This is a genomic window from Enterobacter sp. 118C5, assembly GCF_034107645.1.
In the GTDB taxonomy this organism is placed as follows: Bacteria; Pseudomonadota; Gammaproteobacteria; order Enterobacterales; family Enterobacteriaceae; genus Enterobacter; species Enterobacter nematophilus.
Map to the genome: position 1 here is coordinate 229,116 of NZ_JAWNEU010000001.1, position 457,771 is coordinate 686,886.

The 457,771-nt window shown below is 56.1% G+C and carries 422 protein-coding genes, 2 tRNA genes, 1 other RNA gene, 3 pseudogenes and 1 other annotated feature (2 of these 429 only partly in view); of the genes and pseudogenes, 232 read left to right on the forward strand and 196 right to left on the reverse strand.

Features of this window, described 5'->3' with window-relative positions; genetic code table 11:
• The 5 genes from UTO39_RS01120 to rnd form a co-directional block, all read left to right on the forward strand.
• Positions 1-1,897 carry the 3' portion of an ATP-dependent DNA helicase gene (locus UTO39_RS01120; protein ID WP_023293935.1) on the forward strand. Its footprint begins 14 nt before the window's first position, so 1,897 of the gene's 1,911 nt are visible here — the last part of the coding sequence; its start codon lies beyond the left edge, outside the window; it ends in the stop codon at positions 1,895-1,897.
• Between the two features lie 66 nt (positions 1,898-1,963).
• Positions 1,964-2,659 (forward strand): tRNA (adenosine(37)-N6)-threonylcarbamoyltransferase complex dimerization subunit type 1 TsaB, encoded by a 696-nt coding sequence (gene tsaB / locus UTO39_RS01125; RefSeq protein WP_061097906.1) that lies wholly within the window; start codon positions 1,964-1,966, stop codon positions 2,657-2,659.
• 37 nt (positions 2,660-2,696) lie between these two features.
• Positions 2,697-3,278, forward strand: coding sequence for a Slp family lipoprotein (locus UTO39_RS01130; RefSeq protein WP_320726222.1), 582 nt, complete (start codon positions 2,697-2,699; stop codon positions 3,276-3,278).
• Between the two features lie 203 nt (positions 3,279-3,481).
• Positions 3,482-5,167, forward strand: coding sequence for a long-chain-fatty-acid--CoA ligase FadD (gene fadD, locus UTO39_RS01135; RefSeq protein ID WP_320726223.1), 1,686 nt, complete (start codon positions 3,482-3,484; stop codon positions 5,165-5,167).
• Positions 5,168-5,250: 83 nt separating this feature from the next.
• On the forward strand, positions 5,251-6,366 hold the full coding sequence (gene rnd, locus UTO39_RS01140) for a ribonuclease D (RefSeq protein ID WP_320726649.1): 1,116 nt from the start codon (positions 5,251-5,253) through the stop codon (positions 6,364-6,366).
• 75 nt (positions 6,367-6,441) lie between these two features.
• Here rnd and minE read toward each other — a convergent pair whose 3' ends face one another.
• Genes minE through minC form a run of 3 tightly spaced genes read right to left on the reverse strand, consistent with a single transcriptional unit; the run spans position 6,442 to position 8,255 of the window.
• Positions 6,442-6,708 carry a cell division topological specificity factor MinE gene (gene minE, locus UTO39_RS01145; protein ID WP_024909868.1) on the reverse strand — a complete coding sequence of 89 codons (267 nt, stop codon included), beginning with the start codon at positions 6,706-6,708 and terminating at the stop codon, positions 6,442-6,444.
• Between the two features lie 3 nt (positions 6,709-6,711).
• On the reverse strand, positions 6,712-7,524 hold the full coding sequence (minD, locus tag UTO39_RS01150) for a septum site-determining protein MinD (RefSeq protein WP_008500505.1): 813 nt from the start codon (positions 7,522-7,524) through the stop codon (positions 6,712-6,714).
• Between the two features lie 23 nt (positions 7,525-7,547).
• A complete protein-coding gene (gene minC, locus UTO39_RS01155) occupies positions 7,548-8,255 on the reverse strand; it encodes a septum site-determining protein MinC (RefSeq protein WP_320726224.1) in 708 nt (235 codons plus the stop codon).
• A gap of 123 nt (positions 8,256-8,378) precedes the next feature.
• On the opposite strand from minC, the gene UTO39_RS01160 reads away from it, so the two are divergent.
• The 3 genes from UTO39_RS01160 (at position 8,379) to UTO39_RS01170 (ending at position 9,895) form a co-directional block, all read left to right on the forward strand.
• Complete coding sequence (locus UTO39_RS01160) at positions 8,379-8,654, forward strand: YcgL domain-containing protein (RefSeq protein ID WP_023336061.1); 276 nt, start codon at positions 8,379-8,381, stop codon at positions 8,652-8,654.
• A 47-nt stretch (positions 8,655-8,701) separates the two neighbouring features.
• A complete protein-coding gene (locus UTO39_RS01165; protein ID WP_320726225.1) occupies positions 8,702-9,361 on the forward strand; it encodes a fumarylacetoacetate hydrolase family protein in 660 nt (219 codons plus the stop codon).
• A gap of 93 nt (positions 9,362-9,454) precedes the next feature.
• Entirely contained in the window at positions 9,455-9,895 is a 441-nt protein-coding gene (locus UTO39_RS01170) for a YcgN family cysteine cluster protein (protein ID WP_320726226.1), read from the forward strand.
• A gap of 121 nt (positions 9,896-10,016) precedes the next feature.
• On the opposite strand, the gene dsbB is transcribed toward UTO39_RS01170, so the two are convergent.
• Entirely contained in the window at positions 10,017-10,547 is a 531-nt protein-coding gene (dsbB, locus tag UTO39_RS01175; RefSeq protein ID WP_061097913.1) for a disulfide bond formation protein DsbB, read from the reverse strand.
• Between the two features lie 46 nt (positions 10,548-10,593).
• On the reverse strand, positions 10,594-12,132 hold the full coding sequence (nhaB, locus tag UTO39_RS01180) for a Na(+)/H(+) antiporter NhaB (RefSeq protein WP_320726227.1): 1,539 nt from the start codon (positions 12,130-12,132) through the stop codon (positions 10,594-10,596).
• A 201-nt stretch (positions 12,133-12,333) separates the two neighbouring features.
• Here nhaB and fadR point away from each other — a divergent pair, with 201 nt between their 5' ends.
• Complete coding sequence (gene fadR / locus UTO39_RS01185) at positions 12,334-13,053, forward strand: fatty acid metabolism transcriptional regulator FadR (RefSeq protein ID WP_028013515.1); 720 nt, start codon at positions 12,334-12,336, stop codon at positions 13,051-13,053.
• Between the two features lie 59 nt (positions 13,054-13,112).
• Here fadR and UTO39_RS01190 read toward each other — a convergent pair whose 3' ends face one another.
• Positions 13,113-14,645 (reverse strand): SpoVR family protein, encoded by a 1,533-nt coding sequence (locus tag UTO39_RS01190; RefSeq protein ID WP_320726228.1) that lies wholly within the window; start codon positions 14,643-14,645, stop codon positions 13,113-13,115.
• 321 nt (positions 14,646-14,966) lie between these two features.
• On the opposite strand from UTO39_RS01190, the gene UTO39_RS01195 reads away from it, so the two are divergent.
• Both UTO39_RS01195 and dadX read left to right on the forward strand, forming a co-directional pair.
• Positions 14,967-16,265 carry a D-amino acid dehydrogenase gene (locus tag UTO39_RS01195; RefSeq protein WP_151412490.1) on the forward strand — a complete coding sequence of 433 codons (1,299 nt, stop codon included), beginning with the start codon at positions 14,967-14,969 and terminating at the stop codon, positions 16,263-16,265.
• Positions 16,266-16,274: 9 nt separating this feature from the next.
• Positions 16,275-17,345, forward strand: coding sequence for a catabolic alanine racemase DadX (gene dadX / locus UTO39_RS01200; protein ID WP_320726229.1), 1,071 nt, complete (start codon positions 16,275-16,277; stop codon positions 17,343-17,345).
• Positions 17,346-17,391: 46 nt separating this feature from the next.
• On the opposite strand, the gene UTO39_RS01205 is transcribed toward dadX, so the two are convergent.
• Both UTO39_RS01205 and ldcA read right to left on the reverse strand, forming a co-directional pair.
• A complete protein-coding gene (locus tag UTO39_RS01205; protein WP_320726230.1) occupies positions 17,392-19,125 on the reverse strand; it encodes a potassium/proton antiporter in 1,734 nt (577 codons plus the stop codon).
• An 88-nt stretch (positions 19,126-19,213) separates the two neighbouring features.
• Positions 19,214-20,128: a muramoyltetrapeptide carboxypeptidase gene (ldcA, locus tag UTO39_RS01210; RefSeq protein ID WP_320726231.1), complete on the reverse strand. Its 915-nt coding sequence runs from the start codon at positions 20,126-20,128 to the stop codon at positions 19,214-19,216.
• A gap of 106 nt (positions 20,129-20,234) precedes the next feature.
• Between ldcA and emtA the strand changes: the two genes are divergently transcribed.
• Entirely contained in the window at positions 20,235-20,846 is a 612-nt protein-coding gene (gene emtA, locus UTO39_RS01215; RefSeq protein WP_041909508.1) for a membrane-bound lytic murein transglycosylase EmtA, read from the forward strand.
• A 36-nt stretch (positions 20,847-20,882) separates the two neighbouring features.
• On the opposite strand, the gene UTO39_RS01220 is transcribed toward emtA, so the two are convergent.
• Positions 20,883-21,614, reverse strand: coding sequence for a flagellar brake protein (locus UTO39_RS01220; RefSeq protein ID WP_320726232.1), 732 nt, complete (start codon positions 21,612-21,614; stop codon positions 20,883-20,885).
• A 206-nt stretch (positions 21,615-21,820) separates the two neighbouring features.
• On the opposite strand from UTO39_RS01220, the gene UTO39_RS01225 reads away from it, so the two are divergent.
• Together UTO39_RS01225 and UTO39_RS01230 are read left to right on the forward strand one after the other, a co-directional pair.
• On the forward strand, positions 21,821-22,075 hold the full coding sequence (locus UTO39_RS01225; RefSeq protein WP_028013508.1) for a GlsB/YeaQ/YmgE family stress response membrane protein: 255 nt from the start codon (positions 21,821-21,823) through the stop codon (positions 22,073-22,075).
• A gap of 112 nt (positions 22,076-22,187) precedes the next feature.
• Complete coding sequence (locus tag UTO39_RS01230; protein ID WP_320726233.1) at positions 22,188-24,290, forward strand: TonB-dependent siderophore receptor; 2,103 nt, start codon at positions 22,188-22,190, stop codon at positions 24,288-24,290.
• 38 nt (positions 24,291-24,328) lie between these two features.
• Here UTO39_RS01230 and UTO39_RS01235 read toward each other — a convergent pair whose 3' ends face one another.
• A complete protein-coding gene (locus UTO39_RS01235) occupies positions 24,329-26,014 on the reverse strand; it encodes an alpha,alpha-trehalase (protein ID WP_320726234.1) in 1,686 nt (561 codons plus the stop codon).
• 276 nt (positions 26,015-26,290) lie between these two features.
• Here UTO39_RS01235 and UTO39_RS01240 point away from each other — a divergent pair, with 276 nt between their 5' ends.
• Both UTO39_RS01240 and UTO39_RS01245 read left to right on the forward strand, forming a co-directional pair.
• Positions 26,291-28,078 carry a sulfatase-like hydrolase/transferase gene (locus UTO39_RS01240; RefSeq protein ID WP_320726235.1) on the forward strand — a complete coding sequence of 596 codons (1,788 nt, stop codon included), beginning with the start codon at positions 26,291-26,293 and terminating at the stop codon, positions 28,076-28,078.
• Between the two features lie 696 nt (positions 28,079-28,774).
• Positions 28,775-30,115, forward strand: a complete 1,341-nt coding sequence (locus UTO39_RS01245; protein ID WP_320726236.1) for a carbohydrate porin — start codon at positions 28,775-28,777, stop codon at positions 30,113-30,115.
• 14 nt (positions 30,116-30,129) lie between these two features.
• On the opposite strand, the gene UTO39_RS01250 is transcribed toward UTO39_RS01245, so the two are convergent.
• Complete coding sequence (locus UTO39_RS01250; protein WP_320726237.1) at positions 30,130-31,086, reverse strand: AraC family transcriptional regulator; 957 nt, start codon at positions 31,084-31,086, stop codon at positions 30,130-30,132.
• Between the two features lie 115 nt (positions 31,087-31,201).
• On the opposite strand from UTO39_RS01250, the gene UTO39_RS01255 reads away from it, so the two are divergent.
• Positions 31,202-32,389 (forward strand): MFS transporter, encoded by a 1,188-nt coding sequence (locus UTO39_RS01255; RefSeq protein ID WP_061097925.1) that lies wholly within the window; start codon positions 31,202-31,204, stop codon positions 32,387-32,389.
• 39 nt (positions 32,390-32,428) lie between these two features.
• Here the strand turns inward: UTO39_RS01255 and gap are convergent, their stop codons facing one another.
• The gene (gene gap, locus UTO39_RS01260; protein WP_320726238.1) at positions 32,429-33,439 is read right to left on the reverse strand and encodes a type I glyceraldehyde-3-phosphate dehydrogenase; all 1,011 of its coding nucleotides are present in this window, start codon (positions 33,437-33,439) and stop codon (positions 32,429-32,431) included.
• Positions 33,440-33,517: 78 nt separating this feature from the next.
• A complete protein-coding gene (locus tag UTO39_RS01265; protein WP_320726239.1) occupies positions 33,518-34,498 on the reverse strand; it encodes a helix-turn-helix domain-containing protein in 981 nt (326 codons plus the stop codon).
• A gap of 138 nt (positions 34,499-34,636) precedes the next feature.
• On the opposite strand from UTO39_RS01265, the gene UTO39_RS01270 reads away from it, so the two are divergent.
• Positions 34,637-35,608 carry a fatty acid desaturase gene (locus UTO39_RS01270; RefSeq protein ID WP_320726240.1) on the forward strand — a complete coding sequence of 324 codons (972 nt, stop codon included), beginning with the start codon at positions 34,637-34,639 and terminating at the stop codon, positions 35,606-35,608.
• The gene (locus UTO39_RS01275) at positions 35,601-36,359 is read left to right on the forward strand and encodes a PhnD/SsuA/transferrin family substrate-binding protein (RefSeq protein ID WP_320726241.1); all 759 of its coding nucleotides are present in this window, start codon (positions 35,601-35,603) and stop codon (positions 36,357-36,359) included. Before UTO39_RS01270 ends, UTO39_RS01275 begins: the two co-directional genes overlap by 8 nt.
• Here UTO39_RS01275 and UTO39_RS01280 read toward each other — a convergent pair.
• Both UTO39_RS01280 and UTO39_RS01285 read right to left on the reverse strand, forming a co-directional pair.
• Positions 36,338-37,234, reverse strand: a complete 897-nt coding sequence (locus UTO39_RS01280; protein ID WP_061097930.1) for a LysR family transcriptional regulator — start codon at positions 37,232-37,234, stop codon at positions 36,338-36,340. The genes UTO39_RS01275 and UTO39_RS01280 overlap by 22 nt on opposite strands.
• A 23-nt stretch (positions 37,235-37,257) precedes the next feature.
• A complete protein-coding gene (locus tag UTO39_RS01285) occupies positions 37,258-39,546 on the reverse strand; it encodes an FdhF/YdeP family oxidoreductase (protein ID WP_320726242.1) in 2,289 nt (762 codons plus the stop codon).
• Positions 39,547-40,527: 981 nt separating this feature from the next.
• Here UTO39_RS01285 and UTO39_RS01290 point away from each other — a divergent pair.
• The 36 genes from UTO39_RS01290 (at position 40,528) to UTO39_RS01465 (ending at position 82,473) form a co-directional block, all read left to right on the forward strand.
• Positions 40,528-41,022, forward strand: a complete 495-nt coding sequence (locus tag UTO39_RS01290; RefSeq protein WP_045260279.1) for a hypothetical protein — start codon at positions 40,528-40,530, stop codon at positions 41,020-41,022.
• A 23-nt stretch (positions 41,023-41,045) separates the two neighbouring features.
• A complete protein-coding gene (gene tssJ / locus UTO39_RS01295) occupies positions 41,046-41,549 on the forward strand; it encodes a type VI secretion system lipoprotein TssJ (RefSeq protein ID WP_028013495.1) in 504 nt (167 codons plus the stop codon).
• Positions 41,550-41,577: 28 nt separating this feature from the next.
• Positions 41,578-42,921 carry a type VI secretion system baseplate subunit TssK gene (gene tssK / locus UTO39_RS01300; RefSeq protein WP_061097932.1) on the forward strand — a complete coding sequence of 448 codons (1,344 nt, stop codon included), beginning with the start codon at positions 41,578-41,580 and terminating at the stop codon, positions 42,919-42,921.
• Positions 42,922-42,938: 17 nt separating this feature from the next.
• The gene (locus UTO39_RS01305; protein WP_061097933.1) at positions 42,939-44,177 is read left to right on the forward strand and encodes a DotU family type VI secretion system protein; all 1,239 of its coding nucleotides are present in this window, start codon (positions 42,939-42,941) and stop codon (positions 44,175-44,177) included.
• A gap of 2 nt (positions 44,178-44,179) precedes the next feature.
• Positions 44,180-47,800: a type VI secretion system membrane subunit TssM gene (tssM, locus tag UTO39_RS01310; RefSeq protein WP_320726243.1), complete on the forward strand. Its 3,621-nt coding sequence runs from the start codon at positions 44,180-44,182 to the stop codon at positions 47,798-47,800.
• Between the two features lie 16 nt (positions 47,801-47,816).
• A complete protein-coding gene (gene tagF, locus UTO39_RS01315; protein WP_028013492.1) occupies positions 47,817-48,533 on the forward strand; it encodes a type VI secretion system-associated protein TagF in 717 nt (238 codons plus the stop codon).
• An 11-nt stretch (positions 48,534-48,544) separates the two neighbouring features.
• On the forward strand, positions 48,545-49,561 hold the full coding sequence (gene tssA, locus UTO39_RS01320) for a type VI secretion system protein TssA (RefSeq protein ID WP_320726244.1): 1,017 nt from the start codon (positions 48,545-48,547) through the stop codon (positions 49,559-49,561).
• 75 nt (positions 49,562-49,636) lie between these two features.
• Complete coding sequence (tssB, locus tag UTO39_RS01325) at positions 49,637-50,161, forward strand: type VI secretion system contractile sheath small subunit (protein ID WP_061099651.1); 525 nt, start codon at positions 49,637-49,639, stop codon at positions 50,159-50,161.
• Positions 50,162-50,163: 2 nt separating this feature from the next.
• A complete protein-coding gene (tssC, locus tag UTO39_RS01330; RefSeq protein WP_014884232.1) occupies positions 50,164-51,663 on the forward strand; it encodes a type VI secretion system contractile sheath large subunit in 1,500 nt (499 codons plus the stop codon).
• Positions 51,664-51,742: 79 nt separating this feature from the next.
• Positions 51,743-52,174, forward strand: coding sequence for a Rap1a/Tai family immunity protein (locus tag UTO39_RS01335; RefSeq protein ID WP_320726245.1), 432 nt, complete (start codon positions 51,743-51,745; stop codon positions 52,172-52,174).
• Positions 52,171-52,665, forward strand: coding sequence for a T6SS effector amidase Tae4 family protein (locus UTO39_RS01340; protein WP_248094228.1), 495 nt, complete (start codon positions 52,171-52,173; stop codon positions 52,663-52,665). The genes UTO39_RS01335 and UTO39_RS01340 overlap by 4 nt, the downstream gene beginning before the upstream one ends.
• 14 nt (positions 52,666-52,679) lie before the next feature.
• Positions 52,680-53,099 (forward strand): T6SS amidase immunity protein Tai4 family protein, encoded by a 420-nt coding sequence (locus UTO39_RS01345; RefSeq protein ID WP_407065099.1) that lies wholly within the window; start codon positions 52,680-52,682, stop codon positions 53,097-53,099.
• A gap of 179 nt (positions 53,100-53,278) precedes the next feature.
• Complete coding sequence (locus tag UTO39_RS01350; RefSeq protein WP_008502640.1) at positions 53,279-53,761, forward strand: type VI secretion system tube protein Hcp; 483 nt, start codon at positions 53,279-53,281, stop codon at positions 53,759-53,761.
• A gap of 131 nt (positions 53,762-53,892) precedes the next feature.
• Positions 53,893-54,300 (forward strand): putative T6SS immunity periplasmic lipoprotein, encoded by a 408-nt coding sequence (locus tag UTO39_RS01355; protein WP_407065092.1) that lies wholly within the window; start codon positions 53,893-53,895, stop codon positions 54,298-54,300.
• Between the two features lie 218 nt (positions 54,301-54,518).
• A complete protein-coding gene (locus UTO39_RS01360; protein ID WP_320726247.1) occupies positions 54,519-55,508 on the forward strand; it encodes a hypothetical protein in 990 nt (329 codons plus the stop codon).
• 1 nt (position 55,509) lies between these two features.
• Positions 55,510-55,908 (forward strand): hypothetical protein, encoded by a 399-nt coding sequence (locus tag UTO39_RS01365; protein WP_320726248.1) that lies wholly within the window; start codon positions 55,510-55,512, stop codon positions 55,906-55,908.
• A 107-nt stretch (positions 55,909-56,015) separates the two neighbouring features.
• On the forward strand, positions 56,016-56,432 hold the full coding sequence (locus tag UTO39_RS01370) for a hypothetical protein (RefSeq protein WP_320726249.1): 417 nt from the start codon (positions 56,016-56,018) through the stop codon (positions 56,430-56,432).
• 87 nt (positions 56,433-56,519) lie between these two features.
• Positions 56,520-58,280 (forward strand): type VI secretion system-associated FHA domain protein TagH, encoded by a 1,761-nt coding sequence (gene tagH / locus UTO39_RS01375; protein WP_320726250.1) that lies wholly within the window; start codon positions 56,520-56,522, stop codon positions 58,278-58,280.
• A complete protein-coding gene (locus UTO39_RS01380; protein ID WP_023336024.1) occupies positions 58,277-59,074 on the forward strand; it encodes a PP2C family serine/threonine-protein phosphatase in 798 nt (265 codons plus the stop codon). The genes tagH and UTO39_RS01380 overlap by 4 nt, the downstream gene beginning before the upstream one ends.
• 16 nt (positions 59,075-59,090) lie before the next feature.
• The gene (locus tag UTO39_RS01385; protein WP_061097938.1) at positions 59,091-60,083 is read left to right on the forward strand and encodes a hypothetical protein; all 993 of its coding nucleotides are present in this window, start codon (positions 59,091-59,093) and stop codon (positions 60,081-60,083) included.
• A gap of 9 nt (positions 60,084-60,092) precedes the next feature.
• Entirely contained in the window at positions 60,093-60,905 is an 813-nt protein-coding gene (locus tag UTO39_RS01390) for a type VI secretion system accessory protein TagJ (protein WP_320726251.1), read from the forward strand.
• Positions 60,898-61,461, forward strand: a complete 564-nt coding sequence (gene tssE, locus UTO39_RS01395) for a type VI secretion system baseplate subunit TssE (RefSeq protein WP_320726252.1) — start codon at positions 60,898-60,900, stop codon at positions 61,459-61,461. Before UTO39_RS01390 ends, tssE begins: the two co-directional genes overlap by 8 nt.
• Before the next feature lie 2 nt (positions 61,462-61,463).
• Complete coding sequence (gene tssF / locus UTO39_RS01400; protein ID WP_320726253.1) at positions 61,464-63,335, forward strand: type VI secretion system baseplate subunit TssF; 1,872 nt, start codon at positions 61,464-61,466, stop codon at positions 63,333-63,335.
• A complete protein-coding gene (gene tssG, locus UTO39_RS01405) occupies positions 63,332-64,375 on the forward strand; it encodes a type VI secretion system baseplate subunit TssG (protein ID WP_320726254.1) in 1,044 nt (347 codons plus the stop codon). The genes tssF and tssG overlap by 4 nt, the downstream gene beginning before the upstream one ends.
• Positions 64,376-64,413: 38 nt before the next feature.
• On the forward strand, positions 64,414-67,029 hold the full coding sequence (gene tssH, locus UTO39_RS01410) for a type VI secretion system ATPase TssH (protein WP_320726255.1): 2,616 nt from the start codon (positions 64,414-64,416) through the stop codon (positions 67,027-67,029).
• A 24-nt stretch (positions 67,030-67,053) separates the two neighbouring features.
• Positions 67,054-68,469: a serine/threonine-protein kinase gene (locus tag UTO39_RS01415; protein ID WP_320726256.1), complete on the forward strand. Its 1,416-nt coding sequence runs from the start codon at positions 67,054-67,056 to the stop codon at positions 68,467-68,469.
• Between the two features lie 65 nt (positions 68,470-68,534).
• Positions 68,535-70,493, forward strand: a complete 1,959-nt coding sequence (locus UTO39_RS01420) for a type VI secretion system tip protein TssI/VgrG (RefSeq protein ID WP_320726257.1) — start codon at positions 68,535-68,537, stop codon at positions 70,491-70,493.
• 22 nt (positions 70,494-70,515) lie between these two features.
• Positions 70,516-71,571, forward strand: coding sequence for a PAAR domain-containing protein (locus UTO39_RS01425; RefSeq protein ID WP_320726258.1), 1,056 nt, complete (start codon positions 70,516-70,518; stop codon positions 71,569-71,571).
• A 24-nt stretch (positions 71,572-71,595) separates the two neighbouring features.
• A complete protein-coding gene (locus tag UTO39_RS01430) occupies positions 71,596-72,030 on the forward strand; it encodes a hypothetical protein (protein ID WP_243865780.1) in 435 nt (144 codons plus the stop codon).
• A gap of 22 nt (positions 72,031-72,052) precedes the next feature.
• A complete protein-coding gene (locus tag UTO39_RS01435; RefSeq protein WP_320726259.1) occupies positions 72,053-73,126 on the forward strand; it encodes a hypothetical protein in 1,074 nt (357 codons plus the stop codon).
• Positions 73,127-73,302: 176 nt separating this feature from the next.
• A complete protein-coding gene (locus UTO39_RS01440; protein WP_320726260.1) occupies positions 73,303-75,888 on the forward strand; it encodes a type VI secretion system tip protein VgrG in 2,586 nt (861 codons plus the stop codon).
• 1 nt (position 75,889) lies between these two features.
• On the forward strand, positions 75,890-76,396 hold the full coding sequence (locus UTO39_RS01445; protein WP_320726261.1) for a hypothetical protein: 507 nt from the start codon (positions 75,890-75,892) through the stop codon (positions 76,394-76,396).
• A 208-nt stretch (positions 76,397-76,604) separates the two neighbouring features.
• Complete coding sequence (locus UTO39_RS01450) at positions 76,605-77,045, forward strand: hypothetical protein (RefSeq protein WP_320726262.1); 441 nt, start codon at positions 76,605-76,607, stop codon at positions 77,043-77,045.
• 179 nt (positions 77,046-77,224) lie between these two features.
• Positions 77,225-77,665 carry a DcrB-related protein gene (locus UTO39_RS01455; RefSeq protein ID WP_320726263.1) on the forward strand — a complete coding sequence of 147 codons (441 nt, stop codon included), beginning with the start codon at positions 77,225-77,227 and terminating at the stop codon, positions 77,663-77,665.
• Between the two features lie 3 nt (positions 77,666-77,668).
• Positions 77,669-82,033, forward strand: a complete 4,365-nt coding sequence (locus UTO39_RS01460) for an RHS repeat-associated core domain-containing protein (RefSeq protein WP_320726264.1) — start codon at positions 77,669-77,671, stop codon at positions 82,031-82,033.
• A 14-nt stretch (positions 82,034-82,047) separates the two neighbouring features.
• Positions 82,048-82,473 (forward strand): hypothetical protein, encoded by a 426-nt coding sequence (locus UTO39_RS01465; protein WP_320726265.1) that lies wholly within the window; start codon positions 82,048-82,050, stop codon positions 82,471-82,473.
• Positions 82,474-82,532: 59 nt separating this feature from the next.
• On the opposite strand, the gene ychF is transcribed toward UTO39_RS01465, so the two are convergent.
• Both ychF and pth read right to left on the reverse strand, forming a co-directional pair.
• Entirely contained in the window at positions 82,533-83,627 is a 1,095-nt protein-coding gene (gene ychF, locus UTO39_RS01470) for a redox-regulated ATPase YchF (protein WP_010432886.1), read from the reverse strand.
• A gap of 126 nt (positions 83,628-83,753) precedes the next feature.
• Positions 83,754-84,338 carry an aminoacyl-tRNA hydrolase gene (pth, locus tag UTO39_RS01475; RefSeq protein WP_023336005.1) on the reverse strand — a complete coding sequence of 195 codons (585 nt, stop codon included), beginning with the start codon at positions 84,336-84,338 and terminating at the stop codon, positions 83,754-83,756.
• Positions 84,339-84,612: 274 nt separating this feature from the next.
• Here pth and ychH point away from each other — a divergent pair, with 274 nt between their 5' ends.
• A complete protein-coding gene (gene ychH, locus UTO39_RS01480) occupies positions 84,613-84,888 on the forward strand; it encodes a stress-induced protein YchH (RefSeq protein WP_008499505.1) in 276 nt (91 codons plus the stop codon).
• A 121-nt stretch (positions 84,889-85,009) separates the two neighbouring features.
• Complete coding sequence (locus tag UTO39_RS01485) at positions 85,010-86,068, forward strand: MerR family transcriptional regulator (protein WP_320726266.1); 1,059 nt, start codon at positions 85,010-85,012, stop codon at positions 86,066-86,068.
• On the opposite strand, the gene dauA is transcribed toward UTO39_RS01485, so the two are convergent.
• The 4 genes from dauA to lolB form a co-directional block, all read right to left on the reverse strand.
• On the reverse strand, positions 86,054-87,733 hold the full coding sequence (gene dauA / locus UTO39_RS01490; protein WP_320726267.1) for a C4-dicarboxylic acid transporter DauA: 1,680 nt from the start codon (positions 87,731-87,733) through the stop codon (positions 86,054-86,056). The genes UTO39_RS01485 and dauA overlap by 15 nt on opposite strands.
• Positions 87,734-87,857: 124 nt before the next feature.
• Complete coding sequence (gene prs, locus UTO39_RS01495; RefSeq protein WP_003856663.1) at positions 87,858-88,805, reverse strand: ribose-phosphate diphosphokinase; 948 nt, start codon at positions 88,803-88,805, stop codon at positions 87,858-87,860.
• A gap of 125 nt (positions 88,806-88,930) precedes the next feature.
• Entirely contained in the window at positions 88,931-89,800 is an 870-nt protein-coding gene (gene ispE, locus UTO39_RS01500) for a 4-(cytidine 5'-diphospho)-2-C-methyl-D-erythritol kinase (RefSeq protein WP_061097957.1), read from the reverse strand.
• Complete coding sequence (lolB, locus tag UTO39_RS01505) at positions 89,797-90,408, reverse strand: lipoprotein insertase outer membrane protein LolB (RefSeq protein WP_028013462.1); 612 nt, start codon at positions 90,406-90,408, stop codon at positions 89,797-89,799. The genes ispE and lolB overlap by 4 nt, the downstream gene beginning before the upstream one ends.
• A gap of 201 nt (positions 90,409-90,609) precedes the next feature.
• On the opposite strand from lolB, the gene hemA reads away from it, so the two are divergent.
• The 6 genes and pseudogenes from hemA (at position 90,610) to kdsA (ending at position 95,654) form a co-directional block, all read left to right on the forward strand.
• Positions 90,610-91,866 carry a glutamyl-tRNA reductase gene (hemA, locus tag UTO39_RS01510; RefSeq protein WP_021240361.1) on the forward strand — a complete coding sequence of 419 codons (1,257 nt, stop codon included), beginning with the start codon at positions 90,610-90,612 and terminating at the stop codon, positions 91,864-91,866.
• A gap of 41 nt (positions 91,867-91,907) precedes the next feature.
• A complete protein-coding gene (prfA, locus tag UTO39_RS01515) occupies positions 91,908-92,990 on the forward strand; it encodes a peptide chain release factor 1 (protein ID WP_021240360.1) in 1,083 nt (360 codons plus the stop codon).
• Positions 92,990-93,820, forward strand: coding sequence for a peptide chain release factor N(5)-glutamine methyltransferase (gene prmC / locus UTO39_RS01520; RefSeq protein WP_320726268.1), 831 nt, complete (start codon positions 92,990-92,992; stop codon positions 93,818-93,820). Before prfA ends, prmC begins: the two co-directional genes overlap by 1 nt.
• Positions 93,821-93,828: 8 nt before the next feature.
• A pseudogene (locus tag UTO39_RS22310) lies at positions 93,829-93,924 on the forward strand (siroheme synthase); the annotation flags it as partial.
• A gap of 29 nt (positions 93,925-93,953) precedes the next feature.
• Positions 93,954-94,763: an invasion regulator SirB1 gene (sirB1, locus tag UTO39_RS01525; protein ID WP_028013460.1), complete on the forward strand. Its 810-nt coding sequence runs from the start codon at positions 93,954-93,956 to the stop codon at positions 94,761-94,763.
• A 36-nt stretch (positions 94,764-94,799) separates the two neighbouring features.
• On the forward strand, positions 94,800-95,654 hold the full coding sequence (kdsA, locus tag UTO39_RS01530; RefSeq protein ID WP_028013459.1) for a 3-deoxy-8-phosphooctulonate synthase: 855 nt from the start codon (positions 94,800-94,802) through the stop codon (positions 95,652-95,654).
• A 94-nt stretch (positions 95,655-95,748) separates the two neighbouring features.
• Here kdsA and chaA read toward each other — a convergent pair whose 3' ends face one another.
• Positions 95,749-96,849: a sodium-potassium/proton antiporter ChaA gene (chaA, locus tag UTO39_RS01535; protein ID WP_320726269.1), complete on the reverse strand. Its 1,101-nt coding sequence runs from the start codon at positions 96,847-96,849 to the stop codon at positions 95,749-95,751.
• A gap of 269 nt (positions 96,850-97,118) precedes the next feature.
• Between chaA and chaB the strand changes: the two genes are divergently transcribed.
• Together chaB and UTO39_RS01545 are read left to right on the forward strand one after the other, a co-directional pair.
• The gene (gene chaB, locus UTO39_RS01540; RefSeq protein ID WP_014884191.1) at positions 97,119-97,349 is read left to right on the forward strand and encodes a putative cation transport regulator ChaB; all 231 of its coding nucleotides are present in this window, start codon (positions 97,119-97,121) and stop codon (positions 97,347-97,349) included.
• Positions 97,350-97,527: 178 nt separating this feature from the next.
• Complete coding sequence (locus tag UTO39_RS01545) at positions 97,528-98,223, forward strand: gamma-glutamylcyclotransferase (protein WP_253542360.1); 696 nt, start codon at positions 97,528-97,530, stop codon at positions 98,221-98,223.
• Between the two features lie 29 nt (positions 98,224-98,252).
• Here the strand turns inward: UTO39_RS01545 and UTO39_RS01550 are convergent, their stop codons facing one another.
• The 3 genes from UTO39_RS01550 to UTO39_RS01560 all read right to left on the reverse strand — a co-directional run bounded on the left by UTO39_RS01550 (position 98,253) and on the right by UTO39_RS01560 (position 100,932).
• Positions 98,253-98,492 (reverse strand): hypothetical protein, encoded by a 240-nt coding sequence (locus tag UTO39_RS01550; RefSeq protein ID WP_320726270.1) that lies wholly within the window; start codon positions 98,490-98,492, stop codon positions 98,253-98,255.
• A 195-nt stretch (positions 98,493-98,687) separates the two neighbouring features.
• Positions 98,688-100,472 (reverse strand): methyl-accepting chemotaxis protein, encoded by a 1,785-nt coding sequence (locus tag UTO39_RS01555; protein WP_320726271.1) that lies wholly within the window; start codon positions 100,470-100,472, stop codon positions 98,688-98,690.
• Between the two features lie 106 nt (positions 100,473-100,578).
• Positions 100,579-100,932 (reverse strand): DsrE/DsrF/TusD sulfur relay family protein, encoded by a 354-nt coding sequence (locus UTO39_RS01560; RefSeq protein WP_320726272.1) that lies wholly within the window; start codon positions 100,930-100,932, stop codon positions 100,579-100,581.
• A 72-nt stretch (positions 100,933-101,004) separates the two neighbouring features.
• Here UTO39_RS01560 and nasR point away from each other — a divergent pair, with 72 nt between their 5' ends.
• From nasR to UTO39_RS01595, 7 genes are all read left to right on the forward strand, one after another.
• Positions 101,005-102,189: a nitrate regulatory protein NasR gene (gene nasR / locus UTO39_RS01565; protein WP_320726273.1), complete on the forward strand. Its 1,185-nt coding sequence runs from the start codon at positions 101,005-101,007 to the stop codon at positions 102,187-102,189.
• 227 nt (positions 102,190-102,416) lie between these two features.
• Positions 102,417-103,664, forward strand: coding sequence for a CmpA/NrtA family ABC transporter substrate-binding protein (locus tag UTO39_RS01570; protein ID WP_320726274.1), 1,248 nt, complete (start codon positions 102,417-102,419; stop codon positions 103,662-103,664).
• Positions 103,665-103,666: 2 nt separating this feature from the next.
• Entirely contained in the window at positions 103,667-104,545 is an 879-nt protein-coding gene (gene ntrB / locus UTO39_RS01575) for a nitrate ABC transporter permease (protein ID WP_320726275.1), read from the forward strand.
• A 9-nt stretch (positions 104,546-104,554) separates the two neighbouring features.
• Positions 104,555-105,343, forward strand: coding sequence for an ABC transporter ATP-binding protein (locus UTO39_RS01580; protein ID WP_253542348.1), 789 nt, complete (start codon positions 104,555-104,557; stop codon positions 105,341-105,343).
• A gap of 13 nt (positions 105,344-105,356) precedes the next feature.
• Positions 105,357-109,343 carry a nitrite reductase large subunit NirB gene (gene nirB / locus UTO39_RS01585; RefSeq protein ID WP_320726276.1) on the forward strand — a complete coding sequence of 1,329 codons (3,987 nt, stop codon included), beginning with the start codon at positions 105,357-105,359 and terminating at the stop codon, positions 109,341-109,343.
• A complete protein-coding gene (locus UTO39_RS01590; RefSeq protein WP_320726277.1) occupies positions 109,340-111,838 on the forward strand; it encodes a nitrate reductase in 2,499 nt (832 codons plus the stop codon). The genes nirB and UTO39_RS01590 overlap by 4 nt, the downstream gene beginning before the upstream one ends.
• A gap of 75 nt (positions 111,839-111,913) precedes the next feature.
• Positions 111,914-113,320 (forward strand): YchO/YchP family invasin, encoded by a 1,407-nt coding sequence (locus UTO39_RS01595; RefSeq protein ID WP_320726278.1) that lies wholly within the window; start codon positions 111,914-111,916, stop codon positions 113,318-113,320.
• A gap of 3 nt (positions 113,321-113,323) precedes the next feature.
• Here UTO39_RS01595 and narL read toward each other — a convergent pair whose 3' ends face one another.
• A complete protein-coding gene (gene narL, locus UTO39_RS01600) occupies positions 113,324-113,974 on the reverse strand; it encodes a two-component system response regulator NarL (RefSeq protein ID WP_003856701.1) in 651 nt (216 codons plus the stop codon).
• Positions 113,967-115,763 (reverse strand): nitrate/nitrite two-component system sensor histidine kinase NarX, encoded by a 1,797-nt coding sequence (gene narX / locus UTO39_RS01605; RefSeq protein WP_320726279.1) that lies wholly within the window; start codon positions 115,761-115,763, stop codon positions 113,967-113,969. The genes narL and narX overlap by 8 nt, the downstream gene beginning before the upstream one ends.
• 309 nt (positions 115,764-116,072) lie before the next feature.
• Between narX and UTO39_RS01610 the strand changes: the two genes are divergently transcribed.
• The 5 genes from UTO39_RS01610 to narI (UTO39_RS01630) all read left to right on the forward strand — a co-directional run bounded on the left by UTO39_RS01610 (position 116,073) and on the right by narI (UTO39_RS01630) (position 124,512).
• Positions 116,073-117,470, forward strand: coding sequence for a NarK family nitrate/nitrite MFS transporter (locus tag UTO39_RS01610; protein ID WP_047364940.1), 1,398 nt, complete (start codon positions 116,073-116,075; stop codon positions 117,468-117,470).
• Positions 117,471-117,852: 382 nt separating this feature from the next.
• A complete protein-coding gene (locus UTO39_RS01615) occupies positions 117,853-121,596 on the forward strand; it encodes a nitrate reductase subunit alpha (RefSeq protein WP_320726280.1) in 3,744 nt (1,247 codons plus the stop codon).
• Positions 121,593-123,128 carry a nitrate reductase subunit beta gene (gene narH, locus UTO39_RS01620; protein ID WP_119915826.1) on the forward strand — a complete coding sequence of 512 codons (1,536 nt, stop codon included), beginning with the start codon at positions 121,593-121,595 and terminating at the stop codon, positions 123,126-123,128. Before UTO39_RS01615 ends, narH (UTO39_RS01620) begins: the two co-directional genes overlap by 4 nt.
• The gene (gene narJ, locus UTO39_RS01625; RefSeq protein ID WP_061097972.1) at positions 123,125-123,835 is read left to right on the forward strand and encodes a nitrate reductase molybdenum cofactor assembly chaperone; all 711 of its coding nucleotides are present in this window, start codon (positions 123,125-123,127) and stop codon (positions 123,833-123,835) included. The genes narH (UTO39_RS01620) and narJ overlap by 4 nt, the downstream gene beginning before the upstream one ends.
• Positions 123,835-124,512, forward strand: coding sequence for a respiratory nitrate reductase subunit gamma (narI, locus tag UTO39_RS01630; RefSeq protein ID WP_021240339.1), 678 nt, complete (start codon positions 123,835-123,837; stop codon positions 124,510-124,512). Before narJ ends, narI (UTO39_RS01630) begins: the two co-directional genes overlap by 1 nt.
• Here the strand turns inward: narI (UTO39_RS01630) and UTO39_RS01635 are convergent.
• Positions 124,509-125,405, reverse strand: a complete 897-nt coding sequence (locus UTO39_RS01635; RefSeq protein WP_320726650.1) for a DMT family transporter — start codon at positions 125,403-125,405, stop codon at positions 124,509-124,511. The genes narI (UTO39_RS01630) and UTO39_RS01635 overlap by 4 nt on opposite strands.
• Before the next feature lie 108 nt (positions 125,406-125,513).
• Here UTO39_RS01635 and UTO39_RS01640 point away from each other — a divergent pair, with 108 nt between their 5' ends.
• On the forward strand, positions 125,514-125,969 hold the full coding sequence (locus UTO39_RS01640) for an Lrp/AsnC family transcriptional regulator (RefSeq protein ID WP_320726281.1): 456 nt from the start codon (positions 125,514-125,516) through the stop codon (positions 125,967-125,969).
• A 17-nt stretch (positions 125,970-125,986) separates the two neighbouring features.
• On the opposite strand, the gene UTO39_RS01645 is transcribed toward UTO39_RS01640, so the two are convergent.
• From UTO39_RS01645 to UTO39_RS01665, 5 genes are all read right to left on the reverse strand, one after another.
• A non-coding RNA gene (locus UTO39_RS01645) (RtT sRNA) lies at positions 125,987-126,117 on the reverse strand.
• A gap of 45 nt (positions 126,118-126,162) precedes the next feature.
• Positions 126,163-126,247 (reverse strand) — tRNA-Tyr (locus tag UTO39_RS01650).
• Between the two features lie 35 nt (positions 126,248-126,282).
• Positions 126,283-126,367: transfer RNA gene (locus UTO39_RS01655), tRNA-Tyr, on the reverse strand.
• 159 nt (positions 126,368-126,526) lie between these two features.
• The gene (purU, locus tag UTO39_RS01660) at positions 126,527-127,369 is read right to left on the reverse strand and encodes a formyltetrahydrofolate deformylase (protein WP_003856715.1); all 843 of its coding nucleotides are present in this window, start codon (positions 127,367-127,369) and stop codon (positions 126,527-126,529) included.
• A gap of 46 nt (positions 127,370-127,415) precedes the next feature.
• Entirely contained in the window at positions 127,416-127,874 is a 459-nt protein-coding gene (locus tag UTO39_RS01665; protein WP_320726282.1) for a YchJ family protein, read from the reverse strand.
• Between the two features lie 114 nt (positions 127,875-127,988).
• Here UTO39_RS01665 and rssA point away from each other — a divergent pair, with 114 nt between their 5' ends.
• The 3 genes from rssA (at position 127,989) to galU (ending at position 131,105) form a co-directional block, all read left to right on the forward strand.
• Positions 127,989-128,891: a patatin-like phospholipase RssA gene (gene rssA, locus UTO39_RS01670; protein ID WP_320726283.1), complete on the forward strand. Its 903-nt coding sequence runs from the start codon at positions 127,989-127,991 to the stop codon at positions 128,889-128,891.
• Between the two features lie 91 nt (positions 128,892-128,982).
• The gene (rssB, locus tag UTO39_RS01675) at positions 128,983-129,996 is read left to right on the forward strand and encodes a two-component system response regulator RssB (RefSeq protein WP_061097977.1); all 1,014 of its coding nucleotides are present in this window, start codon (positions 128,983-128,985) and stop codon (positions 129,994-129,996) included.
• Between the two features lie 200 nt (positions 129,997-130,196).
• Entirely contained in the window at positions 130,197-131,105 is a 909-nt protein-coding gene (galU, locus tag UTO39_RS01680; protein ID WP_028013435.1) for a UTP--glucose-1-phosphate uridylyltransferase GalU, read from the forward strand.
• Between the two features lie 198 nt (positions 131,106-131,303).
• Here the strand turns inward: galU and hns are convergent, their stop codons facing one another.
• Complete coding sequence (gene hns / locus UTO39_RS01685; protein ID WP_008502781.1) at positions 131,304-131,717, reverse strand: histone-like nucleoid-structuring protein H-NS; 414 nt, start codon at positions 131,715-131,717, stop codon at positions 131,304-131,306.
• A 547-nt stretch (positions 131,718-132,264) separates the two neighbouring features.
• On the opposite strand from hns, the gene tdk reads away from it, so the two are divergent.
• Positions 132,265-132,879, forward strand: coding sequence for a thymidine kinase (tdk, locus tag UTO39_RS01690; protein WP_151413128.1), 615 nt, complete (start codon positions 132,265-132,267; stop codon positions 132,877-132,879).
• A gap of 65 nt (positions 132,880-132,944) precedes the next feature.
• On the opposite strand, the gene adhE is transcribed toward tdk, so the two are convergent.
• A complete protein-coding gene (adhE, locus tag UTO39_RS01695) occupies positions 132,945-135,623 on the reverse strand; it encodes a bifunctional acetaldehyde-CoA/alcohol dehydrogenase (protein ID WP_253542328.1) in 2,679 nt (892 codons plus the stop codon).
• A gap of 478 nt (positions 135,624-136,101) precedes the next feature.
• Between adhE and UTO39_RS01700 the strand changes: the two genes are divergently transcribed.
• The 7 genes from UTO39_RS01700 (at position 136,102) to UTO39_RS01730 (ending at position 143,990) form a co-directional block, all read left to right on the forward strand.
• Complete coding sequence (locus UTO39_RS01700; protein WP_047368710.1) at positions 136,102-136,749, forward strand: YchE family NAAT transporter; 648 nt, start codon at positions 136,102-136,104, stop codon at positions 136,747-136,749.
• 772 nt (positions 136,750-137,521) lie between these two features.
• The gene (gene oppA, locus UTO39_RS01705) at positions 137,522-139,153 is read left to right on the forward strand and encodes an oligopeptide ABC transporter substrate-binding protein OppA (RefSeq protein ID WP_028013430.1); all 1,632 of its coding nucleotides are present in this window, start codon (positions 137,522-137,524) and stop codon (positions 139,151-139,153) included.
• 83 nt (positions 139,154-139,236) lie between these two features.
• A complete protein-coding gene (oppB, locus tag UTO39_RS01710) occupies positions 139,237-140,157 on the forward strand; it encodes an oligopeptide ABC transporter permease OppB (RefSeq protein WP_028013429.1) in 921 nt (306 codons plus the stop codon).
• 14 nt (positions 140,158-140,171) lie between these two features.
• A complete protein-coding gene (gene oppC, locus UTO39_RS01715; RefSeq protein ID WP_061097980.1) occupies positions 140,172-141,080 on the forward strand; it encodes an oligopeptide ABC transporter permease OppC in 909 nt (302 codons plus the stop codon).
• A gap of 11 nt (positions 141,081-141,091) precedes the next feature.
• Positions 141,092-142,105 (forward strand): ABC transporter ATP-binding protein, encoded by a 1,014-nt coding sequence (locus UTO39_RS01720; RefSeq protein ID WP_061097981.1) that lies wholly within the window; start codon positions 141,092-141,094, stop codon positions 142,103-142,105.
• A complete protein-coding gene (oppF, locus tag UTO39_RS01725; protein WP_061097982.1) occupies positions 142,102-143,106 on the forward strand; it encodes a murein tripeptide/oligopeptide ABC transporter ATP-binding protein OppF in 1,005 nt (334 codons plus the stop codon). The genes UTO39_RS01720 and oppF overlap by 4 nt, the downstream gene beginning before the upstream one ends.
• 14 nt (positions 143,107-143,120) lie before the next feature.
• Entirely contained in the window at positions 143,121-143,990 is an 870-nt protein-coding gene (locus tag UTO39_RS01730) for an ion transporter (RefSeq protein WP_061097983.1), read from the forward strand.
• Between the two features lie 31 nt (positions 143,991-144,021).
• Here UTO39_RS01730 and UTO39_RS01735 read toward each other — a convergent pair whose 3' ends face one another.
• Both UTO39_RS01735 and cls read right to left on the reverse strand, forming a co-directional pair.
• A complete protein-coding gene (locus tag UTO39_RS01735; protein ID WP_006810881.1) occupies positions 144,022-144,351 on the reverse strand; it encodes an HI1450 family dsDNA-mimic protein in 330 nt (109 codons plus the stop codon).
• Between the two features lie 33 nt (positions 144,352-144,384).
• Positions 144,385-145,845: a cardiolipin synthase gene (gene cls / locus UTO39_RS01740; RefSeq protein WP_320726284.1), complete on the reverse strand. Its 1,461-nt coding sequence runs from the start codon at positions 145,843-145,845 to the stop codon at positions 144,385-144,387.
• A 143-nt stretch (positions 145,846-145,988) separates the two neighbouring features.
• Between cls and UTO39_RS01745 the strand changes: the two genes are divergently transcribed.
• The gene (locus tag UTO39_RS01745) at positions 145,989-146,162 is read left to right on the forward strand and encodes a YciY family protein (protein WP_086379783.1); all 174 of its coding nucleotides are present in this window, start codon (positions 145,989-145,991) and stop codon (positions 146,160-146,162) included.
• Between the two features lie 106 nt (positions 146,163-146,268).
• Positions 146,269-146,904 carry a leucine efflux protein LeuE gene (gene leuE / locus UTO39_RS01750; protein ID WP_320726285.1) on the forward strand — a complete coding sequence of 212 codons (636 nt, stop codon included), beginning with the start codon at positions 146,269-146,271 and terminating at the stop codon, positions 146,902-146,904.
• 34 nt (positions 146,905-146,938) lie between these two features.
• Here leuE and UTO39_RS01755 read toward each other — a convergent pair whose 3' ends face one another.
• Positions 146,939-147,235, reverse strand: coding sequence for a YciI family protein (locus UTO39_RS01755; RefSeq protein WP_049006872.1), 297 nt, complete (start codon positions 147,233-147,235; stop codon positions 146,939-146,941).
• A gap of 222 nt (positions 147,236-147,457) precedes the next feature.
• Between UTO39_RS01755 and tonB the strand changes: the two genes are divergently transcribed.
• Entirely contained in the window at positions 147,458-148,180 is a 723-nt protein-coding gene (gene tonB / locus UTO39_RS01760) for a TonB system transport protein TonB (protein ID WP_061097984.1), read from the forward strand.
• Positions 148,181-148,218: 38 nt separating this feature from the next.
• Here tonB and yciA read toward each other — a convergent pair whose 3' ends face one another.
• The 4 genes from yciA to UTO39_RS01780 form a co-directional block, all read right to left on the reverse strand.
• Positions 148,219-148,614: an acyl-CoA thioester hydrolase YciA gene (gene yciA / locus UTO39_RS01765; RefSeq protein WP_028013420.1), complete on the reverse strand. Its 396-nt coding sequence runs from the start codon at positions 148,612-148,614 to the stop codon at positions 148,219-148,221.
• 104 nt (positions 148,615-148,718) lie between these two features.
• Positions 148,719-149,258 carry a septation protein A gene (locus tag UTO39_RS01770; RefSeq protein ID WP_061097985.1) on the reverse strand — a complete coding sequence of 180 codons (540 nt, stop codon included), beginning with the start codon at positions 149,256-149,258 and terminating at the stop codon, positions 148,719-148,721.
• 56 nt (positions 149,259-149,314) lie between these two features.
• Positions 149,315-150,058: a YciC family protein gene (locus tag UTO39_RS01775; protein ID WP_320726286.1), complete on the reverse strand. Its 744-nt coding sequence runs from the start codon at positions 150,056-150,058 to the stop codon at positions 149,315-149,317.
• Between the two features lie 25 nt (positions 150,059-150,083).
• Positions 150,084-150,488, reverse strand: coding sequence for a YkgJ family cysteine cluster protein (locus tag UTO39_RS01780; RefSeq protein WP_080329326.1), 405 nt, complete (start codon positions 150,486-150,488; stop codon positions 150,084-150,086).
• A 281-nt stretch (positions 150,489-150,769) separates the two neighbouring features.
• On the opposite strand from UTO39_RS01780, the gene ompW reads away from it, so the two are divergent.
• On the forward strand, positions 150,770-151,402 hold the full coding sequence (gene ompW / locus UTO39_RS01785; protein WP_061097988.1) for an outer membrane protein OmpW: 633 nt from the start codon (positions 150,770-150,772) through the stop codon (positions 151,400-151,402).
• A 40-nt stretch (positions 151,403-151,442) separates the two neighbouring features.
• Here the strand turns inward: ompW and yedF are convergent, their stop codons facing one another.
• The 9 genes from yedF to trpL form a co-directional block, all read right to left on the reverse strand.
• Positions 151,443-151,676 carry a sulfurtransferase-like selenium metabolism protein YedF gene (gene yedF / locus UTO39_RS01790; RefSeq protein ID WP_003856774.1) on the reverse strand — a complete coding sequence of 78 codons (234 nt, stop codon included), beginning with the start codon at positions 151,674-151,676 and terminating at the stop codon, positions 151,443-151,445.
• Positions 151,673-152,884: a selenium metabolism membrane protein YedE/FdhT gene (yedE, locus tag UTO39_RS01795; protein WP_320726287.1), complete on the reverse strand. Its 1,212-nt coding sequence runs from the start codon at positions 152,882-152,884 to the stop codon at positions 151,673-151,675. Before yedE ends, yedF begins: the two co-directional genes overlap by 4 nt.
• A gap of 352 nt (positions 152,885-153,236) precedes the next feature.
• Positions 153,237-154,370 (reverse strand): acyltransferase, encoded by a 1,134-nt coding sequence (locus UTO39_RS01800; RefSeq protein WP_320726288.1) that lies wholly within the window; start codon positions 154,368-154,370, stop codon positions 153,237-153,239.
• A 308-nt stretch (positions 154,371-154,678) separates the two neighbouring features.
• The gene (gene trpA, locus UTO39_RS01805) at positions 154,679-155,488 is read right to left on the reverse strand and encodes a tryptophan synthase subunit alpha (protein WP_320726289.1); all 810 of its coding nucleotides are present in this window, start codon (positions 155,486-155,488) and stop codon (positions 154,679-154,681) included.
• Positions 155,488-156,681, reverse strand: coding sequence for a tryptophan synthase subunit beta (trpB, locus tag UTO39_RS01810; RefSeq protein WP_028013413.1), 1,194 nt, complete (start codon positions 156,679-156,681; stop codon positions 155,488-155,490). Before trpB ends, trpA begins: the two co-directional genes overlap by 1 nt.
• 10 nt (positions 156,682-156,691) lie before the next feature.
• Complete coding sequence (gene trpCF / locus UTO39_RS01815; protein WP_061097991.1) at positions 156,692-158,050, reverse strand: bifunctional indole-3-glycerol-phosphate synthase TrpC/phosphoribosylanthranilate isomerase TrpF; 1,359 nt, start codon at positions 158,048-158,050, stop codon at positions 156,692-156,694.
• A gap of 3 nt (positions 158,051-158,053) precedes the next feature.
• Positions 158,054-159,649 carry a bifunctional anthranilate synthase glutamate amidotransferase component TrpG/anthranilate phosphoribosyltransferase TrpD gene (gene trpD / locus UTO39_RS01820; protein ID WP_320726290.1) on the reverse strand — a complete coding sequence of 532 codons (1,596 nt, stop codon included), beginning with the start codon at positions 159,647-159,649 and terminating at the stop codon, positions 158,054-158,056.
• Positions 159,649-161,211 carry an anthranilate synthase component 1 gene (locus UTO39_RS01825; RefSeq protein WP_320726291.1) on the reverse strand — a complete coding sequence of 521 codons (1,563 nt, stop codon included), beginning with the start codon at positions 161,209-161,211 and terminating at the stop codon, positions 159,649-159,651. The genes trpD and UTO39_RS01825 overlap by 1 nt, the downstream gene beginning before the upstream one ends.
• Before the next feature lie 25 nt (positions 161,212-161,236).
• Positions 161,237-161,330, reverse strand: a sequence feature (Trp leader region).
• Positions 161,307-161,351 carry a trp operon leader peptide gene (trpL, locus tag UTO39_RS22315; protein ID WP_106993556.1) on the reverse strand — a complete coding sequence of 15 codons (45 nt, stop codon included), beginning with the start codon at positions 161,349-161,351 and terminating at the stop codon, positions 161,307-161,309. Its footprint overlaps the feature before it by 24 nt.
• A gap of 127 nt (positions 161,352-161,478) precedes the next feature.
• Between trpL and rnm the strand changes: the two genes are divergently transcribed.
• The gene (gene rnm / locus UTO39_RS01830) at positions 161,479-162,342 is read left to right on the forward strand and encodes an RNase RNM (RefSeq protein WP_253542226.1); all 864 of its coding nucleotides are present in this window, start codon (positions 161,479-161,481) and stop codon (positions 162,340-162,342) included.
• A gap of 26 nt (positions 162,343-162,368) precedes the next feature.
• Positions 162,369-162,989 carry an L-threonylcarbamoyladenylate synthase gene (locus UTO39_RS01835; protein ID WP_003856793.1) on the forward strand — a complete coding sequence of 207 codons (621 nt, stop codon included), beginning with the start codon at positions 162,369-162,371 and terminating at the stop codon, positions 162,987-162,989.
• Between the two features lie 359 nt (positions 162,990-163,348).
• Here the strand turns inward: UTO39_RS01835 and UTO39_RS01840 are convergent, their stop codons facing one another.
• The 6 genes and pseudogenes from UTO39_RS01840 to UTO39_RS01865 form a co-directional block, all read right to left on the reverse strand.
• On the reverse strand, positions 163,349-163,741 hold the full coding sequence (locus tag UTO39_RS01840; RefSeq protein WP_320726292.1) for a hypothetical protein: 393 nt from the start codon (positions 163,739-163,741) through the stop codon (positions 163,349-163,351).
• Positions 163,738-164,136, reverse strand: coding sequence for a hypothetical protein (locus UTO39_RS01845; RefSeq protein ID WP_227669655.1), 399 nt, complete (start codon positions 164,134-164,136; stop codon positions 163,738-163,740). The genes UTO39_RS01840 and UTO39_RS01845 overlap by 4 nt, the downstream gene beginning before the upstream one ends.
• Positions 164,133-165,566, reverse strand: a complete 1,434-nt coding sequence (locus UTO39_RS01850) for a PAAR domain-containing protein (protein ID WP_320726293.1) — start codon at positions 165,564-165,566, stop codon at positions 164,133-164,135. Before UTO39_RS01850 ends, UTO39_RS01845 begins: the two co-directional genes overlap by 4 nt.
• Before the next feature lie 97 nt (positions 165,567-165,663).
• Positions 165,664-165,831, reverse strand: a pseudogene (locus tag UTO39_RS01855) (IS3 family transposase); the annotation flags it as partial.
• Positions 165,832-166,249: 418 nt separating this feature from the next.
• Positions 166,250-166,636, reverse strand: a complete 387-nt coding sequence (locus tag UTO39_RS01860; RefSeq protein WP_320726294.1) for a hypothetical protein — start codon at positions 166,634-166,636, stop codon at positions 166,250-166,252.
• Position 166,637: 1 nt separating this feature from the next.
• Positions 166,638-168,041 carry a PAAR domain-containing protein gene (locus tag UTO39_RS01865; protein ID WP_320726295.1) on the reverse strand — a complete coding sequence of 468 codons (1,404 nt, stop codon included), beginning with the start codon at positions 168,039-168,041 and terminating at the stop codon, positions 166,638-166,640.
• A gap of 172 nt (positions 168,042-168,213) precedes the next feature.
• Between UTO39_RS01865 and UTO39_RS01870 the strand changes: the two genes are divergently transcribed.
• A complete protein-coding gene (locus UTO39_RS01870; protein ID WP_320726296.1) occupies positions 168,214-168,390 on the forward strand; it encodes a hypothetical protein in 177 nt (58 codons plus the stop codon).
• Between the two features lie 198 nt (positions 168,391-168,588).
• On the forward strand, positions 168,589-169,464 hold the full coding sequence (rluB, locus tag UTO39_RS01875) for a 23S rRNA pseudouridine(2605) synthase RluB (RefSeq protein ID WP_028013408.1): 876 nt from the start codon (positions 168,589-168,591) through the stop codon (positions 169,462-169,464).
• A 36-nt stretch (positions 169,465-169,500) separates the two neighbouring features.
• Here the strand turns inward: rluB and cobO are convergent, their stop codons facing one another.
• Entirely contained in the window at positions 169,501-170,091 is a 591-nt protein-coding gene (gene cobO, locus UTO39_RS01880; protein WP_061097995.1) for a cob(I)yrinic acid a,c-diamide adenosyltransferase, read from the reverse strand.
• Positions 170,088-170,849, reverse strand: coding sequence for a YciK family oxidoreductase (locus UTO39_RS01885; RefSeq protein ID WP_320726297.1), 762 nt, complete (start codon positions 170,847-170,849; stop codon positions 170,088-170,090). Before UTO39_RS01885 ends, cobO begins: the two co-directional genes overlap by 4 nt.
• Positions 170,850-171,100: 251 nt before the next feature.
• Between UTO39_RS01885 and sohB the strand changes: the two genes are divergently transcribed.
• On the forward strand, positions 171,101-172,147 hold the full coding sequence (sohB, locus tag UTO39_RS01890; RefSeq protein WP_320726298.1) for a protease SohB: 1,047 nt from the start codon (positions 171,101-171,103) through the stop codon (positions 172,145-172,147).
• Between the two features lie 34 nt (positions 172,148-172,181).
• On the opposite strand, the gene UTO39_RS01895 is transcribed toward sohB, so the two are convergent.
• Positions 172,182-172,433: a YciN family protein gene (locus UTO39_RS01895; protein ID WP_014070502.1), complete on the reverse strand. Its 252-nt coding sequence runs from the start codon at positions 172,431-172,433 to the stop codon at positions 172,182-172,184.
• 399 nt (positions 172,434-172,832) lie between these two features.
• On the opposite strand from UTO39_RS01895, the gene topA reads away from it, so the two are divergent.
• The 6 genes from topA (at position 172,833) to acnA (ending at position 180,319) form a co-directional block, all read left to right on the forward strand.
• The gene (gene topA, locus UTO39_RS01900) at positions 172,833-175,430 is read left to right on the forward strand and encodes a type I DNA topoisomerase (RefSeq protein ID WP_041909639.1); all 2,598 of its coding nucleotides are present in this window, start codon (positions 172,833-172,835) and stop codon (positions 175,428-175,430) included.
• A 187-nt stretch (positions 175,431-175,617) separates the two neighbouring features.
• Complete coding sequence (gene cysB / locus UTO39_RS01905) at positions 175,618-176,592, forward strand: HTH-type transcriptional regulator CysB (RefSeq protein ID WP_061097998.1); 975 nt, start codon at positions 175,618-175,620, stop codon at positions 176,590-176,592.
• 338 nt (positions 176,593-176,930) lie between these two features.
• Positions 176,931-177,071 (forward strand): YmiA family putative membrane protein, encoded by a 141-nt coding sequence (locus UTO39_RS01910; RefSeq protein ID WP_213743510.1) that lies wholly within the window; start codon positions 176,931-176,933, stop codon positions 177,069-177,071.
• A 2-nt stretch (positions 177,072-177,073) separates the two neighbouring features.
• A complete protein-coding gene (locus UTO39_RS01915; RefSeq protein WP_032644881.1) occupies positions 177,074-177,244 on the forward strand; it encodes a hypothetical protein in 171 nt (56 codons plus the stop codon).
• Positions 177,245-177,381: 137 nt separating this feature from the next.
• Entirely contained in the window at positions 177,382-177,480 is a 99-nt protein-coding gene (gene ymiC, locus UTO39_RS01920) for a small membrane protein YmiC (RefSeq protein WP_032644994.1), read from the forward strand.
• Positions 177,481-177,643: 163 nt separating this feature from the next.
• A complete protein-coding gene (acnA, locus tag UTO39_RS01925) occupies positions 177,644-180,319 on the forward strand; it encodes an aconitate hydratase AcnA (protein WP_320726299.1) in 2,676 nt (891 codons plus the stop codon).
• A gap of 37 nt (positions 180,320-180,356) precedes the next feature.
• On the opposite strand, the gene ribA is transcribed toward acnA, so the two are convergent.
• A complete protein-coding gene (ribA, locus tag UTO39_RS01930) occupies positions 180,357-180,947 on the reverse strand; it encodes a GTP cyclohydrolase II (protein WP_028013401.1) in 591 nt (196 codons plus the stop codon).
• Positions 180,948-181,144: 197 nt separating this feature from the next.
• Between ribA and pgpB the strand changes: the two genes are divergently transcribed.
• The 5 genes from pgpB to yciH all read left to right on the forward strand — a co-directional run bounded on the left by pgpB (position 181,145) and on the right by yciH (position 184,793).
• Positions 181,145-181,912: a phosphatidylglycerophosphatase B gene (pgpB, locus tag UTO39_RS01935; protein WP_320726300.1), complete on the forward strand. Its 768-nt coding sequence runs from the start codon at positions 181,145-181,147 to the stop codon at positions 181,910-181,912.
• A 148-nt stretch (positions 181,913-182,060) separates the two neighbouring features.
• Positions 182,061-182,369 carry a LapA family protein gene (locus UTO39_RS01940; protein WP_061098000.1) on the forward strand — a complete coding sequence of 103 codons (309 nt, stop codon included), beginning with the start codon at positions 182,061-182,063 and terminating at the stop codon, positions 182,367-182,369.
• 6 nt (positions 182,370-182,375) lie between these two features.
• Positions 182,376-183,545, forward strand: coding sequence for a lipopolysaccharide assembly protein LapB (gene lapB, locus UTO39_RS01945; RefSeq protein WP_151413139.1), 1,170 nt, complete (start codon positions 182,376-182,378; stop codon positions 183,543-183,545).
• A 184-nt stretch (positions 183,546-183,729) separates the two neighbouring features.
• A complete protein-coding gene (gene pyrF, locus UTO39_RS01950) occupies positions 183,730-184,470 on the forward strand; it encodes an orotidine-5'-phosphate decarboxylase (RefSeq protein WP_320726651.1) in 741 nt (246 codons plus the stop codon).
• Positions 184,467-184,793, forward strand: coding sequence for a stress response translation initiation inhibitor YciH (gene yciH, locus UTO39_RS01955; protein WP_320726301.1), 327 nt, complete (start codon positions 184,467-184,469; stop codon positions 184,791-184,793). Before pyrF ends, yciH begins: the two co-directional genes overlap by 4 nt.
• A 104-nt stretch (positions 184,794-184,897) precedes the next feature.
• Here yciH and osmB read toward each other — a convergent pair whose 3' ends face one another.
• The 10 genes from osmB to UTO39_RS02005 all read right to left on the reverse strand — a co-directional run bounded on the left by osmB (position 184,898) and on the right by UTO39_RS02005 (position 197,545).
• On the reverse strand, positions 184,898-185,116 hold the full coding sequence (osmB, locus tag UTO39_RS01960; RefSeq protein ID WP_008501216.1) for an osmotically-inducible lipoprotein OsmB: 219 nt from the start codon (positions 185,114-185,116) through the stop codon (positions 184,898-184,900).
• A 262-nt stretch (positions 185,117-185,378) separates the two neighbouring features.
• On the reverse strand, positions 185,379-186,131 hold the full coding sequence (locus tag UTO39_RS01965; protein ID WP_320726302.1) for a DNA-binding transcriptional regulator YciT: 753 nt from the start codon (positions 186,129-186,131) through the stop codon (positions 185,379-185,381).
• A 43-nt stretch (positions 186,132-186,174) separates the two neighbouring features.
• Entirely contained in the window at positions 186,175-186,357 is a 183-nt protein-coding gene (locus tag UTO39_RS01970) for a hypothetical protein (RefSeq protein ID WP_041909652.1), read from the reverse strand.
• A gap of 118 nt (positions 186,358-186,475) precedes the next feature.
• Positions 186,476-188,467 carry a cyclic di-GMP phosphodiesterase gene (gene pdeR / locus UTO39_RS01975; RefSeq protein ID WP_061098004.1) on the reverse strand — a complete coding sequence of 664 codons (1,992 nt, stop codon included), beginning with the start codon at positions 188,465-188,467 and terminating at the stop codon, positions 186,476-186,478.
• Between the two features lie 320 nt (positions 188,468-188,787).
• Entirely contained in the window at positions 188,788-190,722 is a 1,935-nt protein-coding gene (locus UTO39_RS01980; RefSeq protein WP_320726303.1) for an exoribonuclease II, read from the reverse strand.
• A gap of 88 nt (positions 190,723-190,810) precedes the next feature.
• Positions 190,811-191,797, reverse strand: a complete 987-nt coding sequence (locus UTO39_RS01985) for a CMD domain-containing protein (protein WP_320726304.1) — start codon at positions 191,795-191,797, stop codon at positions 190,811-190,813.
• Positions 191,798-191,953: 156 nt separating this feature from the next.
• Positions 191,954-192,742, reverse strand: a complete 789-nt coding sequence (gene fabI, locus UTO39_RS01990; protein ID WP_003856831.1) for an enoyl-ACP reductase FabI — start codon at positions 192,740-192,742, stop codon at positions 191,954-191,956.
• Positions 192,743-193,012: 270 nt separating this feature from the next.
• Positions 193,013-196,108, reverse strand: coding sequence for a multidrug efflux RND transporter permease subunit (locus UTO39_RS01995; RefSeq protein WP_320726305.1), 3,096 nt, complete (start codon positions 196,106-196,108; stop codon positions 193,013-193,015).
• A 4-nt stretch (positions 196,109-196,112) separates the two neighbouring features.
• Entirely contained in the window at positions 196,113-197,024 is a 912-nt protein-coding gene (locus UTO39_RS02000; protein WP_061098008.1) for an ABC transporter six-transmembrane domain-containing protein, read from the reverse strand.
• Positions 197,025-197,158: 134 nt separating this feature from the next.
• On the reverse strand, positions 197,159-197,545 hold the full coding sequence (locus UTO39_RS02005; RefSeq protein WP_061099656.1) for a hypothetical protein: 387 nt from the start codon (positions 197,543-197,545) through the stop codon (positions 197,159-197,161).
• 271 nt (positions 197,546-197,816) lie between these two features.
• Here UTO39_RS02005 and UTO39_RS02010 point away from each other — a divergent pair, with 271 nt between their 5' ends.
• Positions 197,817-198,521, forward strand: a complete 705-nt coding sequence (locus UTO39_RS02010; RefSeq protein WP_320726306.1) for a response regulator — start codon at positions 197,817-197,819, stop codon at positions 198,519-198,521.
• Complete coding sequence (locus UTO39_RS02015) at positions 198,518-199,582, forward strand: ATP-binding protein (RefSeq protein WP_320726307.1); 1,065 nt, start codon at positions 198,518-198,520, stop codon at positions 199,580-199,582. Before UTO39_RS02010 ends, UTO39_RS02015 begins: the two co-directional genes overlap by 4 nt.
• A 14-nt stretch (positions 199,583-199,596) precedes the next feature.
• On the opposite strand, the gene UTO39_RS02020 is transcribed toward UTO39_RS02015, so the two are convergent.
• The 7 genes from UTO39_RS02020 to pspF all read right to left on the reverse strand — a co-directional run bounded on the left by UTO39_RS02020 (position 199,597) and on the right by pspF (position 207,018).
• Positions 199,597-200,511 (reverse strand): ATP-grasp fold amidoligase family protein, encoded by a 915-nt coding sequence (locus tag UTO39_RS02020; protein ID WP_320726308.1) that lies wholly within the window; start codon positions 200,509-200,511, stop codon positions 199,597-199,599.
• 161 nt (positions 200,512-200,672) lie between these two features.
• A complete protein-coding gene (gene sapF, locus UTO39_RS02025; protein WP_028013385.1) occupies positions 200,673-201,479 on the reverse strand; it encodes a putrescine export ABC transporter ATP-binding protein SapF in 807 nt (268 codons plus the stop codon).
• A gap of 1 nt (position 201,480) precedes the next feature.
• Positions 201,481-202,473: a putrescine export ABC transporter ATP-binding protein SapD gene (gene sapD / locus UTO39_RS02030; protein WP_028013384.1), complete on the reverse strand. Its 993-nt coding sequence runs from the start codon at positions 202,471-202,473 to the stop codon at positions 201,481-201,483.
• The gene (gene sapC / locus UTO39_RS02035; protein ID WP_320726309.1) at positions 202,473-203,363 is read right to left on the reverse strand and encodes a putrescine export ABC transporter permease SapC; all 891 of its coding nucleotides are present in this window, start codon (positions 203,361-203,363) and stop codon (positions 202,473-202,475) included. The genes sapD and sapC overlap by 1 nt, the downstream gene beginning before the upstream one ends.
• Complete coding sequence (gene sapB / locus UTO39_RS02040) at positions 203,350-204,315, reverse strand: putrescine export ABC transporter permease SapB (protein ID WP_061098013.1); 966 nt, start codon at positions 204,313-204,315, stop codon at positions 203,350-203,352. Before sapB ends, sapC begins: the two co-directional genes overlap by 14 nt.
• Positions 204,312-205,952 (reverse strand): ABC transporter substrate-binding protein SapA, encoded by a 1,641-nt coding sequence (gene sapA / locus UTO39_RS02045; RefSeq protein ID WP_320726310.1) that lies wholly within the window; start codon positions 205,950-205,952, stop codon positions 204,312-204,314. The genes sapB and sapA overlap by 4 nt, the downstream gene beginning before the upstream one ends.
• A gap of 88 nt (positions 205,953-206,040) precedes the next feature.
• Positions 206,041-207,018, reverse strand: a complete 978-nt coding sequence (gene pspF / locus UTO39_RS02050; protein WP_320726311.1) for a phage shock protein operon transcriptional activator — start codon at positions 207,016-207,018, stop codon at positions 206,041-206,043.
• Positions 207,019-207,185: 167 nt separating this feature from the next.
• On the opposite strand from pspF, the gene pspA reads away from it, so the two are divergent.
• The 15 genes from pspA (at position 207,186) to UTO39_RS02125 (ending at position 221,612) form a co-directional block, all read left to right on the forward strand.
• Positions 207,186-207,854, forward strand: coding sequence for a phage shock protein PspA (gene pspA, locus UTO39_RS02055; RefSeq protein WP_061098016.1), 669 nt, complete (start codon positions 207,186-207,188; stop codon positions 207,852-207,854).
• Positions 207,855-207,907: 53 nt separating this feature from the next.
• Entirely contained in the window at positions 207,908-208,132 is a 225-nt protein-coding gene (pspB, locus tag UTO39_RS02060; protein ID WP_061098017.1) for an envelope stress response membrane protein PspB, read from the forward strand.
• Complete coding sequence (pspC, locus tag UTO39_RS02065; protein WP_320726312.1) at positions 208,132-208,491, forward strand: envelope stress response membrane protein PspC; 360 nt, start codon at positions 208,132-208,134, stop codon at positions 208,489-208,491. Before pspB ends, pspC begins: the two co-directional genes overlap by 1 nt.
• A gap of 12 nt (positions 208,492-208,503) precedes the next feature.
• Positions 208,504-208,728: a phage shock protein PspD gene (gene pspD / locus UTO39_RS02070; RefSeq protein WP_028013376.1), complete on the forward strand. Its 225-nt coding sequence runs from the start codon at positions 208,504-208,506 to the stop codon at positions 208,726-208,728.
• Positions 208,729-208,912: 184 nt separating this feature from the next.
• Positions 208,913-210,610, forward strand: a complete 1,698-nt coding sequence (locus tag UTO39_RS02075) for a sugar phosphorylase (protein WP_320726313.1) — start codon at positions 208,913-208,915, stop codon at positions 210,608-210,610.
• Positions 210,611-210,623: 13 nt separating this feature from the next.
• Complete coding sequence (locus tag UTO39_RS02080) at positions 210,624-211,916, forward strand: ABC transporter substrate-binding protein (RefSeq protein ID WP_266177912.1); 1,293 nt, start codon at positions 210,624-210,626, stop codon at positions 211,914-211,916.
• A gap of 22 nt (positions 211,917-211,938) precedes the next feature.
• Positions 211,939-212,820, forward strand: coding sequence for a carbohydrate ABC transporter permease (locus UTO39_RS02085; RefSeq protein WP_028013373.1), 882 nt, complete (start codon positions 211,939-211,941; stop codon positions 212,818-212,820).
• Complete coding sequence (locus UTO39_RS02090; RefSeq protein WP_151413656.1) at positions 212,807-213,649, forward strand: carbohydrate ABC transporter permease; 843 nt, start codon at positions 212,807-212,809, stop codon at positions 213,647-213,649. Before UTO39_RS02085 ends, UTO39_RS02090 begins: the two co-directional genes overlap by 14 nt.
• 29 nt (positions 213,650-213,678) lie before the next feature.
• The gene (locus UTO39_RS02095) at positions 213,679-214,731 is read left to right on the forward strand and encodes a zinc-binding alcohol dehydrogenase (RefSeq protein ID WP_151413657.1); all 1,053 of its coding nucleotides are present in this window, start codon (positions 213,679-213,681) and stop codon (positions 214,729-214,731) included.
• Between the two features lie 17 nt (positions 214,732-214,748).
• A complete protein-coding gene (locus UTO39_RS02100; protein ID WP_045260650.1) occupies positions 214,749-215,537 on the forward strand; it encodes a sugar phosphate isomerase/epimerase in 789 nt (262 codons plus the stop codon).
• Positions 215,538-215,548: 11 nt separating this feature from the next.
• Entirely contained in the window at positions 215,549-216,607 is a 1,059-nt protein-coding gene (locus UTO39_RS02105) for a Gfo/Idh/MocA family protein (RefSeq protein WP_266177913.1), read from the forward strand.
• Positions 216,601-218,880 carry a glycoside hydrolase family 65 protein gene (locus UTO39_RS02110; protein ID WP_320726314.1) on the forward strand — a complete coding sequence of 760 codons (2,280 nt, stop codon included), beginning with the start codon at positions 216,601-216,603 and terminating at the stop codon, positions 218,878-218,880. The genes UTO39_RS02105 and UTO39_RS02110 overlap by 7 nt, the downstream gene beginning before the upstream one ends.
• Positions 218,870-219,535, forward strand: a complete 666-nt coding sequence (gene pgmB / locus UTO39_RS02115; RefSeq protein WP_320726315.1) for a beta-phosphoglucomutase — start codon at positions 218,870-218,872, stop codon at positions 219,533-219,535. Before UTO39_RS02110 ends, pgmB begins: the two co-directional genes overlap by 11 nt.
• Before the next feature lie 13 nt (positions 219,536-219,548).
• Positions 219,549-220,631, forward strand: coding sequence for an ABC transporter ATP-binding protein (locus tag UTO39_RS02120; RefSeq protein ID WP_061098026.1), 1,083 nt, complete (start codon positions 219,549-219,551; stop codon positions 220,629-220,631).
• A gap of 66 nt (positions 220,632-220,697) precedes the next feature.
• Entirely contained in the window at positions 220,698-221,612 is a 915-nt protein-coding gene (locus UTO39_RS02125; protein ID WP_151413659.1) for an OmpG family monomeric porin, read from the forward strand.
• 34 nt (positions 221,613-221,646) lie between these two features.
• Here UTO39_RS02125 and UTO39_RS02130 read toward each other — a convergent pair whose 3' ends face one another.
• Positions 221,647-222,657 (reverse strand): LacI family DNA-binding transcriptional regulator, encoded by a 1,011-nt coding sequence (locus tag UTO39_RS02130; RefSeq protein ID WP_266177917.1) that lies wholly within the window; start codon positions 222,655-222,657, stop codon positions 221,647-221,649.
• 155 nt (positions 222,658-222,812) lie between these two features.
• On the opposite strand from UTO39_RS02130, the gene UTO39_RS02135 reads away from it, so the two are divergent.
• The 3 genes from UTO39_RS02135 (at position 222,813) to tyrR (ending at position 226,913) form a co-directional block, all read left to right on the forward strand.
• A complete protein-coding gene (locus UTO39_RS02135; protein ID WP_320726316.1) occupies positions 222,813-224,210 on the forward strand; it encodes a YcjX family protein in 1,398 nt (465 codons plus the stop codon).
• Positions 224,207-225,259 (forward strand): YcjF family protein, encoded by a 1,053-nt coding sequence (locus tag UTO39_RS02140; protein WP_320726317.1) that lies wholly within the window; start codon positions 224,207-224,209, stop codon positions 225,257-225,259. The genes UTO39_RS02135 and UTO39_RS02140 overlap by 4 nt, the downstream gene beginning before the upstream one ends.
• Before the next feature lie 112 nt (positions 225,260-225,371).
• Complete coding sequence (tyrR, locus tag UTO39_RS02145; protein ID WP_320726318.1) at positions 225,372-226,913, forward strand: transcriptional regulator TyrR; 1,542 nt, start codon at positions 225,372-225,374, stop codon at positions 226,911-226,913.
• 33 nt (positions 226,914-226,946) lie between these two features.
• Here tyrR and UTO39_RS02150 read toward each other — a convergent pair whose 3' ends face one another.
• Together UTO39_RS02150 and tpx are read right to left on the reverse strand one after the other, a co-directional pair.
• The gene (locus UTO39_RS02150) at positions 226,947-228,155 is read right to left on the reverse strand and encodes an aldose 1-epimerase family protein (protein ID WP_320726319.1); all 1,209 of its coding nucleotides are present in this window, start codon (positions 228,153-228,155) and stop codon (positions 226,947-226,949) included.
• 275 nt (positions 228,156-228,430) lie between these two features.
• Complete coding sequence (tpx, locus tag UTO39_RS02155) at positions 228,431-228,937, reverse strand: thiol peroxidase (protein WP_320726320.1); 507 nt, start codon at positions 228,935-228,937, stop codon at positions 228,431-228,433.
• Between the two features lie 108 nt (positions 228,938-229,045).
• Between tpx and ycjG the strand changes: the two genes are divergently transcribed.
• A complete protein-coding gene (gene ycjG, locus UTO39_RS02160) occupies positions 229,046-230,011 on the forward strand; it encodes an L-Ala-D/L-Glu epimerase (protein ID WP_320726321.1) in 966 nt (321 codons plus the stop codon).
• Here the strand turns inward: ycjG and mpaA are convergent.
• A complete protein-coding gene (gene mpaA, locus UTO39_RS02165; RefSeq protein WP_320726322.1) occupies positions 230,002-230,715 on the reverse strand; it encodes a murein tripeptide amidase MpaA in 714 nt (237 codons plus the stop codon). The two genes, ycjG and mpaA, sit on opposite strands and share 10 nt — an antisense overlap.
• A 185-nt stretch (positions 230,716-230,900) precedes the next feature.
• Between mpaA and UTO39_RS02170 the strand changes: the two genes are divergently transcribed.
• A complete protein-coding gene (locus UTO39_RS02170; protein WP_320726323.1) occupies positions 230,901-232,517 on the forward strand; it encodes a peptide ABC transporter substrate-binding protein in 1,617 nt (538 codons plus the stop codon).
• 97 nt (positions 232,518-232,614) lie between these two features.
• On the opposite strand, the gene UTO39_RS02175 is transcribed toward UTO39_RS02170, so the two are convergent.
• Positions 232,615-233,370: an SDR family oxidoreductase gene (locus UTO39_RS02175; RefSeq protein WP_320726324.1), complete on the reverse strand. Its 756-nt coding sequence runs from the start codon at positions 233,368-233,370 to the stop codon at positions 232,615-232,617.
• 157 nt (positions 233,371-233,527) lie between these two features.
• On the opposite strand from UTO39_RS02175, the gene UTO39_RS02180 reads away from it, so the two are divergent.
• Positions 233,528-234,397, forward strand: a complete 870-nt coding sequence (locus tag UTO39_RS02180) for an AraC family transcriptional regulator (protein ID WP_253542173.1) — start codon at positions 233,528-233,530, stop codon at positions 234,395-234,397.
• On the opposite strand, the gene UTO39_RS02185 is transcribed toward UTO39_RS02180, so the two are convergent.
• Complete coding sequence (locus UTO39_RS02185) at positions 234,333-235,319, reverse strand: aromatic alcohol reductase (RefSeq protein ID WP_320726325.1); 987 nt, start codon at positions 235,317-235,319, stop codon at positions 234,333-234,335. The two genes, UTO39_RS02180 and UTO39_RS02185, sit on opposite strands and share 65 nt — an antisense overlap.
• A 141-nt stretch (positions 235,320-235,460) precedes the next feature.
• On the opposite strand from UTO39_RS02185, the gene UTO39_RS02190 reads away from it, so the two are divergent.
• Positions 235,461-236,360 (forward strand): LysR family transcriptional regulator, encoded by a 900-nt coding sequence (locus UTO39_RS02190; protein WP_320726326.1) that lies wholly within the window; start codon positions 235,461-235,463, stop codon positions 236,358-236,360.
• Positions 236,361-236,538: 178 nt separating this feature from the next.
• Here UTO39_RS02190 and UTO39_RS02195 read toward each other — a convergent pair whose 3' ends face one another.
• From UTO39_RS02195 to UTO39_RS02205, 3 genes are all read right to left on the reverse strand, one after another.
• Positions 236,539-236,679, reverse strand: a complete 141-nt coding sequence (locus UTO39_RS02195) for an Ecr family regulatory small membrane protein (protein WP_061098040.1) — start codon at positions 236,677-236,679, stop codon at positions 236,539-236,541.
• Positions 236,680-236,752: 73 nt separating this feature from the next.
• On the reverse strand, positions 236,753-237,985 hold the full coding sequence (locus UTO39_RS02200; protein ID WP_320726327.1) for a sensor domain-containing diguanylate cyclase: 1,233 nt from the start codon (positions 237,983-237,985) through the stop codon (positions 236,753-236,755).
• A gap of 92 nt (positions 237,986-238,077) precedes the next feature.
• On the reverse strand, positions 238,078-240,207 hold the full coding sequence (locus tag UTO39_RS02205; RefSeq protein WP_320726328.1) for an EAL domain-containing protein: 2,130 nt from the start codon (positions 240,205-240,207) through the stop codon (positions 238,078-238,080).
• 453 nt (positions 240,208-240,660) lie between these two features.
• On the opposite strand from UTO39_RS02205, the gene UTO39_RS02210 reads away from it, so the two are divergent.
• From UTO39_RS02210 to dbpA, 4 genes are all read left to right on the forward strand, one after another.
• Complete coding sequence (locus tag UTO39_RS02210) at positions 240,661-241,803, forward strand: methyl-accepting chemotaxis protein (protein ID WP_320726329.1); 1,143 nt, start codon at positions 240,661-240,663, stop codon at positions 241,801-241,803.
• Between the two features lie 154 nt (positions 241,804-241,957).
• Positions 241,958-242,941 (forward strand): zinc transporter ZntB, encoded by a 984-nt coding sequence (gene zntB, locus UTO39_RS02215; RefSeq protein ID WP_151413668.1) that lies wholly within the window; start codon positions 241,958-241,960, stop codon positions 242,939-242,941.
• 291 nt (positions 242,942-243,232) lie between these two features.
• A complete protein-coding gene (locus UTO39_RS02220; RefSeq protein WP_306464030.1) occupies positions 243,233-243,397 on the forward strand; it encodes a hypothetical protein in 165 nt (54 codons plus the stop codon).
• Positions 243,398-243,424: 27 nt separating this feature from the next.
• The gene (gene dbpA / locus UTO39_RS02225; RefSeq protein ID WP_320726330.1) at positions 243,425-244,798 is read left to right on the forward strand and encodes an ATP-dependent RNA helicase DbpA; all 1,374 of its coding nucleotides are present in this window, start codon (positions 243,425-243,427) and stop codon (positions 244,796-244,798) included.
• Between the two features lie 42 nt (positions 244,799-244,840).
• Here dbpA and ttcA read toward each other — a convergent pair whose 3' ends face one another.
• The gene (gene ttcA, locus UTO39_RS02230; RefSeq protein ID WP_266177929.1) at positions 244,841-245,776 is read right to left on the reverse strand and encodes a tRNA 2-thiocytidine(32) synthetase TtcA; all 936 of its coding nucleotides are present in this window, start codon (positions 245,774-245,776) and stop codon (positions 244,841-244,843) included.
• A gap of 597 nt (positions 245,777-246,373) precedes the next feature.
• Here ttcA and UTO39_RS02235 point away from each other — a divergent pair.
• The 6 genes from UTO39_RS02235 (at position 246,374) to UTO39_RS02260 (ending at position 250,250) form a co-directional block, all read left to right on the forward strand.
• Complete coding sequence (locus tag UTO39_RS02235; RefSeq protein WP_320726331.1) at positions 246,374-248,350, forward strand: alkyl sulfatase dimerization domain-containing protein; 1,977 nt, start codon at positions 246,374-246,376, stop codon at positions 248,348-248,350.
• 184 nt (positions 248,351-248,534) lie between these two features.
• The gene (locus UTO39_RS02240; protein ID WP_320726332.1) at positions 248,535-248,879 is read left to right on the forward strand and encodes a DUF1294 domain-containing protein; all 345 of its coding nucleotides are present in this window, start codon (positions 248,535-248,537) and stop codon (positions 248,877-248,879) included.
• Between the two features lie 95 nt (positions 248,880-248,974).
• Positions 248,975-249,406, forward strand: coding sequence for a VOC family protein (locus UTO39_RS02245; protein WP_320726333.1), 432 nt, complete (start codon positions 248,975-248,977; stop codon positions 249,404-249,406).
• A 74-nt stretch (positions 249,407-249,480) separates the two neighbouring features.
• Positions 249,481-249,678, forward strand: coding sequence for a hypothetical protein (locus UTO39_RS02250; protein WP_028013317.1), 198 nt, complete (start codon positions 249,481-249,483; stop codon positions 249,676-249,678).
• A gap of 3 nt (positions 249,679-249,681) precedes the next feature.
• On the forward strand, positions 249,682-250,104 hold the full coding sequence (locus UTO39_RS02255; protein ID WP_253542162.1) for a GFA family protein: 423 nt from the start codon (positions 249,682-249,684) through the stop codon (positions 250,102-250,104).
• A gap of 68 nt (positions 250,105-250,172) precedes the next feature.
• Complete coding sequence (locus UTO39_RS02260; RefSeq protein WP_223239581.1) at positions 250,173-250,250, forward strand: hypothetical protein; 78 nt, start codon at positions 250,173-250,175, stop codon at positions 250,248-250,250.
• 330 nt (positions 250,251-250,580) lie between these two features.
• Here UTO39_RS02260 and ompC read toward each other — a convergent pair whose 3' ends face one another.
• Positions 250,581-251,711 (reverse strand): porin OmpC, encoded by a 1,131-nt coding sequence (gene ompC / locus UTO39_RS02265; protein ID WP_320726334.1) that lies wholly within the window; start codon positions 251,709-251,711, stop codon positions 250,581-250,583.
• A gap of 388 nt (positions 251,712-252,099) precedes the next feature.
• A complete protein-coding gene (gene nifJ, locus UTO39_RS02270; RefSeq protein WP_320726335.1) occupies positions 252,100-255,624 on the reverse strand; it encodes a pyruvate:ferredoxin (flavodoxin) oxidoreductase in 3,525 nt (1,174 codons plus the stop codon).
• 271 nt (positions 255,625-255,895) lie between these two features.
• On the opposite strand from nifJ, the gene UTO39_RS02275 reads away from it, so the two are divergent.
• Positions 255,896-256,162: a DUF333 domain-containing protein gene (locus UTO39_RS02275; RefSeq protein WP_061099662.1), complete on the forward strand. Its 267-nt coding sequence runs from the start codon at positions 255,896-255,898 to the stop codon at positions 256,160-256,162.
• Here the strand turns inward: UTO39_RS02275 and hslJ are convergent, their stop codons facing one another.
• The 7 genes from hslJ to UTO39_RS02310 form a co-directional block, all read right to left on the reverse strand.
• The gene (gene hslJ, locus UTO39_RS02280) at positions 256,163-256,600 is read right to left on the reverse strand and encodes a heat shock protein HslJ (protein WP_320726336.1); all 438 of its coding nucleotides are present in this window, start codon (positions 256,598-256,600) and stop codon (positions 256,163-256,165) included.
• Positions 256,601-256,726: 126 nt separating this feature from the next.
• The gene (locus UTO39_RS02285) at positions 256,727-256,855 is read right to left on the reverse strand and encodes a DUF2474 domain-containing protein (RefSeq protein WP_008501283.1); all 129 of its coding nucleotides are present in this window, start codon (positions 256,853-256,855) and stop codon (positions 256,727-256,729) included.
• Positions 256,855-257,865, reverse strand: coding sequence for a cytochrome d ubiquinol oxidase subunit II (gene cydB, locus UTO39_RS02290; protein ID WP_320726337.1), 1,011 nt, complete (start codon positions 257,863-257,865; stop codon positions 256,855-256,857). Before cydB (UTO39_RS02290) ends, UTO39_RS02285 begins: the two co-directional genes overlap by 1 nt.
• A complete protein-coding gene (locus UTO39_RS02295; protein WP_320726338.1) occupies positions 257,865-259,265 on the reverse strand; it encodes a cytochrome ubiquinol oxidase subunit I in 1,401 nt (466 codons plus the stop codon). Before UTO39_RS02295 ends, cydB (UTO39_RS02290) begins: the two co-directional genes overlap by 1 nt.
• 124 nt (positions 259,266-259,389) lie before the next feature.
• Positions 259,390-259,791: a hypothetical protein gene (locus UTO39_RS02300; RefSeq protein ID WP_320726339.1), complete on the reverse strand. Its 402-nt coding sequence runs from the start codon at positions 259,789-259,791 to the stop codon at positions 259,390-259,392.
• Positions 259,792-259,835: 44 nt separating this feature from the next.
• Positions 259,836-260,186, reverse strand: a complete 351-nt coding sequence (locus tag UTO39_RS02305) for a polymorphic toxin type 44 domain-containing protein (RefSeq protein WP_320726340.1) — start codon at positions 260,184-260,186, stop codon at positions 259,836-259,838.
• On the reverse strand, positions 260,183-260,674 hold the full coding sequence (locus tag UTO39_RS02310; RefSeq protein WP_320726341.1) for an Hcp family type VI secretion system effector: 492 nt from the start codon (positions 260,672-260,674) through the stop codon (positions 260,183-260,185). The genes UTO39_RS02305 and UTO39_RS02310 overlap by 4 nt, the downstream gene beginning before the upstream one ends.
• A 425-nt stretch (positions 260,675-261,099) precedes the next feature.
• Here UTO39_RS02310 and UTO39_RS02315 point away from each other — a divergent pair, with 425 nt between their 5' ends.
• The 7 genes from UTO39_RS02315 (at position 261,100) to patD (ending at position 268,417) form a co-directional block, all read left to right on the forward strand.
• A complete protein-coding gene (locus UTO39_RS02315) occupies positions 261,100-261,288 on the forward strand; it encodes a cold-shock protein (protein WP_320726342.1) in 189 nt (62 codons plus the stop codon).
• Between the two features lie 81 nt (positions 261,289-261,369).
• Complete coding sequence (locus UTO39_RS02320; RefSeq protein ID WP_266177941.1) at positions 261,370-262,779, forward strand: PLP-dependent aminotransferase family protein; 1,410 nt, start codon at positions 261,370-261,372, stop codon at positions 262,777-262,779.
• Positions 262,780-263,049: 270 nt separating this feature from the next.
• Positions 263,050-264,195: a putative ABC transporter substrate-binding protein YdcS gene (gene ydcS, locus UTO39_RS02325; RefSeq protein ID WP_320726343.1), complete on the forward strand. Its 1,146-nt coding sequence runs from the start codon at positions 263,050-263,052 to the stop codon at positions 264,193-264,195.
• Positions 264,196-264,212: 17 nt separating this feature from the next.
• On the forward strand, positions 264,213-265,226 hold the full coding sequence (locus tag UTO39_RS02330; protein ID WP_320726344.1) for an ABC transporter ATP-binding protein: 1,014 nt from the start codon (positions 264,213-264,215) through the stop codon (positions 265,224-265,226).
• A 1-nt stretch (position 265,227) separates the two neighbouring features.
• Entirely contained in the window at positions 265,228-266,172 is a 945-nt protein-coding gene (locus UTO39_RS02335) for an ABC transporter permease (RefSeq protein ID WP_266177944.1), read from the forward strand.
• Positions 266,162-266,968, forward strand: a complete 807-nt coding sequence (locus UTO39_RS02340) for an ABC transporter permease (RefSeq protein WP_266177945.1) — start codon at positions 266,162-266,164, stop codon at positions 266,966-266,968. The genes UTO39_RS02335 and UTO39_RS02340 overlap by 11 nt, the downstream gene beginning before the upstream one ends.
• Positions 266,969-266,992: 24 nt before the next feature.
• Entirely contained in the window at positions 266,993-268,417 is a 1,425-nt protein-coding gene (gene patD, locus UTO39_RS02345; protein ID WP_320726345.1) for an aminobutyraldehyde dehydrogenase, read from the forward strand.
• 39 nt (positions 268,418-268,456) lie between these two features.
• On the opposite strand, the gene UTO39_RS02350 is transcribed toward patD, so the two are convergent.
• Genes UTO39_RS02350 through UTO39_RS02360 form a run of 3 tightly spaced genes read right to left on the reverse strand, consistent with a single transcriptional unit; the run spans position 268,457 to position 269,351 of the window.
• Positions 268,457-268,639: a DUF1869 domain-containing protein gene (locus tag UTO39_RS02350; RefSeq protein WP_047348342.1), complete on the reverse strand. Its 183-nt coding sequence runs from the start codon at positions 268,637-268,639 to the stop codon at positions 268,457-268,459.
• A gap of 4 nt (positions 268,640-268,643) precedes the next feature.
• Positions 268,644-268,997 carry a DUF1971 domain-containing protein gene (locus UTO39_RS02355; RefSeq protein WP_320726346.1) on the reverse strand — a complete coding sequence of 118 codons (354 nt, stop codon included), beginning with the start codon at positions 268,995-268,997 and terminating at the stop codon, positions 268,644-268,646.
• 27 nt (positions 268,998-269,024) lie between these two features.
• Positions 269,025-269,351, reverse strand: a complete 327-nt coding sequence (locus tag UTO39_RS02360; protein WP_320726347.1) for a DUF1971 domain-containing protein — start codon at positions 269,349-269,351, stop codon at positions 269,025-269,027.
• A gap of 244 nt (positions 269,352-269,595) precedes the next feature.
• Between UTO39_RS02360 and UTO39_RS02365 the strand changes: the two genes are divergently transcribed.
• Both UTO39_RS02365 and UTO39_RS02370 read left to right on the forward strand, forming a co-directional pair.
• Positions 269,596-269,769, forward strand: a complete 174-nt coding sequence (locus UTO39_RS02365) for a GhoT/OrtT family toxin (RefSeq protein WP_003856960.1) — start codon at positions 269,596-269,598, stop codon at positions 269,767-269,769.
• Positions 269,770-269,855: 86 nt separating this feature from the next.
• Positions 269,856-270,611: an alpha/beta hydrolase gene (locus tag UTO39_RS02370; RefSeq protein ID WP_320726348.1), complete on the forward strand. Its 756-nt coding sequence runs from the start codon at positions 269,856-269,858 to the stop codon at positions 270,609-270,611.
• A 55-nt stretch (positions 270,612-270,666) separates the two neighbouring features.
• On the opposite strand, the gene UTO39_RS02375 is transcribed toward UTO39_RS02370, so the two are convergent.
• The 3 genes from UTO39_RS02375 to UTO39_RS02385 are packed head-to-tail and all read right to left on the reverse strand — an operon-like array spanning position 270,667 to position 277,170.
• Positions 270,667-272,841: a virulence factor SrfC family protein gene (locus UTO39_RS02375; protein ID WP_320726349.1), complete on the reverse strand. Its 2,175-nt coding sequence runs from the start codon at positions 272,839-272,841 to the stop codon at positions 270,667-270,669.
• Complete coding sequence (locus UTO39_RS02380) at positions 272,838-275,819, reverse strand: virulence factor SrfB (protein ID WP_320726350.1); 2,982 nt, start codon at positions 275,817-275,819, stop codon at positions 272,838-272,840. Before UTO39_RS02380 ends, UTO39_RS02375 begins: the two co-directional genes overlap by 4 nt.
• 4 nt (positions 275,820-275,823) lie before the next feature.
• The gene (locus tag UTO39_RS02385) at positions 275,824-277,170 is read right to left on the reverse strand and encodes an SrfA family protein (RefSeq protein ID WP_320726351.1); all 1,347 of its coding nucleotides are present in this window, start codon (positions 277,168-277,170) and stop codon (positions 275,824-275,826) included.
• Between the two features lie 283 nt (positions 277,171-277,453).
• Here UTO39_RS02385 and UTO39_RS02390 point away from each other — a divergent pair, with 283 nt between their 5' ends.
• Together UTO39_RS02390 and UTO39_RS02395 are read left to right on the forward strand one after the other, a co-directional pair.
• Positions 277,454-279,052 (forward strand): ABC transporter substrate-binding protein, encoded by a 1,599-nt coding sequence (locus UTO39_RS02390; RefSeq protein ID WP_253542143.1) that lies wholly within the window; start codon positions 277,454-277,456, stop codon positions 279,050-279,052.
• A gap of 54 nt (positions 279,053-279,106) precedes the next feature.
• Complete coding sequence (locus tag UTO39_RS02395) at positions 279,107-279,340, forward strand: YdcY family protein (RefSeq protein WP_061098098.1); 234 nt, start codon at positions 279,107-279,109, stop codon at positions 279,338-279,340.
• On the opposite strand, the gene UTO39_RS02400 is transcribed toward UTO39_RS02395, so the two are convergent.
• Both UTO39_RS02400 and UTO39_RS02405 read right to left on the reverse strand, forming a co-directional pair.
• Entirely contained in the window at positions 279,341-279,790 is a 450-nt protein-coding gene (locus UTO39_RS02400) for a DMT family transporter (protein ID WP_320726352.1), read from the reverse strand.
• A complete protein-coding gene (locus UTO39_RS02405) occupies positions 279,787-280,305 on the reverse strand; it encodes an N-acetyltransferase family protein (protein WP_320726353.1) in 519 nt (172 codons plus the stop codon). The genes UTO39_RS02400 and UTO39_RS02405 overlap by 4 nt, the downstream gene beginning before the upstream one ends.
• 133 nt (positions 280,306-280,438) lie before the next feature.
• Between UTO39_RS02405 and UTO39_RS02410 the strand changes: the two genes are divergently transcribed.
• The 3 genes from UTO39_RS02410 (at position 280,439) to UTO39_RS02420 (ending at position 283,044) form a co-directional block, all read left to right on the forward strand.
• Positions 280,439-281,014, forward strand: a complete 576-nt coding sequence (locus UTO39_RS02410; protein ID WP_061098101.1) for an XRE family transcriptional regulator — start codon at positions 280,439-280,441, stop codon at positions 281,012-281,014.
• Positions 281,015-281,079: 65 nt separating this feature from the next.
• Positions 281,080-282,120, forward strand: coding sequence for an NADP-dependent oxidoreductase (locus tag UTO39_RS02415; protein WP_061098102.1), 1,041 nt, complete (start codon positions 281,080-281,082; stop codon positions 282,118-282,120).
• Between the two features lie 255 nt (positions 282,121-282,375).
• Entirely contained in the window at positions 282,376-283,044 is a 669-nt protein-coding gene (locus UTO39_RS02420) for a GntR family transcriptional regulator (RefSeq protein ID WP_061098103.1), read from the forward strand.
• A 119-nt stretch (positions 283,045-283,163) separates the two neighbouring features.
• Here the strand turns inward: UTO39_RS02420 and pqqU are convergent, their stop codons facing one another.
• Positions 283,164-285,278, reverse strand: coding sequence for a TonB-dependent receptor PqqU (gene pqqU, locus UTO39_RS02425; RefSeq protein WP_320726354.1), 2,115 nt, complete (start codon positions 285,276-285,278; stop codon positions 283,164-283,166).
• Between the two features lie 243 nt (positions 285,279-285,521).
• Here pqqU and UTO39_RS02430 point away from each other — a divergent pair, with 243 nt between their 5' ends.
• Positions 285,522-286,583 carry a YncE family protein gene (locus tag UTO39_RS02430; RefSeq protein WP_266177956.1) on the forward strand — a complete coding sequence of 354 codons (1,062 nt, stop codon included), beginning with the start codon at positions 285,522-285,524 and terminating at the stop codon, positions 286,581-286,583.
• Positions 286,584-286,632: 49 nt separating this feature from the next.
• Here UTO39_RS02430 and ansP read toward each other — a convergent pair whose 3' ends face one another.
• Positions 286,633-288,129 carry an L-asparagine permease gene (ansP, locus tag UTO39_RS02435; RefSeq protein ID WP_320726355.1) on the reverse strand — a complete coding sequence of 499 codons (1,497 nt, stop codon included), beginning with the start codon at positions 288,127-288,129 and terminating at the stop codon, positions 286,633-286,635.
• Positions 288,130-288,546: 417 nt separating this feature from the next.
• On the opposite strand from ansP, the gene UTO39_RS02440 reads away from it, so the two are divergent.
• From UTO39_RS02440 to UTO39_RS02485, 10 genes and pseudogenes are all read left to right on the forward strand, one after another.
• Positions 288,547-289,086, forward strand: a complete 540-nt coding sequence (locus tag UTO39_RS02440; protein WP_320726356.1) for an AAA family ATPase — start codon at positions 288,547-288,549, stop codon at positions 289,084-289,086.
• A 110-nt stretch (positions 289,087-289,196) separates the two neighbouring features.
• Complete coding sequence (locus UTO39_RS02445) at positions 289,197-290,198, forward strand: LLM class flavin-dependent oxidoreductase (protein WP_320726357.1); 1,002 nt, start codon at positions 289,197-289,199, stop codon at positions 290,196-290,198.
• A complete protein-coding gene (locus UTO39_RS02450) occupies positions 290,195-291,316 on the forward strand; it encodes an amidohydrolase (protein WP_320726358.1) in 1,122 nt (373 codons plus the stop codon). The genes UTO39_RS02445 and UTO39_RS02450 overlap by 4 nt, the downstream gene beginning before the upstream one ends.
• Before the next feature lie 16 nt (positions 291,317-291,332).
• Positions 291,333-293,596, forward strand: a pseudogene (locus UTO39_RS02455) (NtaA/DmoA family FMN-dependent monooxygenase).
• 9 nt (positions 293,597-293,605) lie between these two features.
• Positions 293,606-294,115 carry a GNAT family N-acetyltransferase gene (locus tag UTO39_RS02460; RefSeq protein ID WP_320726359.1) on the forward strand — a complete coding sequence of 170 codons (510 nt, stop codon included), beginning with the start codon at positions 293,606-293,608 and terminating at the stop codon, positions 294,113-294,115.
• Positions 294,116-294,124: 9 nt separating this feature from the next.
• Positions 294,125-295,051: an amino acid ABC transporter permease gene (locus tag UTO39_RS02465; RefSeq protein WP_320726360.1), complete on the forward strand. Its 927-nt coding sequence runs from the start codon at positions 294,125-294,127 to the stop codon at positions 295,049-295,051.
• Entirely contained in the window at positions 295,035-295,808 is a 774-nt protein-coding gene (locus UTO39_RS02470) for an amino acid ABC transporter ATP-binding protein (protein WP_163329568.1), read from the forward strand. Before UTO39_RS02465 ends, UTO39_RS02470 begins: the two co-directional genes overlap by 17 nt.
• An 89-nt stretch (positions 295,809-295,897) precedes the next feature.
• Positions 295,898-296,515: a glutathione S-transferase family protein gene (locus tag UTO39_RS02475; RefSeq protein ID WP_061098114.1), complete on the forward strand. Its 618-nt coding sequence runs from the start codon at positions 295,898-295,900 to the stop codon at positions 296,513-296,515.
• 37 nt (positions 296,516-296,552) lie between these two features.
• Positions 296,553-296,783, forward strand: coding sequence for a tautomerase PptA (gene pptA, locus UTO39_RS02480; protein ID WP_320726361.1), 231 nt, complete (start codon positions 296,553-296,555; stop codon positions 296,781-296,783).
• 193 nt (positions 296,784-296,976) lie between these two features.
• Positions 296,977-297,978 (forward strand): Kdo(2)-lipid IV(A) acyltransferase, encoded by a 1,002-nt coding sequence (locus tag UTO39_RS02485; protein ID WP_320726362.1) that lies wholly within the window; start codon positions 296,977-296,979, stop codon positions 297,976-297,978.
• A 79-nt stretch (positions 297,979-298,057) separates the two neighbouring features.
• Here UTO39_RS02485 and UTO39_RS02490 read toward each other — a convergent pair whose 3' ends face one another.
• Positions 298,058-298,360, reverse strand: coding sequence for a helix-turn-helix transcriptional regulator (locus UTO39_RS02490; RefSeq protein ID WP_320726363.1), 303 nt, complete (start codon positions 298,358-298,360; stop codon positions 298,058-298,060).
• Between the two features lie 160 nt (positions 298,361-298,520).
• On the opposite strand from UTO39_RS02490, the gene fusA reads away from it, so the two are divergent.
• Positions 298,521-300,623: an elongation factor G gene (gene fusA, locus UTO39_RS02495; protein ID WP_320726364.1), complete on the forward strand. Its 2,103-nt coding sequence runs from the start codon at positions 298,521-298,523 to the stop codon at positions 300,621-300,623.
• 64 nt (positions 300,624-300,687) lie between these two features.
• Here fusA and UTO39_RS02500 read toward each other — a convergent pair whose 3' ends face one another.
• The 3 genes from UTO39_RS02500 to UTO39_RS02510 all read right to left on the reverse strand — a co-directional run bounded on the left by UTO39_RS02500 (position 300,688) and on the right by UTO39_RS02510 (position 302,174).
• A complete protein-coding gene (locus UTO39_RS02500; RefSeq protein ID WP_320726365.1) occupies positions 300,688-301,113 on the reverse strand; it encodes a DUF3828 domain-containing protein in 426 nt (141 codons plus the stop codon).
• Positions 301,113-301,475, reverse strand: coding sequence for a CHAP domain-containing protein (locus UTO39_RS02505; protein WP_320726366.1), 363 nt, complete (start codon positions 301,473-301,475; stop codon positions 301,113-301,115). The genes UTO39_RS02500 and UTO39_RS02505 overlap by 1 nt, the downstream gene beginning before the upstream one ends.
• Before the next feature lie 126 nt (positions 301,476-301,601).
• The gene (locus tag UTO39_RS02510; RefSeq protein ID WP_061098118.1) at positions 301,602-302,174 is read right to left on the reverse strand and encodes a flavin reductase family protein; all 573 of its coding nucleotides are present in this window, start codon (positions 302,172-302,174) and stop codon (positions 301,602-301,604) included.
• Positions 302,175-302,282: 108 nt separating this feature from the next.
• On the opposite strand from UTO39_RS02510, the gene nhoA reads away from it, so the two are divergent.
• Entirely contained in the window at positions 302,283-303,119 is an 837-nt protein-coding gene (gene nhoA / locus UTO39_RS02515) for an N-hydroxyarylamine O-acetyltransferase (protein ID WP_320726367.1), read from the forward strand.
• A gap of 8 nt (positions 303,120-303,127) precedes the next feature.
• On the opposite strand, the gene UTO39_RS02520 is transcribed toward nhoA, so the two are convergent.
• From UTO39_RS02520 to UTO39_RS02555, 8 genes are all read right to left on the reverse strand, one after another.
• Positions 303,128-304,081 carry a helix-turn-helix domain-containing protein gene (locus UTO39_RS02520; RefSeq protein WP_320726368.1) on the reverse strand — a complete coding sequence of 318 codons (954 nt, stop codon included), beginning with the start codon at positions 304,079-304,081 and terminating at the stop codon, positions 303,128-303,130.
• Positions 304,082-304,142: 61 nt separating this feature from the next.
• Positions 304,143-304,856, reverse strand: coding sequence for an isochorismatase family protein (locus UTO39_RS02525; protein WP_151413757.1), 714 nt, complete (start codon positions 304,854-304,856; stop codon positions 304,143-304,145).
• 128 nt (positions 304,857-304,984) lie between these two features.
• Positions 304,985-305,665, reverse strand: a complete 681-nt coding sequence (gene narI / locus UTO39_RS02530; RefSeq protein WP_061098122.1) for a respiratory nitrate reductase subunit gamma — start codon at positions 305,663-305,665, stop codon at positions 304,985-304,987.
• The gene (gene narW / locus UTO39_RS02535) at positions 305,662-306,357 is read right to left on the reverse strand and encodes a nitrate reductase molybdenum cofactor assembly chaperone (RefSeq protein ID WP_320726369.1); all 696 of its coding nucleotides are present in this window, start codon (positions 306,355-306,357) and stop codon (positions 305,662-305,664) included. The genes narI (UTO39_RS02530) and narW overlap by 4 nt, the downstream gene beginning before the upstream one ends.
• Positions 306,357-307,901, reverse strand: a complete 1,545-nt coding sequence (gene narH, locus UTO39_RS02540; RefSeq protein ID WP_253542114.1) for a nitrate reductase subunit beta — start codon at positions 307,899-307,901, stop codon at positions 306,357-306,359. Before narH (UTO39_RS02540) ends, narW begins: the two co-directional genes overlap by 1 nt.
• A complete protein-coding gene (locus UTO39_RS02545) occupies positions 307,898-311,638 on the reverse strand; it encodes a nitrate reductase subunit alpha (RefSeq protein ID WP_320726370.1) in 3,741 nt (1,246 codons plus the stop codon). The genes narH (UTO39_RS02540) and UTO39_RS02545 overlap by 4 nt, the downstream gene beginning before the upstream one ends.
• 67 nt (positions 311,639-311,705) lie before the next feature.
• Complete coding sequence (locus tag UTO39_RS02550; RefSeq protein ID WP_320726371.1) at positions 311,706-313,091, reverse strand: NarK family nitrate/nitrite MFS transporter; 1,386 nt, start codon at positions 313,089-313,091, stop codon at positions 311,706-311,708.
• 209 nt (positions 313,092-313,300) lie between these two features.
• Positions 313,301-313,876, reverse strand: a complete 576-nt coding sequence (locus tag UTO39_RS02555) for a TetR family transcriptional regulator (protein WP_320726372.1) — start codon at positions 313,874-313,876, stop codon at positions 313,301-313,303.
• 117 nt (positions 313,877-313,993) lie between these two features.
• Between UTO39_RS02555 and UTO39_RS02560 the strand changes: the two genes are divergently transcribed.
• Complete coding sequence (locus UTO39_RS02560; protein WP_320726373.1) at positions 313,994-315,481, forward strand: MFS transporter; 1,488 nt, start codon at positions 313,994-313,996, stop codon at positions 315,479-315,481.
• Between the two features lie 59 nt (positions 315,482-315,540).
• Here UTO39_RS02560 and UTO39_RS02565 read toward each other — a convergent pair whose 3' ends face one another.
• Positions 315,541-316,650, reverse strand: coding sequence for a porin OmpC (locus UTO39_RS02565; protein WP_061098128.1), 1,110 nt, complete (start codon positions 316,648-316,650; stop codon positions 315,541-315,543).
• Positions 316,651-317,125: 475 nt separating this feature from the next.
• Positions 317,126-318,004, reverse strand: coding sequence for an aromatic amino acid DMT transporter YddG (yddG, locus tag UTO39_RS02570; RefSeq protein WP_320726374.1), 879 nt, complete (start codon positions 318,002-318,004; stop codon positions 317,126-317,128).
• A 221-nt stretch (positions 318,005-318,225) separates the two neighbouring features.
• Between yddG and fdnG the strand changes: the two genes are divergently transcribed.
• The 3 genes from fdnG to fdnI are packed head-to-tail and all read left to right on the forward strand — an operon-like array spanning position 318,226 to position 322,818.
• Positions 318,226-321,273, forward strand: a complete 3,048-nt coding sequence (gene fdnG / locus UTO39_RS02575) for a formate dehydrogenase-N subunit alpha (protein WP_320726375.1) — start codon at positions 318,226-318,228, stop codon at positions 321,271-321,273.
• A gap of 11 nt (positions 321,274-321,284) precedes the next feature.
• On the forward strand, positions 321,285-322,169 hold the full coding sequence (gene fdxH, locus UTO39_RS02580; protein ID WP_061098131.1) for a formate dehydrogenase subunit beta: 885 nt from the start codon (positions 321,285-321,287) through the stop codon (positions 322,167-322,169).
• Positions 322,162-322,818, forward strand: coding sequence for a formate dehydrogenase-N subunit gamma (gene fdnI, locus UTO39_RS02585; protein WP_320726376.1), 657 nt, complete (start codon positions 322,162-322,164; stop codon positions 322,816-322,818). The genes fdxH and fdnI overlap by 8 nt, the downstream gene beginning before the upstream one ends.
• Positions 322,819-322,900: 82 nt before the next feature.
• On the opposite strand, the gene UTO39_RS02590 is transcribed toward fdnI, so the two are convergent.
• The 3 genes from UTO39_RS02590 to ppk2 all read right to left on the reverse strand — a co-directional run bounded on the left by UTO39_RS02590 (position 322,901) and on the right by ppk2 (position 324,329).
• Complete coding sequence (locus UTO39_RS02590; protein ID WP_407065093.1) at positions 322,901-323,146, reverse strand: CcdB family protein; 246 nt, start codon at positions 323,144-323,146, stop codon at positions 322,901-322,903.
• A 73-nt stretch (positions 323,147-323,219) separates the two neighbouring features.
• Positions 323,220-323,408 carry a hypothetical protein gene (locus UTO39_RS02595; RefSeq protein ID WP_151413696.1) on the reverse strand — a complete coding sequence of 63 codons (189 nt, stop codon included), beginning with the start codon at positions 323,406-323,408 and terminating at the stop codon, positions 323,220-323,222.
• Between the two features lie 102 nt (positions 323,409-323,510).
• Positions 323,511-324,329: a polyphosphate kinase 2 gene (gene ppk2, locus UTO39_RS02600; protein WP_320726377.1), complete on the reverse strand. Its 819-nt coding sequence runs from the start codon at positions 324,327-324,329 to the stop codon at positions 323,511-323,513.
• Positions 324,330-324,494: 165 nt separating this feature from the next.
• Here ppk2 and araJ point away from each other — a divergent pair, with 165 nt between their 5' ends.
• Positions 324,495-325,670 (forward strand): MFS transporter AraJ, encoded by a 1,176-nt coding sequence (gene araJ / locus UTO39_RS02605; protein ID WP_320726378.1) that lies wholly within the window; start codon positions 324,495-324,497, stop codon positions 325,668-325,670.
• 40 nt (positions 325,671-325,710) lie between these two features.
• On the opposite strand, the gene adhP is transcribed toward araJ, so the two are convergent.
• From adhP to UTO39_RS02650, 8 genes are all read right to left on the reverse strand, one after another.
• Positions 325,711-326,721, reverse strand: coding sequence for an alcohol dehydrogenase AdhP (gene adhP / locus UTO39_RS02610; RefSeq protein ID WP_061098144.1), 1,011 nt, complete (start codon positions 326,719-326,721; stop codon positions 325,711-325,713).
• A 195-nt stretch (positions 326,722-326,916) separates the two neighbouring features.
• Entirely contained in the window at positions 326,917-328,629 is a 1,713-nt protein-coding gene (locus UTO39_RS02615) for an ABC-F family ATP-binding cassette domain-containing protein (RefSeq protein ID WP_320726379.1), read from the reverse strand.
• Positions 328,630-328,992: 363 nt separating this feature from the next.
• Positions 328,993-329,472 carry a type VI secretion system tube protein TssD gene (locus tag UTO39_RS02620; RefSeq protein ID WP_320726380.1) on the reverse strand — a complete coding sequence of 160 codons (480 nt, stop codon included), beginning with the start codon at positions 329,470-329,472 and terminating at the stop codon, positions 328,993-328,995.
• A gap of 235 nt (positions 329,473-329,707) precedes the next feature.
• A complete protein-coding gene (locus UTO39_RS02630; protein ID WP_320726382.1) occupies positions 329,708-330,400 on the reverse strand; it encodes a hypothetical protein in 693 nt (230 codons plus the stop codon).
• Between the two features lie 312 nt (positions 330,401-330,712).
• Positions 330,713-332,410: an NAD-dependent malic enzyme gene (locus tag UTO39_RS02635; RefSeq protein ID WP_266177981.1), complete on the reverse strand. Its 1,698-nt coding sequence runs from the start codon at positions 332,408-332,410 to the stop codon at positions 330,713-330,715.
• Between the two features lie 176 nt (positions 332,411-332,586).
• Positions 332,587-332,724, reverse strand: coding sequence for a stationary-phase-induced ribosome-associated protein (gene sra, locus UTO39_RS02640; protein ID WP_008501714.1), 138 nt, complete (start codon positions 332,722-332,724; stop codon positions 332,587-332,589).
• A gap of 95 nt (positions 332,725-332,819) precedes the next feature.
• Complete coding sequence (gene bdm / locus UTO39_RS02645) at positions 332,820-333,035, reverse strand: biofilm-dependent modulation protein (protein ID WP_013096534.1); 216 nt, start codon at positions 333,033-333,035, stop codon at positions 332,820-332,822.
• 231 nt (positions 333,036-333,266) lie between these two features.
• Positions 333,267-334,118 (reverse strand): Vmh family MBL fold metallo-hydrolase, encoded by an 852-nt coding sequence (locus UTO39_RS02650; protein WP_320726383.1) that lies wholly within the window; start codon positions 334,116-334,118, stop codon positions 333,267-333,269.
• Positions 334,119-334,228: 110 nt separating this feature from the next.
• On the opposite strand from UTO39_RS02650, the gene UTO39_RS02655 reads away from it, so the two are divergent.
• Positions 334,229-335,104 carry a LysR family transcriptional regulator gene (locus tag UTO39_RS02655; RefSeq protein ID WP_320726384.1) on the forward strand — a complete coding sequence of 292 codons (876 nt, stop codon included), beginning with the start codon at positions 334,229-334,231 and terminating at the stop codon, positions 335,102-335,104.
• A 7-nt stretch (positions 335,105-335,111) separates the two neighbouring features.
• Here UTO39_RS02655 and UTO39_RS02660 read toward each other — a convergent pair whose 3' ends face one another.
• Positions 335,112-336,071 (reverse strand): hypothetical protein, encoded by a 960-nt coding sequence (locus UTO39_RS02660; protein ID WP_061098148.1) that lies wholly within the window; start codon positions 336,069-336,071, stop codon positions 335,112-335,114.
• Between the two features lie 115 nt (positions 336,072-336,186).
• Between UTO39_RS02660 and UTO39_RS02665 the strand changes: the two genes are divergently transcribed.
• A complete protein-coding gene (locus tag UTO39_RS02665) occupies positions 336,187-336,615 on the forward strand; it encodes an OsmC family protein (protein WP_028013230.1) in 429 nt (142 codons plus the stop codon).
• A 23-nt stretch (positions 336,616-336,638) separates the two neighbouring features.
• On the opposite strand, the gene UTO39_RS02670 is transcribed toward UTO39_RS02665, so the two are convergent.
• Complete coding sequence (locus tag UTO39_RS02670) at positions 336,639-337,544, reverse strand: LysR family transcriptional regulator (protein ID WP_061098149.1); 906 nt, start codon at positions 337,542-337,544, stop codon at positions 336,639-336,641.
• Between the two features lie 112 nt (positions 337,545-337,656).
• Here UTO39_RS02670 and UTO39_RS02675 point away from each other — a divergent pair, with 112 nt between their 5' ends.
• Positions 337,657-338,406 carry an SDR family NAD(P)-dependent oxidoreductase gene (locus UTO39_RS02675; protein WP_061098150.1) on the forward strand — a complete coding sequence of 250 codons (750 nt, stop codon included), beginning with the start codon at positions 337,657-337,659 and terminating at the stop codon, positions 338,404-338,406.
• On the opposite strand, the gene UTO39_RS02680 is transcribed toward UTO39_RS02675, so the two are convergent.
• The 7 genes from UTO39_RS02680 to UTO39_RS02710 are packed head-to-tail and all read right to left on the reverse strand — an operon-like array spanning position 338,403 to position 345,236.
• Positions 338,403-339,332, reverse strand: coding sequence for an ABC transporter ATP-binding protein (locus UTO39_RS02680; protein ID WP_320726385.1), 930 nt, complete (start codon positions 339,330-339,332; stop codon positions 338,403-338,405). The two genes, UTO39_RS02675 and UTO39_RS02680, sit on opposite strands and share 4 nt — an antisense overlap.
• Positions 339,325-340,311, reverse strand: coding sequence for an ABC transporter ATP-binding protein (locus UTO39_RS02685; protein ID WP_320726386.1), 987 nt, complete (start codon positions 340,309-340,311; stop codon positions 339,325-339,327). The genes UTO39_RS02680 and UTO39_RS02685 overlap by 8 nt, the downstream gene beginning before the upstream one ends.
• A complete protein-coding gene (gene ddpC / locus UTO39_RS02690) occupies positions 340,311-341,204 on the reverse strand; it encodes a D,D-dipeptide ABC transporter permease (RefSeq protein ID WP_151413706.1) in 894 nt (297 codons plus the stop codon). Before ddpC ends, UTO39_RS02685 begins: the two co-directional genes overlap by 1 nt.
• On the reverse strand, positions 341,201-342,223 hold the full coding sequence (locus UTO39_RS02695) for an ABC transporter permease (RefSeq protein WP_041909885.1): 1,023 nt from the start codon (positions 342,221-342,223) through the stop codon (positions 341,201-341,203). Before UTO39_RS02695 ends, ddpC begins: the two co-directional genes overlap by 4 nt.
• Positions 342,224-342,246: 23 nt before the next feature.
• Entirely contained in the window at positions 342,247-343,779 is a 1,533-nt protein-coding gene (locus UTO39_RS02700; RefSeq protein WP_320726387.1) for an ABC transporter substrate-binding protein, read from the reverse strand.
• A 14-nt stretch (positions 343,780-343,793) separates the two neighbouring features.
• Positions 343,794-344,369, reverse strand: a complete 576-nt coding sequence (ddpX, locus tag UTO39_RS02705) for a D-alanyl-D-alanine dipeptidase (RefSeq protein WP_320726388.1) — start codon at positions 344,367-344,369, stop codon at positions 343,794-343,796.
• A gap of 12 nt (positions 344,370-344,381) precedes the next feature.
• Positions 344,382-345,236, reverse strand: a complete 855-nt coding sequence (locus UTO39_RS02710; RefSeq protein ID WP_320726389.1) for a MurR/RpiR family transcriptional regulator — start codon at positions 345,234-345,236, stop codon at positions 344,382-344,384.
• Positions 345,237-345,502: 266 nt separating this feature from the next.
• On the opposite strand from UTO39_RS02710, the gene UTO39_RS02715 reads away from it, so the two are divergent.
• The 8 genes from UTO39_RS02715 to UTO39_RS02750 all read left to right on the forward strand — a co-directional run bounded on the left by UTO39_RS02715 (position 345,503) and on the right by UTO39_RS02750 (position 356,489).
• On the forward strand, positions 345,503-346,984 hold the full coding sequence (locus UTO39_RS02715) for an alpha/beta hydrolase (RefSeq protein ID WP_320726390.1): 1,482 nt from the start codon (positions 345,503-345,505) through the stop codon (positions 346,982-346,984).
• A 95-nt stretch (positions 346,985-347,079) separates the two neighbouring features.
• A complete protein-coding gene (locus tag UTO39_RS02720; protein WP_266178617.1) occupies positions 347,080-348,291 on the forward strand; it encodes a diguanylate phosphodiesterase in 1,212 nt (403 codons plus the stop codon).
• A gap of 88 nt (positions 348,292-348,379) precedes the next feature.
• Positions 348,380-349,270, forward strand: a complete 891-nt coding sequence (locus UTO39_RS02725; protein WP_320726391.1) for an aminoimidazole riboside kinase — start codon at positions 348,380-348,382, stop codon at positions 349,268-349,270.
• Between the two features lie 173 nt (positions 349,271-349,443).
• On the forward strand, positions 349,444-350,961 hold the full coding sequence (locus UTO39_RS02730; RefSeq protein WP_320726392.1) for a carbohydrate porin: 1,518 nt from the start codon (positions 349,444-349,446) through the stop codon (positions 350,959-350,961).
• 66 nt (positions 350,962-351,027) lie between these two features.
• Positions 351,028-352,398: a sucrose-specific PTS transporter subunit IIBC gene (locus UTO39_RS02735; protein WP_253542052.1), complete on the forward strand. Its 1,371-nt coding sequence runs from the start codon at positions 351,028-351,030 to the stop codon at positions 352,396-352,398.
• Positions 352,398-353,804, forward strand: a complete 1,407-nt coding sequence (locus UTO39_RS02740) for a sucrose-6-phosphate hydrolase (RefSeq protein ID WP_320726393.1) — start codon at positions 352,398-352,400, stop codon at positions 353,802-353,804. Before UTO39_RS02735 ends, UTO39_RS02740 begins: the two co-directional genes overlap by 1 nt.
• 28 nt (positions 353,805-353,832) lie before the next feature.
• The gene (locus UTO39_RS02745; RefSeq protein WP_320726394.1) at positions 353,833-354,849 is read left to right on the forward strand and encodes a LacI family DNA-binding transcriptional regulator; all 1,017 of its coding nucleotides are present in this window, start codon (positions 353,833-353,835) and stop codon (positions 354,847-354,849) included.
• Positions 354,850-354,938: 89 nt separating this feature from the next.
• Positions 354,939-356,489 (forward strand): methyl-accepting chemotaxis protein, encoded by a 1,551-nt coding sequence (locus UTO39_RS02750; RefSeq protein WP_320726395.1) that lies wholly within the window; start codon positions 354,939-354,941, stop codon positions 356,487-356,489.
• Between the two features lie 398 nt (positions 356,490-356,887).
• On the opposite strand, the gene UTO39_RS02755 is transcribed toward UTO39_RS02750, so the two are convergent.
• Positions 356,888-359,488: an SIR2 family protein gene (locus UTO39_RS02755; RefSeq protein ID WP_320726396.1), complete on the reverse strand. Its 2,601-nt coding sequence runs from the start codon at positions 359,486-359,488 to the stop codon at positions 356,888-356,890.
• A gap of 352 nt (positions 359,489-359,840) precedes the next feature.
• Here UTO39_RS02755 and UTO39_RS02760 point away from each other — a divergent pair, with 352 nt between their 5' ends.
• The 6 genes from UTO39_RS02760 (at position 359,841) to dsbG (ending at position 364,776) form a co-directional block, all read left to right on the forward strand.
• Positions 359,841-360,260 carry a hypothetical protein gene (locus UTO39_RS02760; protein WP_028013212.1) on the forward strand — a complete coding sequence of 140 codons (420 nt, stop codon included), beginning with the start codon at positions 359,841-359,843 and terminating at the stop codon, positions 360,258-360,260.
• Positions 360,261-360,265: 5 nt separating this feature from the next.
• Positions 360,266-360,826, forward strand: coding sequence for an RNA polymerase sigma factor (locus tag UTO39_RS02765; RefSeq protein WP_045630592.1), 561 nt, complete (start codon positions 360,266-360,268; stop codon positions 360,824-360,826).
• 87 nt (positions 360,827-360,913) lie between these two features.
• Positions 360,914-361,285 (forward strand): hypothetical protein, encoded by a 372-nt coding sequence (locus UTO39_RS02770; protein ID WP_320726397.1) that lies wholly within the window; start codon positions 360,914-360,916, stop codon positions 361,283-361,285.
• Positions 361,286-361,333: 48 nt separating this feature from the next.
• A complete protein-coding gene (locus tag UTO39_RS02775; RefSeq protein ID WP_320726398.1) occupies positions 361,334-363,358 on the forward strand; it encodes a protein-disulfide reductase DsbD domain-containing protein in 2,025 nt (674 codons plus the stop codon).
• A gap of 6 nt (positions 363,359-363,364) precedes the next feature.
• On the forward strand, positions 363,365-363,976 hold the full coding sequence (locus UTO39_RS02780) for a DsbA family protein (protein ID WP_151413713.1): 612 nt from the start codon (positions 363,365-363,367) through the stop codon (positions 363,974-363,976).
• Between the two features lie 41 nt (positions 363,977-364,017).
• The gene (dsbG, locus tag UTO39_RS02785) at positions 364,018-364,776 is read left to right on the forward strand and encodes a thiol:disulfide interchange protein DsbG (RefSeq protein WP_320726399.1); all 759 of its coding nucleotides are present in this window, start codon (positions 364,018-364,020) and stop codon (positions 364,774-364,776) included.
• 40 nt (positions 364,777-364,816) lie between these two features.
• Here dsbG and UTO39_RS02790 read toward each other — a convergent pair whose 3' ends face one another.
• The gene (locus UTO39_RS02790; protein WP_320726400.1) at positions 364,817-366,109 is read right to left on the reverse strand and encodes a glycoside hydrolase family 10 protein; all 1,293 of its coding nucleotides are present in this window, start codon (positions 366,107-366,109) and stop codon (positions 364,817-364,819) included.
• 7 nt (positions 366,110-366,116) lie between these two features.
• Positions 366,117-366,404, reverse strand: coding sequence for a VF530 family protein (locus UTO39_RS02795; protein WP_320726401.1), 288 nt, complete (start codon positions 366,402-366,404; stop codon positions 366,117-366,119).
• On the opposite strand from UTO39_RS02795, the gene UTO39_RS02800 reads away from it, so the two are divergent.
• On the forward strand, positions 366,391-368,022 hold the full coding sequence (locus tag UTO39_RS02800) for a hypothetical protein (RefSeq protein ID WP_320726402.1): 1,632 nt from the start codon (positions 366,391-366,393) through the stop codon (positions 368,020-368,022). The genes UTO39_RS02795 and UTO39_RS02800 overlap by 14 nt on opposite strands.
• Before the next feature lie 22 nt (positions 368,023-368,044).
• Here the strand turns inward: UTO39_RS02800 and UTO39_RS02805 are convergent, their stop codons facing one another.
• From UTO39_RS02805 to UTO39_RS02820, 4 genes are all read right to left on the reverse strand, one after another.
• Positions 368,045-368,956 (reverse strand): LysR family transcriptional regulator, encoded by a 912-nt coding sequence (locus tag UTO39_RS02805; protein ID WP_061098175.1) that lies wholly within the window; start codon positions 368,954-368,956, stop codon positions 368,045-368,047.
• 1 nt (position 368,957) lies between these two features.
• On the reverse strand, positions 368,958-369,944 hold the full coding sequence (locus UTO39_RS02810; protein ID WP_320726403.1) for an MBL fold metallo-hydrolase: 987 nt from the start codon (positions 369,942-369,944) through the stop codon (positions 368,958-368,960).
• Positions 369,945-370,085: 141 nt separating this feature from the next.
• Positions 370,086-370,835, reverse strand: coding sequence for a 5'-nucleotidase, lipoprotein e(P4) family (locus UTO39_RS02815; protein WP_407065094.1), 750 nt, complete (start codon positions 370,833-370,835; stop codon positions 370,086-370,088).
• An 86-nt stretch (positions 370,836-370,921) separates the two neighbouring features.
• A complete protein-coding gene (locus UTO39_RS02820; protein WP_320726405.1) occupies positions 370,922-371,449 on the reverse strand; it encodes a GNAT family N-acetyltransferase in 528 nt (175 codons plus the stop codon).
• Between the two features lie 132 nt (positions 371,450-371,581).
• On the opposite strand from UTO39_RS02820, the gene treZ reads away from it, so the two are divergent.
• From treZ to glgX, 3 genes are read left to right on the forward strand one after another with little or no spacing between them, the layout of a single operon-like run.
• Positions 371,582-373,369: a malto-oligosyltrehalose trehalohydrolase gene (gene treZ, locus UTO39_RS02825; RefSeq protein WP_320726406.1), complete on the forward strand. Its 1,788-nt coding sequence runs from the start codon at positions 371,582-371,584 to the stop codon at positions 373,367-373,369.
• On the forward strand, positions 373,366-375,834 hold the full coding sequence (treY, locus tag UTO39_RS02830; RefSeq protein WP_320726407.1) for a malto-oligosyltrehalose synthase: 2,469 nt from the start codon (positions 373,366-373,368) through the stop codon (positions 375,832-375,834). The genes treZ and treY overlap by 4 nt, the downstream gene beginning before the upstream one ends.
• Positions 375,835-375,849: 15 nt before the next feature.
• Complete coding sequence (glgX, locus tag UTO39_RS02835; RefSeq protein WP_320726408.1) at positions 375,850-377,925, forward strand: glycogen debranching protein GlgX; 2,076 nt, start codon at positions 375,850-375,852, stop codon at positions 377,923-377,925.
• A 1-nt stretch (position 377,926) separates the two neighbouring features.
• On the opposite strand, the gene UTO39_RS02840 is transcribed toward glgX, so the two are convergent.
• Entirely contained in the window at positions 377,927-378,472 is a 546-nt protein-coding gene (locus UTO39_RS02840) for a winged helix DNA-binding protein (RefSeq protein WP_253542030.1), read from the reverse strand.
• A 199-nt stretch (positions 378,473-378,671) separates the two neighbouring features.
• Here UTO39_RS02840 and UTO39_RS02845 point away from each other — a divergent pair, with 199 nt between their 5' ends.
• From UTO39_RS02845 to UTO39_RS02855, 3 genes are read left to right on the forward strand one after another with little or no spacing between them, the layout of a single operon-like run.
• Positions 378,672-379,394: a DUF969 domain-containing protein gene (locus tag UTO39_RS02845; RefSeq protein WP_025756467.1), complete on the forward strand. Its 723-nt coding sequence runs from the start codon at positions 378,672-378,674 to the stop codon at positions 379,392-379,394.
• Positions 379,391-380,377 carry a DUF979 domain-containing protein gene (locus UTO39_RS02850; protein ID WP_061098183.1) on the forward strand — a complete coding sequence of 329 codons (987 nt, stop codon included), beginning with the start codon at positions 379,391-379,393 and terminating at the stop codon, positions 380,375-380,377. Before UTO39_RS02845 ends, UTO39_RS02850 begins: the two co-directional genes overlap by 4 nt.
• A 9-nt stretch (positions 380,378-380,386) precedes the next feature.
• Positions 380,387-381,382, forward strand: coding sequence for a DUF2891 domain-containing protein (locus UTO39_RS02855; RefSeq protein ID WP_320726409.1), 996 nt, complete (start codon positions 380,387-380,389; stop codon positions 381,380-381,382).
• Positions 381,383-381,416: 34 nt separating this feature from the next.
• On the opposite strand, the gene UTO39_RS02860 is transcribed toward UTO39_RS02855, so the two are convergent.
• Entirely contained in the window at positions 381,417-382,817 is a 1,401-nt protein-coding gene (locus UTO39_RS02860; RefSeq protein WP_320726410.1) for an MFS transporter, read from the reverse strand.
• 117 nt (positions 382,818-382,934) lie between these two features.
• On the opposite strand from UTO39_RS02860, the gene UTO39_RS02865 reads away from it, so the two are divergent.
• Positions 382,935-383,840: a LysR family transcriptional regulator gene (locus UTO39_RS02865; RefSeq protein ID WP_320726411.1), complete on the forward strand. Its 906-nt coding sequence runs from the start codon at positions 382,935-382,937 to the stop codon at positions 383,838-383,840.
• A 4-nt stretch (positions 383,841-383,844) separates the two neighbouring features.
• Here UTO39_RS02865 and UTO39_RS02870 read toward each other — a convergent pair whose 3' ends face one another.
• Together UTO39_RS02870 and UTO39_RS02875 are read right to left on the reverse strand one after the other, a co-directional pair.
• The gene (locus UTO39_RS02870; RefSeq protein ID WP_320726412.1) at positions 383,845-385,299 is read right to left on the reverse strand and encodes a Cu(+)/Ag(+) sensor histidine kinase; all 1,455 of its coding nucleotides are present in this window, start codon (positions 385,297-385,299) and stop codon (positions 383,845-383,847) included.
• The gene (locus UTO39_RS02875) at positions 385,289-385,972 is read right to left on the reverse strand and encodes a copper/silver response regulator transcription factor (protein WP_248094848.1); all 684 of its coding nucleotides are present in this window, start codon (positions 385,970-385,972) and stop codon (positions 385,289-385,291) included. Before UTO39_RS02875 ends, UTO39_RS02870 begins: the two co-directional genes overlap by 11 nt.
• Positions 385,973-386,129: 157 nt before the next feature.
• Between UTO39_RS02875 and UTO39_RS02880 the strand changes: the two genes are divergently transcribed.
• Genes UTO39_RS02880 through silA form a run of 4 tightly spaced genes read left to right on the forward strand, consistent with a single transcriptional unit; the run spans position 386,130 to position 392,299 of the window.
• Entirely contained in the window at positions 386,130-387,515 is a 1,386-nt protein-coding gene (locus UTO39_RS02880) for an efflux transporter outer membrane subunit (protein WP_320726413.1), read from the forward strand.
• A gap of 23 nt (positions 387,516-387,538) precedes the next feature.
• Positions 387,539-387,886 carry a cation efflux system protein CusF gene (cusF, locus tag UTO39_RS02885; RefSeq protein ID WP_320726414.1) on the forward strand — a complete coding sequence of 116 codons (348 nt, stop codon included), beginning with the start codon at positions 387,539-387,541 and terminating at the stop codon, positions 387,884-387,886.
• Positions 387,887-387,897: 11 nt separating this feature from the next.
• Positions 387,898-389,148, forward strand: coding sequence for an efflux RND transporter periplasmic adaptor subunit (locus UTO39_RS02890; protein ID WP_320726415.1), 1,251 nt, complete (start codon positions 387,898-387,900; stop codon positions 389,146-389,148).
• A 10-nt stretch (positions 389,149-389,158) separates the two neighbouring features.
• Positions 389,159-392,299, forward strand: a complete 3,141-nt coding sequence (silA, locus tag UTO39_RS02895) for a Cu(+)/Ag(+) efflux RND transporter permease subunit SilA (RefSeq protein ID WP_320726652.1) — start codon at positions 389,159-389,161, stop codon at positions 392,297-392,299.
• A 33-nt stretch (positions 392,300-392,332) separates the two neighbouring features.
• Here the strand turns inward: silA and UTO39_RS02900 are convergent, their stop codons facing one another.
• Positions 392,333-392,902 (reverse strand): hypothetical protein, encoded by a 570-nt coding sequence (locus UTO39_RS02900; RefSeq protein ID WP_253542017.1) that lies wholly within the window; start codon positions 392,900-392,902, stop codon positions 392,333-392,335.
• A 308-nt stretch (positions 392,903-393,210) separates the two neighbouring features.
• Here UTO39_RS02900 and UTO39_RS02905 point away from each other — a divergent pair, with 308 nt between their 5' ends.
• From UTO39_RS02905 to UTO39_RS02920, 4 genes are all read left to right on the forward strand, one after another.
• A complete protein-coding gene (locus tag UTO39_RS02905) occupies positions 393,211-393,375 on the forward strand; it encodes a hypothetical protein (protein WP_320726416.1) in 165 nt (54 codons plus the stop codon).
• Between the two features lie 327 nt (positions 393,376-393,702).
• Positions 393,703-394,146, forward strand: a complete 444-nt coding sequence (locus UTO39_RS02910; RefSeq protein WP_320726417.1) for a PACE efflux transporter — start codon at positions 393,703-393,705, stop codon at positions 394,144-394,146.
• 99 nt (positions 394,147-394,245) lie between these two features.
• Positions 394,246-394,617, forward strand: a complete 372-nt coding sequence (locus UTO39_RS02915) for a VOC family protein (protein ID WP_320726418.1) — start codon at positions 394,246-394,248, stop codon at positions 394,615-394,617.
• A gap of 117 nt (positions 394,618-394,734) precedes the next feature.
• The gene (locus tag UTO39_RS02920; protein WP_320726419.1) at positions 394,735-395,097 is read left to right on the forward strand and encodes a DUF4406 domain-containing protein; all 363 of its coding nucleotides are present in this window, start codon (positions 394,735-394,737) and stop codon (positions 395,095-395,097) included.
• A gap of 37 nt (positions 395,098-395,134) precedes the next feature.
• Here the strand turns inward: UTO39_RS02920 and UTO39_RS02925 are convergent, their stop codons facing one another.
• Positions 395,135-395,890 carry a DeoR/GlpR family DNA-binding transcription regulator gene (locus UTO39_RS02925; protein ID WP_320726653.1) on the reverse strand — a complete coding sequence of 252 codons (756 nt, stop codon included), beginning with the start codon at positions 395,888-395,890 and terminating at the stop codon, positions 395,135-395,137.
• An 86-nt stretch (positions 395,891-395,976) separates the two neighbouring features.
• Here UTO39_RS02925 and UTO39_RS02930 point away from each other — a divergent pair, with 86 nt between their 5' ends.
• Both UTO39_RS02930 and tam read left to right on the forward strand, forming a co-directional pair.
• On the forward strand, positions 395,977-396,561 hold the full coding sequence (locus UTO39_RS02930; protein WP_061098202.1) for an NUDIX domain-containing protein: 585 nt from the start codon (positions 395,977-395,979) through the stop codon (positions 396,559-396,561).
• 83 nt (positions 396,562-396,644) lie between these two features.
• Positions 396,645-397,403, forward strand: a complete 759-nt coding sequence (gene tam / locus UTO39_RS02935; protein WP_061098203.1) for a trans-aconitate 2-methyltransferase — start codon at positions 396,645-396,647, stop codon at positions 397,401-397,403.
• A 6-nt stretch (positions 397,404-397,409) separates the two neighbouring features.
• On the opposite strand, the gene UTO39_RS02940 is transcribed toward tam, so the two are convergent.
• The 7 genes from UTO39_RS02940 to UTO39_RS02970 all read right to left on the reverse strand — a co-directional run bounded on the left by UTO39_RS02940 (position 397,410) and on the right by UTO39_RS02970 (position 404,015).
• Positions 397,410-398,600, reverse strand: coding sequence for a cytochrome c biogenesis protein/redoxin (locus tag UTO39_RS02940; protein ID WP_320726420.1), 1,191 nt, complete (start codon positions 398,598-398,600; stop codon positions 397,410-397,412).
• A 135-nt stretch (positions 398,601-398,735) separates the two neighbouring features.
• Positions 398,736-400,034 carry an ATP-binding protein gene (locus UTO39_RS02945; RefSeq protein WP_253542002.1) on the reverse strand — a complete coding sequence of 433 codons (1,299 nt, stop codon included), beginning with the start codon at positions 400,032-400,034 and terminating at the stop codon, positions 398,736-398,738.
• Entirely contained in the window at positions 400,031-400,771 is a 741-nt protein-coding gene (locus UTO39_RS02950) for a response regulator (protein WP_047368553.1), read from the reverse strand. The genes UTO39_RS02945 and UTO39_RS02950 overlap by 4 nt, the downstream gene beginning before the upstream one ends.
• Before the next feature lie 44 nt (positions 400,772-400,815).
• Positions 400,816-401,811, reverse strand: a complete 996-nt coding sequence (locus UTO39_RS02955; RefSeq protein WP_266178021.1) for an alpha/beta fold hydrolase — start codon at positions 401,809-401,811, stop codon at positions 400,816-400,818.
• Between the two features lie 145 nt (positions 401,812-401,956).
• Positions 401,957-402,397 (reverse strand): GNAT family N-acetyltransferase, encoded by a 441-nt coding sequence (locus UTO39_RS02960; RefSeq protein WP_320726421.1) that lies wholly within the window; start codon positions 402,395-402,397, stop codon positions 401,957-401,959.
• A 68-nt stretch (positions 402,398-402,465) separates the two neighbouring features.
• Positions 402,466-403,053, reverse strand: a complete 588-nt coding sequence (locus UTO39_RS02965) for a hypothetical protein (RefSeq protein WP_320726422.1) — start codon at positions 403,051-403,053, stop codon at positions 402,466-402,468.
• On the reverse strand, positions 403,053-404,015 hold the full coding sequence (locus UTO39_RS02970) for a hypothetical protein (protein ID WP_320726423.1): 963 nt from the start codon (positions 404,013-404,015) through the stop codon (positions 403,053-403,055). Before UTO39_RS02970 ends, UTO39_RS02965 begins: the two co-directional genes overlap by 1 nt.
• A gap of 176 nt (positions 404,016-404,191) precedes the next feature.
• Between UTO39_RS02970 and UTO39_RS02975 the strand changes: the two genes are divergently transcribed.
• A complete protein-coding gene (locus tag UTO39_RS02975; protein ID WP_320726424.1) occupies positions 404,192-404,740 on the forward strand; it encodes a GNAT family N-acetyltransferase in 549 nt (182 codons plus the stop codon).
• Here UTO39_RS02975 and UTO39_RS02980 read toward each other — a convergent pair.
• The 8 genes from UTO39_RS02980 to sad form a co-directional block, all read right to left on the reverse strand.
• Positions 404,728-405,642 carry a bestrophin family protein gene (locus UTO39_RS02980; RefSeq protein WP_320726425.1) on the reverse strand — a complete coding sequence of 305 codons (915 nt, stop codon included), beginning with the start codon at positions 405,640-405,642 and terminating at the stop codon, positions 404,728-404,730. The two genes, UTO39_RS02975 and UTO39_RS02980, sit on opposite strands and share 13 nt — an antisense overlap.
• A 200-nt stretch (positions 405,643-405,842) precedes the next feature.
• Positions 405,843-407,294 carry a tagaturonate reductase gene (locus UTO39_RS02985; RefSeq protein WP_320726426.1) on the reverse strand — a complete coding sequence of 484 codons (1,452 nt, stop codon included), beginning with the start codon at positions 407,292-407,294 and terminating at the stop codon, positions 405,843-405,845.
• 106 nt (positions 407,295-407,400) lie between these two features.
• Positions 407,401-407,928 (reverse strand): GNAT family N-acetyltransferase, encoded by a 528-nt coding sequence (locus tag UTO39_RS02990; protein ID WP_320726427.1) that lies wholly within the window; start codon positions 407,926-407,928, stop codon positions 407,401-407,403.
• Positions 407,929-408,010: 82 nt separating this feature from the next.
• Positions 408,011-408,976 carry a sensor domain-containing diguanylate cyclase gene (locus UTO39_RS02995; protein WP_320726428.1) on the reverse strand — a complete coding sequence of 322 codons (966 nt, stop codon included), beginning with the start codon at positions 408,974-408,976 and terminating at the stop codon, positions 408,011-408,013.
• A 163-nt stretch (positions 408,977-409,139) separates the two neighbouring features.
• Positions 409,140-409,502: a DUF4186 domain-containing protein gene (locus UTO39_RS03000; RefSeq protein WP_320726429.1), complete on the reverse strand. Its 363-nt coding sequence runs from the start codon at positions 409,500-409,502 to the stop codon at positions 409,140-409,142.
• Complete coding sequence (gene glsB / locus UTO39_RS03005) at positions 409,502-410,428, reverse strand: glutaminase B (protein ID WP_028013148.1); 927 nt, start codon at positions 410,426-410,428, stop codon at positions 409,502-409,504. Before glsB ends, UTO39_RS03000 begins: the two co-directional genes overlap by 1 nt.
• 62 nt (positions 410,429-410,490) lie before the next feature.
• Positions 410,491-412,080 (reverse strand): methyl-accepting chemotaxis protein, encoded by a 1,590-nt coding sequence (locus tag UTO39_RS03010; protein WP_320726430.1) that lies wholly within the window; start codon positions 412,078-412,080, stop codon positions 410,491-410,493.
• 107 nt (positions 412,081-412,187) lie between these two features.
• Positions 412,188-413,576 (reverse strand): succinate-semialdehyde dehydrogenase, encoded by a 1,389-nt coding sequence (gene sad / locus UTO39_RS03015; RefSeq protein WP_320726431.1) that lies wholly within the window; start codon positions 413,574-413,576, stop codon positions 412,188-412,190.
• A 98-nt stretch (positions 413,577-413,674) separates the two neighbouring features.
• Here sad and ptrR point away from each other — a divergent pair, with 98 nt between their 5' ends.
• Complete coding sequence (ptrR, locus tag UTO39_RS03020; protein ID WP_063438018.1) at positions 413,675-414,553, forward strand: putrescine utilization regulator PtrR; 879 nt, start codon at positions 413,675-413,677, stop codon at positions 414,551-414,553.
• On the opposite strand, the gene UTO39_RS03025 is transcribed toward ptrR, so the two are convergent.
• The 3 genes from UTO39_RS03025 to UTO39_RS03035 all read right to left on the reverse strand — a co-directional run bounded on the left by UTO39_RS03025 (position 414,507) and on the right by UTO39_RS03035 (position 416,690).
• Positions 414,507-414,989, reverse strand: coding sequence for a GNAT family N-acetyltransferase (locus UTO39_RS03025; protein WP_061098218.1), 483 nt, complete (start codon positions 414,987-414,989; stop codon positions 414,507-414,509). The genes ptrR and UTO39_RS03025 overlap by 47 nt on opposite strands.
• A gap of 91 nt (positions 414,990-415,080) precedes the next feature.
• Positions 415,081-415,875, reverse strand: a complete 795-nt coding sequence (locus UTO39_RS03030) for a PhzF family phenazine biosynthesis protein (protein ID WP_320726432.1) — start codon at positions 415,873-415,875, stop codon at positions 415,081-415,083.
• Positions 415,876-415,901: 26 nt separating this feature from the next.
• Positions 415,902-416,690: a PhzF family phenazine biosynthesis protein gene (locus UTO39_RS03035; RefSeq protein ID WP_320726433.1), complete on the reverse strand. Its 789-nt coding sequence runs from the start codon at positions 416,688-416,690 to the stop codon at positions 415,902-415,904.
• 177 nt (positions 416,691-416,867) lie between these two features.
• On the opposite strand from UTO39_RS03035, the gene UTO39_RS03040 reads away from it, so the two are divergent.
• Entirely contained in the window at positions 416,868-418,064 is a 1,197-nt protein-coding gene (locus tag UTO39_RS03040) for a sugar transporter (RefSeq protein ID WP_320726434.1), read from the forward strand.
• A gap of 27 nt (positions 418,065-418,091) precedes the next feature.
• On the opposite strand, the gene UTO39_RS03045 is transcribed toward UTO39_RS03040, so the two are convergent.
• Entirely contained in the window at positions 418,092-418,757 is a 666-nt protein-coding gene (locus UTO39_RS03045) for a MarC family NAAT transporter (RefSeq protein WP_061098222.1), read from the reverse strand.
• A gap of 256 nt (positions 418,758-419,013) precedes the next feature.
• On the opposite strand from UTO39_RS03045, the gene marR reads away from it, so the two are divergent.
• From marR to marB, 3 genes are read left to right on the forward strand one after another with little or no spacing between them, the layout of a single operon-like run.
• The gene (marR, locus tag UTO39_RS03050) at positions 419,014-419,448 is read left to right on the forward strand and encodes a multiple antibiotic resistance transcriptional regulator MarR (RefSeq protein WP_028013139.1); all 435 of its coding nucleotides are present in this window, start codon (positions 419,014-419,016) and stop codon (positions 419,446-419,448) included.
• A gap of 21 nt (positions 419,449-419,469) precedes the next feature.
• A complete protein-coding gene (gene marA, locus UTO39_RS03055) occupies positions 419,470-419,850 on the forward strand; it encodes an MDR efflux pump AcrAB transcriptional activator MarA (RefSeq protein ID WP_008502237.1) in 381 nt (126 codons plus the stop codon).
• A 33-nt stretch (positions 419,851-419,883) separates the two neighbouring features.
• On the forward strand, positions 419,884-420,102 hold the full coding sequence (marB, locus tag UTO39_RS03060) for a multiple antibiotic resistance protein MarB (RefSeq protein ID WP_028013138.1): 219 nt from the start codon (positions 419,884-419,886) through the stop codon (positions 420,100-420,102).
• A gap of 38 nt (positions 420,103-420,140) precedes the next feature.
• Here the strand turns inward: marB and eamA are convergent, their stop codons facing one another.
• A complete protein-coding gene (eamA, locus tag UTO39_RS03065; RefSeq protein ID WP_253541985.1) occupies positions 420,141-421,040 on the reverse strand; it encodes an O-acetylserine/cysteine exporter in 900 nt (299 codons plus the stop codon).
• 194 nt (positions 421,041-421,234) lie between these two features.
• Between eamA and ydeE the strand changes: the two genes are divergently transcribed.
• Entirely contained in the window at positions 421,235-422,428 is a 1,194-nt protein-coding gene (gene ydeE, locus UTO39_RS03070; protein WP_266178035.1) for an efflux MFS transporter YdeE, read from the forward strand.
• A gap of 46 nt (positions 422,429-422,474) precedes the next feature.
• Here ydeE and zinT read toward each other — a convergent pair whose 3' ends face one another.
• The 8 genes from zinT to UTO39_RS03110 form a co-directional block, all read right to left on the reverse strand.
• Complete coding sequence (zinT, locus tag UTO39_RS03075) at positions 422,475-423,116, reverse strand: metal-binding protein ZinT (RefSeq protein WP_061098225.1); 642 nt, start codon at positions 423,114-423,116, stop codon at positions 422,475-422,477.
• A 52-nt stretch (positions 423,117-423,168) separates the two neighbouring features.
• Complete coding sequence (gene urtE, locus UTO39_RS03080; protein WP_126818165.1) at positions 423,169-423,867, reverse strand: urea ABC transporter ATP-binding subunit UrtE; 699 nt, start codon at positions 423,865-423,867, stop codon at positions 423,169-423,171.
• A 9-nt stretch (positions 423,868-423,876) separates the two neighbouring features.
• Positions 423,877-424,674: an urea ABC transporter ATP-binding protein UrtD gene (gene urtD, locus UTO39_RS03085; RefSeq protein ID WP_320726435.1), complete on the reverse strand. Its 798-nt coding sequence runs from the start codon at positions 424,672-424,674 to the stop codon at positions 423,877-423,879.
• Positions 424,674-425,747 carry an urea ABC transporter permease subunit UrtC gene (gene urtC / locus UTO39_RS03090; protein ID WP_266178037.1) on the reverse strand — a complete coding sequence of 358 codons (1,074 nt, stop codon included), beginning with the start codon at positions 425,745-425,747 and terminating at the stop codon, positions 424,674-424,676. Before urtC ends, urtD begins: the two co-directional genes overlap by 1 nt.
• Positions 425,747-427,321: an urea ABC transporter permease subunit UrtB gene (urtB, locus tag UTO39_RS03095; protein ID WP_320726436.1), complete on the reverse strand. Its 1,575-nt coding sequence runs from the start codon at positions 427,319-427,321 to the stop codon at positions 425,747-425,749. The genes urtC and urtB overlap by 1 nt, the downstream gene beginning before the upstream one ends.
• 24 nt (positions 427,322-427,345) lie before the next feature.
• On the reverse strand, positions 427,346-428,617 hold the full coding sequence (urtA, locus tag UTO39_RS03100; RefSeq protein ID WP_320726437.1) for an urea ABC transporter substrate-binding protein: 1,272 nt from the start codon (positions 428,615-428,617) through the stop codon (positions 427,346-427,348).
• A 201-nt stretch (positions 428,618-428,818) separates the two neighbouring features.
• A complete protein-coding gene (locus UTO39_RS03105) occupies positions 428,819-429,922 on the reverse strand; it encodes a cobalamin-independent methionine synthase II family protein (protein ID WP_320726438.1) in 1,104 nt (367 codons plus the stop codon).
• A 156-nt stretch (positions 429,923-430,078) separates the two neighbouring features.
• Positions 430,079-430,492 (reverse strand): rhodanese-like domain-containing protein, encoded by a 414-nt coding sequence (locus tag UTO39_RS03110; protein WP_320726439.1) that lies wholly within the window; start codon positions 430,490-430,492, stop codon positions 430,079-430,081.
• A gap of 73 nt (positions 430,493-430,565) precedes the next feature.
• Here UTO39_RS03110 and ftrA point away from each other — a divergent pair, with 73 nt between their 5' ends.
• On the forward strand, positions 430,566-431,573 hold the full coding sequence (gene ftrA / locus UTO39_RS03115; protein WP_320726440.1) for a transcriptional regulator FtrA: 1,008 nt from the start codon (positions 430,566-430,568) through the stop codon (positions 431,571-431,573).
• Between the two features lie 157 nt (positions 431,574-431,730).
• Here ftrA and UTO39_RS03120 read toward each other — a convergent pair whose 3' ends face one another.
• On the reverse strand, positions 431,731-432,093 hold the full coding sequence (locus UTO39_RS03120; protein ID WP_320726441.1) for a hypothetical protein: 363 nt from the start codon (positions 432,091-432,093) through the stop codon (positions 431,731-431,733).
• 243 nt (positions 432,094-432,336) lie between these two features.
• Here UTO39_RS03120 and UTO39_RS03125 point away from each other — a divergent pair, with 243 nt between their 5' ends.
• A complete protein-coding gene (locus UTO39_RS03125) occupies positions 432,337-432,567 on the forward strand; it encodes a DUF2554 family protein (RefSeq protein WP_061099667.1) in 231 nt (76 codons plus the stop codon).
• On the opposite strand, the gene UTO39_RS03130 is transcribed toward UTO39_RS03125, so the two are convergent.
• Positions 432,568-434,532 carry a U32 family peptidase gene (locus UTO39_RS03130; protein WP_320726442.1) on the reverse strand — a complete coding sequence of 655 codons (1,965 nt, stop codon included), beginning with the start codon at positions 434,530-434,532 and terminating at the stop codon, positions 432,568-432,570.
• 80 nt (positions 434,533-434,612) lie between these two features.
• Positions 434,613-435,140, reverse strand: a complete 528-nt coding sequence (locus UTO39_RS03135; RefSeq protein WP_061098236.1) for a helix-turn-helix domain-containing protein — start codon at positions 435,138-435,140, stop codon at positions 434,613-434,615.
• Between the two features lie 92 nt (positions 435,141-435,232).
• Here UTO39_RS03135 and UTO39_RS03140 point away from each other — a divergent pair, with 92 nt between their 5' ends.
• On the forward strand, positions 435,233-436,399 hold the full coding sequence (locus tag UTO39_RS03140; RefSeq protein ID WP_320726443.1) for a benzoate/H(+) symporter BenE family transporter: 1,167 nt from the start codon (positions 435,233-435,235) through the stop codon (positions 436,397-436,399).
• Here UTO39_RS03140 and UTO39_RS03145 read toward each other — a convergent pair.
• Entirely contained in the window at positions 436,379-437,251 is an 873-nt protein-coding gene (locus tag UTO39_RS03145) for a helix-turn-helix transcriptional regulator (protein ID WP_320726444.1), read from the reverse strand. The two genes, UTO39_RS03140 and UTO39_RS03145, sit on opposite strands and share 21 nt — an antisense overlap.
• A 174-nt stretch (positions 437,252-437,425) precedes the next feature.
• Between UTO39_RS03145 and UTO39_RS03150 the strand changes: the two genes are divergently transcribed.
• On the forward strand, positions 437,426-438,322 hold the full coding sequence (locus UTO39_RS03150; protein WP_320726445.1) for a DMT family transporter: 897 nt from the start codon (positions 437,426-437,428) through the stop codon (positions 438,320-438,322).
• Between the two features lie 33 nt (positions 438,323-438,355).
• Here UTO39_RS03150 and UTO39_RS03155 read toward each other — a convergent pair whose 3' ends face one another.
• Both UTO39_RS03155 and UTO39_RS03160 read right to left on the reverse strand, forming a co-directional pair.
• A complete protein-coding gene (locus tag UTO39_RS03155) occupies positions 438,356-439,030 on the reverse strand; it encodes a DUF3313 domain-containing protein (protein WP_061098240.1) in 675 nt (224 codons plus the stop codon).
• A 135-nt stretch (positions 439,031-439,165) separates the two neighbouring features.
• Positions 439,166-440,761: an ABC transporter substrate-binding protein gene (locus tag UTO39_RS03160; protein ID WP_320726654.1), complete on the reverse strand. Its 1,596-nt coding sequence runs from the start codon at positions 440,759-440,761 to the stop codon at positions 439,166-439,168.
• A gap of 111 nt (positions 440,762-440,872) precedes the next feature.
• Between UTO39_RS03160 and pepT the strand changes: the two genes are divergently transcribed.
• Entirely contained in the window at positions 440,873-442,102 is a 1,230-nt protein-coding gene (pepT, locus tag UTO39_RS03165; protein WP_253541968.1) for a peptidase T, read from the forward strand.
• Here the strand turns inward: pepT and tehB are convergent.
• Complete coding sequence (gene tehB / locus UTO39_RS03170; protein WP_151413748.1) at positions 442,099-442,692, reverse strand: tellurite resistance methyltransferase TehB; 594 nt, start codon at positions 442,690-442,692, stop codon at positions 442,099-442,101. The genes pepT and tehB overlap by 4 nt on opposite strands.
• Entirely contained in the window at positions 442,692-443,693 is a 1,002-nt protein-coding gene (gene tehA, locus UTO39_RS03175) for a dicarboxylate transporter/tellurite-resistance protein TehA (RefSeq protein WP_266178048.1), read from the reverse strand. The genes tehB and tehA overlap by 1 nt, the downstream gene beginning before the upstream one ends.
• Before the next feature lie 122 nt (positions 443,694-443,815).
• Between tehA and ydcK the strand changes: the two genes are divergently transcribed.
• Entirely contained in the window at positions 443,816-444,796 is a 981-nt protein-coding gene (gene ydcK / locus UTO39_RS03180; protein WP_320726446.1) for a YdcK family protein, read from the forward strand.
• On the opposite strand, the gene rimL is transcribed toward ydcK, so the two are convergent.
• The 4 genes from rimL to UTO39_RS03200 form a co-directional block, all read right to left on the reverse strand.
• Entirely contained in the window at positions 444,791-445,339 is a 549-nt protein-coding gene (gene rimL / locus UTO39_RS03185) for a 50S ribosomal protein L7/L12-serine acetyltransferase (RefSeq protein ID WP_320726447.1), read from the reverse strand. The genes ydcK and rimL overlap by 6 nt on opposite strands.
• A 45-nt stretch (positions 445,340-445,384) precedes the next feature.
• Positions 445,385-447,040 (reverse strand): glucan biosynthesis protein, encoded by a 1,656-nt coding sequence (locus UTO39_RS03190; RefSeq protein WP_320726448.1) that lies wholly within the window; start codon positions 447,038-447,040, stop codon positions 445,385-445,387.
• A 356-nt stretch (positions 447,041-447,396) separates the two neighbouring features.
• Positions 447,397-448,170, reverse strand: a complete 774-nt coding sequence (locus UTO39_RS03195) for a transporter substrate-binding domain-containing protein (protein WP_025756391.1) — start codon at positions 448,168-448,170, stop codon at positions 447,397-447,399.
• 10 nt (positions 448,171-448,180) lie between these two features.
• A complete protein-coding gene (locus UTO39_RS03200) occupies positions 448,181-449,350 on the reverse strand; it encodes a pyridoxal phosphate-dependent aminotransferase (RefSeq protein WP_320726449.1) in 1,170 nt (389 codons plus the stop codon).
• 115 nt (positions 449,351-449,465) lie between these two features.
• Here UTO39_RS03200 and UTO39_RS03205 point away from each other — a divergent pair, with 115 nt between their 5' ends.
• Entirely contained in the window at positions 449,466-450,308 is an 843-nt protein-coding gene (locus UTO39_RS03205; protein WP_193051938.1) for a LysR family transcriptional regulator, read from the forward strand.
• On the opposite strand, the gene UTO39_RS03210 is transcribed toward UTO39_RS03205, so the two are convergent.
• Complete coding sequence (locus tag UTO39_RS03210) at positions 450,295-451,800, reverse strand: carboxylesterase/lipase family protein (protein ID WP_320726450.1); 1,506 nt, start codon at positions 451,798-451,800, stop codon at positions 450,295-450,297. The two genes, UTO39_RS03205 and UTO39_RS03210, sit on opposite strands and share 14 nt — an antisense overlap.
• 43 nt (positions 451,801-451,843) lie before the next feature.
• A complete protein-coding gene (locus tag UTO39_RS03215; protein ID WP_320726451.1) occupies positions 451,844-453,187 on the reverse strand; it encodes a VOC family protein in 1,344 nt (447 codons plus the stop codon).
• Positions 453,188-453,693: 506 nt separating this feature from the next.
• Here UTO39_RS03215 and UTO39_RS03220 point away from each other — a divergent pair.
• The 7 genes from UTO39_RS03220 to cydB (UTO39_RS03250) all read left to right on the forward strand — a co-directional run.
• A complete protein-coding gene (locus tag UTO39_RS03220) occupies positions 453,694-453,879 on the forward strand; it encodes a general stress protein (RefSeq protein WP_004150795.1) in 186 nt (61 codons plus the stop codon).
• 94 nt (positions 453,880-453,973) lie between these two features.
• Positions 453,974-454,468: a ferritin-like domain-containing protein gene (locus UTO39_RS03225; RefSeq protein ID WP_008502272.1), complete on the forward strand. Its 495-nt coding sequence runs from the start codon at positions 453,974-453,976 to the stop codon at positions 454,466-454,468.
• A 23-nt stretch (positions 454,469-454,491) separates the two neighbouring features.
• Positions 454,492-454,695 carry a hypothetical protein gene (locus tag UTO39_RS03230; RefSeq protein WP_013096662.1) on the forward strand — a complete coding sequence of 68 codons (204 nt, stop codon included), beginning with the start codon at positions 454,492-454,494 and terminating at the stop codon, positions 454,693-454,695.
• Positions 454,696-454,720: 25 nt separating this feature from the next.
• Positions 454,721-455,227 carry a ferritin-like domain-containing protein gene (locus UTO39_RS03235; RefSeq protein ID WP_014831871.1) on the forward strand — a complete coding sequence of 169 codons (507 nt, stop codon included), beginning with the start codon at positions 454,721-454,723 and terminating at the stop codon, positions 455,225-455,227.
• 15 nt (positions 455,228-455,242) lie between these two features.
• Entirely contained in the window at positions 455,243-456,115 is an 873-nt protein-coding gene (locus UTO39_RS03240; RefSeq protein ID WP_320726452.1) for a manganese catalase family protein, read from the forward strand.
• A 68-nt stretch (positions 456,116-456,183) separates the two neighbouring features.
• Entirely contained in the window at positions 456,184-457,587 is a 1,404-nt protein-coding gene (locus UTO39_RS03245) for a cytochrome ubiquinol oxidase subunit I (RefSeq protein WP_028013105.1), read from the forward strand.
• On the forward strand, positions 457,587-457,771 hold the beginning of the coding sequence (cydB, locus tag UTO39_RS03250) for a cytochrome d ubiquinol oxidase subunit II (RefSeq protein ID WP_166711100.1). The gene runs 826 nt beyond the window's last position; 185 of the gene's 1,011 nt are visible here — the first part of the coding sequence; its start codon is at positions 457,587-457,589; its stop codon lies beyond the right edge, outside the window. Before UTO39_RS03245 ends, cydB (UTO39_RS03250) begins: the two co-directional genes overlap by 1 nt.

Sequence of the window (457,771 nt, forward strand, 5' to 3'; positions counted from 1 at the left end):
TTCCCCTGAAGGTCAATTAGCGCAGGCGATCCCCGGCTTCAAGCCTCGTGAGCCTCAGCGACAGATGGCGCACGCCGTTGCCCGCGCCATTGATAAGGCCCAGCCGCTGGTGGTTGAAGCCGGAACCGGCACGGGTAAGACCTATGCTTACCTTGCACCGGCGCTGCGGGCGAAAAAGAAGGTGATTATTTCCACCGGATCGAAAGCGCTGCAGGATCAGCTCTACAGCCGCGATCTGCCTACCGTCGCAAAAGCGCTGAAATACAAAGGACGCCTGGCGCTGCTGAAAGGGCGATCGAACTACCTTTGCCTGGAGCGACTCGAACAGCAGGCGCTGGCGGGCGGCGATCTGCCGGTACAAACCCTGAGCGACGTCATTATCCTGCGCGCCTGGGCGAACCAGACCGAAGAGGGCGATATCAGCACGTGCGCGAGCGTGCCGGAAGACTCCCCGGCCTGGCCGCTGGTGACCAGCACTAACGACAACTGCCTCGGCAGCGACTGCCCGCTGTATAAAGACTGTTTTGTGGTGAAAGCGCGTAAAACCGCGATGGACGCAGACGTGGTAGTGGTGAACCACCACCTGTTCCTCGCGGACATGGTGGTTAAGGACAGCGGTTTCGGCGAGCTGATCCCGGAGGCGGATGTGATGATCTTCGATGAAGCCCATCAGCTGCCGGATATCGCCAGCCAGTATTTCGGCCAGTCGCTCTCCAGCCGCCAGCTTCAGGATCTGGCAAAAGATTTCACCATTGCCTACCGGACCGAACTCAAAGATACCCAGCAGCTGCAGAAGTGCGCCGACCGCCTGGCGCAAAGCGCGCAGGATTTCCGCTTGCAGCTTGGCGAGCCGGGCTATCGCGGCAACCTGCGCGAACTGCTGGCGGACAAAAATATCCAGCGCGCGCTGCTGCTGCTCGATGATGCCCTGGAACTCTGCTACGACGTGGCGAAGCTGTCCCTCGGACGCTCCGCGCTGCTTGACGCCGCCTTCGAGCGCGCCACGCTCTATCGCGGGCGGCTGAAACGGCTAAAAGAGATCAATCAGCCGGGGTACAGCTACTGGTATGAATGCACCTCCCGCCACTTTACCCTGGCGCTCACGCCGCTGACGGTGGCCGATAAATTCAAAGAAGTGATGGCGCAGAAGCCGGGAAGTTGGATCTTTACCTCCGCAACCCTGTCGGTAAATGACGATCTGCACCACTTCACCGAGCGCCTCGGCATTGAGCAGGCGGAATCACTGCTGCTGCCCAGCCCGTTTGACTACGAAAAGCAGGCGCTGCTGTGCGTGCCGCGCAATCTCCCGCTGCCGAACCAGCCGGGGGCGGCGCGGCATCTCGCGGCGATGCTCAAGCCGATGATTGAGGCCAACAACGGGCGCTGCTTTATGCTCTGCACCTCGCACGCCATGATGCGCGACCTCGCCGAGCAGTTTCGCGCCACCATGACCCTGCCGGTGCTGCTGCAGGGGGAAACCAGCAAAGGGCAGCTGCTCCAGCAGTTTGTCAGCGCCGGTAACGCCCTGCTGGTGGCGACCAGCAGCTTCTGGGAAGGGGTGGACGTGCGCGGCGACACGCTCTCGCTGGTGATCATCGATAAGCTGCCGTTCACGTCGCCGGACGATCCGCTGCTCAAGGCGCGTATGGAAGACTGCCGCCTGCGCGGGGGCGATCCGTTTGACGAGGTTCAGCTACCGGATGCGGTCATTACCCTGAAGCAGGGGGTAGGGCGCCTGATCCGCGACGTCACCGATCGCGGCGTGCTGGTCATTTGTGATAACCGGCTGGTCATGCGTCCTTACGGCGCAACCTTCCTCGCCAGCCTGCCGCCCGCCCCGCGTACGCGGGACATTAAACGCGCGGTGCGTTTCCTGGCAAACCCAACGGCGGAGTAATTCGCCCCGGAGTGTGCTAAGATGCGCGCCATTTTGTGACTGACCCTTGCGAGAGCGCGACGACTGATGCGAATTCTGGCTATTGATACCGCGACAGAGGCTTGCTCTGTTGCTCTGTTAAACGACGGTGCTGTTTCTGCTCATTTCGAAGAGTGCCCACGGGAACACACCCAGCGTATTCTGCCCCTGGTAAAAGCCATTTTAACCCAGGGCAACACCACCTTAACCGACCTCGACGCGCTGGCCTTTGGCCGCGGTCCCGGCAGCTTTACGGGCGTGCGCATTGGGATTGGCATCGCGCAGGGGCTGGCGCTGGGCGCTGACCTGCCGATGATCGGCGTCTCTACGCTTGCCACGATGGCCGAGGGAGCCTGGCGCATGACGGGCGCGACCCGCGTGCTGGCCGCTATTGACGCTCGCATGGGTGAAGTTTACTGGGCGGAATATACCCGCGATGAAAACGGCATCTGGCACGGCGAAGAGACGGAAGCGGTGCTTAAGCCTGAAGCCGTTACTGAACGCCTGAAGCAGCTGTCCGGCGAGTGGGCTACGGTCGGCACGGGCTGGCCGGCGTGGCCAGAGATGGCGAACGGCACCGGCGTGACGCTGGTGGACGGCAACATGCTCCTGCCTGCGGCGGAAGATATGCTCCCGATTGCCCGTCAGCTGCTTGCAGCAGGAAAAACCGTTGCCGTTGAACATGCGGAGCCGGTTTATTTGCGAAACACCGTCGCGTGGAAGAAACTTCCGGGCCGCGAGTGAATCTCAGTAACAGGAACTGAGAAAAAGGAGTCGCATCATGGCGGTTCAGACTAAAGTAGTACGCCTTTTTATGGCAGGCGCGGTTGCCATAGCACTGAGCGGTTGCGTAACCGTACCTGATGCGATCAAGGGCAGCAGCCCGACGCCACAGCAGGATCTGGTTCGGGTGATGAACGCGCCCGAGCTTTACGTCGGCCAGGAAGCGCGCTTCGGTGGCAAAGTGATCGACGTGCAGAACCAGCAGGGGAAAACCCGTCTGGAAATTGCCACGGTACCGCTCGACAGCGGCGCGCGTCCCGTACTCGGTGAAGCCTCTCGCGGGCGCATCTATGCCGAGGTTAGTGGCTTCCTCGACCCGGTCGATTTTCGCGGACAGCTGGTAACCGTTGTCGGGCCGATCACCGGTTCGGTGCAGGGCAAAATCGGCAACACGCCGTACAAGTTTATGACCATGCAGGTGAACGGCTATAAGCGCTGGCGTATCGCCCAGCAGGTGGTGATGCCGCCTCAGCCAATCGATCCGTGGATGTGGGGTCCACATCCTTATCGTTACGGTTATCCGGGATGGGGCTGGTATAATCCGGGCCCTGCGCAGGTTCAAACGATCGTAACTGAGTAACTTACTGTTATTATTAGGAAAGAGACAGCGGCTCAGCCGCTGTCTCTGTTTTTTTACGGATAAAACGAAAAAAAAGAGTGACGCGCTTCGCAACCTGCAATCTGAACAATTAATAAACTGGTACGCTGAGTTAATATAATGTTAACAAACTGTTTATTATCGGGGCTGTGATGACGACGAACACTCATTTCAGAGGTGATGCATTGCAAAAGGTTTGGCTTAACCGTTATCCCGCAGATGTGCCTGCGGAGATCAATCCTGACCGTTATCAATCCCTGGTGGAATTATTTGAGCACTCGGTAAGACGTTATGCAGATCAGCCCGCGTTTGTGAATATGGGCGAGGTGATGACGTTCCGTAAGCTTGAGGAACGTAGCCGGGCGTTTGCGGCTTATCTGCAGGAAGGGCTGGGGCTGCAAAAAGGGGATCGCGTCGCGCTGATGATGCCGAACCTGCTGCAATACCCGGTGGCGCTGTTCGGCATCCTGCGTGCCGGGATGATTGTCGTCAACGTCAACCCGCTTTACACGCCGCGCGAGCTGGAACATCAGCTGAACGACAGCGGCGCGGTGGCGATTGTCATTGTTTCCAACTTTGCCCACACGCTGGAAAAGGTGGTCGATAAGACCCAGGTGAAGCACGTCATCCTGACGCGCATGGGCGATCAGCTTTCCACCGCCAAAGGGACGTTGGTTAACTTTGTCGTTAAATACGTCAAACGTCTGGTACCCAAATACCACCTGCCGGATGCCATCTCCTTTCGCCGCGCGCTGCATGCGGGCTATCGCATGCAGTACGTCAAGCCGGAAGTGGTCTCAGAGGATCTGGCCTTCCTGCAATACACGGGCGGCACCACCGGCGTGGCCAAAGGGGCGATGCTGACCCACCGCAACATGCTGGCGAACCTTGAGCAGGTCAATGCCACCTACGGGCCGCTGCTCCATCCGGGTAAAGAGCTGGTGATCACCGCGCTGCCGCTGTATCACATCTTCGCGCTGACCATGAACTGCCTGCTATTTATTGAGCTTGGCGGGCAAAACGTATTGATCACCAACCCGCGCGATATCCCGGGGCTGGTGAAAGAGCTGGCAAAATACCCGTTCACCGCCATGACCGGGGTGAACACCCTGTTTAACGCGCTGCTCAACAACAAAGAGTTCCAGCAGCTCGATTTCTCCACGCTGCATCTCTCCGCGGGCGGCGGCATGCCGGTCCAGCAGGCGGTGGCCGAGCGCTGGGTGAAGCTAACCGGGCAATATCTGCTTGAAGGCTACGGCCTGACGGAGTGTGCGCCGCTGGTGAGCGTCAACCCGCATGACATCGACTACCACAGCGGCAGCATCGGTCTGCCGGTGCCGTCCACGGAAGCAAAGCTGGTGGATGATGAGGGTAACGAAGTACCGCACGGTGAGCCGGGCGAGCTGTGCGTCAGAGGGCCGCAGGTGATGCTGGGTTACTGGCAGCGCCCTGATGCGACCGACGAAATCCTCAAAGACGGCTGGCTGTACACCGGCGATATTGCGGTGATGGATGACGAAGGCTTCCTGCGCATCGTCGATCGCAAAAAAGATATGATTCTGGTCTCCGGCTTCAACGTCTATCCGAACGAAATCGAAGACGTGGTGATGCAGCACAGCGGCGTGCTGGAAGTGGCGGCGGTGGGCGTTCCTTCCGGCAGCAGCGGTGAAGCGGTGAAGATATTTGTGGTCAAGAAAGATCCTTCTCTTACCGAGGAAGCGCTGATAACGTTTTGTCGCCGTCACCTGACGGGCTATAAAGTGCCGAAGCTGGTGGAATTCCGCACTGAGCTGCCGAAATCCAACGTCGGGAAGATATTACGACGAGAATTACGTGACGAAGCCCGTGCCAAAGTAGACAATAAGGCCTGAGCTTCACGTTAATCGCCCAGACGCCGGTTAAGCCGGCGTTTTTTATGGGCGCAAACAAAAGAGAATCCGATTTGAATTACCAGATGATCACGACCAACGACGAGCTGGCTTCGCTGTGCGAAGTGACGCGCGACTTTCCTGCCATCGCTCTGGATACCGAGTTTGTCCGTACTCGCACCTATTATCCACAGCTGGGTTTGATACAGATGTACGACGGTAAGCACGTCTCGCTGATCGACCCGCTCGGCATTACCGACTGGGCGCCGATGCGTGACCTGCTGCTGGATACTGCGGTAACGAAATACCTGCACGCGGGCAGTGAAGATCTGGAAGTCTTTCTGAACACCTTTGGCATCATGCCTCAGCCGCTGATTGATACGCAGATCCTCGCGGCGTTCAGCGGTCGTCCGCTGTCGTGGGGCTTTGCCGCCATGGTGGAGGAGTATACGGGCCTGACGCTGGATAAAAGCGAATCCCGTACCGACTGGCTGGCGCGCCCGCTTACCGGGCGTCAGCTGGAATATGCGGCGGCAGACGTGTTTTACCTGCTGCCGATTGCCGGACAGCTGATGAAAGAGGCGGAGGCCTCCGGCTGGCTGTCTGCCGCGCTGGACGAGTGCCGTATGACGCAGCAGCGTCGCCAGGAAGTGGTTGATCCGAAAGAGGCCTGGCGCGATATCAGCAACGCCTGGCAGCTGCGTACGCGTCAGCTGGCCTGCCTGCAGCTGTTAGCCGACTGGCGCTTACGCAAAGCGCGCGAACGCGATTTGGCCGTTAACTTTGTGGTTCGCGAAGAGCATCTCTGGGCGGTCGCGCGCTATATGCCGGGCAGCCTGGGCGAACTGGACAGCATCGGGCTTTCGGGGAGCGAGATCCGCTTCCACGGTAAAACCCTGCTGGCGCTGGTCGCCAAAGCGCAGGCGCTGCCGGAAGAGGCGCTGCCTGAGCCGCTGCTGAATCTAATGGATATGCCGGGCTATCGCAAGGCTTTCAAGGACATCAAAGCGCTGGTGCAGGACGCCGCAACGGAAAGCAAGCTGAGTGCAGAACTGCTGGCGTCACGCAGGCAGATTAACCAGCTGCTGAACTGGCACTGGAAGCTGAAACCGCAGAATGGCGTGCCGGAACTGATGGCGGGCTGGCGCGGGGAATTGATGGCCGATCGCCTGAATACCTTGCTGGAAGGTTATCCGCGATAAAAATATGCCGGGCGATATACCCGGCATATTCCCCCGGTGGCGCTACGTCAGCCGGGGCGACGAACCACAACCGAATTAACGCGACTCTTCCGCTTCCGGAAGCGTTACGTTCAGCTCCAGAATCGAAATATCCCCGTCTTTTTGCTCCAGCTGCACCGTCACCATCTCCGGGTCAATCTGCACGTACTTACAGATCACTTCCAGGATGTCCTTGCGCAGCTGCGGCAGGTAGTGAGGCTCGGCGTCGCTACGACGACGCTCCGCAACGATAATTTGCAGACGTTCTTTTGCGATGTTGGCGGTGTTCTTTTTCCGCGAGAGAAAAAAGTCCAGTAATGCCATAACTTATCCTCCGAACAGGCGTTTGAGGAAACCTTTCTTCTCTTCTTCAATGAAGCGGAAAGGACGTTCTTCTCCCAGCAGACGGTCAACGGTATCGGCGTAAGCTTTACCTGCATCTGCCATTGTATCCAGGATCACGGGCTCGCCCTGGTTAGACGCGCGCAGCACGGACTGATCTTCCGGGATGACGCCAACCAGTTTAATGCGCAGGATCTCCAGCACGTCTTCCATGCTCAGCATGTCACCTTTGTTTACGCGACCAGGGTTGTAACGGGTCAGCAGCAGGTGCTCTTTAATCGGATCTTCGCCATTTTCCGCACGACGGGATTTGGAGGCGAGGATGCCGAGAATACGGTCTGAGTCACGCACGGAGGAGACTTCAGGGTTGGTGGTGATGATCGCTTCGTCAGCGAAGTAGAGCGCCATCAGGGCACCGGTTTCGATGCCGGCAGGGGAGTCGCAGACAATGAAGTCGAACTCCATTTTTTTCAGCTCGTCGAGCACCTTTTCTACCCCTTCACGGGTCAGAGCGTCTTTGTCACGCGTCTGAGAGGCCGGGAGGATATAGAGGTTCTCGGTGCGCTTGTCTTTAATCAGCGCCTGGTTCAGCGTGGCATCGCCCTGAATGACGTTCACGAAGTCATACACGACGCGACGCTCACATCCCATGATGAGGTCGAGGTTACGCAGACCGATATCGAAGTCGATAACGACGGTTTTCTTTCCCTTCTGGGCCAAACCAGTAGCGATGGCCGCGCTGGAGGTGGTCTTGCCAACGCCTCCTTTACCCGAAGTAACAACAATAATGCGTGCCATAGAAATTCCTTGTTAAAAAGGGATTAATTCAACGGTTGAACGGTCAACGCGTCGTCTGCCAGAAGCAGGCGAGCCGCTTTGCCATAAAATTCGGCTGGGATCTTGTCGCTCAGCCAATATTCACCTGCGATGGACACCAGTTCCGCCGTCAGGTGAGTACAAAATATTTGCGCGTCCCGATCGCCACTTGCGCCTGCGAGCGCACGTCCACGCATCATACCGTAAACGTGAATATTGCCATCTGCAATCAGCTCTGCGCCAGCGCTGACGTGGCTTGTAACAATTAGATCACAGTTTGGTGCATAAATGCGCTGACCGGAACGAACCGGCACATCAATCATTCGCGTTTTTGTGACGGTAGTAACGTTTTGCACCGCAGGAGGGGGCGTTTGCACGGCAACGGGTGCTGCACGTGGGGCTTTTTCTTTGCCCTCATTAAGAAGAGGCAGCCCCGCACGGTCGATTTCCGCTTTCAGCTCGGGATCTTTGCAGCCGCTGATGCCGACAATACGCAGCCCGGTCGAGGAGACGGCCTGCTGGAGACGTGTCCAGTTAACCGGCGCCTCAAGACCGCTGACGTTGATGACGACAGGGGCGTGCTTCAGAAAGGCGGGAGCCTGGGCGATTTTGTCTTCTAACGCCTGACGAATAACCTCGGGTTTTGCATCATGCAAATGTACCACTGATAAGGTGAAGCTACTGCCTTTAAGCTCGATGGGCGTGTTTGACATCCTGGCCTTACTCAATTTGCTATTAACCGCAACCATTCGCTGCGATATTCCGAAGAGTATCAGGCATGTTATAGTCAGGAGTATATTGAGGCAAGCAACCACCCATTAATTCAGAGTAAAAACATGTTTTGTGTGATCTACAGAAGTACAAGCCGTGACCAGACCTATCTTTATGTCGAAAAGAAAGACGATTTTTCACGCGTGCCGGAAGAATTAATGAAGAACTTTGGCCGACCACAGCTGGCGATGCTGCTGCCGCTGGACGGTCGTAAAAAGCTGGTGAATGCCGATCTGGAAAAAGTGAAAACGGCATTAGCCGAGCAGGGCTATTATTTACAGCTGCCACCGCCGCCTGAGAATTTATTAAAACAGCACCTCGAGGCAACCGGGAAAAAATAGTCTCAGCTGTTTTCGGGCATAACACATCAACCGATTAGGGGTCGAGCATGTATCAACATCATAACTGGCAAGGTGCATTACTGGATTATCCCGTCAGCAAAGTGGTCTGCGTGGGCAGCAACTATGCGAAGCATGTTCAGGAGATGGGCAGCGCAACCCCAGAAGAGCCGGTCCTGTTTATTAAGCCCGAGACGGCGCTGTGCGATATCCGCCAGCCGCTGGCGCTGCCGCAGGGGCTGGGTTCGGTGCATCACGAAGTAGAGCTCGCCGTGCTGATCGGCGCCACGCTCCGTCAGGCCTCCGAAGAGCATGTCGAGAAAGCGATTGCCGGCTACGGCGTGGCGCTGGATCTGACCCTGCGCGACGTGCAGGGCAAAATGAAGAAGGCGGGGCAGCCGTGGGAAAAAGCCAAAGGCTTTGATAACGCATGTCCGATTTCAGGATTCATTCCGGTGAGTGAATTTATTAACGATCCGCAGGACACCCCGCTCAGCCTGAAGGTTAACGGCGAGATCCGCCAGCAGGGCACCACGGCAGATATGATCCATAAGATTGTCCCGCTAATTGCCTATATGAGCCGTTTCTTCACCCTGAAGCCGGGCGATGTGATCCTGACCGGCACGCCGGAAGGCGTGGGCCCGCTCGCCAGCGGCGATGAGCTGGAGGTCGGTTTTAACGGCCTGTCGCTAAAAACCCGCGTGCTGTAACCGCATCTTGCCGCCTGAAGAGGGCGGCAAAACTTGCAACAACGTGCCAGACTCGTTATAAGGTGCGCTTTCTTTTGACGTGTGGACATCCTGATGAACGACATCCCTTTCTGGCAAAGCAAAACTCTCGACGACATGACCGACGCGGAATGGGAATCCCTGTGCGACGGCTGCGGACAGTGCTGCCTGCACAAGCTGATGGATGAAGATACGGACGAAATCTATTTCACTAACGTCGCCTGCAGGCAGCTGAACATCAAAACCTGCCAGTGCCGCAACTATGAGCGTCGGTTTGAATTTGAGCCGGACTGCATCAAATTAACCCGTGATAATCTGCCCACCTTTGAATGGCTGCCGCACACCTGCGCATATCGTCTGCTGGCGGAAGGGAAAGAACTGCCGAACTGGCATCCGCTGCTGACGGGGTCGAAAGCGGCAATGCACGGCGAGCGCATTTCGGTGCGCCACATTGCGGTGAAAGAGTCCGAGGTGCGGGACTGGGAAGACCACATCATGAATCACCCTAATCGGTGATAATAAAAAACCCGCCGAGGCGGGTTTTTATTGGGGTGCGGCCTGATGCCCTCACCCCAACCCTCTCCCACGGGAGAGGGCGCAAAAACTAAAAACGGCAACTATCGTTGCCGTTTTGCTTTTACCTTCCGAACAGATCGCGCTTCTTCGGCTTGAACGGCTGGGCAATCAGCACCAGCAGCGCCACGACGAAGTAGGCCACAAAAATGCCCACCAGCCACTGCGGCATCTCCAGCGTCAGGAATTCCCATTGACGTACGGAGCAGTCACCGGAGGCGACAAACACCTGCGGCAGCCACTTATCCAGCGGCAGCCAGCTCGGGAAGCGGGCGGCGAAATCACAGGTCATAAACGGTGACGGATGCAGCTGCATCATGGTGTGCTGCCAGGAAAGCTCAATCCCTTTCCAGGCGCTGTACAGCCAGATTGCAATACCCGCATAGCGCAACGGCGTTTTCGGGGCAATCGCGCCCACCAGGCCCGCACCCATAATGCCGAATAGCGCGCAGCGCTCGTAGATGCACAGCACGCAGGGCTTGAGTCCCATCACGTGCTGGAACCAGAGCGCAACCATTTCCAGCGCAAAGGCGGTCAGGGCCATCAACAACCACGCTCCGCGACCGCGGGAGCACTGGTTTAAAAATCTCAACATAATCATTTCCCTGGAACATGCTTAGAAAGCGCAGTGTAAACGAATTTTAATGCGCCGCAAGTATACCCGCTTGTAACAGCCATTGCGTACAGGGAACGAGAGTAATTTTGATGCACAGCAAACCAACAACGGTGAGTACCAGCGTGTACGGCAGCGCCATCCAGACCATTCTTCCATAAGAAAGTCGTATGAGCGGCGCCAGCGCGGAGGTCAGCAGGAAGAGAAATGCCGCCTGGCCGTTCGGTGTTGCAACGGAGGGCAGGTTGGTTCCGGTGTTGATGGCCACCGCCAGCAGTTCGAACTGTCCGGTGCTGACGATCCCTTGCTCTATCGCCGCTTTGGCCTCATTGATGTACACCGTCCCGACAAAGACGTTATCGGAAATAGAGGACAACAGACCGTTAAATAAATAGAACAGCGTAAGCTGCGAGTCCGGCGAGGCCTGGAGCACAAACGCGATAATCGGTGCGAAAAGGTGTTGATCGATAATCACCGCCACGACCGCAAAGAAGACCGCCAGCAGTGCGGTAAACGGCAGGGCTTCGGTAAAGGCTTTACCAATAGCATGCTCGTCCGTTACCCCGCTAAAGGTGGTCGCAAGAATAATAACCGAGAGGCCAATCAACCCGACTTCGGCAAGATGCAACGCCAGCGCGGCGATAAGCCAGATGCCGATGATCCCCTGCGCAATCAGACGCAGCGTCTCCTGGCGCGTACGCTGTTTGCGGCTCTGCTCGTCAAATTTATGCAGTTCATTGCGGACGGGCTCAGGCAGCTGTGCGCCGTAGCCGAACAGCCTGAATTTTTCGACCAGAATGCAGGTCGCTAACCCGCAGACCAGCACAGGCACGCTGACGGGGGCCATGCGCAGGAAAAATTCGCCAAAATGCCATTCAGCCGCTTTGGCGATGATCAGGTTTTGCGGCTCGCCCACCATGGTCATCACGCCGCCCAGCGCCGTACCGACCCCCGCGTGCATCATCAGGCTGCGCAGAAACGCGCGGAACTGTTCCAGCACGTCGCGGTTATGCGCCTCGACGTGGCTATCGTCCTGCAAATCTTCACTCGGGCGAGAGGAGGCCACGCGGTGATAAATGCCGTAAAATCCTACGGCGACGCTGATCACCACCGCGACAACGGTGAGCGCATCCAGGAAGGCCGACAGAAAGGCGGCGGCGAGGCAAAACGCCAGCGAGAGGATCGTTTTAGACGGAATGCTCAGCAGCAGACGGGTAAAGATAAACAGCAGAAGCTGTTTCATAAAGTAGATACCGGCCACCATAAAAATGAGCAGCAGGAGCACTTCAAGATTTGAGGCCAGCTCCGCTTTGACATGCTCTGCGGACGTCATGCCGATGACCACCGCCTCAAACGCCAGCAAACCGCCAGGCAGCAGGGGATAGCACTTCAGCGCCATGGCCAGGGTGAAGATAAACTCCGCCACCAGCAGCCACCCGGCGATAAACGGATTCACGCTAAAAATGATGGGATTAACGACCAGGAAAACCAGCAGTATCAGTTTGTACCAGTCAGGAGAATGACCTAAAAAATTGCGCCACAGCGCGCGCCCAAAAGAAATTTCCACAACAGACGTCCTTCCCGTCAAGTAAAACAAAACATCAGTATACGCAAAAATCGCGGCCCGGAGGCGGATAAGACCGCATTGTAAATTTCACGAAAATGAAACGGCGATCCCTCTTTTCTCACTTTGCCGCGCTACCTGCCGCTGCACGCCTCTGGTATGATGAGTCCAATTTGCAAAAAGCTGTGTAATGGAAATCTCACTATGGTCATTAAGGCGCAGAGCCCGGCGGGTTTCGCGGAAGAGTACATCATTGAAAGCATCTGGAATAATCGTTTCCCTGCGGGGTCCATTCTTCCGGCTGAACGCGAACTCTCTGAACTGATTGGCGTCACTCGCACCACGCTGCGTGAAGTGCTTCAGCGACTGGCGCGCGATGGCTGGTTGACGATCCAGCACGGCAAGCCAACAAAGGTAAACAACTTCTGGGAAACCTCGGGGCTGAACATTCTTGAAACGCTGGCGCGCCTCGACCACGAAAGCGTGCCGCAGCTGATTGATAACCTGCTCTCCGTGCGCACCAACATCGCGACTATCTTTATTCGCACCGCTTTCCGTCAGCATCCTGAAGATGCGCTTGCGGTGCTGGCCAGCGCGAATGAAGTTGAAGATCACGCCGATGCTTTTGCCACCCTCGATTACAACGTGTTTCGCGGCCTGGCGTTTGCCTCCGGCAACCCGGTTTACGGCCTGATCCTCAACGGTATGAAAGGGCTCTATACCCGCATTGGTCGTCACTACTTCGCCAACCCTGAAGCCCGCAGCCTGGCGCTGGGCTTCTACCATAAGCTGAGCAAGCTCTGCACCGAAGGCCTGCACGATCAGGTTTATGAAACCGTGCGCCGATACGGCCACGACTCCGGTGAAATCTGGCACCGTATGCAGAAAACGCTGCCGGGCGATTTAGCGATTCAGAGCCGTTAAAAGAAAAACCTCTCAAGTGAGAGGTTTTTTTTCGTCGGGTGGCGCTTCGCTTACCGGGCCTAGAGCGTATTCAACCGCGCCGGGCACCGATCCAGCAGCTCCACGCTGCCGTCCTCATTCTGCTGCTCCAGCTGCACGTCAAAGCCCCACAGGCGGTGCACGTGCTTCAGCACCTCTTTGCGCCCTTTATCCAGCGGCGCGCGGTTGTGCGGGATATAGCGCAGCGTCAGGGAACGGTCGCCGCGCAGGTCCACGTTCCACACCTGAATATTGGGTTCAAGGTTGCTCAGGTTGTACTGGGAGGAGAGGCGGGAGCGGATCTCACGGTATCCCTCCTCGTTATGGATCGCGGAGATCTCCAGATAGTTGTTGCGGTCATCGTCCAGCACGGTGAAGAAGCGGAAATCGCGCATGATCTTCGGCGACATGAACTGGCTGATAAAGCTCTCATCCTTAAAGTCGCGCATCGCAAAATGCAGCGTTTCCAGCCAGTCAGAACCGGCGATATCCGTGAACCAGTACTTGTCCTCTTCCGTCGGCGACTGGCAGATGCGCTTAATATCCTGGAACATCGCAAACCCCAGCGCATACGGGTTAATCCCGCTGTACCACGGGCTGTTGTAGGGCGGCTGGAACACCACGTTAGTATGGCTGTGGAGGAATTCCATCATGAACCGCTCGGTGACTTTCCCCTCGTCATACAGATGGTTGAGGATGGTGTAGTGCCAGAAGGTCGCCCAGCCTTCGTTCATCACCTGGGTCTGTTTCTGCGGATAGAAATACTGGCTCACCTTACGCACGATACGCAAAATCTCGCGCTGCCACGGCTCCAGCAGCGGGGCGTTCTTCTCCATAAAATAGAGCAGGTTTTCCTGCGGCTCGGACGGATAGCGACGCGCTTCGGCGATCGTTTTTTCCTCCTCACGCTTCGGCAGGGTACGCCACAGCATGTTCACCTGGCTCTGCAGATACTCCTCGCGGCTTTTCTGCCGGGCTTTCTCCTCCTGCAGAGAAATTTTCTGCGGGCGTTTATAGCGGTCCACGCCGTAGTTCATCAGCGCGTGGCAGGAGTCGAGCAGCTTCTCCACTTCGTCCACGCCGTAGCGCTCTTCGCAGTCGGTAATGTATTTACGCGCGAAGATCAGGTAATCAACGATGGAGCTGGCGTCCGTCCAGCTGCGGAACAGATAGTTATTTTTAAAGAAGGAGTTATGCCCGTAGCAGGCGTGCGCCATCACCAGCGCCTGCATGGTAATGGTGTTCTCTTCCATCAGATAGGCGATACACGGGTTGGAGTTAATGACGATCTCATACGCCAGCCCCTGCTGGCCGTGCTTGTACAGCCGCTCCGTTTCAATGAATTTTTTACCAAACGACCAGTGCGGATAGTTGATCGGCATCCCGACGCTGGAGTAAGCGTCCATCATCTGTTCGGAGGTAATCACCTCAATCTGATGGGGATAGGTATCCAGGCGATACAGTTTTGCCACCCGGTCGATTTCGGCGAGGTAGACATCCAGCAGCTCGAAGGTCCAGTCGGGTCCATCGCTCAGACGTGTGTTGTCCTTGTTCAGGGAATCAATAGTAGCCATTAGCGCGCCCTCGTTGTGGGTGCTCTCTCTGTCTGGAGAGCCTCCTTTCAAGCATAGATCAACGTGTTAAAAAGCGTGCTGGCGCAGAAATTTTTTCTTTGCGATTTCCCGTTTTTGATACGGCAAAAAAAGCGCACTCATCAGAATTTTATGCTGGTTAAAAATAAAGCTCAGCAGGAGATCCCAAATTACACCTGTCCCCTGATGCTGGGGGATGTGTGAGGCAAGTCACCATAAAAAAGTCGTATGTTGAATAATATTTTCAACTAGGTTATCAATCTGTAATTAGATGATTGTTCTTTTGCTCATAATGGAGTGGCTATGCGTGTTGTCATACTGGGAAGTGGTGTCGTTGGCGTAACCAGCGCCTGGTATTTAAGTCAGGCGGGACATGAGGTTACCGTTATCGATCGTGAATCCGGCCCGGCGCTTGAAACCAGTGCGGCAAACGCCGGTCAAATCTCTCCCGGCTATGCGGCCCCGTGGGCGGCGCCCGGCGTGCCGCTGAAGGCGATCAAATGGATGTTCCAGCGCCACGCGCCGCTGGCCATCAGCCTTGACGGCACGCAGTTCCAGCTGAAGTGGATGTGGCAGATGCTGCGCAACTGCGACACCCGCCACTACATGGAAAACAAAGGGCGCATGGTGCGTCTGGCGGAGTACAGCCGTGACTGCCTCAAAGCCCTGCGCGCGTCGACGGGGATCGAGTACGAAGGCCGTCAGGGCGGCACGCTGCAGCTGTTCCGCACCGAGCAACAGTATGAAAACGCCACCCGCGATATCGCCGTGCTGGAAGATGCCGGCGTACCTTACCAGCTGCTGGAGGCCAGCCAGCTGGGCCAGGTTGAACCCGCGCTGGCCGAAGTGGCCCACAAGCTGACCGGCGGCCTGCGTCTGCCGAATGACGAAACCGGCGACTGTCAGCTCTTTACCCAGCGTCTGGCGCAGATGTGCGAGCAGGCGGGGGTGAAATTCCGCTTTAATACCTCCGTCGACAAACTGCTGTCGGAAGGCGAAAAAATTTACGGCGTGAAGTGCGGCGACGAGGTGATCAAAGCCGATGCCTACGTGATGGCGTTTGGTTCCTACTCCACTGCCATGCTGAAAGGCATCCTCGATATTCCGGTCTACCCGCTCAAGGGCTACTCGCTCACCATCCCGGTGAAAGAGGAGAGCGGGGCGCCGGTGTCGACCATTCTGGATGAAACCTACAAAATCGCCATCACCCGCTTCGATAACCGTATTCGCGTCGGCGGCATGGCGGAGATTGTCGGCTTCAACACCGAACTGTTGCAGCCGCGTCGTGAAACGCTGGAGATGGTGGTGGGCGATCTCTTCCCGCGCGGCGGTTTTGTTGAGCAGGCGACGTTCTGGACCGGCCTGCGTCCGATGACCCCGGACGGCACGCCGATTGTCGGACGTACGCCGTTCAAAAACCTGTGGACCAATACGGGACACGGCACGCTCGGCTGGACGATGGCCTGCGGATCGGGCCAGCTGCTGAGCGACCTGATTTCCGGGCGCACGCCGGCAATTCCGTTTGACGATTTAAGCGCTGCGCGCTATCAATCAGGATTTACGCCATCGCGCCCTCAGCACCTGCACGGCGCGCATAACTAAGGAGCTGTCATGTCCCGTCCTGTTCTGGCTCAGCTGGATCTGCAGGCCCTGAAGGAAAACCTGCAAATTGTTCGCCGGGCAGCACCTGGTTCGCGCGTCTGGTCAGTCGTCAAGGCAAACGCCTACGGCCACGGTATTGACCGCATATGGAGCGCGCTCGGCGCGACCGACGGTTTTGCGTTACTGAATCTCGAAGAGGCCATCCTGCTGCGCGAGCGCGGCTGGAAAGGGCCTATTCTGCTGCTGGAGGGGTTCTTCCACGCGGACGATCTGCCGCTGCTGGATAAGTACCGGTTGACCACCAGCGTGCACAGCAACTGGCAGATTAAAGCCATTCAGGATGCGAAGCTTCACGCTCCGCTGGATATTTATCTCAAGGTGAACAGCGGCATGAACCGCCTGGGCTTCCAGCCCGAGCGGGTCCATACGGTCTGGCAGCAGCTGCGCGCCCTGAAAAACGTCGGCGAAATGACGCTGATGGCGCACTTTGCCGATGCGGAAAAACCGGACGGTATTGCTGATGCCATGGTCCGCATTGAGCAGGCGGCTGAAGGGCTCGATTGTCCGCGCTCCCTGTCGAACTCGGCGGCGACGCTTTGGCATCCTGAAGCCCACTATAACTGGGTACGTCCGGGAATTGTTCTGTACGGTGCATCACCCTCAGGGCAGTGGCAGGATATCGCCAACAGCGGCCTGAAGCCGGTCATGACCCTGCGCAGCGAGATCATCGGCGTGCAGACGCTGAAGGCGGGCGATACGGTGGGCTACGGCAGCCGCTACCGGGCGAAGGGCGAGCAGCGTATCGGCATCGTCGCGGGCGGTTATGCTGACGGCTATCCGCGCATCGCGCCGACCGGCACGCCGGTCTGGGTGGATGGGGTGCGCACGGGCACGGTTGGCACCGTCTCAATGGATATGCTGGCGGTTGACCTGACGCCATGCCCGCAGGCAGGGATCGGTTCACCGGTCGAGCTGTGGGGCAACGAAATCAAAATTGATGACGTGGCGGCCGCGGCGGGAACGGTAGGGTATGAACTGATGTGTGCCCTGGCGCCGAGAGTGCCGGTTGTGACAGTGTAACTTGTACCTTTGCCGGGTGACGCGAAGCCGCCACCCGGCAAAAAAACTACTCATCGTCTTCTTCCATCGGCCTTAAACCGACCTTCCGCACCGCGTTATCTTCTTTTTCGGCAACCGTCCAGATCATCCCGGCAAACTCCACCTGGTCACCCACAACCGGCGCAGCGCCAAGCCGCTGCTGAATGATTTCGCCCAGCGTTTGCGGGTTATCGCCGTCTTCAGCACCTTCATCCAGGCCATAAATGAGCGCTACATCCGCAAATTTGGCGCTGGCTTCCAGAATAAAATCGCCGAAGAAACGCTGATCCAGCGCCACGGGAGGCGACTGGCTGAACAGCTTGCCCAGCGCGGGCAGGTCGCGCTCGCGGCCAATCACGCACAGAATATCCCCTTCGCGCAGGCGGGTGCTGCCGGTAGGGTGCAGCAGGACATTATCGCGAAACAGGGCGGCAATGCGCGTTTCGGCAGGCATGTGCAAATCGCGCAGCGAGGCTCCCACGCACCATTTGTCGGCGCTCAGCTGATAGACGAACTGCTCCCACGGGTTTTCCGGGTGAATATCCAGCCCCACGCGGGAGACCGGCCAGCCCACGGGCGGCACCACCACTTTGGCCTTTTTCGCCGCCCACCCGAGCGACGTGCCCTGGAACAGCAGGGAAATCAGCACCACGAAGAACGCCACGTTGAAGAACAGCCGCGCGTTGTCCAGACCGGCCATCATCGGGAACACCGCAAGGATAATCGGCACCGCGCCGCGCAGGCCGACCCAGCTGATAAAGACGCGCTCGCGCAGGTTAAAGCCGCGAAACGGCAGCAGGCCTGCAAACACGGAGAGCGGACGGGCGAAGAAGATCATCCACGCCGACAGCAGCAGCGCCGGAACGGCGATCGGCAGCAGGTCCGACGGCGTCACCAGCAGGCCCAGCACCAGGAACATGCCGATTTGCGCCAGCCACGCCAGGCCGTCGAAGTTCTGCAAAATGGCGTGACGGTTGCGAATAGGGCGGTTGCCCATCAGGAACCCGCAGAGGTAGACGGCGAGAATACCGCTGCCATCCAGCGCGGTGGTGACGGCAAAAATCAGGATCCCGCCGCTGAGCGCCAGCAGAGGGTAAAGCCCCGAGGGCAGAGAAATGCGGTTGATCGTCTGCTGTAGCAGGTATCCCCCCGCCAGGCCGATGACAATCCCCAGCCCGAACTGCTGCAGAATATGTAGGGCAAACATCCAGCTCAGGCCCGTCTCGTGCTGCTGGATCATCTCTATCAGCGTGATGGTCAGGAATACCGCCATCGGATCGTTACTGCCGGATTCAATCTCAAGCGTTGAGCCAACGCGTTCGTTAAGCCCTTTACCGCCAAGCAGGGAAAAGACCGCCGCCGCATCGGTAGAGCCAACGATTGCGCCAATCAGCAGGCCTTCCATCAGATCGAGATTGAAAAGCCAGGCGGCCATCATCCCGGTGAGGCCGGAAGTGATCAACACGCCGACGGTCGCCAGCGACAGCGCAGGCCCTAAGGCCACGCGGAAGGAGCTCGCCTGAGTGCGCATCCCTCCGTCGAGCAGGATCACCGCCAGCGCGAGGTTACTCACCATATAGGCGAAGGGATAGTTATCGAAGGGGATACCGCCGATGCCGTCAACGCCAGCCAGCATGCCGATGGCAAGGAAAATAACAAGAATGGGTATGCCAAGACGCGATGAAAATGAACTTAATAAAATACTGCTGGTTACAAGCACAGAACCCAAAATGAAAAGGCTGATTATCGCTGCGGCATCCAATGTTCTCTTACTCCCACCTCAATGTTAACGCTGTTACTAAAACCCTAACATATTAACAACGGTAACAGCGTTTTATTAAGGGGGTTTTTTATGCTTTTATGACCGGATGACCGCCGATAGTCAACCGACTGCCTGAAACATCGTGTGTCAGTGTCGCCTGCGCGCCCAGCGCAAGGGTAACGGTCTGCTGTTCATGACCAAAATCCAGTCCGGTGATAACCGGAATATCCAGCCGCGAGCGGATAAAATCGACCATCGTTTCCAGGGTGTAACCCGCGTCATAATCGTTCGGGGCAGAGCCGCTAAAGCTGCCCAGCACAATTGCGGACTGGCGATCGAGAATACCGGCATGATAAAGCTGCAACAGCATGCGCTCGACGCGGAAGGGATGTTCGTTAATATCTTCCAGCACCAGAATGCCGTCCTCGATTTGCGGCATCCACGGCGAGCCGATGAGCGAGACCAGCATCGCCAGGTTACCGCCCCAGAGCTGGCCCTCACATTCCCAGTGCGGCCCATTCCCCTGCCATTCCACGCTGTAGGTGGGGTTGCGCAGCGCGCGCCAGAAATGCTCCACGGTGAACGCGTCCAGTTCCGGCGCGCCGAAGTTACCGGCCAGCATCGGGCCGCTAAACGTGATGACGTTATGCAGCGCCAGCAGACCAAGCTGGATGGCGGTGAAATCGCTGTGGCCGCATATCAGCAGCGGATCCTGCTGCTGGCGCTGCGCCAGGCCCTGCCAGTCAATGCTCTCCAGCAGCCTACTCGCACCGTAGCCGCCGCGCACCGCAAGGACTATTCGGTTTTCGCCCTTCAGGTTCACCAGGCTATTGATATCATTCAGCCTCTGCGCTTCCGTTCCGGCAAAACGCTGCTGGCGGCGGGGGATAATTGTCTGATTTTCTACCTGATGGCCGGAATTCAGTAAGCGCTGAACGCCTCGCTGCGCCGCGTCCTGGTTAATACAGTAGCCCGAAGGCGCGATGAGATGAATCTGAGACATGGCAATTCCTTGCTGAATGAGAAACTAATTGTCTATATCATGCCGCGTATACGCTGCCTGCTTCAAGGGCGGCGCACCGCGATGACCGGCTATAAGGATAGATGACGTGAAATTGAGATGGTTTGCTTTTTTGATTGTGTTGCTGGCTGGCTGTAGTTCAAAACATGATTATCAAAACCCGCCCTGGAACCCGGAAGTGCCGGTGAAACGGGCCATGCAGTGGATGCCGATCAGTGAACAAGCCGGAAAGGCCTGGGGCGTCAGTCCGCGTCTGATCACCGCCATTATTGCGGTGGAGTCCGGCGGCAATCCCACGCTTGTCAGCAAATCCAACGCGGTGGGGCTGATGCAGCTGAAAGCGTCAACGGCGGGGAGAGAGGTCTACCGCTATATGGGCTGGAGCGGCCAGCCGTCGACCAGCGAGCTGAAGAACCCGGAACGCAACATTTCTATGGGGACCGCTTACCTGAGCATTCTGGAACATGGCGTGCTGAAGGGCATTGAGGACCCGGAAGTGATGCAATACGCGCTGGTGGTCTCGTACGTGAACGGCGCAGGGGCGCTGCTCAGAACCTTCTCCTCTGACCGTAAAGAGGCGATTGAGGAGATCAACGACATGGACAAAGATGAGTTCGTCGAGCATGTGGCGAAAAATCATCCGGCACCGCAGGCGCCTCGCTATATCTGGAAAGTACAGAAAGCGATGGATGCCATGTAATGCCGCAAACGGGCGGCGCTCGCTGCCCGACTTCTCTCAAAGTACCTTATTCGCACGTTCCCGTGCTTCCCGCTCCAGCGAATAGATAATGCGCTGCAGCTCGCGCTCCGCGCCTGGCCCGACGTTCAGGAAACGAAAGCTCAGCCGCGGCGAGGTAATCGTTTCATTTTTGCTGTCCACTACCGTGCGCTCGCTGATGGCGATCAGCTGTGCATCGAAATAAAAACGGCCCCAGCCCGCCATGTCCAGTTCAATTTGCGTAAACCGCATGCCTTCGACCAGGCCCTCCGGCTTCGGGGTATCCATCAGCGCGCCCATTCCGCCCAGCGACAGGTCAAAGAGACGGAAGCGGATCTCTTTTTTGTCCGGCATTTTTGCCTTACAAAAATAGGCAGGGTGAAGCGGGGCGCTGATGCGGAAATATTCACGACGCTGAACAAACCAGAGGTTGCCAGGAAGGGGGGAAACAAAAGCCGGAAGTCCCTGGTATTCGCTCAGCTCCAGTCGCGGCAGGACAAACTCCACTTTGGCACCGTGGGTTTCGGCCATGACCACGATATTCTCTGCTTTCAGCGCCGCGCGGTTTTCATACTCCTGGCTGCCCAGGTCAATAACCAGCCGCTCCTGCGAGACGTCAAGGATTTTGCTGATGAACTGATTATTCGACCAGCTGATGCGCAGCGGCACTTCGCCTTTTTGCAGGTCGCGTAATACCCCTAATACAGCCAGCGGATTTTGCTTGAGGAACTGCTCACTGTAATGACTCACGCCGGATGGCTCCTTGATTGATGACAGACTGTCTTAGCGTTATCGGCAATCCACCTCCAAACTTAATACAAACCGGTGAGTTTTTTTACCGTTGCCCGCAGGATAAGTCGGTGAGACGAAACTGGTTTTCCGGTGATGACCTATACTTAAGTTAGCTGTGCAGAAGGTTTTCTGCACATGCGTTTAATCTGCAAGAGGGCATTGCTATGGGTATCATCGCCTGGATTATTTTTGGCCTTATTGCTGGCGCTATCGCAAAACTGATCATGCCGGGAAACGATGGCGGCGGCTTTATTTTGACCTGCGTACTCGGGGTCGTTGGTGCGGTTGTAGGCGGCTGGCTGGCGACGATGTTTGGTTTTGGTGGTGACATCAGTGGTTTCGACATGCACAGTTTCCTTGTCGCTGTCGTGGGGGCCATTGTCGTGCTGGGCATATTCAGATTACTGCGACGAGCATAAAGTGACAGAACGGCTCTCTGCGGAGGGCCGTTTTTTTTGCCGCCATATTGATTTGCTAATCTAAATGATAATAATTGTCGTTCCGTATTGCATTTAACAAAAAGACGACATTATGAACTCCTCACGTTTTAGGTTATGCGCCCTGGCGGGTGCCGTCACGCTGGCACTGCAGGTCCAGGCTTTCGCCGAAGAATCCACCATCGTCGTCACGGGCTCAGAGCAGGGCAGCGCGCTGCCGGCCTGGACCAACAGCGCCACAAAATCGGCCGTTGCCGAAAGTAAAACGCCGCAGGTTATCAACACGCTCTCTGCGCCGGAAATTGAAAAGCGTCACGCGAACTCCGTGAACGAAATCCTGCGCTATGCCCCCGGCGTCTCGACCGAGGTGCGGGGTAACACCTCCTATATGAGCGAATACAAAATTCGTGGCTTTACCGTTGACCAGGAGTTCTACAACGGGCTGCAGCTGCCCTATAACGTCACCGGCAACACCAAGGCGCGCATCGATCCGCTGTTAATAGAGAGCGTCGATATCCTGAAAGGGCCTTCATCGGTGCTTTACGGCGGCGGTTCGCCGGGCGGGCTGGTAAATATTCAAAGTAAAAAGCCGCAGCGGGAAGCCCGAACCGAGGTCGGTTTTAACACCGGGAACCGTAATCTGAAAGAAGGCTACCTAGATTCGACCGGACAAATTGCCGACAGCGACTGGAGTTACCGTCTGCTGGGCAAGGCGACGGAGAATGACGATCAGCCGCACACCAGCCGCTATGAAAATTACCTGGTCGCCCCGTCCGTTACCTGGCAACCCGACAGCAAAACCCGCCTCACCCTGGATGCGCTGGCGCAAAACTCCCCGAGCCTGACGCCGTCTAACCCGCTGCCGCTCGCTTATTTGCGCTCGAAATATGCCGATCGCCGGGATTACGCCGGAGACGAGTGGAGCGGGTTTAAGCAGCGCCAGTGGATGCTGGGCTACAGCTTCGAACACGAGTTCGACAGCGGCTGGGGCTTTAGCCAGAAAGCGCGCTATTTCGACGTCGATACCCACCAAAACAGCGTCTACGCGACGGGAACGGGAAGCGAGGTCTATCAGCTTAACCGCTTTGCCTATACCACCGATGAAGATCTTAAGAGCTTCAACATCGACAACCAGGTGACCAAAACCGTTGCGCTGGGCGACTGGAAACACCATCTGCTGGCCGGGTTTGACTATCAGAGGCTGAACTCCCATTTCCACTACCGTTACGCGTCGACCACGCCGGGCATGGATATGCGTAACCCGGACTATTCGCAAATCCACGAAAGCGCGCTGGGGCTCTATACCGCCCAGAAAAACCGCCTCAGCTATCAGCAGAACGGGTACTACCTGCAGGATCGGGTGGAATTTGGCGGCTTAAATCTGCTGGGCAGCCTGCGATACGACGATTACCGTTCCGTCACCACCGATTACCTGCAAAACGGCGATAAGGCCTGGGTATCGCAGGATCGCGTGACCAAACGCCTGGGGGCGCTTTATGCCTTCGAAAACGGTATTTCGCCGTTTATCAGCTATTCAGAAGGTTTTGCACCGGTGTCGCCGCAGGGAACGCTCACGGCGAAAGACGTCAAGCCGACCACCAGCAAGCAGGTAGAAGGCGGGGTAAAATATCTGCTGGCCGAGTATGCCACGACGTTTACCGCCTCGGTGTTTAACATCCGGCAGAAAAACGTCGTCACTTCCGACCCAGGCTTCCTGAACTACCGTCAGACCGGTGAAGTGGAATCCAAAGGCGCGGAGCTCTCCGCCATCAGCCGTCCGACGGACAACCTGACGCTGATTGCCAACTATGCCTACACCCACGCAATTAATACCGAAGATGATAAGTACCAGGGCAAACGTCCAACCCAGGTGCCGGAAAATGCGTTCAACCTGTGGGGAGACTACACCTTCGAGAGCACGCCGCTGAAGGGGCTGATGCTGGGAGCCGGGGCGCGCTACACCGGCCCGATGGAGATTTCACCGTCTAACGATGCGGGTAAGCTGGGGGGCACCACGCAGTACGATCTGGCGGCCTCGTACCGGATGGGCGAAATTCTGCCTTCGCTGGCGGGGTTAACGCTTAAGGCGAGTATGCAGAACATCACCAATAAAGAGACGCTGACCTGCTACGACGCGACCAACTGCTGGATTGGGCGCGACAGGACGTATCAGCTAGGGGCGAGTTATAGCTTCTGAGGATCTAACCCTCTCCCCATTGGGGAGAGGGTTACCCCTTACTGTGCTGCGCTTTTCGCTGGCGCAGCCTCATCGTTCGCCGCAGGCTGATTTTCCGGCACGCTGTCGCACGGTTTCTCCTTAGGACAAACCAGATCCAGCATTTTCAACGTCACGCCGTTACTCCAGCCGAAACCATCCTGAAGCGGATATTCACCGCCGCCACCGCCGGTACCGGTAGAAGAGACATCATACTTCTCCACCAGCTTCTTCTCGCGGTCGTAAGTATGCTGAACGTTCTTCAGGAAGCGCCAGGTTACGTCCATCGCCACCTTGTTCTGCCCGTAGTTCTGCAACCCTTCTGTGGCCACCCACTGCAGCGGCGCCCAGCCGTTTGGCGCATCCCACTGCTGGCCGCTGTTGATGGTGGTGGTGGCGATCCCGCCCGGCTTCAACAGGCGCGCGGAGGTGGCCGCGGCCACTTTATCGGCGCGATCCTGCGCCGCTGCCTTCACGTAGAGTGGGAAGAGCGCGGCGGCCGTGAGCTGGTTGCGCACCTTCTTGCTCTTGAGATCGTAATCGGCGTACCAGCCCTCTTTATCGTTCCACAGGTGGCGCTCAATGGCTTTTTGACGCGCGGTTGCCAGTGCCTCATATTTACTCGCCGCCGCGCTGTCGCCGGCCTCCTGGCCCGCTCGCGCGAGCAGTTTTTCCATTTTAAACATCAGGGCGTTCAGATCGACGGGCACAATGCTGGTGGTGCGGATGGTGCCGAGCTTTTGCGGGTCGTCCATCCAGCGGGAGCTAAAGTCCCAGCCCGAGGCCGCAGCGGAGCGCAGATCGCGGTAGATTTCCGTCACAGGCCGGTTAGGGTTGCTCTTCGCCGTGGTGATATCGTCAAGCCAGGACTCCGGGCGCGGGGTATCGCGATCGTCCCAGTAGCGGTTGAGTACCGAACCGTCATCAAGCTTCACCACGCGCTGGTTAGCCTGCCCAGGCTGAAGGCTTTCTACGCCCTCCATCCAGTAGGTGTACTCTTTTTCCATTTGTGGACGGTATTTTTTCAGCGCGTCTTTATCATGCGTCGCCAGCAGTTCCACCATCAGGGAGAAGAACGGCGGCTGGGAGCGGCTCAGGTAGTAGCTGCGGTTGCCGTTGGGGATATGGCCGAAGGTATCAATTTCCCAGGCGAAGTTATCCACCATATCGCTGATTTTGTCCCAGTGGCCGCTTTCGGCTAAGCCCAGCATGGTGAAATAGCTGTCCCAGTAGTATATCTCGCGGAAGCGCCCGCCTGGCACCACGTAAGGCTTCGGTAACGGCAGCAGGGAATCCCACTTGTTGCTGGCTTTGTCCGTGGTGCGCGTCAGCACAGGCCAGAGGTCGTCAATGTGTTCACGTAAGCTTTGTCCCGCAGGCGGCACATATTTTTCACCTTCCGCAGGCAGCGTGAAGTTCATCTCCACAAAGTGGCGCAGGTCAAAGCTGGTCTGGGTGTGCTGCATCCGGTAATCCGCCAGAATCATCAGCGGGTCGCTTTTGGGAACGGCATCGGCAAAGGTTTTTTGATCGGGAAACAGTTTGGCACTCTGCACGTCGTTAAACAGAGGGCCAAGCAAAATATCGGGTGAATTTTTCTGGTAGGCTGGCTTTTCTTCAGCATAACCCATCGTTGCCACACCGAGCAGCGCGCCTCCCAGCGCGAGGTGCAAAAGAGCAGGGCGTAAAGTACGAGGTCTTATCATCGGTTCGTCTCCTGTATTCCTGAGCAGCGTGACCGCTGTTATCAATCACCTGAAAACCTTAGACGAATATCGCCCGCTTCGCGTGTTGAATATCCCATTTTGCGCAGAACCAGACAATTTACCGCTTCGTCAGGCTTTACTGGATGGAAGGAGTTTGTTCTGAAAACGAAATTTAAAAAAATATGCCTTTGTGAGACTGTCCTGATAGATAATAAACGCTTACATTTTTTGTAATTGCATGATACGATGAGAATTATTAACTTTAAGGTTCAAAAAATGAACTTGCCTGTCAACATTAAGTCTCTTTCTTTAACTAATTATTCAAAAAAAGTAAAATCCTCATTCCTGGATATCACTTTTGTTATTGTTTTCTTTGTAATAGCATTTGCAGATATTAATGATTCAGCATCTTTGCCGAACTATCTATATTACTTAATTCACTATATATGGATTGCCAGTCCTTTACCTTTGGCCTATATCTCACTTCGTTTGATAAAACTACCTTCACTAATCTCAGCTTATATTGTCTTTATAGCATTTAAATTATTGGAGTATATAAGTAACGTCAAGCTATCACTCACTGGTGAGGTGCTTTCCTGGAATGACTTAGTTTCGCGTTCTAACATGTCTATTGCAAGTCATTATCTTACGCCATGGCCAATTTTTTTCCTTTTTTTGGCAATATGTTTTTGTGTGTTTTTATTCATTTTAAACAAAGTGTTTTACACAACAAAGACAAATAAAATATTACTTGCTGTTAGTTTTATTATGATGCTGCCATTCTCATTTTATACTCATTTCAGCGCTCTTTTTGGAGAGGCAAATATTCTCTCGAGGGGGATGATTTTATTAGCCAAGGAAATGAATGTCACTTATAAATCATGGAATTGGCCAGAAAACCTTAGAGACAATGGTTTGCCAATGCATATTGTGATGACTGGTTCACGTAAATCTGCACCTTTAGCTAACAAAAATAACAAAGAGAATTACGATCTTGAAAAGCAAGCGGGTAGTAAGAAATTGCCAAAACATAAAACTATCATATATGTGCTCTGTGAGTCATGCTGGTATGACAATACAAATTTCAAAGAAATCATAACCCCCATATTAAATGAAGGTTTTGTTACTTTTCGCGCGACGTCTCCAGTTTATGGCGGAGGTACTGCAAATGTTGAATTTGAAATGCTTACAGGACTTCCAAGTAATTCGAGAGTTTTATCCGGCATAATTTATCAAGAATATGCATCACAGTTTAAGTCGCATTCAGACTCCATTGCAAGTGTTTTAAAAGAAAAGGGGTTTATTACTTATGCTGCGCACAATTATTTAAAAGAATTTTGGCATAGGAATATTGTGTATAAGAAGTTTGGCTTTGAGCAATTTGATGGTCTCTATGAAATGTCTAATATAAAATTACCTGTTCCAATTGCCGCAACCAGGAAAGAATGGCAATGGCAACCCGATGATTACCTTCTTTATCACTCAGCAATTGAACATTTAAAACATGCCGATGGGAAAGGTATCTTCATGAACTTAATTACTATGTCCACACATGGCCCCTATCCTCATGAGAAAGATTCAGGAGAGTATGTATATACGTATGAGTTGAAACAAGCAGTTAGTCGCTTCGTTGATTTCGCCAAAGAAGTTCGTGAGATAGATCCTGATGCTGTTATTGTTCTTTATGGTGATCATAAACCAGCGTTGAATAAATTCTTTATGAACAGGAATGTTCTTCCTGCTAATCTGTTCAGCAAAACAGGCGATCGCGATGACGATTTTATATTTAAATGGGATATAAATCCGACCGAATATGGAGATGTGCCTGTTTTTGTAGCGGCAGGAAACAATGAGAATTTAGAAGAATTATCTGTGGTGGCAAACAATCAACCGTATTTTTGCGTATCCTCTCTGATAGATAAATACATACTTGATTCCGGACTGCCAAGTTTCAGGTACAACATTAAAAATAAATGTTATAACAAAAATGAGTCATATGAAAACAAAATCAATTCAATGCCATCATGGGTATATTCAATGGCCTTATTTGAAGGCGGTGAATAATGATATTTAATATTCAAAGAAAAATTCGATACGTTATTTAATGATAAAAACATTACAGGCGGCAAATGACAGAAGAGATAGTATCCCTGTAACATCCTGACGGCTTTAACTGCCCATGGTCGTTGATTAAAAGTTGTATGATTAAATCAATGGCTGCGGATACATTGAGTGTACTTCAGGCGGGCAAAGGCGGCAGTAAAACTCTGAATCTGCCCCTGCAAAGGCTACGAATCGGGCTGGTGAAAACACCTCTACAGAGTCGTTGAAACGAACGATTTTACAAATTCTGTTAGAGGAATCAGATATCACTAGAGCAGTGGACCTTTACGGTCCACTGCTGGGGGGCGAGAGGTAGCACAGCTGGATGTATGGCTTTCGGAGGCTACAGATGAAGTGAGAAAACGGTAAAACATGTTGCATTTCGACTGTGGTGGTGTTGCCTTGAATAAAGAATTAAAGAAATATTTTCTAAATAATTATATATGTCACGTTATAATATAGATGCGATTAATGAAATAAGAGTGTGAAGTAGATTGCCTTTTTTCGGTTCCTCGCAAAAAAAATCTCTGCGCCGATCACACAAGTTAAAATTCATAATTCACTTATCAAAAAACATAATAGAACCAAAAAGGCTATTTAGTCGAAATGGCGATGCTCAATATTTGCGTATTCACTTTTATAATCAGGATGGATTCTATGAAATTAAAAAAAGCGGTAATATTGATAAGTGCTTTCTATTCCGGCGCGCTTTTTGCAGCACAACCCTCGACGAACGTGGAAGAAAAACTGGCGCAACTGGAAGCGCAAATTCAGGCGCTTAAACAGCAGCAGGCGGCCGCCGCGCAGGCAGCACCCGCCGTTGTTGTGCAATCGGAAGAGCCGGTGAGCAAAACCGAACCGCCAAAGCTGACGCTTTCAGGGTTTGGTGATATTAAATTTTATGGTGATGTTGAATTTAATATGGATGCCGCCAGTAAAACAGGCAGCCTGACGTCCGTTAAGCAAAGCGCTAATAGCGACTGGGCACCGGGAGATAAAGAACGCTGGGATATTAACGGGCGTATTTTATTAGGTTTTGACGGTTATCGTAAAATGGACAACGGCAATTTTGCCGGATTTTCCGTTCAGCCCCTCGGCGATCTCGTCGGGAAAATGTATCTCGATGATGCGGTATTCTTCTTCGGTTCCGAGAACGACTGGGAAATTAAAGTCGGACGTTTCGAAGCGTACGATATGTTCCCGCTCAATCAGGATACCTTTGTGGAATACTCAGGAAATACCGCAGACGATCTCTACAGCGACGGCTACGGCTATATCTACATGCTGAAAGAGGGGCGCGGGCGAACCGACAGCGGGGGTAACTTCCTGATGAGCAAAACGCTGGATAACTGGTATTTTGAGCTGAATACCCTGTTTAAAGACGGCAGCGATTTGTACGTCGACCAGCGTTATCACGGCGCAGAACTTGAGAATGATAAAAATGTGGCCTACGTGCGCCCGGTCATCTCGTGGCAGAACGGGCCGTTATCCACCGCGGTCGCCATGGAGACCAACCTGGTGAACAACGCTTACGGCTACCGTGACGACGCAGGGCGCTGGGTCGATCAGTCCGACCGGACCGGCTACGGGTTTACCATGACCTGGGACGGGCTCAAAAACGATCCGGAGAACGGCGTGGTCATGAACCTCAACACGGCTTACCTGGACGCGACGGGCGAAACCGACTTTACCTCAGGCATCAATGCCCTCTGGCGCAATTTTGAGCTGGGTTATATCTACGCCCATAACGAAATCGACGAATTTAATACCTCGACCTTTGACGCAGAGTGCGAAAACGACTGCTGGATCACCGACCCGGGCGAGTACGACATTCATACCATCCATACGTCGTACCTGATCCCGAACGTCATGAAGATGAAAAACTTCAACATCTATCTGGGCGCGTATGCGTCCTGGGTCAACGCTTCCCCGAAAGAGGGCGATAAGAAAAACGACGACCGCTACGGTGGCCGCGTGCGCTTTAAATACTATTTCTGATGCCCGCCCGCCGGTCAGACGTCTTCGGGGGTCTGACCGGCTTCCCGCAGCGTGCCCGGCGCATGGCCAATGATGCGCTTAAAGGCCCGGCTAAACGCCGCCAGCGATCCATAACCCAGCCTAAGTGCGACCGTTTCAATCGGCTGATTTTCGTGCCGAATGTACTGAATCGCCAGCCGCATTCTGAGTTCGCTGAGATATTTGGCCGGGGTCGTCCCCGTCGCGGCCAGAAACCGTTCGGCAAACACGGAGCGTGAGGTGCCCGCTTCTTTCGCCAGATCCGCCACGCTCCAGTTCAGGCCAGGCTGCTGGTGCATGGCGTAAATGGCCCTGCTCAGCCGCGGGTCGCGTAAGACTTGCACCCAGCCGGTGGCTTTCCCGCATCCAGCCTCCACCCAGCCGCGGACGATCAGCGCCGCCACCACGTCTGCCAGACGGGCCAGGATCCCGGCAAACCCAACCTGTCGCGTCATCGACTCGCGCTCCATCGCCGCCAGCAGCGGATGGATTTCCGGCCATGTGGACATCAGGCGGCTGACCATCATCACCTCCGGCATTGCTTTGATCAGCGGCTGCATCCCGCCGAGCTCGAAATCCATACACCCGCTAAAGATGATGGTGTTCTCGCTCTCCGGACAGGGCTCGCAGGTAATCGCGCAGACCGAGCCGCAGATAGGCTCGCTGGGAAAGGCGTTCACCGGAGTAATGTCTGCCTGCGCGTCAGAGAGCAGGGCATGGGAGTTGCCGCCAGGAATAAACAGCGCGTCGCCGCTGCTCAGTTCAAACGTTGCGCCGCTGTCCATTCGGAGCAGGGCGTTTCCGTGGCTCACAAAATGGAACTGTGCCTTGCCGGGCGCCTGGTGGAACGCCACGCCAAACGGCGCGCTGGCTTCAATCCGACGGTATTTCACGCCCGACAGGCGCATGCCGCGTAAAAGTTCGCTGATCAAATCGGGGGACTGTACGGTCATGGCGCAACTCCGGACGAATAATCAATAAGTGGAGATTATATGTCATAGATCGTCCATGGTGAACCCTCTATGCTTTTGCGACAGTTGTCACATTTTTATAACGGGAGAACAACAGATGAATTCATGTGTCGTGGCGAGAGAGGCCGTCGCGCCTGCCAGACCGGCATGGCGGGCCGTCTATTCACTGGGACTGGGCGTGTTTGGTTTGATAACGGCAGAGTTCCTGCCAGCCAGTTTGCTGACGCCGATGGCCGCGAGCCTGGGCGTCAGCGAGGGCATGGCCGGGCAGGCCGTCACCGCCACCGCGCTGGTGGCGCTCGTCACCGGGCTGCTGATCACCCCGGCGACCAAAAGTATTGACCGCCGCTGGGTACTGATGTTTTTCTCCGTGCTGCAAATTATCTCCAGCCTGCTGGTGGCCTTTGCGCCCACGCTGCACGTCCTGCTAATGGGGCGCCTGCTGTTAGGGGTCGCCATTGGTGGCTTCTGGGCGATGTCGACGGCCACCACGATGCGCCTGGTTCCGGCGGATAAAGTGCCGAAAGCGCTGGCGGTGATCTTCTCCAGCGTGTCGATTGCCACCGTGGTTGCCGCCCCGCTGGGGAGCTATCTGGGCAGCCTGATCGGCTGGCGCAACGTCTTTGTGCTCTGCATTCTGCCGAGCGTGCTGGCGCTGCTGTGGCAAATCTGGGTGCTGCCGTCCATGAAGCCCGAGAGCAGCGGTAGCCTGAGCACGTTGTTCCGCGTGCTGCGTCGACCGGGCATGATCGGCGGCATGCTGGCAACTATTCTGATCTTCAGCGGCCATTTCGCCTTCTTTACCTACCTGCGCCCGTTCCTGGAAACGGTGGGGCAGGCCAATGTTGAAACCATTTCACTGATTCTGCTGGGCTTTGGGCTGGCGAACTTTGTCGGTACTTCCGTTGCCGGACATCTTCTGGCACGTAATCTGCGCCTGACGCTGGCGCTGGTGCCGTTCGCCATGGGCATACTGGCGCTGACGATGGTGGCGTTTGGCCATCTGGCGATGCTGGACGGGTTCCTGGTGGCGCTGTGGGGCTTTGCGTTTGGTCTGGTTCCGGTGGGCTGGTCAACCTGGCTTGCCACCACCGTTCCGGATGAAGCCGAAAGTGCAGGGGGGCTGCTGGTGGCTTCAATCCAGCTGGCGATAAGCGCCGGTGCGGCAGGGGGCGGGGCGGTATTTGACCTTAACGGTGCCAGCGGCGTATTCGCCGGCAGCGGGTTCCTGCTGGTGACGGCCATGGTGATTGTGTTGATGGGCGTGAAGGTTAAGGCGGAGTAATGTATGCCGGGTGAGCGCTTGCGCCACCCGGCATCAGACTTACAGCCCTTTCTTATCCATCAGCACCGCCAAATCCACCAGGCGGTTTGAGAAGCCCCACTCGTTGTCATACCACGCCAGGATCTTCACCATGTTTCCGCCAATCACCAGCGTGGAAAGCCCGTCAATAATGGAGGATCGCGGGTCGCCCTGGTAGTCGCTGGAGACCAGCGGTTCATCGCTATAGCCCAGGATCCCTTTCAGCGGCCCACTGGCGGCCGCGTTGCGGAACGCCTCATTCACCTCTTCGGCGGTCACGCTACGGCTGAGCGTTACCGTCAAATCCACAATCGACACCACCGGCACCGGCACGCGCAGGGAGTACCCGGTCAGCTTGCCGTCCAGGGAGGGGATCACCTTGCCCAGCGCTTTCGCCGCGCCGCTGGAGTAAGGCACAATCGACAGCGCCGCCGCGCGCGCGCCGCGCAGATCTTTCTCCGGCTGGTCGTGCAGCGCCTGGCTGTTGGTGTAGGCGTGCGTCGTGTTCATCAGACCATGCTCAATCCCGAACTGCTGATGTAGCACCTGAGCCGCCGGGGCCAGGCCGTTCGTGGTGCAGCTCCCGTTACTGACGACCACGTGCTGAGCCGGGTCGTACCGGTCGTGGTTCACCCCCATCACAACCGTCAGATCGTCATTCTTGCCGGGCGCGGAGATGATGACGCGCTTTGCGCCACCGTGCGTGACGTGCACCGCCGCTTTTTCCCGATCGGTAAAGAAGCCGGTGGCCTCAATCACCACGTCAACGCCGACATCGCGCCACGGGATATTTGCCGGATCCCGTTCGCTAAATACCACGATGCGCTGACCGTCTACCTGCAGCGCGCCGTCAGCCGCTTCAACGGGCGCAGGCAGTTTCCCCAGAAGGGAATCATGTTTCAGCAGGTGGGCGAGGGTTTTACTGTCCGTCAGATCGTTAATGGCCACAATCTGAAGATCCGGGTTACCCAGCGCCGCGCGCAGGAAATTACGTCCGATACGGCCGAAACCGTTAATACCGACCTTAACCATGGTGCACTCCTTATTTCATTTGTCTGGAGTCACTGTAGGCGCGGGGCCGGTTGGCGTAAACGACAAAAAAGGATCACATTACGCCAGCTTGCGGCAGTGGAAGCGCTGGCGGTACTCGCCTGGAGTGAGGTGGAGCTGTTTCTCAAATACGCGGCGCAGGTTAATGCTGGTGCCAAACCCGCTTTGCTCGGCAACGCGCTCAAGGGGATCGTGGGTCTGTTCAAGCAGCTGTCGGGCGGCGGCCAGACGCGCTTCGGTCACGTAGCGGGCAGGCGAGACGCCCGCGTCACGGGTAAACACCCGGGTGAAATTGCGCGGGCTCATCGCCGCCTTTTCGGCCAGATTTTCCACGCACAGGTCGGCGGTGAGGTTCTGCAGGATCCAGGTTTGGAGCTCGCTTATGGGTCCCGATGCGCCAGCCTGCTGCAGACTATAGCGGCTGAACTGCAGCTGTCCGCCGGGGCGGCGCAGATACATCACCATATCCTGCGCCACGTCGCGGGCGAGGGTAAATCCGTAGTCGTCTTCTACCAGCGCCAGGGTCAGATCGAACCCGGAACTTACGCCGCCGGAGGTCCAGATGGGGCCATCCTGAATATACAGCGGGCCGCCTTCGACGCGGATAGCCGGATACTGGGCCTGCATTGTCTCCAGCAGCCGCCAGTGGGTGGTCGCGCGGCGGCCGTTCAGCAAGCCGGTCTGGGCAAGCAGCATCGCGCCGCCGCAAATGGAGGCGATCCGCCGGGCGTGCGGCGCAGCGAGGTGCAGCCAGTCCACCACCGCCGTGCTCTCCTGCTCGTTCATTCCACGTCCGGTGATGATAATGGTGTCCAGCGGTTCGCGCGGATCCAGCTCCGGCAGGCGATAGTCCGCCAGCAGGTTCAGGCCGGACTGGCCGTGGATCACCTGGTGGGGCTGCGTGGTGGCGATGATGATACGGTAGCGCGGCCGGGTAAGCCCTTCCGGATGCAGCCGGTTGGCCTGCATCAGAATATCGGCGATACCGGCGGCTTCAAACAGCATGCCGCCGTCGGGAACAATAATCAGGATCTTCTTCATGTCCTGAAAAGTACCTTTATTGCAAAATAAGTCAAGAGCCCCGATCCCGGCAAAGCAAAGCGATTTAAGTTCTTTGTCATTTCAGGCGTTATCCCCGATCGTCAGAGCATTGTCTCTGGCGAAACGGCGTCTGAAGGAATGCGTAAACGAAGCTCCCTCTATTTACATCCGCAGCAGCGCAATCACATCCACCGTCTTGCATCCGGGATGCTGTGGCGAAGCGAACTCCCCACGTGGCTGCTGATCGTTACCATTTATACCGGCTGGTTTACCACGCTAACGTTCTGGCAAACGCTCGGCCTGCTGCCCGCCACGCTGCTGCTTATCTGGTTTACCGCCTGGTATATGTCCCTGCAGCACGAGCTGATCCACGGGCATCCCACCCGTTTTGCCCGGCTTAACCAGCTGTTTGGCACGCTCCCGCTGGCGGTCTGGTATCCGTATGGCCTGTACCGGGATTCCCATCTGGCCCATCACCGTCACGATAGCCTGACCTTTCCGGCGGATGACCCGGAGTCGTACTATTTTACCGAGGCGAGCTGGGCGCGCTTTTCCCCTTGGCAGAAGCGCGCGATCCGGGCCCGAAATACCTTTGTCGGGCGGCTGGTGCTGGCACCGCTGCTGGATATCCTTCAGGCGCTGGGCGGCGCCGTGGCGGCGTTTCGTGATTTTCACCTGCGGGCGATGGCGATGTGGCTGGTTCATGTTCTGCTGCTGGCGGCACTTTTCGCGTGGATGGCGCATCACGGCTTTTCACCCGTCTGGTTAGTGCTGGCGGTAAGCTATCCGGCGCTGGCGCTGACCAAAGTCCGCTCGTTTTACGAGCATCGGGCGGCGGACGATCCGCTCGCGCGCTCGGTCATTAACGAGGCCGGGCTAGTCTGGCGGGTGCTATTTTTGAATCTCAACTACCATTCTATTCACCACGATTTACCGGGCGTTCCCTGGTACGGGTTGCCGACGATCTACCGGCAAAACCGGGAGGCGTACCGCCAGCGTAACCACGGCTTTGTGGTCCGGGGCTACGGTGAATGGCTACGCCAGTTCTGGACCCGGCCAGTGGAGGTCACCGTCCATCCCGGAAAACAACAGGAGGAGAGGCATGAGTAACCTGCTGGCGTTGCCCATGTACGCCGTGGATCGCGCCGATACCCGCGCGCTCTGGCTGGCGCTGCAGCATCTGCTGGTCGTGCGCGGCGTGCCCGTCGATGGTGCTCCCGGCTGGCCGGAGTCTGACCTGCTGACCCACTGGCAGCAGCCTGAGCTTATCCTCAGCCAGACGTGCGGCTACCCGCTGGTGACGCAGCTCCCGGACGTGCAGGTGGTGGGCTGTTTTCACTACACGGCACCGGGCTGCGAAGGGTTCCAGTACCGCAGCTTTCTGGTGGCGCGCGAGGAGGATCGGCACCTGACGTTGGCGGATTTTCGCGGACGTCGGGCGGTCTGTAATTCTGCGGATTCCCAGTCTGGCTATAACGCGCTGCGAAAAAAGGTGGCTCCGCTGATTGTTGACGGGCCATTTTTCTCACAAACGTCCTTCAGCGGCAGCCACCGTCAGTCGCTGATTGACCTGCAGCGCGGGAAGAGCGATATCGCCGCCATCGACTGCGTAACCTGGGCGCTGCTGGCGCGTCATGAGCCCGAACGGCTTGCGGGACTGGCGGCGTTCGATCGAACGCCGCTGACGCCAGGGCTGCCGTTAATCACGTCGCGACGCACGCCCCCCGAAACGCTCATCGTCATTCGCGATGCGCTCCACGCGCTGGTCAGTTCACCGGAACATCGGGAGATTTGCGCCGCGGTGCTGATCGGCGGTTTTAGCGCGGTGTCGCGCCAGGCCTACGCCTCGTTGCTCGCGTGATAAATCGCCTGCGCGTCGGTAAAACAGCGCAGCGCCAGCGAAGAGACGGGTTTCTGCCTGCGCATAATCAGGCCGACGGGAGCCTCAATATTCGCATCGGCGATGGGGACGATCCTGAAAGTGCCGTTCAGTTCTTCAAGCCCGTTGTTCAGCGGCATCACGGCGCAGCATACGCCGCTCTGAACCGCCTGAATGATCTGGTACGTGGAGTCGCTCTCAAAAACGGACGTCGGTTCGATACCGGCAGCGTTAAAGCTGGCCTCCATATGCGCCCGGTAATGCATCCCTTTGGTCAGGAACCCCAGCGGAAAATCCGTCAGGTCGTGCCAGGTCAGCGCTTCCCGGCCGGGCTGGAAATGGCGGGTGTCGTGAAGCAGGCCCATTTTCGTTTTGGGAAGCTGGATAATGTCGTACAGGCTGGTGTCGATGCTGTTCAGGTAGCAAATCCCCAGCTCAAGCTGGTTGCGGCTGACGCCGTCGGCAATCTGCGCCGAAGACATAGAATAGAGGCTGTAGGTCAGCTCCGGATATTTTTGCGTCAGCTGGCGGATGAAGATCATCGGATCCACGCTCGCCAGCGGCACCATCCCCAGACGTAATTCCCCCACCACCTGGCCTTTGCACAGCGCGGCTTCCGCCTGCAATCCGTCGTGCGCGGCAAGAAGCGCGCGCGCCCACGCCAGAATACGCTCGCCCTCCGGCGTAAACCCTTCAAAGCGTTGACCGCGCACGATCAGCACCAGCCCCAGCTCCTCTTCCAGGCTGCGGATGCGCATGGAGAGGGTCGGCTGGGTGATGTTGCACCGCGAGGCCGCTTTACCAAAGTGGCGGGTTTCGTCGAGCGCGAGTAAATATTTTAACTGTTTTATGTCCATCACTCTTCTCTGCGCGTGAAGCCTTACAGCATGCGGATCTCTTTCGAGCGCAGGGTAATGCGTACCGGAACCGATTTATACGACGGCGTACCGCTGTCCTTATCGAGATAATCGAGCGGCACCAGCACGTTGGCCTCCGGGTAATAGGCGCCGACGGAGCCCGGGGCGATGTTGTACGCCACCACCGTAATATCCTCCAGACGCTGAGCGCTGCAGGGGAGGGCGGTTTCGATATCCACGCGGTCGCCGTGTTCCAGCCCTGACTGCGCCATATCCTCTTCGTTCATAAACAGCACGTCGCGGCGGCCAAAGACGCCGCGGTAGCGATCGTCCAGGGCGTAAATGGTGGTGTTGTACTGATCGTGGCTGCGCAGGGTGATCAGGCGCAGCACATGCTCGCCTTCACCGCTTGCGTTTTCCTGTACGCCGTCGAATACCGAGAACATCGCTTTGCCCGTTGCGGTCGGCCAGATGCGCTGCGTGGGCGGCAGCGGCATGCGGAAGCCGCCGGGAACGCGGATCCGCGCATTGTAGTTCTCAAAGCCAGGAATGGTTTGCTCGATCAGATCGCGGATGCGGTCGTAATCTTCGACCAGCGTCAGCCAGTCCACGCGTGTCTCCGGCAGGGTCGCCTTCGCCAGACCAGCGACGATGGCAGGTTCCGAACGGAGCAGCGGCGAGGCGGGTTTCAGCTTGCCGGAAGAGGCATGCACCATCGACATGGAGTCTTCGACGGTGATGGACTGGCGGCCGGTGGCCTGCATATCCAGCTCCGTGCGGCCGAGGCACGGGAAAATAAAGGTCTCTTTGCCCACCAGCAGATGGGTACGGTTCAGCTTGGTCCCAACGTGCACGCTGAGATCCAGAGACCCCATCGCCGGGAAACCGTTCTCGTGATCGGGCATCGCAACCGCAAAGTTACCGCCGAGGCAGATGAGCGCTTTTGCGCGACCGTCGATCATGGCCTGCGTCGCCTGCACCGCATCGTGTCCGTGACGGGAAGGAGGCTCAAAGCCAAACACCTCTTGCAGGCGGTTCAGGAAGGCCGGGGCAGGCTTCTCGCTAATCCCGACGGTCCGGTTCCCCTGAACGTTAGAGTGGCCTCGCAGGGGGCAGATCCCCGCCCCGGGCTTGCCGATATTCCCGCGCAAAAGCAGCAGGTCAGCAATCAGGCGGACGTTCGCCGTGCCTTTATTGTGCTGGGTAATCCCCATTCCGTAAGTAATGATGGTGGCGTTTGATTTCGCATAGGCCTCGGCCACCTTTTTAAGCGCCGCCGGGCTGAGCCCGGACTCGCGCTCGATATCATCCCAGCGGGTCTGCGCGATATCGGCGGCAAAATCCTCAATGCCCTGGGTGTGTTCGGCAATAAACGCGCGATCCAGCACGCCACCGCGTTCGGCCTCCATTTCCAGAAGATGTTTGGCAATGCCCTTCAGCGCGGCGGCATCGCCCCCGGCCTTCACCTGGAAATAGGTGGAGGCAATATCCGTAGAGCTATAGGTTGCCATTTCAATCACGCTTTGCGGGTCCGCAAAACGTTCGAGGGCGCGCTCGCGCAGCGGGTTAAAGACGATAATCGGCACGTTGCGGCGAGCCAGCTCGTGGAGGGTACCCATCATTCGCGGATGGTTGGTGCCGGGGTTATGGCCGATGGAGATCACCAGCTCGGTCTTGTCGAAATCGTCCAGCGAGACGGTGCCTTTCCCAATTCCGATGGAGCGCGGCAGGCCGACGCTGGTGGCCTCGTGACACATATTCGAGCAGTCCGGGAAATTATTGGTGCCGTACTCGCGGGCGAACAGCTGGAACAGATACGCCGCTTCGTTGGAGGCGCGCCCGGAGGTATAGAACTCGACCTGGTCCGGTTCGAGCCCGCGCAATATTTCCCCGATACGTTGAAACGCTTCGTCCCAGTCGACGGGGCGGAAGGTATCGCTTGCCCGGTCGTAGCGCAGGGGATGCGTCAGACGACCGTAACCTTCCAGCTCAAAGTCCGATTTTGCCAGCAGCGAAGAGACGCTGTTTTCCGCCAGAAACGCGGGCGTCACGCGTTTGCTGGTGGCTTCCCAGGTCACCGCTTTCGCGCCGTTCTCGCAGAACTGGAATGTCGATTTGTGCTCTTTATCGGGCCACGCGCAGCCGGGGCAGTCAAAACCGTCAGGCTGGTTGGTGCGCAGCAGCGTAGCGGGGGCTTCAAAGGTATCCATTTGGGTACGTACCGCAATGGCCGTCGCCTTCAACGCGCCCCAGCCGCCGGCAGGACCATCATAGTGTCTGATACCGGGAACTGAGCGTCTTTTCGTGTTCATACATACTCCTGACGTGTTTGGTCGCGCAACGGCTGGGTAATAAGCAAAAGCAATGACTCGCAGGGATAGAAATCCATGCGGTCGCGTTACGGCTCTTGCCTGTAATTATTTTTTATAACAATGAGTTAAAAGGATTGCTGTGTAACTATTTAAAGAAATTATAACGAAATTTTAGCATTTTAATAATAAATTGTATCTATCGTCCGGTAGGCAGGATAGATAGCGTGGAGCGAGAAAGTATGTAGTGCAGGTAAAGTTTCGAATGAAAATTGCTGTCGCTCAAAAAATGGAATCTTCGCGGCTGGCAGGTGCTGTAACAGCTTCGGCATTCGAAATAGTGGCGGGAAGGTTTACTGAGGCTTAATGATTAATGGAAATGTATAATGACTTACAGGGTAATTATCACAACACGAAATATAAGTTATTTTGAGCCGTGAAATTAAAGGTGCGCGGCGTAAGTAAAATAGCGATGCTGTTGTCAGGTAATGCAGGCATTATTAAAGTTACCCTGTTAGTGCAACAAATAATTTATCGTCGATATATTCTTCTGATATCACCAAAACGACAATTCTACTAATTATGGTAGTGGCGATAATAGCATTAATGCGTTAATGAAATCAGTTCTCTTTTGTCTTTTCTGCTTTAATAACATTGGGTTATGTGGTTATGCGTTGATGAAATAAGTAGAGCCAGGTCATTACGGGTTTTTTTATCAGATAAATCCTATAATGTTTTGACTGCTTCAATTACCACCACTTACGAGGCGGTAAATATTGAATTGAAGCAAAGCTCATGTAAACTTGTTTACCGTTTGTCAAAATATGTCAGGAAGACGCTGGGCCTTATTCTGAAGGGCTCGTGCGGTAGCTATGCCTTTAAATTAGTAACACACCGAAATTATCCTGACTATTTTAACAATAGCACCTAAGTCAAATTTCATCCCCTTATCTCCATCATCAAAATATCGCTACGGAAAAGCATATGAAAATGCGCGTACTGTTTTCACTTCTGTTTGTAATGGCGGTGGCGGGCTGTAAAGCGCCACAGAAACCGGCAATCACCGACGACACGATCGTGACCAGCCAGGTCAACGGTGTCACCCTGACCCACCGTCACGCCGTGGTGCCGCCAACGGAATTCACCCAGCTTAACGAGCCCTATCGCGCCATGTATCCGGCCTCCCTGATGAGCCGTCCTGATTTTGGCGGAAAGGTTATCCGTACGCTGGAAACCGGAAAAACCTATGTCGTGCTGGGGCAGGTTGAACACTACTGGATGGCGCTCGCCGATGAGGGGAATGACCAGCTGATTGGCTACGTCCCGATGCGTGCCGTTATCAAAGCCGACCAGTACGAAGCCACCGTTCGTAAACAGGCCATTCGTCCTAAGGCGCGTAAAAAAGCGACCTGCGTCGATGTGGATGGCAACAGCAAAGCCTGTAAAGACAGCGCTAACGGTACCTGGATCCTGAACTAAACGGCTTTCGTGGGCGTATTTTTATGAATAATAAAAAGTTTCATCGGCTGTGGTTAGTCTTTTACGCGGCGATTTTCGCCCTTGTCAGTGGTTGTACGTCGTCTTCACACAGCGACCCTTCCCGCTACAATCTGCAGTTTCAGGCTCATCCACAAATCAATGATTCTGCGCCACTTAAAGTCCGGGTGCTGTTGTTGAAATCCGATGCGGATTTCATGTCCAGCGACTTCTATTCCCTGCAGAACAACGCGTCGGCAACGCTTGGCGCGAATCTGCTGAACAGCGACGTTTTCTTCCTGATGCCGGGACAGCTCTCCAAAACCCTCAGCGGTCAGAGCGATCCCGAGGCGCGCTACATCGGCGTGATGGCGGAATATCAGAAGCTGGACGGTAAAAAATGGCGCGTTTCACTCCCGCTGCCTGTGCCAGGCGAAAATCATATCTACCAGTTCTGGAAATGGTCCGCGGATGAACTCCAGGCCAACGTTTTTCTCGACGTAAACGGCATTCGGGTCATCAGCCAGTAACGCGCTTCACAACAGGAAACACATCATCATGACCAAAGCAGAAAAGGTCGTCTGGACCGAAGGCATGTTCCTGCGTCCACACCATTTTCAGCGGACTGAAAGTTATCTGCTCAACCATGTTCGTGAGTGGGGTGCGCTGCAGCGTTCCTATCTCTGGGGCTTTCTCGACGTAGAACTGGACGAAGCGATGCTTCGCCAGGGCTGCATTGCCCTGAGCTACTGCAGCGGGTTACTGCCGGACGGCACCTTTTTCCAGGTACGCAACGGACGCAATGGTCCCGCGCCGCTAAAAATTCCTGACAATCTCACCAACGAAAAGGTGGTGCTCGCGCTACCGGTTCGTCGTGGCGAGCGGGAGGAGGTGATTTTCAGCGAAGAGCCGGCCTCGCTGGCGCGCTTCGTCGCATTTGAGCAGGAGGTGGAGGACGATAACGCCATGTCGGTGGGGGATGCCACCGTCCAGTTTGGCCGCCTGCGCCTGACGCTGATGCTGGAAAAAGACCTTACGGCAGAATGGACCGCCATCGGCGTGGCGTTTGTGACGGAAAAACGCAACGACAACCACGTGCGGCTGGACAACAGCTACATCCCGCCGATGCTGAACGCCAATAACAGCCCGCAGATCTACAGCATGATCAACGATCTGCACGGCCTGCTGGTGCAGCGCAGCCAGCAGATTGGCGGCCGCCTGCGCCAGCCTGGCCGCTTTAACACCTCCGAACTGATTGAATTTACGCTGCTCTCGCTGGTGAACCGTCATTTGGGCGAGGTTTCACATTTGAAAACGCTGCCGCTGCTGCACCCGGAAACCCTCTGGCGCAGCTGGCTGCCGTTTGCCACCGAGCTCACGACCTGGACGTCGCAGCGCACCACCGAGAGCGTGCTGCCGATTTACGATCACGACGATCTGGCGAACTGCTTCAGCAAGCTGATGCTGATGCTGCGCCAGGGGCTGGCGCTGGTGATGGAAGATCACGCGATTCAGCTGCCGCTTAACGAGCGCTCGCATGGCCTGAACATTGCCACCGTTCCTGAAACCAGCATGGTGCGCGAATTTGGCTTCGTGCTGGCGGTGAAAGCCAACGTGCCAGGCGACCATCTGCAAACCCATTTCCCGGCGCAGATGAAAATCGCGCCGGTGTCGAAAATTCGCGATCTGGTTCAGCTTCAGCTGCCGGGCATTATGCTGCGCGCCATGCCTGTCGCGCCGCCGCAGATCCCGTGGCATGCCGGCTACAGCTACTTCGAGCTGGAGAAGGGCAGCGAGCTGTGGCACGAGATGGATAAGTCCGGCGCATTCGCCCTGCACCTTGCGGGTGAATTCCCGGGGCTGGATATGGAGTTTTGGGCCATCCGTAGCCCGACAGAATAATAAAGCGAGCGCTTAATATGCAGGAACGACAGGACACCGGCAGTGATGCCGCGTTTACCGGAGCCAGTAGCAACAACCCGCTGGTGGCGGCCGCCAATCCGCTGCTCAATGCGATTCCGCAGATCCGTCATTCGGTATCACATGACGATCAGGTGGCGTTACGCCAGCGCCTGATCGATGAGATTCGCCGTTTTGAAGTCCGCTGTCAGCAGGCGGGGCTGCCCTACGAAGTGATCGTCGGGGCGCGCTACTGCCTGTGCACGGCGCTGGACGAGGCCGCCGCGCTTACCCCCTGGGGCAGCAGCGGCGTCTGGTCCAGCAATGGCCTGCTGGTGACGTTCCATAACGAAACCTGGGGCGGCGAGAAGTTCTTCCAGCTGCTGGCGCGCCTGTCGCAGAACCCGCGCGAGCATATTCTCCTGCTGGAGATGATCAACTACTGCCTGCTGCTCGGCTTCGAGGGGCGCTACCGGGTGCTGGACAATGGCCGTACCCAGCTTGAAACCATCAAGCAGCGGCTGTGGCAGATGATCCGCGGCGTGCGCGGCAGCTATCCGCCGCCGCTTTCTCCCCATCCGGAAGATCGCCCGGTGCTTCGCAAGCTGTGGCGGCCGATGGTTCCTCTGTGGGCCTGCGTGGCGCTGGCCGGGTTTATCGCCTGCCTGTTTTATATCGTGCTTAACTGGCGCCTTGGCGACAACACCAGCCCGGTGCTGGCGAAGATTTATCAGTCTCAGCTGCCGGAAACCACCATCCAGCAGCCGGCGCGCCAGCTGCCCGCGGTGCTTAACCTGCGCGGCTTCCTGAAGCCTGAAATTGAGGCGGGCCTGGTGGCGGTGAAAGACGAAGCGGATCGCAGCGTCGTGATCCTGAAGGGCGACGGGCTGTTTGCCTCCGCCTCGACCGTCGTGCGCGACCGCTATGAACCGGTCATCAACCGCATTGCGCAGGCGATGAACAACGTCAGCGGCAAAATTCTGGTGGTGGGCTACAGCGATAATGTGCCGATCCGCAGCGCGCGCTTTGCCTCTAATTACGAGCTCTCACTGGAACGCGCGCGCTCCGTACAGAAAATGCTGCAGGGAAGCCTCTCTCAGCCCGGCCGCGTGAAGGCGGAAGGGCGGGGCGAGATTAACCCGGTAGCGCCGAACACGACGCCGGAAAACCGCGCCCGTAACCGCCGTGTGGAAATTACTCTGCTGGTGTCGCCTGAAAACACGCAGGCCGAGCTGAACGGATTGCCGCAAGGAAACTAAGGATGCTGACTACACTTCTTTCCATTCTGACCAACCGCATTCTGTGGAGCTTCCTCGGCGTAACGGCGCTGGCGGCGGTGATCTGGATGATTGGTCCGCTGTTGTCCATCGTGGACACCCGACCGCTCGAATCCGAACAGAACCGCATCATCAGTATCGCCGTGGTCTACCTGCTGTGGGCGCAGGGCCATATTCTGCCGCGTCTTTATAACGCCTGGCTGAACCGCAAGCTGATGGACAAGCTCAACGAGAACACCGCCAGCCCGGAGGCGGCGGATCCGCAGCAGCGCCTGAACAGCGAGGAGCAGATCCTCGCCAGCCGTTTTGATGAAGCCGCGCAGATGCTTAAAAAAGCGCACTTCAGCAAGGCGGGTCAGGGCGCCCAGTGGACGCAGCGCTTCAGCACGCAATATCTCTATCAACTGCCGTGGTACGTCATTATCGGCGCGCCGGGCTCCGGTAAAACCACGGCGCTGGTGAACTCCGGGCTGCAGTTCCCGCTGGCCGACCGTTTCGGTAAAACCGCGCTGCGCGGTATTGGCGGCACGCGCAACTGCGACTGGTGGTTCACCAACGAGGCCGTGTTGCTGGACACCGCGGGTCGCTATACCACACAGGAGAGCGAGCAGGCGCAGGATGCCGGTGAATGGCTGCAGTTCATGGGGTTACTGCGCAAGTACCGTCGCCGCCAGCCGATCAACGGCGTCATCGTCACGATCAGCATTTCGGACCTGCTGACCCAGTCCGCCGAAGCGTCCCGCCAGCAGGCGGTGAACCTGCGCCAGCGCCTGTCCGAACTGCATGAACAGCTGGGTATCCGCTTCCCGGTGTACGTGATGGTGACCAAGGCCGACCTGCTCAAAGGCTTCCGCGCCTGGTTTGCCGACTATGACAAAGCGCAGCGCGATCAGATCTGGGGCTTTACGCTGCCGTGGGAGCAGACCAAACACGCCGATTACGACCTGATGGGCAACTTCCAGCAGGAGTTTTCTCTGCTACAGCAGCGCCTTGATGCCGGGCTGCCGGAAACCATGCTCAAAGAGCATGATGCGAAAACCCGCGCCGAAGCGTATCTCTTCCCGCAGGAGTTCGCCGCGCTGCGTCCGCTGCTGGCGGATTACCTGAGCACGGTCTTCGCCCGCTCCAACTTCGAAACCGAGTTCTCGCCGCGCGGGATCTACTTCGCCAGCGGGACTCAGGAAGGCATGCCGTTCGACCGCGTAATGGGCGAACTGAACCGCGCGCTGTCGCTGCCGGAAGGGGGCGAGGCGGATAACTGGGATTCGGTCAGTAAAGAAGCGCCTATACCGGGTGCTAAAGGTCAGAGCTTCTTCATCAAAAACCTGCTGCAAAACGTTATTTTCCAGGAAGCCGGGATTGCCGGGGAAAACCGCTGGTGGGAGCTGCGCAACCGGGCGGTGATCTGGTCCGGCTACGCGGCGCTGCTGGCCCTGCTGGCGATCCTCGGCGGGCTGTGGCTGACCAGCTATGCCAAGAACAAAGCCTATCTGGAAGAGGTGGATGCGAAGGTGCCGCTGCTGGACCAGCAGAGCAAAGCGCTGCAGAACCAGCCGCAGCGTGACCTGTTCGATCTGCTGCCTCTGCTGAATGGCCTGGTGGACCTGCCGAAAAGCGACGCGTTTGATGTCAACGATCCGCCAGTCTCCCGCCGCATAGGGCTATACCGTGGGGATGACGTCAGCGATGCTTCCCAGTCTTTGTACCAGAAGGCGCTGGATCAGCTTCTGTTGCCTGCCGTTGCGATGCACATCACCACCTGGCTGCGCAACGACAACGGCAGCGACGTGGAGTATAGCTATGAGGCGCTGAAAGCCTATCAGATGCTCTATCAGCCGAAGCACTACGACGGTAAATTCCTGCACTCCTGGGTGATGCTCAACCTGCAGCGCAACCTGCCGCAAAACGTCACGAAGGCGCAGCTGCAGCAGCTCGAATGGCATCTCACTCAGCTGCTGGAGCCGAAAATTCAGGCCTCGCCGTACGCGCAGGACGAATCCCTGGTGGCGCGTGAAAGAGCGCTCATTAACCAGCAGCCGCTTTCAACCCGCGTCTACGGTCGCCTGAAGCGCCTGCTGGAACATGACGACAACCTCAAGCCGGTCTCTCTTTCCGACCTGGGCGGGCCGCAGAGCGAGCTGGTGTTTTCCCGCAAAAGCGGCAAGCCGGTGAGCGAAGGCGTGCCGGGTCTCTACACGCCGGACGGTTACTGGAAAAGCTTTAACAGCCAGATTGACAGCGTGACGACCGCCCTGCATGAAGACGACGCCTGGGTGCTGGGCGCCGCGACCGCGCAGGAAGATAAACAGCAGATCGATAACGCCGTGCGCCAGCTCTACATGCGCGACTTTATTGCGAACTGGGATCGTTTTCTCGCCGACATCCAGCTAAACAACAGCGCCGATCTTTCCCAGCGCATCAACACCGCGCGCCTGCTCTCTGGCGCAAATTCGCCCCTGCGCCGTCTGGTGCAGAACCTGAGCCAGGTGCTGACGCTCTCCCGCGATACCCCGGCACCGGAAGATGCCGGTAAAGCGCAGGCGCAGAGCAACCGCGCCACCCGCACGCTGGAAGCGCTTTTCAGCAATAATGACAATGCCCCGACGCAGGCCGCCGCGATGACTCAGGCCCCGGAGCAGCTGGTGACGGACCACTACGCGCCGATGATTGAGCTGGCCCAGCCGCTGGAGAAGGGCGGCAAGACCATCGTCTTTGATGATTTCCTTAAGCAGGTAGACGAGCTTTATCGCTACCTGACCGCCGTGCAGGACGCCGCCAACAGCGGCATGCCGGCACCGGGCGGCGAGGCGATCAGCCGTCTGCAGGCCAGCGCCGGTCGTCTGCCGGGCGGGCTGCAAACCATGTTCAGCAACATGGCGGTGGGGGCCAGCAGCGATACCCAGCGCCGCGATCTGGAAAACGTCCGTAAGCGGATTAACGTCGAAGTCGGCGGGTTCTGCCGTCAGGCAATTGCCGGTCGCTACCCGCTGGTGCGCAGCGCCAGCACCGAGGTGACGCCGGACGATCTCGCCCGCATGTTTGCGCCGGGGACCGGGCTGATGGACACCTTCTTTCGCGACAACCTGACCAACAAAGTGGATACCACGCAGGCAAACTGGCGCTTTATGCCGGGCATCGACGGTAAAACCCTGCCGGGCAGCGAAGGGCTGCTGAGACCGTTCCAGCAGGCCCAGTCGATTCGCGACGCTTTCTTTGCTAACGGCGCAACCACGCCGTCTTTCAAGGTGACGGTTCGCACAGTGCGAATGGATAACACCATTCTGAACCTGACCCTGGACGTCGACGGCCAGCTGCTGCGCTACAGCCACGGTCCTCAGGCCGTGCAGATCATGAACTGGCCGGGGCCGGGCGGCACCAACCAGGTCCGTATGCAGCTGGGGCTGGCTAACGGCAGCACCGCGACGCTTACGACCAACGGCTCCTGGGCGCTCAACCGCTTTTTCGACAAAGCGAGCACCAGCCCGGGCGCGGGAAGCCTGAGCCGTCAGGCCACCTTCAACGTTGACGGACATCAGGTCACGCTGGAGTTCGCGCCAAACAGCATTCGCAACCCGTTCCAGCTTCCCCGTTTCTCATGCCCATAACCGCAAGGACAGCCGTATGACGAATACCCCTGCGATGAACCGCTACAGCTGGTATGGCAAATTACCCAGCGCCGGAGATTTCCTGCAGCGTCGCTTTCCTGACACCTTACAGCGCCAGTGGTCGCACTGGTTTCAGGTTGGCCTGCTGGCCTGGCAGCAGGAAGAGCAGCGCAGCGGCGAACGCCAGTTCACCAAAGCTCCGGTCTGGAACTTCGTCGTCCCGCCGATGCTGGGCAGCCAGATGATCCAGATGGGCTGCCTGCTGCCCGGCCGCGACAGCGTCGGCCGACAGTACCCGGTTTGCATTCAGCTGAGCTTCGCCCCGTCGGAGTGGTCGACCAGCCTGCTCAGCCAGGCGGAGAGCTGGTATCAGCAAATTGGTCGTCTGGGGCTGCACGCGGTGCGCAACAGCTTTTCCGCCTCGCAGCTGGATGAGATGCTGATGTCCATTCCGGCGCCGCAGCCCGTCGAGCCGCAGAAGCGTTCCGACATCCTCGACGTGATTGGCTACGACGAGGATGGCCAAAGCACGCTGGGCTGGCCGCAGGCGGCAGAGTGTTTTGACCCGCTGCGTCAGACCAGCTACTGGTGGACCAACCGCTGCGACGGTTACCCGCTGTACACCCACGTTCACAGCGGCAACTTCACCGGGCAGCTTTTCACCCTGCTGTTCGACCCGGCAGGGGGCGCCCGTCCGGGACGTCACGGTCTCTATCCGCCCATGTTTGAATAAGCAGGGAACGTATGAATATCGAAGAATTTCTCGCGCCAATAAGCTCCGACAAGCCCTGTGGCGACAATCTGGAATATGACGCTGACTTCCAGGCGATGAACCAGGCAAGCCAGGGCAAAGCGGAACAGCAGTTTGGTAACACCATCATCCCGGCAGAGCCTGCGGACTGGAACACGGTAGAAAAACTGGCCACCAGCCTGCTGAGCCGCACCAAAGATCTTCGCGTGATGCTGGCGTTAACCCACGCCTGGACCCGCCGTCGCGGCCTTGCGGGCTACGCGGACGGTCTGCTGCTGGTGCAGGAGGCGATCGCGCGCTACTGGGAGCCGCTCTATCCGCTGCTGGAAGAGTATGGCGAAACCGACCCGTTCTACCGCATTAACGCCCTGGCGGGGCTGAGCGATAAATCCGAGCTCACCGTCGCGGTACGTAACGCCTCGCTGCTGCGTTCAAACGGCGATGAAATTTCGCTGCGTGACGCCCAGGCGCTGCTGGACGGCAGTAAAACCGAGTGCCCGGACTATCCGGGCGGCCGTCCGCGGCTGATTGACGAGCTGGCCCGCGGCGACCAGCCGGGGACCGCGGCTGTCATTGTGATTAACGAGCGGCTGCTGGCCATCCGCGAGCTGCTTACCGGGCATCTCGGTGAAAGCGGCGTACCGGAAATGGAACAGCTGCTGAAGACCGTGGGACTGGTCGCCAGCGCCTGTCAGGTGACCGACATCAGCAAGCTGCTGCCGAACCGCGATGCGCAGGCTGAACAGCACGCTGAGCCGCAGCCTGCGGCAGCGCAGCCCGTTCAGCTGGTAACCGACTGGCGTAGCGTGCAGGTCACCAGCCGCGCCGACGCCCAGCTGATGCTGGAAAAAGCGAAGCAGTATTTTGCGCAGTACGAACCGAGCCACCCCGCGCCGCTGATGATTGAACGGGTGCAGCGGCTGTCAGAACTTAACTTCATGGACATTATTCGCGACCTGGCGCCAGACGGCGTTAACCAACTGGAAAACATCTTTGGACGCCGCGAATAACGCGTCCAGGCATTATGACGACAGGCATGGAGCCTGCCGTTTCACCTTCACCGCGCATCTTTGATGGAGAACATCATGGCAATGAGTAACAGTGGGCAGAAATTCATCGCACGTAACCGTGCCCCCCGCGTGCAGATCGAGTACGACGTAGAGATCTACGGTGCAGAACGTAAGATTCAGCTGCCGTTCGTGATGGGCGTTATGGCCGATCTGGTCGGCAAACCGGTAGAAAACCTGCCGGCAGTCGACGAGCGTAAATTCCTTGAAATCGACATCGACAACTTTGACGAACGCATGAAGGCGCTGAAGCCGCGCGTGGCGTTCCAGGTGGATAACACCCTTACCGGCGAAGGTAAGCTCAACGTGGATCTGACCTTCGACAGCATGGACGACTTCCTGCCGGACGCGGTGGCCCGCAAGGTTGAGCCGCTGAACAAGCTGCTGGAAGCCCGTACACAGCTCTCCAACCTGCTGACCTACATGGACGGCAAAAACGGCGCGGAAGAGCTTATCGCTAAAATTCTGCAGGATCCGACGCTGCTCAAATCTCTGAGCCAGCTGCCGAAAAATGACGACAGTGCGAAAGGTAGCGAGGAATAATCATGAGCAACCAGACTCAACAACATGAGCAGCAGGCGGGTCAGGCGTTCAGCCAGGATGAGTTCAGCGCGCTGCTGAACAAAGAGTTCCGCCCGAAAACCGATCAGGCGCGTTCCGCCGTGGAGAGCGCGGTCAAGACCCTGGCGCAGCAGGCGCTGGAAAATACCGTTACCTTCTCGAACGACACCTACCGCACCATTCAGAACCTGATCGCCGGTATCGACGAGCAGCTGTCGCAGCAGGTGAACCAGATTATTCACCACGAAGAGTTTCAGAAGCTGGAGAGCGCCTGGCGCGGTCTGAGCTACCTGGTGAACAATACAGAAACTGACGAGATGCTGAAGATCCGCTTTATGAGCATCTCCAAGCAGGAGCTGGGCCGCACTCTGAAGCGCTTCAAGGGCGTGGGCTGGGACCAGAGCCCGATCTTCAAGAAAATCTACGAGCAGGAGTACGGTCAGTTCGGCGGCGAGCCGTTTGGCTGCATCGTGGGCGACTATTACTTCGACCACAGCCCGCAGGACGTTGAGCTGCTGGGCGAGATGGCGCGCATCGGCTCTGCGGCGCACTGTCCGTTCATCACCGGTACCGCACCGGGCGTAATGCAGATGGAGTCCTGGCAGGAGCTGGCTAACCCGCGCGACCTGACCAAAATCTTCCAGAACACCGAATACGCCGCCTGGCGTTCGCTGCGTGAATCCGAAGACGCCCGCTATCTGGGGCTGGTGATGCCGCGCTTCCTGTCGCGCCTGCCGTACGGCATTCGCACCAACCCGGTGGACAGCTTTGATTTTGAAGAGCAGACCGACGGCGCGAACCACAACAGCTACTCGTGGGCGAACGCGGCCTATGCGATGGCGGCCAACATCAACCGCTCCTTCAAAGAGTACGGCTGGTGCACCTCGATTCGCGGCGTGGAGTCCGGCGGGGCGGTGGAAAACCTGCCGTGCCATACCTTCCCGAGCGATGACGGCGGCGTGGACATGAAGTGCCCAACCGAGATCGCCATCAGCGACCGCCGCGAAGCCGAGCTTGCGAAAAACGGCTTTATGCCGCTGGTTCACCGCAAAAACTCCGACTTTGCGGCCTTTATTGGCGCGCAGTCTCTGCAAAAACCGGCCGAGTACCACGACCCGGATGCCACCGCCAACGCGCGTCTGGCCTCTCGTCTGCCGTACCTGTTCGCCTGCTGCCGCTTTGCTCACTACCTGAAGTGCATCGTGCGCGACAAAATCGGCTCCTTCCGCGAGCGCGAAGAGATGGAGCGCTGGCTGAACGACTGGGTGATGAACTACGTCGACGGCGACCCGGCTAACTCCTCTCAGGAGACCAAGTCCCGTAAACCGCTGGCGGCGGCGGAAGTGCAGGTGCAGGAGATCGAAGACAACCCGGGCTATTACGCCGCGAAGTTCTTCCTGCGTCCGCACTACCAGCTGGAAGGTCTGACCGTTTCTCTGCGTCTGGTTTCTAAACTGCCGTCGCTGAAGACGAAAGACGCGTGATGATGGTAACCGGCCCGATAGGGCCGGTTAGCCAAAAGCTATATTTCGGTTAATTACTGTCAGTGAATAAGGATATCCGGTGATAAAAAATCTATTAATCGCTACCAGTTTGCTGGCAGTTTCAGCACTGGCTAGTGCGCAACCAGAAAAATATACTTACCCGCGAGCGGAAGCATTGCCGCAGGATGACACATCAAACATGATGCGCGATCCGGCTCTTTTAACCGGATATGATTTAAACCTTACGGCAGAGCGGTTTGCTAATGCCTGGCTTTCAAAAACCAATGAACGTGAACGCATTAAGGCCAATATGTATCTTCTGGGGGTTGTGGATGCCTCCGAGGGGACCGTCTGGTGCAAAGGAAAGCCTTTTTTACCCAATACCCTTCATGAGTTTCTTTACCCGCGTTTCGCTAACTTAACGGCAGAGCAAAAAGAAGAGCGCGCCTCGAAAATTATCACCGATGGCATGAAAGAATTACGCCCTTGCAAAAAAGAGAGTGATAAATGAGACCATTATATGAACAACTGAAACGTCAACATTACTCTTCAAATCATGCTCGTGCGGGATTTGCCTCTGGTGAACAGCTTTTCTCAGAAATTGGCTACGACTATTCAACGATTATCAAACAGCAGCCTGCCTACGAAAATACGTGTGCGGTCAGGATGAGTTTGGCTTTGTTAAAATGTAATGTTGAATTTACTGGGCGTCTCCCCATAAAGTCAGGGCCCTATAAGGGAAAAACAATTGAGCCGGGTGCAAAATTGCTCGCCGATCAACTGTATAAATCTCACGTTTTTGGGAAAGCAGAAATCTATACCGATCGTCAGGCAGGTGCACGGTCGATGATCGGCAGAAAAGGTGTGGTTTTCTTTAATAAAATTGATGGTTACGGTGGTGGTCATATCGATCTCATTGAGCCCCTAAGTAATAATTCTTTTATATGTAACTCCGATTGTTTCCCTTACTGTCAGGAAATCTGGTTTTGGGAATTAAAATAATTTCACTAATGAATTTGAAGAGAGCATTTATTCTGCTCATGTTTTTAACGTTTTCGGCTCTTGGCGATAAGCCACAATTTGATTTTTACCAGCAGCAAACATACCGGCAGGTTGTAAAAGATTTAGTTCTGGCGCGTTGCCTTGCGCAGGTGGCCGATAAAGGCAGCCAGTTTTCTGCTGACGCGGCTCGCAGTGCGAGTGCTTTCATTGAGTGGATACCGTTTGATGCCGAAAACGGTACAGAGAAGGTAGAAGCCATCATTGGAAAATATAAAAATCAAATTAATGGTTTTCATTCGGAGCGAAAACCCGATGTAAAAGGCGTAACCTTAAACTGTCTACGTCTTTATCATAGTGACGAACTTAACAAACTTGTTCCTCAATTAATTATCGGAAATCCTGATCGCACCTGGATTCAGGACAACCCGCAGTAGTAAAGACTTCACATTCTTTCCGTTAATTCAGGGGGAATGTAAGACTGTCAAATGACACGGGTCATTTGATGTGAGGCAGAGGTAAAATATGGACGGTTTTATTCAGCCCCATGCTTTCCTGTTTGCCATATAAGTGCTTTTTCGAAAGCAATATTGTTCATCCACGAAGAGTAGATATTATGGCTATTGATATGTTTCTGAAGGTCGAGGGTGTTACGGGCGAATCTAAAGATTCTAACCACACCGGCTGGACTGATATTACCTCCTTCTCCTGGGGCGCTTCTCAGCCTGGGAATATGAGCGTTGGCGGTGGCGGCGGTGCCGGTAAAGTTAACTTTAACGACCTGCACGTTAACGCGCTGATCGACAAATCCACCACCGCTATTCTGAAACACTGCGCCAGCGGTAAACACCTGACTAAGGTTGAGCTGTCCGTCTGTAAAGCCGGCGGCCAGCAGGTGGAATATTCCCGCATTACGCTGGAAGACGTGCTGGTGACTTCGGTTCAGTACACCGGTGCAGACAACGGCGATACCGTTGGTGTGACCTACGCATTCCAGGCTGCGAAAGTGAAACAGCAGTACTGGGAGCAGACCACGTCGGGTGGTAAAGGTGCTGAAAGCAGCGCTGGCTGGAACATCAAAGAAAACAAAGAAGCATAATTGCGTATATGGCCGGGGAGTTTTCCCCGGTCATTATCAACCGGGAAGTCAGATAGCATGACAAGCTTGTAGTAAGGAGGTGCCCGTCCTCTCACCATTTGCAAATTTCAAAACCCTGAGGGTCGGCGGGTATGGTTATGAAACAGCTATTCGGTGTGTTGGCGGTCACGTTAATGGTAAGCGCTTGTGTGTCTCATCCTGCACAATATCGGTCGCTTGCGGTTACGCTTAAAAACAATGAACCCTGCTTTGCTATTTCCGCTAACCACGGGTTACAAGCGCCAGTTACCAGCCATTCGGCCACCATTATGAAACGCGCGGGAAATGAATGGAAAACGATATCGCCGCCGTCTACGTTTAGCCCTGAGGTGACGTTAATGACCCAGCAGTGTCATCAGTGGAAGGATGTCGCGTGGCAAGCCGGAGAATATGATGTTGCTCTGAAGGTGTCAGGGAAAAACGATTCTATTCGCTATGCGGCCCGCTTCACCTTACAAGAGGCTCCCTCAGGCCAGTTTAAGCTTATGCAAACTGAATAGAATGTGTTAACCCCAAACGCCGCGTTTCACGCCCCGGGCGGACGCCGATATTCTCGGTAAGGGGGGATTGTTTATTTACTGAAAGAGAAAGCGGGCGGCACTGAACAGGGTCGTTATCAGGTGTTGAAGTGCAACTTAATCGTCAATAGCGACGCGATTCGGGCGCTGAATGCCTAAAATAGCATTTATTTATTTGTGCGAAGCATAAGGAGTTTTTCATGGCAAATCAGTCAAACGTTGCTCCGGGTTACTGTGTGGTACAGCAACCGGGTACGCTGGACTTCCAGGCAAGACAACTGTTTGGGAATTCACGTAATGAAAAATCCGAATATTTTATGCAGCTGAATAAAGATACAGCGTGGGTCAAACCTGGACAGATATTAATTGTTGCGGATCCGCATAATGCTAATCAATCACATCAGATTAATGGGTTAGCTAGTGCCAAAAAGAAAGTCAACAACGCACTTGCAACAATTGATGGGGATACGGCAGAATTTTTAAAGAATAACTTTGATAATATTGCCGCCATAACTGCATGGGGTGATACCTTAGTGGGAAATGCAAGCAGTGCGGGGGAGTCTTACTTTAAACAAATTGAAAGTATTTTGATTAAAATTGAAAAAACCTACCAAAACCAGTATCGAACACAAGGTACTCTTATTGGGCAGCAGTTTTATGCAGAACGTAATGCCCTTCTTGCGCAACTCAAGCCGCTATTAAACAAATTGACAAAAAAACAGCTCAAATTTAGAGATTATGCGGATCTTAAAAGAGCATTGGGACTTTCCACAAAATCTATTGTTCATGAATGGAGTACGGTTGGTATTGGTGCGATTCCAGGGTACTCAACGTATATTGACCGGGCGTCCAAAATTACAGCTTATATGAAAGCAGGTGGATGGGTTGCGTTAGGTTTTTCTTTTGCGAATACGACTAATGAAGTCTATCATGCATGCACCCTGGGTAGAGAACATGAATGTGGTAAGGTTGCAGTGAGCGAATATAGCAAATTTGGGGGCGGTGTTGCTGGTGCAGCGTTAGGCTCTTCACTTGCGGCTCCTGTTTGTCTTGCATTAGGCGTACCAACAGCGGGAACAGGCACCCTCGTTTGTGGTCTGGTCGTCGGCGCAGTGGGGGCCGCCGGGGGAACAAAGGTTGGAGGGTTTGTAGGAGAACAAATGAATAATTTAATATTTAGCGGAGAATAGTGTGATTGCTGATAATATTTACTCTGCTTTTATTATTTGTGTTTTTGCCGTTTTTATATTTCTTGTGCTAACGTTCTATGTTGATTACCGTAAACATTCCGGTCAAGTTGATAAAATCTATGACTTGCTAATTCAGAAGAATTTGCTCAAGGAAGACGATTATCAGGCCTGGAAAAATCTTGGGTTTTGGGGATTTGGTTTTCGCACCACAATTTTATCAAGGCTTGTGCGGGGCAAGCGTATAAAATTGACGGAATCACGTTGGCTTGAACCTCAACCGTGCAACAGTGTTTTATCTAACTTCGAATTATCATGGATTAATTCATATAACACAAAGGTTAAAGTTGCCACGGCTTTGTTTGTACTGCTTTTAATATTAGCAGGCGTTAATGAAATTTAATAATACATTTAAAATTTAAATGATGCTTTTTGGGGGTGACCTCAAACGCCACCGTCTTCGCGCTGACGCTCTGGGTGTATGCAATATCATCTACCGTGGTACTAGTTATGGTGAATATAGACGACTTATTTTTGTTTCTTATTGTCGTTTTGGCTCTGGTCGTTGTAATGATGGATTTATTCAGTTCTCGTTACTTCAAAAAACACGAGGCTGATTATAATCAGTTACTTTCTGACTACAGGCGAAAAGGATATGACCTGGATCTGGTAACCGACTACGCTTCTTTTTTTGGTTCACTGGCAAATTATCAAAAAATAATCTGGTTTGTTCGTCTTTATAAAGGCGTAAAAATGAAGTTCACTCGTGAAAGGCTTGTTCAGGAAGAAGCTTATAAATACGTACAGTCGTTACCGGAAGAAAGGATTGGCTGGATACTAAAGTTACATCGTCGCTATAAATTACAGGCGTTAATATTCACTCTATGGCTCATTGTTGGATTATATTTTATAACCTTCATTAAATAGTTTTTGATATTCACTTTCTCAAACGCCGCCGTTCTCGCCCCGAGAGCGGCAGCGTTTGAGCGCTAATCATACCAGCAGGAATACGCCATGCGATTCACAATTATTTCTACGAAACCCGGTCATCAGCCGCCGCAGAGCAGCTGTGATTTTTACGCCCCGGGCGGCACCATTGGGCGCGGTACGGATAACAATCTGGTATTGCCGGACAATGACCGCACCATCTCGCGTCTGCAGGCCATTGTCCACGTTGACGCCCAGGGCGAATGCCGCGTCACCAACCGTGGCAGCGTCACCCGCGTGGTATTAAATGATATTCCGCTGGAGCGGGGACGTCAGGTTGAACTCCAGGATGGCGACATCCTCGGTATTGATGACTACCGTATCGAAGTGACCGAACTGATCCACGATACGCAGCCGGTGAGCCGAATGGCGGCCAGCATGCAGCAGCAGTCACGTCCGACAGCCGCACCCGCTGCGCCCGCAGCGCAAGCGAAGCCTGCTAACCCCGCGCCACGCGGTAAGGCGGAACCGACCGCCGTGCCTTCCGAAATCTGGGACAGCCTGATGCAGGAGTTCTCCATCTCCGACAGCATCTCCAGCAACCGCGCAAAACCCCAGCCTGCGGCCTCACAGGATCCGTTCTCCCAGCCCGCCGCGCCGGAGCGTAATGCCGAAGATCCGCTCGCGATGTTCAACGACAGCGATCCAACGCTTGAGCGTAAGAACGTCGACCCGGACACGCTGTTCAGCGACGAAGCGCTGTTCAAAAAAGAGAGCATTTTTGACGACGTGACGCCTTCCACGCTGGTGCCGCCTGTTGAGGGTCAACCCGCTCCTAAAGAAGACGCGGCGGACGAGCTCGACCCGCTGGCGCTTTTCGGTGGAAAGGCCAGCGCGCCAGCCGCGCGCAATGATGACCCGCTCGGGCTGTTGGGCGGGGCGCCGTTAACCCACCCGGATGACATTGCTGACGAAAAGCCAGCCCCAGCGCCTGAACCAGAGCAGGAAGAGGACGTCCTTGCCGATTCTCCGCTGTTCGCTCCAGAGCCGCAGGAAACGCCGCGTGAAGAAGAGCCGGCGCGGCCAGATTACGCAGGCTTCACCATGCCTACGCCGCAGGCCGTTGCGCGCAGCAGCGCTCAGGCACCGAAGGGGCGCCTGCGCATCGACCCGGTCAATAACGCGGCGTCTCCAACCGCCAGCGCGAATAACGGCGAGAAGGGCGAAGTGCTGCAGGGCGAGCTGCTGCAGGCGCTGCTCGAAGGCATGGGCCTGAGCGAAATGCAGCCCGTTCCGCAGTTTGACCGGGAAAATATGCGTCAGCTGGGGCAGATTCTGGGCATGTTCTCGCAGGGCACCGTGGCGCTGCTCTCGTCTCGCTCCATCCTGAAACGCGGCGTAAAAGCCGATATGACCATGGTGCTGGACGATGCCAACAACCCGTTCAAGCTGTTGCCGACCGGGAAAACCGTCTTAATTCAGATGTTCGGCACCCCGATGCCGGGCTTTATGCCGCCGACCAAGTCGGTGCGCGACGCGCTGATCGACCTTCAGGCGCACCAGCTGGGGATGATCTCCGGTATCCGCGCCATCATCGCCGCGATGCTGCAGTCGTTTAACCCGGAACAGCTGGAGGAGCAGGCGAAGCAGAACGGCATGACCTCGCGTCTGGCGCTGCCGGGCAGCCGCAAGGCCGCCCTGTGGGACTATTTTGTTCGCAGCTATGGCGAAACGGCGGGCGAAATTGAGGATGACTTCCACACCCTGTTCGGCGAAGCCTTCCTTCATGCGTATGACATGGAGGTGAATCAGTACAAAGACTCACAGAGCGGATCGGAAGACAAATGAATATCGCAACCGCTTCTCTCTCCCGCCAGGGGACGCGCGCCAGCAACCAGGATCAGACGGGAGAAACCATAGGGGAACGCTCGGCCTGCTTTGTCGTCTGTGACGGCATCGCGGGTCTGCCCGGTGGTGAAGTCGCCGCGGAACTGGCCCGCAACAGCATTATCTCCCGCTTCGATGGCGACAAGCACCTGAACGCGCAGCATATCCGCGACTACGTGCAGACGGCGAACCGCACCATTCTGAGCGAACAGCAGGCCGTTCAGGACTATCGACGGATGGGCACGACGCTGGTCAGCCTGTTCATTGACCGGGACTACGGGCTGGCGTACTGGGCGCATGCCGGCGACAGCCGCCTGTACCTGTTTCGCCGGGGATGGCTGTGGCACGTCACCACGGACCACAGCCTGGTGCAGCAGATGAAGGATGCCGGGCATCAGACGGACGATCTCAACAGCAACCTGCTTTATCTGGCGCTGGGAATTGAAAACGGCGGACCGGAAGCGAGCTACAGCGACGTGGTGCAGGTGGAAGACGGCGATGCCTTTTTACTCTGCACCGACGGGTTCTGGCACGGCGTCAGCGAAGAGCAAATGAAGCAGTCGCTGCACATGGTCAATACGCCGCAGGAGTGGCTGACCTTAATGAACCAAATCATTCAAAAGAATGGCGAACAGGAGGGGAATGCGCAGGATAACTATACCGCCCTGGCGGTATGGATGGGCAACCCTCAGGACACCACTTTGCTGCATACCCTCTCTGACGCAGCACAATTTCTTCCCTGCGGAACTGATTAGACACACAAGGAACGATATGAAACTTTGGCTATCGGGTTTGGCACTTTTGGCGGTGACCTCCACCGCGCAGGCTGAGAATTTCCGCATCGTGCAGTCTCCTGCGCAGAAGCTGGATATCTGGATCGACAATATCAAAGACAACACTCCGCAGAGCTGGTGTAAGCCAGAGGTGGCGCTGCGCATTGTGGCGAACGGCAAGAAAGACGTCTCTGTGCTGGAAAACTTTGTGCCGCGTCTTGGCTCGCTGCTGGAACACCAGTGCAGCAAACTGAATAAACTCAGCTGGACGCTCAACGATCCCGAGGGGACAACGCTGGCGCAGGGCACGGCAGCCAAAGCGCAGGAGTGGGCGCTGGTGGTGAAACAGCAGCAGGCTGCGCCTGCCGTCACCACGACCACTTCCAGCGGCGCGTTATTGCCTCCGGATCAGAACGTTGCCGCCCATACGGTTGCCGCGGACCGCACGCCGTGGCAGGAGTTTACTCTGCAGGACGGCTGCCACCTGCGCACCTTCTGGGAGGGCGGCGCGTCCGCTCCGGCGCTCTTTATTCCAGATTCTGACACCACCCGCTGCGGTAACGGCAGCTGGCTGAGCGGTCACACCGTTATCTCTCAGTCCCGCAATGGCGGTCAAAAAGAGATGGCGGTGACCTACATTCACGGCTTCCCGGTGATGGGGCTGAATCAGAGTGCCGATCCGGAAAACGCGCTTATCACCTCCGTTAACAAAGAGCGCATGGTATTTAGCACCCCTGATAGCGACCAGAGCTGGATGATCCTGCCTTACGACAGCACCCTGAACAGCTGGAAGAGCAACGGCACGGTGGCGGTAGAAATTTCCCGCGAAACCGCCAGCGACGATGCAAAGCTGCAGGCGCGTATTGCGGCGGTGAAGAAAACCTGGAGTGCCTGGGTCGCACCCGGCACTCAGCTGAATATCGTTCTGATTGATACCCTGCGCCCTCAGCTGCGCGATCCGGCAGTGGGCGCCTGGCGCGCGGCGAATTAAGGAATGGCTATGAATACGCTCTATCAACACCTGGCGGGTGAAACGCTCAACGACGCGCTGGCGCGCCTTGAGGCTGAAATCAAAGCCCGTCCGGCGGATGCCGACCTTCGCGCCGCGTTCGTGCAGTTTTTAACCCTCAGCGGCAACTGGACGCGCGCGCTGACCCAGCTGAAAAGCTGGCTGGCGCTGAAGCCGCAGGCGAAGCCGACCGTCACGCTGCTGGAGCAGTCCATTCAGGGCGAGCTGCAGCGCGCGCAGGTGATGGCGGGGCAGGCGCGTCCGGCCATGCCTGAAGCCCAGTGGCCGTGGCTGACTACCCTGGCCGCAGCGCTGAGCGAGGAGAGCGATCGCGCCCGGTCGCTGCGCCTTGAAGCGCTTGACCAGGCGCAGGCCACCCCCGGTCACGTCACCCTGGAAAACGAGGAGACACGGGCGTTTGACTGGCTGATGGACGGCGATGCCCGTCTCGGCCCGGTGTGCGAAACCATTGTGAACGGCCGTTATTTCTGGCTGCCGTTTAACGCTATCGCCGAGATCCGTTTCCAGGCCCCGGCGAGCGTGACCGACCTGGTCTGGCGTCACGCGCTGGTGCGCCTGACCGACGGTACGGAGCAGGTGTGTCAGATCCCGGCGCGTTACCCGTTTGCTGCCGATGCTTCGGATGCGATCAAACTGGGCCGCACTACCGAGTGGCGCCCGCTCGACGAGGACGGCACCCTGTACGAAGGGATGGGCCAGAAAGCCTGGCTCAGCGAGCAAAGCGAAAGCCCGCTGCTGTCGTTAAGTCTCGTGACGTTTGCGACGGATGGAGCCAATGAGTAATCCCGCTGGCGAAGGCGATCTGCTGCGCAGCGGCTGGCAAGCCCGCAGCAGGCAGGAAAAGGTGGGGGCGCGCGACAAAATGCAGCCGTCGCTGCTCGATCGCCTCACCGATAACGACCCGGAAAAAAAGCGCGAGCCGGCTAACAGCAACCTTATCACCCACGCTGCGCTGCGTCGTAACGTGCTGCGGGATCTGCAGTGGCTGTTTAACACCATCAATCACGATGCCTCCGGCGATTTGAGCGCCTTGCCGCACGTGAGCCGCTCGGTGGTTAACTTTGGCGTCGCGCCGCTCGCCGGGAAGAGAATGTCGGATATTGAATGGCACGATATCCAGCGCAAGCTCACCGAGGCGATCGTCAATTTTGAACCGCGCATTTTGCCCCAGGGGCTGCAGGTCCGCTGCGTGTCGGATACCTCCTCGCTGGATCTGCACAACGTGCTCTCCATCGAGATTAAAGGGCGCTTATGGTGTGTGCCGTACCCGCTGGAGTTTCTGTTTCGCACCGATGTCGATCTGGAAAACGGCCATTTTGAACTGAAAGATGCGGGGTAATCATGGAAAGTAAACTGCTCGAATATTACAACCGTGAGCTGGCCTACCTGCGCGAAATGGGGGCCGAGTTTGCCGAACGCTATCCGAAGGTCGCCGGGCGGCTGGGCATGCGCGGCATCGAAGTGGCGGACCCGTACACCGAACGCCTGATGGAAGGCTTCGCCTTTCTCACCTCGCGCGTGCAGATGAAAATGGACGCGGAGTTTCCGCGCTTCTCCCAGCGTCTGCTGGAGATGATCGCGCCGAACTACCTTGCGCCCACCCCTTCAATGGCGATTGCGGAAATTGAGCCCGACAGCAGCCGCGGCGATCTGAGCAACGGCTTTATCGTGCCGCGCGGCACCATGATGGACAGCCTGGCGCTGAAGAAAACCGGCGTAACCTGCAGCTATACCACCGCGCACGAGGTTAATCTGCTGCCGCTGAAAATCGACAAAGTGGAACTTGGCGGCGTGCCCGCTGACCTGCCGCTGGCGCAGCTCGGCTTAAGCCAGCGGGGGATCAACAGCGCCCTGCGGATCCGCATTGCCTGCGACGGCCCGCAAAACCTCGGGCACCTGAATTTTGACCGGCTGGAGTTTTTCCTCAGCGGCCCGGACATTGAGGCGCTGAAGCTGCTGGAGCTGGTCATGGAGCACCACGCCGGGATTGTCTGCCAGACGGTCGGCCCGCAGCCGCAGCGACAGCTGCTGGCAACGGATGCGCTGCGTCAGGAGGGCTTTGCGCCGGACCAGGCGCTGCTCCCGGACGATCTGCGCAACTTTGACGGCTACCGTCTGCTGCAGGAATATTTTGCGTTTCCGGCCCGCTTCCGCTTTATCAGCCTGAGCGGTCTGGGCGCGCTTATCCAGCGCTGTGAAAACGAAAAAGCTTTCGATATTTTCATTCTGCTGGATAAGACGGATGAACAGCTGGAGCGCGTGGTCGACGCCAGCCATCTGGCGCTGCACTGCACGCCGGTCATCAACCTGTTCCCGAAAGTGGCGGCCCGGCAGAAGCTGAATGAAGGGCAGCATGAATACCATCTGGTGGTCGATAATATCCGCCCGCTGGACTACGAAATTTACGCGGTAAATAAAATTTTTGGCAGCGCCGATGGCCAGCGTGACGACCAGACGTTTCGTCCTTTCTGGAGCACCTGGAGCGGCGACGCGGGCAACTACGGAGCCTATTTTTCCCTGCGCCGGGAACAGCGCGTGCTCTCTGAGCATGCCCTGCGCTACGGCACCCGTACCGGCTATATCGGCTCGGAGGTCTTTGTCTCGCTGGTGGATGAGCAGCATGCGCCGTGGCAGGAAAACCTGCGCTACATCTCCGCCGAGGTGCTCTGCACCAGCCGCGACCTGCCGCTGATGCTGCAGCAGGAGCTCGGGCAGTTCATTATGGCCGACTCCATGCCGGTGAAATCCCTGACTCTGCGCAAAGGCCCGACGCCGCCGCGTCCGGCGCTGGCGGAAGGGTTCAGCACCTGGCGGCTCATCAGCCAGCTGCAGATGAACTATCTCAGCCTGATGGACAGCGAGAATGAAGAGGGGGCGGCGGCGCTGCGCCAGCTGTTAGGGCTGTACGCCAACCTGGCCGAAACGCCGGTTGCGCGTCAGGTGGAGGGGGTTCGCCACTGCGTGCTGGAGCCGGTGCACCGCCGCGTGCCCGAGCCCGGACCGGTCGTTTTCGCCCGCGGAATTGGCATCACCCTGACGGTGGACGAGCGTGCGTTTTCCGGCGCCAGCCCGTGGCTTTTCGGCAGCGTGATGGAGCGCCTCTTTGCCCGTCTGGTCACCATCAACAGCTTTACGGAGTTCACCCTGAAAAGCCAGCAGCGCGGCGAGATAGGCTACTGGGCGCCGCGCATGGGTAAAAGGGCGCTGGTATGAGTGACGCTGCGACCGCACCGCTGCGCGTGCATCGCCTGACGAAGCTGCCGGATACGTTCTGGCACGGAGTCCGCGAGACGCCCTGGCGCTACGATCTGTTTCAGCTGTTAAGGCGCATTGATGCTCAGGGCGGCGAGCGCTACCCGCTGGGACGCGCGCCGCTGCCGAAATTTGAGCCGCTGCGCATTGGCCAGCAGCCCTCAATGAGCTTTGCGCCGTCGACGCTGGCCCAGGTACGACAACGCGAGGAAAGCGGCCTGCATGAGGTGTCGATCCTCAGCTTTGGCCTGTTTGGCCCGAACGGCCCGCTGCCGGTGCACATGACCGAGTACGCCCGCGAGCGTATTCATCATCACCAGGACACCAGCCTCAGCGCGTTTGCCGATCTGTTCCATCATCGCCTGGCGCTGCTGTTTTACCGCGCCTGGGCGGACGCACAGCCCGCCGTTTCCCTCGATCGCGCCGACAACAGGCGCTTTGAGGGCTACCTGGCGTCGCTGATTGGCATGGGGCAGCCGGGTCAGATGAACAAGGGCAGCCTGAGCGCCCATGCCCGCTTTACCCACGCCGGGCACCTGACCCGTCACGGGCGGGACCCGGAGGGGCTGGAGAAGATCCTGCGCGACTATTTTAAAGCGCCGGTTAAGCTGGTGAGCAACGTGCCGCAGTGGATGCCGCTCTCCGCGCGCGAGCAGGCGCAGCTGGGAGCAGGACGCCGCATCCCGCGCATGGGGGAATCCGCTTTTCTCGGCGTTGCGGTGCGAGACGTGCAGCATAAGTTTCGCATCGAGATTGGCCCGCTGAGCGCGCAGGAGTACAACCGTTTTCTGCCCGGCGAAGCGTGGGTCACCGAGCTGCGCGACTGGGTGCGCCAGTACGCGGGGATTGAGTTTGAATGGGAAACACGGGTGATCCTGCGTGAAGACGCGGTGCAGGGCACCACGCTCGGCGGCACCGGGCGATTAGGCTATAACACCTGGCTGGGGCATCAACCCCAGCCTGTCCCGCGTGGCGATCTGGTGTATCGCGCAGAGCGGTAATCCTTCCGTATACCGAATCATTGTTAATGGAAACTAACATGTCAGAAATTAGCCGTGCCGTGCTTTTCGGCAAACTGGATACGCTGTTATTTACCTCTCTGGAAAGCGCGACTGCCTTCTGCAAGCTGCGCGGCAACCCCTACGTTGAGCTGGTGCACTGGCTGCATCAGCTGATGCAGCAGCAGGATGGCGATCTGCAGCAGGTCATCCGCCATTTTGCCCTCGACGAACAGCAGCTGACGCGCGATATCGTGGCGGCGCTGGACGCCCTGCCGCGCGGGGCAAGTTCCGTTTCCGATCTCTCCGAACATATCGACAGCGCCGTGGAGCGCGCCTGGGTCTTCGGCTCGCTGAAGTTTGGCGTCAACCGCATTCGCGGCGGCCATTTGCTGATCGGCATCCTCAAAACCTGGAACCTGGCAAACGTGCTGAAAAGCATCTCATCGCAGTTCACCCGCCTTAACGTCGAGGTGCTGATTGAGCAGTTCGACGCGATTTGCGCCAACAGCAAAGAGACGCAGCAGGCCGCTGCCGCCGTCGACGCGCCCGCGGGTGCGGTCCCGGCGGCGCAGGGTACGCTGGCCCAGTACGGCCAGGACCTGACCGCCCGCGCTCGCGACGGGAAGATTGACCCGGTTGTCGGGCGCGACGAGGAGATCCGCCAGATGGTGGATATCCTCATGCGCCGCCGCCAGAACAACCCGCTGCTGACCGGGGAAGCCGGGGTCGGGAAAACGGCGGTGGTGGAAGGGCTGGCGCTGCGTATCGCCGACGGCGACGTCCCGGAGCCGCTGCAAAATATCCAGCTGTGGCTGCTGGATATCGGCATGCTGCAGGCCGGCGCGGGCATGAAAGGCGAATTTGAAGCCCGTCTGCAGGCGCTCATTAACGAAGTCCAGTCCAGCGCCACGCCGATTATTCTGTTTATCGATGAGATCCACACCCTGATTGGCGCAGGCGGCCAGCAGGGTACCGGCGATGCGGCGAACCTGCTGAAGCCGGCCCTGGCGCGCGGTCAGCTGCGCACCATCGGCGCCACCACCTGGGCGGAATATAAAAAGTACATTGAAAAAGACCCGGCGCTGACCCGTCGTTTCCAGACGGTGCAGGTTCACGAGCCGGACGAAGCGAAAGCGATTCTGATGCTGCGCAGCACCGTGTCGCCGCTGGAGACGCACCACCAGGTCCTGCTGCTCGACGAAGCGGTCAGCGCGGCGGTGAAGCTGTCCCATCGCTACATTCCGGCGCGTCAGCTGCCGGACAAAGCCGTTGCGCTGCTCGACACCGCCTGCGCCCGCGTGGCCGTCAGCCAGAGCGCGCCGCCGGCGCAGCTGGAAGACTGCCTGCGCCATCTTGCCGCGCTGGACGTAGAAATTGAGATCGCTGAACGTGAAGCGCGCGTCGGTGCCGGTGATGCCGATCGCGTAACGGCATTAACCACAGAGCGCGACGCGTATGAAACAAAACGCGAAGCCCTGTCCCGGCGCTGGGAAGAAGAGCGCAGCCTGGTGCAGGAGACTATCCGCCTGCGCGCCGCGCTGTTTGCGGCGGGCGAGGAAGAGACCGCTGAGCTGCGCAGCCAGCTGGCGGAGCAGCAGCAGGCGCTGAACGCCTTACAGGGTGACGAGCCGCTGCTGTTTGCGGCGGTAGATGAAAACGTGGTCGCCGCGGTGGTCTCTGACTGGACCGGGATCCCGCTTGGCCGGATGGTGAAAAACGAGATCGACGCGGTACTCAACCTCGCCGATACGCTGAACCAGCGCGTTATCGGCCAGCGTCACGGGCTGGATCTCATTGCCCGCCGCGTGAAAACCTCGCGGGCGAAGCTGGACGATCCGAACAAACCGGTGGGCGTATTTATGCTGTGCGGCCCGTCCGGCGTCGGGAAAACCGAAACCGCGCTGGCGCTGGCGGAATCCCTGTACGGCGGCGAGCAGAACGTTATCACCATCAACATGAGCGAGTTCCAGGAAGCGCACACCGTGTCGACGTTAAAAGGTGCGCCTCCGGGCTACGTGGGCTATGGTGAAGGCGGCGTCTTAACCGAGGCCGTGCGCCGCCGCCCCTACAGCGTGGTGCTGCTGGACGAAATTGAAAAAGCGCACCCGGACGTTCATGAGATCTTCTTCCAGGTCTTTGACAAAGGCTGGATGGAAGACGGCGAGGGGCGCCATATTGATTTCCGTAACACCATTATTATTCTTACGTCCAACGTTGGCACCGAGCTGATCGCCGCCATGTGCGCCGACCCGGAACTGATGCCTGAGCCGGACGCGTTAAGCGGCGCCCTGCGCCAGCCGCTGCTGGAGGTGTTCCCGCCTGCGCTGCTGGGCCGTCTGCTGGTGGTGCCGTATTATCCCCTGAGCGACGCGATGCTGGGGCAGATTGTGCGCCTGCAGCTCAGGCGCATTCAGCGTCGTCTGGAAGAGAATCACAACATAATTTCTGAATTTGACGACAGCGTGGTTGAACAGATCGTTCAGCGCTGTACCGAGGTAGAGTCGGGCGGGCGTATGGTGGATGCAATTCTGACCAATACGCTGCTGCCGCAGATGAGCCAGATTTTACTTACCGCCAGCCGCAGCGACGAGCAGTATCGTCGTTTGCACGTTACCTGCGAGCAGGGCGAGTTCCACTGTCAGTTTGCCGCGTAATAATCATCAAGAGAACTGTAAAAGATGACGGATAATGATAACAATCGGACTGTCCCAAACGCGCTCCCGGTCGGGTACCGTTTCAATGAGTTTGAGATTAAAGAGGTAATTGGCGGCGGCGGATTCGGCATCGTCTATCGCGCCTGGGATCACCAGCTCGAACGCACTATCGCTATCAAAGAGTTTATGCCTTCCTCCCTCGCCGTGCGCGGCGAGGACATGACGCTGGTGCTGCGCAGCGAGCGCTTTGGCAAAGCCTTTTCCGCGGGCCTGAACAGCTTCATCCAGGAAGCCCGCCTGCTGGCGCGGTTCAACCACCCGAACCTGCTGCACGTGCTGCGTTTCTGGGTACAAAACGACACGGCCTACATGGGAACGCTGTTCTACAGCGGCACCACGCTTTCACGCCTGCGCGAAGAAAAGCCGGAGCTGATCAACGAGGCCTGGATTCGCCGCACGCTGCCGATGCTGTTCGGCGCGATCAAGACCATCCACGATGAGGGCTATCTGCACCGCGACATCTCGCTGGATAACATTCAGATCCAGGATAACGGCCTGCCGGTGCTGCTCGACTTTGGCTCCGCGCGCCGCACCATCGGTAACCTCTCCGACGAAACGGAAACCATGCTGCGCCCCGGCTTTGCGCCGATTGAGCAGTACACCGACGACAACGAGAGCGAGCAGGGCCCGTGGACGGATATTTACGCCCTCGGCGCGGTGCTGCGTACCCTGATTGTGGGCTCTCCGCCGCCGGTCAGCGTGGTGCGCTCCATTCAGGACACCTGCAAACCGCTGGTGGAAATCATGCCGCAGGGCTACTCCATCCCGCTGCTGCAGGCCATCGATCGCGCGCTGGCGCTGCACATGGAGGACCGTCCGCAGTCTATCGACGAATTCGCCGCGCTGATTGAGATGCCGGTCGCCGGGATCAACGATGTGCTGACCGCCAAAAAGACCGGCACCATGCTGGTTCCGGTTGAGGAAGAGAAGCCGGCTTCGGCACTCGACTGGCGGCGTTACAAGATCCCGGGCATGGTTGCCGCGGGCGTGCTGGTGGGTGTTGTCGCCGGCGCGATGCTGTTCAGCGGCGGCAATGATGCGCCTGAGCAGGCTGCACAGGCCCCGGCAGAGACGCGTCCGACTGAAACCGCCGCGAACACGCCAGACGTGAAGCCGGAAACGGCGAAGGCGAGCGAGCAGGCGGCGCAACAGACGCCACCGCCTGTCGAGAGCCCTGTTGCGCTGGTCTATATCCGTATCCAGGACGGTGAAACGCTGAAAGTGAACGGCGAGCCAAAAGCGCTGCGTCCGGCGACCAACGGCTATGCATCGCTCAAGCTGCCAGCCGGTGAGACGAAAATTGAACTGCAGGGTAACGGGAGAACGCGCAGCCAGACGCTGGAGATCACCAAGCCGGGCACTTGGCTGGTGAATCCGTAGAATTACGCTCAGTCACAGATGCGAACCTCTTTTCTGAATCGCATAAGCTAGATGGAATAAAGATTATGCTCAACCGAATTACCGTTCAGCTCCCGGTGGAGGGGCTTCTGTTCTGGAAACTGACGGGCCGCGAGGCGATGTCCGAGTCGTTCGCGCTGACGCTGACCGTGCTCGGCACGGACGCGCGCATCGACCGCAGCAGGCTGCTCGGCCAGCCGGTCACGGTGACCATCCCGACGCAGAACCTGCTGAGCTCCCGCTACATTAACGGCAAGATTACCCGCGTGGCGGTCAGCGCCGTTGAGCTGACGGGCACGCGCTATGCGGTGTACCAGCTGACGGTGGAGCCGGACCTGTGGCCGATGAAGCGCGACCGCAACCTGCGTATTTTCCAGGGCCAGACGGTGCCGCAGATTGTCAAAACCCTGCTGGGCGAGCACCAGGTTAACGTTGAGGATAAACTCACCGGCAGCTACCGGGTGTGGGACTACTGCGTGCAGTATCAGGAGTCGAGCCTGGACTTCATCAGCCGCCTGATGGAGCTGGAAGGGATTGCGTATCACTTCAGCCACGAGGCGGACAAACACACCCTGGTGCTCACCGACGCCGCCACGCAGCATCAGCCGTTCAGCGGCTATGAGGTCATTCCTTACCACCAGACGCCGTCCGGCGGCAGTACGGACGAAGAGGGCATCAGCCAGTGGGCGCTGGAGGACAGCGTGACGCCGGGGATTTACAGCCTCGACGACTATGATTTCCGCAAGCCGAACGCGTGGCTGTTTCAGGCCCAGCAGAACCCGGCGTCGCCGAAGCCGGGGAGCATCGACGTGTACGACTGGCCGGGGCGCTTTGTGGACAAAGGTCACGGGGAGTTCTATGCCCGTATCCGTCAGGAACGCTGGCAGGTTGAGCATCAGCAGATTCAGGCCACCGCCACGGCGGCGGGTATAGCGCCGGGGCATACCTTCACGTTAACCAACGCGCCGTTCTTCAGCGACAACGGCGAATATCTGGTGACGGCGGCGGGCTACCACTTCGAAGAGAACCGCTATGCGAGCGGCGAGGGGGAGACCATTCACCGCACCGATTTCACTGTCATCCCGTCGGCGGTGGTGTACCGTCCTGCGCAGAGCACGGCGTGGCCGCGCACCTACGGCCCGCAGACCGCGAAGGTGGTGGGGCCGAAGGGCGAGAGTATCTGGACGGACAAATACGGTCGCGTGAAGGTGAAGTTCCACTGGGACCGGCTGGCGAAGGGGGATGACACCAGCTCCTGCTGGGTGCGCGTGTCGAGCGCGTGGGCGGGCCAGGGCTACGGCGGGGTGCAGATCCCGCGCGTCGGCGACGAGGTGGTGGTGGACTTTATCAACGGTGACCCGGACCGTCCGATTATAACCGGGCGCGTGTACAACGACGCGAGCATGCCGCCGTGGGCGCTGCCGGCTGCGGCGACGCAGATGGGTTTTTATAGCCGCAGCAAAGATGGCCATAAAGACAATGCCAATATTCTCCGTTTTGAAGATAAAGCCGGTCACGAACAGATCTGGATCCATGCAGAGAAAAATATGGATACGGATATTGAAAATTCTGAAACCCTTGATGTTGGTGTCGATCGTAGAAAAAACGTCGGACAAGATGAAAATATTACGATCAAGCGGAACCTGAAATCAGAGGTAGGAAATAATGAAACGCATAATATTGGTAACAAGCACGTTATAAACGTTGGGAAAGATCAAACTGTTTTGACCATGGATAAAGAAGGTAACGCGCTGCTGGAATCTGTGACCACGATTAAACTTAAAGTTAAAGACAACTATATTCTGATCGCCCCGGATACCATTGAGATTCACGTAGGCGAAGGCAACCTCAAAGCAGAGGCTGTGGAACAGGCCATCTTCAAAGGTAATGAACTTACGAAACTGGGTGATGGTATTAATACCGAGCTCAAGGCAAATGATACGGTGAGTATAACGGGTACCAACCTGACCGATATTAAGGGCGCGATTGTAAAAATTAACAGTTAATCTGCGTACAGAGAACGCTATTATGGGAAAACCAGCCGCCAGAGCGCGCATTGATTCCAGCGCACATACTGGCCCAATTCAAAGCGGAAGTCCCAACGTCATTATTGGCGGCTTTCCGGCGGCACGAAAAGGCGATCCGCTTTCATGCTCTCAACATGGTCAGGGAAGTATTCTCAGCGGTTCAACAACGGTATTTGTGAACGGCTTACCTCTCGCCAGGGAAGGTGACAAGACGGTTTGCAATACCTCAGCGACGCCTGCGGTCGCAACCACTCAACCCGCACCTCCGCAATATTGGGGAGGGACGGCGGCGAAGGATGCGGGTAAAGATGGTGCTATACATGGTGATGTTTACGACGCCCGGGTGCTCGGCGCCTATGCAAGTCTGGAAGATAAATCCGGCTTTGGAAAACCCGATACGGCATCAGCCGGATTCGCGCTTGCCGATATTACGGTCGGCAATACAAAAAGCCAGGATAAATATAAAGGCGAGGTGCGTACAAAAGTAGGGGTGGCGAATGCCAGCGGCACGTTAGTGACCGACCGGGCCGATTACGGGGCTATTAACCTCAATGCCAACGCCACCGCGATACAATATGGCGCCTCGGGAAGCATCGGAAAAGAAGGGGAGCAATATGGCGGCGTTGGCGGGGATGTTTACCTGGCAACCGCTGAAGCGAAGGCCGTCAGTGAAATGTACGGCGGTAATAAAGGGCGTTATGGTTTTAATGTTGAACTTGGCGCAGAAGCTGCGGCGGTCAAAGGAGAGGCGACGGCTAAAGCCGATTTTTATGGCGTAGTCGTTGCCGATGGCAAACTTTCAGGGAGTGCAGGGAGCGCTGGCGCTTCTGCTGGCGTGGGAACCTGGATTGATAGCACGGATTATTCATTTAACCTTAAGGTGTCAGGTGAGCTTGCAGTGGCGCTCGGTCTGGGAGGGGATGCCAGTATCAAATTTGCGCTAAAACCGATCCTTGACTGGATTTATGACGATGATGAAAGTAAGCCGTCTCCAGCGGCGGGCAGTGGCGATGGTGTGATTTTGACGGGCTGTGTTACAGTCCTGATAGGAGATTAAAATGTGTAAATGGGGAACGTTGTGATGCATTGGTTTTTCTTTCTTCTCTTTATGATTTGGACACTAGTGCTAATCTGGAATGGAAAAGATTTATTTAACAAAAAACAGTGGCTCCTGGCGGGGTTGATGTTCGTTCTGGTGTTAGTGGCTACGGTCGTCATTGGCTTTACGTTGAAATGGCTTGCTCAGTCAATGTCATTGTTTTCCGTCGCAACGGCCAAACAGTATTCTATCATTCTCTCTATGTCTTTCCTGTGCGTCTGGGGATTAAAGGTCACCGTAGTGCTGCTCTGTACGCTATTTTCCGGGATTATGGGGGGGCACAAAAGATACAACGCGGACAATTATGAAAAATTATCGTCTATGACACGTGCCGTGGCGCCTGGCTTACTTATCTTTGCTAAAAGCTTAATTAGCTTCGGAAGCTTCCTTATGTTTTCAGGATTATGGCTTAAGTAAGCGTGACGAGTGAGGTTGCATAATGGTTACTGAAAAAACGTATCTTTTTCCTCTTGAGATGAAAGACCAGGAAAAAGAGATTCGGGAAAATTTCTGGAAATGTCTCTATACCTCTGCAGAAAAAGAGATGCTTCACTACTGGCTGCTGTTACCAAAGAATGTTAAGCCAGCAGAAATAAAGCCAGTCACGTTTCAGGAGGTTGGACTGACGAACATCGGCAGATATATCACCGATGACACCGGCCCCTATATTGAAGTCTGGGCGGCATACGAACACTGCCAGTGGGAGATGAATGCGTCAGATTGGCTAATCAACAAGCTCGATTTAATGGGTGAGAAAATTCTGAACCAGAGGATAATCACGCATCCTTCAGGAAGTGGGAAGTTTGCGGATATCCTGTCCATTAAAACGATGCCCTCGGGTGATGAGGTCATTTCACGGTATACGGTGCAGAAGGATTATAACCCAGTAAGTGGGGGTGGGAATTACTTCCTTTTGAAAACGGCTTGTGCTTCGAAGGATTACAATACGACTGCCGATACTATTTTCCTGATTGCTATCAACTGGGATTTGATGCATCGCAGCAATTTGATGCTTTCAGAACTGTTGAAAACAGTCAGCCTGAGCAATAAAAATGACAGTGGTTTTAAAATTCCGGATTCATGGCAGGTGCGTACGCTGGATGATAATCGTCTGGTAATTGAACATACGATAGGTAATATCAACCATGGAGTGATTAACTTCTGTCTCTTCCGTCAAGCTGATTTTCCTTCTGTGCAGGCTATTTTCGAAGAAGCAACCGCGCGCTTTAACCGCCACGATAGTGCGGTCTCTCTTACTACGTCGGACATCACCAGCATCCCAAATGATATTAATCTCACGTTTACAGGCGATCTTTATAGCTGTACGGGAGAGGTTGTCAGCGCTGCTGAGAATATCAGGGCTTTTTACGACATGCGTATTTTTGAAATTAATGGTTTATGGTGTTACGTTGAGGTGGTTGGGCCTCATCGTAATCATCGGAATTATTCTTACGAAGCCAATAAACGATGCATGGAAATCATTCTTTCTACATTTCATATAGAAAAATTGTGACTTCACAATATTAATTTAATGCCCTCCAAACAAAGCCACATAAAATGTGGCTTTGTTTTGTTGCACAGGAAGAATATCTTACCGCTACGCATTGTCATATCAACAGCATAGCCGCCAGCGTATTGAAGATGAGTTAACTTCTGGCACTGAGATTAGTCCATAGTGGAATAAAGATTATGCTCAACCGAATTACCGTTCAGCTCCCGGTGGAGGGGCTTCTGTTCTGGAAACTGACGGGCCGCGAGGCGATGTCCGAGTCGTTCGCGCTGACGCTGACCGTGCTCGGCACGGACGCGCGCATCGACCGCAGTAAGCTGCTCGGCCAGCCGGTCACGGTGACCATCCCGACGCAGAACCTGCTGACCTCCCGCTACATTAACGGCAAGATTACCCGCGTGGCGGTCAGCGCCGTTGAGCTGACGGGCACGCGCTATGCGGTGTACCAGCTGACGGTGGAGCCGGACCTGTGGCCGATGAAGCGCGACCGCAACCTGCGTATTTTCCAGGGGCAGACGGTGCCGCAGATTGTGAAAACCCTGCTGGGCGAGCATCAGGTTAACGTTGAGGATAAACTCACCGGCAGCTACCGGGTGTGGGACTACTGCGTGCAGTATCAGGAGTCGAGCCTGGACTTCATCAGCCGCCTGATGGAGCTGGAGGGGATTGCGTATCACTTCAGCCACGAGGCGGACAAACACACTCTGGTGCTCACCGACGCCGCCACGCAGCATCAGCCGTTCAGCGGCTATGAGGTCATTCCTTACCACCAGACGCCGTCCGGCGGCAGTACGGACGAAGAGGGCATCAGCCAGTGGGCGCTGGAGGACAGCGTGACGCCGGGGATTTACAGCCTCGACGACTATGATTTCCGCAAGCCGAACGCGTGGCTGTTTCAGGCCCAGCAGAACCCGGCGTCGCCGAAGCCGGGGAGCATCGACGTGTACGACTGGCCGGGGCGCTTTGTGGACAAAGGTCACGGGGAGTTCTATGCCCGTATCCGTCAGGAGCGCTGGCAGGTTGAGCACCAGCAGATTCAGGCCACCGCCACGGCGGCGGGAATAGCGCCGGGGCACACCTTCACGTTAACCAATGCGCCGTTCTTCAGCGACAACGGCGAATATCTGGTGACGGCGGCGGGCTACCACTTCGAAGAGAACCGCTATGCGAGCGGCGAGGGGGAGACCGTTCACCGTACCGATTTCACGGTCATCCCGTCGGCGGTGGTGTACCGTCCGGCGCAGTCCACGGCGTGGCCGCGCACCTACGGCCCGCAGACTGCAAAAGTGGTCGGCCCGAAGGGCGAGAGTATCTGGACGGACAAATACGGCCGCGTGAAGGTGAAGTTCCACTGGGACCGGCTGGCGAAGGGGGATGACACCAGCTCCTGCTGGGTACGCGTGTCGAGCGCGTGGGCGGGCCAGGGCTACGGCGGGGTGCAGATACCGCGCGTCGGCGACGAGGTGGTGGTGGACTTTATCAACGGCGACCCGGACCGTCCGATTATAACCGGACGCGTGTACAACGACGCGAGCATGCCGCCGTGGGCGCTGCCGGCTGCGGCGACGCAGATGGGCTTTATGAGCCGCTCGAAAGGGGGCTCCGTGGATAACGCCAACGCCCTGCGCTTTGAGGACAAGGCGGGTGCAGAGCAGGTGTGGATCCAGGCCGAACGCAACATGGACACCAGCGTTAAGAATGATGAAACGCACAGCGTCGGCGGGGCGCGCAGCCATTACGTGAAGAAAAATGAGCTGCATCGCGTGGAAGCGAATCAGACCCAGGCGGTGAAAGGCGGAACCGAGATCCTGACGGGGAAAGGCAAGCTGGATGCGGCGGTAGAGCAGTATGTCATTGCTTCCGGGACGAAGCTGCGGCTGGTCTCAGGTGAAAGCGCCATCGAGCTGAACGCTAACGGCAAGATTAACCTGATCGGCAAAGAGTTTAATTTCTTCGTGGAAGGGGATGGCTATATCACCACGGGCGGTAAGCTGCACCTGAATACCTCTGGCACCAAGCCGGGCACAACGGCACCGGGATCGGGGCATAAAGGGGATATTGATGCGGCGGTGCAGGCGAAGTTTTCGCCGCAAGAGAGCGCTAGTCGTCCAGCCCCCGCTGCGGCTCCAGCAGCAGGCCAATCGAAACCTGCTCCAGCTTCGGCGTCAACAACAGCCCCGCCTTTGAAAGGGAATTATGTTTACAAAAATAATCCGAATAGCTCAGACGTTATGCCTTTCAATGACGATGTTATCAAAGAGATCAACAAGTCACCGACTCTTCAAACTCAGCTAAAAGATTTGAAAGACAAAGGGTGGGCTATTCAACCTGGCGCTGCAGGTGGTGGTAGTTATGCTGATTCGGATAATAAATTGATCGTTATGGATCCCGAACACATGGAAGATACGGCCACGACGGTACAAACTTTAGCTCATGAAGCAGGACATGCCACATATCCTGTTGCTGCAGATTATTCGAGTAAAGAAAACTTCATTAATAGTCAGCTAATGGATGAAGGTGGTGCAACCTTGAATAATATCAAAATACAGCGTGAAATACTGGGAAATGGCGGTATTGATATTGATATTGCAGGGAGCCCGGAAAATCTCAAAGCTTACAATGCAGCCTATGATAAAATGGTAAGTGGAGAGCTGTCGCGGATTGACGCTGCAAAAGCTATAGGTAAAGTCTACGGTAAAGGCGAAATAGCTTCGGGTACCGATCTCAATTACAACGATTATTACGGGGGGTTCTATGGTAAGTAGAATGACAAAAAATACCATCTTCTTTTTGCTCCCACTATTTTCAACTCTTTCTTACGCAGGACAAACAAACATGAACCAAGATTCTTTATGGCATATTGTTAAAGAACTCAAAACAGTCTGGGGAAAACAGGCCGAGGATGTCAGTAAACTTTTCCATCAACCACTGGTCCCAAAAAATCCAGAAGTGAAAGACCGTTATACGTCAGTTCCATTCACATTATCTGATGGAACACGTATCAGCGATGTAGATGTTCGTTTATGGGGAAACGGAGATAATAGCGTTTCACTTGTCTCGTTTGTAATCGAACAGCCTTGCATTACGCTCGACCAGGTCAAAGCGCATTTCCCAGATGTTAAGGTATCAAATATTCCTCGCGGAAATACCGCAGGGCAATCTGTGGGATATCGAACCGCCACTGATGAGCATGGGCTGGCATGGGCATTTAGTTTTCCGGTAATGAACCAGGAATGCCTAAATCGAGTCATTATGTCGCGTTACGATCGTTAATAAGTGTTGTGTTTTCCTGCCGGCACGGGTATGTCGCTGCCGGTTTGCAGCATCCGCGAAAAGCGTAATTTACATCAAGTCAGTGACGATTAACGTGAAAAGACACACGCCCATATTTCTTTGTTTTTCCCTGATGTTTAGTTGTCTGGGTAGCAATGTGGTTTTGGCAGAAGCTATGCCGCCCGTTCTGACAAAACAGGATTTTTCCGTGAAGGTCAAAGACCAGTCCATCGCCCTGGGCGACAGATGGGCTCCTGATATAGCGCGTAAAATTGACGTGCCGGTGGAAGGCAGTTTTACCGGTGAGGTTCCTTTTGACGGAACTAATTATAAATTTTTCCAGCATCAAAGGGCTGGGTTAGAAATATTCAGCTCCAATCTCTGGTGGGATAAAGCGGAAAGAAGCGTTGATGATTATATCGTGTCGCAGATTACGCTGACCGGCGCAGATATCGTGACGCCGCGTGGTGTCTATGTAGGGACAACGGGAAAAGAACTTAATAGCGCATACGGTACCGGTCAGGTCGACAATGATTCGGGGGAACAGTGGATTACCTATGAATTAGGTAAAAAACTGCTCTCTTTTGAGATCAAAGACAGTAAGGTTGTAAAAATAACAATGAATTACGATAGTGGTTCTTCAGAGTAATCTCTAACCAAAAATTATTTGGCAGTCATATTGTTAAGAGCTTTATTGGTTGTCAGCAAAGGCAGCCACATTTTAGTCGAACCGTCAGGTCAGTGGCTTAAATAAAAACAGCCAACCAAAAGGCCAGTATGTATTGGCCTCTTTTGTTTCTCATCATATTAATCATCCCGAGTTCACTTATGAAATACACCCTCCAGGAAGGTTCGTTTTCCCTTTTTCCTGCTGCCTGGCAGGATAACAGTATGAACATTATTCGCGATGACGAAAGCGGGCTGTCCGTGGTGGTCAGCCGCGGCGTTGTCCCGGACGGCAGCGACTACGAACAAGAGTTTCATCGCCAGTGGGACGTGCTGCGTCCTCAGATGGGTGAGATCGCCCAGAGCGAATTCCGGAACGTAAAAGCCGGTCCTGACGGGAAAATTAACGGACTGGAAGTCGAGACTACCTTTGACCATAACGGACAGCGCCTGTGGCAAAAACAGCTGGCCGTGCAGCCGCCGGGCAAACAGGCATTGATGATTTTTACCCTCTCGGCATTAAGAGCCTTCACCGAAGAGGACGAGGTGCGCTGGAGCGCGCTTAAGCAGAGTCTGACGCTAAACGACAACCGGAATGTGTAAGGCATGAGCGATAACAACGCGGCCCGTAAGGGCGACGAGATTATTCACTCCAGCATTTTTGCTGACATCACCAGCATTGTGGCGGAAGGTGCCGCCTATGCGGTGATCGGTGCGGCGGTAGGGCTGGCGGCTACGGCGGCCGCGCCTCTACTCGGTGCGGGTGCTGCCGCAGCGGGCGTGGCGGCGATTGGATCCAGCTGTCTGTTAAGCGGAATTATCGGTGGCGTGCTGGCGAACGTGGCGGGCATCACTGACGATATCAGCAACGCCGCGGAAGGGTTAGGCAACGCGCTTTTTCCGCCGTCGCCCGCGGGTAAAATCACTACCGGTTCAAATAACGTTCTGACCAATGCGATCCCTGCCGCGCGCGCGGCAGGCACGCTGACGCCCGCGGATACTCCGTCTCCTGAGCCGCAGTCGCCGGGCAGCTTTGCCGATTACGCGGGCTTGCTGCTCTCCGCGGCCGGACAGTTTGGCAGCGAAATGTGGCAGCCGAGCGTGGCCTCTGCCGCCGCGGGAACCTCGCCGCTGGAAGAAGACAAGGTGGCGTGCGAAAAGCACTCCGGGCCGCAGTATCTGGCGGAAGGCTCTAAAAGCGTCTTTATCAACGGGCAGCCCGCGGTGCGCGCAAAAGATCGCACAACCTGCGAAGGCACCGTTTCCGACGATGTCTCCCCGAACGTGATCATCGGCGGGGAGACGCTCACGGTCCGCGATATCAAAAGCGGTAAAACGCCGGGCCTGGCGCTGGGGATGATCGCGCTCTCCCTGCTGCGCGGGCGTCCGGGCAAGATTCTCAAAAACATGCCCTGCGCGCTGGCGGCGGCCGGCGGCGGGATGCTGGCCGATATGGCGGTGAATGCCGTGTTTGGCTCGTCGCACCCGGTTCACGCCGCCACCGGCGTGAAGGTGCTGAATGACGACGACGAACTCGATTTCTCGCTGCCGGGGCGCTTCCCGCTGCGCTGGCAGCGCAGCTACAACAGCCTGACCACCCGCGAAGGGCTGTTCGGTCTGGGCTGGGCAACGACCTTTGACAGCTATCTGACGCTCGAAGAAAACAATGCCACATGGTTTGACGAAACCGGGCGCGAGCTGAGCTTCGAGCTGCCGCCTGTCGACCGCGCGTTTTACAGCATCAGCGAAGGCATTATTATCCGCCGCAACGAGAGCGGCGACGTGGCAATTGCCGACGACGACGGGGCGGTGTGGCGTCTGTATAAACCAACCCGGGCGAATCGCTCCATCCTGCGTCTGGCCTCCCTCAGCGATGAATACGGCAACGCGCTGCTGACGGAGTGGGATGAGCACGGCAGGCTGGTCGGCCTGCACGACGAGCCGCGGGCAATCGACGTCACCCTGCGCTATGAGGATGAGCGTTTCCCGCAGCGCGTTACCGCTGCCAGCCATTTCGACGGCAACCAGACATGGCCGCTAATGCAGTGGGGCTACGACGCGCGCGGCCAGCTTGCGAGCGCGACGGATGCCTCAGGCGTGGTGACGCGTGAGTACCGCTATAACGAGCATGGGCTGATGGTCTGGCACCGTCTGCCGGGCGGTCTGGAGAGCGAATACCGCTGGAAACTGTTCGATCACTGGCGCGTGGTGGAAAACCGCACCAGCACCGGCGACGGCTGCCGCTTTAGCTACGATTTAGCCGCCGGGCTGACGACCGTCGAGCACTACGACGGTCAGACGCGCCGCCACTACTGGAACGCGCAAAATCTGATTGTCCGCTACGTTGACGAGCGCGGTGAAAACTGGCGCTACGAGTGGGACGACAACGAGCTTCTGACGCGTCGCATCGATCCGCTCGGTAACGCCGTTACATTCGTCTACGACGAAATGGGCAACCGGGTTCAGGAGACTGACGCCGACGGCAATACCCGCACCACCGCCTGGCTGGAGCACCGCGCGCTCCCCTCGGCCATTATCGAAGCCGACGGCAGCGCCACCCGCTTCTGGTACGACGAACACCACGGGCTGAAGCGCGTGGTGGACCCAATGGGGCAGACCACGCTACTGCGCCGGGACGAGTTTGGGCAGGTTGTTGAGGAGGTCGATGCCGCCGGAAACAGCCGCTACCAGGAGTACAACGAGGCCGGACAGATTGTACGTGCGACGGACTGTTCCGGTCGTATTACCCGCTACCGCTATCATCCGCTGGGCTGGCTGGTGGCCGAGATTAGCGCCGACGGTGAAGAGACGCGTTACCGCTACGACGCCGCAGGACGCCCGGTGCAGCTCGACCGTCCGGAAGGCTGGACGGAGTCGCTCAAATGGAACGAACGTGGCCTGCCGGTGAAGCATGCTGGCGCCGACGGGAAAGAAAGTGAGTTCAGATACGATGAGGCCGGGCGCTTAACCGCCACGCGCAATACCCAGGGCGAAGAGGTGCGCCGACGCTGGGACAGCCGCGGACGTCTGATTGCTCTGGAAAACGAAAACGGCGAAGCGTACCAGTTCCGCTGGGGCGCGGACTCGCTGCTGCTGGAAGAGGTGGGGCTCGATGGCGTGGCCTCGCAGTATCGCTACGACGCCTGCGGGCGCACGATTGCGCGCACGTTTGCCGCCGGCCATCCGGAGGCCATCACCCACGCCTTCGCCTGGAGCGCGAGCGGCCAGCTGGTCGCCCGCACCACGCCGGAAGGACAGACCCGCTACCATTACACTCCGTCCGGGCTGTTAAGCCGTATTGGGCTGCATCCGGCGCTTTCAGCCGACGCGTGGACCACCGAGGCAGAGCAGGAGCTTGCCTTTGAGTATGACGCGATTGGTCGCGTCACGCGCGAAGCGGGCGAGCACGGCGAGCTGGCGTGGGAGTATGACGCGCTGGGCAACCGCACCTCCGTCACGCTGCCCGATGGCCGCGAGCTTAAGCAGTTTTACTACGGCAGCGGACATCTGCTCAGTATTGCTCTCGATAAGCTGTCGGTTTCTGATTTTACCCGCGACGAGCTTCACCGCGAGACCAGCCGAACCCAGGGGCTGCTGACCACCCGCAGCGAATACGACCGCCTTGGCCGCCTGCATCGCCGGGACGTCTTTACCGGCAACGCCCAGCGCCCGTCGCCGCGCCGCTGGTCCCGCCGCTGGGATTACGACTACCGCAATAACCTGGTGCGGGAAGAGCGGGACGACAACCCGTTCAGCTGGTACCGCTGGCAGTACGACAGCGCCGGGCGTCTGCTGGTTCAGGACGGCACGCTGCCCGGACAGGAGCAGTGGCGCTGGGATGCTGCCGGTAACCCGCTCGAAGGCTCTGCTGAGAAGGTCACGCACAATCGTCTGACGCAGCTGAACGGCATTCGCTGGCGTTATGACATCCACGGCCGCACCGTGGAGAAGGACAACGGTCAGACCCGCTGGCACTACCGCTACGATGGCGAGCACCGCCTGACGGATGTCATCAGCCAGCCGCGGGATCGCAACAGGCCGCAGACGCAGGTCAGCTTCCGCTACGATCCGCTCGGTCGGCGCGTCAGCAAAACGCGACGCCAGATGCTGGGCGGACAGCCAACCGGCAAGCCGGTCACCACCCGGTTTGTCTGGGAAGGGTTCCGCCTGCTGCAGGAGGTGCACGGGGATGTACCGCTCACCTACGTCTACAGCGATCAGGACAGCTACGATCCTCTGGCGCGTATTGACGGCGTAGATGCCCCGGAGATCTTCTGGTTCCACTGCCAGCCGAACGGCACGCCGGAGCGGATGACGGATATCGAAGGGCAGGTGCGCTGGGAAGGTGTGAACAGCGCCTGGGGCAAGCTGCTGCGGGAAAGCGAGACGCAGGTATCAGGATATTCTCAGAACCTGCGCATGCAGGGGCAATACCTGGACCGTGAGACAGGGCTGCACTACAATCTGTTCCGTTATTATGACCCGGACTGCGGAAGGTTTACGCAGCAGGATCCGATAGGGTTGGCGGGGGGGATAAACCTTTACCAGTATGCGCCGAATGCGCTGGGTTGGATCGATCCGCTTGGGTTGAGTTGCCGTAAAAAATTTATGGGAAGAACCCCGGGAAAAAACAGTAAAACTGGACGTGAAGTAATCGCACGAATGCGAGGAGAAGGACGTATTCGTGGTACGGGCGATAGGATGCAATTTAAGAGTTCAACTGATGGTAAATGGTACCGTATTCAGGATGCGGATATGGCTCATTTAACCGATGCAGTTAAATACTGGAACCAGAGAGGTGGTTATTATGGGCCTAAATCTCGTGAGGTCAGAGCATTTATGAGAGATTCCAGAAATTATGAGCTTGAATATTATGGTCACAATCGGTCTCAGGGAGCTCTGCTACCTGATAGATATAAAGATTCCGCCGATTTTATTGGCCCACAGGAAAAATCACAATATTTCCAATGAAGGAGCATTGTTCCATGAAAGACCTTGAAGACCCAAAAATTGAATCTGAAATTAACTCCTTTGTTGAAAAAGGAAACGAGTTTCACGATGAAAAAAAATACATCGAGGCTTTAGAGCAATACCAAAAAGCCTGGCAAGCGCTTCCTGAGCCAAAGCTCGAATGGGAGCTCGCCAATTGGATCTCTGCCTGCATGTACAGCGCATATTTTGATCTCGCGGATTACGCTGAGGCAAAGAAATGGGGAGAGACGACATTACGGACACGTGGATCGGATATAGACACTGCACCCATAATCGATCTCGGCATGGTCTGTTATGAGTTGAATCAATTCGAGGAAGCGTATAAATATTTTAACGATGCTTATAACTACGGCAAAGAACGTGCGTTTCAGGATAGACCTAAAAAATATCTGGAGTTCTATCTGCGCAAGAGGGGATAAGTTCGTTACTCTATAAAAAAATCCACGCCAAAGCGTGGATTTTTTTCATTCAAAACCAATCAAACGTTAAACAAGAAGTTCATCACATCGCCATCTTTAACGATGTAATCTTTCCCTTCTGCACGCATCTTGCCTGCTTCTTTCGCACCTTGCTCACCCTTATAGGTGATGAAGTCTTCAAACGCGATAGTCTGCGCGCGAATAAAGCCTTTCTCGAAGTCGGTGTGGATCTTACCGGCCGCCTGAGGCGCGGTCGCACCCACAGGAATCGTCCACGCACGCACTTCTTTCACGCCAGCGGTGAAGTAGGTCTGCAGATTCAGCAGCTCGTAGCCCGCGCGGATCACGCGGTTCAGGCCCGGCTCTTCCAGACCCAGCTCGGCCATGAACTCTTCACGGTCGGCATCGTCCAGCTCGGCGATATCGGATTCAACGGCAGCGCACACGGCAACTACCACAGAACCTTCAGCCGCTGCGATTTCACGCACTTTATCCAGGTACGGGTTGTTCTCGAAACCGTCTTCGTTAACGTTGGCGATGTACATGGTTGGCTTCAGGGTCAGGAAGCTCAGGTATTTGATCGCCGCTTTGTCTTCTTCAGTCAGGTTTTTCAGCGCGCGCAGCATGCCCGCGTTTTCCAGCTGTGGCAGACATTTTTCCAGCGCAGCCAGTTCCGCTTTCGCGTCCTTGTCGCCGCCTTTGGCTTTCTTCTGCACGCGGTGGATCGCGCGTTCGCAGGTGTCGAGGTCAGAGAGCGCCAGCTCGGTGTTGATGACGTCGATGTCGTCAGCCGGATCCACTTTGTTGTTAACGTGGATGATGTTGTCGTTCTCGAAGCAGCGCACAACGTGGCCAATCGCTTCGGTTTCACGAATGTTGGTCAGGAACTGGTTACCCAGACCTTCGCCTTTGGAGGCGCCTTTTACCAGGCCCGCGATGTCCACGAACTCCATGGTGGTTGGCAGAATGCGCTGCGGCTTCACGATTTCCGCAAGCTGGTCCAGACGCGGGTCCGGCATTGGCACCACGCCGGTGTTCGGTTCGATGGTACAGAACGGGAAGTTCGCCGCTTCGATACCCGCTTTGGTAAGCGCGTTAAACAGGGTGGATTTGCCCACGTTTGGCAGACCGACGATACCGCATTTGAATCCCATTTCTAAATCACCTTAATGTCTTGATAATCAATCCGTTAACGATAACCGATTGATGAAAAGTAAATAACTACGCCTATTATACACGTAACCCGCATGACGCGCGGTAAAAAAGCCGTATCGGGCGGATTATTGCGCTTTGAAAGCGTGTAAGCGGTTTGTCGCTTTAGTTAAGCCATCTTTCAGCCAGATTTCGGTGCAGCGCGCCGCTTCGTCTACCGCTTCGTCAATCAGTTTCTGCTCAGAAACCGGGGGCTTACCGAGAACGAAACCAACAACTTTGTTTTTATCGCCCGGATGGCCGATTCCCACGCGCAAACGGTGGAAATTCGGGTTATTGCCCAGCTTGCTGATGATGTCTTTAAGACCGTTGTGGCCGCCGTGCCCGCCGCCCAGCTTGAATTTTGCCACGCCGGGCGGGAGATCCAGCTCATCGTGAGCCACCAGAATTTCATCCGGATTGATGCGATAAAACGTTGCCATCGCCGCCACCGCTTTGCCGCTCAGGTTCATAAAGGTGGTGGGCACCAGCAGGCGAACATCCGCGCCAGCGAGGTTGATACGTGAGGTATAGCCGAAGAATTTGGGTTCTTCACGCAGGGGAGCACGTAACCGTTCAGCCAGCAGATCGACGTACCATGCCCCGGCGTTGTGGCGGGTTGCCGCATATTCTGCGCCCGGGTTGGCGAGGCCGACAATCAGTTTAATCGTCACGATTCAATTCCTAATGGGTTCCAGATCTGGCGCGTAGTTTACTGTCTGGCGCGCCGCTTGACAAAATTCTGCGATCGGCACCGCGAGATGCAAATAATTACTAATCGGAACAATTAGAATTTCAAGCTGTTCAAGGTGTTATTTGTAAATTTTTGTCTGGGAGTTATCTGTAATTGTGATCATTCACGCAACTCATAAAAGGGGCGTTGTCTATACTTTACACACAAGGATTAGGGGCTTTTCCCCTGACAACCCAAAGTTCCGGAGGTGACACATGAAACGCAAAAACGCTTCGTTACTCGGTAACGTGCTGATGGGGTTGGGGCTCTTCGTGATGGTAGTCGGCGTAGGTTATTCCATTTTAAACCAGCTGCCGCAGCTTGATCTCCCACAATACTTCGCGCATGGCGCGGTACTGAGCATCTTCCTCGGTGCGGTGTTGTGGCTCGCCGGGGCGCGCGTGAGCGGACATGAGGAAGTCTGCGATAAATACTGGTGGGTGCGCCACTACGACAAACGCTGTCGTCGCGACCAGCATAAGCACAGCTAGTGCCTGATTAAGAACATCGAAACGACTCCATCCGGAGTCGTTTTTTTTTGCATAGCATATTGACCCTCACGTAACGTAAGGCTCCAGAGTGGTGGCACTGGCAAAGTAAAAAGGAGCAGTTATGTTGATTCAGGTGGGTGAGCTGGCGAAACGAGCCGGTATCACCGTGCGGACATTGCATCACTACGAGCAAACAGGGCTGTTGCTGCCTTCTGCCAGAAGCGCGGCAGGTTACCGGCTTTACAACCTGGCGGATGTCCAGCGTCTGCACATGATCCAGGCGCTGGCAAAAGCGGGGCTGGAACTTGCTGAAATCAGGGATTTTCTGGAAAAGGAGTCGCTGTCGTTGACCGAGCTACTCGATGCGCAAATCACGCTGCTGGATAAACAGCTGCGCAGCATACACACGCTGCGCGACCGGCTGGTGGAGCTGCGTACCGGGCTTACCGACGATGCGACGCCGGATCTGGAGTCCTGGCTACAGACTCTGGAGTTAATGAATATGTACGATCGCTGGTTTAGCAAAGAAGAGTTACAGCAGCTGCCGTTTGCGGTGCAAAAGGATGCGCTTGCGGCTATCTGGTCAGGGCTGGTGGCAGAGGCAAACGCGCTGCTGGAACAGGATACACCCGTAACTGACTTGCGGGCGATGGATCTGGCAACGCGCTGGATGGAACGCCTGGAGCAGGACACGGCGGGCAAGCCGGAGTTTCTCACCCGCCTGAACGAGATGCACAGCGTGGAGCCTCAAATGCGCGAGCAGACCGGCATCACGCCGGAGATGACCGATTACATCACGCGCGCGTTTGCGGAATCTAAGCTCAGCATCTGGGAGAAGTATCTCACTGCCGAAGAGATGGCCTTTACCCGGGCGCACTACTTTGACCGCATGATGGAGTGGCCGCCGCTGGTGGCGAAGCTTCACCAGGCGCAGCGGGAAAATCGCGATCCTGCCTCGGAGGAGGCGCAAAAGCTGGCGGAAAACTGGCTGGCGTTGTTCCAGTCGTACGCAGGGACGAACCCTGAGACTCAGCAAAAGTTTCGCACAGCCATGCAGCAGGAGCCGCATCTGATGAAAGGCACGTGGATGACGCCTGCCGTGCTGGGATGGCTCCAGCAGGCGATCGGGGTAATGATGCAGAGACGTTTCTCTGCATCGGGTAACTCACAGATCCGCTAACGCGGCTTCGCGGTTAGGGTAGAAGGAGAGTCGGCCAGGGATTGGCTGTACGCCCGCGCGCGCCATGGTGCGCAGGGGCTGGAATTCCAGGTTGCTCACCCGCAGCTCGCAGCCTTCCGGCAGACGTGCAACAAAGCGCTGGAAGGCATCCAGACCGCCGGCATCCAGCACCGGAACGGCATCCCACTTCAGTACCACAATTCGTTTGCCCGCGATGCGGGACTCCAGTTCGCTGAACAGACCTTCCGCCGCGGCGAAGAACAGCGGGCCAATCACGCGCAGAACCAGCACATCGTCAGGCACCTCAACGTTAACCGGTGAGAGGCGCGTCATCTGCGCGATGCGGCGCATAAACAGCAGGGAAGCGAGCACGATCCCGACGCTGATGGCGATAACCATATCGAACAGCACGGTCAGCGACATGCAGATCAGCATCACGATGATGTCGTCTTTCGGCGCGCGACGCAGAAGATTGACCACCTTATGCGCCTCGCTCATGTTCCAGGCCACCATCAGCAGCAGGGCGGCCATGGCGGAAAGCGGCAGCCAGGAGAGCAGCGGGGCGAGGACCAGCAGCGCCAGAATCACCAGCAGGGAGTGGATGACCGCCGAAACGGGTGACGTTGCCCCCGCGCGCACGTTGGCCGCAGAACGGGCGATGGCAGCCGTTGCGGTAATACCGCCAAAGAACGGTGCGATGAGGTTGCCTAAGCCCTGACCGACCAGTTCGCTGTTGGCTTTGTGCTTGGTGCCGGTCATGCCGTCGAGCACCACGGCGCAGAGGAGAGATTCAATCGCCCCCAGCATCGCCATTGAGAACGCGGCGGGCAGCAATGCGCGCAGAGAATCCCAGCTCAGTGTGAAGGTGGAGCCCGGCATGTCCCACGGCAGCACCAGCTGCGGCAACAGCTGCGGAATGCCGCTACCCTGCGAACCGTCCGCCAGAACATAGTGGAACTGCGAGCCGATAGTCGCGACATGGCCGCCGAACATATTGACGATAGCCATCACCGCGCAGCCCAGCAGCAGCGCGGGCAGATGCCCCGGCAGGCGAATACCGAGGCGAGGCCAGACGATCAGCGTCCCGAGCGTGACAATCCCGATGGCGGCGTCGCCCAGGTTGGCCGTCGGCAGCGCCATAAACAGCGCCCCCACTTTTTGCAGGTAGTGTTCCGGTACGTGTGGCATCTGCAGGCCGAGGAAATCCTTGATCTGCATGGTTCCGATGGTAATCCCAATCCCCGAGGTGAACCCGAGCGTGACGGAAAGGGGAATATATTCAATCAGGCGTCCAAACCGGGCCAGACCGAACAGAATTAAAAAGAGGCCGGACATCAGGGTGGCAACCAGCAGGCCTGCCAGACCAAACTGTTGTGAAACCGGGTAGAGGATCACCACGAAGGCGGCGGTCGGGCCGGAGACGCTGAAGCGCGAGCCACCCGTCAGGGCAATAACTATCCCGGCAACGGCCGAGGTGTACAGACCGTACTGTGGCGCAACGCCGCTGCCAATGGCCAGCGCCATCGCCAGCGGGATGGCAATAATGCCGACGGTGATCCCGGCAATCAGGTCACGGATAAAACGTGACGAGGTGTACTTTTCTTTCCAGCAGGCGTCGATGAGGGCGCGAAAGGGCAGAACATGTGAGGAGGCTACGTTTTTCACAATTATCTATCATCCGTATGCGCATCATCTGTCATGTGAATGGCAGGTGAAGGAGGCATTAATCATACAAATAAAACCCAGAGACAAAAAAACCCGCCGCAGCGGGTTTTTTGGCCGTGTTCGATTAGTGTTCGAACATTGCAGAGATGGATTCTTCGTTGCTGATACGACGAATCGCTTCGGCCAGCATCCCGGACAGGGTCAGGGTACGCACGTTTGGCAGTGCCTTGATCTCGTCGCTCAGTGGGATGGTATCGCATACCACAACTTCGTCAATGACGGAGTTGCGCAGGTTGTTCACGGCATTACCGGAGAAGATCGGGTGAGTCGCGTAAGCGAACACGCGCTTGGCACCACGCTCTTTCAGCGCTTCAGCGGCTTTACACAGCGTACCGCCGGTATCGATCATGTCGTCAACCAGCACGCAGTCGCGGCCAGCCACGTCACCGATGATGTGCATCACCTGAGAAACGTTAGCGCGCGGACGACGCTTGTCGATGATGGCCATGTCGGTATCGTTCAGCAGCTTAGCGATAGCACGGGCACGTACCACGCCGCCGATGTCCGGAGAAACCACGATTGGGTTGTCCAGGTTCAGCTGCAGCATGTCTTCCAGCAGGATTGGGCTGCCGAATACGTTATCAACCGGGACGTCGAAGAAGCCCTGGATCTGCTCTGCGTGCAGGTCAACGGTCAGGACGCGGTCAACGCCGACGCTGGACAGGAAGTCAGCGACAACTTTAGCGGTAATTGGCACGCGCGCGGAACGGACGCGACGGTCCTGGCGGGCATAACCAAAGTAAGGGATTACAGCAGTGATACGGCCTGCGGAAGCGCGACGCAGGGCGTCGACCATAACAACCAGTTCCATCAGGTTGTCGTTCGTTGGAGCACAGGTGGACTGGATGATGAAAATATCACCACCGCGTACATTTTCGTTAATTTGTACGCTGACTTCGCCGTCGCTAAAGCGACCTACAGCGGCGTCGCCGAGGGAAGTGTACAGGCGGTTGGCAATACGTTGTGCTAGTTCCGGGGTGGCGTTACCAGCAAAAAGCTTCATATCAGGCACGAGAAGAACCTCAGGCATGCGTCCAGTGGTGGATAGCGTTCGCCGTAGACTGTGCGGGCCAGGCAAAGGCTATCCAGGCGGTGTATTAAAGAGCGCGATGCAACGTCTGGAACAGGGTGACGTTGTCACCGAAACTCAGTCTGCGCCAGAATGGCCTGCTGTAGGGGGGAGGTGTTCATCCCGCGCGCTACAAAACCATGCAGCCAATCCGGCGCTTGCTCAAGCACCTGACGAGCGGCGGATTCGGTGTCAAATTCAGCAAAGACACAGGCCCCTGTACCAGTCAGGCGCGACGGCGCGTATTCTAACAGCCAGGAAAGCACCGCATCAACCTCGCGAAAACGTTTTCTTGCGATATCCTCGCAATCGTTGCTGAATTCACAATTTAATAACGTTTCTATTGACCGAATCGGGGTATTTCTTTTCAGGTCAGGATCTTTAAAGATGACCGGAGTCGGAATGCTCACGCCGGGGTGGGCAACCAGATACCATTTTTCCGGCGGGTTGACCGGGGAGAGGATCTCACCCACGCCCTCGGCAAAGGCCGCGTGGCCGCGAACAAACACAGGGACATCAGCGCCCAGCGTTAAGCCCAAAACAGCCAGTTCATCCGTCGACAGCCCGCAGCCCCAGAGGTGGTTCAGCGCAACCAGCACGGTGGCGGCGTTGGATGATCCCCCGCCGAGACCACCGCCCATCGGCAGACGCTTCTCGATGCGGATATCCGCCCCGCTTCCCGCTGGCAGACGGCCCGATTCCGCGGCGGCTTTCATCAGCAGGCGCGCGGCGCGGACGATCAGGTTGTCCTCATGCGCCACGCCGTCGACCGGCGTCAGCAGGCAAATCTGCCCATCCTGACGCGGCTCGATGGTAATCGTGTCGCCATAGTCAATAAACTGAAACAGCGTCTGCAGGGTGTGATACCCATCAGCACGCTGGCCGGTGATGTATAAAAACAGGTTCAGTTTTGCCGGAGAAGGCCAGTGGGTCATCATTTAACGATCCAGTTGTCCATTTTCAGCTTGATACGCTGGCTGCCCTGGGTCAGCTCCATGTTCGATGGCAGCGACGGTTTACTCTTGCTGTCATAGGCGCTGTACACCACTTTCCAGGTTTTGCCGTTCTGGGTGTAGTTGACCTGGCTCAGACGGTACTGGTCGTCAAGCGTATAGTCGGTCGCTTCTCCCGGCAGGCCGAGGATCCACTGGCGCAGGCTGTTCAGCGGAATAGGCATCCCGGTCAGCTTGCCAATCATCTCTTCGGCATCGGTCGCCGTGTAGTGCTGGCCTTTGTTATCGGTGATCTGCGCTTCGCCCGGTTTGGCGATAAGCTCCAGCTCGGTGCTGCCAAGCGGGTTCAGCAGCAGCAGGCGATAGTTGTCCTGCCCCGTTTGCTGCCAGAAGAAGCGGGCATAAACCTTTTGTTCGTCAGAGAGATACGCGAAGGCGCCGCGCGTCTGGTACTGCTTCAGGTTAAGGACGTCCTGCTGGTGCTGACGCCACTGCGGTGAATCAGGGCTTTTGCCCGGGCCTTTTGGTTGGGTGACAGTACAGGCGGTCAGAACCAGTGCCGCCAGCGGCAGCAGGCGAATCAGTCGGGTCATAATGAGGACAAATCCTTGAGATACGTTGCAGTTATAACTGTTAATGCTAGCGTCCCGCAGTGCTACCGTCTACGTTCAAATTATCTCAAAGCGTTGAGTAACCTATTACTCCGAAAGGAGGCGGTCTCTTTTATTGATCTCGCGCATCCTGTATGATGCGTCCTGCTAACCTTATTAACGCTGGTACTACTCCCGCTCAACATGACCCTATTAGCACTCGGCATCAACCACAAAACGGCCCCGGTTTCGCTGCGAGAACGCGTTACGTTTTCGCCGGATACGCTTGACCTGGCGCTGGACAGCCTGCTTGCCCAGCCGATGGTGCAGGGGGGCGTGGTGCTCTCGACGTGCAACCGTACCGAGCTGTATTTAAGCGTGGAAGAGCAGGATAACCTGCACGACGCGCTGATCCGCTGGCTATGCGACTACCACAATCTCAACGAAGACGAACTGCGTAACAGCCTGTACTGGCATCAGGATAACGATGCGGTCAGCCATCTGATGCGCGTCGCCAGCGGGCTGGATTCGCTGGTGCTCGGCGAGCCGCAGATTCTGGGGCAGGTGAAAAAAGCGTTTGCGGATTCGCAAAAAGGGCATCTCAAGGCCAGCGAGCTGGAGCGCATGTTCCAGAAGTCGTTCTCCGTGGCGAAGCGTGTGCGAACAGAAACCGACATTGGCGCCAGTGCGGTTTCTGTTGCTTTCGCAGCCTGTACCCTTGCACGTCAAATCTTTGAATCCCTTTCTACCGTCACCGTGATGCTGGTAGGCGCGGGCGAAACCATCGAACTTGTGGCGCGCCATCTGCGCGAACATAAAGTGAAAAAGATGATTATCGCGAACCGCACCCGCGAACGCGCGCAGGTGCTGGCGGACGAAGTGGGTGCCGAGGTGGTTGCCCTGAGCGATATCGATGAACGTCTGAAAGAGGCGGACATTATTATCAGCTCTACCGCCAGCCCGCTGCCGATCATCGGTAAAGGGATGGTGGAGCGTGCGCTGAAATCCCGCCGCAATCAGCCAATGCTGCTGGTGGATATCGCCGTTCCGCGCGATGTTGAGCCAGAGGTTGGCAAGCTGGCTAACGCCTACCTTTACAGCGTGGATGACCTGCAAAGCATCATTTCGCACAACCTCGCCCAGCGTAAAGCGGCGGCGGTGCAGGCGGAAACTATCGTTGAGCAGGAAACCAGCGAATTTATGGCCTGGCTGCGCGCGCAAAGCGTCAGCGAGACCATCCGCGAGTACCGCGGGCAGGCGGAGCAGGTGCGTGATGACCTGACTGCCAAAGCGTTAGCGGCCCTGGAACAGGGCGGCGACGCGCAGGCTATTATGCAGGATCTGGCGTGGAAGCTGACCAACCGCCTGATCCATGCACCAACCAAATCTCTTCAACAGGCTGCCCGTGACGGGGATGATGAACGCCTGACTATTCTGCGCAACAGCCTCGGGCTGGAATAGCGCCCTATACCCATTTTCTAAGACAAGGTGCACTTACGCCTATGAAGCCTTCTATCGTCGCTAAACTGGAAGCTCTGCACGAGCGCCATGAAGAAGTACAGGCGCTGCTCGGCGATGCCGGGACCATCGCGGACCAGGAACGTTTTCGCGCGCTTTCGCGTGAATATGCGCAGTTGAGTGATGTATCAAAATGCTTTACCGACTGGCGACAGGTTCAGGAAGACATTGAAACCGCGCAGATGATGCTCGACGATCCTGAGATGCGCGAGATGGCGCAGGAAGAATTGCAGGATGCAAAAGCCCGTTCCGAAGAGATGGAGCAGCAGCTTCAGGTGCTGCTCCTGCCGAAAGATCCGGACGACGAGCGTAACGCGTTTGTGGAAGTGCGCGCCGGTACCGGCGGTGACGAAGCAGCGCTCTTTGCCGGGGATCTGTTCCGCATGTACAGCCGCTACGCCGAATCGCGCCGCTGGCGCGTGGAGATCATGAGCGCCAACGAAGGCGAACACGGTGGCTACAAAGAGGTTATCGCTAAGATCAGCGGCGACGGCGTGTACGGCCGTCTGAAGTTTGAATCCGGCGGTCACCGCGTGCAGCGCGTGCCGGCTACGGAATCTCAGGGCCGCATTCACACCTCCGCCTGTACGGTGGCGGTGATGCCGGAGCTGCCGGAGGCGGAACTGCCGGATATCAACCCGGCGGATCTGCGCATTGACACCTTCCGCTCCTCCGGCGCGGGCGGTCAGCACGTTAACACCACCGACTCCGCCATCCGTATCACCCACCTGCCGACCGGCATCGTGGTGGAGTGTCAGGACGAACGTTCGCAGCACAAAAACAAAGCCAAAGCGTTGTCCGTGCTGGGCGCGCGCATCCACGCGGCGGAAATGGCGAAGCGTCAGCAGGCGGAAGCCTCTACGCGTCGTAACCTGCTGGGCAGCGGCGATCGCAGCGACCGTAACCGCACCTACAACTTCCCGCAGGGCCGCGTGACCGACCACCGCATCAACCTGACCCTGTACCGTCTGGACGAGGTGATGGAAGGGAAGCTGGATATGCTGATTGAGCCTATCGTGCAGGAATACCAGGCCGACCAGCTGGCGGCGCTGTCCGAGCAGGAATAATGGATTTTCAGCGCTGGTTACGTGAGGCGTCCGCAGAGCTTTCCGAAAGCGAAAGCCCGAAGCGCGACGCCGAAATATTGCTTGAGCATGTGTCGGGTAAAGCCCGCACGTACCTGCTGGCATTCGGTGAGACGTTGCTGACCGCGGAGCAGGAAGCACGGCTCGCCGCGCTGCTTGCCCGCCGTAAAAACGGCGAGCCGGTGGCGCACCTTGTCGGTGAGCGCGAGTTCTGGTCGCTACCGCTTTACGTCTCGGCGGCGACGCTGATCCCGCGTCCGGACACCGAGTGTCTGGTGGAGCAGGCGCTGGCGCGTTTACCCGCAGCGGCCTGCAGCATTCTCGACCTCGGTACTGGCACCGGTGCCATCGCGCTGGCGCTGGCCACCGAGCGGCCCGACTGCGAAGTGACGGCAGTGGATGTGATGCCCGACGCGGTGGCGCTGGCGCAGCGTAACGTTGAGCGTCTCGGGCTCGGCAACGTAACGGTGATGCAAAGCAGCTGGTTTGCCGCGCTGGAGAACCGCTCATTTGCGATGGTTGTCAGCAATCCTCCTTACATTGACGAACATGACCCGCACCTTGCGCAGGGAGACGTTCGCTTCGAACCGCTGACGGCGCTCGTGGCCGCCAACGCGGGATTAGCCGATCTTGATCACATTGTGACAACGTCACGGAAGCATTTGCTTCCCGGCGGCTGGCTGCTCGTGGAGCATGGCTGGACGCAGGGGGAAGCCGTGCGGGAACTGTTTACCCAGGCAGGCTACGCCGCTGTCGAAACCTGCCGCGACTACGGCGGCAACGAACGCCTGACGCTGGGACAGTGGTCTTGAGTTCCGGGTATCTGCCATTTACTGATAAAGGCGTAAGGCTGACTGAAAGGCAGTTTGGCGTTATCATCTACATCGTTTTGAGTTTTATCGCGCCTGAGCGTCGTTGTTCGCTCAGTCGTTACTGGGGTAAGTCATGAGGTCCTTAGCCGATTTCGAATTTAATAAAGTGCCGCTTTGCGATGGCATGATCCTGATTTCGGAGATGATACGCGACGATTTTACGTCGCAGTACGTCTACGATGAGCTGGAGAATCTGGTCAGCCTGGCGCGTGAAGAGATCAATCAGGCGCGCCCGCAGGACTGGCAATTAGAGAAGCTTCTGGAGCTTTTCTACGGCGAATGGGGTTTCTGCGACACGCGTGGCGTGTATCGCCTGTCTGACGCATTATGGCTGGACCAGGTCTTAAAAAATCGTCAGGGCAGCGCCGTTGCGCTGGGCTCTATTTTGCTGTGGGTTGCGCACCGCCTGGATATTCCGCTGGTGCCGGTCATTTTCCCGACGCAGATGATCCTGCGCGCGGAGTGGCTGGACGGTGAGATGTGGCTCATTAATCCTTTTAACGGCGACACGCTGGATGAGCATACGCTGGACGTCTGGCTGAAGGGCAACATCAGCCCGGTGGCTGAGCTCTTTAACGAAGATCTCGATGAAGCCGACAATGCCGAAGTCATTCGCAAGCTGCTGGATACGCTGAAGTCAGCGCTGATGGAAGAGCGTCAGATGGAGCTGGCCCTGCGTGCCAGTGAAGTGCTGCTGCAGTTTAATCCGGAAGATCCGTACGAAATACGCGACCGCGGGCTTATCTATGCCCAGCTCGACTGCGAGCACGTGGCGCTGAACGATCTGAGCTATTTCGTCGAGCAGTGCCCGGAAGATCCGATTAGCGAAATGATTCGAGCGCAGATCAACGCGATCTCGCACAAACAAATTACACTGCATTAATCTTAATTCCGATTCACACCTGAATAAGGCGATCCTATGAAACAAAAAGTGGTTAGCATTGGTGATATCAAGGTAGCAAACGACCTGCCGTTCGTGCTGTTTGGCGGTATGAACGTGCTGGAATCCCGCGATCTCGCCATGCGTATCTGCGAGCACTACGTGACCGTGACCCAGAAGCTGGGCATTCCGTACGTGTTTAAAGCCTCTTTTGACAAAGCCAACCGCTCCTCCATTAACTCTTACCGCGGCCCGGGTCTGGAAGAGGGGATGAAAATTTTCCAGGAGCTGAAGCAGACGTTTGGCGTAAAAGTGATCACCGACGTGCATGAGTCCTGGCAGGCGCAGCCTGTGGCAGACGTGGTAGACGTGATTCAGCTCCCGGCGTTCCTGGCGCGCCAGACCGACCTGGTTGCCGCGATGGCGAAAACCGGTGCCGTAATCAACGTGAAAAAACCGCAGTTCGTGAGCCCAGGCCAGATGGGTAACATCGTTGATAAGTTTATCGAAGGCGGTAACGACAAGATCATTCTGTGCGACCGTGGCGCTAACTTCGGTTACGACAACCTGGTTGTGGACATGCTGGGCTTCAGCGTGATGAAGAACGTTTCTAACCAGTCTCCGGTGATCTTCGACGTGACCCACGCGCTGCAGTGCCGTGACCCGTTTGGTGCAGCCTCTGGCGGCCGTCGTGCTCAGGTGACCGAGCTGGCGCGTGCCGGTATGGCGACCGGCCTGGCTGGTCTGTTCATTGAAGCGCACCCGGATCCGGCTAACGCGAAGTGCGATGGTCCTTCCGCGCTGCCGCTGGATAAGCTGGAGCCGTTCCTGAAGCAGATCAAAGCGATTGACGATCTGGTGAAGAGCTTCGACGAGCTGGATACCAGCAACTAATAAAAAAAACCGCTTCGGCGGGTTTTTTTATATTTACTCCCTCTCCCTGTGGGAGAGGGTTAGGGTGATGGCATCAGGCCGCACCGGATCAATCTCACTCAAAGATCGTCATCAAATACGCTACAAACAGTGCCATATGCGCCGCGCCGTTCAGCACGTTAGTGCGGCCGGTTGAGAATGAAATCTGGCACAGCAGCAGCGAGGCCACCATCACAATCATCTCCGGCGCGCCCAGCGCAAACTGCAGATCGTTACCCGTCATAAAGGCAATCAGCGTCACCACCGGCACGGTGAGTGAAATGGTCGCCAGCACCGAGCCGAAGAACAGGTTCATTGCGCGCTGCACCTGATTGTTCAGCACCGCCTTCAGCGCGCCCAGCCCCTCAGGGGACAGGATCAGCAGCGCCACCAGGAAACCGGTAAAGGCCACCGGGGCGTTCAGCTCGGTTAACAGCGTCTCCAGCGGGTTGGCGTTCATCTTGGTGACCGCGATAACCGCAATCAGATGCACGATCAGCCAAACCGTGTGCCACGCGCTGCTGTGGGCCGACGGTTTACCGTGGTGCGGGTCATCGTCGTCGCTGTCATCTTCATGTTCGTAAACAAACAGGCTCTGGTGCGTTTTGGTCTGAATGAGCAGGAACACGCCGTACATGGCCGCGGAAATCAGCGCGACCAGCAGCGCCTGGCCGGTGGAGAAGTTTGCACCCGGCAGCGCCATCGGGAAGACCAGTACGATAATAGCCAGCGGGAAGAGGGCGATCAGATACTGTTTAATGCCGAAAAGATTCATGTACTGGGTCGCGAATTTGCGTCCGCCCAGTAACAGAGAGAAGCCCACCAGGCCACCCGTCACAATCATAATGATGGAGTAGAGCGTATCGCGCATCAGCGTCGGGGCGGCATCACCGGTCGCCATCAGCGCGGAAATCAGGCTGACTTCGAGAATAACGACGGAAAGGCTGAGAATTAACGAGCCATATGGCTCGCCCAGGCGGTGGGCTAATACGTCCGCATGGCGAACGACGCTAAACGCGCTGGTTAAAATGCCCACCAGAGCAAGAATATTGATACCAACCACCACTGGCAGTGACTGACTGCTTCCCCAGAAGAGCAGCACAGCCAGTGCCAGAACCGGGAAAATGAGAGACGTCTCCTTGTGGCGGGTCTTTACCGCCTCGTGTGTTGCTGTCATGTGCTTCTCCATCAATGCAGGTGCTTGTAATTATAGATAGATTTTGAGGGCATTAAATTAACAGAAATCTATTAAATACCCTTTATTTTTTACTTAATTTTACCCTTTGCAGTGGTTTTCATGTTTAATGCTTATAATAAGATGTCTTATTTAAATATTTGTTAAATAACAATGAATTATGAATTTCATTCGTTCATTATTTTCTGCCGGCTGGCACACCGGCGTTTCGTCGTCCACACTTAACTCTTTAGGCAAAAGAGAGGTTAGTGATGCCATATAAAACGAAACGCGAATTACCCGATAACGTGAAAAACGTCCTGCCCGAACACGCGCAGGATATCTACAAAGAAGCGTTTAACAGCGCCTGGGATCAGTACAAAGATAAAGACGATCGGCGGGATGATGCCAGCCGGGAAGAGACGGCGCACAAGGTCGCCTGGGCCGCAGTAAAACATGACTATGAGAAAGGAGACGATGATAAATGGCATAAAAAGAAATAGCCGTGAAATTATTCGCTGCCTTCATTTTGACTTTTCAGGCGGTTGAACTTCCGTTGTATTGCAACTGGTCCGCTAATTGCTTATCGTAATTTGACTGCTGGCAAAATGACCAGCAACAGAATGCCGGGAAGGCGAATTACAGATGTCGCAAGGAAGCATGCAGTGGCGGAGGTGTAAAGTGTTAACGCGTGATTTCTTAATGAAGGCAGATTGTAAGACGGCATTTGGTGCTATTGAGGAATCGCTTCTCTGGTCAGCTGAACAACGTGCGGCGTCGCTCGCTGCCACGCTTGCCTGCCGCCCGGATGATGGCCCGGTATGGATTTTTGGCTACGGTTCACTGATGTGGAACCCGGCCCTTGAGTTTGTTGAATCGGCAACCGGCACGCTGCCTGGATGGCACCGCGCTTTTTGCCTGCGCCTGACGGCCGGACGCGGCAGCGCCTGTCAGCCAGGGCGCATGCTTGCACTGAAAGAGGGCGGACGCACCACGGGCGTCGCGTATCGCCTTCCGGATGCCACGCTCGAAGAGGAGCTGACGCTGCTCTGGAAGCGCGAGATGATCACCGGCTGCTATATGCCGAGCTGGTGCAAGCTGGAGCTTGACGACGGACGCACCGTTAACGCGCTGGTGTTTATTATGGATCCTCGTCATCCGCTGTATGAAGCGGACACCCGCACGCAGGTGATTGCCCCGTTAATCGCCTCCGCCAGCGGGCCGCTGGGCACCAACGCGCAGTATCTCTTCTCCCTCGATCAGGAGCTGACCCGCCTCGGCATGCAGGACGATTGTCTGAATGAGCTGGTGGTAAAGGTGAAGGCGCTGCTGGAAGGGAACCCGCTCAACGGTACGCTGCGACCGGGTTTTGCCTGAGAATACGCCCGGCGAGCCGGGCGTTTAAATTACGCTGCCACGTAACTGACCGAATGCTCCAGCGACTGGCTGTGGCTGTCGATCAGCACATCCCACGTGCCGGTATACGGCACGGTTAGCCAGGCCTTGTCATCCTGCACGGTCAGAATATCCTCCTGGGATTGCTTCTGTGCTTTCGCGCTCATCAGATGAATACGACAGCGCTCTGAGCAACGCACCACTACCGTATCCCCGCCAAACAGTTTCAAACTTGTTTTCACCAGTGCCATTTTTTTACCCCGTCGATTTTGCCCATCCCGAGCGTGATATTGTTCACAAAATACTCATTGCATAACACCAAAGCGGGGAGCGAGGGATGCTGATTTTGATCAAAAAATGGCATAACGTTTAAACAAAAATGACAAAATTCCTGAAACCTTTCAGCTGACGCGCGTTTACCCTGTTTAACGCGCGCCTGAAGAAAATTAAATGCGGAAATGGCCGGCGGTTTCAGCAAGGTCGCCCGCCTGGCTTTGCAGTGCGCTGGCGGCCGCGGCGGACTGCACCACCAGTTCGGCGTTCTGCTGCACCATTCTGTCGAGATGGGTCACCGCATGGTTGATCTCATGAATGCCTTTCATCTGCTCGCTGGTGGCAATCGAGATTTCGCGCATGATGCCGGAGACGCTGCCGATGCTGGAGCGGATCTCATCCATGCTTTCCCCGGCCAGATGCACGTAGCGCGAGCCGGTGGCCACGCTGTCGGTGGTGGAGTCGATAAGCGATTTGATCTCTTTCGCCGCCTGGGCGCTGCGGCTGGCGAGGTTCCGCACTTCACCGGCGACCACGGCGAACCCGCGGCCCTGCTCACCGGCACGCGCCGCCTCGACGGAGGCGTTCAGCGCCAGGATGTTGGTCTGGAAGGCGATGCCGTCGATCACGCTGGTGATATCGCCAATCTTAGCGGACGCCACTTCGATGGACTGCATGGTGCTGATGGCCTGCGAGACCACTTCGCCGCCGCGCGCTGCGGCCGCAGAAGCCTTGCTGGCCTGGTCGTTGGCTTCTGCTGCCGATTCATTCGACTGGGTGACGGAGGCGGTGATCTCCTCCACGGCGCTGGCGGTTTCGCGAAGGCTGGACGCCGCCTGCTCGGTACGGCCTGAAAGATCCTGGTTACCTGCCGCAATCTCCTGCGCGGCGTTTTTCACCGAGGCGCTGGCGTCGCGGAGTTGAACCATCACCACCGAGAGCTTATCGCTGAAGGCGTTAAACGCCTGCGCAATTTGCGCCACTTCATCATCGCCGCTGTCCGGCAGGCGCTGGGACAGATCGTTGGTGCCGTTGGCAATGTTGTGCATTGCGTCGCGAATGTCGGACAGGCGCTTCAGCAACCGGGCAATCAGGACGTGAACAATGGCGCCGCTCAGGAGTGCGAGGATCACCAGGGAAATCGCCGACGCTTTCAGCAGGGAACGCATGCCGGAGGTGGCATCGCTGCTGTCGAGGGCGACGACCAGGAGCCAGTTCGTGCCCGGCACGGCTGAGGCGATAAAGGTTTTTTCCTCGTCATTCAGCGTTCCATCGACCGGGTTAACGCTCTTCAGCGCCGCAAGGTCGATGCCTTTGATCGTCTCGGCAAACGGCTTCAGCGTCAGTGCCGGCTCGTTGGCGGCAATCACCGTGCCGTCGCTGTTCAGGAGCAACCCGCTGCTGGCAGGCGTAGGGTGGATCCCGCGCACGTTCGCCACCACGCTATCCATGGCGACATCGCCCGCCACCACCGCTTTCAGAGCGCCATTCTCCTTCACCGGCACGGCAAAGGTTACCACCAGCTTCCCGGTCCCGGCATCAACGTAGGGTGCCGTTACAACCGGGCCGTCCGTGCTCACCACCTGCTGATACCAGGGACGAACGGTTGGGTCATAATCCGCCGGGACGCCTGTCGGGTCGGAGAATTTCGCCGTCTTGCTGGCGTAGCCCACGTAAACGTTGGTGAAGCCTCCCGCCAGGGCAAGCTGCTTAAACACCGGAACCGGATCGTCAGCCAGCGCGATGCTCTGCGCGGAGGCAATCACCGTCATTTTGCTTTTGACCCAGTCGGCAATCGCCATGTTGTGGCTGGCGCTGGTGCTGGTCAGAATATCGCGCTGGGACTGCTGGTTATCCTGGCGCGTGACCTGGAAGTTAATTACGGTATTGAGAAGAAGGGCGACGACGAGGCAGCCTGTCGTCGCGGCGATAATGCGTGCGCGAATGGATCTGAACATAAGTGAAATACCTGCTGTGTTGTTTCCATGCCTATCGGCAACCCCGCAGGTAAACTTGATGCTGAAACCGCGTCCATAAGAAAATAATATTTTTACGGGTTTATTATTAAAAAGTTAATACTTTATCCGCGGCCAGCGTCCATTCGGCGAGTTCAACCAGCGTACCGATTTCAACGCCATCGATCAGCGGCAGTCCGGTAATGCCGCGCCCGTCGGTGCAGGTCTTACAGAGTTTTACCGGCACGTTCTGCGCGGTCAGGATCTCAAGCATCTGCTGGATGTTGTAGCCTTCCGCCGGTTTTTGACCCTTCAGCCCGGCGGTCACGGCATCGGACATTAAAAATATCCTCAGTGCCAGGTCGCTCTCTTTTTCGCGTAGCGCGATTGCCAGACGCAGGCTGTTGAAAAGGGATTCGCTGCCGTAGGCCGCACCGTTGGCGACGATCACAATCTTCTGCATGTTGACTCCTGTTCTTATAAAGGCACGAATATTGCTTAATTCCACGGAGTTTCGCTGTCCGGGAGAGTAAGCATGACATTAAAGGCCGGCATTTCGCCAGGTGCAACCGAATGGCTCCAGCGCGCAAGGCGGATGCGCCGGGAGCAGTTCAGCAGGCTGGCGCAGCTGAACGTGCTGGTGCACGGCATTAGCCAGCTGGTGCACATGCTCCAGTGCGAGCGCGGTGCATCCAACGTCTGGCTCTGCTCACAGGGTAAGCTCTATGCGCCTGAATGCAAAGCCAGCCGGGCGCTGGTGGACGAAAACCTTGCTGCACTGAACGACGTTCTTGAAAAACAGTCCGTCTTTCCGGGAAGCGCCGTTTGCGAACGTATCGGCAATGCGCTTCTCACGCTGGAGACGCTTCCCGCACTGCGCGACGGTGTAAATCGGCAAACGCTGACGGCGCCGCAGGCAATGGAGCACTACTCCCGCATGCTGCGCCACCTGCTCAGTATCGTACCGCAGCTTAATGACAGCATTGACGACCCGCAAATCGCGGGCCGTTTCGTCGCACTTTATAGCCTGATGCAGGGGAAAGAGCTGGCGGGACAAGAGCGGGCCCTGGGGGCGATTGGCTTCACGCAGGGCTTTTTCGATGATGTCACCCGCCAGCGGCTGGTTGACCGCATTGACGGGCAGCAGGCCTGCTTTGAGATCTTTCTCTCCCACAGCCAGGCCGACGTGCAGACTACGTTTTCGCTTAACTGTCAGCCCGATCGCGAGACGGAGCAACTCCGGCGCGTGGCCTGTACCCGCCAGCCTGCCGCAGACAATGGCCATACCGCGCTCGCCTGGTTTGCGCTGCAAACGGCGCGGCTGGAGCATCTGCGCGCGCTGGAGGAGACGATCATCGCCGATCTGATGGTCGCGGTGGATGAGCGTATTCAGCGCGAAGAGGCGTACCCGCTTCCTGGGGATGAACAGGACGATCCGCTGGCGCACTACCCGGATAAACCGCTGCTGACCCTGGTTCGCAAGCAGGCGCGTGAGATAGAGCAGCTTTCCCGCCAGCTCGCGTCGCTGCGCGATACGCTTGAGGAGCGCAAAACTATTGATAAAGCCAAAAGCGTGCTAATGACCCACCAGAACATGAGTGAAGAACAGGCCTGGACGACGCTGCGCAAAATGGCAATGGACAAGAACCAGCGCATGGTCGATATCGCCCGCGCGCTGCTTACGGTGAAAAGCGTGTGGCAGGTAACACCAAAGGAGTAGCTGCACAATCAGCGGGCATTTTATGCCTGATTGAGGTGCGTGAATGCGGGTAAAACCCGGTTTTCGGCCCTGAAAGAGGGTCTTCAAACCTGGCACCGGCTTTGCATTATTCAATTAACCATTTTTGACGGTGCGCCAACGGCGGTGCATCAGTCTTCGGGATAAAGGCGTCCAGCGGTGCTTCGGCACGGCGGGCGCTTTTTTTTGGCTTTTTTTCGGGAGCGGTTATGGCGGATTTGTCGAGACGGCGATTTTTGCAGGCCAGCATGCTGGCGAGTGGCGCAGCGCTGTTACCGGGTGTTATGCAGGCTGCCTGGGCGGCTGGCTCAGATAAACCGGAACAGGAGACGGTGCGCGTCGGGTTTATCCCGCTGACCGACTGCGCGCCGGTGGTTATCGCAGCGTTAAAAGGCTTTGATAAAAAATACGGTATCACCCTCGTTCCCACCAAAGAGGCGAGCTGGGCGGCGGTGCGCGACAAGCTGGTGGCGGGAGAACTGGACGCCGCACACATTCTTTACGGTCTGCTGTACGGGCTGGAGCTGGGCATCGCCGGCAAGCCGCAGCAGATGGCGAACCTGATGACGCTCAATCAGAACGGCCAGGCCATCACGCTTTCAAGCGATCTGGCGGAGAAGGGCGTTCGCGACCTCGACGGGTTGAAAACGCTGATTGGGCAGCAGGCGCCGGGAACCTACACCTTCGCGCACACCTTCCCGACCGGGACGCACGCCATGTGGCTCTACTACTGGCTGGCCAGCGCGGGCATTAACCCCTTTGACGACGTGCGCACGGTGGTGGTGCCGCCGCCGCAGATGGTGATGAACATGCGCATTGGCAACATGGTGGGCTTCTGCGTCGGCGAGCCCTGGAACGCGCGGGCGATTAACGACCGTATCGGCTTTACCGCCGCCACGTCACAGTCCATCTGGGCCGACCATCCGGAAAAAATCCTCGGCACGCGCCGCGACTGGGTGGAGAAAAACCCGCACACCGCCCGGGCGCTGGTGAGCGCGGTGCTGGAGGCCGCGCGCTGGATCGAGGCGTCTCCGGAAAACAAACGCGAAACCGCGCAGATCCTCTCCCGCCGGGCGTGGCTCAACTGCAAGGAACAGTATCTCACCGGGCGCATGCTCGGCGAGTACGACAACGGCCTGGGCCAGCGCTGGCAGGACGCGCACCCGATCCGCTTCTTCAACGAGGGAGTCGTAAGCTACCCGTATCTTTCCGACGGCATGTGGTTCTTAACCCAGTTCCGCCGCTGGGGCTTGCTCAAAGCCGCGCCGGACTATGCGGGCATCGCGCAGCGCATTAACCAGACCGCGGTCTGGCAGGATGCCGCCACCGCCGTCGGCGGCATGTCCACGCCGTCATCGCCGTACCGCAGCAGCACGCTGATGGACGGCACCGTCTGGAACGGCACCGATCCGGAAGGGTACGCCAGCCGTTTCGCCATTCACCGTAAAGGGGCCTGATTATGCCGCATCTGCAAAACACAAAACCACAAGAGACGCCAGAAAGCGGGGAAGTGATTGTCCTGCCTCCGGTACAGGTTCGCCGCCGCACGCCCGCCTTTGCGCGCCGGATGAACGATTTTTTCCAGCGCGTTATCCCGGCGCTGCTCGGCCTTGGGCTGCTGGTGGTGCTCTGGCAGCTGGCGGCGATAAACAGCAAAGGCTTCCCGACGCCGCTCAGCACGCTCGATTCCGCCATTACCCTGTTTGCCGATCCGTTTTATCGCGACGGGCCTAACGATATGGGCATTGGCTGGAACGTGCTTGCGTCACTGCAGCGCGTTGCCATCGGCTTTGGCCTGGCGGCGCTGGCGGGTATTCCGCTGGGCTTTTTGATTGGCCGCTTCACCTTTTTCGCGCGCATGTTTAACCCGCTGATTGCGCTTTTGCGCCCGGTCAGCCCGCTGGCCTGGCTGCCCATCGGCCTGCTGCTGTTCCAGAAGGCGGAGCCCGCGTCGAGCTGGACCATTTTTATCTGCTCCATCTGGCCGATGGTCATCAACACCGCCGAAGGCGTGCGCCGCATTCCGCAGGACTACCTCAACGTCGCCCGCGTATTGCAGCTTTCCGAGTGGACCATCATGCGCCGCATTCTCTTCCCGGCGGTGCTGCCCGCTGTGCTGACCGGGGTACGCCTCTCCATCGGCATCGCCTGGCTGGTGATTGTCGCCGCCGAGATGCTCACCGGGGGGCTGGGCATCGGCTTCTGGATCTGGAACGAGTGGAACAACCTCAACGTCGAAAACATTCTCATCGCCATCGTCATCATCGGCGTGGTCGGGCTGCTGCTGGAGCAGGGGCTGATGCTGATCGCCCGTCGCTTTAGCTGGCAGGAAAAATAAGGAGCGAACATGAAACCATTAATTCAGGTCCAGGCCGTGAGCCAGCGTTTTTCCACTGCCAGCGGCGAGTTTCTGGCGCTGCAAAACGTCTCTTTTGATATCCACGAGGGCGAAACCGTGAGCCTTATCGGCCACTCCGGCTGCGGCAAATCGACGCTGCTTAACCTCATCGCCGGCATTACGCTGCCGACGGAAGGCGGGCTGATTTGCGATAACCGCGAAATCGCCGGGCCGGGGCCCGAGCGCGCGGTGGTGTTCCAGAACCATTCGCTGCTGCCGTGGCTCACCTGCTTCGACAACGTGGCCCTGGCGGTGGATCAGGTGTTCCGTCACACCATGAACAAGGCCGAGCGCAAAGAGTGGATTGAGCACAACCTCGACCGCGTGCAGATGGGCCACGCGCTGCACAAGCGTCCGGGGGAGATCTCCGGCGGCATGAAGCAGCGCGTCGGCATTGCCCGCGCGCTGGCGATGAAGCCGAAAGTGCTGCTGATGGATGAACCGTTCGGCGCGCTGGATGCGCTGACGCGCGCCCATCTTCAGGACTCGGTGATGCAGATCCAGCAAGCGCTGAACACCACCATCGTGCTCATTACCCACGACGTGGACGAGGCGGTGCTGCTTTCCGATCGCGTGTTGATGATGACCAACGGCCCGGCGGCCACCGTCGGGGAGATCCTCCGCGTTGACCTGCCGCGCCCGCGCAACCGGGTGCAGCTGGCGGACGATAGCCGCTATCACCACATGCGCCAGCAGATCCTCCATTTCCTCTATGAAAAACAGCCGAAAGCGGCGTAACGAGGGGGCGTTGATGCGACTGGTCATTATCGGGAACGGCATGGCGGCAACCCGGCTGATTGCTTCGCTCACCGGGCGTGCTTCCGGTCGGTTCGCTATCACCGTTATCGGTGACGAGCCGGAGCATGCCTATAACCGCATCCAGCTTTCGCCGGTGCTGGGTGGCGAAAAAACGGCTGCGGACATCTGCCTTCAGGATGAAGACTGGTACCAGGAGCGCGGCGTGACGGTGCTCCGTGGCGAAAGGGCGATTGCCGTGGACGTGGACGCGCGGGAAGTGCAGACCACCGCCCGCACGCTGGGCTGGGATGCGCTGGTATTTGCCACCGGGTCAACGCCGTTTGTGCCGCCGATCCCCGGCGGCGATGCGCCGCACGTGTTCACGTTTCGCACCCTGGAGGATACCCGCGCCATTCAGGCCATCACTGGTCCGGCGGTGGTGCTGGGGGGCGGCGTGCTCGGCGTAGAGACGGCGGCAGCGCTGGCGCGTTCAGGTGACAACGTCACGCTCGTTCACCGCGGCCCGTGGCTGATGGAGCAGCAGCTGGACCAGCAGGCGGGCGTGGTGCTGGAAGAGGCGCTGGCGGCGCGGGGCGTTAGCTGTGAACTGGCCTCCGGCATCGCGGCGATTAACGGGGATAGCGTGACGCTGCTCAGCGGACGCCGCGTCGCCGCCGCGCGCGTGGTGCTGGCGACCGGCGTGCAGCCCAACGTCGCGCTGGCGCAGGCCAGCGGCATTCGCTGCGCGCGCGGCATCGTGGTGGATAGCCAGATGCGGACCTCTGCACCGGACGTCTACGCCATTGGCGAGTGCTGCGAAATTGACGGCCAGACCTTTGGCCTGGTCGCCCCCTGTATGGCGCAGGCGGATATCCTCGCCGCGCGGCTGGCGGGCGACACCGCCGCGCCGTTTGCCCTGACCGACAACGGCGTGCGCCTCAAGGTGACCGGCGTGGAGCTATTCAGCCTCGGGCGCGCGGCGGAGCAGGAGGGCGATGCGGTCTGGAGTTCATGGGATCCGCTAACCCGTCACTATCGTCGGTTATTGATCCATCAGGGGGCGCTGGCTGGCGCGCTGCTGATGGGCGACTGCCGCAGCGCGGCAACATTTACCGATTTACTGGCAACGGCTGCGCCCGCACGCGCGGACTGGCTGTTCGATCGTTTCACTACGCAACCGCAGGTTGCAGGACAGAACGCTATGACAAAACCTACTCTGGTGGTGGTTGGACACGGTATGGTCGGCCATCATTTTCTCGAAGACTGCGTTAACCGCAATCTGCATCAGCAGTATCAGATCGTCGTCTTTGGCGAGGAGCGCTATGCCGCCTATGACCGCGTGCATTTGTCGGAATATTTTGGCGGCCGCAGCGCGGCGTCGCTCTCGCTGGTGGAGGGGGAATTCTTTGCCGATAACGGCATTGAGATTCGCCTCTCGCAGCAGATCGTCGCTATCGATCGCGACGCGCGCGTGGTGCGTACCGCCAGCGGGCATGAAACCCACTGGGACAAGCTGGTGCTGGCGACCGGCTCGTACCCGTTCGTGCCGCCGGTACCGGGCAACGATCTGCCGGGCTGCTTTGTCTACCGCACCCTTGACGATCTGGACAGCATAGCGGCCCACGCGGCGGGCTCGCGACGCGGCGTGGTGATTGGCGGCGGCCTGCTCGGGCTGGAGGCGGCGAACGCTCTGAAGCAGCTCGGGCTGGAAACCCACGTGGTGGAGTTTGCGCCCAATCTGATGGCGGTGCAGCTTGATAATGACGGCGCGACGATGCTGCGCAGGAAAATTGAGGCGCTGGGCGTTGGCGTTCACACCAGTAAAGCCACCACGGAAATTGCTGCTACGTACGACGGGCTGGTGCTGCGCTTCGCCGACGGTGAACAGCTGGAAACGGACATGGTGGTCTTCTCTGCGGGCATTCGTCCGCAGGATGCGCTGGCGCGCAGCGGCGGGCTGGCTGTCGGCGAGCGCGGCGGGATCTGCATTGACGACGGCTGCCGGACCTCCGATCCGAACGTGCTCGCCATCGGTGAATGCGCCCTGTGGGAGGGGAAAATCTTTGGCCTGGTGGCGCCGGGCTACCAGATGGCGCGCGTGGCCGCCGCCGCGCTCGCGGGGGAAGAGAAAACCTTCACCGGGGCAGATATGAGCACCAAGCTCAAGCTGCTCGGCGTGGACGTGGCCTCGTTTGGCGATGCTCACGGTCGCACGCCGGGGGCGCTAAGCTACCAGTGGACGCACGGTCCACAGCAAATCTACAAGAAAATCGTGGTCAGCCATGACGGCAAAACGCTGCTCGGCGGCGTGCTGGTGGGTGACGCCAGCGAATACGCCACGCTGTTGCAGATGATGCTTAACGGCATCAGCCTGCCGAAAGAGCCGGAAACGCTGATACTACCCGCGTTGTCAGGCAGCGCGCCGAAAGCGCTGGGCGTGGCGGCGCTGCCGGAAAGCGCGCAGATCTGCTCGTGTCATAACGTCAGCAAAGGCGATATCTGCCGGGCGGTGAGCGCGGGCGCAGCGGATATCGGCGCCGTTAAGCAGTGCACCAAAGCGGCGACCGGCTGCGGGGGCTGCAGCGCGCTGGTGAAGCAGGTGATGGAGTTCCAGCTTGCCGAGCAGGGCGTGGAGGTGAAAAAGGACATCTGCGAACACTTCCCGTACTCGCGGCAGGAGATTTACCATCTGGTGCGCGTCAACCATATCCGCACCTTTGACCAGCTCATCAGCCGCTACGGTCAGGGGCACGGGTGCGAAATCTGTAAGCCGCTGGTGGGGTCGGTGCTGGCCTCCTGCTGGAACGAGTACCTGCTGAAGCCGGCGCACCTGCCGCTGCAGGACACCAACGATCGCTACTTCGCCAACATTCAAAAGGACGGGACCTATTCCATCGTGCCGCGCATGCCCGCAGGGGAAGTGACCGCCGACGGGCTGATCGCCATCGGCCAGATTGCGAAACGCTACGGCCTGTACAGCAAAATCACCGGCGGGCAGCGTATCGACCTGTTTGGCGCCACCCTGGAACAGCTGCCGGAGATCTGGCAGGCGCTGGTGGAGGCCGGGTTTGAAACCGGGCACGCCTACGGAAAATCCCTGCGCACGGTGAAATCCTGCGTCGGGTCGACCTGGTGCCGCTACGGCGTGCAGGACTCCACCGGCCTTGCGGTCCGGCTGGAGCACCGCTACAAGGGCCTGCGCGCGCCGCACAAAATTAAAATGGCGGTTTCCGGCTGCACCCGAGAGTGCGCGGAGGCGCAGAGCAAAGACGTGGGGGTGATTGCCACGGACAAAGGCTGGAACCTCTATCTGTGCGGCAACGGCGGCATGAAGCCGCGCCATGCGGATCTTTTCGCCAGCGATCTGGATGACGAAACGCTGATCCGCACCGTCGACCGTTTCCTGATGTTCTACATCCGCACGGCGGATCGCCTGCAGCGCACCAGCACCTGGATGGACAACCTGGAGGGCGGCCTCGACTATCTGCGGGAGGTGATCTTCAACGACAGTCTCGGTATCGCCCACGAGCTGGAGCAGGAGATGGCCCGGGTAGTAGAGACGTACCAGTGCGAATGGCAAACCACGCTCAACGATCCTGACCGCCTGGCGCTGTTCCGCACCGCGGTGAACGTCGCGCCGTCGGACGAAAGCAAGCGCTGGCAGGAAATCTGCGGCATTGAGGATATCCCGGAGCAGGCGGGCATCGGCGCGAGGCTTGGCCGCAAACCGATTGCGCTGTTCCGCTTCGGAACGTCCGTTTATGCCCTGGACGACCTGGAGCCGGGCAGCCGCGCGAACGTGCTTTCGCGCGGCATTCTCGGCGATGCGGCGGGCGAACCGGTCGTTATCTCTCCGCTCTACAAGCAGCGCATTCGCCTGCGCGACGGCTGTCAGGTGGAGAACGGCGAACCCGCGGTGCGCGCCTGGCCGGTAAAAATTGAAAACGGCAAGGTGTGGGTCGGCAACGAAGAGCTGGTGATGCGCGCGGAGGCCTCATGACGGAAACCCGGACAACGTGCCCCTACTGCGGGGTCGGCTGCGGCGTGGTCGCGAGCGTGGAAGGTGGCGCGGTCAGCGTTCGGGGGGATGACACCCATCCTGCGAACTTTGGCCGCCTGTGTGTGAAAGGATCGGCCCTGGGGGAGACGACGGGCTTGCAGGGGCGATTGCTGCACCCCGTTGTCGACGGACTTGAGGTGGACTGGACGCAGGCGCTGAACGCGGCGGGCGAGCGGCTGCGGGAGGTCATTGACACATGGGGGCCGCAGGCGGTGGCGTTTTACGCCTCCGGCCAGCTGTTAACCGAGGACTACTATGCCGCCAACAAGCTGATGAAAGGGTTTATCGGCGCGGCGAATATCGATACCAACTCCCGGCTCTGCATGTCGTCGGCGGTGGTGGGCTACAAGCGCGCCTTTGGCGAAGACGTGGTGCCGTGCGGCTACGAGGATGTGGAAAACAGCGATCTGGTGGTGCTGGCTGGCTCGAACGCGGCCTGGACGCATCCGGTGCTCTATCAGCGTCTGGTGCAGGCAAAGCACAACAATCCGCAGATGAAGGTGGTGGTGATTGACCCGCGTAAAACCGCCACCTGCGATATTGCCGACCTGCATCTGGCGCTTAAACCCGGCAGCGACGCCAGCCTGTTTGTGGGGTTGCTCAATCTGATTCAGGGCGAAGATGAGTGGCCAATTGCCCGCGTGGCAGCGTTTTGCGACCTGCCATCAGAGGACATTGGTATCTTTTACGACTGGTTTGTTACCGCGCCCCGCGCGATAACGCTCTACACCATGGGGATCAACCAGTCCTCCAGCGGCAGCGACAAGTGCAGCGCCATCATCAACGTTCATCTTGCCAGCCGGAAATTTAATCGTCCGGGCTGCGGCCCGTTTTCGCTGACCGGACAGCCAAACGCCATGGGCGGCCGGGAAGTCGGCGGGCTGGCAAACCAGCTGGCGGCGCATATGAGCTTCGAGCCGGACGATCTCTCGCGGGTGGCGCGTTTCTGGGGAACGGAACGGCTGGCGCAGACGCCGGGGCTGATGGCGGTGGAGCTGTTTGACGCCATCGCCCGCGGCGAGGTGAAGGCGGTGTGGATCATGGGCACCAACCCTGCCGTGTCGCTGCCGGACAGCCACGCGGTGTGTCAGGCGCTGGCAGGCTGCCCGCTGGTGATTGTCTCTGAGGTGATGAAAGATACCGATACCAGCCGGTTTGCCCATATCCGTTTTCCGGCGCTGGGCTGGGGAGAGAAGGACGGCACGGTGACCAATTCCGAGCGGCGCATTTCGCGCCAGCGCGCGTTTCTGCCTGCGCCGGGCGAGGCGAAGCCGGACTGGTGGATCGTCTCTCAGGTTGCAAAACGGCTGGGCTACGGCGAGGCCTTTGCCTGGCAACATCCGCACGAGATTTTTTGCGAACATGCGGCGCTGACGGCGTTTGAAAATGACGGCGCGCGGGCATTGAACCTTCAGGAACTGGCAGGGCTAACCCGTGAAGCGTGGGAGACGCTTGAACCTTATCAGTGGCCGACGGGGGATTTTCCGCGCCGAAACGTTGTTCCCGTCAACCCTCTGCCGCACCGTGCTACGGTCACCGCATTATACCCGCTGATCCTTAACTCTGGCCGAATTCGCGACCAGTGGCACACCATGACCCGTACGGGGTACGTGCCCCGGCTGATGCAGCATATCGCGGAGCCGTTTGTTGAGGTTTGCGCCGCAGACGCCATTCGGTTTTCACTGTGCGACGACCAGCTGGCGCGGATCGGCTCCCCGCGCGGCGTAATGGTGGCCAGAGTGCGAATCAACGACGGAATACGGGAAGGCGAAGCGTTTGCTCCGATGCACTGGAACGCGGAGTTTGCCCGCCAGGGAAAGGTCAACGCGCTGGTGGAAGGGCGCGTCGATCCGGCTTCGGGCCAGCCGGAGAGTAAGCAAACCGCGGTCAGAATCATGCCCTGGCAGCCCGCCTGGCAGGGGGAGCTCTATGCCCGGGAATGGCCGGAAATGCCCTCTTCGGTTCACTGGTGGCGTAAAGCCTCGCGAATGACGATAGCGGGCGATAAGCCGCTGCTCTCGTGGGCCATGGACTATGCCAGCGGGCGGGGCTGGCAGCTGCAGGTTGCGCAAGCCGGGGAACGCAGCAGCGTGCTGGCCTGGCACGAAGGCCATCTGATGCTCGGCTTCTGGGAAGGCACCGCTTTGCCCGAACTGGCGCACCCGGTGATAGAAGCCGCTTTTCAGTCGCCACCCTCGACGCCCGCAGAGCGCCATGCGCTGCTGAACGGGCAGGGCGTGGGGAAGGTTACAGATCCGGGGCGCATCATCTGCAGCTGTTTCAGCGTTGGAGAAAACGCGATACGAGAGGCGATTGCCGGAGGCTGCGGTTCCGTTACCGCGCTGGGGGCTACGCTACGCTGCGGCACGAACTGCGGTTCGTGCGTGCCTGAGCTCAAAACAATGTTTCAGGAAATTCCGGAAAATTCCCAGTAAAGCTGCAAAGAGGGAGAAATCGCGTTAAGGTACCTGGTGTTCTTACGTAAGCACCGGGTAATTCTTACGACATTGATGACTGTTTCTCCCCCTTTCCGAACGCTGGTTTTACTCTCCCTTGTTATTGCCGGAGCCGTTCACGGTGCGCCGAATTCCTTTATCCAGCAGGCACAAAATCCCTTTGATAATAACGGGGACAATCTGCCCGATCTCGGTATGGCAGCCCCCACCGGGGAGGGGGAAAAGCATCTCGCCGAAATGGCGAAAGCCTTTGGTGAAGCCAGTATGACCGACAACGGCCTGACCACGGGCGAGCAGGCGCGGCAGTTTGCCTTTGGTCAGGTGCGCGACGCGGTGAGCGGCGAGGTGAACCAGCAGATTGAATCCTGGCTGTCGCCCTGGGGGAATGCCAGCGTCAATCTGCTGGTGGATAACGACGGGAAATTCAACGGCAGCAGCGGGAGCTGGTTTATCCCCTGGAACGACAACAACCGCTACCTGAGCTGGAGCCAGCTCGGCCTGACGCAGCAGACGGATGGCCTGGTCAGTAACGCCGGGATCGGCCAGCGCTGGGTGGCCGGAAAATGGCTGCTGGGCTACAACACCTTTTACGACAACCTGCTGGATGAGAACCTGCAGCGTGCCGGGCTGGGCGCGGAGGTGTGGGGAGAAAATCTGCGCCTGTCGGCTAACTACTATCAGCCTTTTGCCGGCTGGCGCGACAGCTCTGACGTCCAGGAGCAGCGCATGGCGCGGGGATATGACGTGACCGCCAAAGCCTGGCTGCCGTGGTTTCATCACCTGAACACCAGCGTCAGCGTCGAGCAGTATTTTGGCGACAACGTTGACCTCTTCAACAGCGGAACCGGGTATCACAACCCGGTGGCGGTTAATCTCGGGCTTAACTATACCCCCGTGCCGCTGGTGACGCTCACCGCCGCGCATAAGCAGGGCGAAAGCGGAGAGAGCCAGAACAACCTCGGGCTGAAGCTCAACTACCGCTTCGGGGTGCCGCTGGTTAAGCAGCTCTCCGCCGGGGAGGTCGCGGCCACGCGATCCCTGCGCGGTAGCCGCTATGATTCGCCGGAGCGCAACAGCCTGCCGGTGATGGAATTCCGCCAGCGTAAAACGCTCTCCGTCTGGCTGGCAACCCCGCCGTGGGATCTGAAAGGGGGCGAGACCGTTATGCTGAAGCTGCAGGTTCGCAGCACCCACGGCATTCGTCAGATCCACTGGCAGGGTGATACCCAGGCATTGAGCCTGACGTCACCGGGGAAAAGTGACAGCACCGATGGCTGGAGCGTGATTATACCCGCCTGGAATGACGCTGAAGGGGCAACAAACCGCTGGCATCTTTCGGCGGTGGTGGAAGATGCGAAGGGCCAGCGCGTCTCGTCCAATGAGATCACGCTTGCTGTGGTGCAGCCGCTGGTCGCATTACCTGACGACGACCCGCGCTGGAAGCTGCTGCCGGATGAGTAATGCTCAGAAAATGCGTTCCTGATGGACCCACACCGCGGCTTCAACGCGGGATTTTAGCTTCATTTTCTTCAGCATATGCTTCACGTGCACTTTGACCGTGCTTTCGGTGATATCCAGGCGGCGGGCGATCATTTTGTTCGGCAGGCCTTGGGCAATCAGCTTCAGAATATCGCGCTCGCGCGGCGTTAACTGGCTGACGTCGCGGTCAGACGTGGCGCGGTTCGCCCGCAGGCTGGCGGCCAGCACCGGCGTCAGGGCCTCGCTCAGCACCATCTCGCCTGCGGCCGCCTGCTGCAGCGCCTTCAGCAGGTCTTCCGGCTCCATATCCTTCAGCAGATAGCCATCCGCGCCGCGCTTCAGCGCCGTGACCACGTCCTCTTCGTGGTTGGAAACGCTAAAGACCACCACGCGGCCGGAAAGGGATTTCTCGCGCAGCTTGTCGAGGGTTTCCAGACCGTTCATGCCGGGCATGTTGAGATCGAGCAGGATCAGATCCGGATCGAGGGATTCGGCAAGCTCAATACCCTGTTCACCGTTGCTGGCCTCGCCAACTACGGTAATGTCGGGTGCCATGCTGACCAGCTGTTTTACGCCAGTACGCAGCATCGGATGGTCGTCGATCAACAGGATGGATGCCGGTTCCTGATTAGTCATGGGTTTCTCCTTGAGCAGTTGTAAGCGGTTTTTCGGGAATAAAGGTGACCACAACTTCCGTGCCACCCGTCTCTCTCCGGCGAACCTGGCAATCACCGCGCAGGCTTTGGGCGCGGTCTCGCATAATGATTAAACCATAGTGGTTAGTGCGTTCGGCATTTTCCGGCACGCCGCGACCGTTGTCGTGAACCGTCAGCCTGACCTGGTTAGCGTGCTGGCTGACGGTAACCGTAACCGCCGTCGCTTCAGCGTGTTTGAGCACGTTGCTCAGCGCTTCGCGGGCGATCTGCAGCAGATGAATCGCCTGATGGGAAGGGACAAACCGCGGCGGCAGCTGGTAATCCAGCTTCACCGGGAAGCCCAGCCGGGCGCTAAATTCCTGGCAGCTGGATTCCAGCGCCGGGCGCAGGCCCGGCTCGGTCAGCTGCAGGCGGAAGGTAGTCAGCAGCTCGCGCAGCTGTACCCAGGAGGTGTTCAGCTCGTTGCGGATCTGGCTCAGCAGCTGCTTGTTGCTTTCCGGCATCTCCGCGTCCTGCATCTGCAGGCAGCTCACCTGCATTTTCATACAGGAGAGCGACTGGGCGATAGAGTCGTGAAGCTCGCGGGCAATGGTCGCGCGCTCTTCCATGACGATCAGCTGCTGCTGTTTTTCCTGATGCCTGTCGAGCGCCAGCGTGGCTGTTAGCTGTTCAACCAGGGTGTCCACCAGCTGCTGCTGGTCGTGGCTCAAATGACGTCCGGCTGGCAGGGTGGCCAGCAGAATACCGTACTGGGTGTGGCTGTCCGTCAGCCGCCACTTCAGGGTAGTGCCGCCAGAAGCCTGCAGGGGCAGGCCGCGCGGGCACAGGTGACAGCCTTTATCATCGCAGGACATGTCTGACTGACAGGTAAACTCCTGATGATTATCTTCATCTTCCACATCGTAAACCCGCAGCTCCAGATCGTGCAGCAGGGTCAGATTTTGCAGGCCGTTCAGCACCGGCGAAAGGCGTTCACACAGCGGCACCTGCATGTGCAGCCGACGGTTGGCCTGCCACAGGAAGGAGAGGATCTCATTTTTTTGCTCCAGCCCGGCGGTTTTTTCCTGCACGCGCTGCTCCAGCACCGCGTAGCTTTCGGAGAGCTCTGCCGACATGGTGTTCAGCGCCTGGCCGAGCATGGCCATCTCGTTGCGGCCGCTGATGTGCGTGCGCTGGGTAAAATCTCTGTTCGTTACGGCGCGCGCCATCGCCAGCAGCTGTTTCCAGGGATTCAGCAGACGCGCCCGCAGCCAGATAATGGTGAAGATCAGCAGCAGGCCCATAAACAGCGCCATCGCACGGTGTACCATCACCACCCGGTCGATGCGTAATTCGGTGGTTTGGTCGAAAGAGGAGACCAGCGCGTCAATGCGGGAGACGAAACCCGCTACGTCCTGCGCAACGGTTTCGGTGCTGCGCGCCTGTTTCAGGCCGGGTTCCAGCTGGGTGTGCCAGTAGCCCTGCAGGGCTTTAAGCTGGGACTGCTGGCCGGCGCGGATGGCGGCGTTTTCCAGTTCGGGGCTGAAGGCCGTGCGCTCCATTTCATCAATTAAGGGCCGATCGTTTTGCGTCAGGGGGACCGACGCCAGCAGGCGGTAACTCTGCATGCGTAGCGAGCCTGCCTCGTTGATGGCATGTGCATTACCCTGTACCCCTTGTACCAGCCAGCCGGAAATCGCCATGCCGGTCACGCCAAGGGCGGTAGACAGCAAAACAATCAGGGCTAGCTGATTGACGAGAGTCAGCGGTGATAAACATCTTTTTAACATAGAGTTGCCGGGCTCCTGACGTGGCCTGCTTGCAGGAATGGCGCTATTCTGGTGCATACCCTGGAGTATACCCATACCAATAAAGGATTACCCCTAAATTGCCAACGGAGTATAGGTGAAGAGGCGGGGGTAGCAAGGAACCTTCAGTGCAGTGAAAAACCACGGCTTTTTTACCGAATTATTCTACTCACTTAGGGTAACCTCTTTTTTTGCGCCGCAAATCCCCGCACTTTTCCTTTGATTTATATCAACTTACCGCCGCCCTAAAACCCTAATGTTTGCAGCATCATTCGAGAATCAGAGGTGTCTATGAGTCACTCATCCGCTCCCGAAAGGGAAAATGGTGCCGTTATTACAGACTGGCGTCCAGAGGATCCGGCGTTCTGGCAACAGCGCGGCCATCGTGTAGCAAGCCGAAATCTGTGGATTTCCGTTCCGTGCCTGCTTTTAGCGTTTTGCGTATGGATGTTGTTTAGCGCGGTCGCGGTAAACCTGCCGAAAGTAGGGTTTACGTTCACGACCGATCAGCTGTTTATGCTGACCGCGCTGCCGTCGCTTTCGGGCGCGCTGCTGCGTGTGCCTTACGCGTTTATGGTCCCGGTCTTCGGCGGCCGTCGCTGGACGGCGTTCAGTACGGGCATCATGATCGTCCCTTGCGTGTGGCTCGGCTTCGCGGTGCAGGATACCTCCACGCCGTTCAGCGTGTTCGTGATCATTTCCCTGCTGTGCGGTTTCGCGGGGGCGAACTTTGCCTCCAGCATGGCGAACATCAGCTTCTTCTTCCCGAAAGCGAAGCAGGGCGGCGCGCTGGGTATTAACGGCGGTCTGGGCAACATGGGCGTGAGCGTGATGCAGCTGATTGCGCCGCTGGCGATCTCTGTTTCTATTTTTGCCGCCTTCGGTGGCGGCGGCGTCGAGCAGGCGGATGGTTCTTCCCTCTACCTGCAGAACGCGGCCTGGATTTGGGTTCCGTTCCTGGTGGTCTTCACCCTGGCCGCATGGTTCTTTATGAATGACCTGTCTGCGTCGAAGGCATCCCTGAGCGAGCAGCTGCCGGTGCTGAAGCGTGGACACCTCTGGGTAATGGCGCTGCTGTATCTGGCTACCTTCGGTTCGTTTATCGGCTTCTCAGCGGGCTTTGCCATGCTGTCGAAAACCCAGTTCCCGGACGTGCAGATCCTGCAGTTCGCCTTCTTCGGCCCGTTCATTGGCGCACTGGCGCGTTCGCTGGGCGGCATGATCTCTGACCGTCTGGGCGGTACCCGCGTGACGCTGGTGAACTTTATTGTGATGGCGGTCTTCTGCGCGCTGCTGTTCCTGACGCTGCCTTCTGACGGGCAGGGCGGTAACTTCTTTGCCTTCTTCGGCGTGTTTATGGTGCTGTTCCTGACGGCCGGGCTGGGGAGTGCTTCCACCTTCCAGATGATCTCCGTGATCTTCCGCAAGCTGACGATGGATCGCGTGAAAGCGCAGGGCGGCAGCGAAGAGCAGGCCATGCGTGAGGCGGCGACGGATACGGCTGCGGCTCTGGGCTTTATCTCTGCGATTGGCGCAATTGGCGGCTTCTTTATTCCGAAAGCGTTCGGCATCTCGCTTGACCTGACCGGCTCTCCGGCCGGCGCCATGAAAGTCTTCCTCGTCTTCTATATCGCCTGCGTTGTGATTACGTGGCTGGTATATGGCCGTAATACCAAGAAAAATAAGTAAGTATGATTATCCGTTTGCGCGGCCATCGGGCCGCGTTTTTTTTAGACTGCATAATAGTTACAACATACTGAAAGCTTTTACGGCAGTTGCCTGCGGGTAACACTGTGATCGCCATCGCTTTGCAGGCATGTCTACCCCTTAATACCTGAGATGTTAAATTTTGCTGGGGTTATTGTACGATGAATGAAAAATATGTTTATAAATCATTTATTTATTAGATTTAAAAATATACCGCTTTGGTGGTATTTGGTCTAACCCCTCCTTTTAAAGTCCCTCTTCGTCTTGATCGTTATCAATTCTCCCCCTCTTTCAGGGCGTTACCTTCGCTGCAAATCAGCAATGTCGATTTAGAGAGCCACAGGCTCCATACAGGAGATACCCGATGAGCAAATTTTTGGACCGGTTTCGCTACTTCAAACAGAAGGGTGAAACTTTTGCCGATGGGCACGGCCAGGTTCTGGATACCAACCGGGACTGGGAAGACGGTTACCGCCAGCGCTGGCAGCATGACAAAGTCGTCCGTTCTACCCACGGTGTAAACTGCACTGGCTCATGTAGCTGGAAGATTTTCGTTAAAAACGGTCTGGTGACCTGGGAAATGCAGCAGACCGACTATCCGCGCACCCGTCCGGATATGCCGAACCACGAACCGCGCGGCTGCCCGCGTGGCGCCAGCTACTCCTGGTATCTCTACAGCGCTAACCGCCTTAAATACCCGCTGATGCGCAAACGCCTGATGAAAATGTGGCGTGAGGCGAAAGTTCAGCACAGCGATCCGGTTGAGGCCTGGGCGTCCATCATTGAGGACGCCGACAAAGCGAAAAGCTTCAAGCAGGCTCGCGGTCGCGGTGGATTCGTTCGCTCTTCCTGGAAAGAGGTGAACGAGCTGATTGCAGCCTCCAACGTTTACACCGTCAAAACCTACGGTCCTGACCGCGTGGCGGGCTTCTCGCCAATCCCGGCGATGTCGATGGTTTCCTACGCCTCCGGCGCGCGCTACCTGTCTCTTATCGGCGGTACCTGCCTGAGCTTCTACGACTGGTACTGCGACCTGCCGCCTGCCTCTCCGCAGACCTGGGGCGAGCAGACCGACGTGCCGGAATCCGCCGACTGGTACAACTCCAGCTACATCATCGCCTGGGGCTCTAACGTCCCGCAGACCCGTACCCCGGACGCGCACTTCTTTACTGAAGTCCGCTACAAGGGGACCAAAACCGTTGCGGTCACCCCGGACTACGCGGAAATCGCCAAGCTGTGCGACCTGTGGCTGGCACCGAAACAGGGTACCGATGCCGCGATGGCGATGGCGATGGGCCACGTCATGCTGCGTGAATTCCACCTCGACAAACCGAGCCAGTACTTCACCGACTACGTGCGTCGCTACACCGACATGCCGATGCTGGTGATGCTGGAAGAGCGTGAGGGCTACTATGCCGCGGGCCGCACGCTGCGCGCCGCCGATCTGGTAGACGCGCTGGGCCAGGAAAACAACCCTGAGTGGAAAACCGTTGCCTATAACAGCAACGGCGAGCTGGTCGCGCCAAACGGCTCTATCGGCTTCCGCTGGGGCGAGAAGGGCAAGTGGAACCTTGAGCAGCGCAATGGCACCACCGGTGAAGAGACGGAGCTGCGTCTCAGCATGCTGGGCAGCCAGGACGAGATCGCCGAGGTTGGCTTCCCGTACTTTGGCGGTGAAGGCTCCGAGCACTTCAACAAGGTTGAACTGAAAAACGTGCTGATGCACAAGCTGCCGGTTAAGCGCCTGCAGCTGGCCGACGGCTCTACCGCGCTGGTCACTACGGTCTATGACCTGACCATGGCGAACTACGGGCTGGAGCGCGGTCTGAACGACGAAAACTGCGCCACCGGCTATGACGACGTGAAGGCCTACACTCCGGCCTGGGCGGAGCAGATCACCGGCGTACCGCGCGCGCAGATCGTTCGTATCGCCCGCGAGTTTGCGGAAAACGCCGACAAAACCCACGGTCGTTCCATGATCATCGTCGGTGCCGGTCTGAACCACTGGTATCACCTCGATATGAACTATCGCGGTCTGATCAACATGCTGATCTTCTGCGGCTGCGTCGGTCAGAGCGGCGGCGGCTGGGCGCACTACGTGGGCCAGGAAAAACTGCGTCCGCAGACCGGCTGGCAGCCGCTGGCGTTTGCTCTCGACTGGCAGCGTCCGGCACGCCACATGAACAGCACCTCCTACTTCTATAACCACTCCAGCCAGTGGCGCTACGAGACGGTGACCGCGCAGGAGCTGCTGTCGCCGATGGCGGATAAATCCCGCTACAGCGGCCACCTGATTGACTTCAACGTGCGCGCCGAGCGTATGGGCTGGCTGCCGTCTGCGCCGCAGCTGGGCACTAACCCGCTGCGCATTGCGGAAGCGGCGAAGCAGGCGGGGATGTCGCCGGTGGATTACACCGTCAAATCCCTGAAGGATGGCTCCATTCGCTTCGCGGCAGAACAGCCGGAAAACGGTAAAAACCATCCGCGTAACCTGTTCATCTGGCGCTCCAACCTGCTGGGCTCGTCCGGTAAAGGCCACGAGTACATGCTGAAATACCTGCTCGGTACCGAAAACGGTATTCAGGGTAAAGATCTCGGCAAGCAGGGCGGCGTGAAGCCAGAAGAGGTGGAGTGGAAAGACAACGGTCTCGACGGCAAGCTGGATCTGGTGGTGACCCTCGACTTCCGTCTGTCCAGCACCTGCCTGTACTCCGACATCGTGCTGCCAACCGCCACCTGGTATGAAAAAGACGACATGAATACCTCGGATATGCATCCGTTTATTCATCCGCTTTCCGCGGCCGTTGACCCGGCGTGGGAATCGAAAAGCGACTGGGATATCTACAAAGACATCGCGAAGAAATTCTCTGAAGTCTGCGTAGGCCACCTGGGCAAAGAGACCGACGTGGTGACGCTGCCCATCCAGCACGACTCCGCCGCCGAACTGGCGCAGCCGCTGGACGTGAAGGACTGGAAAAAAGGCGAGTGCGACCTGATCCCGGGCGTCACCGCACCGCACATCATTCCGGTTGAACGCGACTACCCGGCAACCTACGAACGCTTTACCTCTATCGGCCCGCTGATGGAAAAAATCGGTAACGGCGGGAAGGGGATCGCCTGGAACACCCAGAGCGAAATGGATCTGCTGCGCAAGCTCAATTACACCAAAGCGGACGGCCCGGCCAAAGGCCAGCCAATGCTGAACACGGCGATTGATGCGGCAGAGATGATCCTGACCCTGGCCCCGGAAACCAACGGCCACGTGGCGGTGAAAGCCTGGGCGGCGCTGAGCGAATTTACCGGTCGCGACCACACGCATCTGGCGACGAATAAAGAGGAAGAGAAGATCCGCTTCCGCGATATTCAGGCCCAGCCGCGCAAGATTATCTCCAGCCCGACCTGGTCAGGACTTGAAGATGAGCACGTGTCCTATAACGCCGGCTACACCAACGTTCACGAGCTGATCCCGTGGCGTACCCTGTCCGGCCGTCAGTCGCTGTATCAGGATCACCAGTGGATGCGCGACTTCGGTGAAAGCCTGTTGGTATATCGTCCGCCAATCGACACCCGCTCCGTGAAAGCGGTGATGGGCGCGAAATCCAACGGTAACCCGGAGAAGGCGCTGAACTTCCTGACGCCGCACCAGAAGTGGGGGATCCACTCCACCTACAGCGACAACCTGCTGATGCTGACGCTTTCGCGCGGCGGCCCGATCGTCTGGATGAGCGAAGCGGACGCCAAAGATCTGGGCATTGAAGATAACGACTGGATCGAAGTGTTTAACAGCAACGGCGCCCTGACGGCGCGTGCGGTGGTGAGCCAGCGCGTACCGGCCGGGATGACCATGATGTACCACGCGCAGGAACGTATCGTGAACCTGCCGGGGTCCGAGATCACCGAGCAGCGCGGCGGGATCCACAACTCCGTCACCCGTATTACGCCGAAGCCGACCCACATGATCGGTGGCTATGCGCAGCTGGCCTACGGTTTTAACTACTACGGCACCGTAGGATCGAACCGCGATGAGTTCGTGGTGGTACGTAAGATGAAGAACATTAACTGGTTGGATGGCGAAGGCAATGACCAGGTACAGGAGAGCGTAAAATGAAAATTCGTTCACAAGTCGGCATGGTGCTGAATCTCGATAAGTGCATCGGCTGCCACACCTGTTCAGTGACCTGTAAAAACGTCTGGACCAGCCGCGAAGGTATGGAGTACGCCTGGTTCAACAACGTGGAAAGCAAGCCGGGCACCGGCTTCCCGACCGACTGGGAAAACCAGGAGAAGTGGAAGGGCGGCTGGATCCGTAAAATCAACGGCAAGCTGCAGCCGCGCATGGGTAACCGCGCGATGCTGCTGGGTAAAATCTTCGCTAACCCGCACCTGCCGGGCATTGAGGATTATTACGAGCCGTTTGATTACGACTACCAGAACCTGCACAACGCGCCGGAAAGCAAACACCAGCCGATCGCCCGTCCTCGCTCGCTGATCACAGGTCAGCGCATGGACAAAATTACCAGCGGTCCAAACTGGGAAGAAATTCTGGGCGGCGAATTCGAAAAGCGCGCGAAGGACCAGAACTTCGAGAACATGCAGAAGGCGATGTACGGCCAGTTCGAAAACACCTTCATGATGTATCTGCCGCGCCTGTGCGAGCACTGCCTCAACCCGGCGTGCGTGGCGACCTGCCCAAGCGGCGCCATCTACAAGCGTGAAGAAGACGGCATCGTGCTGATTGACCAGGACAAGTGCCGCGGCTGGCGCATGTGCATCACCGGCTGTCCGTACAAAAAAATCTACTTCAACTGGAAGAGCGGGAAGTCAGAGAAGTGCATCTTCTGCTATCCGCGCATCGAAGCCGGTATGCCGACCGTCTGCTCAGAGAGCTGCGTAGGCCGTATCCGCTACCTCGGCGTGCTGCTGTACGATGCTGACGCGATTGAGAATGCCGCAAGCACCGAGAACGAGAAAGATCTGTATCAGCGCCAGCTGGACGTGTTCCTCGATCCGAACGATCCGAAGGTGATTGAGCAGGCGCTGAAGGACGGCATTCCGCAGAGCGTGATTGACGCCGCGCAGCAGTCTCCGGTGTACAAAATGGCGATGGACTGGAAGCTGGCCCTCCCGCTGCACCCGGAATACCGAACGCTGCCGATGGTCTGGTACGTGCCGCCGCTGTCGCCAATTCAGTCTGCCGCTGACGCGGGCGAGCTGGGCAGCAACGGCATTTTGCCGGACGTGGAGAGCCTGCGTATCCCGGTTCAGTATCTGGCCAACCTGCTGACCGCAGGGGACACCCAGCCGGTACTGCTGGCGCTGAAACGTATGCTGGCGATGCGCCACTTCAAACGTGCTGAAACCGTTGACGGCGTGAACGATACCCGCGCGCTGGAAGAGGTGGGCCTGACCGAAGCGCAGGCGCAGGAGATGTACCGCTACCTGGCGATTGCCAACTACGAAGACCGTTTCGTTGTGCCGAGCAGCCACCGCGAGCTGGCCCGCGAGGCCTTCCCGGAGAAAAATGGCTGTGGCTTTACCTTCGGTGACGGTTGCCACGGGTCCGACAGCAAATTCAACCTGTTCAACAGCCGCCGCATCGACGCCATGGATGTGACCAGCAAAACGGAGCCGCACCAATGATTGAACTCGTCATTGTTTCGCGTCTGCTCGAGTACCCGGATGCTGCGCTTGCGCAGCATCAGCAGGAACTCTTTGATGCACTCGCGTCATCTGAAAACCTGGATAAAGACGATGCCCAGAAGCTGGGCGTTTTCCTCCGCGATCTTCTGGCGCGCGATCTGCTCGATGCCCAGGCGGACTACAGCCAGCTGTTTGACCGCGGGCGCGCGACGTCGCTGCTGCTGTTTGAACACGTTCACGGGGAATCCCGCGACCGCGGTCAGGCGATGGTGGACCTGATGGCCCAGTACGAGCAGCACGGCCTGCAGCTCGACAGCCGCGAGCTGCCGGACCACCTGCCGCTGTACCTTGAGTATCTGGCGCAGCTGCCAAAAGAAGAGGCGCTGGGCGGTCTGCAGGACATCGCCCCGATTCTGGCGCTGCTCGGCGCGCGTCTTCAGCAGCGCGAGAGCCGCTATGCGGTGCTGTTCGACCTGCTGGTGAAGCTGGCTAACACCTCTGTAGACAGTGAAAAAGTGGCGGAGAAAATCGCGGATGAAGCCCGCGACGATACCCCGCAGGCGCTGGACGCGGTCTGGGAAGAAGAGCAGGTGAAATTCTTTGCTGACCAGAACTGCGGCGAGTCTGAAATCTCCGCTCACCAGCGTCGTTTTGCCGGCGCGGTTGCCCCGCAATATTTGAATATCTCTAACGGAGGACGGCACTAATGCACTTCCTGAATATGTTCTTCTTTGACATTTACCCGTATATCGCGGGCACCGTGTTCCTGGTGGGAAGCTGGCTGCGCTATGACTACGGCCAGTACACCTGGCGTGCTGCCTCCAGCCAGATGCTGGATCGTAAGGGGATGCACGTCGCGTCTAACCTGTTCCACATCGGGATCCTGGGGATTTTCGCCGGTCACTTCCTCGGGATGCTGACCCCGCACTGGATGTACGAAGCGTGGCTGCCGATTGAGGTGAAGCAGAAGATGGCGATGATCGCCGGCGGTGCCTGCGGTGTGATGACCCTGGTGGGCGGCCTGCTGCTGCTGAAACGTCGTCTGTTCAGCCCGCGCGTGCGTGCGACCACCACCGCAGCGGACATCCTGATCCTCTCCCTGCTGATGGTGCAGTGTGCGCTGGGCCTGCTGACCATTCCGTTCTCGGCGCAGCATATGGACGGCAGCGAGATGATGAAGCTGGTGGGCTGGGCGCAGTCCGTGGTGACCTTCCACGGCGGAGCGTCTGAGCACCTGGACGGCGTGGCGTTTATCTTCCGCGTTCACCTTGTGCTGGGCATGACGCTGTTTGTGCTGTTCCCGTTCTCCCGCCTGGTGCACATCTGGAGCGCGCCGGTGGAGTACCTGACGCGCAAATACCAGATTGTGCGCGCCCGCCGCTAATTCAGCGTTTTGATACCAACCCCGCACTCGCGGGGTTTTTTTTCGCCCCAGCCCAGGTTGTTGCCCGCTGCCGCAAACAGGATCAACGCGCCGCCCGCCAGCTGCGTCAGGTTCAGCGAGTGTCCGAACACCACATTATCGACAACAATCGCCACCACCGGATAGATAAATGACAGGGAGCCGGTAATGGGGGTAGGTAGCTTTTGAATCGCGCTATACAGCAGCTGGTACATAATGCCGGTATGGACGATGCCGAGCGTCAGCAGGATCGGCCAGGGAAAATCACCGGAAAATGACGGCAGGCTGGCAAACGGCAGAAGCATCACCACGCCCGTCAGCACCTGGATAAAGGCTATATGCTGCGGTGCGATGGTTTTCAGTTTGCGCGCAATGATTGCCGTAAGCGCGTAGAAGAAGGCCGCGGCCATGGCCAGACCGATACCCGCCAGCCATTCAGTGCCGTGGGCGCCGGTCAGCTCGCTGGAGAGCAGTATCACCACACCGCCAAAGGCGAGGAACAGCCAGCCCCATTTCACCAGGCTGACGCGCTCGCCTAAAAACATCCCCATCAGAACCAGCATAAACGGCTGGGTGTTATAGACCACGGTAGAGAGGCCGATAGAGATGCGTTCATAGGCCGCGAAGAGCAGCAGCCAGTTCACCACTAAAGCCACGCCGCCGAGAATTGCCAGCAGCAGCGTGGTGCGGGTGAGGGGACTAAAGGGCTTTTGACTTACCCGGATAAAAATGAAAAGCGCCATTGCCCCAATAAGGCAGCGCCAGAACACCACTTCCGTCACCGGCAGGCCGCTGAGCAAAACAAACGCGCCGATAGAGCCAGAAATCAACATCGCCAGGCTCATCTGCCAGACGCCTTTATGGAAATCACGCATCATCCACCTCCTGATTGAATGACCCTATTGTCGAAAAACGCTGTCGGGTTTTACAGGGGTGATATAAGGTTGAAGGCGTTAACTGCTTTTTAAAATTAGGTGAAACGAGTGGAATACCTTATTGATGATATCGACCGGCAAATTTTAGCCTGCCTGGTAGAAGATGCGCGCATGTCTTTGAAGATGCTCAGCGGCCGCATCGGCCTGACCTCCCCCAGCACGGCAGAACGTCTGAAGCGGCTGGAGGAGCGGGGCGTGATTCAGGGATATGGTGCACGGGTGAATCTCGCGGCGCTGGGGTATACGCTGCAGGCGCTGGTGCGCGTGCGGCCTTTGCCGGGGCTGTTGCATAAGGTGGATAAATACATTCAGGCGATGCCGGAGTGTATTGAGAGCGACAAGGTGACCGGGGAAGACTGCTTTGTGATCAGGCTGGTGGTGCGATCGATTGAGCAACTGGATGTGCTGCTGGACGGGCTGGCGGAGCATGCCCAGTGTAATACGTCGATTGTGAAAAGTTCGCCGGTAAAGCGCCGGTTGCCGCCGATGCGAACAGAAAGTTAAGAGTCGTTTAGAAATGATGGTGGTGGGGGAAGGATGACTCGGCGCGTTGCGCCTCGCCCTTCGGGTCGTTGCCTGCGGCAACGCTTTCTCGCTACGCTCGAATCGAACCTTAGTCGAAGCTTCTCATCCTTCCCCGTTACGGAAATGCATGATGCCCGGTGCGAACAGAAAGTTAAGAGTCGTTTGGAAATGATGGTGGTGGGGGAAGGATTCGAACCTTCGAAGTCGATGACGGCAGATTTACAGTCTGCTCCCTTTGGCCGCTCGGGAACCCCACCAGGGGTAATTCAAATTTTGAGGTCGTGCTGAGAGATGGTGGTGGGGGAAGGATTCGAACCTTCGAAGTCGATGACGGCAGATTTACAGTCTGCTCCCTTTGGCCGCTCGGGAACCCCACCACGGGGTAATAGCTTTTTTACTGGCCTGCTTCCTGCTGGAAGCGGGGCGCATCATATCAAATGAGACGCCCCTGTAAAGCATTCCTTTAGGGAAATGAAGCTGTTTGCCTGCTTTTTATCCGTAAAGGCGCAAAGCTAATCAATTCATTTTCCGAAAGATTAAAGAATGATAGTTCTGTTACCGTAGACAAAGACACGCTGCGCCAGCACCTGATACAGGGCACGACTCAACACGTTCTTCTCAACGTCACGTCCGGCGCGCATCATATCTTCTGCGGTATAGGTGTGATCCACGTGAATCACGTCCTGCATGATGATTGGGCCTTCGTCCAGATTGTCATTCACGTAGTGCGCGGTGGCGCCGATGATCTTCACGCCGCGCTCGTACGCCTGATGGTATGGGCGGGCGCCAATAAAGGCCGGCAGGAACGAGTGGTGGATATTGATAATCTTGTTCGGGAAGCGGGCCACGAAGGAAGGCGTCAGCACGCGCATGTATTTCGCCAGCACCACGTAGTCCGGGTTATGCGCTTCAATGGCAGCAGCCATCAGGTTGTCGTGCTCTTCACGGGTATGGCCTTCATGGCTCACCAGCTCAAACGGAATATCAAAACGCTCAACCAGCGTGCGCAGGGTTTCGTGATTGCCGATAACGGCGGCAATTTCCACGTCCAGACCGCCGTAATTGGCTTTCATCAACAGATCGCCCAGGCAGTGAGCCTCTTTCGTCACCAGAATCACAATGCGACGACGGCCTGCAGGATTCAGCTCACGCACGGAGCCTTCCGGCAGCGCGCTGTCCAGATCGGCCAGCAGGGTGGTGTCGTTGAAAATGCCTTCCAGCTCGGTGCGCATGAAGAAGCGACCGGTACGGTGGTCAACGAACTCGTTGTTCTGCACGATATTCAGTTCATGCTTGTAGCAAATATTGGTAATTCGTGCGATCAGCCCTTTTTGATCGGGACAGATAGTGCGCAGAACTTTACGTTGTAATGATTGCATCGCCGGGAAATCCTGTTTGTATTTGCGAAGTCTGGGTTGTCAGGCGTTACTGCCCGCAACACTTTTTGAATTTTTTTCCTGAACCACAAGGGCAGGGATCGTTACGACCAAACTGTGGACGCGTACCGTCAATATAATACCATTGCCCGCTTTCCTTTAAGAACCGGGAACGCTCGATAATGGCGCCGAGCCTGGCGTTCTCGGTAAAACGGGCAACAAAGCTGACAAAGCCTTCGTCGTCGTGGCTGCCCGGTGAGGATTCAAACACGGTAAGTCCAAGCCAGCGGGTGTTGGCGAACCCGGTTTCAATTTCCTGTCGGAAATCGGCGGCGTGGCAGGACGGGTGCCAGGTTTTTATCAGGTAGTCTGCGTCTTTGATCACAAAAGCAGTATACCGTGAACGCATGAGGTGTGACGGATCCGGTGCAACCTGATTGCCAGAAAGATATCGCTGGCAACATAGGCTATACTCCAGAGCGCTACCGCAAGGGCAGAGTTGAGACACGATTCTCTTCCTGGAACAAAAAATAAGGGCGTAAAACGCCTCGGGTAGCACTATGTTAACTGAGCAGTTGCGTTGACGCTATGTCAGGAATCCAGGGGAAGTAAAACAGGGCTAATGAGAAAGGTTAAAATTGGACTGGCGCTGGGATCAGGTGCAGCCCGGGGATGGTCTCATATCGGCGTGATTAATGCCTTAAACAAGATGGGCGTTGACGTTGATATCGTTGCAGGATGTTCAATAGGATCGCTTGTCGGCTCCGCCTACGCGTGCGGCAAGCTCCCGGAGCTCGAAACCTGGGTGCGCTCCTTCAGCTATTGGGACGTGCTGCGTCTGATGGATCTCTCCTGGCAGCGCGGTGGGCTGTTGCGCGGTGAACGCGTCTTTAACCAGTTCCGCCGGGTGATGCCTCTCGAAGACTTTACTGACTGCCGGATGCCTTTTGGCGCGGTCGCAACCAATCTCAGCACAGGCCGTGAACTCTGGCTGACCGAAGGGGATATTCACCTTGCGGTGCGTGCTTCATGCAGTATCCCCGGGCTTATGGCCCCCGTGCCCCATAACGGTTACTGGCTTGTGGATGGTGGCGTCGTGAACCCGGTACCCATCTCTCTGACGCGTGCCATGGGGGCCGATATCGTCATCGCCGTGGATTTGCAGCACGATGCTCATCTGATGCAGCAAGACCTTATGCCGGTCAATCTCCAGAGCGAAGATGCCGAAGTCGAGAAGCTTGCCTGGCATGAGCGCCTGCGCGGAAGAATTGGTCGCCTGGCCGCACGACGGTCGGTTGCCGCACCGACGGCCATGGAGATCATGACCACCTCAATTCAGGTTCTTGAGAATCGCCTTAAACGTAACCGTATGGCAGGCGATCCTCCGGATATTCTTATTCAACCTTACTGTCCGCAAATCTCTACCCTTGATTTCCATCGGGCTGAGGCCGCCATCGCAGCGGGCTCGCTAGCCGTCGAAAAGAAAATAGACGAGTTGCTGCCGTTTGTGCGAACAGCACGTTAAGCACCTTTTTTTGACTACTTCAGCAAAATCTGACAGGCGATAGTGCCGATAGCATGCCACTATTTAGTAACTGTCAGCCAGGGGAGGAACCATGACGCAGCCATTGGCCGGAAAACACATTTTGATTGTTGAAGACGAGCCCGTTTTCCGATCGCTACTGGATTCGTGGTTATCCTCGCTGGGAGCAAACACTTTACTGGCTGAAGATGGTGTCGACGCGCTGGAAAAAATGACCGGTATTACGCCCGATCTGATGATTTGCGACATCGCGATGCCGCGAATGAATGGGCTGAAACTGGTTGAGCATCTGCGCAACGAGGGTGACCAGATGCCCATTCTGGTGATCTCCGCGACAGAGAATATGGCGGATATTGCCAAAGCATTACGTCTTGGTGTTCAGGATATTCTGCTGAAACCCGTCAAAGACCTGAGCCGGTTACGTGAAACGGTATTAGCGTGCCTTTATCCGAATATGTTTAATTCCCGCGTTGAGGAAGAGGAACGTCTTTTTCAGGACTGGGACGCGCTGGTGAGTAATCCGCCAGCGGCGGCGAAATTGCTGCAAGAGCTTCAGCCTCCCGTTCAGCAAACTATTTCCCACTGCCGCGTAAATTATCGTCAGCTGGTGGCGGCCGATCAGCCCGGGCTGGTGCTGGATATTGCACCTCTGTCTGATTCCGACCTCGCATTTTATTCTCTGGACGTAACCCGTGCAGGGGATAATGGCGTATTAGCCGCGCTGTTACTTCGTGCGCTCTTTAATGGATTATTGCAGGAACAGTTATCGCATCAGGGACAACGGCTCCCTGAGTTAGGCAGTTTACTCAAACAGGTAAACCAGCTTTTTCGTCAGGCCAATTTACCCGGACAGTTCCCGCTGCTGGTTGGTTATTACCATAGCGGTTTAAAGAATCTTATCCTCGTTTCAGCAGGCCTCAACGCGTCACTGAATACCGGAGAACACCATATTCAGGTGAGTAACGGCGTGCCGCTAGGAACACTGGGAACGGCATATCTCAATCAAATTAGCCATCGTTGTTCTTCCTGGCAGTGCCAAATTTGGGGTGCCGGGGGAAGGCTACGCTTAATGTTGTCCACGGAATAAGCAATTGGATCTTAATTTTAAGATTGCTTTACCTGTGTTTTCTCGGGAGTGCTACTATCGCTGCCCAGATTCATGCGTATTTGTCCTAATTGATCGGCAACGCGTTCTTTTCAGACCCGGACTGCGGGGCGAGGCTGATATACTCAACGCGTTATTTATTGCATAAAAGTTCAAAACTTGAACAGCTCAGGAGAATTTGAATGGCTGCCCTAAATTCGAAAGTCAGAAAGGCCGTCATCCCGGTAGCGGGATTGGGGACCAGGATGTTACCAGCAACTAAGGCGATTCCTAAAGAGATGCTGCCTCTGGTTGATAAGCCATTAATCCAGTATGTCGTTAATGAGTGTATCGCGGCCGGCATCACTGAAATTGTGCTCGTTACGCATTCATCTAAAAACTCTATCGAAAACCACTTCGATACAAGTTTTGAACTCGAAGCCATGCTGGAAAAACGCGTTAAGCGTCAGCTGTTAGAAGAAGTTCAGTCTATTTGCCCTCCGCACGTCACCATTATGCAGGTCCGTCAGGGGCTGGCTAAAGGTCTGGGCCACGCGGTTATGTGTGCACACCCGGTTGTGGGTGATGAGCCTGTCGCGGTTATTCTGCCTGACGTGATTCTGGATGAATATGAATCCGATCTTTCCCAGGATAACCTAGCTGAGATGATCCACCGCTTCGACGAAACGGGCTGCAGCCAGATCATGGTTGAGCCAGTTGAAGACGTGACCGCTTACGGTGTGGTTGACTGCAAGGGCGTGAACCTTGAGCCAGGCGAAAGCGTGCCAATGGTTGGTGTCGTAGAGAAGCCTAAAGCCGACGTAGCGCCGTCTAATCTGGCGGTGGTGGGTCGCTATGTCCTGAGTGCTGAAATCTGGCCTCTGCTGGCGAAAACGCCTCCAGGAGCAGGGGATGAAATCCAGCTGACGGATGCCATTGATATGCTGATCGAGAAAGAGACCGTTGAGGCTTACCACATGAAAGGTAAGAGCCATGACTGCGGTAATAAGCTCGGTTATATGCAGGCGTTCGTTGAATATGGCATTCGCCATAATACGCTGGGTGAAGAATTTAAAGGCTGGCTCAAAGAGAGTATGGGTATTAAGAAATAATCCAGGCGTAAATCTCTGAAACCGGTGTGGCGCTGCCCACCGGTTTTTTTATGCCCATAAAACAGCATGACCAGCCTGTTTGTAAGCAAAACTAAATAGGCGAATAACGCTTTATGACGGAGTGTAAGAGGATGTTTGTGATAAATTGCGGGCAAAAAAAATCCCACCAGAGGCGGGATTTTTCTGAATTCGGCGTGATTAATCCTTGATCAGGAAGTCATCCAGCTGTTTACCTTGCTCATCCATGGCTTTCTTGATTACAGCAGGAGTACGGCCCTGGCCGGTCCAGGTTTTAGTTTCGCCGTTCTCATCAACATAGCTATATTTAGCAGGACGGGCAGCGCGTTTTGCTTTGGTACCGGTTTTTGCAGCAGCCATGCTGTTCAGCAATTCATTTGGATCGATACCATCAGCAATCAGCATTTCACGATATTGCTGCAGTTTACGCGTACGCTCTTCGATTTCAGCAGCAGCAGCGCTTTCTTCTTCGCGACGTTCATTAACTACAACTTCTAATTTTTCCAGCATTTCTTCGAGCGTTTCAAGGGTACATTCTCTTGCCTGCGCACGAAGAGTACGGATGTTGTTCAGAATTTTAAGTGCTTCGCTCATTGTAGTAATCTCAAACTTATAATGGGGGGTGGTTTGTTGACCTAATAATAGAGCCATAAATTCAGATGTGCAATAGCCAGGAATGTAAGGAATTCAAAAAATACTAAATAAAGCCGCTATTATTAATTACGCTAACTTAAATTTCCTCTTTGACAGTCTCGCTTGTTATCACGATAACCTGCTTAACCCCGCCGCTTGCATCTTTTTTTGTGACATTTACCGCAGGAATTATAGTTTCGGCGGATAAATATCAGCCTTTTGTATTAGTTCCTGGCGACGGTGTTAAGGCAGGAATAGTTAATAAATAGTGAATTTTAATGAACGCAGATTCCACTATAAAAAGAAGTGTTATGTTTGGCTAACCATATAACCTATTCACCCGCATGACCGCCTTTACTCTCTGTTTTAGCGGATTATTTTTGCGAGAAGGGGGTGTTTTACACCTTTCAGCACGGCATCGTTTGTGCGGCGTGTCGCTGATGACCAGACAAAATATGGTACAATGAATCATCGGGAATATTACACATTGATTAGGGTTTTACGGCCAATGGCACAACTTTATTTCTACTATTCGGCAATGAATGCCGGGAAATCCACCGCGCTACTGCAATCCTCATACAATTACCAGGAACGAGGAATGCGTACCGTAGTTTATACCGCTGAAATCGACGATCGCTTCGGTGCAGGGAAGGTGAGTTCCAGAATAGGCCTCTCTTCGCCAGCCAGGCTGTTTAACCCGCAAACCGACCTGCTGCAGGATATCCGCGCTGCGCATGCGTCAGAGCCCATTCATTGCGTGCTGGTGGATGAGAGCCAGTTCCTGACGCGTGAACAGGTGCATGCGCTCTCTGAAGTGGTTGATGAACTCGATATCCCCGTTCTGTGCTACGGGCTGCGTACGGACTTCCGCGGGGAACTGTTTGCCGGAAGCCAGTATTTGCTTGCATGGTCAGATAAGCTGGTTGAACTGAAAACTATCTGTTTTTGCGGACGCAAGGCCAGCATGGTGCTTCGTCTGGACCAGGCCGGAAAACCTTACGCGGACGGTGAGCAGGTGGTGATTGGCGGCAATGAACGCTATGTGTCGGTCTGTCGTAAGCATTATAAGGAAGCGTTGTCCGTAGGCTCGCTGACGGCGATCCAGCACGACAACAGAAAATAATATCCGCTGATATTCAGACATAAAAAAACCCGCCTGTATGGCGGGTTTTTTCATCATGCTGTCAGTTAAGCGCTTTTCTTCGCTTTCTTGTCAGCTTTAATGACCGGAGCGTCTGTTTTCACAGCAGCAACGTCACCTTCTTTGAACTCACGACCGTAGTAGGTATCCAGCAGAATCTGCTTCAGCTCGGAGATCAGTGGGTAGCGCGGGTTAGCACCAGTACACTGGTCATCGAAGGCATCTTCAGACAGCTTGTCTACGTGAGCGAGGAAGTCAGCTTCCTGAACGCCTGCTTCACGGATAGATTTAGGAATACCCAGTTCAGCTTTCAGGCTTTCCAGCCATGCCAGCAGTTTCTCAATCTTCGCAGCAGTACGGTCGCCCGGTGCGCTCAGACCAAGGTGGTCAGCGATTTCAGCATAACGACGACGCGCTTGCGGACGGTCGTACTGGCTGAACGCAGTCTGCTTGGTTGGGTTGTCGTTAGCGTTATAGCGGATAACGTTGCTGATCAACAGGGCGTTCGCCAGACCGTGAGGAATGTGGAACTGTGAACCCAGCTTGTGCGCCATAGAGTGGCAAACACCCAGGAAGGCGTTCGCAAACGCGATACCGGCGATGGTTGCTGCACTGTGGACACGTTCACGTGCTACAGGGTTTTTAGAGCCTTCATTGTAGGACGCTGGCAGGTTTTCTTTCAGCAGTTTCAGAGCCTGCAGAGCCTGACCGTCAGAGAACTCAGACGCCAGTACAGAAACGTAGGCTTCCAGCGCGTGAGTCACCGCATCCAGACCACCGAACGCACACAGAGACTTCGGCATTTCCATTACCAGGTTGGCATCAACGATAGCCATATCTGGCGTCAGCGCGTAGTCAGCCAGCGGGTATTTCTGACCTGTTGCGTCATCCGTTACAACCGCAAATGGTGTGACTTCCGAACCGGTACCGGAAGTGGTGGTGACGGCGATCATTTTCGCTTTCACGCCCATTTTCGGGAACTTGTAGATACGTTTACGGATGTCCATAAAGCGCAGCGCCAGCTCTTCGAAGTGGGTTTCCGGATGTTCGTACATGACCCACATGATTTTCGCGGCGTCCATTGGGGAACCACCACCCAGTGCGATAATCACATCTGGTTTGAAGGAGTTCGCCAGTTCAGCACCTTTGCGTACAACGCTCAGGGTTGGGTCAGCTTCAACTTCAAAGAACACTTCAGTTTCGACGCCAGCCGCTTTCAGCACAGAGGTGATCTGGTCAGCGTAGCCGTTGTTGAACAGGAAACGGTCAGTCACGATGAGCGCACGTTTGTGGCCATCAGTAATCACTTCATCCAGCGCGATTGGCAGAGAGCCACGGCGGAAGTAGATAGATTTCGGAAGTTTGTGCCACAACATGTTTTCAGCTCGCTTAGCAACGGTTTTCTTGTTGATCAGGTGTTTTGGACCAACGTTTTCAGAGATGGAGTTACCACCCCAGGAACCACAACCCAGAGTCAGGGAAGGTGCGAGTTTGAAGTTATACAGGTCACCGATACCACCCTGAGAAGCAGGGGTGTTAATCAGGATACGGGCAGTTTTCATCATCTGGCCGAAGTGGGCAACACGCTCAGGCTGGTTATCCTGGTCGGTGTACAGACATGAGGTATGACCGATACCGCCCATGGCAACCAGCTTCTCGGCTTTTTCTACCGCGTCTTCGAAATCTTTCGCACGGTACATCGCAAGCGTAGGAGACAGTTTTTCGTGAGCAAACGGCTCGCTTTCGTCGACAACTTTAACTTCACCGATCAAGATCTTGGTGGTCGCCGGAACGGTAAAGCCTGCGAGTTCAGCGATTTTATAGGCTGGCTGACCTACGATAGCAGCGTTCAGCGCGCCATTTTTCAGGATGATGTCCTGAACTGCTTTCAGCTCTTTGCCCTGCAGCAGGTAGCCGCCGTGGCTGGCGAAACGTTCGCGTACTGCGTCGTACACGGAATCAACAACAACTACAGACTGTTCAGATGCACAGATAACGCCGTTATCGAAGGTTTTAGACATCAGAACAGACGCAACAGCACGTTTGATGTCAGCGGTTTCATCGATAACAACAGGGGTGTTACCTGCGCCTACACCGATTGCTGGTTTACCAGAGCTGTATGCTGCTTTAACCATACCAGGACCACCGGTCGCCAGAATCAGGTTAATGTCCGGGTGATGCATCAGCGCGTTAGACAGTTCAACAGAAGGTTGGTCGATCCAGCCAATCAGATCTTTTGGTGCGCCCGCAGCAATTGCTGCCTGCAGAACGATGTCTGCTGCTTTATTTGTCGCGTCTTTCGCACGTGGATGTGGAGAGAAGATGATTGCGTTACGGGTCTTCAGGCTGATCAGCGATTTGAAGATAGCCGTTGAAGTTGGGTTAGTTGTTGGAACAATACCGCAAATGATGCCGATAGGTTCGGCGATGGTGATCGTCCCGAAGGTGTCGTCTTCAGACAGAACGCCACAGGTTTTCTCATCTTTATAGGCGTTGTAGATATACTCAGAAGCAAAGTGGTTTTTGATCACTTTATCTTCAACGATACCCATGCCAGATTCGGCAACGGCCATTTTAGCGAGAGGGATTCGAGCATCTGCAGCAGCCAGAGCGGCCGCGCGGAAGATTTTATCAACCTGTTCTTGGGTGAAATTGGCATATTCACGCTGGGCCTTTTTAACGCGCTCGACGAGGGCGTTCAGTTCAGCGATATTAGTAACAGCCATAATGCTCTCCTGATAATGTTTAAACTCTTTTAGTAAACCAGCGCTCGATACGTCAGACAGTATAGACAGTGCCAATACGACTTGCGTTACATAAAGTAAAACAAAGGGTTACTTTATGCTCCAGTACACTAATTTACTAAAAGAGCCTTACCTTAGCATCATCCCTTTTTGTCAGGTGACCTTCCTGGGGGCGTAATCAAGATTACTCACTTCTGAGTACGGAAATCATGATCTGCGTCAATTTTCCACCAAGCTGATACCTTTCAGCAGGGTTATTTAATGGATAAATTTCCACTGTTAATTAATTAAGTAACTATTGGAAGTGGCGCTATCATTGTCTCAACATATGTTTAACATTCTGAAATGCTGACGTTTTGGCACAGATTTCTGGTGAAGTATGCTAATAAAAAGCGTATCTTCAGCGCGATTTTTCATAACAACGTATCAGTCCCGGGCATGCGCAAAAGCGGAGCAAAACGTGATCCAAACGCTCTTTGATTTTCCAACGTATTTTAAATTTTTTATTGGTCTGTTTGCCCTGGTCAACCCGGTGGGGATCATTCCTGTCTTCATTAGTATGACCAGTTACCAGACGGCGGCGGCCCGGAACAAAACCAATCTTACCGCTAACCTGTCTGTGGCGATCATTTTGCTCACCTCGCTTTTCCTGGGTGATGCCATTCTCCAGCTCTTTGGCATCTCGATTGACTCCTTCCGCATTGCGGGCGGGATCCTGGTGGTGACCATTGCCATGTCCATGATCAGCGGTAAGCTGGGTGAGGATAAGCAGAACAAGCAGGAAAAGTCAGAAACCGCCATCCGCGAAAGTATCGGTGTGGTTCCGTTGGCGTTACCCCTCATGGCCGGGCCGGGCGCCATCAGTTCGACGATTGTCTGGGGCACGCGTTACCATAGCCTTATGCACCTGATTGGTTTTTCTGTCGCGATTGCCGTTTTCGCGCTCTGCTGCTGGGGCGTATTCCGCATGGCGCCGTGGCTGGTGCGCCTGCTGGGGCAGACGGGCATCAACGTTATTACCCGTATCATGGGACTATTGTTAATGGCACTCGGGATCGAGTTCATTGTCACGGGTATTAAAAGCATTTTCCCCGGCTTGTTACATTGATATTTCATATGAAAAAAACGGCGCTTCGGCGCCGTTTTTTTTATGTCATTATCAGCAAATCATATAAATAAAGTTGAAAAGCTTACATATCATAATAAATTCTACTAATAATGTTCATCTCTTATATTTCATAGAGTTATGAATTCACCTCAAGCCTGCCTGCACAGAAAATCTTCGAACGCACTGTTATTTTACTCACACGATAGTCTTGGGCTTGCTGAGGGATAACCGAAATGATATTAGTAATTTCAACATTTCGTTAGATGAATGTGCTAAATAATAATCAATTGTTAAATTTTCGTACAAAACTACGCGATGATAGCTCAGCGACGCGCCTGAAGAGATAATTTTCCATATTAGTTTGAATTTTAAGATTTTTTTAGGACGTTCAACGTATGGAAGGATTGAGCGCGACGATACGGCCTGCGCCGTAAAAGAGAATTGCTTAACAAATTTGCAAAATGTATTGGCGCGTGTTTACGCCATTTGATACTTTCCGGCCTACTATTTTGCAGCATAAAACAAGTAGATGAGAATTATTTTCATATAGTCCTCTTCTCAGATATCCAGCACAGGTCTCAAACAGGGAAGGCCTGGCAAGAATCGACGCAAGACGGCCATACGAGCGGTCAGTAATAAAAAAGTCGGTGATAGCAAGAAGTAAAAAAAGAACCTGACAGCAGCAAAAAAAACTCCTGCGCTGTACAGGCCCCAACAGGGGATTAGACAGCTGGCGAAAGCCAGTAATTATAATGAGTGGAGTACCAACACAATGTCCATCATCACAAAAAAAAATCTGGTAGCGGCGGGGATTTTAACTGCGCTAATCGCGGGCAACGCTGCAATGGCTGCGGACGTTCCTGCAGGTGTTCAACTGGCGGAAAAACAGACGCTGGTGCGTAACAACGGTGCGGAAGTGCAGTCTCTCGATCCGCATAAAATTGAAGGCGTTCCTGAGTCAAACGTTAACCGCGACCTGTTCGAAGGTCTGCTGGTGACTGACGTAGACGGCCACCCGGCGCCGGGCGTGGCGGAAAAGTGGGAAAATAAAGATTTCAAAGTCTGGACCTTCCATCTGCGTAAAGATGCCAAATGGTCCGACGGAACACCGGTTACCGCCGAAGATTTCGTGTATAGCTGGCAGCGCCTGGCGAATCCAAACACCGCCTCTCCGTATGCGAGCTATCTGCAATATGGCCACATCGCCAATATCGATGACATCATCGCCGGTAAAAAGCCGGTCACCGACCTGGGCGTTAAGGCGATCGATGCTAATACCTTTGAAGTGACGTTGAGCGAACCTGTTCCGTACTTCTATAAGCTGCTGGTTCACCCGTCCGTCTCGCCGGTTCCAAAATCCGCCGTGGAAAAATTTGGTGAAAAATGGACGCAGCCTGCCAATATCGTGACCAACGGAGCCTATAAGCTGAAAGACTGGGTGGTCAACGAACGTATGGTGCTGGAGCGTAACCCGCAGTACTGGGATAACGCGAAGACCGTGATTAATCAGGTCACCTACCTGCCAATCTCTTCCGAAGTGACCGACGTTAACCGCTACCGCAGCGGCGAAATCGACATGACCTATAACAACATGCCGATTGAACTGTTCCAGAAGCTGAAGAAAGAGATCCCGAAAGAAGTTCACGTCGATCCATATCTGTGCACCTATTACTACGAAATCAACAACCAGAAAGCCCCGTTCACCGACGTGCGCGTTCGTACCGCGCTGAAGCTGGCGCTGGATCGCGATATTATCGTGAACAAAGTGAAAAACCAGGGCGATCTGCCGGCGTACAGCTACACGCCTCCGTATACCGATGGGATGAAGCTGGTTGAGCCTGAGTGGTTCAAGTGGTCACAGGAAAAACGTAACGAAGAAGCGAAAAAACTGCTGGCTGAAGCTGGGTATACCGCAGACAAGCCGCTGACGTTCAACTTGCTGTACAACACATCAGACCTGCATAAGAAACTGGCTATTGCGGTCGCGTCTATCTGGAAGAAAAACCTGGGCGTGAACGTTAAGCTGGAAAACCAGGAGTGGAAAACCTTCCTCGATACGCGTCATCAGGGGACCTTCGACGTGGCGCGTGCGGGCTGGTGTGCGGACTATAACGAACCGACGTCATTCCTGAACACTATGCTCAGCGACAGTTCAAACAACACGGCGCACTATAAGAGCCCGGCGTTCGACAAGATTATCGCTGAAACCCTGAAAGTGTCTGACGATGCGCAGCGCGCCGAGCTGTACGCGAAATCAGAAGAACAGCTCGATAAAGACTCTGCAATTGTACCGGTTTACTACTACGTTAACGCCCGCCTGGTGAAACCGTGGGTAGGGGGTTATACCGGTAAAGACCCGTTGGATAATATTTCCGTTAAGAATCTTTATATTATCAAGCATTAATGGCAATACGTGGGGCGAGCCTGGCTTGCCCCACTGTGTCTACTTTGTAACATTCATCAGGCACACGCCAGAAGGTACGGGCAATGTTGAAATTTATCCTGCGTCGCTGTCTAGAAGCGATACCAACGCTATTTATTCTAATTACGATTTCTTTCTTTATGATGCGTCTCGCGCCGGGAAGTCCATTTACCGGTGAACGTACGTTGCCGCCAGAAGTCATGGCCAACATCGAGGCGAAGTATCACTTAAACGATCCCATCACCACCCAATACTTCAACTATCTGAAGCAGCTGGCGCACGGTGATTTTGGACCGTCATTTAAATATAAAGACTATTCCGTTAACGATCTGGTGGCCTCCAGCTTCCCGGTCTCGGCAAAACTGGGTGCTGCAGCATTCATTCTGGCCGTCGTTCTCGGGGTCACCGCAGGCGTTATCGCTGCACTCAGACAAAATACCAAATGGGATTATGCCGTAATGGGGGTGGCAATGACCGGGGTAGTCATACCCAGCTTCGTTGTCGCGCCATTGCTGGTGATGATATTTGCCATCACGCTGAAATGGCTGCCCGGGGGCGGCTGGAACGGCGGGGCACTGAAGTTCATGATTTTGCCGATGGTGGCATTATCGCTGGCGTACATCGCCAGTATCGCGCGTATTACCCGTGGTTCTATGATCGAAGTGCTGCACTCAAACTTCATCCGCACCGCGCGCGCGAAAGGGCTGCCGATGCGCCGGATCATCTTCCGCCACGCGCTCAAGCCGGCGCTGCTGCCTGTGCTCTCCTATATGGGACCGGCATTCGTCGGCATCATTACGGGCTCAATGGTTATCGAAACAATTTACGGCCTGCCGGGTATTGGCCAGCTGTTCGTTAACGGGGCGCTTAACCGTGACTACTCGCTCGTTCTGAGCCTCACGATCCTCGTGGGCGCGCTGACCATTCTCTTTAACGCCGTTGTCGATGTGCTATATGCCGTTATCGACCCGAAAATTCGTTACTAACGCTGGAGCACGCCATGATGTTGAGTAAGAAAAACAGCGAGGCGCTGGAAAACTTCAGTGAAAAACTGGAAGTAGAAGGTCGTAGCCTCTGGCAGGACGCCCGCCGTCGCTTTATGCACAACCGCGCCGCGGTCGCCAGCCTGGCGGTTCTGGTGGTCATCGCGCTTTTTGTGACCCTGGCACCTATGCTGTCGCAATTTACCTATTTCGATACGGACTGGGGCATGATGTCCAGCGCGCCGGATATGGAGTCCGGCCACTATTTCGGTACCGATTCATCCGGCCGTGATTTGCTGGTGCGCGTGGCGATTGGTGGCCGTATTTCCCTGATGGTCGGTATCGCCGCCGCGCTGGTGGCGGTGATCGTGGGGACGCTTTACGGCGCGCTTTCCGGCTACCTTGGCGGCAAAGTAGACTCGGTGATGATGCGTCTGCTGGAAATCCTGAACTCCTTCCCGTTTATGTTCTTCGTTATTTTGCTGGTGACCTTCTTTGGCCAGAACATCCTGTTGATCTTTGTGGCTATCGGGATGGTTTCCTGGCTGGATATGGCGCGTATCGTGCGCGGCCAGACGCTGAGCCTTAAACGCAAAGAGTTTATCGAAGCGGCGCAGGTAGGGGGCGTATCAACCAGCAATATCGTGGTTCGCCATATCGTGCCTAACGTGCTGGGCGTGGTGGTGGTCTATGCCTCACTGCTGGTGCCAAGCATGATCCTGTTTGAATCCTTCCTCAGCTTCCTGGGGCTGGGCACGCAGGAGCCACTGAGCAGCTGGGGCGCGCTGCTGAGCGACGGTGCAAACTCGATGGAAGTTTCACCGTGGCTGCTGCTTTATCCGGCAGGTTTCCTGGTCGTCACCCTGTTTTGTTTTAACTTTATCGGCGATGGCCTGCGTGATGCCCTCGACCCGAAAGACCGTTAAGGAGCGCCGTCATGACAATAATTGAAACGGCCACCGCGCCTCAGGCGCAACAGCAGAGTAACCTTCTGCTGGATGTGAAAGACCTCCGCGTGACCTTTAAAACCCCGGACGGTGATGTGACCGCGGTCAACGATCTCAACTTTAACCTGAGCAAAGGTGAAACGCTGGGGATCGTGGGGGAATCCGGCTCCGGAAAATCCCAGACGGCATTTGCGCTGATGGGCCTGCTGGCCGCTAACGGCGTGATTGGCGGTTCGGCAAAATTCAACGGGCGTGAAATCCTCAATCTGCCGGAGCACGAGCTGAACAAGCTTCGCGCCGAACAGATCTCAATGATTTTCCAGGATCCGATGACCTCGCTGAACCCGTATATGCGCGTCGGCGAGCAGCTGATGGAAGTCCTGATGCTGCACAAAGGCCTGGGCAAAGCGGAAGCCTTTGAGGAATCCGTTAAAATGCTGGATGCGGTAAAAATGCCGGAAGCGCGCAAGCGCATGCGCATGTTCCCGCACGAGTTTTCCGGCGGTATGCGTCAGCGCGTGATGATTGCCATGGCGCTGCTGTGCCGGCCAAAGCTGCTGATTGCCGATGAACCGACTACCGCGCTGGACGTCACCGTGCAGGCGCAAATCATGACCCTGCTGAACGAGCTTAAGCGTGAGTTCAACACGGCGATTATCATGATCACCCACGATCTGGGCGTGGTTGCCGGTATCTGTGACAAAGTGCTGGTGATGTACGCCGGGCGCACCATGGAATACGGCAAAGCGCGCGACGTGTTCTATCAGCCAGCCCATCCGTACTCCATTGGCCTGCTGAACGCGGTGCCGCGTCTTGATGCAGAGGGGGAATCCCTGCTTACCATTCCGGGCAACCCGCCAAACCTGCTGCGACTGCCGAAAGGCTGCCCGTTCCAACCGCGCTGCCCGCACGCGATGGAGATCTGCAACAGCGCGCCGCCGCTGGAAGAATTTGCCCCAGGCCGTCTGCGCGCCTGCTTTAAGCCGCAGGAGGAGCTGGTATGAACGCAGTAGATGAAAAACGCAACGTGCTGCTCGAAATCGCTGACCTTAAGGTGCATTTCGATATCAAAGACGGCAAGCAGTGGTTCTGGCAGCCGCCGAAGACCCTGAAAGCGGTGGATGGCGTTACGCTGCGCCTGTACGAAGGGGAGACCCTGGGTGTAGTGGGCGAATCCGGCTGCGGTAAATCCACCTTTGCGCGTGCGATTATCGGTCTGGTGAAAGCCACCGGCGGCAAAGTGGCCTGGCTGGGTAAAGATCTGCTGGGCATGAAGCCCGACGAGTGGCGCGACGTGCGCAGCGATATCCAGATGATTTTCCAGGATCCGCTGGCGTCATTAAACCCGCGAATGACCATCGGTGAGATTATCGCCGAGCCGCTGCGCACCTATCATCCAAAGATGCCGCGTCAGGAAGTGCGCGACCGCGTGAAGGCGATGATGCTGAAGGTCGGGCTGTTGCCTAACCTCATAAACCGTTACCCGCATGAATTTTCAGGCGGCCAGTGTCAGCGTATTGGCATCGCGCGTGCGCTTATTCTTGAGCCGAAACTGATTATCTGTGATGAGCCGGTCTCCGCGCTGGACGTGTCGATTCAGGCGCAGGTGGTCAACCTGCTTCAGAAACTGCAGCGCGAAATGGGGCTGTCGCTGATCTTCATTGCGCACGATCTGGCGGTGGTAAAACACATCTCTGACCGCGTGCTGGTGATGTATCTGGGCCATGCTGTGGAACTGGGAACCTATGACGAGGTGTACCACAACCCGCTGCATCCTTACACCAGAGCGCTGATGTCGGCGGTGCCGATCCCCGATCCGGACCTGGAAAAGAATAAGACGATTCAGCTTCTGGAAGGAGAATTGCCGTCGCCGATCAATCCGCCGTCGGGCTGCGTGTTCCGCACGCGATGCCCGATGGCCGGGCCGGAATGCGCGAAAACGCGACCGGTGCTGGAAGGCAGTTTCCGACATGCGGTTTCCTGCCTGAAAGTAGACCCGCTATAATCGCAAGGGCTGACATGATGTCAGCCCTTATTTTTTGCGAGGTTACCGTGTCGCGTTTATTCACCTCAGCCCGTCGTCGGCTCTATCATCTTTTATTCGATCCAGAAACGGCATCGGGACGCCGTTTTGAAGGTCTCTGTGCGCTGTTTGCGCTACTCAGCGTAGTGGTCATCTTTATTGAATCGGGTGTGGGTACGCAGTATCACCTGACATTTGAGGAATGGCATGCGTTTGTCTGGCTGGAACTTATTATTACCCTGGTCTTTACCGCTGAGTATATTTTGCGTGTAGTTTGCTGGCCCAATCCGGCGAAATACGTATTCAGCTTCTGGGGCTTTATTGATTTAGCGACGATCCTGCCGCTCTACGTGATGTGGCTGTGGCCAGAGATCAGCCTCAACTATGTTTTCGCCTGGCGAGCGATGCGCGTTATTCGGGTATTACGTATCCTGAAGTTACTGCGCTTTATGCCGTCGCTGCGCGTATTCTGGAGCGCGATCGTCAGCGCACGCCATCAGCTTATTCTCTTCTATTCGTTTATTGCCATTGTCATGATTGTTTTCGGCGCGCTGATGTATTTGATAGAAGGGCCGAAATATGGCTTCACGACGCTCAACGCGTCCGTCTACTGGGCGATAGTGACCGTTACGACCGTGGGATATGGCGATATCACGCCCCATACGCCGCTGGGGCGGATAGTGGCATCCGTGCTGATTCTGATTGGGTACTCGGTTATTGCGATCCCGACGGGGCTTATTACCACGCACATGAGCAGCGCGTTTCAGAACCGTAAACAGCGGCGAAAATGTCCGAACTGCCACCAGGCCGATCATGAACACAGCGCGCGGTTTTGCAACCGCTGCGGAAGCGCGTTACCGGATTAAATAAAAAAGGCTGCCATCGCAGCCTTTTTTATTATTCGCGCCAGAGTATATGGCACAGCTTGTGGTCTTTTTCGCGACACAGCAGGACGCGGGCGAAAATGTCGTTAATTTCACCGCCGTCTTCATCAGCCAGCCCAATGACCACTTCGGCAAAGAAGTCAGGGTTCAGGTCGAAATCCACATGTTCGGCCCAGTCCTCTGAAGGGTCGAACAATTCGGCACCGCCGCGCTCTTCGAACTGCAGATTAAAGAGGATCACGTCTGCGGGATCGAGGTTATCAACCGCCAGTTCGAGAAAAATGTCATAGGCCTGCTCGAGCGTTTCGTCTTCGGTCAGGCGATTGTTCAGATCCATTTCCATGATGACTACCTGTTTAACATCGTTGGGCACGTTTTACAGCAACGGACTAAAGAAGTAAAACAGTCGTTCAGCTATTCGCTGCCATAACGGACGTTTTACCCACAGCCTGGCATCCAGCAGCCGCGAGCGGGAGATATAGTCATCCTGAACCGCCGCCAGGTCGCCGCCAAAGCCGGCGTCATCAATCACCAGGGTGATTTCAAAGTTTAGCCACAGGCTGCGCATATCAAGGTTAACCGTGCCCACCAGGCTTAACTCGCCGTCAACCAGCACGCTCTTGGTGTGCAATAGCCCGCCTTCAAACTGGTAAATTTTGACACCGGCGGCCAGCAGTTCGCTAAAGAAGGCACGGCTGGCCCAGCCCACCAGAAGGGAGTCATTTTTGCGTGGCAGAATGATACTCACATCGACACCGCGCTGCGCTGCGGTACAAATCGCGTGCAGCAGATCATCGCTGGGGACAAAGTAGGGCGTCGTCATGATCAGATATTCACGCGCGGAGTAGGTTGCCGTCAGCAGCGCCTGGTGAATCAAGTCCTCCGGGAAGCCCGGTCCGGAGGCGATGGTATGAATTGTATGGCCGCTGGCCTCTTCAAACGGCATGATATTGCCGTCCGGCGGCGGCGGCAGGATACGCTTGCCGGTCTCTATCTCCCAGTCGCAGGAGTAAACGATGCCCATCGAGGTGGCAATCGGCCCCTCCATGCGTGCCATCAGATCAACCCATTGTCCAACGCCGGAGTCCTGTTTAAAAAAGCGTGGGTCAACCATGTTCATACTGCCGGTGTAGGCAATATAGTTATCGATCATGACCATTTTGCGGTGCTGGCGAAGGTCCATCCGGCGCAGAAACACGCGCAGAAGATTAACTTTCAGCGCCTCAACCACCTCAATACCAGCATTGCGCATCATGTCCGCCCAGGGGCTACGGAAAAATGCCACGCTGCCCGCAGAGTCAAGCATCAGGCGACAATGAATGCCCCGGCGCGCGGCCGCCATCAGAGATTCAGCGACCTGGTCTGCCATGCCGCCAGGCTGCCAGATATAAAACACCATCTCTATATTATGACGGGCCAGCTGAATATCGCGGATTAACGCCTGCATGACATCATCGGATGATGTCATTAGCTGGAGCTGATTGCCCTTAACGCCGCCAATCCCCTGACGGCGCTCGCAGAGTTTGAACAGCGAGGAGGCGACGCTGCTGTTCTCCTCGGCAAAGATGTGCTTGCAGGCTTTGAGATCGTTAAGCCACTTCGCGGTGGAAGGCCACATGGCGCGCGCGCGTTCGGCGCGTCGTTTACCCAGATGAAGTTCACCGAAAGAGAGATAGGCAATAATTCCCACCAGTGGGAGGATGTAAATGATCAGAAGCCAGGCCATGGCAGAGGGTACGGCTCTGCGCTTCATCAGGATGCGTAACGTCACACCCGCGATTAACAGCCAGTATCCCAGAATGACCAGCCAACTCACCACGGTGTAGAAGGTTGTCATAGGTAAAAAATCCTTTTGAAAGCGTATTGTTATGAGTGTACGCATCAGGATTCATCTGGCAAATAAAAACGCCAGGTAAAAGCGCTGGTTTGCTGCCGGGTTGGGTTTATAATGGCGGCTCTGTTTGAGAAAGAGTTGTAGACATGAAGCGCAGTAGAACAGAAGTAGGGCGCTGGCGCATGTTGCGACAGGTGAGTCGTCGCAAGGCTCGTTGGCTGGAAGCACAATCCCGCCGCAATATGCGTATCCACGCCATCAGAAAATGTGGATTGACCCGGCACCGCAATGCGTTGCTGTTCGCAGTCCAGGATATCTGAAACCCATGAGGGCACCGCAAGGTGCCCGCTGATTTTATAGCGTCTGATTTTGTGAATATCGTTATTGCGGCGATATTCCGGTTATTTTTAGCAAAAGGAGGGAGAGGTGTTTGCGGAGTTTGGTGTACTGAATTTCTGGACGTACGTTGTTGGCGCATTTTTTATCGTGCTGGTGCCAGGACCGAATACCCTGTTTGTGCTGAAAACCGGGATTGGTCACGGCGTTAAAAAAGGGTATCTTGCCGCGACCGGTGTGTTTATCGGTGATGCAGTATTGATGTTTCTGGCCTGGGCGGGTGTTGCGGCATTGATCCAGACGACCCCCGTACTCTTTAATCTCGTGCGCTATCTCGGGGCCTTCTATCTGCTCTGGCTGGGTGGCAAAATGCTCTGGTCGGTGATCACCCGTCAGAATAACGCTCAAGAGAGCGGAACCGAGCCTGCCAGCACGATCATGAAACGCTCCCTCGTCCTGAGCCTGACCAATCCCAAAGCGATTCTGTTCTACGTTTCGTTCTTTGTGCAGTTTATCGACGTGAATGCGCAAAATACCGGGACCTCTTTCCTGATCCTCGCCACCACGCTTGAGCTGATTAGCTTTATGTACATGAGCTTCCTGATCTTCTCTGGGGCGTTTGTCACGCGTTATCTGAAAACCAAAAAGAAACTGGCAAAGCTGGGGAACGGGCTGATAGGGCTACTGTTTGTCGGGTTTGCGGCGCGATTAGCGTCAATGCATTGATATGAAGAAAGGCTCCTGAGGGAGCCTTTTTTGATCAGAACACTTTCTTATACGGCCGCACCGTCACTTTCGCATACACACCCGCCGCAACGTATGGGTCTGCGTCAGCCCAGGCCTGCGCCGCTTCCTGAGATTCAAACTCCGCAATGACCGTGGAGCCAGAAAAACCGGCGGCTCCAGGGTCATTGCTGTCAACAGCAGGCATTGGACCCGCGGTCAGCAAACGGCCTTCGTCCTGGAGCAGCTGCAGGCGAGCCAGATGGGCAGGGCGAACGGAGAGACGTTTTTCGAGGGAATCAGCGACATCTTCAGAGTAAATCACGTAAAGCACGGTGAAGCTCCTTAAGCGTTATAAAGTGTCAGTTACGTTATGTGAAAGGGCAATTGACTGCAATGTAAAGATAAAAACAACGTTAATCCCCCGATCTGGATGCCCCTTTTTTGACCACTCCAGCGCTTAAATTGCGCCAGAACAAAGTGTCTTATTGAATATGATTGCTATTTGCATTTAAAATCAGGGTCCGGTTTTTTAACGTTGATGATTATGACTTCGATGACCCTTGATTTACCTCGCCGCTTTCCCTGGCCGACGCTGCTGTCCGTCGTGATTCACGGTGCCGTCGTGGCGGGTTTGCTCTACACCTCGGTTCATCAGGTTATTGAAATGCCCGCACCCGCCCAGCCGATCTCGGTGACCATGGTCTCGCCAGCGGATCTGGAACCGCCGCAGGTTGCGCCACCACCGCCACAGCCTGTTGCTGAGCCTGAACCGGAACCCGAGCCTGTTCCGGAACCGCCGAAGGAAGCTCCGGTGGTGATCCACAAACCTGAACCGAAGCCAAAACCTAAGCCGAAGCCAAAGCCGGTGAAGAAGGTCGAGGAGCGTCCTAAACGTGAAGAACGTCCGGTTGAACCGCGCGCGACCCAGCCGGTCGAGAATGCACAGCCTTCGCGTCCTGTGATGAACAACAGCGCACCGGCGGCGAAGCCGACGGTTGCCGCACCAGCGGGCCCGCGTGCGTTGAGCCGTAATCAGCCTCAGTATCCGGCGCGAGCTCAGGCCTTACGCATTGAAGGCCGCGTGCGGGTGAAATTTGACGTCACCGCGGATGGCCGCGTTGATAACGTGGAAATCCTGTCTGCTCAACCTTCTAATATGTTTGAGCGCGAAGTGAAGTCGGCGATGCGCAGATGGCGCTACGAACCCGGTAAACCGGGGAGCGGACTGATCGTGAACATTGTTTTCCGCCTGAATGGCGGGGCACAGATGGAATAAGAAAAGCCTCCGAAAGGAGGCTTTTTTTTGCCCGTCATTCAGGCTGGCGGAAGCTGACGAGGTTTACCCTCGCTATCGACCGCCACATAGATAAACAGCGCTTCAGTTGCTTTATAGCGCTGCCCAATCGGTTCAGAAGAGACTTTTTTCACCCAGACTTCAATGTTGATGGAGATGGAGGTATTGCCGCGCTTTACGCAACGGGCGTAACAGCAAACCACATCACCTACCGCAACCGGGCGCAGGAAGGTCATGCCATCCACCCGCACGGTCACCACGCGTCCGTGAGCAATCTCTTTTGCCAGAATTGCGCCGCCCATATCCATCTGCGACATCAGCCAGCCGCCAAAAATATCGCCATTGGCATTGGTGTCAGCGGGCATTGCCAGTGTGCGTAAAACCAGTTCGCCCTGAGGGGCGTTATTTGTTGTCATTGTTTTAACTCGTAACGGAAGACTTCAGGCGGGATGCTACTATGATTTCACAGCGGAGAGAATAGACCAGAACGCCTGTCGAACACGTTCTGGTCAGTCAGCAATCAGTGCTTATCGTCCTGCGGCATGTGGCGATAAATATAAACGCCGCTTAGCAGGGTGAAAATCAGCGTCAGGGCCGTCAGGCCGAAGACCTTAAAGTTGACCCAAATGTTTTGCGGCAGCCAGAAAGCAATATAGATATTGGCAAGACCGCAAAGAATAAAGAACACCGCCCAGGCGATATTCAGGCGCGACCAGACCTCCTGAGGCAGCGTCAGCTCTTTGCCGAGCATGCGCTGGATCAGCGGCTTTTTCATCACCCACTGGCTGATGAGCAGCGCACCCGCAAACAGCGCATAGATCACCGTCACTTTCCACTTAATGAATTCATCATTGTGGAAGAAGAGGGTTAGTCCACCGAATACGGCGACCAGGACGAACGTCACCAGCGCCATTTTTTCAACTTTACGGTAGCGCACCCAGCTGTAGATCAGCACAACCGCTGTCGCAATAATCAGCGCCGTGGTCGCAGCATAAATGTCATACAGCTTATAAAACGCGAAAAAGACAACCAGCGGTAAAAAATCAAGAAACTGCTTCATTCTGTGATTCCATCTTCTCTGTTGAGCCGGGAAGGGGCATCCTCCCGGCATCAGGATTATTGACGAATTAACATATACAGGCGGAACAGATAGACCAGCAGCACCGCTGAAATCAGGTTGCTCAGCGTATTCGCAACCACCGCGCCAACGTTCGGGGTTAATACCGCAAAATTCGGTGCGAACAGGAGCAGGAGCGTTTTAGCCAGCAGCCAGCCGATCACGGCGGGCGCTACCAGACGCATGTTCGCCCATGCCAGCCTGATGCTGCTGCGCATCGCGGTAAAAATCCCCATTTTATCCTGTACGACCATCACTGGCGCAAAAGCGAGCACGATAGCCAGTAACACGCCCGGCACCACGACCAGCATAATCCCCATCTGCACCAGCATGGTGGTTAAAAAGATAAGGATAAACAGCTTAGGTAAGACCGGCGCGCTGGCACCAATCGCCCGTAAGGCGCTGACCCGGTGACCCGCCGACACCAGCTGAATCATCAGCAGAACGCCGCCCGCCAGCACCGCATTACAAATGAGCCCGGAGAAGGTGGATGCGGCAGACGCCCGCAGCAGAATCTGTTGCTGCTCCGGCGTCATGTTTTGCACCAGTTCAAACAGCCCCACGCTTCCTGCCAGATGGTCGCCCTGGCTCAGGCTGGCAATCTGTTCTTCACTCGGTGAGAACGCATGGCCCAGCACCACTGTGATGAAGGCGCAAAGCAACGCGATCAGTAAAAAGGTAATGAACTGATTGCGGAAAAAATTTCCCGTGTCACGGTAGACAGACTTCGCCGTGATAGACATGCACTCTCCTTGAGTATTGCAGGTGTTAATTAGCCGGCAATTGTACACCGGATGCACCTGCTGTGGCAGCATCAAGGCTTGTATGGAAAAGCATATCTTTGTAAAGCGGCGGTAATCCAAAGCGTGCCCGGGCGCGATTACAGGCTTCATTGACCTGCCCATCTTCGCCCGACATGGCAAATTCCCGGCACGGGCTGGGGCGATCCTCGTAGATAGAACACCGGGTAGATATCCCGGGCTCCCCCTGCAAGGCCGCGCAGCGGCTCTGCTTTTGGTTGGTGCCGCGCATGCAGCGCAGAAAAGGGGTGACTGGCTCAGTAAGATGAACCGGAACGGTACCGCCGCCATCGCTGGCTTCGGCCCAGTAGAAAGAGACTCGAAAATACGCACAACAGGCTCCGCACGTCATGCACGGGTTAACTTCACTCATGGCACACCTGCAAAAAAGAACGCATCAAATCAACTTGTGAGAGCGATAAATTATCCAGCCGACAGAGGAAGAGCAAGAGGGGGAAAAGGGAAAATTTTGTAACTGTGAAATGCCAAAAATTGACATAGAAACAACTTATTGCTTTTCAAGGCACCACAAAAAATTAACCCAGATCAATGAATGTTAAATTACTGGTTTTAATGTGATCTGTGGCAGATCACTAATTACTCTTTTGTGAGTATATTCTCATCCGCGATTAAAACCACAACGATGGAGCGGATATGAAAAAATTAGCGGTGGCAGCCCTTGTATTAAGCAGTCTCTCTGGCGGCGCGTACGCGCATGAAGCAGGCGAATTCTTTATTCGTGCCGGTTCGGCAACGGTTCGTCCAACTGAAGGTTCTGATAACGTGCTGGGAATGGGCGGTTTTAACGTCAGTAACAACACCCAGTTAGGTTTAACATTCACCTATATGGCGACGGACAACGTTGGTGTTGAGCTTCTGGCGGCAACGCCGTTCCGTCACCGGGTCGGCCTTGGGGCAACCGGTGACATCGCCACGGTTCACCATTTACCCCCTACGCTGATGGCGCAATGGTACTTCGGCGACTCAAGCAGCAAGGTGCGTCCCTATATTGGCGCGGGTGTGAACTACACCACCTTCTTCGATGAGAAATTCAACGATACCGGTAAAGAGGCTGGTCTGTCCGATCTCAGCCTGAAAGACTCGTGGGGTATGGCTGGGCAGGTTGGTCTGGACTATCTGATTAACCGTGACTGGCTGATCAACGCCTCGGTCTGGTATATGGACATTGATACGGACGTACGCTTCAAGGCGGGCGGTGAGCAGCAAAGCATCAATACTCGCCTGGATCCGTGGGTGTTCATGTTCTCTGCGGGTTATCGTTTCTGATTCTGTGTGTTCAATGCGCCCCCGAGGGGCGCATTTCATATTACTTCTGAATCAAATAGCGAATGGTTGGCCCGTCCTGCTGGATATCCAGCACCGTATAACCGTGGTTTTTCGCATCCAGCGGAATGTTGTTGATGGATTGCGGACAATCGCTTACCACCTCCAGAATTTCACCTTTTTTCAGCTGCGGCAGCGCCTCAAGCGTGGCAACCGCCGGATACGGGCAGGGCTCACCGACCATATCCAGACGATAGTCGGGGACGATCTCTTTCATGCAGCGTTCTCCTGCGTTTCAGTGTTGACGGCGGCACGGCGGAAGAAGCGTTTTTCCTGCGCGACAACCAGTAAAAAAGCGATCAGCAGCAGGGCATAAGTCACCAGCAGGCCGCCGAGAGGGCCGAAAGTGCTCAGCAGGTTGACCTTATCCCAGTTTGTGGCAAGCACCGGGGAGACGTCGTCCCAGCAGTACGCGAGGAGTGTGGAGCCAAGGACATTCCCAAGCCCGACCCACCAGTAGTGCACCTGTCCCTCAACCGCGCGGTACATCCAGCCGGTTTCACACCCGCCCGCCAGCACAATCCCGAAGCCAAACAGCAGACCGCCAATCACCGCGTTTGGGCCAGCCCACATGATCTTCGGTTCAACACCGAGCTGAACATAGCTGAAGATGCCGATAGCGCTCACCGCCATACCGGCAATGATTGCCTTCGCCATCATCGTCCGTCCCGTGATCCACATATCGCGAAACGCGGAGGTAAAGCAGATCTGCGCGCGTTCGATCAGCAGGCCAAAGCCTACGCCAAATAACATCGCCAGGCCAAGCTTCGGCTGATTCATCGCCGTGCAAATGGCCCATGCGACCATAGCAAAAAAGACCAGCATACCCAGGCGGAAACGACGCTTTGCCTGGTCCGGCTTCTGGGTTAGCGGGGACGCCGCGCTGACTTTCGTCATTTTCACCGGGATGCGGAACAGCGGCAGCAGGGTGAATTTTGCTCCGAAGTAAGAGCCAATCGCGGTGGCCACGGCAAAAAACCAGGCATGAAGGGAGAACTGAGGGATCCCCGTAAAGAACGCGGCCAGATTACAGCCCATCGCCAGGCGGGCACCAAACCCGGCAATCATACCGCCGGCCACCGCCTGCATGATGCGAATGCGGCTTTTGGGCATGCGCAGCTTAACGTTGTTTGCCCACAGCGCCGCGGCGAAGCAGCCGCCGAACATGCCGACGATCATCATCCCGTCGATGCGGGTAAGCGGTGTGCCTTCCAGATGAATGAGTTTGAAGTAGCCCCACTCTTCGGTATGCACGCCTGCAAGCTGCAGCAGCTGCCCACCCCAGCGGGTGAACTCGCCGGTCACGGCCCAGAAGGTGCCGGTGATGCCGAAATAATAAGTAGAGAGAATGCCTGCCGCGATGACGGCCGGAACAGGTGGCCAGAACTTAACCAGGTAAGTGTGTTTGAAGTATTGCCATGACATGAATAAACCTCTGAACTCAGAAGGTGTTAGTGAATTAAGCGGACTGGAATATATATCTTTTTCTAAATATCTAAAAGTTCTCAACAGAGATTTTCCAATTACTTACACCTTTTATGACCTCCGTCATCAAAACTTGCAACTCACTGTAAACCGTATATTCTCACCATTTACTTTCAAGCTTGCTCCAGAAGATAACCGTTGGATGGAGTGGTGTAACAAAGTGAGTCTAACACCTGAGAGGGGGGCTTAAATCTCAGGGATTAAAAACACCTGCCATGGTATATCATAAAAATAAAACCAATGAATTATATAATAATGATTTTAACTTCCGGCGCCTGCGCGCCGGAGATGGTTATTTCTCGTATACTTTCTTTATGCTACTGATGCTCATTTTCTTTATGAAAGGTCTTTCAATAAAGTGGTAAGTAATGGAAGAGAGAAGGCATATTGCCACGTAGCATAAGACTAAGATCACAAAAGTATGAACATTTAACTCTGGTTCATTGTTTGTTTTGAAGTGAAGGATTAAAGGGAATAAAATTAACCCTTGCGTCAAATATAAACTGTAGCTTATTGCACCAAGGCGAATGGCTGCTTTGGTAATTAAAAAACCAAAAAGATTCGCGCCTGAAACTACAGAAAAGAATATCGCAAAGAGGAATAGTTTCTCGGACGGACCGTAAAGTGTTGGTTGCGCTAACAGGGTTATAAAAATCGTGCAAATCAAAGCAGCATTGGCCAGTTTTTTTGTTATGACTATTCTGTCTTTGATTTCCCGGCATAACATTCCGGTGAAAAAATAAGACCACAAAGATGAATCGTTCGTAAAGCCGGGAAGAAAATATACGGAGAAGGCAAAAAGAAAAATGGTTAATTCAAAGGACCATTTTTTGAACATATATAACAACGGAAGAGAAAAATAGAAAATCCATTCCCAGCGCAGTGTCCACGTCACCCCAGCCAGAGCCATAAAAGGATACTGGAAAGTAGTGACCGGCGGTTTGTCATTCCAGAGCCCTAAATCAAACCAGGAAAACGCGTTGTTTATTACACTAAGAGAAAATTCATTTCGTTCGGTTAATAAGAAAAGTAAACATAGAGCCGCTATGGAGCAAAATACGGATAGCGGTGCAATTCTGTAAAGGCGTTTTTTATATAATTCAATCCAATCCACTTCATTTGCTTTTCTGATTTTCCCCCAAAACAAAAAAGCTGTAATCATAAAAAATAAAGCAACCCCGTATCGCCCAAAATAGAGCAACAAGTCTGATGTCGGAGCCCAATTGCCTTTTTTAATAAATGTGTAAGCACAATCCATATGATGAAATATGACAAATGAGGCAAGGACGTATCTCATACCATCTATACTGTTTGACCTTGTCGGTTCAGTATCTTCATCTATAAATTTGAATAGCGGTAGGCTAAAAATCACAATTGCCAAGGCTAAGCATGTGAAAACTAAGAAAATTGAAAAGTATAAATCCATCTTCAAACCTTACGGATATTTGTATAGCAATAATTGGAAGGCTTTACCTGAGCCGGAGACCATTCTAGCATTGCTTCTTATTATCGTCGAGATGATGTATCTCATTTAATTCCCTGAAAATTGGTTGATTTCTTTACCCCGCGGCACCGCATTACGCTATGTCGTCAGCTTCTTTTTGTCTAATCTGTTGAAAAATGCAATTCAGTATTTATGTTCCGTTTATTTCAATGGAGTGGAACGCTGTAAAATCAAAAGGAAGTGTAAAAAAGAGGGTAACCGTCTGGCAGAGATGCCAGACGGTGGAGGGATTATGCTTTCCGCGTCGCCGCTTTCATTGCGGTCACGAACGCTTTCAATTCGTTCAGCATCTGCTCGGGCTTGTCCACGTTCTTCTCGATGATCTTCACTATCGCGGAGCCGGAGATGGCGCCAGCCGCCTTCGCCTCAATTGCCGCAGTGACCTGATCCGGAGAAGAGATCCCGAAGCCCTGCAGCGGAGGCGCGGCATGGTATTCGGCCAGCTTTTCCACCAGATGATGCAGCGGCAGTGCGGCTTTATTCTCGGCGCCGGTCACGCCCGCGCGGGAAAGCAGATAGGTATACCCGCGTCCGTAAGAGGCTATCTGGCGCAGCAGTTCGTCATCGGCGTTAGGCGGGCAGATGAAGATCGGCGCGACGTTGTGGCGCATCGCCGCCTGGCGGAACGGCGCAGACTCTTCAACGGGCACGTCTGCTACCAGCACCGAGTCGACGCCCACGCGCGCGCACTCGGCGTAGAACTCGTCAACACCGCGGTTAAACACCAGGTTGGCGTACATTAGCAGGCCAATCGGAATGGTCGGGTGCTTCTGGCGGATCGTCGCCAGCATCTCAAAGCACTGGGTTGGGGTCACGCCTGCGGCAAACGCGCGCAGGGTGGCGTTCTGGATGGTCGGGCCATCCGCCAGCGGATCGGAGAACGGAATGCCCAGCTCCAGCGCGTCGGCACCGGCTTCGATCAGGGCGTCGATAATCTTCAGAGACTGCTCCGGGCCAGGGTCGCCCAGCGTAACGAAGGGAACGAACGCGCCTTCCTGGCGGGATTTCAGTTCAGCAAATGCATTATCGTAGCGTTCCATCAGATTTCCCCTCGTGCTTTCAGAATATCGTGAACGGTGAAGATATCTTTGTCACCGCGACCGGAAAGGTTAACCACCAGCAGCTGCTCTTTTTCCGGGTTCTCTTTCATCATTTTCAGCGCGTGCGCCAGCGCGTGCGAAGACTCCAGCGCCGGGATGATCCCTTCGCTGCGGCACAGCGTTTTGAAGGCTTCCAGCGCTTCGTCATCGGTAATAGAGACATAGTCCGCGCGCCCGGTGCTGTTCAGGAACGCGTGCTGTGGCCCAACGGACGGGAAGTCCAGTCCGGCAGAAATTGAGTAAGACTCTTCAATCTGCCCTTCATCGGTCTGCATCATCGGGGCTTTCATGCCGAAGTAGATCCCCACGCGGCCATGCTTCAGCGGCGCGCCGTGCTCGCCGGTTTCAATCCCATGGCCGGCAGGCTCGACGCCAATCAGCCCTACGCGGGTTTCGTCGATAAAATCGGCAAACATGCCGATGGCGTTAGACCCGCCGCCGACGCAGGCAATCACCGCATCCGGCAGACGACCCTCTTTTTCGAGGATCTGCGCTTTGGTCTCTTCACCGATCATGCGCTGGAATTCGCGCACGATGGTCGGGAACGGGTGAGGGCCCGCCGCGGTGCCGAGCATATAATGCGCGGTTTCGTAGCTGCCGGACCAGTCGCGCAGCGCTTCGTTACAGGCATCTTTCAGCGTCGCGGAACCGCTGTGCACCGGGATCACTTCCGCACCCATCAGGCGCATACGGAACACGTTCGGCGACTGACGCTCAACGTCTTTCGCGCCCATGTAGATGCGGCACTTCAGGCCGAGCAGGGCGCTGGCGAGCGCAGAAGCCACGCCGTGCTGTCCCGCGCCGGTTTCGGCGATGATTTCGGTTTTACCCATACGCTTGGCGAGCAGCGCCTGGCCCAGCACCTGGTTAGTTTTATGCGCGCCGCCGTGCAGCAGGTCTTCACGCTTCAGATACAGCGTGGTTTTGGTGCCTTCGGTCAGGTTGCGGCATTTGGTCAGCGCGGTTGGACGCCCGGCGTAGTTCTTCAGCAGGTCGGTAAACTCCGCCTGAAACGCCGGGTCTTTCTGCGCGCTCACGAACGCTTCTTCCAGCTGGCGCAGCGCGGGCATCAGGATTTGCGGAACGTACATCCCGCCGAACTCACCAAAATACGGGTTAAGTAATGTCGTCATCTTCTCTTCCTTAATATGCACGCAGAGTTTTAAACACCGAGGCCAGCTTGCTGGCATCTTTTATACCCGGTTGCGACTCTACGCCTGAATTGAAATCGAGGCCTGCGCAGCCGGTTTTCGCGGCTTCCACACAGTTATCCGGGCTTAGTCCGCCCGCCAGCAGGACGTTGTCCAGCTTTTCGCCGTTCAGCAGCGACCAGTCAAAACGTTGTCCGGTGCCGCCCTGACCGTTGTCGAGCACGTATTTGTCGACGTGGTTAAGGTTACGTGCGGGCAGGGTGGTGCCCACGCTTTGTGCTTTCCAGATCTGAACCTGCGGTGCCAGCGCGTCGCGCAGGGCATTGATATACGCCTGATCTTCTTCGCCATGGAGCTGAACGGCACTCAGGGATAACGCGTCGGCTTTTGCCACAACGTCCGCGATATCCGCATTGCGGAACACACCAACATAGCTCAGCGGGGCCGCCGCGATTACCCTGCGGGCCTGTTCCTCATTGACTGCGCGAGGAGAGGAATCGACGAAGATTAAACCGCCATAGATTGCGCCAGCCTCATACGCGGCCAGCGCATCCTGTTCGCGGGTTAAGCCGCAGACTTTGTTTTCACCCAGCAGCACGCGACGCACCGCCGCGTTGAGGTCGTCATGCTCCATCATGGCGGAGCCAATCAGGAAACCGTTGGCGAAGTGGCTCAGCTCGCGCACCTGGGCGTAGCTGTTAATGCCGGATTCGCTGATCACCGTGACGCCAGAACCCAGACGCGGAGCCAGCTGACGCGTGCGGTTCAGGTCAATCGACAGGTCGCGAAGATCGCGGTTGTTGATGCCGACCACTTTGGCTTCCAGCGCGATGGCGCGCTCGAGCTCTTCTTCGTTACTCACTTCGGTCAGCACGCCCATTTTCAGGCTGTGCGCCACGGCAGACAGCTGGCGATACTGCTCGTCGTCCAGCACCGAGAGCATCAGCAGACAGGCGTCAGCCTGGTAGAAACGCGCCAGCCAGATCTGATACGGGTCGATAATAAAGTCTTTGCACAGGATCGGCTGCGGCGCGATGCCGCTGACGATCGGCAGAAAATCGAAGCTGCCCTGGAAATATTTCTCATCCGTCAGCACTGAGATGGCCGACGCATGATGCTTATAAATACCGGCGATGCGCGCCGGGTCGAAATCGTCACGAATAACGCCTTTTGAGGGAGACGCCTTTTTGCACTCCAGAATAAAGGCGGTGCGTGCACCCTGCAGAGCGTCATAGAAACGACGGCTGCTTGGGACGACGTCATTCTGGAAACTGGCAAGCGGCTGCTCTGCTTTGCGTGCTTCCACCCAGATGGCCTTATCGGCAACGATTTTCGCTAAAACGGTCTGCATTCTTTACCCTCTTGCCGCAAGTGCGGTAACGCGATCGTAAGCTGCACCGGAGCGCAGTACATCCAGAACTTTTTGAGCATTGGCCTTCAGGTCTTCCTCACCGTGCAAACGCATCAGCATGGCGACGTTGGCAGCCACGGCGGCCTCATGGGCGGCCTCACCTTTACCTTGTAGTAAGCGCGTCAGAATGTCACGGTTTTCTTCCGGCGTACCGCCTGCCAGCGCTTCCTGACGGTACGGCGTTAAGCCGAAATCAGACGCCTCAAGCTGATAGCTGAGCACTTTACCATCGTTAAGCTCGGCCACCAGCGTCGGCGCGTGCAGCGAAACTTCATCCATTCCGCCGCTGTGGACCACGGCGGCACGCTTGTAACCCAGCACGCGCAGCGTCTCGGCAATCGGCAGCACCAGTTCAGGGCTGTAAACGCCAATTAATGCCAGCGGCGGATGGGCCGGGTTGATCAGCGGGCCGAGCACGTTAAACAGCGTGCGGGTTTTAAGCTGCTGGCGAACCGGCATCGCGTGGCGGAAACCGGTGTGATATTTCGGCGCAAACAGGAAGCAAACGCCCAGATCGTCCAGCGCTTCGCGTGAACGCTCGGCATTCATCTCCAGGTTGATGCCAAACGCGGCCAGCAGGTCGGACGAGCCTGAACGGCTGGAGACGCTGCGGTTACCGTGTTTCGCTACCTTTAAACCACACGCCGCCGCCACAAACGCGCTGGCGGTAGAAATATTGATACTGTTGCTGCCGTCACCCCCGGTACCCACGATATCGGCAAACTGATAGTCAGGGCGCGGGAACGGGGCGGCATTCTCCAGCAGGGCGGTGGCGGCACCGGCGATCTCCTGCGGGCTTTCTCCGCGCACCTTCATGCTGACCAGCGCCGCCGCCAGCTGTTCAGGCTTCAGCTCGCCGCGCACCACGGCGGAGAAGAGCTGGTGGCTCTCCTGCTGGCTCAGGGTCTGCGCCTGATACAGTTTTTCCAGAATCGGCTGCAGGGTGTTGGTCTGCTCCAGCTTCTGTAACGCCCAGTCAAGGGTCTGCTCCAGCAGGCGGGCGCCGTTGGAGGTCAGAATAGATTCCGGGTGGAACTGCATCCCGCAGACGCGATCCGCATCGTGGCGTACCGCCATCACCATGCCTTCAAACGAGGCGTTGATGGTCAGCCCGGCCGGAATGTTGCTGCCGACCAGCGAATGATAGCGCGCGACCGGGAGCGGGTTCGGCAGCCCGGCAAACATTGCCTGGCCGTCATGTTCAATGCTGGAGGCTTTACCGTGCAGGATCTCGCCCGCCTGGCCGACGTAACCGCCGTAGGCTTCCACGATTGCCTGGTGACCAAGGCAGATACCGATAATCGGCAGCTTGCCGCGCATGCGGGTCAGCAGCTCGGGCATACAGCCCGCTTCGCTCGGCGCACCCGGCCCCGGGGAGAGCATCAGTACAGGGTTTTGCATGGTCGCCAGACGGTCAATCAGGGTCTGAGCCGGAACGTGGTTGCGGTAGATAACGACGTTGTGGCCATTCGCACGCAGCTGGTCTGCCAGGTTATAGGTAAAGGAGTCGATATTATCGAGCAGCAGAATGTCAGCCATCAGAAAATCTCCTGTGCGTGGTGTGCGGTAGCGATGGCGCGCAATACCGCGCGTGCTTTACTGCGGGTTTCGTCAGCTTCAGACTGCGGAACAGAGTCGAGAACAATCCCGGCGCCGGCCTGAACGGTGGCAATACCGTCTTCGACGTAGGCGGAGCGGATCACGATGCAGGTATCGAGGTCACCGTGGGCGGTGAAGTAACCCACCGCGCCGCCGTAGCTCCCGCGACGACGTCCTTCCGCTTCGGCGATAAGCTGCATGGCGCGCACCTTCGGCGCGCCGCTCAGGGTGCCCATATTCATACAGGCGCGGTAGGCGTGCAGCACGTCGAGGTCGCTGCGCAGTTCACCCACCACGCGGGAGACCAGGTGCATCACGAAGGAGTAGCGGTCAACTTTGGTCAGATCCGCCACGTAGCGGCTGCCCGGGGTACAAATGCGCGCCAGGTCGTTACGCGCCAGGTCAACCAGCATCAGATGCTCGGAGAGCTCTTTGTGGTCGGTTCGCATTTCCAGTTCGATGCGGCTGTCCAGATCGCGATCCAGCGAGCCATCGGCGCGACGGCCGCGCGGACGGGTGCCTGCAATCGGGTAGATCTCAATCTGGCGGCTGGTGGCGTCGTACTTCAGCGAGCTTTCCGGCGAGGCGCCGAACAGCGTGAAATCATTGTCCTGCATAAAGAACATATACGGGCTTGGGTTGCTCTTCTTCAGCACGTCGTAAGCCGCCAGAGGCGACGGGCAGGGCAGAGAGAAGCGGCGGGAAGGCACAACCTGGAAAATCTCCCCGGCGCGAATGGCTTTTTGCATCTGGCGAACCACGGCGCCGTATTGATCGTCGGTCTGATTTACCTCACAGGTCATCTTCTCGACGCGCTGTACCGGCAGCGCAGGCGGCGCTTCCGTCATCTGCTGCTGGAGCTGAGCGATGCGATGCTCCAGACGGTTTTTCTCAGACGCAGACGGGGTGAACAGGCTTGTCTGAATGCGGGTATATTTTTTCTGATGGTCGATCACCAGCAGGGTTTCGGCCAGGTAGAAACAGTAGTCCGGGCAGCGGTTGCCCTGCTCGGTTTCCGGCAAATCTTCAAAACCGGCGACCAGGTCGTAAGCAAACAGCCCGCCGAAGAACATTGCTTCGCGCTCATCTTCCGGCACGGTGACAAGATTTTGCAGCAGGCGGAAGGCATCGAACACGGACAGCGAGCAGAGGCGCGCGTCTTCGTCCAGCAGCTGGCTCACCGGCGGGAAATGCAGAATTCGCATGTCAGGGTGACGCTCATTGTCGATGCCCGCGGGCAGAGCCGCATCCAGCATCGGGAGGAGCGATGCGCCATTGTCAGAGAGCGCTTTGATGGTGACAGTGTCACCTAACGCGGTAATGCGCAGCGCGCTGTCGACCAGCAGCAGGCTTTTCAGATCGTCCTTGCTGTCGATATCCGCAGACTCCAGCAGCAGCGTCGCCGGACGCGCGCCGCACACCTGATGAAACAGCGCGGTCGGGTTGTGGCGATAGGCCGCCTCGCAGGTCAGCAGTTCGAGATGGGGTTTGGCTGTTTGCATGTTGTTGTTCTCATTTATTCTGTTCAAAAAAAAGCCCGCTGGGTAGCGGGCGGGTATCTGTTTGCATTTCGCAGACGCGTGACACTGCCCGAAGATCAGGAAGTGCGCCACCAGCCGTGCAGAGTGAAATGTGCCGTCATTTTCAGATACCTTTCTCGTGTGAACTTGTGTACTAGTTAACTAGTTCGATGGCGTATTGTCAACCCTTGATTTCAGAATTTCACGTTAAGTCGGTATCATGACGGTTTCGGATGTTTCCAACCTGTTATGGGAAGTGCTTTGAGCGATACCACCTACGCGATTATTTATGATTTACACAGCCACACTCAGGCCTCTGATGGCCTGCTGACGCCCGAAGCCCTGGTTCATCGCGCGGTTGAAATGCGTGTCGGCACGCTGGCGATAACCGATCACGATACCACCGACGCCATTCCGGCAGCGCGCGCCGAGATTGCCCGCAGCGGACTGGCGCTGAATCTGGTGCCCGGCGTCGAGATATCGACCGTATGGGAAAACCATGAGATTCATATCGTTGGCCTGAACATTGATATAGAACATCCGGCACTTCTTGCCTTTTTGCAAGAACAAAAAACGCGCCGCAACCAGCGCGCGGAGATGATCGGCGAGCGTCTGGAGAAGGCGCATATTCCGGGCGCGCTGGAAGGGGCGCAAAAGCTGGCGAACGGCGGGGCGGTCACCCGCGGTCATTTCGCCCGTTTTCTGGTCGACGCGGGCAAAGCGACGACCATGGCGGATGTCTTTAAAAAATATCTGGCGCGCGGGAAAACCGGATACGTTCCGCCACAGTGGTGTACAATAAAACAAGCTATTGATGTGATTCATCATTCTGGCGGTAAGGCCGTGCTGGCCCATCCGGGACGGTATAATCTTTCTGCTAAATGGCTGAAAAGACTGCTGGCGCACTTTGCCGAATGCGGTGGCGAGGCGATGGAAGTCGCCCAGTGTCAGCAGGCGCCCAATGAGCGCGCGCAGCTCGCGACTTACGCCCGCCAGTTTGGCCTGCTTGGGTCACAGGGTTCTGATTTCCATCAGCCCTGCGCGTGGATCGAGCTGGGACGCAAGCTCTGGCTACCCGCTGGCGTTGAGCCGGTCTGGCAGCTCTGGGAGTAGCCGCAGCAAATTGAAGAGAGGGAAGTATGAGTCAGTTTTTCTATATCCATCCGGATAACCCGCAGCCACGTCTGATTAACCAGGCCGTGGAGATCGTCCGCAAAGGCGGCGTGATAGTCTACCCGACCGATTCCGGCTACGCGCTGGGCTGTAAAATTGAAGATAAAGGGGCGATGGAGCGAATCTGTCGCATCCGCCAGCTGCCGGACGGCCATAACTTTACCCTGATGTGCCGCGATCTCTCTGAGCTGTCGACCTATGCTTATGTGGATAACGTGGCGTTTCGCCTGATCAAGAACAACACGCCGGGTAACTACACCTTCATCCTGAAAGGGACGAAAGAGGTGCCGCGCCGCCTGCTGCAGGAAAAGCGTAAAACCATCGGGATGCGCGTGCCGTCGAACCCGATTGCCCAGGCGCTGCTGGAAACTCTCGGCGAACCGATGCTCTCTACCTCACTGATGCTGCCGGGAAGCGAGTTTACCGAGTCCGATCCGGAGGAGATTAAAGATCGTCTGGAGAAGGTGGTGGAGCTGATTATTCACGGCGGTTATCTCGGCCAGCAGCCGACCACCGTGGTGGATCTGACTGAAGATGCGCCGGAAGTGATTCGCGAAGGCGTGGGTGATGTAAAGCCTTTCTTGTAGAGGTGTAAGCAGATATACTACGCGGCCATCAAAGCAGGGCTCGGCTCTGCTTTTGACCGGATTCGACGCCTGTGAAGGCGCGCAGGGTAAATAAAAAATCATTATTTATCAAGGTGTTGAGTTGTTGGTGTGAGTAACAAACATCACTTTTTGTGACAGCTTTAGCAGCACTTTGAATCCCATCTTTTATGCACACTGTTTTCCATTCTCTGGTCACGCCGAATAAGGTTGCTACGTTTGTGCGTATCACCATCGGGGCTTTATGGCTTTTATTGCCTAAAATCGGGGGAAGGGAGGGGCAAGGTTGGTGGGGATGATCAAGTGCAAGCCAGCGTGGTAGCTGGCTTGATTTTGAGATGTTACCGGAAGTACAACACGGTTCCGGCAATCATGATTGACAGCAACCCGAGAGCTGAAAAAGCATACTCGACAACGAACCAGTTTTTGAGGTGAGGTGGTAAGCCTCTGATGAACGAAACATCATCGTTGGTACTGTCTACCGAGCTTTTGCCAAATATTAAAGGATTCACGATGAAATTGATCTTTGCTGCGTAACCAGTGCTAAACCCTATGGAATCAGCCTTGTCGAAAATAACCGACCCGACAGGGAGTGAGCCAAATTTTTCTCTATACAGAGCACAAATCGTGGAGAAGCGCTTTTTGTTGAGAAATGACAGGACTGCTACAGCCATCCCACAGACGAGGCTTAACCCTCCAAGCCCACAGATGATCAGGTCTGATGAGTTGGTCATTTGTTGACCCAAAGCCATACACCGCCGAGAAGCAAGGCGACCAAACCAATCACAGAGCATACGAATTCTGCAATAAACCAGTATCGAATCTTTGCTGGCAACCCTCTGATGAATGCGACATCATCGTTTTTGCTATGGATGGACTTTTTCCCGTAGATTAATGGATGAATGATGAAATCCATTTTCGTTGTATACCCTGCTGTAAATCCGATTACGTCGGCTTCTTTCAATACTGCGGCGGCAAGTGGCAAGGAGCCAAACTTGGCCTCATACATTCGACAGACCTCAAGAAATCTCTTCTTGTTTAGAATGGATAAGACGACCATTGAAACCAAGGCAATCATCATTGCACCTGAAATGATGAACAGTAGTAGATCAGATGCGGTAACAGTCATTTTGTTACCTCATAAACTTTTTCGCCCAATGTTTCACCAAGTTTACCTCCTATCTCTCCACCTGCATAACCAGCCGCACCAGTGAAGATTACACCGCAAGCCAGCATTCCAGCACCAGCGGCTTCAACAGTTAATGCACCCAAAACAAAGGAACAAACAGTTGCAGAGGCTCCACCAGATGCCAATGAACCAGCAATTACACCTACCCCAATACTCATTCCAAAACTACCGACTTCGGTATAAGTAGTTTTCTCGCAGTCGGAACCAACCGTACAGGCTTCATAAATCTTATCCAGCCTGTTCACGCCATCAAGAGCGATGCCAACATAACCCGCTGTTTTCATCATTTTCACATACTTTGCGGCTTTCTCGATGAAAGTCGCGTAGCCTTCAATGTCAGCAACCCCGGTCTGGTTCCAGCGATGAGTGATAGAACTGGTTGAAAGCCCCAACGCCCGCTTAATGTCCGGGTAGTCTTGCAAGGCGAGTTTATGACGAGTGAAATCGGTGAGGATGCTATCGAGTTCGCTGAATAGTTGGCGTCTCTGCACATAAAACTGTTCGCTAATCAGCGATCCGCTGGTGATGTACTGATTTTTGTATGCCTGTTGAATCTTGGTCAGAACTCTTTCGATCTTCTCAAAGTATTTCCCCGCAGCTTCGGAGGCCAGCCCGGTTGTCGTACTGGCGCGAGAAGTAAAAAGGTCTATCGTGTCTTTATTCTTGTGCAGGAAGTTCGCTTCCTGGATGGTCAACGGTTCTAACGCCGCATCAACTCGCGCTTTCGCAGCTTTCATGTGGGCGATCTGTTCATCGTTCTGTTTCTCAGGATCAACCAACAGCATAATAGAACCTGCTTTGTATCTTTCATCCGGGCCGTTCAGCGTGGCGAATAGTTCCTTTGCTCCCGCTGGTGGGTTTTCGGTGAATAGCAGACGTTGCCAGGCTTCGGTTGTGCCGCCGTAGGGGAGAACGGCGAAACCTGCGTCAATGCCTGTTTTCTTTTTCTTCGCTGTCTGGGCGTGCTGCTCTGGTTCTGGTTCTGGTTCTGGTTCTGGTTCTGGTTCTGAGTATGCGTTAGGATTGAGTGAGGCGGATAGTGGAGCCACTGCCGCTAAGCCTACATTTCTGAATGCCTTTGGTTCTTCTTTTTCATACATGGGGTAAGCATTGGAAGGACGTATTTTTGCCTTACAAGGGCATGAACTATAGCTATCGAGCGACCCTGCTACACGTTTGTCATCTGCACCATCCGTAAAAATTGAGATCCCGCCGATAATCTTGTATGTGTTGCCATCTTTGCCACAGGTTACAGGATCACCTTCTTTCGCTATCGGTTTACCGAAGGCACTGCCCAGCGCGGAGCCTACGACTATCCTTCCTCCGCATGAAGTTCTGTCCCCCTGACATAAAACAATACCTGTCGCCATAGTTCCCTCTACCTGTTATGGAAATAATCACGGAGGTCATTTTACAAGCAATAACCATACGCACAACAAGTGTTTGACCTAAGTGAAACTATAGTGGTCAACAAAAACTGGCCATAGTGTTAGTGTTATTACAGTATCGGCTTTCCGATTCGTTTGGAGGTAACCCACCATTATATTCGTGTGGCCAGAGCGCGCTGTAATATCTAACGATACAGTCCGTTATTGCGTGAGCTGCATCGCTGAAGCTTACGTAACCCGTAACCGGCATCCTTAGAAAAGTTTCTTTTGGAGCGAATCAAGTCGCTCAAATCTACTGATCCTGTTTTCGGTGATTTGCCAATGTATGTACAGATCGGACTTGAATGGAACAGCATTATGGCTGATTGCAATTACAAAAGTTTAATGAGTTTGGACAGAAGGGGGTGATCCATGCCCTTCGCCACACTTTCATTTCAGAGGCAATGACAAAATTATTGCCCGTAATGGTGGAATTTGTAGTCGGGCATTCTCGAACTTAATCGTTATGTATCCCCGCAAGGTACACACATGGCCACCATTAAGAGATTTTCTTCCTGTGGTTGATGGGATCAGTTGGGAGTAAATAAAAGAATGGAGGGAATAGCCAGCATGTACTTCGCTAGCTATTGTTTAATGTGTGGATATGCATGTTATTTATTGATGCGCTATGATTTGAAAATTACGAAATCTAATATCAAAAAGGCAATAAAGAAAATGATGGCAATGAAAAGTAAAGAAAACTTCACTTTCAACCATCTTACTGTTTCATTAGGCAAATCTTTAATAAAGTCATAGTGTTCTGACTCCATATCTCTAACAATAAAGCTACCCTTTCTAACAATGAGAGGAAAGAAGAAAAACAAATCTTTTTGGAATGTTAAAAATATGCCTCCAGCCTGCGCAATAGTTATACCTCCAGGGAGGAAACCAAACTTATCACGAAATGCATCGCAAAGCTGCAGATGTTGTTTGTTCTTTAGCGTTGAATAACTAAACGCAGCAAAAGTAGTAAAGACGAATAAGATAAATAAAATGGCAGTTAAGCTTTTCATCTTATTGCCCTACACTGTTATAGATAAACTCACCAACGGCCTCACCCCCTGATGATGAAAGTTCACCACCCACATATCCTGCAGAGGTTCCAAGTATTACGCCACAAGCTAATGCACCAGTACCACCTGCAGCCATTGTTGCAGTGCCCAAGACTAACGAGCATATGCCCATACCTATCACACCACCAGCTAAACCGCCAGCAAGGCCACCAGAGAAACTACCGATCTCAGTGTATTTTTTCTTAGTACATTCAGCTTCTCGACCAATTGAACAAGCCTCATTTATTGCATTGATTGAGTGAACCGAACTAAACGCTATTCCGACGTAACCAGCATAACGCATCGCCTTGGTATATTTAGCTGCTCGCTCTATATGCGTTGCGTAGCCTTCAATGTCGTTGATCCCTGTCTCATTCCAATTATGCGTTATTGAGCTGGTGGACAAGCCAAGCGCATTTTTTATTTTGGTATATTCGCCAAATTTCATTGTCTTATTCAGGAAACCAACTTTAAGCACACGGTCAAGTTCAGTGAATAGCTGAGCACGTCTTACGTAAAACTGTTCGCCGATTAATGCACCTCGCGTCATGTACGTATTTTTGTAAGTTTCCTGGATTTCTTTAAGAATCTTTTCGATATTCTCAAAATATTTCCCAACTGGATCAGCCGCAATCCCAATGCCTTTATCTGCAATATTAGAGAAGTTGGCAATAGTGGCATAATGTTTATGAAGGAAGTTGGCTTCCTCATGCGTCAGTGGTTCCAATGCTGTATCAATGCGCTGTTTTGCTGCCTGCATGTGTGCGATCTGCTCGTCGTCCTGTTTCTCTGGAGCAACCAGAAGCATAATCGAACCAGCTTTGTATCTTTCATGCGGGCAATTCAGCGTAGCGAATAGTTCCTTTGCTCCTGCTGGCGGGTTTCCGGTGAATAGCAGACGTTGCCAGGCTTCTGTAGTGCCGCCGTAGGGGAGAACGGCAAAACCTGCGTCAATGCCTGTTTTCTTTTTCGCCGTCTGGGCGTGTTGCTCTGGCTCTAGTTCTAAGTATGCGTTTGAAGTGAGTGAGGCGGATAGTGGAAGCACTGTCGCTAAGCCTGCATTTCTGAATGCCTTTGGTTCTTCTTTTTCATACATGGGGTAAGCATTGGAAGGACGTATTTTTGCCTTACAAGGGCATGAACTATAGCTATCGAGCGACCCTGCTACACGTTTGTCATCTGCACCATCCGTAAAAATTGAGATCCCGCCGATAATCTTGTATGTGTTGCCATCTTTGCCACAGGTTACAGGATCACCTTCTTTCGCTATCGGTTTACCGAAGGCACTGCCCAGCGCGGAGCCTGCAACTATCCTTCCTCCGCATGAAGTTCTGTCCCCCTTACATAAAACAATACCTGTCGCCATAGGTCCCTCTACCTGTTATGGAAATAATCACGGAGGTCATTTTACAAGCAATAACCACATGTACAATAAGATATTTGTCAGTCGGCAACCCATCACATTAATGACAGAGCACTAAGTGTACGAAAGTGTTATTCTCTTCGGCATCTCCTACTATTATAAATCTGAATAAGTGATGCAGTTTGATCTTGAATTTGAGCAGATCTGGATTGTTCGCAGTGCTACAGTTAACGTTATCCCTATTAAAAAACAGGGGAATAGGTCTGTAGGCGGTACGGTGAAACAAAAGGTAGTGAACAATGCGCCTAAGAAAACCGGAGGTGATACGGTTACTAAGGAGTTTAAGAAATAAGGGCTTACGCCCCTTTATTTACCTAGAATTTAATCAGAGGCTAAGTTTTAGGGGGTGAACATGCTGTACGACAAAGTAGGTTACAACGTGGTGAATATCGCGTATAATGGCATTCAGTGAAATGCGCTAACGCATTGATTTATATCACTTTGTTAGTGACCATTCGACGCCTGTGAAGGCGACACCTGAGGAAGCTCAATGAGCGAGAAGTTACAGAAAGTGCTGGCGCGCGCCGGCCACGGTTCACGCCGTGAAATCGAAGCCATTATTGAAGCGGGTCGCGTGAGTGTGGACGGTAAAATCGCCACGCTGGGTGACCGCGTTGAAATCGTACCGGGGCTTAAGATCCGCATTGACGGTCATCTTATCTCCGTGAAAGAGTCTGCGGAACAGATCTGCCGCGTGCTGGCCTACTACAAGCCGGAAGGCGAGCTGTGTACCCGCAACGACCCGGAAGGTCGTCCAACGGTGTTTGACCGTCTGCCAAAACTGCGCGGCGCCCGCTGGATTGCCGTGGGCCGTCTGGACGTGAACACCTGCGGTCTGCTGCTGTTCACCACCGATGGTGAACTGGCAAACCGTTTGATGCACCCAAGCCGTGAAGTTGAGCGTGAGTACGCCGTTCGCGTCTTCGGCCAGGTTGATGAAAACAAATTGCGCGATCTGTCGCGTGGCGTGCAGCTGGAAGACGGCCCTGCGGCGTTCAAAACCATCAAATTTACCGGTGGTGAAGGGATTAACCAGTGGTACAACGTGACCCTGACCGAAGGACGTAACCGCGAGGTGCGTCGTCTGTGGGAAGCAGTAGGCGTGCAGGTTAGCCGCCTGATCCGCGTTCGCTACGGCGACATTCTGCTGCCGAAAGGTCTGCCGCGCGGTGGTTATACCGAGCTGGATCTTACCCAGACTAACTACCTGCGCGAGCTGGTTGGCCTGACGCCGGAAACCACCTCTAAAGTGGCGGTGGAGAAAGATCGTCGTCGTATGAAGGCGAATCAGATCCGTCGTGCGGTGAAACGCCACAGCCAGGTGAACAGCAATCGTCGCTCAGGCAGCCGGAATAACAACGGTTAATTTAAAAAGCCCGGTGAACGCACCGGGCTTTTTTCTTTAGTAATCAATGCCAATTTGTGCTTTGATGCCAGCATCAAACGCATGCTTGACCGGACGCAGCTCGCTGACGGTATCTGCCAGCTCCAGAATCTCCCGATGACACCCGCGACCTGTAACGATAACCGTCTGGTGCGCAGGGCGGTTCTGCAGTGCATCCAGCACGTCCTCCAGCGGCAGGTAGTCGTAGGCGACCATATAGGTGATCTCATCCAGCAGCACCATATTTAACGCCGGGTCAGCCAGCATTCTTTTGGCGTGCTCCCAGACGGCAAGGCAGGCTGCGGTATCGGTTTCCCGGTTCTGCGTATCCCACGTAAACCCGGTCGCCATCACCTGAAACTCAACGCCGTGCGGTTCAAGCAAATTACGCTCACCGTTGGGCCATTCCCCTTTGATAAACTGGATGACCCCCACTTTTTGTCCGTGGCCGACGGCGCGCGTAGCGGTGCCAAACGCTGCAGTGGTTTTGCCTTTACCATTGCCGGTAAAGACGATGACGATCCCACGTTCGTCCTGGGCTGCCGCGACGCGCGCGTCAACCTGTTCCTTCAGACGCTGCTGGCGCTGCTGATGACGCTCTTCACTCATTGCGAAATCCCCGGTTTGCGGCCCGGCTGGGCGTCAAAGGTCATTCCGGTTTTGCGGCGGCTGTCGTCGCCCATCAGCCAGAGATAGAGCGGCATAATGTCTGCCGGGGTTTTCAGCTTCAGCGGATCTTCCGTCGGGAAGGCGCTGGCGCGCATGCTGGTGCGCGTACCGCCCGGGTTAATGCAGTTTACGCGCAGATGGCGGCTCTGATACTCCTCCGCCAGCACCTGCATCATGCCCTCGGTCGCGAATTTTGAGACAGCATACGCTCCCCAGTTTGCGCGTCCCTCGCGGCCTACGCTGGAAGAGGTGAAGACCAGAGACCCTGACTCGGATTTGAGTAATAAAGGAAGCAAGGCCTGGGTGAGGAAAAAAGTTCCGTTAACGTTAACCTGCATCACCTGCTGCCAGATATCAGGATCCTGTTCATCCATTGGACGCACTTCACCTAACAAACCGGCGTTGTGCAGCACGCCGTCCAGACGTGAGTAGTGGGTACTGATACGGCGAGCAAGTTCCTGGCACAGCGCTGGTGTGCATGTCAGCAAATCGAGCGTGTACCAGGGGGCAGGTGTCCCGCCTGCGGCTTCAATTTCATGAGCAACCCTCTTGAGCTTTTCTTCGTTGCGCCCAATAAGAATCACGCTTGCGCCATACTCAGCGTACGTCAGGGCCGCTTCGCGACCAATACCATCGCTGGCGCCGGTGACAAGAATGATTCGGTTCTGCAGCAGGTTTTTTTGCGGTTGATAATGCACGGTGACTCCTCAGGCGCACGGTGTCTCAATCACGCCTTTATAATGACTTTTCGGCTTTATGCCCGAATTAGCGTGAGAATTCAATCAGTCTACAGGACGCATTGCTGCAAAATTAACAATTTGCAAATATTTAAACCGCAGCGCGGGGATTCCTGAAGACGGCTCGCAGAGGTAATGTCACGGGCGAGACGCAGGGGCAGGGCTGTTGTACACTGCCGTGAAAGATTCGTGGTTAAATCAAGGTGGAACGCGTGGAATTACTTTCTCAATATGGGTTGTTTTTGGCCAAAATCGCGACGGTGGTGATTGCCATTGCCGTGGTTGCCGTTCTGATTGTCAACCTGACGCAGCGCAAGCGTCAGCGTGGGGAATTACGCATCACCCGCCTGAGCGAGCAGTATAAAGAGATGCAGGAGGAGATGTCCCTCTCGCTGCTCGATAGCCATCAGCAGAAGCTGTGGCTGAAAGCCCAGAAGAAAAAACACAAGCAGGAAGCCAAAGCCGCGAAGGCGAAGGCAAAGCTCGCGACGCCGCAGGGGGACGCAAAACCCCGCGTCTATGTGCTCGATTTCAAAGGCAGCATGGATGCGCATGAAGTCGCCTCGCTGCGCGAAGAGGTGACTGCGGTTCTGGCCGTGGCAACGCCGCAGGATCAGGTCGTGGTGCGTCTTGAGAGTCCGGGCGGGGTGGTGCACGGTTACGGGCTGGCCGCCTCACAGCTGCAGCGCCTGCGCGAGAAGCAGATCCCGCTTACCGTGGCGGTAGATAAAGTCGCGGCGAGCGGCGGCTATATGATGGCCTGCGTGGCGGACAAAATCGTTGCGGCGCCGTTTTCCATCATTGGTTCCATTGGCGTGGTCGCACAGATCCCTAACTTCAACCGCTTCCTGAAAAATAAAGAGATCGATATCGAACTTCACACGGCGGGTCAGTACAAACGCACCCTGACGCTGCTGGGGGAAAACACGGAAGAGGGGCGCCAGAAATTCCGTGAAGATCTGAATGAAACTCACCATCTCTTTAAAGACTTCGTACACCGCATGCGCCCAACGCTGGATATTGAACAGGTGGCGACCGGTGAGCACTGGTACGGCATCCAGGCGCAGGAAAAAGGGCTGGTGGATGAAGTGGGTACCAGTGATGACCTGCTGCTCAACCTGATGGAAGGCCGGGAACTGGTAGGCGTGCGCTTTACCCAGCGCAAACGACTGATGGACCGCTTTACCCACAGCGCGGCGGAAAGCGCGGACCGCCTGCTGCTTCGCTGGCTACAGCGTGGACAAAAACCGCTGCTGTAAACAAAAACGCGAGGCATATGCCTCGCGTTTTGCATTAATCGACCAGGTGATATTTCTCTGAAAGAGTATGCGCCAGGTATTTAAACATATTAAACACGGCGGTGCTTTTCGGGGTCGGTAAACCCTGCTCGTCAAGGAAGTATTCGCCGCTGAAAACCAGCACGCCATTACGCTGCTCAACGCCGGTGGCTTCAATGCCTGCCAGCGTATCTTCATGGTTACGAATAAGCTTGTTTGCTTCGATAAGCAGAGAGGCTCGGTCAATGGGTTGGGTCGTATTCTGCATAATCCACTCCTTAAACAGTGACAATAGTCTACGCCGGGGTCGCTTTGGGGGCAAATTTACCCTGTAATGTGAGGGGATAAGATGCAGAGGGCAGGTTGGCGGGATTTGCTTTTGCATGCTAATAAAGTTGCGTAACGAATTTTATCAGGTAGAGTGTGCGCTTTCGTCATTCTGGCAACAGAATTGCTTGACATTCGACCGGGAATTCGTCACGAATTATACGAGATGTGAGAAAAATACCCGAAAACTCAATGACCTGGATGTCTCCATTCTGACGTTCGGTAAGACATAGGGGTTGATATCCCCTGACGCAGTCGCAATATCATTGGCTCGTCGTCAGCGGAAGGGAAATCAACGTGCGGCGTATTCCTGGAAGAATTAAATTAGGTAAAGGTGAATATGGGTAAAGCTCTCGTCATCGTTGAGTCCCCGGCAAAAGCCAAAACGATCAATAAGTATCTGGGTAATGACTACGTGGTTAAGTCCAGCGTTGGTCATATCCGCGATTTGCCGACCAGTGGCTCAGCCAGCAAAAAGAGCGCAGACTCTACCTCCACCAAAGGGGCTAAAAAGCCTAAAAAGGATGAACGTAGCGCGCTTGTCAACCGCATGGGTGTTAACCCATGGCACAACTGGGATGCACAATATGAAGTGCTGCCCGGGAAAGAAAAAGTCGTTAACGAGCTGAAGCAGCTTGCTGAAAAAGCAGACCACATCTATCTCGCAACCGACCTTGACCGCGAAGGGGAAGCCATTGCGTGGCACCTGCGGGAAGTGATCGGGGGGGATGACAAACGCTACAGTCGCGTAGTGTTTAACGAAATTACAAAGAATGCGATTCGTCAGGCGTTTGAGAAGCCGGGCGAGCTGAATATCGACCGTGTAAACGCCCAGCAGGCGCGTCGCTTTATGGACCGCGTTGTGGGCTACATGGTTTCTCCACTGCTGTGGAAAAAGATTGCACGTGGCCTGTCTGCAGGACGCGTGCAGTCTGTAGCCGTGCGTCTCGTCGTTGAGCGTGAACGCGAAATTAAAGCCTTCGTACCGGAAGAGTTCTGGGAAGTTGACGCCAACGTCACCACCCCGGGCGGTGATGCGCTGCCGCTGCAGGTAAGCCATCATAACGATAAGCCTTTCCGTCCTGAAAACCGCGATCAGACCATGGCCGCCGTGGCGCTGCTGGAAAAAGCGCGCTATCAGGTGCTGGAGCGCGAAGATAAACCGACCAGCAGCAAGCCTGGCGCGCCGTTTATCACGTCCACACTGCAACAGGCGGCGAGCACCCGTCTGGGTTACGGCGTGAAGAAAACCATGATGATGGCCCAGCGCTTGTATGAAGCGGGTTACATCACCTACATGCGTACTGACTCAACGAACCTGAGCCAGGACGCGGTGAACATGGTGCGCGGCTACATCAGCGACAACTTCGGTAAGAAATACCTGCCGGAAAGCGCCAACCAGTTCGCCAGCAAAGAGAATTCTCAGGAAGCGCACGAAGCGATTCGTCCTTCTGATGTCTCTGTGCTGGCCGAGTCGCTGAAAGACATGGAAGCCGACGCCCAGAAGCTGTATCAGCTGATCTGGCGTCAGTTCGTCGCGTGTCAGATGACCCCGGCGAAGTACGACTCCACCACGCTGACCGTTGGCGCGGGCGATTTCCGTCTGAAAGCGCGCGGTCGTATCCTGCGCTTCGACGGCTGGACGAAAGTGATGCCAGCGCTGCGTAAAGGTGATGAAGACCGTACGCTGCCTGCGGTAAACAAAGGCGACGAGCTGTCGCTTGTCGATCTGGTTCCGGCCCAGCACTTCACCAAGCCGCCTGCGCGCTTTAGTGAAGCGTCGCTGGTTAAAGAGCTGGAAAAACGAGGGATTGGCCGTCCGTCAACCTACGCGTCAATCATCTCGACCATTCAGGACCGCGGTTACGTTCGCGTAGAGAACCGCCGTTTCTATGCCGAAAAAATGGGTGAGATTGTCACCGACCGTCTGGAAGCTAACTTCCGCGAGTTGATGAACTATGACTTCACCGCGCAGATGGAAGACAGCCTCGACGAGGTGGCCAGCCACAAGGCGGAGTGGAAGAAGGTTCTCGACAGCTTCTTCAGCGATTTTACCAACCAGCTTGAGAAAGCGGAGAAAGATCCTGAAGAGGGCGGCATGCTGCCTAACCAGATGGTACTGACCAGCATCGACTGCCCGACCTGTGGCCGTAAGATGGGGATCCGTACTGCGACAACGGGCGTGTTCCTTGGCTGTTCAGGCTACGCGCTGCCACCAAAAGAGCGCTGCAAAACAACCATCAACCTGGTGCCGGAGAACGAAGTTCTCAACGTGCTGGAAGGTGATGATGCGGAAACCAACGCTCTGCGCGCGAAACGCCGCTGCAAAAAATGCGGCACGGCGATGGACAGCTATCTGATCGATCCTAAACGTAAGCTGCACGTCTGTGGTAACAACCCAACGTGTGACGGGTATGAGATCGAAGAGGGTGAGTTCCGCATTAAAGGCTATGACGGCCCGATTGTGGAGTGCGAGAAGTGTGGTTCTGAAATGCACCTGAAAATGGGGCGTTTTGGTAAGTACATGGCCTGCACCAACGACGAGTGTAAGAACACGCGCAAAATTCTGCGCAATGGTGAGGTTGCTCCGCCGAAGGAAGATCCGGTTCCGCTGCCTGAACTGCCGTGTGAAAAATCCGACGCGTACTTCGTGCTGCGTGATGGCGCCGCAGGTGTCTTTCTGGCTGCCAACACCTTCCCGAAATCGCGTGAAACGCGCGCGCCGCTGGTGGAAGAGCTGCATCGCTTCCGCGATCGTCTGCCTGAGAAGCTGCGTTATCTGGCCGATGCGCCACAGCAGGATCCTGAAGGCAATAAGACGGTGGTCCGTTTTAGCCGTAAAACGAAGCAGCAGTACGTTGCGGCAGAGAAAGAGGGTAAAGCGACCGGATGGTCTGCCTTCTTTGTCGATGGCAAATGGGTTGAAGGCAAGAAATAATCTTTCCTGACCGTTACTTACCTGTAAAAGGGCCGGACTTCCGGCCCTTTTTTATTACCTTATTATTATTTTTTGTTCCGTACTATACAGTCAGGCTATAAATGATATAGTGGTTATAGTTAACCCTTTTCTTATTATCAAATCGTCTTAAGCGATTGACCGCGTGCGCTAAATCGGATGGTCTGGCATGAAATTACAGCAGCTTCGTTATATCGTTGAGGTGGTGAATCACAACCTTAATGTCTCTTCCACCGCCGAGGGGCTATATACCTCGCAACCGGGCATCAGCAAGCAGGTTCGCATGCTGGAGGATGAATTAGGTATTCAGATTTTCGCCCGCAGCGGTAAACACCTCACACAGGTGACGCCAGCGGGACAGGAAATTATCCGTATTGCGCGGGAAGTCCTCTCCAAAGTCGATGCGATCAAGTCTGTGGCGGGTGAACATACCTGGCCGGATAAAGGCTCGCTGTATATTGCCACGACGCACACCCAGGCGCGCTACGCCCTCCCGGGCGTTATCAAGGGCTTTATCGAGCGTTATCCGCGCGTCTCCCTGCATATGCACCAGGGTTCGCCAACGCAAATTGCTGAGGCGGTGTCGAAGGGCAATGCAGATTTTGCCATCGCGACGGAAGCGCTTCATCTGTATGACGATCTGGTCATGCTGCCGTGCTATCACTGGAACCGCTCCATTGTGGTGACCCCGGATCATCCGCTGGCGGGCAAAGGGTCGGTGACGATCGAAGAGCTGGCGCAATATCCTCTGGTCACCTACACGTTTGGCTTCACCGGACGTTCTGAGCTTGATACCGCCTTCAACCGGGCCGGGCTAACGCCGCGGATTGTCTTTACCGCCACCGATGCCGACGTCATAAAGACCTATGTACGGCTTGGCCTGGGGGTAGGGGTGATCGCCAGCATGGCGGTGGACCCGGTGTCAGACCCTGACCTGGTGCGTCTTGATGCACATGATATTTTCAGCCATAGCACGACCAAAATAGGCTTCCGTCGCAGTACCTTCCTGCGAAGCTATATGTATGATTTTATTCAGCGCTTTGCCCCGCATTTAACGCGTGACGTGGTGGATACCGCCGTGGCATTACGCTCAAATGAAGATATTGAAGAGATGTTTAAAGATATCAAACTCCCCGAAAAATAATCACACCCGGTATCTTTCCCTGTTGGAAAGATACCGAAATATCCGCTTAAAGCTAAATTAGAATTATCATCATCTGCACTTCCCCTGCCATATATTGTCATTATCCTTTTAATTTGTGTGGTTTTAATGTCGTGAATTGGCGACAAAAATAGAAACTAATTAACGGCTACGCAAATTTTTCTTTTCAAATATTTATTTCTGGTCAAAAGATTGAATATTTCATGCCTCTTGATGCGTAAATTCACTGGCTTTTCGGCTAAAGTTTCTTTAGGATTTATCTCAACAGATGATTAATTGTACCAATTGTTTGGTCCTAAATGATAAGCGATATCGATTGTATGAGGTTAGCAATGCCTTCAGGAAGTGAAGAACCGCAAAGGGATCCTGCGCTCAAGCGTAAAGCCTGGCTGGCGGTCTTTCTCGTTTCCGCCCTGTTCTGGGTGATGGTTGCTCTCCTGGCCTGGAAATATTGGGGTTGAATATGGCAGTGACGGTACGTACAGAAACGGCAAAACGGATGTGTCAGCATCATGACACTGTTCACAAAGGACGCAAAGCGCCTGCGACAGCAGTGCCGGCATCCTGGAAACTGACGCCGCAGCAGCAAGCTTTTATTGATGTGTTCGCGGAAGACGAACCCAAAAAACAATAATTTAGTTTATTGCGTAATGATGCAGTTAGTCTGAATAAAGACTATGCACCTTTGTACTCTTTAATAAATACACATCAGCAATATAGCACGAGGACCTGCCTCGGAATGTTTAATAAATAATGCCTGGTGTCCCTATGATGAATAACATGATGTCTCAAAAATACTGGTCATGGATCGGCGTTTTTACCCTGTCGATTCTGTTCTGGAGTCAGCTCATCTGGCTGGCCGTCCACTAAATGATAAAACCTCGCTGCGGCGGGGTTTTTTGTTTTACTCTCTTCTGGACCATTCCTAAATTTATCAATTCGGGTTGTTATCAAAACGTTACGACATCTTTGTGTTATCTTTAATTACGGCCCTGATGATTGTCAGGACATCTCTGTAATTAAGGAGGAGCTTATGTCGTTAACCCTACGCGAAGCCAGTAAGGACACATTACAGGCAGAAAATAAAACCTGGCACTACTATAGCCTGCCGCTGGCTGCCAGAACGCTTGGGGACATTTCGCGTTTACCCAAGTCCTTGAAAGTTTTAGTGGAAAACCTCCTGCGCTGGCAGGACGGTGATTCCGTTACCCTCGACGATATTCAGGCGCTGGCGGGATGGCTCAAGAATGCCCATGCCGACAGAGAAATTGCCTACCGCCCGGCAAGGGTCCTGATGCAGGACTTCACCGGCGTTCCTGCCGTGGTGGATCTCGCCGCCATGCGTGAGGCGGTCAAACGTCTCGGCGGCGATACGGCTAAAGTGAACCCGCTTTCTCCCGTCGACCTCGTGATTGACCACTCCGTAACCGTTGATCACTTCGGTGATGACGATGCCTTTGGCGAGAACGTGCGTCTCGAGATGGAGCGAAACCACGAGCGTTACGTCTTCCTGAAGTGGGGCCAGCAGGCGTTCAGCCGCTTTAGCGTGGTTCCACCCGGCACCGGTATTTGTCACCAGGTTAACCTTGAATATCTCGGTAAAGCCGTCTGGAGTGAATTGCAGGACAAAGAGTGGGTGGCTTATCCGGACACGCTGGTGGGCACAGATTCCCATACCACCATGATTAACGGCCTCGGCGTGCTGGGCTGGGGTGTCGGCGGTATCGAAGCGGAAGCCGCCATGCTCGGTCAGCCGGTCTCCATGCTTATCCCTGATGTCGTGGGCTTTAAGCTCACCGGGAAGCTGTCTGAAGGCATTACGGCCACCGATCTGGTGCTCACCGTTACCCAGATGCTGCGTAAACATGGCGTGGTGGGCAAATTCGTAGAATTTTACGGTGACGGGCTGGATTCGCTGCCGCTGGCTGACCGCGCGACCATCGCCAATATGGCGCCAGAATATGGCGCAACCTGCGGATTTTTCCCCATTGATGACGTCACGCTGGAGTACATGCGCCTGAGCGGACGCAGCGAAGAGCAGGTGGCGCTGGTGGAGGCGTACACCAAAGCGCAGGGCATGTGGCGCAATCCGGGCGATGAGCCGGTATTTACCAGCACGCTTGCGCTCGACATGGGAAGCGTTGAGGCGAGCCTCGCCGGTCCGAAACGTCCGCAGGATCGCGTGGCGTTAAGCGACGTGCCAAAAGCGTTTACCGCCAGCAATGAACTAGAAGTCAACGTGGCGAAGAAGGACCATCGCCCAATCGACTATGTTCTGAACGGACATCAGTATCAGCTCCCGGACGGCGCGGTTGTCATTGCCGCCATTACCTCCTGCACCAACACCTCGAACCCAAGCGTACTGATGGCGGCCGGCCTGCTGGCTAAAAAAGCGGTTGAGCTGGGGCTGAAACCACAGCCGTGGGTCAAGGCCTCGCTGGCGCCGGGCTCCAAAGTGGTATCGGATTACCTGGCGCAGGCCAGGCTAACGCCGTATCTTGACGAGCTGGGCTTTAACCTCGTGGGCTACGGCTGTACCACCTGCATCGGTAACTCCGGCCCGCTGCCTGAGCCTATTGAAACAGCGATCAAGCAGGGCGATCTGACGGTTGGCGCAGTGCTTTCCGGTAACCGTAACTTTGAAGGTCGTATTCATCCTCTGGTGAAAACCAACTGGCTCGCTTCGCCGCCGCTGGTGGTGGCCTACGCGCTGGCCGGGAACATGAATATTAACCTGGCGACCGATCCCATTGGTCACGACCGCAAGAATGAGCCGGTCTATCTGAAGGATATCTGGCCGTCCTCGCGTGAAATTGCGATGGCCGTTGAAAAGGTTTCTACCGAGATGTTCCGCAAAGAGTATGCGGAAGTGTTTGAAGGCACGCCGGAATGGAAAGCCATCAACGTTGTGGGCTCGGACACCTATGACTGGCAGGACGACTCCACCTATATCCGCCTGTCGCCGTTCTTTGATGAGATGCTGGCCGAGCCTGCACCGCTTCAGGATATTCATGGGGCGCGCATACTGGCGATGCTGGGCGATTCCGTCACCACGGACCATATCTCTCCGGCGGGGAGCATCAAAGCCGACAGCCCGGCGGGCCGTTATCTGCAAAGCCGGGGCGTGGAGCGCTGCGATTTTAACTCCTACGGATCGCGCCGCGGTAACCATGAAGTGATGATGCGCGGGACGTTTGCCAATATCCGCATTCGTAACGAAATGGTTCCGGGCGTGGAAGGGGGGATGACGCGCCATCTTCCGGGGACGGAAGTCGTGTCGATTTATGACGCAGCCGTCAAATATCAGCAGGAAGGTACGCCGCTGGCGGTCATCGCCGGGAAAGAGTACGGTTCCGGCTCCAGCCGAGACTGGGCGGCAAAAGGGCCGCGACTGCTGGGCGTCCGCGTGGTCATTGCCGAGTCGTTCGAACGTATTCACCGCTCGAATCTGATCGGCATGGGGATCCTGCCGCTTGAGTTCCCGCAGGGCGTCACGCGTAAAACGCTGGGCCTGACCGGGGAAGAGCAGATTGATATTAGCAGTCTGCAAAACCTGCAGCCGGGTAAAACGGTGCCGGTGAAGCTTACGCGAGCAGACGGGAAAAGCGAGGTACTGGAATGCCGGTGTCGTATTGATACCGCAACCGAACTGACCTACTACCAGAACGACGGCATTTTACATTATGTGATTCGTAAAATGCTGGATTAATAAAAAAAGCCCGGCATCTGTGCCGGGCTTTGTCCTTTTACTCTTTCAGAAGATGGCCCATTTTGGCCGCTTTGGTATCGAGATAGTGGGCGTTTTTCGGGTTGCGGCCGACAATCAGCGGTACGCGTTCGACGATGTTGATCCCGGCTTCGGTGAGGATTTCCACCTTTTTGGGGTTATTGGTCAGCAGGCGAACCTCGTCCACGCCCAGCAGCTTGAACATATCGGCGCAGAGGGTGAAGTCACGCTCATCGGCGGCAAAACCGAGCTGGTGGTTGGCTTCCACCGTATCGTAGCCCTGGTCCTGCAGCGCGTAAGCGCGGATTTTATTCAGCAGACCAATGTTACGACCTTCCTGACGGTGATAGAGCAGCACGCCGCGGCCTTCTTCGGCAATATGGGTAAGGGCAGCTTCGAGCTGGAAGCCGCAATCACAGCGCAGGCTGAACAACGCGTCGCCGGTCAGACACTCTGAATGGACGCGGGACAGCACCGGCGTCTGCCCTGAAATGTCGCCGTAGACCAGCGCGACATGATCCTGTCCGGTTGCCAGTTCTTCAAACCCCACCATCAGGAAATCGCCCCATGGGGTTGGCAGTTTGGCTTCTGCCACACGTTTAAGCTGCATGTGATTCTCCAGAGTAGGCTGACACGTTTCGTGCCTTGCGCCTGTTTTGCTTTCTGTATTTGTCCATTTTGCCACAAGCTCAGCACGTTCGCCTAATGGGCGCCATGCTATATGAACGTTAAACGCACGATCCGACATATCCACCCATCGAATGAATTTCAGTTATGATTGTGAGGCTTAGCGAAAAAGGAGAAGACATGCTTTCAATCGCCAGACGTACGGCAGCAGGCGCGGCCATTTTACTGATTATGCCTTTGGCCGTGTGGGTCTCCGGCTGGATGTGGCAGCCGGGGCAGAATGCCACGTGGCTGAAAACGTTATTCTGGGTAACGGAAACGGTCACGCAGCCGTGGGGAATTATTACCCACGTCATCCTCTGCGGCTGGTTCTTGTGGTGCCTGCGCTTTCGACTGCGCGCGGCGCTGATGCTCTTTGCTATCCTCGGGGGCGCGATCGTTATTGGACAGGGCGTGAAGTCCTGGGTAAAAGGTCACGTTCAGGAGCCAAGACCTTTTGTCGTCTGGCTGGAAAAAGCGCACCATGTTCCGGTGGATGAGTTCTACAATTTAAAGCGTAAAGATCGCGGCGCGCTGGTGAAAGAGCAGCTTGCGGAACAGGAAAATATTCCAAAATTCCTGCGTAAGCACTGGCAAAAAGAGACGGGATTCGCGTTTCCTTCCGGCCATACGATGTTTGCGGCCAGCTGGGCGTTGCTGGGGGTCGGGCTGCTTTGGCCTCGACGCCGCACGGTGACCATCGTGATTTTACTGGTTTGGGCAACTGGGGTGATGGGCAGCCGCTTGCTGCTGGGGATGCACTGGCCGCGGGATCTGGTGGTCGCTACGCTGATTTCCTGGATGCTGGTGACGCTGGCAACCTGGCTTGCGGAACGATTCTGCGGCCCGCTCACGCCACCGCCTGAAGAGAAAGAAGAGATCGCCGAAAGGGAGCAAAGCGACGCCTGACGGTTGATATTGTGCATTTTGCCCATAAATCCATGACGTGCGCGTTACTTTTTCCGTTTCGCGCCCGTCGCTAAAATGGTAGTTTATAAGGCTGATTGCGGTAAGTTGAACACACTTTATTCGCTTGAACCACATAACGGGAAGTAATGTGAAATATTTACTCATTTTCTTACTGGTATTGGCGATTTTTGTCATTTCAGTCACATTGGGTGCACAAAACGATCAACAGGTGACGTTTAACTATCTGCTGGCGCAGGGTGAGTATCGGGTCTCTAGCCTGCTGGCGGTCTTATTTGCTGCAGGCTTTGCCATCGGCTGGCTGGTTTGCGGTCTTTTCTGGTTGAAAGTTCGTGTTTCTCTTGCGCGCGCTGAACGTAAAATTAAACGACTCGAACAGAACATTGCGCCTGCGTCCGACATTCCGGAAAGCTCAGGTGTGCCGGTCGTGAAGGAATAATCGACTATGCTGGAGTTGTTGTTTCTGCTTTTGCCTGTAGCCGCAGCCTATGGCTGGTATATGGGCCGCAGAAGTGCGCAACAAACGAAACAGGATGAGGCTAACCGACTCTCCCGCGACTACGTTGCGGGGGTGAACTTCCTCCTGAGCAATCAGCAGGACAAAGCGGTAGACCTGTTCCTCGATATGCTGAAAGAGGATACGGGGACCGTCGAAGCTCACCTCACTCTCGGCAACCTGTTCCGCTCGCGCGGCGAGGTTGACCGCGCTATCCGTATCCACCAGACCCTGATGGAAAGCGCTTCCCTGACCTACGAACAACGTCTCCTGGCGGTACAACAGCTGGGCCGAGACTATATGGCCGCGGGGCTGTACGATCGCGCTGAAGATATGTTCACGCAGCTGGTGGATGAAACGGATTTCCGCATTGGCGCGTTGCAGCAGTTACTCCAGATTTACCAGGCCACCAGCGACTGGCAGAAAGCCATTGATACGGCCGAACGTCTGGTGAAGCTGGGCAAAGACAAGCAGCGCGTTGAAATTGCGCATTTCTACTGCGAGCTTGCCCTTCAGCAGATGGGTAACGACGACATGGATAAAGCCATGGCGTTGCTGAAGAAAGGCGCCGCCGCGGACCGCAATAGCGCGCGTATCTCTATCATGATGGGGCGCGTTTTTATGGCCAGCGGCGACTATGCTAAAGCCGTTGAAAGCCTGCTGCGGGTTATTGACCAGGACAAAGAGCTGGTCAGCGAAACGCTTGAAATGCTGCAAACCTGCTATCAACAGCTGGACAAGCAGGAAGAGTGGGTGGCATTTCTGCGCCGTTGTGTGGAAGAGAATACCGGCGCGACCGCTGAGCTGATGCTTTCTGACGTGGTTGAGCAGTATGAGGGAAGCGACACCGCACAGGTTTATATTACCCGTCAGCTGCAGCGTCACCCCACGATGCGCGTATTCCACAAGCTGATGGACTACCACCTGAACGACGCGGAAGAAGGGCGCGCGAAAGAGAGCCTGATGGTGCTGCGCGACATGGTTGGCGAGCAGGTGCGCAGCAAACCGCGCTACCGTTGTCAGAAATGTGGTTTTACCGCGTATACGCTCTACTGGCACTGTCCATCCTGCCGGGCCTGGTCCACCATCAAGCCAATTCGTGGCCTTGACGGTCAGTGATTTTTTAAAACACTCCGCTTTAGTTACAACATACTAATCAATTTACCCCTTTCTCAACACCGTGCGGCCTGCCGGTCTGGCAGGCGCGTAAATGGATTCTGTCAATTTAGGGCGGCGGCAGGTAGAATGCTGGCCGTTTATCTGTTCCGCGCCGCTGCGCGCCCATAGACGAAAAGGGCTGGTCATGACGTCTGTTACTTCCTCCACTTCCCGCGTTATTACGGATTCTCCTGTTGTTGTCGCGCTTGATTACAATAAGCGTGACGCAGCGCTGGCCTTTGTCGACGGTATCGATCCTCGCGATTGTCGTCTGAAAGTTGGTAAAGAGATGTTCACGCTGTTTGGACCGCAAATCGTCCACGATCTGCAGCAGCGCGGCTTCGATGTCTTCCTCGATCTCAAATTCCATGATATCCCGAACACCACGGCGCACGCGGTTGCCGCCGCTGCGGAGCTAGGTGTATGGATGGTCAACGTCCACGCGTCGGGCGGGGCGAGAATGATGACGGCCGCTCGCGAAGCGCTCCTGCCGTTCGGCAACGATGCGCCATTACTGATTGCGGTTACCGTGCTGACAAGCATGGACGAAAGCGACCTGCGCGACCTTGGCGTGACGTTGTCACCTGCCGGGCACGCCGAGCGTCTGGCGCGTCTGACGCAGAGTTGCGGCCTTGATGGCGTCGTCTGCTCCGCTCAGGAAGCCGTGCGTTTCAAGTCAGAACTGGGCAACGCATTTAAGCTGGTCACGCCAGGCATTCGTCCTGCTGGCAGCGACGTGGGCGATCAGCGACGCATTATGACGCCTGAGCAGGCGTTGGCTGCAGGTGTCGATTACATGGTTATCGGGCGTCCGGTGACGCAGTCTGCAAACCCGGCAGAGACGCTTAAGGCTATCAACGCATCACTGAAAAAGGGGGCGCAATGACCGATTCCAACAGCCGGCTGGTCTACTCGACGGAAAGCGGGCGCATAGACGAACCGAAAACGAAAGCGGAACGTCCGAAAGGCGACGGTATTGTTCGTATCCAGCGTCAGACCAGCGGGCGAAAAGGAAAGGGGGTCTGCCTGATCTCCGGGATTGATCGGGATGATGCGGAGCTGAACAAGCTGGCAGCCGAGTTGAAGAAGAAATGTGGCTGCGGCGGCGCCGTGAAGGACGGCATTATCGAAATTCAGGGTGATAAACGCGATTTAATTAAATCGCTCCTTGAAGCCAAAGGCATGAAAGTTAAACTGGCAGGCGGCTAAAATAAATAAGCCACGGCAATTGCCGTGGCTCGTGTTATATACGTGCGTTAGTCAGACCTGAAATGCGATGCTAAATCGCCTTAACGGGAAGGCTGATAAAATAATTATTTGCCAACCTGGTGACCGATAATACCACCGACAGCAGCGCCGCCTAATGTACCCAGCGTACTACCATCCGTTAATACTGCACCACCGAGCGCACCAGCACCGGCGCCAATTGCGGTGTTACGGTCACGTTTAGACCAGTTAGAGCACGCGCTCAGGGACATTGCTACTGTGATTGCCAGAACAGCGGCGGCTAATTTTTTGCTGGTTAAGGTCATAATACTTTCTCCTGAATTATCGATTCACGGAAAGATGTACACATTAAGTATAGCCAAAATGAATACTCAATTCTTTTTTCCGTGAAAGCTGGTCGCGCAGGCGTTACGTAATCACGCAAGTGATAGTCACTTCCTGTTATATCGCTAACATTAATTTTACGACTTTACGGCAGGTTAAACAGGTAAAAACTCTTAAAGGGAGGATAGGAATCCTCTCAGACGAAGGGGGCATTTGCGCCCGGAATACGGGCGCAAAATGGACTCAGGTGGACGTTTTAATAATATCGACAATGAGACCGTCTTCTTCCAGTTTATTACGATGTTCGTCGCTTAACCTTTCGTCGGTAATTACGCGGCTAAAGCGTGAGGCTGGACCCATGGTGTAAGGATGGACGGCACCAAATTTGGAGCTGTCGGTCAGCACAATGGCTTCACACTCTTTTTCCAGAACTGCATTCACCACGTCAGTTCGCATCATATCCCGGCCGGTGAAGCCTGTCTCAGGCTGCCAGCCGTCAATACCGATAAACGCCTTACTGAAATGAACCTGCTGGACATACTGCCGGGTTAGCGGGCCTACCATGCTCTCACTTTTTTTCTGGTAAATGCCGCCCAGCAAAATCACCTCACAGCGCGTCTCCTTGAGTAAATGGGCGATATAGCTGCTGACGGTGATGATGGTAACGTCTTTTTGTTCGGCGAGCGTACGAGCCAGAAGGGCGTTGCTGCTGCCGTTTTCAATAAAGACCGTCTCGCCAGGGTTTACCAGCGATGCGGCAAATTCTGCCAGCTCTCGTTTAAGCGCGTAGTTATTCATCATGCGCGTCTCAACGTCATCGCTGTCCAGCGGCACGGCATAGCCATGCGCACGGCGCAGGTAGCTCTGTTTTTCCAGCAGATTTAGATCCTGACGGATGGTGACTTCGGAAACGCCGGTGGTTTTAGCCAGCTCAACGACGCTTACGCGCCCCTGATCGATGACCATCTGCAAAATGAGTTGTTGTCGGGAATTCATAGCATCCAATTAATAAAGCGAAACGAGGTCTGAGACAGTGGGATTAGACTTCCCACGGCGCTTTAGGCTGTCGGTTTTCGGGAGCGTTGTCAGCGCCATCCTGAGCGAGAAGTTCAGACTTCAGGATCTCGAGATTACGGATCGCAGAGTGATAATCACCCGCCACCAGGATATCCAGCACGGTATCAATACGTTGTGCTACAGCTTGTGGATCAATAGTAGACATCATCTCTCCCCAGGAGCGAAAAGTTAATAATTTCAATGATGCAGAAAATAGGTTCAAAAGAGAAGGGAAAAAACGCCATAACGAAATTACATAAACGAAAGTGAACCGCTGTATGGCTCTAACGCTGCTGTCGCGCTTGATATCGTTTTAGCCAGCGCTCGAATGCGGCAGCGGGCATCGGCTTAGCAAAAAGAAAACCCTGCCGTTCGTTGACGCCGTTCTTGGTCAGAAAGGCGTCTTCTTTTGCGCTCTCCACCCCTTCGGCAATCACCTGCAGGTTTAACGCCTGCGCCACTGCGACAATGGCGCGTACCAGAGACTGGGAGACAGAGTGCTTGTGAATATCCCTGACAAAAGCCTGATCGAGCTTAATGGCATCGATAGGAAAACGCGCCAGCTGGGAGAGAGAGGAGTAGCCGGTACCGAAATCGTCCAGATGAATTTGTGCCCCGAGCTGGCTGAATTGCTGGATCACCGAGAGAGCCAGCTCTTCGTTTTCGATAAGACAGCTTTCGGTTAACTCAACGTCGATAGGGCAGTACTCAAAATGCAGATCCTTCAGCGCCTGCTTTAACTCGCTGAAAATCGTCTGGTCGGCCAGCTGACGTGCAGAGACGTTCACGGCCACGCGCAGGTTAATTCCCTTGTCACGCCATTTTGCCACCTGGCGAACCACATCAAGCATCACCCAGCGGCCCAGCGGGACAATCAAACCGGACTCCTCGGCGTAAGAGATAAATTCCAGGGGGGGGATCAGACCGCGCTCGGGCGACTGCCAGCGGACCAGCGCTTCAAGGCTTCTGACTTCGCCGCGCCAGGTCATTTTCGGCTGGTAGTGAATCAGGAGCTGATCGTTATCCAGAGCTTTACGCAGGTTGGTGTCCAGCCACAGATACTCAAACACGCGCTGGTTCATCTCGGGGGAGAAGACGCAGAATTTGCCACGGCCATTCTCCTTGGCGGTATACATGGCGATGTCGGCATTGCGAATCACGCTTTCCCGATCGTTCCCGTGCTGCGGCGCGAGGGCGATCCCCAGGGAGCAACCGGTGTAAACCTCAATCAGACCGATTCTGAACGGCTGGCGCAGGCGGGTCAGAATACGCGACGCCATCGCTTCCAGCGAGCCCTGGGAGGTATTGGTGGCCATAACGATAAACTCATCGCCGCCGAGCCGCGCTAAAACCTGCCCCTCATCCAGACAACTCAGAAGGGCAAGTGCAACCGCCTGCAGCAGCTGATCGCCGAACATATGCCCGTAGGCATCGTTAACCTTTTTGAAGTTATCCAGGTCGAGGTACACCACGCCAACCTGCGTATCGCCACGGCTACTGATGGCGTCTGAAATCAACTCATGGATCGCATTGCGGTTGGGCAGGCCGGTGATGGTATCGGTATTGGCCAGCACGCGCAGGCGCTCCTGCGCCCGCCGCTCTTCGGTAATGTCGGTCCCGGAACAGATAAGGAAAATTTCATTTTTGCCGCTGCCGCTGTGAACGAATTTATTTCTGAACAGAAATAAGCGTTGCCCTTTCCGCGTTTTGATCCAGCGTTCGACTTCGTAGGAACTGCCGTTGCGAAAGAAACCTGCAATGTTGCGCTTCGAGGCTGCCGCTTCGCTGCGGCTCATGAACAGTTCAAACACGTTCTGACCAATGACTTCGTGTTCTTTCAGACCGGTATACTCTTCGCTCAGGCGGTTAAAACGCTGGATATTGCCGTTTTGATCGAGAATAACAATGACGGAATTCGCTTCAGAAACAACCTGTTCTGCGAAGGAGAGTCCCTGAGCCAGATCGCGCGCCACGGAGGGCGTATCGTTCCAGGCGGAAGCCGTTCCTGCCCACTCGTTTCGTGTGATTTTGCGTCCGACAAGATGAATGGGAACCTGTTCGCCGTAAAGAGAGAGGTTTAGGGAAATGCTGGAGGTCATCACCGTTAGCTGACGGATCTGTGCGGCCTGTTCATCGTCCAGTACGATCTCCTGAGTCTCGTCTGCATTTTCGCTGGCGGCAAGGTGCAGAGCGTTGCTGTCAGCCGACAATCGCCACCACGGGCTGTGAGTACCCATGTAACGAAACAGCAAATTCTGCTCAAGTTCGTCGATCATGATTTCTCCCGCCGCGACGTATTAGCGAACAAATTATTCATTTGTCGTCGACTTTTCCGTTGAAAATAGCGGCAAAGCCGCAGTGAACGTCTTGTTTTTACCTGCTTTTTTATAATGAAACGCATCAGGCAGATAAAATGCTGAGCGGATAAAATTCACGTGACCGATTAGGACAGCACTCTTTTACTGTAGATAATTATGGCTATTTTGGGCGGGCTGGGGCTGAAAAAAGTAAGAAAAATGATGCTTTTGCGGGGGGAAAGACATGGGAAAAATTGTCGGCCTTTCCAAACGGAAATGACCGACAATTGAGCAGGTTATCAGGCGACAGGGCGCGCAATAATACTGCGTGTTTCCATACGAACTTCAGCGATAGTCACGTCAATCACGTCAGTGACTTTGTAAACCGTCTCGCCCTTAATTTGCACGGTGCCGCTTTCCTGACTGCAGACCAGTTCGTCACGAACGGCGTGCAGGAACGGGGCAGGGATAAAGGCGACCGCACCGTTATCCACCAGACGTACGCGCATTCCCCCGCGGCTGATATCAATAATCTCTGCCGCGAAGCGGGTATCGGTACCGGCTTTATTCTGCAGGAAGCGTGCGTACAGCCAGTCTCCAACGTCACGTTCCGCCATGCGGTTCAGACGGCGACGCTCGGCCATCTGTAGGGTCGTGTCGTCCTGAGGACGGGCAATGGTTTCGCCCTTGATAATCGCTTTCAGCAGGCGGTGGTTAACCATATCGCCATACTTACGGATCGGGGAGGTCCAGGTGGCGTAGGCCTCCAGACCGAGGCCGAAGTGCGGGCCTGGCTCGGTGCTGATTTCCGCGAAGGACTGGAAGCGGCGAATACGGCTATCCAGGAAACCGGACGGCTGAGCGTCCAGCTCGCGGCGAAGCTTGCAGAAGCCCGGCAGCGTCAGCACTTCTTCCGGGTCAACATGCACGTCGTGATTCTTCAGCAGGGCCGCCAGCGCTTCGGTATTAGCCGGATCGAAGCCGGTATGAACGTTGTAAATACCGAAGCCCAGCCTGTCGCGCAGCACGCGCGCGGCACAGATGTTGGCGGAAATCATCGCTTCTTCGACGATGCGGTTAGCAATGCGTCGCGGTTCGGCCACGATATCCAGCACTTCACCTTTTTCACCGAGAACAAAACGATAATCCGGACGATCCTTGAAGACCAGGGCGTGAGTCTTACGCCACTCGCCGCGGTTCAGGCAGATGCGGTGCAGCAGACGAATCTGCGCCGCAATAGCCTCGGATTCAGGTTTCCAGCTGCCGGTGTTTTCCAGCCAGTCGGAGACATTGTCATAGGCCAGCTTGGCTTTGGATTCGATGGTGGCGGCAAAGAACTCGATATCGTCTTCAATCGTGCCATCTGCGGCAATGGTCATGCGGCAGGCGAGGACCGGGCGCACCTCATTTGGACGCAGCGAGCAGAGGTCGTCAGACAGTTCACGCGGCAGCATCGGAATGTTAAAGCCCGGCAGGTAGTTGGTGAACGCGCGGATTTTCGCCGTTTCGTCCAGCTTGCTGCCTTCTACAATCCAGGCGGTTGGATCGGCAATCGCGACGGTCAAATGCAGTTTGCCATCGGCGCTCTCTTCAGCGTAGAGCGCATCGTCCATATCTTCTGTGCTGGCGCTGTCGATGGTGACAAACTCCAGCGCGGTGAGATCGCGACGCGCCAGGCCTTCGTCCTGCATCTCGGTTGCCACACCGTTCGGCGCTTCTTTTTCAAGATTATGGCGCGCCAGCGTGACCCACCACGGGACGAAATGGTCGTCGCCAAAGGTGATGAACTGGGTCAGTTCAGCATAGAAACCGCGGTCGCCTTTCAGAGGATGACGGCGCATTTCTGCCACGGCCCAGTCACCTTCTTTAAAATCATGCTCAACGCCGCGGGCGGCGCGGCAGGGAATGGCATCTTTCAGCAGGGGGTGATCCGGCACGACAGATAAACGATCGTCCTTTCTCTGCACTTTGCCCACAAAGCGGGTCAGGAACGGTTCGATCAGTTCTTCCGGCTCGGCAGATTCACGTTCCTTCTCGGTATGGATGACGGCCATGACGCGATCGCCATGCATCACTTTCTTCATCTGCGGTGGCGGAATGAAGTAGCTTTTCTGCGCGTCAACTTCAAGGAAGCCAAAGCCCTTTTCCGTGGCTTTCACGACCCCTTCTGCACGCGGCGTTTGGGAATGCAGTTGCTGTTTAAGCTGCGCTAGCAGCGGGTTGTCCTGAAACATAATGTTCTATTTTCGTAGCCATTGAGCGGCTGACAGTTTTACGCGATTCTCACTGCTACAGCAAGCGCTCTTTGGGGAAAGCGTGTGGTTATTCCGCTTTGCCGGACGCGACTTTTAATCGATTGAGCCAGCCCTCCAGCGCGCATTGGCTCAGCAGGTTGATCGCCTGAACGGCAGTAAGTCCTTCTTCCGTGAGCGGGGTAAATTGTGCGGCGCTGAAGCGGTCCGGCGAGCGTGTCAGCAATTCGGCTGCTGCCGCAAGCGCCGGCGAAGGAAGCGAAATCGTATCCCGGCTGTTTATCAGGATCTCACCCGTCAGGTCGAGCAAGGTCGGTTCATGACACAGGACCGGCGTCAGCGCCTCAAGCGCGGGCTCTGCCTGCCAGCGGGAGAGGGACTCAAGCTGATGCGCACTGGCATAGCGAAGCTCGACCACGGGCAGAAGCGCCCTCCACGCGTCGGAGGACGCCGGCAGGGTGTGCGGCTGAATATGATGGCCCGGCAGCCAGCGGACGGGGTGGCCAAGCAGCGCCTGAAAGACGGCGACCACACGCGCCTGAAAACCGATAAAGCCGATTATCTGGTTAATCACCACTATGTCATATACAGACAGACCTACCTCATCAAGCTGGTTTCGCGCCTTATCATCAATGACGTCAGGCGAGCTGGCGAGCTGGCGGGCGTACTGCGTGATTTCCGCCAGCCGTCGGTTACTTTCGCGAGAGGAGTCAGGACCCGGCAGCGGGGCGAGGAGGGCGGCGTAGTGGTTGCACAGCCGCTGAACGCCGCAGGCCTGCGCCACCGTCAACGCGGTGCTTAACCGATCGTAGGCGCTGAGCGTTCGCAGGCGGTTTACGGGAAGTGAGAGCGGGAACAGCTGGTGGCATAAGGATCTGGCAGGAGCAAGCCAGCCGGTACAGGCGGCAACAATCTCATTTGGCAGGGCTAAATCGAGCAAAAAACGATCGTCGACGTTAGCGGCTTCGGGCACCAGGGGCAGCACTTCCGGCTGCGCGTGGTTTGACTGGGTTTCGTGATACCAGTGGCCTTTGCCGGAAAAACGGCGTTGTTCCATGGGCGTTCCTTGATCTCAAAATGGCGATCAATATCCTGGCGTAAGGCAGATAAAGGGAAAAATATTGTTAGGTGATAACAAATAGCAGAACGGAATAACGAAGGGTGGAGTGCGGAGGGGGGAAGCTCTCTTCCCGTGCGGGAAGAGAGCCACAGCTTATTTAATTTCCAGCTCGTTCATTGCAGCGATGTTGAAGCCGCCGTCAACGTGAACCACTTCGCCGGAGATACCTGCGGAAAGGTCAGAGCACAGGAATGCAGCAGAGTTACCCACATCTTCAATGGTAACGGTACGACGAATCGGAGTAACCGCTTCGCAGTGTGCCAGCATTTTACGGAAATCTTTGATGCCGGACGCCGCCAGGGTGCGGATAGGGCCAGCAGAGATGGCGTTAACGCGCACGCCTTCTGGACCCATTGCGTTCGCCATGTAGCGGACGTTGGCTTCCAGAGATGCTTTCGCCAGGCCCATAACGTTGTAGTTAGGGATAGCACGCTCAGCGCCCAGGTAGGACAGGGTCAGCAGCGCTGCGCCAGGGTTCAGCATTGCGCGGCAAGATTTCGCCATTGCAACGAAGCTGTAGGAGCTGATGTCGTGCGCGATTTTAAAGCCATCACGGGTAACCGCGTTCACGTAGTCGCCGTCCAGCTGGTCGCCAGGAGCGAAGCCGATGGAGTGAACGAAACCGTCGAATTTCGGCCATGCTTTTGCCAGTTCAGCAAACATGCCGTCGATGCTTTCGTCTTGTGCAACGTCACATTCCAGAACAATGCTGGAACCCAGCTGCGCGGCAAACTCTTCAACACGGCCTTTCAGCTTGTCGTTCTGGTAGGTGAACGCCAGCTCAGCGCCTTCGCGATGCATTGCCTGTGCGATGCCGTATGCGATGGACAGTTTGCTGGCAACGCCAGTCACCAGAATGCGCTTACCGGAAAGAAAACCCATAGCTTTAATCCTTATATTCATTGCTTATTTTGCCTTGTAATTCATAGCGTTACAGGCAGTATTTCAAAATCATTCGAAATTAGCTCGAAATTATAGCCCACTCACGGCCCCTTGTGTCACGATATTTCTCGCCGATCTCTGAAGACGAATGCCCCAAAAGGTGAGGCGCGGGCTGGCGGGGGCTCAAAATTTCAGCATTCGTCCAGTATATCACCCGGCAGCAGCTTCGCCTCATCCAACCAGCAAGGATCCGCGATCCGTCAGCGGTATTCACGCTTTCCTGGCGTTTTCAACGAAGCGCGCAACGACAATAAAGAATACCGGGACGAAGAAGATCGCGAGAAGCGTGCCGCTAATCATGCCGCCAAACACTCCGGTGCCGATAGCGTGCTGCGTGCTGTCACTCGCGCCACGCGCCAGCATCAGTGGCACCACCCCTAACGTAAAGGCTAACGATGTCATCAGAATAGGGCGCAGACGCTGGCTTGCGGCCTTTATCGTTGCAGCCAGCAGGGGTTGTCCTTCCCGGTGGAGCTGCCTTGCAAACTCGACAATCAGAATGGCGTTCTTGGCGGACAGGCCTATCAGGGTGATAAGACCGACCTTAAAGAAAACATCATTCGTCATGCCCGCAACGAACACGGCAGCCACCGCACCGATCAGCCCCAGGGGAACGACCAGCATTACCGCAAAGGGAATTGACCAGCTCTCATACAGGGCGGCGAGCACCATGAACACGACCAGTATCGACAGAACGATCAGACCCGGGAGCTGAGATTCGGATTTTCTCTCCTGCAATGAACTCCCGGCCCACTCGCCGGCCATCCCCTGGGGTAAATCCCGTGACAGATTCTCCATAACCTTCATTGCGGTACCGCTGGATGTGCCCGGGGCCGCACTGCCGGTAATGCGGATAGCAGAATATCCCTGATAACGCGTCAACTGCTGCGGCGCAACGTTCCAGGAAAGCGTCGCAAACGTAGATACTGGCACCATCTGCCCCATACGGTTTTTTACCGATAATTTCAGGATCTGCTCAGGCTGCATGCGGTAAGGGGCATCGGCCTGAATGATGACCTGCTGAACGCGACCGTTGTTCGTGTAGTCATTAACGTAGTTCGACCCCATGGTGACCGAGAGCGTCTGGTTGATTTCATCAAATGAAACGCCCAGTGCTTCCGCTTTTTCCCGGTCAACGTGAAGGGCCAGGCTCGTTCCTTCCGGCAGACCGTCTATATACACGTCACTCAGTTCAGGACGTTGATTAGCCTTCAAAACCAGCGCATCGGCCGCTTTCTTTAACGCCTCATAGCCCAGTCCCGCCCTGTCCTGCACGTACCAGGTGAAGCCCGAGGAGGTGCCCATATCCGAAATGGCCGGCGGGAGAAGGCTCATCGTGACGCCATCTGAGACGTTAGCCATGCTGGCCTGTATATGGTCGGCTTCATTCTGCGCGGTCGAACCCTGCCGATCCTTCCAGTCCTTCAGCGTGGTGAAGGCCATGGCCGAGTTCGGGCCCGATCCTGAAAAACCAAATCCCAGGATCATAATGTTGCTTTCAATATCCGGCCGGGCCGCAATTTCCTCTTCAAATTTTTTAACCACTTTCAGGGTGCGCTGCATGGTGGCGTCGGAAGGCAGCTGAATTGAGGACATAAAATAGCCCTGATCTTCATCCGGAAGAAAGGACGAGGGCAGCGAAGAAAGCCCCAAAAACAGCGCGGCACAAAGCGCAACGTACAGCAGCAGCATACGCCCGGTTCGTCTCAGCACCGCGCCCAGCCCGGATTCGTACCACCTCGTAAGGGTTCGAAAACGGGCGTTAAACCCTGCCGCGAACCTGCCACCACCGTGCTTTTCCGCGCTGTGAGGCTTAAGTAGCGTCGCGCAAAGCGCGGGGGTAAGCGTGAGGGCAAGAAATGCCGACAACAGTATGGATACCGCCATGGAAATACAAAATTGCCGATAAATAATCCCGACGGATCCTTCGGCGAAACCCATGGGAATAAAGACGGCGGTAAGCACCAGGGTGATCCCGATAATTGCCGGCGTGATTTCATTCATCGCCTCCCGGGTCGCGTCGCGCGGAGAGAGTTGTTTTTCTTCCATCAGGCGCTCGACGTTCTCCACGACCACAATGGCGTCATCTACGATAATCCCTATCGCCAGAACCATGCCGAACATGGTCAGAATATTGATGGAGTACCCACTCAATAGCATCACCGTGAAGGTGCCAAGCAGTGCGACGGGGGCAACAACCGCCGGGATAAGCGTACAGCGTATCTTATGCAGAAACAGCAGCATCACGAGGAAGACCAGGACCATTGCTTCCACAAACGTCTGCACCACCTTCATGATGGAGAGCTTCACAAAAGGCGCGGTATCAAAGGGAACCGTAAACGTCATTCCTTCCGGCAACACCTGAGAAAGTTCGTCGATGCGCGCGCGTACGCCTGCAGCCGTGCTCATTGCATTGGCGCCAGGCGATAGCTGGACTGCCGCAGCCGTTGCGGGCAGCCCATTTTCGCGGATACCGAAAGCGTAGCTTTGCAGGCCGGACTCAATGCGCGCGACGTCGGACAGCTTCAGCCTTGCGCCGGACGCTTCTGATTTCAGGGTAATATTCCTGAAAGCCTCTACGGAAGTGAGTTGCCCCTTCACGGTGATCGGATACGTTACGCCTTGCCCTTCAGATGCCGGTTCATCTCCCGTTTTGCCGGGCGAAACCAGGGCATTTTGCTGGCCAACGGCGGTAAGAACATCGCTCACCGAAAGTCCGTAGCTATGAAGCTTCATCGGGTCCAGCCAGATGCGCAGCGCTTTTTCGCCACCAAACAGCTGAATTTTCCCCACCCCAGGTACGCGGCGAAGCTCGTCGCTCACGTGCCGGGCAAAATAATCGCTTAAATCGGCTTCCTCAAATTTACCGGTTGCGGACTTCAGCCCCACCATCATTAAAAATCCGGAATTGGCCGCCTCGACGTTGATACCATTTTGCCTGACCGCCTGTGGCAAACGCGGTTCCACAATTTTGATCTGGTTCTGAAGGTCCATCTGCGCCAGCTTGATGTCCGTGCCGGGCTTAAACGTCACGGTAATAGACGCAGAACCGGTTGTGTCACTGGACGATTCGAAGTAGAGCAGATTATCGACGCCAGATATTTCGCGCTCAATTAACGACACAACCGATGTATTCATAATATCGGGGCTGGCACCCGGGTAGGTGACAGAAATAATGATCCCAGGCGGTGCCACCGCCGGATACTGCGCAACCGGCAGCCGGGGGATAGACAATACACCCGCCAGGACGATAAAAAACGCCACTACCCAGGCGAAAACGGGGCGTTCAATAAAAAAATGAGGCATTAATTTAACTTCCAGATACGTGAATTTCGTCGTCGGTTGATACGCGCTTGCCGATATCCCTGAGCTGTGAAAACTTCTCAAGCAGCTGCGGTGCGTCATCCAGGCTTGTCGCAAACATCCACATGTATGTCATTACGGAATAAATATGTCCGGCGGTAATGCCAGTCGATTGTGTCATCCAGATAATGGTCAGCGTAAAAAGCAGGGCGACGAGTATGCCAACCCATAAATACCCCCACGCCTCCCGGTCAGATAATGCGATACGTAAACGCGCGAGCGTGGAGTAATGTCGGTGCAGGGTGGTCGTGCCCGCCTTATGGACATAATCTACCTCTTTCTCCAGACGGTTATTCAGGCGCATGAATAACCATTCATTTTTACGCGCATATCCGGAGACAAATCCCGTCAGGATAATGACGATTGCAAAGCACATGACGCCTGCCCAGAATTCAATAAAGAGCAGCATGATTGCCGCACCAAAGAGCGAGCTCATTGATGTAATAAGCAGGGGCAGGTGCATTTCAAAGAAATCCACATACTCACGCGAGAGCGTGACCCTGGCGGCAATTGCCGAATGGTTAAGCTGATATTTGCGCTGCGAAAGCACGACGGAGACGGCAAGCCCGGCATAAATACGGGCAAACGTCCGTGTATCAACGCTCCGTCTGGCCGCGCCGATAAACCACATGCAGAGCACCATCAGGCCATACAGCGCGGCATTAAGCGTCTTACCCGCAAGAATGGCATTTATCGCGATGCCTGCCAGAACGGGATAGAGTAAAAACGTCACGTTTTCAGCTACTACCAGCAAAAAGGTGACAACCAATTTTTTCCGGTGCCGTATCGCGAGCTTTTTAAGCGAGTGCATGACGCCGGCGGTTTCAGGAGAACGACGGTTATTAGTAAGGTTCATCATTATGGGTAACGGGTATGTGGCTATTTCAGTGAGTTATTTTTGTTCAAAATGTTGTAATGGAGAGTCTACAACCCGCCTGTTTAGCAGACATGGGCGGTTTGTGGAGAGAGTGTGGAGCTAAACAGCGCGGTTGTTTAAATCATTCTCATGATGAGGTACAGCGGTGAACCGCCAAAAAAGAGAATTAAATAACACTCATAGTAAAACACCAGATCGTTAAAATCTGGCGTAGCGTTCAGCAGCACAGTGAACGTAATAATGAGATAAACAAAAATCACCATTAGCCAGAAGGCGATGAGTAGTAATTCAGTGAACGCGCCTGCTTTGTTTTGTATTATCAGAGAGACAACCGACAGGGCAATGCAGCCATAGATAATGGGGGAAGAGGGTAGCGTTGCGGCGACTTTTTCATCCATTTTATGCATCAGTACCAGCCAGGTATAAAGTAATCCCCACGATAGCAGCAGAAACAGAGAAAATATGCCGATTTTTTTAGGAGAGAGGTATTTCGAAAGTTCCATGCTCATTATCTCAACCAAATTCAGAAAGCCTTTACGCGTCGAGGATATTTTCCACGTTAAACGGAAGACGGTTTAACTCCGAATAACTATTGTGGACTGACATTGTCGAGTCTTTATTGACTGAATGTGTAGGCTGTATGGAGAAATTGCCGGGCGCTTAAATTAATTCAGGAAATTTTCGCGGTCACGGCACTTTTTCCCGGAGCCTGTGTCTTATTGTGCTAAAGATATCTGATAGCGTGCTCAAAGGGATTTCACCCGCGGAGATAAAATGAACAAAAATACTCTAATCCTTGTTGTTGAAGATGAAGACGAAATTGCCGATATACTGATGAGTTACTTAGAGCGTTCTGGGATGAAAACGCTGAGAGCCCGGCAGGGCGAGCAGGCGATAGCGCTCAATCGACTCCATAAACCGGATCTTATCCTGCTGGACATCCATCTGCCCGTATGCGATGGCTGGAGCGTACTCACGACGCTTCGTCAGGAAAGTTCTGTGCCCGTCATTATGGTGTCCGCACTCGATCAGGACGTGGATAAGCTGATGGGGCTGAGGCTTGGCGCGGATGATTACGTCATCAAACCTTTCAACCCTTCCGAAGTGGTCGCGCGGGTTGAAGCCGTGCTGCGCAGAACCAAACCTGCTCTCCAGCAGGCGGAGTCCGCGCCTCTCAGGACGGCTTTTATTACGGTCTATCCGGACGATTTTTACGTTGAGGTCACCGTGGGCGCAGAAGTGGTTTCGCCAGTATTAACGACGACGGAATTTAAGCTTCTGACTTACCTGGTGAGATTCCCGCGAAAGGTATGTTCCCGCGAAGAGTTACTCAACGCGTGTCTGCCGGAAGGCGATACGCTAGACAGAACGGTAGACAGCCATATGAGTAAGCTGCGTAAAAAGCTGGAGCTTGCAGGCCTTTATGGCGTTCCTGAGAGCATCAGGGGGATGGGCTATCGGCTTGGGGAGAAAAAATGAACAGAGATTCTGTCCTGAGTCGGCAGATCTTAACGTATATGCTGCTGCTGACGTTTACGATCATTGCTATTGCGGTACTGGGCTCCTGGTTTTTTTACTCCTTTATTCTCGATCACCTCCCCGGCGGTGCCGTTGCGGGCGATGACGAGCAAATGACGATGTGGGACTGGGTGTGGATTGGTACCGCGACAACAATCAGTCTGATAATCGCGATATTTTTAACGATAAAACTCTCTTCGCGAATACTCACCCCGTTAAACGCGGTGGCCTCCAGCCTGAGAAAAATTTCTCAGGGCCAGCTGGATGCCCGGGCTTATTGCGCCAGCTCCCGGCTGGGCGAGGTCAATCATCTGGTCACGGATTTCAATGAAATGGCGGAAAAACTCCAGACGCTGGATATTCAAAGGAAATCCTGGAATGCCGCCATTGCCCACGAGCTCAGAACCCCGGTCACGATTTTACGCGGGCGGCTTCAGGGGCTGGTTGACGGCGTTTTTGAACCGGATCCGCTGCTTTTTAATAATCTTCTCAAGCAGACTGAAGGGTTAACCCGTTTGATTGAAGATCTTCGGGTCATCAGCTCTGACGGCGGGGCGGGTTACACGTTGTATAAATCCAGAGCGGACCTCAAAGGCACAATCCAGGATGCGCTTGATACTTTCATGCCCGAGTTCAAACGCAACCAGTTTACGCTTAAGACCGAGTTGAGAGAACAGCAATGCGTGTTCGACCCCTTACGCATCAATCAGTGTCTGGCCGTTCTGTTTGATAACGCATTACATTATTCAACTTCACGGAAACTCATCGTAAAAAATGGCGTCTCTGATAAAGGCAATTATATTCTTATTCAGGATGGCGGGCCTGGCATCCCCAGGGAATTCCATGATTTCTTATTTCAACCCTTCCAGCGGGATAATGGTGCCAGAGATGTGAATCCTGAAGGATGTGGTTTAGGGTTATCGGTAGTAAAAGCCATCATGCTGGCTCATGGTGGCGATGTAACCTATACCTTATCGAAGCAAAACCACTCCATATTCAAACTGACCTGGCCCGACGCCTGAGACCTGGCGGCAGGTCAGCCTGGCCTGCCCGCCGATAGCGGCAATTGCCAAATATCGCCTAATTTTGTATCCCACTCCAGAGGGGTAATACGCAGTTTGCCCCGTTTTGGGCTTAAGGTTATTTCACTGAAGTAAATTTCATCGCTTTTCAACATGAGGTCAATGCGGCAGTAGTCAAGACCATTCGCCAGCTCCTGAGCGGCCAGCAAAGCCTCACGGAACAATTTTGGCTCGCCGGGCGCTACCGGCGTATTAGGATATTCCATCTGGAAGGGCTGTAAATTCCAGTATCGGTCGTAGACGTTGATAAACTCTCTGCCGCAGTCATCCGTAAAATCGGCCTCAACATAGTGTGCGACGCCGTGAAAACAGTGAATTCGCAGCATTTCCGGCGTGCTTTTCCTGTCCGCATTATTGAAAAGATCGACATAAGGCTCACACAGTATAACGGGTGTAATATTTTTGTACTGCCACTCGCGCGTGGTGTAATACAAATTCTTCTTTAATGCGAGAGTAAGCTTTTTTCGGGCCTGCCGGTAATTGAACTGGTCTTTGTTTGTACAGATTATTGTGCTTCCACTGTCATGATTGCACTTAAGGACGAATTGATCGGGCAGTGTTGAAAAATCAATATGCGAAAACCTGCGATATACCCCAATCAAAGGCACCGCTTTTACTCGCGTTGTTCTGGACGCAACGTATTCGCGGACGGCGAGTTTATCGGCAAGCATTGTGTAGAGATTATTATGGTCATAGACCAGGCGATGACATATTTTTTCACTCAACGTAGTGGGTGATTTAATGTCAGGGGTTCTGCCTGATGTCTTTTTGAGTCTTGCAGTATGAAAATTCAGGTCCGTCATGAAATATGAGCGGCATTTTCTGATGAGATACTCTGTATATTTTAGAACATAAGTGGTGGTGTTCATTTCTTCTCCTCCGTAATGTCCCGGTATTCTGGAGAAGAACTATTGATTGATATTGCTTAAAATATGGAGCAGGGATGGAGACAAAAATAAAAAGGATTAAATAGCGCACGCAGGCTATTTAATCCTTATTTGAGCGGAGCAATACGTGTTTACCGCCGTACTTAACGGTCTTTTCTCCACGCATCGGCGGTCAATGCTTCACCGAAATGCCCGGCAATCAGCCTTTTCGTCAGCTCATGAAGCGGGGAGGCCATGACATCCGCCGTGCTCCCGCGCTCGACGACTTCCCCCTGGTGCATGACCATTACCTGGTCGCTGATGTGCTTCATCATCCCCAGATGCTGAGTGACGTAAATATAGGAGATACCCTGCTTTTCCTGTAATTCGAGCATCAGGTTAATCAGCTGCGAACGCATCGACATATCCAGCGAGGCAAGCGCTTCGTCTGCAACGATCACTTTCGGGCGCAGAATCAACGCACGGGCCAGACCCAGACGCTGTTTCTGACCGGGGGCCAGCATATGCGGGTAGTAGCTTTCGTGATCCGGTAACAGCCCAACCATACGCAGCGTTTCGAAGATACGCTTGCGGCGCGCCTCTGGCTCCAGTTCGGTATTCAGGCGCAGAGGGAAATCAAGGATCTGCGAAATGCGCTGGCGTGGATTAAGCGAGGTAGACGGATCCTGGAAGATCATGCGGATGCGCTGGCTGCGGAAAGAGTAATCGCCAAACTGCAGAGGATGATCGTCAATCAACACTTCTCCGGCGGTGGGCTCGACCATGCCGGCAAGCATTTTCGCCAGCGTGGATTTGCCGGAGCCGTTTTCGCCGATGATCGCCAGCGTCTGTTTTTCACGCAGGGTAAAACTCAGCGGCTTAACCGCTTCGACAGTCTGACGATGAAACAGCCCCGTACGATAGCGAAAGGTCTTACTCAGATTGCGGACTTCCAGCAAGGTTTCGACCATTTCACTCTCTCTCCATGTTCAGCGGGAAATGACAGGCGTAAAGATGATTTTTGGCGCCGGTCAGGCGCGGCGTCTCGATACATTTACGCTGAGCATACGGACAGCGCGGCCCCAGACGACAGCCTATCGGCAACGATTCCAGCAGCGGAATCGCTCCGGGCAGGGTATTCAGACGGCTCTTGTGCGGCATGGCGCTGCCAAAATCAGGAATGGCGCGGATAAGCGCCTGCGTATATGGATGGTGCGGCGCGGCGATCAGCTCCTCACTCGGGGCGGTTTCGACCGTTTGCCCGCAGTACATCACGTCAATTTTATCCGCCCATTTGCTGAGCATTTGCAGGTCATGGCTGATCAGCAAAATGGTGGTGTTGTTGTTCTGGTTCAGGCGCGACAGCAGGCGGAAAATTTGCGCCTGGGTGGTCGGCTCCATCGCGTTGGTCGGTTCATCCGCAATCAGCAAGCGCGGCTGATTAGCCAGCGCGATGGCAATCATCACTTTCTGACACTCGCCGTCGGTCAGCTCATACGGGAAGCTGCGCATCGCGTCTTTATGATCTTTGATCCCGACGCGGTGCAGCAGCTCAATGGCGCGGCGTTTGCGCCAGCCGAAACGCTGCCACCAGCGGCCTTTATAGGTCCAGCCGGGAATGTTCTGCATCAGCTGTTTGCCCACGCGCTCGGAGGGATCGAGACAGGACTGTGGCTCCTGGAAAATCATCGAGACGTTATGGCCGACCAGCTTACGCCGCTCGCGCGGGGAGAGGCGCAGCAGGTCGATATCGTCGAACCGCATACGGTCGGCGGTCACGCGCCAGTTGTCTTTCGCCACGCCGCAGATCGCTTTGGCGATCAGGCTTTTCCCCGAACCGGATTCACCCACCAGCCCGCGAATCTCGCCCTCGGCGAGAGTAATGCTGATGCGATCGACGGCTTTCACCCAGCCTTCACCGGTTTTGAATTCAATGGTGAGGTTGCGAATATCAAGAAGCGGCATTATTGCACCCCCGCGTTGATTGCACGGCGAATACCGTCGCCCAGCAGGTTGATCAGCAATACGCTTACCATAATGGCCGCACCCGGCAGCATGACCGTCCACGGCGCCACGTAGATCAACTCCAGCGCGTCACCGAGCATCGCACCCCATTCAGGGGACGGCAGCTGCGCGCCGAGGTCGAGGAAGCCGAGCGCAGCGATGTCCAGGATCGCCATCGACAGCGCCCGGGTGATCTCGGTGACCAGCCCGGAAGCGATGTTTGGCAGAACGGCAAACCACAAAATGTTGAAGGTCGTCGCGCCGTCCAGACGGGCCGCAACGACATACTCTTTTTCCAGCTCGTCATGCACCATGCTGTAAACCGAGCGCACGATGCGGGGCAGGATAGCCAGCCAGACGGCGAACATGGCATGCGACAGATGCGGACCGGCAAAGGCAACAACGATGATTGCCAGCAGCAGAGACGGAATCGACAGCAGCGTGTCCAGAATGTGGTTCAGCACCGCCGAGCGCAGGCCATGCGTGGAGCCTGCGAAAATACCGAGCGCCAGGCCACAGATCGTCGCCGCGAGCGTCACGACAAATGCGCCGCCCACCGTCGGAGCAGCCCCGCTTAACAGGCGGCTCAACACGTCGCGTCCGAGGTCGTCAGTGCCGAGGAAGAAAGAGACTTCGCCGTAGCGTGACCAGGAAGGCGGCAGCAGCTGATAGCCAAGGAACTGCTGATCGATGCCGTAAGGCGCAAACCACGAGCCAAAGAGGCAAAGCAATACCAGACCGGCACAACCATAAAGGCCGATCATTGCCGTGGTGTCACCATAGAACTTACGCCACACGGTACGCAGCGCACCGGGTGTGCGCTTTTCACTGTATACGTTATCGTAAGGCATACCATTCCTTATGCTTCAATGGGTTAGCCATCGCACCCAAAATGTCGGACAACACGTTAACAATAATGACCAGCGAACCAATCACCATCACACCCGCAGAAATCGCGGCGTAGTCCTGCTGGCGGATGGCGTTAATCAGCCAGCGCCCCAGACCTGGCCAGCTAAAGACCATCTCGGTGATCATGGCCAGCGTCAGCATGGTGGAGAACTGCAGCCCCAGACGCGGGATCACCGGCGGCAGCGCGTTATGCAGGACGTTGCGGCGCAGTATGGTCAGGCGAGACAACCCGCGCGTGGCGGCTGCTTTGACATAGTTCTGCTCAAACACCTCGATGGTGCTCAGGCGCATCAGGCGGATCACCTCGGTCGTCGGGGCAACCGCCAGCGTCAGCACCGGCAATACCATATGGCGCAGGGCGCTGACGATCATCTCATGGCGCCAGACGGAATCGGACAGCCAGGCGTCAATGATGGCGAAACCCGTCACCGTTTTAACGGTATAGAGCAGGTCAAAACGACCCGAAACCGGCAGCCAGCCCATCGTCAGCGAGAAGAACAGCGTCAGCAGCAGCGCCAGCCAGAATACCGGGATAGAGAAGCCGAGCAGGGCGAGGGCGCTGATAAACTTATCCTGCCATTTGTTGCGGTAGATCCCGGCCAGCATGCCCACGGGAATACCCACCATCAGGGCAAAGCCGAAGGCCAGAATGCACAGCTCCATCGTGGCCGGGAACACCTCTTTAAGCTGCTCGGAGATAAGCTGCCCGTTGATGCTCGACACGCCGAAATCCCAGTGCAGCAGACCGTTAAACCAGAACAGCCAGGCATCCCACAGCGATGAGCCCTGAAGCGGGGCGTGCGGCGTAAAATAGCTCAGGCTGAAGCCGACAAAGGTCAGCAGAAAGAGCGTCACCAGCAGCAGCAGGAGTCGACGTAAGGTAAAAATAATCATGGTTTTTTCACCTCTTGTTCTTTTTCGCGCGACACGCCGGCGAACGAGGCGTTGCCGAACGGACTCAGCACAAGGCCTTTAATATCGTAACGATAGGCCTGAAGGCGCAGGGAAGAGGCCAGCGGCAGCACGGGCAGTTCCTCAGCGAGGATCTTCTGCGCTTCATCGTAAGCGTCAATGCGTGAGGCCAGCTGTTGGGAAGAGAGCGCTTTTTGCAGCACGGCGTCGAACTCCCGGTTACACCAGTGGGCGTAGTTGGTCTGCGAATTGATCGCCGCACAGCTTAGCAGCGGCCGGAAGAAGCTGTCCGGATCGTTACTGTCGGTAGCCCAGCCGGTCAGCGTAAGGTCGTGATTCATGTCCATCAGGCGCGCCTCCTGGAAACGGCCCTCCACCGGTACGATGATCACCTTGACGCCCACCTGCGCCATATCGGCCTGCAGCAGTTCCGCGGTTTTCAGCGGGCTCGGGTTCCACGCCTGGGAGCTGGTGGGCACCCAGAGCTGGAGCGTCAGGTTTTCCGCGCCCAGCGCCTTCAATTGTTCACGCGCTTTTGCCGGATTGTATTCCGTAATCTTAGCCTCACCGTCGTAGGCCCACGAGGCGCGCGGTAAAATTGAGGCGGCGGTTTCCGCCGTGCCGTAGTAGATCGACTGCATCAGACGCTGGTTGTTAATGGCCAGCGCCAGCGCGTGGCGAACGGCAGGGTTGTTTAACGGCGGCTTATCGGTGTTAAAGGCCAGATAGGCGATGTTCATCCCCGGGCGTAACGTCAGGCGCAGACGCGGATCGTCGCGCAAAATCGTGAGCTGGCTGGCCGCGGGCCAGGCGAGCACGTCGCATTCCCCGGTGAGCAGCTTCGAGAGCCGTCCCGTTCCGCCAGAACCGAGATCGACCACCACCTGCGGCATCAGCGGCGTACCCCGCCAGAAATGTTCGTGGCGCTGCAGGCGAATATATTGCCCCGCGCGGTATTCGGCCAGCTGGAACGGCCCGGTACCGACCGGCTGGCGGTCGAGCAGCTCCTGGCGATCTTTTTTCGTCAGCTTCGCCGCGTATTCGGCGGACATAACGGACGCATAGTGGGTCGCCAGGTGCCAGAGGAAGGAGGCATCCGGGCGCGTCAGCGTAAATTCAACCGTCCGGCTGTCCAGCTTGCGCACGCTTTTAACGGTGTCGGCAAACTGCAGGCTGTCGAAATAGGGGAAATTATCCCCGTTGACGTTATGCCACGGGTGGTTACGGTTAAAGATACGCTGGAAGGTGAAGACCACGTCATCCGCGTTCAGCTTGCGCGTGGGGGTAAACCACGGCGTACGCTGAAACGCGACATCATCGCGCAGGCGGAAACGGTAGGTTGCACCGTTGTCCAGGACTTCCCAGCTTTCCGCAAGTTCAGGCACCAGGCGGTAGGTGTACGGGTCGACATCAAGCAAGCGGTCATACAGCTGCGCGGCGAGCGTATCCACGATCAGGCCGCTGCCCGCTTTTTGCGGGTTGAAGGTATCCACCTGGCCGCTCACGCAATAGACGAAGCCGCTGTCACGAATGTCAGGCTGCGTAGACTGCCCGGGCGCAGCAAACGCCAGGCCGCTGAACAGACCGAGTGCTAAAAAGGACGATAAAACCAGACGCATAATTTTTAAGGTTTTTAGGTTCGATCTGCAAAGTGTATCGCACTTACGCCTGCTTCGTAAAAATGTCTGCGGGCAAGTGCCGATATTGTCAGCGCATTTGATGCTTTTTGAGCAATGCCCGTAACTGATGGTAGGTCAGCCCCAGGAGTTCAGCCGCCCGTTTCTGGTTATATTTCGCCGCCTTCAGGCTTTGCTCCAATAGCTGCTGCTCCTGGTCGTGCTGGAACTGGCGTAAATCCAGCGGGAGCGTTGGGGCGTCGCCTGAAGACGATGGCGCGGGTACCGGCGGCGCACTGCGCTGAAAAGGATCGATAATGATATTGTCCAGCTCCGTCTCGCTGCTGCCGTGGCGGTAAACTGAACGCTCCACGACGTTCTTCAGCTCGCGGATATTTCCCGGCCAGCGGTAGGCCAGAAGCGTCTCCCGCGCACGATCGCTGAAGCCGGGGAAAAGCGGGAGACCCAGTTCGCGGCACATCTGAATCGCAAACTGGTCTGCCAGCAGCATGATGTCGCTTTTGCGCTCGCGCAGCGGAGGAAGCTGAACGACGTCAAAGGCCAGGCGGTCAAGGAGATCGGCACGGAATTTCTCCTCCGCGACCATCTCCGGCAAATTGGCGTTGGTGGCGCAGACCAGGCGCACGTTAACCTGCAGCGGCTGGCTGCCGCCGACGCGTTCCAGTTCGCCATACTCAATCACGCGCAGCAGCTTTTCCTGCACCAGCATCGGCGCGGTGGCGAGTTCATCAAGAAACAGCGTGCCGCCGTCGGCGCGCTCAAAACGCCCTGGATGGCGCTTCTGAGCGCCGGTAAACGCGCCCGCCTCGTGGCCAAACAGCTCGGTGTCGAGCAGGTTTTCATTCAGCGCCGCACAGTTTAGAGAAATGAAGGGGCCGTCCCAGCGTCCGGATAAATAGTGCAGACGGTTGGCTATCAGTTCCTTACCCGTGCCGCGCTCGCCGATAATCAGCACCGGTTTGTTGAGCGGCGCAAGGCGAGAAACCTGTTCCAGCACCTCAAGAAAGCTGTTGGCTTCGCCGAGTAAGTTATCTTTGTATTGAGCCATGATGAAATTAACCACTCCTTAGCGATATTCACCAGGTCAGCATAGTGCTGTGGTGAGTAAAAATCAATCACACTGTGTAAAATCAATAAGATAAAAAACTGGCACGGGAATTGTATTATCAGTACAGCAGGGCATAGCCCCGATAACAGAACTATGAGGATTTGATTATGGGTATTTTTTCTCGTTTTGCCGACATCGTGAACGCCAACATCAACTCGCTGCTGGAGAAAGCGGAAGATCCGCAGAAGCTGGTGCGCCTGATGATTCAGGAGATGGAAGACACGCTGGTTGAAGTTCGTTCTACCTCCGCCCGTGCGCTGGCTGAGAAAAAACAGTTAACGCGCCGTATTGAGCAGGCCACCGCTCAGCTCAATGAATGGCAGGAAAAAGCGGAGCTCGCCCTGCGCAAAGATAAAGAAGATCTGGCTCGGGCGGCGTTAATTGAAAAGCAGAAGCTGGCGGACATGATCGCTACGCTTGAGCATGAAGTTACGCTGGTGGACGACACGCTCACCCGCATGAAGAAAGAGATTGGTGAGCTCGAAAATAAACTGAGCGAAACCCGCGCGCGTCAGCAGGCACTGACCCTGCGTCACCAGGCGGCAAGCTCTTCCCGCGACGTGCGTCGTCAGCTGGACAGCGGCAAGCTGGATGAGGCCATGGCGCGATTTGAGTCATTTGAGCGTCGTATCGACCAGATGGAAGCGGAAGCAGAGAGCCACAGCATGGGTAAGCAAAAGTCGCTGGATCAACAGTTTGCTGACCTGAAAGCGGACGATGAAATCAGCGAGCAGCTGGCGGCATTGAAAGCCAAAATGAAGCAAGATAACCAATAATAATGTTGCGGCACCTGAGCGTGCCGCTAAGCATCCGACGACAAGGAGTACACATGAGCGCGCTTTTCCTGGCCATTCCCCTGACGATTTTCGTGCTGTTTGTTTTGCCGATTTGGCTATGGCTGCACTACAGCAACCGTTCATCGCGGGACGATTTATCCCAGAGTGAACAACAACGTCTGGCGCAGCTTACCGACCAGGCGAATAAGATGCGCGATCGCATTCAGGCGCTGGAAGCTATCCTGGATGCAGAACATCCTAACTGGAGGGACCGTTAATGTCAGGACTGAATCTGAATAAAAAATTGTGGCGAATTCCACAGCAGGGCATGGTGCGCGGCGTTTGCGCCGGGCTGGCCCATTATCTTGACGTTCCGGTAAAGCTGGTGCGTGTGGTCACGGTACTGTCGATATTTTTCGGCCTGGCGTTTATCACCTTCGTGGCATACATCGTTCTGGCGTTCGTTCTTGACCCGATGCCGGAAGGCGAACTGGCTGCGGAAGGCGCGCCTACCAGTAACGATCTTCTCAATGCGGTTGACGATCAATTGGCAGCCGGTGAGAAGCGGTTGCGTGAGATGGAACGTTATGTCACATCCGATACCTTTACGCTGAGAAGTCGTTTTCGTCAGCTTTAAGAGAGAACATACATGAAGAAAAACTGGCAACAGGCCGGTCAGAAGGTAAAACCCGGCCTGAAAATCGCAGGTAAACTGGTTCTGATGACGGCGTTACGTTACGGCCCGGCAGGTGTGGCGGGCTGGGCGATCAAATCTGTTGCCCGCAAGCCGGTCAGAATGTTGCTGGCCGTGGCGCTTGAACCTCTGTTGCAAAAAGCGGCAAAGCGGCTGTCACGCCGCTACTTATCCCGATAATTCACGCTCGCGTTAGCCCTTTCTCTCCCCGGAAGGGCTAACGACATTTCATCCCTTTCCCTCACTTTCTTTGCGGCAGCTCACATTACTGCACAGAGCTGCTTTGTAATTGCGTTTTTCAGCCTCCCGGTTCGTTGACAGATATTTTTCAGGGGAGTAGATTGCCCTTCGTGGGACCGCTACCATGGAAAATAATGTGAACGCAAAAATTAAAAATCTTATCAATCATATTTACGGTGAATCATTTTCTGAAGCACATTTTAAAGTGTTATTAACAAAGCTTGAACAAGCTGCTGTTAATATTACAGAAAAGCGTAAATCAGGCTGGGATGAAAAAGATGTTGTTCTGATCACCTACGCCGATCAGTTCTCCGCGAAAGGGGAGAAAGCGTTGCCGGTATTTACCCGCTTTTATAATGAGTGGCTCGCTCGCACGTTTTCCCATGTCCATCTTTTACCTTTTTATCCTTGGTCCTCTGATGACGGATTTTCCGTTATTGATTACCACAACGTTGCGCCTGAAACCGGGACCTGGCAAGACGTTGCTGATTTAAAACAGTCTGCCAGCTTAATGTTTGATTTCGTGTGCAACCACATGTCAGCAAAAAGTGAATGGTTTGCTAATTATCTTGCGCAGAAACCTGGCTACGAAGATTTCTTTATTGCTGTCGATCCTGAAACCGATTTATCTGCGGTGACGCGTCCTCGCGCATTACCGTTGCTGACGCCATTTACGCTGCATGATGGCAGCGTGCGTCATCTTTGGACCACCTTCAGCGATGACCAGATCGATCTCAACTTCGCCTCGCCTCAGGTGCTAATTGCGATGGTTGACGTGCTGCTCCATTACCTGGCGGAAGGGGCGCGTTATATCCGTCTGGACGCCGTCGGGTTTATGTGGAAGATCCCTGGGACAAGCTGCATCCATCTGGAACAGACTCACTGCCTCATCCAGCTTTTCCGTGCTATTACCGAGGCCGTGGCGCCAGGTACCGTGATCATTACTGAGACGAACGTTCCGCATAAGGACAATATCTCTTATTTCGGTGACGGTGAAAATGAAGCCCAGATGGTCTACCAGTTCTCCTTGCCGCCGTTGGTGCTGCATGCTGTGCACCGTCAGGATGTTAAAGCTCTCTGTCAGTGGGCGGGGTCGCTGGCGCTGCCTTCAACAAAAACGACCTGGTTCAACTTCCTGGCGTCTCATGACGGTATCGGTCTGAACCCGCTGCGCGGCATTCTGCCGGAATCAGAAATCCTCGCACTGGTTGAGAAACTTCAGCAGGAAGGGGCACTGGTCAACTGGAAAAATAATCCTGACGGAACGCGTAGCCCTTACGAAATCAATGTGACCTATCTTGACGCGTTAAGCGCGCAAAACAGTTCCGATGATGAACGCATCGCGCGCTTTATTCTGGCGCACGCGGTGCTGTTAAGTTTCCCTGGTGTACCTGCCGTGTATATTCAAAGCATTCTTGGCTCCCGTAACGATTATGAAGGGGTCGAGCGCCTCGGCTATAACCGCGCAATAAACCGCAAGAAATATACCGCAGGTCAGGTTGATCTCGAACTTAATAATAAAAATAGCGTTCGTCATAAAATTTATTCCCGCTTAAGCGAGTTTATTGCGATTCGTCGTGGGGAAAGGGCGTTTCACCCTGATGCGCAGGCATTTTTTGAATCACTGAATGAACAAATTCTTAAAATTGTTCGCGTGGCTGAAAACGGTGAGAAAATTACAGCCCTGTTTAATTTTAGTAATAACGTTCATACCGTTTATGGGGACACGCTTACTGGTATGGAATTACTATCAGGACAAGCTGTTAGCGGTAAAGAACTGACCCTCAATCCATGGCAGGTTATGTGGATTAAAGAAAACTAAAAAGGACCCTAAAATGAAAATGCCCAAAATTGTGCTGTTATCAGCACTGGTTTCGTGCGCCCTGTTATCAGGCTGTAAGGATGATAAAGCGTCTGCTGTGACCATTGAGTTCATGCACTCGTCAGTAGAGCAGGAGCGTCAGGCGGTTATTACGAAGCTGATCGAAAAATTCGAAAAAGAAAACCCTGGCATTACGGTGAAGCAGGTGCCGGTGGAAGAAGACGCCTACAACACCAAGGTGATTACGCTCGCCAGAACGGGCGCGCTGCCTGAGGTGATTGAAGTCAGCCATGATTACGCGAAAGTCATGGATAAGGAACAACTGCTGGATCGCAAGGCTATCGGCGAAGCCATTAAAGCGGTAGGCGAAAAGACCTTCTATGACGGGATCCTGCGCGTTGTGCGTACCGAAGACGGCACCGCCTGGACGGGCGTGCCGATGAGTGCCTGGCTGTCCGGCGTCTGGTATCACAAAGATGTGCTTGCCGCTGCAGGTATTCAGGAACCGCATAATTGGGAACAACTGCTGAAAGCCAGCCAGAAACTTAACGATCCGGCCAACAAACATTACGGCATTGCACTTCCTACCGCGGAAAGCGTCATGACCGAGCAGGCGTTCTCCCAGTTTGCGCTGTCCGGCGGCGCGAACGTTTTTGATGCCAACGGAAACGTTGAAATTGATACCCCTGAAATGGCGAAGGCGCTGGCGTTCTATAAATCGCTGGCCGCGACCACCATGCCGGGCTCGAACGACGTCATGGAGATCAAAGATGCCTTCATGAACGGTTCTGCGCCGATGGCCGTCTATTCCACCTACATCCTGCCAGCGGTATTCCTGGATGGTAACCCTGCCAACCTTGGCTTCGTCGTCCCGACAGAAAAGTCCTCTGCCGTCTACGGCATGGTTACCTCGCTGACGATCACCACCGGCCAAACCGAAGAAGAAACGCAAGCGGCTGAAAAGTTTGTGACGTGGATGGAGCAGGCTCAAAACGCAACCGACTGGGTCATGATGTCGCCGGGTGCGGCGCTGCCGGTGAACACGCTGGTGGTAGGCACCGATACCTGGAAAAACAACGAGGTGATTAAAGCGTTTGGGCAACTGCCTTATGAACTGATCGCCCAGTTCCCGAACGTGCAGGTGTTTGGCGCTGTCGGCGACAAAAACTTCACGCGCATGGGCGATGTGACAGGGTCCGGCATTATCAGCTCCATGGTGCATAACGTCACTGTGGGTAAACAAGATCTCAGCGCAACGCTCAGCAAGAGCCAGACGCGACTGACTGACCTGATTTCACAACGATAGGAGCGCTCTGCGGAAGGAAATTATGAAGACGTTGTTTTCTGGTCGTTCAGATATGCCTTTCGCCATGCTGCTGTTGGCCCCCAGCCTGATTTTGCTGGGGGGCCTGGTGGCCTGGCCAATGATTTCCAATATTGAAATCAGTTTCTTACGTCTGCCGCTTAACCCGCGTATTGATGCGGTGTTCGTCGGCCTGGATAACTACATCCGCATTCTTGGGGATGCTGCGTTCTGGCACTCGCTGTGGATGACGTTCTGGTATACGGCGCTGGTCGTGCTCGGCAGTACCGGGCTGGGGCTTGCCGTCGCTATCTTCTTTAACCGTGAGTTCCGTCTGCGGAAGACGGCGCGTTCGCTGGTGATTTTATCTTACGTGACGCCCTCTATTTCCCTGGTGTTTGCCTGGAAATACATGTTCAACAACGGCTACGGCATTGTGAACTATCTGGGCGTCGATCTGCTGCATCTGTATGACCAGGCGCCGCTCTGGTTCGACAACCCTGGCAGCAGCTTCGTGCTGGTGGTGCTGTTCGCCATCTGGCGCTACTTCCCGTATGCCTTTATCTCATTCCTGGCGATTTTGCAGACCATTGATAAATCGCTGTATGAAGCGGCAGAGATGGACGGAGCCAACGCCTGGCAGCGTTTCCGTATCGTCACGTTGCCCGCCATCATGCCCGTACTGGCAACGGTGGTCACGCTGCGAACTATCTGGATGTTCTACATGTTTGCGGATGTTTATCTGCTGACCACGAAGGTCGATATTCTGGGCGTGTATCTCTATAAAACCGCCTTTGCATTCAACGATCTGGGTAAAGCAGCCGCCATTTCCGTTGTGCTGTTTGTGATCATCTTCGCCGTCATTCTGCTGACCAGAAAAAGGGTAAACCTCAATGGCAACAAATAAACGCATACTGGGCCGTATTGGTTTCTATCTGGGGCTGGCGGTATTTCTGATTATCACGCTGTTCCCGTTCTTCGTGATGCTGATGACCTCATTCAAGAGCGCGAAAGAGGCCATATCGCTGAATCCGACTATTCTGCCGCAGGCGTGGACGCTTCAGCATTACGTCGACATCTTTAACCCGCTGATCTTCCCGTTTGTGGATTACTTCCGCAACAGCATGGTGGTGTCGCTGACGTCATCGGTAATTGCGGTGTTTCTCGGCACGCTGGGCGCTTACGCTTTGTCCAAGCTGCGTTTTAAAGGACGCACGACGATCAACGCGAGCTTCTACACCGTCTATATGTTCTCCGGGATATTGCTGGTGGTGCCGCTGTTCAAAATCATTACCGCGCTCGGCATTTACGACACTGAACTGGCGCTGATCATCACCATGGTGACCCAGACATTGCCTACGGCGGTATTCATGCTGCGCAGCTATTTCGACACCATTCCGGACGAAATAGAAGAGGCCGCGATGATGGATGGTCTGAACCGACTGCAAATCATCTTCCGCATTACCGTGCCGCTGGCCATTTCCGGTCTCGTGTCGGTGTTTGTTTACTGCTTCATGGTGGCATGGAACGACTACCTGTTTGCCTCCATTTTCCTGTCCAGTGCCAGCAACTTTACCCTGCCGGTCGGGCTGAACACGCTCTTTAGTACGCCAGATTATATCTGGGGTCGCATGATGGCGGCATCGCTGGTGACGGCGCTTCCTGTGGTCATCATGTACGCACTCTCTGAACGTTTTATTAAAAGTGGTTTGACCGCCGGTGGCGTCAAGGGCTAAGGCGGCCAATTTTTTATCAGGAGCAAGTTATGAAGAAGTTAGTTGCGACAGCGCCACGCGTGGCGGCGCTGGTGGAATATGAAGACCGTGCTGTGGAAGCACATGAAGTGAAAATTCGCGCCCGCTTTGGCGCCCCGAAGCACGGTACGGAAGTCGTGGATTTCCGCGCGGCAAGCCCGTTTATTGATGAAGAGTTCAACGCAGAGTGGCAGATGTTCACGCCGCGTGAAGAGGGCGCTGCGCGCGGTATCGAATTCGGTAAGTTCCAGCTGGGCAACATGATCGTTGGCGACATTATTGAATGCGGTGCAGACGTGACGGAATACCAGATTGGCGACAGCGTCTGCTGCTACGGCCCGCTGCAGGAGACGGTTATCGTTAACGCGGTGAACAACTATAAGCTGCGTAAAATGCCGCAGGGCGCGTCCTGGAAGAATGCCGTTTGCTACGATCCGGCGCAGTTCGCCATGAGCGGCGTGCGTGATGCTAACGTCCGCGTGGGCGACTTTGTTGTCGTGGTCGGTCTGGGAGCCATCGGGCAGATTGCGATTCAGCTGGCGAAAAAGGCCGGTGCGTCTGTGGTTATCGGCGTTGATCCGATCGAACATCGCTGTGAAATCGCCCGCCGTCACGGCGCGGACCACTGCCTGAATCCAATCGGTACCGATGTCGGTCTGGAAATCAAAAAGCTGACCGGCAAGCAGGGCGCGGACGTGATCATCGAAACCAGCGGCTTTGCCGATGCGCTGCAGTCTGCGCTGCGCGGACTTGCCTACGGCGGCACCATCTCCTACGTGGCGTTCGCCAAGCCGTTTGCCGCGGGTTTCAACCTCGGCCGCGAAGCACATTTCAACAACGCGAAGATTGTCTTCTCCCGCGCCTGCAGTGAACCCAACCCGGACTATCCGCGCTGGAGCCGCAAGCGTATCGAAGAGACCTGCTGGGAATTGCTGATGAACGGTTATCTGAACTGTGACGATCTGATCGACCCGGTCGTGACCTTCGCCACCAGCCCGGAAAGCTATATGAAGTATGTCGATCAGCATCCGGAACTCAGTATCAAAATGGGCGTCACTTTTTAAGCTAAGGACAGCAAATCATGAAGATCGCAACACAAAACCAGGCCTTTTTCCCGACCAACATCATGGAAAAATTCGAGTACATCAAAGCGATGGGTTTTGATGGCTACGAAATTGATGGCCGCCTGCTGGTGGAAAATCTCGACGAAGTGAAAGCCGCTATCAAAGCCACTGGCCTGCCGGTGACGACAGCATGTGGCGGATACGATGGCTGGATCGGTGATTTCATCGAAGAACGCCGTCTGAACGGGTTACAGCAGATCGAACGCATTCTGGAAGCGCTGGCGGAAGTCGGCGGAAAGGGCATTATCGTGCCTGCTGCCTGGGGCATGTTTACCTTCCGTTTACCGCCAATGACCTCCCCACGCAGCCTGGACGGTGACCGCAAAGCGGTTAGCGCCTCGCTGCGCTGGCTGGATGAAGTGGCGGCGCGCACCGGCACTACCGTCTACCTGGAGCCGCTGAACCGCTACCAGGATCATATGATCAACACCCTGGCAGACGCGCGTCGTTATATCGAAGAGAACGGCCTGAAGCACGTGCAGATCATCGGCGACTTCTACCACATGAACATTGAAGAAGACTCGCTGACGGACGCGCTGCATCAGAACCGCGATCTGCTGGGTCATGTGCACATTGCAGATAATCATCGCTATCAGCCGGGCAGCGGCAGCCTCGATTTTGCCAGCCTGTTCGACCAGCTGCGTGCCGATAACTATCAGGGATACGTGGTGTATGAATGCCGTGTTCGCGCCGAGGATCCGGCTAAGGCTTATCAGGACTCTCTCACTTATTTGCGTGAATGCTAAGGATGACGAGCGTGATGAGTGCTTCTACACCTTCGCCTCTGCGCGTCGCCATTATTGGCGCCGGGCAGGTCGCGGACAAAGTGCATGCCTCGTATTACGCCACGCGCAGTGATGTTCAAATGGTGGCTGTCATGGACAGCCGCCTTGAGCAGGCACAGGCGTTCGCGGAACGTTATGCTATTCCATCGGCATGGCAGGACGCTCACGAGATGTTGCAGGCAGTAAAACCGGATGTGGTGAGCGTCTGTTCGCCCAACCGGTTCCATTTTGAACACGTAATGGCAGCCCTTGCAGCAGGTTGTCACGTTATGTGTGAAAAGCCCCCGGCGATGACGCCGGAACAGGCCGACCAGATGCGCATTGCGGCGCGCAAGGCAGGAAAAGTCCTGGCGTATGATTTTCACCATCGCTTTGCCCTGGATACCCAACTGCTGCGTGATGCGGTAATGAACGGGACGCTCGGTGAAGTTTACTTTACCTCGGCGCAGGCGCTGCGCCGCTGCGGTGTACCGGGGTGGGGCGTTTTTACCAACAAATCGTTACAGGGTGGCGGACCGCTGATTGATATCGGCATTCATATGCTTGACGCCGCAATGTATGTCCTGGGTTTCCCTGCGGTAAAACGGGTGACCGCGCACAGTTTCCAGAGGCTGGGAAACCGTAAAAGCACCGGTCAGTTTGGCGAGTGGGACCCAACGCAATTTACCGTGGAAGATGCCCTGTTTGGCACGATTGAATTCTGCAACGGCGGCATTCTGCGTCTGGACACCTCCTTTGCGCTTAACATTCGCGAGCAGTCGATCATGAACGTCTCTTTCTGCGGTGAAAAGGCGGGGGCAACGCTGTTCCCGGCGCACATCTACAACGACGAAGCCGGTGTTTTAGAAACCCTTACCCAGCGCGAAGAGGCGGACGATCAGCGCCATCTGCGCAGCATGGATGCCTTTGTGCGCCATGTGCAGGGAGAGCCCGTCATGATTGCCGATGCAGAACAGGGACTGGTTATTCAGCAGCTTGTCGCCGCGCTGTATGAATCAGCAGAAACAGGGGAAAGCGTGACATTATGCTGAACGTGTCTGTATTAACCGAACCGGGCTTTTGTCCTCACAGCCTGAACAAATACGCCTCTGTCATGGCCTGCGGTAACGGCTACATGGGCATTCGCGCTGCGCACGAAGAAGATTACACCCAGCAGACCAGAGGTATGTACCTCGCGGGGCTGTATCATCGCGCGGGGCGCAACGAGACCACTGAGCTGGTCAATCTGCCGGATATCACCGGGATTGATGTTGAGCTGGATGGCATCAATTTCACCCTCCTTTCAGGGGATATCCTTGAGTGGCAGCGCGAGCTGGCCTTTGCTAACGGCGAACTGCATCGTAACGTTGTCTGGCGTTCACCCAACGGGAAACGCTATCGAGTGGAGAGTCGTCGTTTTGTGTCGCTGGACCAGCTGCCATTAGTGGCTATGCAGCTCTCGATCACGCCCCTTGATGGCGCCACGCAGGCGGTGCTGAAAACCGGCATTGACGCAACACAAACGAACAGCGGCAGACAGCATCTGGATGAAATCTCGGTCAGGGTCTTTGACCAGCACTACATGCAGGGCGTGTATGAAACGCAGGATCGGGCGTCTGAGGTTGTTGTTTCGGCGTTTTGTCAGCTCTCAGCGAAGAGCGACAGCTGCTTCACCGCCAAAAACCGTCGTCTCAGCGTTCACCATTCGCTGACGATTGCGCAGGGTGACACTGTCACGCTTGAGAAAATCGTCTGGCTGACGCATCGCAGTGATAAAGCGCTGTCACAGGAGTCTTTCGCGCGCAACGCGCTGGCCGATCTCAAAGTCTCTGCCGCAAGAGGCTACGACGCGTTGCTTGAAAGCTCAGCATATGCGTGGAAAGGCGTCTGGCATGACGCGCGGGTGGAAGTGACTTCCGCGGAGCGTCAGGATCAGATGGCGCTGGATTATGCTGTCTGGCATCTGACCACAATGACGCCTGCCCATGATGAGCGAAGCAGTATTGCTGCAAAAGGGCTGACGGGAGAGGGGTATAAGGGTCACGTTTTCTGGGATACCGAAATTTTCCTGCTGCCTTTCCATCTGTTTACCCGCCCGAAGATTGCCCGTAGCCTTTTGCGCTATCGCTGGCTCAATCTCTCAGGCGCCCGGGCAAAAGCCCGTCGTAACGGCTGGCCTGGCGCGCTGTTCCCGTGGGAAAGCGCCGCAAGCGGAGAGGAAGAGACGCCAGAGTTCGCGGCGATCAACATCCGCACCGGGGTACGCCAGAAGGTGGCTTCTGCACTCGCTGAACATCACATCGTGGCAGATATCGCCTGGGCGGTCGTCGCTTACTGGCAGGCGACGCACGATGATGCCTTTATGCGTAACGAAGGCCTGACGCTGCTGATGGAAACGGCCTTGTTCTGGATGGGACGCGCCACGGAAATCAACGGTCGTCTGGAAATCCATGACGTGATCGGACCGGACGAATACACCGAGCACGTGAACAACAACGCCTACACCAACTATCTGGCCTGGCACAACGTTGCCTGCGCGCGCCAGTTTATGGCGATGTTTGAGCGTGAGGATGTGCGTTTCACGGAGAATGCCACGCAGTTCCTGGCGCGCTTATGGCTGCCAGAGGCCGATGCAGACGGTGTGATCCCGCAGGATGATACCTTCATGTCAAAACCTGCCATCGATCTGAGCCGCTATAAAGCCAAAGCGGGTAAGCAGACGATTCTGCTCGATTATTCCCGTGCGGAAGTGAACGAGATGCAGATTCTTAAGCAGGCCGATGTGGTGATGCTCAACTACCTGCTGCCGGAACGGTTTACGCCGCAGCAATGCGCCGCCAATCTGGCGTTCTATGAGCCACGCACGATCCATGACTCGTCGCTGAGCAAAGCCATTCACGGGATTGTGCTCGCGCGCTGCGGTGACACGCAGGGGGCCTATGCCTTCTGGCGCGACGGTATCGCCATTGATTTGGGCGACGATCCGCACAGCAGCGATGAGGGCATTCATGCCGCGGCCACCGGTGCGATCTGGTCTGGTGCCATTCAGGGGTTTGCTGGCCTGCAAATCATTGAAGGGGAGCTGCATCTCGCGCCGAAACTGCCTGCTCACTGGCAGAAACTTGCTTTCCCGCTGCGGTGGCGGAACGCAACAATGTACTTCACCTATGAAAACGAGGTGTTAACCATTGAAACCACGGCGCCTGCCACGCTGACGCTGTGGGGCAAAATGCTGCACGTATCGGAGCGAAAAGTTTGCGCTCATAAGGACTTTTCTGCATCCGCATTTGGGACCGCTACCACGGAGGGGCACCATGACGCTTAAGGCTGTCGTATTCGATCTGGACGGTGTGATCACCGATACCGCACATCTGCACTTTCTGGCCTGGCGCGCCGTGGCGGAAGAAATTGGCATCACCTTTGATGAAGTCTTTAACGAACAGCTGAAGGGGATAAGCCGCATGGATTCCCTCCAGCGCATTCTGATGCATGGCGGGAAAGCGGGTATGTTTAGCGAGGAGCAGTGCCTGGCGCTTGCGACGAAAAAAAACGCGCTTTACGTCCAGTCGCTGGCATCACTGACGAAGGATTCTCTGCTGCCGGGGATCCGCGACGTGCTGGGGGAGATCCGTGCCGCGAAGGTCAAAATTGGGCTGGCATCCGTATCGCTCAATGCCCCAGGGATTTTGCACGCGCTGGGCATTCATCAGGCCTTCGATTTTTGCGCTGATGCTTCCCGCATTAGCCGCTCAAAACCGGACCCGGAGATCTTCCTTGCGGCCTGTGCGGGGCTGAATGTGCGCCCTGAAGAGGCCATTGGCATTGAAGATGCCGCTGCGGGTGTTGAAGCAATCAACGCCGCAGGAATGCTGTCGGTCGGGATTGGGCCTGGCCTTAACCATGCGGGATTACAACTTCATTCAACGCGGGAACTGACCTGGAAATGCCTCACAGAATTCTGGGCGTCCCGGGCGTATTGATAAGGAATAAATTATGGCTCAACTGTCTCTGAAACATATTCAGAAAATCTATGATAACCAGGTCCACGTGGTTAAGGATTTCAACCTCGAAATTGAAGACAAAGAGTTTATTGTTTTCGTCGGTCCGTCGGGCTGCGGTAAATCCACGACCCTGCGAATGATTGCCGGTCTTGAGGAGATCAGCGCGGGGGAACTGATTATTGACGGCGTTTGCATGAATGACGTGCCCGCCAAGTCGCGCGATATTGCGATGGTATTCCAGAACTACGCGCTTTATCCGCACATGACGGTCTACGACAACATGGCGTTTGGCCTGAAAATGCAAAAAATAGCGCCCGCGGTGATTGAAGAACGCGTTAACTGGGCGGCGCAGATTTTGGGGTTACGTGAATACCTGAAGCGTAAGCCTGGCGCTTTATCGGGCGGTCAGCGCCAGCGCGTGGCGCTGGGCAGGGCGATCGTGCGCGAAGCGGGCGTTTTCCTGATGGATGAGCCGTTATCCAACCTCGATGCCAAGCTTCGCGTGCAGATGCGTGCCGAAATCAGCAAGCTGCACCAGAAGCTTAACACCACCATGATCTATGTGACGCACGACCAGACGGAAGCCATGACGATGGCAACCCGCATCGTGATCCTGAAAGACGGCATCATTCAGCAGGTGGGTGCGCCGAAGCAGGTGTACAACGAGCCTGCCAATATGTTTGTCGCAGGGTTCATTGGCTCTCCGGCAATGAACTTCATTCGTGGCGCTATCGACGATCGCTATTTCGTGACGGAAACGCTGCGTCTGGAAATCCCCGAGGACAAGCTGGCCGAACTGAATGCGCAGGGTTACCAGCGTAAAGCGGTGGTCTTCGGGATCCGTCCGGAAGATATTCTTACCCTGCAAAGCAGCGGAGAAGATATCACGGCGAAAGTCAGCGTCGCTGAGCTGACCGGTGCCGAATTTATGCTTTATGCCACCGTGGGCGGACATGAACTGGTTGTCCGTGCGGGCGCGGCCAATGACTACGTAGCCGGAGATACTATCGGCATTCAGTTCGATATGAATAAGTGCCATTTCTTCGACGCCGATACCGAAGCGGCTATTAGATAAGAAAGGTGTTTGCCGGAAATGCAAATTTCCGGTTTTTTTGTTTGTTAATTATAAAGGGAATATTTAATGAGTACTCTACTAAGAAGTGCTGCGCTCGTTCTGTGCGCAGGGGTTAGCTGCGCGCAAGCAACAGAATCCGCAAAGCAGTGGGAGTTTAATATCGGTGCCATGTATGAAATTGAAAACGTCGAAGGTCAGGGCGACGATAAAGATGGATTATATGAACCCTCCGTGTGGTTTAATGCAACATGGGATGCCTGGACAATCTCTCTGGCAATGTATCAGGAAGGACCGGTTGATTATAGCAGCATGACGCGTGGCACCTATTTCGATCGTCCTGAATTTGAATTACGCTATCGCTTTATCGGCACCGATGATTTTACTTTCGGTCTTACGGGTGGCTTCCGCAATTATGGTTATCACTTTAAAGATGAACACGGTGCCAAAGACGGCAGCGCTAATATGCAGCGCTACAAAGTTCAGCCTGACTGGGATATTAAATTAACCGACGACTGGCGCTTCGGCGGCTGGTTTGCCATGTATCAGTTTGCCAACGATCTGGAAAAAACCGGCTATTCTGACAGCCGCGTCGAGACCGAAACGGGCTTTACCTGGACTATCAATGAAACCGTCTCCGCCAAAGTGAATTACTATTTAGAGCGCGGCTTCAATATGGACAGCTCACGTAATAACGGCGAGTTTTCTACCCAGGAAATTCGCGCCTATCTGCCAATTTCGTTGGGTCAGACTACCTTAACCCCTTATACCCGACTGGGTCTCGATCGCTGGTCAAACTGGGACTGGCAGGACGATCCAACGCGTGAAGGGCATGATTTCAACCGTCTGGGTATGCTGTACGCCTATGATTTTAACAACGGTTTATCCATGACGCTGGAATATGCCTACGAATGGGAAAACCACGATGAAGGTGAGAGCGATCGCTTCCACTACGCGGGTGTCGGCGTGAACTACGCGTTCTGATAATGATTTACCAGGGGCGTTTGCCCCTGGTTTTTTAGCGTAATGCAGCCGCATCCGAAAAATGCGTATCAACCAAAATCTTGTGCGGCGCAGGTTTACCCGCAATACGCTTAAACAACACGTTGCAGCTCTCTTCGCCGAGCTTTCTCGTCGGGATATCAAACCCGCCTGGCGCAGGGGTTAAAACGAGAGACAGCATCGGATCGCTGTATCCTGCCATGGCAACCTGCTCGGGAACCATCAGATTTAACTCATCCGCTGCACGATAAAGACCCAACAATTTCATACTGTCAGTAGCAAAAACGGCATTGGGCGGGTTGTCAGACGAGAGTAATTTGCAGGCTGCCTCAAGCGCGCTTTCATGGGTATATCCGCCATCAATGACCCACTCCGGGTTAATGGCGATACCCTGCTTCTCAAGGCTGGATTTATAGCCCGCAAGGCGATCGATAGAAACGTGATAATCGAGCGGGGCATGCAGACAGGCAATTTTTGTTCGTCCATGTTTAATAAACGAATCGACCAAAATAGCACTGTCGTGAAAATTGTCCGTATCAACAGAATAAATATTCTGGAACTTACCTTCTACTTTTCCAATAACCACCACGGGCACACCGTATTCGTCCAGCGTGGTGAAAAAAGATTCGTTTGCCGGTGAACTCAACATGATGATCCCTTTGATCATCTTCTGCTTTATTTTTCCCACGCACTTCTGCAGATCGTCCTCACTGCTTTTTGAGGTTTGTAAAATAACGTCAAACCCTTCCTCTTCCGCTTTTGCCGTAATGGCGTGAAGAACATCGGAGAAAAAAGGGTTACCAGCAGTGGTTTTGGTCGAGCGGGTCGAAATAACCATAATGGCATCAAAGCCAGAAGAGGTCAGGGCGCGGGCCAGCTTGTTGGGCTGATAATTTAATTCGTCTATCGCCTTCAGCACTTTGTCTCGCGCTTCAGGGGAAATATTCGTTTGTTTATTCAGAACGCGGGAAACGGTTGATTTCGATACGCCCGCAACCCGTGCGATATCATAGATGGTGGGTGACATACACCTTACTCACTCCGGACTGACAGCAATGTCGTTCATCTTACTGGAGAGAAAACGGCAATAGCAATAAATAAGAATTGATAATCAACGATCTGCCCCCATTTATTGTATTCTGAAGCCATACATTCCAGGCTTCCGGGCAATGAAGGATGGCGATGAAGCGATTTAAGAACGAACTCAATTCACTGGTGAACCGCGGCGTTGATCGACATTTGCGTCTGGCCGTCACCGGCCTGAGCCGCAGCGGTAAGACGGCGTTCATCACCGCGATGGTAAACCAGTTGCTGAACCTGCACGCCGGCGCGCGCCTGCCGTTGCTCAGCGCCGTGCGCGAAGAGCGTCTGCTGGGCGTTAAGCGCGTTCCTCAGCGTGATTTTGGCATACCGCGTTTTACCTACGACGAAGGGCTGGCGCAGCTTTATGGCGATCCGCCCGCGTGGCCGACGCCAACGCGAGGCGTCAGCGAAATTCGCCTTGCGCTGCGCTTTCGCTCTAATGAATCGCTGATACGTCACTTTAAGGATACCTCCACCCTGTATCTGGAAATCGTCGATTATCCCGGCGAATGGCTGCTCGACCTGCCGATGCTGGCGCAGGACTACCTCAGCTGGTCCCGTCAGATGACGGGCTTGTTGCAGGGACAACGCGCAGAGTGGTCGACGAAGTGGCGACAGCTGTGCGAAGGCCTAGATCCCCTGGCGCCTGCGGATGAAAACCGTCTGGCGACCATTGCTGAAGCCTGGACGGCCTATCTTCATCAGTGCAAACAGGAAGGGCTGCACTTCATCCAGCCGGGCCGTTTTGTCTTGCCGGGTGACTTAGCAGGCGCGCCCGCGCTGCAGTTCTTCCCGTGGCCGGACGTGGACGGCGCAGGCGAGTCGAAGCTGGCGCAGGCCGACAAACACACTAACGCCGGCATGCTGCGCGAGCGTTACAATTACTACTGTGAAAAGGTGGTCAAAGGTTTTTATAAAAACCACTTTTTACGTTTCGACCGCCAGATTGTGCTGGTGGATTGCCTGCAGCCGCTCAACAGCGGGCCGCAGGCATTTAACGATATGCGCCTCGCGCTGACGCAGCTGATGCAGAGTTTCCACTACGGGCAGCGGACGCTGTTCCGTCGCCTGTTTTCGCCGGTGATCGACAAGCTGCTGTTTGCAGCAACAAAGGCCGATCACGTCACGGTCGATCAGCACGCCAACATGGTTTCTCTGCTGCAGCAGCTGGTGCAGGACGCCTGGCAAAACGCCGCGTTTGAAGGCATCAGTATGGATTGTCTTGGGCTCGCATCGGTGCAGGCGACCCAAAGCGGCCTGATTGACCTTAACGGCGAGAAAATACCGGCATTACGCGGGAATCGACTCAGTGACGGCGAGCCGCTTACCGTCTATCCCGGCGAAGTCCCCGCGCGGCTGCCGGGTCAGGCCTTCTGGCAGAGCCAGGGCTTCCAGTTTGAAGCCTTCCGCCCTCAGCCTCTGAGCGTCGACAGGCCGTTACCGCACATCCGTCTGGATGCGGCGCTGGAGTTTTTGATTGGAGATAAATTGCGATGACGGAACCGTTAAAACCGCGCATAGACTTTACCGGAACGCTTGAGCCCGAGCGTCAGGACGCCTTTAAAACGGCGCAGACGTTCAGCGGCGTGCAGGCGGAGAACTTTGCCCCTGCGCTGCCGGACGATCCCGCCGTCGAGGACGGTCCGGCGGAGGCGGTCGTGGAAGCCGCTCTGCGTCCTAAACGCAGCCTGTGGCGCAAGATGGTCACTGCCGGTCTGGCGCTGTTTGGCGTAAGTGTGGTCGGGCAGGGCGTACAGTGGGCGATGAACGCCTGGCAAACCCAGGACTGGGTCGCGCTGGGCGGTTGTGCCGCGGGCGCGCTCATCGTGGGGGCGGGCGTCGGATCGGTTGCCACCGAGTGGCGCCGCCTCTGGCGTTTGCGACAGCGCGCGCACGAGCGTGATGAAGCGCGAGATCTTCTCCACAGCCACGGCACCGGTAAAGGCCGCGCCTTCTGTGAAAAACTGGCCAGCCAGGCCGGTATCGATCAGTCGCATCCGGCGCTTCAGCGCTGGTATGCCGCCATCCATGAAACCCAGAACGACCGGGAGGTGGTCACGCTCTATTCCCATATGGTTCAGCCGGTGCTGGACGCGCAGGCGCGACGCGAGATTAGCCGCTCGGCGGCGGAATCCACGCTGATGATTGCCGTCAGCCCGCTGGCGCTGGTGGATATGGCCTTTATCGCCTGGCGTAACCTGCGCCTCATCAACCGTATCGCGAACCTTTACGGCATAGAGCTGGGCTACTACAGCCGGCTCAGGCTGTTCAAACTGGTCCTGCTCAATATCGCGTTTGCGGGCGCGAGCGAGCTGGTGCGCGAAGTGGGAATGGACTGGATGTCGCAGGATCTGGCGGCGCGTCTTTCAGCCCGTGCAGCCCAGGGCATCGGTGCGGGCTTACTGACGGCGCGTTTGGGTATCAAAGCGATGGAAGTGTGCCGTCCGCTGCCGTGGATTGATGGCGATAAGCCGCGGCTGGGGGATTTCAGGCGTGAACTGATCGGTCAGCTGAAAGAGACGCTCAATAAAAAACCGGCTCCGTGAGGCTTTGTTCATTAATCGTGCTGGCTGTCAATATTTGTTGACAGCCATCTTCCGGTTCACCGTGTTCTGACATATCATTTTAACGTTATTGGCTTAAAACGGTGAATTTCCCATGCGTCTTGAAGTCTTCTGTGAAGACCGTCTCGGTCTGACCCGCGAATTACTCGATCTTCTTGTTTTACGTAGCATAGATTTACGTGGCATTGAGATCGATCCTGTCGGGCGAATTTACCTCAATTTTGCCGAAATTGAATTTAATACCTTCAGCAGCCTGATGGCGGAAATCCGCCGTATCGCTGGCGTTACGGATGTACGCACCATCCCCTGGATGCCCTCCGAGCGCGAGCACCTCGCCCTGAGCGCACTGCTTGAAGCGATGCCCGAACCGTTTCTCTCTCTTGATCTGAAAAGTAAAGTCGAGCGCGTTAACCACGCGAGCTGCCAGCTTTTCGCACAGAGCCAGGAGAAGCTCAGCAACCACCACGCCGCGCAGCTGATCCCCGGTTTTAACTTCCAGCGCTGGCTGGACAGCAACCCGCAGAACACGCACAGCGAGCACGTGGTGATTAACGGGCAGAATTTCCTGATGGAGATCACGCCGGTCTATCTGAAAGGAGAGGGAAATGCTCGCGTATTGACCGGGGCGGTGATCATGCTGCGCTCGACGCTACGCATGGGGCGCCAGCTGCAAAACCTCTCCAGCCAGGACGTAGGCGCATTCAGCCAGATTATTGCCGTCAGCCCGAAAATGCGCCACGTGGTTGACCAGGCGCGCAAGCTTGCCAGCCTGACCGCGCCGCTGTTGATTACCGGCGATACCGGCACCGGGAAGGATCTGCTGGCGCACGCCGTGCATCTGGCAAGCCCGCGTGCAGCAAAACCGTATCTGGCGCTTAACTGCGCCTCTATTCCGGAAGATGCCGTCGAAAGCGAGCTGTTTGGACACGCGCCGGAAGGCAAGAAAGGGTTCTTCGAGCAGGCCAACGGCGGCTCCGTGCTGCTGGACGAGATCGGCGAAATGTCGCCGCGTATGCAGGCTAAGCTGCTGCGTTTCCTGAACGACGGCACCTTCCGCCGCGTCGGCGAGGATCATGAGGTGCATGTGGACGTGCGCGTCATTTGCGCCACCCAGAAAAACCTGGTGGAGCTGGTGCAAAAGGGGATTTTTCGCGAGGACCTCTATTACCGCCTCAACGTCCTGACGCTGAACATTCCACCGCTGCGCGACTGTCCGCAGGACATCATGCCGCTAACGGAGCTGTTTGTGGCCCGCTTTGCCGACGAGCAGGGCGTTCCGCGTCCGAAGCTGTCTGCCGATCTGGGCACGGTGTTAATGCGTTACGGCTGGCCGGGCAACATCCGTCAGCTTAAAAACGCCGTTTATCGCGCGCTGACCCAGCTGGAAGGCTATGAACTGCGCCCTCAGTACATTCTGTTGCCGGATTACGACGCCGGGACGGTATCGGTAGGCGAAGAGGCGATGGAAGGCTCGCTGGATGACATCACCAGCCGCTTCGAGCGCTCCGTGCTGACGCAGCTGTACCGCAGCTATCCCAGCACCCGCAAACTGGCAAAACGCCTTGGCGTCTCGCATACCGCGATTGCAAATAAGCTACGTGAATATGGGTTGAATCATAAGAAAGGTGACGAATAACAAAAAGCCTCTGTAAAGAGGCTTTTTTGATGCTTATTCCTTTGCCAGCGGCGTAGTCACGATCTCTGTTTTTGTCTCTCCCTGTATCGACGCAATCCTGCTTTCGACATCCTTCACCTGCTGCGCGCTGTGTAGCAGGGTATAGGTCAGATCAAACTGCGCGCTGGCGCCTGGCTGCAGCTGCTTAACCCGCTTCTGCTCGCGTTCAATGGTAACGGGGTAGGCGTAGCTGGTGCCCGGCTCAATCCCCGTGACATAGCCCTGTTTTGGCGTATCGGTATTTTTCCACAGGGTCAGCACGGGCAGCTGGCGGGTATCAAACTGAATCGACGCGCCTTTGTCACCGGCTTTATTCACCACCGCCGCGAGGGTTTCGTGGTTACTGTCCGCGAGCGGTTTGATGTTAAAGACCATCTCATCAAAGCCTTTTGTCGGTCCGGCGTAGGTTTGCCAGTCGTTAACGCCCGCTTTGGCGTAATCATTGAACGGGCTCACGCTTGCCGCCGGGGCAAGGAAGCGCGCGCCTTCTTCGAGGACAGGTGCGCCGAAGTTGCTGTGATAGATGATTTGGTAATCATGAGGGTAATCGGCGTGGTTCGTCAGAACGTCATGCAGGCTGAACTGGTTGGTTCCCGGAACGTAACGCAGTTCGGTCATGGTTTGCAGATCCGCTTTTTTAAACGTGCTCTCTTTGATTAAACCGCGAATACGAATTTCATGCGGGGCGGCATCCGCAACTTCCACTTCCACCTGGGATGCGGGCGTATTCCCCGCCTTGCCGTGCAGGGTATAAATCTGGCCGTCAGCGGTGACCGGGTGCCCCGTCCATTCGTAGCCACAGCGGACCATCATCTCGTTGAAACCTTCCAGCCAGCCAAGGCCGTTTCGGCTTTCCAGATTAATATACGCCGGGTTAACGACCTCTTTAACGGGCGAGTTCCAGCCCAATCTGGTGCCAAAGCCTTCCACATGCAGAAGGTTCATCCCGCGCGTCGGGCTTAAGGTGATGGTCAGGCCGTTTGTACTGTTAATGACGATGACTTTACTGCCTTCCTGCCTGCCGCCGTGCAACACTTTTTGCTCAATGCTGAACGTTCGATCGTTAATTTTCAGCTCATCGCTGGAAATCTTCCAGTTTCCTTTTTCCACGCTGCTTTCAGCGCTTGTCAGCACCCAGGTTTTTGCTGCGGCATGGCCCGAAACCAGTACCGAAAGGAGCGTTAAAGCCAGTTTTATTTTCATATTTATCCCTTTTTGCTGAAACGATTATTTAACTTCGTAAGCAAATCTAATGTTTTGGCGGTAAGGGAAATGTGATGTGCCTCACTGAGGGTAAATACGGGGCTATTAAACGATCAATATGCGGGTTTGATCGCTATTTAGCTGAATTATCAAAATTAGATTGCATAAATATTGTGACTCAAGCTCATTAATGCTTTAACGATTCAGCTAGTAATTAATAAAAAACCCCGCCATAGCGAGGTTTTGAAAAAGCGGTATAGAATGCTAAGTAATGATTATGCTTTCAGCTTTTCCAGCGCGGCGGTGTAATCCGGCTCGGTAGTGATTTCATTAACCAGTTCGCTGAATACGACAGTGTCGTTTTCATCCAGAACCAGTACCGCGCGTGCTGCCAGGCCTTTCAGAGGGCCTTCGGCGATGCTGACGCCGTAGTTCTCGAGGAAATCCGGGCTGCGCAGGGTGGAGAGGGTGATAACGTTGCTCAGGCCTTCAGCGCCGCAGAAGCGAGACTGGGCGAACGGCAGGTCAGCAGAAATGCACAGCACAACGGTGTTGTCCACTTCAGTTGCCAGCTGGTTGAACTTACGCACGGATGCGGCGCAAACGCCGGTATCAATGCTCGGGAAAATGTTCAGCACTTTGCGTTTACCCGCAAACTGAGCCAGTGTGACGTCAGACAGATCTTTAGCCACCAGAGTGAAAGCCTGCGCTTTGCTGCCAGCCTGCGGAATGGAACCTGCAACAGCAACCGGGTTGCCCTGGAAATGAACGAGTTGTGACATAGATATCTTCCTGTTTACATATAGTTAACGTCGCGGCTAGTGTATGCCATCCGCGGATAACACGGCAAACCAAATTTTTTCGCCTTTCCGGGCCGCAAGGAGTCAGTGATGAGAAGCGTTAAGGTCTATGAAGAAGCCTGGCCATTGCATACCCCGTTTGTGATCTCTCGCGGCAGCCGAAGTGAAGCCAGCGTGGTGGTCGTTGAAATCGAAGAGGACGGTTTTAAAGGCGTAGGGGAGTGCACGCCTTACCCGCGCTATGGTGAAAGCCTTGCGTCGGTGATGGCGTATATCATGAGGCTGGTGCCAGACCTGCAAACCGGGCTCACGCGTGAGGCATTACAGCAGCGTTTGCCCGCCGGGGCCGCACGCAACGCCATTGATAGCGCGCTCTGGAGCCTGGAGGCGGCGAAGCGGCAACAACCACTGACAGCATTGCTGGGCGTGGCGCTGCCGGAATCGGTGGCTACCGCGCAAACGGTAGTGATTGGCGAGCCGGAACAGATGGCCGCCAGCGCCAAAGCGCTTTATGACGCCGGGGCCCGGCTGCTGAAGGTGAAGCTCGACGATCGTCTGATTAGCGAGCGGATGGTCGCCATCCGCGCGGCGGTGCCCGCAGCCACGCTGATAGTTGATGCCAATGAATCATGGCATCCAGAAGGGCTGGCCGCCCGCTGTCAGCTGCTGGCCGACCTGGGGGTGGCCATGCTGGAGCAGCCTCTGCCCGCAAAAGATGACGCGGCGCTGAAGAACTTTATCCATCCGTTGCCCGTTTGTGCCGATGAAAGCTGCCACACCCGCGCGAGCTTAAGCGAGCTGCAGGGCCGCTACGAGATTATTAACATTAAGCTCGACAAGACCGGCGGGCTGACAGAGGCGCTGGCCCTGGCGGAAGAAGCCCGGGCGCAGGGTTTTTCACTGATGCTGGGCTGTATGCTCTGTACGTCCCGGGCAATCGGCGCGGCGCTACCGCTGGTCAATCAGGTCCGTTTCGCCGATCTGGACGGCCCGACGTGGCTGGCGGTTGACGTCTCACCCGCGCTCCATTTTACCAGCGGCGTGCTTCATCTCTGAGGCTGCCAGCGCAAAAGCTCCACCATGGCTTTTAAGTATTTTTCGCTGGCTTCATCGGACGAGATCGCCGGGAATTCAGCGGTAATACAGGGCAGGCTCAAATCGGCGCACCAGCTACCGAACGAGCCTGGCGTTTCATAGCCCACGCTGGTCACGAGCGGCAGGGCGAACGCGTCTGCCAGCCACGCGCCGAGCTCGGAGTGGCGCGGATCTTCAATGCAGGCCAGCGGATCGTGGAAGGAAACTACCCACGCGGGGTGGATCTTATGGATAAGCTGGCACAGCGCCTGGGTTTCCGGCTCTGAGCCCGGCTTATCTCCCGTCAGCAGAACCACATCTCGCTCCTCAGCGGAGCTGTTCCAGCGATACACCGTTTCCCCGGCGCGCCAGTTTGCTGCCGGAAAATTACGGTTTAAGTCAACGCCTCGCGCGTTGGCGCGAAGCCCCAGCTGACAGCCGTCCGGGTTAACCGCCAGAATCACGTGATGACGTCGCAATGAAGGCGTCAGCGTCCGCAGCGCGCAGGAAAGCGTCACGATGGAGGAGTTCTCATCCCCGTGCGTGCCGGCAAGAATCAAGCCGCTTTCGCGGTCTGCGTCGGGGGCGGGAAACCAGATCAGCGATGCGCCTAAAAATGAACGGCCATATTGCTCAGCGCCCGGCGGAAAGGCGCCGCGTTCCGCTCTCGGTCGGGTGGTTGCCATACGAAATCCTGATAAAGAAGTCACTACTGGCAGTGTTGTGCAAAACACGCTGTTAATCAAATAGTTTCCGTAATGGCTAAGAATTGCCTTAAATCACTATTCAGGCGTAAGTTATTTGCATTTCTCTTTGTCGAAACAAATAATTACGCATCTGCTTAATACCTGAATTCATTAAAGGGGATCTTATGAAGCATCCTGTTTCGCGTCTTTTTGCCGCACTGTGCCTGTGCGGGCTCTCTTCACTTTCTTTCGCAGCTGACGTGCCGCAGGGCACTGCGCTGGCGCAAAAACAGGAGCTGGTCAGGCATATTAAAGACGAGCCGGCTTCGCTGGACCCGGCGAAAGCCGTGGGGTTACCCGAGATTCAGGTCATTCGCGATCTCTTCGAAGGTCTGGTTAATCAGAATGAGAAAGGGGAGCTGACGCCGGGCGTAGCGACACGCTGGCAGAGCAATGATAACCGCGTCTGGACGTTTACCTTACGCGATGACGCGAAATGGTCCGACGGTTCCCCCGTCACCGCCCAGGATTTTGTCTACAGCTGGCAGCGTCTGGTTGACCCGAAAACAACCTCTCCGTTTGCCTGGTTTGCCGCGCTGGCGGGAATCAATAACGCGCAGGCCATTATTGACGGCAAAGCCGCGCCCGATACGCTGGGAGTGACGGCGGTGGATGCCAGGACGTTACGCGTCCAGCTGGACAAACCGCTGCCGTGGTTCAGCAACCTGACGGCGAACTTTGCCTTCTATCCAGTACAAAAAGCTAACGTCGAAAGCGGTAAAGAGTGGACGCGGCCTGGCGCGCTGGTGGGGAACGGCGCTTACGTTCTGAAGGACCGCGTGGTGAATGAAAAACTGGTTGTGGTGCCCAATACGCACTACTGGGACAATGCCAAAACGGTCCTGCAGAAGGTGACCTTCGTGCCGATTAATCAGGAATCGTCGGCCACCAAACGCTATCTGGCGGGGGATATCGATATTACCGAATCGTTCCCAAAAAACATGTATCAGAAGCTCCTGAAGGACATTCCGGGACAGGTTTATACGCCGCCTCAGCTGGGCACGTATTATTATGCCTTTAACACCCAAAAAGGCCCGACGGCGGATGCACGGGTTCGTCTGGCGCTGAGTATGAGCATCGACCGTCGTATCATGGCGGAAAAGGTGTTAGGGACGGGTGAGAAGCCGGCCTGGCACTTCACCCCTGACGTGACGGCAGGGTTCACCCCGGACGCCTCGCCGTTTGAGCAGATGTCGCAGCAGGAGCTGAACGCCCAGGCCAAAACCTTGCTGCAGGCCGCAGGCTATGGCCCTCAGCGTCCGCTGAAGCTTAACCTGCTGTACAACACCTCGGAAAATCACCAGAAAATCGCGATTGCGGTGGCCTCCATGTGGAAGAAAAATCTTGGTGTGGATGTCAAACTGCAAAACCAGGAGTGGAAAACCTACATTGATAGCCGTAACACCGGCAACTTTGACGTGATCCGCGCCTCATGGGTGGGCGATTACAACGAGCCATCAACCTTCCTGTCATTGCTGACCTCCACCCACAGCGGCAATATCTCCCGCTTTAATGACCCTGCCTACGATAAGATCGTCCAGCAGGCGACGCTGGAAACAACGGCGAAGGCGCGCAATGCGGACTACAACATGGCGGAGAAAATCCTCATGGAGAAGGCGCCCATCGCACCAATTTATCAGTACACCAACGGTCGCCTGATTAAGCCCTGGGTGAAGGGCTACCCGATCAATAACCCGGAAGACGTGGCGTATAGCCGGACGATGTATATTGAGAAGCACTAATCAAGTACTGGCGCGGCTTGCGGCGCCAGTTACTCTTTTCTGACCATCACCCGCCACAGCAGAAAGCATCACTTTTCTGACGGTATTTTTGGCGTATTCAGATGGTTTGCCCGCCCGACACTTCAATGCGCTGTGCGGTTACCCAGCGGTTATCATCACGCAGCAGGCTGGCGACCATCGGGCCGATATCGTCGGGAACGCCGACCCGCCCGAGCGCGGTCATCGCGGCAAACTGCGTGTTGACATCTGCGTTGTCGCGAACCAGGCCGCCGCCAAAATCGGTTTCAATGGCGCCTGGCGCGATGGTATTGACGGTGATGCCGCGCGGGCCCAATTCGCGTGCCAGATAGACGCTGAGCATTTCCACCGCCGCTTTTGCCGCCGCGTAAGCGGAGAACCCAGGGTACGATACCCGGGTCAGGCCGGACGAGAAGTTGATGATGCGCCCGCTGTCCACCAGCAGGGGTAAAAGGGTCTGAACCAGGAAAAATATCCCTTTGACATGGACATTGAATAGCCCGTCGAACTGCGCTTCGGTGGTCTCGGCCACCCCGGCAAACTCGCCATGACCTGCGTTATTTACCAGGTGGTCGAAGGTGTCGCGCTGCCAGACTTCGGCGAGTTGTTGACGCAGGGTTTCGGCAAATGCCGGAAAACTCGTCGTCTGCGCCACATCCAGTTGAAGTGCGATCGCCTTACGACCAAGGGTGCGGATTTCCGCGACAACCGCTTCAGCCTGAGGGGTGTTTCCTCTGTAAGCGACGATAACATCGCCACCCTGACGCGCGATAGAGAGGGCGGTGTTACGGCCAAGACCACGATTGGCGCCGGTGATAAGTGCAATTTTACTCATGGTGTATCCTCTGTTTGGTGGAGCTTTTACAGTAGGAGAAGGCCACTAATTCACTTTGCCTGATTCTGGTTATCTTTTGCCTGTTTCTCTTTTCATTGTTTGTTCTGTTGAGAATGACCGCATACTATGGCTTAAAAACTTGCCTGAAAGAGTGTCTATGCGCGATCTCCTGTTCGATCTTTGCCGCCGGTATGCCGATGCTCACGTCGACCGTAGCGGGGTTGCCGTAACGCCGGTTCCAGGGTTGACGATTATCCGGGCTTTGCATCCGGGCGACCTGCAGGCGGCGATCAACAGACCGCTGATGGCGATGCTGTTGCAGGGGCGAAAACGCGTCGCTACGGGGACGGAAAGTTTTGAATATGGCCCCGGCGAGGCGATGGTGATAGCCGCCGATGTGCCGACCCTCAGTCAGATTACCCAGGCCAGCCTTCGCCATCCCTACTATTCACTGGTGCTGGAACTGGATATCGCCATCCTGCGTGAGTTGCAGGATGCTGTACCAGCGAAGCAGGGGGGAGCGCCTTGCGTTGGGGTTGAGCCAATGAACGCCGACGTGACGGACGCGGCTTACCGGCTGGCAAGGTTGTTTGAACAACCGGAGGCGATGGCGGTTCTTGGGGATGGGCTACGGCGAGAGCTGCATTACTGGTTGCTTCGCAGTGTCCATGGTCCTGCTATTCGCGCCCTGGGCGCGGCGGATAGCCACTCTGGACGAATTAGCCGTGTGGTCGCAATGTTGCGTAAGGAATTTACACGTACGATAAGCGTTGACGAGCTTGCTGAGGTGGCGGGCATGAGCGTGTCCGTATTCCATCAGCATTTTCGCGCGATAACCACGATTTCGCCCCTGCAATTTCAGAAACAGCTACGCCTTATCCATGCCCGCCGCCTGATGCTTGTCGATGGCGCAGGGATCGCGCAGGCGGCGTATACGGTCGGTTATGCCAGTGTTTCGCAGTTTACCCGCGAATATGCCCGTATGTTTGGCGCGCCGCCGGGGCGGGATAAACGCATGGCGACATAACGGTTTTAAGCCATGATTCAATATCTTGAGTTGGTATATTATTCTGAACATTCCAGGTGTTACTCATCGGCCACCACATGCCGTCTTCTCGGGCGAAGGCCGCGCGATAGCGAAGCATCTGGTCATCCGGATTTAAATGCAGTGCATTCAGCAGATCCGGGAGCGTCAATACGTTTTTGTCAAAGGCTTGTTTTGTCGTGCGTTCAACCGTTTCGGCCAATTTTCCGTAGGAGGTTGTTTCACCCGCGACAAATATCACTTCATTTACGATCCGCGGCTGATGCAAATAAATTTCGGTGGTGAGTCGGCCAATATCTGCAGGTGATGTCACGGTGACCTGCGTGTCCCATCCTCCAAGCGCATTAATGGTTTTTTCGGATAAATTCACCACATTAAACGCCGGCTCGAAGAGAAAGCTGGTAAACATACCGGTTGAAACAATCACCCATTCCGTCGCGTTCTGTTCCCGCAACAGCGTCCTGACATCATACTGCTCGTCCCAGACGGGCTGACCGCTCCCTTTGCCGACCACATCGTAATTCACGCCGAACTGCCAGGGGAAATAGCGGCTTACGCCTGCTTCCAGTACCGCACGGGTAATTTTGAGCTGTGTACCTGCTCCGGCGACAAACCCCATGCAGTTGATGACGGTATCAAAATCCAGAAAGTGGGTTTTTAACGTTTCAGTGGAACTGTCGGCGACATCGACCGCGATAAATTCTGCCCCTGCATCAGCCAGTTTTTGATGCGTTTCGGACTGAAGCTTGCCCCGGCTGTCCCAGGAGCGGGGCGAAACGATAACGGAGACAGCGCCGTCGCGCTGCGTGACTGCCGGAACCAGATACTCCAGCACGGCTGCGCCCAATTGTCCTGCACCAAGCACTAATACATTTTCGCCTGTCTTGATATCACGTTCTTTCATGCTGAGCCTCTCTTTGTTAAATCACCTGTCTACTGCAACTTGAGCAAGGTTATGTCAGATGGCTGCATTCGATAAGACAACAGGCATAGGTTAGACTGTTCGTATAAATGGGATAATTGATCTTTCAGGCGCGGTGGGAATATGGATAAACTGGAATCAATGCGGGTATACGTTTGCGTGGTCGATACCCATAGCTTCGCCAGGGCGGCAGAAGTGCTGGGGCTACCGCGCTCAACCGTATCGCGGGTTGTTAAGGAACTGGAGACATACCTGGGTATTCAGCTTTTACAACGCACCACCCGAAAACTCAGCGTGACCGCAGAAGGCCGGCGTTACTATGACGAGAGCAAACGGCTGCTGGCGGATATTGCGACAATGGAGTCTTCTTTCCCCGGCAGATCGGCACAGCCCAGAGGCCGTTTTAAAGTGGGGATGCCGCAGTCTCTCGCCCGACATTGTATTCTTCCCAGCCTCCCGGAATTTCTCCGCCAGTTTCCCGAGCTGGAACTGATGCTCTGTTCCAGCGATAGCGTGGAGGACATCATTCAGGAAGGGTATGACTGCGCGATCCGCACCGGGAGGATCGAAGATTCAACGACGCTGGTTGCGCGCCCTCTGGCGAACTTCAGATGGGTTGTTCTGGCTTCTCCGGGCTATATAACCGCCTGTGGTAAGCCGGAAAATCTCGACCAACTGGAAAAGCATTACGCAGTCGGCTACCTGAACCACCGTACCGGGCGCACTATCGACTGGTTTTTTACGCGTGATGACGGCGATTGTGCAATTCGCATGAAAGAGACGCTGATCGTCGATGATACCGACGCCTATATCCAGGCCGGCATTCAAGGGCTCGGATTAATTCGCGTGGCCAGCTATCTGGCTGAGCCGTATGTGAAGAGCGGGGCGTTGGTTCGCTGTTTGGAGAACCTCTCTTTCGATTTACCGCTTTCGCTTGTCTATCCACAAAACCGCTATCTCCCGCCTTCGGTACGCGCCTTTTATGACTGGAGCAGAGCGGTGCTGCACCAACATGGCGACTGACGCTCTTTGCTTAATAGCCGGAAATAAAAAAAGCCCGTCAGAGAACGGGCGAAATAAGCAAATGATTTAGTGATTCGTTATCAACATTGTTGGAGGATAACGCCGCGTATCTTACGTGGCTGAGGGCAATGCAGATACCTGACAAATTCGGTAGGTGAAACAATAAATTAAACGTGCGCTACAGGGCGTCAAAAGTGGGGTAGAGACTGTTTTCCAGATATTCAACGAAATACCAAATCTCACCGCTGAAAATAAACCATAAGCCAAATATTATAAGCAATAAAATAATTAAGGTGAGTATTATTTCTGTCTTTCCCATTGTTGCCACAACCCACCCGTCGTTATTTACTTAAGCTGGGCATTGTAGCGGGGCTTTTCACGATACTCCAGTTTCATGCCGCAAGGACTTTATTACGTCCATCATTTTTGGCGCGATAGAGCGCATCGTCGACACGTTTAAACAGCGCGTCAATACTCTCTTCCGGGTCATGGCGCGCCACGCCAATACTGACGGTAAAGCGCGGCAAGCCTGGGAGGGTAATATGGGCGACCGCCGCACGCACGCATTCGGCAATCTTCAGAGCCGTTTCGAGAGACGTGCGCGGCAACAGGATGACAAACTCTTCACCGCCCCAGCGGAACACCAGATCATCTTGTCTGCAGCAGGCTTCCAGCGTTCGGGAAAGGGCGATAAGCACCTCATCACCTTTCAGGTGACCGAAGAGGTCATTGATGTTTTTAAAATGATCCGTATCCACCAGCAGCAGGCTAAATTGCTGCTGTGCGGAAAGGTGGCTCAGGTTGGTTTGGTCGATAACGTTATAAAACTGGCGTCGGTTGAGTAACCCCGTCATCGAGTCACGTAATGCAGCATTTTCCAGCTCCTGCTCAAGCCTCTTTTGCTCAGTAATATCATGGATTATGCACAGCATCAGTTTGTCACCGTAAATCTCAATGGGCCCCGCGTAGGTCTGGACGTGGCGGGTGGAGCCATCGGCAAGGCGGTGAATAAAATTGAGCGGCTTATGCCCGCCGGGCAGCGCGGCGATCTCCGTCATGATGGGCATGACGCCTCTGCCAAGCGTGTTAATTTCCCAGGTATGCTTCCGGCACATCTCATCATGCGAATAACCGTAAAAGCCGAGCGCGGCCAGGTTTGCATCGACAATTTGCCCGTCACGGGCAGGATCGATGAGCAGCATCGGCGCGCTGTTGGTCAGGAAAAAGCGTGCGTAAAACCCCTGTTTTTTGCGTTGATAGGTTGCGGAACGGCTGGCTTTCAGGCCTGAGGGGGCGTGCGAAGAGATTCCTTCGAAAACGATAACATCGCCGTGCGGCGTGCCGTGGCTGAGTGAGAGACGACAGCTTAACGGCGCGTCCTGCCCACCCCGGCTAATTGTCCAGATCTCGACAATATCGTGATCGTTTTTCAGTTCGGGAACATACATCGACAGTACGGTTTGCGCGCTTGCAGAGAATGAACCTTTACGCAGGTCATTCAGCGTTTTATTACCCGTCAGCTGTACTGCGGCCACATTGGCAAAAATAATCTGTTCCGAGACAGGAGAAATGAGCCACACGGGCGTTTTAATTGCATTGAGCGCATCAAAACTATTTTGCGACATAGTATGTTCCTGTTCATCGGCACGATATGCCTGGCAATCATGGCAGAACTGACCCGCATGTACTTCCTTGAAACATACTCTACTCAATCCCGTCAGGCATGATTTTTTTGTGAAATAAATGCGGGGTCCGTTTGAATTTTACTCATGGGTATAATTTGTTTGTCTGAGTTTTTCTGTAGCAGCAGCCACGGAACCTGCTCAGCGGGCAATGGGCGGGAGAAGAGGTATCCCTGGAGATAGTCACAGCCGAGGCTGGTCAGTATTGCCTGCTGTTCGTCCGTTTCGATCCCCTCGGCAACGACGGTCATCTCCATGGTGCGGGCGATATTAATAATAGTTTCCACCAGCCTGCGGCTTTTTTCATTTTCCAGCATGGAGGCCACAAAGCTCTTGTCTATTTTTAGCTCTTTTGCCGGAAGAACGCTCAGCATCAGCAGGTTGGAATAGCCCGTGCCAAAATCATCAATAGAGACGGTGATCCCCGCACGGTTAAAGGCATTAAGCAACTCGATGCTGCGGTCGAGATTTTTTAGCGCGGTACTCTCCGTTACCTCCAGGATCAGCCTTGACGGCGACAGATTATATTTTTCCAGCATGGACGATACGATGTGAAAGATATCCGGCTGTTCGAACTGAACGGGGGATAAGTTGAGCGACAACGTCCACTGGCTGAAGCCTTGTTCAGTCCAGAAATGAAGCTGCCGACACGCGGCTTCAATAGCCCAGTTGCCAACCGGAATAATCAAACCCGTTTGTTCCAGGGTGGGTAAAAACAGGCCTGGCAGCAAAATGCCTTGCTCCGGATGCCGCCAGCGCAGAAGAGCCTCAAAACCGCGGATAGTTTTATCTTCTGCATGCCAGGTTGGCTGATACCACAGTTCAAACCGATCGCGTTCCAGCGCCTGAGAAAGCTCCTGCAGAAAACCCGGCTGCGCCGGAACCGCCGTTGACATCTCAGGGCGGTAAACCGCCCAGCCGTTACGACCGTCTTGCTTAACGTGCTGTAAGGCGGCATCCGCCTTAAACTTCAGTTCCTGCAGCGTTTCGCCATCCTGAGGATAGAGGCTGACGCCCGCGCTGAGGGTGGTACTCAGCGTATGTCCGCAAAGCGAAAGCGGACGGCGCACATCCGCGAGCAGCGTCGTGAGCAGGGTAGTGAGCTTTTCTTCGTCGCATTCGGGAACCAGCAGGATAAAGGCATCCCCACCCAGCCTGGCCAGCGTCATCTCACGGGTAAGCCGGGAGGTAATGCGCTGGGCGATGGTAATCAATAACTCATCGCCGACGCTGTGACCCCAGGTATCATTCACGCGTCTGAAGCGATCGACATTCAGAAAAATCACGGCAAATTGTTTGTTACTCAACAAGGCGCTGTGCAGACAATCCTGCATTCGGATATCCATCTGCTGGCGGTTTGCGAGGCCGGTGAGAGCGTCAAAGCGAACCTGGAGCTCAAGCTGACGGTTGAGCTGGCGCAAATTGTCCGTCAGCCGGCTGGTCCGCCAGTGCGAGTCGATAAGCGAAATAATTAACATCATGCCGAGCAGGGAGAGCGTGGTGACGGAAACCCAGATGGATAAACCCAGCTCGCTGACCCCGCCGGGGAGCGTATGCGCCATCTCATGGAAATGTGCGGCGCTCATGCCCGTATAGTGCATCGCGCAAATGGCGGCGCCCATGACTAACGCGGCGAGAATGCGCGTAACAAAGACCCCTTTGTGCTTATCCCGCAGGCGGAATGCCAGCCACAGCGCCACGCCGGAGGCGACCACGGCAATCACCACGGACAAACCCACAGTGCGCCGATCCCAGAGGATGCTTCCTTCCAGCATCAGAGCGGCCATCCCGATATAGTGCATGGAGACCACGCCAGCGCTGAGGATGACCGTGGCGAAGAACAGCCGAAAGAGCGAGAGGTGTTTGCCCGTAACGGCAATGTTAATTGCTATCGTGGAGGCAACAACCGCCACGCCGAGAGACGCAAGGGTTAGCCAGAGGTCATAGCTCATCATCATCGGCATTTGCATCGACAGCATGCCGATGAAGTGCATTGACCAGATCCCGATGCCCAGCGTAACCCCGCCGGCGATGCGCCAGAACAAAGCCGCTTTACGGCTGGAAAGGGGAATTTTCCCGGCGCTGTCCAGGGCCACAAAGGAGGCGATAAATGCCACCACATAAGAGACAGCGATCAACACAGGGTCCCACGATATATTGAGCATTATGCAATCCCACGCCTGAGAGGGTTACCGATTTCGCCTGCCGGCACGTCTTTTCCGGCAACGAACATGCGCATTCAAACCATATTAATTATTTATCGTGAAAAATGACCATTTATATAAAATGCCAAACTTGCCCTAAATATAAAATATATTCTTTTTGTTAACGCATTAAGCACGGCTAAACATAGCCGATAGATTGTAGCAAAGCGTCTTAAATATGTGTGCAAATGAATCGTTTTACCGCAGATAATGGTATCGCTTCAGGGAAGTTTGGACCAGCAATACAGCATGTGGGGCATGGCATTTCCACTAAAACACCTTTTTTGTCTGACTTAAGCTAAATACAGGGTGGGTAACGGCGAAACGAGAAACCAGCGCATTATGTGAGGACAAACGCAAAAGTGAATGCTATAAATCTTAATGCCGACCAAAATATATGTTGTGGGTAAAATCATGCTAAGAAATATTAGTGTCAGGACCTTCATTGCCTGGTTCCTGCTGTGCCTTTTTTTAGTGAATGCAGGTATCGTTGTTCTATTTTCCAGCAATCTTTCTCTTTTCATTTCGATTAATCTGGTCAATTTCGTTGCGTTATTTTTGCTCTGGAGTTATATGACGAAATTTCTTGTGACGCCGATCAATACTGTGAAAAAAAGTATTGAAGAAGTGACCGCAGGCAACTTAGGCGTCGCTATACCCGAGTTTGGCAATAACTGCGCGGGGCGATTAATTCCCGGGATTAATAGCCTTTCCAGCAACATCGCTACGCTGGTGCGCGAGATCAGGGCATCATCACAAAACGCCATGGCCTTGTCGGATCAGCTCTCTTCCCGCAGTGCTCAGCTCTCGGTGAAAACAGAGCAGCAGTCTGCCTCTCTGGTGCAAACTGCGGCAAGTATGGAGCAGATGGCGGCAAGTACCCGAAACAATGCCGATAACACCCGGCTGGCGAGCGAGCAGGCAAATGCCGCGACGGTGCAGGCGCGTAAGGGAGGCGATCTGATGGAACAGGTTGCCAGCAATATGCAATCCATTACCGAGTGCGCGCAGCAGATGACGGAAATTATCTCGCTGATCGACGGCATTGCATTCCAGACGAATATTCTGGCGCTTAACGCGGCCGTCGAGGCTGCGCGGGCGGGCGATCACGGTAAAGGGTTCTCCGTGGTCGCAGAGGAAGTCCGAAATCTGGCGCACCGCAGCGCGGAGGCGGCGAAAAACATCAAAACGCTGATTGACGTTACCAGCAGTAATGTCACCCAGGGGGCCAGCGTTGTGTCGGAAGCGGAGAAGAATATGCGTGACATCGTGACCGGCTCCGGCAACGTCAGCCGGTTAATGGATGAGATTTCTACCTCGACCGCAGAGCAGGAGAAGGGCATTTCCCAGATCACGCTGGCGCTGTCCGAACTGGAGCGGGTCACGCAAAGCAACGTGGCGATGGCGGAGGAACTCAACGGCTCCTCTGATGTGCTGCGCAATCAGGTGATCGAACTGCAGACGCGGACCCGAAATTTCAGGCTGGACCAGGGGCATCCTCCGTCACCAGTAGCCAGCCCCGTCTCGTTCCATCAGCGCCCCGAACACTCTCTCTGACCGCTTCCTGAAGCCTGGCATGCCAGGCTTTTTTATTCTCGAAACACAGCGTGTACAATTCCTGAGCGATTTCAGCGCGATGCGAGACATAGTTGTTGCTTAACCCCTGATGGAAGCTAGACTGACATCGAAAGAGCCAAACAGGGGAGGCGCTGTGGAGAGCATTAAAGGATCTGAACTTAACGTTCCTGACGCAGTTTTTGCGTGGGTGCTGGACGGTCGCGGCGGTGCCCGACCGCTGGAAGATGATGATGTCATTGATAAAGAGCATCCCTGCTGGCTACATCTGAACTATACCCATCCGGACAGCGCTGACTGGCTGGCCTCGACTCCGCTGCTGCCTAACAACGTACGAGATGCGCTGGCGGGGGAAAGCCTGCGGCCTCGCGTAAGCAGGATGGGTGACGGGACGCTTATCACCCTGCGCTGTATAAACGGCAGCACGGATGAACGTCCCGATCAGCTGGTGGCGATGCGCGTCTATATGGACGATGGGCTGATTGTTTCTACACGTCAGCGTAAGGTTCTGGCGCTGGACGATATTGTGAACGACCTCAAAGAGGGGACCGGGCCGGTCGACTGCGGCAGCTGGCTGGTGGACGTCTGTGACGCCCTGACCGATCACGCGAGCGAATTTATCGAAGAGCTGCACGATAAAATTATCGACCTTGAAGATAACCTGCTCGATCAGCAGATCCCACCGCGCGGTTTTCTGGCGCTATTGCGCAAGCAGCTGATCGTGATGCGTCGGTATATGACGCCACAACGGGATGTGTATGCCCGTCTGGCCAGCGAAAGACTCAGCTGGATGAATGACGATCAGCGCCGCCGGATGCAGGACATCGCTGACAGGCTGGGGCGCGGGCTGGATGAGATTGATTCCTGCATCGCCCGAACGGCGGTGATGGCGGATGAAATCGCACAGGTGATGCAGGAGTCGCTGGCGAGAAGAACCTATACGATGTCCCTGATGGCGATGGTCTTTTTACCCAGCACATTTCTGACAGGGCTTTTTGGCGTCAATCTGGGCGGTATACCCGGCGGCGAATATCGGTACGGCTTCACCGCGTTTTGCGTCATGTTAGTTGTTTTGATTGGTGGTGTTGCATGGTGGTTGCATCGTAGTAAATGGCTGTAAATTTACGTTTTTTTCACCTTTTACGGGGATTAAAACGCTCTTTTAATTGAGCGAAGTCAATAAACATCACCCCCGTAAGGTGCAATATTACTCCCGCAGGTGAATGCAACGTCAAGCGATGGGCGTTGCGCTCCATATTGTCTTACTTCCTTTTTTGAATTACTGCATAGCACAATTGATTCGTACGACGCCGACTTTATAGTCGGCTTTTTTTTGCCTCCTGTTTCTCAGCGTCTACCCTAAAAGGGACGACAGCAAATCCTGGAGGGAAAGATGAGCATTCTACTCGCTCTGCTACTGCAACACTCGCGTCAGTCCGATCCTGTCCCCACCGATCCCGTACCGATGCCCGATCCCATTCCGCGTCCGCAGCCGATGCCAGACCCGCCGCCAGACGAAGAACCGATTAAATTGTCGCATCGAACCCCGAGATCTGCGAGGATACGCGCCATCTGACCGCAAAGATGACCACGAGAGACTATTGTGACCGCTTTTTCTACCCTGAATGTTCTGCCTGCCGCCCAGCTCGACAACCTCAACGAGTTGGGATACCTCACGATGACGCCTGTTCAGGCGGCCGCGCTGCCCGCCATTCTTGAAGGCCGGGACGTGCGCGTGCAGGCGAAAACGGGCAGTGGGAAAACGGCCGCTTTCGGTCTTGGTCTGCTGCAGCATATTGACGCGTCGCTGTTTCAGACCCAGTCACTGGTGCTGTGCCCGACCCGCGAGCTGGCAGACCAGGTCGCGGGTGAGCTGCGCCGCCTGGCGCGCTTCCTGCCTAATACCAAGATCTTAACCCTCTGCGGTGGGCAGCCGTTTGGCGCACAGCGTGATTCGCTCCAGCACGCGCCGCACATTATTGTCGCGACGCCCGGCCGCCTGCTGGATCACCTGCAAAAAGGCACCGTTTCGCTCGATGCATTAAGCACGCTGGTGATGGACGAGGCGGATAGGATGCTGGATATGGGCTTCAGCGATGCCATTGATGAAGTGATCCGCTTTGCGCCGGCCGATCGTCAGACGCTGCTTTTCTCTGCGACCTGGCCTGAAGCCATCGCCGCGATCGGCGGTCGTGTGCAGAGAAATCCGCTCACCATTGAGATCGACAGCGTCGATGCTCTGCCTGCCATCGAACAGCAGTTCTTCGAAACCTCGCAGCAGGGAAAAATCCCGCTCCTGCAGAAACTGCTGAGCCAGCACCAGCCTGCGTCATGCGTGGTGTTCTGTAATACCAAAAAAGACTGTCAGGCGGTTTGTGATGCCCTGAATGCGGCGGGGCAGAGTGCGCTGTCGCTGCACGGCGACTTAGAACAGCGCGATCGCGATCAGACGCTTGTGCGCTTTGCTAACGGTAGCGCGCGCGTGCTGGTGGCGACCGACGTGGCCGCGCGCGGTCTGGACATCAAATCCCTTGAACTGGTAGTGAACTATGAGCTGGCATGGGATCCCGAAGTGCACGTTCACCGTATTGGTCGTACTGCCCGCGCCGGAAACAGCGGCCTGGCCATTAGCTTTTGCGCCCCGGAAGAGGCGCAGCGCGCCAATATTCTCTCAGAAATGTTGCAGATCAAGCTGAACTGGGTGAACGCGCCGGGCAGCGTCAGGGTCGTGCCGCTGGAGGCCGAAATGGCGACGCTGTGCATTGATGGCGGCAAAAAGGCCAAGATGCGACCGGGGGATGTGCTGGGCGCACTGACCGGAGATGTGGGGCTGGAAGGGGCGGATATCGGGAAAATTGCGGTTCATCCGGCACATGTGTATGTGGCGGTTCGCCATGCGGTTGCCCATAAGGCGTGGAAGCAGCTGCAAAACGGCAAAATTAAAGGCAAAACCTGCCGCGTACGTTTGCTGAAATAGGGCATAAAGCGTCTCAGAAGGTCTTTCTGAGACGCCCATCGCTTATTTCACTTCAAGCACGTTCAGACGTAATTCTTCGAACTGATTGTCATCGTCTTCCGGCTGCCAGCCCGCAGGCTGCACAGGGATCTCTTCCCGGTCAAACGCCAGATCGCCACCATTCACCACCTCCGAACCGTGATTGATCCCTTTGAAGTCGAATAGCTCTACGTCTGCGAGGTGGGAAGGAACCACGTTCTGCATCGCGCTGAACATGGTCTCAATGCGGCCCGGATAACGTTTGTCCCAGTCGCGCAGCATGTCGCCAATCACCTGACGCTGCAGGTTCGGCTGAGAGCCGCACAGGTTGCATGGAATGATCGGGAACCCTTTCGCCTGAGAAAAACGCTCAATGTCTTTTTCACGGCAGTAGGCAAGAGGGCGGATCACAATGTGCTTGCCGTCATCGCTCATCAGCTTAGGCGGCATGCCTTTCATCTTGCCGCCGTAGAACATGTTCAGGAACAGCGTTTGCAGGATATCGTCGCGATGGTGGCCCAGCGCGATTTTGGTCGCGCCCAGCTCCGTTGCGGTACGATAGAGAATGCCGCGGCGCAGACGGGAGCAAAGCGAGCAGGTGGTTTTCCCTTCCGGAATCTTCTCTTTCACAATGCCGTAGGTGTTTTCTTCGACGATTTTGTACTCAACGCCCAGCTGTTCCAGGTATTCCGGCAGAATGTGCTCCGGGAAGCCCGGCTGTTTCTGGTCAAGGTTGACCGCCACCAGAGAAAAGTTCACCGGCGCGCTTTGCTGAAGATTTCGCAGGATCTCCAGCATGGTATAGCTGTCTTTACCCCCTGACAGGCAAACCATGATGCGGTCGCCTTCTTCAATCATGTTGAAGTCTGCAATGGCTTCGCCAACATTACGGCGCAGGCGCTTTTGCAGTTTGTTCAGGTTGTATTGCTCTTTCTTTGTACTCGATTGATTCTCTGGCATTTTTATTTGTCTCGGGAGGCGTCAGGGCACCATAGGGGTAGGCCTCTTTCTAAATCGACGACCGAACATCCGGCATGACGATCTGATCCTGGCTCATTTCCGCTATCCTGCCCCGTAAATTTCGTAAACCCTTTTCGCGTTTTCAAGCCCCTCTGACCGGCAACGAAAGACGGGGTAGCGCTGGCAGATAAACGCCAGCAGGCGTAGGCATGCCGCGTATGGTACGGATTACTGCGACGAATTCAATACGCTTAGGGATTGCATCGAGAGATTTAGCCTGACAAGAACAGGCGTAAGCACTATTGATGGAGAGCGGCGAGATGATTTCAGTAAAGATTCGGTAATAGTTGATGAACGGAAAGAACTGCCCATCAACAACTGTATGATAAAAATATCGCTATTATCGTTTTTTATTCGGTGAATAATGTACAGAATTAACGGCCCTGCTTAGACCATTTCTGCACAAATTCAACGCGTTAATTTTAGCCAGTTAACTTGCTGATTGCGCAACACCACTTATATTTATTCATGCTTCCTTTCATTAAGTTCTTTTTAAAAAATCCCACATATGCTGTGGCAGAACATCGAGAGGTTTTGATGAAATTCAACATGATAGTAAGGAGCCTTGCTTTAGCTGGCATTCTGGGCTCAATGAGCCCGTCCCTTTGGGCCGCAGAGGCCTCTAAAGAGGCAGCAGCAGCAACGCAACAAGCCAACAATGCCTTGTATAATCAACTTCCTTTCTCCGATAACACTGATTTTACCAATGCTCATAAAGGTTTCATCGCGCCACTTCCTCAGGAGGTTATCAAGGGCGAGCAAGGAAATATAATCTGGAATCCGCAACAATATTCTTTTATTAAAGAAGGCGATAAAGCTCCCGATACGGTTAATCCCAGCTTATGGCGTCAATCTCAGCTGATCAATATTAGCGGTCTGTTTGAGGTTACCGACGGCGTTTATCAGATTCGAAATCTTGACCTGTCGAATATGACCATTATCGAAGGTAAAGAGGGTATTACCGTGGTGGACCCGCTGGTATCGGCAGAAACAGCGAAAGTGGGTATGGATCTCTACTTCAAAAATCGCGGGAATAAACCCGTTGTTGCCGTTATTTATACCCACAGCCATGTTGACCACTACGGCGGCGTGCGGGGCGTGGTTGATGAAGCGGACGTGAAGTCCGGCAAGGTCAAAGTCTATGCCCCGGCAGGGTTTATGGAAGCCGCCGTTGCGGAAAATATCATGGCAGGTAATGTCATGAGCCGCCGCGCCAGCTACATGTACGGCAACTTGCTGAAGCCAGATGCCAAAGGACAGGTGGGGGCTGGTCTGGGGACCACAACATCAGCAGGAACGGTGACGCTGATTGCTCCTACGAACATCATTGAGAAAGATGGTCAGAAAGAGGTCATCGACGGACTTACCTACGACTTTATGCTCGCGCCGGGTTCTGAAGCACCCTCGGAAATGCTCTGGTATATCGAAGAGAAGAAACTCATCGAATCTGCCGAGGATGTCACTCACACCCTGCACAACACCTATTCACTGCGTGGCGCGAAAATTCGTGAACCGCTGCCGTGGTCGAAATACATCAATCAGGCGATCGTGCGCTGGGGTGATAAAGCGGAAATCATCATGGCGCAACACCACTGGCCGACCTGGGGTAATGAAAACGTAGTCAAACTGCTGAAAAGTCAACGTGACCTCTATCGTTACATCAACGACCAGACGCTTCGCATGGCAAACGAAGGGCTGACGCGGGATGAAATAGCCGCAAACTTTAAGCTGCCAGATTCACTGGCGCATACCTGGGCTAACCGCGGTTACTACGGATCGGTGAGCCATGATGTGAAAGCAACCTATGTTCTTTACCTTGGCTGGTTTGATGGCAATCCGGCAACGCTGGATGAACTGCCACCTGAAGAGGGCGCGAAGAAATTCGTGGAGTATATGGGCGGTGCGGATGCCATTTTGAGCAAGGCGAAAACCGACTTTGACCAGGGGAACTACCGCTGGGTTGCGCAGGTCGTGAGCAAAGTTGTGTTTGCCGACCCGAATAACCAGGCCGCGCGTAACCTGGAAGCGGATGCGTTGGAGCAGCTTGGCTACCAGGCTGAATCGGGGCCATGGCGTAACTTCTACCTGACCGGAGCCCAGGAGCTCCGTAACGGCGTAGTGAAAGGCCCGACGCCAAACACCGCCAGCCCGGATACCGTGCGCGCCATGACCCCAGAGATGTTCTTCGATTATCTGGCGGTACATATTAACGGCCAGAAAGCCGGGGACGCTAAATCGGTATTTAACATCGATCTGGGCAGCGATGGCGGCAAATATAAGCTGGAGCTGGAAAATGGCGTGCTGAACCACACGGCTAACGCCGAGGCGAAGGACGCAGATGCGACGGTGACCCTGAATCGGGACACGCTGAATAAAATCATCCTGCAGGAGGTTACGCTCAAGCAGGCCGAAGACAGCGGCGATGTAAAAATTTCAGGTGATGGAGCGAAACTCGACGCGATGCTCGGGTATATGGATAAATTTGATTTCTGGTTCAATATCGTCACACCTTAAGCGCGTTCCCTGCGGGAAATATTTCCCGCAGGGACGTTTTACACGCTTGTCGGTCAGCATGTTGTTAACATCAGGCCGATGAAAACTGATAATTCCTCAAACACAGGCAGATGTGAACAGAATAGTGGCCGCTCCCTGCGTATAATGCCTTTCGAATTCGCATAAATATCCAGTGGCTGTCCTTATGACTCTGAATCGCCTTTGTTTTTTGTTCCTGCTCATCGCTGCAATCAGCAGCTTTTTGGCCACGTATCCCTTTGCCATGTGGTTGCTGTTAATCAATGTCCTGACGATGATCGTTTACGGTGTCGATAAAACCGCCGCGCGAAAAGGGATGCGCAGGGTACCGGAGATCACGTTACTGGCGTTTGGTACTGTGGGAGGGTGGCCAGGCGCCATATTAGGCCAACAGATCTTTCGCCATAAAACGCAGAAGCAGCCCTTCAAAACCTGGTTTTTGCTGAGCATCGTCGTGAGTATTTCAGCCACGGCGGCGGTTTATCATTTCTGTCCCTTTATTCTTTTCTGAACATCATCAGGACCGCACAAATTCACCGTTGACCTCAAGTTAACTTGAGCTTTTAAAATGTCTGCGACATGTTGATACAGGAGTAACATCTTAAAATGAAAGACATTGACGTAGGATTCACTCATGTTGCGTTTATGGTCAGGGATCTGGAGAAGAGCGTTGCTTTCTACCGCCGATATGCCGGGATGGACGTCATTCATTCGCGTGAGCCCGGTCTTCCTGCTGCCCGTAAAGTGGCGTGGCTAACTGACCATACGCGTCCTTTTGCGCTGGTTCTGGTGCAGGCGGACAGCGTGACCGATACGCCGCTGGGGCATTTTGGCCACCTTGGGATTGCCTGCGCCACGCGCGAAGAAATTGACAGAAAAACCGCGATGGCTATCGAAGAAGGGGTGTTACGGAAAACGCCGGAAGATCTGGGCGATCCCGTTGGGTACTATGTATTCTTTGCCGATCCCGATGGAAATACCTTAGAGCTCTCGTACGGCCAGCGCGTCGGGCTCACAGCAATTCAGGCGAAACAGTAAAACGCCTGAACACGGTCTGACGCTGCGTTTTTGAAAATCCTGCTACGCTTGTTTGTTGTATCAGGAGCATGAGTATGAAGAACAAAGACGAACAAACAGGATTAGTGGGGCTGGCGATTGGGGCCGCCGTTATAGGGCTGGTTTCATCGCAAAAAACGATCGATCGTGACAGCATTGTTAACGAACTGGTCAGGCTCGGCAGGCAGAAAGGCGATGGTGTGGAAGATGAGGTTTTCCTTAAAGCTGCCGAGCTGGTGAGAAAAGGGGTATAGCCGATGGCTGACATTCGTCATGCACAGTGCCATTGTGGTGCGGTGGCATTTACCGTCGAACTTACTGACGGCTTTAATACCGCGCGGCGCTGCAGCTGCTCTTTCTGCCGTATGCGGGGCGCGGTTGTGGTCTCTGCACCGCTGTCGGGTATCACCGTGACGAGAGGTGAAGATAAGCTGACGGAGTACCGGTTCAACACGGGGACGGCGCGGCATTTCTTCTGCTCGGTCTGCGGGATTTACACGTTCCATCAGCGTCGTTCAAACCCAAATGAATACGGAGTGAATGTCGCCTGTTTTGAAAACGTGTCGCCGTTTGATTTCCCCGAAGTGACGGTGATGGATGGCGTAAACCACCCGAGCGATGGTGAAAGCGGCGTTTTTGGCTATCTCTCGTTTCGCAAAAAAGAGACCAGTAAAGGTTAATTACCGCCTGGCCTTTTTTTTATCAGCCTGGCTATAGTGGGAAGTGGGTTTCTAAAACAGGAGAAATTATGCTCTGTGTAGAAAAAGACGATCCGCGTGAGGCCCCGGAATCAGGGGATAAAAAACCTCAACCCGTGAAAAAGTAACGCTCGAAACGCGTATGACCGCCACCGGCACTGCTGGTGGCTTTTTTATGGGAATGACCGTTAATGGCGATCCAGATGGTTTAACAGCGTGCCGAGATGTCCGACAATATCGCGAAAATCAAAGATTAACGCCATCCATAAACACGCCAGAAGAGTCAGTATGGTAACGGATATACGACCAAACAACGCTGTCATCCTTAGTGAAGAGGGGGATATCGGCGCAGTCTAACCCGTTTTCTTTCAACTTATCCTCAACAATACGGCAATAAAGTGCTGTTGTGAGACAAACATCAAAAAGAGGAGCCCGCATTATGCTGCGGGCTCTACTTATCAGAACTGGTAAACCAGGCCTAATGCAACGACGTCGTCGGTGCTGATGCCGTTGTTTTTGTAGAAGCTGTCGTCTTCATCCAGCAGGTTGATTTTATAATCAACGTAGGTGGACATGTTCTTGTTGAAATAGTAGGTCGCGCCTACGTCAGCATATTTAACCAGGTCCTGATCGCCCTGGCCGTTGCCCAGGTCTTTCCCTTTTGACTGCAGGTAAGAAATAGCCGGACGCAGACCGAAATCGAACTGGTACTGGGCGGTTACTTCGAAGTTCTGAGTCTTATTCGCCACAGCATCGGTGTTATCACCGTAAGGCGTCATATTGCGGGTTTCAGAATACATTGCCGCCAGATAGATATTATTGGCGTCATATTTCAGGCCTGCGGTCCAGGCATCTGCTTTGTCGCCGCCCGCAGTGGTATGTATCACCTGGTCATTTGTACGGTCAGATGAGGCGTAGGCGGCACCGGCACTGATCCCCATGCCGAAATCATAGGTGGTAGAAATACCGAAGCCGTCGCCATTTTGATTGCGGATGTTGTTATCTGTCCGGTTGTTAGTCCCTTCCTGAGAGCAACCCGTCTCATCGCAATTACTGCCTTCATTGTTGCCCTGATACTGCAGCGCGAAGTTCAGACCCTGCACCAGACCATAGAAATCGGTGTTACGGTACGTTGCTACGCCGTTGGCGCGGCCGGTCATAAAGTTATCCGCATAGGTGTAAGAGTCGCCGCCGAACTCAGGCAGCATATCGGTCCAGCCTTCCACGTCGTACAGCACGCCATAGTTACGGCCGTAGTCAAAGGAACCGTAGTCACCCACTTTGACACCCGCGAAAGCCAGGCGCGTCCAGGACTGATTATCAGACCCTTCGGTGTTATTCGCCTGAATGTTATATTCCCACTGCGCGTAGCCGGTCATCATGTCGTTAATCTGCGTTTCACCTTTGAAACCCAGACGCATGTAGGTTTGATCGCCGTCTTTAGAAGCATCGTCGGAGAAATAGTGCAGACCATCTACTTTTCCGTACAGATCCAGTTTGTTGCCGTCTTTATTATAAATTTCTGCCGCATGCGCGGCGCCAGCCATTAACAGAGCCGGAATCATCAGAGCCAGTACTTTTCTTTGCATAGTGATATTCCTTTGCAGTTGTTTTTATTTGATTACCTGTTGAACTTTCCGGATAAGAAAGTTGTCTCATGCTAAATCACTCCTGCGGAATAGTAATAAAATAGAATTGTTACGAATTAAGTAAAATCTAAACCGGATAAATCTGCGGTAATAGTCATTTGCTTTGTGAATGAGTTAAAATAAACCATATTAAATAAAAATTATTAATTAGCGGTTAAATCAGGTAATCTCTGCCCCGTTATATGCCTTTAAGATTATTTATCCATAATTATCATGAATGTCATTTGGGAAACTAAAGAGAGATTCATTAATTATCTGGATTAGCCCGATGTGAAAACATCGGGCTTTTTTTATGGCAAAAAAATGCCCGGACGAGCCGGGCAGAGGGTTAGTCGCTGGTGGATTTTTCGGCTTTTCCTGCCAGCTGCGCCAGGAAGTCATACCGTTTTTGCAGATCTGCTGCCGCGTCTTGCCAGAGCTGCTCAGCCACCTCAGGCTGTTGCGCATTCAGGCGGCGGAAGCGCTGCTCCTGCATTAGCGTTTCTGCCAGGGCGTCTGACGGTGGACGCGAATCCAGCGCCAGCGGTAATTTGCCCTCGTCCGCACGGCGCGGATCGAACCGGTAAAGCGGCCAGAAGCCGGTGGCCGTCAGCTGACGCATCTGATCGTGGCTGAGGGCCAGGTCGTAGCCATGCTCTTCGCAAGGGCTGTAGGCAATAATCAGCGACGGCCCCGGATACGCTTCAGCCTCCTGAATGGCTTTCACCGTCTGGTTAAGCTGCGCGCCCAGCGAGATTTGCGCGACGTAAACGTGGCCGTACATCATCATGCTCACGCCGAGATCCTTACGCGCCTTGCGTTTACCGTGTTCACCAAATTTCGTGACGGCGCCCAGCGGCGTGGCTTTCGATGCCTGCCCACCGGTATTGGAATAACACTGCGTATCCAGAACCAGAATGTTGACGTTTTCGGTCAGGCTTAACACGTGATCCAGCCCGCCAAAGCCGATGTCGTAAGCCCAGCCGTCGCCGCCAATCAGCCAGATCGATTTTTCGACCAGAGCGTCAGCGTCGGTAAGAAGCTGTTCAGCCCCGGCCACCCCCTTAAGGGCGTTACGCAGCTCCGCTACCTGCTCGCGACGCACCTCTGGCGTTGCGTCGGCGTGAAGTGCGGCATTGAGATCGGCAGGGATCTGCCCGGCAAACTGTTCCAGCAGGCGCATCACGCGCGCGCGGTGCTGGTCAACGGTGAGGCGGAAGCCCAGGCCAAACTCGGCGTTATCCTCGAACAGGGAGTTTGCCCATGCCGGACCGCGACCATTCGCATCGGTGGTGTACGGCGTGGACGGTAAATTACCGCCGTAGATTGATGAACAGCCGGTGGCGTTGGCAATCAGCATTCGGTCGCCGTACAGCTGGGTAAGGAGTTTGATATACGGCGTTTCACCGCAGCCGGAGCAGGCGCCGGAGTACTCGAACAGCGGCGTGATCAGCTGCGAGGTACGAATATCAATGCGTTCCAGCTTGCTGCGATCGATTTCCGGCAGGTTCAGGAAGAAGTCATAGTTCACTTTTTCTTCTTCAACGTGCTCAAGGCGCGACATCATATTGATGGCCTTGATGTCCGGGTTCTGCCTGTCCTTAGCCGGGCAGACCTCAACGCACAGGTTACACCCGGTGCAGTCTTCCGGCGCGACCTGCAGAACGTATTTCTGGCCGCGCATGTCGCGGGATTTTACATCCAGAGAGTGCAGGCTGGCCGGGGCATCTTCCATTGCTTCCGGTGACACCACTTTGGCGCGAATGGCCGAGTGCGGGCAGGCCGCGACGCAGTGGTTACACTGGGTACAGAGCTCTTCTTTCCAGATGGGGATCGCTTCGGCGATATTGCGTTTTTCCCAGCGCGTGGTGCCCATCGGCCAGGTTCCGTCCGGCGGCAGCGCAGAGACGGGCAGGGCGTCACCCAGCCCGGCCAGCATGGCGGCCGTCACGGTCTTCACGAAATCAGGTGCCGCATCTGAGACCACAGGAGGGCGATTCGGGCTGGCGTCATTGACCGGCTGCAGCGGCACCTCAAACAGCGACTCGCGCGCCAGCGCCAGCGCCTGCCAGTTTCGCTCTACCAGCTCCTGCCCCTTGCTGCTGTAGCTTTTGGCAATGGCCCCCTGCAGTTCCACCAGCGCGCTGTCGCCAGGCAGGATATTGGTCAAATGGAAGAAGGCCATTTGCATGACGGTATTGATACGCGCGGCCAGGCCACATTCGCGGGCAATTTTCGCCGCGTTAACCACGTAGAAGCGGGCTTTTTTCTGATTCAGCACCGTCTGTACTTCCTGCGGCAGGCGCGCCCAGACCTCATCCGCATTGTATGGCGTATTGAGGAGGAAGATACCGCCGGGCTTCAGGCGCTCGGCCATCTGGTACTTGTCGATAAACTGCAGCTGATGGCAGCCAACAAAGTCGGCCTGAGAAATAAGGTAGGCCGAGCGGATAGGCTGCTCGCTGACGCGCAGGTGAGAAACGGTCAGACCGCCGGCTTTCTTGGAGTCGTAGACGAAGTAACCCTGCGCGTACCACGGGGTTGAATTGCCGATGATCTTGATATTGTTTTTGGTCGCCGAGACGCTGCCGTCGCTGCCCAGGCCGTAAAACAGCGCCTCAAGTTTGGCGGTCGAGGGCAGGGTGTTTTCCGGCAAGGGCAGGGAAAGATTCGTCACGTCATCATAAATGCCCACCGTAAAGCGCGGCTTGGGTTTCGCTTCCCTTAGTTCGTTAAACACGGCCAGCACGCAGTCCGGCCCAAACTCTTTGGAAGACAGGCCATAGCGTCCGCCGATAACGCGCGGCAGCGTTTCACGTTCGCCGTTATTAAAAGCTTCAGCGAGGGCTGTCATCACGTCAAGATACAGCGGTTCCGCGTGTGCGCCAGGCTCTTTGGTTCGATCGAGCACCGCCACGGTACGCGCGCTTTCCGGCAGGGCAGAGAGCAAATGTTTAGCCGAGAACGGGCGGTAAAGGCGCACTTTAAGCACGCCGACCTTTTCTCCACGGGTCAGCAGCTCGTCGACCACCTCTTCACAGGTGCCGATAGCGGAACCCATCAGCACAATCACGCGCTCGGCCTGCGGGTGGCCGTAGTATTCGAACGGTTTGTACTCGCGTCCGGTTGCGGAGGCAAAGTCATTCATTGCCTGCTCGACGTGGTCATAAACCGCGTTGTACCACGGGTTTGTGGCCTCGCGTGACTGGAAATAAGTATCCGGGTTTGCCGATGTCCCGCGGATAACCGGATGTTCCGGGTTCAGGGCGCGGGCGCGATGCGCGTCAATTTCCGCCTGCGGCAGCAGATCAAGGATAGTCTCGTCCGCCAGCGGGACGATTTTGTTGATTTCGTGAGACGTACGGAAACCATCAAAGAAGTGGATAAACGGAACGCGGCTTTTAAGCGTGGCGATATGCGAAATTAAGGCAAAGTCCTGGGCTTCCTGAACGCTGCTGGCGCACAGCATCGCGCACCCGGTCTGGCGCACGGCCATCACGTCCGAGTGATCGCCAAAAATAGAGAGTGCGTGGGTGGCCACGGTACGGGCCGCGACGTGCAGGACGAAAGGGGTCAGTTGACCCGCGAGTTTGTACAGCGTTGGGATCATCAACAACAATCCCTGAGAGGAGGTAAACGACGTGGAAAGCGCGCCTGTCTGCAGCGCACCGTGGACCGTAGCAATCGCCCCCGCTTCAGACTGCATTTCAACCACTCTCGGGACATCGCCCCAGACGTTTTTTAACCCGTTTCCCGCCCAGGCATCCGCCTGCTCGGCCATGGTTGAACTTGGCGTGATCGGATAGATGGCGATAACTTCACTGGTGCGAAACGCGACTGAGGCAACTGCACCATTACCGTCAATAGTTTGCATAGGACGACACCCTTACATTGCGCAAAAATAGAGAGGCTGTCATAAGGCGACCAGCCTTGAATATTATCTCTTAAGTCTAGCAAACAGGGGGTTTTGCGATTTTCGCTTTTGTGTCCTCGGTATTCCCACCATCAATGGTTAGATCAAACTTAGGGCGAAAAAATTGCGAGAAATTGTTTCAGCAGCGCATAAATACGCACTTCCGCTCTCGACGACACGGGATGTGATGCCTATTATGCTTAGGTTTCGCACTAATTACGGGGAAGAGAGCATGCGTTCAGCATTTTGGGTAGGGTGTGCCGCGCTATTATTGTCGGCATGCAGCAGTGAACCTGTTCAGCAGGCCACGGCGGCACACGTGGCGCCGGGAATGAAAGCGGCAATGTCCAGTTCAGGCCAGGCCAACTGCGCCATGATTGGCGGCTCGCTGTCCGTTGCCCGCCAGCTTGATGGTTCGTCTATTGGAATGTGCGCCTTGCCAAACGGCAAACGCTGCAGTGAACAGTCGCTTGCCGTTGGAAGCTGCGGTAGCTACTGATTATTCTGCGCGCTTAAACATCAGCGTTTTATCGGCTGTCGCCAGCGTTAACTGGTCTTCAGTCAGGTCGACCTGCGCCCCTTTGCGCAGCATGTCGCCGATGGCTTGATCCAGCTCGTTAAGCTGTGGTTCGGTACAAAGTTTGCGGGTCATCGCCAGCGTTTTCACCTTTAGCTCACCTTCGGACAGTTTTCCCTGCCCGTTGAAGCGGTTACACATCTGGCCCGAAACGCTAATGTTATCAACGAGGCTAATATCGGGAAGCGCGTTAAAAACGATCTCAGGCTGCGTTGTCATGCCCATCACGGCCTTGCCGTCCACGTTTTCCAGAACAAAACGGTGGCTCTTCAACCGATCCGGCTGGACGGATGCTTTGCCCGGATTAACGCAGCCGCTGAGGACAAGGCTGATAACACTTAACGCGATGAGCTTTTTCATTTTTCTTCTCAAATTATAAATTCTGTGAATCTTTTACCAGTGTAACGATACTCTGCGGTGCGTTAATGGGGTTTATCTGAAAGTGCGGGGCGGTGCCGGGCAGCGCGGGGCTGCCCGGAATGAAGTTTAATGCGATTTAAACCCGGCAGCCGTCATCAGCATGCGAAAGAGCATGCTGACCGCTGCCAGCGCCAGTACGCTGCCGCCCCAGATAATGGCCAGCCACAGCAATCTTTTCCAGACAGGTTGTTGCATCAGTGATAACCCTCCCCATGCTGAACTTTGCCGCGAAATACGTAGTAGCTCCAGAAGGTGTAGACCAGAATGACGGGAATGATCAACAGCGCGCCCACCAGCATAAAGCCCTGGCTTTGCGTCGGCGCGGCGGCCTGCCACAGGGTGATCGACGGCGGTATGATATGCGGCCAGATGCTGATCCCAAGCCCGCTAAAGCCGAGGAAGATCAGCCCCAGCGTCAGAATAAACGGCCGAGCATGGCTGTCAGGATTACTCAGGCAGCGCCACTGGTAGAGGCTAAACATGACGACCAGGGCAGGGACCGGCAGCAGATAAAACAGATTCGGCAGCGTAAACCAGCGCGCAGCGATGGCCGGGTGCGCCAGCGGCGTCCAGAGGCTGATCGCCGCGATAAACGCCAGCAGCACGATCAACAGCGTCTTCGAAACCTCACGCATCCTTTGCTGTAGCGCATTTTCGCTTTTCATCACCAGCCACGTAGAACCTAACAGCGCGTAGGCCACCACCAGACCCGCGCCGCAGAACAGATTAAACGCGGTAAACCAGTCAAACGGTCCGCCGGTATACGTTCTGCCAGTGACGCTAAAGCCGTTAATGACGGCACCCACCGTCACGCCCTGGGTAAACGTCGCCAGAACGGAACCGCCAATAAACGCCTTATCCCAGAAAGGACGGTGGGCCGGCGTGGCTTTAAAACGAAACTCAAACGCTACGCCACGAAAAATAAGTCCGATCAGCATTAACGTCAGCGGAATGGTCAGGGCATCAATAATCACCGCATAGGCCAGTGGGAATGCACCAAACAGGGCGGCACCGCCGAGCACCAGCCAGGTCTCATTTCCGTCCCAGACCGGCGCGACGCTGTTGACCATCACGTCGCGATCGTCGGCGTTTTTCGTTGCCGGGAACAGAATACCGATCCCCAGATCAAACCCGTCCATGACGATATACATCAGCGTGGCAAAGACGATGATAACAAACCAGATAATGGAAAGATCGATACCCATTATGGCTGCTCCTTATGTTCAGATGTGACGGCAGAAAGCGGGCGCGCCGGGCGTCCGTCGGACTCGGTGGCGAACGATTCGTGCGGCTGCGGGCCTTTTCGGATGAGGCGCACCATATAGCTGTAGCCCACGCCGAATACCGAGGTATAGACGACGAAGAAGGCCAGCAGGCTCACGCTCATATGCAGATCGCCATGGGCAGAAACCGCATCCTTCGTTCGCTGAAGCCCGTAGACCACCCACGGCTGGCGACCGACTTCGGTGGTGACCCATCCTGCCAGAATGGCAATCAGCCCGGATGGCCCCATCAGCAGCGCAAACCACAGGAACGGACGTGAAGAATAAACCTGCTTTTTATAACGCAGCCAGAGCGCCACGACCCCAAGCAGCAGCATCAGCATCCCTAAGCCCGCCATAATGCGGAACGACCAGAAGACGATGGTGGAATTAGGACGGTCTTCCTTCGGAAACTCTTTGAGGGCCGGAACCTGTTTATCCAGACTGTGCGTCAGGATGAGGCTGCCCAGCGCCGGGATCGCCAGCCCAAAGCGGGTGCGCTCCTGTTCCATGTCCGGCCAGCCAAACAGCAGCAGCGGGGTAGGCTCGCCCGGCGGGTTTTCCCAATGGCCTTCAATGGCGGCAATCTTCGCGGGCTGGTGCTTTAAGGTGTTCAACCCGTGCATATCGCCAACCAGGGCCTGGAGGGGAGCAACAATCAGCGTCATCCATAGCGCCATCGAAAACATCGCCCGGATGGCGGGGGTATTATTCCCGCGCAGCAGATGCCATGCCGCGGATGCACCGACAAACAGGGCGCTACTCAGGAATGCCGCTATCGACATATGCAGCAGGCGGTAGGGGAAGGAGGGGTTAAATACTACGGCGAACCAGTCCACCGGTACTACCTGCCCGTTGACGATCTCGTAGCCCTGCGGGGTCTGCATCCAGCTGTTCGATGAGAGGATCCAGAAGGTGGAGATAATGGTGCCCAGCGCCACCATGCAGGTGGAGAAGAAGTGCAGGCCTGGCCCCACTTTATTCCAGCCGAACAGCATCACGCCGAGGAACCCGGCTTCAAGGAAGAAGGCGGTAAGCACTTCATAGGTCAGCAGCGGGCCGGTAATACTGCCCGCAAACTGCGAAAAGCCGCTCCAGTTGGTGCCAAACTGGTAGGCCATCACCAGCCCGGAGACCACGCCCATGCCAAAGTTGACGGCGAAAATCTTCGACCAGAAATGGTACAGCGAGCGCCAGACCGGATTTTTTGTTTTCAGCCACAGCCCTTCGAGCACGGCAAGATAGCTGGCCAGGCCAATGGTGATGGCCGGGAAAATAATGTGAAAGGATACGGTAAAGGCAAACTGTATCCGCGCAAGGTGAAAAGCATCCAAACCAAACATGCAAAACTCCGCGATGTAATTATGTCGATGCCATTCTAAGCCGCGCCAGCTTTGGGTTGCAGAGACAGACCTGTGTTATTTATCTATAACAGTTTCCAGACTAATGAGCATTCAGCGAGCACCTTTAGTATGGTGATGCATCAAGAAGAATATTGGCGAGTTTAGACGTATTATGGAAAGAATATATGTCCCCACGAACACGTAGATATACGCCATCGTCCTTAACACTGATTATCACGTCAGGATCGTTAGTCACCATAAATGGCGTGGCCTGGTCAATATGAGATAAAAAATCTGCTTCGCTTCTTTTTGCATCCGATAAATAGTAATGATAGGTAAACGATGTCATTGCCCCGGCATTAGCTTGAGTAACATACAAAACAGCCCAGCTATTGACTTTTACTTTTGAACGTAAATCTTGTTCGACAGGGAAGTTCATAAAATATAAAAACCATCCGGCGTAGGCCAGTGAAAATAATAAAGGTACTAGAATATAGCGTTTTTTAAAAACCCGTTCTGGTTGCATAGTCTATTCCGCATTTAATCCAGAGTTGATCATTAGGATCATCCTCAAAAGGGGGGGGAATCATACCAGTGTCCATCTGTTGATTTCCCATTCCCTGATTTTGACTGCGCCCATCCGGCAGCACGTAAAAGAACGGGGGCAGAAATTCCAGCCGCAGTGCCAACTGCACCATAATGAAAATTGCCAAAATTCTCGTATTGTCGGCCAATTCTTGTTTTATAATCCCATGGGCCATGTAACCTGACCTGTTGATAAAACCACTCATATGTTAGTGCTGATGGGCCCCAATGAAAACGTGCTAACATCATATTATTTATAATATTAACACCTGGCGGTGAGAAAGATGAAATATCATAAGGTGGGTGAGGAGACACCGCTAAAGTTGGGTATCTCATGCTTGAGGTCTCTCATTCCAGTCGTCGGTAAACATGATGTTACCGTCACAGTGTTTCCAGGTGATTTTTTCATATCGAAATTCTACACATTCGAGATGATTGTGTTTTTCCTTCGTTGGATCTTTTGTGTCATGCATCATTGGCGAGACGCCGACGATTTTTACTCCTTCCAAAAACATGTTGAAGTATTCTACCTCTTGCCCTGCATCATTAATCTTGTACCACCTAAACTCTGCAGATTTAAGGGTTTGACCAGTTGCGACAGCTTTATAGAGATAGGGTAACGAAGAATCAAAGTCTTTTTGTATGATTACGGATGAATGCTTGCGAGTTCCGGTAATTTTTCCCGTAAGACCATCGGTAGGCAGGCTGAGGTTGTGGGAAAAGCCATTAACTTCTATGCTGCCTTCGCGATCCTGAACATCAACAGCGCCCTTAATATCTGCTCCGCCGTCATCTTTTATCCATAAATATGCTGGAATGGCCATGTAAAACTCCTTTTTGATTTAGTCGATGATATTTTTGAGTAATTTAATACTCCAGAGCGGGCAAGCCGATTAGGCCAAAAATGCTATGCAAAATCTTTATATTTCATAGAGTTATGTGTCGAATTGCAGTTATCGATTTGATTAATACACTACAGTAATGCGTTTATCAGTGTTCTAAAGTGTATTTTTATGAATTTTCCACATAAAACCGCTTGCTTTGTCGTTATCGCCGTGCGTTAATGGTCTTCTGGTTTTGAGTCCAAAAAAATATCTGACGTAGTTTTATAAAGCAGTTCTCATCACGTTGTGCCTCTCCGCAGCCGCTCCTGGTTCTCTTTCTACACTCCGATTAGTTTTTGTTTCAAACCACTATCGCCTGAAAGGCCCATTAGCAATTTACGTTTTAACGTTCACAGGAGAATCCTATGACTTCTTATATCCATTTCTGCTGCCCATGCTGTCATGGCTCGCAGTACCGTACCTCAGCCTTTGATGTGTCTGAGAAAAACCCGTTCGGTGCAAAATGCATTTTTTGCAAATCGCCGATGATTACGCTCGATCACCTGGCCGCTGCGCGTTCCGCTCAAAGCCACGTCACCGAGTACCGCAAGTAATTAACCCGTTTTTTCATAACAGTTAGCAAAATCTTCTCTTTTTCTCCTGCTGATATACACTGTCGCAATAAGGAGAATCTGATGAAAAAATACCAGCGTCTGGCGCAACAAATTATCTCGCAGATTGAGCTTGGCGTTTGGCTGCCGGGCGATAAGCTGCCTTCCCTGCGAGAGCAGGTGGCAAGCAGCGGCATGAGCTTTATGACCGTTGGCCACGCGTATCAGATGCTGGAAAGTCAGGGGCGCATTGTCGCCAGGCCGCAGTCGGGCTATTACGTTGCCTCGCGCCCGACCGCACAACAGCCTGCGCCGCCTGCCCAGGTGATGCGTGATGAAGCGGTAGATATCAATACCTACATCTTCGAGGTCTTACAGGCCAGCCGCGATCCGTCCGTTGTTCCTTTCGCCTCCGCCTTTCCCGACCCCCGGCTTTTCCCGCTTCAGCAGCTCAACCGCTCGCTGGCAAACGTCAGTAAAACCGCTACAGCAATGAGCGTGATTGAGAACCTGCCGCCCGGTAACGCTGAACTCCGACACGCCATTGCGCGCCGCTATGCGCAGCAGGGGATGAACATCTCGCCGGACGAGATCGTCATTACCGCAGGCGCCCTTGAAGCCCTGAACCTGAGTTTACAGGCGGTGACGGAGCCAGGAGACTGGGTGATTGTTGAAAACCCCTGTTTCTACGGCGCGCTGCAGGCGCTGGAGCGTCTTAAGCTAAAAGCGCTGTCGGTCGCTACAGACGTCCGGGAGGGGATCGATCTGAATGCGCTGGAGCAGGCGCTGAACGATTACCCGGTAAAAGCCTGCTGGCTCATGACCAACGGTCAAAACCCGCTTGGCTTTACGCTGAGCGCGGAAAAAAAAGCGCGTCTGGTCGCGCTCCTGACGGAGCACAACGTCACCCTGATCGAGGACGATGTCTACAGCGAGCTCTATTTTGGTCGGGAAAAGCCCCTTCCGGCGAAAGCCTGGGATCGAAGTGACATGACGCTCCACTGCTCCTCCTTTTCAAAATGCCTGGTGGCGGGGTTTCGCATCGGATGGGTGGCGGCGGGCAAACACGCGCGGCGCATTCAGCAGCTGCAGCTGATGAGCACGCTCTCAACCAGTTCTCCCATGCAGCTGGCGCTGGTGGACTACCTGGCGACCAAGCGCTACGACGCCCATCTGCGGCGCCTGCGACGAACGCTCGCCGAGCGAAAACAGCAGGCGTGGCAGTCGCTTCTGCGCCATATGCCTGCCGGCGTTAAAATCCACCATAACGACAGCGGCTACTTTTTATGGCTGGAGCTGCCGGCGCGGCTGGACGCGGGCCAGCTCAGCGAAAAGGCCTTAACGCACCACATAAGCATTGCGCCTGGAAAGATGTTTTCCACCTCAGACGCGTGGACGCCGTTCTTCCGATTTAATACCTCATGGGCATGGGGCGAGCGGGAAGAGCAGGCGGTCATTCAGCTGGGTAAATTAATTAGCACAATGATGGAATAACTTTTCCCCTTTATTTAAATAATCATTTCTTATCCTGACGACGGCACGGCGAATATTTTGCGGTGCCGTATCATATGAAATCTGCATATCGGGTTTCGCGGCTAACTCCTTGTCTATAATCCAGTTAACGGGGAATGCGTCCTCGGTCACACCTTGATGAAATTTCCTTAAGCCGAACGGTGCGGCGCATTTGCGCGGTCTACGTTTAATGAGGGAGATATTTTTACGGCACGGCTGCCGCTAAATTTCATTGCGACAGGAGTAACTCTTATGAGCAAAAGATTTGCCCGCAGCAGCCTGTGCGCGCTCGGCATGACTATCATGACCGCGCAAGCCGCAGAACCGCCAAAAGCCATCGGCGACGGGGAAGGTCGACTGGATATTATCGCCTGGCCGGGGTACATCGAACGCGGACAGACGGATAAAAATTATGACTGGGTCACCCAGTTTGAAAAAGAGACCGGCTGCGCGGTCAACGTCAAAACGGCGGCCACGTCCGATGAAATGGTCAGCCTGATGGCGAAAGGCGGATATGACCTGGTCACCGCCTCAGGTGACGCCTCCCTGCGCCTGATCATGGGCAAACGCGTTCAGCCGATTAACCCCGATCTTATCCCTAACTGGAAAACCCTCGACCCGCGCATCGTGAAGGGCGAGTGGTTTAACGTGGGCGGCAAAGTCTACGGTACGCCGTATCAGTGGGGACCCAACCTGCTGATGTACAACACCAAAACCTTCCCGACGCCGCCGGACAGCTGGAGCGTGGTCTTTACAAAGCAGGATCTGCCGGACGGTAAAACTAATCAGGGGCGCGTGCAGGCGTATGATGGCCCGATTTACATCGCCGATGCGGCGCTGTTCGTCAAAGCCACCCAGCCGCAGCTGGGGATCAAAGACCCGTACCAGCTCACCGAAGAACAATATGCCGCCGTGCTCAAGGTGCTTCGCGACCAGCATGCCCTGATCCACCGCTACTGGCATGACACCACCGTCCAGATGAGCGACTTCAAAAATGAAGGCGTCGTGGCCTCCAGCGCCTGGCCGTATCAGGCGAATGCTCTGAAGGCCGAGAACCAGCCCGTTGCCACCGTCTTCCCAAAAGAAGGGGTAACCGGCTGGGCGGACACCACCATGCTGCACGAGCAGGCAAAACACCCGATGTGCGCCTACAAGTGGATGAACTGGTCGCTCACGCCGAAAGTGCAGGGCGATCTGGCAGCATGGTTTGGCTCGCTGCCCGTCGTGGCTGAAGGTTGTAAGGCCAGCACGCTGCTGGGCGACAAGGGCTGCGAAACCAACGGCTATAACTATTTTGACAAAATCATGTTCTGGAAAACCCCCATCGCAGAAGGCGGGAAATATGTGCCTTACAGCCGCTGGACGCAGGATTACATCGCCATTATGGGCGGCCGCTAATCGTCCGGGAGCAGAACATGACGTACGCAGTAGAGTTTAATAATGTTTCCCGACTGTACGGCGACGTGCGGGCGGTGGATGGGGTCACCATTGCGATTCGTGACGGGGAGTTTTTCTCCATGCTGGGGCCTTCGGGCTCCGGCAAAACCACCTGCCTGCGTCTGATTGCCGGCTTTGAGCAGCTGTCCGGCGGCACTATCGCCATCTTCGGCAAAGAGGCGAGCGCGCTGCCGCCGTGGGAGCGGGACGTGAATACCGTTTTTCAGGACTACGCGCTGTTCCCGCATATGTCGATCCTCGATAACGTCGCCTACGGGCTGATGGTCAAAGGCGTCGACAAGAAAAAACGCCACGCGCAGGCCGGTGATGCGCTGGAAAAAGTGGGCCTTAGCTTTGCCGTCGCCCGCAAGCCTTCGCAGCTTTCCGGCGGCCAGCGCCAGCGCGTCGCCATCGCCCGGGCGCTGGTGAATGAACCGCGCGTCCTGCTGCTCGACGAGCCGCTAGGTGCGCTCGATCTCAAGCTGCGGGAACAGATGCAGTTCGAGCTGAAGACGCTTCAGCAGGAACTCGGTATCACCTTTATTTTCGTCACCCACGATCAGGGCGAAGCCCTCTCCATGTCGGACCGGGTGGCGGTATTCAATAACGGGCGTATCGAGCAGGTAGATACGCCGCGCGATCTCTACATGCGCCCGCGCACGCCGTTTGTCGCCGGTTTTGTCGGCACCTCTAACGTCTTTGACGCAGGTCTGGCACATAAAATCTGCGGCATGGAAGGCAGCTATTCCCTGCGCCCGGAGCATATCCGCCTGAATGAGGGCGGTGAGGTTCAGGTGCAGGGCGTCGTGCAGGCCGTTCAGTATCAGGGGGCATCCACGCGCCTGGAGCTCAGGCTCGCCGACGGTGCCAAACTGCTGGTGAGCCAGGCCAATTTCAGCGATCTCTCGCCGCTGCACGGCATTGCGCCGGGGCAGGCCGTCACGGCGTCGTGGTCGCGCGAGGCGATGATTCGCCTGCACGAGGAGAGATGAAATGGCTATGAGTGTCGCGCACCCTCCCGCCTCGCGCGGCCGCATGAGCCGCGTGACGGCACTGTTCTGGCGTAAACCGTCGCTCGGCCTGTTCCTGCTCCTGCTCGCGCCGCTAATGTGGTTTGGCATCGTCTATCTGGGATCGCTTCTGACCCTGCTGTGGCAAGGATTTTACACCTTTGACGATTTCACCATGGCGGTGACGCCGGATCTGACCCTGGCGAACATTCGGGCGCTTTTCAACCCGGCAAACTATGACATCATCCTGCGCACGTTAACAATGGCGATTGCGGTGACGATTGCCAGCGCAATTCTGGCATTCCCGATGGCCTGGTACATGGCGCGATACACCCGCGGGAAGTGGAAAGCATTCTTCTATATCGCCGTGATGCTGCCGATGTGGGCAAGCTACATCGTCAAAGCCTACGCCTGGACGCTGCTGCTGGCGAAGGACGGGGTAGCGCAGTGGTTTCTCAACCATCTGGGGCTGGAGCCGATCCTGACCTCGATCCTTACGCTACCCGCGATTGGCGGCAACACCTTGTCCACCTCCGGGCTGGGACGGTTTCTGGTCTTCGTCTACATCTGGCTGCCGTTTATGATCCTGCCGGTCCAGGCGGCGCTGGAACGTCTGCCTGCCTCGCTGCTTCAGGCCTCAGCCGATCTCGGCGCGCTTCCGCGCCAGACCTTCCGCTATGTCGTTCTGCCGCTGGCTGTCCCGGGTATTGCCGCGGGTTCAATCTTTACCTTTTCCCTGACGCTGGGGGATTTCATCGTACCGCAGCTGGTCGGGCCGCCGGGGTATTTCATCGGTAACATGGTCTACTCCCAGCAGGGGGCGATCGGCAATATGCCTATGGCCGCCGCGTTCACGCTGGTTCCCATCGTGCTGATTTCACTCTATCTGGCGTTCGTGAAGCGTCTGGGAGCATTCGATGCACTCTGAACGCGCACCGCTGTTCCTGAAAGTGGCAGCCTGGGGAGGCGTCATCTTCCTGCATTTTCCGCTGCTGATTATCGCAGCCTATGCCTTTAATACCGAAGACGCGGCCTTCAGCTTTCCGCCTCAGGGCCTGACGCTGAAGTGGTTTACCGCGGCGGCGGGGCGCGGAGATATCATTGAATCGGTGACGTTGTCACTTCAGATTGCCGCTCTCTCCACCGCGATTGCCCTTGTGCTTGGCACGCTTGCTGCAGCGGCGCTGTGGCGAAGCGAGTTTTTTGGCAAGAACGCGATCTCGCTATTGCTGCTGCTGCCGATTGCGTTACCGGGGATCATCACCGGCCTGGCGCTGCTGACGGCGTTCAAAACAATCAACCTTGAGCCGGGGTTTTTCACCATCGTGGTAGGGCACGCCACGTTCTGCGTGGTGGTGGTATTTAACAACGTTATTGCCCGGTTCAGACGCACCTCCTGGAGTCTGGTGGAAGCGTCGATGGATCTCGGGGCCGACGGATGGCAAACCTTCCGCTACGTGGTGCTGCCCAACCTGGGCTCCGCGCTGCTGGCCGGGGGAATGCTGGCGTTTGCCCTGTCGTTTGACGAAATTATCGTCACAACCTTTACGGCGGGACACGAACGCACGTTACCGCTGTGGTTGCTCAATCAGCTTGGCCGTCCGCGCGACGTGCCGGTCACCAACGTCGTTGCACTGCTGGTGATGCTGGTAACAACCATCCCCATTCTGGGAGCCTGGTGGCTAACCCGCGACGGCGAGAACATTGCCGGCAGCGGGAAATAACAGTGATTTGAACAGGACAATGCTATGCAAACACATCTGCTGATTAATGGTGAACTGGTTGCCGGAGAGGGAGAGAAACAGCCGATCTATAACCCGGCCACCGGAGAGGTGCTGCTGGAGATTGCTGAAGCGTCAGCGGCGCAGGTCGACGCGGCGGTTCAGGCCGCCGACCGTGCTTTTGTGGAGTGGGGACAAACTACACCGAAAACGCGGGCCGAGTGCCTGCTGAAGCTGGCGGATGCGATTGAAGCGCATGGCGAAGAGTTTGCCCGGCTTGAGTCCCTCAACTGCGGCAAGCCGCTGCACTGTGCGCTGGGCGATGAAATTCCCGCCGTGGTCGACGTTTTCCGTTTCTTCGCCGGAGCGGCCCGCTGCCTGAACGGGCTGGCCGCGGGCGAGTACCTTGACGGCCACACGTCGATGATCCGCCGCGACCCGGTGGGCGTGGTTGCCTCTATCGCGCCGTGGAACTACCCGCTGATGATGGCGGCATGGAAGCTGGCGCCTGCGCTGGCGGCCGGTAACTGTGTGGTCATCAAGCCGTCTGAAATCACACCGCTGACGGCCTTAAAGCTGGCGGAGCTGGCAAAAGATATCTTCCCGGCTGGCGTGCTCAACGTGCTGTTTGGCCGCGGAAAAACGGTGGGCGATCCGCTCACCGGGCATGAAAAAGTGCGCATGGTGTCGCTGACCGGTTCGATTGCCACCGGGGAACATATCATCGGCCATACGGCGTCTTCCATTAAGCGCACCCACATGGAGCTGGGCGGTAAAGCGCCGGTTATCGTGTTTGATGATGCGGACCTGGACGCGGTGGTCGAAGGGGTGCGGACGTTTGGTTTCTACAATGCCGGGCAGGACTGTACGGCGGCCTGCCGTATCTATGCCCAGAAAGGCATTTATGCTGCGCTGGTGGAAAAGCTCGGCGCCGCGGTCGCCAGCCTCAAAATGGGGGCTCCGGAGGATGAGTCTACTGAACTCGGTCCGCTCAGCTCGGCTGCCCATCTTTCACGCGTCTGTCAGGCGGTTGACGAGGCGAAAGCGCTCGGCCATATCCGCGTGGTGACGGGCGGGAGTAAACAAGAGGGGGCGGGCTACTACTTCCAGCCAACGTTGCTGGCCGGGGCGAAACAGGAGGATGCCATCGTTCAGCGCGAAGTTTTTGGACCGGTTGTGAGCGTCACCGAATTCGACGACGAAGCGCAGGTCCTGGCCTGGGCGAACGAATCACAGTACGGCCTGGCGTCGTCGGTCTGGACTCAGGATGTCGGCCGCGCCCATCGCCTGAGCGCGCGCCTGCAGTACGGCTGCACCTGGGTCAATACCCACTTTATGCTGGTGAGCGAAATGCCGCACGGCGGCATGAAGTTATCCGGTTACGGTAAAGATATGTCGGTGTACGGGCTTGAGGATTACACGGTTGTCCGACATGTGATGATAAAACACTAAGAGCTCACGCCCGGCGGCCTGCATCGCCGGGCGTTTGCTTTACCAGCCGCACACCTCGTGCTCATTTTCCGTATCGTAAGCGCGAACGGTATTCACCAGATCTTTCACCACGTCTGCGGCAACGTCAGGGATGAGCAACTCCATGGGGGCGTCGGTTTCATAATCCACCGAGACGCCGTTGCTATTGTTAGTCACGGTCACTGTGTAGGTTGCTTTGCCCACGCCGTTACTCCTTATATGTATTAACCACTTTGCCGATGCCTGCGCCCTGAAGCGTAACGTCAGGATCGGCAAAAAAGTCGATATTGAACCAGGTATCGTCGGTCAATAGCTCGATGCGGTGCCATTTTTCCGGCGGCGAGATGCCAAACGATCCGGCCTGAATCACCAGCTCAAGATCCGGTTCGGTCGCGTCAGCGTTTGGGAAACCAAAATAGCGCACCGCCCCCTGCATCACGGACAAACGGCCATATACGCTGGCTTTCGTATTATGGTGGGTGAAGAGGGCTTTTGGGGCTGTCTCTTTGTTCCAGAATGGGGTGGAGCGGGTATGAACAAAATTCTCAGGAATACGTAGCATAAGGGTTACCTCGTAAATAAAAGCCGCTCAAAGCGACTTCAACACCTCTGGTTCGACGAAAAATTCAATATTGAACAGCGTGTCGTCGCTCATCACCTCGATGTGATGCCATTTCTCAGGGGGAAAAACACCGAAGTGGCCGGCCCTGATAATCAGTGTGCTGTCGGGCTCTGGGGCATGTTCATCAGCATAACCCTGGTAGCGGACGGTGCCCTGCATAACGGACAGCCGGGGATAAACGCCCGGACGGGTACCCGTGTCGAGATGACGCTGAAAGATCCCGGCGGGGGCGGTTTCTTTATTCCAGAAAGGGGTGGATCGGGTATGAATACAGCTCTGCGGAATGCGTAGCATATTGCCTCCCATGAATGTCTGCCTTTATTAGACACCTGTTCAGGAGAGGGAATTTATCAAAAAGTGCATTTAAAATGCATGTTATCAATAAAAGTCGTTGTTCGCTCCCCCTGTTTGTTATGCAAAATACTCAGTTGTTATTAGGCTTAATATTTAAGTGGTTATTGTGTAACGAAAAAACTTGATCTGTATCAACATATGACGCATATTGCGTGCGGTTATTTTTTCGGCTCTGGTATTCAGAATGACGTTGTATCAAAAGATGTTGGTTTTTTACGCAATCATGGCTTCCATCTGCGCGTTAATTACGTGGTTCCTTTCTAAAGATCGCAAGCGCATCCGCCTGCTTAGCGCGTTTCTGGTAGGGTCGACCTGGCCGATGAGCTTCCCCGTAGCGCTCCTGATCTCGCTTTTCTGAAGCACGCTTCCATTTTTAAAAAATGATTATGGCATTTCGGATACGGTAACTGTATAAATACACAGTGCATCGTAAAAGGAGTGCTTATGAACAGTTTTTACTCGCAGCATGCGGGTTGCACCGTCCGCTGGCATGATTTGCCAGGCTCTGGCGATCCCGTCGTCTTTATCCACGGACTGGGCTGCGCCTCTTCCTATGAATATCCCCGCGTTGTTCGAGACCCTCAGTTTGGCGGGCGCAGAGCCATTCTCATCGATTTACCCGGCAGCGGTTACAGCGATAAACCTGAGCACTACAGCTACAAAACCACCGATCAGGCGCGCGTCGTGGCGGAGCTGATTGACCATCTTCAGCTGGATGCCTTCTGGTTATACGGCCACAGCATGGGCGGCAGCATCGCGATTGAAACGGCTGGGCTGCTGGCACCGCGCGTGAAGGGGCTGATGGTGTCGGAGCCCAATTTTCACGCCGGTGGGGGGATGTTTAGCCGCTCTATTGCGGCGCAAACCGAACACCAGTTTGTGGCGCAGGGCTATCATGACATGCTCCGCGAAGAAACCACCGCCTGGGCCGGGTGCCTGCAAAGCAATGCCCCTTATGCCGTCTGGCGCGGCGCGTCAAGCCTGGTGGCGGGCGTTAAGCCGGACTGGGAAGCGCAATTTCTGTCGCTGCCTTGCCCGGTGACGTTGATTTTCGGCGAGCTCTCACTGCCGGATGACGATGTGGATAATCTGAAGCAGAAGGGGGTTGAGGTCAAAATCATCCCTGCGGCGGGGCACTCCATGTCGTGGGAAAACCCATCGGCACTGGCGCAGGCGTTAGCGGAGTGTATGGCGGCGTGATTATCGTTGCGGAATGTAGCCGGGTAAGCGCAGCGCCACCCGGCAAGAAAGGCCGCTACAGGATTAAAGCCCGCAGTGCCCGACGTGCGTCAGGCTGAACGTCATGCGGGTGCTGGTAATCAATGTTTTCGATTGCCCGGCTATAGAGGGCAACCAGCCAGTCGTAAACGTACGCGGTGGCCGCATGGACAGGCTGTTCCCCCAGGCGCGTCAGGCGCGGTGCGGCACTGCTGACGACGGGCGTAACAAAAATTGCCTGGCCTTTGCGAATGCGGCTTGCGGGGCGTTCTGCTGACGGCGTCTGGTCGTAGCCCAGCCAGCCAACGAAATTGCCCATCACCGCATGCAGCTGCGCCGCGCTGCTTTTATCCGCGTCGACAATTCGCTGAAGCTGTTGCGGCAGATTAAGCCTGTAGCTGGTTACCACCAGCACATCCGCAATTTGCTGCAGCACCGCGGGCTCCAGGCCAAGACGGGCGGCGGTAGCTTCATTGCGGCTCCACTGGCGCAGATGATTTATCCATACTCTGTGCGCCAGGCGCGCTTTGTCTTTTGTCTGGAATTGTCCTGCGCTTTCCTGGGCGTTATCGGCGAACAGATCGATGGTGTCCGTGAATAGCCCGTTCACCTGCTCCTCGCGCGGCTGCTGAACGGCGAGCAGCGTTTCAAAGGCTTTCAGCGGCGGCAGCAGACCTTCAAGCAGCTCGCCGTGACGGGCGGCGCTGCTTTGCAGCGTGCGCACCATGTTTTCGGCCTGAGCACGTCGCGCACCCGGTTCCTCAACCAGCGGCGCCAGATAGCTTTGCATCAGCGACGCGATCTCCTGCCGAAGCAGGTTTTTCAGCGTGCCGAGACGCTTCTGCCGCTGTGCGGGGAGCGTAGCCTGAGATAACCACTCAATGACGCGCTGCATGCTGTGGCTGTCCAGCGCCTGCAGAGTTCCCCAGCGCAGGCCAGGCTTGCCCAGCAGATGCTGTACGGCTTCATCAAGATTCTGTCGGGTGGTGAAACGAGCGTCATGCGGGGTGATAGCCCACACCAGACCCGGCAGGGCGGACTCCTCGGCAGGCTGGGTCTCTTTTATCCAGTTAATTAACGCTTTTGCTTTTTGGGCCGTCTGCTCGTGCTGCGCCGTCGCATTGCAGATAACCAGCACATCCGGCTGGAGCTGCTGGCGGTAATGTTCAAGCAGCCACTGGCATTTAGCCTGGACTAAAGGATCGGCTCTGCCGTCTTCAAAGACCGGAATATCAATGATATCAACGTCATCCAGCGCGCCGTTCTCAACCGGCAAGACCAGCTCGCGGGTAAGGAAGGCAAGCACGTCGACCGGGATGCTGATGGCGTTGAGCATTTCACCGTTGTTCAGCGGATGCAGCAGCGTCTCCTGAGCCTCCTGCTGGGTTAAGGTGCCGTGCGTCAGGAACCCTTCGCCAGGCAGACCAAAGCTGTCCACCAGCAGGCTCAGCGGCGCAGCCAGCTCGCTCGCATGGCTGGTCTGATGCAGCACGTGGGCAAGCTTCAGCCACTGCTGGGTTAACTCCTGCTGCTCGCCCCACAGCAGCGACCAGACGCTGGCGCGGGTGCTGAGATCGAGCGAGGGCACCAGCTGGGCGAACTCGTGCCACAGGGCGTCATCAATTTGCTGTTTTGCGGCGGGTACCGTGCTTTGCCAGAAACGCGAAATCGCACCCACCTCCTGCGCCGTGATGCCGGGCACGCTCTGCGGCTGGCGAAGGCCGCGCCATTTCTCCAGACGCGTCTCAATGACCGCCTTATCCACCGCGCGCATCTGCGGGTGCAGCGTCGTGCGGGCAATAAACAGCTGTACCAGCTCTGCCTCGGTGACCAGGCTCAGACGCAGCGGAAACGCCTCATCCGCTACTTCCGGGGTGTCGCGGGTGAAGCGCACGGCCATGTTGGTCAGGGCATGTCCTGGGTTGATATGCGAGAAATAGTCAAAGGTGCGCTGGCCCGGCGTCACGTTCAGGCGACCGTTGCCGCTGCCGCACAGCGACAGCAGCAGGTGCGCTTTGGCACTTTGCGAATGGCCATAAAGCCCAATGCTGCTCCGGCGGGTCAGGGCGCGTTCAATGGCCAGCTCCCGCGCCTGCGCCGCGTTGATGCGAGCAAGCAGGGCGTCAGCATCGTTATCCAGCACAGGGGCGTTCAGGCGCGTCTCATTAATCCACCCGATTAAGGCCTGAGTGGTGGTCGTCGTCGCTGTCATTTCAGGTATACGCTCCCGCTGTCGATCCAGTAGTGGCTGCCGCTGTGTCGGCGGTCGGCCAAAGTATTCAGTTTGAAGGTTAACGCGTCAGGCGCAACCGGCGTACCGTCCTGCAGCCAGGCATCGCTCAGCTCGAAGGCCTCTGGGCCCTCTAATTTGCTGCCGCCGCAGAGCTTAAGCCGCACGTTCAGCACGCCGTCGCCGGCAATCGCTTTTGCCAGTTCAGCCGAGTTGATGCTAAGCGTATAAAGCGGCGTGGCGGGCCAGCGCGCGTTCGCCAGCTGGCGGAAGCCGAGGGTGACGTTGCCGCGCAGCGGGAAGTGCAGCCGCGCGTCGAGCTTCGCGCCCGGCTTATCCAGATCTATATCCTGATACCAGACGTTCTCCTCGCGCAGGGTATTGACGGTATTATCCAGCACGCCGAGATAACGCACGGTTGAATACGCGCCAATGTCCGCGGCCTTAAAGTTGAAGCGCGGCAGGCGCAGATCGAGCGCCAGGCTGCAGAGCATGGCCCCGACCGCGGCGGTCGATTTCGGGTTGCCTATGCGCCCCTGCTGGCTGAACGGATACCACTCGTGCACCTGGTATTTATCCAGCCAGACGATGCGGTTGACCGGCACCGGCTGCAGATGACGAATCAGCGCCTGAACGCCCGGCAGGCAGCCCGGACGCCCGGTGATCAGCAGAATATCGCAGCTGTAATGGGAAATCGCTTCACATACCGCGTGGAGCGGCGAAGTCAGCGTAAACTGACCGGCCAGCATCGCATCCTGCATTTCGCGGAAGTTCACGTGCAGCGGCACGGCGAACAGGTCGAACGCCTCTGAGCCCGCCGGCAGGGCATGATCGACTGCCTGCTGGAGATAGTTCATCACGTTGCGGGTTGGTTTCTGCGGCAGGAGCTCGCCGAAGGTGGCATGCAGGCCCGCCAGCGGATCGTCTATATCGCTGGCTTCCCACGCGGAAAGAATGGCGTGGCCAATCGGCATAAAGAGCTGAAGCGCCGTTTGCTGGCGCAGCACCGCCTGGGTATCAATACGCCCGGAGTCGCCGAACAGCGACGCCATCAGCAGAGAGGCGTCCGCAATGCCGGATTTCTGCAGCTGCGTTTGCAGGGCGGGCAAGACATAGCGCTGAATCACGTCCAGCAGGGTATCGTCGCCCGCCACTTTAAACCCTTCGCGGAACAGCAGTTGCGGGGTGATTTTGACGTTATTACCGGAGCCGTCATCAAGCTGGTAATGGGTTATCGCCATATCCGTGGTGCCGCCGCCGATGTCGATAGACGCGACGCGTAATGCACGGCCCGGCTGCACGCCCGGCTCGGGTTCACGATCCGTGCGGGCGAGGGAGGCGAAAAAGGCCTCCGTCTGGCCGCCAAAACGGGAAATCGCTTCGTTATACAGCCAGACCAGCTGACCGCAGCTGGCTTCATCCCACTCCATCTGGATCTCAGGGACCGGCACCACGCTTTTTTCCTGCTGCTTGCGGGTGGCAAAATCTTCATCCTGCGGGTGCCAGCCCATCGCTTTCCAGACGATGGCAATGGCTTCAAACATGCGGCGACGGAAAATCTCGCGCTCCTGCTTCGGCATGGCCGAGGGCAGGGTCAGGATCAGGGTGCGCAGCTGGCGCGGCGAGGCCGGGAAGCCCAGACGCAGGCGGGTGGCGACGCTGTTGATCTGCCCCAGCGCCTGCGCCAGCAGCTCGCACAGCATGTGCGTCATCAGCGTGCTGCGGCTGTACTGCGGCGAGAAGACCGGCAGCCGCTCGTCCTGCGGCAGCGTAAACAGCGGCTCACCGTCATCGTTCATCAGGTTCATCAGTGGAAACGCCGTGGCGAGCGGTTCACGCTGGGTTTTGCCGTTCATCTGGCTAAAGCGCCAGTCCTGCACGACGGGCGTTTCATCCCACAGGTAGCGGCGCGGGCTGGAGATGCCGCTGTTACCTTCGGTTCCCAGCCGCTGCATCGCCAGCTTGCGGGCTTCATCGCCCACGCGAACGATCGACGGCCAGACAAACGCATCTTCACGACCGCTTTCCACCGAGAAGTGCTGTTTGCCAAAACGCGCTTCGGAGAATTCAAGACGGCTGGTAAACAGCGGCTCGTTGAGGAACTGCGGCTCGCTTAACGAACGAACCTGCAGCTCGGCGGTCTGCCGAAGCCCGTCATTTGCATCACCGTGGTCTTCAATAATGACGCCGCAGGTGTGGGTGTTGCCCACGTCGAGGATCAGGTCGACCGGAATGGCAGGGGTGCTGAGCGTATGGGTGACAAATTTCACTTCCGGTACGGTGAGCTGTTCACCGAGCATGGTCAGCACGTTGAGCCAGTGGGCCTGATATTCAAAACTGCGCATCGCCTGATGCAGGTCGCGTTCAGAGCGGTTTTCAACGCCGTCGGCATACTGGGTAAACGCCTCGCGCAGCCAGCCGTCAATCCAGGTCTGGTCGAGGAAGCTTTCAACCTCACTATCGCGCCACGCCAGCGCAAAGCGGGTTCCGTTCAGAATATCGTTTTCAACCGGCGACAGGGCGGAGGTGGCATGCTCCGCGATCTGGCTGTCGAGCGCGAGGGTAACGCGGTGCGTGTTGCCTGCCGTGTCGGGCTTATCGAGCTTGCGCACCTGAACGCGCGCCCAGTTATCCGGTCCTTCCACAAAGGTCCGCGGCGGGTTGAAGCGCAGGAAGGGCAAGGGAAGCCAGACGCCGTCCAGCACGGAAAGGGACTGATGCAGCGGAATGGTGGTTTCCGGTTTAACCACTTCAGGCTGACCGCCGTTCGTCCCCGGCAGGGTATAGCGCCCGTTCACCAGGTCGAAATCGAGTCGCAAAAGGGGGCCGTTCGCGGTTTTACGTACGAAGCGCCCGTTGCTGGCGGTGTCCTGCGGCGTCAAGCCGAAATCCAGGAACTGCACGCCGCTGTTGGCAATAAGCGTGACGCTTTGTTTATAGTCGCAAAGATTTACCAGCATAGGATCAGGCACCTGCTTTCTTGAACGTCAGTGGGACGACGGTGTTGGCATCATAGCGAGCGCGACATTCTGCGATATCGCTGGCCCCGGCTTTACAGGCGACTTCCGGCATCGGGTAGCGGGAACCGTCGGTGCAGCGGGCATTGCCGCGGCTCTTAATCATCAGCTCGCCGTTGCTGTGCAGCCCGGAGAAGATCTCCGCGCGACAGACAATGTTGTCGCCGTGCACAACGCGGGCGAAACCTTTATTGTTCTGGATTTGATAGCGCACTGACGGCGGCTTGCCGGTGACCGGATCTTTCACGTCGAGAACCGCGCGCCAGGTACCGTTCAGGAAGCGCGTCGATCCGGCTTTCACCTGACCGGCTTCCATCACCATGGCATCTTTCGGGATCGGAACAATGACCACCGGTGCGGCTTCAGGCGCAGGCGCGGGTTCTTTTTCTTTACCTGCGACGACCTCAGCCTGATGCAGGGGGAGATTCATAGCCAGCGGCTCCACCGCTTTAATCGGCTGTGGTGCAATAGCTACGGGCTCAGGAGCCGGTGCCGGAGCGGGCTCTGCCGAAGGGGCCTGTTTTGGCCACATCAGCGGCGCGGCAACGGCGGCCACAATCACGGCGGCAACCGGCAGGGTCCACAGGGGAACGCGACGTTTTTTCGTGACGGCAACAGGCGCAGGTTCCTGAGCGGGTTGCGCAACAACCGGCGCGGGCGCCGGCTCATAAAGTTCTTCCGGCGTAATACGCACGGCTGCGACGGGCGCAATCAGCGGCTCGTCTGCTTTTTCAAAGGTGATGGTCGGTTCGGGCGCGGGCTCTGGTTCTGGCTCGGGCTCTTCAATCACAACGGGGGCAGGCTCGGGGATCAGTGCCTCACGCAGGCAGTCGAGGACATCGTCGCGCGCATTTTCGTTCAGGTTTACAAAACCCCAGAAGCAAACGATCGGCTTTCCTTCGACCAGGAAAACAAAATTCTCGCCGGGAAACTGAAACGCTTTCGACAGCAGCGAGCCGAAAAGCTGCTGCGCGGTTTTGGGCGACTGGAGGCACTTCTTGCTTAACGACTCAACGCTGGCTAGCGTGTTTTCCAGATAGCGCAGGGCGCGATAGCGGTCGTCTTCACTGGCTGCCTTCCAGCTGGTGACGCTTCCCTCAACGGGGGAATACCAGTCCACGCGGTCGCCGCTGTCGTTGACCTGAGGAATAGCCAGACAGTCGACAATGGCCTGCTGTTTGCGCAACCGGAGCGCTTCCCGGATTTGTAACGCTGATTCAAAAACGGCCTGTCCGCCGCCGCCAACGGCCTGAAAATCATCCAGATTACCGCTGCGTAAAAGAGTTTTTGCCACGATTTGATCCCATATACTTCTTCACACCGTTACTTTAACGAAACGAGGAAGCAAACAAACGGAGGAAGAGACGCTAAAAGCGCCGATTTCTTGCGGCATAGAAAGTGACGGTTGTGCTTGACGAATAACGTCACTAAAGGCAAATCACCTTTTTCTGCACTGGCGGCAAAACCGGCAAAAAACGCGGCTTTAGAATAACCTGATAGTGTTTCGTTATTTGCCAGGTCATAACGGCTGTGCTGTTATTACTGACCTATATAATAAAACTGTCAGGGTTATAACTATGTCTACAGGGAAAACGCTGCTCGCCCTTGCGCTGAGCGCACTTTTACCAGCCGGTGCCGCATGGGCGGCAAACAACGACACCCTTATCTACTGCTCGGAAGCGTCGCCCGAGTCGTTCAACCCGCAAATCGCCAGCTCCGGCCCGTCGTTCGTGGCCAGCTCTCAGGTGCTATACAACCGCCTGATCAACTTCGACCCGGTAAAAAATACCCCGGTTCCTTCCCTGGCGGAGTCCTGGACGATTTCGCCGGACGGCAAGACCTATACGTTTACCCTGCGTAAAGGGGTGAAGTTCAACAGCAATAAATACTTCAAGCCGACCCGCGACTTTAACGCCGATGACGTTATTTTTTCGGTGATGCGTCAGAAAGACCCTAAGCATCCGTACCATAATGTCTCGCAGGGCAACTACGAATACTTTAACGACGTCGGGCTCGACAAGCTGATTCAGGACGTTAAAAAGGTTGATGATTACCACGTCCAGTTCACCCTGAGTGAACCAAACGCCGCGTTCCTGGCCGACTGGGGAATGGATTTCGCCTCCATTCTCTCCGCCGAATACGCCGATGCAATGCTGAAAAAAGGCACGCCGGAGAACGTGGACACCTGGCCGATTGGTACCGGGCCCTACGTGCTCCAGCAGTACAAGGTGGATTCGCTGATCCGCTACGTCGCTAATCCGAACTACTGGGATGGCGAGGTGCCGACCAAACATCTTATCTTCTCCATCACGCCAAACGTGGAAACCCGCCTGGCGAAATTGCAGACCAATGAATGCCAGATTATTCCTGCGCCGTCTCCGGTCCAGTTTGACGTGATTAAAAAGAACAAAGACCTGACGCTGCACTCGGTCGATGCGCTGAACGTCGGCTATCTGGCGTTTAACACCGAGAAAAAGCCGTTCGATAACGTGCTGGTGCGTCAGGCGCTGAACTACGCGACCGACAAGAAGGCTATCGTCAATGCGGTCTTTATGGGGTCCGGTACGGTGGCAAAATCGCCGATCCCGCCAAATATGCTGGGCTTTAATAAAGATCTGCAGGACTACAGCTACGATCCTGAAAAAGCGAAAGCGCTGCTGAAGCAGGCCGGACTGGAGAAGGGCGCAGAGGTCACGCTGTGGTCAATGCCGGTTCAGCGTCCGTATAACCCTAACTCGCGTCGTATCGCGGAGATGATCCAGAGCGACTGGGCGAAAGTGGGCGTGAAGGCCAAAATCGTCTCTTACGAGTGGGGCGAATACCTCTCCGGGATGCGCAAAGGCGAGCACGACTCCGCGCTGTTCGGCTGGATGTCCGATAACGGCGACCCGGATAACTTCGCCGATGTGCTGCTGGGCTGCAACAGCATTAAAACCGGGTCAAACGCCGCGCGCTGGTGCGATAAGGGTTATGATGCTCTGGTGCAAAAAGCGAAGCTGACCAGCGATCCGGCCGAGCGAGCGAAACTGTACGGTCAGGCACAGGAGATTTTCTACCAGCAGGCACCGTGGATCGCGCTGGCAAACGGCAAAACGTTCTTTGCGACCCGCAGCAACGTGACCGGGTACAGCGTGAGCCTGATGGGCAGCGATTTCTCTAAAGCGAAGCTGAACTAAGCATTTATTGCCGGGTAAGGCGTAAGCCGCCACCCGGCAAAACAAGGAGTGACAATGTCACATTTAAACGAAGTTACCGCCCGCGTCGATGCCGCTATCGAAGAGAGCGTCATCGCCCACATGAACGAACTGCTGATTGAACTGAGCGATGATGCCGATCTCAGCCGTGAAGACCGTTACGCCCAGCAGCAGCGTCTGCGTACCGCGATTTCGCACCACGGCAAGCAGCACAAAGAGGAGATGGACGCGCGGCAGGAACAGCTGACCAAAGGCGGCACCATACTGTAGTCAAAACTGGCGTCGCGCCACCAGCCAGGCTCCCACGACCAGCATCACCGCGCCGCACATCGGGCCGATCAGGGCGCGCAGGGGAATGCCGTGGCTTCTCAACACGTCAAGGACCAGCCCGCCAATCAGCTGGCTTGCGACCAGCACGGCGATGGTCGTTGCCGCGCCAACGTTCTGATATCCGCTGATGCTGGCAAACACAAAAAACGACCCCAGCAGCCCAGGGATCAGCGTCCACCAGCGCACCGTTGATGCCAGCTCGCTGAACCCGGCGAAGCCCTGCTTCAGCAGCAGAATGCTGACAAACAGCACAATGCCTACCAGGGAGTTCAGCAGCATTGCGATAAGAATGGTGGAGGAGGACTGGGTGATTCGCACCATTAAGGTGTTTTGCACCACCAGGCCGATCCCCGCCGCCACCAGGAACGCTAGCGTCAGCGACTGATTCATGGGATCGCGTCCGGGTCGCTGCGCTCGTCCAGCTGCAGCTGCATAAAGGTTAAGTCCAGCCAGCGGCCAAACTTGGTTCCCACCTGCGGCATCTGCCCCGTTGTCACAAAACCGAGCGTTTCGTGGAGGTGAATCGAGGCCGTATTTTGCGCTTCAATGCCGGCCACCATCACGTGCTTGCCGATGGCGCGGGCCTCGTTGATCAGCGCTTTCATTAACGTACGGCCAATGCCTTTACCCTGATGCTCCGGATGAACGTACACTGAATGCTCGACCGTGTGACGAAAGCCGTCGAAGGCGCGCCAGTCGCCGAAAGAGGCGTACCCGGTGATAGCACCGTTTTCCTCGCTCACCAGAACCGGGTAACCCGCGAGCGTGCGGGCCTCGAACCAGGCGATTCGGTTATCGGTATCGACGGTTTTATCGTTCCAGATCGCGGCAGTATGCAGCACCGCATGGTTATAGATCTCTCCTATCGCAGCGCAGTCTTCTTTACAGGCGTGACGAACGATCATGATTAAACCTCTGTGTTGTTTACTATAGTATTACGCTATAGATATGATATTACACAACTGTATCGTCAGAGCGCTACGTGAGAATTATTATGAAACACATTGAAACGGCCTTTATACGCTTTAGTATGACGTTATGAACACACTGTCAGACACAATGAATCAGCGTATTAGCGCCAGAATTCGCCTCGAACGTGAATCACGCGGCTGGTCTCTGAGCGAGCTGGCCGAGCGGGCAGGCGTATCTCGCGCCATGATCCATAAAATAGAACGCGGTGACAGCAGCCCGACGGCAACCCTGCTTGCCCGCCTGTCAGGCGCGTTTGGGATCAGCATGTCGACCCTGATTGCCAGAGCCGAGATGCAGGAGGGAAAACTCCTGCGCCTGGCGAACCAGCCCGTCTGGCGCGATCCGCAAACGCACTACCTTCGTCGCCACGTTTCCCCGCGTACCGATCTGCCTATCGACCTCGTTCAGATTGAGCTGCCCGCGGGGAGCGACGTCCCGATGCCGGCATCGTCCTACGCGCTGGCGCGGCAGCTGATCTGGCTGCAGTCCGGCGAGCTGGTATTTCAGGAGGGCGATACCCGCCACGAGATGAAGGCCGGAGACTGTCTGGAGCTGGGGCCGCCAAACGACTGCCGTTTCATCAACGAAACGAACGAAACCTGTATCTATCTTGTGGTCCGGCTTAACCAGTCTGCCTCGTAATGTTAAGGCGATAATGCCGATCGTGAGCCAGGCTGTAATGACATTTGTACCAGAAGGAGAACCCGATGAACCAATCTGTTTCGCAAAATCGCCGCTGGGTGCTGGCCTCGCGTCCACAGGGCGCGCCGGTTGCGGAGAATTTTCGTCTGGAAGAGCAGCCTGTTCCTGCACCTCAGGCGGGGCAGCTGTTGCTTCGCACCGTGTGGCTGTCGCTGGACCCTTACATGCGGGGCCGCATGAGCGATGCGCCATCCTATTCTCCGCCGGTTGAAATTGGCGCTGTGATGGTAGGGGGAACGGTGAGCCGCGTTGAGCAGTCAAACCACCCCGACTTTAAAGCGGGTGAATGGGTGCTGAGCTACAGCGGCTGGCAGGAGTACGCGCTTTCGGACGGCAGCGGCCTGGTCAAGCTGGGCGATAATCCCTCCCATCCTTCCTGGGCGCTGGGCATTCTTGGGATGCCGGGCTTTACCGCCTATATGGGATTACTGGATATCGGACAACCTAAAGCGGGCGAAACGCTGGTGGTGGCCGCGGCGACGGGCCCGGTTGGCGCAACCGTTGGGCAGATCGGCAAAATTAAAGGCTGCCGGGTGGTTGGCGTCGCCGGTGGCGCAGAAAAGTGCCGCCACGCCGTAGAGGTGCTCGGGTTTGACGCGTGTCTGGATCACCACGCGGCAGATTTCGCTGAGCAGCTGAAACGCGCCTGCCCGAAAGGCATTGATGTCTATTTTGAAAACGTCGGCGGGAAAGTATTTGACGCCGTGCTGCCGCTGCTGAATACCTCCGCGCGCGTGCCGGTGTGTGGCCTGGTGAGCGGCTACAATGCAACGGGCCTGCCTGAGGGGCCGGACCGTTTGCCGCTTTTGATGGGCACCATTCTGAAGAAACGCATTCGGATGCAGGGCTTTATCATCGCCCAGGACTACGGTCACCGCATTCACGAGTTTCAGGAAGAGATGGGGCGCTGGGTGCAGGAGGGCAAAATTCACTATCGTGAACAGGTGACGGACGGGCTGGAGAACGCGCCTGAAGCGCTGATTGGCCTGCTGGAAGGAAAAAACTTCGGTAAAGTCGTGATTCGCGTCGCGGGGGACAATAAATAAAAGGCACTATGGCGGGGTTTCCCGCCATATTTATTTGTGAAGATACGATATATTGTCTTTAATTAACGGACATGGCTTTTCGCGCCATCATCCCGGATGAGCCCGAAACCGATAAAAAAAACACATTTTGCATTTTTTGCTGTTTTATGTACTTCCCACCACCAGGCATGACGATACAGGATATATCGGACCAGCGTCGTTTTATTAAAACTGGCGTTTAAAAATAGCATTAAGTTTTAGCTACAGGAATTGAACATGCTTGATTTGGATCACTTAGAAAAAGCCCAAAGGATCAGTCTTACCATGCAAGTTGAACTCAGTTTAAAAGGAGCGTTAATTACAGGCTCCCTTAAACCTGGTGCACGACTGATTACGAAAGAGATCGCCGATAAATTAGGAACCAGCATTACCCCAGTACGCGAGGCGCTGCTGCGTCTGGTATCAGCAGGGGCATTGCATGCCACGCCAGCACAGGCATTTCTGGTGCCGGAAGTGACGCTGGACCGTTACAACGAAATCAACGCTATTCGCAAGCAGCTTGAGCCCATGGCGGTTGCCGCAGCCTGTCAGAATATGTCTGACCAAAAGATGGAGACGTTGCGCAAATTGTCGGAAGCGTTTCATGAGGCTATGCGCAACGGGAACGTTCAGCAGGCATTGCAGGCGAATCGCATCTTCCGCTTTACGCTTTATCAGTACGCGGAAATGCCCACGCTGAATGCGTTAATTGAACAGCTTTGGGTGCGCATCGGACCGTGCATTAACTACCTGCACCAGGAGCTTAATGACATTAAAGAAGCGACGTATCACTATGACGAACTGCTTTCAGCCCTGGAACGCCGGGATGTTGACGCCAGCCAGAAGGCGATAGAAAAGTTGATTGATGAAGCGAATACGCTTTTACAGCGACAATATTTTAACTGAGAGATTATTTAACAGAGCGACTATATACCGCGTTTAATTATTTATCTGGTGAATAACTCCTGATGGCATATTGCCATCAGGAGCGTTATTTTCTTTATAAAATAAACTTTACTTTTTTCTTACTCGAATCGATAAGAAACCGACAGGCCCACACCGTAGTTACGGCCAGGCGCTGGCTCGTAATAACGCCCGTTGGATTCGTTGACAATAACCGAGCCAGCGTACTCTTTGTCGAACAGGTTATCCACGCGGCCAAAGACGTCCATCCCCCAGCTGCCGTAGTTGAATTTATACCCGGTATTCAGCCCGACCACCGTGTACGACGGCGCTTTCGCCGTGTTCTCGTCGTCGGCCATGATATCGCTCATATAGCGCACGTCCGAGCCCGCGTACCAGCCTTCTTCAGGCTGCCAGCCAAACGACGCATAGCCCATATTGCGGGCAATGCCCGGCATACGGTTGCCGTTACAGTCCGCGTCGCCGCAGACGTTGGTCCGGTAGGTGGCATCAAGATAGGTCCACGCCATTTTCAGCTTCCAGCTCTCAGCGAACTGCTGATCGAGAGACACTTCGACTCCCTGACGGCGGGTCTTTCCGGCATTTTTATAGCTGGTGCGGCCGCCAGAGCTGGCATCCACCACGATCTCGTCATCCGTATCGGTGCGGAACAGCGCTGCCGTCAGCAGGCCATTGCCAATGCGGGTTTTGCTGCCCACCTCATACGTGTTGTTCGTGGAGGGCTGCAGGCCAATGTTCAGGCCGCCCTGGTTATCGGCGCGATACGAGAGCTCGTTGATGGTTGGCGTTTCGAAGCCACGTCCTGCGGCAGCGTAGAGGTTCCACGCGTCCGTCACCGCATACTTCACGGAGCCCGCCGGGAGCCACTTGTGATAGCTCGCGTCACCGCTGTCGTCGCCGTTGCCCGGCGTAACGTAATGGTCGTTGGAATCAAACCAGACCGAGCTGTAACGCACGCCCGCATCGACGGACAGTTTCTGCGTCAGCTGCCAGCTGGTCTGCAGGTAAGGGTCAACGTTCCACATCAGGTTACGTTCGTTCCGGCGTTTATCACCCTTCACGCCGTAGTCCGGCACGCCGTTGTTCATCACGAAGTTCTCGTACCCGCGGCGGTCTTCACTCATGTTTTCATAGTTCAGACCGGTGGTGAAGGTGACCGGCACCAGCAGCTCGCCGCGGTGCGTCCAGCGGGTATCAACCCCCTGATAATGACGCTGCATATCGATCACGCCGCCGGAGTGAGAAGGCCTCAGCTGCGGCTGAAAGGGGATCGACTGGTACTGGGTCATTTCACGCTCGCCGGCGTACATCATCACGCTGAGATCGTCCTGAGCGCTAAGCTGGCGGTCGTAACGCAGCCCCGCCTGAGTCTGCTTGATGGTCTTGCGCGTGTTGTACTGATCGCCACGCGGGGACTGGCGCGGGTTGTCCTGCCACTCCTGATAGCTCAGGCCGCCCGGATCGTTGGCCTTCATGTCCACGCTGTTAAAAATCAGCGTCAGCTTGCTGGCGTCGTCAATGCGTACGCCCAGTTTGGCGTTCGCGAGATTCTTCCGCGCGCCGCTGTGGTCGCGGTAGCCTTTAGTGGTGAAGCGGGTGGTGGATACGGTGTAATCCACGTCCCCCGCGTGCGTCCCGTCACCCATTGCGCCGGTGGCTTTCATGCCGTAGCGCCATGTCCCGTAACTGCCGTAATAGCTGCTCGCCTCGATGGTCGGCGGCTGCTGTCCGGTTTGCGTATTGATGTTAATCACGCCGCCGGAGGCGTTGCCGTACAGGGCGGAGAAGGGACCGCGCAGCACCTCAACGCTGTCAATGCTGGAGAGATCGATGTTGGAGGTCTGGCCCTGTCCGTCCGGCATGGTGGCTGGAATACCGTCGACATACATGCGAATGCCGCGCACGCCAAACGTTGACCGGGCACCAAATCCGCGCATCGAAAGCTGGAGATCCTGAGCATAGTTCTGACGGTTCTGAATCTGTAGTCCCGGAACGCTGCCAAGCGATTCGGAGAGATTAATGCGCGGCGCGGCGTGGCGCATATCGTCGCCATTCACGACGCTGACCGCCGCCGGGGTATCAAGCTCTGATACGGTTTGCGGCGTCGCGCTAACGATCATGGTCTGTTCCTCTGCGCTTATCGCGCTTAAAGGCGCAAAAACGACGGGAACCAGCAGCAGCGGGAGAGATGCCTTACGGGCAGATATGATTTTCATGAGTAAAACCGGTTGTGATGTATAAACGAACCAAATGGAACATGTCCATACATGTTAAAGGTTTTGTAAATGTTTTGAAAACTATAACCGCACATTGCGTTAATGAAAGGCAATAGGGAAAAGAAAAACTCCACTTTTAACTTATTAATGATTACTATTCTCATTATCAAAACGGCAATGCCATGACGTTGCCAGCCGGAAGCGATGTCAGCAGTACCCCCAATTTTCAAAAAAGGAATTGTTATGTCTTTACGCCATCTGTGCTCGCCACGCCTGAGTACGTCTCTGCTGTCTGCCGCTTTACTGTTTGCCGGAACCTTCCAGGCGCATGCCGCCGAAGAGATGCTGCGTAAAGCGGTGGGTAAGGGTGCCTATGAAATGGCGGTCAGCCAGCAGGAGAACGCGCTGTGGGTTGCGACGTCGCAAAGCCGTAAACTCGACAAGGGTGGCGTTATCTATCGCCTCGATCCTGCCACGCTGGAGGTGACGCAGGCTATTCATAGCGATCTCAAACCGTTTGGCGCCACCCTCGACGGCGCGACGCAAACCCTGTGGCTGGGTAATACGATCAACGGCGCGGTGACGGCCATTGATGCGAAAACGGGCGACGTGAAAGGGCGTCTGGTGCTTGATAGCCGCCAGCGCAGTGAAACCGTCAAGCCGCTGCAGCCGCGCCAGCTGGTGGCGGATGACGCGAGCAACACGATTTACATCACCGGTGTCGGCAAAGAGAGCGTGATTTGGGTCGTGGATGGCGCAACGCTGAAGCTGAAAGAGACCATTGCCAATACCGGCACGTACAGCACCGGTCTGGCGCTGGATGCGAAGGCGAAACGCCTCTACACCACCAATGCTGACGGCGAGCTGGTCACCATTGATACCGCCACCAACAAAATCCTGAGCCGTAAAAAAGTGCAGGACGACGGAAAAGAGCACTTCTACCTGAACCTGAGCCTGGACACCGCCGGTCAGCGCGCGTTCCTGACCGATTCAAAACAGCCGGAAGTGCTGGCGGTGAGCCTGAAAGACGGCAGCGTGATCGAGAAGATCGCCGCGCCTGAATCGCTGGCCGTTCTGTTTAACCCGGCGCGCAATGAAGCCTACGTGACGCACCGCGAGGCCGGCAAGGTGAGCGTGATCGACGCGAAAACCTACAAAGTGACTAAAACGTTCGATACGCCGGTCTATCCGAACAGCCTGGCGCTCTCGTCGGATGGCAAAACGCTCTACGTGACGGTGAAGCAGAAATCTACCCGCCAGCAGGAAGCGACCCAGCCTGACGACGTGATTCGTATCGCGCTGTAATAAAAAAAGGGAAGGCATAGGCCTTCCCTTTTTAATGCTTTTTTGATGCTTAACGCGAGATCTCTTCCACCAGCGGCGCGTCGTGTTTTTCATCGTCCGGATGAACCGGCGCGGTGCTGTGAATTTCGTGAACGCGCTTACGCACGCCGAACCAGCCAGCGATCAGCAGCACGGCCAGCAGCGGGATGGTGGCAATGGTATAGGTGCCGTTCGGGTAGTCGAACGCCATCAGCACCAGCACGCTGAACAGGAAGAGCAGGGTGAGCCAGGAGGTCACCGGCGCGCCCGGCAGCTTGAAACTGATATCTGCGGCTTTACCTTCTTTAATGGCTTTACGCAGACGCATCTGGCAGACCACGATAAAGGCCCAGGAGGCGATAATCCCCAGCGCGGCCACGTTCAGAACGATCTCGAAGACCTGTGACGGCACCAGATAGTTCAGGAATACGCCGAAGACGTAAACCACCAGCGTGGCCAGAATGCCCGCGTAAGGTACGTGCTGCTTGCTCATCTTCGACATGAACTTCGGCGCGGAACCGCCCATCGACATGGAGCGCAGGATACGCCCGGTAGAGTAAAGACCGGAGTTCAGGCTGGAGAGCGCCGCCGTCAGCACCACGATGTTCATGATGCTGCCCACGTAAGGCACGCCGAGCTTCGAGAAGAAGGTGACGAACGGGCTCTGACCGGCCTGATAGGCGTTCCACGGCAGCAGCAGAACCAGCAGCACCACGGAGCCGACGTAGAACAGACCGATACGCCAGATCACGCTGTTAATGGCTTTTGGCACCATGGTCTGCGGGTCTTTACATTCGCCCGCAGCGGTACCGACCAGCTCGATAGAGGCAAAGGCAAACACCACGCCCTGAACCAGCACCAGCGCAGGCAGCAGGCCGTGCGGGAAGAAGCCGCCGTTATCGGTTATCAGGTGGAAGCCGGTAGCATTGCCATCCAGCGGCTTGCCGCTGCCGAGGAAGACGGTACCGACCACCAGGAAAATCACAATGGCGAGCACTTTGACCAGCGCAAACCAGAACTCCATCTCGGCGAACCACTTCACGCCGATCATGTTCATGGTGCCGACGATCGCCAGCGCGCCAAGGGCAAAGACCCACTGCGGCACATCACCGAACGCGCCCCAGTAGTGCATATAGAGCGCAACGGCGGTGATATCGACGATACCGGTCATCGCCCAGTTGACGAAGTACATCCAGCCTGCCACGTAGGCGGCTTTTTCACCAAGGAATTCTCGGGCGTAAGAGACGAAGCTTCCGCTGGAAGGGCGATGCAGTACCAGTTCACCCAGCGCGCGAAGAATAAAGAAGGAGAAAATCCCGCACACCAGATAAACCAGGGCGAGAGCCGGGCCCGCCATCTGCAGACGCGCGCCAGCACCTAAAAACAGACCCGTTCCAATAGCGCCGCCGATGGCGATCATTTGAACCTGACGGTTGCCCATCGCTTTGTGGTAGCCCTCTTCGTGAGAGTTCAACCAGCGACGTTTCGCAGCATGATGATCGGCTGCGCTTTTATTGCTTGTTTTCATTGAGTTACCTGTTTGCCTGTCTGAACCATTATCGTGATAGTCCTGCCTGGCAGAATGCAATACAAACGATTGCTTCTGCGCAAACACATGCCGCCTTCCCAGTCATTCTGCGTATGGATAAGGCGAAACATGGCGAGGCATCCTACCTGCAATTCATAAGCGACGCAAAATATAACCGTGCCGAAAGTGATGCAGGTCGAAGGAAATCGTGTGGTCAGAGCAGACAATGATTACAACGCGCTGAATCGCGGCGATTTTTTAGTCAAAACAATTATTGAAGTGCTGCTTTAATCATCAGAATCCCTTAATAATTACATAGGGGTAGAGCGCCAGCCTGCTGCGCCTCACTGGCGTTTCATTAACAAAACTAAAACGATATGATGCGATCCGTTTTCTTCAGCAGGGTCAGGCGGAACGGTGAAAATTAATATTATCGGTACCAGCGGAAGTGGAAAAAGTACGCTTGCCAGACGCATCGCGACGGAGCTGTCGCTCCCGTATATTGAGATGGACAGGCTGTACTGGCGCCCTGACTGGCAGGGGACACCGGACGAAGTGCTGCTAGACACGCTGGAGGATACGCTCGCTGCCACGCCCGGCTGGGTGCTTGACGGCAACTACAACCGCACGCGCCCGGTGAAGTGGCGTGATGTGGATATGGTCGTGTGGGTCGACTGCGGATTCACCCGCACGCTCCGGCAGGCGGTCACGCGCGCATTCAAACGCGCATGGCACCGGCAGGAGCTGTGGCCCGGCACCGGAAACCGCGAAAGCTTCCGCCGCTCATTTTTCAGCCGGGAGTCCATCATCATCTGGACAATTAAAACGTGGCGCAGCAACCGCAAGCGTTACGAAGCTGACATGCAAAACCCGCAGTACAGCCATATCCAGTTTGTCCGCATCACCCGTCGTCAGGAGGCGGATGCGCTGATTTCATCGCTAAAATCACACCGCTAGCAGGGTTATGCTTTTCTGTTTTCCGGGAAACTAAATGTAAATTAATTGTTTCTCAGTGGTGAAATGCGCCTTTAATAATGTCGACATGTTAAGTCAAACGAGAACGCAACATGTCATGGCGAATCAGCATTCTGGATAAAAGCCCCATCGCTGAAAATGAAACGGCTGCCGATGCGCTGGCGCGGACGCTGGCGCTGGCGCAACAGGCAGAAAATCTGGGCTATCACCGCTTCTGGATTGCCGAACACCACAACACTCCTCATCTTGCCAGCTCCTCGCCGGAGCTGCTGATTGCCTGGATCCTCGGGCAAACCACGCGCATCCGCGTCGGATCCGGCGGCGTGATGCTCCAGCACTACAGCCCCTATAAAGTCGCTGAAAACTTTAACGTTCTGGCCGCGCTGGCGCCAGGTCGCGTGGATCTGGGCGTCGGGAAGGCCCCCGGCGGGCTGCCGCTCTCGACCCGCGCGCTGCAGCAGGGGCTGCATCAACATGAAAAAGGCAGCTTTGCCGAACAGCTGGCCCAGCTCGATCGCTGGATCCGTCCTGAAGGTCAGTCTGCGGAGGAAGCCGTGCGCGCCACGCCGCTGCCGCCGGTACCTGCCCAGGGTTTTCTGCTGGGCGCCAGCACCGAAAGCGCGCTGCTCGCTGCATCGCTCGACTGGCACTTCGTCTTTGCCGCGCACCTGAACGGCGACCCGGAACTGCTGCGCGAGGTGGTATCAACCTGGCGTAAGAACAGCGCGCGGGAGGTGATTGTGGCGGTGCAGGCGATTGTCGCGCCGACCCATGCCGAGGCGGACGCGCTGGCGCAGAAGGTCGAAGCATGGGGCGTCGAGCTGGCAAACGGCCAGCGCGTGACCGTCGCCAGCGAGGAACAGGCCTACGCCTTTGCCCGTCAGGCGGGGAGCGAGCCGGTGCGCATTGCCCGTCGGGCGCAGTCGCTTCTGGCAGGCACGGCTGAGTCGGTGCTGGAACAGCTTAACGCGCTGCATGAGCAGTGGGGCATTGACGAATTTATCATCGACACGCCGGTCGCGGAGGGGGCAGCGCGCGTCCAGTCCCTGCGTTTGCTGGCCGAGGCGCGTCTTAACAGGGAGGTCACCGCATGAGCTTCGGCGAACAGCTGATTGCCTGGCGCCGCGAGCTGCACCGGAACCCGGAGCTGTCCGGCCAGGAAGTGGAGACCACCGCGCGCCTGCGCCAGTGGCTGACGAATGCCGGAATACCCCCACAGCCCTACGACCTGCCGACCGGGCTGGTGGCGGAAATCGGGACCGGTGACAAGCTGATTGCGCTGCGGGCAGACATTGATGCCCTGCCAATTGAGGAGCGCAGCGGCGTACCTTTTAGCTCGCAGAGGGCGGGCGTGATGCACGCCTGCGGACACGATATCCACACCAGCGTGATCCTCGGCGCCGCGTTAAAGCTCAAAGAGCGCGAAGCCTCGCTCAACGGCCGGGTGCGGATCCTGTTCCAGCCTGCCGAAGAGAACTTTGGCGGGGCGAAGAGCATGGTGCGCGCGGGGGCCCTCCGTGACGTCCGCGCCATCTTCGGCATGCACAACGAGCCCGGCCTGCCGGTCGGTGAGTTCGCCACCCGCGGCGGGCCGTTCTATGCCAACGTCGACCGCTTCGTAATCCGCATTACCGGCAAAGGCGCGCACGCCGCGCGTCCTCACGAAGGCAACGACGCCATTGTGCTGGCGAGCCAGCTGGTGACGGCGCTGCAGAGCGTTGCCAGCCGCAACGTCAACACGCTGGATTCGGTGGTGCTGAGCGTAACGCGCATTGCCGGGGGGAATACCTGGAACGTGCTGCCGGAAAGCGTCGAGCTGGAAGGCACGCTGCGCACCCACCGCCTGGAGGTGCAGCAGAACGTAAAGGCCCGCGTGGGCGAAATCGCCGCCGGGTTTGCCAGCGCCTTCAGCGCGCAGATTGATATTACCTGGTATGCCGGGCCCACCGCGCTGGTGAACGACGAGCGCTGGGCCGATTTTGCCACCTCGGTTGCCCGTGAGGTGGGGTATGAAACCCGGCACGCGGAGCTGCATATGGGCGGGGAAGATTTCGCGGTTTATTTGCAGTCTGTTCCCGGCGCGTTTGTCAGCATCGGCAGCAATAGCCCGTTTGGTTTACACCACCCGGCATTTAATCCGGACGAAGCATTAATTGAGCCCGCTGCCCGCTATTTCGCACAGCTTGCGGAAAAAGCGCTGCAACACGTTTAATTCTGGAGAGGTAAATATGTCTGCACATCGTCAACTGCGGCTCGGGACCATTTTGCACGGTGCGTCCGGAAATATGTCCGCCTGGCGTCATCCAGCGGCGGTCGCGGATGCCAGCATTAATTTTGAATTTGTAAAAGAGACGGCGTTAAAAGCGGAGGAGGGCAAACTCGATTTTTTATTTGTTGCCGACGGTCTTTATATTAATGAGAAATCCATTCCGCATTTTTTAAACCGCTTTGAGCCGTTAACGGTACTCTCTGCGCTGGCAAGCATCACCTCGCGTCTGGGGCTGGTGGGAACCTTATCCACCTCCTACAGCGAGCCCTTTACCACGGCACGCCAGTTCGCCAGCCTCGATCACCTGAGCAACGGGCGCGCGGGCTGGAACGTGGTGACCTCGCCGCTGGAAGGCTCGGCGAAGAACTTTTCCCGCGAAAAACACCCGGAGCATGCCCTGCGCTACCGCATTGCCGATGAGTACCTCGACGTGGTGAAAGGGCTGTGGGACTCCTGGGAAGGCGACGCGTTCATCCGCAACAAAGAGAGCGGGCAGTTTTTTGACCCGGCTAAACTTCACGCCCTGAATCACCACGGTGACTTCTTCAGGGTCGCCGGGCCGCTGAATATTGGCCGCACCCCGCAGGGGCGTCCGATTGTTTTTCAGGCGGGCGCGTCGGACGACGGAAAAAAGCTGGCGGCGAAACATGCCGACGCCATTTTTACCCATCACGAAACCTTCGAAGAAGCGAAAGCGTTTTACCGCGACGTGAAGCAGCAGCTGGAAACAAACGGCCGCCGCGCGTCAGATTTACATATTTTCCAGGGCGTCAGTGTGATTGTGGGCAAGGACGCCGACGATGTGGAAAACCAGTATCAAACCACCGCGGCGCTGGTGTCGATCAACGATGCCCTCAACTACCTCGGACGTTATTTTGAGCATCACGATTTCAGCCAGTATCCGCTCGACGAGCCGTTCCCGGATATCGGCGACTTAGGCAAAAACAGCTTTCGCAGCACCACCGATGAAATCAAGCGAAATGCCCGCGAGCGCAGCTTAACCCTGCGTCAGGTGGCGCTTGAGGCCGCATCGCCGCGCCCGCGCTTTTCCGGCACGCCGGAGGAGGTCGCCGACGGTCTGCAGGCCTGGTTTGAAGGCTATGCCGCGGACGGCTTCATCATTCAGGGCGGAACGCCGGATACCTTTCCGCGCTTTGTTGACCAGGTAGTGCCTGTTTTACAGGCGCGCGGCCTGTTCCGCACCGACTACCCGGGCACCACGCTGCGCGAGAGTCTGGGCTTAGACCTACCTAAAAACCAGTTCACACAACAATAAAAGAGAACACCGCTATGCAGAAAACAACGCTTATTCTGGCGCTCGCGCTGGCCTTTACCCCTGCCGTCTGGGCAGAGAATGTGAACATCAACGGCACCGGCGTGAGTATCGAAGCCAATAAAACGCCGATCAACACCGCCAAAAACAGCGATGCCGTGGCGCAGCTGCCGAAAGATTATCGCTTTGCCGTGCCGGGGAAATTTACCGTGGCGGTGGCGGGCCTCAATCAACCGCCGCTGACGGTGTTTTCCGACGACAACAAAACGCTGCTCGGCAGCGAGGTTGACGTCGCCCGTCTGGTGGCCGACAGCCTCGGGCTGGAGCTGAACGTGGTGCCAACCTCCTGGGAAGACTGGCCGCTGGGCGTGGCGTCCGGAAAATACGATGCGGCCATCAGCAACATTACCGTTACCAAAGCGCGCAAAGAGAAGTTTGATTTTGCCACCTACCGTAAGGACTCCCTCGGTTTCTACGTGAAATCGACCAGCCCGATCGCATCGCTTCAGAAGGCGGAGGATATCGCCGGGCTGCGGATTATCGTTGGTTCCGGGACCAATCAGGAGGCCATCCTGCTGGCATGGAATGCTGAAAACCTGAAGAAGGGGCTGAAACCGTTTACGCCGATCTACACCAAAGACGATGCGGCGCAAACGCTGGCGCTCCAGTCCGGGCGCGCGGATGCCTACTTTGGCCCGAACGTGATTGGCGCATGGAAGGCGGCGCTGACCGGGAAAACCAAGCTGGTCGGCAGCGTCGACGGCGGCTGGCCGAAGGCGGCGCACATTGCGGTGACGCTGAAAAAAGGCAGCGGCCTGGTTGAGCCGGTGAAAACCGCGCTGAACGGCGTAATCAAAAACGGCGATTACGACAAAGTGCTCAACCGCTGGGGGGAGGGCGTTGAGCGCATCCCGCAGTCAGAAGTGAACCCGGCTGGGCTGGGTGACTGAGGAGGCGCTATGCGTGAACAATTTCGTGACGTCTCGCCGGATGATGCCGAACTCCAGCCCGTTATCGAGGGGCTGTTCGGTGAGTACGCCGCGCGCTACGGGGACTACTTTTCCAAAGATGCCGAGGTGGAGCTCACCGAGTGGTATTTAGCGCCGCAGGGGCTGTTTATCGTGCTGGAGCGCGACGGGAATATTATCGCCACCGGCGCGTACAAGCCCTTCGACGAACGCACCGCAGAAATCAAACGCATCTGGACGGACAAAACCCTGCGTCAGCAGGGGCTTGCCGGGCGCGTGGTGCAGGAGCTGGAGCGCAGGGCGGTGCTGGCAGGCTACAGCCAGATCTACCTGACAACCGGTTTTCGCCAGCCCGAAGCGGTGCGGCTCTATCTCAGCCAGGGCTACCAGCCGCAGTTCGATCTTAACCGGGATCCGGAAGAGTACAGCCTGCCGCCGTTTGACGGTCGGCTGCGCTTCACTAAAACGCTGGTGCGCGAAGCGTTCAGCAAAACCGCATGAGGAACGACGATGAGCAACGTTGAAACCATTAAGGTGGTCCCGGCGCGTTACCCGCTGCGGGCCGTCGGCGCCGCGGTGGCGCTGTTTATACTGGCGGTCGTGGTTCAGTCCGTGGCCTTTAACCCGCGCTGGGAGTGGGCGGTGTTCGCCCGCTGGTTCTTTGACCCGGCGATCCTCGAAGGCGTCGGGCAGACGCTGCTGCTGACCCTGATCGGCACCGCGCTGAGCGTGGTGTTGGGCGGTATGCTGGCGCTGGCGAGACTGTCCTCGTCATGGCTGCTGAGCAGCCTGGCGTGGGGCTACATCTGGCTGTTCCGCTCGCTGCCGCTGATCGTGGTGCTGATCGTTCTCTACAACTTTTCCTATCTCTACGACAGGCTCTCTTTCGGCGTGCCGTTCACCGGCATCACCTGGGGCAGCTTTGAAACCATCAACGTGCTGGGGCAGTTCTCCACCGCCGTGGTGGGGTTAACTCTGGTGCAGAGCGCCTATACCGCAGAAATTATTCGCGGCGGATTCCTCGGGGTCGATCACGGGCAGTACGAAGCGGCTGCCGCGCTCGGCCTGCCGGCCTGGCGACGTACGGTGCGGATAATCCTGCCTCAGGCGCTGCGCACCATTCTGCCGTCCGGGTTTAATGAAATCATCAACCTCGCCAAGGGCACTGCGATGGTCTACGTCCTGGCGATGCCGGAGCTGTTCTACACCATTCAGATGATCTACAACCGCACGCAGGAGGTGATCCCGCTGCTGATGGTCGGTGCCGCATGGTATCTGGCCATTACTACCGTCCTGTCGGCCATTCAGTATGTGGTCGAGCGCGCGCTTGCCCGCAGCGAACGCCGCTCCGCCGTCAATCAGAACCGCGACACCCGCCGCGCCCGTTCCGTTACCACCACGCCAGCACAGGAGCCCGTCCATGCAAGCCTCTCCTGAAGGACACATCTCGATTACCGGCGTCAGCAAGTTTTTTGGCCGCCATAAGGCGCTCGACAACGTTTCGCTTGAGATCCCTCCGGGGTCCGTGACGGTCATTCTCGGGCCCTCAGGCTCGGGCAAATCGACGCTGCTGCGCACCATTAATCATCTGGAGCGCGTCGACGAGGGCTTTATCCAGATAGACGGGGATTACATCGGCTATCGCCGTCAGGGCGATAAACTCTACGAGCTGAAGGAGAAGGAGATCCTCAGGCAGCGCGTCAACGTGGGCTATGTGTTTCAGAACTTCAATCTCTTTCCCCATCTGACGGTGCTGGAAAACCTGATAGAGGCACCCATCGCGCACAAAAAGCTCGGCAAAAAAGAGGCGGTGGAAAGGGCCTACAGCCTGCTGGACGTGGTTGGGCTGCGGGATAAAGCCGATGCCTGGTCCCGGCATCTATCCGGCGGCCAGCAGCAGCGTATCGCGATTGCCCGCGCGCTGGCGCTGCGCCCCCGCGTGATGCTGTTTGACGAGCCTACCTCCGCCCTCGACCCCGAGCTGGTGGGCGAAGTGCTGGACGTGATCAAAAAGCTCGCCCGGTCCGGCACCACGCTGGTGGTGGTCACCCATGAGATCGGCTTTGCCCGTGAAGTGGCGGATCAGGTGGTGTTTATGGTCGACGGAAAAATCGTGGAGCAGGGCAGCAGCGACGAGGTATTGAACCGCCCGTCGCACCCGCGAACGCGGCAGTTCCTCTCCAAAGTGCTGTAAGGAGCGCAGATGAAACAGGCGGTCTACCCGCCTGGGATAACCTGCTCATGGTGCTCTACACTTAGGGTTTTTATCCCTGAGGGGGCAACATGATGAAACTCTATGGCGTACCCGGCTGGGGCTCGGCGATCGGTGAAGTGATGCTCACCCTGGCTGATATCCCTTATCAGTTTGTGAACGTGGACGGGTTTGACCAGCCCGGCCCGCAGCGCGAGCTGCTGCAAAAGCTCAATCCGCTGTGTCAGGTGCCAACCCTGGAGCTTGAAAATGGCGCGATCGTGACCGAAACGGCGGCGATTGCCCTGATGGTGCTCGACCGCTGTCCCGATCTCGCCCCGCCCGTGGGGCAGGCCGAGCGTCAGCAGTTTCAGCGTCTGCTTATCTGGTTTGTGGCGAACGTCTATCCCACGTTTACTTACGCCGACTACCCCGAACGCTGGGTGCCCGATGCGCCGGAACAGCTGCAGAAAAACTGCATCGAGTACCGGAAATCCCTCTATCTGTGGTTTGAAAATCAGCTCAAGGCCGACCCTTTTGCGCTGGGTGAACGGCTGACGCTGCTGGATGTATATATAGCGGTGGCGCGCACCTGGGGGCCTCGCCATGAGTGGTTTGCGACAAATACGCCGAAGCTTACGGCGATTGCGGATACCGTGTGTCAGCTGCCCGAACTGCACAAGGTGTTAAAGGCAAACAACATTATCTGATAACGTGGAATGCTCATACATAACAGGAAGCCTGCATATGCCACACGTAGATATCAAATGTTTTCCCCGCGATCTTAACGACGAGCAAAAAACCGCGCTGGCGGCAGATATCGCCGAGGTGATTATTCGCCATTTGAACAGCAAAGACGGTTCAGTATCGGTTGCTTTGAACCAGGTGAACCCGGAAGACTGGAAAGCCCAGGTATGGGATACCGAAATAGGACCGAAGCTGGACGAGTTAATTAAAAAGCCTGGTTATTCGATGTAATTTTTTTGCCGGGTAGGGTCGTTGTCTTGCCCGGCATCTCCTGCCTCTCATACCTTCATTTCGCAAAAAACGATAAAAATGAGTTTTATCTTATCCGTTACACTTAATGTTTCTGACTGACATTTAATAAATCCTTAGGAAAGATCTCCAGCAGAATCAATTAAGGACAGCAACGTTAAAGGATAATTTTCTCATGACAAAATTACCCCGGTTTTCACCCGCCTTTTTCCACCCTCGCTACTGGCTAAGCTGGACAGGCATCGCCGCGCTGTGGCTCATCATGCTGCTGCCTTACCCGATGCTGTACAGACTGGGACACAGCCTGGGGCGGTTAGCCATGCGTCTGCTGCCGCGCCGCGTCGAGATTGCCCGCCGCAACCTGGAGCTTTGCTTTCCGCAGATGAAAGCAGAGGAGCGTGAATCTTTGCTGCAGCGTAATTTTGAGTCCGTGGGGATGGGGGTAATCGAAACCGGAATGGCGTGGTTCTGGCCCGAGCGGCGGGTGCGGAAATGCTTTACCGTGACGGGTTATGAGCACATGGAAAAAGCCAGAGAGCAGGGAAAGGGCGTGGTGCTGGTGGGGATGCATTTTTTGACGCTTGAGCTGGGCGCGCGGATATTTGGCATGCTCAACCCCGGTATTGGAGTTTATCGCCCAAACAATAATGCGCTGCTGGACTGGCTACAAACGCGCGGGCGTCTGCGTTCTAATAAGACCATGCTGGATCGCCATGATTTAAAGGGCATGATCCGCGCCCTGAAGCAGAATGAAATTCTGTGGTACGCCCCGGATCATGACTATGGCAAAGCCAACAGCGTGTTTGCGCCATTCTTCGCGGTCCCGGATGCCGCCACGACGGCGGGCAGCTATATGCTGGTAAAAAGCGCCAAACCTGCCGTGATCCCGTTCGTGCCGCGCCGCAGGGCGGACGGTACCGGATACGAGCTGATTATTCTTGAAGATATCAGCGCTTCATTGCAGGGCGCGGATAAAGAGTCTGTCGCAACCCAGATGAACCGGGCGATCGAGCGCGCGGTGCTGATGGCGCCGGATCAGTATATGTGGCTGCACCGTCGCTTCAAAACGCGCCCTGAAGGCCAGCCGGACAGGTATGCCCGCCGCAAGCGCGCGGCATCGCGGGTGGATATTCTCTCCGCCGACGACCTTTCTGACCGCTCGGGGGTTCAGCACTAAAAAGCGGCTCTCATCTCGTGCCGGGTGGCGTTGCGCTTGCCCGGCTAACAATGAGCTAAATATCAATAAGCTGTATTTTTCATTTTCCTGCTGTCAGCAGTATCTCCATCAGCCCCGGAAAGCGGGCATCCAGATCCTCTCTTCGCAATGAAATCATGTTCTCCCGCCCCTGAGGGCGCTGCCAGATGACGCCGCTATCGCGCAACACGCGCCAGTGGTGGGTCATCGTTGACTTCACCACGTCGTCCGGGCGCAGCGCGTTACAGCTGAGTTCGCTGCCATCGGCGAGCCGGCGAATAATCGAGAGGCGAAGCGGGTTGCCGAGGGCAAAGAGCACATTTTCCAGCAGTATTTGTTCAGTTTCAGGGTGGTTTGGGATCATCGTTTTCCTGCGCGTGATGTCAGATTGAGCTATATCAACAATAGGTCAACCGTTAAAAAATAGTTCGATAATACTCGTACAATAGGACTATTATAGCAAACGAACGAATGCACGACCATCCCGGTCGTCACAGACAAGTCATGAGACTTAAGGAAATATCATGCCCCGACCCATCCCTCTCGAACGTTATCGCAACATCGGTATCTCCGCGCATATCGATGCCGGTAAAACAACCACCACTGAGCGCATCCTGTTTTATACCGGGATGAGCCACAAGCTGGGTGAAGTACACGATGGCGCGGCAACCACTGACTGGATGGCGCAGGAGCAGGAGCGCGGGATCACGATTACCTCCGCGGCGGTCAGCTGCTTCTGGCCGGGCATGGACAGAGGCTTTGAGCCGCACCGTATCAACATCATCGACACCCCGGGGCACGTGGACTTCACCATTGAGGTGGAGCGTTCTATGCGCGTGCTCGACGGCGCCGTGATGGTGTATGACTCCGTGGGCGGCGTGCAGCCGCAGTCGGAAACCGTCTGGCGTCAGGCCAATAAATATCACGTTCCGCGGCTGGCCTTCGTCAATAAAATGGACCGTCCGGGCGCCGACTTCTTCCGCGTCGTGCGGATGATGCAGGAGCGCCTGAAGGCCAATCCGGTGCCGATTGTCATCCCGGTGGGTGCTGAAGATCGTTTCACCGGCGTGGTCGATCTCATCAAGATGCGCACCATTTTGTGGGACGACGCCACGCAGGGCATGGCGTTCAGCTATGCTCCCGTGCCGGACGATTTAGTCAGTACCGCCCGGGAGTGGCGGGAAAAAATGGTCTCCGCGGCGGCGGAAGCCAGCGATGAGCTGATGGACAAGTACCTGGAGACGGGCGACCTGACGGAGGCGGAAATCATCAAGGGGCTGCGCATTCGCACCATCTCGGGCGAAATCCAGCCGATGCTGTGCGGCAGCGCCTTTAAAAACAAAGGCGTGCAGCGCATGCTGGATGCGGTGATTGAACTGATGCCGTCCCCGCTGGACGTGCCGGCCATTGACGGCGTGGATGAAAAAGGGCAGCACGCGGAGCGTCATCCAAGCGATGACGAACCGTTCTCCGCCCTGGCGTTCAAGCTGATGAGCGACCCGTACGTCGGGCAGCTGACCTTTATCCGGGTCTACTCTGGCGTGCTGCGCAAAGGCGACGCGGTGTATAACCCGGTGAAAGAGAAGAAAGAGCGCATCGGGCGTATCGTGCTGATGCACGCCAACGATCGCCATGAGGTGGATGAACTGCGCGCGGGGGATATCGCGGCCTGCGTGGGGCTGAAGGACGTAACCACCGGCGACACGCTCACCGATCCGAACGCCGTGATCACGCTTGAGCGCATGGAGTTCCCGGACCCGGTTATCTCGCTGGCAATTGAGCCGAAAACCAAAGGCGATCAGGAGAAAATGGGGATCGCGCTGCAGCGTCTGGCGGCGGAAGATCCGTCGTTCCGCCTGCATACTGACGAAGAGTCCGGCCAGACCATTATCTCCGGGATGGGTGAGCTACACCTGGAGATCATCGTCGACCGCATGAAGCGTGAGTTTGGCGTCGAGGCGAATATCGGTCGTCCGCAGGTGACGTACCGCGAAACCCTGCGCAAGGCGGTGAAGGATATCGAAGGCAAATTTGTCCGGCAGTCCGGCGGTAAAGGGCAGTACGGCCATGTGGTCCTGAGCCTGGAGCCGCTGGAGCCCGGAAGTGGTTTTAAATTTGAAGATGCCACCAAGGGCGGCGTGGTGCCGCGCGAGTATATCCCGTCCGTTGAGAAAGGGCTGCGTGAGGCCATGAACAGCGGCGTGCTGGCTGGCTATCCGGTGGTCGACGTCAAAGCGACGCTGACGTTTGGCTCGTACCACGACGTCGACTCCTCGGAGATGGCGTTCCGCATGGCGGCGATCCTCGGCTTCAAGGAGGGCGCTCGCAGGGCGGATCCGGTTATTCTTGAGCCGATCATGCACGTGGAGGTGGAAACGCCGGAAGAGTACGCCGGGAACATCATGGGCGATCTCTCTTCCCGCCGCGGCATGGTGCAGGGGATGGCGGAGCAGTACGGCAGTCAGATTATTCGCGCTGACGTACCGCTGGCGGAGATGTTTGGTTACGCCACCGCGCTGCGCTCGATGTCCCAGGGTCGCGCGACGTATACGATGGAGTTCCATCATTTTGCGGAAGCACCGCGGAATGTTGCGGATGAGATTATTGCGAAGCGTGCGAAGAGTTAATTAATTACACATGGTAGTCGTTTGGCTACCATGTGCTTTTTATACGGCACGGAGATTATGCATGTTACTTAATTAGCGTTGCCGAGCGGACTTTCCATTTCCCTTGTTCTTCAACAAGACAATCTGCAACAACGTGATCTTGTTTCTTACCAAACGCGATATAGACGTTTGTGCAAACGGCGTCAAAATCAGAGTGCAGGACGGTTATCTGATTCCAGTCCTCATCCCAATCCTGTGATTTGATGAACATATCGGCATCGGGCATATCTTTTTCGTTACTGTCACCTGAATACAATTCTTTTATTGCTGCAATTGTCCCCGAGGCAACGTAATCATTCATAATATCTGGGTTAAGTACGGGCGGTTTGTTCTGATCTAACTGCGCGATATACCATTGATTGAATTTAAGCGCCGCCTGTCCGGGTGCATAAACGTTTTCTGCGGCCGCGAGCGGAGAAAGGGCTAAAAGTAAAAAGCAGAGTGTTTTCATTAATCATGCCTGAACAGTTCGTAATGTGGTTGTATGTTGCGGTAAGCCTGCCCTGGGTACAGGGTGCGTTGAACAAAATCGCTGATCCACTGCTGACCATCGTATATGCAAACGTGACCGCTATCATGACCAACAATATTTTGAATAACTGCGACGTCGCCTGCATGGGGTTGATCGTATACCAGGCGGAAGCCTGCGTTGACTAATGTGCGACCCATATATTTTGCCAGATGCGTGTTGGGGATTTTCAATCTGCCACCCGTTCTGATCGCTTCGGTTACGTAGCGAGCACAATAACCCGTGCTCTTGGGTTGCGCGTGGGATTTCGCATATGATATTGCACCATCTTTATTCCATGACATTGATATTTCCTTAATGAAAGTTTGTTTATGCAACAACTTCTGAAATATCCTCCGTTTTACATCATCATGATAAACATAAAATGCCATAGAAATTTTTAATAATTCAGTGGGATATGATTAAGTAAATCAATCCAGCGCTTTCACCATCTTCCCGCTCGCCACAAACGTCCCCGCGCCCAGATGATGCAGAGTATTCAGCTTATCCCCGTCAAACTGCCAGCGTCCGGCGACAAACGCGCGTTCATCCGCTGCTGCGGAAACCACTTCGCCAAACAGCGTATCGTATTTTTCTGCCGCGGAAGTGACGGGTAGTAACCGGCACTCCATCCACGCCAGGCATTTTTCTTCAATCACCGGCAGGCCAAGCTCAGGGCCGTTCACGACCGGGATCCCGTAGCAGTTGAATTTGTCCTCGTCGCGCCCGCTCACGCTACCCACCGCGAACGTCCAGTTGGCCGCCGCCACGCCGGGGATGACGATGCCAAACTTTCCGCTGCGCTCGATCAGCTCGCGTGACCAGGTACTTTTATCCACGACTATTGCGATGCGCGGCGGTTCAAACTCAACGGGCATTGACCACGCGGCGGCCATCACGTTGCGTCTGTCGAGGGATTCATCCCGACTGGTGATAAGCACGGTGGGGCCGTGGTTGAGCAGACGGCTGGCATGACGTAATTCAACAGGGCGAAAGTGGCTCATAGGATCTCCTCATCTACACCGATGAGTATGGCGAAAAAGCACGTAAATCAAAGTGAGTGCGTAAAATTAGTTTATAAACAGAACATCACAATCAAAGGAAAATGATGCATGTCCCCATTTCTGACCGCCTATTTCGCTCGCATCGGCTGGGCGCAACCGCCACGGGTGAATATCGATACCCTGCGCGCGCTGCATTTACACCACAACTGTGCGATCCCGTTCGAAAATATTGATGTCGTCCTGCCGCGCGAAATCCATCTTGAAGATCAATGTCTGGTCGACAAGCTGGTGACGGCGCGACGCGGGGGATATTGCTTTGAGCAAAACGGTCTTTTTGAGCGCGCGTTGCGTGAAGTCGGGTTTACCGTGCGCAGCGTGCTGGGGCGGGTCGTACTGGCAAATCCGGCGCAGATGCCGCCGCGCACGCACCGCCTGCTGCTGGTCGAGCTGAACGGCGAGCGCTGGATTGCCGACGTGGGGTTTGGCGGACAGACGCTGACGGCGCCGATTCGTCTGCTCGCCAACGAGGAGCAGGAGACCCCGCACGGCATCTACCGTCTGCTGAGCGAGGGCAACGACTGGGTGCTGCAGTTCCGCCACCACGAGCACTGGCAGTCGATGTACCATTTTGACCTGACGACGCAGTATTTCAGCGATTACGTGATGGGGAACTTCTGGTCGGCGCACTGGCCGCAGTCGCATTTTCGTCATCATCTGCTAATGTGCCGCCACCTGCCGGACGGCGGCAAGCTGACGCTGACCAACTTCAACTTCACCCACTGGCAGAACGGGCACGTGGAGGAGCAGATCCATTTGCCGGATGCCGGGGCGCTGTATCAACTGATGCAGGAGCGCTTTGGGCTGGGCGTTGACGATCCGAAGCACGGCTTTACGCTGGCAGAACTCACGGCGGTGATGGCAGGGTTTGAAACGCACGGGAAATAGCCCCCTCGCTATCGGCCACGAAACTCGCGCCGATAGCGAGATGGCGAGGTGTTAAGCAGCTTGTGAAAGTGGCGGCGCAAGGACGTTGTCGAGGGAAACCCGACGCGCTCGGCAATGTCATCCACAGGCTGGTCGGTTTTTTCGAGATAGCGTTGGGCGACGATAATGCGCTGGTTTAGCAGCCAGCGCGAAAAGCTCTCACCGGTGGTTTGCTGAAAACGCCGGGTAAAGCTGCGACGGCTCATGCAGGCTTTTCCCGCCACGCAGTCCAGCGTGAGCGCAAGCTGGAGGTTTTCCGTCGCCCAGGCTAGCGCGTCGGTGAAATTATCTCCACGACGCGTGTTCTGAACCGGCAGTTCTACGTATTGACGTTGTCCTCCCTGGCGGTGGGGCGGTACCACCAGCAACCGCGCTACGCTATTCGCCACTTCCGCGCCCCAGGCCTGACGCACCAGATGCAGGCAGCAGTCGATACTGGCCGCCGTGCCCGCAGAAGTGACAACGTCACTATTATCGATATAAAGAACGTCTTTATCCATCTGCACGGAGGGATAGAGACGCTGAAAGTCAGACGCCCAGCGCCAGTGCGTCGTTGCAGGGCGGTTTTCAAGTAGCCCGGCAGCGGCGACCACAAACGCGCCCATACACAAACCCACAATACGTGAACCCGCGGCATGTGCTTTTTGCAGGGCCTGCAGGAGATCGGGGGACGGGGCATGCTCGGGACTGTCCCAGCTTGGGACGATCACCATATCCATTCCGGCCAGCTCATCAAGCCCACGCTCGACAAGGATAGAAAATCCGGCATTGGTTTTAAGCGCGCCGGGCGTGGTGGCGCATACGACAAGCTGGCAAAGGGGGGCGCCCATTGGCGTTAGCGCTTTCTCAAATACGGCATAGGGCACCGAAAGGTGAAAAGGAATAATACCGTCAAATACAACAATACCAATTTTAAGCGTCATGTAAGCCTCCTTGTGCCAGCCAGTATAAAGTCCTGGCTGGCGGCAGGGATCAAGCCCGGTCTTATTCTGTGACTGGCAGCGCCATAACGTCTCTGGTCGTCATAATTTCGGCAAACACATCGGCAACACCGGCTAATGCCGCACGCTGCAGCGTTTTGTGGTCCACCACGCCACCCTTACCATCATCCAGATCGCGTGTTGCTGTCGCATCTTCAGGGATAATCACGTTATAGCCCAGCGGTACAGCGTCACGCGCGGTAGAGGAAATGCACATGTGCGTCATCAGGCCAATGACTATCACCTTTTTGATGCCTTTTTTCTTTAATTGCGCATCCAGATCGGTGCCAACAAAAGAGCTCGGGGTCGCTTTGGTGATAATGGCGTCTTGCGCAGAAGGCTGCAGATCTTTATGGAACTGCGCATAGATAGATCCCTCGGCAAACAGTGGACTGTCTTTCGGCCCCATATGACGAACGAAGTAGACCGGCATCCCCTTTTGATGGGCATAGCTAACCAGCTTTTGACTGTTCTTCAGTACCTTATCGCCATCAGGGATCACCATCTGACCACGAAAATCTTTACCTGCGTAATATTCGTTTTGGATATCCACCACGATTAACGCAGTTTGTGAGGCGGATAAAGACGAAGTCGCCGTTGCGCCCGTCATTGCACGGATGGTCTTGCTATTCCTGTCGGTCGTTTCCTGAGCGTTAGCATAGGTTGAAAAAGTGCTCATCATGCCGATCAGCAAAGCCGTACGAAAAAATGGTTTCATCACGCGAACTCCCTCTGTGTTGTGTTCGGGAGCCATTATTCCGCACGGTCGCTAACGGTATGAGTCACCTGGAGAACCAATAACGATACTTTTGGGCCATTATGAGACGACACATCTGACGGCTTCAATCAACGGCGCGATCTCACCACCTGATACCGACGCGTGAAATACTCAAACGGCGCGCTCCACACGTGTACCAGACGGGTGAACGGGAAGATGAGGAAGATCGTCATCCCCAGCACCAGATGAACGCGGAAGATAGGCGCAACGCCGCTCAGCATCTCCGACGAGCCGCCCTTGAACGTCACGATCCCCTGCGCCCAGCCGACCAGCTTCATCATCTCGCTTCCGTCAGGGTACTGAGCGGAGAAAGGAATGGTCGACAGCCCCAGAATGCACTGGATAAGCAGGATACTCATGATGATAATATCCGGCGTGGTGGAGGTAGCGCGCACCCGCTGGTTGAAGAGGCGGCGGTAAAGCAGCATCGACCCGCCAATCAGCGTCAGCACGCCGCAAATCCCGCCCGCAATCATGGCCAGCTGCTGCTTAACCGCGACGGGTAAAAACCAGGCGTACATCCAGTGCGGGGTTAACATGCCGAACAGGTGCCCGAAGAAGATCCCCAGAATCCCGATATGAAACAGGTTAGAGGCCCAGTTCATCCCGCGCTTGCTGAGCATCTGGCTCGACGAGGCGCGCCAGGTGTACTGCCCGTAGTCGTAGCGCAGCCAGCTGCCGAGGAAAAACACGGTGGCGCAGATGTAGGGGTAAATATCATAGAAAAACACGTTCAGGTAATGGATCATTTTGGGCCTCCGGCGCTGACGTCCACGTACTGCGGCGCGACGTCCTGGCTAAAGCGTCGTTGATATTGCTGCATCGGCGAGCTGTCGCACGATGTGGCGTTGTCTTCGATAAACTTCACCTGTTCCTCTTCCCACACGGCGTCCAGCGCCTGACGGGTGTCATCCCGTTTCTCACCGGACACCTGTTTCGCCACGCTGTCGCTGGACAGCCGCGTACCGGCCATCGTCAGCAGGGCATCAAACAGCTGATAATGCGCCACGCCGCGCTGCTTCAGGCGGCCGCCAATCAGGGCCAGGATCGGCGCGACGTTTTGCAACCCTTCGCGCGCCTCTTCATCGGTCACGAGGCTGAGGTATTCCAGATAGAGCGGCAGATAGTCCGGCAGCTCGCGGCAGTCCAGCGACAGACCGGCTTTCTCATACTGGCCCATCAGGTCGACCATCGCCTGGCCGCGATCGCGAGACTCGGCGTGAACGTGCTCGAACAGCAGCAGCGAGGTCGCGCGCCCGCGCTCAAACACTTCGCACCATTCGGCCTGTTTATCCAGCAGCGGGGCGCTCAGGTGCTGCTGCGCAAACGGCAGCAGCATGGGCGTGTCCTGCTCAACCAGGGAAAGCGCCTCATCGCGGTTTTCCCACAGCAGCTCATCGGGGTACTCAATCAGTAGCGCGATGATTTTAAGGATCTGCATTACTCTCCCTCCCCGTGTTCGCGCACCTCGGTAATGTTGATCGCGTCGATGCGGCTGCTGTTGAAGAGGTTGAACTTGGTGTCGGAGCCGTGGCAGCCGTCGCCAAAGGTGAAGCCGCAGCCGTTTTTCTCCGGGAAGGCGTCGCGCGCCATTTCACGGTGGCTGGTGGGGATCACGAAGCGGTCTTCGTAGTTCGCGATGGCGAGATAGCGGTACATCTCCTCAACCTGCGCTTCGGTCAGGCCGACTTCCTCAATGGCGCGGGTGTCGGTCACGCCTTCCACGGTCTGGGAGCGTTTATAGTGACGCATCGCCATCATGCGCTTCAGGGCGCGCAGCACCGGGCCGGTGTCGCCGGCGCTGAGCATGTTTGCCAGGTACTGCACCGGAATGCGCAGGCTCTCAACCGCCGGCAGAACGCCGTCGCTCTGCGGCAGGCCGCCGGCGTCAGCGTAGGACTGAATTGGCGACAGCGGCGGCACGTACCAGACCATCGGCAGGGTGCGGTATTCCGGGTGCAGCGGCAGGGCGAGCTTCCAGTCCATCGCCATTTTGTAGACCGGCGAACGCTGGGCGGCGTCAATCACGTTCTGCGGAATGCCCTGTTTCAGGGCTTCCTCAATGACCGCCGGATCGTTCGGGTTGAGGAACACGTCGCACTGGCGCTCGTATAGATCGGTTTCATGCTCGGTGCTGGCGGCCTCCTCGATGCGGTCCGCGTCATACAGCAGCACGCCGAGATAGCGGATGCGCCCGACGCAGGTTTCAGAGCAGACGGTCGGCTGGCCGGACTCAATGCGCGGGTAGCAGAAGATGCATTTTTCTGACTTGCCGCTCTTCCAGTTGAAGTAAATTTTCTTGTACGGGCAGCCGCTGATGCACAGGCGCCAGCCGCGGCACTTGTCCTGGTCGATCAGCACAATGCCGTCCTCTTCGCGCTTGTATATCGCGCCGCTCGGGCAGGTGGCAACGCAGCTCGGGTTCAGACAGTGTTCGCACAGGCGCGGCAGGTACATCATGAAGGTGTTTTCGAACTGGCCGTACATCTCCTTCTGGATCTTCTGGAAGTTGCGGTCGCGGGCGCGTTTTTCAAACTCGCCGCCCAGCAGCTCCTCCCAGTTGGGGCCCCAGACGATCTTGTCCATCCGCTTGCCGTCAATCAGCGAGCGCGGGCGGGCAGTAGGGAGGTGATCCCCCGCCGGCGCGCGGTGCAGATCCTGATAGTCAAAGGTGAAGGGCTCGTAATAATCGTCAATCTGCGGCAGGACGGGGTTGGCGAAAATCTTCGACAGCACGCCCATTTTGCCGCCGAGGCGCGGCGTCAGCTTGCCGTGTATGCCTCGGATCCAGCCCCCTTGCCACTCCTCCTGATCTTCCCAGTTTTTCGGGTAGCCGATCCCCGGTTTGGTCTCAACGTTGTTAAACCACGCATATTCCATCCCTTCACGCCCGGTCCAGACGTTCTTGCAGGTGACCGAGCAGGTGTGGCAGCCAATGCATTTATCGAGATTCAGAACCATGCCAACCTGTGAGCGTATTTTCATTTTTTCGCCTCCTGTACCTGATCCCGACCTTCGCCGTCCAGCCAGTTAATGTTTTTCATTTTGCGGATCATGATGAACTCGTCGCGGTTGGAGCCAACGGTGCCGTAATAGTTAAAGCTGTACGCCAGCTGCGCGTACCCGCCGATCATGTGGGTCGGTTTCGGGCAGACGCGGGTGACCGAGTTGTGGATCCCGCCGCGCCGTCCGGTCACTTCCGAGCCCGGAATGTTCAGGATGCGCTCCTGGGCGTGGTACATCATGGTCATGCCCGGCGGCACGCGCTGGCTGACCACCGCGCGGGCGGTGAGGGCGCCGTTGGCGTTGAAGGCTTCGATCCAGTCGTTGTCCTCAATGCCCAGCTCGCGCGCGTCGGTTTCGCTGATCCAGACGATGGGGCCGCCGCGCGACAGGGTCTGCATCAGCAGGTTTTCGCTGTAGGTAGAGTGGATGCCCCATTTCTGGTGCGGCGTCAGGAAGTTGAGCGCTTTCTCCGGGAAGCCGTTGGGCGGGATCTCGCGCATATGGGTGACGCTGCGGGTGTCAATCGGTGGACGATAGGCCACCAGGCTCTCCCCGAAGGCGCGCATCCACGGATGATCCTGATACAGCTGCTGGCGGCCCGAAAGGGTGCGCCACGGGATCAGCTCGTGGACGTTGGTATAGCCCGCGTTATAGGAGACGTGCTCGCTCTCAAGGCCGGACCAGGTCGGGCTGGAGATGATTTTGCGCGGTTGCGCCTGAATGTCGCGGAAGCGGATCTTTTCGTCCTCCTTGTTCAGCGCCAGATGGGTGTGGTCGCGCCCTGTCAGTTCGCCGAGCGCTTCCCAGGCCTTCACCGCCACCTGACCGTTGGTTTCCGGGGCGAGGGCGAGGATCACCTCCGAGGCGTCAATGGCGGTTTCAATGCGCGGGCGGCCTTTCGCCGGGCCGTCGAGCTTGACGTAGTTGAGCTTGCCGAGGAAATCGACCTCGTTCTGGGTGTTCCACGATATGCCTTTCCCGCCGTTGCCGAGCTTGTCCATTAGCGGACCGAGAGAGGTGAAGCGTTCGTAGGTTTCCGGGTAGTTACGCTCGACGACCGCAATGTTCGGCGCGGTTTTACCGAGGATCAGATCGCATTCGCCCTTGCGCCAGTCCTGAATATCAAACGGCTGCGACAGCTCCGCCGGGGAGTCGTGCTGTAGCGGCTGCAGCACCACGTCGGTTTCGGTGCCCAGATGGCCAACGCACACCTCGGAGAAAACTTTGGCGATGCCTTTGTAGATCTCCCAGTCGCTGCGCGATTCCCACGCCGGATCGACGGCGGCGGAAAGCGGATGAATAAACGGGTGCATGTCCGAAGTATTCATGTCGTCTTTTTCATACCAGGTGGCGGTTGGCAGGACGATATCGGAGAACAGGCAGGTGCTGGACATGCGGAAATCGAGCGTCACCAGCAGGTCCAGCTTGCCCTCGATGGCGGCGGTTTGCCATTCCACCTCCTCAGGCTTCACGTCGTCCGTTGAGCCTAAGTCTTCACCCTGAATGCCGCTCTCGGTGCCGAGCAGGTATTTCAGCATGTACTCGTGGCCTTTCCCGGACGAGCCGAGCAGGTTTGAGCGCCAGACGAACAGGTTGCGCGGGTGGTTTTTACCGTTGTCCGGCTGCTCGCAGGCGAAGCGGATATCGCCGGATTTTAACGCCTGAACGGTGTACTCCTGCGGCGTCATGCCCGCCGCGTCAGCGCGCGCCTTCACGTGCAGCGGGTTAAGGTTGAGCTGCGGGGCCGACGGCAGCCAGCCCATGCGCTCGGCGCGGACGTTAAAGTCGATCAGGTGTCCGGTGAATTTCGACGCATCCGCCAGCGGGGAGAGCAGCTCCTGCGCGGTCAGCTTCTCGTAGCGCCACTGGCTGGCGTGGTTGTAGAAGAAGGAGGTGCTGTTCATCTGGCGCGGCGGGCGGTTCCAGTCCAGCGCGAAGGCCAGCGGCAGCCAGCCGGTTTGCGGGCGCAGCTTCTCCTGGCCGACATAGTGGGACCACCCGCCGCCGCTCTGCCCGACGCAGCCGCAGAAGACCAGCATGTTGATCATTCCGCGGTAGTTCATGTCCATGTGGTACCAGTGGTTCACCCCGGCACCGAGGATGATCATCGAGCGACCGTGCGTTTTGTGCGCCGTGTCGGCGAACTCGCGGGCAATTTTTTCAATCAGGTACGCGGGCACGCCGGTGATCTGCTCGCCCCAGGCGGGCGTGTAGGCTTTGATCTGGTCATAGCTGTCTGCAGCGTTACTGTCTTCCAGGCCGCGATCGAGACCGTAGTTAGCCAGCACCAGATCGTAAACGCTGACCACCCGTTTCTGGCTGCCGTCGGCGAGCGTCAGGGTTTTGCTCGGCACGCGGCGCGTCAGCACCGGCTCCTGCTTCACGCTGCGGAAGTGCGGGTTTTCATTGCCGCCAAAGTAGGGGAAGGCGACGTCCGCCACGCTATCGTGCGTAATCAACAGGGAGAGAGTGAGTTCTGTTTCATGGCCCGCAGCCTGAGGCTCCAGGTTCCATTTGCCTTTTTCCCCCCAGCGGAAGCCGATGGAGCCGTTTGGCACCACCAGATCCCCGGCAATATCGAAGGCGACGGTTTTCCACTCTGGGTTATTGGCTTCTCCCAGACCGTCGACGAGGTCCGAGGCGCGCAGCATCCGCCCCGGCACCACGCGACCGTCTGCCTGCTCGTCCAGCAGCACGAGCATCGGCATGTCGGTGTAGCGGCGGCAGTAGTTCAGGAAGTAATCGCTCGGGTTATCGAGGTGGAACTCTTTGAGGATCACGTGGCCCATCGCCATGGCGAGGGCGCTGTCGGTGCCCTGTTTCGGGGCCAGCCACTGATCGCTGAGCTTCGCCACCTCCGAGAAGTCCGGCGTGATGGCGACGGTTTTGGTCCCCTTGTAGCGCACCTCGGTGAAGAAGTGGGCGTCCGGGGTGCGGGTCTGCGGCACGTTCGAGCCCCAGGCGATGATGTAGCTGGAGTTGTACCAGTCGGCGGATTCCGGCACGTCGGTCTGCTCGCCCCAGGTCATCGGCGACGCGGGCGGCAGGTCGCAGTACCAGTCGTAGAAGCTCAGGCAGGTGCCGCCCAGCAGGGAGAGATAGCGCGTACCGGCGGCGTAGGAGACCATCGACATCGCCGGAATAGGCGAAAAACCGGCCACTCGGTCCGGGCCGTAGTTTTTGATGGTCCAGACGTTAGCGGCGGCAATCAGCTGGTTTAGCTCTTTCCAGTTCGAGCGGATAAACCCGCCTTTACCCCGCGCCTTTCTGTAGCTCTGGGCCTTTTGCGGATCGTGTTGGATGGCATCCCAGGCCAGCACCGGATCGGTATGCTGCACCAGCGCCTCGCGCCAGAGCTCAATCAGCCTGCGGCGCACCAGCGGGTATTTAAGACGGTTGGCGCTGTAGAGATACCAGGAGTAGCTTGCGCCACGCGGGCAGCCGCGCGGTTCGTGGTTAGGCAGGTCAGGACGGGTGCGGGGGTAGTCGGTCTGCTGGGTTTCCCAGGTCACCAGGCCGTTCTTAACGTAAATCTTCCAGCTACAGGAGCCGGTACAGTTTACCCCGTGGGTGGATCGCACAATCTTGTCGAACTGCCAGCGCTGGCGGTAGCTGTCCTCCCAGTCGCGGTTGGTGTGGTACACCTGCCCGTGCCCATCGGCGAAACTGTCGCCTTTTGTTTTGAAGTAACGGAAGCGGTCCAGCAGTTTGCTCATGACATTTCTCCTGCTTCGATAGCATGGCCGGAGGGTGGTGCATCACGCTCCGGCGAAGATATAATTTTTATTTTTGTGCGGATTTGCGGCCATACACCAGCCAGGTAACAAGCACGCAGACGATGTAAAACACGAGGAAGACCTTCATGGCCCCGACCGGCGACCCGGTCATCGCCAGCGAGGTGCCAAAGGCTTTAGGAATGAAGAACCCGCCAACGGCACCGATGGCGGAGATAAAGCCCAGCGCGGCGGCGGTTTCCGTCACCGCTTCATGCTGCGCCTGCTCGTCCGTGCCGCCCTGCTTTTTGACGCGGTCGAGGGTGATCTGGCGGAAGATAATCGCGATCATCTGGAAGGTCGAACCGCTGCCCAGCCCGGCGGTGAGGAACAGGCCCATAAAGACCAGGTAGAAGGCGACAAAGCTGCCGGAGCCAGAGCCGGGCAGGGTCAGGAAGATCAGGGCGCTGAAGAGGGCCATAAAGACGAAGTTAATCAGCGTGACGCGCACGCCGCCCAGCCTGTCAGAGATCATCCCGCCCGCCGAACGCGCCAGCGCGCCGATCAGGGGGCCAAAGAAGGCGAGGTGCAGAATGTTCACGTCCGGGAACTGGGTTTTCGACAGCATGGCAAAGCCCGCCGAGAAGCCGATAAACGAGCCGAAGGTAGCGAGATAAAGCAGGCTCAGCAGCCAGAGGTGTAAGCGCTTCAGCACCGGCAGCTGGCTGGCGATGGAGGCCTTTGAACTGGCGATATCGTTCATGCCAAAAAACGCCGCAAGGGTTGCCAGCAGCAGCAGCGGCGCCCAGATCCAGGCCGCATTGGCCAGCCACATCGTCGAGCCGTCCTCCTGCGGTACGCCGTGCACGCCGAGGAAGGTAAACATTGGCAGGAAGATGACCAGCGGCGCAACCAGCTGCATCACGCTGACGCCCAGGTTTCCCAGCCCGCCGTTGATGCCCAGCGCGCTGCCCTGTCTGGCTTTCGGAAAGAAGAAGCTGATGTTACCCATGCTGGAGGCAAAGTTGGCCCCGGCAAAACCGCAGAGCAGGGCAATCACGATAAAGACCCAGTAAGGTGTCGCGGTGTCCTGAACGGCTATCCCCAGCCAGACGCAGGGAATAATCAGGATAACGGTGCTCAATACCGTCCAGTAACGTCCGCCAAATATTGGCACCATAAACGAGTAGGGGACGCGCAATATCGCGCCGGAGAGAGAAGGTAATGCCGTTAGCATAAAAAGCCGATCGGTGGTGAAATTAAATCCGACTTTATTCAGGTTGACCGCAACGGCGCTAAATAACATCCACACGCAAAACGCTAATAGCAGGCAAGCTACCGAAATCCATAGGTTTCTTCGTGCGATATGTTTTCCTTTGTTCTCCCAAAATTGCGCGTTTTCAGGTTTCCAGTTACTCAACAGATGGGGATTATTCTTTTCACTTTGTTGCGACATATCGCCCTCTTGCTTACCATGATGGAGAGAAAAATGAAGTAAAAACAAAAAGATGACTATGGAAGTGTTATTGGTTTTTTTGGATGCTTTGGGATACATCTGAAAGGATAGATAAAAAAGCGAACCCCCGAGATTAGAATGAAAATAAGGGTTCGCTTAATGTGTTACGAATTGTAACTCTCCTGAAAATTAATACTCCAGAAGGAGTATTAAAACAATTCCAGGGTGATAAGTTTATCGAGATGCTTATTAAACGCCGCATCGTCCATTTCAGGCATATTTAATACGGCGATCCCATCCAGGCCGCAAACCAGACCTATTAAACGCCAGGCGATATTTTCCGCCCGATCGGTAAGCGTGAACGCGCTGGCATCAGCCCCGGCACGGATAATCGCCACGGTTTCCTGATGCCACATCTCCATGGTCAGGACATAAGCCGCTTTGACCTCGGGATCCCGGCTGGCGAGAATTTGGGCTTCCCGCCACAGGCGAATGTAAGGTTCAAACCCACCGTCGTCGCTGCCGAGCATGCTGTGCAGCCGTTCCCGCCAGCTGGCGTTTTCCCCCACCACGTCGGCATCCAGCAGCTCGCGGATTACGCGCACAAACGCCAGCGATTTTAACTCGCCGCCGGAGGCAAAGTGGTGGTGAACCTGTCCGGTCGCGACGCCCGCTTCTGCGGCAATGCGCCGTACCGTCATGGCTGCAAGCCCCTCGGCCAGCGCCACGCGCATCGCGGCCTGTAAGATCGCTTCCCGTCTCTCGTCCTTGCTCAAATAGCGCATTTTTTCTCTACTCTCAATAAGACCGAAACGAGTGTAACAAAAAGCTGGACAGACGTTCAACTTTACGTAGGATCGGATTCTGGACATGTGTCCATGTTTAAAATGAAAAGGAAATTTATGTTTCGTCAGTGGTTAGCGTTAGTGATTATCGTGCTGGTGTACATCCCGGTGGCGATTGACGCGACGGTGCTGCACGTGGCGGCGCCGACATTGAGCATGACGCTGGGCGCCAGCGGCAATGAATTGCTGTGGATCATCGATATTTACTCGCTGGTGATGGCGGGGATGGTGCTGCCGATGGGCGCGCTGGGTGACCGCATTGGCTTTAAACGCTTGCTGATGATCGGCAGCACGCTGTTTGGCCTGTCGTCCCTGGCGGCCGCGTTTGCCCCGTCGGCAGGGTGGCTGATAGCGGCGCGCGCCTCGCTGGCGATCGGTGCGGCAATGATTATTCCGGCTACGCTTGCGGGGATCCGCACGCTGTTTACCGACGCGAAAGATCGCAACATCGCGCTCGGCGTCTGGGCGGCAGTGGGTTCCGGCGGGGCGGCGTTTGGCCCGCTGATTGGCGGTATGCTGCTGGAGCACTTCTACTGGGGCTCGGTATTTTTGATCAACGTGCCGATCGTGCTTATCGTCGTTACCCTTGCCGCGCGCTTTGTTCCGCAGCAGGAAGGGCGTCCTGAGCAGCCGTTAAATATCAGCCATGCGGTCATGCTGATTGTGGCGATTTTGCTGCTGGTCTACAGCGCCAAAACCGCGTTAAAAGGCGTTCTGTCGCCGTGGCTGGTAGCGTGTACCTTGCTCACGGGGGCCGTGATGCTGTTTATTTTTGTGCGCATCCAGCTGCGCGCCCGCGTGCCGATGATCGACATGCGCCTGTTCTGTCACCGCATTATTTTAAGCGGCGTGGTCATGGCGATGACGGCGATGATCGCCCTGGTGGGCTTTGAGCTGCTGATGGCGCAGGAGCTGCAGTTTGTCCACGGCTTTACGCCGTTCGAGGCGGGCATGTTTATGCTCCCGGTGATGGTGGCAAGCGGGTTAAGCGGGCCGATTGCCGGTGTGCTGGTGGGCCGTCTGGGGCTGCGCATTGTCGCGGCCGGGGGGATGGGGCTCAGCGCGGTTAGCTTCATCGGCCTGTCGATGCTTGATTTCAGCACGCAGCAGTGGCAGGCGTGGAGCCTGATGGTTCTGCTGGGCTTTAGCGCCGCAAGCGCGCTGCTGGCCTCGACTTCAGCCATTATGGCCGCGGCGCCAAAAGAGAAAGCGGCCGCCGCAGGGGCCATTGAAACCATGTCCTACGAGCTGGGCGCGGGGCTAGGGATTGCTATTTTCGGCCTGCTGCTCACCCGCAGCTTCTCGGCGTCGATTGAGCTGCCGCAGGGGCTGAACGCAACGCTCGTCGATAGCGCGTCGTCATCCATTGGCGAGGCGATGAAGGTGGCGCAGGAGCTGACGCCAGCATTGGGGGACTCTGTAATTGAAGCGGCGAAAGCGGCGTTCATTACTTCACACAGCGTGGCGCTGGGGAGCGCAGGAGGGATGTTGCTGCTGTTGGCCGTCGGGATTTGGTTTAGCCTGGCGAAGGTCAATTCGCGGTAAACATGGGCAGAAGCCAAAAAAAAGCCAGCTTATTCAGCTGGCTTTTTTACTGACAAATCTTAGAACTGGTAGGTCAGACCCAGCGCAACGATGTTGTCGGTACCGATACCTGCCTGGCGAGTGAACTGGTTGTCGTCGAGCAGGTTGATTTTGTAATCCACGTAGGTGGACATGTTTTTGTTAAAATAGTAGGTCGTGCCAACATCGATGTATTTAACCAGATCCTGGTCGCCGAAGTTCTCGATGTCTTTACCTTTGGACTGCAGGTAAGCGATGGATGGACGCAGGCCAAAGTCAAACTGGTACTGAGCCACAACTTCGAAGTTTTGCGCCTTGTTTGCGAAACCGTAAATGTCGCTGCGGTTGCCGTTAGAGGTACCGAAGCGGGTCGCGTTGTAGGTCTGAGAGTACTGCGCGGCAAGGTAGATATTGTTCGCGTCGTACTTCACGCCGCCGCTGTACACTTCTGCGCGGTCGCCTTCACCGTATACGCCAGCCGCATTCTGGTCAGCGGTACGTTTGGAGGAGGACATTGCACCCCCGACGCTGAAGCCTTCACCCAGATCGTAAGTCAGGGACGCGCCGTAGCCGTCGCCGTTCTGGTTCAGCAGGCTGCGGCCGTTGGTGTTTTCACCGCTTACGCTGCCGTTTTTACCCTGGTACTGCAGGGCAAAGTTCAGGCCGTCAACCAGACCAAAGAAGTCCTGGTTACGGTAAGTTGCCACGCCGTTTGCACGAGACTGCAGGAAGTTGTCGGCACCGTAGGTGTCGCCGCCGAATTCTGGCAGAACGTCGGTCCAGGAGGTCACGTCGTAGATCACGCCGTAGTTACGACCGTAATCGAATGAGCCTGCTTCAGCGAACTTCAGACCTGCGAAGGCCACACGGGTCCAGGACTGGTTGTCGCCTTCGTCTTTGTTACCCTGAATCTGGTATTCCCACTGGCCGTAGCCGGACAGCTGGTCGTTAACCTGGGTTTCACCCTTGAAGCCGATACGCATGTAGGTTTTATCACCGTCCGCGCCAGCGTCGTCAGAGAAATAGTGCAGACCTGTTACTTTACCGTACAGATCCAGCTTGTTACCGTCTTTGTTATAAATCTCAGCTGCGTTTACAACGCCTGCTGCCAACATGGAAGTGACTGCCACTGCAACTAATTTAAGTTTCATCTTAAATATTCCTTATAATTTTTTTCAGTATTTCCTGAACCGTCGAGAACGATTTCTAAACGAGGCTGTTCGTCAACGGCGTGCTATTTTTAAAAATCTTGTCGCTGCCTTTCAATAATAAGTTTCAAAATATGAGTAATAATTTCATTTAGTGTGATCGAGATCGGGTTAATGACGGCTGAATAAAATCAGGTGGCGTTTTTTTAATCAGAATGCGTTTAATTTCTGGCAGGCATGATGGCGGGTATTATTGCATTTCGGGTTATTAATGGCGGTAATATTCGCAGATAAATAGTTACCCTACGGTGTCAGGTTATGTCAATTTGACGTCGTGGGGATTGACGAAGGAATCTAATATAAACAGAACATCAACAAGCGCACTAATGTTCTGATAAATATATTATGGTGTGATCACATATTAAATTTATGTTAATTTTTCTGCCGGGTTTAATCGAACCCGGCATAAATCTGAACCCTATTTTCGTGTAGCGTACCAGCAGAGCAATGACCCGGCGCAGACCATCAGCGCGCCTTGCCAGAACGAAAAAGAGAGGGGTGAGCTTAGCAGCACGGCTGCAAGCGCGGCAGAGAGTACGGGAGTAAAATAGGACACGGCAGCCAGCACCGTGACGTTACCGTGCAGAATGCCAATATTCCATGCCGCATAGCCAAACCCAAGCGCAATGCCGCACATAACGAGCTTCACGATAACCGGAAAGCTGAACACCATTTCTGGCTGATCGCTAACGGCATATTTCACCCACAGGCTCAGCGCAGTGAGCAAAACAAAGAGGGTAATACCGTTTTGCCCTTTGGCAAATTTGGCGGTTACGGTGCAGTAGGCGGCCCAGATAAATGCCCCGGCAAAAGCTAGCGCATAGCTGAGCGGGTTCGAGACAATATTGCGGGTTATTTCATCAATATGTAACCCTTGCTCACCGCCTAATACCCAACACACGCCGAGCAGAGCGATAGCTAAACCGGGAATGACCCACAGCGTGGATTTCTGCCCGTTGAATAAAATAGCAAAGACGATAGTCAGGCTCGGCCAGAGATAATTTACCATGCCGACTTCAATCGCCTGCGCTCGCGTGGCGGCATAGCCTAACGACAGCGCCAGACAAATTTCGTAACTGACAAACAGTACGCTGCCTGCAATAAGATATCCGGGTGAAAAACGTTTAATATCAGGAAATCCTACCGTCACCAGGCACAATAACCCGCTGAGGGTGTAAATCATCGCCGCGCCGCCGACGGGCCCCAGCCCCTCGCTTACGCTGCGAATCAGGCCCACCATCGTGCTCCATAGCAGTATCGCCGCCAGCCCCGTGAGCGTTGCTCTCTTTCTGTCCATTACGTTTTCATCGCTAATAAAATCAAAGGGAAAATGTATAGCATTAATTCTGGCCCTGCCGCGAATTATTCTCTCAAGTGTTTAACCCTAAAGGATTATTCAAACGCGGCAGCGGTGACTATTAAGGGGGCGACGTCAGCCGTCCTTGATTTGACGCAAAAAAAACAGGGCTTTTAATGTTAGTTTGCGGCGCGAAGTCTTATCAGATAACGAGGACAACAATGGACGTCAGCCGCAGACAATTTTTCAAAATCTGCGCGGGCGGTATGGCCGGAACCACAGCCGCAATGCTGGGATTTGCTCCCAAAATGGCGCTGGCTCAGGCACGCAACTATAAGCTGCTGCGTGCGAAAGAGATCCGTAACACCTGCACATACTGCTCCGTGGGTTGTGGGCTATTGATGTATAGCCTGGGCGATGGCGCAAAGAACGCCAGAGAAGCGATTTACCATATTGAAGGGGATCCGGATCATCCGGTGAGCCGTGGGGCACTGTGCCCGAAAGGGGCGGGGCTACTGGACTATGTCCACAGCGAAAACCGCCTCCGCTACCCGGAATACCGCGCGCCGGGCTCCGACAAATGGCAGCGACTCTCCTGGGATGAGGCGTTCTCCCGCATTGCAAAACTGATGAAAGCCGACCGTGACGCCAACTTTATTGAAAAGAACGAGCAGGGCGTGACGGTCAACCGCTGGCTTTCTACCGGGATGCTGTGCGCATCTGCGGCAAGCAATGAAACCGGCATGCTGACGCAAAAATTTGTGCGCTCTCTCGGCATGCTGGCGGTAGACAACCAGGCGCGCGTCTGACACGGACCAACGGTAGCAAGTCTTGCTCCAACATTTGGTCGCGGTGCGATGACCAACCACTGGGTTGATATCAAAAACGCTAACGTCGTGGTGGTGATGGGCGGTAATGCCGCTGAAGCCCATCCGGTGGGGTTCCGCTGGGCGATGGAAGCGAAAAACAACAACGATGCGACGCTTATCGTCGTCGATCCGCGCTTTACGCGTACGGCATCGGTGGCCGATATCTATGCGCCGATCCGCTCCGGTACGGACATTACGTTCCTCTCCGGCGTCCTGCTGTACCTGATCGAAAACAATAAAATTAACGCGGACTACGTTAAGCATTACACCAACGCGAATCTGCTGGTGCGGGATGATTTTGCCTTCGATGACGGGCTGTTCAGCGGCTATGACGCCGAAAAACGCCAGTACGACAAGTCCTCGTGGAACTATCAGTTCGACGAAAACGGCTATGCGATGCGGGATGAAACCCTGACGCATCCGCGCTGCGTGTGGAACCTGCTGAAGCAGCACGTTTCCCGCTACACGCCGGACGTGGTGGAGAACATCTGCGGTACGCCGAAAGCGGACTTCCTGAAGGTGTGCGAGGTGCTGGCCTCCACCAGCGCCGCAGACAGAACCACGACGTTCCTGTATGCGCTGGGCTGGACGCAGCACACCGTGGGCGCGCAGAACATCCGCACCATGGCGATGATCCAGCTGCTGCTCGGCAACATGGGTATGGCCGGCGGCGGCGTGAACGCCCTGCGCGGTCACTCCAACATTCAGGGCTTAACCGATCTCGGTCTGCTCTCCACCAGCCTGCCGGGCTACCTGACGCTGCCGTCGGAAAAGCAGGCCAGTCTGCAAGCGTATCTTGAGGCCAATACGCCAAAAGCGACGCTGCCGGACCAAGTGAACTACTGGAGCAACTATCCGAAGTTCTACGTCAGCCTGATGAAATCCTTTTACGGCGACGCGGCGCAGAAGGAGAACGACTGGGGCTTTGAGTGGCTGCCGAAGTGGGACCAGGCTTACGACGTCATCAAGTATTTCAACATGATGGATAAGGGCAACGTTACGGGGTATATCTGCCAGGGCTTCAACCCGGTGGCCTCCTTCCCGGACAAGAACAAAGTCGTTCGCAGCCTGAGCAAGCTGAAGTACATGGTGGTTATCGATCCGCTGGTGACCGAAACGTCCACCTTCTGGCAGAACCACGGGGAATCCAACGATGTCGATCCGGCGTCGATTCAGACCGAAGTGTTCCGCCTGCCGTCCACCTGCTTTGCGGAAGAGGACGGCTCTATTGCCAACTCCGGCCGCTGGCTGCAGTGGCACTGGAAAGGGCAGGACGCGCCGGGCGAAGCGCGTAACGACGGCGAAATCCTGGCCGGCATTTACCATCGCCTGCGCGAAATGTACCGCACCGAAGGCGGCAAGGGCGCCGAGCCGCTGCTGAAGATGAGCTGGCACTACAAGCAGCCGGATCGTCCTGAGTCTGAGGAAGTCGCGAAAGAGAACAACGGCGTGGCGCTGGCGGATCTCTACGACGCCAGCGGCAACCTGGTGGCGAAGAAAGGCCAACTGCTGAACAGCTTCGCGCTGCTGCGTGACGACGGTACCACGGCATCGTCCTGCTGGATCTACACCGGCAGCTGGACGGAGCAGGGGAACCAGATGGCGAACCGCGATAACGCTGACCCGTCAGGCCTGGGCAACACGCTGGGCTGGGCATGGGCGTGGCCGCTGAACCGCCGCGTGCTGTACAACCGCGCGTCCGCCGACGTGAACGGCAAGCCGTGGGATCCGAAACGGATGCTGATCCAGTGGAACGGGACGAAGTGGACGGGGAACGACATCCCGGACTACAACACCGCCGCGCCGGGCAGCAGCACCGGGCCATTCATCATGCAGCCGGAAGGGCTGGGGCGCCTGTTTGCCCTCAACAAGCTGGCGGAAGGGCCGTTCCCGGAACACTACGAGCCGATGGAAACGCCGCTCGGCACCAACCCGCTGCACCCGAACGTGGTCTCAAGCCCTGTGGTGCGAGTTTACGAAGAAGACGTGCTGCGCTTAGGCAAAAAGGACAAATTCCCGTACGTGGGGACGACCTACCGCCTGACCGAGCATTTCCATACCTGGACCAAGCACGCGCGGCTTAACGCCATCGCGCAGCCGGAACAGTTTGTGGAGATAAGCGAAACGCTGGCGAAGGCGAAGGGCATTGCCAACGGCGACCGCGTGAAGGTGAGCAGCAAGCGCGGCTTTATTCGCGCGGTGGCGGTAGTGACCCGCCGCTTGCAAAGTCTGAACGTGCACGGCCAGCAGGTGGAAACCGTCGGCATCCCGCTGCACTGGGGCTTTGAGGGCGTGGCGCAGAAGGGCTACATCGCCAACACCCTGACGCCAAACGTTGGCGATTCCAACTCGCAAACGCCGGAGTACAAAGCGTTTCTGGTCAACATCGAGAAAGCGTAAGGAGCGATTAAATGGCGATGGAAACACAAGACATTATTAAACGCTCCGCGACCAACCCGATCACCCCCGCGCCCCGCGCGCGGGACTATAAGGCAGAGGTCGCCAAGCTTATCGACGTCTCCTCCTGCGTGGGCTGTAAGGCCTGCCAGGTGGCCTGCTCGGAGTGGAACGATATCCGCGACGAGGTGGGGCACTGCGTTGGGGTCTACGACAATCCGGCCGATCTGAGCGCCAAATCCTGGACGGTGATGCGCTTTAGCGAAACCGACCAGAACGGCAGGCTGGAGTGGCTGATCCGCAAGGACGGCTGCATGCACTGTGAAGATCCGGGCTGCCTGAAGGCGTGCCCGTCAGCGGGCGCGATTATTCAGTACGCCAACGGGATCGTCGACTTTCAGCAGGACAACTGCATCGGCTGCGGGTACTGCATCGCGGGCTGCCCGTTTAATGTCCCGCGCCTCAATAAAGAGGATAACCGGGTATATAAATGCACCCTGTGCGTGGACCGCGTCAGCGTCGGGCAGGAGCCTGCCTGCGTCAAGACCTGTCCAACCGGCGCTATCCACTTCGGCACCAAAAAAGAGATGCTCGACGTGGCGCAAGAGCGCGTGAACAAGCTGAAAGCGCGCGGCTACGACAGGGCGGGCATTTACAACCCGCAGGGCGTGGGCGGGACGCACGTGATGTACGTGCTGCACCATAACGACCAGCCTGAGCTGTATCACAACCTGCCGAAGGATCCGGCGATCGATACCTCCATCAACCTGTGGAAAGGGGCGCTTAAACCGCTTTCTGCGGCGGGCTTTATCGCCACCTTTGCGGGGCTGATTTATCACTACATCGGTATCGGCCCTAACAAAGAGGTGGATGAGGACGAGGAGGAGCATCATGAGTAAATCGAAAACGATCGTGCGCACGAAGTTTGTCGACCGCGCCTGTCACTGGACGGTGGTGATCTGCTTCTTCCTGGTGGCGGTATCCGGCATCTCGTTCTTCTTCCCGACGCTGCAGTGGCTGACCGAAACCTTCGGCACGCCGCAGATGGGGCGCATTCTGCACCCGTTCTTCGGCGTGCTGATTTTCGTGGTGCTGATGTTTATGTTCGTGCGCTTCGTGCACCACAACATCCCGGACAAGCAGGACATTCCGTGGGTGAAAGGGATAGTCGAAGTCCTCAAAGGTAACGAGCATAAAGTCGCGAAGGTGGGCAAATATAACGCCGGGCAGAAGATGATGTTTTGGACCATCATGAGCATGATTTTTGTGCTGCTGGTGACCGGCGTGATTATCTGGCGTCCGTATTTCGCGCACTATTTCCCGATCCAGGTGATTCGCTACGCGCTGCTTATTCACGCGACGTCGGCCATTATTCTGATCCACGCTATCCTGATCCATATGTATATGGCGTTCTGGGTAAAAGGGTCGATTAAAGGCATGATTGAAGGGAAGGTGAGCCGCCGCTGGGCGCAGAAACACCACCCGCGCTGGTATCGTGACGTGGAACGGCTGGAAGCGAAACAGGAAGGTACGGAAGGGATCAAGTAAGGCCTGCGCCGTCGGCTTTGTCCGGCGGCGCTGCGCTTGCTCAGGCAGGACAAATGCCTGACCAGCCGGCGTCATGTGTTAGTCAATAAGCGATCGATTGCTGCAATAACATCATGGCGTGTATTGCGTAAATTACAAACAAAGTTTTAGGGTTAATTTTGTTGTTGTTAAGGTGAGTTATCATGGGTGAATAAATCAGAAATGTTTCAAAGTCGATATTTACCCCCGGAGCCAGATGGCTCTGCCATAACGGTAACTTATTATTTCTTGCGAGCGGCACAATTACGCGCGTGGCAAGATCGTCATAACAATCTTCCTGAATGAGCATATAGTCATATAGTAGGGAAGCTTGTCCCGGGTAGCTGCAGATGTATTACGGTAAACATTAAATTGTCTCAGCATTAAAGCACCCTGAAAAACTCATCATCAGTAATGGTTCCATGCTTTTCGACAAGTTCATTCATTGACTGAATGAATGAACGATCCGCTTCTGATGGCTGACGGCGGTTAACCGAGTGTTGCTCTACATGATACAAGGGTTTACGCGACGTGATGTCCTGGCCTTGTTTTATTCTTGCGGTATGTTTCATTATTTTCTCCTTTGTTGGTGCGGCCATTATCAACCGCAGCCAACAAAAAACAATACCGTTTCCCCTGGTAATCTACGTTCTGCGAGCCGCCTTCCAGTAATATCAGAACCGCTCTTCCACATACCGGAACGGGTATTTGGTGGGCTTCACTTTGCCGATTTTACGTTTCGGTAAATCTACCTTATCAACATGAATTTCTTTATAGGGGATTTGCGTCAGCAGGTGCGAAATAATATTCAGGCGCACGCGCTTTTTATCTTCTGAACGGGCCACAAACCACGGTGCCCAGGCGGTATCTGTCGCTTCAAACATGGCGTCGCGGGCGAGGGTATACTCGTCCCACAGGTTAAAGGATTTAATGTCCATGGGCGACAGCTTCCAGATTTTGCGCCCGTCGTTGATGCGGTCGCGCAGGCGGCGCTCCTGCTCTTTCGGCGTCACCTCCAGCCAGTATTTCAACAGGATAATGCCGGCATCGACCATCGCTTTTTCCATGACCGGCGTGCCGTCCAAAAATTTCTCCACCTGTTCTTCGGTACAGAATCCCATCACGCGCTCGACGCCCGCGCGGTTATACCAGCTGCGGTCGAAGATGACGATTTCGCCCGCAGAGGGCAGATGCGGCACGTAACGCTGGAAGTAGAGCTGGCTTTTCTCTTTATCGGTAGGCGCGGGAAGCGCGACGACGCGAAAGACGCGCGGGCTGACGCGCTCGGTAATCGCTTTGATGGTGCCGCCTTTACCGGCACCGTCGCGTCCTTCAAATACGATACACACCTTTAATCCCTTGGCGACGACCCACTGCTGGAGCTTAACCAGTTCAACGTGCAGGCGGCGCAGCTCTTGTTCGTACTCTTTGGTCTTCAACGGCGCATTTTTTTCGACATCAACAGCGACACGGGTTTTCTTTTTGCTTCCCATAATTGTCATCCTCAGGTTGTCCGGCGCGGGAAAAAGCGAGACCGCACTATGAAGTGTAATCCACCTGAATTAATGGATTAATGTGTCAGCCGGCTGATTTGAACTGGCTCACCATACAAGATTGTTCAATAATGCCCGTCGCGAGTTTTAACCTGTGGTTGCGGTATGAAAAAAACAATTTTTTCGCTGGCGCTTGGCACGTTTGGCCTGGGCATGGCTGAATTTGGCATTATGGGCGTGCTAACCGAGCTGGCGCATGACACCGGCATTTCGATTCCCTCCGCCGGGAATATGATCTCCTTTTATGCGTTCGGCGTAGTGATAGGCGCCCCGATTGTGGCGCTGTTTTCAGGCAAGTTCTCCTTAAAAACCACGCTGCTGTTTCTGGTGGCGATGTGCGCGGTTGGAAATGCCCTGTTTACGTTTTCTACGTCGTATTTCTGGCTGGCGCTGGGGCGGCTGATTTCCGGTTTTCCGCACGGGGCCATTTTTGGCGTCGGGGCGATAATCCTCTCCAAGATTGCGCCACCGGGGAAGGTGACGGTCGCGGTGGCCGGGATGATCGCCGGTATGACCGTAGCCAACCTGGTGGGCGTGCCGCTGGGGACCTGGCTGGGGCACGAGTTTAGCTGGCGCTATACCTTTTTCCTGATTGCCGTGTTCGACGCGCTGGTGATCCTCTCGGTTCTGCTTTGGGTGCCGGACATCCACGACAAATCAGAAATTAAATTGACCGAGCAGTTCCACTTCCTGAAGAAACCGGAACCCTGGCTGATTTTTGCCGCCACCATGTTTGGCAACGCCGGCGTGTTCGCGTGGTTTAGCTTCGTTAAGCCCTTTATGGTCAACGTCTCCGGTTTTTCGGAAGGTGTGATGACGGTCATCATGATGCTGATGGGGCTGGGCATGGTGTTGGGCAATCTGCTGAGCGGTAAGCTTTCTGGCCGGTTTAGCCCGCTGAGCATTGCGGCGGCTACCGACATGGTGATTGTCGCCTCGCTGCTGCTGCTTTTTGCCTTTGGTGAACTGAAAACGGCCTCGCTGGTCATGGGCTTTATCTGCTGTGCCGGGCTGTTTGCGCTCTCTGCGCCGCTGCAAATCCTGCTTCTGCAAAATGCGAAGGGCGGTGAGATGCTGGGGGCGGCAGGAGGGCAGATGGCGTTTAATCTCGGCAGCGCGATTGGCGCGTACTTCGGCGGGATGATGATTACCCTGGGCTTTAGCTGGCGTTACGTCACGCTGCCAGCGGCAATACTTTCCTTCTCGGCCATGAGCGCGCTGCTTATTTACGGGTATCTGCGGGCGAGACAGACGCAGCTTAAGGCCCGTGCGCCAGTATGAAAACCGCTCCCGGGAGGGAGCGGTGATAAAGGGCAAGAGATTATGAACGTAAGTCGATCACCATACGGCCGCGGATCTGGCCCTGTTCCATCTCTTTGAAGATGGCGTTGATATCCTCAAGCGGACGCATCGTAACTTTCGGCACCACCTTGCCTTCAGCGGCAAACTGGAAGGCTTCCTGCAGATCCTGACGGGTGCCGACCAGCGAACCCACCACCTGAATGCCGTCCAGCACCAGACGCGGAATGTCGAGGCTCATCGCTTCCGGCGGCAGCCCAACCGCAACCACGCGGCCACCGGCACGAACCGCATCCACCGCCGAGTTGAAGGCCGCTTTCGCGACGGCAGTGACCACCGCAGCATGCGCGCCGCCGGTTTTTTCCTGCACAATTTTAGCGGCGTCTTCGCTGCGGGAGTTGATGGTTAAATCCGCGCCCATGCTGGCCGCCAGCTTCAGCTGTTCGTCATTAACGTCAAGGGCGATGACTTTGGCGTTAAAGACGTTTTTAGCATACTGCAGCGCGAGGTTGCCCAGCCCGCCCAGGCCGTAAATCGCGATCCACTGGCCTGGTTTGATACCCGACACCTTCACCGCTTTGTAGGTGGTGACGCCGGCGCAGGTGATGCTGCTGGCCGCTGCCGAATCCAGACCGTCCGGCACTTTTACCGCGTAATCCGCGGTGACGATGCACTCTTCCGCCATGCCGCCATCTACGGAGTAACCGGCATTTTTCACATCGCGGCACAGGGTTTCATTGCCGGTGTTACAGTATTCGCAGTGGCCACAGCCTTCAAAAAACCACGCCACGCTCGCGCGGTCGCCGACCTTCAGCGACGTCACGCCAGGGCCGACCTCTTTTACGATGCCAATCCCTTCATGGCCGAGGATCACCCCCGTTTTATCGCCAAAATCCCCGTTCTTCACGTGAAGGTCGGTATGGCAAACGCCACAGCACTCCATCTTCAGCAGGGCTTCCCCATGCTTAAGGGAGCGTAAGGTTTTTTCGGTGACGTTAACCTGATGATCCTGAGTAACAACAGCAGCCTTCATGTGTATCTCCTTGTTCATGATAAGAATCTGCATAGCAGGGTAATACCTCTTAAGGATTAATACATTAGCCTGGTAATGCAAGGCTGCAGCAACATAATGTCATCATTTAATCCGATTTCAGATTAAGAACAGGGCGTTCCTCTAATAATTTAGGGGGAAAATACTGGCCCGGCGAGAGGCTCGCCGGGCGCAGCGTTACAGCAGTGCTTCTATCTCCTCAATCTCTTTACGCCATTGCGCCTGCAGCTGCGGCTTTTGATGCTTCGGCTTACGCGCCAGGTCTTCTTCCAGCAGCGTTTCCAGCGCGATCAGCCGCTCCAGCAGATCGTCGTGCGGCGAGGGTTGAACCGTCGCAGATGAAATCACCGGTGCGGCGGATGTCCCGAGCCCCGCGCTTTCACGCAGCCGCTCAAACACCGCTTCAGCATCGTGCCACTCGCTCAGCCTGCCGTCCTCAATCAGCCAGAAGCGGTTACAGCTTTGGCTGATTAACTGGCGATCGTGGCTGACCAGCAGCACGCCGCCTTCGAACTGCTGCAGCGTTTCCGCCAGCGCCTCTTTGCCCTCCATGTCGAGGTGGTTGGTGGGTTCATCCAGCATCAGCAGGCTATAGCGGGCAAGCGTCAGCCCGACGAACAGCAGGCGAGAGCGCTCGCCGCCGCTGAGCGTACTGACTTTTTGCCCGTGGCGCGCCCACGGGAAGCCGGCGCTGATGAGTGCCATCTTCCTGTGCTGCGGATCGGGTGCAAACGGCTCCAGCGCGTCGAGCAGCGTGGCGTTGTCCGCAAGCTGATGAAGCGTCTGGTCGTAATAGCCTGCCGACACGCGCGGGTGCAGCTTCAGACCCGCGTTTGCCAGTTCCCCGGTAAAGCCGCGCCAGATAAGCTTCATCAGCGACGATTTACCGCAGCCGTTACGCCCGACAATCGCCACGCGATCGCCGCTTTTGAGCCGCGCAACGTCGATGCCAAACAGGTCCGGCAGCCCCGGCGCTGGCGGTACGCCGAGGTTTTCCATTTCCAGCAGACGGTCTGCCCGCAGCGCGTCACCGCGCAGGGTTAACGTCCACTGGCTGCCCGCCGTTACTTCCGTCTGGCTCTCCTTCAGCCGTTCGACCTGTTTTTCCATCTGTTTGGCCTTGCGGGCCAGGTCTTCGTTGTCATAAACCTTGCCCCAGGTCGCCAGCCGCTTCGCGCTGGCGGTTACGCGGTCGATCTCCTTTTGCTCCGCCTTGTGGCGCTGCGCATCGCTTTCATCTTTTGCGGCAAGCGCCCTGCGGGCGGCCGTGCAGGGAAGGGCAAAGTAGTGCAGCGTCTTATCGCGCAGGATCCAGCTGCCGTTTGTGACGGCATCCAGCAGCTGTCTGTCGTGCGAAACCAGCACGAAGCTGCCTGACCAGTTCTGTAAAAAGTGTTCCAGCCAGAGCATGGTCGGCAAATCGAGGTGGTTGCTGGGTTCATCCAGCAGGAGCAGATCCGGCTCGTGAATCAACGCCCGCGCCAGCAGCAGGCGGGTGTGCTGTCCGCCGCTCAGGGTAGCGGATTGCAGCGTCATATCCTGCGGCGTAAAGCCCATGCTGGCCAGCAGCGCTTCGGCTTTCCAGCGCAGGCTGTCGTGCTCAGCTAAAGGCAGCTGCGCGAGTACGGCATCCAGCATGGTCAGCGGGAAAATGGCGTCCGGGAGATGTTGCTCCACGCGCGCCATCAGGCAGTGCCCGGCAAGCGCGACCGTTCCGGCGGCAGGGATATCTGTTCCGTCCAGCACCTTTAAAAGCGTACTTTTGCCGCAGCCGTTGTCGCCCAGCAGGCCAATGCGGTCGCCTTTTTTCAGCGTAAAGGAGAGGGAGTCGAAGAGCGTGCCAAACGCCGTATCAACGCGTAAAGATTGTGCAGTAAGTAAAGTGCTCATTGTTGCTTACCCAAGAGTTACAGGCATGTTTATGCCTCGTCAAACATCGCTGACGATAACTCAGTAAGCCCGAGAGAAGGGATTTCAGGGGTTGGTGTCTTCGCTCAAGCAGAAGTTATCGCAGCACGATACCGATAACGCTTGAGCTGGTGCGATCACCAAATGTATGTGAAACATTGAAAATTTCACAGTACAGCATAATTGGCCTCCTTATATGTTTTGAGTTTGTAGGTATCTATCACTATATAACGTTTTTAAGCATAAGCCTACCTTCGCTACTAGTGGCTGCTCTGCAGTTAAATTGTCTATTTTTTCTCTTTGTTAGGGTTAGGGGAGGCGAAGCATCCTTTGCCTCCTTCGTCATCATGCGCAACAACGATCGTTCCATGAATCACGATAGATAATATTACCCTCCGTATACTTCCAGGTAATCGCTTCATAACGTAATTCGAGCGTTTCAAGGTGTGTGCTACTCATACCGTTAGGAGACAGGTAGGGTGCAACCGTTGTGAACTTGACGTTTTCCAGAATGATATTGAAATACTCGGCCTCAATACCTGATTCCAGAATACGGTACATTTTAATTATGGCTTTCTTCATGGTTCGGCCTTCACAGACAGCGCGGTACAAAAGTGGTGTTGTTTGATCAAATTCCTTCACTATCGTGATAGGGCGGTGGATTCGCGTTCCTGTCAGTTTTCCCCAGCTTGGATCTACCGGAATAGTGACACCGTGAGAGAATGATTTTAATTCGATAGACCCCAGGCGAAGTGGCATCATGCAGCTACCTATTATCGGAGAGCCGTTCTCATCTTCAAGCCATAAGTGTGCGGGTGTAGACATACTATTTCCTTATAGACAAATTTACGATAAAGCTAACGTTTGAGATTTACAATTTCATATAGCGATAAAATAAACATCAGAAAAATGAAGAATATAGGAACAGGCCATATTGGCCCGTCAGGGAAAAATTGGAAAAAGACAACTGCAAAAAAAAGTGTCAATAGCGAAGGGCCGTACAACGATATCAATGACCTGAATATCCGCCTGAAAAACCTTTTAATAAGATGCATCATGATTACTGAACCATCCTGGTTATAATATCTGCAATCTCACCATCCGATACCCATTGTGCTTTAAACGCCTCAGCCCGCTGAAACAATGGCTCTATCAGGAAGTACAACATTTCCAGTTCTTGAGCGTATAGTGCCGAATAGTACGCTGGATAAGTAATATGAAGACGGTGCGCACTATCTGCTGCTTTCTGCACTACGCCGTATAGGCCAATACCCCCAACAACCTGTCCCGCTCTTCGCCCAGCCAGTGCACTAAGTTCAAGGCTTAGATTCATACCTGCAGCTACAAATGATGCTGTTGCTAAAGCAAATCCGGCATTTGTAAGTGAACTTGCGGCGATATGAATATTTACTGCCATTAGCAATTGTTTGATGTGCTCTAGCTGACCGAAGGTTTTGTGCCGGAATACTTCTTCAAAATAGGTTTTGAGCATTTCATACACAACATCTCTATGCCCTAGAAGATGATAAACACCTTTAGCAAATCGAATATCTTCGGACTTTTGTTTCTGACATACATCCTGGTATTCATCAGTAAAGCAGGACGTATAATACAGCGCGCGCGTTGCACCTGCGCCGATCGTTTCAATCTGATTTGATACGGCTTTTCCTACACCCGTTAATGCGTGCTCGAGTTTTAACGCAAGGATGTTATTTGCCTGCAAATAACGTATCACTTCATCGCTGTAGTACATAACTGCTCCTTGCTTCCCTCGCGATTGCTGTCTGCACCTCCATCACCTTTAACCCAACAATAAACCGGGATTGCCATTTCAAAACGCCTTTTATTTGTAATGCGGATCATTACTAAATCCTTAAAAGAAATTTTTTATTAGGCAAAAAGTGTTATGCGGAATTTTTATATTTCAATGAGATATGAATTGTTGTGGAAGTATTGGTTTTTTAAATAAGGAGCAGGGGAAATGAAGTAGTAGCGACAAGAGAATAAAGGGAGGAGGGTGATCAAGTTCCCTCTCCTTTTGAGGAGAGAGAACGGTCATCGCGAATTAAATCGAGGTACGACGATAGCTGCGGTATTCAGGCATCCAGAAGTTATCGTCAATAGCCTGCTGCAGCGCATCGGCAGAGGTTTTCACCGCCACGCCCTGCTGCTGCGCCATTTTACCCACCGCAAACGCGATAGCGCGCGACACCTTGTGAATGTCCTTCAGCTCCGGCAGCACCAGCCCTTCGCCGTTGTTGACCAGCGGCGAGTAGCCCGCAAGAGTTTCGCTCGCTGACATCAGCATTTCGTCGGTAATGCGGGACGCGCCGGAGGCGATCACGCCCAGACCAATGCCCGGGAAGATATAGGAGTTGTTGCACTGGGCGATCGGATAGATTTTATCCTTCCACACCACCGGATCGAACGGGCTGCCGGTGGCAACCAGCGCGTTACCTTCGGTCCAGGCGATGATGTCCTGCGGCGTCGCTTCCACGCGGGAGGTCGGGTTAGAGAGCGGCATCACGATAGGGCGCTCGCAGTGCTTGTGCATCTCGCGGATGATCTCTTCGGTGAAGAGACCGGTTTGCCCGGAAACGCCGATCAGAATATCCGGCTTCACGTTGCGCACCACGTCCAGCAGGGAGAGCACTTCGTTGTCGGTATCCCAGTTTTTCAGGTTCTCACGTTTCTGCACCAGCTTGGTCTGGAAAGGCAGCAGGTTCGGCATACCGTCGGTCAGCAGGCCGAAACGGTCAACCATAAAGACGCGGGAGCGGGCCAGCTCTTCGCTTAAGCCTTCGCGCTGCGTCTGGGCAATAATCTGCTCGGCGATACCGCAGCCCGCAGAGCCTGCGCCCAGAAAGACGATTTTCTGGTAGCTCAGCTGGCTGCCGGCCGCGCGGCTGGCGGCGATAAGCGTGCCCACGGTCACCGCTGCGGTGCCCTGGATGTCGTCGTTAAAGGAGCAGATCTCATCGCGATAGCGGTTCAGCAGCGGCATCGCGTTTTTCTGCGCAAAGTCTTCGAACTGCAGCAGAACGTCCGGCCAGCGGTGCTTCACGGCCTGAATGAAATCGTCGACAAACTGATAGTACTCGTCGTCGGTAATGCGCGGATGACGCCAGCCCATGTAAAGCGGATCGTTCAACAGCTGCTGGTTGTTGGTGCCGACATCCAGCACCACCGGCAGGGTGTACGCCGGGCTGATGCCGCCACAGGCGGTGTAGAGAGAAAGTTTACCGATTGGGATCCCCATCCCGCCAATGCCCTGGTCGCCGAGGCCGAGAATACGTTCCCCGTCGGTCACCACAATCACTTTGATATTGTGGTTCGGCACGTTCTGCAGAATATCGTCCATGTTGTGACGATTCTGATAAGAGATAAAAACGCCGCGTGAGCGACGGTAGATCTCAGAGAAGCGTTCACACGCCGCCCCCACCGTCGGGGTGTAGATCACCGGCATCATCTCTTCGAGATGGTTTTGCACCAGGCGATAGAAGAGGGTTTCGTTGGTGTCCTGAATGTTGCGCAAGTAGATGTGTTTGTCGATCTCGGTTTTGAAGCCCTGATACTGGATCCACGCGCGCTCTGCCTGCTCTTCAATGGTTTCAACCACTTCGGGCAGTAAGCCCAGCAGGTTAAAGCTGCTGCGCTCTTCCATGCTGAAGGCGCTACCTTTGTTGAGCAGGGGGAATTCGAGTAAAACCGGGCCGGCATAAGGGATATATAAGGAACGATGTTTTTTCAGTTTGTTGTCCATGTCACTCACTCTTTTTTTGAAGATCCGTCCCTGACACTGCTGTTTGTCATCTTTCTGGCCTGTGCTACGGGGTGCGGTCGGGCGGTATTATAAAGGAGCTAAATATTAATTACCGCAACACATAAACAAAAACACCATCGGTTTTGCCGATGGTGTTCTGGATCTCAGTCTGGAACTTACTTGCCCGCGTGGCGTTTTCTGCCGGTGGCGTGAGTGACTTGCGTTTCGTGGTCGCCTTCAATCACCACTTTACGCTGATTAGAAAGCTTGTAGTTCAGTCCCAGAATGTGGCGTGCCTGACGGTTCGATTTCATGTTAACTCCTCAATCCTGTTGATAGTTTTAAGGACCAGTTTGCTTTCGCAAACGAAATGTAACCCCTTAGGTTGCAGATCCAGCTTAGCAGGTTTTTACAAAGGTGCGTTTTGCCCGCTGACGACGTAGTTAATGGTCTGCTGGTAGATGTCACTGAGGATGTCATTATCCGTGGATTCCACCCACTTGGTCAGTTCCATTAAAATGTCATCTTCAGTCACAGCACCGTGCTCGGCGTGAAGACCCTGCGCGATCGCGTTAACGAGTTCAGGTTGTGCTGCTGCGGTATTAGCCGGGTAATAAGTAAACATGCTGCCTCCGTGTCGTTGTCTGTTTAATGGTACGGCTCGCAAAAAATTTAATTCATAAACAGGATGGCAAATATTTTCCCGGTTGTGGCTCAGATTCATCTTAGAAATAAAAATGACATAAGTGCATGCTTTTATGCGCTTTTAGAATGTGGGGATATATTGATGTGTAGCGGTGAAGATATTTTTGGGGGCTCCTGCCATCACGGAAATATAGCAGGAGCCGTTTTTAAATTACCACTTCATTTCGCCGGTATTCACTTTGGCGCTTAATTCCAGAGAGCTCTCTTCGGCCAGGCCCGGATACTGTTTTTTCAGTGCACCGATGACGCCCGCAGAGTCTTTATGTGTCGACAATGCCTGTTCAAAATGCTGCAGATAGCCACGGGTAAAATCAATAGCCCCGTTTCCGGCCGGCGGCGTGCCCAGATAGTGGCCCGGGATCACGCGTTCCGGTTTGTGCGCGGCCATGTTGTCCAGGGTCTGCTGCCACTGCTGACGGCGAGCCGGCGTCTGGGTATCTGCCGTCCAGACGTGAATGCCCCAGGAGACGCCGGTGCCGCCAAGAATCGTTTTTGCTGACGGGATCCACACATAGGCCGCGTAGCTGTCCGGCTGCTCGATATCGACCTTTTCCCCGTCAATCATAAAGGTGGTGGAGGCGAGTACCTGCGGCACCACCAGTTGAGTCGGCGCGCCGTCTTTCATCTGCGGGCCCCAGAAGGCGAGCTTGGCGTCTTTGGTGGCCTTAATATGGTCAACCACCTGCTGCGTGGCCACCACTTTGGCATTCGGGAAGGCTTTCACCAGCGGCTGCAGGCCAAAATAGAAGTCCGGATCGCCGGAGGTGATCACAATCTTGTTCAGCGTTTTACCGCTGCGGCGGATTTTCTCTACCAGCGCTTCGCCATCCTTCACGCTGAACTGCGCGTCAAACAGCACCGCCTCTTTCGGGCCGGAAACGAGCGTGGAGGAGACCGCGAAAATGCCTTTTTCCTGCGGGTTATAGGTATCAATCGTCAACGGTGCGGCAAAAACGGCCGGAGCGAAAAGGGCGGAAAGCAGGGCAATATGAGTGAGTTTCATGCTGTTGTCTCTGTTGTTCAGGAATATCGTTATTGTACGGATATTCTCATTTGCCAGAATTCCTGAAACAAGACATGCTTAGTTTCATAAATCGAGCAGATGGAGCTTATATGGATCGCGTTATTGCCGCTCAGGTCTATAACCGGATATGCGAGCTGGGAAGCCTGAGCGCGGCGGCCCGCGCGCTGGGCATTTCCCGGCCAATGGTAAGCCGCTACCTTGAACAAATGGAGAAGTGGGCGGGGACGAGGCTGGTAAACCGCTCCACGCGCAAGCTGACGCTGACCGCGGCAGGGGAAAAGGTGCTGCAAAAAACGCGGACGCTCTCGCAGATCTCGCAGGAAATCGAAGGCCAGTCGGAAAAAGATCTCCCGTCCGGCACGCTGCGGGTAGCCTGCGCGCACTTTACCGCGATGCACCTGATTGCGCCGGTCCTGCCCGGCCTGCTCTCGCGCTACCCGCAGCTGCGCATCGAGCTGGACGTGAACAACCACCCGGTCAGCCTGGTGGGAGAGCGCATTGATGTCGCGGTGCGCATTACGGATAACCCCGAGCCCGGCATGATCGCCCGCCGGCTGGGGGAGTGTCGCTCGGTGCTCTGCGCCTCGCCGGCGTATCTGGCACAGCACGGCACTCCCGCCAGCCCGGAAGAATTGGCGCAGCACAACTGCCTGCACTACAGTTTTTTCGCCGGCCAGTCCTGGCGTTTCCTGACGCCGGAAGGTGAAAGCCTGAGCGTGGCCGTCAGCGGCAACCTGAGCGCCAGCATCTCTTCACTGCTCATGAACGCGGCGATCGAGCACTGCGGCATCGCCATGCTGCCGGAGCGCGAAGCGCGCGCCGCGCTGGAGCAGGGATTACTGGTGCCGGTGCTGGAGGCGCTGGAGCCAAAACCGCTTGCCATCCACGGCATTTATCAGTCACGGGAATACCAGCCTGCCGCGCTGCGCGCGTTCCTCGACGAACTGTCCCGCAGCCTTGCCTGAGGGGCAATTACTTTGCCTTTAGCCAGGGAGAGGCCGTGCTCCAGAAAATAATATCTGCCCCGAGATAGCTTTCGCCGAAGCGGACAAACTCCGCTTTGGTGAAGGGCTTACCGGTTTGAGGATCCTTATAGGTCAGAGTCGGTTCCTGAACCGCCATGGCGATAAGCGGCAGCGTTTGTTTATTTTTATGGAAGAAGGGATAGGCATTCTTCATGTGCGCCTTGCGGTTGGGAACAATGTCCGGCCCACCGAGGCCGATATTGTTGGCGCTGGCATACGCAAACAGACGCCCCATGTAGTTGTGGTCGTTATCCCACTCGCACGGCCAGAAGTTCACGTACTGCACCACGTGTGATTTCTGAAAGACCTTGCGCGCAAAGGCCAGGTTTTCCATTTCACCCGCGAAATAGCTGTCGCAGGTAAAGCCCGCTGGCGGATTTTTCTCGTCAATATCAATCGCGGTTTCGGGCAGGTTTACGCCATACACCTCGCCATCAAAGCGTTTTGCGAGCGCAGCCAGCAGCGCCTGGTAGCGCTGGCGCACCGCGGGGTCCCACTGACGCGCTACCCATCCCGCGCCGACAGGCTTGCCCTCGCCGGGGTTATCAAACTGCGGCGCAATCCCGCCGCTGTATTGCTTATCGTGCATCAGATAGTCCGGAACGTAGCGGGCATCCGGCTCAAAAAAACGATCCTGGATCTGAATAAAGAGTTTTTTCCGGGCGGCCTTAACGCGCGCCAGATCCTGCTCAATTCGCGAGAAGTCATAGCTGTCCTTCTCGGGTTCAAGCAGGCGCCAGTTGTACACGATCTGCACGCCGCCGATGTCGCCACGCGCAACAAGCGGGAGCGCCGCATCGAGGTCGCCTGAGCTGGTATAGATAAAGTTTTCCGGCGTTTTGGCCAGTGAAGAAAGAGAGAGAGCCAGCGTGGTTACCGCGACGGCCATCCTGATTTTTAGCGTCATATTTTTATCCTTGTTGTCGGTACAGCAGGTGAAAGACCCGGAATCGTCTGTGTTCCAGGGCGTGTCAGATGCGTAGTCTATACTTAACCCTTTGTAAGCCAAAAGGAGAGCAAGAATGACGATTCATAAGCACGGTTCGGCACACTGGTCTGGCGACATTAAGCGCGGGAAAGGAACGGTTTCCACCGAGAGCGGCGTTCTCAACCAACAGCCTTACGGCTTTAACACCCGCTTTGAGGGTGAAAAGGGGACCAACCCGGAAGAGCTGATTGGCGCGGCACATGCGGCCTGTTTTTCCATGGCGCTGTCGCTGATGCTGGGTGAAGCGGGCTATACCGCTGATTCGATTGATACGACCGCGGACGTCTCTCTGGATAAAACCGACGGCGGCTTTGCCATTACTAAGGTTGCGCTGCAGAGCAAGGTAACCGTTCCGGGCATTGCGCCACAGCAGTTTGACGGCATTATTCAGAAAGCCAAAGCGGGCTGTCCGGTCTCGCAGCTCCTGAAAGCTGAGATTACGCTGGACTATAAGCTTAACTAAGCCCCAGCCGGGTTCGCGCCCGGCTATCCCTTCAGCGCGGCGGGAAACACCTCCGCCAGCCAGGCGATAAATACCTTCAGTCTGTGCGTCAAATGCCGGTTCTGCGGGTAAACCACATGAAACGGATAGGCGGCAGGGCGCCAGTCGCCCAGGATCGCCGTCAGCATTCCCGCCTGTAAATATGACTTAGCCGAATACTCAAAGGTTTGAACGATCCCCAGCCCCGCCGCGGCAGCCGCCAGATGAGCGTTGCTTTCATTGACGCCGAGATAGTGCGGAATGCTGATTTCCAGAGCTTCGCCGTTCTCCCTGAAGCGAAACGGAAACGGTCGTCCGGTGACGGGAGAGAGATAGCTAATAAGCTTATGGCCGTTGCGTAGCTCCTGCGGATAGGCCGGTACACCGTGGTTTTTCAGGTAACCCGGCGTCGCGCAGGTGACCATTTGGGCATCACCGAGATGGCGGGCGATAAGGGTTGAATCGTTCAGCGGGCCGCCGCGGATCACGCAGTCTACGTTACCGCTGATGAGATCGACCGGACGATCGGCCACGCCAAGATCGATGCGGATATCCGGGTAGCGCCGCACAAATTCCGGCAGCAGAGGGATGAGTACGTCCCTGGCGGTGGACCCGCCCACGTCAACCCGCAAATGCCCCTTGGGCGTCGCGCGGGAAACGCGAAACGAGGTGTCGATATCTTCGATATCAATCAGCACCCGGAGCGCTTTTTCATAGTATTCCATCCCTTCAGGCGTCGCGACCACCCGGCGAGTCGTCCGGTGCAGGAGGCGTATCTCCAGATGCGCCTCAAGTGATTTAACCAGCTTGCTCAGGGTGGCGATCGGCATATTCAGCGAGTCCGCCGCGCGGGTAAAGCTGCCGGATTCCACCACCCGCGTGAAAGCGCGCATCGCCATGAGCTGATCCATGATGACCTCTGATTGTTTCTGTAGGTGAATAGTCATTTTCATTTTTGCCCGTTTTTCACTAATGCCGCAAGGGCTAAAGTCTGTCCAACGCAAACACAAAAAGGTAAATGACATGAACACGACTCTCTCAGGAAAAATCGCATTGGTCACCGGCGGCAGCACCGGTATTGGTCTTGCCACGGCGCAGGAGCTGGCGGCTCAGGGCGCGAAGGTGTACATCACCGGGCGTCGCCAGGCCGAGCTGGACGCGGCGGTGGCAGAAATAGCTTCAACGGCCGTGGGCATTCGCGCGGACGTTTCTAAGCTTGCGGATCTGGATGCGGTCTATGCCCGGATAGCAAAAGAAGAAGGCCGTCTTGATATCCTGTTCGCCAATGCGGGTGGCGGCGATATGCTGCCGCTGGGCGCGATCACCGAAGAGCAGTTTGATCGGATTTTTGGCACCAACGTTCGCGGAGTGCTGTTCACGGTGCAGAAGGCGCTGCCGCTGTTATCCGCCGGTTCGTCGATTATTCTGACCGGCTCGACGGTGTCGATTAAGGGGACGGCCAACTTCAGCGTCTACAGCGCCAGTAAGGCCGCGGTGCGTAACTTTGCCCGTTCCTGGGCGCTGGATTTGCAGGGCCGCGGGATCCGCGTCAACGTGGTGAGCCCGGGTCCAATAAAAACGCCAGGTCTCGGCGATCTGGTGCCGGAAGAACACCGTCAGGGGCTGTACGACGCGCTGGCCGCGCAGGTACCGCTGGGGCGTTTAGGCGCGCCCGTTGAGGTGGGTAAAGCGGTGGCGTTTCTGGCCTCCGACGCGGCCAGCTTTATTAACGCCACCGAACTGTTTGTGGACGGCGGGATGGCGCAAATCTAATCCAGGCTGCGCCAGCAGCGAACGTGACGGCCCTCGCGAGAGGGCTGTAGCGGCTGGGAACGTTCACACCCCTGCGTTGCCATCGGGCAGCGGTCGCGGAAAAAACAGCCTGCGGGCAGATGTCGGTTGCCGGGAAGCTCCGTTTTGCGTAGCGCCAGCGTTTCATCCAGCGGCTCTCCGGTGCGGGGAACCGAATCGAGGAGCAGGCGGGTATAGGGATGGCGTGGCTCACTCAGCACCTGCGCGGCGCTGCCCAGCTCCACAATCTGCCCGAGATACATCACCGCCACGCGGTCGCTCATGTGCCTGACCACCGAGACGTTATGCGAGATCAGTACGAATGTCAGATTACGCTGCTGCTGTAGCGTCACCAGCAGGTTGAGGATTTGCGCCTGCACGGAGATATCCAGCGCGCTGGTGGGTTCATCGAGCACGATGATATCCGGGTCGGACGAGAGCGCCCGGGCGATGGCGATGCGCTGGCGCTGCCCGCCGGAGAAGGCGTGCGGAAGGCGGTCGAGATATTCCGGTCGAATGCCTACCTGCAGCGCCAGCTCCTCCGCCAGCCGGCGGCGCTCGCGCTCGCTGCTGCGTTTTTGCACCCACACCGGCTCGGTGATGATGCGCCAGACCGGCAGCCGCGGGTCGAGCGAGGAGAGCGGATCCTGAAATACCATCTGCATGCCGCCCGCGTGGTGCGCACGCTGGCATGCGCCGAAGCTCGGCTTAAGCATGCCCATCAGCAGCTGGGCCAGCGTGCTTTTCCCGCAGCCGGATTCCCCGACAATGCCCAGCGTTTCCCCCCGACGGATCTGGAGATCCAGCCCGTTGAGGGCATGGACCTGTTCCGTCACGCGGCCCAGCCAGTTTTTGCGCGCCGCAAAGTTCACGTGCACGCTGTCCAGTTCCAGCAGTACGTCAGACATGGTGTTTCTCCCGTTGTGGATACCAGCAGGCAGCCCGTTGTCCTTCAGCGCCAGCGGGCGCCAGGCGCGGCGTTTCGCCGCATTTTGCCCCGGCGGCAAAGCAGCGATCGCGAAAAGCGCACCCCTGCGGAAGCTGGCTGAGGTTGGGCACCGTGCCGGGGATGGCGGGAAGCAGATCGCGCGGCTGGCCGTTTTCCGGCGCGCACCGCAGCAGGCCGATGGAATAGGGATGCACAGGGCGGTGGATCAGCGTTTGCGTGGCACCGCTCTCTATCACGCTGCCCGCATACATCACGTACATTCTGTCGCAGAGCTGGGACACCACGGCCATATCATGGCTGATAAACAGCACTGAGGTGCCGCTGGCCTTCGCCTTATGCTTCAGCAAGCGCAGCACCTGGAGCTGAACGGTCACGTCCAGCGCGGTGGTAGGCTCGTCGGCGATGATCAGCTCCGGCTCGCAGGAGAAGGCAAGGGCGATCATCACCCGCTGGCGCATGCCGCCGGAGAGTTCGAACGGGTAACGCGCCATGACCTGCTTCGCGTCCGGGATTTGCATCTCTTCCAGCAGGGCGATCGCTTTCTGCTGCGCCTCGCGCCGGGAAAGCGGCTGATGCTGGCGGATCACCTCCACCATCTGTTTGCCAATCCGCCGCGTCGGGTTGAGGGCGGTCATGGGCTCCTGAAAAATCATCGCCACTTTAGCGCCGCGCCACTGGCGAAGCTGTTTCTCGGACGCCGTCAGGACGTTTTCACCCAGTAATTTCACCTGACCGTGATGAATACGGTAGCTGCCCTCCGGCAGCAGGCGCATGGCGAGCATGGCGGTAACGGATTTGCCCGACCCTGATTCGCCCACCACGCCGACAATTTCACCCCTGCCGATCTCAAGCGAAACGTGGTTCAGCGCGTGGACCTCACCGCGAAAAATCGGGAAGCTCAGATGCAGGTCTTCAATGCTTAGTACCGATTCGGTCATCACTGTTTGCCTCCTGATTTGGGATCCAGCAGATCGCGGATACCGTCGCCAAACAGGTTAAAGCCCACGGCGGTAATCAAAATCGCCGCACCGGGAAAGGCGCAGTACCACCACTGGTCCAGAACGTAGTTACGGCCCACGGCCACCATCGCGCCCCATTCGGCGGTGGGCTGCTGCGCGCCCAGGCCAATAAACCCCAGCGTGGCGGCCATCAGAATGGCGCTGCCGATATCCAGCGACGCCTGCACGATCAGCGGCGGCAGGGCGTTGCGCAGGATATGCCAGCGGATCAAATGCCAGCGGGACGCGCCAAACGTGCGGGCGGCCTGAACGTAGGTGAACTGACGCACCACCAGAGTTTGCCCGCGCGCCAGCCGCACGTAGAAGGGTATGCGGACAATCGCAATCGCCAGCATGGCGTTAAACAGGCTCGGACCGAGCGCGGCGGCCAGCGCCATGGTCAGCACCAGAGAGGGAATGGAGAGCATAATGTCCATCACCCGCATGATGACGGCGTCGCCGCGCCCGCCCAGGACGCCGGACAAACAGCCCAGCAGCGAGCCAATGCCGCCCGCAATCACCACCACCGCCAGCCCGGCGGTAATCGACTGCTGGCTGCCCGCCAGCACGCGGCTGAACAGGTCGCGTCCCACCTCATCGGTACCAAACCAGTGCTGCGCAGACGGCGCCTGCAGGCGGGCGGTCAGGTCCAGCGCGTTCGGGTCATGCGGCACTATCCACGGCGAGGCCACCATCAGGAAGAGCATCGCGATCATAATGACGCCGCCAACGATCGTGAGCGGGCTTTGGCGCAGCATCCAGAACAGCTTTGCCCAGTTGACGCGTTGTCTGGCGGTTTTCACCGGGACGGGCGTTTCCTGCGTTAACATCATTCGGCACCTCCGCGCCCGATTCGCGGGTCAATCCACAGGTAAAGCAGATCGACCACCAGATTAACCAGCACGTAGGCCAGCGAAACGACGACCGCAAAGCCCATCACCGCCGGGAAGTCCAGCGCCTGAATGGACGTCACCACCCAGGCGCCCATTCCCGGCCAGGCAAAAACGGTTTCGGTCAGCACGGCGCCGTAAAGCAGATCGCCCAGCGCCAGCCCGAGTACGGTGATGGACGGGATCATGGCATTCGGCAGGGCGTAGCGCAGGACGATGTACCAGCCGGGCAGGCCGCTGGCGCGGGCGGTGCGGATGTAGTCCTCGCTGAGCTGCTCCAGCATCGCCGAGCGCACCTGGCGCGCCACGATGCCCAGGTGAACAAACGCCAGCGTCAGCGAGGGTAAAATCAGGTGCTGCAGCGCGTTGAAAAAGACCTCACCGTTGCCCTCCAGCAGCGCGTCCAGCAGATAAAACCCGGTGACGTGGGTCGGCGGATCGAGCCAGTCATCCAGCCTGCCGCCGCCCGGCAGGATCTGCAGGTGCCCGTAGAACAGGACAATCACGCCCAGCCCAAGCCAGAACGCTGGCGTGGAGATCCCGGTCATCGCCATTAAACGCACCAGGTGATCCAGCCAGCGGTTGCGGTACACCGCCGACAAAATCCCCAGCGGCACGCCGATGACCAGCGCCAGCAGCAGGGAACAAAAGGCCAGCTCCAGCGTGGCGGGGAAAAAGGCCTTCAGGTCTTCCGCAACCGGGCGTCCGGTACGGATGGACGTGCCTAAATCACCGTGGGCCAGGGCATCCACGTAGCGGCCAAACTGAACGTACAGAGGTCGATCCAGCCCTAACTGCTGGCGGATGTTCTGCACGATTTCGTCGCTGGCGCGGTCGCCCGCCAGCAGACGCGCCGGGTCGCCGGGGATCATGTGTGAAATAATAAAGGTAATGATACAGACACCGGCCACCACCAGGAGTAACCCCCAGCAGCGCTGGCGCACTATGCTCCAGAACGTCATACGCTTTCCCCCGGCGAGAACCGTTATTTACTCATGGTGGCGATGTTGAACACCTGCTCCAGCATCGGATTAAAGGTGAAGCCTTTGACCTCTTTGTTCATCGCCAGCTGGTAGTTCTTCTGGAACAGATAGACGTAGGCCGCTTCGTCAATCACCACCTTTTGCGCCTGCTGGTAATCTTTGGTGCGTTCCGCCTGGTCGGTGGTTTTCAGCGCGGCCTGCAGCAGCGAATCCACCTCTTTGTTCTCATAGAACGAGCGGTTGCCCGGCAGCCCCTTTTTGTCCGATTCGAACCAGTAGTTCATGAACATGTACGGGTCGGCAAAGTCCGGGCTCCAGTTGCCGATGGCAATGTCGTAATCGCCTTTTCCGACGCGGTCGCGCATGGTGGCATTGGCCAGTTTTTCCAGCTTGACGTTAATGCCGATCTTGCCGAGGCTCGCCTGAGTGGAGAGGGCGATAGGCTCCCAGTTTGGGTCGTTGTCCGAGTAGAGGAAGGTCAGGCTGGCGGGCTTGTCCTTGACCTTCTCCAGCGCCGCTTTGGCTTTGGCCTCGTCGAAGCTGTACTGCATGGCCGCGGCGTCAAAGCCCCACATGCCTTCCGGGATCGGGCCGCGCATCTGCTTGCCGTTGCCGCTCAGAATGCCTTTCACCATCCCCTGGTAGTCCGTCGCCCAGGAGATGGCCCGGCGTAAATCCACCTGATTGAGCGGCGCTTTGCTGTTGTTGAGGTAGAGATAGGTCACGCGCAGGGAGGGGTATTCCGCGACGGCGACTTTGCCTTCCTGCTTCAGGGCCGAAAGCTGATCGACCGGCAGGGAGTCGGCGATGTCCAGATCGCCGCGAGAAAGCTGCAGTCGGCGCGAGGCGCTCTCGCCGATAATCTTCACCGAGACGCGCTTAAAGTGCGGCTTTCCGCCCGGCCAGTGGGGGTTCGGCACCAGGATCAGCTGCTGGCCTTTCTGCCAGCTTTTCAGCATAAACGGCCCGGAGCCGGCGGTGTTTTGCGCCAGAAAACCGCGCGCGTCGTCCGCGGCATTGGCCTTCAGCACCGCCGGGTTAATGATGGACGCCCCGTCGTTTGCCAGCGTGTAGAGGAAAGGCGCGAACGGCTGGCTGAGGGTGAATTTCACCGTATGGTCATCCACGGCATCAATTTTCAGATCTTTCGGGAAGGCTTCAGACGGCCCCTGGCCGAGCTTCAGCAGGCGCTCAAAGGAGAGCTTGACCGCCTCGGCGGTGACCGGCGTACCGTCGGAGAATTTGGCGTTATCCGCCAGGGTAAATGTCCACTCTTTCTGGTCGTCGGACGCCTTCCAGCCCGTCGACAGATCGCCTTCCACCTCGGTAGAGCCGGGCTTGTACTTAACCAGGCGCTGGTAGGACGGGTAGGTGACGGTCCAGTCGTTGTTATCAATGGTGATGGCCGGGTCGAGCGTTTGCGGATCGGCGGCTTTACCGATTGCGAGCATGTCTTTCGGAACGGCGGCCAGCGCCAGCGGGGCGCTCAACGCCAGCGTGGCGGCGATTACGGTCGTGAGAAGCGATGTTTTCATGGCAGTGCTCCAGGTTAAAGAGAGGTGTGCGTCAGGGGAAAACAGGCAAAACGGTCTTCCAGCAGCGGGTAGCTGGCGGCGTTCGGCAGTTCGAAGTGCCACCATTCGCTGCTAATCCCCACAAAGCCGCCGCCGAACATGATGGCGTTCAGCAGCAGACGGTTGCGCTGGGCGTGCGGCGGTACGGAGGGGTGATACGGATGCGAGCGGTCATGCATTTCGTCAAAGCCGGCGCCCATATCCAGCACGGCGTTATGCTCGTCCATCAGGGTGACGTCGATGGCTGTCCCGCGGCTGTGGTTGGAGCCAATCGCCACGTCGACGACATATTCCGGGTTCGGGCAGGCGTCCAAGAGCTGGGCCTGCGCCTGCTGCGGCCGGTAGGCGTCATACACCACCAGCTTCAGCCCGGCCAGCGCGGCAATGCTGATGGCTTTTGCCAGCGCGGTGGCGGCGTCGGTATGCAGCAGGCACAGCGCCTCCTGATAGATCGGCCTGCCGGTGATGTTGTCGGCGGTGGCATACTTCAGATCGATATGCAGCGTGGGAAACGTCTTCGCCACATCAATCAGTTCACTCTCATCGGGCATAGCTCCGCTCCTTTAGCGTTCGAATTGACCAAACTCTTGTTGTAATTGTCGGTTGACCGCCAGACGCGCCGGGAGCGCATCACCCAGCGTTTCCACCACGCCCGACAGCAGCAGGTTGAACAGACAGCTCACGGGGGCAAGTGAATCCCAGAAATGACCGGTGTCGGTTTTCACCTGCAGTAAATCCATCGGATAATCCCGCGCCCACGGGCACCAGATGTCGGTGATTAAGGCCAGCGGGATCCCTTTCTCGCTGGCCACGCGGCAGTACTGGCGGGCCATCGCGGAGTAGGTGCGCGTATCGGTCAGCACAACGTAGGGGTGCGAAAACCCGGAGTTGAGGGATTCCACCCAGCTGCCGGAAGCGCCCTCGGAATAGCTCACGCGCGGGCGAAGGTACTCCAGGTGGCTGAAGAAGGCGTTGGCGATCCCGCGCGTGGACTGGATCCCCAGCACAAATACCGCGTCGGCGTGGGCGAGGTTGTGCACCACCTGACGGAAGGCGTCCGTTTGCGCCAGCTGATACACCTGCGTGATGGCGTCCACCTCCAGCGACAGGGCGTGCTGAAGGCGGTTGGGCAGGGGGCGCTGCTGCTGCCAGGAGTCCAGCCGCTCGTTCATGCCCCAGGGCTGGTACGGTTCGCGCAGGCTCTTTTTGGCATCTTCCAGGTTGCGGTACCCCAGCTTGCGCAGGAAGCGTCCGACGGTGATCCCGCTGGTCCCGCTCGCCAGACCGACGCTCTCCGCCGTTTCAAACGGGATTTGCGCGGCGTGCGCCAGCAGCCAGCTTCCGACCCGCTTTTCGCTGGGGGTGAGCTGGCTGAACGTCGCTTCTATACGGCTCAACATCTCGGGTTTCGTCGTCATACCGCCTCGCTGTTAACTGGCTGTCAAAAGCAGGATTTGTGTTACCGGGTTAACAATGCATGACGCGTGCCATGTTCACAGTGCGGTCAAAATCCGCCGTGCTGTAATTTTCGCGCAATATTTGGTTAACCGATGATCAACATTTGTGCAGCGTAGTTCACTTTTGGTGCAGTAGCTGACGCGGCAGGTATGAATTAGGTGAATACGTCAGCGCGTTCACATTTTTGATAAGATAGAAGCATTGTGAACATAAAAGGGATCCCGGCATGGCGAATTTGCCCTGGCGAATCAGCGTGCGCCTGGCGGCGCTGGCAAAGAAAACAGGGATGGTCGTGGGGATCGTCCTGGTCGTCCTGCTGGCGGTGCGGGTCTATCTCTCGCAGCAGGGGCCGGAGCTGCACCTCTGGCACACCTGGCGGGCGGACGAGATGTCCGTGCGTGAACTCGATAAGGCCAACTTTGCCGGGTATGTCGCCCGGGAAAACGCCATTTTCGCCGAGCTTGACAGGGCGGTGACGGCGAAAACAGAGGGCGAGGAACAAACGCCGCTAAACCGCTATTATCGCCAAAGCCTGGTGTGGCCGGGGCAGTTTACGCCCGATGCCAACCGCTCCTTCGTGCTGATGCCGAACGGGAAGCCGCGCGGCGCGGTGGTATTGCTGCACGGGCTGACGGACTCGCCTTACAGCGTCAGGCACCTTGCCGAAAATTATCAGCAGCACGGCTTTGTGGCCGTGGTTCCGCGCCTGCCAGGACACGGCACCGCGCCCGGCGCGCTGACGGACGTTGACTGGGAGATGTGGCTCGCCGCAGCGCGTCTTGCCGTGCGGGAAGCCACGCGCCTGGCGGGAGAGAACGTGCCTCTGCATCTGGTGGGGTACTCCAACGGCGGGGCGCTGGCGATGAAATATGCTCTCGATGCGCTGGATTCCTCTTCGCTTCGTCGGCCGCAGCAGGTAATCCTGCTCTCACCGATGATTGGCGTGACGTCCTTTGCGCGCTTTGCCGGTTTTGCAGGGCTACCAGCGCTGCTGCCGGCGTTTGCCAAAGCGGCGTGGCTGAATATCTCTCCGGAATATAACCCGTATAAATACAACTCCTTCCCGGTGAACGCCGCCCGCCAGTCGTGGCTGCTGACGAAGGCCCTGCAGGAACAGATTGGCCGCGAGGCGCGGGAGAACAGGCTGGCGAATTTGCCCCCGGTACTGGCGTTCCAGTCGGTCATGGATTCTACGGTCAGCACCCGTGCGGTGGTGAGCGGCCTGTTTGACCAGCTTCCGGCAAACGGCAGCGAGCTGGTGGTGTTTGACATCAACCAGGCGGCGAGCTTCCGCCCGCTGTTCAAGCCGTCGTCGTGGACGGCAACCTCGGCGCTCCTGCCGGTTGCCGAGAGGCGTTACAGTGTCACGATTATCACCAATGCCAGCGAGCACAGTTTCTCGACGGTGGCGAAAACAACCCCGGCAGGCAGCACGCGGGAGACGGTTGTGCCGCTTGCGCAGGCCTGGCCGCAGGATGTTTATTCGCTGTCGCACGTTGCCGTGCCGTTTCCGCCGAATGACGATCTCTACGGTCGCGAGCCTGGCGTGAAAAACCGCTACGGGATAAGCCTGGGGACGATTGCGCTGTGGGGAGAGACGTCCGTGCTGAGCGTTGGCAAAGAGGCGCTGATGAGGGTCACCTCAAACCCTTTTTATGGCTATATGCAGGAGAGGATTAACAGCCGAATCGGGGTTGAGAAAAAGTAACGTTCCCTTGTGGCGTGAATGTGTTAGGTCGCATTGTTAAAGTATGTTAAACAGTAGCTTCAATGCACCGCTCTTTCTCATCGGAACACCCTATTGTGCTGACCACGCTGATTTACCGAAGCCAGTTGAAATTATCCTGTCAGTCCTCCGCGCTGAGGGAGCTGGTGGAGCACGCCCGGATCCGCAATGCCAGTCTGAATATCACCGGGGTTCTGCTCGCAAAAGGCACTGACGTGCTGCAAATACTCGAAGGTTCTGAAGAGAGCGTGGTTAAGCTGTTCCATAAAATCCGCAATGACAAGCGGCACGGCGGGGTGGTTGAACTGATGCGGGATTACGGCCCGCGCAGGCGTTTTGAAAATGTCGGCATGCTGCTGTTCGATCTGCAGACGCAGTCATCGAAAGAGGTTCTGCAGTCGGTTTTGCATTACAGCAAGCTGGACAGCTATCTGACATCTGATGACCGGGTGTTCAAATTTATACAGACGTTTATTACGGGCAAACGTCCGGCTCCGTCGGGGGGACGCTACGATCCGGCAAAATGGACGCTCTCAACGGAAACTTTACCGCTGGGAGAAAGCCTGGGCCTGCTTGTCAGCCAGCACTGCCAGTTTGCGCTTCAGCCCATTATTGAGCCCTCGGAAGGTAAGATCAGCTCCTTTGAAGCTCTTATCCGCGGCAATGATGGCGGCAGCCCGGAACATTTCTTCAGCGCCCTGGACCCGGCCAAAATCTATGAAGTCGATCTCCAGACGAAAGCGTATGCCTTCGCGCTGGCGCAAAAGCTGGGGATTGGCAGCCATAAAATTGCGGTCAATCTGCTGCCGATGTCGCTGGTGAACGTCCCGGGCGCGGTGGCGTTTCTGGTCGATCAGATTAAACAGCATGGGCTTCAGCCGGAGCAGGTGGTCGTTGAAATCACTGAAAACGAGATGATATCCGGGCTTAACCAGTTCAACAGCGCCATTAAACAGCTACGCGCCGAGGGCGTGGGGCTGGCGATTGATGATTTCGGTTCCGGCTATGCCGGACTTTCGCTGCTGACCCGCTTCCAGCCGGATAAAATCAAAATCGACCGCGAAATCATCAGCGACATCCACCTCAGCGGCCCGAAGCAGGCGATTGTGCGCTCCATCATCAGCTGCTGCTCCGATCTTGAAATTACCCTGGTGGCCGAGGGGATCGAGAAAATAGAGGAGTGGTGCTGGCTCGAATCTGCCGGGATCCGCCGCTTCCAGGGCTTCCTGTTTGCCCGTCCGCAGCTTAACGGCGTCGGCGATATTCGCTGGCCACATCTGATGCGTTAGGCAATTTTCCTCCCGCGTTATTTCCCCTTAGCCCCGCCTGTGCTTAAATAGCTAAAACGGTTTAACATGGTTTAGCTGAGAGGATCACATGGAAAAAATCTGGGTAATTGGCGATGCGGTGGTGGATTTATTGCCCGATGGCGAAGGGAGACTACTGCAGTGCCCCGGCGGTGCACCGGCAAACGTCGCGGTGGGCATTGCCCGGCTGGGGGGCAAAAGCGCGTTTATCGGCAGGGTTGGCGACGATCCTTTCGGGCGCTTTATGGCGAAAACGCTCGCTGACGAGCGGGTTGACGTGAAGCATATGCGCCTTGACCCGGCGCATCGTACCTCTACGGTGGTGGTGGATCTGGACGACCACGGCGAACGCTCGTTTACCTTCATGGTACGCCCGAGCGCCGATCTGTTTCTTGAACCCGCCGACCTGCCGACCTTCAGCGCGGGCGAGTGGCTGCACGTCTGTTCCATCGCGCTAAGCGCTGAGCCGAGCCGCTCGGCGACCTTTCAGGCGATGGACGCCATCCGGCAAGCGGGCGGTTACGTGAGCTTTGACCCCAATATTCGCCCGGATCTCTGGCCGGATGAAAACGCGCTGCGTCGCTGCCTGGAACAGGCCCTGCAAAGCGCCGACGTGGTCAAGCTCTCCGCTGAGGAACTGACTTTTTTAACCGGCGATGCGGATGTACAAGACGGACTGAACGCGCTGATGCAGCGCTGCCCGGCGCGACTGGTGCTGGTCACACAGGGAAAAGCGGGCGTTATCGCCTGGCATCAGGGCGAGGTGAAGCACTATCCGGCCACCCCTGTGCAATGCGTCGATACCACCGGCGCGGGGGATGCCTTCGTCGCCGGGCTGCTCTACGGGCTGGCCGCCGGTCAGGAGCTGGTTCCGGTAATCGCCTTAGCCCAGCGCTGCGGGGCGTTAGCCACCACGGCAAAGGGGGCAATGACCGCGTTACCATGGCAGCAGGATCTGTAATTTATTCCTTCAAGGGCCGCCGTCCGGCGGCCTGAATTGTCGCCCCGATCACACTTACTAAAACGGTTTAGCAAAAAAGATTGCCGATCCAAAATTCACAGGTTTAGTATCAGCAACCTAAACCGGTTTAGCAATTTAGCACATTCGATTAATACTTTTAGGGATGCGACAAAATGTATAAAAAACGCAGACTTGCCGTGATGATAGGCATGCTGGCCGGCAGTACCTCTGTTTTTGCCCAGACGGATATGACAAGCATTGAAGCGCGCCTTGCCGCGATGGAGCAGCGCCTTCAGGCTGCTGAAGCGCGTGCGCAGAGCGCTGAAAAACGCGCCACCGAAGCCGAACAAAAAACGCAGCAGCTGGTCGCCGCCCAACAGCAGACGCAAAGCACAACCCAGGCGGTGGCGCAGCGTACTGCCGCGCTGGAGAAAAAAGCGGACCAGAGCAGCGGGTTTGAGTTCCACGGCTACGCCCGTTCCGGCCTGCTGATGAACGACGCGGCCTCCAGCAGCAAAAGCGGCCCGTACCTGACGCCAGCCGGGGAAACCGGCGGTGCGGTAGGGCGTCTGGGTAACGAAGCCGACACCTACGTCGAGCTGAACCTGGAGCACAAGCAAACCCTGGATAACGGGGCGACCACGCGCTTCAAGGCGATGCTGGCCGACGGTCAGCGAACCTATAACGACTGGTCAGCCGACACCAGCGATCTCAATATTCGCCAGGCCTTTGCGGAGCTGGGCAACCTGCCTGATTTTACCGGCGCGCTGAAGGGCAGCACCTTCTGGGCGGGTAAACGCTTCGATCGCGATAACTTTGACATTCACTGGCTGGATTCCGACGTGGTGTTCCTGGCCGGTACCGGCGGCGGGGTCTACGACGTGAAGTGGAACGATTCGCTGCGCAGCAACTTCTCGATCTACGGCCGTAACTTCGGCAGCGTGGAGCAGACCGACAATAACGTCCAGAACTATATCCTCACCATGAACCACTTCGCCGGACCGTTCCAGCTGATGGTGAGCGGCCTGCGGGCGAAGGATAACGACGATCGGAAAGACGCTAACGGCGATCTCATCAAAACCGACGCGGCCAATAACGGCGTTCATGCCCTGGTGGGGCTGCACAACGAGAGCTTCTACGGCCTGCGGGAAGGGAGTGCCAAAACGGCATTGCTGTACGGTCACGGCCTGGGGGCAGAAGTTAAGAGCATCGGTTCCGACGGGGCGCTGCTCTCTGATGCCGATACCTGGCGCTTTGCAAGTTACGGTGTCACGCCTGTTGGCGGTGGCTGGAGCATCGCGCCTGCCGTGCTGGCGCAGAGCAGTAAAGATCGCTACGTCAAGGGTGACAGCTATGAGTGGGTAACGCTCAATACCCGCCTGATTAAAGAGGTGACCCAGAACTTCGCCCTGGCGTTTGAGGGAAGCTATCAGTACATGGATTTAAATCCGGAAGGCTATAAGGAGCGTAACGCCGTTAACGGCAGTTTCTACAAGCTGACCTTTGCGCCAACGCTAAAAGCGAGCAAAATCGGCGATTTCTTCAGCCGCCCGGAGCTGCGCCTGTTTGCCACCTGGATGGACTGGAGCAGCAAACTGGATAATTACGCCAGCGATGATGCCTTTGGCAGCAGCGGCTTCAACGCCGGCGGGGAATGGAACTTTGGGGTCCAGATGGAAACCTGGTTTTAACCCATCACGCTCCCGCCCGGCGGGGGCGTTTCGCACATCATAAAAAGAAGTCAGGCAGAGGTATCTATGGATGTTAATCAAATCGCCCGCGAGCTTATTCCGCTGCTGGGCGGCAAGGAAAATATCGCCAGCGCGGCGCACTGCGCTACGCGTCTTCGTCTGGTGCTGGTCGACGACGCGCTTGCCGATCGGCAGGCGATTGGCAAGGTCGAGGGCGTGAAGGGCTGTTTTCATAACGCCGGGCAGATGCAGGTGATTTTCGGCACGGGCGTGGTGAATAAAGTCTACGCCGCGTTTATTCAGGCGGCGGGGATTAGCGAGTCCAGCAAGTCTGAAGCCGCAGATCTGGCGGCGCGCAAGCTAAACCCGTTCCAGCGCATTGCGCGTCTGCTCTCCAATATCTTCGTTCCGATCATTCCCGCCATTGTGGCGTCCGGCCTGCTGATGGGCCTGCTCGGGATGGTGAAAACCTACGGCTGGGTCAATGCGGATAACGCCCTCTACATCATGCTGGACATGTGCAGTTCGGCGGCGTTTATCATTCTGCCTATTCTGATTGGCTTCACGGCCGCGCGGGAATTTGGCGGCAACCCGTATCTGGGTGCGACGCTGGGGGGCATTCTGACCCACCCGGCGCTGACCAACGCCTGGGGCGTGGCCTCCGGCTTCCACACCATGAACTTCTTCGGTCTCGAGATCGCGATGATTGGCTATCAGGGCACGGTATTCCCGGTGCTGCTGGCCGTCTGGTTTATGAGCATCGTCGAGAAAAACCTGCGCCGCGCGATCCCGGACGCCCTGGATCTGATTTTGACGCCGTTCCTCACCGTCGTTATCTCCGGCTTTATCGCCTTGCTGATTATCGGCCCGGCAGGGCGCGCGCTGGGCGACGGCATCTCCTTTATCCTCAGCACGCTGATTGAACACGCGGGCTGGCTGGCCGGGCTGCTGTTCGGCGGCCTGTACTCGGTGATTGTGATCACCGGTATTCACCACAGCTTCCACGCGATTGAAGCCGGGCTGCTGGGTAACCCGTCCATTGGCGTGAACTTCCTGCTGCCGATCTGGGCCATGGCGAACGTGGCGCAGGGCGGCGCATGTCTTGCGGTGTGGTTCAAAACCAAAGATGCCAAAATCAAAGCCATTACCTTACCGTCGGCGTTCTCTGCGATGCTGGGCATCACCGAAGCGGCCATTTTTGGTATCAACCTGCGCTTCGTAAAACCGTTTATCGCCGCGCTGATCGGCGGCGCGGCGGGCGGGGCCTGGGTGGTCTCAGTCCATGTCTACATGACCGCCGTCGGGCTGACCGCCATTCCGGGCATGGCCATCGTGCAGGCCAGCTCGCTGCTCAACTATATTATCGGCATGGTGATCGCCTTCGGCGTGGCGTTTACCGTCTCGCTGCTGCTGAAATATAAAACGGACTCTGAATAATGACGTTACCTTACCGCTGGCCTGCGATCCTGCAGGCCGTTATGAAAGGGCAGCCGCGGGCGCTGGCGGATAGCCACTACCCGCAGTGGCACCCCGCGCCGGTGACGGGTCTGATGAACGACCCGAACGGATTTATCTGGTTTGCCGGACGCTACCATCTGTTTTATCAGTGGAACCCGCTGGGCTGCGAGCATCGCTTTAAATGCTGGGGGCACTGGAGCTCTGCGGACCTGGTGCACTGGCAGCATGAGCCGCTGGCGCTGATGCCCGATGAAGAGTATGACCGCAACGGCTGCTACTCCGGTAGCGCCGTGGACAACCAGGGCGTCCTGACGCTGTGCTACACCGGCAACGTTAAGTTTGATGACGGCAGCCGCACCGCCTGGCAGTGCCTGGCGGAGGAACAGGCGGACGGAACCTTTAAGAAGCTGGGGCCGGCCCTGGCGCTGCCGGAAGGCTACACCGGCCACGTGCGCGACCCGAAGGTGTGGCAACACGACGGGGAGTGGTACATGGTGCTCGGCGCGCAGGATGTGCAAAAGCGCGGCAAGGTGCTGCTGTTTAAATCAGCCGATTTGCACGCCTGGGCATCCTGCGGGGAGATCGCCGGTCACGGGGTCAACGGCCTGACGGAAGCGGGGTATATGTGGGAGTGTCCTGACCTGTTCGCCCTCGACGGAACGCACGTGCTGATCTGCTGCCCGCAGGGGCTGGCGCGCGAGCCGCATCGCTACCTCAACACCTATCCGGCCACCTGGATGAGCGGGGCGTTTGACTATGCCAGCGCCGCATTCGATCACGGCGATCTGCACGAGCTGGACGCGGGATTTGAGTTCTACGCCCCGCAAACCGCGTTAGCAGAAGATGGACGCCGCATTCTGATCGGCTGGATGGGCGTTCCGGACGGGGAAGAGATGCTTCAGCCCACGCGGGCGCACGGCTGGATGCACCAGATGACCTGCCCGCGCGAACTTCGCTTTCGCGACGGCAGGCTCTGGCAGACCCCGGCGCGCGAGCTGGCGGCGCTGCGCGAAGATGAGCAGCGCTGGCAGGGACGCGCCAGCGAGGCGCCGGAACTGGACGCGGCGCGCCTGGAGTTTGAGCTGGGCGCATCGCAGGTGAATGTCGATTTCGCGGGCGCGCTGCGCCTCACGGTCGATGAGCAGGGCGTGCGCTTGGAACGCGCCAGCCTGAAAACCGGTGAAACGTTGACCCGCTACTGGCTGGGCGACGTCCGTCATTTACGCGTTCTGTGCGACCGCTCCAGCGTCGAAATTTTCATCAATCACGGCGAAGGGGTGATGAGCAGCCGCTATTTTCCTGACCATCCGGCCCGGGTGCGATTCGAAGGTGCGTCCGACATCACATTACGCTACTGGTCGCTGCGCGCCTGCATGATAGAATGAGGGTTTTGGCAGCCGGATCTAAGTCGTTGTGAGAAAAACAAAACGCGTCACCATTAAAGACATCGCGGAGCTGGCGGGCGTGTCAAAAGCCACCGCCAGCCTGGTCCTGAACGGGCGCAGCAAAGAGCTTCGCGTGGCGGAAGAGACGCGCGAGCGCGTGCTGGCGATTGCAAAAGAGCACCACTATCAGCCCAGCATTCACGCCCGGTCCCTGCGCGACAACCGCAGCCACACCATTGGCCTGGTCGTTCCGGAGATCACCAACTACGGTTTTGCCGTCTTTTCTCACGAGCTGGAGACGCTGTGCCGCGAGGCGGGCGTTCAGCTGCTGATCTCCTGCAGCGATGAAAATCCAGGGCAGGAGACGGTGGTGGTGAACAACATGGTGGCGCGTCAGGTGGACGGGCTGATTGTGGCCTCCAGCATGCTGAACGATGCGGACTACCTGAAGCTCAGCGAGCAGCTGCCCGTGGTGCTTTTTGACCGCCATATGAACGACAGCGCGCTGCCGCTGGTGATCACCGATTCCATTACCCCGACGACGGCGCTGGTAGCGGACATTGCGCGTCAGCATCCGGATGAATTCTACTTCCTCGGCGGCCAGCCGCGGCTTTCTCCGACGCGCGACCGTCTGGACGGGTTTAAGCAAGGTCTGCGAGAGGCCGGCGTGGAGCTGCGCCCCGAGTGGATCATTCACGGCAACTATCACCCGAGCTCCGGATACGAGATGTTTGCCGAACTCTGCGCCCGCCTGGGGCGTCCGCCAAAAGCCCTGTTCACCGCCGCCTGCGGCCTGCTGGAAGGGGTGCTGCGCTATATGGGCCAGCACAACCTGCTGCAAAGCGATATCAGGTTAGCCAGCTTTGACGATCACTATCTGTATGATTCGCTGACGATCCCGGTGGATACCATTCGCCAGGACAACCGCCAGCTGGCGTGGCACTGCTTTGATCTGATAGGCAAACTGATCGAAGGGGAGACGCCGCAGCCATTGCAGCGCAAGCTGGATGCCACCCTGCAGCGGCGCTATAAGCCAGCGGTATAGCCCCGACCGATACATCAATAACTTTAATTAATTTAAGTTTTGGATGCGCCGATAACCATAAGGAATAATTCTCCTTGAGGTATTGGTTTATGTCGTTGAAAAAGTCGTCCCTGATTGTCCTGTTCTCACTGCTTTTGTTCTTTGTTGTCAGCACCGTGACCAGCGTTGGCCTCATCATTAAAAGTAATAACTCGCTGGATAACGTGAACAAAGAGATCCAGGTGGTGCTGTCGATTATTGACCCTATCAACCACAGCCGTACACTGCGCGTGCGGGTGATGGAGTACGTGAAGATGGTGGAAGCGGGCAACGCGGCGGACGAGTCTACAAAGCTTGCCGAAGTGAAAGAGGCGCTGACCAAAGCGGACAATGCCTTTGCGGCCTTTATGGCTTCGCCGCGTCTGACTGATGAAGCGCCGCTGGTGAGCGCCTATCAGGACGCCTGGCAAAACTACCGCAACCAGGGGCTGGCGCCGCTGATCGATGCCGCTGCGGCGCACGATGTCGCCAAATTTAACGCGCTGATCCCGGAAGTTTCCCGTCTCGACCGCCAGTACGAAATCGTTCTCGACCAGGTGCTTTCGGTTCATCAAAAATACGCCAAAAGCCTGAACGAGGATGCGCGCGGCAATTTCGTCTCCGGCCTGGTGATGATTGCCGTTATCGCCAGCCTGTTTGTGGTGGTAATTGTTGCCGTCAGCATCTTCATGAAGCGCTTCGTCTTTGCCCCGGTCAACCTGGCGCGCGAGCACTGCAGCCAGATTGCGGCGGGCAAGCTGGACATTCCGGTTCCGGTGAAGGGGAGTTCACATAACGAAATCGACCACCTGATGGGCTCGATGGAGCGGATGCGTCAGGCACTGCTTGCCACCATCGCTCAGGTGCGCGATGCGAGCTATACCGTGACGCACGCGGCGCAGGAGATTGCCTCCGGGAATATCGACCTGGCTTCGCGTACCGAGCAGCAGGCTTCCGCGTTGACCCAGACGGCGGCGAGCATGGAAGAGCTGAGCGCGACGGTGGCGAACAACACCGATAACGTGTATCAGGCCGGAAAACTGGTGCAGGACGCAGTGAACAATGCCCACACCGGTGAAGCGGTGACCCGCGAAGTGATCGACACGATGAACACCATCGCGGCGAACTCGAAGCGCATCGAAGACATTACCAGCGTGATCAACAGCATCGCCTTCCAGACCAACATACTGGCGCTGAACGCGGCGGTTGAAGCGGCGCGCGCCGGCACGCAGGGCCGCGGCTTTGCGGTGGTCGCCAGCGAAGTGCGCACCCTGGCGCAGAAAAGCGCGGTGGCGGCTAAGGACATCGAGAGCCTGATTGCGCAGTCGGTTTCCAGCGTCAAAAACGGTGCGGAGCTGGTGAACCGCTCGGGCGAGGTGATTGACTCGATTATTTCGTCAGTGAATAAAGTGAATACGCTGATGGAGCAAATCTCCGTCGCCTCCGAAGAGCAGAGCCGCGGGATTAGCCAGGTCGGGCAGGCGGTGACCGAGATGGATGGCGTAACCCAGCAGAACGCCGCGCTGGTGCAGCAGTCTGCGGCGGCAGCAGCCTCGCTGGAAGAGCAGGCGCAGCAGCTTTCGCGGAGTATTTCGAGTTTTAGGTTGCCGGTGCAGGCTTGATTGTATGAGGTCTACAGAATTAGAGAAGGTTGATCAATTAAGTATAGTATGACCGAATAGCGCTGGGATAATAATCCGGGAAAAATTGATCGTTTCCGGATTATAAAAAACTGGATAGGCCTGTCTCGGTGATTGTTTAATTTTAGAAACTATTTACTTGGTATGCTCTCAAGCTGAACTGCTAGTATGTTCAATCTTTGTCTGCTACTTAAATAATGGACTAGTGAATGATGAGTATATGTTCCATCTTGAAATAAATACTTATCAGTTAATTAAGATTAAATAATAATCGCCAATTTAGTTATCTCTTAGTATCTTCCAAGCAGTACTCAAGTTCCGACAGTTCTAGAAGTTAACGTTTATAGCGGCGCGAAACTAAATAGAATCGCGCCATCTGTTTATGCAACTTTTTGGGATGTAATATTAAAGCGTGATAGAACGTTTTCTGGTAGAGCAGGCCATTCTAAAAAATAGAAATAGTTCATATAATCTCGTTCTATGCAAGACTGTAGCTGCCTATTTCCTTTTAATTCATCACCTAATAAGAAAAATGAACACATAGCTACTTGCCCTTTAGATTGATGGTGAGCAAGTATCGAATGTAAGTCATGTTTCTTAACTTCTTTCCCAATGCGTTTTTTTGCTGTTTCCCTATTAATTATCAATACATCCCGATCCCTTACATCTTTAATTTTTGTAATATTTTCATCTGCAATGCGTATTGCTTCACTATAATTTTTGGCAAGCAGTAATGTGTAAACTTTTGCTGTAATGTATGTTCCAAAATCCCATTTTTTCTTATGAGCATCATCAAAAAGCTTCAGTGCTAGACCATATTCTTTTTTATGCCTAGCGACTTCCCCCTTAATTTTAAGGAGAAGTATTTCAGATGTATCTCTTGGCAATGACTCTAAGAACTCATCAATCAAAGGAATATTGTTTTTATCGATTAACAGTATATCCACAATACTTTGGACGTGGTTATGTCTCCATATGCTATCCATTGCTTCTTTCGCAAGTGATATACCTTTGTTTATATCTTTATTACATCCAATCTCATATCTTGCTTTAAAAATAATAAATGGAGCGATATTAGCTGTTTCCTTGTCTTCAGAGTACCTAGTAATAAAGTTTGCCATTAACTCTTTATTGTCATCTTCACTTTCAGTCTCAAATAAACCCAGGTGAATACTTGAAAGATAACGAAGTATTTTCTTTTTCTTAGATTTTGACGAGGCTTTAAAAGCTTCTCCTAGTGTTTCTATACATTTAAGTGTTTCATTTTTATCTTTTTTATCGTTTACATAAGATGAATATAAGTATAAGTAGGTGTCATGTATAGGGTTGATTTGTTTTATTTCATTTAGTAGTTGCAGAGTTTGCTCGTGCTGTTCCTTTTTTACGTGATTTTGAATGTTCTGAATTTTAATTGTATCATATTTTAAACGCCACGCTCTGTTATCTAAACTAGAACTCAATCGAATACTTTCATCCAATAGTCTCTTGATCTCACTAAATGTTATTATACCTTCATTTTCATCATGTTCTTCAAGATAACGCAATGAAATATTGCATAAATGATATTTGAGATCGACGCTATATTTGAATTTATCAGATAAGCTCTTTAGATAATTGATTTTATCTATGAATTCAGGGAAGATGTTAGTCCTAGACAGTGCGTAATTAAGATTAAATTCGTCGAGTTCCATAAGGCGATCGCTATATTCTAACGCTGCTTTTGTGTCGTTTTGATACTCTTTAATATTTATTAATAGCTGTATATACTTTGATTTCATATTGCTACTGATATTTTCTCTAATCAATGTATTCAAATTATCTTCAGCGATAATGTATTTTTTGTCTTTAATTAGATTATCGATAAATAATAAATTCTTAAATGCTTGTTCAGGTATTTTTTGATTGTCGTTATCATTCTCAGACAGTTCATTAATTAGTGATGAAATATCTTGAGTGAGGGTGTGTTTTTTGAGCTTTATTAAGTCATTATTAATGTAAGAGTTTTTGTTTAAACTAAAATCATCATTAATAAAGTTTTGGATCATTCGTTCTCTCTTAGTGGATTTTTGAGCCCCGCTAAGCGATAATTCACATCCAAGTTCATGTACCAACTCTGCCATTAATTCATCGAACCCATCAATCTCAACCCAATAGACCTTATCAAGATTTAATAATTTGAATAATTCTGGTGATATTTGATCGTTTTTTCTACGACACCAATAAATACCATTTCTAAGGTAATCATCTTGTTTAAGTAGATATTTAAGAACCTCCATTATTGAATTATCATTTCCAGCATAGCCCACAAATATAAGACCGTATTCCTTTGCAAATTCATCTAGTTTTTCACGTGTGTTATTTTCTAAAGATTCGGTCTCTCTCAAAGAACTTTTAATACTATCAAAAAGATAGTCGCCATGGAGTTTTATTATTTTAGGCCTAGATGAAGTGATTGATATTCCTTTTATAGAAGAATCGTGAGCGCATAGCAATGGTCGATCGGATGAAAACTGATAGAATGCCTCATTAATTAAGTCATCAAAATTAGTTGTGAATACAGTATCGAGATATTTTGATTCGAACAATTCCACTAAATAAGCATAGCCAATTGAAGGGAGTTTTTTATCAACCTGTAATTCGACAAACCTTCTTCTTTGTGAAGGTAGATCGAATTTTTTCTCAAATAATGATGAGTACTCATTTGATGGATCATACCAATCAGGATGATTTTTGGTTAACCATGTAATTGCCTCTTTAGGAGACGAATACTCCTCTGGATTGAGGCGTTTATATATTTCCTCACGCCATTCCTGAACTAATTCATATCCAGTCTTTATTCCTGAAGTAACTGATGCCCCTGCGCCAAGAAAGAGAGAATAATTTGGTGAGGTTCCTGACCTAATTCTAATGTAGTCGGCAAGATCTTTCACACTTCTTTTTTTGATCAATAATTTTTCAGTAGCTACGTCATTTTCGATCATGATTAACCTTACTTTTGCTGTGTGGTGAAAGAGTTGATTATGATACGCATTAAGCTATTTATCAATTGGGTTGTGCTGTAAAATCATAATGTTCGGCTTAAATTAAGTGGTTTTATCTATGAATGCGGGGTGTTGTGCTAGAGGAACTTTATGTTTAAGTTAACAACCAATTGATTTGAGATAAGGGAAGCTTATCTCACTTCCGCATATAAGATATATCGCAACTTTACCTGCATAGCCCGAAGCATGTATGAAGACGAAATATTTTGTTATGTATATAGCAATATTTCCCTCCCTCATCCGTCTACCTCATCACAAGCCATAATCAGTTACTGTAAACAAGGTAAACACCATGAGAGATTTTGAAATGCACGGCAGAGGGCACGGGCGCGGATTCGGTCGCCACCGTATGGGCAAGGGTTTAGTCATCGGCGCGGTCATTTTCATCGTACTTGGCCTGCTGGTGATGTCCCTGTGGAACGCCTTACTCCCGGCGATCCTCGGCGTGAAGGCCATCGGGTTCTGGCAGGCACTGGGCATTCTGGTGCTGAGCCGCATTCTGTTCGGCGGGCTGGGTTTCCGCCCGGGGATGTTTGGCGCGCACCGCCGGATGCACGAGCGCTGGATGAACATGACGCCAGAACAGCGCGAGGCGTTTATTCAGCAGCGTCGCGAAGGATTTGGTCGCCACGGCCGCGGTCACTGCGGCTGGCACGGCCATCGTGACGACAAGCGCGATGACGCCGCGCCAAAAACGCCGGAAGCAGAGTGAGCGAAATGAAAGCCGGGGAGGCGGGCGGATCCATGCTGATGTCGGCGCTCAATGCCTGCCGCGCCCGGCTGAAAGCCTTCATTCGCGGACGGACGTCCGTTCGCGATGATGCCGACGACATTTTGCAGGAAGTGACCTATCAGCTGATGAAAGTGGAACAGCCGGTTGAAAACGTCGCGGCCTGGCTGTTCCGCGCGGCGCGTAACGAGATGACCGACCGGGCGCGTAAAAAGCGCGAGGTGCCGCTCTCCGGCTATTTTACGGGCGAAGACGAAGAGGGTTTCCCCGAGGACGAGCTGGCCGAAACCCTGTTCGGCGTGCCGCAAACGCCGGAGGAGGAGTATCTCAAAACGCTGCTGTGGGAAGAGCTGGGGCAGGCGCTGTCTGAACTTCCGCCGCCGCAGCGCGAGGTATTTGAAAAGACCGAGCTGCACGGCTACAGCATTAAAATGCTGGCAGAGGAGACGGGGGCCAGCGAGCAGGCGCTGTTATCCCGCAAGCACAAGGCGGTGCTGTTTCTGCGCACGCGGCTGCGGGATATCTACGACGCGCTGACGGGTGAATAGCGGCGACAGACAAAACCTTACACTCCGGGCACTTGTAGATTCATCACTATCGTTTATGATCGGGGCGTCTTGTTACTGTGGAATATTATGCGCAACCGTCAGCTCCTCGGAAAATGGCTTTTGATCGTCACCTGTCTCGCGATGGCGCTTTGCCTCGTGCAGCGTGCGGTGATGCTCAACCATTTTTTACAGGGACTGGATCCGCAGATTTCACTGAGTGCAGATGCCCCAACGCAAAGCAGCAAGACTGAGCAGTCCGGGCCATCGCCCTGCCAGCTAGGCGCCCAGTCGCTTCTTTGTGCCCAGCCGCTGTTCTTCGACGGCGCGCTGCCGGCCATCATTATCTTCTTCGCGCTGTTACAGCTGCTGACGCAAGGGCGGGCATTCGCTCCTGCGGAACAGTCCGTTCAGGCACCGCCTCCCCGAATACACCTTAAAAACTGCGTTTTCCGTGAATGAAAATCATCGTCACCACACGATAATTTTTCACTGTTCACGGAGTAATACATGGTTAACCTCTTCAGGGGATTCGTCTTCCTGTGGCTATCCTGCATCGGCATTGTCCATGCGGCAGACACCGGCTGGCTGGTCTCCCCACAAAACGATCACGCCCGCATCCGCTTCCAGGCGGAAAGGGAACAAGCGCATATTAAAGGCCTGCTCACCGTTGAGCTAAAGCCCGGCTGGAAAACCTACTGGCGATCGCCGGGCGAGGGCGGCGTGGCCCCGAAAATCAGCTGGCCGAAAGGCGTAACCGACAGCTGGTCCTGGCCGGTACCGTCGCGTTTCGACATTTCCGGCATGACTACGCAGGGATATCACGACAAGGTCACGATTCCGATCGTTCTCGACGGGGTGAAGAGCGACGCGCTGGACGGGACGCTCACGCTCTCCACGTGCAGTAACGTCTGCCTGCTGACGGACTACCCGCTGCATCTCGATTTTACCCAGCCGGTGGATGAGGGCTTCCAGGCCGCCTTCGAGCAAGCGATGCGCGCCGTTCCGGGCACGTCGGGCGTATCCGCGGATCTGGCCGCCTGGCTCTCTGGCGACAAGCTGGTGATTACCGGCACCACGGACGGGAAGTGGGACAATCCGGGGATCTACTTTGACCCGCTGGAGGGTGACGTTCTGCCCGGCGAGCCGGTAATTAAACACGAGGGCAATACGCTTCGGGTGGCGGTACCCGTGACCGACGAATGGGGCGATAAACCCGCCTCGCTGGAAGGCAAGAAGCTGTCGTTTGTGCTGACCAATGGCGGTAACGCGCAGCAAACCACCATGACCGTTGGGGCTGCCCCCGCAGAGCCTTCCGCACCGGGCGGAACGGGCAAAATGGTGCTTTTTGCCCTGCTGGGCGGGCTGATCCTGAACCTGATGCCCTGCGTGCTGCCGGTAATGGGCATGAAGCTTAACAGCATCCTGCAGGCGGGATCGGACAGGCGCGCCATCAGGCTGCGCTTCCTGGCCACCAGCGCCGGGATCCTCACCTCCTTTATGCTGCTGGCCGCGATGGTGACCGCGCTTAAGCAGACCGGGGCGTCGCTGGGGTGGGGCATTCAGTTCCAGAACCCGTGGTTTATCGGCCTGATGGTCGCCGTGACCTTCCTCTTTGCGCTGAACCTGTTTGGGGCGTTTGAGATGCTGCTCCCTTCAGCCGCCGCCGGGCGGCTGGCAACGGCAGGGGGCACGGGGCTTGGCGGCAGCTTCTGCGAAGGGATGTTCGCCACGCTGCTGGCCACGCCGTGCTCTGCGCCATTCCTCGGTACGGCCGTTGCCTTTGCCCTTGGCGCGCCGCTGCACTCCCTGTGGCTTATCTTCCTGATGCTCGGCGTGGGCATGAGCCTGCCGTGGCTGTTTGTGGCCCTGGTGCCGAAAACGGCCATGATGCTGCCAAAACCCGGCCGCTGGATGAATACGCTCAAAACGATCCTGGGCCTGATGATGCTGGCCTCCAGCCTCTGGCTGGTAACCCTGCTGAGCCTGCATCTGGGCGAGGCGGTCAGCCAGATCGTGATGCTGGTGCTGATCGCTATCGCGCTGGCGCTGTTCGCGAAGAAGGGGCAGACCTCCTCGCCGTTGTTCTGGATCGTGGTCATCGCGCTGTCGGTGTCCGGCGGGTATCAGCTGCGCGGGTTGCTCAACTCACCGTCTGACGCCACCACGCAAAGCGTGGCACAGATCATCCCGTGGCAGCCGCTGAGCGAGGAAGCCATCCAGCAGGCGCTGGCGCAGGGGAAACGGGTGTTTGTGGATATCTCGGCAGACTGGTGCGTGACCTGCAAAGTTAACGAGCACCGGGTGCTGCGTCAGCCGGACATTATTGCCGCGCTGAGCCAGCCGGACGTGGTGGCCCTGCGCGGAGACTGGAGCCAGCCCTCCGCGCTTATCGCAGAGTTTCTGGCGAAGCGAAACCGCTACGCCATTCCCTTTAATGAGGTGTATGGCCCCGGCACGCCTGACGGAGAGATCCTCTCTCCGCTGCTGGATAAGCACACTCTGGTCACCACCCTGAATAACGCAAAAGGCTAATGCATTATGAAAAAATTCTTTATTACGCTTATGTTCCTGCTGGCCTCGGCTCAGGTGTTCGCTGCCCAGCCGCTGACGCCGGACCAGGAACAGCGTGCGCAGAAGATGATCGCTGATTTCCTGTTTAACGATCCGAACTCCCCGCGTATTGGCGCGAAAAATCCAAAGCTCACCCTGGTGGTGTTTACCGACTACAACTGCCCGTACTGTAAGAAATTCGATCCTTACCTGGAGAAGATCGTAGAAAAACACCCGGATGTGGCGGTGGTTTTTAAGTTTTTACCTTTCCGCTCGGAAAGTTCATTGACCGCCGCGCGTGACGCCTTAACCGTCTGGCGCGCGCATCCTGAGCAGTTTATGAAATTTAACCATACCCTGATGGCAAAAAAGGGATACCACGATGACGCCAGCATTCAGGAGGCGCAGAAGCGCGCCGGGGTGAGCGTTACCGCGCCGGATGATGAGAGCATGGTGTCGATCAAGCGCAGCCTGATCGTCGCGGAAAAAATGGGAATTCAGGGCACGCCCGCCACGCTTATCGGTGAAGGTCTGCTGCCCGGCTGGGTTCCTTTTGAACAGTTCGACGAAATGGTCAGTGACGCACTGAAAAACCGCTAACCTGAAGGGGGCGGAATGCCCCCGACAAACCGGAGAGGGAAATGAAAAAATTACTGTTACTTTCGGCGCTGGCGGCATCAGGGCTGGCCCAGGCCGCTGATGCCATACCGGATGTGGTGAAGCAGTTCAGTGAGCAGCAGCAGATCAAAATCATTAAGAAACTGGATGCCCCCGGCGGCGCACCGGCCTGGCTGGGGCAATATCAGGACATGGGCGTGACGCTGTTTTTAACGCCGGACGGCAAGCACGTTATTTCGGGCTATCTGTACGATGATAAAGGAAAAAACCTCAGCGAAGGCTACTTTCAGAAAGAGATCTACGCTCCGATGGGGCGCGAGATGTGGAAGAACCTTAACGCGGCGCATCCCCTGAAGGAAGGGGCAGAAAACGCCCCGCGTAAGGTCTTCGTCTTCGCCGATCCGTTCTGTCCGTACTGCAAGCAGTTCTGGGCCGAAGCGCAGCCGTGGGTGAAGGCGGGCAAGGTTCAGCTCAACACGCTGCTGGTGGCGTTTCTTAACCCCAACAGCGGGCGCAACGCCTCTGCGATCCTGAATGCGAAAGATCCGGTTTCGGCCTGGCGCGAATACGAGCTTTCCGGCGGTAAAAAATTACCCAAGCCAGAAGGGGACGCTTCCCGCGAAACGGTAGAAATCCTGCAGAAACACCAGGCGTTAATGGACAGCCTGGGCGCAAACGCCACGCCGGCCATTTACTATCTGAATGCGGAAAACGAGCTGCAGCAGGTGGTCGGTATGCCGGACGCGCAGCAGCTTGAGGCGATGTTCGGGCCGAAGCCGTAAAAAATCAGGCAGAAACGGGGCGTTTCTGCCTGATAATCACTTAGCTACCCCAGCGTCCTTTGAGGTAGTTCACCGCCTGCTGCGTCTGCGGCTGGTTCAGGTAATCTTCCCGGAACAGGATGGTGCCGTTCACGTTGGGCAGCGAATCGTTAAGATCGAGCTGTTTTTTCAGCTCCGGCACGCCGCCCTGGACCGTCCAGTCCGGCTCATTTTTCGACGGCTCGCCCACCTTGTAGAACGCGATGCCGATGTACAGGCGGGTGTGGGTCGGCTTGACGACGTCAGCCCACCACCTGGTCAGCACGTCATAGCGCGCCGCATCACGGGCGAAGGGCCAGTATATCTGCGGGGCAATGTAGTCCAGCAGGCCCTGCTGCACCCACTGGCGCGTATCGGCGTAGGATTCATCGTAGGCCGCGGCGCCGCGCGTGTCCGAACCCGCCGGGTCAAAGGAGCGGTTTCGCCACACGCCCGCCGGGCTGACGCCAAACTCCACGTCGGGCCTGGTCTGCTTGATCGCGCGGGACACCTGCACGATTAGCTGCTGCGTATTGTGTCTGCGCCAGTCGGCCTTTGAGGAAAATCCCTGGCCGTACTGCCGCCAGGTTTGCGCGTCGTTGAGCGCGGATCCCGGCGATTCAGCGTAAAAGTAATCATCAAACTGCACGCCGTCTACCGGGTAGTTCGCCACCACTTCGGTCACCACTTTGGTTATCCAGTCGCGCACGTCGGGAATGCCCGGGTCGAGAACAAAGCGATCGCCCGAGACGCGCACCCATTCCGGGTGCTGAACATAGACGCTGGACGGGGTCAGATATGCGGTCCGGTTCAGGGCGGCGATGGTTGACGGTTTGGTATTGGTCGACACGCGGTACGGGTTGAACCAGGCATGGACCTTCATACCGCGCTTGTGCGCTTCATCCAGCATAAACTGCAGCGGGTCGTAACCCGGATATTCGCCGATGTTGCCCGTCAGCATATCCGACCACGGTAGAATCTTTGAAGACCAGAGCGCGGTGCTGTCCGGCTTCACCTGGAAAAATACCGTGTTAATCCCGAGGCGCTTAAGGTTGTCGAGCTTGCCGATCAGCGCCTGCTTTTGCATGGCGATGCGCTGGTCGGCGCTGCGGCCATTCACCGAGGCCACCGGCGGCCAGTCGAGACGAGAGACGGTCGCCAGCCAGATCCCGCGCATCGGCGCGTTTGCCTGCGGCGTCGGTTTGCTGGCGGTGGGAAGAGGGGTAACCAGTGATTTAGGGGGTTTTGAGGAGCAGCTTACAAGTAAAAGTGCGCAGGCAGCCAGCGCACCGATCCGTTTTACGTGTCGCGTCATTTGCGTATTAGCTCTTGATAATCCGACTGTTAGCCCAGGGATTAAAGGCGGGCGCCGCCTGTTCTGCGCATTCCTCATCGTTGAGGGAGTCCAGATACAGGGCTTCAACTTCCGCGCGCGCCCACGGGGTGCGGCGCAGGAATTTCAGGCTCGATTTAACGCTGGGGTCTTTTCTGAAACAGTTAATTTTGATGCGGTCACCCAACTCGCTCCAGCCATATTTCGCCACCAGGGCGTTGACCATCATCTCCAGCGTTACGCCATGCAAAGGATCTTTGGAAATGTGTGCAGTCATAGGCGTCGAAGGTCTCAGTTTTAGTGGGGTGGGTTTACCGGTGAAAGGGTACAAGAAAGCAGGGGAAGCGGCAATAAACCTACCTTATTTGAGCGTAAAGGATTCGATCCCGTTCGGTATAATCAAGGCGTCTCAATACCTACAATTTTCACTCCGGGAAAAGAATATGCAGAAGGGCGGGAACAACTTCGATTACTGGGAGGTTTCAGAGAGCCTCGTTTCAAAAAGAAATCAAATTAAAGTCAGTATTAATAAGAAAAGGCTCAGCAATAAGAAAAAAGGGATTAAAGAAAGGATCCCTTATCCGTCATACAAAGATGCCTGCATGACTTATGCCCCACCGATGGACATGGTATTCCCGGAGAAAAGGCTTATCGCTGAAACGTCATTGCTTGCGACCCCTGGCGCACTGGAATGTGGATATTCGCGGTGTATCGACTGGACGGCTGACGGCATTTTAGATGAAAACATTTACAAATGGATTGGCTGGTATACGCGCTCCAGATTAAGACTTGCCGGGACATGCGTTGAAGTGGGCCAGGACAAGTCATTCAAAATGCGGAAATTTTACCAGTGCATTGAATCCTCAGAAAAATCGACCATATCGTTTATTCTCGGCGGTTTTTTCTGCTATCAATCGGCAACTTACTGGCTCACCTCAAGACATGAACAGATAGAACATTTTATTCACGCCGGGCTGATTAAAAAAGCGTCTTTGCAGTTTTACCCGGAGGAGGATAAAAGAAAAACGCCTGATTATCTTATTGAGACCAGCGCTGGCGAATGGCATGTTTTTGAGAGTAAAGGTGGCGAGCATTCCCCCCGGTGGCAGAGAATTGAAGAGGCGGTCGCACAACTGGACAGCGTCACTCAGATTATCTGTAACGATGAACCGCCTAAAGATGTCAGCACCTTCGTCTGTACGCACACCTCGATTGATGCAGACAAGAATATTGCCATCAACGTTGTCGATCCTGTCCCGGAGAACGCTCAGCCCATTATTTTCAATCCCGACGTTTGCATCCTTCTCTCGAAACTGACGTTAATCAGTCTTTACGATACCCTGTCCGCCATTGAAACAAGCCGTCAGTATGAGATTGAAGGAATGGACGACTGGGCATTTGTACATGCACCAGAATACGATGACGTTCAGTTTGGTATTCCAAAAGCGTATCTCATGTACAAGGATGAAATAAAATCCAGTCTTGGGATCTATCTGGCGCTGAAGGAGGTGGTTGATCTCAAGCTTGGGAATGATAACGAGGCGGGATATTTTAAAGAGGGGTGGATAAAACTCACCGCGCTATTTCCATCCCGAAGAGAATTACGCCGTGTGATTAAGAGGATAAGGCCAACGCTGGAACAGTACAGTAAAATAACTGAAAATAACTATGGTCATTTTTTAAAAAGCCTGGCGAAATCACTCGCCCTAAAGATCCAGACAGAAAGAATTCTTCTAACAGAATTCCTGTTAGTGGATACCTTACCGGACCCAATAAAGAAACATCTTTCTCCATGGGGTGGACTGACTCGTACCGCGCCACTGCCGGGTTATGACGACCCGTGGGCTACGCCGAAAAGTAAGCCATCAAACAGGCCAAAGACCCCCCGCCTGTAACGACGGGTCGTAAAGGTCTCAATCACACCTGACGCCCGGCCGCCTCCAGCAGCTGCTCTCGCAGCCAGACGCTTGCCGGATCCCGGCTGTTTTTCGGGTGCCAGTACATGTAAATGGTAATCGGCTGGAGCGGCAGCGGCGGGGGAAAAATATCCAGCGTGCTGGCGAACTGTCGCAGCATCCGTTCCGGTAAGGTGCAAACGAGATCGGTCCCGGCGACAAGGGCAGGCGCCATGGCGTAGCTCTGGGTGGACATCGCGACGTGCCGCTGATGGCCCAGCCCGGCCAGGGTTTGATCGACAAAGCCGGTAAACGGATCCCCCGCTGACGACACCACCAGATGGGAAAGCGCGCAGTAGCTTTCCAGATCTAACGCACCGGTCCCGCGCGGATGGCCTTTGCGCTGGGCGGTGGCAAACGCGTCATCGAGCAGCTTGCGCCTTACCCAGCCGTCATGGGCCCCCGCGCTGACGCCGATATAGACATCCACGTCACCGTTTTCCAGCTGCTGCGGCAGTGTAGCCATCTCCGGCAGGGCGAAGCGCAGGCGGATGCCGGGAGCAGCGGCGCCTGCCTGGTTCAGCAGCCCGGTGCCCAGCATCAGCGCCGGGTTTTCATGCAGCGCAATGACAAAGGTCCGGGTGCTGGTCTGCGCATCAAACGCGGTGGGAGCAAACATCGCGCTGATGCCGCGTAAAACGCTTTCAACCTGCGGCTTCAGCGCTTCCGCTCTCGGAGTGGGTAACACCCCGCGCCCATGCGGGGAAGGAATAAACAGCGGTTCGCCAAAGAGCGTGCGCAGACGCGCCAGGCGGGCGGACAGCGCGGGCTGGCTGATGCCCAGCCGCGCGGCCGCGTGGGTGATGTTCCTGTCCTGAAGCAGAGCGTCCAGCGTCAGGAGCAGGTCTATGTCCATTTCAGAAACGGGCGCCATTTTATTTCGCGCTGCTGGCGTCCCGGTTGGTATAGGTGACGGGGACCCAGGCATAGCCGCCTTTCTCACCTTTCGTCACGTATCCGATGCCCGGGAAAGGCAGATGGGGCGCGGCAACCAGGTCTCTGTTTTTCACAAAGTCTGCGAACGCCTGCTCGCGCACGCGGGCCGCGCTGTCCTGATCCTGATCGTAGGCGATAGTGACCTCGGGCTGCGGGAACTGGACTGCCGCAACGTGGATAACGTCACCGATGAAGGTGATCTTCTCGCCTTTACTTTCAAGCGTGTAGAAGGCCGAGCCCGGCGTATGTCCGGGGTGAACCGTGCCGGTAAGCCCGGGAAGAATTTCAGAGGTCCCGCTAAACGGCACCACTTTGCCGGCGTCAAGATAGGGCTTTAAGGTTTTCTGCGCGACGTCAAAGTAGTTCTGGTCATAGCCGGTTTTTTTCTGATTATCTTCGTTAAAGAAAAAGTCGACGTCCGGTTTGCCGACGTAAACGCGCGCGTTGCTGAACACCACCTTGCCGTCCTTCACCAGGCCGCCCGCGTGGTCGGAATGGGCGTGGGTCAGCAGGACTTCAGTAATGTCCTCGGGTTTGACTCCCTGGGTGGCAAGGCTCTCAATCAGACGTCCGCCGTTGCCGGGGCCAAAGAGCTGGCCGGCGCCGGTATCCACCAGGATTTTGTGTCCGGGCATCGCAATCAGAAAGGCATTGATGGACACTTCCGCCGGGTTGGTCTGGAAGTTTTTCGCGAGCAGCGCGTCGGTCTTTTCCCCGGTGGTCCGGCGCAGCAGCTTATGCAGATCCTGCGCAACGGTCCCGTCCGTAAACGACGTGACCAGAACGTCGCCGACCTGCACGCTGTAACCGCCAGCGGGTTGTTTCACGACGTGCTGCGGCGTCTCCGCCGAGGCATGCAGCGCGGGATAGAAAAGCAATGAACTGGAAATCAGCGTGGAAAGAGCAAGTTTTTTCACGGTAAGCATACGAGTCTCCTTTGAAAGTGCTCATCTTACTGCTCCGTAAAATTATAAGAACCTGCTCAGAAATGATAGGACCTATAAACGAGATAAATAGCACAGCGCAAAAGCCGGGTGGCGGTGAAGCCTCTCCCGGCCCTTAAGGCGTTATTTTTTCAGCGGCGCGTTCCAGGCGTCCGGCGTGGCTTTCGACCAGGAGCCATAAGCGGCATTAGGCAGCACAATCCAGTCATTACCGAAGCGTTCCGCGCTGGCTTCAACCAGCTCGCGCTGCTGCTCGCTCGGCTTTTTGTTTTTAAACTGCACGGCGAAATCCGCCAGGCTGTCGCCAAACAGCATCACGATCTGCTGCTTTTTGAGGATGCTCTGGCGACGCTCTTCCTTGCTGACCGTGTCCAGAAGCACGCTTTCATCGGACACCTGCGGAAGTCCCAGGGCTTTTAACGTCCCGAGCGTGTCGGCTTTATTTTCCTGCATGCGGTCCGAGACGTAATAGATACGGACCTTGCTTTGATTAACGTGGTCAAGAAACGCTTTCGCACCCGGAATTAAGCCGGGCTTTCCCTGTTTTTCCCAGTCGCTCCAGGTATCCCATTTGGTATAGTCGTGACACTGCGCCATGTCGCGCACCAGCAGAGGGGTGTTATCCAGCACCGTTTCATCCAGGTCCATCACCACGGCGTAATTTTCAGGATTTTTCAGATCCTTTAACTTCTCGTTGAAACGCCCGGTGGCAAACCGATACGTCTGCAGCTGAAGGGCCATAATCTCTGCCGATTTCTGCTGATAGCGCAGCGCCATTTCGTACGCTTTAGGCTCACACAGCTCGCGCTCTGCGGCCGTCGCCGCTGCCGTTGCACTCAAAACGGGTAATGCCAGCAGTAATGCCTTAGCCATTGAATTCACACTTCTTTCCTCAACACCGTGGTTAAAATCCCGAAAGCGTAATGAAGTTCAATGACAGAAATATGAAGGCTGCGTCGCTACGCCAGCATGTAATACCAGAACAGGGCGACCTCGTCTTTTTCCGGTAAGGCGTTGTAGAGATAACGATCGTACCCGCCCAGGGTAAACCCGTAGTGACGGTAAAACAGACAGGCTGAGACGTTCACATTTTGTGTTTCAAGCCGTAATCCCGGCGCGTTTACGCTCCGGGCCCAGACGTGCGCGGCGGCCATCAATTTTTGTGCGGCGCCGGTTCGGCGTTTCGTGCGCTCCACGGCGATGTAATCCACCGAAATAAACTTATTCCAGCCGATTGACGCGGTAATAAATCCCGCTATTTCACCGTCATCCGTTTCAGCGACAAGAAAGATGGCGTCCGGATTAACGCAGTGGTTTTCAAGGGTTTGGATATCGAGCTCGTAGGTTTTTATCCACGGCTCGGCAACGGTTTCAATATGCAAATCACCGTGAATAAAAGGCTCTCTGGCGATGCGGCTAATGGTGAACGAAAAGTCACAGCATTCAAGGCGTGGGAGATCGGTATTTAATCCTTTTCGAATCTGCATAGTATTCCCGGTAGTGAGTTATTTCATAAAGAATAGACGAAGCGGTTAAATCCGCTGAGCTAACGGACTTTTAATCCTGGACTAAGCTTGTACTTCGTTCCGCGTAAAATGTGGGTCATTCGAGGACAATGAATGGAATTCAGGACATTTCAAAAGCAGTGGGGTGCTGAGTTTATTTCCGATGACGTGGTACGTTTTCGCGTCTGGGCAGAAGGACAGAAAGAACTTACGCTACGTCTGGCCGCCGCCGACGTGCCGATGACGGCGGTGGGGCACGGCTGGTTCCAGGCAGACGTTTCTGGCGTCACGCACGGTGCAGAGTATCAGTTTGTCCTGCAGGACGGCACGGCGGTACCCGACCCGGCGTCGCGCGCGCAAAAGGGCGACGTGAACGGCCCCTCTGTCGTTATCGATCCCCGACGCTATCAGCCGGTCAACCGGGACTGGGCAGGACGGCCGTGGGAAGAGACGGTTATCTACGAGCTGCACATCGGCACCTTTACCCCGGAGGGCACCTTCCGGGCGGCCATCGACAAGCTGCCCTATCTGGCGGAACTCGGCATCACCCAGCTTGAAGTCATGCCCGTTTCCCAGTTTGGCGGAACCCGCGGCTGGGGCTACGACGGCGTGCTGCTGTATGCCCCGCACGCTGCCTACGGCACGCCGGAGGATTTCCACGCGTTTATCGACGCCGCGCACGGGCTGGGGCTTTCCGTGGTGCTGGATATCGTGCTCAACCACTTCGGCCCGGAGGGCAACTATCTCCCTCTGCTGTCGCCCGCGTTTTTTGATGCGGAGCGGATGACGCCGTGGGGCAACGGCATCGCCTACGAGCGCGAGCCGGTGAGGCAGTACATTACCGATGCGCCGCTCTACTGGCTGACGGAGTACCGTCTGGACGGCCTGCGCTTCGATGCCATCGACCAGATTAAAGACAGCTCCGGGACGCACGTTCTGGAGGAGATTGCCGCGAAGATCCGCGAGGCGATCCCCCACCGTCACGTTCACCTGACTACGGAAGACAGCCGCAACGTGATTTTCCTGCATCCGCGCGATGAACAGGGCAACGCGCCGCTGTTCACCGCCGAGTGGAATGATGACTTCCACAACGCTGCCCACGTGTTTGCCACCGGCGAAACGCACGCCTACTACCAGGATTTTGCGTGTGAGCCGGAGAAAAAGTTCGCCCGCGCGCTGGCGGAAGGGTTTGTCTACCAGGGCGAGATTTCGCTGCAAACCGGGGAATCGCGCGGGGTGGAGTGCCGCACCCAGCCGCCGCAGTTCTTCGTCGATTTCATTCAGAACCACGATCAGACCGGGAATCGCGCCCAGGGGGAGCGGCTTATTACCCTCGCGGGGGCCGATAAAACGCGAGTGCTGCTTGCCGCGCTGCTGCTTTCTCCCCATATTCCGCTGCTGTTTATGGGCGAGGAGTTCGGTGAAACGCATCCGTTCCTGTTCTTCACCGACTTTCACGGCGACCTGGCAAAAGCGGTGCGGGAAGGGCGCGCGAAAGAGTTTACCGGCCACGCCGGGCACGATGAAGCCGTTCCGGACCCGAACGACGTGAACACCTTCGTCCGCTCAAAGCTCGACTGGCATAAGATTGCTACCGACGAAGGGAAAACGTGGCTGCGCTTCACCCGTCACCTGCTGACGCTACGCCATCGCCATATCGTTCCGCTTCTGCATCAGGGCGGCGCCGTTGAGGGCAAGGCGATTGAGACCGCGCCCGGCATGGTGACGGTGAGCTGGCGCTTCCCCTCCGGGACGCTCTCTCTGGCGCTCAATATCGGCCCTAAGCCTGTCGACCTGCCCATGCTCGCAGGGGAGACGCGCTTCGCCTGGCCGGAGGTAAAGGACGTTTTGCCGCCGAACAGTATTGTCGTTCGCTTTGCTGATGGAGACGCATCGTTATGATCCCTTCCGCCACGTACCGTATTCAGTTCCGCAACGGCATGACGTTTGACCGCGTCGTCGGGCTGGTGCCGTATCTGAAAGACCTCGGCATCAGCCACCTCTACGCCTCGCCCGTGTTTACCGCCACAGCGGGTTCCACCCACGGCTATGACGTGACCAACCCGAATGAAATTGACCCCGCGATTGGCGGTCGGGAAGGGTTTGACCGCATGGCCGCGGCGCTCAGGCAGGCCGGCATGGGGCTGATTCTGGATATTGTCCCGAACCATATGTCCACCTCGCTGGAAAACGCCTGGTGGCGGGACGTGATTGAATACGGCCAGCAGAGCCGCTATTTCCGCTATTTTGATATCGACGCGTCGCGCCCGCTAACGCTTCCGTTTCTAGGCGACACCTTTGAGGCGGAGCTGGAGAAGGGGGCCATTACGTTAAAACGTGACGCCGTCACGAATAAGGCCTCTCTGGTCTATTACGACACGGCGTACCCGCTCAACCCGGGCACGTACAGCGGGGATAAAAGCATCGCCGAACTGCATGAGGCGCAAAGCTGGCGGCTGATGTCCTGGCGGGAAGCGCCGAAGCAGCTCTCGTGGCGGCGCTTTTTTGAGATCACCGGTCTGGTGGGCGTTCGGGTTGAAGACGAGACGGTCTTTGACGATACGCACCGGCTCATTCTTGAGCTGGTTCACGCGGGCGTGGTGGACGGCCTGCGCATTGACCATATTGACGGCCTGGCCGATCCGCTGGGTTATTTGCAGAAGCTGCGGCAGGCAGCCGGACCCGACTGTTACATTACGGTCGAGAAAATTCTCGCGAAGGGAGAGCAGCTCCCCACCGACTGGCCGGTTTCCGGCACCACCGGGTACGAGTTTATTGCCTCGCTGGCGGAGGTGCTGGTCGACGACGATAACCTCTCGCGCCTGGAGACAATCCACGACGAGACGCTGGGCGTCACGGTCGACCGCCACGCGGAACTGCGCGATGCCAAGGGCCTGATGACCGATCGTAATTTTGAGGGCGAGTTCACCACGCTGCTAAACCTTGCGGACGATCTGGCCCAACGCAATGACGTTGCGCTGCCGCGCGAGGAGATCCGCCACGCGCTTCGCGAGCTGCTTATTGCGTTTCCGGTGTACCGCACCTACGGCACTCGCGAGGGGTTAACCCCGCCGGACGTGGCGCTGCTCAGCCGCGTGGTCGCCGGGGTAAATACGTCCGAAGCGGCCCTGAGCCTGATTGTGCGCATACTTGCCGGCGACCTGCCGGAAGATTGCCGCGACTGCGCCGCGCTTTTCAGGACCCGCTTCCAGCAGCTGACCGGGCCGCTGATGGCGAAGTCGGTGGAAGATACGCTGTTTTTCCGCCTGAACCTTGAGCTTGCGCTCAATGAAGTGGGCGCTGACCCGACGCCGCGCGCGTTCTCATTATCCCGCTTTCACCAGGAGATGCGCATTCGTCTCGCCCGTCAGCCCGACGCGCTGCTGGGCACCTCCACGCACGATACCAAGCGCGGAGAAGACGCCCGGGCGCGGCTCTACACCCTGACGGAGGCGCCGGAACGCTGGGGAGAAAATCTCGCCCGCTGGCGGCAGATGAACCAGACCCAGGTGCGTTTTCTCAACGACGGCACCGCGCCGAACGCCGCCGATACCTGGATGATCTATCAGGCGCTGGCGGGCGTCTGGCCCGCCACGCTGTCGCCGGACGATGCCGAAGGGCTTGCATCGCTGGAGACGCGTTTCATCGGCTTCCTTGAGAAGGCGCTTCGCGAGGCGAAGCAGCGCACCGACTGGATCGACAGCAACGAGAGCTATGAGAGCGTGGTGCTGAGCTACGCGCGGCACCTGCTGTCCCCGGACAACAGCCTGTTTCTGCACGATTTTAGCGAGGCGATGCAGCCCTTTATCCGCGCTGGGCTGATGAACAGCCTCAGCCAGACGCTGATCAAGCTGACGGCGCCCGGCGTGCCGGACATCTATCAGGGCAGCGAGGCGCTCAACTTTAGCCTCGTCGACCCGGATAACCGACGGGAGCCGGACTTCAACGCGCTGGTGCAAAACCTCAGCGCGGCGGATGCCACGGTGTTTGAACACCCGGCGTGCTGGCGAGACGGCAGGGTTAAGCAGTTTGTCACCGCCACGCTGTTACGGCTTCGACCGCATTACGACGCGCTTTTCCGCTACGGCGACTGGCTGCCGCTTAAGGTTTCCGGCGATCGCGAGGAAAACCTGATTGTCTATGCGCGGGTTAAGGGCGAGGAGGCGCTGATCGTTGCCGTGCCGCGTCTGGTTTTTGGCGTCACCGATAATCATCAGCTGTGGGTCAATACCACGGTAGCGATACCCGACGAACTGGCCGGGAAGCGCTATCGGGATCTGTTCAGCGGTGAAAGCCGCATTCTGCAAGAGACGCTGGATTTAACGTCAGAAAAGGGATGTGTACTGGTTCTGCTTACCTGCGAATAATCGTGGAGAACGAAAATGGCAAAGGATACAACGTTTGAAATTCGGGCCGGTCATGGCCAACAGCTGGGGGCGAATTATGACGGAAAGGGGGTCAACTTCGCGCTGTTCTCCGCGCACGCTGAGCGGGTGGAGCTCTGTCTGTTTGACCCGTCCGGGAAAACCGAAATCGCCCGGCTGGAGCTGCCGGAGTATACCCATGAGGTCTGGCACGGCTATGTGCCTGACCTGAAACCCGGCGCGCTGTACGGCTATCGCGTCTACGGCCCTTACGATCCGGAAAACGGTCATCGCTTCAACCCGCATAAGCTGCTTATCGATCCGTATGCCCGTGAACTGGTGGGCGATATCGACTGGAACGACGCCCATTTCGGCTATGAGCTGGGGCATGACGAGTTAGATTTGAGCTTTGATACGCGGGACAGCGCGCCGTTTACGCCGAAATGCAAGGTTATCGACCCGAACGCTTTCGACTGGCAGGACAACAACCGGCCAAACGTGCCCTGGCCGCATACCGTCGTCTATGAGAGCCACGTGAAGGGCTTTACCCAGATGAACCCGGCCATCCCGCCCGAGCTGCGCGGGACGTTCGAGGGGATGGGACATAAAGCCTCGGTCGACTACATCAAGAGTCTTGGCATCACCTCGGTGGAGCTGCTGCCCGTTCACTGGTTTCCGGACGACCAGCATCTTCTCGACCGTGGACTGAAAAACTTCTGGGGCTATAACACGCTCGGCTTTTTTGCCCCGGCGTCGCGCTACTACGGCCCGGCGGGGATCCAGGGCTTTCGCGATATGGTGCGCGCGTATCATGACGCTGGCATCGAGGTGATTCTGGACGTGGTCTACAACCATACGGCGGAAGGTAACGAGCTGGGACCAACGCTCTCGTTCAAGGGCATTGATAACTACAGCTACTACCGCACGCTGCCGGACCAGCACCGGTATTACATCAACGACACCGGGACGGGGAACACGGTGAATACCTCGCACCCGCGCGTGCTGCAGATGGTGATGGATTCCCTGCGCTACTGGGCCGAATCCATGCACATTGACGGCTTTCGTTTCGACCTGGGGACGATACTGGGCCGCGAGCCCGAGGGGTTTGATCCGCGCGGGGGCTTTTTCGACGCCGTTACCCAGGATCCGGTTCTCTCTAAACTCAAGCTGATCGGCGAGCCCTGGGATATTGGCCCCGGCGGCTATCAGGTCGGCGGCTTCCCGCCGGGCTGGGGCGAGTGGAACGATAAATACCGCGACACCGTGCGCGAATACTGGAAGGGGGATAACGTCTCCACCGACTTTGCCGCGCGTCTTCTCGGCTCCGGGGATCTGTACGACCTGCGCGGGCGTCGCCCGTGGGCCAGCGTCAACTTTATCACCGCCCACGACGGCTTTACGCTGAATGACCTGGTGTCGTACAACGAGAAGCACAACGCCGACAACGGCGAGGACAATAACGACGGGCATAACGATAACCGGTCGTACAACTATGGCGAAGAAGGGGCGACGGAGAACCCGGACATTATCGCCACCCGGGAGCGGCAGAAGCGTAATTTCCTGACCACGCTGCTGTTTTCCCACGGTACGCCGATGCTGCTGGCGGGGGACGAGTTTGGCCGCACGCAGAAGGGCAACAACAACGGCTACTGTCAGGACAGCGAAATCTCATGGATCGACTGGAAGGGGCTGTCCGAAAACGATGCTACGCTGCGCGAGTTTACCCGCCGGCTCATTGCCCTTCGCGCGCAGCAGCCATTACTGCGCCGTGAAAGCTGGCGCGACGGGCTGGAGATCCGCTGGTTTAATGCCGGCGGCGGCCCGCAGCAGGCCGAGCAGTGGGATGAAGGCTCGACGCTCGGGGTCTCCATCAGCAGGCCGGATCTCAGGCAGGAGGACGGCATCTGGCACGACGTGCTGATGCTGTTCAACCCGTTTGAAGGCACCGTGCCGTTCCAGATCCCGCAGTTTGGCGAAGGGGGATGGGTGCTGGAGCTGTCTACGGCGGATGACGCTGCCGCCGGGACAGCGTTCACCGAAACCGTAGAGTACGAGCTGACCGGACGCAGTATTACCCTGTTCAGACGTCCGTAGTTCAGAGTGATGCCGCCGCCCGGGCGGCGGTGTCATACAGGGAGGAGATCGCGCGTAACAGCTGCGCGGTTTCGCCGATCGATTTCCCGGAAATGCCGCTCTCCGCGTGAATGGCGATAAGACACGCTTCCCGCACGTCCCGGTACTTCATGCACAGCGCTTTCCCTTCCTCCGTGGTGGAGAAAAAGAGCTCTTTCCCCGCTTTCTCGCTCGTTACGTAGCCCGCTTTGACCAGCTTTTTCAGGGCATAGGTCACCACGTGGGTATCTTCCACGTTAAGCACGAAACAGATGTCGGCCAGCTTTTTCTTGCGGTCGCGGTGGTTCACGTGATGCAGCAGCGAGACGTCAAAGGCGCCCATATCCGGTTCGCCGGCGGCGGTCATGCAGCGCACCATCCACTTGTTAAACGCGTTGCCGGTCATGATCAGCGCGTACTCCAGCTCTGACAGTTCCGCGCAACGCTCCGACACCAGGTGGCGGGAGGAGACGATCCGGCCATCGTTGATATCGTTGCAGTCGGGTGAAGCACTCTTTTTCGAGGTCATAACGTTCCTTAGCCAGAAATGTAAACTCGTCGATAAAATAAGAACATTTTATTGATAATTTGTTTACATGTTTTTGAGGTTCAGATATAGCTTTTTAGCGCAGGTTTTGTGAAGCCTGACGAAAAACACAACATCGCTCGCCGCAAATTAAAAAAATAGCCGTCGGCGCGCAACGCTCACTTTCGATAGGGTAAACGTTATGGACGGTACTACGCTGTTGCCGCTGATCGGGATACCGATCGTGGTCATTGGTTTTGCACTGCGCTTCAACCCGCTGCTGGTCGTCGTGGTGGCGGGGCTGGCGACGGGCCTGCTGGTCGGGATGGATTTCGGGATGCTGCTGGAGACCTTTGGCGAGAAGTTCGTCAATAGCCGATCGCTGGCGACCTTCATCCTGATCCTGCCGGTGATTGGTCTGCTGGAATATTACGGCCTTAAAGAGCGCGCCCAGGCCTGGGTGGCGAAGATCGCCAGCGCCACTTCGGCGCGTATCCTGATGCTCTACTTCGTGGCGCGTGAGGGCACCGCCGCGCTGGGGCTGATGTCTCTGGGCGGCCATGCCCAGACGGTGCGCCCGCTGCTGGCCCCGATGGCCGAAGGGGCGGCGCTGAACGAGTACGGCGAGCTGCCGCAGCACATCCGCGACAAAATCAAGGCCCATGCCGCGGCGTGTGACAATATCGCGGTCTTCTTTGGGGAAGACATCTTTATCGCCTTCGGTGCGGTGCTGCTGATTGACGCGTTTCTGAAGGAAAACGGGATCGAAGGGATCGAGCCGCTGCATATCGGCCTGTGGGCCATTCCCACCGCCATTGCGGCATTGATTATTCATATGACGCGCCTGCTGCGCCTGGATGCCAGCATCCGCCGCGACGTTATGGCCTGGCGTGCAGAGCAGGGTACGCAGGAGGCCGCGCAATGATGACGCTTATCACCATTAACCGCGTGTACTACCTGATCGGCTTTGTCGTGATGCTGCTGGTGGTTATGACCCTGCGCGACCGCGCCAATCCGAAGCGTTTTACCACCGCGCTGTTCTGGTTCTTATTCGGCGGGATCTTCCTGTTCGGTGACCTGATGGTGCAGGAGCTGGGTAAATCCCTGGCGTACCGAATCATCGGCGGGTGCGTCATCGCTATCGCGCTGCTGGCGGGTTTTGGTCTGGTGGGGAAAGGGCACTATAAAATGGCCTCCGACGAGGAGCGCGTTGCCTCATCGAACCGGCTTAAAAACTGGCTGTTCCTGCCTGCGCTGATGATCCCGGTGGTGACGGTTATCGGCACCCTGTTCCTGAAGGGCGTGTCGATTGGCGGCGTTTATCTTCTCGACCAGAAACAGCTCACCCTGGCGGCGCTGTGCGTGGCCTGCGTCGCGGCGATCCTCACCGGCTGGTGGCTGACCAAAGGCACGCCGCTGCACGCCATTCGCCAGTCCCGTCGTCTTGTCGATACCATCGGCTGGGCGGTGATCCTGCCGCAGATGCTGGCCATGCTCGGCGGCGTGTTCGTGGCGGCCAATACCGGTGATTCGGTGCAGAAGGTGGTGAGCCTGTTTGTGAACCCGGACAGCCGCTTCATGCTGGTGGTGATTTACTGCGTGGGGATGGCGCTGTTTACCATGATCATGGGTAACGCCTTTGCGGCCTTCCCGGTGCTGAGCGCGGGGATCGCCTTGCCGTTTCTGATCAACGTGCATCACGGCAACCCGGCGCCGCTGCTGGCAATCGGCATGTACGCGGGCTACTGCGGCACGCTGATGACGCCGATGGCCGCGAACTTTAACATCGTTCCCGCGGCGCTGCTGGAGCTGAAGGATAAATATCAGGTTATCAAGATCCAGATCCCGACCGCGTTAGCCCTGCTGGTGGTGAACGTGTTCCTCATGTACTTCCTCGTGTTTCGCTAAGGAGCTGTTATGGAATTGACGCAACATCAGGCTGACGCGTTTGCCCGCATGCCTTTAACCTACTTGCGCCAGGAATACCCGAACCACATCATGCACCTGCTGAATGATGATGGTGACGTTCTGCCGCCTCGCGAGCTGCACCCGATTTTCTACGGCTGTTTCGACTGGCACTCGGCGGTGCACGGCTACTGGCTGCTGCTGCGCTGCGTGCGCCTCTATCCTGAGCTACCGTGTCGGAATGACATCGTTGCGCTTTTCGACGAGCATCTGACGGAGCAGAACGTGGCGAAGGAGCTGGCCTATTTCACCGCGCCGTTCCGCGCCTCGTTCGAGCGGCCGTATGGCTACGGCTGGCTGCTGGCGCTGGCCCAGGAGCTGAAACAGTCGTCGCTGCCGCAGGCCGCAGGCTGGTACCAGACGCTGGAGCCGCTAACCCAGGATATCCGCAACCGGCTGGTGGACTACCTCAACAAGCTTACCTATCCGATCCGCGTCGGGACGCACTACAATACCGCGTTTGCCCTGGCGCTGGGGCTGGACTACGCCCGTGCCGTAGAAGATAGCGCGCTTGAGCAGGCGATTGTGACGGCGGCGGAGCGGTTTTATCTCGCCGACACGCGCTATCCGGCCCACTACGAGCCGGGTGGCGATGAGTACATTTCCGGCGCGCTGACCGAAGCGCTGCTGATGAGCAAGGTCGCAGAGAATTTCCCTGCCTGGTTTGACGCGTTTCTGCCGGATGTCGGCTCAACTGCGGCGCTGATGAACCCGGCGGAAGTGAGCGACCGTACCGACCCGAAAATCGCCCATCTCGACGGGTTAAACCTCAGCCGCGCCTGGTGCATGAAGCATATTGCCAGGGCGCTTCCGGCAAATCATCCGGCGCAGCAGGCGCTGGGTGATGCCGTGGCGAAACACCTGACGGCAAGCGTTGAGCACGTGGTGGGCAGCCACTACAGCGGCGGGCACTGGCTGGCGAGCTTTGCGCTGCTGGCGCTGGAGTAAATAAACGTGCAGCGCCGCGAGGCGCTGCAACAGTTTACGCAGATGCCCGAACCGCCGGGCGCAGCCTGCTCAGGCTAAACACCACCGATCCCGTCGAGGCGATAACGGCGATCCACAGCGCCAGATGCACGGCCCGGTCATGGTCTGATTCGGTCGTTGCAAGCAGCACGCCCACGACGGCGGCACCGAGACACTGGCCGAACGTCCTGACGATAGACAACACGCCGGAGGCATAGCTGGCATATTCCCGCGCCACGTTAGCGAGCATCTCCCGGTTATTAGGGCTCTGGAAGCAGCCAAACCCAATCCCGCATACCAGACTGCGCAGGCAGATATTCCATGCGGACGGATTTTCCGGCAACGTCGCCAGCAGAACCAGTCCACCGACAAAAATCATCAGCCCGATTGTCGAGATGAGCGGCGCGGAAAGGGTATCCGCCCAGCGCCCCGCGTGCGGCGCGATCAGCACAATGCCAATTGGCCACGGGGTGAACAGCAGCGCCGAAACCACCGGGCTGTATCCATACACGCTCTGAAACAGGAACGGCAGCGCGACAAAGGTGATGCCCTGGCTGACAAACGAGGCCAGCGAGGTCAGCGCGGCGAGGGTGAAGCGTCCATTTCTGAACATTACGGGCGGCAGTATGGGACTGCGCGCGCGCCGAATCCGCCAGACGAACGCGATAGCGCTGACCAGCGCGAGAAGCCCCCAGCCAGTGGCCGCCGGGTCGATGCCTTGCGTTATGTGCTGAAGGCTGTCGGCCAGCATGATTGCAGAACCTAACAGCACGGCGGAGAGCGCGGCGCCTGGCGCATCAAAGGGGGAGCGGTCAACGTCCGACTGGCGCGGCAACGCCCGCCATGCCAGCACCAGGGCGATGCTGCCCGGCACAAGGTTAATGGCGAACAGCCACTGCCAGCTCAGCGCGTCCAGTATCGTTCCCCCCAGCACAGGGGCAATCGCCGTGCTGGAGGCGATAAGCAGGGCGTGCAGCCCAAGAATACGCCCAAGCAGGCGACCCGGAAAAACGGAACGCAGGATCGCCGGGGCGATACTCAGGGTAGCCGCGCCGCCGATGCCTTGTAATATACGCATGCCAATCAGCATTTCTGGCGTGGTCGCCAGCGCGCAGCCGAGCGAGGTGAGCGTAAAGGTGGCAAGCCCGGCAAGAAACACCGGGCGATAGCCCACGCGCGCCGCCAGCGCCGCGAAGATGGCCAGCGTCATTGCCGCAGAGAGCAAATAGCCGTTGGCAAACCACACCGCAACGTTCGCGGGGACCTGCATCGCCCTCGTCATGGAGGGCAGCGCGATGTTGATCATAGTGCCGTCAAAGACGCCCATCAGCGTGGTGGTCATGACGGCGGCCATCACCCTTGCGCGTTCATGACCGGGTAAACCTTCATCGCCGGGCTGGTTTGAAAAGAGCGTCATCGTCGTTATTCCCGATAAGAATAGTGATGACGAAACTATAATCATGGGGTATACAGGGCGGAAGACGCAGCGTTTGCACTTTATCGTTGCATGTAACGCCTTATCTGAGGAGCCATCGTGTCCGATCCTGACTTTAACCTTCTGGTTGCGCTCGACGTTCTGCTGGCCGAAGCCAGCGTGGCGGGCGCGGCGCGACGCTTAAACCTGAGCACCTCCGCCATGAGCCGCACCCTGAGCAGGCTGCGGGAGGTGACCGGCGATGCTATCCTGGTGCGGGCCGGTCGGCAGATGGTGCTGACCCCCTGGGCCGAAGCCACCCGGGACCGGGCCAGAAGCGCAGTGCATGAGGCGAGGGCGGTGCTGCAGCCCTCCACGGAAACGCTGAATGTTGAGCGTATGGAGCGCCTGTTCACCATCAGAGCCAACGACGGCTTTGTAGTGGCGTTTGGGCCACTGCTCATTGCCGCCGTGGCGGCGGTGGCGCCCGACGTCTGCATTCGCTTTTCGCCGAAACCGGAGAAAACGTCGCGCTATCTGCGTGAGGGGCTGGTTGACCTGGAGATCGGCGTGCAGAGCAATATGGGGCCTGAAATTCGTCTGCAACGGCTCTTTCAGGACCGGTTTGTGGGCGCGGTGCGCCAGGGGCATCCGCTGGCCTCGCTGTCGTCAGTCAGCCTTGAGGACTATGTCTCCTGGGGGCACGTGGTGGCCTCGCCCGACGGCTCGTTACACGGGTTTGTCGATGAGGCGCTGGCGGAACGCGGGATGAAGCGCAAAATCGCCAGCGTGGTGCCAGGGTTCCCGACGGCGCTATCGGTGGCGCTGGTCTCCGATCTCGTTGCCATGGTGCCGGCGCTCTATCTGCTCAATCAGCCGATGACCGAGCGCGTGCACGTCTTTGAACTGCCGTTTAAAACTCGGAGGATTACGGTGTCACAGATGTGGCACCCGCGCATGGAAAGGGACCCGGCGCATCGCTGGCTCAGGGAAAAGGTGCTGGAGGTGTGCGGCGCTGTCCGCTGACGACTCAGGTCACTTTTTTCGGCACGGAGAGAATGAAGCGCGTCGATACCGCATCCGACTCCACGCGAACTTTTCCGTGATGCGCAGCGACGATGGACTTCACGATGGCAAGCCCAATCCCGCTGCCTTCGCCTTTGCGCTGCCTGGAAGGATCCACCCGATAAAAACGGTCAAACAGCCTCGGCAGATGCTCTTGCGGGATCGGCGTGCCGGGGTTTTCAACCACCAGTTCAACATCGTTCTCCTGTTCACTGAGCGAGACGGTCACCGCGTTTCCTTCCGGCGTATAGCGCAGGGCATTGGAGAGCAGATTGTTAATCGCTCTTCTGAGCATCTGCGGGTCGCCCTCCGTCAGGCAGGGCTGCCCGTTAACGTTCAGCGTGATGTTACGTTCTTCCGCCCAGGCTTCGAAGAAATCGAACACTTTCACGACCTCGGCACGCAAATCAAACATCATCCGGTCCGGGATCAGCTGATTATTATCCGCCTGCGCCAGAAACAGCATGTCGCTGACCATCCGGGTCATCCGGTTGTACTCTTCAAGGCTGGAGTACAGGACATCCTCCAGCTCCTTCGGCGAGCGGTTCTGGCTCAGCGCGATTTCGGTTTGCGTCACCAGGTTGGTGATGGGGGTTCTGATTTCGTGCGCGATGTCGGCGGAAAAATTCGCCTGCCGGGTAAAGACGTCTTCAATCTTTTCGATCATATGGTTGAAGGAGATAACCAGCTGCTCCAGCTCAACGGGCACGCGGGAGGGTTCCAGCCGCGCGTCCAGATTCTCCGAGGTGATATTTTTAATGGCGTTGCTGACGTTACGCAGGGGCAGGTGACCCTGGCGCACCGCGATGCGAATAATGAGAATAATCAGCAGGCTGATTACCGCGGCAATGGCAAAAAGATTCTTCTTAAGCGCGTCCAGGTAGTGCAGATGAAAATTAATGGAGAGCCCGATCAGCATAACGTAGTTCTGCGCTTCGCCCTGCAGCGTCGCCGTGCCCGAAGAGGCGATAATCCGGTACGTTTCCATTTTCATGTCGTGCCCGGCGTGCAAGGGGGCGGCAGGGTCTTCAACCGTCCAGAGAAACACATCCTGCGCGCGACGGTGTGCGCTAAAGTCTGCCGCGTTCATTGCAGGGCGTAACGCCGCCCCTTGCGCCGAGCTGAACAGGGTCTTTCCCTGCGGATCCAGAAGCAGGACGGCCACGTTGCGGTAGCTGGTAATCGACTCTTTAAGCTTGCTGATTTTCTTTTGGTCGGGGTCGGCCGGGGACTGCAGGATGCGGTGCATCGCGGTGCTGATCTGCTGCAGGTCGCTGATGTCCTGCTCGGCGAAATGCTTTTCAACGGAGTGCAACATAAACCACGTGAAGGCAAAAAAGGCCAGGATCGTGGAAAGACTGATAAAAAAGGTCAGCCGCAGGGCAAGCGAAAAAGGGCGTCTGAAGGGCTTAGCGCGCATCCGGCGCCTCCAGCATATAGCCTACGCCGCGCACCGTCTGGATCAGCTTCGGTTCATAATCGTTATCAACTTTCGCCCGCAGCCGCTTAACCGCCACGTCAATCGCGTTCGTGTCGCTGTCAAAATTCATGTCCCACACCTGGGAAGCAATCAGGGAGCGGGGCAGCACCTCTCCCTGATGACGCAGGAAAAACTCCAGCAGGCTGAACTCTTTGCTGGTGAGTAAAATGCGGTTTCCGGCCCGGCTCACCTTTCGCGACACGAGGTCAACCGTCAGGTCAGCCGCATGAAGCTGGCTTTCCGCGATCACCGTATTCCCGCGTCTTAGCAGCGTCCTTACTCTGGCGAGCAGCTCAGCAAAGGCAAAAGGTTTGATCAGATAATCATCCGCGCCCAGCTCAAGCCCTTTTACCCGGTGTTCAATCGTGCCGAGCGCCGTGAGTAACAGTATCGGCATCCCTTTTCCGGCCGAGCGAAGCATGCGGACAATATCCCAGCCGTTCACATCGGGCAGCATGATATCCAGAATCAGCAGGTCGTATTCAGCGGTCATGGCGAGATGGTATCCGTTCAGGCCATTGTCCGCGTGGTCCACCACAAACCCCGCTTCAGTCAGCCCTTTGCTGAGGTACTCACCGGTTTTCATTTCGTCTTCAACGATCAGTATTTTCATCGTGCTCCCCTGACTGGCTGCTGATGACATTCTAGTGAGCGTACCGCCGTTAACAATGACTTACGTTAAAAATGACAACATTGTCATTATCCTGTCACCCGTCAAACAGGATGCCTTCCGTAGAGTAGCCCTCGTCAAACTCTGGACGAGAAGCGTTATGTTCCTGTTAAAACGACTAAGCATCAGTACGGTATTCATCCTGGCAGGCTGCGTTTCGCTGGCGCCTGAATACCAGCGGCCCGCGTCACCGGTACCCCAGCAGTTTTCCCTCTCGCGTAACGGCCTTACGCCAGCGATGGCGGGGTATCAGGACACAGGCTGGCGCCGCTTTTTTGTCGACCCTCAGGTTGCCGGACTGATTGCGGAAGCCCTGAAGAACAACCGCGATATAAAAATGGCCGCCCTGAAGGTCGAGGAAGCCCGGGCGCGGTTCAACGTGACGGATGCGGACCGTTATCCTCAGCTGAATGCAAGTTCAGGGATCACCTACAGCGGTGGGCTGAAAGGTGATAAACCCACCTCACAGCAGTACGAGGCGGGGCTTGCGCTTAGCTACGATCTCGACTTTTTCGGCAGGCTGAAAAACATGAGTGAGGCCGACCGACAGCGCTATTTCGCCAGCGAGGAAGCCCGCCGCGCCGTGCATATCCTGCTCGTCTCTAACGTGTCGCAGGGCTATTTCAACCAGCAGCTGGCGTATAAACAGCTGCGCATTGCGCGGGAGACGTTGAAAAATTATCAGCACTCCTATGCGTTCGTTGAGCAGCAGCTGGTGACGGGCAGCACGAACGTCCTGGCGCTGGAACAGGCCCGGGGACAGATCGAAAGCACGCAGGCAGAGATTGCCAAAAGAGAGGGGGAGCTGGCGCAGGCCAATAATGCATTGCAGCTGGTCCTCGGCACGTATCGCGCGCTGCCGGGCGACAGCGGCATGAACGCCGGCGACGTTGCGCCGGTGAAACTGCCACCCCATCTTTCATCAGCGATACTGCTGCAGCGCCCGGATATTATGGAGGCGGAGTATCAGCTTAAGGCGGCCGATGCGGATATCGGCGCGGCGCGTGCTGCCTTTTTCCCGTCCATTTCGCTGACCAGCGGGCTTTCAACGGGCAGTACGGAATTGTCCAGCCTGTTCACCGCGGGCAGCGGAATGTGGAATTTTATGCCTAAAATTGAACTTCCCATTTTTAATGCGGGCAGGAATAAGGCCAAACTGAAGCTGGCCGAAATTCGCCAGCAGCAGTCGGTTGTTAATTACGAACAAAAAATTCAGACCGCCTTTAAACAGGTTGCCGACGCGCTCGCGCTGCGGGACAGCATTACCCAGCAAATTGAAGCGCAGCAGCGTTATCTTGCTTCGCTGCAAATCACCCTGCAGCGTGCCAGAGGGTTATATTCCAGCGGTGCGGCCAGCTATATCGAGGTACTCGACGCGGAACGTTCTCTTTTCTCCACGCAGCAAACCATTCTCGACCTTATTTACGCCCGACAGGTGAATGAAATAAAACTCTTCACCGCGCTGGGCGGTGGTTGGGTCGAATAACTTAATCAAAGAGGAAAATAAAAATGCGTAATTCACTTAAGGCCGTTGTATTCGGTGCGATCTCGGTTGTGTTTTCTGCCAGCCTCCAGGCGGAGGTGCATCAGCACGACGCAATGACAATGAACGCCGCCAGTGACGCGGCTTCCGAGCAAATTATCCACGGTAAGGGCGTTGTGAAAGCGGTTGATCTTACGAATAAAAAAATCACCATTTCTCATGACGCTATTCCGGCCATTGGCTGGCCTGCGATGACCATGCGGTTCACCTTTACCGACGCTGACGAGAGCATTAACGCACTAAAGCCCGGCAGCCAGGTTGATTTTTCATTTGTTCAGCAGGGCAATATCTCTTTACTCAAAAGCATTAAATAGCGAGATACGGCATGGCCTCATTAAAAATAAAATATGCTGCCATGATAGTCAGCAGCCTTATTGCGGGAGGGCTGATATCGGTGACGGCATGGCAGAATCTTCATTCATCTGAAAAAACGGCAAATAACGCGTCGGAAAGAGAGGTACTTTTCTGGTATGACCCGATGAAACCCGACGTTAAATTCGATAAGCCCGGTAAATCGCCGTTTATGGATATGGATCTGGTGCCGAAATATGCGGATGAAAACGAGGATAACACCAGTACCGGTATACGTATCGATCCGGCTCAGGTTCAGAACCTGGGATTAAAAACGCAAAAGGTGACGCGCGGAACGCTGAATTATGCCCAGACGATCCCGGCTAACGTCAGCTATAACGACTATCAGTTTGTTATTGTGCAGGCGCGCGCGGAAGGCTTCGTTGAAAAAGTATACCCATTGACGACCGGCGATCGCGTGAAGAAAGGCACGCCGCTGATTGATATTACTATTCCGGACTGGGTCGAGGCGCAGAGTGAATTTTTGCTGTTATCCGGCACCGGCGGAACGCCGACGCAAATAAAAGGGGTGCTTGAGCGGCTGCGGCTGGCGGGTATGCCGGACGAGGATATCCAGAGGCTGCGCGCCAGCCGTACTATCCAGACCCGGTTTACCATCAGGGCGCCCATCGACGGGGTCATTACGGCCTTTGACCTGCGTACCGGCATGAATATTTCCAAAGATAAGGTGGTAGCGCAAATACAGGGGATGGATCCGGTATGGATCGGCGCGGCGGTACCTGAATCCATCGCTTATCTGCTGAAAGACACCTCGCAGTTTGCTGTTTCGATACCGGCTTATCCGGATAAAACCTTCCCGGTAGAAAAATGGAACATCCTGCCGAGCGTGGACCAGACCACCCGCACGCTGCAGGTTCGCCTGCAGGTTTCTAACAAGGACGAGCTGCTGAAGCCGGGCATGAACGCGTACCTGAAGCTGAATACGCAAAGTCAGGAGATGCTGCTGATCCCCTCCCAGGCCGTGATTGATACCGGAAAAGAACAGCGCGTCATTACCGTTGATAAAGACGGGCGCTTTGTGCCGAAACCAATACACGTGCTGCATGAATCTCAACAGCAGTCGGGGATTGGTAGCGGACTGGAAGAGGGGGAGTCGGTGGTGGTCAGCGGCCTGTTCCTGATTGACTCGGAGGCCAATATCACCGGCGCGCTGGAGCGCATGCATCAGGCTGAAAACGCTGACGACGCGCATTCCGGCCATTAAGGAGACGATGATGATTGAATGGATTATCCGGCGATCGGTCGCCAACCGTTTCCTGGTCATGCTGGGGGCGCTTTTTCTCAGCGTCTGGGGAACATGGACCATCATCAACACCCCGGTCGATGCCTTGCCCGATCTGTCTGATGTTCAGGTGATAATCAAAACAAGCTATCCCGGCCAGGCCCCGCAGATTGTTGAAAACCAGGTCACCTATCCGCTCACCACCACCATGCTGTCGGTTCCCGGCGCAAAGACCGTGCGCGGTTTTTCCCAGTTTGGCGATTCGTATGTGTACGTCATTTTTGAAGATGGCACCGATCTCTACTGGGCCCGTTCGCGCGTGCTGGAGTATCTGAACCAGGTTCAGGGCAAACTGCCTGCCGGGGTGAGCTCTGAAATCGGTCCTGATGCCACGGGCGTGGGCTGGATATTTGAGTATGCGCTGGTGGATCGCAGCGGAAAACACGATCTCGCCGAATTGCGTTCATTGCAGGACTGGTTCCTGAAGTTTGAGCTGAAAACTATCCCGAACGTGGCCGAGGTCGCGTCGGTGGGCGGCGTGGTTAAGCAGTATCAGATTCAGGTTGATCCGCTAAAGCTGACCCAGTTCGGCATCAGCCTGCCGGAGGTTAAGCAGGCGCTTGAATCGTCCAACCAGGAAGCTGGGGGATCGTCGATTGAAATGGCGGAAGCGGAGTATATGGTCCGCGCCAGCGGTTATCTGCAGACGCTGGATGATTTCAATAATGTTGTCCTGAAAACCGGCGAGAACGGGGTACCGATTTACCTCCGTGATGTTGCCCGCGTACAGACGGGGCCGGAAATGCGGCGCGGTATTGCCGAGCTGAACGGGCAGGGGGAAGTTGCGGGTGGCGTGGTAATTCTGCGTTCGGGCAAAAACGCGCGCGACGTTATTACCGCGGTGAAAGATAAGCTGGCGACCCTCAAGGCCAGCCTGCCGGAAGGCGTTGAGATCGTGACCACCTACGATCGCAGCCAGCTGATCGACCGGGCAATCGACAACCTGAGCTATAAGCTGCTTGAAGAGTTTGTTGTGGTGGCCATCGTCTGCGGGCTGTTCCTCTGGCACGTCCGCTCCGCGCTGGTGGCGATTGTCTCTTTGCCGCTGGGCCTGTGTATTGCCTTTATCGTCATGCACTTCCAGGGGCTGAACGCCAATATCATGTCGCTGGGCGGGATTGCGATTGCCGTCGGCGCGATGGTGGATGCCGCCATCGTGATGATTGAAAACGCGCACAAACGGCTTGAAGAGTGGGATCATCAGCATCCTGGAGAGCAGATTGATAACGTTACTCGCTGGAAGACGATCACCAACGCCTCTGTGGAAGTGGGGCCAGCGCTGTTTATCAGCCTGCTGATTATTACCTTGTCGTTCATTCCCATCTTCACCCTGGAGGGGCAGGAAGGGCTGCTGTTTGGCCCGCTGGCCTTTACCAAAACGTACTCCATGGCAGGTGCAGCCGCGCTGGCTATCATTGTTATCCCTATTCTGATGGGATTCTGGATCCGGGGTAAAATCCCCGCCGAGACCAGTAACCCACTGAACAGGCTGCTGATTAAAGCCTATCACCCGCTTCTGGTTCGGGTGCTGCACTGGCCCAAAACAACGTTGCTCGTTGCCGTCTTGTCCATCTTCACGGTTATCTGGCCTTTGAGCCAAGTGGGCGGCGAGTTTCTGCCGAAGATCAACGAGGGGGATCTGCTGTATATGCCGTCCACGCTGCCCGGCGTGTCCCCGGCAGAAGCAGCCGCGCTGCTACAGACCACGGACAAATTAATCAAAACCGTGCCTGAGGTGGCGTCAGTTTTTGGTAAGACCGGTAAGGCGGAAACGGCAACGGATTCTGCGCCGCTCGAAATGGTGGAAACTACCATTCAGCTTAAGCCGGAGGATCAATGGCGGCCAGGCATGACTATGGACAAGATCGTTGACGAGCTGGACAAAACCGTTCGTTTGCCCGGCCTGGCTAACCTCTGGGTGCCGCCCATACGTAACCGCATTGATATGCTCTCAACCGGGATCAAAAGCCCGATAGGTATCAAGGTTTCCGGTACCGTTTTGTCTGATATCGACGCGACGGCGCAAAGCATCGAGGCGGTAGCGAAAACCGTGCCGGGCGTGGTGTCAGCCCTGGCTGAACGTCTGGAGGGCGGGCGCTACATTGATATTGATATCAACCGGGAAAAAGCCTCCCGCTACGGGATGACGGTGGGTGACGTGCAGCTGTTTGTCTCCTCAGCCATCGGCGGCGCGACGGTGGGGGAAACGGTAGAGGGCGTTGCCCGGTACCCGATAAACATTCGCTATCCTCAGGACTACCGGAACAGCCCGCAGACGCTGAGAGAAATGCCGATTCTGACGCCGATGAAGCAGCAGATCACGCTGGGCGATGTGGCTGATATAAAGGTCGTATCTGGCCCGACTATGCTGAAAACGGAGAATGCGCGTCCTGCCAGCTGGATTTACATTGATGCAAGGGGCAGGGATATGGTGTCGGTGGTGAACGACATTAAGACGGCCATCAGCCAAAACGTGAAGCTGAGGCCGGGTACCAGCGTATCATTCTCCGGGCAGTTTGAACTGCTGGAGCACGCCAATAAGAAACTGAAGCTGATGGTGCCGATGACGGTGATGATCATCTTCATTCTGCTCTATCTGGCGTTCCGTCGCGTGGATGAGGCGTTGCTGATCCTGATGAGTCTGCCGTTTGCCCTGGTGGGTGGCATCTGGTTCCTTTACTGGCAGGGCTTCCATATGTCTGTTGCAACCGGCACCGGCTTTATCGCCCTGGCCGGGGTGGCGGCAGAGTTCGGGGTCGTCATGCTGATGTATTTGCGGCATGCCATTGAGGCGAATCCAGCCTTATCCCGGCGTGAGACATTCACCGCACAAGCGTTGGATGACGCTCTGTACCATGGCGCGGTTCTGCGTGTCCGACCCAAGGCGATGACGGTGGCGGTTATCATTGCGGGTCTGCTGCCTATACTCTGGGGAACCGGCACGGGGTCAGAAGTTATGAGTCGGATCGCCGCGCCGATGATTGGCGGGATGATCACCGCGCCGCTGCTGTCGCTGTTTATCATTCCGGCGGCGTATAAGCTTATCTGGTTACGCAGGTATAAAAAGCAATAAACAGACCCCGCCAGAGATGGCGGGGTTTTATGTTCAACGAGCCTGGTGCAAAAGTTTACGCCAGGCACGATTGTGCAGGGTAAACAGCAGCATCTTATAGAAAGAAGTAGAGTGGATGCAGTAACCGCTGAGCAGCAGCATAGAGATGCTTATCGACGCCGCGATGAGACTGACGCCCGGAACACTCGCACCGCTTAGCGCAGTCAGCAGATAGACTGTCGTTAACACAAGGCTTACAACCGCCAGCGTAAGATGCACCTGCACGGCACGCATGAGGCCTTTGCCAATCAGAAACATCGTCATGCCATTGATGCCTGAGAACAGCAGGGCGATCAAAACCACCCATATAAATACGCTTTCTTCAGGCTCCCCGAGGGCGGCGCTGACTTTGTAACCCAACCACAGCTGCGGTATCCCAAAATTGACGATCACCCCAAGGGTACTGAGAACAGCTGGAATGCCCATGGTATAGCATCCCGTCGGTGTTCCGATCAGTTCGGCCAGTTCCGCTTTTAACTGTTGCAGTTGTGCAGTATTGGCCTTGCTGATTCTTACCGCCAGGTCGTTACAGTGGTTTAGTCGACGATATAGTGCTTTAATCATTTGAATATAATGACATAAACGTCATCAGCCCGTCATGCGAAAGAGGTTCAGCCATATGAGCTGCGAGCACTGCCGTGAACTCTGTGTTAAGTACGTTATCCGGACGCCCGATCAGTTACGAAAAGCAATTCGTATTGCCAGAAATGCAATCAACGAAGGGATGTTGTCAGAAGTTCTGACAAAGGACGACTGGAATCAGTACAGCTTCAGTGAGTGCTCTGAAAAGATGATATGGGGCGACATCGTCGATTACCACTTTGTATGCAACTTTTGCGGTACCCAGTTCGTCCTGGGGGCAGAAACGTATCATGGAAGTGGAGGTTACTGGTCGCCAGAGTTTGAAAAGCCTTCCGACATCATTGACTGATTATGATGTAAGAGCAGAGGCTGAGGCACAGGATATGATTTATGGATTTATTGCATTTAACTTATGTATTGTGAATGTTGAGATCACCAATTTTCAACAGGCGTAGAGTGGTCAAAGCGGTGAATCTGAAAGAGATCCACATAAGTGAAAGACGAGAAGCGTGAGGGAGGTCAGAATTAGTAACAGATTGATGTATCGGCTCGTGATTAACTATTAGATGGCATTTAACATAATATACATTATGCGCACTAAAGTAAGGTTCGGCAAATTCTGCCTTTCTACGGCCATGATTGCTCTGGTCATTGATAGCCTGAAAGTTCGCCTGTTCAAATGTCAACGCTATCACGATATCCGCACCCTCAACGTCTACGTTTATACAAGGTTAAAAGACGTTTGATATACTCCAGGCTTTGACCACCGCTGCTGTAGACTTATGGAAATTGAACTCGATAAAAGCTTCAAAGAAAGGATTTTCCACGCTGTCATTTTTGAAGTGACGGCCAACGTTATCATCGCTCTGTCTCTTGCATGGCTGATGAACGTCTCGGTACTCCAGTCCGGTTCGTTGTCCGTGATATCCGCACTTACCGCAACGGTCTGGAATTTTATCTTCAATAAGCTCTTTGACTCCCTGCAGAAAAAACATCAGTTTCAACGAACGTTCCTCGTTCGCGCCATCCATGCGGTTGGGTTTGAAACGGGCCTTGTCGTTTCCTTAATCCCTGTGGCCATGTTCATGCTGAATTTAACGATCGCAGAGGCATTTTTTGTCGAGATTGGCCTTGTGCTGTTTTTCCTGCCATACACGATGCTGTTTAACTGGCTCTATGATTACCTGCGTTGGACATTCGTTGGGAGTAAACGGTCTGCTGTATAGCGAGTCTTGATGTCGGTCACATTCACAACCCCTTGATCGTATTGGAATCCACTCTCTTTCTATACTTCTCATTTCACCATCACTTTTGAGGAGTCCATCATGTTCGATCATGTGAAATTCGGCGTCAGCGATTATGAGAAAAGTAAAACCTTCTTCCTCATGTCGCTTCAACCCCTCGGTGTCGAACTCGTCGATGAAGGCTCCCCTGACTATGGCGTCGAAATGAGTTCAGGCGACGTTTCTCTTTGCCTTTTTCAGTCGAATGATAAGCCCGCTCCGCTTCATCTTGCCTTTGTAGCCACGACACGCCAGCAGGTTAATGACTTTTACCATGCCGCTCTGAGCGCAGGCGGACGCGATAATGGTGCACCGGGATTGCGCTCTTACGGTAAAAATTACTATGCCGCATTTGTCATTGCGCCTGATGGTCATAATATCGAAGCGGTATGCCATGCCCCTGAAGAAGGATAAGTTAATTTCGCCCGTCTGCCTGATAATTCTTGATATTGCACGATATTGCCGATTATTATTCCCGTGAAGTGAGACACAAACCTGCAGTTTCATGCAAAAACACTTAACGAGGTGGATATGACGCAACAGTTGATTTTGATTGCTGGCCCCTATCGAAGCGGTACAGACGGCATTCAGGCCCGCATTGATGAAAATCTTGCCCGTCTTGAACGAGCTGCATTAGCCGTTTATCAGCGCGGCCACGTTCCGGTGATTGGTGAATGGCTGGCGCTTCCACTGGCGAAGGCCGCGGGCTCGACGTCGATTGGCGATGAGATTGCAGAATCGATGCTGTATCCCGTTGCACGCCGGCTTATCGCAAAATGTGATGCGATTTATCGTATTGCCGGCGCGTCTCAGGGGGCGGACATGGACATAGAGGTTGCGCGAAAACACGGCCTCACGATTTATACCGCGCTTGAAAGCATTCCTCAGGCTTAATGGTTCCCGCGCCAGCCAGTATCTGGCTGGCTCACGCTCAAGCCAGCACGACCGACACCCCTTTTTCCGAAACCGCATTGACCCAGCCACGGTCGGTATCGTCTTCGACGACAATCGTATTTGCCAGCGCCACATCGCCAATCACAAATGATGACGCCGTGTTTATTTTTTCCGGCGACGCCAGAACAACCGTCTCGGCGGCTCTGCCGGAAAATGCACGTTTGATGCACGCCTCTTCGAAATCTCCGGTCGTCAGCCCTGCTTCCGGATGGATGCCGGTTACGCCCATAAAGAACAGATCCGCATGAATATTTTCGATACCTTCGATGGCCGCCGCGCCGACCGCGACAATCGAATGTTTATACAAACGGCCGCCGATCAGAATAACCTCGATGGAAGGATGATTAACAAGCCCCAGGGCAATGCTCGGACTGTGCGTCACCACGGTAATACGCAGGTCATGCGGTAAGAAGGCGATCAGTTCTGAGGTGGTCGTTCCACCGTCAACGATCACCACCTGGCCCGAAGAAATCAGCTGCGCCCCCTTCTGCGCCACCTTTCTTTTGGCATCCATTTTAACGGACTGACGTTCCGCGAAAGGCACAGTAGCGGAAGACGACGGCAGCGCGCCGCCGTGAACCCGCTGTAAACGCCCTTCTGCCGCCAGCTCGCGCAAATCGCGACGGATGGTGTCTTCAGAGACGTCGAAAAGAACGCTGAGCGCTTTTGACTGGACCTGACCTTCGGCGCCGAGCTTTTCAAGGATCAACTGTTTTCGCTGACTGGTGAGCATCATGGATTCCTGATATTGCATGTTTAATCTTGAAACTGCACGTTAATGCTGTTATTGATAGTTACTCTACGTAAGGAGGACGAAACGTGCAATCAAAACGTGCAGATGTGCGCATCATTGACAGTGAAACCCTGTCCGATAACTGGTATTTACTTAAAAAATATACCTTTGACCTGCAAAGGCGCGATGGCGAATGGCAGCGGCAAACGCGTGAAGTTTATGACCGGGGGAACGGCGCCACGATCCTGCTCTACAACCGCGACCAAAAAACCGTGATTCTGACCCGCCAGTTCCGCTTCCCGGTCTTTATTAATGGCCATGAGGACGATCTGATCGAGGCGGCGGCCGGCCTGCTCGATAATATGGATCCCGAAAGCCGCATTAAAGCAGAGGCGGAAGAAGAGACCGGGTTTAACGTGTCGAGCGTGCAGAAAATCTTTGAAGCCTATATGAGCCCGGGCTCCGTCACGGAGAAACTCTACTTTTATCTTGCCGAGTATCAGCCGAAGGACAAAACCAGCGCAGGCGGCGGTATCAAAGCGGAGGGCGAAGATATCGACGTGCTTGAAATGCCCTTTGAAGAGGCACTGCGGGGAATTGATACGGGCAAGATCGTCGACGGAAAAACCATCATGCTGCTCTACCATATTGCACTGAAAGGCATTCTGTAACCTGCCGCTCTTCCGACGCCTGTCCCGGTGCAGGTGTCGGCCTGTGCTATCCTTGCTGAAACACGCAAAACGGAGATCTGAAGATGGCCGACTGGAACCCTTCGCTTTATCTGCAATACGGTGCTGAACGAACGCGCCCTGCCGCCGAGCTGCTTGCCAGAATTCCCCTGAGTGACGTCGCCACCATCGCCGATTTGGGCTGCGGGCCGGGAAACAGCACCGCGCTGTTGCAGCATCGCTGGCCTAAAGCTCAGATCGTCGGCGTCGATAACTCGCCTGCCATGCTGGAAGAGGCGCGCAGCGCACTGCCCGACTGTCAGTTCGTTGAGGCCGATATCCGCCAGTTCAGGCCAGGCCAGCCGTTGAATCTCATCTATGCGAACGCATCGCTACAGTGGGTCCCTGACCATTACGATCTCCTGCCTCACCTGGCGTCACTTCTCACGCTCAATGGCGTGCTGGCGATCCAGATGCCGGACAACTGGCTTGAGCCCACGCATGTGGCGATGCGCGAAGTAGCGCTGGAGCAAGGCTACCCGGACCGTGGCCGCGAGCCGCTGCCCGGCGTGCATGCCTATTACGATATCCTGTCGGAGGCCGGCTGCGATGTGGATATCTGGCGGACAACCTATTTCCATAAAATGAGTTCGCACCAGGCCATTATTGACTGGGTCAGCGCTACCGGTTTGCGCCCGTGGCTCCAGGAACTCAACGAGAGCGAGCAGAAACGTTTCCTGGAACGCTACCATGAACTGCTGGAGGAGCAGTATCCGCTCCAGGAAAACGGACAGATACTGCTGGCTTTTCCTCGGCTGTTTATGGTTGCCCAGCGTCAGCCCTGAATGGCGCTATGAACGGGCTTCTTTGAGCAGCTGCTGGATAACCTTTTCCTGCTGCTCATAATTCCCTTCGCCAAACGAGGTATAGCGTAGCTGGCCTTTAGCATCGAAATAGTAGTGCGCGGGCCAGTACTGATTGCCGAAAGCGTTCCAGATCTGATAGTTGTTGTCCGTCACAACCCGGTACGGCAGCTGCCATTTATTGACCGCATTTTTCACCGAGGCGATCGGTTTCTCCCAGGGGTATTCAGGCGTGTGTACCCCTATGACGACCAGGCCCTGAGACTGGTATTTTGTTGCCCAGTCGCGCACGTGCGGAAGCGTATGCTGGCAGTTAATGCAGTCCCAGGTCCAGAAATCGATCAGAACCACCTTCCCGCGCAGTGACTCAGACGTGACAGGGTCACCATTCACCCACCCTGTTCCACCGCTTAATGAAGGCAGCTGGCTGCTGGGCTCGGTCATGACGACCGGCTGAAGCTTCGCCGGTTGCGTGGCGGGTTTTGCCAGATTCAGCAGCGCGGTTTCAAGACGATCCGCGACGCCGTTTGCGCCCTGCAGAACAGACGTCATCCCCGTTGCGTTAAAGACGACGGCCGCTAACATCACCACGCCTGCCCCCTGACGTAATTTTTCCATCAGCGCCGATCTTGCTCTCAGCGGCGCCATCAGCGTGCGGCCTCCGAAAACGAGCAAACCCAGCATCAGCGCGCAGCCGCTACCGTAGGCGGCCAGCAAGGCTCCTGTGGCAATGGCCGAGTGTCCGGCAATATTGATGCTGAAAATGGCGCCCAGAATCGGTCCCGCGCAGGGAGACCAGAGCAGCCCGACCGCAAGCCCGGCCAGAAAAGCCGATGCTATACCGCGCGTTTGCCCGCTTCGGGTGTTGAGGGCATTTCCCGCGCTCACTGCCGGCCCGGCAATACGCTGGGCAAAGGCCGGAAAAATTAAGGCCAGCGCGGCCATGGCCAGGACGATAAGCGCGATCCAGCGCCCGACGATAGTTGCCTCTGCTATCCACTCGCTGGCGACGGTGACGACCATCGCCACCAGGGTGAACATGACGATCATCCCCGCGAGCAGCGCCAGAATCTGTCGCCGCTGCCCCTGAAAACCGGCGAACAGGAGAGGAATAACCGGGAGCGTACATGGACTGAGCAGGCTTATCATCCCGCCCAGGAAAGCAATTATCAGAAACATAGACACCTCACATTACAAGTCCTGCGACGCTGCAGTGAGGCTATTTCATCGTGCGGATGTGTTCAGGATATGTGTAAAAGCGTGGGTTTTGTCTGGCTCTGTATCGCCCATGCCGGGTGATACAGAACCGTACAATTAACGGCGCGGGAGAGTAATCGAAACGTCCAGCCCGCCCTCTGCGCGGTTCGCCAGCTTTAGCTTTCCGTCCAGCTGAGCGGTGAGCTGCGCAGCGATAGCCAGGCCGAGCCCTGTCCCGCCGGTGTCGCGGTTGCGTGACGTTTCCACCCGATAAAACGGCTGTAATACCGCCTCCAGCTCGGCATCCGGTATCCCCGGCCCGCCGTCGATGATGTGAATGACCACCTCTCCGGCAGCCGAGTCATCAATGCTAATGGTGGCGTAGTCGCCAAATTTCAGGGCGTTATCCAGCAGGTTGGTCATCACCCGACGAAGCGCCTGCGGACGCGTGACGATGGGCAAACGGTTTTCGCCTGCCTGAAACTGCACGTTTTTACCGATGTCCTGATAATCGCAGGCGATGCTGTTTATCCAGGCATTCAGCTCCAGCTTCAGCGAGGTCTCTTCCAGTGATTCTGATGACCGGGCATACGCAATGCCCTCCCGCACCAGACGCGACATGTTATCCAGGTCGTTTAAGAGCTTGTCGCGCAGGTCAGGCTGTTCAGCCATTTCAACACGAAGCTTCATACGGGTAATCGGGGTCTGGAGATCGTGCGAAATGGATGCCAGAATCTGCGCCCGCTCCCTGAGATAGGACTGAATGCGCGCCTGCATCGCGTTGAAGGCATGCGCTGCCCGCTGAACCTCAACCGGCCCTTTTTCCGTCATTGGCGAATTGGCCGCCGGGTCCAGGGAATCTACCGCGCGGGTAAACTGTGAAAAAGGCCGTATCACCTGGCGCACGGCGATCCAGGAGCAGGCAGCCAGCACGAGCAGCTGCAGAATAAGAACAACCGGCAGCCAGCTGGCGACCGGCGGCATCCGAGGGATCAGGTCGATGGTCAGGGGCGCGCCATCATGTAACGTGAGATGCGCCTGGATATGTGAAATGGCGCCGGGAACGGCGGTGAAGCTGAGCGGGTACTGTTCCGCAAGCGTCGCTTTTAAGGTTCGGATGGCGTCCCGCGAACGCTTGTCCGTCGGCGCGTTGCCGGGCTCTCCCGGCCCCAGAATATAGCGGTAGTTACCCCGTTCAAGGCGCGGCAGCCAGGCCGCGCGCTCGCTGGCCGGTAAGCGGTCTAAGATAGCCACGCTGGTCGCGACATCGTATTCCAGATTACCGAGCATCACCGTTCGGGCGCTGTGCATTCGCTCAATCATGACCAGCGTCAGGCTCAGGGCATTGGCCAGCAACAGGCCGGGCAGCACGACGATCAGCAGGCGGGCCAGCAGCGAGCGAGGCCAGAGCGTCATTCGTTAGCCTCTTTGATGGTGACCGGCATGGTAAACACATAGCCCTCGCTGCGCACGGTTTTGATATACGCGGGCGTGCGGGCATCTTCATTCAGACGCTGGCGAACCCGGCTAACCAGCAGGTCGATTGAGCGTTCAAACAGCTCGGCGTCGCGTCCCTGCGTCAGGTTGAGCAGCTGATCGCGGGTCAGCACCCGCTGCGGGTGGTCAAGGAAAACGCGCAGCAGGCGATACTCCGCCCCGCTGAGCGCCACAATCACCCCTTCCGGGTCGATCAGGTGTCGGGCAACGGTATCGAGCTGCCATTCGCCGAACATCACCAGCCGCCCTGCTTCCGTCACCTGTAAATTGGGCGGCATCGTGCGAAAACGGCGTAAAATCGCTTTGATACGCGCCAGCAATTCTCGCGCGACGAAAGGTTTTACGACGTAATCGTCGGCTCCCATTTCCAGACCCAGGATCCTGTCCGTCTCCTCGTTGCGCGCCGTCAGCATCAGGATGGGCAGATCTTTATATTTCCCGACGCGTAATTGCCGACACAGCGTAAGCCCGTCATCGCCGGGCATCATAACGTCCAGCACCACCAGGTCGATATGCTGTTTGTCCAGCACGACACGCATCTCTTTGCCGTTTGCCGCGCCAGAGGCGCGATAACCGGACTTGACGAGATAGTCGATAATCAGTTCACGAATATCCCTGTCGTCATCGACGACAAGGATATGATCAATATGCTCCACCGAAATCTCCAGACCGAAGGGTAACGTACTGAAAATAGCACATTTCAGAGTTTGTCAGCGTCAACAACTGCCTTGACGAAATCCTGCGGATCTTCCTGAGGGGGATTGTGCCCCACGGTTGCGCCGAAGGTACGGTGTTCATACTTACCGGTGAATTTACCCGCGTAGGCCTGCGGTGCCGGATGCGGCGCCCCGTTGTTTCCGCCTTCGATGGTGATCGTCGGAACGGTGATGTTCGGCAGCGTGGCGAGTTTTTGCTCGTAGGCGTCGTATTTGCGCTCGCCTTTTTCCAGCCCTAAGCGCCAGCGATAGTTACTCAGCGTCACCGCAACGTGATCCGGGTTATCAAGGGATTTGGCGCTGGCGTTGAAGGTTGCATCGCTAAATTTCCAGTCCGGCGAGGCCTGCGACCAGATCAAACGGGCGAAGTCATGCGTGTTTTTGGCATAGCCCTCAGCGCCGCGCTCGGTGGCGAAATAGAACTGATACCACCACTGCTGCTCCGCTTTTGGCGGCAACGGCTGTTTACCAATCTGCTGGCTGCTGATGAGATAGCCGCTCACCGAAACGAGCGACTTGACGCGCTCTGGCCACAGTGCCGCAACGATATCCGCCGTACGGGCACCCCAGTCATAGCCTGCAAATACCGCCTGCTTGATATTCAGGGCGTCCATCAGGTTCACGATATCTTTCGCCATTGCGGAAGGCTGGCCGTTACGCGGCGTTTTTGCCGACAGGAAGCGCGTGGTACCGTAGCCGCGCAGAGAAGGCACAATCACGCGGTAGCCTTTTGCCGCCAGCGCAGGCGCGACTTCAGCGTAGCTGTGAATATCGTAGGGCCAGCCGTGTAACAAAATGACCGGCTGGCCATCTTTCGGGCCAATGTCGACATACCCGACGTTAAGATCGCCGGCGTTGATTTGCTGTGGGCGATCGAAAGCGGCCGCGAAGTTCGTGCCGGTGGCTTCGGCCTGACAGGACATGACGGTGCCCAGGGAAACGGTGAGAGCAAGCGTTGAGTAAGCGAGTTTGCTGAACATGTTGATATCTCCGGTTGAGAACAATTTACGGGGTTATAACAACAGTTCAATGTATAGCGGATATGTGCGAAAACGCGTTTATTGCAAGCCTGTGTATGTATCTGGAACACGGATACAGTGTGATACAAACACAGGCGCTGTTACCTTAAAGAGAGAGACGATAGCGGACGTAATCGTCTGCGTCACCGTACCGATCGTAGAGTTTACGTGCCGGGTTGTTCTCCCGGGTGACCCAGTAGAGCTTTGACCACCCTTCGCGCTTTCCTTCCGCTATCAGGGCATCTATAAGCGCCTTACCCGCTCCCGCGCCGCGCTCGGCAGCATCAACAAACAGATCTTCCAGGTAGCAGACGGGCGCGGTTGACCAGGTTCCTTCGTGCAGAACACACATGGCGAAACCGATGACCTTTTCGTCTTTCTCTACCACGCGGCAGAACATCGGAGAATGCGCTGAGAGCGCCCTTTCCCATGTTGATGCGGTGACGGACTCCTCGAGGTAGCAGTCATAAAAATGGGTATAGCCATCCCACAGCGGTCGCCACTGGGAATAGTCGTCTTCGCGTAGAGGTCTTACCGTGACAGCCATGCGTTCCTCTCATTACAAGTCGATTGCCATTTCAAAACAGCGTAAATCAGCCCCATCATATCGCCTCTTTAACGGCTTTTTAGCCGCATTTCGCGGGCCAGTCTGGCAAGACGCTGAGTGCGACAATAGAGCGTAAACAGCACAAAGCCTCTGCTGTTCATTACCATCCGACAAAGTAGCAGAGCGAAAGATGCGATGACCAGTGGCCAAAGATTTCCGTCATGAGAAAGCAGTATAGGGAGCGCCTGAACGAGGGTCGCTATCAGCAGAATGATGAACAAGGCCGTAAACCCCAACAATCCAGACGTCTTCCCACGGGCCAGAAGTACGCTTATCGCAATAAGCACGCCTGTCATTGTTAATGATGGTATGAAAAAACTGAGTGCATGATGTAATGGCGATAGGCCCGGCAATGCGTGGAGAAAAGGCAAAAGGTTTAGCGCAAATGCCACTAAAAACAGAGGCAACAGCGCCGCTACCGGATAAGGATTTTGACGCGGAAGCTCGCTGAGCGGCCGGGAAAAATACCGTTCCAGCTCGGGAGTGGAATGGTTTAAAAGGCGGGTATCACGACGAGCAACAGCCTCTTCTATCTCTTTGCCATGCTGCATAAGATCCTGGAATACGCGTCCGGTTAAAAATCTCAGAAAGCTCATCAGAATACCGCCAGCGACTGAATGGTACCAATAATGTATTTACCCGTCCGTGGTATGTTACCGGGCGACGCAACAACTCCACTCACCGCACTCCCTGTAAATGCCGCGGCACTTGTAACCACTTGTCCAAGTTGACGTGTTAGTTCTATCTGAACCGGTCCGGTTGGAAAGCGCTTGGGATAGAGACCAGCGCGTATAAGTGCCTTGATTTCTTTGTTACTTATGCCTGGGTTTTGCGCGCGAATTATCAGTTCGGTCAAACGAGCACGATCCTGCCGAGGATAGTTTTTTAACCACTCTGTGGCTTTCAAAGAGGAGACTGATTTCATTGCTCGCCAGGTGGAAACAGCTTCTTTTAATGCCCCTCCTGCACTTGCTAACGAAATGACATCCAAAGATGTTGAGGTGGCAACGTACCATTCTTGCGAATCGAGCCAGGCAACATTTTCACCGCCGTTTTCAACCAAATCATAGATACGATAAAGGCCATTAACGCATTGCAATCCGGTAGCAAGGGTGCCTGCATAGCCAATTGCCACTAAAACACCACTGCCTCCTGCCGTAAGTGGAGTTGCTGCCGTACCGGCAAGCATCACACCTCCAGTGATAATCATCGCCCCACATGATAATACCGTCGATGCAAGTTCAGTTCCCATAGATGTAGATGCCACAGCGTCAGTCAAGGATTTACCTACGCTGGAGGTGGATGGTTGTGACTTCGTTTTAGTTACAATTACATGGGTAACAATACCGCTTTGACCATTAGGATGACGCTGACCAGAACGAACCAGGTATCGTTGAGCTCCATCAGCATAAATGATCCCGGCCTGTGTGAATTCGCGATTACAGTCCATTGCGGAACCCAGTGCTTTGAAATCGAAATCCGCAGCCCCAAAACCTGCCATGCGAGCATAATCATATCCGGGTAGATTTGTATCAGGATTCATTCCAGGAAAAACCATACATTACTCCTTATGTTTGTGGGTAGGTTAGCCCAACTAATCAGACGGTAATCGAACGATCTGCAGAGCAAAATTTTGGTAGTAAATAAGTTACGACGCAACTAAATAGAATGTGATAGAAGTGAAAATACCAGAACGCAAACAAAAACATAACGCTTAAATACGGAGATCCGCAGATGACGATACCAACCCTCACGACAGAACGTCTCCTGCTGAAACCGCTGGTTGCCGAAGATGCGGTTCAGATTCAAAAGCTGTATCCGCGCTGGGAGATCGTCCGCTATTTGGTCTCTTCCGTGCCCTGGCCCTACCCGGATAACGGTGCGGAAAATTATGTCAACAACGTCGCGCTGCCGGATATGGCAAAAGGGATAGCCTGGATCTGGAGCATCCGCCGTCGTGAGGTGCCGGATGCGTTGATGGGGATTATCTGCCTGTACGATGTTGACGATAATAACCGCGGATTCTGGCTGGCGCCGGAGTTTCAGGGACAGGGGTATATGCGTGAGGCCAGCATAGCGGCGACGGATTACTGGTTTAATACGCTGAACAAATCCGTTTTGCGGGCGCCGAAGGCCGCCGCGAACAGCCGCTCCCGTCGTATTTCAGACAGCAGCGGGATGCGGCTTATCAGAACGGAAAAGAAAGCCTACGTCAGCGGGATGCTAGACTCCGAACTGTGGGAAATCACCCGCGACGAGTGGAACGCCCGTCAGGTTAGCTGATAGTGCTTATCCGGCATCCGCCTTTCCGGAATGTTCTCTTCGTCGTTCATCTGCAGCAGATCGCGTTCCATCATGTTGCAGATGGCGTCCAGCGGAAGGTCATTATCTTCTGTGCCAAACGGGTCTTCCAGCTCTTCCGCCAGGGTGTCCAGCGAGATAAAGGTGTATGAGATCAGCGCCGAGACAAACGGCGTCATGTAGTGCAGATCCACAACCAGCGCGAACGGCAGCATGATGCAGAACAGATACACCGTGCGGTGCAAAATCAGCGTATAGGCAAACGGCACCGGCGTTGTCGCAATGCGCTCGCAGCCGGAAAGGACGATAGACATATCGTTCAGACGGTTGTTCAGGCTGTGGAACAGGATGTCTGAGAGTTGCCCGTTACGCCGCCGCACGGCCAGCCACTCCCCCATAACCAGTAAAATACGGTTTGCCGGCGAGTTGGCGCCCATTACCTGAGCTAAAACGTCCGGTGCAAGGTAGCGCGAGAGCTGCTCAGCGTTCATTTCCCGGCGCAGGGTCATGCGCAGGCAGTTGGCAAAGGCGATCTGCAGGCGGACAAACTCCCCCAGGTGCTTATCGTCCGGCAAGGTGTTTTTTACCTCGCGAAACAGCGAGCGTGCCGCTATCATCAGTTGCCCCCAAAGCAGGCGAGCCTCAACGTAGCGTGAATAACAGGCGTTATTTCTGAAACCCAGAAAGATTGCGATCGCCACGCCGAGAATGCTAAACGGCGCCACGGTAAATTTGATGCCCAGCGAGGTATACCACGGCAGCATCAGGATAACGGCGATAGAAAGCAGGAAGTTGAGCAGCAGTCGGGTATAGATTTTGGGAAGTACCGAACCGTGCCAGACAAAAATCAGTTGTAGCCAGTGCTGTTTAGGACGAACGATCATAGTGAGTTTCAGGCAAGAAAAGAGCGTGGCTATTAAACGTGATCCCCCTCACGGTTGCAAGCATGTTAACGGAACATTGAATTTTCTCACCTGAAGAACGAAAACCGCACGGTGCTGCATCTGTTTTTAAAAACTGGGTAAATAGTATGTTGTAACTAAAGTGATGCCTTTCTAAACCCGGCCGAAGCCGGGTCACGTGATTAGCAAAGCGGCTTCACCGCCGCGCGCATGCCCTTCAGCAGAATGGCATCCAGATCCAGCGTCACCTGGTCGACGAGACCGTCTACCTTCGTCAGATCCTGCTCCCAGTGCGCCTCCACGCTCAGCACGGCGTGCACCAGTTCGCGGGTAGCGATCTGATTATCGCGATGCTGCGCCCATAGCTGTTGGTACCGTTCCAGCCAGAACGCATCATCCTGCACAGGATAGCTCTCCCCGTTACGCTCCGCGCGATAAAACGCGATCAGTGCCGCCAGGGCAAACGTCAGACGTGCAGGCAGTTGCCCCACTGCCTTCTGCCCTGCCAGCAGTTGTGGGAGAATACGCGTGCGGTACTTGGTCATGCCGTTGAGCGCGATGGAAAGCAGCTGGTGTCTGATGTACGGGTTTCGAAAACGCCCCGTTACAGCGCTGGCGAACGACTCCAGCTCGTCGCGGGGCAGATCGAGAACCGGAATGATTTCCTGATAAATCGCTTTCTCGACAAATGCGCACACCCCGGCATCATCCATCGCCTCGCCTACCGTATCCATCCCCGCCAGGAACGCCACCGGCACCAGCGCCGTGTGCGCACCGTTCAGGATAGCGACTTTGCGCTCTTTGTAGGGCCTGATGTCATCCACAATCAGCACGTTAAGCGGATACTGATTCAGACGCAGCTCGCGGGCAAGTGATTCAGGCCCCTGAATAACAAACAGATAGAAGTGTTCAGCCGTGTCCAGGAACCCGTCGTGATAACCCAGCTCGGCCTCAAGCGTGTCCACTTCGTCGCGCGGGTAACCGGTCACGATACGGTCAACCAGCGTTGAGCAGAAGTGGTTTGCCTCGTTCAGCCACTGGATAAAGGCGGCAGGCAGCGCCCACTCCTGCGCATAGCGCAGCACGAGTTCACGCAATGCGTCACCGTTGTAGTCAATCAGTTCACACGGAATGATGACCCAGCCCTTGTCAGGCGCGCCGCTAAAGTGGCTGAAACGCTCAAACAGCAGGCGCGTTAGCTTCGCCGGGTAGCTGACGGCAGGCGCATCGTCGAACTTATCCCCCGCGTGATAGCTGATTCCGGCTTCGGTGGTGTTTGAGAAAACAAAGCGCATATCCGGGTTATGGGCCAGCTTGAGGAACGCATCATACTGGGCGTAGACGTCGATCTCACGGTTAACAGAGCGGATAAGGCGGCTCTCACTCACCGCCTCACCCTGCCCGTTCAGGCCGCGAATGAGGGTGGTGTAGAGACCATCCTGCGCGTTCAGCGACGGCGGGAAGTCGCTCTGAATCGGACGAACGATAACCACACCGGCGTTGAGATCGGTATGTTCATTCAAAAGGTCAATTTGCCAGTCGACAAACGCACGCAGGAAATTGCCTTCGCCAAACTGAATAATGCGTTCGGGATAATGCGCACCGGGAAAATCACGACGGTTGAGCGTGTTCACAAGAGGGTTCCTTTTATGATTAGTCATACAGCCTGATAAGATTGGTACGATAACTTATCAAAACTTTACGACCAGAAACCCTGTTTCGATCAATCCCCGGCGCGGTTTATAAGAATTTATAGAACACCGACGTGGCCGTCATGGCGCCGTCCGGCATCAGGGCGTAGCGCGGGATCTCACCGACCTTTTGCCAGCCGGCGCGCTGGTAGAAGGTTTCGGCGCCGCTGCCGGTGGAGGTATCGAGCACCAGAACCGAAATGTTTCTGGCCCGGGCCTCAGCTTCCAGCGCTTCCATCAGCGCCATTGCGGCTCCTTTGCGACGCGCTTTTTCATGAACAAGCAGCTTTGCCACGTCCGCACGGTGCGGCTGGTTTTCCGGCTGGTCGGTAATCAATTGTACCGTGCCGATGACGCCCTCCTGCGGATCAATACTCGCCAGCACAACGCGCTCGTTGCGCCCTACGCTGTCAGCTATGCCGCGCCAGAATGAACGGGCTTTCTCCAGGTTAAAGGGCAGCATAAAGCTGACGGATGCGCCGCCGTTAACGCAGTTTTCGAGGATTTCGGCCAGCGCATCAAGATGGGTGAGAATGTCGTCGCGGGTGAGGTTTTTGATTTGCAGTGAGGTATTCATTTTTTGTCCTTACGTTGAATACCCTCACTTTGCATTTAACATTTTATTAACGCAAACGAAACGGTCATACGCTTTTATTATGTCATCTGGCCCGCTGCCGCTGCTGCTTCATGGCATACATTTTTTCATCGGCCTCTTTGAGCCACTGCTGCAGGTCGTTGCCGTTATGATCGAATTCGCTGAGCCCCCAGGAGAACAGAAGCGACCACGGATGTAGCTTGCGCGCATTGTAGTTTTCGACCTGCTCGGCGAGATACTGCATGGCAATCCACGCGCCCTTCTCATCCGTATCGGCAAACAGCACGGCAAACTCATCGCCACCGAAACGAACCAGCAGATCCGCTTCGCGGAAAGAGGAGCGCATCAGCTGCGCCATGGTTTTTAACGCCTTATCCCCCTCTTCGTGCCCGTAGCGATCGTTAATCTCCTTGAAACGATCCAGATCCAGCCAGCCGAGCGTTAACGGCTCAGCCCGGCGTCGGGCGATGGAGAGCGTAAACCGCACGAGCTGGTTAAAGCCCCGTCTGTTGAATAATCCGGTCAATTCATCCGTGGTCGCCGCGCTGATTGCCGCAAACTCATCTTCAGCAAGCGCGCCCAAATCCCCCAGCACGGCGAGATCGGCCGCTGAGAACTCCCGCGGTGCGTAGTCAATCAGGCAAAGCGAGCCAACGCTTGCACCGTTGCGCAAGCGCAGCGGAAAGCCTGCATAAAACCGCACGCGAGGTTCGCCGGCCACCAGCGGGTTATCCGCAAAACGATCGTCCTGAAGCATATCCCCGACGATCAGCGGGGCTTCGGTGAGGATGGTATGGCCACAAAAAGAGATGTTGCGCGGAACGGAATCGGGTGCCTGCCCATCCGCCGACTTAACGATCAGCGTATGCTCATCAATAAGGTTGACCATTGCCAGCGGTACCTGGAAAAAGCGTTTTGCCAGACGCGTTAAGCGGTCAAACGCCGGGGAACTGTCAATCTCAAGCAGACCCGATTCGCGCAGCGCGTTAAGTCTGTCAATTTCATTTTCAGGTGTTGCAGGTGCTTTCATAATGTCTCCTGACGTAAAGCGTTACTCAAAGCGTAGCTTAAACAGAGACATTGTCAGTGTTCGACATCCTGTTAAGCCGCTATCCATTTCACGTCAATGCGTTATGACGATTTGCTCGTCAGCCAACCGGGCTGGAGGCGGTAAGCGCAGAACGCATTAAATATCATTTTTGGGCGTTCATCTGTATCACCAGCCAGCGGTGGATCACGCTGACGATATAATGTTGCTGCTGCTCGCTCAGCTGCACGCCCTGGGGAATGTTATGCCATTTTGCCAGACAGCCCCGGCAGCAGGTCGCGGTGGCATGCTGGGCGATAAACACCGGGTGGCCGCGCATGGGCGTCTGCTTGCCGTCGTTTGCCGGTTGCGCTGGTGCAAGGCGTTTAGCGACAAAATCGGCGGCATGCTGGTCAATGGTGTCGGGGCCTTTGTCCCAGCAGTACTGTCGTTCCTTATTGCCCAGGCGGAAGCGCGAGCGAAACGTCGATCGCGCCAGGCGGGAAAAGAGAGGATCCAGGTCAGACATCAGTATACGGAACGTCCCAGACGTTGGGTCAGCTTCTCCAGAACCGCCACGCCGGCAAGTGAATTTCCCGTTTCATCCAGTTCCGGGCTCCAGACGGCAATCGCCATTTCATGCGGCACAATCGCCACCACCCCGCCGCCAACGCCCGATTTGGCCGGAAGGCCAACCCGCCAGGCAAACTCCCCGGCGTTCTGATACATGCCGCTGGTTGCCATCAGAGCGTTAACCTGACGCGCCTGAAGCGGGGAAACCACCTCCTGATCGAGATGCGGCGCGTGCCCCTGGTGCGCAAGGAACAGAAACGTCTGGGCCAGCTCAACGCAGTTCATCTTCAGGGCGCAGTAATGGAAGTAGTTTTGCAGCACGGTCGCCACGTCGTTGTGGAAGTTACCGAAGGATTTCATCAGCCAGGCGATAGCCGCGTTGCGGGCGGAGTGTTCAAACTCCGAGCGCGCCACCACCGAATCATAGGCAATGTCATCCACGCCCGAGAGCTGACGAACAATCTCAAGCATTCGCTGACGCGGTGCGCTGAGGCGGCTTTGCAGCATATCGCAGACCACCAGCGCCCCGGCGTTGATAAAGGGGTTACGCGGTTTACCCTGCTCGATTTCGAGCTGAAGCAGTGAGTTAAAGGGCTGGCCGGACGGATCTTTTCCCACGCGCTGCCAGATCTCTTCTTCCTCGTACTGGCGCATCGCCGCGACCAGACTCAGCACTTTAGAAATAGACTGAATAGAGAAACGTTCCGTGGCATCGCCTGCCTGGTATCGCTGTCCGTCTATGGTACAGATAGCGATGCCCAGCTTATTCCCGCTCACCGAGGCAAGGGCCGGAATGTAGTCGGCCACCTTCCCCTTTCCCAATAACGGACGAACCTGCGCCAGAATCTCGTCCAGCATCTCATTATGGATGACCGCAGCCACTCTTTGCTCCTTGCCCTCAGGCTAAAACGGGCTGCGAGTATAACAGAGGCTAATGTATTGCGTCAGGCACTAAGACGAAAACGCGAAACGGCCTGCAATAAAAGATCGGACTGCTTTTGCAGGCGTTCTGAGGCCTCCGAGGCGTCAGAGACCAGCAAATCCGTCTGGCGCGAGACCTGATTTAGCGCCTGAAGCTGGCGCGTCATCTGGTGAATGCTCTCTCCCTGACTGAGCGTGGCGGTAGAGATTTCATTCAGCAAACTGCTTAAATTGCCCACCAGACCGGTAACCTGCTGCAAATTCTCTTCCATCAGATTCACGGCGCGGGAGCCGTCTTCAATGCCCTGCACGGAGCGGTTGATCAGCTCCTGAATGGTCTGCGTCGAGTGGCTACTCTTTCGCGCCAGGAGCCCGACTTCCCGTGCGACGACGGCAAACCCGCGCCCCTGGTTTCCGGCATGGGCGGCCTCAATGGCGGCATTCAGCGCCAGAATGTTAGTCTGAAACGCCACGCTGTCGATCATCGCCACGATCCCGCGCATCTCTGACGATCGCTCGACGATCGCCTGCATGGACGCATTCACGGTGGACATCATCTGGTCGCCTCCTACCGCGGCCTGACGCGCTTCATCCGCCCGCGAGCTGGCGAGCCGGGCATAGCCGGTATTCCCTTCCACGTGGGTTTCCAGCGCCGCGATATGCGTTGTGACCTCCTCCAGCTCCCTGGCCTGACGCGCCGACTGCTGATACAGCTTCTGGTTTCCCTCCGCCAGGGAGCCAATGTTCTCCACCATCGTGGCCGTGGCGTGGCTGACCTGGGTCACCAGCTGCTGCAGGCCGCGCTGCATGGTGGCAACGCTGTCGCTGAGCTGTCCCGTCTCCCGGTTAAAGCGCATCACCTTCGGCGGCGTGCCGGAGAGATCCCCGGCGGCCAGCCGGTTGATGTGCGCAATAAGCCGACGCAGCGGCGTAATCACCCACCTGGACATGCCGAACCAGACGGCTACGGCGATGGCAAGCAGCAGCACCGGCGCCAGCAGGAACAGCGTTTGCAGACCGGAGAGCTGCGCCATCAATGCCTGACGCCCCTGCATGGCCTGCTTCTCGCTGGCCTGCTGATAGCGCGCGTAGTTGTCGTTAAAGTCGGTTTGAAACGCCTGCGCCGGCACGGCAAAAAAGGCATCAATGGAGTTGGTTCTGACAAGCGCTTCCGATTGCTCTTTAATGGCATCGTAGAAAAGCTGATAGCTGTTAATCAGCGCCTCATCTTTTGGCGGGCTAAGCGCCAGCCAGGCCTTCCAGGCCTGCTGAGAAACCGCCAGCGACTTTTGCGCGTCGTCCATCAGGCTGTGCCAGCTTCCCTCCGAGCCGGTCTCTTTATCCTGCATAAACCAGACGCCGGAGCGGTTGAGCAGATCGCTCGCCGCCAGCAGGGAGACGCGCGCCAGATCCAGCTTGCTCTGCTGCTGATACGCCAGCAGGTTTTGCCGTTCATTGCGCTGAGCTTCCTTCAGGGAAGCGTTCAGCAGAAAGGATGAGGAGAGCTGCAGCGCGGAGAAAAGGCCAATAATACAAAAGATACCCGTCAGCAGGCCAAACTGGCGAGGGATAAGACGCTGCGCAATACGACGAAAAATTTGCGTTAGGTTCATAATTTTCTTCAGTAACAAGACGTTAAGCGCGTGCGAGTCTACGAAAAGAAAATGACAGAACCATTGCAGATAAATGACAACGGCCCTCGTGATGAGGGCCGAAAAAATTACACGCGATCCTTCCACACCGTCTGCACATTACAGAATTCGTGCAGCCCGAAATGGGAAAGCTCTCGGCCAAAGCCACTCTTCTTCACGCCGCCAAAGGCCACGCGCGCGTCGCTGGCGCTGTAACCGTTGATAAACACCCCGCCGCACTCCAGCTCGCGAGAGAATTTATCCGCAAGCGCTGCGTCGGCGGTGAAGACCGTGGCAGAGAGGCCAAAGTCGCTGTCGTTGGCAAGCGCCAGGGCGTGCGCCGCGTCTTTCGCAACCGTAATGGCCGCAACCGGACCAAACAGCTCCTGGCGGAAGGCCGTCATTGACGGGGTGACGTTCGCCAGCACGGTTGGCGCGTAATAATTCCCCTCACCGCTGATTTTCTCTCCCCCCAGCAGCAGCGTTGCCCCTTCAGCCAGGCTCGCCTGCACCTGCTGATGCAGTTCATCGCGCAGGTCATAGCGCGCCATCGGGCCAAGGTAGTTCTCTTCTTCATCCGGCGCGCCCATCTTTAACGCGGCGACGGCGTCAACGAAGCGTCGGGTAAAAGTATCTGCAATACCCGCTTCCACAATGAAGCGTTTGGCCGCAGCGCACACCTGCCCGGTATTCTGGTAGCGCCCTGCTACCGCCGCCTTCACGGCAAGATCCAGGTCGGCGTCGTTGAGAACGATGAACGGGTCAGAGCCTCCCAGCTCAAGAACGCATTTTTTTAGCGCCGCCCCCGCCTGCGCGCCAATGGCGGCCCCGGCACGCACGCTGCCGGTCACGGTCACCGCCGCAATGCGACGATCGTTAATCGCCTGGCTTACGCCGTCATTGGTGGCGTTCACCCAGCCGAACACCCCTTCAGGAAAACCGGCGTCCGCAAAAATCTGCGCGATAAGTTCCGCAGAGCCGAGCACGTTGGGGGCGTGTTTGAGCAGATAGCTGTTGCCCGCCAGCAGGATCGGCACCGCGCCGCGCAGCACCTGCCAGAGCGGGAAGTTCCACGGCATCACCGCCAGAATCGGACCCAGCGGGCGATACTCAATGACCGCGTTGTGATTCTCGACCTGCGTGGGTTCAGCATTCAGCATCGCCGGGCCATGTTCGGCATACCAGTCGCAGAGACCGGCTGATTTTGCCACTTCCGCCCGCGCCTGCTGAATGGGTTTTCCCATCTCGCGGGACATCATCCGGGCCATCTCTTCCGCCCGGCCGCGCAGCGCGGCGCCGAGATCGCGCAGCTTCTGCGCCCGGTGGGCTACGCTTTCGCGCCGCCACTGACGAAAGCCCGCATCAGCCAGCGCGACGGCACGTTCAACCTCTTCCTGCGTCGCCCACGGATACGAGGCGAGCGTTTCGCCCGTTGCAGGATTAACGGACAGAGCATGTGTAGCAGATGAATATTTCATGATGTTCTCCACGCGTTTCGGTTGATTAAGTGTGGCTCACTCTGCTATTTCTTAAAAATGAATAATACTGACCACCTTATTCACGAAACGAGAATGCTATGGATTTAACACAGCTTGAAATGTTTAACGCCGTCGCGCTGACGGGCAGCATCACCCAGGCGGCGCAGAAGGTGCATCGCGTTCCTTCGAATCTGACGACCCGCATCCGCCAGTTGGAGGCCGATCTTGGCGTTGAACTGTTTATTCGTGAAAACCAGCGTTTGCGCTTATCTCCCGCCGGACATAACTTCCTGCGCTACAGCAGGCAGATCCTGGCGCTGGTGGATGAAGCGCGCATGGTCGTCGCGGGCGATGAGCCGCAGGGGCTTTTTGCCCTCGGCGCGCTGGAGAGCACCGCCGCCGTGCGCATCCCTGAGACGCTGGCGCAGTTTAACCAGCGCTATCCGCGCATCCAGTTTGCCCTTTCTACCGGGCCGTCCGGGACGATGATTGATGGCGTACTGGAGGGAACCCTGAGCGCCGCCTTTGTCGACGGGCCGCTGTCGCACCCGGAGCTGGAGGGGATGCCGGTCTACCGGGAAGAGATGATGCTGGTCACCCCTGCCGGGCAGGCGGAGGTGACGCGCGCTGCGCAGGTGAGCGGCAGCGACGTTTATGCCTTTCGCGCAAACTGCTCGTATCGCCGGCACCTGGAGAGCTGGTTTCATGCAGACAGAGCCGCGCCGGGACGCATTCATGAGATGGAGTCCTATCACGGCATGCTCGCCTGCGTCATTGCGGGCGCGGGCATCGCGCTGATGCCGCGCTCAATGCTGGAGAGTATGCCTGGCCACCATCAGGTTGAAGCCTGGCCGCTGGCGGAAAACTGGCGCTGGCTCACCACCTGGCTGGTGTGGCGACGCGGGGCGATGACCCGCCAGCTGGAAGCGTTCATAGCGCTGCTAAACGAACGTCTTCAACCAGCGCCTTCTCCATAAACAGGCTGAGCGGATCGTCAGCATACGGGGGAAAAGCCGGACGCACATCGTATCCGCACTGTTCATAGAGACGAATCGCGGCGGGTTGTTTGATCCCCGTCTCCAGGCGTACCGTGTGGCAGTGACGGCTCAGGGCCTCGTCTTCCAGGGCGGCCAGCAGCGTCTCTCCGAGATGCTGCCCACGATGGGCCGGATCGATATAGACCCGCTTCATCTCCCCCGTTCCGTCGCCGTTGAGCACGATGGCCCCGCAGCCCACGGCCTGTAGCTGCTGGTCGCGGACGATCATCAGGATGAGCGACGTCTCCGGCAGCGCAGCCAGATCGAGCAGATGATTGCTTTCAGCGGGATAGAGTTCGCTCTGATAGCGGTCAAGCGCAGCTATCAGTTTGAGAATATCAGGGTGACGGGCAGATTCAGAGGTAATGGAATACATGGCAGGCTCCTTGCTTGTTTTTTAGACTCAACTCCAACATAGCGCAGCCCTGCCAGGGTGCTTCATAGTATTAACTTATAGCCCTGTCCGGCTAGCGTAAGAAGATACGCCCTTTCAGATACAGCGTGGCCTGGCCGCCAATCAGCACGCGGTCGCCCTTCAGTTCACAGCGAAGATCCCCGCCGCGGTACGACACCTGGCGGGCGTTGAGCGACGTCTTACCCAGCCTTTCACTCCAGTAGGGGATCAGCATGCTGTGCGTGGACCCGGTAACCGGATCTTCCGGCACCCCTTCGCCCGGGCAGAAGAAGCGGCTGACGAAGTCATATTCTCCCTCGCCCGGCGCGGTCACGCAGACCATTTTATCCAGCGGAACCATCGCGCCAATATCCGGCGTTAGCGCCTCCACCTGCCGCTGACTCTCCAGCACCACGATGTAGTCTCGCCCGACGCGCACCTCTTTTGCCGCCGGGATGCCCAGCGCGCTAAACAGCGCTGGCGGTGGGTTATCAACGACCTCCGTCGACCACGCGGGGAAATTCAGCGTCAGCCAGTCGCCGCTGCGTTTGACCGTCAGCTCGCCCACGAAGCGCGTGGTAAAGTGGATTTCCGTATGCGGATAGTCCAGATACTCAAAAATAACGTGTGATGCCGCGAGGGTCGCATGGCCGCAGAGGTTAATTTCATGCAGCGTGGTGAACCAGCGCAGTTCAAATCCTTCGTCGGTGCGCACAAAAAACGCGGTCTCCGACTGGTTATGCTGCTGCGCCATTTTGAGAAGCGTCTCGTCCGGGAGCCACTCTTCCAGAGGACATACCGCTGCCGCGTTGCCGCCAAAGGTTTTGTCGCTGAAGGCATCCACCAGATAAAAATCAATTTCCCGCATTGTCTCTTCCTCTCTTGTTATCAGTTTTAGCGCAGATACACAGTGCCTTTCAGGTAGCACGACGCCTGACCGCTCATCAATACGCGCTCCCCTTTCAGCTCGCAGCGCACATCCCCACCGCGAGCCGAGACCTGACGGGCAAACATCGCCGTTTTCCCCAGCTTTTCTCTCCAGTAGGGGATCAGCATCGTGTGCGCGGATCCGGTCACCGGATCTTCCGGAACGGAAACGCCCGGCGAGAAGAAGCGGCTGACAAAGTCATATTCCCCTTCGCCCTGTGCCGTCACGCTCACCTTATGCTCGCCCGGCGTCATCGCCGAAAAGCGCGGGGCAAGCGCTTCAACCTGCTGGCGGTTTTCCAGCACAATCACCCAGGCGCGGCCTTTGCGGGCTTCAACGTAATCGCGGATACCGAGCGCCGCAAGCATCTCCGGCGGCGGCGTCTCTTCGCCGATCGGACACGCCGGGAAGTCCAGCGTCATCCACTCTCCCTCCCGGCTGACCGTCAGGCGGCCAGAGGCGGTATCAAAGTGGATCCGCGAGTCGGGGTAATCGAGTTCATTAAACAGAACGTGCGCGGCGGCCAGGGTGGCGTGGCCGCAGAGATTGACTTCAGTGAGCGTGGTAAACCAGCGTAGCTCAATGCCGCCTTTCGTGCAGACGAAAAATGCGGTTTCCGACTGGTTATGCTGCTGCGCCATTTTCAGTAACGTTTCATCCGGCAGCCATTCGTTCAGCGGGCAAACCGCCGCGGGATTACCGCCGAACGAGGTATCGCTGAACGCATCTACCAGATAAAAATCAATCTCCTGCATTGTCTTACCGCCCGTTTTTGCTGTGTTGTACTTTTATATTCAATGAAAACAGCGCCTCCGGCTACCGCTTTCATAAGGTAAATATTGAGATCTGCGTCACATAATGATTGAGTTTTCGCCGTTCGTCGTTTTAAGATCGTCTCCTCTTCTTTCCAGCAACGAATCTCCGACATCCCTATGACAACGAACACAGTTTCCCGCAGAGTTGCGTGGCTACGCGTGGTCACGCTGGCCATTGCCGCGTTTATTTTTAACACCACAGAATTTGTTCCGGTTGGGCTGTTGTCTGACATAGCCGAAAGCTTCCAGATGGAAACGGCGCAGGTGGGCATTATGTTGACCATCTACGCCTGGGTGGTGGCGCTGATGTCGCTGCCGTTTATGCTGCTGACCAGCCAGATGGAGCGGCGCAGGCTGCTGATCGGCCTGTTTGCCCTGTTCATTGCCAGCCATGTCCTGTCGTTTATGGCGTGGAATTTTACGGTGCTGGTCATTAGCCGCATCGGCATTGCTTTTGCCCATGCGGTCTTCTGGTCGATCACCGCGTCGCTGGCTATTCGGCTCGCCCCGGCGGGTAAACGCGCCCAGGCCTTGAGCCTGATTGCCACCGGTACCGCGCTGGCGATGGTGCTGGGGCTGCCCATTGGCCGCATCGTGGGGCAGTACTTCGGCTGGCGTACCACCTTCTTCGCCATCGGCATGGGCGCGCTGGTGACGCTGGTGTGTCTGATTAAGCTGCTGCCAAAACTACCAAGCGAACACTCCGGCTCGCTGAAAAGCCTGCCGCTGTTGATGCGTCGCCCGGCGCTGCTGAGTATCTACCTGCTCACCGTTATCGTGGTCACCGCGCACTACACGGCGTACAGCTACATTGAACCGTTTGTGCAGGTGGTCGCGGGCTTTAGCGATAACTTTGCCACCCTCTTACTGCTCATCCTCGGCGGCGCGGGCATTATTGGCAGCGTGCTGTTCGGCAAACTGGGCAACCAGCATGCCTCCTTGCTTGTGAGCAGCGCCATCGGCCTGCTGCTGGCGTGCCTGGTGCTGCTGCTGCCTGCGTCAGGCAGCGAAAGCCAGCTGGCGATCCTGAGCCTGTTCTGGGGCGTGGCGATCATGATTATTGGTCTCGGCATGCAGGTGAAAGTCCTGGCCCTGGCGCCGGATGCCACGGACGTGGCGATGTCGCTGTTCTCGGGGATATTCAATCTGGGGATTGGCGCGGGGGCGCTGGTGGGCAATCAGATTAGCCTGCACGTGTCGATGTCCGCGATTGGCTATCTGGGGGCGATTCCGGCCCTGGTGGCGCTGATCTGGTCGGTACTCATCTTCCGCAAGTGGCCGGTGGCGCTGGAGGAACAGGGGCAGCACGGGTGACGTGTGCAGCGCCACCCGGCAATCACATCAATGATAAGTCTTAATAATCTCCAGCACGCCGTTAATAATAAACTGCACGCCCATACAGACCAGCAAGAAGCCCATCAGGCGGGAAATGGCTTCGATACCGCCTTTGCCTACCCAGCGCATAATTGCACCGGAGCTGCGCAGCGACGCCCAGACGGTAAGCCCGATAATCGCAAAAATCAGCGGCGGCGCAACCGTCAGCACCCAGTCCGGGAAGGTTGCGCTGTCGCGCACCGTCGACGCGGAGCTGATGATCATCGCGATGGTACCCGGCCCCGCCGTGCTGGGCATAGCCAGCGGTACAAAAGCGATATTCGCGCTCGGCTCAGTTTCCAGCTCTTCGGATTTACTGGCCGCCTCCGGGGACTCGTGCGCTTTTTGCGCCGGGAACAGCATGCGGAAACCGATAAAGGCCACAATCAGCCCCCCGGCGATACGCAGGCCAGGGATGGAAATCCCGAAGGTGTTCATCACCAGCTGCCCGGCGTAATAGGCCACCATCATGATGGCAAATACATACACTGCAGCCATCATCGACTGATGATTGCGCTCGGCGCTGTTCATGTTCCCTGCCAGTCCGAGGAAAAGCGCCACCGTCGTTAACGGGTTAGCCAACGGCAGCAGTACCACCAGCCCAAGCCCAATTGCTTTAATCAAATCCAACATAGTGCGTCGTTGTCCTTATCCACATTTAACATCGCAATTATAGGGTGAAAGCATGACGTTCAGCCATGCGCGCAACGTAACGATTATTTTCTTCCGGTAAAGATAACCTGTCGTTATCTATATGATTTGAAAGCCTTCAAAAAGAGTTCATGAAACGTTTTAGCAATTCGTGGCATCGGCTGATTCATTCAGTTGACTTATACTTGCCTGAGCAATAATATCTGCCGTGATTAAACTACTTGCCAGGGCAACCATTGTGAAAAGCACCAGTGATATCTTTAACGACGTTGTTCCGCTGGGTCGTCTTATTCATATGGTTAACCAGAAAAAAGATCGCCTGCTCAATGACTACCTGTCACCGCTGGATATCACCGCAACACAGTTCAAAGTGCTGTGTTCCATTCGCTGCGAAGTGTGTATCACGCCGGTTGAGCTGAAAAAGGTGCTCTCTGTCGATCTGGGTGCGTTAACCCGCATGCTCGATCGTCTCGTCTGCAAAGGATGGGTAGAACGAAGCCCTAACCCGAATGACAAACGCGGCGTACTGGTCAGGCTCACCAGCGATGGTGCGGCTATGTGCGAGCAATGTCATCAATTAGTAGGACAAACACTGCATCAGGAACTAACAAAAAACTTAACGGCAGATGAAGTGGCAACCCTTGAGCTTTTGCTGAAGAAAATACTGCCGTAAACAGAAAAAAGAGGTATGACGATGTCCAGACGCAATACTGACGCTATCACTATTCATAGCATTTTGGACTGGATCGAAGATAACCTGGAATCGCCGCTCTCCCTTGAAAAAGTGTCAGAGCGTTCAGGTTACTCCAAATGGCACCTGCAACGGATGTTCAAAAAAGAGACCGGTCATTCATTAGGTCAATATATTCGCAGCCGCAAGCTGACGGAAATTGCCCAGAAGCTGAAAGAAAGCAATGAACCGATCCTTTATCTGGCGGAGCGTTACGGATTTGAATCACAGCAAACCCTCACGCGTACGTTCAAGAACTATTTTGACGTGCCGCCTCATAAGTACCGAATCACCAGCGTGCCGGGTGAATCCCGTTACCTGTATCCGTTAAAACACTGTAGTTAATCATCGCCTGTAAAAGACGTAACCGAGGAAAAAATGAAAGTTACCGCCTCCGCCGCCCTCGCCTTGCTGGTGCTGTTTTCCAGCCAGACCTTCGCGGAGCAAACCCCAGGTGCAACGCAGCAAAATAATCATGACACGATGATTTTGCCGTCAGCACATGACCAGTCGCCTTATGATTTCAACCACATGGGTGCTGGTAGCGACAAATCCGACGAATTAGGCGTGCCTTATTATAATCAGCACGGCCTCTGATTCGTTTTTGCCCCGCAGATGCGGGGCTTTTTTATGCCCTATCCCCTTACCCGCGCCGCCCGGCGAACCCGCAGGCCAAACACGTTGATGTACAGACCGGCCATGATCAGCACGGCACCGAGCAACTGCAGCGCGCTCAGCGTTTCATCCAGCAGTATCGCCGCACTGGCAAGCCCCACCACCGGAACCAGCAAAGACAGCGGCGCGACGCGCCAGGTCTCATAGCGCCCCAGCAGCGAGCCCCAGATCCCGTAGCCCACGATGGTGGCGACAAACGCCAGATAGATAAGAGAAAGGATCGTGGTCAGATCGATCTCGACCAGGCTTTTCAGCATCACCTCCGGGCCATCCAGAATAAACGACGCCGCCAGAAACGGGATTATCGGGATCAGTGCGCTCCAGACCACCAGGGACATCACCTGAGGCCTCGCCTCGTGCTGCATAATCAGCTTGTTGAAAATATTGCCGCACGCCCAGCTCAGCCCCGCCGCCAGCGTGAGCATAAACCCGAGCAGCGCCACATCCTGACCGTTCAAGCTGGCTTCAATCAGCACCAGCACGCCAAACACCGCGAGCGTTATCCCCGCCAGCTGTTTGCCCTGTAAACGTTCGCCAAAAACGAACGCGCCTAGAATGATGGTAAAGAACGCCTGCGCCTGTAGCACCAGCGAGGCAAGACCGGCCGGCATGCCGAACTTGATGGCGCAGAAGAGAAACGCGAACTGGCCAAAGCTGATGGTCAGACCGTAGCCCAGCAGGAGTTTCAACGGGATTTTCGGACGGGCGACGAAAAAGAGCGCCGGGAACGCCACCAGCATAAAACGCAAACCGGCCAGCATCAGCGGGGGCATGTTGTGCAATCCCAGCTTGATGACCACAAAATTGAGCCCCCATACCACGACCACCAGCAACGCCAGCAGTCCGTCTTTACGCGTCATACCCTGCCCCTGAATTATTAATAATTTGTTAACACTTCAAGGTAACAGAAAAAAGTGTGCCGCGAGAAGATCATTATTTCTGGCAGGCAGCTGAAGCACTTAGGGATAAATCGGGTGCTATACAAGCCCCTTATGTCATGGTAATCCTGTTAACACACGTCTAAAAAAAGCATAAGCAACCGTCGGGCAGGAAAATGAAACCATCTCTCAGGCGCTCAACCGCAGCGCTGCTGGCATCGTCATTGTTATTAACCATCGGTCGGGGGGCAACGCTGCCGTTCATGACCATTTATCTCACGCGCGTGTTTAACATGAGCGTCGAGAATATTGGTTATGCCCTGACGATTGCGCTGACCGTTGGCGTGGTGTTCAGCCTGGGATTTGGCATTCTGGCCGATAAGTTTGATAAAAAACGCTACATGCTGATCGCGATCGTGGCTTTTATCGCCGGGTTTGTCGCAATCCCGCTGGTGGATAACGTCACCCTGGTGGTGCTGTTCTTTTCCCTCATCAACTGCGCCTATTCCGTCTTTTCGACGGTGCTGAAAGCCTGGTTCTCGGACGTGCTGACCTCCAGCCAGAAAGCGCGCGTCTTCTCGCTCAACTACAGCTTCCTGAACATTGGCTGGACGATCGGGCCGCCGATTGGCACCCTGCTGGTGATGTACAGCCTGCAGCTGCCGTTCTGGCTGGCGGCCTTCTGCGCCGCGCTGCCGCTCGGGTTTATTCATTTCTTCGTGCAAAAAAGCGTCGCGCTGGATACCGCCGAGGAAAAGATGCCCTGGCAGCCGTCGGTGCTCCTGAAAGACCGCGCCCTGTTCTGGTTCACCCTCTCCGGCCTGCTCGCGTCTTACGTGGGCGGATCGTTCGCCAGCTGCATTTCGCAGTACGTGCTGGCCGCCAATGCCGACAGCGATTTTGCCCAGAAGGTGGTCGCCGTGGTGCTGCCCGTTAACGCCGCCGTGGTGGTAACCCTGCAGTACGCGCTGGGGCGCAAGATCTCCGCCAGCAATATTCGGCCTTTAATGACCGCCGCAACGCTGTTTTTTATCCTGGGGCTGGGAGGCTTTATGCTCTCCGGGGAGAACCTGATTTACTGGGGCATCGCCGCCGCCATCTTTACGCTGGGTGAGATTATCTACGCACCGGGTGAATACATGCTGATCGACAACATCGCCCCGCCGGGGATGAAGGCGAGCTATTTTTCCGCGCAGGCGCTGGGCTGGCTCGGGGCGGCGGCAAACCCGATGATCACCGGCATTATCCTGACCCACCTGCCGCACTGGTCGCTGTTTGCAATCATGATGGTCGCCATCGTCATTGCCTGGCTGATGATTTTGCGGGGAATGAGCGTGAAGGCGTGGAACGAGTCACCCAAAGCGGCGTAGAGAATAGAGGCCGGGTAAGGCGTGGCCGCCACCCGGCAATAACGCATCAGTGGTGCAGCATTTCCTCCACCACCTGCTCTTTGTACATCTCGTTTGGATAATAGGTCGGCCAGTTATCCATCTCTTTCAGCAGCGCCTCGTGGGATGTGTTGCCCATAAAAATATGGAAGTGCGAAGAGGCTTTCGGCCCGATGATGTGGTCGCTGAACTGCACGAACTTCGGCGCCTTGCTGTCGGCATCCTTACACTCAAACAGATAGCGAACGCCTTTTTTGCCCGATGCGTAGGTCAGAATTTTGTAGCCGCTGTAAGCATACTGACAGCTGCTGACCGCCTTGCCTCTGTGGAATTCCATTACGTTATTTTCGATGCCGATGGCATCCACGTCCGTGGCATATCCCTTGCGGTAGTACGCTTTCACCTCGTCAAAGGTTTTGCTTTTATCCTTCTGCGCTTTCTGTTTGAAGACCGGATCCAGCGAGCCGTCCAGCAGGAACGGATAGACCGACTGCCAGGTGCCGTCCCAGTCGGACAGCGCTCTGTCCTTTACGTCTTTATCCTCAAACACGCCGTTTGCCGCCTTCTGTTCCGCTTCGGTCATCTGATGGCCGTGCGAGTGAGCAAACAGCTGGCCGCTGACCAGCAGCGCCCCCAGAGTCATGGCAAATTTCCCAATATGTGCAGCCAAAGTAACGCCCTCATTCCGTTTTATAAAAATGAGGATGTTATATTATAACATTTCAGATCGCAACCAGTCCGCGAACGCCCTCCTGCTCCATATTTTCGCCCCGCCCGCGCTGGATGATGGTGCCGCGGGACATCAGGAGATAGCTGTCGGCCAGCTCGGCGGCAAAGTCGTAAAACTGCTCGACCAGCAGGATTGCCATATCGCCTCTGTTTGCCAGGGTGCGGATCACCTGGCCAATCTCTTTGATGACGGAAGGCTGTATGCCTTCGGTGGGTTCGTCCAGAATCAGCAGCTGCGGACGGCTCGCCAGCGCGCGACCAATCGCCAGCTGCTGCTGTTGCCCGCCGGAGAGATCGCCCCCGCGGCGGTGCTTCATCTCTTTGAGTACCGGGAACAGCTGCCAAATCTCGTCAGGAACCTGCTTTGCCTCGCGGGCGGAAAAACGCGACAGCCCCAGCAGAAGGTTCTCTTCCACGGTCAGGCGCGGGAAAATCTCGCGTCCCTGCGGGACATACGCCACGCCAGACTGCACCCGCTGGTGCGGCCTGCTGTGGGTGATCGTTTTACCCTGCCAGATGACCTCCCCGGTTTTCGCCGGGATCAGCCCCATCAGGCACTTCAGCAGCGTGGTTTTGCCCACGCCGTTGCGCCCCAGCAGGCAGGTGACTTCACCGGTGGCGGCTTCAAAGCTCACGCCGCGCAGGATATGGCTGCCGCCGTAGTACTGATTCAGTTCGTTAACCTGTAACATCATCGCTCCTTAGCGCCCCAGATAGACCTCAATCACCTGCTCGTTGGCCTGCACCTCGCGAAGCGAGCCTTCCGCAAGCACGCGTCCCTGATGCAGCACCGTGACGTGATCGGCAATCGTTTCAACAAAGCCCATGTCGTGCTCTACCACCATCAGGGAATGCTTGCCCGCCAGGGTTTTGAACAGCTCGGCGGTGTATTCCGTTTCCGCGTCGGTCATCCCGGCGGCGGGTTCATCCAGCAGCAGCAGGTGCGGGTCCTGCACCAGCAGCATGCCGATCTCAAGGAACTGCTTCTGCCCGTGCGAAAGCAGCCCCGCGCGACGATCCCGCTCGCTGCCAAGGCGCAGAAGAACCAGCATCTCGTCAATGCGGTCCCGCTGCTCGCCGTTGAGTTTTGCCCGCAGGCTCGCCCAGACGGATTTATCGGTTTTCATGGCGATCTCAAGGTTCTCCCACACCGTCAGCGCTTCAAAGACCGTGGGCTTCTGGAATTTTCGGCCAATCCCCTGACGGGCAATGGCCGCAGGCTCCAGCGCGGTCAGGTCGATAGACTGGTCGTAAATGGCTCTCCCGCTCTTTGGCCGCGTTTTACCGGTAATCACGTCCATCAGCGTGGTTTTACCGGCTCCGTTGGGGCCAATCACGCAGCGCAGCTCGCCCACGCCGATATTCAGCGAGAGATCGGTCAGGGCCTGAAATCCATCAAAATTGACGCTGATGGCCTCAAGCTGAAGCACCGGGTCGGTCTGGTCCCGATAGCGATCGCCGGGCAACTGGCGGGTAAATAATCCTTCCGTTTGCTGCATTATTTCTCTCCCTTACGCAACAGACCGTAGACGCCGCGCGGCAGGAACAGCGTGACGGCAATAAAAATCAGCCCCAGAAACAGCTGCCAGTACTCCGGCATGGCGACGGTAAAGAAGCTCTTCGCCCCGTTGACCAGCGCCGCGCCAATCACCGGCCCCACCAGCGTGCCGCGCCCGCCCAGCGCCACCCAGATGGCGGCTTCTATTGAGTTGGTCGGCGACATCTCACCGGGGTTAATAATGCCGACCTGGGGAACGTACAGCGCCCCCGCCAGGCCGCACAGCACGGCGGAGAGCGTCCACACCAGCAGCTTGAACCCGCGCGGATCGTACCCGCAGAACGTCAGGCGGTTTTCCGCGTCGCGCACGGCGGTCAGGATGCGGCCAAACTTGCTCTTCGCCAGCGCGAATCCGGTGCCCAACGCCAGGAGCAGCAGCAGCACGGTTGCCAGAAACAGCGCGATGCGGGTGGCCGTTTCCGTCACCGAAAACCCGAGCAGCGTGGTGAAGCCGGTAAAGCCGTTATTGCCGCCAAAGCCGGTTTCGTTGCGAAAGAACAGCAGCATGCCCGCGTAGGTCAGCGCCTGGGTCATAATCGAGAAGTAAACCCCTTTGATCTTCGAGCGGAAGGCAAACCAGCCAAACACCAGCGCCAGCAGGCCCGGCACCATCACGATCAGCACCAGCGCCCAGGCAAAGTGCTGGGTACCCCACCAGAACCACGGCAGCTCGCTCCAGGAGAGAAACGACATAAACGCGGGCAGGCCGTCGCCTGACGCCTGGCGCATCAGGTACATGCCCATCGCATAGCCGCCCAGGGCGAAGAAGATGCCGTGCCCAAGAGAGAGCATCCCGGCGTAGCCCCACACCAGATCCAGCGCCACCGCAACGACGGCATAGCAGAGGATCTTGCCGATGAGCGTCAGCATCCAGGTCGACAGCGCCAGCGGATGCGTGGCGGGCAGCAGGGCGAAAAACGGTAATATCAGCAGACACGCCACCAGCAGGCTGCCGGCAATCTGCGTTACGCGCGGCGCTTTACGCGCCAGCGTTAAGGTCAGCGGCTGGCTCATCAGTCAATCACCCTCCCTTTCAGCGCAAACAGCCCCTGAGGGCGCTTCTGGATAAACAGGACGATCGCCACCAGAATCACGATCTTGCCCAGCACCGCACCCATCTGCGGCTCGAGGATTTTATTGAAAATGCCCAGCCCGAACGCGGCCGCCACGCTGCCTGCCAGCTGGCCTACGCCACCGAGAACGACCACGAGGAACGAGTCGATGATGTAACCCTGACCAAGCTCCGGCCCGACGTTACCAAGCTGGGATAACGCCACGCCGCCTAACCCGGCGATCCCTGAACCCAGCCCGAACGCCAGCATATCGACGCGCCCGGTCGGTACCCCGCAGCAGGCGGCCATGCTGCGGTTTTGCGTCACCGCCCGCACGTTCAGACCAAGACGCGTTTTATTCAGAATGAGCCAGGTGAAGAACAGCACCATCAGCACAAAGCCCAGCACCACGATGCGGTTCCACGGCAGCGTCAGGTTGGCAAAAATCTGTACCCCGCCGGAAAGCCATGCCGGGTTTGCCACCTCCAGGTTCTGGGCGCCAAAGGTCATACGCACCAGCTGGATGAGCATCAGGCTGATCCCCCACGTCGCCAGCAGCGTTTCCAGCGGGCGACCGTACAGGTGACGGATCACGGTGCGCTCCAGCACCATTCCGATGCCCGCCGTCACGCAGAACGCCACCGGCAGCGCGATAACGGGATAGAGCGCCAGCCACTGGGGCGCAAGCCCGGCCATCGCCTGCTGCACCATCCACGTGGCGTACGCCCCCAGCATCAGCATCTCGCCGTGCGCCATATTGATAACGCCCAGCAGACCGTAGGTGATCGCGAGCCCAAGCGCCGCCAGCAGCAGCACCGACCCCAGGGACAGCCCCATAAACGCTTGGCCCAGCAGATCGCCCCACATCAGGCGATGCGTAATCTGGCTAAGGCTCTCTACTGCGGCCGCGCGCACGCCGGCGTCCGGCTCGGTCTGCGCCTGGGTAAATGGCGTGAGTCTGGACTGCACGTCCGGATCGTCTGACTGGCACAGCAGTTCAACGGCCCTGCGGCGCACCTCCGGCTGCGGGCTCGCCAGCTGGAGGTTTGCCACTGCCAGCTGCAGCGCCTGACGCGCTACGGCGTCCGTTTCATCCCCGGCGCGCTTTTCCAGAAAAGCGAGCATGTCGGGCTGGGCATCACGCTGGAGCTGACGGGCTGCAGCTCGTCTTTCTGTGACACTGTCACTAACGAGCTGGTGCGTGGCAATGGCCGTTGCGGCCAGCACGCGCAGCCGGTTCGTCAGGCGTACGGCTTTGGTTTGCCCTTCGGCCACGCGGGCGTCACCGAGCGAAACCATTTCGCCGCTACGCTTCGCAAAGGCGTGCTTTTGGCTGTCGATATACAGGTTTTCCTTTTGCAGGGACTGAAGCAGCGGAAGCCTGGCGGCATCCGGCGCGGCGGCCCACTGCGCGAGGAGTTCCGCCTGCTGTCCTCGGCTGGCGGCAACAAAACGATCGGCATCCGATGCCTGCGCCATCCCTGGCAGCAGTCCGGAAAGCCATACAAGAGCGATGAACATGCGCATGGCGTTCATGACGTTTCTCCCTGAGGCAATGGCTTAGTTGCTGGCGGTTTTCATCGGCTGGTCGGGCTTTTTGTCATTCCCGGCGATGAACGGACTCCACGGCTGGGCGCGCACCGGCTGCTCCGTCTGCCAGACCACGTTGAACTGGCCGTTGCCTTCGATTTCACCGATCATGACCGGCTTATGCAGATGATGGTTGGTGGCATCCATGGTGAGCGTAAAGCCAGACGGCGCCTTAAACGACTGACCGGCCATCGCCGCACGCACCTTATCCACGTCGGTGGTGCCCGCTTTTTCCACCGCCTGCGCCCACATATGGATACCCACATACGTGGCTTCCATCGGATCGTTTGTGACGACGGTATCGGCATTCGGCAGCTTGTGCGCCTTCGCATAGGCTTTGTAATCCGCCACAAATGCCTGGTTGGTTGGATTATCCACGGATTCAAAGTAGTTCCACGCCGCCAGGTTACCCACCAGCGGTTTGGTGTCGATCCCGCGCAGCTCTTCTTCGCCTACGGAGAACGCCACCACCGGCACGTCGGTCGCCTTCAGCCCCTGGTTAGCCAGCTCTTTGTAGAACGGCACGTTGGAGTCGCCGTTGATGGTCGACACCACGGCGGTTTTGCCACCTGCGGAGAATTTCTTGATGTTGGCGACGATGGTCTGGTAGTCGCTATGGCCAAACGGGGTGTAAACCTCTTCGATGTCCTTATCCTCAACGCCTTTCGAATGCAGGAAGGCGCGCAGGATCTTGTTGGTGGTGCGCGGGTAAACGTAGTCGGTACCCAGCAGGAAGAAGCGCTTCGCCCCGCCGCCGTCCTCGCTCATCAGGTATTCCACCGCCGGGATGGCCTGCTGGTTCGGCGCCGCGCCGGTATAGAAGACGTTTGGCGACATCTCTTCGCCTTCATACTGCACCGGATAGAACAGCAGGCCGTTCAGCTCCTCAAACACCGGTAGCACGGACTTGCGCGAAACCGACGTCCAGCAGCCGAACACCACCGCCACTTTATCCTGGCTCAGCAGCTGGCGCGCCTTCTCGGCAAACAGCGGCCAGTTTGAGGCCGGATCCACCACCACCGGCTCCAGTTTTTTACCCAGCACGCCGCCTTTGGCGTTGATTTCGTCGATGGTCATCAGGGCGACGTCCTTCAGCGGGGTTTCGGAGATGGCCATCGTGCCGGACAGAGAGTGCATGATCCCCACTTTGATGGTATCGGCCGCCTGCACGCCAAAACTCATTCCCATCGCCACGACGGACGCGGATAACGCAAAGGCTTTTAATAAGGTACGACGCTGCATATTTTCACTCCTGAAAAGAACGCTGTGCGAAAACGTCCGTTACGGCATGGACGCGGAAATAAAGGTGTCAGCGAAGCAGGAGCAAAAAGGATGCCAGAATGAAGAACGCGCTATTGCAGGAGACGGAAGGCAGGATGTAAAGAGAACGACTCAGAATGGCACAGCGCTGCACTTTTATAATGCAGCGCTGAGGAAGCGGTTTTACCAGACTTCGCTGGCGATCTGCGTTACCAGGCGGACCTTATCCCACTGCTGGGACTCGCTCAGGCTGTTGCCCTCTTCGGTGGAGGCAAAGCCGCACTGCGGGCTGAGGCAGATCTGCTCTTTCGCCACGTATTTCGCCGCCTCTGCCAGACGGGCCTTCACGCCTTCCGGGTTCTCCAGCTCACCGTTTTTCGTGGTGATCAGGCCCAGCACCACCTGCTGCTTGCCCGGGCGAACGAAGCGCAGCGGCGCGAAATCCCCGCTGCGGTCGTTATCGTATTCGAGGAAGAAGGCGTCAACGTTAACCGTCCCGAACAGCACCTCCGCCACCGGCTCGTAGCCGCCTTCGGAAATCCAGGTTGAACGGAAGTTACCGCGGCAGACGTGCAGCCCGATGGTCAGATCCTCCGGCTTGCCTTCCAGGGCCTTGTTCAGCACGCGGGCGTAGATTTGCGCCAGCTCATCGGCGTCGTCGCCGCGCTCGCGGATCTGACGGCGCTGGTCGTCCGAGCAGAGATAGGCCCAGACGGTGTCGTCCAGCTGCAGATAACGGCAGCCCGCTTCGTAGAATGCGCGGATGGCGTCGCGCCAGGTAGTCGCCAGATCGTCGAAATAGTCGTTCAGATCCGGGTATACCGTCGCGTCGATATCTTTGCGCCCGCCGCGGAAATGGAGCACGCTTGGGCTGGGAATGGTCATCTTCGGCTGGGCATTGCCGCTGATGCTTTTCAGATAGCGGAAGTCTTCCAGCATCGGGTGGTCGCCAAAGCCCAGCTTGCCGGTCACGCGCACGCCGTGGGCTTTGGTTTGTACCCCGTTGAACTGAATCCCCTGCTGTGAATCGTAACGCTCAACGCCCTGAAGACCGTCGAAGAAATCGAAGTGCCACCAGGCGCGGCGAAATTCACCGTCGGTCACCACATGCAGGCAGCACGCGCACTGCTGCTCGACGACGTGGCGAATGGCCTCGTCCTCCACCGCGCGAAGCTGTCCGGCATCAATCTCGCCGCTGGCGAACTTCAGGCGCGCCTGCTTAACGGCATCCGGACGTAAAAAGCTGCCGACTACGTCGGCGCGGTATGGGGCGTGCTGTCGTTGCATGGAAATCTCCTCAGTCTGCCGGTATTAATTGCCCGCAGTGATAATTCATCATTTGAACTTTTAGACTTCTGGATGTCTAAATGTCCAAAAAAGATGTCATACCTGACCGATTCCGGCAAACGAGAAAATTTCACGGGTGTTGAAAAAAATTCATCTTCACAGCGCGGCCTCATGGGCCTGGCTGGCAAACGCGTAGCGTTCATCTTCCCAGCCGGTGATGCCCCCGAGCATGATTTTGACCGGCAGTCCAAGACGCGCCAGCTTCAGCGCCGCCCTGTCCGCGCCGTTACAGTGTGGCCCCGCACAATACACGACAAACAGCGTCCCCTCCGGCCATTTGGACATCCGCTCAGCGGTAATCTGGCTCCAGGGCATATGCAGCGCGCCCGGCACGTGGCGGCGGGCAAACTGCGCCGGGCTCCCCACCACGTGCAGCAGCACGAAGTCCTGCTCATTATTGGCGATGGCATGATGCACGTCGGCGCAGTCGGTTTCGACGCTCAGGCGACGCAGAAAATGGGTAACGGCTTCCTGCGGCTCGGCAGCCGGAAATTCAGTAACATAGCTCATGATCCTTCCTCATCTTTGGCGTTTGTGTTAACACTACTCTATCCACAAATTCAGCCCGTGAATGCGCTCACTTATGCCAGAAAACAGCAAAAAGATGACAAACTTAAGACAGGTTATCCGCCCGCAGGTGGTAGTGCTGGCGTATGACGGGCTGTGTACCTTTGAGTTTGGCGTGGCGGTTGAGATTTTTGGCCTGCCGCGTCCGGAGCTGGGCGACGACTGGTACCGTTTTGCGGTGGCGAGCGTGGATAGCGGAGAACTGCGGGCGACCGGCGGGATCCGCATCGTTGCCGATGGCGACTTGAGCCTGCTTGCGTCGGCGGACCTGATCGTGGTTCCCGGCTGGCGGGGGCTGGACGCACCGGTTCCTTCGGCGCTCTGCGAGGCACTGCGCCAGGCCAGAGCGCGCGGATGCCGGCTGCTGTCCATCTGTTCGGGCGCGTTCGTGCTGGCCGCTGCGGGGCTGCTGAACGGCCGTATAGCCACGACGCACTGGCGCTACATTGACGCGCTTAAGGCCCGCTACCCTCACATCGAGGTAGTTGAGGACGTGCTCTACCAGGACGAAGGCGATATCCTGACGTCCGCAGGCAGCGCGGCGGGAATCGATCTCTGTCTGCACGTCGTCCGGCGGGACTATGGCATGGAAACCGCCAACAGCGTGGCGCGACGGCTGGTGATCCCCCCTCACCGGGATGGTTCTCAGCCGCAGCAGCTGAGCCGCCCGGTTGCGCGGCTGCGGGAGAGCCAGCGCCTGGGCCAGCTGTTTGATTTTCTCCACACGCACCTCGTCGAGCCGCACAGCGTCGACTCGCTGGCGCGTCGGGTCGGCATGAGCCAGCGCACCTTTCTTCGTCGCTTCGAGGCGGCAACAGGCACGACGCCCGCACGCTGGCTGCTCAACGAGCGCCTGCTGAGAGCAAAAGATTATCTGGAGAGCAGCCGTTTAAGCATCGACAGCATCGCTGAACAGACCGGGTTTGGTCAGGCGTCGACGCTGCGCCATCATTTTCGTCAGCAGTTCGCGCTTTCTCCGGCTCAGTATCGTAAACAGTTTTCACGTTCCGATCCTGCCCGCTAGCGGCAAAAGCGCAAAAAAAAAACCGCCATTATCTGGCGGTAAATGCTTGCATGGATAGATTTGTATTTTGGTCTCTACGTCCCCGACGCTCCATGGTCGGGCAGCGGATCTCGAATAAACTAACACCGGCTGTCTTAACGAAACCTAAACAGCCCGGTTAACTCGCGCTGGTATTGATTTGCAAATAGCGCATCAGACCCTGCTCAGCGCTCTGTTTTGCATCATCGTTAAGTGCCTCGAGATAAAACGAACGCGATACTCCATAGGGAGCTTTTTCAGAGGGATATACCGCAAACTGGAATGTTTTTCCCCGTGCCGGATGGGTGCAGTCTAATTCCCAGCGTTGATCATTTACTTTTTTGCTATTGCAGGCTACGCGTCCATAGTCGCTGGTTAAATAAGAACCAACGCGAACTTCCGCGGTCTGAATATATTCTGGTTCGTCATTACCGATATAGCGAACCCCTGCGGTAGCCCCAACGGCCGCCACGAGGAGCGCAAGCGCGATTATTTTTTTCATTTATTTAGACTCATTCCTTAGCCAGAGAACCTCTATTATATAGGATTATCCTTAAAGTAAATGTCTATTTCCGTACCAGAACAGGTAGTTTACAACGCGTATTCCATATTTAGGATATTTCTTAAGACGGATTCACTACCTACAGTATTTGACACTTTCTTTGCTGTACTTTGAATTATTGAATAATAACGAGAAAAAATAATCGGCATGCTTATTCCCGCAATGTTATTCAGCGGTGAAACCATGGTGAAAAAAGGGTTATCTCTCGTCATGCTTATTTGTGCGCTGTTTTCCGGCCAGCTGATGGCCGGGCACAAAGGCCATGAATATATTTGGGTAAAGAATGTGGAACATCAGCTGCGGCATGAGGCCGACAGCGACGAGTTACGCAGTGCAGCGGAAGAGTCAGCGGAGGGTTTGCGCGAGCACCACCTGTGGCAGAAATCGCGCAAACCGGACACGCACGTAAGGTAGTTAACTGCCCTTGCGTTTCGGCAGGGTTTTCATCAGGTCGTCCGGGCTCACGGACGCGACGATGCTGCCCGGCGGTGGCATTTTGAAAATGTGGTTTTTCATTTTGCCGATAACATGCATTTCGCAAGGACGGCAGTCAAACTTCAGGGTCAGGACTTCGTCACCGTTGACCAGCTGCATGGGGGTGGCCTTCCAGCTCTTGATATTCCCTTTCGCCTGTTTCGGGCACAGGTTAAAAGCAAAGCGCAGGCAGTGCTTGGTGATCATCACCGGCACATCGCCCTTCTCTTCGTGCGCTTCATAGGCCGCGTCGATCAGCTGCACGCCGTGGCGATGATAGAATTCACGCGCTTTATGGTTGTAAACGTTGGCCAGGAACGATAAATGGGTGTCCGGATACACGGGCGCAGGAACGGATTCGGCCTTACGGCTGCCGCGCGGATAGTGCGCCAGGCGTGCGGCATCCAGCATCTCTGCCGTTTCGCGGCGGAACTGGTTAAGCAGGCTGTTCGGCACGAACAGCGCGTCCGGCAGATTAACCTCGATAGCGCGCGCGTAGTAAATCGTCTGGCCCAGCTTCGCCACGCCGTCCTTCAGGCTGTTAAGCGCTTTATCCGCGTTGTTTGCCACCTCGAACAGGCCATCAAGCGTATGCGTTACGCTGATGCCGTCTTCGCAGGTCATGGTCAGAATCAGCTGCTCTTCCCAGCCGCCCAGCTCAATATCCACCGCGATGCGGCGCTCGCTGGAGGTTTTCAGCAACGCCTGCTGCCAGTTATGATCCAGGTTACGGTTGAGCGGCGCGTTCGGCCTTGCCTTGTAAAGATCGGCAGGCATTTCATTCGGCCAGACGCGGTAGCGGTTCTCGCCGGTTTTTTCGACCGTGTTGGCGCGGAAGCCCACCACTTCACGCTTGATCATCACGTTCAGGCCGTCGCCGTTCGCCAGCGGCTCCGTCACTTCAACGTCCAGGTGATCTTTCGCCACTTTCAGCACCTCACCGACCGGTAAACCGATAAACTTCGGTGAGTCAAACGCGCCGATATCCCCTTTGCGGGCGTTCACGAAATAGTCCGTGCTGCCGCGGTGGAAGGTTTTGTCCGTCGACGGAATAAAGAAATGCTCGGTACGACCGGCCGAGGCGCGCGCCAGGTCACCACGATCTTCAATAATGGCGTCCAGCATCTGGCGATAGTGCGCGGTGATGTTCTTCACGTAGCTCATGTCTTTGTAGCGCCCTTCAATCTTGAAGGAGCGCACGCCTGCATCAATCAGCGCGCCCAGGTTGGCGGTCTGATCGTTATCCTTCATGGAGAGCAGGTGTTTTTCGAACGCCACCACGCGCCCCTGATCGTCTTTCAGGGTATACGGCAGACGGCAGGCCTGCGAGCAGTCGCCGCGGTTGGCGCTGCGGCCCGTCTGGGCGTGGGAAATGTTGCACTGGCCGGAATAGGCCACGCACAGCGCGCCGTGAATAAAGAACTCAATCGTCGCGTCAGTCGCCTGATGAATATCACGGATCTGATTGAGGTTCAGCTCGCGCGCGAGAACAATCTGCGAAAAGCCCACGTCGGAGAGAAACTTCGCCTTTTCTACCGTACGGATATCGCACTGGGTGCTGGCATGCAGCTCGACAGGCGGAATATCCAGCTCAAGCACGCCCATGTCCTGAACAATCAGGGCATCGACGCCGGTCTGGTAGAGATCGGTAATCAGACGCTGCGCGGGCTCCAGCTCATCATCATGAAGAATGGTGTTCAGGGTCACGAACACTTTCGCCCCGAAACGGTGGGCGAACGGCACCAGCTCGGCAATATCGCGCAGGCTGTTGCTGGCGTTATGGCGGGCACCGAAGCCAGGGCCGCCGATGTAGACGGCGTCAGCGCCGTGAAGGATCGCTTCACGGGCAATGGCGGCGTCGCGGGCCGGGCTTAAAAGTTCAAGATGATGGGATTGCAGGCGCATACTTCGTCGTTATCCGTTATGGTCAAAATGGCGGCTATTGTAGTCAGAAGTATGCGCCAGCGAAACAGTTTTGCGTAGCCTCAGCGGGGATAATGGATCAGAGAGTGAAAATGCACCGGCCGGTCGCTGCTGTTGCGGTAGGCGTGCGGTTTATCGCCGGCAAAACGGACGCCCGAATCGGCAAAAATCGTCTGCCATTCGCCGTTGATGTTCATCTCCAGCTCGCCGCCGATCACCACCACATGCTCAATCACGCCCGCCTCGTGCGGCGTGGACTCGCTCACGGCGCCCGGTGCCAGCGTAATAGAGAAATAATCAAACCCGAGCGTCTCATCCCAGGGAAAGAGCGGTTTGACCACCATCGCCTGCTGCTGCGAGTCAAACACGGCCGGCCTGTCCGCCTCGGACGTGATGAAGGCGGAGAACGGGACGTTCAGCCCGGTGGCGATTTTCCACAGCGTCGACACCGTCGGGCTGGACTCATTGCGCTCGATTTGCCCGAGCATCGCTTTCGACACGCCGGTTTCGTCCGCCAGCTTCGACAAACTCCAGCCGCGCGCCTGGCGCAGCGTTTTCAGCGTTGCTGCAAGATGTTGTGTAATGTCCATGCTCCCTCCTGATGACTCCGAGCATACCACTTGTACGCTATAGCGCACAGTGTTACCTTATCGCGGACGTTATAACGCACAGCGGAGTCTCTATGCGCCCTTCCTCTCATCTCGTTCCAGCCGTACTGGCTGGATTTGTCGCCGTTCTGGTCGGTTACGCCAGCTCGGCAGCCATCATCTGGCAGGCCGCCGCGGCGGCAGGCGCCAGCGCGCAGCAGATTGCGGGCTGGATGACCGCGCTGGGGATTGGGATGGGCGTCAGCACGCTGGCGCTCTCCTGGTGGTATAAAGCCCCGGTGCTGACCGCCTGGTCAACGCCCGGCGCGGCGCTGCTCGCCACCAGCCTGCACGGCGTGACGCTGGCTGAGACAATCGGCGTGTTCATCTTCGCCAACGCGCTCATTTTACTCTGCGGCATTACCGGCCTTTTCGCCCGTCTGATGAGGCTGATCCCCCATTCGCTTGCGGCCGCCATGCTGGCAGGCGTACTCCTGCAGTTTGGTCTGCACGCGTTTGCCCATCTGGATGGGCACTTTCTGCTGTGCGGCAGCATGATTGCCGCGTGGCTGCTGGCGAAAGCGCTGGCACCGCGCTATGCCATCGTCGTAACGCTGCTAGCGGGCGGGATCGTGGCGTGGGCGGGAGGTGACGTTGTCACCGATAAAATCACTCTCTCCCTCGTGATGCCTGAGTTTACTGCCCCGGACTTTACCTTCACCAGCCTGGTGAGCATCGGCTTGCCCTTCTTCCTGGTGACCATGGCCTCGCAAAATGCCCCCGGTTTCGCGACGATGAAAGCGTCCGGCTATCCGCTGGCGGTCTCCCCGCTCATTATTTTTACCGGCGGGCTGGCGCTGCTGCTGTCCCCCTTCGGCGTCTTTTCCATCTGCATAGCCGCCATTACCGCCGCTATCTGTCAGAGCCCGGATGCCCACCCGGACGCCGGTAAACGCTGGCTGGCGGCCATCGCGGCCGGCGGGTTTTATCTGCTGGCGGGGGTGTTCGGCGGATCCATCACCGGCATAATGGCTGCGCTGCCGCTCAGCTGGATCCAGACGCTGGCCGGTCTGGCGCTGCTGGGTACTATCAGCGGGAGTTTATATCAGGCGCTAAATCATGAAGCGGAGCGCGACGCGGCCATCGTCACGTTTCTGATGACCGCGAGCGGCGTCACGATCCTGGGCATCGGCTCGGCATTCTGGGGGCTGGTGCTGGGCGGCGTATGCTACGCCCTGTTTTCACGCGCTCGCCGCGCGTAGCTGTGAGGGCGTGATGCCCATGACGCTGCGGAAACGGTTACTGAAGTGGCTGGCGGAGTTAAACCCGCAGGCCAGCGCGATGTCCGTCAGCGGCGTCGAGGTATGCTGCACCAGGTTTTTCGCTTTTTCCATGCGCCGTTGCATGACGTACTGATGCGGCGCCAGCCCCGTCGACTGGCGGAACATGCGGGCAAAATGGTATTCGCTGAGGGCGGCCTGCGCCGCCAGCTCGGCCAGCGTCAGGGGCTGCCCAAGGTTTTCTTCGATAAAGGCCAACACGTTGCGCAGAACGAACGGCGATAGCCCGCCGGTAACGACCGGGAGCTTCCACTGAACGTTAGAGTAGTTTTGCAGCAGGTGGGTCAACAGCAGCGTGGAGGCCGTGCTCAGGGCGAGCTGATTGGCCTGCTGCTGCCAGTCGCAGCCGAGCAGAAACTGGCGGTACAGCGCGGTGATCTTCGGGTCGCTGCCAAAAATGCGCTCGTCCAGGGTCAGCGACAGCGGCCGCTTGTCCCAGATTTTTTCGCCCACATCGCGCAGGTGTTCATCGGTGCAGTAAAGATGGACAAACGACAGATCGTCGCGGATATCCCACGTCGATTCACTCTCTTTCGGCATCAGACAGAAACGGTCCGGTCCCCCGCCGTTCTTCCAGCCGCCCGGCGTCTTTTGATAGCTCTCGTAGCCGTCGGCGACGTACAGGCTTAGGGTATGATGATTGCTTTTAACCGTTATCGTATCGCGCTTGTTGTACCACGCCGCCAGCTGAATGCCGGAATTGAGCGAGACGGTTTCCCGCAGGACCGCATTCTGCTGGCGTAGCGTTTCAAAGGTATCGTAAGCGTGAGACATAACCGTTAGCGCGTTATTGAGTGAACTGTCAGTCTAAGAACTGTTGTCCCCCGTTGCCAGCCCCCGGAAAAGAAAAAAGCGCAAGATTTTGCAAGTCTACCGCAAGCCGGTGAAAGCCCCTGACCGATGACGGCGTCATACTGCGGGCTTCCGTGGTTTGAGAAGAGAAAAAATATGAACGCGTTATTATACGGACTGGTGGTGATCATCTGGGGAACCACCTGGATTGCCATTTTCCTGCAGCAGGGTCCCGTACCCGCACCCGTCTCTATTTTCTGGCGCTTCGCGGTGGCCAGCGCCACGATGATGGTGGTGTTACTCGCCCTGCACCGGCTGCGCAAGCTGGCGTTGCGGGATCACCTGTTCTGCATGCTTCAGGGATGCTGCGTCTTCTGCTTTAACTTCTGGTGTTTTTATACCGCGGCGGCACACATCAACACCGGGCTGGAATCGGTGATCTTCTCCATGGCGGTGCTCTACAACGCGATTAACTGCTTTATTTTCTTCGGACAGCGCCCGCCCGCGCGTTTTTGGACGGCGGCAGCGCTCGGTCTTGTGGGGATCGTGACCCTTTTCTGGGACGACCTGCTGGCCAGCGGCTGGAGCGTATCGCTCCTGACGGGCATTGGCCTTTCCGCTCTCGGCACGTACGGCTTTTCGCTGGGCAATATGATCAGCATGCGCCATCAGCGCAGAGGTCTAGAAACCATGACCACCAACGCCTGGGCGATGCTTTACGGCACGCTGGTGATGGGATGTATTGCGCTTTTCAGAGGCGACAGCTTTACCCCGGAATGGACGGTCACCTATATGGGCGCGCTGCTCTATCTGGCCCTGTTCGGCTCGGTGATTGCCTTTGGCGCCTACTTCACGCTGGTGGGACGTATCGGCCCCGGGAAAGCGGCTTACAGTACGCTGCTCTTCCCGCTGGTGGCGCTCTCCATCTCAACGGTGTATGAAGGCTACGTCTGGCACATCAACGGTATCGTCGGTTTGCTGCTGATTCTGGGCGGGAATATGGTGATGTTCACGAAACCAGAGACCTGGTTCAGGCGCTTGCGTACGGCGTAAAAAAACGGCCTGCACGATGCAGGCCGCTTAACGTTATTTCGCTGTTTTATGCACGTCAAACATGGTGGCGTCCGTCGCCATGTCGTCAACAACCTGCTTCAGCGTAGCGAAGCCCATAGGCGTGTTTTCGTTTGCCAGCTCTTTACCTTCGCCTTTACGCACCACCTTCATCACCGGCTTGTTGGTGGCCGCGTCGATCAGCTCGCCTTCAAAGTAGAGATGGGTATCCATGGTGCGATGCCCGGTTGCCATCTGCGTACCCGCCACCACCAGCGCGACCGGCACCACTTCATAGAACTGCAGGCCCTCTTTCTGGGAACTCACCCCGGTAATTGCCCCGCGGAAAATCAGGCTGTGTTTACCCGGCGTGGTCACAATCGGCTTACGGGTACCAATCGCCGTTTTCATTTTGTTATTGGTATAATTCAGCAGCTCATCAAGCGTTTTTTGACCAATCTGAGTGGTTGGTTTTGGCGCAGGATAATAGGTAATCGGCGTCCAGATAATGCTGTCGTAGTTGGCTTCGTTATAGGAAGGATCAACCCAACGCAGCGTTGGTTTACCCGTTGCAGAGGTCGTCTGCTGCAGGCCGGAATAATCTTTTAAAAAGCCTGAATATTGTTCTGGAGCCGCGACCTTTGAAGAACAGCCCGCCACTGCCAATAAACCAGTAAGCACTGCAACTTTAAAAAAAGTTTGAGTACGCATGATAGTTTTCCATGTTATCTGCAAGTATGCATTTGAAGTTATAGCAAAAGTTCGGTGGGTTTGTTGTGACAAAAAATGGTGTGGAGAGCACAAATTGCGAAAAGAGTGCCCGGCAGCGTACCGGGCAGTGAAAAATTATTGATTAATATCCACCTGCCAGAACAAATGTTTGCCAAACGGATCGATTTCGTAGCCTGTCACCTCTTTGCGCACCGGTTCGAAGATCGTTGAATGCGCAATCATGACCGCAGGCATCTGGTCATGCATGATCTGCTGCGCCTCTTTATACAGCGCCACGCGCTTGTCGCGATCGGTGGTTGATTTTGCTTCCGCGATAATTTTATCAAACGGCTTGTAGCACCACTTCGCCGAATTCGAACCGCCGTTTGCCGAGGTGCAGGTAAATAGCGGTCCAAAGAAGTTATCCGGGTCGCCCGTTGCGGTCGTCCAGCCCATCAGGGCGGCCTGATGTTCACCGTCCTTCACGCGCTTGAGATATTCTCCCCATTCATAGGTGACAATTTTGGTCTGCACCCCCACCTTCGCCCAGTCAGCCTGAATCATCTCCGCCATCCGTCTGGCGTTCGGGTTATAGGGTCGCTGGACGGGCATCGCCCACAGGTCGATACTCATGCCGCTGGCTAAACCTGCCTCTTTCAGCAACGCCTTCGCTTTTTCAGGATCGTAATCGTAATCCTTCAGTTCGCTGTCAGCGCTCCAGACGCCCGGCGGCAGCAGGTTTTTCGCCGCGGTTCCGGTGCCGTGGAACACCGCGTCGATAATGGCCGGTTTATTGATCGCCATCGCCAGCGCCTGGCGAACCTTCACGTTATCCAGAGGCGGCTTTTGGGTGTTAAACGCCAGGAAACCGGTGTTCAGCCCGGCCTTGCTCATCAGCGTAATATCTTTATTGGCCTTCATGCGCGGCAGATCCGCCGGGTTCGGGAACGGCATCACCTGGCATTCGTTTTTCTCAATTTTGGCAAAACGCACGGAGGGATCCGGGGTAATGGTAAAGACCAGCCTGTCCAGCTTCGATTTCCCCTGCCAGTAGTCGGCAAACGCGGTAAACAGGATTCGGGAGTCCTTCTGATACTGCGCCAGCTTAAACGGCCCGGTGCCGATCGGCTGCATATCCACCTTCTCCGGCGTGCCCGCTTTCAGCATCGCATCGGCATACTCCGCGGAGAGGATTGAGGCAAAATACCATGCCAGATCGGCGACAAACGGCGCTTCCGGATGGGCCAGGGTAAAGCGCACCGTGTGGTCATCGACTTTATCAATGGCGGTAATCAGGCTGCCAAACTCCAGGCTTTCGAAGTTGGAATAGCTGCCGTTTGAGACGTTGTGATACGGATGATTCACGTCCTTCTGACGCATAAACGAGAAGATCACGTCATCGGCGTTAAAATCGCGGGTCGGCGTGAAGAATTTATTGCTCTGGAACTTCACCCCTTTACGCAGATGGAAGGTGTAAACCTTGCCGTCGTCGCTCACCTCCCAGCGCTCTGCCAGGCTCGGCACCAGCTCCGTGGTGCCGGGTTTGAAATCGACCAGCCGGTTATAGACCGGCACGGCGCTGGCATCCACGCTGGTGCCCGAGGTGTATAGCTGAGGATTAAAGTTTTCCGGTGACCCTTCGGAGCAATACACCAGCGTTTTCGCGCCTACGGTGGAACTGACCGTGAGCGCAGCGAGTGCCAGCGTTAACGTTGTGCGTTTGCTTGTCATCATTTATTCCTGTCTTTTTAATTCGACGGCTAATTAATTCTTTTGCCATTTCATAAATAACATTAAAGTGAAGTGGCAAACACCCGAAAAATAAATAAGGAAGAAAACACTATGGGCTCGCCGCTTTCCAGACAATTAACGCACCGTTTTTTCCGCTATCTTGCGATTACCAGCCAGAGCGATCCAAAAGTGAAAACCCTGCCCTCCACGCCGGGCCAGCACGACATGGCGCGAGAACTGGCGCAGGAGCTGGCGCAGCTGGGGTTAGACGACATCGTGATTGACGAATTCGCTACCGTGACGGCAGTGAAAAAAGGCAACGTACCCGGCGCGCCGCGCATCGGCTTTATTACCCACATTGATACCGTTGACGTCGGTTTATCACCGAATATTCATCCGCAAATATTAACCTTTAATGGTGAAGATCTCTGTCTGAATAAGGAAAAAGACATCTGGCTGCGGGTGAATGAGCACCCGGAAATTTTGGCTTACCCGAATGAGGAGATTATTTTCAGCGACGGAACCAGCGTATTGGGCGCAGATAATAAAGCAGCGGTGACGGTGGTGATGACCGTGCTGGAAAACCTCACCGCTGAACATCAGCATGGCGACATTGTGGTCGCGTTTGTGCCCGACGAAGAGATTGGCCTGAACGGCGCCAAGGCGCTGGATTTGAAACGCTTCGACGTGGACTTTGCCTGGACTATCGACTGCTGCGAGCTGGGAGAAATTGTTTACGAGAATTTTAACGCGGCAGCGGCAGAGATCCACTTCACCGGCGTGACGGCGCACCCGATGTCCGCCAAAGGCGTGCTGGTGAACCCATTACTGATGGCGACCGACTTCATCAGCCATTTCGACCGCCAGCAAACCCCGGAGTGCACCGAGGGCCGCGAGGGCTATATCTGGTTTAACGGCATTCAGGCCGGACAGAACGACGCCGTGCTAAAGGCCAATATTCGTGATTTTGATAAAGCCGGCTTTGCCGCCCGCAAGCAGCAGATTGCGGACGTCGCCGCGCTGATTGCCGCCCAACACCCGACGGCGAAGGTGGAGTATCGCATTGAAGATACCTACAGCAACATCAGCAATGCGATTGGCGAAGACCGGCGCGCCATCGACCTGATGTTTGAAGCGATGGAATCGCTCGGCATCACCCCAAAACCGATCCCTATGCGCGGCGGCACGGACGGTGCGGCGCTGTCGGCAAAAGGGTTACTCACCCCGAACTTCTTCACCGGCGCGCATAACTTCCATTCGAAGTTTGAGTTCCTGCCGCTGTCGTCGTTCGAGGCGTCTTACAAGACTGCCCTGCAGATCTGCCTGCTGGCCGCCCGTTAAGCGGGCTTGCGCGCCAGCATGGTGGCAAAGCGCAGCTTGATGCGATTGCCGTTTTCATCGGTGCGGTGCAGCTCGCCCACCTCTTCGTTGTATTTGAGCAGCTCCCAGCCTTCGTAGTAGCTGCTCAGCTCGCCGCTTTTGAACGCAAACGGGAAGCCGACGGTGCACGGGTAATCCGCCGTGTCCATCGCGGCAACGATCAGGTTGTAGCCGCCGGGTTTGGTGCAACGCTGCATGTTGGCGATAAGGCCCGGGATGGTTTTCGCCTCCAGGAACATCAGCACCACGGTGGAAAGAATAAAGTCGTACTCGCCGTCAAAGCTCAGGCTGTTCAGATCTTTGACGGCAGTATGCAGATTCTCAATCCCTTCTGCCGCCTTGATGCGCTCAATGTTATCCACGCTCATCGGGTTTTTATCCCAGGCGGTGACATCGTAGCCGTTGGCCGCCAGGTACAGGCTGTTGCGGCCATTTCCACAGCCCAGATCCAGCGTCTTGCCGGGCTTCACGATCCCCGCGCTGTACAGCACCTCTGAATGCGTACGGGTTAAGCCATATTTCTCTGTGAAGTAATTTTCATCGACAGCCATTATTTTTCCTCAGATTGCATAAGCAGTGCTTTATCAGTGCGCACCAGAAGTTTGCCCTGAATCAGCAGAATAAACGTACGGACCAACAGCATCCCAATGATAAGGTTGGTAAAGATAAACAGCGGCACGGCAATGGCGTGGAAAAATCCGGACGAACTGCCGTGTCCCAGGTGCAGCCCCGTGGTTGCCAGGGCCGACACGCCAAACGAGAAGCTCCAGAACGAGGCGTTAAACGGCTGAGACACATACCACGGCAGCAGGCGCAGCATAAACAGCAGCTGCAACAGGCCGTAGCCGAACAGCATTTTGGCGAAGGTGTCGGCTTCCCCGCCGTTGACGCTAAACCAGGCGCTACAGGCCACCAGCGCGGGGGCCAGCTGAATGCCTAACGCGGTGCGCTGCGCGGTGGGAAGCTCTCCGGCGCTGCGAAGACGCTGGAGGATAACCGGCTCCAGGCTGAGCCAGGAAAAGACGCCCGCGCCGAGAAAAACGAGCCCTGCATCGTTGAAGCCCAGGGCACCGCACGCCATCGCGCTGATGAAATTATTCGCCACCGTCGGCAGATACAATCCCGGCGTGGTGGCCTCCTGCGGGTGTCGGCCTCGCCAGAGCCCGGCGCTTTGCCAGGCGGAATAAGCAAGCTGTAACACCACCCCCACGCCGAACAGCGCCAGCGATACCGGGCGGAACCAGGGCACAAAACCGATGGCGACCAGCATGGTGGTGGCCGGAAAAAGGCTGACGAAGCTGCTCATTACCGGGTGGCGCATCTCTGCCAGCACGCTGTGCGGGAAGCGGATCGCACGGGTAATAAACGCCGCCGTCAGTAAAAACCAGCATGCAACCGCGAGAGCAACCAGAATCTCACCCGGCCAGCGCGTCACCGGCCACAGGGTGCTGGCGTATCGCCAGGCGAAACCCATGCCGATGATGCCAAGCACCATGCCAAAATAGCCTGCGGGAAGGTTAAGCGCCTGTTGGGGTTTGTTTAATTTATCCATTAATTTTAATTTTTAAAATGTATTTTAAATGCCATTTTAAGAGGTTTCCGCGACGGATGCCAGCACAACGGAAAGCCGAAAGTTTGCTACGTTTAGTGAAGACGCATATCAGGGATCCCACGATGAAAAAGTATCGGCTCAGCGATGAAACCCGGCTCTGGCAATGGAAAAATGGCGAAACATCCCACACAACGACGCTGCGGCAGGTTATCGCCACGGTGGATTTTAACGATGTGACGGCCGGTACGAAAGGCGGCTGGGTTGACGATGAACGCGCCCTTGCTCAGGACGGAGACTGCTGGATCTACGATGAGAACAGCGTGGTATTCGCCGGTGCAACCGTGTCCGGCAACGCGCGCCTTACCCTGCCGTGCACCGTCAGCCATGACGCGCACATCGGCGATAGCTGCTGGCTGGACGCCGCAGAGGTCAGTCACGGGGCGCGGATAAGTGACAACGTCACCGTTCAGCACTCCTGCGTGCGGGGTGAGTGCCATCTCTACGGCGACGCGCGCGTCCTGCACAACAGCGTCATCATTGCTGCTAAAGGCCTCACGCCGGACCACGACCAGATCCTGCAAATTTACGGTAAGGCGACGGTAAGCCGGTCGCGCATTGTGCATCAGGCGCAAATATACGGCGAGGCGATGGTGAATAACGCGTTTGTTGAGCACCGCGCTGAAGTGTTCGACTGCGCTATCATCGAAGGTAACGAACTCAACAACGTCTGGGTGTGCGACTGCGCCAAAGTGTACGGCAACGCCCGCGTGATAGCCGGTTTCGACGACGACGCCATCCCTACCGTGCGCTACAGCTCACAGATTGCGGAGAACGCCGTGGTGGAAGGAAACTGCGTCATCAAGCATCACGTCCTGATCGGCGGGCAGGCATGGCTGCGCGGCGGGCCGATCATGCTGGATGATAAAGTGGTGATTCAGGGACGCGCGCGGATCAGCGGCGACGTGCTGATTGAGCATCGGGTAGAAATCACCGACGATGCGGTGATAGAGGCCTTTGCTGGTGAGAGCATTCACCTGCGCGGTGAAAAGGTGATCAACGGCGACCAGCGCATTACCCACACGCCGCTGCTGGGGGCGCTATAGGGTATAAATTTTCCCGTAGATATTCACATCGTCATAGGCGCCGTTCAGGTATTCCGCCTCCCTCAGGCACCCTTCCAGCGTAAAGCCGTTGCGCAGGGCAACGCGGTTGCTGTGCTGATTCGCCACCCGACACTTGATCACAAAACGGCGGATCTCACCGCGCCCGGCGTAGTAGCGCATAAACGCCTGCATTGACTGCGAGAGGATCCCCTGCCCCTGATGCGCTTCATCCAGCCAGTAGCCGATGTAGGCGGCTTTGTTGGCAGGCTCAATCGCATTGAACGACAGCACGCCGACCAGCTCTTCGTCCTTAAAGATCAAAAACATTTTGGCGTAGCCGCGCTGGTGCAGCATCTGGTTACTCTGCACGTTACGTCGGGTATCCTCAACGCTTCCGACGTGCTGCGCCCAGTCAAAGGCGGTTTGCAGATAGGCTCTGTTTTTAACGACGAGATTATGCAGATCGGCGGTGTAGCGCTCTTCAACGGCGCGAAGCTCGAGAGCGTCTGATACGGGAATAGTTTCGGATTGTGTTGCGGTCATTGCCCCTCACCCTAACCCTCTCCCGGAGGGAGAGGGAATCGATCGTTAACGCATTACCCTATCATCAACGTAATTACGTTTATCCGGCGCTGGCGGGAAATACTGATACAGCCAGGTTTCGCTGATGGCATCGCCCTGGCAGCGCAGGAACAGACGCATATCCACCGGTTCGGTAGAGTCAGAGGTTGGATACCAGTCAAACAGAATGCGATAGCCGTCAAACGGTTCAACGTAGAGGATCTCAACCTGCTTTGCTTCACCGCTGGAGAGCGTAATCACCGGCTCAATGCCCTTCGGCGCGGCGGCCTTCAGGTCGCCCCCGACGAAGTCGATAGCAAAGCGACGGGCCCACACTTTCGGATAGTGTTCGCCCGGCGCCCAGCCCTCCGGGAAGCCGCCCATACCGGTGCGGGTCGCGTAAACGTTAGCCAGCGGGGAACGCACCGGCGGCTGCGCGCTCCAGTAGAGACGATATTTAAAGTCCAGCTCGTCGCCCGCTTTCACCGGTTTTTCCGGCTGCCAGAAGCAGACCACGTTATCCAGCGTTTCACCGGTGGTTGGGATCTCCATCAGCGCAATGGAGCCTTTCCCCCAGTCGTTGCGCGGCTCAACCCACAGGCTCGGGCGCTTGTTATACCAGCCCATCACGTCCTGATAGTGGGAGAAATCGCGGTCGAGCTGCAGCAGGCCGAACCCTTTCGGATTTTTATCCAGATAGGCATTGAACTGCAGCTTCTGCGGGTTATTCAGCGGACGGCAGATCCACTCCCCGTTGCCGCGCCACATTGCCAGGCGGTCGGAGTCGTGGATTTGCGGGTGAATGGTGTCGCACATGCGGCGTTCATTATTGCCGCAGCTGAACATGCTGGTCATCGGCGCGATGCCCAGCTGCTTAATGTCCTTACGCGCGTAGAGATGGTTTTCCACCTCCATGATCACCTGGCTCTTCTCGCAGTGGATTACGAATTTATAGGCACCGGTGACGCTCGGGCTGTCCAGCAGCGTATAGACGGTAAAGGTGGTATCGCCAGGCTTAACGGTTTCAAACCAGAAGGAGGTGAAGTCCGGGAACTCTTCCGGGGTGTCGGTAAAGGTATCTACCGCCAGACCGCGCGCGGAAAGGCCGTACTGGTAGGTGTCATCCACCGCGCGGAAATAGCTCGCGCCCAGGAAAGAGACGATATCGCGGCGCGCCAGCTCTGGCGCTTTAAAGGCGCGGAAACCCGCGAAGCCGAGATCGCTTTGCCCTTCAAGCTGTTTGGTATCAACTCCCGTGTCACCGTAGCTGAACAGCTCGGGGCGGAAGTGGATCTCGCGCGCCATAGCGGTCGACTGGTCCAGCGAGAACATCCGCACGCGGCGGCGGAACCCCATTCCCATATGGAAGAACTGCACGTCCAGCTGACGCCCTTCAATGTTGTTCCACAGAGACTGTTTTTCATCGTAGCGGATGGCGTTATACGCCTGCGGCGTCATGGTCGCCAGCGTCTCCGGCAGCGGACGCGGCGCGCCACCCCATGGGGTTTTCGCCAGGTCATGCGCCATGGATTGCAGTACGGAGAAGTCAAACCGACGGCTCTGACCGTCAGCGATGTCAGAGTCAGCAGCGTATGCCGCTTTGGAAAACAGGGAAGCAAGGCCGGAGGTGCCGCTCAGGGCTGCCACAGCCAGCGAGCCTTTTAGAAAACGTCTGCGATTCATGCCTGGAAAAACGTCCTTATGGTCGTGTGAATGTGTTTCGCGCTCGGCGAAATGACGGCAAGAAAGAACGCACAGCCTAAACAAAAATGGTTAAGAATCCAATTGTTGGCCGGTGATTATCTGAACAAAGTGAGAAATATTTTCTGTCGACCAGAACGGCCCGAAAGTGGTGTAAAAAATAGTAAATACACAAAATCATTCATGCTGGATCAAGGCGGCAAGTCTGAGAATCCCCAGGAGCTTACTGAAGTAAGTGACTGGGGTGAACAGACGTAGCCAACGCAGAGGCAGCTTGAAGGATGAAGTGTATTAAAAATGCCCCGGCGCGACATCGTTCGCCGGGGCGAATGAGGCGGTTATTTTACGCTGACATCGATACCCGGGAAGTACTTATCAGCGAGTTTGGCGATCGTGCCGTCGGCACGTACTTTATCAATGGCGGCATCAAGCTGCTTTTTGGTGGCCTCGTCACCTTTGCGCAACCCAAAGCCGATCCCACTGCCGAGGATCGTGTCGTCAGACACCGGTTTGCCGATGAAGCCAAACCCTTTCCCCTGCGGCTTGCTGAGGAAACCCGCCTGCCCGGCCGCGGACATCACCAGCGAGGCGTCAATGCGGCCATTCAGCAGGTCACCCCAGGCCATATTCTGATCTTTATAAGACACCACGGTGACACCCTGCTTTTCCCAGTGCTCTTTGGCATAGGTTTCCTGAATTGACCCCTGCAGCACGCCGATGGTTTTTCCCTTCAGCCCTTCAGGCGTCGCTTCGACCGCCGTACCGGCCTTGCCGACCAGCTGAGAAGGAATGCGGTAGATCGGCTGTGTAAAATCAATGCTCTTGCGGCGCTGTTCGGTGATATTCATCGCCGAGTTGATGGCGTCAAACTTCTTCGCCACCAGCCCCGGGATCAGCGCGTCAAACGAGGTTTCTACCCAGCTGCACTTCAGCGCAGCCGCTTTGCAGATGGCATTCCCCAGCTCAACGTCAAAACCTTCCAGCTCGCCTGCCGCGTTGCGGCTCTCAAAAGGCGGGTACTCCGCTTCCAGACCGTAGCGCAGCTCGGTGGCCGCGAAGGACGAAAAGGTACACAGCAATCCCATGCCGACAACTAGCGCGCGTAATTTCATCTCATACTCCTTAGCGTGGTTTAACCCGACACAGGGCCTGGGCACCTGCCCGTAACGTCGCCTCATCCTTCGCAAAAGAGAGACGAATCAACTTATTATCCGTGCCGTCGGCATAAAACGCCGACAGCGGAATGGTGGCAACACCGTACTCAACGATCAGCCGCTTCACCAGCTCGCTGTCGCGCTCGTCGCTGAACCGGCTGTAGTCCGCCAGCATAAAGAACGACCCGGCGCTCGGCAGCAGGGTAAACGGCGAATCGGCCAGCAGGCCGTGCAGCAGATCGCGCTTACGCTGGTAAAACGCCGACAGGGCCAGCCAGGTTTGCGGATCGGTCATGTGTTCTGCAAACGCGTGCTGCATTGGCGTATCGGCAGAGAACATCAAAAATTGATGGACTTTACATATCTCGTCCATCAGCTCCGCGGGTGCCACACAATAACCCACGCGCCAGCCGGTGACGTGATAGGTTTTTCCGAAAGAAGAAATAATCACGCTGCGCTCCGCCAGCTGCGGATGCGTGGCCATCCCGTGGTGCGGTTCCCCATCAAACACGACGTGTTCGTACACTTCGTCAGACAAAATAATGATGTCGGTATTGCGCGTCAGCGCCGCCAGCTGCTGCAGGTCATTAGCGGAGAAGACCTGGCCGCTCGGGTTGTGCGGCGTATTGATGACGATCATGCGCGTGCGCGGGGTGATGGCCGCACGGACCTCATCCCAGTTGACGGCAAAATCCGGCACCGTGAGCTTGATGGCGACAGGCGTTGCCCCCTGAAGACGCACAATCGGCGCGTAGCTGTCAAACGACGGCTCAAAGTAGATCACCTCGTCGCCAGGGTGTACCAGCCCGCTTATCGCGGAATAGAGCCCTTCGCTGGCGCTGGCGGTGACCAGCACCTCGCTGGCAGGGTCGTACCGCGTGCCGTAGAGCGCGGCAATTTTATCGGCAATGCGCTCTTTGAGCGGCTGCAGGCCGGTCATCGACGCATACTGGTTATGCCCTGCCTCCATCGCGCGGGTGACGCCGGCAATCAGCTTCGGGTCGCAGGAAAAATTCGGTGCCCCCTGAGAAAGGTTGATGGCGTTATGCTGGGCCGAAAGCTGGCCGATAACGGTAAAAATGGTGGTCCCCACGTCTGGCAGCTTGGAGCGCGTTTGCACCGGCGTTCGTAAAGTCATCCTCTTTCCCTTCTCATGGATATTGCATAACTATTCAAACAACATCTGCGTTGCCGGGACAATCGAATTGTTGTCATAATAGCCATGAGAAAAATGCATAGCTGAGGTGTTTTTAATGTCGCGCCGTTCGCTCCCGCTCAATGCCATCGACGCATTTTTAGTCACCGCGCGTCATCTGAACCTTACCCACGCCGCCGCAGAGCTGTGCCTGACGCAGGGGGCCGTGAGCCGTAAGATTGCCTCCCTTGAAGCCTGGTTTGGCTTTCCGCTGTTTGAGCGCCACGCGCGCGGGCTACGCCTCTCCCCGCAGGGCAGCGCCCTGCTTCCCGAGCTGCAGTCCTCATTCGAACAGCTGCTGAGCGTGGCCGACCAGGCCCGCAGCCAGCACACGGTGATCCGCCTCAAGGCCCCCACCTGCGCGATGCGCTGGCTGGTGCCGCGCCTGCTGGAGGTAGAGCGCGAGCAGCCGGATCTGCAGATCGCATTGACCACCACCACCGATCATAACGTCAATTTCAAAACCGAATCTTACGACGCCGCCATCGTCTTCGGCACGCACATGAGCGCAGGCGATCTGCTGTTTGAAGAGGCGCTCACCCCGGTGTTCAGCCCCGTGCGGGCGGGTGCCGCGCTGGGTTCGCTGACGTTTCTTCACCCGACAAGGGATAAGACAGACTGGTCACTGTGGCTGGCGAATCAGGAAGGTCCGGGCTTTGTTATGCACAAAAATCAACACTTCGATACGATGGATCTCGCCATTACCGCCGCCATTCAGGGGCTGGGCGTGGCCATCGCCGACGAAACGCTGGTGGCAGAAGATGTCCGCGCCGGAAGGCTGATGCGGCCCTATGAGACCAGCATAAAAACCGGCGCGAGCTACCGGCTGGTGCTGCGCGAAACGCCTTGTCAGGAAAATGGTCTGGCGGCGTTTCGCGCCTGTTTGCTTAATCGAGGCTGACGTGGTGCTTCATCACGCGCTTGAAGAGGCTCATGCGGGCGCGCATAAATCGGTTTTCAAGCCTGAAACCTGCATGTTTATTCACGCCAATACGTAACAGCACGTCCCGCCCTTTGCGGCAGGCGGGCCAGCGCGCCTGCCCGTGAAGGCTATCATGCGTTCCGGCATCGCGCGCAAAGCTCACCCAGTAATCAGCCACCCGGGCGGCAAACGTCAGATCCCGTTCGTTAACGTACTGGCGCGAAGGCTCCACCTGCCCGAGGGTATCAAACGCGTACGGCACCTCATTGCCGTGCCAGGCACCGTTGATATAGGTGTCATGTTCCGCTTCGGCCACATAGTCAAACCAGTAACGCCAGCAAAGCCCGCCGACGCGCTGCTGCGCCTGCATTACCACGTAGCCCATGGTGGTGAAGGCCATGTCGCGGCACACCTGCCTGCCGAGCTCCTCGTCGCCTTTCACGCCCGGATAAAGCAGCTTGATGAGCCCCAGCCCGAAGCGGCGCTCCCGGCGAAGCTTCTGGATCTGCCCGGCGAGATCGACACCAAACACCCCCATCACGCTGGCTTCATCGCTGTTGGAGCCAATCATCACCGGCACGGGATGCTGGCGGGCGGCGAAAAAGACGTCCAGCATCGCCTCCGGCAGAACGCAATCCCCGACGATGGGCGCCGGGGCGACGTTCAGCGGCGCGGTCAGCGGCCAGAACGCCTCGGGCGGGATGGCGCGCAGCTGCTCTGCCGTCGCGTTCTCCAGCCCGAAGTGGGCGGCCAGCGCTTCCCCTTTTTGCAGGGCCTGCTCGCGCGGCGTATCCGGCAGGGTGTACCCGCTTTGCACTATCGCCTTATGAAATAGTCCTTCCGCCAGCGGCGAGGCCAGCAGCGACAGCACGCTGCGCGCGCCGGCGGATTCACCAAACAGGGTCACGTTAGTAGGGTCGCCACCAAACGCGGCGATATTCTCCCGCACCCATTCGAGCGCGGCGATCTGATCCAGCAGGGCAAAATTATGCACCACCCGCTCCTCTTCCCCCTCAAGCGCGGGATGGGCAAAGAAGCCGAGATGGCCGAGACGGTAGTTAATCGTGACGACAACCACCCCACGGGATGCCAGGGCCTTGCCGTTATAGGGCGGCAGGCTTCCGGCGCCAATCGTAAACCCGCCGCCGTGCAGCCAGACCATGACCGGCAGCGGCCCGGTACGGTCGACGGGAGACCAGACGTTCAGATAGAGGCAGTCTTCAGAAAACTGGCCGGGATCGCCCCCGCCCAGCTCCTGACAATATTCACTGCTTTGCCAGCTTGAGGGCGAAAAGGCGGTAACTTCACGCACGCCGTCCCAGCGTTCCGGCGGTCGGGGTGAGCGCCAGCGCCAGTCGCCAACGGGCGGTGCGGCATAGGGAATACCGCGCCAGAGGTGAACGTTTTCATCGGTTAAACCAGACAGTGCGCCCTGGCGCGTTTCAACCACAGGGGCGGAAGGATTTTGCATAACGACCTTATTTTTTCCATCACACCCCTGAAGAGTAACGATTTCAGAGCAAACCGCAACGCTGTTTGCTGCGCGTTTCCGCCTCCTCGTAGAGCGTAAATTCGTCATACACCGGGCAGCCGAGCGCGGCTTCAAACGCATTGCGGCTGGCATTCCCGTGGCTGCGCGCCTGGGTTTCATTTCCAAGATTGGACTGGAAAATCCCCGCCGCGCTGACCGGAAGGAAATCTTCGTAAATTATCGGCTGGGCCACCACCCACCCGCGCTCGATCAGCGGCTGCGGGTCATCGCCCGGACGAAACGCGTGACGATGGGCCTCTCCCGCCGGGGTCAGGCGATAGCGAAAATACGCCAGCTCCTGACGGCGCAGGAACATTTCGCTGTCCGGGAAGGCGCTGAAAATCTCCCGCAAATGCAGCTGATGCGTAAGGTTATCTTTTCCGGTTCCGGCCTGGGCCAGCAGGCTATCGTACAGTTCACGACCTTTCGGGGTCAGCGCCACGCCGCGCTGTTCAATTTCACCGAAGCGCGCGGTGTGGGTGCCTTTATGTTCCCCGGCGAAAAGCACCGGCTCTTCGAGGGCTTTAAAGCTGGTCTGACGCAGCAGGATCGGCACTTCACGACGCGGCGGCCCTTCGATCAGAATTTTTGGCTCAATGCCGTACTTCGGCATCAGCTCCTGTACCCGGTCAATGTCCAGCGTGCGCGGTGTGAGGTGGTTGATATGGCAGCCCGGGAAGCAGACCACGTCAGCTATCAGGCGGTGCTCGTGACTCAGCGCCAGGTAGGTCTCCTGGTCGACCGTAGCATGACGGTGCCAGCGGAAGGTTTCTAACGCTTCCTGCACAAACTCGTGCGCCTGCGCTTCGGTAAAACGCCCTTCCGACTCGTGGAGGTCAATAAGTTCCAGACAGCGCGGCGTAAAGATGTTCCGGTGAGACAGAATTTCTGCCGCCCGCTCGCGTAACGCCACGTTTTCAATCAGCTCAAGGCGCAGCAGTGAGGTAAAGATACGAAACGGATTGCGGCACAGCGCCGCATCGTCAACCGGACGAAACGCCGTTGAGTGAACCGGCACCCCCGCCTGCGAGAGATCGTAATAACTGACCGGGAACATGCCCATGATGGCAAACATACGACGCAGGGTGGAAAGCTCTTGTGCGGTGCCAACGCGGATCGCCCCGTGACGCTCCACGTTCAGGCGCGCCAGCTCGTCGGCGTTCGCCAGTTGTTCATGTAATAGTGGGTTATTTTCCAGAACCGCCAGGTTTACGTCCGCGACCAGCTCAAGCAAGGTGCCGTACTGCGGAACTTCCTGCTGGTACATCGCCGACATAGCCTGCGAAAAGTGTTCCCGAATATCATCAGCCGTGATGGTGTTCGCCATGATGTCATGCCTCCAGTGAATATTACCTGGAGTGTAGAGAAGGCCGTTCCTTCCGGGGGGAAGAATTTCTGATTTGTGATCTTAAGACGCCAGTGGTTAAACCGTGTGCTACCGACCCCTGCCGGGCGCCTCGTCATCTTTTTCCAGGATTTTCCTTATGATTCGTAGCGGCTATTTTTTCTAGCCCTAAAGAGGTAATTTTTTCCATATCACCGCTTGCAAATTATCCGATTTGGTTACGCCATTATTATTGGCTTCAACCTTCCGCTTTTTAACTTAAACTTAGGACTAATCTGAGCGTTTGTTTACAAGTCCTTCCCACCCTTCCATATTTCCAAACCAAGCGAAGCGCAAACGCGGCAATAATTAAATATAACGTAACCGCTAATGGCGAAACGCATTTGACGAATGACGCACAGCGACTAGAGTTATTACTCGAACGACGAGTGATACGGAATATTTTCGTATCGTACTGACATAACCAATATATGAATATGAGGTTTAATATGGCAGAGCATCGTGGTGGTTCCGGTAATTTCGCTGAAGACCGTGAAAAAGCATCAGAAGCTGGACGTAAAGGTGGCCAGCACAGCGGTGGTAATTTTAAAAACGATCCGCAACGCGCATCTGAAGCGGGTAAGAAAGGGGGACAGAACAGTCACGGCGGAGGCCGTAAATCTGATAACTCCTGATCTTATTTAGTACTCTTTTAATAATACCAGAGAGCATGCTGCGGGCTGAAAAGCTCGCAGTACCCTCTCCTTATTTTACCGGAGCGTAATAATTATGAATATGAAAAGCGTTGAGGATGTATTTATTCATCTTCTGTCGGATACCTACAGTGCGGAAAAACAGCTAACACGCGCGCTGAGTAAGCTCGCCCGTGCCGCATCCAGCGAGAAACTGAGCGCGGCCTTTACCGCACACCTTGAAGAGACGCAGGGTCAGATCGAACGTATCGACCAGATCGTTGAACAGGAAGACGGTATCAAACTCAAGCGCATGAAATGCGTGGCGATGGAAGGCTTAATTGAAGAAGCCAACGAAGTCATCGAAAGCACGGAAAAAAATGAAGTTCGTGATGCCGCCCTAATTGCCGCTGCGCAAAAAGTAGAGCATTACGAAATTGCCAGTTACGGTACCCTTGCAACACTCGCAGAACAGCTGGGCTATAAAAAAGCCGTTAAACTTCTTGCCGAAACGCTGGAAGAAGAAAAAGAGACCGACCTTAAACTCACCGATCTGGCCGTTGGAAATATTAACCAAAAAGCGCAGAAATGACGCAATAATACAGGTTAAATAAAATGAGCATCAGTCCCAGGACAATTAAACGGTGCCATTTAACGGCAGCTATAATATGGTTCATTCTCGCTATCCCTTCCGTAATATGGTGGAAGAACAGCGTGCTATGGGTCATTATCATCAGTATTTACGCTAATATTGTCGGCCATTTGTCTGGCTACAGTGCCGCGCGTGCCGATCAGGCTGCTGAAAGTGAGACCAAATAAGCGAACCCATAATGAGGATACAATGATGAATCACGTAGAACACTACCATGACTGGCTACGCGATGCCCATGCGATGGAAAAGCAAGCCGAGTCAATGCTGGAATCCATGGCCAGCCGCATCGATAATTATCCTGATGTTCGCGCCAGAATTGAACAGCATATTAATGAGACAAAACGGCAAATTACATTGCTGGAGGAAATCCTCGACCGTAATGATATTTCTCGTTCGGTTTTAAAAGACTCGATGAGCAAAATGGCGGCGCTGGGTCAGTCCATCGGCGGCATGTTCCCCTCTGATGAGATCGTTAAGGGCTCGATCAGCGGCTATGTTTTCGAACAGTTTGAAATCGCCTGCTATACCTCCCTGCTTGCTGCCGCGAAAAAAGCGGGCGATACCGCCTCCGTGCCCGCCATTGAGACGATCCTGGCGGAAGAGCGCGAGATGGCCGACTGGCTGATTCGCCATATCCCCCAGACGACGGAACAGTTCCTGCTGCGTTCAGACGCATCGGGTGTCGAAGCAAAAAAATAACTCTGGAGAGTCTGCATGTTTCGACACGTTAAACAGCTGCAGTACACGGTTCGCGTTGCTGAACCGAATCCGGGTCTTGCCAATCTGTTGCTCGAACAGTTTGGCGGGCCGCAGGGTGAACTGGCGGCCGCCTGCCGCTACTTTACGCAAGGGTTGAGCGATGACGATCCGGGCCGTAAGGATATGCTGATGGATATAGCAACCGAGGAGCTTAGCCACCTCGAAATCATCGGTACGCTGGTCGGTATGCTGAACAAAGGCGCCAAAGGCGAGCTGGCGGAAGGGGTAGAGAATGAGGCTGAACTGTATCGGTCCATGACCGAAAACGGTAACGACAGCCACATCACCTCCCTTCTCTACGGCGGCGGTACCCCGCTCACTAACTCGGCGGGCGTGCCGTGGACGGCGGCCTATGTCGATACCATCGGCGAGCCGACGGCGGATCTACGCTCGAACGTGGCGGCAGAGGCCAGGGCGAAAATCATCTATGAACGGCTAATCAACGTCACTGACGATCCCGGAGTGAAGGATGCGCTGGCGTTTCTGATGACGCGTGAGGCGGCGCATCAGCTCTCCTTTGAGAAGGCTCTGCAGTCCATTCGCAACAATTTCCCGCCGGGAAAACTGCCGCCAATCGAGGAATTCACCAACAAGTACTACAATATGTCTGAAGGTGGAGAGGTTCGCGGAAGCTGGAACAGCGATAAGCACTTTGATTACGTTGAGTCCCCCCAGCCTGCGGTTGATGGCGGAGACGGCAGCGCCAGCGTGACGCTCACAGCTGAACAGGCAACCCTGGTTAAGGCGATGTCTGCCCGCACGAAGTCCGATCCCCATTCCGACCCGCTGACCGGTGCCGAGCTGGGCGCCGGTAAGAAAAAACCGTAATCGGTTTTGCCGGGCAGCCCTGCGCTGTCCGGCAATTCTCGTGCCCCATCGCTTCAGAGGTACGGACCATGTTCGAACTTGATGCATTCCATCTCGCCAGAATTCAGTTCGCTTTTACCGTCTCGTTTCACATCCTTTTCCCGGCGATTACCATTGGTCTTGCCAGCTATCTTGTCGTGCTGGAAGGCATGTGGCTGCGCACCAAAAACGACGTCTGGCGCTCGCTTTACCACTTCTGGCTCAAGATATTTGCCGTCAACTTCGGGATGGGGGTGGTTTCCGGGCTGGTCATGGCGTATCAGTTCGGCACCAACTGGAGCGGGTTCTCCCAGTTCGCGGGCAGCATTACCGGCCCTCTGCTGACCTACGAGGTGTTAACCGCCTTCTTCCTTGAAGCCGGGTTCCTTGGCGTGATGATGTTCGGCTGGAACAAGGTCGGCCCTGGGCTGCACTTTTTTTCAACCTGCATGGTGGCGCTCGGCACGCTGATGTCGACCTTCTGGATCCTCGCCTCAAACAGCTGGATGCACACCCCGCAGGGTTTTACCATCGAGAACGGGCAGGTTATTCCGCAGGACTGGCTGGCGATTATCTTTAACCCCTCCTTCCCTTACCGCCTAATTCATATGGCCATCGCCGCGTTTCTGAGCAGCGCGCTGTTCGTCGGCGCGTCGGGCGCATGGCACCTGCTGCGCGGTAACGATACCCCCGCCATACGAACCATGTTCTCCATGGCGATGTGGATGGCGCTGCTGGTTGCCCCCATCCAGGCCGTGGTGGGCGATATGCACGGCCTGAACACGCTTGAGCATCAGCCGGCCAAAATTGCCGCCATTGAGGGGCACTGGGAAAATCCGCCCGGCGAGGCCACGCCGCTGCTGCTGTTTGGCCTGCCGGATATGGACGAGGAGCGCACCAAGTACGGTCTGGAGATCCCCGCGCTCGGCAGCCTAATCCTGACGCACAGCCTGGATAAGCAGGTTCCGGCGCTGAAGGACTTCCCGAAAGAGGATCGCCCAAACTCGACCATCGTTTTCTGGTCGTTCCGCATCATGGTCGGAATGGGCCTGCTGATGATTACCCTCGGCTTGGTCAGCCTCTGGCTACGCTATCGACACCGGCTCTACCACTCGCGTCCGTTCCAGTGGTTTGCCCTCTGCATGGGGCCTGCCGGTCTGGTGGCGCTGCTCGCCGGCTGGGTGACTACCGAAGTGGGCCGCCAGCCGTGGGTGGTCTACGGCTATCTGCGTACAATTGACGCGGTTTCCCTGCACAGCACCCTGCAGATGAGCATCAGCCTGCTGGCGTTCTTCGTTGTCTACTCGTCGGTGTTTGGCGTGGGCTATGTGTACCTCATCCGGCTGATTAAGAAAGGCCCGCAGCCCGTCGATACGCTGACGTCAAACACGTCGGGCACCCCCGCCCGTCCGCTGTCTGCCGCGGAGTCTGTTCCGGAACAGGAGAGAAACTGATGGGCGTCGATATCTCTGTTATCTGGTTTGCCATCATCGTCTTTGCCACGCTGATGTACATCATTATGGATGGCTTTGATTTGGGCATCGGCCTGCTGTTTAACTTCGTGGGCGATGCGAAAGAGCGCGATGTGATGGTCAACAGCGTAGCGCCCGTGTGGGACGGCAACGAGACCTGGCTGGT

What these genes read in the sequence shown, in the direction of transcription:
- ddpX (WP_320726388.1), bottom strand. Translation starts at nt 344,369, where the DNA reads ATGCCCGATGAGAGTGAACTGATTGATGTGGCGAAGACGTTTCCCACG.
- UTO39_RS01845 (WP_227669655.1), bottom strand. Translation starts at nt 164,136, where the DNA reads ATGACTGTTACCGCATCTGATCTACTACTGTTCATCATTTCAGGTGCA.
- UTO39_RS01735 (WP_006810881.1), bottom strand. Translation starts at nt 144,351, where the DNA reads ATGGAAATGGATCTGAACAATCGCCTGACCGAAGACGAAACGCTCGAG.
- UTO39_RS02430 (WP_266177956.1), top strand. Translation starts at nt 285,522, where the DNA reads ATGTCTTTACGCCATCTGTGCTCGCCACGCCTGAGTACGTCTCTGCTG.
- UTO39_RS01350 (WP_008502640.1), top strand. Translation starts at nt 53,279, where the DNA reads ATGGCTATTGATATGTTTCTGAAGGTCGAGGGTGTTACGGGCGAATCT.
- UTO39_RS01230 (WP_320726233.1), top strand. Translation starts at nt 22,188, where the DNA reads ATGAACTCCTCACGTTTTAGGTTATGCGCCCTGGCGGGTGCCGTCACG.
- UTO39_RS02910 (WP_320726417.1), top strand. Translation starts at nt 393,703, where the DNA reads ATGGAAATTGAACTCGATAAAAGCTTCAAAGAAAGGATTTTCCACGCT.
- UTO39_RS02685 (WP_320726386.1), bottom strand. Translation starts at nt 340,311, where the DNA reads ATGACCGAATCGGTACTAAGCATTGAAGACCTGCATCTGAGCTTCCCG.
- adhE (WP_253542328.1), bottom strand. Translation starts at nt 135,623, where the DNA reads ATGGCTGTTACTAATATCGCTGAACTGAACGCCCTCGTCGAGCGCGTT.
- dadX (WP_320726229.1), top strand. Translation starts at nt 16,275, where the DNA reads ATGTCCCGTCCTGTTCTGGCTCAGCTGGATCTGCAGGCCCTGAAGGAA.
- pspA (WP_061098016.1), top strand. Translation starts at nt 207,186, where the DNA reads ATGGGTATTTTTTCTCGTTTTGCCGACATCGTGAACGCCAACATCAAC.
- pqqU (WP_320726354.1), bottom strand. Translation starts at nt 285,278, where the DNA reads ATGAAAATCATATCTGCCCGTAAGGCATCTCTCCCGCTGCTGCTGGTT.
- lapB (WP_151413139.1), top strand. Translation starts at nt 182,376, where the DNA reads ATGCTGGAGTTGTTGTTTCTGCTTTTGCCTGTAGCCGCAGCCTATGGC.
- UTO39_RS01835 (WP_003856793.1), top strand. Translation starts at nt 162,369, where the DNA reads ATGAGTCAGTTTTTCTATATCCATCCGGATAACCCGCAGCCACGTCTG.
- UTO39_RS01720 (WP_061097981.1), top strand. Translation starts at nt 141,092, where the DNA reads ATGACAATAATTGAAACGGCCACCGCGCCTCAGGCGCAACAGCAGAGT.
- UTO39_RS02520 (WP_320726368.1), bottom strand. Translation starts at nt 304,081, where the DNA reads ATGACGCTTAAAATTGGTATTGTTGTATTTGACGGTATTATTCCTTTT.
- ydcS (WP_320726343.1), top strand. Translation starts at nt 263,050, where the DNA reads ATGAGCAAAAGATTTGCCCGCAGCAGCCTGTGCGCGCTCGGCATGACT.
- UTO39_RS03200 (WP_320726449.1), bottom strand. Translation starts at nt 449,350, where the DNA reads ATGACTTTACGAACGCCGGTGCAAACGCGCTCCAAGCTGCCAGACGTG.
- UTO39_RS02980 (WP_320726425.1), bottom strand. Translation starts at nt 405,642, where the DNA reads ATGATCGTTCGTCCTAAACAGCACTGGCTACAACTGATTTTTGTCTGG.
- tssM (WP_320726243.1), top strand. Translation starts at nt 44,180, where the DNA reads ATGCTGACTACACTTCTTTCCATTCTGACCAACCGCATTCTGTGGAGC.
- UTO39_RS02840 (WP_253542030.1), bottom strand. Translation starts at nt 378,472, where the DNA reads ATGACCTCGAAAAAGAGTGCTTCACCCGACTGCAACGATATCAACGAT.
- UTO39_RS02995 (WP_320726428.1), bottom strand. Translation starts at nt 408,976, where the DNA reads ATGAAAGCACCTGCAACACCTGAAAATGAAATTGACAGACTTAACGCG.
- UTO39_RS01435 (WP_320726259.1), top strand. Translation starts at nt 72,053, where the DNA reads ATGGTTACTGAAAAAACGTATCTTTTTCCTCTTGAGATGAAAGACCAG.
- UTO39_RS01840 (WP_320726292.1), bottom strand. Translation starts at nt 163,741, where the DNA reads ATGACCAACTCATCAGACCTGATCATCTGTGGGCTTGGAGGGTTAAGC.
- UTO39_RS01370 (WP_320726249.1), top strand. Translation starts at nt 56,016, where the DNA reads ATGGTGAATATAGACGACTTATTTTTGTTTCTTATTGTCGTTTTGGCT.
- UTO39_RS02770 (WP_320726397.1), top strand. Translation starts at nt 360,914, where the DNA reads ATGCGCAACCGTCAGCTCCTCGGAAAATGGCTTTTGATCGTCACCTGT.
- UTO39_RS01595 (WP_320726278.1), top strand. Translation starts at nt 111,914, where the DNA reads ATGACTGTTTCTCCCCCTTTCCGAACGCTGGTTTTACTCTCCCTTGTT.
- UTO39_RS02725 (WP_320726391.1), top strand. Translation starts at nt 348,380, where the DNA reads ATGGAAAAAATCTGGGTAATTGGCGATGCGGTGGTGGATTTATTGCCC.
- UTO39_RS03000 (WP_320726429.1), bottom strand. Translation starts at nt 409,502, where the DNA reads ATGTCTGACCTGGATCCTCTCTTTTCCCGCCTGGCGCGATCGACGTTT.
- fdnI (WP_320726376.1), top strand. Translation starts at nt 322,162, where the DNA reads ATGAGTAAATCGAAAACGATCGTGCGCACGAAGTTTGTCGACCGCGCC.
- UTO39_RS02760 (WP_028013212.1), top strand. Translation starts at nt 359,841, where the DNA reads ATGAGAGATTTTGAAATGCACGGCAGAGGGCACGGGCGCGGATTCGGT.
- nirB (WP_320726276.1), top strand. Translation starts at nt 105,357, where the DNA reads ATGCGACTGGTCATTATCGGGAACGGCATGGCGGCAACCCGGCTGATT.
- UTO39_RS01825 (WP_320726291.1), bottom strand. Translation starts at nt 161,211, where the DNA reads ATGCAAACAGCCAAACCCCATCTCGAACTGCTGACCTGCGAGGCGGCC.
- tam (WP_061098203.1), top strand. Translation starts at nt 396,645, where the DNA reads ATGGCCGACTGGAACCCTTCGCTTTATCTGCAATACGGTGCTGAACGA.
- UTO39_RS02200 (WP_320726327.1), bottom strand. Translation starts at nt 237,985, where the DNA reads ATGTCGCAAAATAGTTTTGATGCGCTCAATGCAATTAAAACGCCCGTG.
- cobO (WP_061097995.1), bottom strand. Translation starts at nt 170,091, where the DNA reads ATGAGTGAAGAGCGTCATCAGCAGCGCCAGCAGCGTCTGAAGGAACAG.
- UTO39_RS01965 (WP_320726302.1), bottom strand. Translation starts at nt 186,131, where the DNA reads ATGAATTCCCGACAACAACTCATTTTGCAGATGGTCATCGATCAGGGG.
- UTO39_RS02300 (WP_320726339.1), bottom strand. Translation starts at nt 259,791, where the DNA reads ATGCAACCAGAACGGGTTTTTAAAAAACGCTATATTCTAGTACCTTTA.
- UTO39_RS02080 (WP_266177912.1), top strand. Translation starts at nt 210,624, where the DNA reads ATGAAAATGCCCAAAATTGTGCTGTTATCAGCACTGGTTTCGTGCGCC.
- glgX (WP_320726408.1), top strand. Translation starts at nt 375,850, where the DNA reads ATGGCAAAGGATACAACGTTTGAAATTCGGGCCGGTCATGGCCAACAG.
- UTO39_RS03035 (WP_320726433.1), bottom strand. Translation starts at nt 416,690, where the DNA reads ATGCAGGAGATTGATTTTTATCTGGTAGATGCGTTCAGCGATACCTCG.
- minD (WP_008500505.1), bottom strand. Translation starts at nt 7,524, where the DNA reads ATGGCACGCATTATTGTTGTTACTTCGGGTAAAGGAGGCGTTGGCAAG.
- sad (WP_320726431.1), bottom strand. Translation starts at nt 413,576, where the DNA reads ATGAAATATTCATCTGCTACACATGCTCTGTCCGTTAATCCTGCAACG.
- sapA (WP_320726310.1), bottom strand. Translation starts at nt 205,952, where the DNA reads ATGCGTCTGGTTTTATCGTCCTTTTTAGCACTCGGTCTGTTCAGCGGC.
- UTO39_RS02240 (WP_320726332.1), top strand. Translation starts at nt 248,535, where the DNA reads ATGACTCTGAATCGCCTTTGTTTTTTGTTCCTGCTCATCGCTGCAATC.
- tyrR (WP_320726318.1), top strand. Translation starts at nt 225,372, where the DNA reads ATGCGTCTTGAAGTCTTCTGTGAAGACCGTCTCGGTCTGACCCGCGAA.
- UTO39_RS02150 (WP_320726319.1), bottom strand. Translation starts at nt 228,155, where the DNA reads ATGAAAATAAAACTGGCTTTAACGCTCCTTTCGGTACTGGTTTCGGGC.
- ydeE (WP_266178035.1), top strand. Translation starts at nt 421,235, where the DNA reads ATGAAACCATCTCTCAGGCGCTCAACCGCAGCGCTGCTGGCATCGTCA.
- UTO39_RS02100 (WP_045260650.1), top strand. Translation starts at nt 214,749, where the DNA reads ATGAAGATCGCAACACAAAACCAGGCCTTTTTCCCGACCAACATCATG.
- tsaB (WP_061097906.1), top strand. Translation starts at nt 1,964, where the DNA reads ATGCGAATTCTGGCTATTGATACCGCGACAGAGGCTTGCTCTGTTGCT.
- UTO39_RS01445 (WP_320726261.1), top strand. Translation starts at nt 75,890, where the DNA reads ATGACAAAAAATACCATCTTCTTTTTGCTCCCACTATTTTCAACTCTT.
- UTO39_RS02130 (WP_266177917.1), bottom strand. Translation starts at nt 222,657, where the DNA reads ATGTCACCCACCATCTATGATATCGCACGGGTTGCGGGCGTATCGAAA.
- tssF (WP_320726253.1), top strand. Translation starts at nt 61,464, where the DNA reads ATGGAAAGTAAACTGCTCGAATATTACAACCGTGAGCTGGCCTACCTG.
- silA (WP_320726652.1), top strand. Translation starts at nt 389,159, where the DNA reads ATGATTGAATGGATTATCCGGCGATCGGTCGCCAACCGTTTCCTGGTC.
- pptA (WP_320726361.1), top strand. Translation starts at nt 296,553, where the DNA reads ATGCCACACGTAGATATCAAATGTTTTCCCCGCGATCTTAACGACGAG.
- UTO39_RS01615 (WP_320726280.1), top strand. Translation starts at nt 117,853, where the DNA reads ATGAGCAAATTTTTGGACCGGTTTCGCTACTTCAAACAGAAGGGTGAA.
- UTO39_RS01915 (WP_032644881.1), top strand. Translation starts at nt 177,074, where the DNA reads ATGGCAGTGACGGTACGTACAGAAACGGCAAAACGGATGTGTCAGCAT.
- UTO39_RS02920 (WP_320726419.1), top strand. Translation starts at nt 394,735, where the DNA reads ATGACGCAACAGTTGATTTTGATTGCTGGCCCCTATCGAAGCGGTACA.
- gap (WP_320726238.1), bottom strand. Translation starts at nt 33,439, where the DNA reads ATGGTTAAGGTCGGTATTAACGGTTTCGGCCGTATCGGACGTAATTTC.
- UTO39_RS02310 (WP_320726341.1), bottom strand. Translation starts at nt 260,674, where the DNA reads ATGGCCATTCCAGCATATTTATGGATAAAAGATGACGGCGGAGCAGAT.
- UTO39_RS03190 (WP_320726448.1), bottom strand. Translation starts at nt 447,040, where the DNA reads ATGAATCGCAGACGTTTTCTAAAAGGCTCGCTGGCTGTGGCAGCCCTG.
- UTO39_RS02320 (WP_266177941.1), top strand. Translation starts at nt 261,370, where the DNA reads ATGAAAAAATACCAGCGTCTGGCGCAACAAATTATCTCGCAGATTGAG.
- UTO39_RS02545 (WP_320726370.1), bottom strand. Translation starts at nt 311,638, where the DNA reads ATGAGCAAACTGCTGGACCGCTTCCGTTACTTCAAAACAAAAGGCGAC.
- UTO39_RS02710 (WP_320726389.1), bottom strand. Translation starts at nt 345,236, where the DNA reads ATGACGACGAAACCCGAGATGTTGAGCCGTATAGAAGCGACGTTCAGC.
- ycjG (WP_320726321.1), top strand. Translation starts at nt 229,046, where the DNA reads ATGAGAAGCGTTAAGGTCTATGAAGAAGCCTGGCCATTGCATACCCCG.
- UTO39_RS01635 (WP_320726650.1), bottom strand. Translation starts at nt 125,405, where the DNA reads ATGCGTGATTTCCATAAAGGCGTCTGGCAGATGAGCCTGGCGATGTTG.
- tehB (WP_151413748.1), bottom strand. Translation starts at nt 442,692, where the DNA reads ATGGCTGTCGATGAAAATTACTTCACAGAGAAATATGGCTTAACCCGT.
- ppk2 (WP_320726377.1), bottom strand. Translation starts at nt 324,329, where the DNA reads ATGGGAAGCAAAAAGAAAACCCGTGTCGCTGTTGATGTCGAAAAAAAT.
- UTO39_RS01305 (WP_061097933.1), top strand. Translation starts at nt 42,939, where the DNA reads ATGCAGGAACGACAGGACACCGGCAGTGATGCCGCGTTTACCGGAGCC.
- UTO39_RS02655 (WP_320726384.1), top strand. Translation starts at nt 334,229, where the DNA reads ATGGATCGCGTTATTGCCGCTCAGGTCTATAACCGGATATGCGAGCTG.
- UTO39_RS03110 (WP_320726439.1), bottom strand. Translation starts at nt 430,492, where the DNA reads ATGAGCTATGTTACTGAATTTCCGGCTGCCGAGCCGCAGGAAGCCGTT.
- UTO39_RS03220 (WP_004150795.1), top strand. Translation starts at nt 453,694, where the DNA reads ATGGCAGAGCATCGTGGTGGTTCCGGTAATTTCGCTGAAGACCGTGAA.
- pgpB (WP_320726300.1), top strand. Translation starts at nt 181,145, where the DNA reads ATGCTTTCAATCGCCAGACGTACGGCAGCAGGCGCGGCCATTTTACTG.
- pspB (WP_061098017.1), top strand. Translation starts at nt 207,908, where the DNA reads ATGAGCGCGCTTTTCCTGGCCATTCCCCTGACGATTTTCGTGCTGTTT.
- cydB (WP_320726337.1), bottom strand. Translation starts at nt 257,865, where the DNA reads ATGGGTATCGATCTTTCCATTATCTGGTTTGTTATCATCGTCTTTGCC.
- urtA (WP_320726437.1), bottom strand. Translation starts at nt 428,617, where the DNA reads ATGCAGCGTCGTACCTTATTAAAAGCCTTTGCGTTATCCGCGTCCGTC.
- UTO39_RS03235 (WP_014831871.1), top strand. Translation starts at nt 454,721, where the DNA reads ATGAATCACGTAGAACACTACCATGACTGGCTACGCGATGCCCATGCG.
- UTO39_RS02560 (WP_320726373.1), top strand. Translation starts at nt 313,994, where the DNA reads ATGTTTCGTCAGTGGTTAGCGTTAGTGATTATCGTGCTGGTGTACATC.
- UTO39_RS02190 (WP_320726326.1), top strand. Translation starts at nt 235,461, where the DNA reads ATGGATAAACTGGAATCAATGCGGGTATACGTTTGCGTGGTCGATACC.
- yciH (WP_320726301.1), top strand. Translation starts at nt 184,467, where the DNA reads ATGACCGATTCCAACAGCCGGCTGGTCTACTCGACGGAAAGCGGGCGC.
- UTO39_RS02525 (WP_151413757.1), bottom strand. Translation starts at nt 304,856, where the DNA reads ATGAAACCATTTTTTCGTACGGCTTTGCTGATCGGCATGATGAGCACT.
- ddpC (WP_151413706.1), bottom strand. Translation starts at nt 341,204, where the DNA reads ATGATGTTAACGCAGGAAACGCCCGTCCCGGTGAAAACCGCCAGACAA.
- UTO39_RS02945 (WP_253542002.1), bottom strand. Translation starts at nt 400,034, where the DNA reads ATGACGCTCTGGCCTCGCTCGCTGCTGGCCCGCCTGCTGATCGTCGTG.
- UTO39_RS01360 (WP_320726247.1), top strand. Translation starts at nt 54,519, where the DNA reads ATGGCAAATCAGTCAAACGTTGCTCCGGGTTACTGTGTGGTACAGCAA.
- UTO39_RS03130 (WP_320726442.1), bottom strand. Translation starts at nt 434,532, where the DNA reads ATGCGCCTGCAATCCCATCATCTTGAACTTTTAAGCCCGGCCCGCGAC.
- purU (WP_003856715.1), bottom strand. Translation starts at nt 127,369, where the DNA reads ATGCAATCATTACAACGTAAAGTTCTGCGCACTATCTGTCCCGATCAA.
- UTO39_RS03160 (WP_320726654.1), bottom strand. Translation starts at nt 440,761, where the DNA reads ATGACAAGCAAACGCACAACGTTAACGCTGGCACTCGCTGCGCTCACG.
- UTO39_RS02550 (WP_320726371.1), bottom strand. Translation starts at nt 313,091, where the DNA reads ATGTCGCAACAAAGTGAAAAGAATAATCCCCATCTGTTGAGTAACTGG.
- tpx (WP_320726320.1), bottom strand. Translation starts at nt 228,937, where the DNA reads ATGTCACAACTCGTTCATTTCCAGGGCAACCCGGTTGCTGTTGCAGGT.
- UTO39_RS02845 (WP_025756467.1), top strand. Translation starts at nt 378,672, where the DNA reads ATGGACGGTACTACGCTGTTGCCGCTGATCGGGATACCGATCGTGGTC.
- rnm (WP_253542226.1), top strand. Translation starts at nt 161,479, where the DNA reads ATGGGAAGTGCTTTGAGCGATACCACCTACGCGATTATTTATGATTTA.
- UTO39_RS02195 (WP_061098040.1), bottom strand. Translation starts at nt 236,679, where the DNA reads ATGGGAAAGACAGAAATAATACTCACCTTAATTATTTTATTGCTTATA.
- UTO39_RS01285 (WP_320726242.1), bottom strand. Translation starts at nt 39,546, where the DNA reads ATGAACACGAAAAGACGCTCAGTTCCCGGTATCAGACACTATGATGGT.
- UTO39_RS03155 (WP_061098240.1), bottom strand. Translation starts at nt 439,030, where the DNA reads ATGCGTACTCAAACTTTTTTTAAAGTTGCAGTGCTTACTGGTTTATTG.
- trpD (WP_320726290.1), bottom strand. Translation starts at nt 159,649, where the DNA reads ATGGCTGACATTCTGCTGCTCGATAATATCGACTCCTTTACCTATAAC.
- UTO39_RS03245 (WP_028013105.1), top strand. Translation starts at nt 456,184, where the DNA reads ATGTTCGAACTTGATGCATTCCATCTCGCCAGAATTCAGTTCGCTTTT.
- UTO39_RS02750 (WP_320726395.1), top strand. Translation starts at nt 354,939, where the DNA reads ATGTCGTTGAAAAAGTCGTCCCTGATTGTCCTGTTCTCACTGCTTTTG.
- UTO39_RS02305 (WP_320726340.1), bottom strand. Translation starts at nt 260,186, where the DNA reads ATGAGATACCCAACTTTAGCGGTGTCTCCTCACCCACCTTATGATATT.
- UTO39_RS01455 (WP_320726263.1), top strand. Translation starts at nt 77,225, where the DNA reads ATGAAATACACCCTCCAGGAAGGTTCGTTTTCCCTTTTTCCTGCTGCC.
- UTO39_RS01425 (WP_320726258.1), top strand. Translation starts at nt 70,516, where the DNA reads ATGGGAAAACCAGCCGCCAGAGCGCGCATTGATTCCAGCGCACATACT.
- treZ (WP_320726406.1), top strand. Translation starts at nt 371,582, where the DNA reads ATGGAATTCAGGACATTTCAAAAGCAGTGGGGTGCTGAGTTTATTTCC.
- UTO39_RS02915 (WP_320726418.1), top strand. Translation starts at nt 394,246, where the DNA reads ATGTTCGATCATGTGAAATTCGGCGTCAGCGATTATGAGAAAAGTAAA.
- UTO39_RS02390 (WP_253542143.1), top strand. Translation starts at nt 277,454, where the DNA reads ATGTCTACAGGGAAAACGCTGCTCGCCCTTGCGCTGAGCGCACTTTTA.
- UTO39_RS02875 (WP_248094848.1), bottom strand. Translation starts at nt 385,972, where the DNA reads ATGAAAATACTGATCGTTGAAGACGAAATGAAAACCGGTGAGTACCTC.
- UTO39_RS01160 (WP_023336061.1), top strand. Translation starts at nt 8,379, where the DNA reads ATGTTTTGTGTGATCTACAGAAGTACAAGCCGTGACCAGACCTATCTT.
- urtE (WP_126818165.1), bottom strand. Translation starts at nt 423,867, where the DNA reads ATGTTACAGGTTAACGAACTGAATCAGTACTACGGCGGCAGCCATATC.
- UTO39_RS03105 (WP_320726438.1), bottom strand. Translation starts at nt 429,922, where the DNA reads ATGCAACGACAGCACGCCCCATACCGCGCCGACGTAGTCGGCAGCTTT.
- UTO39_RS02925 (WP_320726653.1), bottom strand. Translation starts at nt 395,890, where the DNA reads ATGCTCACCAGTCAGCGAAAACAGTTGATCCTTGAAAAGCTCGGCGCC.
- tssE (WP_320726252.1), top strand. Translation starts at nt 60,898, where the DNA reads ATGAGTAATCCCGCTGGCGAAGGCGATCTGCTGCGCAGCGGCTGGCAA.
- tssC (WP_014884232.1), top strand. Translation starts at nt 50,164, where the DNA reads ATGAGCAACCAGACTCAACAACATGAGCAGCAGGCGGGTCAGGCGTTC.
- urtC (WP_266178037.1), bottom strand. Translation starts at nt 425,747, where the DNA reads ATGAGCCAGCCGCTGACCTTAACGCTGGCGCGTAAAGCGCCGCGCGTA.
- UTO39_RS02365 (WP_003856960.1), top strand. Translation starts at nt 269,596, where the DNA reads ATGACGTTGTATCAAAAGATGTTGGTTTTTTACGCAATCATGGCTTCC.
- UTO39_RS02565 (WP_061098128.1), bottom strand. Translation starts at nt 316,650, where the DNA reads ATGAAACTTAAATTAGTTGCAGTGGCAGTCACTTCCATGTTGGCAGCA.
- UTO39_RS02905 (WP_320726416.1), top strand. Translation starts at nt 393,211, where the DNA reads ATGGAAGTGGAGGTTACTGGTCGCCAGAGTTTGAAAAGCCTTCCGACA.
- UTO39_RS02805 (WP_061098175.1), bottom strand. Translation starts at nt 368,956, where the DNA reads ATGGCGCCCGTTTCTGAAATGGACATAGACCTGCTCCTGACGCTGGAC.
- tonB (WP_061097984.1), top strand. Translation starts at nt 147,458, where the DNA reads ATGACCCTTGATTTACCTCGCCGCTTTCCCTGGCCGACGCTGCTGTCC.
- UTO39_RS02990 (WP_320726427.1), bottom strand. Translation starts at nt 407,928, where the DNA reads ATGAATACCTCACTGCAAATCAAAAACCTCACCCGCGACGACATTCTC.
- UTO39_RS01560 (WP_320726272.1), bottom strand. Translation starts at nt 100,932, where the DNA reads ATGCAGAAGATTGTGATCGTCGCCAACGGTGCGGCCTACGGCAGCGAA.
- UTO39_RS01870 (WP_320726296.1), top strand. Translation starts at nt 168,214, where the DNA reads ATGCAGTTTGATCTTGAATTTGAGCAGATCTGGATTGTTCGCAGTGCT.
- UTO39_RS02505 (WP_320726366.1), bottom strand. Translation starts at nt 301,475, where the DNA reads ATGTCATGGAATAAAGATGGTGCAATATCATATGCGAAATCCCACGCG.
- UTO39_RS03140 (WP_320726443.1), top strand. Translation starts at nt 435,233, where the DNA reads ATGCGCCCTTCCTCTCATCTCGTTCCAGCCGTACTGGCTGGATTTGTC.
- UTO39_RS02940 (WP_320726420.1), bottom strand. Translation starts at nt 398,600, where the DNA reads ATGTTTCTGATAATTGCTTTCCTGGGCGGGATGATAAGCCTGCTCAGT.
- eamA (WP_253541985.1), bottom strand. Translation starts at nt 421,040, where the DNA reads ATGACGCGTAAAGACGGACTGCTGGCGTTGCTGGTGGTCGTGGTATGG.
- trpA (WP_320726289.1), bottom strand. Translation starts at nt 155,488, where the DNA reads ATGGAACGCTACGATAATGCATTTGCTGAACTGAAATCCCGCCAGGAA.
- UTO39_RS01980 (WP_320726303.1), bottom strand. Translation starts at nt 190,722, where the DNA reads ATGTTTCAGGACAACCCGCTGCTAGCGCAGCTTAAACAGCAACTGCAT.
- UTO39_RS03240 (WP_320726452.1), top strand. Translation starts at nt 455,243, where the DNA reads ATGTTTCGACACGTTAAACAGCTGCAGTACACGGTTCGCGTTGCTGAA.
- ttcA (WP_266177929.1), bottom strand. Translation starts at nt 245,776, where the DNA reads ATGCCAGAGAATCAATCGAGTACAAAGAAAGAGCAATACAACCTGAAC.
- UTO39_RS02395 (WP_061098098.1), top strand. Translation starts at nt 279,107, where the DNA reads ATGTCACATTTAAACGAAGTTACCGCCCGCGTCGATGCCGCTATCGAA.
- rimL (WP_320726447.1), bottom strand. Translation starts at nt 445,339, where the DNA reads ATGACCGCAACACAATCCGAAACTATTCCCGTATCAGACGCTCTCGAG.
- UTO39_RS02210 (WP_320726329.1), top strand. Translation starts at nt 240,661, where the DNA reads ATGCTAAGAAATATTAGTGTCAGGACCTTCATTGCCTGGTTCCTGCTG.
- ldcA (WP_320726231.1), bottom strand. Translation starts at nt 20,128, where the DNA reads ATGTCTCAGATTCATCTCATCGCGCCTTCGGGCTACTGTATTAACCAG.
- pyrF (WP_320726651.1), top strand. Translation starts at nt 183,730, where the DNA reads ATGACGTCTGTTACTTCCTCCACTTCCCGCGTTATTACGGATTCTCCT.
- UTO39_RS02405 (WP_320726353.1), bottom strand. Translation starts at nt 280,305, where the DNA reads ATGATCGTTCGTCACGCCTGTAAAGAAGACTGCGCTGCGATAGGAGAG.
- UTO39_RS02670 (WP_061098149.1), bottom strand. Translation starts at nt 337,544, where the DNA reads ATGGATCAGCTCATGGCGATGCGCGCTTTCACGCGGGTGGTGGAATCC.
- pgmB (WP_320726315.1), top strand. Translation starts at nt 218,870, where the DNA reads ATGACGCTTAAGGCTGTCGTATTCGATCTGGACGGTGTGATCACCGAT.
- narH (WP_253542114.1), bottom strand. Translation starts at nt 307,901, where the DNA reads ATGAAAATACGCTCACAGGTTGGCATGGTTCTGAATCTCGATAAATGC.
- UTO39_RS03030 (WP_320726432.1), bottom strand. Translation starts at nt 415,875, where the DNA reads ATGCGGGAAATTGATTTTTATCTGGTGGATGCCTTCAGCGACAAAACC.
- UTO39_RS02960 (WP_320726421.1), bottom strand. Translation starts at nt 402,397, where the DNA reads ATGGCTGTCACGGTAAGACCTCTACGCGAAGACGACTATTCCCAGTGG.
- fusA (WP_320726364.1), top strand. Translation starts at nt 298,521, where the DNA reads ATGCCCCGACCCATCCCTCTCGAACGTTATCGCAACATCGGTATCTCC.
- UTO39_RS02465 (WP_320726360.1), top strand. Translation starts at nt 294,125, where the DNA reads ATGAGCAACGTTGAAACCATTAAGGTGGTCCCGGCGCGTTACCCGCTG.
- UTO39_RS01420 (WP_320726257.1), top strand. Translation starts at nt 68,535, where the DNA reads ATGCTCAACCGAATTACCGTTCAGCTCCCGGTGGAGGGGCTTCTGTTC.
- UTO39_RS02490 (WP_320726363.1), bottom strand. Translation starts at nt 298,360, where the DNA reads ATGATCCCAAACCACCCTGAAACTGAACAAATACTGCTGGAAAATGTG.
- UTO39_RS02010 (WP_320726306.1), top strand. Translation starts at nt 197,817, where the DNA reads ATGAACAAAAATACTCTAATCCTTGTTGTTGAAGATGAAGACGAAATT.
- UTO39_RS02630 (WP_320726382.1), bottom strand. Translation starts at nt 330,400, where the DNA reads ATGTACTACAGCGATGAAGTGATACGTTATTTGCAGGCAAATAACATC.
- fdxH (WP_061098131.1), top strand. Translation starts at nt 321,285, where the DNA reads ATGGCGATGGAAACACAAGACATTATTAAACGCTCCGCGACCAACCCG.
- UTO39_RS01165 (WP_320726225.1), top strand. Translation starts at nt 8,702, where the DNA reads ATGTATCAACATCATAACTGGCAAGGTGCATTACTGGATTATCCCGTC.
- narI (WP_061098122.1), bottom strand. Translation starts at nt 305,665, where the DNA reads ATGATCCATTACCTGAACGTGTTTTTCTATGATATTTACCCCTACATC.
- UTO39_RS02890 (WP_320726415.1), top strand. Translation starts at nt 387,898, where the DNA reads ATGGCCTCATTAAAAATAAAATATGCTGCCATGATAGTCAGCAGCCTT.
- UTO39_RS03215 (WP_320726451.1), bottom strand. Translation starts at nt 453,187, where the DNA reads ATGGCGAACACCATCACGGCTGATGATATTCGGGAACACTTTTCGCAG.
- UTO39_RS01555 (WP_320726271.1), bottom strand. Translation starts at nt 100,472, where the DNA reads ATGTTCAGATCCATTCGCGCACGCATTATCGCCGCGACGACAGGCTGC.
- UTO39_RS01895 (WP_014070502.1), bottom strand. Translation starts at nt 172,433, where the DNA reads ATGCAGAATACGACCCAACCCATTGACCGAGCCTCTCTGCTTATCGAA.
- UTO39_RS02775 (WP_320726398.1), top strand. Translation starts at nt 361,334, where the DNA reads ATGGTTAACCTCTTCAGGGGATTCGTCTTCCTGTGGCTATCCTGCATC.
- tssA (WP_320726244.1), top strand. Translation starts at nt 48,545, where the DNA reads ATGAATATCGAAGAATTTCTCGCGCCAATAAGCTCCGACAAGCCCTGT.
- UTO39_RS02120 (WP_061098026.1), top strand. Translation starts at nt 219,549, where the DNA reads ATGGCTCAACTGTCTCTGAAACATATTCAGAAAATCTATGATAACCAG.
- tssJ (WP_028013495.1), top strand. Translation starts at nt 41,046, where the DNA reads ATGAATAATAAAAAGTTTCATCGGCTGTGGTTAGTCTTTTACGCGGCG.
- UTO39_RS01340 (WP_248094228.1), top strand. Translation starts at nt 52,171, where the DNA reads ATGAGACCATTATATGAACAACTGAAACGTCAACATTACTCTTCAAAT.
- UTO39_RS02780 (WP_151413713.1), top strand. Translation starts at nt 363,365, where the DNA reads ATGAAAAAATTCTTTATTACGCTTATGTTCCTGCTGGCCTCGGCTCAG.
- UTO39_RS01865 (WP_320726295.1), bottom strand. Translation starts at nt 168,041, where the DNA reads ATGGCGACAGGTATTGTTTTATGTAAGGGGGACAGAACTTCATGCGGA.
- UTO39_RS02255 (WP_253542162.1), top strand. Translation starts at nt 249,682, where the DNA reads ATGGCTGACATTCGTCATGCACAGTGCCATTGTGGTGCGGTGGCATTT.
- UTO39_RS01440 (WP_320726260.1), top strand. Translation starts at nt 73,303, where the DNA reads ATGCTCAACCGAATTACCGTTCAGCTCCCGGTGGAGGGGCTTCTGTTC.
- UTO39_RS01780 (WP_080329326.1), bottom strand. Translation starts at nt 150,488, where the DNA reads ATGAGTGAAGTTAACCCGTGCATGACGTGCGGAGCCTGTTGTGCGTAT.
- UTO39_RS03040 (WP_320726434.1), top strand. Translation starts at nt 416,868, where the DNA reads ATGACAACGAACACAGTTTCCCGCAGAGTTGCGTGGCTACGCGTGGTC.
- bdm (WP_013096534.1), bottom strand. Translation starts at nt 333,035, where the DNA reads ATGTTTACTTATTACCCGGCTAATACCGCAGCAGCACAACCTGAACTC.
- UTO39_RS02800 (WP_320726402.1), top strand. Translation starts at nt 366,391, where the DNA reads ATGTGTGCAGTCATAGGCGTCGAAGGTCTCAGTTTTAGTGGGGTGGGT.
- sapF (WP_028013385.1), bottom strand. Translation starts at nt 201,479, where the DNA reads ATGGTCGAAACCTTGCTGGAAGTCCGCAATCTGAGTAAGACCTTTCGC.
- UTO39_RS03120 (WP_320726441.1), bottom strand. Translation starts at nt 432,093, where the DNA reads ATGAAAAAAATAATCGCGCTTGCGCTCCTCGTGGCGGCCGTTGGGGCT.
- tssB (WP_061099651.1), top strand. Translation starts at nt 49,637, where the DNA reads ATGGCAATGAGTAACAGTGGGCAGAAATTCATCGCACGTAACCGTGCC.
- UTO39_RS01465 (WP_320726265.1), top strand. Translation starts at nt 82,048, where the DNA reads ATGAAAGACCTTGAAGACCCAAAAATTGAATCTGAAATTAACTCCTTT.
- UTO39_RS01380 (WP_023336024.1), top strand. Translation starts at nt 58,277, where the DNA reads ATGAATATCGCAACCGCTTCTCTCTCCCGCCAGGGGACGCGCGCCAGC.
- adhP (WP_061098144.1), bottom strand. Translation starts at nt 326,721, where the DNA reads ATGAAGGCTGCTGTTGTTACTCAGGATCATCAGGTTAACGTCACCGAA.
- UTO39_RS01775 (WP_320726286.1), bottom strand. Translation starts at nt 150,058, where the DNA reads ATGTCTATCACGGCGAAGTCTGTCTACCGTGACACGGGAAATTTTTTC.
- UTO39_RS01190 (WP_320726228.1), bottom strand. Translation starts at nt 14,645, where the DNA reads ATGGCTACTATTGATTCCCTGAACAAGGACAACACACGTCTGAGCGAT.
- UTO39_RS02680 (WP_320726385.1), bottom strand. Translation starts at nt 339,332, where the DNA reads ATGTCTGACGTACTGCTGGAACTGGACAGCGTGCACGTGAACTTTGCG.
- UTO39_RS02955 (WP_266178021.1), bottom strand. Translation starts at nt 401,811, where the DNA reads ATGTTCAGCAAACTCGCTTACTCAACGCTTGCTCTCACCGTTTCCCTG.
- UTO39_RS02485 (WP_320726362.1), top strand. Translation starts at nt 296,977, where the DNA reads ATGACAAAATTACCCCGGTTTTCACCCGCCTTTTTCCACCCTCGCTAC.
- urtB (WP_320726436.1), bottom strand. Translation starts at nt 427,321, where the DNA reads ATGAACGCCATGCGCATGTTCATCGCTCTTGTATGGCTTTCCGGACTG.
- yciA (WP_028013420.1), bottom strand. Translation starts at nt 148,614, where the DNA reads ATGACAACAAATAACGCCCCTCAGGGCGAACTGGTTTTACGCACACTG.
- lolB (WP_028013462.1), bottom strand. Translation starts at nt 90,408, where the DNA reads ATGACCCGACTGATTCGCCTGCTGCCGCTGGCGGCACTGGTTCTGACC.
- sapB (WP_061098013.1), bottom strand. Translation starts at nt 204,315, where the DNA reads ATGATTATTTTTACCTTACGTCGACTCCTGCTGCTGCTGGTGACGCTC.
- trpCF (WP_061097991.1), bottom strand. Translation starts at nt 158,050, where the DNA reads ATGCAGACCGTTTTAGCGAAAATCGTTGCCGATAAGGCCATCTGGGTG.
- ydcK (WP_320726446.1), top strand. Translation starts at nt 443,816, where the DNA reads ATGAAAAAGTATCGGCTCAGCGATGAAACCCGGCTCTGGCAATGGAAA.
- minE (WP_024909868.1), bottom strand. Translation starts at nt 6,708, where the DNA reads ATGGCATTACTGGACTTTTTTCTCTCGCGGAAAAAGAACACCGCCAAC.
- nasR (WP_320726273.1), top strand. Translation starts at nt 101,005, where the DNA reads ATGACATTAAAGGCCGGCATTTCGCCAGGTGCAACCGAATGGCTCCAG.
- UTO39_RS02820 (WP_320726405.1), bottom strand. Translation starts at nt 371,449, where the DNA reads ATGCAGATTCGAAAAGGATTAAATACCGATCTCCCACGCCTTGAATGC.
- UTO39_RS02245 (WP_320726333.1), top strand. Translation starts at nt 248,975, where the DNA reads ATGAAAGACATTGACGTAGGATTCACTCATGTTGCGTTTATGGTCAGG.
- UTO39_RS02360 (WP_320726347.1), bottom strand. Translation starts at nt 269,351, where the DNA reads ATGCTACGCATTCCGCAGAGCTGTATTCATACCCGATCCACCCCTTTC.
- UTO39_RS02555 (WP_320726372.1), bottom strand. Translation starts at nt 313,876, where the DNA reads ATGCGCTATTTGAGCAAGGACGAGAGACGGGAAGCGATCTTACAGGCC.
- UTO39_RS01610 (WP_047364940.1), top strand. Translation starts at nt 116,073, where the DNA reads ATGAGTCACTCATCCGCTCCCGAAAGGGAAAATGGTGCCGTTATTACA.
- UTO39_RS02125 (WP_151413659.1), top strand. Translation starts at nt 220,698, where the DNA reads ATGAGTACTCTACTAAGAAGTGCTGCGCTCGTTCTGTGCGCAGGGGTT.
- UTO39_RS02810 (WP_320726403.1), bottom strand. Translation starts at nt 369,944, where the DNA reads ATGCTTACCGTGAAAAAACTTGCTCTTTCCACGCTGATTTCCAGTTCA.
- UTO39_RS02020 (WP_320726308.1), bottom strand. Translation starts at nt 200,511, where the DNA reads ATGAACACCACCACTTATGTTCTAAAATATACAGAGTATCTCATCAGA.
- UTO39_RS02295 (WP_320726338.1), bottom strand. Translation starts at nt 259,265, where the DNA reads ATGTTTGGTTTGGATGCTTTTCACCTTGCGCGGATACAGTTTGCCTTT.
- UTO39_RS02615 (WP_320726379.1), bottom strand. Translation starts at nt 328,629, where the DNA reads ATGAGCACTTTACTTACTGCACAATCTTTACGCGTTGATACGGCGTTT.
- UTO39_RS03010 (WP_320726430.1), bottom strand. Translation starts at nt 412,080, where the DNA reads ATGAACCTAACGCAAATTTTTCGTCGTATTGCGCAGCGTCTTATCCCT.
- UTO39_RS01245 (WP_320726236.1), top strand. Translation starts at nt 28,775, where the DNA reads ATGAAATTAAAAAAAGCGGTAATATTGATAAGTGCTTTCTATTCCGGC.
- UTO39_RS03135 (WP_061098236.1), bottom strand. Translation starts at nt 435,140, where the DNA reads ATGGACATTACACAACATCTTGCAGCAACGCTGAAAACGCTGCGCCAG.
- tehA (WP_266178048.1), bottom strand. Translation starts at nt 443,693, where the DNA reads ATGGATAAATTAAACAAACCCCAACAGGCGCTTAACCTTCCCGCAGGC.
- UTO39_RS01580 (WP_253542348.1), top strand. Translation starts at nt 104,555, where the DNA reads ATGAAACCATTAATTCAGGTCCAGGCCGTGAGCCAGCGTTTTTCCACT.
- UTO39_RS01745 (WP_086379783.1), top strand. Translation starts at nt 145,989, where the DNA reads ATGAAGCGCAGTAGAACAGAAGTAGGGCGCTGGCGCATGTTGCGACAG.
- UTO39_RS02170 (WP_320726323.1), top strand. Translation starts at nt 230,901, where the DNA reads ATGAAGCATCCTGTTTCGCGTCTTTTTGCCGCACTGTGCCTGTGCGGG.
- cysB (WP_061097998.1), top strand. Translation starts at nt 175,618, where the DNA reads ATGAAATTACAGCAGCTTCGTTATATCGTTGAGGTGGTGAATCACAAC.
- tdk (WP_151413128.1), top strand. Translation starts at nt 132,265, where the DNA reads ATGGCACAACTTTATTTCTACTATTCGGCAATGAATGCCGGGAAATCC.
- UTO39_RS02695 (WP_041909885.1), bottom strand. Translation starts at nt 342,223, where the DNA reads ATGACGTTCTGGAGCATAGTGCGCCAGCGCTGCTGGGGGTTACTCCTG.
- UTO39_RS03125 (WP_061099667.1), top strand. Translation starts at nt 432,337, where the DNA reads ATGGTGAAAAAAGGGTTATCTCTCGTCATGCTTATTTGTGCGCTGTTT.
- UTO39_RS02135 (WP_320726316.1), top strand. Translation starts at nt 222,813, where the DNA reads ATGAAGCGATTTAAGAACGAACTCAATTCACTGGTGAACCGCGGCGTT.
- UTO39_RS03230 (WP_013096662.1), top strand. Translation starts at nt 454,492, where the DNA reads ATGAGCATCAGTCCCAGGACAATTAAACGGTGCCATTTAACGGCAGCT.
- dsbB (WP_061097913.1), bottom strand. Translation starts at nt 10,547, where the DNA reads ATGTTGAGATTTTTAAACCAGTGCTCCCGCGGTCGCGGAGCGTGGTTG.
- tssH (WP_320726255.1), top strand. Translation starts at nt 64,414, where the DNA reads ATGTCAGAAATTAGCCGTGCCGTGCTTTTCGGCAAACTGGATACGCTG.
- ansP (WP_320726355.1), bottom strand. Translation starts at nt 288,129, where the DNA reads ATGAAAACAAGCAATAAAAGCGCAGCCGATCATCATGCTGCGAAACGT.
- UTO39_RS03045 (WP_061098222.1), bottom strand. Translation starts at nt 418,757, where the DNA reads ATGTTGGATTTGATTAAAGCAATTGGGCTTGGGCTGGTGGTACTGCTG.
- ymiC (WP_032644994.1), top strand. Translation starts at nt 177,382, where the DNA reads ATGAATAACATGATGTCTCAAAAATACTGGTCATGGATCGGCGTTTTT.
- UTO39_RS02205 (WP_320726328.1), bottom strand. Translation starts at nt 240,207, where the DNA reads ATGCTCAATATATCGTGGGACCCTGTGTTGATCGCTGTCTCTTATGTG.
- UTO39_RS02740 (WP_320726393.1), top strand. Translation starts at nt 352,398, where the DNA reads ATGACGTTACCTTACCGCTGGCCTGCGATCCTGCAGGCCGTTATGAAA.
- ptrR (WP_063438018.1), top strand. Translation starts at nt 413,675, where the DNA reads ATGGATTTAACACAGCTTGAAATGTTTAACGCCGTCGCGCTGACGGGC.
- UTO39_RS02380 (WP_320726350.1), bottom strand. Translation starts at nt 275,819, where the DNA reads ATGCTGGTAAATCTTTGCGACTATAAACAAAGCGTCACGCTTATTGCC.
- UTO39_RS03225 (WP_008502272.1), top strand. Translation starts at nt 453,974, where the DNA reads ATGAATATGAAAAGCGTTGAGGATGTATTTATTCATCTTCTGTCGGAT.
- sapD (WP_028013384.1), bottom strand. Translation starts at nt 202,473, where the DNA reads ATGCCGCTTCTTGATATTCGCAACCTCACCATTGAATTCAAAACCGGT.
- narW (WP_320726369.1), bottom strand. Translation starts at nt 306,357, where the DNA reads ATGCAGATCCTTAAAATCATCGCGCTACTGATTGAGTACCCCGATGAG.
- UTO39_RS02795 (WP_320726401.1), bottom strand. Translation starts at nt 366,404, where the DNA reads ATGACTGCACACATTTCCAAAGATCCTTTGCATGGCGTAACGCTGGAG.
- UTO39_RS02850 (WP_061098183.1), top strand. Translation starts at nt 379,391, where the DNA reads ATGATGACGCTTATCACCATTAACCGCGTGTACTACCTGATCGGCTTT.
- araJ (WP_320726378.1), top strand. Translation starts at nt 324,495, where the DNA reads ATGAAAAAAACAATTTTTTCGCTGGCGCTTGGCACGTTTGGCCTGGGC.
- narL (WP_003856701.1), bottom strand. Translation starts at nt 113,974, where the DNA reads ATGACTAATCAGGAACCGGCATCCATCCTGTTGATCGACGACCATCCG.
- UTO39_RS01225 (WP_028013508.1), top strand. Translation starts at nt 21,821, where the DNA reads ATGGGTATCATCGCCTGGATTATTTTTGGCCTTATTGCTGGCGCTATC.
- treY (WP_320726407.1), top strand. Translation starts at nt 373,366, where the DNA reads ATGATCCCTTCCGCCACGTACCGTATTCAGTTCCGCAACGGCATGACG.
- narX (WP_320726279.1), bottom strand. Translation starts at nt 115,763, where the DNA reads ATGTTAAAAAGATGTTTATCACCGCTGACTCTCGTCAATCAGCTAGCC.
- UTO39_RS01485 (WP_320726266.1), top strand. Translation starts at nt 85,010, where the DNA reads ATGTTGATTCAGGTGGGTGAGCTGGCGAAACGAGCCGGTATCACCGTG.
- UTO39_RS02635 (WP_266177981.1), bottom strand. Translation starts at nt 332,410, where the DNA reads ATGGACAACAAACTGAAAAAACATCGTTCCTTATATATCCCTTATGCC.
- hemA (WP_021240361.1), top strand. Translation starts at nt 90,610, where the DNA reads ATGACCCTATTAGCACTCGGCATCAACCACAAAACGGCCCCGGTTTCG.
- UTO39_RS02855 (WP_320726409.1), top strand. Translation starts at nt 380,387, where the DNA reads ATGGAATTGACGCAACATCAGGCTGACGCGTTTGCCCGCATGCCTTTA.
- UTO39_RS02185 (WP_320726325.1), bottom strand. Translation starts at nt 235,319, where the DNA reads ATGAAAGAACGTGATATCAAGACAGGCGAAAATGTATTAGTGCTTGGT.
- UTO39_RS02460 (WP_320726359.1), top strand. Translation starts at nt 293,606, where the DNA reads ATGCGTGAACAATTTCGTGACGTCTCGCCGGATGATGCCGAACTCCAG.
- tagH (WP_320726250.1), top strand. Translation starts at nt 56,520, where the DNA reads ATGCGATTCACAATTATTTCTACGAAACCCGGTCATCAGCCGCCGCAG.
- UTO39_RS01240 (WP_320726235.1), top strand. Translation starts at nt 26,291, where the DNA reads ATGAACTTGCCTGTCAACATTAAGTCTCTTTCTTTAACTAATTATTCA.
- dsbG (WP_320726399.1), top strand. Translation starts at nt 364,018, where the DNA reads ATGAAAAAATTACTGTTACTTTCGGCGCTGGCGGCATCAGGGCTGGCC.
- ispE (WP_061097957.1), bottom strand. Translation starts at nt 89,800, where the DNA reads ATGATGACCCACTGGCCTTCTCCGGCAAAACTGAACCTGTTTTTATAC.
- UTO39_RS02735 (WP_253542052.1), top strand. Translation starts at nt 351,028, where the DNA reads ATGGATGTTAATCAAATCGCCCGCGAGCTTATTCCGCTGCTGGGCGGC.
- UTO39_RS01570 (WP_320726274.1), top strand. Translation starts at nt 102,417, where the DNA reads ATGGCGGATTTGTCGAGACGGCGATTTTTGCAGGCCAGCATGCTGGCG.
- mpaA (WP_320726322.1), bottom strand. Translation starts at nt 230,715, where the DNA reads ATGGCAACCACCCGACCGAGAGCGGAACGCGGCGCCTTTCCGCCGGGC.
- UTO39_RS02110 (WP_320726314.1), top strand. Translation starts at nt 216,601, where the DNA reads ATGCTGAACGTGTCTGTATTAACCGAACCGGGCTTTTGTCCTCACAGC.
- ompW (WP_061097988.1), top strand. Translation starts at nt 150,770, where the DNA reads ATGAAAAAATTAGCGGTGGCAGCCCTTGTATTAAGCAGTCTCTCTGGC.
- patD (WP_320726345.1), top strand. Translation starts at nt 266,993, where the DNA reads ATGCAAACACATCTGCTGATTAATGGTGAACTGGTTGCCGGAGAGGGA.
- fabI (WP_003856831.1), bottom strand. Translation starts at nt 192,742, where the DNA reads ATGGGTTTTCTTTCCGGTAAGCGCATTCTGGTGACTGGCGTTGCCAGC.
- UTO39_RS02015 (WP_320726307.1), top strand. Translation starts at nt 198,518, where the DNA reads ATGAACAGAGATTCTGTCCTGAGTCGGCAGATCTTAACGTATATGCTG.
- UTO39_RS02275 (WP_061099662.1), top strand. Translation starts at nt 255,896, where the DNA reads ATGCGTTCAGCATTTTGGGTAGGGTGTGCCGCGCTATTATTGTCGGCA.
- galU (WP_028013435.1), top strand. Translation starts at nt 130,197, where the DNA reads ATGGCTGCCCTAAATTCGAAAGTCAGAAAGGCCGTCATCCCGGTAGCG.
- cls (WP_320726284.1), bottom strand. Translation starts at nt 145,845, where the DNA reads ATGACAACCTTCTACACCGTGGTGAGTTGGCTGGTCATTCTGGGATAC.
- UTO39_RS02620 (WP_320726380.1), bottom strand. Translation starts at nt 329,472, where the DNA reads ATGTCTACACCCGCACACTTATGGCTTGAAGATGAGAACGGCTCTCCG.
- UTO39_RS02175 (WP_320726324.1), bottom strand. Translation starts at nt 233,370, where the DNA reads ATGAGTAAAATTGCACTTATCACCGGCGCCAATCGTGGTCTTGGCCGT.
- UTO39_RS02330 (WP_320726344.1), top strand. Translation starts at nt 264,213, where the DNA reads ATGACGTACGCAGTAGAGTTTAATAATGTTTCCCGACTGTACGGCGAC.
- UTO39_RS02250 (WP_028013317.1), top strand. Translation starts at nt 249,481, where the DNA reads ATGAAGAACAAAGACGAACAAACAGGATTAGTGGGGCTGGCGATTGGG.
- UTO39_RS01860 (WP_320726294.1), bottom strand. Translation starts at nt 166,636, where the DNA reads ATGAAAAGCTTAACTGCCATTTTATTTATCTTATTCGTCTTTACTACT.
- hslJ (WP_320726336.1), bottom strand. Translation starts at nt 256,600, where the DNA reads ATGAAAAAGCTCATCGCGTTAAGTGTTATCAGCCTTGTCCTCAGCGGC.
- narI (WP_021240339.1), top strand. Translation starts at nt 123,835, where the DNA reads ATGCACTTCCTGAATATGTTCTTCTTTGACATTTACCCGTATATCGCG.
- UTO39_RS01995 (WP_320726305.1), bottom strand. Translation starts at nt 196,108, where the DNA reads ATGCCTCATTTTTTTATTGAACGCCCCGTTTTCGCCTGGGTAGTGGCG.
- UTO39_RS02715 (WP_320726390.1), top strand. Translation starts at nt 345,503, where the DNA reads ATGGCGAATTTGCCCTGGCGAATCAGCGTGCGCCTGGCGGCGCTGGCA.
- tssK (WP_061097932.1), top strand. Translation starts at nt 41,578, where the DNA reads ATGACCAAAGCAGAAAAGGTCGTCTGGACCGAAGGCATGTTCCTGCGT.
- UTO39_RS01280 (WP_061097930.1), bottom strand. Translation starts at nt 37,234, where the DNA reads ATGGACATAAAACAGTTAAAATATTTACTCGCGCTCGACGAAACCCGC.
- UTO39_RS02075 (WP_320726313.1), top strand. Translation starts at nt 208,913, where the DNA reads ATGGAAAATAATGTGAACGCAAAAATTAAAAATCTTATCAATCATATT.
- UTO39_RS02790 (WP_320726400.1), bottom strand. Translation starts at nt 366,109, where the DNA reads ATGACGCGACACGTAAAACGGATCGGTGCGCTGGCTGCCTGCGCACTT.
- marB (WP_028013138.1), top strand. Translation starts at nt 419,884, where the DNA reads ATGAAAGTTACCGCCTCCGCCGCCCTCGCCTTGCTGGTGCTGTTTTCC.
- UTO39_RS02595 (WP_151413696.1), bottom strand. Translation starts at nt 323,408, where the DNA reads ATGAAACATACCGCAAGAATAAAACAAGGCCAGGACATCACGTCGCGT.
- UTO39_RS01460 (WP_320726264.1), top strand. Translation starts at nt 77,669, where the DNA reads ATGAGCGATAACAACGCGGCCCGTAAGGGCGACGAGATTATTCACTCC.
- UTO39_RS01235 (WP_320726234.1), bottom strand. Translation starts at nt 26,014, where the DNA reads ATGATAAGACCTCGTACTTTACGCCCTGCTCTTTTGCACCTCGCGCTG.
- yddG (WP_320726374.1), bottom strand. Translation starts at nt 318,004, where the DNA reads ATGGACAGAAAGAGAGCAACGCTCACGGGGCTGGCGGCGATACTGCTA.
- UTO39_RS01910 (WP_213743510.1), top strand. Translation starts at nt 176,931, where the DNA reads ATGAGGTTAGCAATGCCTTCAGGAAGTGAAGAACCGCAAAGGGATCCT.
- UTO39_RS01170 (WP_320726226.1), top strand. Translation starts at nt 9,455, where the DNA reads ATGAACGACATCCCTTTCTGGCAAAGCAAAACTCTCGACGACATGACC.
- tagF (WP_028013492.1), top strand. Translation starts at nt 47,817, where the DNA reads ATGACGAATACCCCTGCGATGAACCGCTACAGCTGGTATGGCAAATTA.
- marA (WP_008502237.1), top strand. Translation starts at nt 419,470, where the DNA reads ATGTCCAGACGCAATACTGACGCTATCACTATTCATAGCATTTTGGAC.
- UTO39_RS03025 (WP_061098218.1), bottom strand. Translation starts at nt 414,989, where the DNA reads ATGTATTCCATTACCTCTGAATCTGCCCGTCACCCTGATATTCTCAAA.
- UTO39_RS02510 (WP_061098118.1), bottom strand. Translation starts at nt 302,174, where the DNA reads ATGAGCCACTTTCGCCCTGTTGAATTACGTCATGCCAGCCGTCTGCTC.
- UTO39_RS02475 (WP_061098114.1), top strand. Translation starts at nt 295,898, where the DNA reads ATGATGAAACTCTATGGCGTACCCGGCTGGGGCTCGGCGATCGGTGAA.
- UTO39_RS02260 (WP_223239581.1), top strand. Translation starts at nt 250,173, where the DNA reads ATGCTCTGTGTAGAAAAAGACGATCCGCGTGAGGCCCCGGAATCAGGG.
- hns (WP_008502781.1), bottom strand. Translation starts at nt 131,717, where the DNA reads ATGAGCGAAGCACTTAAAATTCTGAACAACATCCGTACTCTTCGTGCG.
- UTO39_RS02900 (WP_253542017.1), bottom strand. Translation starts at nt 392,902, where the DNA reads ATGATTAAAGCACTATATCGTCGACTAAACCACTGTAACGACCTGGCG.
- fadR (WP_028013515.1), top strand. Translation starts at nt 12,334, where the DNA reads ATGGTCATTAAGGCGCAGAGCCCGGCGGGTTTCGCGGAAGAGTACATC.
- sapC (WP_320726309.1), bottom strand. Translation starts at nt 203,363, where the DNA reads ATGCCTTACGATAACGTATACAGTGAAAAGCGCACACCCGGTGCGCTG.
- sirB1 (WP_028013460.1), top strand. Translation starts at nt 93,954, where the DNA reads ATGAGGTCCTTAGCCGATTTCGAATTTAATAAAGTGCCGCTTTGCGAT.
- UTO39_RS02470 (WP_163329568.1), top strand. Translation starts at nt 295,035, where the DNA reads ATGCAAGCCTCTCCTGAAGGACACATCTCGATTACCGGCGTCAGCAAG.
- ychH (WP_008499505.1), top strand. Translation starts at nt 84,613, where the DNA reads ATGAAACGCAAAAACGCTTCGTTACTCGGTAACGTGCTGATGGGGTTG.
- UTO39_RS02340 (WP_266177945.1), top strand. Translation starts at nt 266,162, where the DNA reads ATGCACTCTGAACGCGCACCGCTGTTCCTGAAAGTGGCAGCCTGGGGA.
- UTO39_RS01730 (WP_061097983.1), top strand. Translation starts at nt 143,121, where the DNA reads ATGATGTCAGCCCTTATTTTTTGCGAGGTTACCGTGTCGCGTTTATTC.
- osmB (WP_008501216.1), bottom strand. Translation starts at nt 185,116, where the DNA reads ATGACCTTAACCAGCAAAAAATTAGCCGCCGCTGTTCTGGCAATCACA.
- ychF (WP_010432886.1), bottom strand. Translation starts at nt 83,627, where the DNA reads ATGGGATTCAAATGCGGTATCGTCGGTCTGCCAAACGTGGGCAAATCC.
- UTO39_RS02090 (WP_151413656.1), top strand. Translation starts at nt 212,807, where the DNA reads ATGGCAACAAATAAACGCATACTGGGCCGTATTGGTTTCTATCTGGGG.
- chaB (WP_014884191.1), top strand. Translation starts at nt 97,119, where the DNA reads ATGCCATATAAAACGAAACGCGAATTACCCGATAACGTGAAAAACGTC.
- rluB (WP_028013408.1), top strand. Translation starts at nt 168,589, where the DNA reads ATGAGCGAGAAGTTACAGAAAGTGCTGGCGCGCGCCGGCCACGGTTCA.
- UTO39_RS02420 (WP_061098103.1), top strand. Translation starts at nt 282,376, where the DNA reads ATGCTTGATTTGGATCACTTAGAAAAAGCCCAAAGGATCAGTCTTACC.
- UTO39_RS01590 (WP_320726277.1), top strand. Translation starts at nt 109,340, where the DNA reads ATGACGGAAACCCGGACAACGTGCCCCTACTGCGGGGTCGGCTGCGGC.
- UTO39_RS01275 (WP_320726241.1), top strand. Translation starts at nt 35,601, where the DNA reads ATGAGTAACCTGCTGGCGTTGCCCATGTACGCCGTGGATCGCGCCGAT.
- UTO39_RS02665 (WP_028013230.1), top strand. Translation starts at nt 336,187, where the DNA reads ATGACGATTCATAAGCACGGTTCGGCACACTGGTCTGGCGACATTAAG.
- pepT (WP_253541968.1), top strand. Translation starts at nt 440,873, where the DNA reads ATGGGCTCGCCGCTTTCCAGACAATTAACGCACCGTTTTTTCCGCTAT.
- UTO39_RS01195 (WP_151412490.1), top strand. Translation starts at nt 14,967, where the DNA reads ATGCGTGTTGTCATACTGGGAAGTGGTGTCGTTGGCGTAACCAGCGCC.
- nifJ (WP_320726335.1), bottom strand. Translation starts at nt 255,624, where the DNA reads ATGCAAACTATTGACGGTAATGGTGCAGTTGCCTCAGTCGCGTTTCGC.
- UTO39_RS02095 (WP_151413657.1), top strand. Translation starts at nt 213,679, where the DNA reads ATGAAGAAGTTAGTTGCGACAGCGCCACGCGTGGCGGCGCTGGTGGAA.
- UTO39_RS03210 (WP_320726450.1), bottom strand. Translation starts at nt 451,800, where the DNA reads ATGCAAAATCCTTCCGCCCCTGTGGTTGAAACGCGCCAGGGCGCACTG.
- UTO39_RS02085 (WP_028013373.1), top strand. Translation starts at nt 211,939, where the DNA reads ATGAAGACGTTGTTTTCTGGTCGTTCAGATATGCCTTTCGCCATGCTG.
- UTO39_RS02700 (WP_320726387.1), bottom strand. Translation starts at nt 343,779, where the DNA reads ATGAAAACATCGCTTCTCACGACCGTAATCGCCGCCACGCTGGCGTTG.
- UTO39_RS01770 (WP_061097985.1), bottom strand. Translation starts at nt 149,258, where the DNA reads ATGAAGCAGTTTCTTGATTTTTTACCGCTGGTTGTCTTTTTCGCGTTT.
- UTO39_RS03195 (WP_025756391.1), bottom strand. Translation starts at nt 448,170, where the DNA reads ATGAAATTACGCGCGCTAGTTGTCGGCATGGGATTGCTGTGTACCTTT.
- sra (WP_008501714.1), bottom strand. Translation starts at nt 332,724, where the DNA reads ATGAAATCGAACCGTCAGGCACGCCACATTCTGGGACTGAACTACAAG.
- UTO39_RS01355 (WP_407065092.1), top strand. Translation starts at nt 53,893, where the DNA reads ATGGTTATGAAACAGCTATTCGGTGTGTTGGCGGTCACGTTAATGGTA.
- UTO39_RS02410 (WP_061098101.1), top strand. Translation starts at nt 280,439, where the DNA reads ATGAACACACTGTCAGACACAATGAATCAGCGTATTAGCGCCAGAATT.
- acnA (WP_320726299.1), top strand. Translation starts at nt 177,644, where the DNA reads ATGTCGTTAACCCTACGCGAAGCCAGTAAGGACACATTACAGGCAGAA.
- UTO39_RS01415 (WP_320726256.1), top strand. Translation starts at nt 67,054, where the DNA reads ATGACGGATAATGATAACAATCGGACTGTCCCAAACGCGCTCCCGGTC.
- UTO39_RS02415 (WP_061098102.1), top strand. Translation starts at nt 281,080, where the DNA reads ATGAACCAATCTGTTTCGCAAAATCGCCGCTGGGTGCTGGCCTCGCGT.
- UTO39_RS01250 (WP_320726237.1), bottom strand. Translation starts at nt 31,086, where the DNA reads ATGACCGTACAGTCCCCCGATTTGATCAGCGAACTTTTACGCGGCATG.
- rssB (WP_061097977.1), top strand. Translation starts at nt 128,983, where the DNA reads ATGACGCAGCCATTGGCCGGAAAACACATTTTGATTGTTGAAGACGAG.
- minC (WP_320726224.1), bottom strand. Translation starts at nt 8,255, where the DNA reads ATGTCAAACACGCCCATCGAGCTTAAAGGCAGTAGCTTCACCTTATCA.
- yedF (WP_003856774.1), bottom strand. Translation starts at nt 151,676, where the DNA reads ATGAAAGAGATCGTCCCCGACTATCGTCTGGATATGGTCGGTGAGCCC.
- UTO39_RS02730 (WP_320726392.1), top strand. Translation starts at nt 349,444, where the DNA reads ATGTATAAAAAACGCAGACTTGCCGTGATGATAGGCATGCTGGCCGGC.
- UTO39_RS02870 (WP_320726412.1), bottom strand. Translation starts at nt 385,299, where the DNA reads ATGCGCGCTAAGCCCTTCAGACGCCCTTTTTCGCTTGCCCTGCGGCTG.
- UTO39_RS01290 (WP_045260279.1), top strand. Translation starts at nt 40,528, where the DNA reads ATGAAAATGCGCGTACTGTTTTCACTTCTGTTTGTAATGGCGGTGGCG.
- yedE (WP_320726287.1), bottom strand. Translation starts at nt 152,884, where the DNA reads ATGTCATGGCAATACTTCAAACACACTTACCTGGTTAAGTTCTGGCCA.
- UTO39_RS02970 (WP_320726423.1), bottom strand. Translation starts at nt 404,015, where the DNA reads ATGGTTTTTCCTGGAATGAATCCTGATACAAATCTACCCGGATATGAT.
- pspF (WP_320726311.1), bottom strand. Translation starts at nt 207,018, where the DNA reads ATGGCTCAATACAAAGATAACTTACTCGGCGAAGCCAACAGCTTTCTT.
- UTO39_RS02590 (WP_407065093.1), bottom strand. Translation starts at nt 323,146, where the DNA reads ATGCTCATTCAGGAAGATTGTTATGACGATCTTGCCACGCGCGTAATT.
- UTO39_RS02180 (WP_253542173.1), top strand. Translation starts at nt 233,528, where the DNA reads ATGCGCGATCTCCTGTTCGATCTTTGCCGCCGGTATGCCGATGCTCAC.
- pspD (WP_028013376.1), top strand. Translation starts at nt 208,504, where the DNA reads ATGAAGAAAAACTGGCAACAGGCCGGTCAGAAGGTAAAACCCGGCCTG.
- UTO39_RS02660 (WP_061098148.1), bottom strand. Translation starts at nt 336,071, where the DNA reads ATGACGCTAAAAATCAGGATGGCCGTCGCGGTAACCACGCTGGCTCTC.
- ntrB (WP_320726275.1), top strand. Translation starts at nt 103,667, where the DNA reads ATGCCGCATCTGCAAAACACAAAACCACAAGAGACGCCAGAAAGCGGG.
- oppA (WP_028013430.1), top strand. Translation starts at nt 137,522, where the DNA reads ATGTCCATCATCACAAAAAAAAATCTGGTAGCGGCGGGGATTTTAACT.
- UTO39_RS02500 (WP_320726365.1), bottom strand. Translation starts at nt 301,113, where the DNA reads ATGAAAACACTCTGCTTTTTACTTTTAGCCCTTTCTCCGCTCGCGGCC.
- UTO39_RS01265 (WP_320726239.1), bottom strand. Translation starts at nt 34,498, where the DNA reads ATGAAGAAGATCCTGATTATTGTTCCCGACGGCGGCATGCTGTTTGAA.
- UTO39_RS01270 (WP_320726240.1), top strand. Translation starts at nt 34,637, where the DNA reads ATGCGTAAACGAAGCTCCCTCTATTTACATCCGCAGCAGCGCAATCAC.
- UTO39_RS01385 (WP_061097938.1), top strand. Translation starts at nt 59,091, where the DNA reads ATGAAACTTTGGCTATCGGGTTTGGCACTTTTGGCGGTGACCTCCACC.
- UTO39_RS02400 (WP_320726352.1), bottom strand. Translation starts at nt 279,790, where the DNA reads ATGAATCAGTCGCTGACGCTAGCGTTCCTGGTGGCGGCGGGGATCGGC.
- UTO39_RS01130 (WP_320726222.1), top strand. Translation starts at nt 2,697, where the DNA reads ATGGCGGTTCAGACTAAAGTAGTACGCCTTTTTATGGCAGGCGCGGTT.
- UTO39_RS03205 (WP_193051938.1), top strand. Translation starts at nt 449,466, where the DNA reads ATGTCGCGCCGTTCGCTCCCGCTCAATGCCATCGACGCATTTTTAGTC.
- UTO39_RS02755 (WP_320726396.1), bottom strand. Translation starts at nt 359,488, where the DNA reads ATGATCGAAAATGACGTAGCTACTGAAAAATTATTGATCAAAAAAAGA.
- UTO39_RS02140 (WP_320726317.1), top strand. Translation starts at nt 224,207, where the DNA reads ATGACGGAACCGTTAAAACCGCGCATAGACTTTACCGGAACGCTTGAG.
- UTO39_RS02355 (WP_320726346.1), bottom strand. Translation starts at nt 268,997, where the DNA reads ATGCTACGTATTCCTGAGAATTTTGTTCATACCCGCTCCACCCCATTC.
- chaA (WP_320726269.1), bottom strand. Translation starts at nt 96,849, where the DNA reads ATGACAGCAACACACGAGGCGGTAAAGACCCGCCACAAGGAGACGTCT.
- UTO39_RS02965 (WP_320726422.1), bottom strand. Translation starts at nt 403,053, where the DNA reads ATGAGCTTTCTGAGATTTTTAACCGGACGCGTATTCCAGGATCTTATG.
- rnd (WP_320726649.1), top strand. Translation starts at nt 5,251, where the DNA reads ATGATCACGACCAACGACGAGCTGGCTTCGCTGTGCGAAGTGACGCGC.
- UTO39_RS02765 (WP_045630592.1), top strand. Translation starts at nt 360,266, where the DNA reads ATGAAAGCCGGGGAGGCGGGCGGATCCATGCTGATGTCGGCGCTCAAT.
- UTO39_RS01550 (WP_320726270.1), bottom strand. Translation starts at nt 98,492, where the DNA reads ATGGCACTGGTGAAAACAAGTTTGAAACTGTTTGGCGGGGATACGGTA.
- UTO39_RS01985 (WP_320726304.1), bottom strand. Translation starts at nt 191,797, where the DNA reads ATGGAACAACGCCGTTTTTCCGGCAAAGGCCACTGGTATCACGAAACC.
- ribA (WP_028013401.1), bottom strand. Translation starts at nt 180,947, where the DNA reads ATGCAGCTTAAACGTGTGGCAGAAGCCAAACTGCCAACCCCATGGGGC.
- UTO39_RS02650 (WP_320726383.1), bottom strand. Translation starts at nt 334,118, where the DNA reads ATGAAACTCACTCATATTGCCCTGCTTTCCGCCCTTTTCGCTCCGGCC.
- topA (WP_041909639.1), top strand. Translation starts at nt 172,833, where the DNA reads ATGGGTAAAGCTCTCGTCATCGTTGAGTCCCCGGCAAAAGCCAAAACG.
- UTO39_RS02370 (WP_320726348.1), top strand. Translation starts at nt 269,856, where the DNA reads ATGAACAGTTTTTACTCGCAGCATGCGGGTTGCACCGTCCGCTGGCAT.
- prmC (WP_320726268.1), top strand. Translation starts at nt 92,990, where the DNA reads ATGGATTTTCAGCGCTGGTTACGTGAGGCGTCCGCAGAGCTTTCCGAA.
- UTO39_RS02880 (WP_320726413.1), top strand. Translation starts at nt 386,130, where the DNA reads ATGTTCCTGTTAAAACGACTAAGCATCAGTACGGTATTCATCCTGGCA.
- UTO39_RS01430 (WP_243865780.1), top strand. Translation starts at nt 71,596, where the DNA reads ATGCATTGGTTTTTCTTTCTTCTCTTTATGATTTGGACACTAGTGCTA.
- UTO39_RS02000 (WP_061098008.1), bottom strand. Translation starts at nt 197,024, where the DNA reads ATGATGAACCTTACTAATAACCGTCGTTCTCCTGAAACCGCCGGCGTC.
- oppB (WP_028013429.1), top strand. Translation starts at nt 139,237, where the DNA reads ATGTTGAAATTTATCCTGCGTCGCTGTCTAGAAGCGATACCAACGCTA.
- ompC (WP_320726334.1), bottom strand. Translation starts at nt 251,711, where the DNA reads ATGCAAAGAAAAGTACTGGCTCTGATGATTCCGGCTCTGTTAATGGCT.
- narH (WP_119915826.1), top strand. Translation starts at nt 121,593, where the DNA reads ATGAAAATTCGTTCACAAGTCGGCATGGTGCTGAATCTCGATAAGTGC.
- UTO39_RS01970 (WP_041909652.1), bottom strand. Translation starts at nt 186,357, where the DNA reads ATGTCTACTATTGATCCACAAGCTGTAGCACAACGTATTGATACCGTG.
- UTO39_RS02675 (WP_061098150.1), top strand. Translation starts at nt 337,657, where the DNA reads ATGAACACGACTCTCTCAGGAAAAATCGCATTGGTCACCGGCGGCAGC.
- UTO39_RS02285 (WP_008501283.1), bottom strand. Translation starts at nt 256,855, where the DNA reads ATGCAACAACCTGTCTGGAAAAGATTGCTGTGGCTGGCCATTATCTGG.
- trpB (WP_028013413.1), bottom strand. Translation starts at nt 156,681, where the DNA reads ATGACGACATTACTTAACCCGTATTTTGGTGAGTTCGGCGGGATGTAC.
- prfA (WP_021240360.1), top strand. Translation starts at nt 91,908, where the DNA reads ATGAAGCCTTCTATCGTCGCTAAACTGGAAGCTCTGCACGAGCGCCAT.
- UTO39_RS02315 (WP_320726342.1), top strand. Translation starts at nt 261,100, where the DNA reads ATGACTTCTTATATCCATTTCTGCTGCCCATGCTGTCATGGCTCGCAG.
- pdeR (WP_061098004.1), bottom strand. Translation starts at nt 188,467, where the DNA reads ATGATCGACGAACTTGAGCAGAATTTGCTGTTTCGTTACATGGGTACT.
- UTO39_RS02815 (WP_407065094.1), bottom strand. Translation starts at nt 370,835, where the DNA reads ATGGCTAAGGCATTACTGCTGGCATTACCCGTTTTGAGTGCAACGGCA.
- UTO39_RS02375 (WP_320726349.1), bottom strand. Translation starts at nt 272,841, where the DNA reads ATGACAGCGACGACGACCACCACTCAGGCCTTAATCGGGTGGATTAAT.
- UTO39_RS01390 (WP_320726251.1), top strand. Translation starts at nt 60,093, where the DNA reads ATGAATACGCTCTATCAACACCTGGCGGGTGAAACGCTCAACGACGCG.
- oppF (WP_061097982.1), top strand. Translation starts at nt 142,102, where the DNA reads ATGAACGCAGTAGATGAAAAACGCAACGTGCTGCTCGAAATCGCTGAC.
- tssG (WP_320726254.1), top strand. Translation starts at nt 63,332, where the DNA reads ATGAGTGACGCTGCGACCGCACCGCTGCGCGTGCATCGCCTGACGAAG.
- urtD (WP_320726435.1), bottom strand. Translation starts at nt 424,674, where the DNA reads ATGCAGCAAACGGAAGGATTATTTACCCGCCAGTTGCCCGGCGATCGC.
- narJ (WP_061097972.1), top strand. Translation starts at nt 123,125, where the DNA reads ATGATTGAACTCGTCATTGTTTCGCGTCTGCTCGAGTACCCGGATGCT.
- UTO39_RS02975 (WP_320726424.1), top strand. Translation starts at nt 404,192, where the DNA reads ATGACGATACCAACCCTCACGACAGAACGTCTCCTGCTGAAACCGCTG.
- pspC (WP_320726312.1), top strand. Translation starts at nt 208,132, where the DNA reads ATGTCAGGACTGAATCTGAATAAAAAATTGTGGCGAATTCCACAGCAG.
- UTO39_RS02335 (WP_266177944.1), top strand. Translation starts at nt 265,228, where the DNA reads ATGGCTATGAGTGTCGCGCACCCTCCCGCCTCGCGCGGCCGCATGAGC.
- ftrA (WP_320726440.1), top strand. Translation starts at nt 430,566, where the DNA reads ATGCCAGAAAACAGCAAAAAGATGACAAACTTAAGACAGGTTATCCGC.
- nhoA (WP_320726367.1), top strand. Translation starts at nt 302,283, where the DNA reads ATGTCCCCATTTCTGACCGCCTATTTCGCTCGCATCGGCTGGGCGCAA.
- UTO39_RS02235 (WP_320726331.1), top strand. Translation starts at nt 246,374, where the DNA reads ATGAAATTCAACATGATAGTAAGGAGCCTTGCTTTAGCTGGCATTCTG.
- UTO39_RS03150 (WP_320726445.1), top strand. Translation starts at nt 437,426, where the DNA reads ATGAACGCGTTATTATACGGACTGGTGGTGATCATCTGGGGAACCACC.
- rssA (WP_320726283.1), top strand. Translation starts at nt 127,989, where the DNA reads ATGAGAAAGGTTAAAATTGGACTGGCGCTGGGATCAGGTGCAGCCCGG.
- cusF (WP_320726414.1), top strand. Translation starts at nt 387,539, where the DNA reads ATGCGTAATTCACTTAAGGCCGTTGTATTCGGTGCGATCTCGGTTGTG.
- kdsA (WP_028013459.1), top strand. Translation starts at nt 94,800, where the DNA reads ATGAAACAAAAAGTGGTTAGCATTGGTGATATCAAGGTAGCAAACGAC.
- UTO39_RS03145 (WP_320726444.1), bottom strand. Translation starts at nt 437,251, where the DNA reads ATGTCTCACGCTTACGATACCTTTGAAACGCTACGCCAGCAGAATGCG.
- UTO39_RS02860 (WP_320726410.1), bottom strand. Translation starts at nt 382,817, where the DNA reads ATGACGCTCTTTTCAAACCAGCCCGGCGATGAAGGTTTACCCGGTCAT.
- UTO39_RS01255 (WP_061097925.1), top strand. Translation starts at nt 31,202, where the DNA reads ATGAATTCATGTGTCGTGGCGAGAGAGGCCGTCGCGCCTGCCAGACCG.
- UTO39_RS02005 (WP_061099656.1), bottom strand. Translation starts at nt 197,545, where the DNA reads ATGGAACTTTCGAAATACCTCTCTCCTAAAAAAATCGGCATATTTTCT.
- UTO39_RS01850 (WP_320726293.1), bottom strand. Translation starts at nt 165,566, where the DNA reads ATGGCGACAGGTATTGTTTTATGTCAGGGGGACAGAACTTCATGCGGA.
- UTO39_RS02445 (WP_320726357.1), top strand. Translation starts at nt 289,197, where the DNA reads ATGTCATGGCGAATCAGCATTCTGGATAAAAGCCCCATCGCTGAAAAT.
- UTO39_RS02450 (WP_320726358.1), top strand. Translation starts at nt 290,195, where the DNA reads ATGAGCTTCGGCGAACAGCTGATTGCCTGGCGCCGCGAGCTGCACCGG.
- oppC (WP_061097980.1), top strand. Translation starts at nt 140,172, where the DNA reads ATGATGTTGAGTAAGAAAAACAGCGAGGCGCTGGAAAACTTCAGTGAA.
- UTO39_RS01800 (WP_320726288.1), bottom strand. Translation starts at nt 154,370, where the DNA reads ATGGATTTATACTTTTCAATTTTCTTAGTTTTCACATGCTTAGCCTTG.